At 64.7% G+C, this 461373-nt stretch carries 424 protein-coding genes, 6 tRNA genes and 2 pseudogenes (1 of these 432 only partly in view); 208 read left to right on the forward strand and 224 right to left on the reverse strand.

Annotation, left to right across the window (positions count from 1 at the left end; translation table 11 throughout):
* Positions 1–178, forward strand: partial view of a thioesterase domain-containing protein gene (locus tag NY08_RS17265; RefSeq protein WP_032396955.1) — the final stretch only. It extends 509 nt beyond the left edge of the window; only the last 178 of its 687 coding nucleotides appear in the window; its start codon lies beyond the left edge, outside the window; it ends in the stop codon at positions 176–178.
* Positions 179–187: 9 nt separating this feature from the next.
* On the opposite strand, the gene ggh is transcribed toward NY08_RS17265, so the two are convergent.
* On the reverse strand, positions 188–1525 hold the full coding sequence (ggh, locus tag NY08_RS17270; protein ID WP_032396956.1) for a glucosylglycerate hydrolase: 1338 nt from the start codon (positions 1523–1525) through the stop codon (positions 188–190).
* Between the two features lie 109 nt (positions 1526–1634).
* Between ggh and NY08_RS17275 the strand changes: the two genes are divergently transcribed.
* Together NY08_RS17275 and NY08_RS17280 are read left to right on the forward strand one after the other, a co-directional pair.
* Positions 1635–2150 carry a DinB family protein gene (locus NY08_RS17275; RefSeq protein ID WP_032396957.1) on the forward strand — a complete coding sequence of 172 codons (516 nt, stop codon included), beginning with the start codon at positions 1635–1637 and terminating at the stop codon, positions 2148–2150.
* A 13-nt stretch (positions 2151–2163) separates the two neighbouring features.
* Positions 2164–2835: an SDR family oxidoreductase gene (locus tag NY08_RS17280; RefSeq protein WP_045197727.1), complete on the forward strand. Its 672-nt coding sequence runs from the start codon at positions 2164–2166 to the stop codon at positions 2833–2835.
* 1142 nt (positions 2836–3977) lie between these two features.
* Here the strand turns inward: NY08_RS17280 and NY08_RS17285 are convergent.
* The 3 genes from NY08_RS17285 to NY08_RS25630 all read right to left on the reverse strand — a co-directional run bounded on the left by NY08_RS17285 (position 3978) and on the right by NY08_RS25630 (position 6551).
* Complete coding sequence (locus tag NY08_RS17285) at positions 3978–4352, reverse strand: hypothetical protein (protein ID WP_144407389.1); 375 nt, start codon at positions 4350–4352, stop codon at positions 3978–3980.
* A 791-nt stretch (positions 4353–5143) separates the two neighbouring features.
* Positions 5144–5989, reverse strand: a complete 846-nt coding sequence (locus tag NY08_RS17290; protein ID WP_045197732.1) for a serine/threonine protein kinase — start codon at positions 5987–5989, stop codon at positions 5144–5146.
* Positions 5990–6176: 187 nt separating this feature from the next.
* Positions 6177–6551 carry a helix-turn-helix transcriptional regulator gene (locus tag NY08_RS25630; RefSeq protein WP_082073856.1) on the reverse strand — a complete coding sequence of 125 codons (375 nt, stop codon included), beginning with the start codon at positions 6549–6551 and terminating at the stop codon, positions 6177–6179.
* Positions 6552–6835: 284 nt separating this feature from the next.
* Here NY08_RS25630 and NY08_RS17300 point away from each other — a divergent pair, with 284 nt between their 5' ends.
* The 4 genes from NY08_RS17300 (at position 6836) to NY08_RS17315 (ending at position 11987) form a co-directional block, all read left to right on the forward strand.
* Positions 6836–8023: a TetR family transcriptional regulator gene (locus tag NY08_RS17300; RefSeq protein WP_045197733.1), complete on the forward strand. Its 1188-nt coding sequence runs from the start codon at positions 6836–6838 to the stop codon at positions 8021–8023.
* A 46-nt stretch (positions 8024–8069) separates the two neighbouring features.
* The gene (locus NY08_RS17305; RefSeq protein ID WP_144407390.1) at positions 8070–9944 is read left to right on the forward strand and encodes an ATP-binding protein; all 1875 of its coding nucleotides are present in this window, start codon (positions 8070–8072) and stop codon (positions 9942–9944) included.
* 127 nt (positions 9945–10071) lie between these two features.
* Positions 10072–11496, forward strand: a complete 1425-nt coding sequence (locus tag NY08_RS17310; protein WP_045197736.1) for a phenylacetate--CoA ligase family protein — start codon at positions 10072–10074, stop codon at positions 11494–11496.
* Between the two features lie 65 nt (positions 11497–11561).
* Positions 11562–11987 (forward strand): pyridoxamine 5'-phosphate oxidase family protein, encoded by a 426-nt coding sequence (locus tag NY08_RS17315; protein WP_045200650.1) that lies wholly within the window; start codon positions 11562–11564, stop codon positions 11985–11987.
* 28 nt (positions 11988–12015) lie between these two features.
* Here the strand turns inward: NY08_RS17315 and NY08_RS17320 are convergent, their stop codons facing one another.
* Together NY08_RS17320 and leuS are read right to left on the reverse strand one after the other, a co-directional pair.
* Positions 12016–13254, reverse strand: coding sequence for a lipase family protein (locus NY08_RS17320; RefSeq protein ID WP_442970760.1), 1239 nt, complete (start codon positions 13252–13254; stop codon positions 12016–12018).
* Positions 13255–13376: 122 nt separating this feature from the next.
* A complete protein-coding gene (gene leuS / locus NY08_RS17325; RefSeq protein WP_045197740.1) occupies positions 13377–16199 on the reverse strand; it encodes a leucine--tRNA ligase in 2823 nt (940 codons plus the stop codon).
* Between the two features lie 68 nt (positions 16200–16267).
* Between leuS and NY08_RS17330 the strand changes: the two genes are divergently transcribed.
* From NY08_RS17330 to NY08_RS17345, 4 genes are read left to right on the forward strand one after another with little or no spacing between them, the layout of a single operon-like run.
* Positions 16268–16672, forward strand: a complete 405-nt coding sequence (locus tag NY08_RS17330) for an SdpI family protein (protein ID WP_032397343.1) — start codon at positions 16268–16270, stop codon at positions 16670–16672.
* 9 nt (positions 16673–16681) lie between these two features.
* On the forward strand, positions 16682–17662 hold the full coding sequence (locus tag NY08_RS17335) for a DUF1648 domain-containing protein (protein ID WP_045197742.1): 981 nt from the start codon (positions 16682–16684) through the stop codon (positions 17660–17662).
* A 9-nt stretch (positions 17663–17671) separates the two neighbouring features.
* The gene (locus NY08_RS17340) at positions 17672–18673 is read left to right on the forward strand and encodes a bile acid:sodium symporter family protein (RefSeq protein WP_045197744.1); all 1002 of its coding nucleotides are present in this window, start codon (positions 17672–17674) and stop codon (positions 18671–18673) included.
* A gap of 33 nt (positions 18674–18706) precedes the next feature.
* Positions 18707–20068, forward strand: a complete 1362-nt coding sequence (locus NY08_RS17345) for a glutamate decarboxylase (RefSeq protein ID WP_045197745.1) — start codon at positions 18707–18709, stop codon at positions 20066–20068.
* 64 nt (positions 20069–20132) lie between these two features.
* Here NY08_RS17345 and NY08_RS17350 read toward each other — a convergent pair whose 3' ends face one another.
* Together NY08_RS17350 and NY08_RS17355 are read right to left on the reverse strand one after the other, a co-directional pair.
* Positions 20133–20750 (reverse strand): YqgE/AlgH family protein, encoded by a 618-nt coding sequence (locus NY08_RS17350; protein ID WP_032396966.1) that lies wholly within the window; start codon positions 20748–20750, stop codon positions 20133–20135.
* A gap of 86 nt (positions 20751–20836) precedes the next feature.
* Positions 20837–21526 carry a TetR/AcrR family transcriptional regulator gene (locus NY08_RS17355; RefSeq protein ID WP_045197748.1) on the reverse strand — a complete coding sequence of 230 codons (690 nt, stop codon included), beginning with the start codon at positions 21524–21526 and terminating at the stop codon, positions 20837–20839.
* A gap of 117 nt (positions 21527–21643) precedes the next feature.
* Here NY08_RS17355 and NY08_RS17360 point away from each other — a divergent pair, with 117 nt between their 5' ends.
* Genes NY08_RS17360 through NY08_RS17370 form a run of 3 tightly spaced genes read left to right on the forward strand, consistent with a single transcriptional unit; the run spans position 21644 to position 25440 of the window.
* Positions 21644–22573, forward strand: coding sequence for an NAD-dependent epimerase/dehydratase family protein (locus tag NY08_RS17360; RefSeq protein WP_045197750.1), 930 nt, complete (start codon positions 21644–21646; stop codon positions 22571–22573).
* Positions 22574–22597: 24 nt separating this feature from the next.
* Positions 22598–23884 (forward strand): MFS transporter, encoded by a 1287-nt coding sequence (locus tag NY08_RS17365; protein WP_045197752.1) that lies wholly within the window; start codon positions 22598–22600, stop codon positions 23882–23884.
* Between the two features lie 59 nt (positions 23885–23943).
* The gene (locus NY08_RS17370) at positions 23944–25440 is read left to right on the forward strand and encodes a DUF4185 domain-containing protein (RefSeq protein WP_045197753.1); all 1497 of its coding nucleotides are present in this window, start codon (positions 23944–23946) and stop codon (positions 25438–25440) included.
* A 51-nt stretch (positions 25441–25491) separates the two neighbouring features.
* On the opposite strand, the gene NY08_RS17375 is transcribed toward NY08_RS17370, so the two are convergent.
* Positions 25492–26958, reverse strand: coding sequence for a CCA tRNA nucleotidyltransferase (locus NY08_RS17375; RefSeq protein WP_045197755.1), 1467 nt, complete (start codon positions 26956–26958; stop codon positions 25492–25494).
* A gap of 101 nt (positions 26959–27059) precedes the next feature.
* Here NY08_RS17375 and NY08_RS17380 point away from each other — a divergent pair, with 101 nt between their 5' ends.
* From NY08_RS17380 to NY08_RS17415, 8 genes are all read left to right on the forward strand, one after another.
* Positions 27060–27620 carry an NUDIX hydrolase gene (locus tag NY08_RS17380; protein ID WP_045200652.1) on the forward strand — a complete coding sequence of 187 codons (561 nt, stop codon included), beginning with the start codon at positions 27060–27062 and terminating at the stop codon, positions 27618–27620.
* 2 nt (positions 27621–27622) lie between these two features.
* Positions 27623–30028, forward strand: coding sequence for a hypothetical protein (locus tag NY08_RS17385; RefSeq protein WP_045200654.1), 2406 nt, complete (start codon positions 27623–27625; stop codon positions 30026–30028).
* Positions 30025–34200 carry a lipid II flippase MurJ gene (locus tag NY08_RS17390; RefSeq protein ID WP_082073858.1) on the forward strand — a complete coding sequence of 1392 codons (4176 nt, stop codon included), beginning with the start codon at positions 30025–30027 and terminating at the stop codon, positions 34198–34200. The genes NY08_RS17385 and NY08_RS17390 overlap by 4 nt, the downstream gene beginning before the upstream one ends.
* A 99-nt stretch (positions 34201–34299) precedes the next feature.
* Complete coding sequence (gene sigM, locus NY08_RS17395) at positions 34300–34881, forward strand: RNA polymerase sigma factor SigM (protein WP_032396975.1); 582 nt, start codon at positions 34300–34302, stop codon at positions 34879–34881.
* 59 nt (positions 34882–34940) lie between these two features.
* Positions 34941–35669 (forward strand): hypothetical protein, encoded by a 729-nt coding sequence (locus tag NY08_RS17400; protein WP_045197757.1) that lies wholly within the window; start codon positions 34941–34943, stop codon positions 35667–35669.
* Between the two features lie 126 nt (positions 35670–35795).
* Positions 35796–36785 carry a thioredoxin-disulfide reductase gene (gene trxB, locus NY08_RS17405; protein ID WP_045200658.1) on the forward strand — a complete coding sequence of 330 codons (990 nt, stop codon included), beginning with the start codon at positions 35796–35798 and terminating at the stop codon, positions 36783–36785.
* Positions 36786–36819: 34 nt separating this feature from the next.
* Positions 36820–37152: a thioredoxin gene (gene trxA, locus NY08_RS17410; RefSeq protein WP_008711582.1), complete on the forward strand. Its 333-nt coding sequence runs from the start codon at positions 36820–36822 to the stop codon at positions 37150–37152.
* 136 nt (positions 37153–37288) lie between these two features.
* On the forward strand, positions 37289–38482 hold the full coding sequence (locus tag NY08_RS17415; protein WP_045197759.1) for an N-acetylmuramoyl-L-alanine amidase: 1194 nt from the start codon (positions 37289–37291) through the stop codon (positions 38480–38482).
* Between the two features lie 34 nt (positions 38483–38516).
* Here the strand turns inward: NY08_RS17415 and NY08_RS17420 are convergent, their stop codons facing one another.
* From NY08_RS17420 to rpmH, 9 genes are all read right to left on the reverse strand, one after another.
* Positions 38517–39197: a hypothetical protein gene (locus NY08_RS17420; protein WP_032396978.1), complete on the reverse strand. Its 681-nt coding sequence runs from the start codon at positions 39195–39197 to the stop codon at positions 38517–38519.
* Positions 39198–39461: 264 nt separating this feature from the next.
* A complete protein-coding gene (locus NY08_RS17425; protein ID WP_045197761.1) occupies positions 39462–40538 on the reverse strand; it encodes a ParB/RepB/Spo0J family partition protein in 1077 nt (358 codons plus the stop codon).
* A gap of 4 nt (positions 40539–40542) precedes the next feature.
* Positions 40543–41553, reverse strand: coding sequence for a ParA family protein (locus NY08_RS17430; RefSeq protein WP_032396980.1), 1011 nt, complete (start codon positions 41551–41553; stop codon positions 40543–40545).
* An 81-nt stretch (positions 41554–41634) separates the two neighbouring features.
* A complete protein-coding gene (gene rsmG, locus NY08_RS17435; RefSeq protein ID WP_045197763.1) occupies positions 41635–42312 on the reverse strand; it encodes a 16S rRNA (guanine(527)-N(7))-methyltransferase RsmG in 678 nt (225 codons plus the stop codon).
* Positions 42313–44103: 1791 nt separating this feature from the next.
* Positions 44104–44772, reverse strand: a complete 669-nt coding sequence (locus NY08_RS17445; protein WP_045197767.1) for a Jag family protein — start codon at positions 44770–44772, stop codon at positions 44104–44106.
* A 25-nt stretch (positions 44773–44797) separates the two neighbouring features.
* A complete protein-coding gene (yidC, locus tag NY08_RS17450; protein ID WP_045197769.1) occupies positions 44798–45889 on the reverse strand; it encodes a membrane protein insertase YidC in 1092 nt (363 codons plus the stop codon).
* Positions 45890–45893: 4 nt separating this feature from the next.
* Positions 45894–46223 (reverse strand): membrane protein insertion efficiency factor YidD, encoded by a 330-nt coding sequence (yidD, locus tag NY08_RS17455; RefSeq protein ID WP_032396985.1) that lies wholly within the window; start codon positions 46221–46223, stop codon positions 45894–45896.
* Complete coding sequence (gene rnpA, locus NY08_RS17460) at positions 46220–46600, reverse strand: ribonuclease P protein component (protein WP_045197770.1); 381 nt, start codon at positions 46598–46600, stop codon at positions 46220–46222. Before rnpA ends, yidD begins: the two co-directional genes overlap by 4 nt.
* A gap of 30 nt (positions 46601–46630) precedes the next feature.
* Positions 46631–46774 (reverse strand): 50S ribosomal protein L34, encoded by a 144-nt coding sequence (rpmH, locus tag NY08_RS25635; RefSeq protein ID WP_026347786.1) that lies wholly within the window; start codon positions 46772–46774, stop codon positions 46631–46633.
* A 621-nt stretch (positions 46775–47395) separates the two neighbouring features.
* Between rpmH and dnaA the strand changes: the two genes are divergently transcribed.
* The 15 genes from dnaA to NY08_RS17535 all read left to right on the forward strand — a co-directional run bounded on the left by dnaA (position 47396) and on the right by NY08_RS17535 (position 66780).
* Complete coding sequence (dnaA, locus tag NY08_RS17465; RefSeq protein ID WP_032397345.1) at positions 47396–48928, forward strand: chromosomal replication initiator protein DnaA; 1533 nt, start codon at positions 47396–47398, stop codon at positions 48926–48928.
* Positions 48929–49511: 583 nt separating this feature from the next.
* The gene (dnaN, locus tag NY08_RS17470) at positions 49512–50696 is read left to right on the forward strand and encodes a DNA polymerase III subunit beta (RefSeq protein WP_032396987.1); all 1185 of its coding nucleotides are present in this window, start codon (positions 49512–49514) and stop codon (positions 50694–50696) included.
* A gap of 65 nt (positions 50697–50761) precedes the next feature.
* Positions 50762–51688 (forward strand): phosphogluconate dehydrogenase (NAD(+)-dependent, decarboxylating), encoded by a 927-nt coding sequence (gene gnd / locus NY08_RS17475; protein WP_032396988.1) that lies wholly within the window; start codon positions 50762–50764, stop codon positions 51686–51688.
* A complete protein-coding gene (gene recF / locus NY08_RS17480) occupies positions 51689–52939 on the forward strand; it encodes a DNA replication/repair protein RecF (RefSeq protein WP_045197772.1) in 1251 nt (416 codons plus the stop codon).
* Positions 52936–53499 (forward strand): DUF721 family protein, encoded by a 564-nt coding sequence (locus NY08_RS17485; protein WP_032396990.1) that lies wholly within the window; start codon positions 52936–52938, stop codon positions 53497–53499. Before recF ends, NY08_RS17485 begins: the two co-directional genes overlap by 4 nt.
* A 166-nt stretch (positions 53500–53665) precedes the next feature.
* Positions 53666–54583, forward strand: a complete 918-nt coding sequence (locus tag NY08_RS17490) for a metal-dependent hydrolase (protein WP_082073859.1) — start codon at positions 53666–53668, stop codon at positions 54581–54583.
* Positions 54584–54615: 32 nt separating this feature from the next.
* Positions 54616–55713: a PDR/VanB family oxidoreductase gene (locus tag NY08_RS17495; RefSeq protein WP_045200660.1), complete on the forward strand. Its 1098-nt coding sequence runs from the start codon at positions 54616–54618 to the stop codon at positions 55711–55713.
* Between the two features lie 257 nt (positions 55714–55970).
* Positions 55971–58013 (forward strand): DNA topoisomerase (ATP-hydrolyzing) subunit B, encoded by a 2043-nt coding sequence (gene gyrB / locus NY08_RS17500; protein ID WP_045197776.1) that lies wholly within the window; start codon positions 55971–55973, stop codon positions 58011–58013.
* Positions 58014–58081: 68 nt separating this feature from the next.
* Positions 58082–60625, forward strand: a complete 2544-nt coding sequence (gyrA, locus tag NY08_RS17505) for a DNA gyrase subunit A (RefSeq protein ID WP_032396992.1) — start codon at positions 58082–58084, stop codon at positions 60623–60625.
* Positions 60626–62020 carry a DUF3566 domain-containing protein gene (locus NY08_RS26610; protein WP_268748807.1) on the forward strand — a complete coding sequence of 465 codons (1395 nt, stop codon included), beginning with the start codon at positions 60626–60628 and terminating at the stop codon, positions 62018–62020.
* 109 nt (positions 62021–62129) lie between these two features.
* Positions 62130–62203, forward strand: a tRNA-Ile gene (locus NY08_RS17515).
* 190 nt (positions 62204–62393) lie between these two features.
* Positions 62394–62466, forward strand: a tRNA-Ala gene (locus tag NY08_RS17520).
* 408 nt (positions 62467–62874) lie between these two features.
* Positions 62875–63825, forward strand: a complete 951-nt coding sequence (locus NY08_RS17525) for an acyl-ACP desaturase (RefSeq protein WP_045197778.1) — start codon at positions 62875–62877, stop codon at positions 63823–63825.
* A gap of 205 nt (positions 63826–64030) precedes the next feature.
* Positions 64031–65029, forward strand: coding sequence for a GGDEF domain-containing protein (locus NY08_RS17530; protein ID WP_235386946.1), 999 nt, complete (start codon positions 64031–64033; stop codon positions 65027–65029).
* A 119-nt stretch (positions 65030–65148) separates the two neighbouring features.
* Complete coding sequence (locus tag NY08_RS17535) at positions 65149–66780, forward strand: alpha/beta hydrolase (RefSeq protein WP_052683859.1); 1632 nt, start codon at positions 65149–65151, stop codon at positions 66778–66780.
* Here NY08_RS17535 and NY08_RS17540 read toward each other — a convergent pair.
* Positions 66775–67155 (reverse strand): hypothetical protein, encoded by a 381-nt coding sequence (locus tag NY08_RS17540; RefSeq protein WP_045200665.1) that lies wholly within the window; start codon positions 67153–67155, stop codon positions 66775–66777. The genes NY08_RS17535 and NY08_RS17540 overlap by 6 nt on opposite strands.
* A 94-nt stretch (positions 67156–67249) precedes the next feature.
* Between NY08_RS17540 and NY08_RS17545 the strand changes: the two genes are divergently transcribed.
* Together NY08_RS17545 and NY08_RS17550 are read left to right on the forward strand one after the other, a co-directional pair.
* Positions 67250–67786, forward strand: a complete 537-nt coding sequence (locus NY08_RS17545; protein WP_094629007.1) for a peptidylprolyl isomerase — start codon at positions 67250–67252, stop codon at positions 67784–67786.
* Positions 67787–67810: 24 nt separating this feature from the next.
* The gene (locus NY08_RS17550) at positions 67811–68740 is read left to right on the forward strand and encodes a rhomboid family intramembrane serine protease (protein WP_045197780.1); all 930 of its coding nucleotides are present in this window, start codon (positions 67811–67813) and stop codon (positions 68738–68740) included.
* Positions 68741–68816: 76 nt separating this feature from the next.
* Here NY08_RS17550 and NY08_RS17555 read toward each other — a convergent pair whose 3' ends face one another.
* Positions 68817–69302 carry a PH domain-containing protein gene (locus NY08_RS17555; RefSeq protein ID WP_045197782.1) on the reverse strand — a complete coding sequence of 162 codons (486 nt, stop codon included), beginning with the start codon at positions 69300–69302 and terminating at the stop codon, positions 68817–68819.
* A 36-nt stretch (positions 69303–69338) separates the two neighbouring features.
* Positions 69339–69602 (reverse strand): cell division protein CrgA, encoded by a 264-nt coding sequence (gene crgA / locus NY08_RS17560; protein WP_032396997.1) that lies wholly within the window; start codon positions 69600–69602, stop codon positions 69339–69341.
* A gap of 203 nt (positions 69603–69805) precedes the next feature.
* Between crgA and NY08_RS17565 the strand changes: the two genes are divergently transcribed.
* Both NY08_RS17565 and NY08_RS17570 read left to right on the forward strand, forming a co-directional pair.
* Positions 69806–70552 (forward strand): DUF881 domain-containing protein, encoded by a 747-nt coding sequence (locus NY08_RS17565; RefSeq protein WP_045197784.1) that lies wholly within the window; start codon positions 69806–69808, stop codon positions 70550–70552.
* A gap of 13 nt (positions 70553–70565) precedes the next feature.
* Positions 70566–71207 carry an aminodeoxychorismate/anthranilate synthase component II gene (locus tag NY08_RS17570; RefSeq protein ID WP_045200668.1) on the forward strand — a complete coding sequence of 214 codons (642 nt, stop codon included), beginning with the start codon at positions 70566–70568 and terminating at the stop codon, positions 71205–71207.
* A 16-nt stretch (positions 71208–71223) separates the two neighbouring features.
* Here NY08_RS17570 and pknB read toward each other — a convergent pair whose 3' ends face one another.
* From pknB to NY08_RS17605, 7 genes are all read right to left on the reverse strand, one after another.
* The gene (gene pknB, locus NY08_RS17575) at positions 71224–73161 is read right to left on the reverse strand and encodes a Stk1 family PASTA domain-containing Ser/Thr kinase (RefSeq protein ID WP_032397000.1); all 1938 of its coding nucleotides are present in this window, start codon (positions 73159–73161) and stop codon (positions 71224–71226) included.
* Positions 73158–74525, reverse strand: a complete 1368-nt coding sequence (locus tag NY08_RS17580; RefSeq protein WP_032397001.1) for a serine/threonine-protein kinase — start codon at positions 74523–74525, stop codon at positions 73158–73160. The genes pknB and NY08_RS17580 overlap by 4 nt, the downstream gene beginning before the upstream one ends.
* Before the next feature lie 7 nt (positions 74526–74532).
* Positions 74533–76017, reverse strand: a complete 1485-nt coding sequence (locus NY08_RS17585) for a peptidoglycan D,D-transpeptidase FtsI family protein (RefSeq protein WP_032397002.1) — start codon at positions 76015–76017, stop codon at positions 74533–74535.
* Positions 76014–77471, reverse strand: a complete 1458-nt coding sequence (locus NY08_RS17590) for an FtsW/RodA/SpoVE family cell cycle protein (protein ID WP_032397003.1) — start codon at positions 77469–77471, stop codon at positions 76014–76016. Before NY08_RS17590 ends, NY08_RS17585 begins: the two co-directional genes overlap by 4 nt.
* Complete coding sequence (locus NY08_RS17595; protein WP_045197786.1) at positions 77468–78907, reverse strand: PP2C family protein-serine/threonine phosphatase; 1440 nt, start codon at positions 78905–78907, stop codon at positions 77468–77470. Before NY08_RS17595 ends, NY08_RS17590 begins: the two co-directional genes overlap by 4 nt.
* Positions 78904–79368: an FHA domain-containing protein FhaB/FipA gene (locus tag NY08_RS17600; protein WP_032397005.1), complete on the reverse strand. Its 465-nt coding sequence runs from the start codon at positions 79366–79368 to the stop codon at positions 78904–78906. Before NY08_RS17600 ends, NY08_RS17595 begins: the two co-directional genes overlap by 4 nt.
* A gap of 168 nt (positions 79369–79536) precedes the next feature.
* Positions 79537–80988 (reverse strand): DUF3662 and FHA domain-containing protein, encoded by a 1452-nt coding sequence (locus NY08_RS17605; protein WP_045197788.1) that lies wholly within the window; start codon positions 80986–80988, stop codon positions 79537–79539.
* A 207-nt stretch (positions 80989–81195) separates the two neighbouring features.
* Here NY08_RS17605 and NY08_RS17610 point away from each other — a divergent pair.
* From NY08_RS17610 to NY08_RS17625, 4 genes are all read left to right on the forward strand, one after another.
* Positions 81196–81281: transfer RNA gene (locus NY08_RS17610), tRNA-Leu, on the forward strand.
* Between the two features lie 429 nt (positions 81282–81710).
* Positions 81711–86300 (forward strand): glutamate synthase large subunit, encoded by a 4590-nt coding sequence (gene gltB / locus NY08_RS17615; RefSeq protein ID WP_032397007.1) that lies wholly within the window; start codon positions 81711–81713, stop codon positions 86298–86300.
* Positions 86293–87744 carry a glutamate synthase subunit beta gene (locus NY08_RS17620; protein WP_045197790.1) on the forward strand — a complete coding sequence of 484 codons (1452 nt, stop codon included), beginning with the start codon at positions 86293–86295 and terminating at the stop codon, positions 87742–87744. Before gltB ends, NY08_RS17620 begins: the two co-directional genes overlap by 8 nt.
* 200 nt (positions 87745–87944) lie before the next feature.
* Positions 87945–88850: a cutinase family protein gene (locus NY08_RS17625; RefSeq protein WP_045197793.1), complete on the forward strand. Its 906-nt coding sequence runs from the start codon at positions 87945–87947 to the stop codon at positions 88848–88850.
* Here NY08_RS17625 and NY08_RS17630 read toward each other — a convergent pair.
* A complete protein-coding gene (locus tag NY08_RS17630) occupies positions 88829–90355 on the reverse strand; it encodes an MFS transporter (protein ID WP_045197795.1) in 1527 nt (508 codons plus the stop codon). The genes NY08_RS17625 and NY08_RS17630 overlap by 22 nt on opposite strands.
* A gap of 99 nt (positions 90356–90454) precedes the next feature.
* Here NY08_RS17630 and NY08_RS17635 point away from each other — a divergent pair, with 99 nt between their 5' ends.
* The gene (locus NY08_RS17635) at positions 90455–90751 is read left to right on the forward strand and encodes a putative quinol monooxygenase (protein WP_045197796.1); all 297 of its coding nucleotides are present in this window, start codon (positions 90455–90457) and stop codon (positions 90749–90751) included.
* On the opposite strand, the gene NY08_RS17640 is transcribed toward NY08_RS17635, so the two are convergent.
* From NY08_RS17640 to NY08_RS17650, 3 genes are all read right to left on the reverse strand, one after another.
* A complete protein-coding gene (locus NY08_RS17640; RefSeq protein ID WP_045197798.1) occupies positions 90686–92191 on the reverse strand; it encodes a phage infection protein in 1506 nt (501 codons plus the stop codon). The genes NY08_RS17635 and NY08_RS17640 overlap by 66 nt on opposite strands.
* A 105-nt stretch (positions 92192–92296) precedes the next feature.
* Positions 92297–92893: a histidine phosphatase family protein gene (locus NY08_RS17645; RefSeq protein WP_045197800.1), complete on the reverse strand. Its 597-nt coding sequence runs from the start codon at positions 92891–92893 to the stop codon at positions 92297–92299.
* A 4-nt stretch (positions 92894–92897) separates the two neighbouring features.
* Positions 92898–93809: a LysR family transcriptional regulator gene (locus NY08_RS17650; RefSeq protein ID WP_235386947.1), complete on the reverse strand. Its 912-nt coding sequence runs from the start codon at positions 93807–93809 to the stop codon at positions 92898–92900.
* 82 nt (positions 93810–93891) lie between these two features.
* Between NY08_RS17650 and NY08_RS17655 the strand changes: the two genes are divergently transcribed.
* Entirely contained in the window at positions 93892–95118 is a 1227-nt protein-coding gene (locus NY08_RS17655) for an MFS transporter (protein WP_045197801.1), read from the forward strand.
* Here the strand turns inward: NY08_RS17655 and NY08_RS26130 are convergent.
* The 5 genes and pseudogenes from NY08_RS26130 to lysX all read right to left on the reverse strand — a co-directional run bounded on the left by NY08_RS26130 (position 95107) and on the right by lysX (position 101630).
* A complete protein-coding gene (locus NY08_RS26130; RefSeq protein ID WP_052683861.1) occupies positions 95107–95583 on the reverse strand; it encodes a DUF4190 domain-containing protein in 477 nt (158 codons plus the stop codon). The genes NY08_RS17655 and NY08_RS26130 overlap by 12 nt on opposite strands.
* Positions 95584–95634: 51 nt before the next feature.
* A complete protein-coding gene (locus NY08_RS17670; protein WP_045197803.1) occupies positions 95635–96036 on the reverse strand; it encodes a PPOX class F420-dependent oxidoreductase in 402 nt (133 codons plus the stop codon).
* Between the two features lie 172 nt (positions 96037–96208).
* Positions 96209–97213 carry a beta-ketoacyl-ACP synthase III gene (locus NY08_RS17675; RefSeq protein ID WP_032397016.1) on the reverse strand — a complete coding sequence of 335 codons (1005 nt, stop codon included), beginning with the start codon at positions 97211–97213 and terminating at the stop codon, positions 96209–96211.
* 100 nt (positions 97214–97313) lie between these two features.
* Positions 97314–98210 carry an alpha/beta fold hydrolase gene (locus tag NY08_RS17680; protein WP_200893129.1) on the reverse strand — a complete coding sequence of 299 codons (897 nt, stop codon included), beginning with the start codon at positions 98208–98210 and terminating at the stop codon, positions 97314–97316.
* 109 nt (positions 98211–98319) lie between these two features.
* Positions 98320–101630, reverse strand: a pseudogene (lysX, locus tag NY08_RS17685) (bifunctional lysylphosphatidylglycerol synthetase/lysine--tRNA ligase LysX).
* Positions 101631–101935: 305 nt separating this feature from the next.
* Here lysX and NY08_RS17690 point away from each other — a divergent pair.
* Entirely contained in the window at positions 101936–102925 is a 990-nt protein-coding gene (locus tag NY08_RS17690) for a hypothetical protein (protein WP_235386948.1), read from the forward strand.
* On the opposite strand, the gene NY08_RS17695 is transcribed toward NY08_RS17690, so the two are convergent.
* The 4 genes from NY08_RS17695 to NY08_RS17710 all read right to left on the reverse strand — a co-directional run bounded on the left by NY08_RS17695 (position 102901) and on the right by NY08_RS17710 (position 106588).
* The gene (locus NY08_RS17695; RefSeq protein WP_045197805.1) at positions 102901–103461 is read right to left on the reverse strand and encodes a GNAT family N-acetyltransferase; all 561 of its coding nucleotides are present in this window, start codon (positions 103459–103461) and stop codon (positions 102901–102903) included. The genes NY08_RS17690 and NY08_RS17695 overlap by 25 nt on opposite strands.
* A gap of 148 nt (positions 103462–103609) precedes the next feature.
* Positions 103610–104029: a TIGR03668 family PPOX class F420-dependent oxidoreductase gene (locus tag NY08_RS17700; protein ID WP_032397019.1), complete on the reverse strand. Its 420-nt coding sequence runs from the start codon at positions 104027–104029 to the stop codon at positions 103610–103612.
* A gap of 15 nt (positions 104030–104044) precedes the next feature.
* Positions 104045–105430, reverse strand: coding sequence for a putative bifunctional diguanylate cyclase/phosphodiesterase (locus tag NY08_RS17705; RefSeq protein ID WP_052683862.1), 1386 nt, complete (start codon positions 105428–105430; stop codon positions 104045–104047).
* Positions 105431–105523: 93 nt separating this feature from the next.
* Positions 105524–106588 (reverse strand): substrate-binding domain-containing protein, encoded by a 1065-nt coding sequence (locus tag NY08_RS17710; RefSeq protein WP_235386949.1) that lies wholly within the window; start codon positions 106586–106588, stop codon positions 105524–105526.
* Between the two features lie 47 nt (positions 106589–106635).
* On the opposite strand from NY08_RS17710, the gene NY08_RS17715 reads away from it, so the two are divergent.
* The 4 genes from NY08_RS17715 to NY08_RS17730 all read left to right on the forward strand — a co-directional run bounded on the left by NY08_RS17715 (position 106636) and on the right by NY08_RS17730 (position 110848).
* A complete protein-coding gene (locus NY08_RS17715; protein WP_045197807.1) occupies positions 106636–107835 on the forward strand; it encodes an MFS transporter in 1200 nt (399 codons plus the stop codon).
* Between the two features lie 177 nt (positions 107836–108012).
* The gene (locus tag NY08_RS17720) at positions 108013–109041 is read left to right on the forward strand and encodes an ABC transporter substrate-binding protein (protein WP_045197809.1); all 1029 of its coding nucleotides are present in this window, start codon (positions 108013–108015) and stop codon (positions 109039–109041) included.
* A complete protein-coding gene (locus NY08_RS17725; RefSeq protein WP_045197812.1) occupies positions 109038–110063 on the forward strand; it encodes a FecCD family ABC transporter permease in 1026 nt (341 codons plus the stop codon). The genes NY08_RS17720 and NY08_RS17725 overlap by 4 nt, the downstream gene beginning before the upstream one ends.
* A complete protein-coding gene (locus tag NY08_RS17730) occupies positions 110060–110848 on the forward strand; it encodes an ABC transporter ATP-binding protein (protein ID WP_045197814.1) in 789 nt (262 codons plus the stop codon). Before NY08_RS17725 ends, NY08_RS17730 begins: the two co-directional genes overlap by 4 nt.
* Positions 110849–110927: 79 nt before the next feature.
* On the opposite strand, the gene NY08_RS17735 is transcribed toward NY08_RS17730, so the two are convergent.
* Entirely contained in the window at positions 110928–111398 is a 471-nt protein-coding gene (locus NY08_RS17735; RefSeq protein WP_082074044.1) for a nuclear transport factor 2 family protein, read from the reverse strand.
* 60 nt (positions 111399–111458) lie between these two features.
* Between NY08_RS17735 and NY08_RS17740 the strand changes: the two genes are divergently transcribed.
* Positions 111459–111827: a glyoxalase gene (locus tag NY08_RS17740; protein WP_045197816.1), complete on the forward strand. Its 369-nt coding sequence runs from the start codon at positions 111459–111461 to the stop codon at positions 111825–111827.
* 1 nt (position 111828) lies between these two features.
* Here NY08_RS17740 and NY08_RS17745 read toward each other — a convergent pair whose 3' ends face one another.
* The 3 genes from NY08_RS17745 to NY08_RS17755 all read right to left on the reverse strand — a co-directional run bounded on the left by NY08_RS17745 (position 111829) and on the right by NY08_RS17755 (position 115275).
* A complete protein-coding gene (locus tag NY08_RS17745) occupies positions 111829–113145 on the reverse strand; it encodes a CitMHS family transporter (protein ID WP_045197818.1) in 1317 nt (438 codons plus the stop codon).
* Positions 113146–113148: 3 nt separating this feature from the next.
* Complete coding sequence (locus tag NY08_RS17750; RefSeq protein ID WP_230596961.1) at positions 113149–114210, reverse strand: isocitrate/isopropylmalate dehydrogenase family protein; 1062 nt, start codon at positions 114208–114210, stop codon at positions 113149–113151.
* A 162-nt stretch (positions 114211–114372) separates the two neighbouring features.
* Positions 114373–115275 carry a LysR family transcriptional regulator gene (locus tag NY08_RS17755; protein ID WP_045197822.1) on the reverse strand — a complete coding sequence of 301 codons (903 nt, stop codon included), beginning with the start codon at positions 115273–115275 and terminating at the stop codon, positions 114373–114375.
* Between the two features lie 28 nt (positions 115276–115303).
* On the opposite strand from NY08_RS17755, the gene NY08_RS17760 reads away from it, so the two are divergent.
* Both NY08_RS17760 and NY08_RS17765 read left to right on the forward strand, forming a co-directional pair.
* Positions 115304–115813 carry a tetratricopeptide repeat protein gene (locus NY08_RS17760; protein ID WP_045197824.1) on the forward strand — a complete coding sequence of 170 codons (510 nt, stop codon included), beginning with the start codon at positions 115304–115306 and terminating at the stop codon, positions 115811–115813.
* Positions 115810–116241: a PPOX class F420-dependent oxidoreductase gene (locus NY08_RS17765; RefSeq protein ID WP_045197826.1), complete on the forward strand. Its 432-nt coding sequence runs from the start codon at positions 115810–115812 to the stop codon at positions 116239–116241. The genes NY08_RS17760 and NY08_RS17765 overlap by 4 nt, the downstream gene beginning before the upstream one ends.
* An 82-nt stretch (positions 116242–116323) precedes the next feature.
* Here the strand turns inward: NY08_RS17765 and NY08_RS17770 are convergent, their stop codons facing one another.
* A complete protein-coding gene (locus NY08_RS17770; protein WP_045197828.1) occupies positions 116324–116779 on the reverse strand; it encodes a DUF3237 domain-containing protein in 456 nt (151 codons plus the stop codon).
* A gap of 1 nt (position 116780) precedes the next feature.
* Positions 116781–117308: a phenolic acid decarboxylase gene (locus tag NY08_RS17775; RefSeq protein WP_045197830.1), complete on the reverse strand. Its 528-nt coding sequence runs from the start codon at positions 117306–117308 to the stop codon at positions 116781–116783.
* A gap of 59 nt (positions 117309–117367) precedes the next feature.
* On the opposite strand from NY08_RS17775, the gene NY08_RS17780 reads away from it, so the two are divergent.
* Complete coding sequence (locus tag NY08_RS17780) at positions 117368–117811, forward strand: MarR family winged helix-turn-helix transcriptional regulator (RefSeq protein ID WP_045197832.1); 444 nt, start codon at positions 117368–117370, stop codon at positions 117809–117811.
* A gap of 102 nt (positions 117812–117913) precedes the next feature.
* Here NY08_RS17780 and NY08_RS17785 read toward each other — a convergent pair whose 3' ends face one another.
* The 3 genes from NY08_RS17785 to NY08_RS17795 form a co-directional block, all read right to left on the reverse strand.
* Positions 117914–118408 carry a hypothetical protein gene (locus NY08_RS17785; protein ID WP_045197834.1) on the reverse strand — a complete coding sequence of 165 codons (495 nt, stop codon included), beginning with the start codon at positions 118406–118408 and terminating at the stop codon, positions 117914–117916.
* 159 nt (positions 118409–118567) lie between these two features.
* The gene (locus NY08_RS17790; RefSeq protein WP_045197835.1) at positions 118568–119437 is read right to left on the reverse strand and encodes an AraC family transcriptional regulator; all 870 of its coding nucleotides are present in this window, start codon (positions 119435–119437) and stop codon (positions 118568–118570) included.
* An 88-nt stretch (positions 119438–119525) separates the two neighbouring features.
* Positions 119526–120386, reverse strand: a complete 861-nt coding sequence (locus NY08_RS17795) for a helix-turn-helix transcriptional regulator (RefSeq protein WP_045200683.1) — start codon at positions 120384–120386, stop codon at positions 119526–119528.
* A 127-nt stretch (positions 120387–120513) separates the two neighbouring features.
* Here NY08_RS17795 and NY08_RS17800 point away from each other — a divergent pair, with 127 nt between their 5' ends.
* A complete protein-coding gene (locus NY08_RS17800; RefSeq protein ID WP_045197837.1) occupies positions 120514–121587 on the forward strand; it encodes an aldo/keto reductase in 1074 nt (357 codons plus the stop codon).
* Positions 121588–121599: 12 nt separating this feature from the next.
* On the opposite strand, the gene NY08_RS17805 is transcribed toward NY08_RS17800, so the two are convergent.
* Together NY08_RS17805 and NY08_RS17810 are read right to left on the reverse strand one after the other, a co-directional pair.
* Complete coding sequence (locus NY08_RS17805; RefSeq protein ID WP_045197839.1) at positions 121600–122061, reverse strand: GNAT family N-acetyltransferase; 462 nt, start codon at positions 122059–122061, stop codon at positions 121600–121602.
* A complete protein-coding gene (locus NY08_RS17810) occupies positions 122058–122387 on the reverse strand; it encodes a cupin domain-containing protein (protein ID WP_200893228.1) in 330 nt (109 codons plus the stop codon). Before NY08_RS17810 ends, NY08_RS17805 begins: the two co-directional genes overlap by 4 nt.
* A 369-nt stretch (positions 122388–122756) precedes the next feature.
* Between NY08_RS17810 and NY08_RS17820 the strand changes: the two genes are divergently transcribed.
* A complete protein-coding gene (locus NY08_RS17820) occupies positions 122757–123482 on the forward strand; it encodes an HAD-IA family hydrolase (protein WP_045197843.1) in 726 nt (241 codons plus the stop codon).
* Between the two features lie 266 nt (positions 123483–123748).
* On the opposite strand, the gene NY08_RS17830 is transcribed toward NY08_RS17820, so the two are convergent.
* The gene (locus NY08_RS17830) at positions 123749–124204 is read right to left on the reverse strand and encodes a MarR family winged helix-turn-helix transcriptional regulator (protein ID WP_045197847.1); all 456 of its coding nucleotides are present in this window, start codon (positions 124202–124204) and stop codon (positions 123749–123751) included.
* A 54-nt stretch (positions 124205–124258) separates the two neighbouring features.
* Here NY08_RS17830 and NY08_RS17835 point away from each other — a divergent pair, with 54 nt between their 5' ends.
* Positions 124259–124912: a hypothetical protein gene (locus NY08_RS17835; protein WP_045197849.1), complete on the forward strand. Its 654-nt coding sequence runs from the start codon at positions 124259–124261 to the stop codon at positions 124910–124912.
* A gap of 6 nt (positions 124913–124918) precedes the next feature.
* Here the strand turns inward: NY08_RS17835 and NY08_RS17840 are convergent, their stop codons facing one another.
* From NY08_RS17840 to NY08_RS17850, 3 genes are all read right to left on the reverse strand, one after another.
* Positions 124919–125131 (reverse strand): hypothetical protein, encoded by a 213-nt coding sequence (locus NY08_RS17840; RefSeq protein WP_045197851.1) that lies wholly within the window; start codon positions 125129–125131, stop codon positions 124919–124921.
* A 16-nt stretch (positions 125132–125147) separates the two neighbouring features.
* Complete coding sequence (mraY, locus tag NY08_RS17845) at positions 125148–126218, reverse strand: phospho-N-acetylmuramoyl-pentapeptide-transferase (RefSeq protein WP_032397044.1); 1071 nt, start codon at positions 126216–126218, stop codon at positions 125148–125150.
* Positions 126219–126335: 117 nt separating this feature from the next.
* The gene (locus NY08_RS17850) at positions 126336–127160 is read right to left on the reverse strand and encodes a helix-turn-helix transcriptional regulator (RefSeq protein WP_235386950.1); all 825 of its coding nucleotides are present in this window, start codon (positions 127158–127160) and stop codon (positions 126336–126338) included.
* A 45-nt stretch (positions 127161–127205) separates the two neighbouring features.
* Here NY08_RS17850 and NY08_RS17855 point away from each other — a divergent pair, with 45 nt between their 5' ends.
* Entirely contained in the window at positions 127206–127583 is a 378-nt protein-coding gene (locus tag NY08_RS17855) for a VOC family protein (RefSeq protein WP_032397046.1), read from the forward strand.
* Positions 127564–127989: a VOC family protein gene (locus NY08_RS17860; RefSeq protein WP_045197855.1), complete on the forward strand. Its 426-nt coding sequence runs from the start codon at positions 127564–127566 to the stop codon at positions 127987–127989. The genes NY08_RS17855 and NY08_RS17860 overlap by 20 nt, the downstream gene beginning before the upstream one ends.
* A 4-nt stretch (positions 127990–127993) precedes the next feature.
* Here NY08_RS17860 and NY08_RS17865 read toward each other — a convergent pair whose 3' ends face one another.
* The 4 genes from NY08_RS17865 to NY08_RS17880 all read right to left on the reverse strand — a co-directional run bounded on the left by NY08_RS17865 (position 127994) and on the right by NY08_RS17880 (position 130001).
* Positions 127994–128386: a VOC family protein gene (locus tag NY08_RS17865; protein WP_045197856.1), complete on the reverse strand. Its 393-nt coding sequence runs from the start codon at positions 128384–128386 to the stop codon at positions 127994–127996.
* Positions 128383–128904 (reverse strand): mycothiol transferase, encoded by a 522-nt coding sequence (locus tag NY08_RS17870; protein WP_045197858.1) that lies wholly within the window; start codon positions 128902–128904, stop codon positions 128383–128385. Before NY08_RS17870 ends, NY08_RS17865 begins: the two co-directional genes overlap by 4 nt.
* A gap of 19 nt (positions 128905–128923) precedes the next feature.
* A complete protein-coding gene (locus NY08_RS17875; RefSeq protein ID WP_045197860.1) occupies positions 128924–129277 on the reverse strand; it encodes a PLD nuclease N-terminal domain-containing protein in 354 nt (117 codons plus the stop codon).
* A 106-nt stretch (positions 129278–129383) separates the two neighbouring features.
* Positions 129384–130001 (reverse strand): LysE/ArgO family amino acid transporter, encoded by a 618-nt coding sequence (locus NY08_RS17880; protein WP_045197862.1) that lies wholly within the window; start codon positions 129999–130001, stop codon positions 129384–129386.
* Between the two features lie 75 nt (positions 130002–130076).
* On the opposite strand from NY08_RS17880, the gene NY08_RS17885 reads away from it, so the two are divergent.
* Positions 130077–130931: a LysR family transcriptional regulator ArgP gene (locus NY08_RS17885; RefSeq protein WP_045197864.1), complete on the forward strand. Its 855-nt coding sequence runs from the start codon at positions 130077–130079 to the stop codon at positions 130929–130931.
* A 1-nt stretch (position 130932) separates the two neighbouring features.
* On the opposite strand, the gene NY08_RS17890 is transcribed toward NY08_RS17885, so the two are convergent.
* Complete coding sequence (locus NY08_RS17890; RefSeq protein ID WP_045197865.1) at positions 130933–131337, reverse strand: hypothetical protein; 405 nt, start codon at positions 131335–131337, stop codon at positions 130933–130935.
* A gap of 69 nt (positions 131338–131406) precedes the next feature.
* Complete coding sequence (gene lat, locus NY08_RS17895) at positions 131407–132735, reverse strand: L-lysine 6-transaminase (RefSeq protein ID WP_045197867.1); 1329 nt, start codon at positions 132733–132735, stop codon at positions 131407–131409.
* A 124-nt stretch (positions 132736–132859) separates the two neighbouring features.
* On the opposite strand from lat, the gene amaB reads away from it, so the two are divergent.
* Both amaB and NY08_RS17905 read left to right on the forward strand, forming a co-directional pair.
* On the forward strand, positions 132860–134395 hold the full coding sequence (gene amaB / locus NY08_RS17900; protein ID WP_045197869.1) for an L-piperidine-6-carboxylate dehydrogenase: 1536 nt from the start codon (positions 132860–132862) through the stop codon (positions 134393–134395).
* 16 nt (positions 134396–134411) lie between these two features.
* Positions 134412–135644 (forward strand): hypothetical protein, encoded by a 1233-nt coding sequence (locus NY08_RS17905; protein WP_144407392.1) that lies wholly within the window; start codon positions 134412–134414, stop codon positions 135642–135644.
* A 211-nt stretch (positions 135645–135855) separates the two neighbouring features.
* Here the strand turns inward: NY08_RS17905 and NY08_RS17910 are convergent, their stop codons facing one another.
* Complete coding sequence (locus NY08_RS17910; protein ID WP_045197873.1) at positions 135856–137550, reverse strand: cutinase family protein; 1695 nt, start codon at positions 137548–137550, stop codon at positions 135856–135858.
* A gap of 104 nt (positions 137551–137654) precedes the next feature.
* Between NY08_RS17910 and NY08_RS17915 the strand changes: the two genes are divergently transcribed.
* From NY08_RS17915 to NY08_RS17945, 7 genes are all read left to right on the forward strand, one after another.
* Positions 137655–137909 carry a hypothetical protein gene (locus NY08_RS17915; protein ID WP_144407393.1) on the forward strand — a complete coding sequence of 85 codons (255 nt, stop codon included), beginning with the start codon at positions 137655–137657 and terminating at the stop codon, positions 137907–137909.
* 85 nt (positions 137910–137994) lie between these two features.
* Complete coding sequence (locus NY08_RS17920; protein WP_235386954.1) at positions 137995–138882, forward strand: hypothetical protein; 888 nt, start codon at positions 137995–137997, stop codon at positions 138880–138882.
* Complete coding sequence (locus NY08_RS17925; protein ID WP_045197874.1) at positions 138879–141065, forward strand: heavy metal translocating P-type ATPase; 2187 nt, start codon at positions 138879–138881, stop codon at positions 141063–141065. Before NY08_RS17920 ends, NY08_RS17925 begins: the two co-directional genes overlap by 4 nt.
* A 43-nt stretch (positions 141066–141108) precedes the next feature.
* Positions 141109–141342, forward strand: coding sequence for an RNA-binding S4 domain-containing protein (locus NY08_RS17930; protein WP_032397061.1), 234 nt, complete (start codon positions 141109–141111; stop codon positions 141340–141342).
* Positions 141339–142076 carry a class I SAM-dependent methyltransferase gene (locus NY08_RS17935; RefSeq protein WP_032397062.1) on the forward strand — a complete coding sequence of 246 codons (738 nt, stop codon included), beginning with the start codon at positions 141339–141341 and terminating at the stop codon, positions 142074–142076. The genes NY08_RS17930 and NY08_RS17935 overlap by 4 nt, the downstream gene beginning before the upstream one ends.
* Entirely contained in the window at positions 142073–143590 is a 1518-nt protein-coding gene (locus NY08_RS17940) for an NAD(P)/FAD-dependent oxidoreductase (RefSeq protein WP_045197876.1), read from the forward strand. The genes NY08_RS17935 and NY08_RS17940 overlap by 4 nt, the downstream gene beginning before the upstream one ends.
* 8 nt (positions 143591–143598) lie before the next feature.
* Positions 143599–144054, forward strand: coding sequence for a GNAT family N-acetyltransferase (locus NY08_RS17945; protein WP_045200690.1), 456 nt, complete (start codon positions 143599–143601; stop codon positions 144052–144054).
* 276 nt (positions 144055–144330) lie between these two features.
* On the opposite strand, the gene NY08_RS17950 is transcribed toward NY08_RS17945, so the two are convergent.
* Positions 144331–144768, reverse strand: coding sequence for an Hsp20/alpha crystallin family protein (locus tag NY08_RS17950; protein WP_045200692.1), 438 nt, complete (start codon positions 144766–144768; stop codon positions 144331–144333).
* 229 nt (positions 144769–144997) lie between these two features.
* Here NY08_RS17950 and NY08_RS17955 point away from each other — a divergent pair, with 229 nt between their 5' ends.
* Together NY08_RS17955 and NY08_RS17960 are read left to right on the forward strand one after the other, a co-directional pair.
* Entirely contained in the window at positions 144998–145342 is a 345-nt protein-coding gene (locus NY08_RS17955) for an ArsR/SmtB family transcription factor (protein ID WP_045197878.1), read from the forward strand.
* Positions 145339–145806, forward strand: a complete 468-nt coding sequence (locus tag NY08_RS17960) for an SRPBCC family protein (protein WP_045197881.1) — start codon at positions 145339–145341, stop codon at positions 145804–145806. The genes NY08_RS17955 and NY08_RS17960 overlap by 4 nt, the downstream gene beginning before the upstream one ends.
* Before the next feature lies 1 nt (position 145807).
* Here the strand turns inward: NY08_RS17960 and NY08_RS17965 are convergent, their stop codons facing one another.
* The 3 genes from NY08_RS17965 to NY08_RS17975 form a co-directional block, all read right to left on the reverse strand.
* On the reverse strand, positions 145808–146827 hold the full coding sequence (locus NY08_RS17965; RefSeq protein ID WP_045200694.1) for a DUF5914 domain-containing protein: 1020 nt from the start codon (positions 146825–146827) through the stop codon (positions 145808–145810).
* 153 nt (positions 146828–146980) lie between these two features.
* Positions 146981–148126, reverse strand: a complete 1146-nt coding sequence (locus tag NY08_RS17970) for an NAD(P)/FAD-dependent oxidoreductase (RefSeq protein ID WP_045197883.1) — start codon at positions 148124–148126, stop codon at positions 146981–146983.
* Positions 148123–148458, reverse strand: coding sequence for a bifunctional 3-phenylpropionate/cinnamic acid dioxygenase ferredoxin subunit (locus NY08_RS17975; RefSeq protein ID WP_179273657.1), 336 nt, complete (start codon positions 148456–148458; stop codon positions 148123–148125). Before NY08_RS17975 ends, NY08_RS17970 begins: the two co-directional genes overlap by 4 nt.
* 177 nt (positions 148459–148635) lie before the next feature.
* Between NY08_RS17975 and NY08_RS17980 the strand changes: the two genes are divergently transcribed.
* Genes NY08_RS17980 through NY08_RS17990 form a run of 3 tightly spaced genes read left to right on the forward strand, consistent with a single transcriptional unit; the run spans position 148636 to position 153351 of the window.
* Complete coding sequence (locus NY08_RS17980) at positions 148636–151068, forward strand: GcvT family protein (protein ID WP_045197886.1); 2433 nt, start codon at positions 148636–148638, stop codon at positions 151066–151068.
* 1 nt (position 151069) lies between these two features.
* Positions 151070–152209, forward strand: a complete 1140-nt coding sequence (solA, locus tag NY08_RS17985) for an N-methyl-L-tryptophan oxidase (RefSeq protein ID WP_045197888.1) — start codon at positions 151070–151072, stop codon at positions 152207–152209.
* Positions 152206–153351 carry an aromatic ring-hydroxylating oxygenase subunit alpha gene (locus NY08_RS17990; protein WP_045200696.1) on the forward strand — a complete coding sequence of 382 codons (1146 nt, stop codon included), beginning with the start codon at positions 152206–152208 and terminating at the stop codon, positions 153349–153351. The genes solA and NY08_RS17990 overlap by 4 nt, the downstream gene beginning before the upstream one ends.
* Here NY08_RS17990 and NY08_RS17995 read toward each other — a convergent pair.
* From NY08_RS17995 to NY08_RS18005, 3 genes are read right to left on the reverse strand one after another with little or no spacing between them, the layout of a single operon-like run.
* Positions 153325–154086 carry an IclR family transcriptional regulator gene (locus NY08_RS17995; protein WP_045200699.1) on the reverse strand — a complete coding sequence of 254 codons (762 nt, stop codon included), beginning with the start codon at positions 154084–154086 and terminating at the stop codon, positions 153325–153327. The two genes, NY08_RS17990 and NY08_RS17995, sit on opposite strands and share 27 nt — an antisense overlap.
* Positions 154087–154104: 18 nt before the next feature.
* Positions 154105–154416 (reverse strand): AzlD domain-containing protein, encoded by a 312-nt coding sequence (locus tag NY08_RS18000; RefSeq protein ID WP_045197890.1) that lies wholly within the window; start codon positions 154414–154416, stop codon positions 154105–154107.
* Complete coding sequence (locus tag NY08_RS18005) at positions 154413–155111, reverse strand: AzlC family ABC transporter permease (RefSeq protein WP_045197892.1); 699 nt, start codon at positions 155109–155111, stop codon at positions 154413–154415. The genes NY08_RS18000 and NY08_RS18005 overlap by 4 nt, the downstream gene beginning before the upstream one ends.
* A 66-nt stretch (positions 155112–155177) precedes the next feature.
* Between NY08_RS18005 and NY08_RS18010 the strand changes: the two genes are divergently transcribed.
* The 3 genes from NY08_RS18010 (at position 155178) to NY08_RS18020 (ending at position 157500) form a co-directional block, all read left to right on the forward strand.
* The gene (locus tag NY08_RS18010) at positions 155178–155735 is read left to right on the forward strand and encodes a helix-turn-helix domain-containing protein (protein WP_032397072.1); all 558 of its coding nucleotides are present in this window, start codon (positions 155178–155180) and stop codon (positions 155733–155735) included.
* A gap of 166 nt (positions 155736–155901) precedes the next feature.
* Positions 155902–156729 (forward strand): SDR family oxidoreductase, encoded by an 828-nt coding sequence (locus NY08_RS18015; RefSeq protein ID WP_045197894.1) that lies wholly within the window; start codon positions 155902–155904, stop codon positions 156727–156729.
* Positions 156730–156984: 255 nt separating this feature from the next.
* Entirely contained in the window at positions 156985–157500 is a 516-nt protein-coding gene (locus NY08_RS18020) for a GNAT family N-acetyltransferase (RefSeq protein ID WP_045197895.1), read from the forward strand.
* Here the strand turns inward: NY08_RS18020 and NY08_RS18025 are convergent.
* Both NY08_RS18025 and NY08_RS25285 read right to left on the reverse strand, forming a co-directional pair.
* Positions 157497–157883 (reverse strand): hypothetical protein, encoded by a 387-nt coding sequence (locus tag NY08_RS18025; RefSeq protein ID WP_045197897.1) that lies wholly within the window; start codon positions 157881–157883, stop codon positions 157497–157499. The two genes, NY08_RS18020 and NY08_RS18025, sit on opposite strands and share 4 nt — an antisense overlap.
* 27 nt (positions 157884–157910) lie before the next feature.
* Positions 157911–158438: a DUF3558 family protein gene (locus NY08_RS25285; RefSeq protein ID WP_052683865.1), complete on the reverse strand. Its 528-nt coding sequence runs from the start codon at positions 158436–158438 to the stop codon at positions 157911–157913.
* Between the two features lie 281 nt (positions 158439–158719).
* Between NY08_RS25285 and NY08_RS18035 the strand changes: the two genes are divergently transcribed.
* The 4 genes from NY08_RS18035 to NY08_RS18050 all read left to right on the forward strand — a co-directional run bounded on the left by NY08_RS18035 (position 158720) and on the right by NY08_RS18050 (position 163731).
* Positions 158720–159472: an ABC transporter ATP-binding protein gene (locus NY08_RS18035; RefSeq protein ID WP_045197899.1), complete on the forward strand. Its 753-nt coding sequence runs from the start codon at positions 158720–158722 to the stop codon at positions 159470–159472.
* Positions 159472–161880 carry an ABC transporter permease gene (locus NY08_RS18040; protein WP_235387260.1) on the forward strand — a complete coding sequence of 803 codons (2409 nt, stop codon included), beginning with the start codon at positions 159472–159474 and terminating at the stop codon, positions 161878–161880. The genes NY08_RS18035 and NY08_RS18040 overlap by 1 nt, the downstream gene beginning before the upstream one ends.
* Positions 161881–161947: 67 nt before the next feature.
* A complete protein-coding gene (locus tag NY08_RS18045) occupies positions 161948–162211 on the forward strand; it encodes a metal-sensitive transcriptional regulator (protein ID WP_045197901.1) in 264 nt (87 codons plus the stop codon).
* 263 nt (positions 162212–162474) lie between these two features.
* A complete protein-coding gene (locus NY08_RS18050; protein ID WP_045197904.1) occupies positions 162475–163731 on the forward strand; it encodes a reverse transcriptase family protein in 1257 nt (418 codons plus the stop codon).
* An 81-nt stretch (positions 163732–163812) separates the two neighbouring features.
* On the opposite strand, the gene NY08_RS26310 is transcribed toward NY08_RS18050, so the two are convergent.
* Genes NY08_RS26310 through NY08_RS18070 form a run of 5 tightly spaced genes read right to left on the reverse strand, consistent with a single transcriptional unit; the run spans position 163813 to position 169123 of the window.
* Complete coding sequence (locus NY08_RS26310) at positions 163813–163995, reverse strand: hypothetical protein (protein WP_200893131.1); 183 nt, start codon at positions 163993–163995, stop codon at positions 163813–163815.
* On the reverse strand, positions 163962–165944 hold the full coding sequence (locus NY08_RS18055; RefSeq protein ID WP_200893132.1) for an alpha-galactosidase: 1983 nt from the start codon (positions 165942–165944) through the stop codon (positions 163962–163964). Before NY08_RS18055 ends, NY08_RS26310 begins: the two co-directional genes overlap by 34 nt.
* Positions 165941–166870, reverse strand: a complete 930-nt coding sequence (locus NY08_RS18060) for a carbohydrate ABC transporter permease (RefSeq protein WP_082073862.1) — start codon at positions 166868–166870, stop codon at positions 165941–165943. Before NY08_RS18060 ends, NY08_RS18055 begins: the two co-directional genes overlap by 4 nt.
* Positions 166870–167769, reverse strand: a complete 900-nt coding sequence (locus tag NY08_RS18065) for a carbohydrate ABC transporter permease (protein ID WP_045197906.1) — start codon at positions 167767–167769, stop codon at positions 166870–166872. Before NY08_RS18065 ends, NY08_RS18060 begins: the two co-directional genes overlap by 1 nt.
* A 58-nt stretch (positions 167770–167827) precedes the next feature.
* A complete protein-coding gene (locus tag NY08_RS18070; RefSeq protein WP_045197909.1) occupies positions 167828–169123 on the reverse strand; it encodes an ABC transporter substrate-binding protein in 1296 nt (431 codons plus the stop codon).
* A gap of 212 nt (positions 169124–169335) precedes the next feature.
* Here NY08_RS18070 and NY08_RS18075 point away from each other — a divergent pair, with 212 nt between their 5' ends.
* The 5 genes from NY08_RS18075 to NY08_RS18095 are packed head-to-tail and all read left to right on the forward strand — an operon-like array spanning position 169336 to position 175595.
* Entirely contained in the window at positions 169336–171369 is a 2034-nt protein-coding gene (locus NY08_RS18075) for a beta-galactosidase (protein WP_045197910.1), read from the forward strand.
* On the forward strand, positions 171369–172187 hold the full coding sequence (locus tag NY08_RS18080) for a DeoR/GlpR family DNA-binding transcription regulator (protein ID WP_032397085.1): 819 nt from the start codon (positions 171369–171371) through the stop codon (positions 172185–172187). Before NY08_RS18075 ends, NY08_RS18080 begins: the two co-directional genes overlap by 1 nt.
* Positions 172188–172203: 16 nt before the next feature.
* Positions 172204–173319: a galactose-1-phosphate uridylyltransferase gene (gene galT, locus NY08_RS18085; protein WP_045200705.1), complete on the forward strand. Its 1116-nt coding sequence runs from the start codon at positions 172204–172206 to the stop codon at positions 173317–173319.
* On the forward strand, positions 173316–174482 hold the full coding sequence (galK, locus tag NY08_RS18090; RefSeq protein ID WP_045197911.1) for a galactokinase: 1167 nt from the start codon (positions 173316–173318) through the stop codon (positions 174480–174482). Before galT ends, galK begins: the two co-directional genes overlap by 4 nt.
* A gap of 21 nt (positions 174483–174503) precedes the next feature.
* A complete protein-coding gene (locus tag NY08_RS18095; protein ID WP_045197912.1) occupies positions 174504–175595 on the forward strand; it encodes an ABC transporter ATP-binding protein in 1092 nt (363 codons plus the stop codon).
* A gap of 7 nt (positions 175596–175602) precedes the next feature.
* Here the strand turns inward: NY08_RS18095 and NY08_RS18100 are convergent, their stop codons facing one another.
* On the reverse strand, positions 175603–176253 hold the full coding sequence (locus NY08_RS18100; RefSeq protein WP_045197913.1) for a cutinase family protein: 651 nt from the start codon (positions 176251–176253) through the stop codon (positions 175603–175605).
* Positions 176254–176452: 199 nt separating this feature from the next.
* Here NY08_RS18100 and NY08_RS18105 point away from each other — a divergent pair, with 199 nt between their 5' ends.
* From NY08_RS18105 to NY08_RS18115, 3 genes are all read left to right on the forward strand, one after another.
* On the forward strand, positions 176453–177466 hold the full coding sequence (locus NY08_RS18105) for a hypothetical protein (protein WP_045197914.1): 1014 nt from the start codon (positions 176453–176455) through the stop codon (positions 177464–177466).
* Positions 177467–177672: 206 nt separating this feature from the next.
* Entirely contained in the window at positions 177673–178164 is a 492-nt protein-coding gene (locus NY08_RS18110; protein WP_158462590.1) for a GNAT family N-acetyltransferase, read from the forward strand.
* Positions 178165–178184: 20 nt separating this feature from the next.
* Positions 178185–179015, forward strand: a complete 831-nt coding sequence (locus tag NY08_RS18115; RefSeq protein ID WP_045197916.1) for a MerR family transcriptional regulator — start codon at positions 178185–178187, stop codon at positions 179013–179015.
* Here NY08_RS18115 and NY08_RS18120 read toward each other — a convergent pair.
* Positions 179003–179185 carry a hypothetical protein gene (locus NY08_RS18120; protein WP_032397091.1) on the reverse strand — a complete coding sequence of 61 codons (183 nt, stop codon included), beginning with the start codon at positions 179183–179185 and terminating at the stop codon, positions 179003–179005. The genes NY08_RS18115 and NY08_RS18120 overlap by 13 nt on opposite strands.
* Before the next feature lie 39 nt (positions 179186–179224).
* Complete coding sequence (locus NY08_RS18125; RefSeq protein WP_045197917.1) at positions 179225–179857, reverse strand: DedA family protein; 633 nt, start codon at positions 179855–179857, stop codon at positions 179225–179227.
* Between the two features lie 135 nt (positions 179858–179992).
* Here NY08_RS18125 and NY08_RS18130 point away from each other — a divergent pair, with 135 nt between their 5' ends.
* Genes NY08_RS18130 through NY08_RS18140 form a run of 3 tightly spaced genes read left to right on the forward strand, consistent with a single transcriptional unit; the run spans position 179993 to position 182684 of the window.
* Positions 179993–181267, forward strand: coding sequence for a sensor histidine kinase (locus tag NY08_RS18130; protein WP_082073864.1), 1275 nt, complete (start codon positions 179993–179995; stop codon positions 181265–181267).
* Positions 181258–181914: a response regulator transcription factor gene (locus tag NY08_RS18135; protein ID WP_032397093.1), complete on the forward strand. Its 657-nt coding sequence runs from the start codon at positions 181258–181260 to the stop codon at positions 181912–181914. The genes NY08_RS18130 and NY08_RS18135 overlap by 10 nt, the downstream gene beginning before the upstream one ends.
* Entirely contained in the window at positions 181911–182684 is a 774-nt protein-coding gene (locus NY08_RS18140; protein ID WP_045197918.1) for a DUF4097 family beta strand repeat-containing protein, read from the forward strand. The genes NY08_RS18135 and NY08_RS18140 overlap by 4 nt, the downstream gene beginning before the upstream one ends.
* A 20-nt stretch (positions 182685–182704) precedes the next feature.
* On the opposite strand, the gene NY08_RS18145 is transcribed toward NY08_RS18140, so the two are convergent.
* Both NY08_RS18145 and NY08_RS26740 read right to left on the reverse strand, forming a co-directional pair.
* Complete coding sequence (locus NY08_RS18145; protein ID WP_045197919.1) at positions 182705–183925, reverse strand: FAD-binding domain-containing protein; 1221 nt, start codon at positions 183923–183925, stop codon at positions 182705–182707.
* Between the two features lie 44 nt (positions 183926–183969).
* Entirely contained in the window at positions 183970–184329 is a 360-nt protein-coding gene (locus tag NY08_RS26740) for an FmdB family zinc ribbon protein (protein WP_442970761.1), read from the reverse strand.
* Positions 184330–184397: 68 nt separating this feature from the next.
* On the opposite strand from NY08_RS26740, the gene fmdA reads away from it, so the two are divergent.
* The 3 genes from fmdA (at position 184398) to NY08_RS18165 (ending at position 188337) form a co-directional block, all read left to right on the forward strand.
* Positions 184398–185654 (forward strand): formamidase, encoded by a 1257-nt coding sequence (gene fmdA / locus NY08_RS18150; protein ID WP_032397096.1) that lies wholly within the window; start codon positions 184398–184400, stop codon positions 185652–185654.
* Positions 185655–185978: 324 nt separating this feature from the next.
* The gene (locus NY08_RS25290) at positions 185979–187820 is read left to right on the forward strand and encodes an HNH endonuclease signature motif containing protein (protein ID WP_052683866.1); all 1842 of its coding nucleotides are present in this window, start codon (positions 185979–185981) and stop codon (positions 187818–187820) included.
* Between the two features lie 160 nt (positions 187821–187980).
* Entirely contained in the window at positions 187981–188337 is a 357-nt protein-coding gene (locus tag NY08_RS18165; RefSeq protein WP_045197920.1) for a hypothetical protein, read from the forward strand.
* 4 nt (positions 188338–188341) lie between these two features.
* Here NY08_RS18165 and NY08_RS18170 read toward each other — a convergent pair whose 3' ends face one another.
* The 3 genes from NY08_RS18170 to NY08_RS18180 all read right to left on the reverse strand — a co-directional run bounded on the left by NY08_RS18170 (position 188342) and on the right by NY08_RS18180 (position 189895).
* Entirely contained in the window at positions 188342–188539 is a 198-nt protein-coding gene (locus NY08_RS18170) for a PLD nuclease N-terminal domain-containing protein (protein WP_045197921.1), read from the reverse strand.
* A 175-nt stretch (positions 188540–188714) separates the two neighbouring features.
* Positions 188715–189554: an SDR family NAD(P)-dependent oxidoreductase gene (locus NY08_RS18175; protein ID WP_045197922.1), complete on the reverse strand. Its 840-nt coding sequence runs from the start codon at positions 189552–189554 to the stop codon at positions 188715–188717.
* Entirely contained in the window at positions 189551–189895 is a 345-nt protein-coding gene (locus NY08_RS18180) for a hypothetical protein (protein ID WP_045197923.1), read from the reverse strand. The genes NY08_RS18175 and NY08_RS18180 overlap by 4 nt, the downstream gene beginning before the upstream one ends.
* Before the next feature lie 163 nt (positions 189896–190058).
* On the opposite strand from NY08_RS18180, the gene NY08_RS18185 reads away from it, so the two are divergent.
* On the forward strand, positions 190059–190883 hold the full coding sequence (locus NY08_RS18185) for a MerR family transcriptional regulator (RefSeq protein WP_045197924.1): 825 nt from the start codon (positions 190059–190061) through the stop codon (positions 190881–190883).
* Between the two features lie 48 nt (positions 190884–190931).
* Here the strand turns inward: NY08_RS18185 and NY08_RS18190 are convergent, their stop codons facing one another.
* Both NY08_RS18190 and NY08_RS18195 read right to left on the reverse strand, forming a co-directional pair.
* The gene (locus NY08_RS18190) at positions 190932–191384 is read right to left on the reverse strand and encodes a GNAT family N-acetyltransferase (RefSeq protein ID WP_158462592.1); all 453 of its coding nucleotides are present in this window, start codon (positions 191382–191384) and stop codon (positions 190932–190934) included.
* Entirely contained in the window at positions 191371–192345 is a 975-nt protein-coding gene (locus tag NY08_RS18195; RefSeq protein WP_045197927.1) for an aldo/keto reductase, read from the reverse strand. Before NY08_RS18195 ends, NY08_RS18190 begins: the two co-directional genes overlap by 14 nt.
* A gap of 64 nt (positions 192346–192409) precedes the next feature.
* Here NY08_RS18195 and NY08_RS18200 point away from each other — a divergent pair, with 64 nt between their 5' ends.
* Positions 192410–193321: an aminotransferase class IV gene (locus NY08_RS18200; protein WP_032397101.1), complete on the forward strand. Its 912-nt coding sequence runs from the start codon at positions 192410–192412 to the stop codon at positions 193319–193321.
* Between the two features lie 3 nt (positions 193322–193324).
* Here NY08_RS18200 and NY08_RS18205 read toward each other — a convergent pair whose 3' ends face one another.
* From NY08_RS18205 to NY08_RS18215, 3 genes are all read right to left on the reverse strand, one after another.
* A complete protein-coding gene (locus tag NY08_RS18205; RefSeq protein ID WP_045197929.1) occupies positions 193325–194473 on the reverse strand; it encodes a serine hydrolase domain-containing protein in 1149 nt (382 codons plus the stop codon).
* A 64-nt stretch (positions 194474–194537) separates the two neighbouring features.
* Positions 194538–194906 (reverse strand): glyoxalase superfamily protein, encoded by a 369-nt coding sequence (locus NY08_RS18210; RefSeq protein ID WP_045197931.1) that lies wholly within the window; start codon positions 194904–194906, stop codon positions 194538–194540.
* A gap of 45 nt (positions 194907–194951) precedes the next feature.
* Entirely contained in the window at positions 194952–195512 is a 561-nt protein-coding gene (locus tag NY08_RS18215; RefSeq protein ID WP_032397375.1) for a TetR/AcrR family transcriptional regulator, read from the reverse strand.
* Between the two features lie 103 nt (positions 195513–195615).
* On the opposite strand from NY08_RS18215, the gene NY08_RS18220 reads away from it, so the two are divergent.
* A complete protein-coding gene (locus NY08_RS18220; protein WP_045200715.1) occupies positions 195616–196455 on the forward strand; it encodes an alpha/beta fold hydrolase in 840 nt (279 codons plus the stop codon).
* A 50-nt stretch (positions 196456–196505) separates the two neighbouring features.
* Here the strand turns inward: NY08_RS18220 and rraA are convergent, their stop codons facing one another.
* Positions 196506–196985, reverse strand: a complete 480-nt coding sequence (rraA, locus tag NY08_RS18225; protein ID WP_032397105.1) for a ribonuclease E activity regulator RraA — start codon at positions 196983–196985, stop codon at positions 196506–196508.
* Positions 196986–197009: 24 nt separating this feature from the next.
* Entirely contained in the window at positions 197010–197393 is a 384-nt protein-coding gene (locus NY08_RS18230; protein ID WP_032397106.1) for a DUF5313 family protein, read from the reverse strand.
* A 112-nt stretch (positions 197394–197505) separates the two neighbouring features.
* Here NY08_RS18230 and NY08_RS18235 point away from each other — a divergent pair, with 112 nt between their 5' ends.
* Both NY08_RS18235 and NY08_RS18240 read left to right on the forward strand, forming a co-directional pair.
* A complete protein-coding gene (locus NY08_RS18235; protein ID WP_235386956.1) occupies positions 197506–198546 on the forward strand; it encodes an amidohydrolase family protein in 1041 nt (346 codons plus the stop codon).
* A 23-nt stretch (positions 198547–198569) separates the two neighbouring features.
* Positions 198570–198863 carry a WhiB family transcriptional regulator gene (locus NY08_RS18240; protein WP_032397107.1) on the forward strand — a complete coding sequence of 98 codons (294 nt, stop codon included), beginning with the start codon at positions 198570–198572 and terminating at the stop codon, positions 198861–198863.
* On the opposite strand, the gene NY08_RS18245 is transcribed toward NY08_RS18240, so the two are convergent.
* Together NY08_RS18245 and NY08_RS18250 are read right to left on the reverse strand one after the other, a co-directional pair.
* Positions 198832–199626: a MerR family transcriptional regulator gene (locus NY08_RS18245; RefSeq protein ID WP_235386958.1), complete on the reverse strand. Its 795-nt coding sequence runs from the start codon at positions 199624–199626 to the stop codon at positions 198832–198834. The genes NY08_RS18240 and NY08_RS18245 overlap by 32 nt on opposite strands.
* A 66-nt stretch (positions 199627–199692) precedes the next feature.
* Complete coding sequence (locus tag NY08_RS18250) at positions 199693–200898, reverse strand: lipase family protein (RefSeq protein WP_045197934.1); 1206 nt, start codon at positions 200896–200898, stop codon at positions 199693–199695.
* Between the two features lie 154 nt (positions 200899–201052).
* Between NY08_RS18250 and NY08_RS18255 the strand changes: the two genes are divergently transcribed.
* Entirely contained in the window at positions 201053–202606 is a 1554-nt protein-coding gene (locus tag NY08_RS18255) for a succinic semialdehyde dehydrogenase (protein WP_032397109.1), read from the forward strand.
* A gap of 36 nt (positions 202607–202642) precedes the next feature.
* Here NY08_RS18255 and NY08_RS18260 read toward each other — a convergent pair whose 3' ends face one another.
* From NY08_RS18260 to NY08_RS18270, 3 genes are all read right to left on the reverse strand, one after another.
* Entirely contained in the window at positions 202643–204037 is a 1395-nt protein-coding gene (locus NY08_RS18260; protein ID WP_045197936.1) for an outer membrane protein assembly factor BamB family protein, read from the reverse strand.
* 121 nt (positions 204038–204158) lie between these two features.
* Entirely contained in the window at positions 204159–206162 is a 2004-nt protein-coding gene (locus tag NY08_RS18265; RefSeq protein WP_045197938.1) for an MDR family MFS transporter, read from the reverse strand.
* A 3-nt stretch (positions 206163–206165) separates the two neighbouring features.
* Positions 206166–206651 carry a MarR family winged helix-turn-helix transcriptional regulator gene (locus tag NY08_RS18270; RefSeq protein ID WP_032397378.1) on the reverse strand — a complete coding sequence of 162 codons (486 nt, stop codon included), beginning with the start codon at positions 206649–206651 and terminating at the stop codon, positions 206166–206168.
* A 214-nt stretch (positions 206652–206865) separates the two neighbouring features.
* Between NY08_RS18270 and NY08_RS18275 the strand changes: the two genes are divergently transcribed.
* Positions 206866–207216 carry a VOC family protein gene (locus tag NY08_RS18275; RefSeq protein WP_045197940.1) on the forward strand — a complete coding sequence of 117 codons (351 nt, stop codon included), beginning with the start codon at positions 206866–206868 and terminating at the stop codon, positions 207214–207216.
* A gap of 2 nt (positions 207217–207218) precedes the next feature.
* On the opposite strand, the gene NY08_RS18280 is transcribed toward NY08_RS18275, so the two are convergent.
* The 9 genes from NY08_RS18280 to NY08_RS18320 all read right to left on the reverse strand — a co-directional run bounded on the left by NY08_RS18280 (position 207219) and on the right by NY08_RS18320 (position 214806).
* The gene (locus NY08_RS18280) at positions 207219–208322 is read right to left on the reverse strand and encodes a TDT family transporter (RefSeq protein WP_045197942.1); all 1104 of its coding nucleotides are present in this window, start codon (positions 208320–208322) and stop codon (positions 207219–207221) included.
* Between the two features lie 68 nt (positions 208323–208390).
* Positions 208391–209299, reverse strand: a complete 909-nt coding sequence (locus NY08_RS18285) for a LysR family transcriptional regulator (RefSeq protein WP_045197943.1) — start codon at positions 209297–209299, stop codon at positions 208391–208393.
* 24 nt (positions 209300–209323) lie between these two features.
* Positions 209324–210193 (reverse strand): GIY-YIG nuclease family protein, encoded by an 870-nt coding sequence (locus tag NY08_RS18290; RefSeq protein ID WP_144407394.1) that lies wholly within the window; start codon positions 210191–210193, stop codon positions 209324–209326.
* Positions 210177–211361: a DNA cytosine methyltransferase gene (locus NY08_RS18295; RefSeq protein WP_235386959.1), complete on the reverse strand. Its 1185-nt coding sequence runs from the start codon at positions 211359–211361 to the stop codon at positions 210177–210179. The genes NY08_RS18290 and NY08_RS18295 overlap by 17 nt, the downstream gene beginning before the upstream one ends.
* A gap of 48 nt (positions 211362–211409) precedes the next feature.
* Entirely contained in the window at positions 211410–212354 is a 945-nt protein-coding gene (locus NY08_RS18300) for a copper resistance D family protein (protein WP_235386960.1), read from the reverse strand.
* Positions 212355–212370: 16 nt separating this feature from the next.
* On the reverse strand, positions 212371–212916 hold the full coding sequence (gene mprA, locus NY08_RS18305; RefSeq protein ID WP_045197945.1) for an MprA protease, GlyGly-CTERM protein-sorting domain-containing form: 546 nt from the start codon (positions 212914–212916) through the stop codon (positions 212371–212373).
* Positions 212913–213572 (reverse strand): YcnI family copper-binding membrane protein, encoded by a 660-nt coding sequence (locus NY08_RS18310; RefSeq protein WP_045200727.1) that lies wholly within the window; start codon positions 213570–213572, stop codon positions 212913–212915. The genes mprA and NY08_RS18310 overlap by 4 nt, the downstream gene beginning before the upstream one ends.
* Positions 213573–213618: 46 nt before the next feature.
* The gene (locus NY08_RS18315) at positions 213619–214140 is read right to left on the reverse strand and encodes a hypothetical protein (RefSeq protein ID WP_045197947.1); all 522 of its coding nucleotides are present in this window, start codon (positions 214138–214140) and stop codon (positions 213619–213621) included.
* A gap of 15 nt (positions 214141–214155) precedes the next feature.
* Positions 214156–214806 (reverse strand): DUF6474 family protein, encoded by a 651-nt coding sequence (locus NY08_RS18320; protein ID WP_045200729.1) that lies wholly within the window; start codon positions 214804–214806, stop codon positions 214156–214158.
* Positions 214807–214968: 162 nt separating this feature from the next.
* Here NY08_RS18320 and NY08_RS18325 point away from each other — a divergent pair, with 162 nt between their 5' ends.
* Positions 214969–216537, forward strand: a complete 1569-nt coding sequence (locus NY08_RS18325; protein ID WP_045200731.1) for a TM0106 family RecB-like putative nuclease — start codon at positions 214969–214971, stop codon at positions 216535–216537.
* A gap of 40 nt (positions 216538–216577) precedes the next feature.
* On the opposite strand, the gene NY08_RS18330 is transcribed toward NY08_RS18325, so the two are convergent.
* From NY08_RS18330 to NY08_RS18370, 9 genes are all read right to left on the reverse strand, one after another.
* On the reverse strand, positions 216578–217345 hold the full coding sequence (locus tag NY08_RS18330; protein ID WP_032397116.1) for an SDR family NAD(P)-dependent oxidoreductase: 768 nt from the start codon (positions 217343–217345) through the stop codon (positions 216578–216580).
* A gap of 116 nt (positions 217346–217461) precedes the next feature.
* Positions 217462–218301: a carbohydrate ABC transporter permease gene (locus NY08_RS18335; RefSeq protein ID WP_032397117.1), complete on the reverse strand. Its 840-nt coding sequence runs from the start codon at positions 218299–218301 to the stop codon at positions 217462–217464.
* Complete coding sequence (locus NY08_RS18340; protein ID WP_082073868.1) at positions 218298–219239, reverse strand: carbohydrate ABC transporter permease; 942 nt, start codon at positions 219237–219239, stop codon at positions 218298–218300. Before NY08_RS18340 ends, NY08_RS18335 begins: the two co-directional genes overlap by 4 nt.
* On the reverse strand, positions 219236–220531 hold the full coding sequence (locus NY08_RS18345) for an ABC transporter substrate-binding protein (RefSeq protein ID WP_045197949.1): 1296 nt from the start codon (positions 220529–220531) through the stop codon (positions 219236–219238). Before NY08_RS18345 ends, NY08_RS18340 begins: the two co-directional genes overlap by 4 nt.
* Before the next feature lie 88 nt (positions 220532–220619).
* Positions 220620–221636 carry a hypothetical protein gene (locus tag NY08_RS18350; protein WP_045197951.1) on the reverse strand — a complete coding sequence of 339 codons (1017 nt, stop codon included), beginning with the start codon at positions 221634–221636 and terminating at the stop codon, positions 220620–220622.
* Positions 221633–222817, reverse strand: coding sequence for an ATP-binding protein (locus NY08_RS18355; protein WP_045197952.1), 1185 nt, complete (start codon positions 222815–222817; stop codon positions 221633–221635). Before NY08_RS18355 ends, NY08_RS18350 begins: the two co-directional genes overlap by 4 nt.
* Positions 222818–222850: 33 nt before the next feature.
* Positions 222851–223555 carry a TMEM165/GDT1 family protein gene (locus tag NY08_RS18360; RefSeq protein ID WP_032397121.1) on the reverse strand — a complete coding sequence of 235 codons (705 nt, stop codon included), beginning with the start codon at positions 223553–223555 and terminating at the stop codon, positions 222851–222853.
* A gap of 207 nt (positions 223556–223762) precedes the next feature.
* Entirely contained in the window at positions 223763–224290 is a 528-nt protein-coding gene (locus NY08_RS18365) for a hypothetical protein (protein WP_032397122.1), read from the reverse strand.
* Positions 224291–224573: 283 nt separating this feature from the next.
* Entirely contained in the window at positions 224574–225197 is a 624-nt protein-coding gene (locus NY08_RS18370) for a superoxide dismutase (protein ID WP_045197953.1), read from the reverse strand.
* Positions 225198–225457: 260 nt separating this feature from the next.
* Here NY08_RS18370 and NY08_RS18375 point away from each other — a divergent pair, with 260 nt between their 5' ends.
* A complete protein-coding gene (locus NY08_RS18375; protein WP_052683868.1) occupies positions 225458–226597 on the forward strand; it encodes an acyltransferase family protein in 1140 nt (379 codons plus the stop codon).
* 93 nt (positions 226598–226690) lie between these two features.
* On the opposite strand, the gene NY08_RS18380 is transcribed toward NY08_RS18375, so the two are convergent.
* On the reverse strand, positions 226691–227626 hold the full coding sequence (locus tag NY08_RS18380) for an LLM class F420-dependent oxidoreductase (protein WP_032396472.1): 936 nt from the start codon (positions 227624–227626) through the stop codon (positions 226691–226693).
* Positions 227627–227903: 277 nt separating this feature from the next.
* Between NY08_RS18380 and NY08_RS18385 the strand changes: the two genes are divergently transcribed.
* The 4 genes from NY08_RS18385 to NY08_RS18400 are packed head-to-tail and all read left to right on the forward strand — an operon-like array spanning position 227904 to position 231002.
* Positions 227904–228251: a rhodanese-like domain-containing protein gene (locus NY08_RS18385; RefSeq protein WP_032396471.1), complete on the forward strand. Its 348-nt coding sequence runs from the start codon at positions 227904–227906 to the stop codon at positions 228249–228251.
* Positions 228252–229310: a DUF4328 domain-containing protein gene (locus tag NY08_RS18390; RefSeq protein WP_082073869.1), complete on the forward strand. Its 1059-nt coding sequence runs from the start codon at positions 228252–228254 to the stop codon at positions 229308–229310. It abuts the gene before it with no gap.
* Positions 229307–230080 carry a glycerophosphodiester phosphodiesterase gene (locus tag NY08_RS18395; protein ID WP_032396470.1) on the forward strand — a complete coding sequence of 258 codons (774 nt, stop codon included), beginning with the start codon at positions 229307–229309 and terminating at the stop codon, positions 230078–230080. Before NY08_RS18390 ends, NY08_RS18395 begins: the two co-directional genes overlap by 4 nt.
* Positions 230081–230090: 10 nt before the next feature.
* Positions 230091–231002 (forward strand): DUF5926 family protein, encoded by a 912-nt coding sequence (locus NY08_RS18400; RefSeq protein WP_045197954.1) that lies wholly within the window; start codon positions 230091–230093, stop codon positions 231000–231002.
* 130 nt (positions 231003–231132) lie between these two features.
* On the opposite strand, the gene NY08_RS18405 is transcribed toward NY08_RS18400, so the two are convergent.
* The 5 genes from NY08_RS18405 to NY08_RS18425 all read right to left on the reverse strand — a co-directional run bounded on the left by NY08_RS18405 (position 231133) and on the right by NY08_RS18425 (position 235704).
* Complete coding sequence (locus NY08_RS18405) at positions 231133–231687, reverse strand: ferritin (RefSeq protein WP_032396487.1); 555 nt, start codon at positions 231685–231687, stop codon at positions 231133–231135.
* Between the two features lie 111 nt (positions 231688–231798).
* Positions 231799–232356, reverse strand: coding sequence for a ferritin (locus tag NY08_RS18410; protein ID WP_032396468.1), 558 nt, complete (start codon positions 232354–232356; stop codon positions 231799–231801).
* Positions 232357–232423: 67 nt separating this feature from the next.
* Entirely contained in the window at positions 232424–233734 is a 1311-nt protein-coding gene (locus NY08_RS18415) for an LCP family glycopolymer transferase (RefSeq protein WP_442970847.1), read from the reverse strand.
* Positions 233735–234092: 358 nt separating this feature from the next.
* A complete protein-coding gene (locus tag NY08_RS18420) occupies positions 234093–234902 on the reverse strand; it encodes a CPBP family intramembrane glutamic endopeptidase (RefSeq protein ID WP_045197955.1) in 810 nt (269 codons plus the stop codon).
* Positions 234903–234936: 34 nt separating this feature from the next.
* On the reverse strand, positions 234937–235704 hold the full coding sequence (locus NY08_RS18425) for a DUF2470 domain-containing protein (protein ID WP_032396466.1): 768 nt from the start codon (positions 235702–235704) through the stop codon (positions 234937–234939).
* A 199-nt stretch (positions 235705–235903) separates the two neighbouring features.
* Here NY08_RS18425 and NY08_RS18430 point away from each other — a divergent pair, with 199 nt between their 5' ends.
* From NY08_RS18430 to NY08_RS18440, 3 genes are read left to right on the forward strand one after another with little or no spacing between them, the layout of a single operon-like run.
* Positions 235904–236626: a hypothetical protein gene (locus NY08_RS18430; protein ID WP_045197957.1), complete on the forward strand. Its 723-nt coding sequence runs from the start codon at positions 235904–235906 to the stop codon at positions 236624–236626.
* A 9-nt stretch (positions 236627–236635) separates the two neighbouring features.
* A complete protein-coding gene (gene pheA, locus NY08_RS18435; protein ID WP_045197959.1) occupies positions 236636–237568 on the forward strand; it encodes a prephenate dehydratase in 933 nt (310 codons plus the stop codon).
* On the forward strand, positions 237565–238230 hold the full coding sequence (locus NY08_RS18440) for a histidine phosphatase family protein (RefSeq protein WP_045197960.1): 666 nt from the start codon (positions 237565–237567) through the stop codon (positions 238228–238230). The genes pheA and NY08_RS18440 overlap by 4 nt, the downstream gene beginning before the upstream one ends.
* Here NY08_RS18440 and NY08_RS18445 read toward each other — a convergent pair.
* From NY08_RS18445 to NY08_RS18460, 4 genes are all read right to left on the reverse strand, one after another.
* Complete coding sequence (locus NY08_RS18445) at positions 238223–239050, reverse strand: ESX secretion-associated protein EspG (RefSeq protein ID WP_045197962.1); 828 nt, start codon at positions 239048–239050, stop codon at positions 238223–238225. The genes NY08_RS18440 and NY08_RS18445 overlap by 8 nt on opposite strands.
* Positions 239047–240216 carry a PPE domain-containing protein gene (locus NY08_RS18450; RefSeq protein WP_052683870.1) on the reverse strand — a complete coding sequence of 390 codons (1170 nt, stop codon included), beginning with the start codon at positions 240214–240216 and terminating at the stop codon, positions 239047–239049. Before NY08_RS18450 ends, NY08_RS18445 begins: the two co-directional genes overlap by 4 nt.
* Positions 240217–240269: 53 nt before the next feature.
* Positions 240270–240581 (reverse strand): PE family protein, encoded by a 312-nt coding sequence (locus NY08_RS18455; protein ID WP_032381057.1) that lies wholly within the window; start codon positions 240579–240581, stop codon positions 240270–240272.
* An 88-nt stretch (positions 240582–240669) separates the two neighbouring features.
* Positions 240670–241236 (reverse strand): histidine phosphatase family protein, encoded by a 567-nt coding sequence (locus tag NY08_RS18460; RefSeq protein ID WP_144407395.1) that lies wholly within the window; start codon positions 241234–241236, stop codon positions 240670–240672.
* A 312-nt stretch (positions 241237–241548) separates the two neighbouring features.
* On the opposite strand from NY08_RS18460, the gene NY08_RS18465 reads away from it, so the two are divergent.
* Positions 241549–241743, forward strand: coding sequence for a CbtB domain-containing protein (locus tag NY08_RS18465; protein ID WP_032396459.1), 195 nt, complete (start codon positions 241549–241551; stop codon positions 241741–241743).
* On the forward strand, positions 241734–242525 hold the full coding sequence (locus tag NY08_RS18470) for a CbtA family protein (protein WP_045197964.1): 792 nt from the start codon (positions 241734–241736) through the stop codon (positions 242523–242525). Before NY08_RS18465 ends, NY08_RS18470 begins: the two co-directional genes overlap by 10 nt.
* Before the next feature lie 205 nt (positions 242526–242730).
* Here the strand turns inward: NY08_RS18470 and NY08_RS18475 are convergent, their stop codons facing one another.
* Both NY08_RS18475 and NY08_RS18480 read right to left on the reverse strand, forming a co-directional pair.
* On the reverse strand, positions 242731–243063 hold the full coding sequence (locus NY08_RS18475; protein WP_082073870.1) for a metallopeptidase family protein: 333 nt from the start codon (positions 243061–243063) through the stop codon (positions 242731–242733).
* 13 nt (positions 243064–243076) lie between these two features.
* Complete coding sequence (locus NY08_RS18480) at positions 243077–244162, reverse strand: septum formation family protein (protein WP_045197966.1); 1086 nt, start codon at positions 244160–244162, stop codon at positions 243077–243079.
* Between the two features lie 34 nt (positions 244163–244196).
* Here NY08_RS18480 and NY08_RS18485 point away from each other — a divergent pair, with 34 nt between their 5' ends.
* Both NY08_RS18485 and serS read left to right on the forward strand, forming a co-directional pair.
* Complete coding sequence (locus NY08_RS18485) at positions 244197–244589, forward strand: ankyrin repeat domain-containing protein (RefSeq protein ID WP_032396456.1); 393 nt, start codon at positions 244197–244199, stop codon at positions 244587–244589.
* Between the two features lie 11 nt (positions 244590–244600).
* Entirely contained in the window at positions 244601–245854 is a 1254-nt protein-coding gene (serS, locus tag NY08_RS18490; protein ID WP_045197968.1) for a serine--tRNA ligase, read from the forward strand.
* 78 nt (positions 245855–245932) lie between these two features.
* Here serS and NY08_RS18495 read toward each other — a convergent pair whose 3' ends face one another.
* Positions 245933–246802: a hypothetical protein gene (locus NY08_RS18495; protein WP_045197970.1), complete on the reverse strand. Its 870-nt coding sequence runs from the start codon at positions 246800–246802 to the stop codon at positions 245933–245935.
* 86 nt (positions 246803–246888) lie between these two features.
* Here NY08_RS18495 and NY08_RS18500 point away from each other — a divergent pair, with 86 nt between their 5' ends.
* On the forward strand, positions 246889–247629 hold the full coding sequence (locus tag NY08_RS18500; RefSeq protein WP_032396453.1) for a lysophospholipid acyltransferase family protein: 741 nt from the start codon (positions 246889–246891) through the stop codon (positions 247627–247629).
* Positions 247630–247638: 9 nt separating this feature from the next.
* Positions 247639–248124, forward strand: coding sequence for a GNAT family N-acetyltransferase (locus NY08_RS18505; RefSeq protein WP_045197972.1), 486 nt, complete (start codon positions 247639–247641; stop codon positions 248122–248124).
* On the opposite strand, the gene NY08_RS18510 is transcribed toward NY08_RS18505, so the two are convergent.
* Both NY08_RS18510 and NY08_RS18515 read right to left on the reverse strand, forming a co-directional pair.
* Positions 248125–249576, reverse strand: coding sequence for a sensor histidine kinase (locus NY08_RS18510; protein WP_045197974.1), 1452 nt, complete (start codon positions 249574–249576; stop codon positions 248125–248127).
* On the reverse strand, positions 249573–250256 hold the full coding sequence (locus NY08_RS18515) for a response regulator transcription factor (RefSeq protein ID WP_235386961.1): 684 nt from the start codon (positions 250254–250256) through the stop codon (positions 249573–249575). The genes NY08_RS18510 and NY08_RS18515 overlap by 4 nt, the downstream gene beginning before the upstream one ends.
* A gap of 128 nt (positions 250257–250384) precedes the next feature.
* Between NY08_RS18515 and NY08_RS25915 the strand changes: the two genes are divergently transcribed.
* Complete coding sequence (locus NY08_RS25915; protein WP_144407396.1) at positions 250385–251104, forward strand: hypothetical protein; 720 nt, start codon at positions 250385–250387, stop codon at positions 251102–251104.
* Between the two features lie 75 nt (positions 251105–251179).
* On the opposite strand, the gene NY08_RS18525 is transcribed toward NY08_RS25915, so the two are convergent.
* The 6 genes from NY08_RS18525 to NY08_RS18550 all read right to left on the reverse strand — a co-directional run bounded on the left by NY08_RS18525 (position 251180) and on the right by NY08_RS18550 (position 257340).
* The gene (locus NY08_RS18525) at positions 251180–252601 is read right to left on the reverse strand and encodes an HNH endonuclease signature motif containing protein (protein WP_045197977.1); all 1422 of its coding nucleotides are present in this window, start codon (positions 252599–252601) and stop codon (positions 251180–251182) included.
* A 369-nt stretch (positions 252602–252970) separates the two neighbouring features.
* The gene (locus NY08_RS18530) at positions 252971–253546 is read right to left on the reverse strand and encodes a DinB family protein (protein ID WP_045200746.1); all 576 of its coding nucleotides are present in this window, start codon (positions 253544–253546) and stop codon (positions 252971–252973) included.
* A gap of 23 nt (positions 253547–253569) precedes the next feature.
* Positions 253570–254313 (reverse strand): CPBP family intramembrane glutamic endopeptidase, encoded by a 744-nt coding sequence (locus NY08_RS18535; RefSeq protein ID WP_045197979.1) that lies wholly within the window; start codon positions 254311–254313, stop codon positions 253570–253572.
* 19 nt (positions 254314–254332) lie between these two features.
* A complete protein-coding gene (locus NY08_RS18540) occupies positions 254333–255604 on the reverse strand; it encodes a YhgE/Pip domain-containing protein (protein ID WP_045197981.1) in 1272 nt (423 codons plus the stop codon).
* A gap of 134 nt (positions 255605–255738) precedes the next feature.
* On the reverse strand, positions 255739–256251 hold the full coding sequence (gene msrA, locus NY08_RS18545; protein ID WP_032396445.1) for a peptide-methionine (S)-S-oxide reductase MsrA: 513 nt from the start codon (positions 256249–256251) through the stop codon (positions 255739–255741).
* Between the two features lie 57 nt (positions 256252–256308).
* A complete protein-coding gene (locus tag NY08_RS18550; protein ID WP_045197983.1) occupies positions 256309–257340 on the reverse strand; it encodes an NADP-dependent oxidoreductase in 1032 nt (343 codons plus the stop codon).
* 60 nt (positions 257341–257400) lie between these two features.
* Here NY08_RS18550 and NY08_RS18555 point away from each other — a divergent pair, with 60 nt between their 5' ends.
* Positions 257401–258237, forward strand: a complete 837-nt coding sequence (locus NY08_RS18555; protein ID WP_045197985.1) for a Cof-type HAD-IIB family hydrolase — start codon at positions 257401–257403, stop codon at positions 258235–258237.
* A gap of 88 nt (positions 258238–258325) precedes the next feature.
* Here NY08_RS18555 and NY08_RS18560 read toward each other — a convergent pair whose 3' ends face one another.
* The gene (locus tag NY08_RS18560; RefSeq protein WP_045197986.1) at positions 258326–260497 is read right to left on the reverse strand and encodes an N-acetylmuramoyl-L-alanine amidase; all 2172 of its coding nucleotides are present in this window, start codon (positions 260495–260497) and stop codon (positions 258326–258328) included.
* A 182-nt stretch (positions 260498–260679) separates the two neighbouring features.
* Between NY08_RS18560 and cobM the strand changes: the two are divergent.
* From cobM to NY08_RS18640, 16 genes and pseudogenes are all read left to right on the forward strand, one after another.
* Positions 260680–261422: pseudogene (gene cobM / locus NY08_RS18565) on the forward strand (precorrin-4 C(11)-methyltransferase).
* On the forward strand, positions 261416–262168 hold the full coding sequence (cobF, locus tag NY08_RS18570) for a precorrin-6A synthase (deacetylating) (RefSeq protein ID WP_200893230.1): 753 nt from the start codon (positions 261416–261418) through the stop codon (positions 262166–262168). Before cobM ends, cobF begins: the two are co-directional and overlap by 7 nt.
* 67 nt (positions 262169–262235) lie before the next feature.
* A complete protein-coding gene (glf, locus tag NY08_RS18575) occupies positions 262236–263465 on the forward strand; it encodes a UDP-galactopyranose mutase (RefSeq protein WP_200893133.1) in 1230 nt (409 codons plus the stop codon).
* The gene (locus NY08_RS18580; RefSeq protein ID WP_032396439.1) at positions 263462–265369 is read left to right on the forward strand and encodes a glycosyltransferase; all 1908 of its coding nucleotides are present in this window, start codon (positions 263462–263464) and stop codon (positions 265367–265369) included. The genes glf and NY08_RS18580 overlap by 4 nt, the downstream gene beginning before the upstream one ends.
* A complete protein-coding gene (locus tag NY08_RS18585) occupies positions 265347–265883 on the forward strand; it encodes a phosphatase PAP2 family protein (RefSeq protein WP_045197990.1) in 537 nt (178 codons plus the stop codon). Before NY08_RS18580 ends, NY08_RS18585 begins: the two co-directional genes overlap by 23 nt.
* Positions 265880–266785 (forward strand): decaprenyl-phosphate phosphoribosyltransferase, encoded by a 906-nt coding sequence (locus tag NY08_RS18590; protein WP_045197991.1) that lies wholly within the window; start codon positions 265880–265882, stop codon positions 266783–266785. The genes NY08_RS18585 and NY08_RS18590 overlap by 4 nt, the downstream gene beginning before the upstream one ends.
* A complete protein-coding gene (gene zomB / locus NY08_RS18595) occupies positions 266763–268628 on the forward strand; it encodes a flagellar motor control protein ZomB (RefSeq protein WP_045197993.1) in 1866 nt (621 codons plus the stop codon). Before NY08_RS18590 ends, zomB begins: the two co-directional genes overlap by 23 nt.
* 218 nt (positions 268629–268846) lie before the next feature.
* Complete coding sequence (locus NY08_RS18600) at positions 268847–269857, forward strand: alpha/beta hydrolase (RefSeq protein ID WP_176459410.1); 1011 nt, start codon at positions 268847–268849, stop codon at positions 269855–269857.
* Positions 269858–270186: 329 nt separating this feature from the next.
* Complete coding sequence (locus NY08_RS18605; protein WP_045197995.1) at positions 270187–271200, forward strand: alpha/beta hydrolase; 1014 nt, start codon at positions 270187–270189, stop codon at positions 271198–271200.
* A 221-nt stretch (positions 271201–271421) separates the two neighbouring features.
* Positions 271422–273323 carry an alpha/beta hydrolase-fold protein gene (locus NY08_RS18610; protein WP_082073872.1) on the forward strand — a complete coding sequence of 634 codons (1902 nt, stop codon included), beginning with the start codon at positions 271422–271424 and terminating at the stop codon, positions 273321–273323.
* A gap of 87 nt (positions 273324–273410) precedes the next feature.
* Positions 273411–273956 carry a DUF732 domain-containing protein gene (locus NY08_RS18615; RefSeq protein ID WP_032396436.1) on the forward strand — a complete coding sequence of 182 codons (546 nt, stop codon included), beginning with the start codon at positions 273411–273413 and terminating at the stop codon, positions 273954–273956.
* A 12-nt stretch (positions 273957–273968) separates the two neighbouring features.
* On the forward strand, positions 273969–274922 hold the full coding sequence (locus NY08_RS18620) for a cutinase family protein (protein ID WP_045197997.1): 954 nt from the start codon (positions 273969–273971) through the stop codon (positions 274920–274922).
* Positions 274923–275128: 206 nt separating this feature from the next.
* Complete coding sequence (locus NY08_RS18625; RefSeq protein ID WP_032396434.1) at positions 275129–276127, forward strand: LLM class F420-dependent oxidoreductase; 999 nt, start codon at positions 275129–275131, stop codon at positions 276125–276127.
* Positions 276128–276307: 180 nt separating this feature from the next.
* Complete coding sequence (fadD32, locus tag NY08_RS18630; protein WP_045197998.1) at positions 276308–278206, forward strand: long-chain-fatty-acid--AMP ligase FadD32; 1899 nt, start codon at positions 276308–276310, stop codon at positions 278204–278206.
* Positions 278207–278249: 43 nt separating this feature from the next.
* A complete protein-coding gene (gene pks13 / locus NY08_RS18635) occupies positions 278250–283340 on the forward strand; it encodes a polyketide synthase Pks13 (protein ID WP_045198000.1) in 5091 nt (1696 codons plus the stop codon).
* 3 nt (positions 283341–283343) lie between these two features.
* Positions 283344–284888: an acyl-CoA carboxylase subunit beta gene (locus NY08_RS18640; protein ID WP_032396431.1), complete on the forward strand. Its 1545-nt coding sequence runs from the start codon at positions 283344–283346 to the stop codon at positions 284886–284888.
* Positions 284889–285048: 160 nt separating this feature from the next.
* Here NY08_RS18640 and NY08_RS18645 read toward each other — a convergent pair whose 3' ends face one another.
* The 7 genes from NY08_RS18645 to NY08_RS18675 all read right to left on the reverse strand — a co-directional run bounded on the left by NY08_RS18645 (position 285049) and on the right by NY08_RS18675 (position 298870).
* Positions 285049–286011, reverse strand: coding sequence for a hypothetical protein (locus NY08_RS18645; protein ID WP_045198002.1), 963 nt, complete (start codon positions 286009–286011; stop codon positions 285049–285051).
* Between the two features lie 347 nt (positions 286012–286358).
* On the reverse strand, positions 286359–289676 hold the full coding sequence (locus NY08_RS18650) for an arabinosyltransferase domain-containing protein (protein WP_045198003.1): 3318 nt from the start codon (positions 289674–289676) through the stop codon (positions 286359–286361).
* A gap of 75 nt (positions 289677–289751) precedes the next feature.
* Positions 289752–292955 carry an arabinosyltransferase domain-containing protein gene (locus NY08_RS18655; protein WP_045198005.1) on the reverse strand — a complete coding sequence of 1068 codons (3204 nt, stop codon included), beginning with the start codon at positions 292953–292955 and terminating at the stop codon, positions 289752–289754.
* Entirely contained in the window at positions 292933–294702 is a 1770-nt protein-coding gene (locus tag NY08_RS18660; protein WP_045198007.1) for a glycosyl transferase, read from the reverse strand. Before NY08_RS18660 ends, NY08_RS18655 begins: the two co-directional genes overlap by 23 nt.
* 60 nt (positions 294703–294762) lie before the next feature.
* Positions 294763–296652 (reverse strand): galactan 5-O-arabinofuranosyltransferase, encoded by a 1890-nt coding sequence (locus NY08_RS18665; protein WP_045198010.1) that lies wholly within the window; start codon positions 296650–296652, stop codon positions 294763–294765.
* 5 nt (positions 296653–296657) lie between these two features.
* Positions 296658–297422: a decaprenylphospho-beta-D-erythro-pentofuranosid-2-ulose 2-reductase gene (locus NY08_RS18670; protein WP_037187221.1), complete on the reverse strand. Its 765-nt coding sequence runs from the start codon at positions 297420–297422 to the stop codon at positions 296658–296660.
* Positions 297419–298870 (reverse strand): FAD-binding oxidoreductase, encoded by a 1452-nt coding sequence (locus NY08_RS18675; RefSeq protein ID WP_045198014.1) that lies wholly within the window; start codon positions 298868–298870, stop codon positions 297419–297421. Before NY08_RS18675 ends, NY08_RS18670 begins: the two co-directional genes overlap by 4 nt.
* A gap of 47 nt (positions 298871–298917) precedes the next feature.
* Here NY08_RS18675 and NY08_RS18680 point away from each other — a divergent pair, with 47 nt between their 5' ends.
* Positions 298918–299436 (forward strand): GtrA family protein, encoded by a 519-nt coding sequence (locus NY08_RS18680; protein ID WP_082074050.1) that lies wholly within the window; start codon positions 298918–298920, stop codon positions 299434–299436.
* A gap of 222 nt (positions 299437–299658) precedes the next feature.
* Here the strand turns inward: NY08_RS18680 and NY08_RS18685 are convergent, their stop codons facing one another.
* The gene (locus tag NY08_RS18685) at positions 299659–300243 is read right to left on the reverse strand and encodes a dTDP-4-dehydrorhamnose 3,5-epimerase family protein (RefSeq protein ID WP_045198017.1); all 585 of its coding nucleotides are present in this window, start codon (positions 300241–300243) and stop codon (positions 299659–299661) included.
* Positions 300240–301115 carry a glucose-1-phosphate thymidylyltransferase RfbA gene (gene rfbA / locus NY08_RS18690; protein ID WP_045198019.1) on the reverse strand — a complete coding sequence of 292 codons (876 nt, stop codon included), beginning with the start codon at positions 301113–301115 and terminating at the stop codon, positions 300240–300242. Before rfbA ends, NY08_RS18685 begins: the two co-directional genes overlap by 4 nt.
* Positions 301116–301265: 150 nt before the next feature.
* Between rfbA and NY08_RS18695 the strand changes: the two genes are divergently transcribed.
* On the forward strand, positions 301266–301784 hold the full coding sequence (locus tag NY08_RS18695) for a maleylpyruvate isomerase family mycothiol-dependent enzyme (RefSeq protein ID WP_052683872.1): 519 nt from the start codon (positions 301266–301268) through the stop codon (positions 301782–301784).
* 255 nt (positions 301785–302039) lie between these two features.
* Positions 302040–303044, forward strand: a complete 1005-nt coding sequence (gene rfbB / locus NY08_RS18700; RefSeq protein ID WP_037188736.1) for a dTDP-glucose 4,6-dehydratase — start codon at positions 302040–302042, stop codon at positions 303042–303044.
* A gap of 8 nt (positions 303045–303052) precedes the next feature.
* Here the strand turns inward: rfbB and NY08_RS18705 are convergent, their stop codons facing one another.
* Genes NY08_RS18705 through NY08_RS18725 form a run of 5 tightly spaced genes read right to left on the reverse strand, consistent with a single transcriptional unit; the run spans position 303053 to position 308607 of the window.
* Positions 303053–303889 (reverse strand): glycosyltransferase family 2 protein, encoded by an 837-nt coding sequence (locus tag NY08_RS18705; RefSeq protein WP_045198021.1) that lies wholly within the window; start codon positions 303887–303889, stop codon positions 303053–303055.
* Positions 303886–304353, reverse strand: coding sequence for a GtrA family protein (locus NY08_RS18710; RefSeq protein WP_032395526.1), 468 nt, complete (start codon positions 304351–304353; stop codon positions 303886–303888). Before NY08_RS18710 ends, NY08_RS18705 begins: the two co-directional genes overlap by 4 nt.
* Positions 304350–305291 (reverse strand): NAD-dependent epimerase/dehydratase family protein, encoded by a 942-nt coding sequence (locus NY08_RS18715; protein ID WP_045198024.1) that lies wholly within the window; start codon positions 305289–305291, stop codon positions 304350–304352. The genes NY08_RS18710 and NY08_RS18715 overlap by 4 nt, the downstream gene beginning before the upstream one ends.
* On the reverse strand, positions 305288–306340 hold the full coding sequence (locus NY08_RS18720; protein WP_176459412.1) for a glycosyltransferase: 1053 nt from the start codon (positions 306338–306340) through the stop codon (positions 305288–305290). The genes NY08_RS18715 and NY08_RS18720 overlap by 4 nt, the downstream gene beginning before the upstream one ends.
* A gap of 14 nt (positions 306341–306354) precedes the next feature.
* Positions 306355–308607 (reverse strand): hypothetical protein, encoded by a 2253-nt coding sequence (locus NY08_RS18725; RefSeq protein WP_144407397.1) that lies wholly within the window; start codon positions 308605–308607, stop codon positions 306355–306357.
* A gap of 149 nt (positions 308608–308756) precedes the next feature.
* Between NY08_RS18725 and NY08_RS18730 the strand changes: the two genes are divergently transcribed.
* The 4 genes from NY08_RS18730 (at position 308757) to NY08_RS18745 (ending at position 313995) form a co-directional block, all read left to right on the forward strand.
* Positions 308757–310559, forward strand: coding sequence for an N-acyl-D-amino-acid deacylase family protein (locus NY08_RS18730; protein ID WP_045198026.1), 1803 nt, complete (start codon positions 308757–308759; stop codon positions 310557–310559).
* Positions 310556–311161 carry a TetR/AcrR family transcriptional regulator gene (locus tag NY08_RS18735; protein WP_045198028.1) on the forward strand — a complete coding sequence of 202 codons (606 nt, stop codon included), beginning with the start codon at positions 310556–310558 and terminating at the stop codon, positions 311159–311161. Before NY08_RS18730 ends, NY08_RS18735 begins: the two co-directional genes overlap by 4 nt.
* Positions 311158–311991 carry an alpha/beta fold hydrolase gene (locus NY08_RS18740; RefSeq protein ID WP_045198030.1) on the forward strand — a complete coding sequence of 278 codons (834 nt, stop codon included), beginning with the start codon at positions 311158–311160 and terminating at the stop codon, positions 311989–311991. Before NY08_RS18735 ends, NY08_RS18740 begins: the two co-directional genes overlap by 4 nt.
* A 111-nt stretch (positions 311992–312102) precedes the next feature.
* On the forward strand, positions 312103–313995 hold the full coding sequence (locus NY08_RS18745; protein ID WP_045198032.1) for a glycosyltransferase: 1893 nt from the start codon (positions 312103–312105) through the stop codon (positions 313993–313995).
* On the opposite strand, the gene NY08_RS18750 is transcribed toward NY08_RS18745, so the two are convergent.
* From NY08_RS18750 to NY08_RS18770, 5 genes are read right to left on the reverse strand one after another with little or no spacing between them, the layout of a single operon-like run.
* Positions 313996–314859 carry a TylF/MycF/NovP-related O-methyltransferase gene (locus tag NY08_RS18750; protein WP_032395520.1) on the reverse strand — a complete coding sequence of 288 codons (864 nt, stop codon included), beginning with the start codon at positions 314857–314859 and terminating at the stop codon, positions 313996–313998.
* 52 nt (positions 314860–314911) lie between these two features.
* A complete protein-coding gene (gene glfT1 / locus NY08_RS18755; RefSeq protein WP_045198035.1) occupies positions 314912–315814 on the reverse strand; it encodes a galactofuranosyltransferase GlfT1 in 903 nt (300 codons plus the stop codon).
* Positions 315807–316646 carry a galactan export ABC transporter ATP-binding subunit Wzt/RfbE gene (gene wzt, locus NY08_RS18760; RefSeq protein ID WP_045198036.1) on the reverse strand — a complete coding sequence of 280 codons (840 nt, stop codon included), beginning with the start codon at positions 316644–316646 and terminating at the stop codon, positions 315807–315809. The genes glfT1 and wzt overlap by 8 nt, the downstream gene beginning before the upstream one ends.
* Positions 316647–316657: 11 nt before the next feature.
* Positions 316658–317539, reverse strand: a complete 882-nt coding sequence (gene wzm / locus NY08_RS18765; RefSeq protein WP_032395645.1) for a galactan export ABC transporter permease subunit Wzm/RfbD — start codon at positions 317537–317539, stop codon at positions 316658–316660.
* 36 nt (positions 317540–317575) lie between these two features.
* Positions 317576–318160: a bacterial proteasome activator family protein gene (locus tag NY08_RS18770; protein ID WP_045198038.1), complete on the reverse strand. Its 585-nt coding sequence runs from the start codon at positions 318158–318160 to the stop codon at positions 317576–317578.
* A gap of 176 nt (positions 318161–318336) precedes the next feature.
* On the opposite strand from NY08_RS18770, the gene NY08_RS18775 reads away from it, so the two are divergent.
* Positions 318337–319542, forward strand: a complete 1206-nt coding sequence (locus NY08_RS18775; RefSeq protein WP_032395644.1) for a cysteine desulfurase-like protein — start codon at positions 318337–318339, stop codon at positions 319540–319542.
* Between the two features lie 75 nt (positions 319543–319617).
* Here the strand turns inward: NY08_RS18775 and NY08_RS18780 are convergent, their stop codons facing one another.
* Both NY08_RS18780 and mgrA read right to left on the reverse strand, forming a co-directional pair.
* Positions 319618–320607 carry an NAD(P)H-quinone oxidoreductase gene (locus NY08_RS18780; RefSeq protein WP_045198041.1) on the reverse strand — a complete coding sequence of 330 codons (990 nt, stop codon included), beginning with the start codon at positions 320605–320607 and terminating at the stop codon, positions 319618–319620.
* A 113-nt stretch (positions 320608–320720) separates the two neighbouring features.
* Complete coding sequence (gene mgrA, locus NY08_RS18785) at positions 320721–321755, reverse strand: L-glyceraldehyde 3-phosphate reductase (RefSeq protein ID WP_045198043.1); 1035 nt, start codon at positions 321753–321755, stop codon at positions 320721–320723.
* A 77-nt stretch (positions 321756–321832) separates the two neighbouring features.
* Between mgrA and NY08_RS18790 the strand changes: the two genes are divergently transcribed.
* The 3 genes from NY08_RS18790 to NY08_RS18800 all read left to right on the forward strand — a co-directional run bounded on the left by NY08_RS18790 (position 321833) and on the right by NY08_RS18800 (position 323429).
* Complete coding sequence (locus tag NY08_RS18790) at positions 321833–322345, forward strand: MarR family winged helix-turn-helix transcriptional regulator (protein ID WP_045198045.1); 513 nt, start codon at positions 321833–321835, stop codon at positions 322343–322345.
* A gap of 59 nt (positions 322346–322404) precedes the next feature.
* Positions 322405–322494, forward strand: a tRNA-Ser gene (locus NY08_RS18795).
* 122 nt (positions 322495–322616) lie between these two features.
* Complete coding sequence (locus NY08_RS18800) at positions 322617–323429, forward strand: formate/nitrite transporter family protein (protein ID WP_045198046.1); 813 nt, start codon at positions 322617–322619, stop codon at positions 323427–323429.
* An 8-nt stretch (positions 323430–323437) separates the two neighbouring features.
* Here NY08_RS18800 and NY08_RS18805 read toward each other — a convergent pair whose 3' ends face one another.
* Together NY08_RS18805 and NY08_RS18810 are read right to left on the reverse strand one after the other, a co-directional pair.
* Complete coding sequence (locus tag NY08_RS18805) at positions 323438–324361, reverse strand: pseudouridine synthase (protein ID WP_200893134.1); 924 nt, start codon at positions 324359–324361, stop codon at positions 323438–323440.
* Positions 324362–324439: 78 nt separating this feature from the next.
* Entirely contained in the window at positions 324440–324790 is a 351-nt protein-coding gene (locus tag NY08_RS18810; RefSeq protein WP_045198049.1) for an excalibur calcium-binding domain-containing protein, read from the reverse strand.
* A 142-nt stretch (positions 324791–324932) separates the two neighbouring features.
* Between NY08_RS18810 and NY08_RS18815 the strand changes: the two genes are divergently transcribed.
* Both NY08_RS18815 and NY08_RS18820 read left to right on the forward strand, forming a co-directional pair.
* Entirely contained in the window at positions 324933–325136 is a 204-nt protein-coding gene (locus NY08_RS18815; protein WP_032395510.1) for a DUF3072 domain-containing protein, read from the forward strand.
* A gap of 291 nt (positions 325137–325427) precedes the next feature.
* Positions 325428–326474: an alpha/beta hydrolase gene (locus NY08_RS18820; RefSeq protein WP_032395639.1), complete on the forward strand. Its 1047-nt coding sequence runs from the start codon at positions 325428–325430 to the stop codon at positions 326472–326474.
* Here the strand turns inward: NY08_RS18820 and hisC are convergent.
* On the reverse strand, positions 326463–327515 hold the full coding sequence (gene hisC / locus NY08_RS18825; protein ID WP_045200757.1) for a histidinol-phosphate transaminase: 1053 nt from the start codon (positions 327513–327515) through the stop codon (positions 326463–326465). The two genes, NY08_RS18820 and hisC, sit on opposite strands and share 12 nt — an antisense overlap.
* Positions 327516–327608: 93 nt before the next feature.
* Here hisC and NY08_RS18830 point away from each other — a divergent pair, with 93 nt between their 5' ends.
* From NY08_RS18830 to NY08_RS18855, 4 genes are all read left to right on the forward strand, one after another.
* Positions 327609–328373 (forward strand): dienelactone hydrolase family protein, encoded by a 765-nt coding sequence (locus NY08_RS18830; RefSeq protein ID WP_045198051.1) that lies wholly within the window; start codon positions 327609–327611, stop codon positions 328371–328373.
* A gap of 123 nt (positions 328374–328496) precedes the next feature.
* Positions 328497–328586, forward strand: a tRNA-Ser gene (locus NY08_RS18835).
* Between the two features lie 50 nt (positions 328587–328636).
* Positions 328637–328709: transfer RNA gene (locus tag NY08_RS18840), tRNA-Arg, on the forward strand.
* A 649-nt stretch (positions 328710–329358) separates the two neighbouring features.
* Positions 329359–330840, forward strand: coding sequence for a hypothetical protein (locus tag NY08_RS18855; RefSeq protein ID WP_144407398.1), 1482 nt, complete (start codon positions 329359–329361; stop codon positions 330838–330840).
* Between the two features lie 635 nt (positions 330841–331475).
* Here the strand turns inward: NY08_RS18855 and NY08_RS26475 are convergent.
* The 7 genes from NY08_RS26475 to NY08_RS18885 form a co-directional block, all read right to left on the reverse strand.
* Positions 331476–331613: a hypothetical protein gene (locus tag NY08_RS26475; protein WP_235386963.1), complete on the reverse strand. Its 138-nt coding sequence runs from the start codon at positions 331611–331613 to the stop codon at positions 331476–331478.
* A complete protein-coding gene (locus tag NY08_RS26480; RefSeq protein ID WP_235386964.1) occupies positions 331610–331756 on the reverse strand; it encodes a hypothetical protein in 147 nt (48 codons plus the stop codon). Before NY08_RS26480 ends, NY08_RS26475 begins: the two co-directional genes overlap by 4 nt.
* Before the next feature lie 343 nt (positions 331757–332099).
* Positions 332100–332375, reverse strand: coding sequence for a nuclear transport factor 2 family protein (locus tag NY08_RS26485; protein WP_235386966.1), 276 nt, complete (start codon positions 332373–332375; stop codon positions 332100–332102).
* The gene (locus NY08_RS18870) at positions 332375–333157 is read right to left on the reverse strand and encodes an SDR family NAD(P)-dependent oxidoreductase (RefSeq protein WP_045198058.1); all 783 of its coding nucleotides are present in this window, start codon (positions 333155–333157) and stop codon (positions 332375–332377) included. The genes NY08_RS26485 and NY08_RS18870 overlap by 1 nt, the downstream gene beginning before the upstream one ends.
* 12 nt (positions 333158–333169) lie before the next feature.
* Positions 333170–334501 (reverse strand): MFS transporter, encoded by a 1332-nt coding sequence (locus tag NY08_RS18875; protein ID WP_045198060.1) that lies wholly within the window; start codon positions 334499–334501, stop codon positions 333170–333172.
* A gap of 23 nt (positions 334502–334524) precedes the next feature.
* A complete protein-coding gene (locus tag NY08_RS18880; RefSeq protein ID WP_045198062.1) occupies positions 334525–335964 on the reverse strand; it encodes an FAD-dependent oxidoreductase in 1440 nt (479 codons plus the stop codon).
* Positions 335957–336781: an SDR family NAD(P)-dependent oxidoreductase gene (locus NY08_RS18885; RefSeq protein WP_045200759.1), complete on the reverse strand. Its 825-nt coding sequence runs from the start codon at positions 336779–336781 to the stop codon at positions 335957–335959. The genes NY08_RS18880 and NY08_RS18885 overlap by 8 nt, the downstream gene beginning before the upstream one ends.
* 175 nt (positions 336782–336956) lie before the next feature.
* Between NY08_RS18885 and NY08_RS18890 the strand changes: the two genes are divergently transcribed.
* Complete coding sequence (locus NY08_RS18890; RefSeq protein WP_176459432.1) at positions 336957–337619, forward strand: IclR family transcriptional regulator; 663 nt, start codon at positions 336957–336959, stop codon at positions 337617–337619.
* A 19-nt stretch (positions 337620–337638) separates the two neighbouring features.
* Here NY08_RS18890 and NY08_RS18895 read toward each other — a convergent pair whose 3' ends face one another.
* Positions 337639–338058, reverse strand: coding sequence for a nuclear transport factor 2 family protein (locus NY08_RS18895; RefSeq protein ID WP_045198064.1), 420 nt, complete (start codon positions 338056–338058; stop codon positions 337639–337641).
* Positions 338059–338205: 147 nt separating this feature from the next.
* On the opposite strand from NY08_RS18895, the gene NY08_RS18900 reads away from it, so the two are divergent.
* Entirely contained in the window at positions 338206–339003 is a 798-nt protein-coding gene (locus NY08_RS18900; RefSeq protein WP_045198066.1) for an endonuclease/exonuclease/phosphatase family protein, read from the forward strand.
* On the opposite strand, the gene NY08_RS18905 is transcribed toward NY08_RS18900, so the two are convergent.
* Positions 338973–339965 (reverse strand): LysR family transcriptional regulator, encoded by a 993-nt coding sequence (locus NY08_RS18905; protein WP_045200762.1) that lies wholly within the window; start codon positions 339963–339965, stop codon positions 338973–338975. The genes NY08_RS18900 and NY08_RS18905 overlap by 31 nt on opposite strands.
* 138 nt (positions 339966–340103) lie before the next feature.
* On the opposite strand from NY08_RS18905, the gene NY08_RS18910 reads away from it, so the two are divergent.
* Positions 340104–341504, forward strand: coding sequence for an SLC13 family permease (locus NY08_RS18910; protein ID WP_045198068.1), 1401 nt, complete (start codon positions 340104–340106; stop codon positions 341502–341504).
* A gap of 114 nt (positions 341505–341618) precedes the next feature.
* Positions 341619–342749 (forward strand): PrpF domain-containing protein, encoded by a 1131-nt coding sequence (locus NY08_RS18915; protein ID WP_032395633.1) that lies wholly within the window; start codon positions 341619–341621, stop codon positions 342747–342749.
* Between the two features lie 19 nt (positions 342750–342768).
* Here NY08_RS18915 and NY08_RS18920 read toward each other — a convergent pair whose 3' ends face one another.
* Positions 342769–343665: a LysR family transcriptional regulator gene (locus NY08_RS18920; RefSeq protein ID WP_032395496.1), complete on the reverse strand. Its 897-nt coding sequence runs from the start codon at positions 343663–343665 to the stop codon at positions 342769–342771.
* A gap of 182 nt (positions 343666–343847) precedes the next feature.
* On the opposite strand from NY08_RS18920, the gene NY08_RS18925 reads away from it, so the two are divergent.
* From NY08_RS18925 to NY08_RS18940, 4 genes are read left to right on the forward strand one after another with little or no spacing between them, the layout of a single operon-like run.
* Positions 343848–344978, forward strand: a complete 1131-nt coding sequence (locus NY08_RS18925; RefSeq protein WP_045198071.1) for a PrpF domain-containing protein — start codon at positions 343848–343850, stop codon at positions 344976–344978.
* Between the two features lie 45 nt (positions 344979–345023).
* On the forward strand, positions 345024–346139 hold the full coding sequence (locus NY08_RS18930) for an ABC transporter ATP-binding protein (protein WP_045198072.1): 1116 nt from the start codon (positions 345024–345026) through the stop codon (positions 346137–346139).
* The gene (locus NY08_RS18935; RefSeq protein ID WP_082073875.1) at positions 346136–347896 is read left to right on the forward strand and encodes an ABC transporter permease; all 1761 of its coding nucleotides are present in this window, start codon (positions 346136–346138) and stop codon (positions 347894–347896) included. The genes NY08_RS18930 and NY08_RS18935 overlap by 4 nt, the downstream gene beginning before the upstream one ends.
* Positions 347896–349002, forward strand: a complete 1107-nt coding sequence (locus NY08_RS18940) for an ABC transporter substrate-binding protein (protein WP_045198074.1) — start codon at positions 347896–347898, stop codon at positions 349000–349002. Before NY08_RS18935 ends, NY08_RS18940 begins: the two co-directional genes overlap by 1 nt.
* 53 nt (positions 349003–349055) lie before the next feature.
* On the opposite strand, the gene NY08_RS18945 is transcribed toward NY08_RS18940, so the two are convergent.
* The gene (locus NY08_RS18945) at positions 349056–349661 is read right to left on the reverse strand and encodes a TetR/AcrR family transcriptional regulator (protein WP_032395631.1); all 606 of its coding nucleotides are present in this window, start codon (positions 349659–349661) and stop codon (positions 349056–349058) included.
* A gap of 153 nt (positions 349662–349814) precedes the next feature.
* On the opposite strand from NY08_RS18945, the gene NY08_RS18950 reads away from it, so the two are divergent.
* Complete coding sequence (locus NY08_RS18950; RefSeq protein ID WP_235386968.1) at positions 349815–351257, forward strand: acetyl-CoA acetyltransferase; 1443 nt, start codon at positions 349815–349817, stop codon at positions 351255–351257.
* The gene (locus NY08_RS18955) at positions 351241–352050 is read left to right on the forward strand and encodes an enoyl-CoA hydratase/isomerase family protein (RefSeq protein ID WP_235386970.1); all 810 of its coding nucleotides are present in this window, start codon (positions 351241–351243) and stop codon (positions 352048–352050) included. The genes NY08_RS18950 and NY08_RS18955 overlap by 17 nt, the downstream gene beginning before the upstream one ends.
* Positions 352051–352081: 31 nt before the next feature.
* On the opposite strand, the gene NY08_RS18960 is transcribed toward NY08_RS18955, so the two are convergent.
* Positions 352082–352975 carry a serine hydrolase gene (locus NY08_RS18960; protein ID WP_045198079.1) on the reverse strand — a complete coding sequence of 298 codons (894 nt, stop codon included), beginning with the start codon at positions 352973–352975 and terminating at the stop codon, positions 352082–352084.
* Positions 352972–353826, reverse strand: a complete 855-nt coding sequence (locus tag NY08_RS18965; protein ID WP_045198080.1) for a LysR family transcriptional regulator — start codon at positions 353824–353826, stop codon at positions 352972–352974. The genes NY08_RS18960 and NY08_RS18965 overlap by 4 nt, the downstream gene beginning before the upstream one ends.
* 103 nt (positions 353827–353929) lie before the next feature.
* On the opposite strand from NY08_RS18965, the gene bla reads away from it, so the two are divergent.
* Positions 353930–354859 (forward strand): class A beta-lactamase, encoded by a 930-nt coding sequence (gene bla / locus NY08_RS18970; protein WP_045198082.1) that lies wholly within the window; start codon positions 353930–353932, stop codon positions 354857–354859.
* A 1-nt stretch (position 354860) separates the two neighbouring features.
* On the opposite strand, the gene NY08_RS18975 is transcribed toward bla, so the two are convergent.
* The 6 genes from NY08_RS18975 to NY08_RS19000 form a co-directional block, all read right to left on the reverse strand.
* The gene (locus tag NY08_RS18975; protein WP_045198085.1) at positions 354861–355313 is read right to left on the reverse strand and encodes a MarR family winged helix-turn-helix transcriptional regulator; all 453 of its coding nucleotides are present in this window, start codon (positions 355311–355313) and stop codon (positions 354861–354863) included.
* A 79-nt stretch (positions 355314–355392) separates the two neighbouring features.
* Positions 355393–356205 (reverse strand): HpcH/HpaI aldolase/citrate lyase family protein, encoded by an 813-nt coding sequence (locus NY08_RS18980; protein WP_045198087.1) that lies wholly within the window; start codon positions 356203–356205, stop codon positions 355393–355395.
* Positions 356202–356687 (reverse strand): MaoC family dehydratase, encoded by a 486-nt coding sequence (locus NY08_RS18985; protein ID WP_369597439.1) that lies wholly within the window; start codon positions 356685–356687, stop codon positions 356202–356204. The genes NY08_RS18980 and NY08_RS18985 overlap by 4 nt, the downstream gene beginning before the upstream one ends.
* On the reverse strand, positions 356684–357850 hold the full coding sequence (locus tag NY08_RS18990; protein WP_032395486.1) for an acyl-CoA dehydrogenase family protein: 1167 nt from the start codon (positions 357848–357850) through the stop codon (positions 356684–356686). The genes NY08_RS18985 and NY08_RS18990 overlap by 4 nt, the downstream gene beginning before the upstream one ends.
* Entirely contained in the window at positions 357847–359841 is a 1995-nt protein-coding gene (locus tag NY08_RS18995; protein ID WP_045200767.1) for an acetyl/propionyl/methylcrotonyl-CoA carboxylase subunit alpha, read from the reverse strand. The genes NY08_RS18990 and NY08_RS18995 overlap by 4 nt, the downstream gene beginning before the upstream one ends.
* 5 nt (positions 359842–359846) lie before the next feature.
* Complete coding sequence (locus NY08_RS19000) at positions 359847–361424, reverse strand: carboxyl transferase domain-containing protein (RefSeq protein ID WP_045198089.1); 1578 nt, start codon at positions 361422–361424, stop codon at positions 359847–359849.
* A gap of 114 nt (positions 361425–361538) precedes the next feature.
* Between NY08_RS19000 and NY08_RS19005 the strand changes: the two genes are divergently transcribed.
* The gene (locus NY08_RS19005) at positions 361539–362141 is read left to right on the forward strand and encodes an SACE_7040 family transcriptional regulator (protein WP_045198091.1); all 603 of its coding nucleotides are present in this window, start codon (positions 361539–361541) and stop codon (positions 362139–362141) included.
* 80 nt (positions 362142–362221) lie between these two features.
* Here the strand turns inward: NY08_RS19005 and NY08_RS19010 are convergent, their stop codons facing one another.
* Positions 362222–363274 carry a DUF3068 domain-containing protein gene (locus NY08_RS19010; protein WP_158462594.1) on the reverse strand — a complete coding sequence of 351 codons (1053 nt, stop codon included), beginning with the start codon at positions 363272–363274 and terminating at the stop codon, positions 362222–362224.
* Positions 363275–363460: 186 nt separating this feature from the next.
* On the opposite strand from NY08_RS19010, the gene NY08_RS19015 reads away from it, so the two are divergent.
* The 3 genes from NY08_RS19015 to NY08_RS19025 are packed head-to-tail and all read left to right on the forward strand — an operon-like array spanning position 363461 to position 367128.
* Positions 363461–364822 (forward strand): MFS transporter, encoded by a 1362-nt coding sequence (locus NY08_RS19015; RefSeq protein WP_045198092.1) that lies wholly within the window; start codon positions 363461–363463, stop codon positions 364820–364822.
* A 27-nt stretch (positions 364823–364849) separates the two neighbouring features.
* A complete protein-coding gene (locus NY08_RS19020) occupies positions 364850–365974 on the forward strand; it encodes a HoxN/HupN/NixA family nickel/cobalt transporter (protein WP_082073880.1) in 1125 nt (374 codons plus the stop codon).
* Between the two features lie 53 nt (positions 365975–366027).
* On the forward strand, positions 366028–367128 hold the full coding sequence (locus NY08_RS19025) for an alpha/beta hydrolase family protein (RefSeq protein WP_144407478.1): 1101 nt from the start codon (positions 366028–366030) through the stop codon (positions 367126–367128).
* On the opposite strand, the gene NY08_RS19030 is transcribed toward NY08_RS19025, so the two are convergent.
* Genes NY08_RS19030 through NY08_RS19045 form a run of 4 tightly spaced genes read right to left on the reverse strand, consistent with a single transcriptional unit; the run spans position 367125 to position 371600 of the window.
* Positions 367125–367940 carry an SDR family oxidoreductase gene (locus tag NY08_RS19030; protein WP_045198095.1) on the reverse strand — a complete coding sequence of 272 codons (816 nt, stop codon included), beginning with the start codon at positions 367938–367940 and terminating at the stop codon, positions 367125–367127. The genes NY08_RS19025 and NY08_RS19030 overlap by 4 nt on opposite strands.
* On the reverse strand, positions 367937–369538 hold the full coding sequence (gene mhpA, locus NY08_RS19035) for a bifunctional 3-(3-hydroxy-phenyl)propionate/3-hydroxycinnamic acid hydroxylase MhpA (protein ID WP_082073881.1): 1602 nt from the start codon (positions 369536–369538) through the stop codon (positions 367937–367939). Before mhpA ends, NY08_RS19030 begins: the two co-directional genes overlap by 4 nt.
* Positions 369535–370470, reverse strand: coding sequence for a fumarylacetoacetate hydrolase family protein (locus tag NY08_RS19040; protein WP_045198097.1), 936 nt, complete (start codon positions 370468–370470; stop codon positions 369535–369537). The genes mhpA and NY08_RS19040 overlap by 4 nt, the downstream gene beginning before the upstream one ends.
* Positions 370467–371600 carry a VOC family protein gene (locus tag NY08_RS19045; RefSeq protein ID WP_032395479.1) on the reverse strand — a complete coding sequence of 378 codons (1134 nt, stop codon included), beginning with the start codon at positions 371598–371600 and terminating at the stop codon, positions 370467–370469. The genes NY08_RS19040 and NY08_RS19045 overlap by 4 nt, the downstream gene beginning before the upstream one ends.
* Before the next feature lie 124 nt (positions 371601–371724).
* Between NY08_RS19045 and NY08_RS19050 the strand changes: the two genes are divergently transcribed.
* Positions 371725–372378 carry a TetR/AcrR family transcriptional regulator gene (locus tag NY08_RS19050; protein ID WP_032395478.1) on the forward strand — a complete coding sequence of 218 codons (654 nt, stop codon included), beginning with the start codon at positions 371725–371727 and terminating at the stop codon, positions 372376–372378.
* Between the two features lie 19 nt (positions 372379–372397).
* On the opposite strand, the gene NY08_RS19055 is transcribed toward NY08_RS19050, so the two are convergent.
* Genes NY08_RS19055 through NY08_RS19070 form a run of 4 tightly spaced genes read right to left on the reverse strand, consistent with a single transcriptional unit; the run spans position 372398 to position 376801 of the window.
* Positions 372398–373231: an SDR family NAD(P)-dependent oxidoreductase gene (locus tag NY08_RS19055; protein WP_045198099.1), complete on the reverse strand. Its 834-nt coding sequence runs from the start codon at positions 373229–373231 to the stop codon at positions 372398–372400.
* Complete coding sequence (locus NY08_RS19060; RefSeq protein WP_045198101.1) at positions 373228–374763, reverse strand: flavin-containing monooxygenase; 1536 nt, start codon at positions 374761–374763, stop codon at positions 373228–373230. Before NY08_RS19060 ends, NY08_RS19055 begins: the two co-directional genes overlap by 4 nt.
* Before the next feature lie 17 nt (positions 374764–374780).
* On the reverse strand, positions 374781–375869 hold the full coding sequence (locus NY08_RS19065) for a PDR/VanB family oxidoreductase (protein WP_052683875.1): 1089 nt from the start codon (positions 375867–375869) through the stop codon (positions 374781–374783).
* A gap of 17 nt (positions 375870–375886) precedes the next feature.
* On the reverse strand, positions 375887–376801 hold the full coding sequence (locus tag NY08_RS19070) for a metal-dependent hydrolase (protein WP_032395475.1): 915 nt from the start codon (positions 376799–376801) through the stop codon (positions 375887–375889).
* A 113-nt stretch (positions 376802–376914) separates the two neighbouring features.
* Here NY08_RS19070 and NY08_RS19075 point away from each other — a divergent pair, with 113 nt between their 5' ends.
* A complete protein-coding gene (locus tag NY08_RS19075) occupies positions 376915–377487 on the forward strand; it encodes a TetR/AcrR family transcriptional regulator (RefSeq protein ID WP_045198105.1) in 573 nt (190 codons plus the stop codon).
* Between the two features lie 12 nt (positions 377488–377499).
* On the opposite strand, the gene NY08_RS19080 is transcribed toward NY08_RS19075, so the two are convergent.
* Positions 377500–378111 carry a TetR/AcrR family transcriptional regulator gene (locus NY08_RS19080; RefSeq protein WP_045198107.1) on the reverse strand — a complete coding sequence of 204 codons (612 nt, stop codon included), beginning with the start codon at positions 378109–378111 and terminating at the stop codon, positions 377500–377502.
* A gap of 138 nt (positions 378112–378249) precedes the next feature.
* Between NY08_RS19080 and NY08_RS19085 the strand changes: the two genes are divergently transcribed.
* From NY08_RS19085 to NY08_RS19100, 4 genes are read left to right on the forward strand one after another with little or no spacing between them, the layout of a single operon-like run.
* Positions 378250–379677, forward strand: coding sequence for a flavin monoamine oxidase family protein (locus tag NY08_RS19085; RefSeq protein ID WP_144407399.1), 1428 nt, complete (start codon positions 378250–378252; stop codon positions 379675–379677).
* Positions 379659–380138: an SRPBCC family protein gene (locus NY08_RS19090; protein WP_032395463.1), complete on the forward strand. Its 480-nt coding sequence runs from the start codon at positions 379659–379661 to the stop codon at positions 380136–380138. Before NY08_RS19085 ends, NY08_RS19090 begins: the two co-directional genes overlap by 19 nt.
* A complete protein-coding gene (locus tag NY08_RS19095) occupies positions 380135–381070 on the forward strand; it encodes a carbohydrate kinase family protein (protein WP_045198109.1) in 936 nt (311 codons plus the stop codon). The genes NY08_RS19090 and NY08_RS19095 overlap by 4 nt, the downstream gene beginning before the upstream one ends.
* Complete coding sequence (locus NY08_RS19100) at positions 381070–381732, forward strand: class II aldolase/adducin family protein (RefSeq protein WP_045198111.1); 663 nt, start codon at positions 381070–381072, stop codon at positions 381730–381732. Before NY08_RS19095 ends, NY08_RS19100 begins: the two co-directional genes overlap by 1 nt.
* Positions 381733–381736: 4 nt before the next feature.
* Here NY08_RS19100 and NY08_RS19105 read toward each other — a convergent pair whose 3' ends face one another.
* The 7 genes from NY08_RS19105 to NY08_RS19135 all read right to left on the reverse strand — a co-directional run bounded on the left by NY08_RS19105 (position 381737) and on the right by NY08_RS19135 (position 391080).
* Positions 381737–383227: an aldehyde dehydrogenase family protein gene (locus NY08_RS19105; RefSeq protein WP_045198113.1), complete on the reverse strand. Its 1491-nt coding sequence runs from the start codon at positions 383225–383227 to the stop codon at positions 381737–381739.
* Positions 383224–384771 carry an acyl-CoA synthetase gene (locus tag NY08_RS19110; protein WP_045198115.1) on the reverse strand — a complete coding sequence of 516 codons (1548 nt, stop codon included), beginning with the start codon at positions 384769–384771 and terminating at the stop codon, positions 383224–383226. Before NY08_RS19110 ends, NY08_RS19105 begins: the two co-directional genes overlap by 4 nt.
* 132 nt (positions 384772–384903) lie before the next feature.
* Positions 384904–385533 (reverse strand): TetR/AcrR family transcriptional regulator, encoded by a 630-nt coding sequence (locus tag NY08_RS19115; RefSeq protein WP_327205171.1) that lies wholly within the window; start codon positions 385531–385533, stop codon positions 384904–384906.
* Between the two features lie 28 nt (positions 385534–385561).
* On the reverse strand, positions 385562–387736 hold the full coding sequence (locus tag NY08_RS19120; protein WP_045200778.1) for a 3-hydroxyacyl-CoA dehydrogenase NAD-binding domain-containing protein: 2175 nt from the start codon (positions 387734–387736) through the stop codon (positions 385562–385564).
* Between the two features lie 35 nt (positions 387737–387771).
* Complete coding sequence (locus NY08_RS19125; protein WP_045198119.1) at positions 387772–388980, reverse strand: acetyl-CoA C-acetyltransferase; 1209 nt, start codon at positions 388978–388980, stop codon at positions 387772–387774.
* Positions 388981–389015: 35 nt separating this feature from the next.
* Positions 389016–390209 carry an acyl-CoA dehydrogenase family protein gene (locus NY08_RS19130; RefSeq protein WP_045198121.1) on the reverse strand — a complete coding sequence of 398 codons (1194 nt, stop codon included), beginning with the start codon at positions 390207–390209 and terminating at the stop codon, positions 389016–389018.
* A gap of 172 nt (positions 390210–390381) precedes the next feature.
* Entirely contained in the window at positions 390382–391080 is a 699-nt protein-coding gene (locus tag NY08_RS19135; RefSeq protein WP_045198123.1) for a FadR/GntR family transcriptional regulator, read from the reverse strand.
* Positions 391081–391274: 194 nt separating this feature from the next.
* Here NY08_RS19135 and NY08_RS19140 point away from each other — a divergent pair, with 194 nt between their 5' ends.
* From NY08_RS19140 to NY08_RS19170, 7 genes are all read left to right on the forward strand, one after another.
* Complete coding sequence (locus NY08_RS19140) at positions 391275–392645, forward strand: SLC13 family permease (RefSeq protein WP_045198125.1); 1371 nt, start codon at positions 391275–391277, stop codon at positions 392643–392645.
* A gap of 212 nt (positions 392646–392857) precedes the next feature.
* Positions 392858–394057 (forward strand): CaiB/BaiF CoA transferase family protein, encoded by a 1200-nt coding sequence (locus NY08_RS19145; RefSeq protein WP_045198127.1) that lies wholly within the window; start codon positions 392858–392860, stop codon positions 394055–394057.
* Entirely contained in the window at positions 394054–395556 is a 1503-nt protein-coding gene (locus tag NY08_RS19150; protein WP_045198129.1) for a carboxyl transferase domain-containing protein, read from the forward strand. Before NY08_RS19145 ends, NY08_RS19150 begins: the two co-directional genes overlap by 4 nt.
* A gap of 93 nt (positions 395557–395649) precedes the next feature.
* Positions 395650–396402: an IclR family transcriptional regulator gene (locus NY08_RS19155; RefSeq protein WP_045200779.1), complete on the forward strand. Its 753-nt coding sequence runs from the start codon at positions 395650–395652 to the stop codon at positions 396400–396402.
* A 66-nt stretch (positions 396403–396468) separates the two neighbouring features.
* On the forward strand, positions 396469–397644 hold the full coding sequence (locus tag NY08_RS19160; RefSeq protein WP_045198131.1) for a 4-hydroxybenzoate 3-monooxygenase: 1176 nt from the start codon (positions 396469–396471) through the stop codon (positions 397642–397644).
* 139 nt (positions 397645–397783) lie between these two features.
* The gene (locus NY08_RS19165; RefSeq protein WP_045198132.1) at positions 397784–398986 is read left to right on the forward strand and encodes an MFS transporter; all 1203 of its coding nucleotides are present in this window, start codon (positions 397784–397786) and stop codon (positions 398984–398986) included.
* A gap of 42 nt (positions 398987–399028) precedes the next feature.
* Positions 399029–400510 carry an amidase gene (locus tag NY08_RS19170; RefSeq protein WP_045200781.1) on the forward strand — a complete coding sequence of 494 codons (1482 nt, stop codon included), beginning with the start codon at positions 399029–399031 and terminating at the stop codon, positions 400508–400510.
* On the opposite strand, the gene NY08_RS19175 is transcribed toward NY08_RS19170, so the two are convergent.
* Entirely contained in the window at positions 400507–401559 is a 1053-nt protein-coding gene (locus NY08_RS19175; protein ID WP_158462596.1) for an NAD(P)H-binding protein, read from the reverse strand. The two genes, NY08_RS19170 and NY08_RS19175, sit on opposite strands and share 4 nt — an antisense overlap.
* 86 nt (positions 401560–401645) lie before the next feature.
* Here NY08_RS19175 and NY08_RS19180 point away from each other — a divergent pair, with 86 nt between their 5' ends.
* Both NY08_RS19180 and NY08_RS19185 read left to right on the forward strand, forming a co-directional pair.
* On the forward strand, positions 401646–402446 hold the full coding sequence (locus NY08_RS19180) for an alpha/beta fold hydrolase (RefSeq protein WP_094684805.1): 801 nt from the start codon (positions 401646–401648) through the stop codon (positions 402444–402446).
* Complete coding sequence (locus NY08_RS19185) at positions 402443–403591, forward strand: PP2C family protein-serine/threonine phosphatase (RefSeq protein ID WP_094631960.1); 1149 nt, start codon at positions 402443–402445, stop codon at positions 403589–403591. The genes NY08_RS19180 and NY08_RS19185 overlap by 4 nt, the downstream gene beginning before the upstream one ends.
* On the opposite strand, the gene NY08_RS19190 is transcribed toward NY08_RS19185, so the two are convergent.
* From NY08_RS19190 to NY08_RS19210, 5 genes are all read right to left on the reverse strand, one after another.
* A complete protein-coding gene (locus tag NY08_RS19190) occupies positions 403568–403927 on the reverse strand; it encodes an STAS domain-containing protein (protein WP_045198136.1) in 360 nt (119 codons plus the stop codon). The genes NY08_RS19185 and NY08_RS19190 overlap by 24 nt on opposite strands.
* A 67-nt stretch (positions 403928–403994) precedes the next feature.
* Positions 403995–405326 carry an MCE family protein gene (locus NY08_RS19195; protein WP_045198138.1) on the reverse strand — a complete coding sequence of 444 codons (1332 nt, stop codon included), beginning with the start codon at positions 405324–405326 and terminating at the stop codon, positions 403995–403997.
* A gap of 130 nt (positions 405327–405456) precedes the next feature.
* A complete protein-coding gene (locus tag NY08_RS19200; RefSeq protein ID WP_045198140.1) occupies positions 405457–405912 on the reverse strand; it encodes a hypothetical protein in 456 nt (151 codons plus the stop codon).
* Between the two features lie 61 nt (positions 405913–405973).
* Positions 405974–407239 carry a DUF6745 domain-containing protein gene (locus NY08_RS19205; protein ID WP_045198142.1) on the reverse strand — a complete coding sequence of 422 codons (1266 nt, stop codon included), beginning with the start codon at positions 407237–407239 and terminating at the stop codon, positions 405974–405976.
* 128 nt (positions 407240–407367) lie between these two features.
* Positions 407368–408351, reverse strand: a complete 984-nt coding sequence (locus NY08_RS19210; protein ID WP_094638029.1) for a sugar-binding transcriptional regulator — start codon at positions 408349–408351, stop codon at positions 407368–407370.
* Positions 408352–408473: 122 nt separating this feature from the next.
* Here NY08_RS19210 and NY08_RS19215 point away from each other — a divergent pair, with 122 nt between their 5' ends.
* From NY08_RS19215 to NY08_RS19225, 3 genes are read left to right on the forward strand one after another with little or no spacing between them, the layout of a single operon-like run.
* Positions 408474–409328, forward strand: coding sequence for an MIP/aquaporin family protein (locus NY08_RS19215; RefSeq protein WP_045198144.1), 855 nt, complete (start codon positions 408474–408476; stop codon positions 409326–409328).
* The gene (gene glpK, locus NY08_RS19220; RefSeq protein WP_045198146.1) at positions 409325–410842 is read left to right on the forward strand and encodes a glycerol kinase GlpK; all 1518 of its coding nucleotides are present in this window, start codon (positions 409325–409327) and stop codon (positions 410840–410842) included. The genes NY08_RS19215 and glpK overlap by 4 nt, the downstream gene beginning before the upstream one ends.
* Entirely contained in the window at positions 410839–412545 is a 1707-nt protein-coding gene (locus NY08_RS19225; RefSeq protein ID WP_032395443.1) for a glycerol-3-phosphate dehydrogenase/oxidase, read from the forward strand. Before glpK ends, NY08_RS19225 begins: the two co-directional genes overlap by 4 nt.
* Positions 412546–412550: 5 nt before the next feature.
* Here NY08_RS19225 and NY08_RS19230 read toward each other — a convergent pair whose 3' ends face one another.
* Entirely contained in the window at positions 412551–413111 is a 561-nt protein-coding gene (locus NY08_RS19230) for a TetR/AcrR family transcriptional regulator (RefSeq protein WP_045198148.1), read from the reverse strand.
* Positions 413112–413233: 122 nt separating this feature from the next.
* On the opposite strand from NY08_RS19230, the gene NY08_RS19235 reads away from it, so the two are divergent.
* A complete protein-coding gene (locus tag NY08_RS19235) occupies positions 413234–414667 on the forward strand; it encodes an FAD-dependent oxidoreductase (protein ID WP_045198151.1) in 1434 nt (477 codons plus the stop codon).
* On the opposite strand, the gene glgX is transcribed toward NY08_RS19235, so the two are convergent.
* Positions 414648–416690 (reverse strand): glycogen debranching protein GlgX, encoded by a 2043-nt coding sequence (glgX, locus tag NY08_RS19240; RefSeq protein ID WP_045198153.1) that lies wholly within the window; start codon positions 416688–416690, stop codon positions 414648–414650. The genes NY08_RS19235 and glgX overlap by 20 nt on opposite strands.
* 122 nt (positions 416691–416812) lie before the next feature.
* On the opposite strand from glgX, the gene NY08_RS25920 reads away from it, so the two are divergent.
* Complete coding sequence (locus NY08_RS25920; RefSeq protein WP_045198155.1) at positions 416813–419194, forward strand: response regulator; 2382 nt, start codon at positions 416813–416815, stop codon at positions 419192–419194.
* Here NY08_RS25920 and NY08_RS19250 read toward each other — a convergent pair.
* Positions 419188–419574 carry a DUF5313 family protein gene (locus NY08_RS19250; protein WP_032395438.1) on the reverse strand — a complete coding sequence of 129 codons (387 nt, stop codon included), beginning with the start codon at positions 419572–419574 and terminating at the stop codon, positions 419188–419190. The genes NY08_RS25920 and NY08_RS19250 overlap by 7 nt on opposite strands.
* Positions 419571–420023: a MarR family winged helix-turn-helix transcriptional regulator gene (locus NY08_RS19255; protein WP_045198157.1), complete on the reverse strand. Its 453-nt coding sequence runs from the start codon at positions 420021–420023 to the stop codon at positions 419571–419573. The genes NY08_RS19250 and NY08_RS19255 overlap by 4 nt, the downstream gene beginning before the upstream one ends.
* Positions 420024–420284: 261 nt before the next feature.
* On the opposite strand from NY08_RS19255, the gene NY08_RS19260 reads away from it, so the two are divergent.
* Complete coding sequence (locus tag NY08_RS19260; protein WP_045200787.1) at positions 420285–421262, forward strand: alpha/beta hydrolase; 978 nt, start codon at positions 420285–420287, stop codon at positions 421260–421262.
* Between the two features lie 6 nt (positions 421263–421268).
* Here the strand turns inward: NY08_RS19260 and NY08_RS26745 are convergent, their stop codons facing one another.
* Positions 421269–421382, reverse strand: coding sequence for a helix-turn-helix domain-containing protein (locus tag NY08_RS26745; RefSeq protein WP_082073883.1), 114 nt, complete (start codon positions 421380–421382; stop codon positions 421269–421271).
* Between the two features lie 356 nt (positions 421383–421738).
* Between NY08_RS26745 and styD the strand changes: the two genes are divergently transcribed.
* The 7 genes from styD to NY08_RS19295 all read left to right on the forward strand — a co-directional run bounded on the left by styD (position 421739) and on the right by NY08_RS19295 (position 431343).
* Positions 421739–423223, forward strand: a complete 1485-nt coding sequence (styD, locus tag NY08_RS19265) for a phenylacetaldehyde dehydrogenase StyD (protein WP_045198159.1) — start codon at positions 421739–421741, stop codon at positions 423221–423223.
* A gap of 254 nt (positions 423224–423477) precedes the next feature.
* Complete coding sequence (locus tag NY08_RS19270; RefSeq protein WP_082074054.1) at positions 423478–424047, forward strand: TetR/AcrR family transcriptional regulator; 570 nt, start codon at positions 423478–423480, stop codon at positions 424045–424047.
* Positions 424048–424136: 89 nt separating this feature from the next.
* Complete coding sequence (locus tag NY08_RS19275; RefSeq protein WP_045198163.1) at positions 424137–426083, forward strand: primary-amine oxidase; 1947 nt, start codon at positions 424137–424139, stop codon at positions 426081–426083.
* The gene (locus tag NY08_RS19280; protein ID WP_045198165.1) at positions 426076–427491 is read left to right on the forward strand and encodes an APC family permease; all 1416 of its coding nucleotides are present in this window, start codon (positions 426076–426078) and stop codon (positions 427489–427491) included. Before NY08_RS19275 ends, NY08_RS19280 begins: the two co-directional genes overlap by 8 nt.
* 11 nt (positions 427492–427502) lie before the next feature.
* The gene (locus tag NY08_RS19285) at positions 427503–427988 is read left to right on the forward strand and encodes a hypothetical protein (RefSeq protein ID WP_045198167.1); all 486 of its coding nucleotides are present in this window, start codon (positions 427503–427505) and stop codon (positions 427986–427988) included.
* A 22-nt stretch (positions 427989–428010) separates the two neighbouring features.
* Entirely contained in the window at positions 428011–429720 is a 1710-nt protein-coding gene (locus NY08_RS19290) for an amidohydrolase (protein ID WP_045198169.1), read from the forward strand.
* 102 nt (positions 429721–429822) lie between these two features.
* The gene (locus NY08_RS19295) at positions 429823–431343 is read left to right on the forward strand and encodes a GMC family oxidoreductase (protein ID WP_045198171.1); all 1521 of its coding nucleotides are present in this window, start codon (positions 429823–429825) and stop codon (positions 431341–431343) included.
* 40 nt (positions 431344–431383) lie between these two features.
* Here NY08_RS19295 and NY08_RS19300 read toward each other — a convergent pair whose 3' ends face one another.
* The 11 genes from NY08_RS19300 to NY08_RS19350 form a co-directional block, all read right to left on the reverse strand.
* Entirely contained in the window at positions 431384–432289 is a 906-nt protein-coding gene (locus tag NY08_RS19300; RefSeq protein ID WP_045198173.1) for a helix-turn-helix domain-containing protein, read from the reverse strand.
* A gap of 1 nt (position 432290) precedes the next feature.
* Positions 432291–433598 carry a phenylacetate--CoA ligase PaaK gene (gene paaK, locus NY08_RS19305; RefSeq protein ID WP_045198175.1) on the reverse strand — a complete coding sequence of 436 codons (1308 nt, stop codon included), beginning with the start codon at positions 433596–433598 and terminating at the stop codon, positions 432291–432293.
* 18 nt (positions 433599–433616) lie between these two features.
* Positions 433617–434711: a 1,2-phenylacetyl-CoA epoxidase subunit PaaE gene (gene paaE, locus NY08_RS19310; RefSeq protein ID WP_045198176.1), complete on the reverse strand. Its 1095-nt coding sequence runs from the start codon at positions 434709–434711 to the stop codon at positions 433617–433619.
* Positions 434711–435172 carry a 1,2-phenylacetyl-CoA epoxidase subunit PaaD gene (gene paaD / locus NY08_RS19315; RefSeq protein ID WP_045200789.1) on the reverse strand — a complete coding sequence of 154 codons (462 nt, stop codon included), beginning with the start codon at positions 435170–435172 and terminating at the stop codon, positions 434711–434713. The genes paaE and paaD overlap by 1 nt, the downstream gene beginning before the upstream one ends.
* Positions 435173–435213: 41 nt before the next feature.
* Complete coding sequence (gene paaC, locus NY08_RS19320) at positions 435214–436131, reverse strand: 1,2-phenylacetyl-CoA epoxidase subunit PaaC (RefSeq protein ID WP_032395425.1); 918 nt, start codon at positions 436129–436131, stop codon at positions 435214–435216.
* 28 nt (positions 436132–436159) lie between these two features.
* Positions 436160–436522: a 1,2-phenylacetyl-CoA epoxidase subunit PaaB gene (paaB, locus tag NY08_RS19325; protein WP_045198178.1), complete on the reverse strand. Its 363-nt coding sequence runs from the start codon at positions 436520–436522 to the stop codon at positions 436160–436162.
* Positions 436519–437463 (reverse strand): 1,2-phenylacetyl-CoA epoxidase subunit PaaA, encoded by a 945-nt coding sequence (paaA, locus tag NY08_RS19330; RefSeq protein ID WP_032395424.1) that lies wholly within the window; start codon positions 437461–437463, stop codon positions 436519–436521. The genes paaB and paaA overlap by 4 nt, the downstream gene beginning before the upstream one ends.
* Before the next feature lie 129 nt (positions 437464–437592).
* A complete protein-coding gene (locus NY08_RS19335; protein ID WP_045198180.1) occupies positions 437593–438363 on the reverse strand; it encodes an enoyl-CoA hydratase/isomerase family protein in 771 nt (256 codons plus the stop codon).
* Positions 438360–439211 carry a 3-hydroxyacyl-CoA dehydrogenase family protein gene (locus NY08_RS19340; protein ID WP_045198182.1) on the reverse strand — a complete coding sequence of 284 codons (852 nt, stop codon included), beginning with the start codon at positions 439209–439211 and terminating at the stop codon, positions 438360–438362. The genes NY08_RS19335 and NY08_RS19340 overlap by 4 nt, the downstream gene beginning before the upstream one ends.
* Positions 439208–439930 (reverse strand): enoyl-CoA hydratase/isomerase family protein, encoded by a 723-nt coding sequence (locus NY08_RS19345; protein WP_045198184.1) that lies wholly within the window; start codon positions 439928–439930, stop codon positions 439208–439210. The genes NY08_RS19340 and NY08_RS19345 overlap by 4 nt, the downstream gene beginning before the upstream one ends.
* Positions 439927–441126, reverse strand: coding sequence for a thiolase family protein (locus NY08_RS19350; RefSeq protein ID WP_045198186.1), 1200 nt, complete (start codon positions 441124–441126; stop codon positions 439927–439929). Before NY08_RS19350 ends, NY08_RS19345 begins: the two co-directional genes overlap by 4 nt.
* A 110-nt stretch (positions 441127–441236) precedes the next feature.
* Between NY08_RS19350 and NY08_RS19355 the strand changes: the two genes are divergently transcribed.
* The 5 genes from NY08_RS19355 (at position 441237) to NY08_RS19375 (ending at position 445801) form a co-directional block, all read left to right on the forward strand.
* Positions 441237–441848: a TetR/AcrR family transcriptional regulator gene (locus NY08_RS19355; RefSeq protein WP_032395612.1), complete on the forward strand. Its 612-nt coding sequence runs from the start codon at positions 441237–441239 to the stop codon at positions 441846–441848.
* A 76-nt stretch (positions 441849–441924) separates the two neighbouring features.
* The gene (gene paaZ, locus NY08_RS19360) at positions 441925–443952 is read left to right on the forward strand and encodes a phenylacetic acid degradation bifunctional protein PaaZ (protein ID WP_045198188.1); all 2028 of its coding nucleotides are present in this window, start codon (positions 441925–441927) and stop codon (positions 443950–443952) included.
* A complete protein-coding gene (locus NY08_RS19365; protein WP_032395418.1) occupies positions 443949–444266 on the forward strand; it encodes an EthD family reductase in 318 nt (105 codons plus the stop codon). Before paaZ ends, NY08_RS19365 begins: the two co-directional genes overlap by 4 nt.
* 23 nt (positions 444267–444289) lie before the next feature.
* Complete coding sequence (gene paaI / locus NY08_RS19370; RefSeq protein WP_082074055.1) at positions 444290–444658, forward strand: hydroxyphenylacetyl-CoA thioesterase PaaI; 369 nt, start codon at positions 444290–444292, stop codon at positions 444656–444658.
* A gap of 30 nt (positions 444659–444688) precedes the next feature.
* Entirely contained in the window at positions 444689–445801 is a 1113-nt protein-coding gene (locus NY08_RS19375; protein ID WP_045198190.1) for a helix-turn-helix domain-containing protein, read from the forward strand.
* Here the strand turns inward: NY08_RS19375 and NY08_RS19380 are convergent.
* Positions 445785–447194: an FAD-binding oxidoreductase gene (locus NY08_RS19380; protein ID WP_045198193.1), complete on the reverse strand. Its 1410-nt coding sequence runs from the start codon at positions 447192–447194 to the stop codon at positions 445785–445787. The two genes, NY08_RS19375 and NY08_RS19380, sit on opposite strands and share 17 nt — an antisense overlap.
* A gap of 299 nt (positions 447195–447493) precedes the next feature.
* Between NY08_RS19380 and NY08_RS19385 the strand changes: the two genes are divergently transcribed.
* The 4 genes from NY08_RS19385 (at position 447494) to istB (ending at position 455836) form a co-directional block, all read left to right on the forward strand.
* Complete coding sequence (locus NY08_RS19385) at positions 447494–448795, forward strand: MFS transporter (protein WP_045200791.1); 1302 nt, start codon at positions 447494–447496, stop codon at positions 448793–448795.
* Between the two features lie 512 nt (positions 448796–449307).
* Positions 449308–453006: a KAP family P-loop NTPase fold protein gene (locus NY08_RS19390; RefSeq protein WP_082073884.1), complete on the forward strand. Its 3699-nt coding sequence runs from the start codon at positions 449308–449310 to the stop codon at positions 453004–453006.
* A 590-nt stretch (positions 453007–453596) separates the two neighbouring features.
* Complete coding sequence (locus tag NY08_RS19395) at positions 453597–454988, forward strand: Mu transposase domain-containing protein (RefSeq protein WP_045194499.1); 1392 nt, start codon at positions 453597–453599, stop codon at positions 454986–454988.
* Positions 454985–455836, forward strand: a complete 852-nt coding sequence (gene istB, locus NY08_RS19400; protein WP_045194497.1) for an IS21-like element helper ATPase IstB — start codon at positions 454985–454987, stop codon at positions 455834–455836. Before NY08_RS19395 ends, istB begins: the two co-directional genes overlap by 4 nt.
* A gap of 302 nt (positions 455837–456138) precedes the next feature.
* Here the strand turns inward: istB and NY08_RS19405 are convergent, their stop codons facing one another.
* From NY08_RS19405 to NY08_RS19415, 3 genes are all read right to left on the reverse strand, one after another.
* Positions 456139–456432 (reverse strand): winged helix-turn-helix transcriptional regulator, encoded by a 294-nt coding sequence (locus NY08_RS19405; RefSeq protein ID WP_045198197.1) that lies wholly within the window; start codon positions 456430–456432, stop codon positions 456139–456141.
* Positions 456429–456833: a VOC family protein gene (locus NY08_RS19410; RefSeq protein ID WP_045198199.1), complete on the reverse strand. Its 405-nt coding sequence runs from the start codon at positions 456831–456833 to the stop codon at positions 456429–456431. The genes NY08_RS19405 and NY08_RS19410 overlap by 4 nt, the downstream gene beginning before the upstream one ends.
* A gap of 181 nt (positions 456834–457014) precedes the next feature.
* Positions 457015–457497, reverse strand: a complete 483-nt coding sequence (locus NY08_RS19415; RefSeq protein WP_045200793.1) for a hypothetical protein — start codon at positions 457495–457497, stop codon at positions 457015–457017.
* A 259-nt stretch (positions 457498–457756) separates the two neighbouring features.
* Between NY08_RS19415 and NY08_RS19420 the strand changes: the two genes are divergently transcribed.
* Together NY08_RS19420 and NY08_RS19425 are read left to right on the forward strand one after the other, a co-directional pair.
* Positions 457757–459010 carry an EAL domain-containing protein gene (locus tag NY08_RS19420; protein ID WP_045200795.1) on the forward strand — a complete coding sequence of 418 codons (1254 nt, stop codon included), beginning with the start codon at positions 457757–457759 and terminating at the stop codon, positions 459008–459010.
* Between the two features lie 531 nt (positions 459011–459541).
* Positions 459542–460180: a hypothetical protein gene (locus NY08_RS19425; protein WP_235386971.1), complete on the forward strand. Its 639-nt coding sequence runs from the start codon at positions 459542–459544 to the stop codon at positions 460178–460180.
* A gap of 12 nt (positions 460181–460192) precedes the next feature.
* On the opposite strand, the gene NY08_RS19430 is transcribed toward NY08_RS19425, so the two are convergent.
* Positions 460193–461362, reverse strand: a complete 1170-nt coding sequence (locus NY08_RS19430; protein WP_032395396.1) for a GGDEF domain-containing protein — start codon at positions 461360–461362, stop codon at positions 460193–460195.
* Positions 461363–461373: the final 11 nt, after the last annotated feature.

Raw genomic sequence — 461373 nt, forward strand, 5'->3', positions numbered from 1 at the left:
CGTCCAGCGCCACCTGCCCGGCATCTACTTCGGCAACGTCCTGGCCGTCTCGTCCCTCGGTACCGACTCCGGTTCCGCGTGGCACCCCTTCGTCTGCGGCACCGTCGCCAAGTACCTCGTGCCCGACGCCACCTCGTTCGACGTCGTCGGCCCTCTCGTCGACAGCTACCTCGGCTGATCCTTCTCGCTACCCCAGCCAGTCCAGCACGGCCGCGGCCGTCCAGGATTGCTGCATGCTGCCGAGCGGCTTTCCGGTGAACGGCTCGTAGTACTCGGCGAAGCTGCCGTCGCTGGCCTGACGCAAGCCTTCGTCGCGCAACGACAGTGACCGCTCCGACCACCCACGACGCGCGAACGCCCACGAGAACAGCCACGTCATCACCGGCCACACCGGCCCGCGCCAGTACTCACGGGCACGGAAATCCTTCGACACCGGGGACGTGGACGGCGGAACGGCATAGCGCAGATCCGGGTGCCCGCAGAACCGCGTGCCCTCGAAGATGCGGATCAAGTTTCGTTCCTGTTCGCGGGGCAGTCCGCCGCACAGCAACGGGGCGAACATCGCGATCGTCTCGGTACCGATCCACTGGCCCGTCCGCAGATCGAAGTCACGGGCCCCACCGGAGCGCGCATCCGTCGTCGCGATGACTCCCTTGCGGAACTTCTCCGCCCACGACCGCAACTCCCGAACATCGGAGTGGGGACGTGAATGGTCCTCGCCGATGGTCGCGAGCACATCGCATGCCACCGCGAAGATGGCGCTGACGAACACGTCCTCGACGGCGAAGCTCATCTTCGTCTTCAATGCATCGTCGTCGTACCCGACCTGCTTCATCTCCTCCACCAGCCAGATGTAGCGGTCGTACTCGAGATTGCTCGGCCGCTGGGAGGCGTCGGAGATCACCGCCTTGTCCTCTCGGAAGTACGGATCCATCTCTCCGGGAACCACATTCGCATAGGCCGAATCCCAGCGGGGCGAATTGTCCATCCCCGACTCCCAGCCGTGGAAGACCGCGATCCGTCCGTTGTCGTCGACATCGCGGGCCTGAGCGAGCCAGCGATGCCACCGCACCAGATCACCCCAGCGGCGGTCGAGGAATTCCTCGGCGACGGCACGCGTCGTACGTCCGTGGCGCTTGGAATGATCGAGGATGCGCTGCACCGCGATCGCGTGCACCGGCGGTTGGGTGATCCCCGAGGTCTGCGGGCTCATCGGTGCGTGCGACGCGAGCGTGCCGGTCGCCCACCGCGCAGGACCGGGGAAGTAGCCGTCGACACCGTTGGCGAAGACGATGTGCGGGATCATCCCGTTCTTCCACTGCGCGGAGAGCAAGGTGTCCATCTCCACCACGGCCCGCTCCACGCTCAGCGGAGCCAGCCCGACCGAGACGAACGCCGCATCCCAGCTCCACATGTGCGGATACAGTCGCGGGGCCGCGCTGGTCATGGTGCCCAGGTCGTTGCCCCTGAGCAGATATGCCGCGCGCGCCGCCAACTGCGTGGAAGTGAAACCTCGATCGCCCATGCAGACAGTTTGCGTCCGCGCGCGTGATTCCGCTCGTTTGAAATCGAGGACCGAACATGTCCTCGATTGTTTCTAGTGTGGGATTCACCAGCCCATCCAGGAGGAAACGATGACCACCGAGAACACCGACATCACCAGAATGCTCGACGAACAGCGCGCGAACTTTCTCATCACCGTGCGCGGCATCAGCGACGAGCAGGCGCGTACCCGCACGACCGCCAGCGAACTCACCCTCGGCGGACTGCTGCATCACGTGATCAGCAACGAACGGCACTGGATGAAGGTGATCGCCGAGCTCGACGACACGGCCGAGTTCGACATGGAGTCCGCCGGCGGCGAATACGTCATGGCGGACGACGAGACTGTCGCAGGGCTCATCACCGAGTGGGAAGAGGTGGCGCGCTCCACCACCGATGCCTTGGCGACGTTGGATCTGAATCTGTCCGTCCCGGTCCCGACGGCACCCTGGGCACCCGAACGCATCTGGCAGAGCGCACGATTCACGGTGCTGCACATCCTGCGCGAAATCTCGCAGCATGCAGGGCACGCGGACATCATTCGCGAGGAACTCGACGGAGCGAACACCACCCGGACCTGGGCATCCGAGGCGGGGATGAGCTTCTAGATAGTCTGGCTTCATGACTCGTACTGCGCTGGTGACCGGGGCAAGCCGTGGCCTCGGGGCCCATATCGCCCGATTGCTCGCCCCGGATCACCACGTCCTGCTCGGCGGACGATCGGCCGAGTCTCTCGAGGCCGTCTCGTCGGAACTGCCGGGAGCCACCCCGTGGCCGGTGGAACTGACCGATCCCGACGCGGTGGCCGCAGCCGCGTCGGGCATCGATTCTCTCGACGTGTTGGTGCACAACGCCGGAGTCGCAGCGCTGGGCACCGTCGAGGAGTCGACGGCGGAGGACTGGCGGCGACAGTACGAGGTGAACGTCATCGCCGTCGTCGAGCTGACTCGGCTGCTCCTACCCGCGCTGCGGAAGGCCAACGGCCATGTGGTGCTGATCAATTCGGGTGCCGGCATTCGCGCGAACCCGGGTTGGGGCGGCTACGCGGCGAGCAAGTTCGCCTTGCGCGCATTCGGTGATGCACTGCGACAGGAGGAGCCGACGCTTCGAGTGACCTCGGTTCATCCCGGACGGATCGACACCGAGATTCAGCGCGAGATCGTCGCACACGAGGGTGGGGAGTACGACGGCTCGAAGTTCCTGCAGCCCAGCACCGTTGCCCTCGCGGTGCGAAACGCCATCGATACCCCCGCCGATGCTCACCCCACGGAACTGGTGCTGCGCACCAGGTGAGCGGAACTTCGTAGTAGGGGTCGAGTTTCCACTCACAACACAGGGTTTGGCGTTGATCTGTTAGTCCGTTGGTGGGATGAACTTGTACGGGCGTCGCGTACGTAAATTGCATTTTCCGTATCGGCTGACGCAGAACACCCCATCAGCACAGTTTTGTCTGCAGGCGTGTCGGCGACCTGCGCTACGCTGCTGCTACCAGGCCGAACGACTGCAGTGAGCACTGCTGTGGGCATTCCTGACGAACGTCAGGCCGGTGACAGTCGACCCGGAGATCCCGCCAGCCGTGGCGAAGCGGATCGCTAGCGCCGTGCAGTCCTCCCGCTCCGAAGGAAGCCGCAAGACCTATGCGGCCACGCGCGGCGTGTTGGCAGATGCGAAGTTGGCCCCAGGTACCGTGCCAAGGGGCCAGAACTATTAGGGTCGCGTGATGGAGGTCTTCCGTGGTTCATGCCCTTGAAATAGCTACCTCCACCCCTCGTATGGGGCGCAGGTTCGAGCCGGTACAAGAACGAGAGTTGCATCAAGACGCACTGACGGCGGTTCGTGGGCTGCCAGGTGCCACCCGCGGTCTCGTAGTTGTTCCGGAGTTTGCAGGTCCGCTCGGCATCCCCGACTTCACGGCGTTTGTAGGTGACGTCGATCGCCTCAGGCGGCGTCAAGCCCTTGATGTTCCCCCAGTGGTCAATGAACTCGACACGGGGATTGTCTCCGCCGCCTACGTCAGACGCGCAGCCGGAATGCAAGCTATCGCACATGCATTGGGCTGGCCCGTTGAGACCGTCGCACGGCGCACGAGAGGTTTGGTCAAGAACGGCGCTCTCATTGAGGTCGCAACGGGGCAATATGTGCGACCCGAGCAAGTCGAGCCAGGCGGGCGACTCTACGCGGTTGAGGCCAAGGTCGACGATTGGCGGTCTGGGCTCCGTCAGGTCCGGACTTATCGGGTATGGGCGGATAGCTACGTCCTTGTGATGGGACAGCTGAGTACGCGGATCGAAGCCGCACTGTCGGCCGAAGTGAGGAAGGACCACGGTGGTCTCATGGTCTCCGGACGATGGGTTGTTCGTCCACGTTTGGGACATGCGCAACCACGGCGCAGAGTCCAAGCTTGGGAATTGTTTGCGGCCGCTACGCGCTCAGGACTAAACGACCCAGCCCTCACTCTGCGCGTACATGCGTAGACCCCGCTGATACGCCGAGATCCATTCGCCCGATCTGTCGCGGATCCCGGTAGCGGCCCGAACGGCTGCCCAATGCGTCGAGGCGATCGAATACATCGCATCGAGTTCCTCGTACCGCTCGCGATAAGAGCGGCTGGCCGGTCCCTGAACGAGTTTCACAGCGGTGTCCAATTGTAGAACGTGATGCAGAAACGAGGCTTTGGGTCCGGGGACGGCAGGCGCGCCACCGAGTCGACCGGCCAACGCCGCGTCCTGCCGCGAGAGTAGAGCACCGTCGGCCTTTTCGAGAGTTCCGAGCAAACCAAGAAAAGTGGGGCGCTCGTACCAACTCGCCATGCCCCCACTCGGGGGTCTAGCACCGTAGTCGGTGTACGACATTACTCGTTGACGCTTGTCCCAGCCGGTGCCAACGGTAGAAGCGCCAGCCGCAACAGCCGGCAATGCCGCAAAATCTCCATGAGAGATATGAACGGGTGCATATTCACTCAGCGCGCGGACCGTTCGACAGATCCCGAATACCTCGTCGGCTATCAGCTTCGGTGGTAGGTCATTTCCCGGCTGAACAAACGAGAGAAACCACCCAGACGGTGCCAACGCTGCCAGGGCTCCGATATGGGCATCAAGGTCTCTTCCGTCGCGCCAGAACGTTCCCACGCCAGCGACAGTCAGACGAGCTGATGGCTGTAATTCGAGTGAAACTCGCGCCGTTTCAAGGGCCAGAGTGCTTATGTTGTTCAATCCAGAGGGCAGTAAGGGAGCGGGGGCCAAGAAGGGAGCGCCGAGTGCTGCTTGGCAGTCGAAAACTCGGCGGGCGTGCTCACGCCGGTATGGGGCTTGAGTCAAATCACCGACCGGTCCACCCCACAAGTTGTAATCGGTGTAGTAGCGGAAATCGCCGACGCCCGGCATCTGCAATGCATGTGTTGTTGCGTCGAAAAAGTAGGAGACGCCCGCGTCATCGAATTCGCCGATACGATGTGCCACGCCCGGCTTGTTTCCCGAACCGCCTCGATGCGCGAAGGGTGTTGCCCAGGGGTTTACGACGGTGCCAGAGGCAGTGCCCGCACTATGCGCTTCGGCTATCCAAGCGGTCTGAAATGGGCGGGGGCTGTCCTCGATATACGTAGTCATGGCAGCGCGTTCAGAGCATCACGAAGTGCGGCGGCGTTTCGGTATCGGCGGGCCGGCTGCGGGTGAAGGGCACGCTGAACAATCTCAAGCTGTGCCGCGCTTAGCTCCGGTCGATACTCTTGAATCGACTTCATCGTGCCGGTTTGCAATCGAGAGAAATATTCGTAGTCATCGCCCGTCCAAGGGTATGGTGAGTCGCCGGCCAAGGCCGTGTACATAAGAATACCGACCTGGAAGACATCGGACATCTGAGTTGGCCCGCCGCTGTAACTGTTGAGATGTTCGGGTGTGAGGAAACCACGCGTTCCAGGCTGGCCGGCAACTGTAAGGCCGGACCGTAGGGTGTGCCTTGCAAAACCGAAGTCAAGCACCTTGTACGCGCCGTTGCTCAGCCGACGTACGTTGTTTGCGCTCAAGTCGCGATGTATAACCGACTTTTCATGACCGGCGGCCAAGCCGTTAGCAACTTGCGTCCCCATAGATTTTACGTCGTCCCAGCTCCACTGCGTGCCGGAGAATAGAGCGCCGAGATCGTGTCCATCCAAATACTCTTCAACCCACGCCGCAGCGTGAACCGGGGATCCAAGTTCGACCAGGTTCGACACAACTTTAACCACGTTGGGGTTATCGATGTTGGCCAAGAGTTCGACTTCGCGTTCTGCGCGCTTCAGCGTTTCGTCCGTTGTGAACTTCAATGCCACTACTTTTAGCACGAAAGTCTGTCCGCTCTTAGCAACTAACCGTACGGCCTTTTGCCCCCCGATTGCGCCGATCGGTCCTCTGTCTACGAGACCTAAAGCAGCGACAGCTTCCTCTACGATTTTGTCATCGGCGACAGTCATCGCACCAACCTAATCGCGAAGCTACTGGAAACGGCCATCCAGCACATGCGTGTCTGTGGATCAAGAAACACAAGCGGTTCGGATTCATCGTCAGATCTCTTGGCGGTGCGGAAACTGCAGTAAGCGCATCGTCTGCCTCTGAACTGGCCTCGAAGTTGCGTGCAACCACCCTGCTGAACTTCGTCGCTTAGAGATCGTCGAGCTTCACGATGCCGTCTTGCAGAGCCCGGGCGACGAGTGCCGCCTTCGTCGGCGCAGCTCTTCCCACGCGGGAGTATTTGTCTCGAATTCGTGTCAGGTGGGTGTTGACGGTTCCCAGCGCGATGTGGAGGCGAGCTCCGACTTCGACTTTGGAGTCGCAGTTCAACCACACCTTCAGGACTGCGACCTCACGCTCGGTCAGTCCGGCTGAAGCGTATGTCTGCGCTGGTCGTGGGCTCTGAACCTGCGCCGTCGCATGAGTGGAGCGGGCGACGGGCGGCCTCGGACCGAGGGGGTTGCGTACTGTCCTGGGCACCGCGACGCGCGTCTGGGCTTTGGGTCGATGATCGATCAATACCATCTGATCCTCCTCGAGATACCGGCCTTGGGGCCGATGTGTATCGGATCACGGCGCTTGAACCCCTTGCAACACAAACTATTTCGAGACCAATGTCTATTAAGTTGCCCGGTCTACACCTATATATAGTTCGCACTACACCATGCGAGCTCGATTGCTGAATTGCTATAGTTCGTGATCCATTCAGGTACTGTGCAGTCCAGTGAAGGCGGTTGACGTTGAACCCTAGGCCTGTCCCGCGCGAACAATTTCTGTCTGCCGGATACCGACTCCTCAACGAAGCGGACATGACCGACCTAGCCCGGTCGCTATCCATCTCAGCGGTCGTCGACGGTGCCGGGCTGTCGCATCAAACGTTCCACAACACCTACCCCGGCAACTCCCGTGGCGGAGGTACGGGCGGCAAGGAAGCGTTCGTGGCAGATCTGCTCGACAACCTCACTGTGAACTACAGCGGAACTGCAGCCACCGACCCGCCGGCCGGGCTGCTCGATGCGGCCGCCCCCATGTCCGCCCTGTTCGACGACCTGACTTCCGGCCTGATGCGTCGACGCTTGATCGCGACCTTGCTCGCTGCCGACCACGACGGGGCCCGTAAAGCCGTCACCCCCGAATTCGAGCGATTGGATGCCGACCTGCGGACCAAAGTGGGCCAGGCAATCCAGGCTCAGGGCGGCTCCGTCCGCCAACCGATGTCGCTGACCTCCCTCTCTATTGTTTTGGGAGCTCTGCTGGACGGACTCGCATTACGAGAGATGCTGAGTCCGGGTTCCTTCTCCGGAGACGACATCGCCGCAACGACGACGTCGATACTGCGATGGGCGATCGATCCACTGCATTCCGATCGACAAGTACCCGACCCAGAACCGGCATATCCTTCCGTTGACTCCGACGCTCTACGGCCGGATCTCGAGGCCGAAGTGATCGACGCAACGGAAGCTCTGTTCGTCGACAACGGATATTTCCGCGTCACGCTCGCTGATATCGCGGCAGCCGCACGCCTCCGACTCGACGACCTCCGACGGCTTTTCCCGAGCAAAGTCGACATCATCGTCGCCGCGCTGAAACCCAAATTCGATCGCGTCCTGCGATTGCGTCGAGCCGACGAACGCCTCGGCATCGAACCCGCTATTGCTTTGCGCCGCACGATGATCGAGCTAGGTGAATTTGTGATCGACAACCGAGCCATGAGCTCCGGGATGCTGCTTGCCTTGAGCTTCGAGCAGTTCCAGCAGCCCAACACGGTCACCACAGTCTTGGAAAACCTCTACCTTCCATCTGCTGTCGTGCCGATCCTCGAACGGGGACGCGAAGCGGGCGTGTTCAGCGACGAAGCACCGACCATCGACGCAGCAATCATGTTGACCAACAACGTCTTGTTTCGTTGTCTGACGCGGCCGACCGAGACGGCGATCGAGGTTGTCGACGGCGTTCTCCGACTCCTCATGCCCGGCATCGCATCAAGGACTCCCTAGGGGTGCCGCACCACCGCGTCCATGCCTGCGGCGTGGCGAGGTGAGTGTGACCGAAAAGGGTCTCATGCAATGGGATCGATTGGCACGGCTGTCGGAGCACCTGCTCGACGACATCGAGGTCGGATCCGGAGACGACGGCACTTGGTATGTGAGTCGCGATATCGAGGCAGCGCTGCTACGACGCACGGTCCAGGGATCCGAGCCACAGATTGTCGTCGGTGAAGCCGGGCACGGAAAATCGACACTGCTGTGGTCGCTCCACCGAGCACTACAGGAGCAGGGGTTTGATCCGCTGCTGGTCTCTGCCACCTGGTTACATCCTGGAGACGACGGCATTCGGACAACCTCGACCGCCGAGATCATCTCGGCCATCACCGGTCGACCGGGCGCGATACTGCTGCTCGACACCGCGGACCTCATGCTGCACAACCGCTCTGCTCGCCACGACATCCTCGACCTGGTCACAGTGGTCGCCCGGATGGCAGTCCCCGTCGTTCTGACGACCAGGCCGCTCGAAGGTCAAATCCTTCCCGCGAACCTGGGACACAGGATCACACTGGGGCCGTTTTCCTCGAACTCCGAACTTCCGACGGCAATCGAAGCATTGACCGTCGAATTCATTGCCGACGACTCGGTAAAGCCTTCGAATCCGGTGTCGGCTATCCAGACCGCCCTGGCTCGCGGTGCTCTCGTCGACGACGTATGTACCAGCCCCTTACTGCTCAGACTGCTGTTCTCGTTGTCGGCACCACACTTCCCTCAGCTGGAACTCGACGTCACCGGCCTCTACAACCTGTTCTGGTCACGCCGCATCGTCAGCGATCACCGCTCCGGACCGGAGCTACCGGCTGACGACTCTGATGACCTCTCCGCCAGTGCCGGGTTTCTGGCGATCGCCATGCTCGCCTTGGGCACACCCGAACCACCCGTCGACGTCGTTGTTCGTCGCGCGGCGCAGGTCGCCGCATCGGTTGACCATGCGTACGACGACGTGGTCCTGCGCAGACATGTACGGGCACTGACCCGGCGCGGCGTACTGGTCACAACCGACAACCGTGCCCGATTTCTCCATCAGACGTTCTTCGAGTTCGCCGCCGCCAAGGGGCTCGCCAACAGGGGGGCCGAAGGCGAACTACCGAGATTGATCGCTCGGGTTGCACAGACGCCCGACGATCTCTTCGTCGGTGCCGTGGTCGAACAAACCTTGATCATCCTGGGATCAGATCTGCTGGCCAGACCAGCAGTGCGCGCGAGCTGCCAGACCCTCATCCGCACCGGGCTTCCGTATCCCATCTCGATTGCCATGACCGTGTGGGCGCATCACCCGGCACTACTCGAGCTCACCCCTGACATGTTCTCTGCGGTCGCCGATGACCAGCTGCGCCGATACCTGACGACGCTGCCCTTGTTGGACTCACGTCAATTTGCCGAGCGTGCAAGAGATTTCGGCAACCGTCTCGACATCATTCCCAGGGGAACAGGAACGGGAACATTTCACGAAATTCTGTCGCCTCACGACGGCTCGATCCATCCGCCCGATTCGCGGGTGCCCGACGAACTCACCGCGTACCAAGAGCGCCTCGTTCGCGCTCTGCAACGCCTGGAGGCACGGCGGGGCGACCTGGAACGCGCCACGGATGAGGCCTACCGTTCGATTCGACGCGCCGCCGGCAGCAAAGACGACGATCAGCTCGGCCGCACCTTGTTCAGCATTTCCCGATCTGCGTTCTATCGACTGAAAGCCGGTTCCAGTTGGAGCGCACCTGGAAGAAAGCTCTGCGCCGACATTGATGCTCACGGAGACACCATCGGCGAGCGCTTCGACCTCACGCGGTTGCACGACTCCTATGCGGCCGCGGCTCAGGAGGCGGACGATGCCCGCCATTCCAGGGATTGGCACGGCGGATCCGCACGTCAATGATGTTCGTCGCCAGTTCCGAGTTTCGCGAGAAGTCGAACAAGCACGCCGCGCGATCGGATCACACAGTCCCCCATGTGATTCCCGTTCACCGCCCGGCCGGCGGTGGACATGATCGGAAGGTCACGCCTTGAACTCAGCAGATCTGCACGAGCCCGCACATGCCGCGCTCCGACTTGCCCAATCCATCGCTCTCTCGGTACCTGCGTATCGACGTCTGCTCCACGAGAACGGGATCGAGGTCGACTCGATCGCAACGATGACCGACCTGACGCAGCTTCCGACCACATCGAAGGACAACTACCGCCGACCGAACACCCTCGTCGATCTGCAATCCGGGCAGCCCGAAGACGTCGAAACCATCGCCAGTAGTGCCGGCTCGTCCGGAGCACCTACCTTCTGGTCGCGCGGGCAGCGGAGTACCGACCACGGTGCGGCGATGTTCGGGCACGTACTGCGGGAATGCGCCGACACCGAGCACAGAGCGACCCTGGCACTCGTGACGTTTCCACTCGGACCGTACATCGGGGGTGCATTCATGTACGCAATGCTGCTCGAGCTCCGCAAACGTGGCCATCGACTGTCGATAGCGACTCCGGGCATGGACCCTGACGTCATCGCGAACGTGGTGTCCGAGGCCGCAGCCGGGTACCAACAGGTAGTGATCTTCGCGTACCCGCCGATCGCGCGGGATCTCCTCGACACCCACGGCGACCTGCTTCGTCGACACGACGTCGTGATAATCGTCGGCGGCGAACCCGTCAGTGAAGCGTGGCGCTCCCTCGTCCACGACATGCTGGGCGACAAAGACGGAGACCGTGTACGAGTGGTGTACGGGGCAACCGACGTCGGATTCGTCGGATACGAAACGGCCGCCACGATCGCCATACGGTCGGCGGCATCTGAGGATTCGGCCTTGAATCGCGCGATATTCGGCACCGAGTACGCCGAAGGAGATGTCGTGCAGCAACCCGCCTTCGTGCAGTACCAGCCCGAATTCACCTACATCGAAGTCGACTCCGAGGGCTACCTGCTCTTCACCGTCGGCGGCGTACTACCGCTCGTGCGCTACCGGGTGAACGACAGGGGTGAAACCCTCGTCGGCAGCGCCGTCCGCGAGCGACTGGCCGACGCCGGCCATCCCGCTCTGGCGGAAGGTATCGATCCGAATGCCCACTACCTCTTGGTATTCGGACGTACGGACGTCGCCGCGATCTACAGTGCCGTCAACATCTACCCCGACTACTTCCGGCCTGCCGTCGAACACATCTCTCTGGCGACGCGGTTGACCGGGCGTTTCATCGCACGCTGCGAGACCGACAGCGAACAGCGTCAGACACTGACCCTCGATGTCGAGCTTCGCCCCCAACAGCAGCCCGACCCGGAGACCGCGGAACAGGTTCAACAGCTCTCCATCGCCAGTCTTCGGCAATTGAGCGCCGAGTATCGCATCGTTCACGATCAGAAAGGCCGAGAGGCAGAACCCGTCGTTCACCTGAGGCCGTTCCGATCGGACGGTTTCGTCACAGGCGGAAAGCAGAAGTCCGTCGAGTAAGCACTGTTGGCCCGAGGGTGCGTCCAGGTCTGGAACTCGGTCTGCGAAAGTCCTACGGTTGTGTCATGGCACTGTCGAAGGCAGAACGCGAAGAATTTCTGGCCGAGTCTCACGTCGCCGCGCTGTCCGTCTCCGCGGGCCCGGATCGCGGTCCGTTGACCGTCCCCATCTGGTACGACTACACACCTGGTGGCCAGGCCTGGGTTCTCACCGGCAAGACGTCCAGGAAAGCCGAATCGATCAGGGCTGCACAGCGTTTCACGCTCATGATCGAGCAGACGAATCCGACCATCAAATACGTGTCCGTCGAGGGACCGGTTGCGCGGGAAGAGCCGAGTACGCCGGAGCTACTACGCGCCATGGCTGCGCGCTACCTACCGCCGGAGAAGGTCGACGGCTATCTCGAAATGGCCGACAGCGAGCACGAAGAGAACGTGGTGTTCTACCTGCAGCCGGAGCATTGGCTGTCGGCCGATCTGGGCGCGATCTGAGGTAGCGCGCCGGTAGCGCCTTCCCGATTCAGGTGGTCGGTGTCAGGGCGTTGCCGGGCGGGACGGTCGCACAGTTGCTGTGCGTCGGCCCACCGGCGAACCGCTCGGTCAGGAACTGCAGGCTCTGCGCCTCGAACACCGGGAACGCATCGCTGTGCGTCAGGCCGTCGTACTGTGCGTACTGCACATCGACGCCCCGCCCGCAGTATGCGTACGCCAGCCCCTGCACGTCGCCGGTGATCATGATCGTGTCGCCGATCGGATCGGCGTGCCCGACAGCGAGGAACATCGGCGTTCGCGGAGTGCCCTGACTGCCCATGATGTTGTCGTCGATCGCCGCGACGACCTCGGGTACGTCCAGCAGTGAGGTGTACGGGGCCTTGACCATCGACGCGTCGGTGAGCGTCGGATAGTCGTCGGCGAACTGCGCGATGCACTCCTGATCGACCTGATCGATGACCTCGAGGCCGTAGTCGGAGATGAAACTGTTCAGGTCGAGGCCGTATGCACGTTCGTAGGCGACGACCAGTGCCGGGATGACACCCGCCCACTGCTTGTTTCCGCTGACGTACGGCAGGTTGTGAGCCAGGTCGACCGGCAGCCCGCCGGCCGCCGCACCGACGAGGTTCAGCTCGGGGGCGTACTCGGGAGCTATTTCGGCACCCCACTGCGTCGGCACTGATCCACCGGAGTACCCGACCATTCCGACGGGCGTGCTCGACGGAAGCCCCAGGAAGGACTGGGCCGCACGAACGCCGTCCAGCGCTGCGTAGCCCGACTGCCGCCCGATCGTCCACTCGAGCTCCTCACCCTCGTAATCCGGTACGACGACGGTGTAGCCGGCTGCGAGGTAGCCGGCAATGACCGCCTGTTCCGCGCCGGCAATGGGACTCGTCGACCCGCCGCTGAGCGTGTACGAGGGATTGCACTGAGAGCCGAGCGCGTCGTAGGCCATGTGGTACGAGACGATCCGCGTCGGCCCGGGAACCAAGGGCCGCAGCACAGTTGCGACCGTGACGACGCCGTCACCCTGCTGGTCGGTGGTTCGGTACAGAACCTGGCTACCCGTGATAGGCGTCGGCTGGCTGGGGGTACGGAACGTCATGGGCCTGGACCGAAGCACCGTTCCCGGGGAAACGTCCAGGCCGCCGTCCCACTCGTAGAACGGATCGTCGGCGGGAATCGGTGACCCCGGCCCCGGATCTGCTTGTGCCACAGGGACACTGACGAATGACGCGGAACCGAGGAGTAGAACGACCGATTCCATCAGCCTGATTGCAAAGCTTCTACCAGCCAGTGACATGGAACAATTAAACCCCCGCGAACTCGGAGTCATGGACGGAAATCGCCAGATTTTCGTCCATAACTTCGAGTTCGGCGGAGGCTGGGTTACTTCAAGACGATGTTCACCATTCGACCCGGGATCACGATGACCTTGGTCGGGGCCTTGCCGTCGAGCAGGGCCACGATTTTCTCGTCGGCCAGCGCAGTCTTCTCGACGTCGTCCTTCGTCGCATCGGCGGGGACGGTGATGCGGCTGCGGACCTTGCCGTTGACCTGGATGGGGTAGTCGACGGTGTCGGCGACGAGCCACTTCTTCTCCACGCGCGGGAAAGGCCCGTGCGCCAAAGACTTCTCGTGACCGAGCTTGCTCCACAGTTCCTCGGACAGGTGCGGAGCCAACGGAGCGAGCATCAGGATCAGCGGCTCCACCACCCCACGCGGGGCACCGTCGGGGTACGCCTTGGTGATGTGGTTGGTCAGCTCGATCAGCTTGGCGCCGGCCGTATTGTCGCGCAGCGCAGCGTAATCCGCGTGCACACCGTCGATAACGCGGTTGAGTACCCGCAACGTGTCCTCGGTCGGCTTGGCGTCGGTGACGCGGACCTCGCCGGTCACCTCGTCGAGCACCAGTCGCCACACCCGCTGCAGGAAGCGCTGCGCGCCGACGACATCCTTGGTCGCCCACGGCCGCGAGGTGTCCAGCGGTCCCATCGACATCTCGTAGAAGCGCAGGGTGTCGGCACCGTACTCGGCGAAGATCTCGTCGGGGGAGACCGAGTTCTTCAGCGACTTACCCATCTTTCCGTACTCACGGTTGACGGGCTGGTCCTGGTGGAAGTAGCCACCGTCGCGCTCGATCACCTCGGCCGCGGGCACGTAGACGCCGCGAGCGTCGGTGAAAGCGTAGGCCTGGATGTAGCCCTGGTTGTAGAGGCGACGGTACGGCTCGCTCGAGCTGACGTGGCCCAGATCGAACAACACCTTGTGCCAGAAGCGCGAGTACAGCAGGTGCAGCACCGCATGCTCGACGCCACCGACGTAGAGATCGACTCCGCCGGGATCGTGGGGTCCGTGGATCTCCGGACGCGGTCCGACCCAGTACTTCTCGTTCTCCGGGTCGGCGAAGGCTTCGGAGTTGGTGGGGTCGATGTAGCGCAGCTGGTACCAGGAGCTGCCGGCCCACTGCGGCATCACGTTGGTGTCGCGGGTGTAGGTCTGCAGCCCGTCGCCCAGATCCAGTTCGACGTTGACCCACTCGGAGGCCTTGGCCAGCGGCGGAGACGGCTCGGAGCCCGCGTCGTCGGGATCGAACGAGACGGGTGCGTAGTTCTCGACCTCCGGAAGTTCCACCGGCAGAGCAGAATCCGGCAGCCCGTGCGGGTTGCCCTCGGCGTCCCAGACGATCGGGAAGGGCTCGCCCCAGTAACGCTGACGAGCGAACAACCAGTCGCGCAGCTTGTACTGAATGGTGCCGCGGCCGGTGCCGTCGGCTTCCAGTCGCGTTATGACGGCGGCCTTGGCCTCGTCCACCGGCAGGCCGTCGAGGAAGTCGGAGTTCACCAGCTCACCGTCGCCGACGTATGCGGCCTCGGTGACGTCTCCGCCCGAGATGACCTCGCGCACAGGCAGATCGAACGCGGTGGCGAACTCCCAGTCGCGTGCGTCGTGTCCGGGGACGGCCATGATCGCGCCGGTGCCGTAGCCGGTCAGCACGTAGTCGGCGATGAACACCGGCACCTGCTCACCGTTGACCGGGTTCTTCACGTAGGCACCGATGAAGACGCCGGTCTTCTCCTTGTTCTCCTGCCGCTCCAGATCGGACTTGGCCGCGATCGAACCGCGATATGCGGCAACGGCTTCCGCGGGGGTTGCGGCTCCGCCGGTCCACTTGTCGGAGACGTCCGACGGCCACTCGGGAGCAACCAACTCGTCGACCAGTTCGTGCTCGGGGGCGAGCACCACGTAAGTGGCACCGAACAGCGTGTCCGGTCGAGTGGTGAACACCTCGATGTTCGAGAAGGAGACCTGCGCACCGCGGGAGCGCCCGATCCAGTTGCGCTGCATGGTCTTGACCTTCTCGGGCCAATCCAGGTACTCGAGATCGTCGACCAAGCGGTCCGAGTACGCGGTGATCCGCATCATCCACTGCCGCAGGTTCTTTCGGAAGACCGGGAAGTTTCCACGATCGCTGCGTCCGTCGGCGGTGACCTCCTCGTTGGCGAGCACCGTACCCAGACCGGGGCACCAGTTGACCATCGAGTTGGACTCGTACACCAGACGGAAGCCGTCGATCACCTCGCGGCGTTCACCGACGGTCAGCGACTCCCAGGAGCGGCCGTCGTCGAGGGTCCGCTCGCCCGAGGCGAAGGCCGCCTCCAGCTCGGAGATCGGACGCGCCTTGTTCTGATCGACGTCGAACCAGGCATTGAAGATCTGCAGGAAGATCCACTGCGTCCAGTGGTAGAAGTCGACGTCCGTCGTCGCCAGGGACCGTCGGCGATCGTGCCCGAGACCCAGCCGACGCAGTTGGCGTCGCATGTTGGTGATGTTGTCCTCGGTGGTGCTGCGCGGGTGCGTGCCCGTCTGCACGGCGTACTGCTCGGCCGGCAGACCGAATGCGTCGTAACCCAGCGCGTGCAGCACGTTGCGGCCCTGCATGCGGTGATAGCGCGCGAAGACGTCGGTGGCGATGTAGCCGAGGGGGTGACCGACATGCAGCCCACTGCCCGAGGGGTACGGGAACATGTCCTGGACGAACAGCTTGTCCTTCGGGACGTCTCCGGCGAGGCTTCCGACCGGATTGGGCGCGTCGAAAGTGCCCTGCGTCTCCCACAGGTCCTGCCACTGCTCCTCGATGTGCCCGGCGAGTTCGGCCGTGTAGCGGTACTCGGGGGCGGACTCGGTGGGTGCTTCAACGGAATCGGTCACACCTACCAGCCTAAAGTGTGACGCGGCCCGCCTGGTACCAGGACCTCGCTGCGCCGTATCCTGGCCAGGTGGTCATCGTCTCGGTTGTGTTGTTCGTGCTCGCCCTCGTCGTCGGCGCTGTCGCTGTCGCGTCACTGCTGGGCCGGCTGCCACGCAACCGTTTCGCGGGTGTCCGCACCGCCGAGGCCATGCGTGACGACGAGACGTTCACCCTCGCCAACCGTGTCGCCGGCCCCACCACCGCCGCATCGGCCCTGGTACTGGCCATCGGTGCCGTGGCCGCTCTCGCACTGAGCGGTATCGCCGCTGTCGTCGGCGTCGTCGTTGCCCTCGTGGCCGCGTTGTTCATCGCCGCAGCCGGCGGGACCATCGGGGCCCGCGCAGCAGCGGCCGTTCCGCCACCCGCCGAGGCGGACGGATGCGGAAGCTCGTGCATCTCGTGCAGCCTCAAGGACGCCTGCCAGCCGAGCTAAGCCGAGCAGATGAAATCGAGGGCTGCCCGCACGTTCGATCCCGCCGGGGTCGTTTTCGGTGTCCTCGGACCTCTGGTCGTCGCTGCTCTCGGTCTCGTCCTCGCGTACCTGTGGCAGGACCGTCTGCCGGAGCAGGTCGCCACGCACTTCAGCGGCACCGAACCCGACGACTTCGCCGACCCGCTCTCCAACGCCTGGACCCTCGCCATCGTGATCGTGCTGGTGGGCGGCGGGTGCAGTGCCGTCGCATCATTGGCTCGGGTGCTGCTGATCATGCGTCGCACGATGCTGATCATCGGGCTGACCGTCGTCGGGACCATCGGTGTTCTGCAGATCGCGACCCTCGTCCGTGAACTCGACATGGCCACCGCGCAGAGCGTCACCATCCCCGGTTGGGCCATGGCGGTGGGAACCGTCGCCGGCTTCGCGGCCGGACTGTTCGGCGCATCGCGACTGCGCGACCACCGCGAGCGCGTTCTCGCCACCTCGCCGCCGCACTCCGATCTGCCGCGGTGCAATCCCAAATTGCCCCTGGTCGTCCATGTCGGTGCCAGTCGAATCGCCGGCGCGACCGTCGCGGCGGTATCTCTGGCAGGCGCTGCTCTGACGTGCTACCTGTCCAGCTCGCTGTGGCCGATCTTCCTGTTCGCACCGCTGACGATTCTGATCCTGTCCCTGCTGCGCTTCACCGTGCACGTCGACAGCGACGGCCTGTACGTATCGAGTCTGGGAATGGCCGCGTTCGACTACGACATCGACGAGATCACCGGCTCGTCCGTTCGAACGGTGGACCCGTCGAAGGAGTTCGGTGGTTGGGGTCTACGGGCCAAGGGACGCGGCAACTACGCCGTCGCCACCGAAGCCGGGCCCGCGGCCTTCGTCACGTTCGCGAACGGGGACCGGCTCACCATCGGGTCGGCCGACGCGGCGATCATCGCGGGAACCCTCAACACCCTCACCGATCGGACCCGCAGCACCACGATGGATTAAGTTAGCCGAGTGAAGTTGTTGCGGGATACCGTGCTGGATCCCTTCCTGCTGGGCATCTTCGCGGTCGCCGCGCTGGCAAGCCTCTTCCCTGCCACCGGCACGGCGGAGGACGTCCTCGGCTGGATCACGCGCATCGCCATCGCACTGCTGTTCCTCATCTACGGAGCGCGGCTCTCGCCGCGCGACGCCTGGGACGGTGTCAAACACTGGCGGCTGCACTCGGTGATCCTGGCGTGCACGTACCTGCTGTTCCCCGCGCTCGGGCTTGCGCTGCGGATTCTCGTTCCCGGCGTGATCAGTGACGACCTCTACACCGGAATTCTGTTTCTGTGCCTGGTCCCCTCGACCGTCCAGTCCTCGATCGCCTTCACCTCCATCGCCCGCGGCAACGTCGCCGGAGCTGTCGTGAGTGCATCGTTCTCCAACATCATCGGCGTGTTCGTCACCCCACTGCTGGTGATCGCCGTGATGACCACCACGGGTTCGGTGACCATCGACCCCGGCTCGGTACTCGATATCGCTCTTCAACTGCTGCTTCCGTTCGCCGTCGGTCAGCTGATCCGGCCCTGGGTGACCGGATGGCTCACCCGACACAGCGCGCCGACGAAACTCGTCGACCGCGGTTCGATCCTGCTGGTGGTCCTCGCGGCCTTCAGCGAATCGATGAACCAGAACGTGTGGTCGTCGGTAGCGGTGTGGCGCATCGGCGTCGTCGTCGCCGTGTGCGCCGCGTTGCTCGCCCTGGTGCTCACGATCACCTGGTACGGAGGCAAGTTGTTGGGCTTCACGTTCGAGGATCGATTGGTGCTGCTGTTCTGCGGATCCAAGAAGAGTCTGGCCAGCGGTCTACCGATGGCGGCGGTGCTGTTCGTCGGCCAACCCGTCGGACTGATCGTGCTGCCGCTGTTGATCTTCCACCAGATTCAGCTGATGGTGTGCACCGTGATCGCGCAGCATTTCGCGCGACGGCCGGAATCGGAACTGGGCCCCGTGGCCCGCGTCGCGGACTAGATTGAAAACCAGTCGAGAACTCGGGAGAAGACGATGACCAGGAAACTGCACACCGACGGCGTCGTCTCTGCCGCCTACACCGGCCGCCTCGCCACCAATCCCGTACCCGCACTGCGACTTCCCGAGGACCAACTCGACCCGGAAGCCGCATACCGCTACATCCACGACGAACTGATGCTCGACGGCAGCTCGCGCCTGAATCTGGCGACGTTCGTCACCACGTGGATGGATCCGCAGGCCGAGAAGCTCATGGCGGAGACGTTCGACAAGAACATGATCGACAAGGACGAATACCCGTCCACCGCGGCCATCGAGGAGCGCTGCGTCAACATCGTCGCCGATCTGTTCCACGCGCCCGGACTCGACCGAAAGGACCCGTCGTCGGCCACCGGCGTGTCGACCATCGGGTCGAGTGAGGCCGTCATGCTGGCCGGGTTGGCACTCAAGTGGCGCTGGCGAGCCAAGGGCACCGGAACGGCCGCGCCGAATCTGGTGTTGGGCAGCAACGTTCAGGTGGTGTGGGAGAAGTTCTGCCGCTACTTCGACGTCGAGCCCAAGTACCTGCCCGTCGAACGTGGACGCTACGTCATCACCCCCGAGCAGGTTCGGGATGCAGTGGACGAGAACACCATCGGCGTCGTCGCGATTCTCGGTACCACGTTCACCGGCGAACTCGAACCGGTGCAGGAGATCTGCGCGGAACTGGACAGGATCGCGTCGAGCGGTGGCCCGGACGTCCCGGTCCATGTCGATGCGGCCAGCGGCGGCTTCGTCGTTCCGTTTCTCGACCCGGATCTCGAATGGGACTTCCGGTTGCCGCGGGTCAAGTCGATCAATGCCAGCGGCCACAAGTACGGATTGACCTATCCGGGAATCGGATTCGCAGTCTGGCGCACCAAGGAAGATCTCCCCGAGGACCTCGTGTTCCGGGTCAACTATCTCGGCGGAGACATGCCCACCTTCACCCTGAATTTCTCCAGGCCGGGTAATCAGGTGATCGGGCAGTACTACAACTTCCTGCGACTCGGCAGATCCGGATACACCGACATCATGAAAGCACTGCGCGACACAGCCGTTCGTGTGAGCAGGCATCTCGACGAACATCCCGACGTCGAGGTCGTCACCGACGGATCCGCGATCCCGGTGCTGTCGTTCATGCTGAAGGATCACTGCGACTTCACGGTCTTCGACGTCTCCCACGAACTGCGCGCCCGTGGATGGCAGGTGCCGGCATACACGATGCCCGACGACGCCACCGACGTCGCAGTTCTCAGAGTCGTTGTCCGAGAGGGTTTCAGCGCGGATCTGGGCAGAATGCTGTGCAGCGCCATCGACGAAGTGATCGACGGACTGAAATCAGGCGGGCACTCGAACGCGAGGGCCTTCTCCCACTGAGTGCCTGCGGCAGTGGTGCGGTTGAGTGCCCTGGGTGGCACCTGACCGCACCACTGCGTAGCACTCAGTTCCGGTCGACGTCGATCGGATGGGATGCCAGCAGCGCCAACGGCATCGGCTGCCGACGCAACACATGGGCCCACAGGTCGATGCGTGGTGGACCGATCACATCGGATGGCAAGGCAGACAACACCATCCAGTCTTCCCGGTCCAGTTCACCTTCGAGCTGGCCGAACGTCCACCCCGAGTACCCGGCGAAGATGCGGACACCTTCGACCAGTGGGGCGATATCGGCAGGATCGGAATCGAGATCGACCATCACCACTCGGCCGTCGACGCGTCGTAGACCGGCAACGCCGTCGAGCGACACGCCGGTCCGCAGCGTCGCCAGGCACAGCGCCGAATCGCGCTTGACCGGGCCACCGACGTACAGCGCCTGCGGCTTGGCGGCCAGCTCGGACCAGTTGGGCAGCACGTTCTGCACCGCGGTATCGCTGGGACGGTTGATCACGACACCGAGGCTGCCCGCATCATTGTGTTCGATGATGTAGATGACGGTGCGCCGAAACGTGGGCTCCACCAGTTCGATGGACGACACCAACAGGCTGCCTGGGCGGACATCGCGCAAGGCCGATGTCGTCTGGTCCTCGGGTTCCTCCGCATGCGATGCCACGCTAGCCATTGTGGCACCGCGCACCCGCCGATGTGGCGCAAGCACCGCGGCCAGTTTCCATGGGTCGTTCCGCGGGCTCCACTCCCGCCTCGGCCCTACCGGAGCCCGGCGATCTCGGTGAGAAGTCCCAACTGATACTCGAACAAGTCGTCCCTGTTGGCGAAGGTCGTGGCACCGTACTGATCGAACACGTCGAAGCTGATGGCCCCGAACAGCGACGCCCACACCATGACTCCCAGTGCGATCAGCCCGTCGGGCAGATCCGTCTCCATCTGCGCACGGATGTCCTCGAAGCTTCCGTGCAGTGACGCCAGCTCCGGCGGATCGGCCTCGACGTCCGGTCGACGTGTCTGCCACGCCGAGTGGAGGACGGCCACCAACGTGGTGATCACGCGCGTGCCCGGCCCGGTGGTCTGCTCCGCGGGCGCGTGATAGCCGGGCACCGGGCTGCCGAACAGCAACGCGTAACGCGCCGGCTCCCGCAGTCCCCACTGTCGAACCGTCCGGCCGAGCGCGAGGAACTTCTCCCTGGGACTGTCCACCGCGTCCACCGCCGCGTCGACAGCGTCCCCGAGCTCGGTGTATCCGTCGACGACGAGCAGGGTCAGCAGCTCGTCGCGGCTGGCGACGTACCGGTAGACGGCGGAGGACACGACGCCGAGGTCCCGGGCGACTGCCCGCAGCGACAGGGCCGCGGCACCGTCGGCGGCCAGGTGCTCGCGTCCGATCCGCGTGATGTCGGCCAAGGTCTGCGCACGGGCTCGGGTGCGGGGGGTGCTCGCCATGGCTCTCACAGTAACTGCCGCTCTTTTTGGAGAGCACTGCTCTTGCTTTATTGCCGCCACGGGTGCACACTCGACACATCAGAGAGCACCGCTCTCGTTTACCGAATTGGAGCAGTCATGACCGAACTACACGTCGTCACCGGAGCCGGGCCCGTCGGCTGGACCGTCGCCGAACAACCTGCGGCACAGGGCCACTCGGTGCGCGTCCTCACCCGGTCGGGTAGCGGACCGGATCATCCGATGATCGAACGCCGCGCCGTCGACATCGAATCCGACGATCTTCGACCCCATCTGAGCGGTGCCACCGCGATCTATCACTGCACCCACGTCGCCTACGAGGACAAGGTGTGGCGGGACAAGCTCGAAGCGATGGAAAAGCGGGTGCTCGACGCGGCCGCGGGCACCGTCGTCGCGTTCCCCGAGAGTCTCTACGCCTACGGCCGGGTCGACGGACCGATCCGCGAGGACTCGCCCCGAGACGCGACGTTCCGGAAACTGGGAGTACGTACCGAGCTCCTCGCTGCGCGTGATGCGCACGCGACCCCCACCGTCAGCGTCGCCGCCTCGGATTTCTACGGGCCACGCGTGCTGGCCTCCCACATGGGGGAGCGGGTGATTGCGCCGATCCTGGCCGGCAAGCCGGTCCGCGTCGTCGCCTCCGCCGATCTACCCCACTCGTTCACCTACGTCCCGGATCTGGCAGCCGCGATGATCACCGCCGCCGCGTCGCCGTCGCTGTGGAACACCGTCCTGCATGCCCCGACAGCTCCCGCGGTATCGCAGCGATCCATGATCGAGATGTTCTCCGCTGCAGCTGGACTCACCGCACCGAAGGTCGGCGTCATTCCGGCCTGGGTGATGCGCGCACTGAGGCTGGTGCCGGGCCCGATGAAGGAACTCGGCGACACGCTGTATCAGTTCCGCTACCCCTATGTCCTCGACTCGAGCCGCAGCGAGAGCATCCTGGGGCAGCAGCCCACCTCACTCGTCGACGGTACGGCCGCCACGATGGCGTGGTGGGCCTCGACTCCCGCTGTCTCCGTATGACGCGCGGGGGCTAGAGTCCCGTCGGTGAGCGACGCGTCCTTCCGTACCCGACTGCGCCGGTCCCCGGGAGTCGGCAAGCTGACCACAGTTCGGTTCGCTGGTCAGTTCGGCGACGGGTTGTTCCAGGCCGCGCTCAGCGGTGCCATTCTGTTCAACCCGGAGCGTGCGACGAACCCGGCCGAGATCGCGGCCGGATTCGCGGTGTTGCTCGTCCCGTATTCAGTGGTCGGACCGTTCGCCGGGGCATTGCTCGACCGCTGGGATCGCCGCTCGGTCCTGCTGTGGGCCAACTTGATTCGCATCGTTCTGATCATGGCCACGGCAGGACTGCTGTGCAGTGGGGTCGATTCCACACCACTGCTTCTGCTGGCGTTGGCCACCGTGGGGCTCAGCCGGTTCGTGCTCGCCGGAGCGTCGGCGTCGCTTCCTCACGTGGTTCGGCAGTCGTGGCTGGTGCCGATGAACTCGGTCCTTGCAACCGTCGGCTCCGGTTTCGCCGCCGCGGGTGCCGGCCTGGCTGTCGCGGTGATCGGCATCGTCGGTGCCGGCGATGTCGGCTCGGGGATCGCCGTGGGTCTGGCGGCCACCGGCTCGGTCGCAGGCGCTCTCGCGGCGGCACGGTTTCGGCCCCGATCACTGGGACCGGGAACCCCGAGCCGAACCGACGGTACTGTGAAAGACGTTGCGACAGGATTGAAATCGGGCGCACAGGCCGTCTGGCGCTCGGCCGGCGTCACGACCGCGATGATCGGCATCGGTGCACACCGCATCGTGTTCGGCATCAACACCCTGATCATGGTGTTGATTCTTCGCGAGACGACAGCGAGCAGCTTGCCCGGCGGACTCGCCGGCTTCGGCATAGCGGTGGGTGCCACCGCCACCGGCATGTTCCTCGCTGCCGTCATAACCCCCTTCGTCGTTCCCCGGTTGGGTCGCACCCGCACGATTGCCTCCGCTCTCGTGCTCGCCATCGCGGCGCAGCTCGGAGCCGTCTCCGCCCTGACGCAGACCAGCTTGCTGATCGGAGCCTTCCTCCTGGGCATCGCCGGGCAGACCGTCAAGCTCAGCGGGGACGCCGCCATGCAGATCGAGATCGACGACGCCCACCGCGGACGCGTCTTCGCGTTGCAGGACACCGTGTTCAACGTGGCATTCGTCTCTGCCCTCGCCGCTGCGGCCTTCGCCGTCGGCCCCGACACGACCGATCTGAGCCAGGACCCCAGCGCACACACGCTGGTGTTCGTCGGGGCGGGAATCTATACCCTCGGCCTGGCCGCAGCGGTGATCGACACCAGGCGCGCACGCCTCTGACGTGGTGTATCTTCTCGTACCGGACCGATGAGTATCGTCGGAGATCACGGGGGCAACACATGCAGGGCCGTACGACACCGCTCGGCTGCATACTGGCAGTTGCTGCAGGTACGGCCGTCCTTGCTGCGCCCCCGGCGTTCGCAGCCCCGCCGCCGCCGGTGAACTCTTGTGGGGAAACCGGTTTCGACCCCAGGGACTATCCGCCCGAACCTGTCGGACCCGGCAATCCACCGCAGTTGCCGCCGTTGCCGGACCGCGTGGTGGTCCCCGTGCCGTACCCGTCGATCGAACTCGTGCCGGTGCCCGACCCGGCACCGAACAACACCCGCGTACAGGCCGATGTGCTGACCGACCCGTGTGCGGACCCGTGCCCCGATCTCACCGACGACACCGATTCACCGGCATCGGGCTCCGCAGACCATCTGCCGTTCCCCCGCATCGAGATCGACCCGCAACCCGAAACCATTCCCATCCCGATCCCCGGCCCCGGCGGTACCCCGGGAACCCCGCCGCCCGCTCCCGCCGTCACCCCAGCAGAGCCCGGACCCACGACGATGCCACCCGCGGCACCTGCCGTCGGACACGTCGAGGTCGTCTCGCAGGTGACCGGACCGGGATCGGAGAACCGCACCGACAAGCGCTGGCAGGTCGACGGCACCGACCTCGGCATCATGTGGGAGAGCAAGCCCGGCGAGATCGCAGTGGCATTCGGCGATTCGTTCGGCAAAGGGTGGGAATTCGGCGTCGTCGGCGGCGACGACTGGCGATCCAACGCACTGGGACACAGCACCGACACCGGCCTGTCCGACGGCATGACCCTGGACTCGATGGTGCAGGACTCGCGTTGCCACGCAGCCGAACTGCTGCCCTCGCGCAAGATCGAGAACTGGGAGACCACGGTCATCCCCACCTCTGGGTTCGCGATCGACGATCGGCAGTACATGTCCTACATGTCCATTCGGCGCTGGAGCACGATCCCCGGCATGTGGTGGACCAACTACGGCGGTATCGCCTACTCGGACGACAACGGTTCCACCTGGGTCAAGGACGAGCATGCCAAGTGGGACAACGTCTTCGGCTTCTCGAAGTTCCAGGTGTCGACGATGGTCCCGGCGGGGGAGTACGTGTACATGTTCGGCACCGTCAACGGTCGCGTCGGACAGGTGGGGCTCGCGCGAGTCCCGAAGGCGGACGTGCTGAACAAGACGGCCTACCAGTACTGGGTGAACGGCACCTGGGCTCCCGTCGGCTCGAACGAGGCCACCCCCATCGCCGACGGTATGGCCGGGGAACTGTCGGTCCATCACGACGAGGCCCGGGACCTCTGGCGGATGACGTATCTCGATCCACTGCGCGGCGATATCGTTCTGCGCGAGGCGAATTCGCCGCAGGGACAGTGGACCGCGCCGGCGACCCTGATCGACACCGCCGAGTACCCGAAGACCTATGGCGGCTTCGTTCACCCGTGGTCGACGGCGGACGAGCTGTACTTCACCGTCTCGGAGTGGGACAGCTACAACGTCTATCTGGTCAAAGCCGAGCTGCGCTCGTCGTGAGCGGAAATTCGTAGTGGGCTACGAACTTTCGCGCACGTGCGCGGGACGCGCCTAGTGGGTGGGCCACCACTCGAGCAACGCGGCCTCGGCCTCCTCGCGAGAGAGCGGTCCCCGATCCAGGCGCAGTTCTTTCAGGTACTTCCAGGCCTTGCCCACATCGGGTCCGGCCGGGATGTTCAGCAACTCCATGATCGCGTTGCCGTCGAGGTCGGGCCGCACCCGAGCCAGGTCCTCCTGTTCGGCGATACGGGCGATGCGTTCTTCCAGGTCGTCGTAGGTGGCCTGGAGCGCCGCAGCTCGTCGCTTGTTTCTCGTCGTCGAATCCGCGCGAACCAGCTTGTGCAGCTTGGGAAGTAGCTCGCCGGCATCGGTGGCGTAGCGGCGGACGGCAGAGTCGGTCCACTGACCCTTGCCGTAGCCATGGAACCGCAGATGCAGGAACACCAGATGCGAGACGTCCTCGATCATCTTCTTCGAATACTTCAAGGCGCGCATACGCTTTCGCACCAGCTTGGCACCCACTACTTCGTGGTGATGGAAGCTGACTCCGCCGCCCGGCTCGTTGCGTTTGGTGTCGGGCTTGCCGATGTCGTGCAGCAGTGCAGCCCAACGCAATACGAGATCGGGATCGCCGTCCTCCAGGTCGATCGCCTGCTTCAGCACGGTCAACGAGTGCGAGTACACGTCCTTGTGCTGGTGGTGCTCGTCGATCTCGAGCTTCATGTTGGGCACCTCGGGAAGGATGCGCTGCGCCAGACCCGTCTCGCACATCACGTCGATGCCGTCGATCGGGTGCGCACCGAGGATCAGCTTGTCCAGCTCCACCTGGATTCGCTCGGCGGTGATGCGATCGATCTGATCCGCCATGTCCTCGATGGCTCGGTGCACCCGAGGCATCAGCGAGAAGCCCAGCTGGGAGACGAACCGCGCAGCCCGCAGCATCCGCAACGGATCGTCGCCGAACGAGACCTCCGGTGCCGACGGGGTATCGAGTACGCCCTCGAGCAGCGCATCCATCCCGCCGAGCGGATCGACGAATTCCTGGGCGCCGTCGGCTCCGAGACGCACAGCCATGGCGTTGACCGTGAAATCGCGGCGCACGAGATCCTCTTCGAGGCTGTTGCCGTACTGCACCTCGGGATTACGGGAGACCTGATCGTAAGAGTCGGTGCGATAGGTGGTGATCTCGATCGTCTGGCCGTCCTTGGCCGCACTGATCGTCCCGAACGCGATGCCGGTGTCCCACTGATGGTCCGCCCAGCCCGACAGCAACGCCTGAACGTTCTCGGGCCTGGCGTCGGTGGTGAAATCCAGATCGGTTCCGAGTCGTCCGAGAACTGCGTCGCGCACCGTGCCGCCCACGAGGTACAGCTCGTGCCCGGCTGCGGCGAACAAGGTACCCAGCGGAGTCAACACCGGAGCGAGTTCGCGCAGCGTCACAGCAGCTCCCGCCAGCAACCTCTCCCGGCGGGCATCGGTGTGCTCGGCGGAAACGGAGGACAGGGACTGATCGGCCACGGTGGAAGAGCCTACTTGCGCCGAGACCAACGATTGTCCCGGCCTTCACCGCGCGGTGCGGCACGGTAGAAGAGTGCGCACAGGCAACTAGTATGGATTGGGTGTCTGCTGCCGAACGTGCGAACAGGAGCCGCCGCAACCCGCGGCGGCGTCAGGCACGCGCCGACACCGAAGCACCCAAGCTGAGGACCGTCCGCGAAACCTCGGCAGGAGGCCTGGTGGTCGACGGCCTCGACGGGCCGCCCGCCAAACGCTGCGCCGCCCTGATCGGCCGCACCGACCGTCGCGGACGCCTCCTCTGGTCCCTGCCCAAAGGACACATCGAGCAGGGCGAAACGGCCGAACAGACCGCCATGCGCGAGGTCGCCGAGGAAACCGGCATCCGCGGTACCGTCCTGGCCTCGCTGGGCAGCATCGACTACTGGTTCGTCACCGAGGGCCGACGCGTCCACAAGACCGTCCACCACTACCTGCTCCGATTCCTGGGCGGCGAACTCTCGGACGAGGACCTCGAAGTGACCGAGGTCGCGTGGGTTCCGCTGACCGAACTACCGTCCAGGCTCGCCTACGCCGACGAACGCAAACTCGCCGCCATCGCCACCCGCCTGATCGACGACATGAGCAGCGGCAACTCGGGCGCATCCATCCCCGGCGGGAAGTGATCGTGCGGGCCCGGAAGGTCGCTGCCGCCGCATTGACCACGTTCGTTCTCGCGGTGGCACCGACGGTCGGCACCGCGGCACTGATCCCGGCACAACTTCCCGACGCCGGAGCCCAACCCGACTCCTCCGTCGGCGATACGAGCGGTACCACCAGCGCCGTTCCGGACACCCCGATGACGCAGGACGGCAACCCCTTCCTGACGCTGAGTATCGAGACAGTCGCCCCCTCCACCGTCACCACCAGCAGCGATCCGTTCGTTACGGTGCGCGCCACCGTGAAGAACACCGGGGACCGCCGCGTCGACGACGTCAGTGTTCGGATGCAGGCCGCGGATGCCGTCGACACCACGGCCGGACTGCGGACCTCGCTGACCCTCGACCAGGACCGCTTCGAGCGTGTCGGCGATTTCGTCACCGTGGCCGAGTCGCTGGAGAAGGACGAGAGCCGCCAGTTCGACATGTCGATGCAGCTGCGCAGCACCACCGAACCCTCCTTGGGAATCGAGGCCCCTGGCGTCTATCCGCTTCTGCTCAACGTCAACGGCACTCCCGAATACGGCGGAACCGCACGACTCGACGACGCCCGCTTTCTGCTCCCGGTCGTCGGACTGCCCCGCAACCCCGGTGAGATGGACCCCACCGCTCCCGACGCGATGCCGCTGCCTCCCAACACCCGCAACCCCGTCGCCATGACGGTTCTGTGGCCGCTGGCCGACATTCCACGACTCGCCGCCGGAATACCCGGTTCGGTCGACGAGCGCGTTCGGCTGATCGACGACGAACTCGCCGGCGAGCTGGCCACCGGCGGCCGACTCGACACCCTCCTCAAGGCCGTCGAGTTCGCGACACAACCCGGCCTCGATCCCGACGGCCGCCTGGCGTCGAGCCTGTGTATCGGCCTCGACCCCGACCTGCTCGTTACCGTCTCGAACATGACCCGCGGCTACCTCGTCGTCGACAACCCGGCCGATCCTGCCGGCACGACCCGCGAGGGCACCGGAAGCGCAGCCGCAGCTCAGTGGCTGTCCCGACTGGAAACGATCGCATCGAGCACCTGCGTGACGGCAATGCCGTTCGCCCAGACCGATCTGGGGGCCGTGGCCGACATCGGTGATCCCACACTGCTCAGCAGTGCCGTCAGCGCCCCGGCAGACATCGTCGACGGCATCCTCGGCATCACCTCGACACGCGGCTTCACCTGGAGCACCACCGGTGGGGTGGACGCGAACACCGCCGACGCCCTGCGAGCGGCAGGCACCGGCACCGTCCTGGTCGCCGACAACAGCATCAGCCCGCCGACCTCGGCCCCGACCTCCCTGCTGGCGACGACCGACAGTGCATCGACCGGAACCGAGCAGACCCAACCGCTGGCCGCCACCCACTACGACGCCGCCACCGCAGCGGCATTGGCCGGCGTCGGAGCCACGCCGTCCACGCCTGCCCTCACTCCCTCCGACCAACGCTTCGACCTCGCCACGGACTCGCGCACCGCACGCCTGCAGGACGCGCTCGGAGCCGTCAACTTCCACGCCCTCGTCGGTGCCGATCGGCCCGGACGCACCGTCACCGTCGCGCCCCCGCAGTACTGGACCGCGGGCGGAGACGAACCGTCGGCGATTCTGTCGACGGTGTCCTCGCTGCTGCGGTCCGGACTGGCGACGCCGCGGCCTCTGGCCGAGTTGCTCACCGAGCCCACGACCGGAACTCCGGTGACCGGCATCGACGCGGCCACCGAACTCGATACCGGCACCATCGACCTGGTGCGATCGCAGAGCGCCCGAGTCGACACCCTGATGCAATCGCTCGTCGAGGATCCGCAGTCGGCGCTGACTCCACGCCTGTACACCGCTCCGCTGCGCGAGGACATGCTCCGCGCGCTGTCGACGGCAGGTCGCGCGAGCGCCGCCAGCGAACGAACCGGCACCATGGCACGCGACCGACTCGCGGCAATCCGCATCGGACTGGACACCATCTACGGATCGGTGACCGTGCTGGCCCCCGGCGGCGTCTACACCCTCGCCTCGGAACAGAGCCCGCTGCTGCTCGTCGCCCGCAACGACCTCCCCGTCCCGGTCAACGTGCTGCTCCAGGTCGACGCACCACCGGAGATGACGATCAGTGACGTCGGCGTCACCCAACTTCCGGCCCGGGGATCACGGACCATCACCGTCCCGGCCGAGGTCGACGACACGCGCAACCTGTCCGTCGACTTCTCCGTCACCACGCTCGACGGCTCCCGGCTCGGCGAAGTGTCCACGGTGTCCGTGCGATCGAACGCATACGGCCAGGCACTGGCGATAATTACCGCCTGCGCCGGAGCTCTCCTACTGTTACTTGCAGGTCGACGCCTCTGGCATCGATTCAGAGGTCAACCAGACCCGGCCGACGAAGGGTACGAGAGACCATGACTGGCAACGTCCCGTACGACGGCGACCTGCCGCGGTCACGCCTGCCCGCGTCGCAGGTGTTCCGACGAACGACGCCACCGCGGTCCGCGCCCTGGGAGCGGCAGGCGCGGCCGGAGCTGCGCTCGTACCCGGCACCGCCGCCGCTCGACGGGCAGCCCGCCGCCGACGACACCGTCACCCAACTCATCCCGCGCTTCCGCGAGGAGGATTACCCGCAGGCACCCTCCGGAACGGTCCCGCCGACAGAGCTTCCGCCGAAGGGGTCCGACTCGGCGCCGCAACCCGAGCCGAAACCGCAGAAGTCACTGCTGGCTGCGTCGGGTTCGATCGCGGTGGCGACCCTGGTCAGCCGAATCACCGGATTCGCCAAGCAGGTCGCCATGACGGCCACCCTCGGGGCAGGGCTGGCCAGTGCGTTCACCGTCTCGACGATCCTGCCGAACATGATCTCCGAACTGGTCCTCGGTGCGGTGCTCGGAGCGATCGTCGTTCCGGTGTTGGTCCGGGCCGAGCAGGAGGACGCCGACGGCGGGCGAGCATTCGTTCGACGGCTGTTCACCATCGCGGTGGCGCTGCTCGGAACCGTGGCGCTGGCCGCAACGATCGCGGCCCCGCTGCTGGCGCGGCTGATGCTCGACGGCGATCCGAAGGTCAACGAGGACCTGACCATCGCGTTCACCTACCTGGTGTTGCCCGCGCTGATGTTCTACGGATTGTCCGGCCTGCTCACGGCGGTGCTCAACACCCGGCAGAACTTCAAGCCCGGGGCCTGGGCACCGGTGTACAACAACCTGATCGTGCTCGGCGTCTTCGCGCTGTACTTCTTCATGCCGGGCGAGATCAGCGTGAACCCGGTCGAGATGGGCAACCCCAAACTCCTCGTTCTCGGCCTCGGAGTCACTGCCGGTGTCATCACCCAGGTCGTCGCGCTGATCCCGGCTCTGCGCCGTGAACGCATCGACCTGCGCCCGCTCTGGGGATTCGACGAGCGCCTGAAGAAGTTCGGCGCGATGGCCGCCGCGATCGTGCTCTACGTCGTCATCAGCCAGATCGGGCTGATCGTGGCCACCAGGATCGCGTCGGGCACCGACGACGCGAGCAACGTGATCTACTCGCAGGCCTGGATCGTCCTGCAGCTGCCTTACGGCATCCTCGGCGTGACGGTTCTGACGGCCATCATGCCCAGACTCAGCCGCAACGCCGCCAACGGTGACACCCCGTCCGTCGTCGACGACCTCTCGGTCGCCACCCGCCTGACGATGGTCGCGCTGGTGCCGATCGTGGTGTTCCTGACCTTCGCGGGACCGTGGGTGGGCGAGGCGCTGTACGGCTTCGGCCGGTTCGCCGATGTCGCACCCCGACTCGGCGAGGCCGTGAGCTGGTCGGCGTTCTCCCTCATCCCGTACGCCCTCGTCCTGATCCATCTCCGCGTGTTCTACGCCCGCGAGAAGGCCTGGACGCCGACGTGGATCATCCTCGGCATCACCGCCGTCAAGATCGGACTGTCTCTGCTCGCCCCGATCGTCGCGTCCGACCCGGATCAGGTGGTGCTGCTCCTCGGCGCAGCGACCGGCCTCGGGTATACGGTCGGCGCGATCATCGGCGGATACCTGCTACACAAGAGCCTGGGCCGCCTGCGGATGGCCAACGTCGGCAAGACGGTCTGGCTGGTCCTCATCGCCTCACTGGCCGGCGGTGCGGCCATGCTCGCGATCGACCGGATCCTGGGTCTCGACGCCATGACGAACGGCTGGATCGGCAACTTCGTCCGCGTCGCGATCGACGCCGTCATCATGCTCGGCATCACCTTCTCGATACTCTGGTTCGGCAAGATTCCCGAAGTCCTGGCAGTCACCGTGGCCCTGAGCCGCGTCGTTCGGAAATTCCGCGGCACAACTGCTCGGACGGACACCGATCCGGCCGCCGCAGAAACCGGCGTGATTCCGGTTATTCGAACCGAGCCCACATGGGACACTGCGCGGGATCGGCTCCCGTACCCTGGTCATCGGCACCCGGGGGCAGAAGCCAACGCAGGTCGACCTTTTGCAGGACAACACGGGGCATATTCGCCTGAAGGAGTGACAGTGACCGACGACGAAGTTGCTGGGGGGCCGGCACAATCTCCAGCAAGCGAAGCCGACCGAACGAGCGGCGGCGGCGTCGAGGTCGACACCCAGGACCGCACCGAACCCGTGAAGGCCGACGCTGCCTCGCCATCGAAGAGTGCGAAGCCCGCCGAGACACCGAAGCCGGCCGAGACACCGGCCGAGCCGAAGGCTGCACCCGAAGCGAAGAAGTCGGCCGCAGCTCCCGAGCCGGACGCCGAGAAGGCAGCCGACAAGCCTGCCCCGAAGCCGGCCGACAAGACGGTCTCCATCTCCAAGGCCGCTCTCGCGGCGCGTCCGACCGACAAGACCGTCTCCATCTCGAAGGCCGATCTCCCGGTCGAAGCCGACAGCGACAAGAAGGCCACACAGGAGTCGAAGCCTGCGGCCGACGCTGAGTCCACAGCGGATGCGGATTCCGAGAAGACCGAAGCGGCACCGGCCACACCCGACGCCTCCGACTCGGACAGCACCGACGAGGGTGCCACTGCAGCAGCCCCGGCGAGCGCTCCCGAGCGCACGCTCCGCGGCCCGACGCTCATTCCCGGTGCCTCCGTTGCCGGTGGCCGCTACCGACTGCTGGCACCTCACGGCGGAGCACGTGGACTCAAGTTCTGGCAGGCACACGACGTCAAGCTCGATCGCGAGGTCGCTTTGACGTTCGTCGACGCCGATCAGCAATCGACCGCCTCGACCGACGACCGCACGCAGGGACCGCAGGCGATTCTCTCGCGCACGCTGCGTCTGGGTCGGATCAATTCGCCCGGCCTCGCCCGCGTGCTCGACGTGGTACGTGGCAGCTCCGGCGGCATCGTCGTCGCGGAGTGGACTCCCGGCCGCTCACTGCGTGAGATGGCCGACACCGTGCCCTCACCGACCGGCGCTGCGCGTGCGATCAAGGTCCTCGCCGCAGCGGCCGAGGCAGCGCACCGCAGCGGAGGTGCCCTGTCGATCGACCACCCCGATCGGGTGCGTATCAGCTCGAGCGGCAACGCCGTCCTCGCATTCCCCGCGACACTGGCCGACGCCGACCCGAGTTCGGACGTCCGCGGACTCGGCGCGATGCTCTACGCCCTGATCACCGCCAAGTGGCCGCTGTCCGACACCACCGGCGATGCCGTCGTGTCCGGTGATGCAGCTCCGGCACGCAGCGTCGGTGGCATGCGTCCGGCCGACCGTGACGACAAGGGTGCCCCGCTCGAGCCGAGGCAGGTTCGTCCGGACGTTCCGTTCGAGATCTCCGCCGTCGCCGTGCGGGCATTGGAACAGAACAGCGGCATCAGGACCGCTGCCACCGTGCAGCACGTTCTCGATCAAGCAGCAGTGGTCAACGACAAGACGGATCTGATGCCGGCGCTGCGACTGGGCCAACGAGCGCCAGGTGCCAGTGGGCACTCGCTCGCCGATCCCGAGGAGATCGCTGCCGAGAAGGCCAAGTCGATGCGCACCAACATCGCCATCGCGGTGCTCGGTGCCCTGACGGTGGTGGTTCTCGCATTCGCCGGCTTCTGGCTGTTCACCTCGATTGCCGGCAACGACACCGACACTCCGCTCGACACCCAGGACTTCGGTCTCACCACTCCTGCCACGGCGCCACCGGCGGGCGATGCGACCGCTGCGCCGCCGGCCGAGACCGGTGGACCCGTGGCGATGGAGGACGTCAGCGTGTTCTCACCTCAGGGTTCCGCCGACAACCCCAGCACCGCGTCCAACGCGATCGACAACGACCCCAGCACAGCGTGGACGACCGACTCGTACTTCCAGCAGTTCCCGGCCCTCAAGAACGGCGTCGGGCTGCTCGTGTCCATTCCGTCCTCGACGCTGCAGAACGCATGGATCGAGTCGACATCTCCCGGAACTGTCGTCGAGATCCGGTCGGCCCCGAACGGCTCGCCCAGTCTCAGCGACACCACGCTCCTCGGTGAAGCCACACTGCAGAACGGCCGCACCGACATCGCCCTGAGCGACGCGGAGCCGACCGCGAACGTGCTCGTCTGGATCACCCGACTCGGCGAGCAGGGCGGCCGCATCGCCACCTCGATCTCCGGGATCGGTTTCGACTCCTAAATCGGGCTTTCGGTAGCCGATACCGACTTGTTTCGTACTTCGCGGTCTCGATGGCTTAGGCTCCCCCCAATGCGTTAACACGGGGGGAGCCGTTTTCGTATGACCGAACGTTTCGATTCGGCGCCAGGGGAGCGCACGGATGCGGAGCTTCTTGCTGCCCATGCGGCCGGGGAGCCGAATGCCTTCGCCACGCTGATCTACCGACATCACGAACATCTGTGGCTGACGGCTCGACGCACCAGCTACACGCCCGAGGACGCCTCCGATGCTCTGCAGGAGGCACTGCTCTCCGCTCACCGCACGGCCGGGTCGTTTCGCGCCGACGCCGCGGTGCGAAGTTGGTTACACAAGATCGTCGTCAATGCCTGCCTGGACCGCATCCGAAGAAACAAGGCTCGGCCGTCGGTTCCGTTGAGCGAGAACGAAAGTCACGAGCCCGTTTCGCCCAGGGACCGGATCTCCGAGACGGAGACGAGCATTCTCGTTCGACAGGCTCTGATGACGTTGCCACCCGACCAACGCGCAGCCGTCGTCATCGTGGACATGGAGGGCTATTCGGTGGCCGACGCTGCCGTGTTGCTCGGTGTTCCCACCGGTACCGTCAAGAGTCGATGCGCCCGCGGCCGCCTCAAACTCTCGACACAGCTCGCGTATCTGAAAGATGCAGGGAACCGAATCTGACCCTCTCGCGTCTATACCGTGTGAGAGGGAAAGCAGATTCGGCGGAGGGAGGCAGGAACGTGTCGTCGAGCACCGACGCTCCACAAGCCCCGTTCTCGCCGGAACTACTCGCCGATCTGCATGCGGATGCACTTCCCGAGGACGTCAGCAGACGACTGTGGCCACTGGTTCGTCTCGACGAGGATTCGATGCGGATCCTCGCCGGTCTCGACGCCGTCTCGGCTCGACTCCACGAGATGGGTGAGGACCCCACCGGAACGTTGTCGATTCCGCCCGAGGTCGCCCGGCAGATCGACCGCACTATCCAGACGGTCGAGCGATCGGCATCCGCGCCGGAGGTCATCGTTCCGCTCCGTCCCCGAAGACGACGTGTCGTCCTCGGAACTGCCGCTGCCGCAGCACTTCTGGTGGCCGGGTCGGTTGCCGTCGTGGCACTGCTGTACACCCCGAAGGAACCCGAATCGATCGCCGCCGACCCGTCGCAGGCTCCGGATTCGTCTCTGGTGCTCGATTCCGCCGACCTCGATTCCGGTTTCGCCTTCAGCATCATCGGCAAGCGCGATCCCGGAGCACTCGCCGATCCGGCCGATCTCGCTGCCTGCCTTCGGTCCAACGATGTGGATCCGGCCACCACCGTTCTCGGCTCCAGTCGAGTGCGCGTCGACGGCCGAGACGGAACCCTGCTCGTCCTCGCCGGAGCACAGCCCTCACAGTTCATCGCCCTCGCGGTGGGCAACGACTGCGGCACCGCCAACCCCGACGTGCTCACGCGTCGCGATATCGGCTGACGGATCTCTCACCGGGGAACAACTGCCTCTAGGGTGGTGTTGACCAGATGTACGTCGACAGTGGTGTGCGCTGAGCACTCGCTTGTCGACGACACGTACACGCCGCACAAGATCGGAAGGTCTGCATTGAGTACCCCCAAGGTTCACGATCTCATCATCGTCGGCTCGGGACCGGCCGGTTACACCGCCGGCGTCTACGCCGCACGCGCGGAACTGGAACCGATCCTGTTCGAGGGAACGCAGTTCGGTGGTGCGCTGATGACCACGACCGAGGTCGAGAATTTCCCCGGGTTCCGCGAGGGCATCATGGGCCCCGATCTGATGGAACAGATGCGCGAGCAAGCTCAGCGATTCGGTGCCGACATCCGAACCGAGGATGTCGAGGAGCTCGACCTGACCGGCCCGATCAAGACCGTCTCTGCCGGCGGCGAGACCTACCGGGCTCGCGCGATCATCCTCGCGATGGGCGCAGCAGCTCGCTACCTGTCCATCCCGGGTGAGGAGAAGCTGCTCGGACGCGGTGTCAGCGCCTGCGCCACCTGTGACGGCTTCTTCTTCCGCGATCAGGACATCGCCGTCATCGGTGGTGGCGACTCGGCCATGGAGGAAGCGACCTTCCTCACCCGCTTCGCACGCAGTGTCACCATCGTGCACCGCCGCAGCGAGTTCCGGGCGTCGCGCATCATGCTCGAGCGCGCCAAGAACAACGACAAGATCCGCTTCCTGACCGACACCAAGGTGCTCGAGGTCCTCGGCGACACGAGCGTGACCGGACTGTCGCTCGAACACGCCGACACCGGCGAGAAGACCACCCTGGACGTGACCGGAATGTTCGTGGCGATCGGTCACGACCCCCGCAACGAACTGGTCAAGGGCCAGGTCGAGCTCGACGACGCCGGCTACGTCAAGGTCGCGTCGCCCACTTCGGCCACGTCCATCGAAGGCGTGTTCGCTGCCGGAGACCTCGTCGATCACGTGTACCAGCAGGCCATCACCGCTGCGGGTACGGGCTGCACCGCGTCGATCGACGCCGAGCGTTGGTTGGCCGAGCAGGGCGATATCACCACCAACACACTCGAACACGCCGACCAACCGGTCGACGCCGTCAACGCCTGACAGGCACCGAGCTTCCAATATCGAGGAGATAGATATGTCCGACGACAAGAGCACCGTCACCATCACCGACGCATCGTTCGTCGACGATGTTCTGACCAGTGAGAAGCCCGTCCTGGTCGATTTCTGGGCCACCTGGTGCGGCCCGTGCAAGATGGTCGCCCCGGTTCTCGAGGAGATCGCGGCCGAGCACAAGGACAAGCTCACCATCGCCAAGCTCGACATCGACGCCAACCCGCAGGCCGCCCGCGACTTCAAGGTCATGTCGATTCCGACGCTGATCCTCTTCCAGGGCGGCAAGCCGGTCAAGCAAATTGTCGGCGCAAAGGGCAAGGCCGCGCTGCTCAAGGACCTCGAAGGCGTTATCTGACTCACCCGCACACCGTGTGGATTGCAGCGGAAGCCAGTCTTTCTGCGACAATCATCTGATGTGCCGATGCTTCGGCATCGGCACATCGGCCGCGAGGTGCGAGTGCCGTCGGAACGATCGAGAGGCTTTGTCGAGGATGCAGGAACTCAGTCACGGCGATTCCGGACCCGCCGTCGCCGAGGTCCGCGGCACCCTGTCGGCACTCGGCTTTCTCCACGAAGCAGTCGTTCCCCCAGGTCCGATGGCCGACGGCCACTGGACCGCTCCCGGATCCGTGTTCGACGGTGCCCTCGGAGGTGCCGTGCGCGCCTTCCAACAACACCGCGGCCTGCTGGTCGACGGCGTGGTGGGCCCGGCCACGTATCGCGCGTTGAAAGAGGCGTCGTATCGCCTCGGCGCTCGAACCCTCATCTATCAGCTGTCCGCTCCGCTGTACGGCGACGACGTCGCCTCGTTGCAAACGAGACTTCAGGATCTCGGCTTCTACAGCGAACGCGTCGACGGCTTCTTCGGTCCGCGCACACACGAGGGTCTGTCCTCGTTCCAGCGCGAGATCGGGCTTTCCCCCGACGGCATCTGTGGGCCTGCGACTCTGCGCTCTCTGGACCTTCTCGGAACTCGTGTCACCGGTGGATCCCCTCACGCCATGAGCGAGGAAGAACTCGTTCGTAAGTCCGGCCCGCAGTTGACCGGCAAGCGCATCGTCATCGACCCCGATCTCGGCGGAGCAGACACCGGACACATCGTCGACGGAGCGTTTGGCCGAGTCTCCGAATCGGAGATTCTGTGGGATCTGGCCAGTCGGCTCGAGGGCCGCATGGCCGCGACCGGCATGGAGACGTTCCTCTCCCGTGCGCGCGGAACCAATCCTTCGGTTGCCGACCGCGCCGAGACCGCAAATGCCTGGGGTGCCGATCTGATGATCTCGTTGCGCTGCGCATCGAGCACCAGCCCCATGGCCAACGGTGTCGCAAGCTTCCACTTCGGTAACTCGCACGGATCCACCTCGATGATCGGCCAGGTACTGACCAGCTACGTGCAGCGTGAAATCGTCGCTCGCACACCGCTTCTGGACTGCCGTAGCCACGGCCGCACGTGGGATCTGTTGCGTCTGACCAACATGCCGACCATCCAGATCGACCTCGGCTACCTCACCAACGAATCCGATGTCGACGTGCTCAGCGACCCGAAGTTTCGCGACATCATCGCCGAAGCAATTCTGATCGCCGTCAAACGTCTGTATCTACTCGGGCAGGACGATCAGCCGACCGGAACGTTCACCTTCGCGGAGTTGCTCGCCGAAGAACTCGCAGCCTCCGATCGCCCCTGACCGACCGCACACGAACGTGTCGATCGGTGAGTACTCAGCGCGCTCCGACGGTCGACTTCTGCTCGATGTCGACGACGGAGATACTCGCCGCGATCAGTAGCTGCTCGAGTGCGGATTCGACGTCCTGCTTCCATCCGTGATCACGATCGAGCTCGAGCCGTAGTCTCGGGAATCTGTGGTGGGGAGCGATGACCTCGAACCCGACCTTCTCGAGGAAATCCGCTTCGATCATGCACGTCGATGCCGAACACGTCAGTTGTGCGGTGGCGTTGGGAACCACCGGCGCAGCATCGTCGGCGTTGCGTCGAATGCCGAACGCTTCCAGAGCGCGAACGCCACGATTGACCAGATCACCCACGACCGCCTGGATCAGGGTCGCCGAATGCAGATCCGCATCGTCGGGCGAATCGATGCGGAGTTGCGTCAGTAGGACCGCATCGTGGCTGACGGGCGAAGTCGGGAACGTCGCCGCGCGTGGAACTGCTCGGGGTGGGCAGTAGAGCGCGCAGCCGATCGTCCTGCCATCGATGGACAGCAACTGCCCACACGATCCCCACTCGAGCATGATGGTCGACAGCCATACTTCGTTCTCGAATTCGAGATCGACCGACGAACTCTCCGACGCGGGATCGAGTACCCAGAAGCTGCACCGCCGCGAATGCGTCGGCAAGTGCTCGAACGAACCGAGCGTCACTCCGGTCACCATCGCCGACACCGCTTACCTCAGCCTTCGTGCACTCGTTCAACGCGAGAATTCTCCGTCGGAGTCGATCCGCTCCTCGACAAGGATGTCACATGGGTTGTTCCGCAGGCGTCACCCCCGCCATTCCATCGTCGAACCCGTCGAGCGGAGCGAATCATTCAAATGCGTTGTATGACAATATCTTTCGACCCTTTTGCGAACATTCGTGACCGCCTCCGACCGAGCTACGTCACAGTGACGTTTCGACCGCGTATGACTGGTCCTGAAAATTCGCCACTACTTTTTCTTCTGTGCTTCCATCATCTCGACGATCCTCTGAAGGTCATCGACCGAGCCGAATTCGACCACGATCTTGCCTTTCCGCTTGCCGAGGCTGACCGTCACTCGCGTATCGAACGAATCCGAGAGGCGATCGGCGACGTCCTGGAGGCCCGGCATCTGAATCGGCTTGCGACGGGGTGCCGGATCCGGGCTCTTTCCGTCCTCCCGATTGGCGAGGGTGACGGCCTCTTCGGTCGCGCGAACGGAGAGACCTTCGGCGACGATTCGCGCCGCCAGCGACTCCTGCGCATCCGACCCAGCGTCGAGCGACAGCAAGGCGCGGGCGTGTCCGGCCGACAGAACTCCGGCCGCCACTCGTCGCTGCACGGGAATCGGCAGCTTCAACAGACGAATCATGTTGGTGACGACCGGCCGTGATCGACCGATTTTCGCAGCCAGTTCCTCGTGCGTGACGTCGAATTCCTCGAGCAACTGTTGGTACGCGGCCGCTTCTTCGAGCGGATTGAGCTGTACCCGGTGGATGTTCTCGAGCAATGCATCCCGCAACATCGCATCGTCGGCGGTCTCCCGAACGATCGCGGGGATCGACTCGAGGCCGGCTTCCTGGCTTGCACGCCACCGACGCTCGCCCATGACGAGCTGATATTTTGCGTCACCGGCACCAGCGGAACCCGATACGAGGCGGACCACGATGGGCTGCATGAGTCCGAATTCACGGATCGAGTGAACCAGTTCGGCCAACGATTCGTCGTCGAAGACGTGCCTCGGTTGCTTCGGGTTGGCTTCGATTCGGTCCGGTGCGATCTCGCGATAGACGGCACCGACGGGGGAGAGGTCGTCTCCGCTCAGCACCGGCGGTGTCGGAGTGGGCGCCGTGGCTGTCTCGGTGAGATCGTCGGCGGGTGCGGTTCGCTTCGGCTTGGTGGACGTATCGGGACGGTCCTTGGCGTTGCGATCCGCGCCGATGATCACGTCTGCCGCGGCGTTACCGAGGCGTGGTCCGGCGTCAGGTCCGGTGGGGATCAGTGAGGCCAGGCCGCGACCCAGACCACCCTTGCGTGTCGAACTCATCTGGTTACTTCTTTCGTGCTTCGTCGATGCCGGCCGATCGGGCAGCGAGCTCTCGTCCGGCGTCCAGGTAGCTCATCGCACCTCGCGAACCGGGGTCGTAATCCAACACCGTCATGCCGTACCCGGGAGCCTCGGATACCTTCACGCTGCGGGGGATGACGGCGCGCAAGACGGCGTCCCCGAAATGCTTGCGTACTTCTTCTGCTACCTGGTCCGCCAACTTGGTGCGGCCGTCGTACATCGTCAGGATGACGGTCGAGACGTGCAGTTCGGGATTCAGATGAGACTGCACCAGCTCGATGTTGCGGAGGAGCTGACCCACGCCTTCGAGCGCGTAGTACTCGCACTGGATGGGAATCAGTACCTCGGTCGCGGCCACGAGCGCGTTGACAGTCAGCAGACCGAGCGACGGCGGGCAGTCGATCAGGATGAAGTCCGCGTCGATGCCGGCGAGCTCCTCCACGGACAGCGCCGTCTTGAGGCGCCCTTCGCGAGCGACCATCGACACCAACTCGATCTCGGCTCCGGCGAGGTCGATGGTTGCCGGGATGCAGAACAACCGGTCGCTGTGCGGACTCTTCTGCACGGCGTCCTTGGCGCTCACCTCACCGATGAGGACCTCGTAGCTCGACGGCACACCCGAGTGGTGCTCGACGCCCAACGCGGTGCTGGCGTTGCCCTGAGGGTCCAGATCGACCACGAGAACCGTCAGGCCTTGGAGCGCGAGCGCGGCAGCCAGGTTCACGGCGGTCGTCGTCTTCCCGACGCCACCCTTCTGGTTGGCAATGGTCAGCATGCGTCGCTTCGCCGGCTTCGGCAGCGACACCGATCCGGGATGCAGAACCTGGCTGGCTCGATGTGCCGCGGCACCGATGGGGGTGTCGTTCGGTGAGATCGCGTTGGTGTACTCGAACCCTGAGCCGGCCGTCACCCCCGACTTGTTTTCCGAGTTGCTCGAGGCGTTCTTCTTGGGCGCTGTTTCACGTGAAACAGCGGGATCGGACCCACCCGACATATGTGCTCCTTAGTGCGGAACTGACTGTGTTCAATACGATCGATCGGGTCGAGCGCGCGGCGTGTGAGCCCGCAATCGACTTCAGTGACGACTCAGTCTCCGCGGCTCACGCACCGCTCTGACGACAATGGTGGGAGTGGGCAACAGCCCGACTCCGCACTCCACTACCTCCAGCTTGCCAGCACCCATCCGAGCGAGGGAAACCCGGTCACGTTCGATCTCTTCAGCGGCGCTCGAACCCTTCAGAGCCAGCATTCGACCGTGCTCGTGAACGAGCGGCAGCGACCACTTTGCAAGCTTTTCCAAAGGTGCCACCGCCCTCGACGTCACCACGTCGGCGCCACCGGCTTCCTTCTTGACGCCGGGCTGCTCCGCGCGGCCGCGCACGACCAAGATGTTCAGATCGTGTTCCTCGATGAACTCGGCGAGATACACGGTCCGCCGGAGGAGGGGCTCGACGAGTGTCACGCGCAGATCGGGTCGCGCGATCGCCAGCGGGATCCCGGGCAAGCCCGCGCCGCTGCCGATGTCCACGACGGTCTCGCCTTCATCGATGAGCTCACCGATCGCCGCACAGTTGAGGATGTGTCGCTCCCAGAGCCGTGGAACTTCACGCGGTCCGATGAGTCCTCGTTCGACGCCTGCCGTTGCCAACGAGTCGTGATACCTCCGTGCCAACTCGAGCCGGTCACCGAAGATCTGCTCTGCCACGGCCATCACTTGGTTGCTGTCCGAGCCTTCTTGTTCCACGTGAAACATCTTCCCGTGCCCGAGCGCGGAACGCCAAACGACATCGCTGTAACTCGGCGGATTGCGACTTTCGCACCGGAATTGGCGACAGTACGGGCGCCGTGCGGGCTCCTTTCGGACCGAGTCGTAGCAAATCACGATTGGCGAGCTAGCCAGTTTTCGGTCAGGTCCGTCCGAGCAAACCGATCCGCCCGTGCGCTCGAATCAACGATCTCCAGCCCAGCCCGAATCGGAATCGCGCTGATCGATCCAAACCCGACGGACTCGGTCCTGTCGACGACTCGGCGTCTACCGGCCCCACATCATGTTTCACGTGAAACTTCTCCTCCCACGGTCAGCAGTCATTCGCCTACCGCGCACCGACTCGATAGGTCACGCGTTCGTCGACCGCAGGACAAATCGATAGGAGAAGAACAGACGTAATCGATCGGTTCGTCCGCACCTGGCAGCAGCCTCCGGAGTTCAACGGAGTGGGCGCGGTGCGATCCACACCAACGCCGCCGTACCGATGCCGCGCGACGGGTCCATCCCGTCGGCGAACGATCACAGTCGGTGGCGCTACGCCTTGACGACACGGATCCTCGAGAACGATGTTTCACGTGAAACCGAACCACCGTTGCTCAGCCCCGCGTCAAGCGTCATCGCAGAACGACCGCGGGTAACCGACGCACACCGCAGAGAATTCTCGGCTGCAATGGCGTTCCGGAGATCCTCGATCTTGACATCGGGCACGGACGGGGGAGAGTCCACAGTTTCGATCTCGATCGCATCGCGATCGACTCGAGCACCCAGCCGCTGCACCCGAACTCCAGACGCACCCACGCTTCATGTGGATCAGCCAGATGGGTCGGCAGTCGTACACAGTCGATCGCTGGACGGGCGCTCCCGTGCAACTGTCCCGAGCACATCGTCGGCCCTCGCTCACGTCCCCGAATCGAGCCCGCGGAGATTTCGACGGGCACCCTCTCGAAGATCGACAACGCCGCGAGCGTCGCCTCATCGTCGGCTTAGCGGTACGGGCACTTCGTATCGCGCTGGAGTTCCCGCCGCGGCTACAGCAATCGAACGATTCTCTCGACCTCCACAACGATCGATGCGCGACTGTCCAAGAGTCGCCTCGTCGTCGGAAGGATCGTCCATGAGCACGGGCCCGCTGTTGTCTATCTCCGAATCCCGGCAACGCCGATCTTTGCCGACATCGAATCCGACAGCGACGGCCGGATGTCCTGTCCCACGTATTTGCCCTCGGCCGGATCGTCGGCACACACCCTGCGCGATCGATGCCCGTTGCTATTTCTACGGTGTGTGTCTCGAACGCAGTTTCACTGCTGCGCCGACCTCGATCCGGACACCCAACTGGCATCGCACTGTTTCACGTGAAACCGCCCCGGCTCCGGACCGTCTCGAACGGCAGTCGAAATGTCTCAACCTCATCAGAGAACGAACGTCATGACGGCCCAGTGTGCGCAGTGCGTAGAACCAGCGTCCGCGAGAACAGCACTGCGACGGACGCAACATGCTTGGACGATGACGACATCGATGTCGCACGTTTCACGTGAAACAATTCCGCAGAATGTGCGCTCGATACCGACGCGTCCCACCGCCATAGTTGCCGTCACAGTGACGAAAGCGCACTGGATGCCTGGATCTGGTAATTCGGCGAGGAAATCGATCGAACCGGCAACATAGTCGTCTGCTCGGCGCACAAATTACATCGATGATATTCGCCAGGATGTGCGGCTCCATCCGGATACGACGATGGCCCCCACCGAAGTGGGGGCCATCGACTGGGAGGCTCAGTTACGCCTTGACGACGACTACTCGTCGGGCCGGCTCGACGCCGGTGCTTTCGCTCGCGACGCCGTCGATCTTCGCGACCGCGTCGTGCACGATCTTTCGCTCGAACGGAGTCATCGGGGTCAGCTCTTCGCGTTCACCGGATTCGAGAACGCGACGGGCTGCTTCGGCACCGAGGTTGCCGAGTTCTGTACGCCGGTTGGCGCGCCAGCCGGCGACGTCGAGCATCAGCTTGCTGCGCTCACCCGTCGACTGCTGAACGGCGAGACGAGTCAGCTCCTGCAGTGCATCGAGAACTTCGCCCTTGCGACCGACGAGCTTGGCGAGATCGTCGCCGCCGTCGATGCTGACGATCGCGCGATCACCCTCCACGTCGAGATCGATGTCGCCGTCGAAGTCCAGGACGTCCAGAAGTTGCTCGAGGTAGTCGCCGGCAATCTCGCCTTCCTCGACCAGATAATCCTCGTCGTCCTCGTCCTCGTCATCCTCGTCGGTCTTGTCCTCGACCACTCCCGAGTCATCGGATTCCTCGACCACAGGAGCCTGATCTGCCTCCACGTCGGCTGCACCCACCTGATCGGCCTCGACCACCACGTCACTCGCTCCATCCCCGGATACCGCGCCGGTTGTCCGTACTTCGTCGTTCTGTGCTTCTTCTACGTCCGCTGCCATGTTCGTCCTTCTCTCGACGTGTCGGTCAGCGCCGCTTGCGCTTGGTCGACTTGTTCCGGTTCGCCTGCGGTCTCGGTTTCGCCGGCGTTGCGGCACCGGTCGTCGAACCGGAACTGCCATCGGCGGTCTCCGCCACGGACGAATCGCTCGTCGGCGTCATCTTCGAGAGCTTGGGACGAGCACCTGGCTTCGGCTTGGTGGTCGATACCGGCTTCACACCGGGCTTGGGCGCGTTCTCGGAACGCTTCTCCACTGCGGCAGCGACCTTCGCGGCTTCTTCCTTGTCGATCTTTCCGAACACCAGGTGCTGCTGCGCGTAGGTCCAGGTGTTGTTGCTGACCCAGTACAGCAGGATCGCGACGGGCAGCAGGGCACCGAACACGAGAACACCGAGCGGGAAGACGTACAGCGCGAGCTTGTTCATGATCGCGGACTGCGGGTTCGCCGCGGCCGCCGCGCTCTGACGCGCGACCGATGCGCGCGAGTTCAGGTGCGTCATGATGGCCGCGATGATCATCAGCGGGATGGAGACTGCTGCGATGACCCAGGTGGACGGAATGGTCGCATCCGGTCCTACGGCGAATGCATTGAGCTGGTCCTGCGGCATCGTGATCCACGCCGAGATCGGTGCACCGAACAGGCGGGCGTCCAGGAAGGACTGCACGTCCGCCACGTTGAACGCGTAGTTCGACAGCTCGCGGTTCTCCTCGGGAGTCAACCCGAGCTGACCGAAACCGGTACCGGTGCGGTTGAACGAGCGCAGTACGTGGAACAGGCCGATGAACACAGGCGCCTGCGCCAGCACCGGCAAGCAGCCCATCAGCGGATTGAAGCCGTGCTCCTTCTGGAGCTTCTGCATCTCGACGGCCATCTTCTGCTTGTCTTTGCCGTACTTCTTCTGCAGCGCTTTGATCTGCGGCTGTAGCTCCTGCATCTGCCGCGTGGTGCGAACCTGCTTGACGAAGGGCTTGTACAGAATCAGGCGGAGGGTGAAGACCAGGAAGACGACGGACAGTGCCCAGGCGAACCCATTGCTGGGATCCTGGAACACAAAGCCGAACACCTTGTGCCACACCCAGAGAATCCAGGCAACCGGGTAGTAAATGAAGTCGAGCACGGCTCTATGTACTCCTCTGTTCTTCCACTCGCACGAGATCGTGGTGTTCTTCGGTTTCGGTAGGTTCGGTGACGATCGCGCGCCACCTACCGGGTTCGGGTACCGGGTCCCACCCTCCAGAGTGCCAGGGAGCACATTTGAGGAGGCGGACGACTGCCAGCAACGAGCCCTTCGTCATTCCGTGCACCTGGAGTGCCTCGATGGCGTACTCGCTGCAGGTGGGGGAGAAGCGACAGGTGGGAGGTCTCATCGGGGACACGTATGTCCGGTACAACCCGATGACGTAGACGAGTGTTCGAGCAGGAATGGAACGAAGGTTGCCCATGAATGTCATGACGGCGGACCCTTCGGAGCTTCGAGAAGACCGAGCTTCTTCAATCCTGAACGCAGTTGAATCGATAGATCTGCCGAGGACGCGCGCGCGGCTCCGGGCAGTGCACGGACCACCACGTCGGTGGTCTCGGGGAGCTCACCGATGACGTCGGTACAGATATGCCGAAGCCGGCGCGCAACTCGATGACGAGTTACGGCCGGCCCGACTGCCTTGCTGACGATCAATCCGAATCGTGGCCCGCGAACGGTCGATGCGATGTCCTGTTCGTCACGCACCACGGCGTGAACCACAAGATCCGATCTACCCATTCGGCGTCCTCGACGCACCGCTACGGAGAAATCACGTGCTCGGTGTAGTCGATTCGGCTCAGGAAGCATCCCGAGCTCCAAGCTTCGGACGAACAGATATCAGGCTGTGAGTTCTTTACGGCCCTTGCCGCGACGTGCGGAAACGATTGCACGACCCGCACGGGTACGCATACGAAGACGGAAGCCATGAACGCGCGCGCGGCGGCGATTGTTCGGCTGGAACGTCCGCTTGCCCTTGGCCACGGTCAACACTCCTCGAGATTCGACGACGCCGATCTGTCGGCGCCTGCTGTAAAGGTTCTCAGCGAGTTCGGATGAAGTCGCTAGCCTCCCGAGCGAGAAATCCGAGTGAAGACAGACTGTGAGCAGCCAGCAAGCATCGGCCACCTCGCTATTGGGTGACTGTTCGAGAGTACTGATCGAGTCACTGCCGGTCAAACTCGCTCTCGAGTGCACCGTGCCGTCGTTCATGCACAGGCAGTGCCGGTCCGGGGCCACCGATGGTGGGACGGTGCTCGACATCGCCGCCGAACGAGCAGGCACTGCGACACAATTCGTCCGATCGCACGACAGACAGTCGGCATCGATGCAGGTCAGACTGGCGCAAACGCCATACCACGAACCGAAACGCGTTCTGGGGTCACATCGGTGTCGTTTATCCACACCTGTGGATAATTGTGTGGAAACACAGTTCAGGTGGCATATTCGTACCTTGCGGGGTCCACCCACGGACCCTGGTCTCGGCCGCAGCGACGCACGAACGACGACGCTATCCGACGCTGTTGCTGCGCGGGTACGAAACGACGCACGAACTCACGCGTCGAACACCGCCCGAGACCAATGCTCGACGACGGAGGGCCCAACGTGAACGACGATCCGGATGCGCTCGCGCGCATCTGGCCCGAGGTGGTCGCGGAGCTCACATCCGACCGACACAGTGGGTCGCCGCTGACCAAAGGCCAGAAGGCCTGGCTCGCGCTGGTCAAACCGCTGACCTTGACGCAGGGGTTCGCACTGCTCGCAGTTCCGTCGACCTTCGCGCAGGAAGCGATCGAGCGAGATCTTCGCGAACCCATCCTCGGCGCCCTCGGGCGTCACCTGGGACAGGGTGTCGAGGGACTCGGTGTGCGTATCTCGGCTCCCGAGGACGAGAAGATCGAGGCCGAGCGATCCACGTACCCCGATGCAGTCAGTTCTCCTACCTACCGGCGCCGCATCCTGACCAGCAGAGACGACGAGCCGTCGGACTCCGAAACAGCCGACTACGAAGAGGTCGACGACGAACGCGAGGCCTTGGCCAGCGTCCAGAACTCCTGGCCGACGTATTTCACCAAGCCTCCCGACTCGACGCCACCGTCCTCGGGCGCCAACAGCCTAAACTCGAAGTACACCTTCGACACGTTCGTCATCGGTGCCTCCAATCGCTTCGCACACGCAGCCGCGGTGGCCATTGCCGAGGCACCTGCTCGCGCCTACAACCCGCTGTTCGTCTGGGGGGCGTCGGGTCTGGGCAAGACGCATCTGCTGCACGCGGCCGGCCACTACGCGCAGCGGTTGTTCCCGGGCATGCGCGTCAAGTACGTCTCGACCGAGGAATTCACCAACGACTTCATCAACAGTCTTCGTGACGACCGGAAGGTGGCGTTCAAGCGCCGCTACCGGGAGACCGACGTGCTGCTCGTCGACGACATCCAGTTCATCGAAGGCAAGGAAGGCATCCAGGAGGAGTTCTTCCACACCTTCAACACCTTGCACAACGCGAACAAACAAATCGTCGTCTCGTCCGACCGGCCACCGAAGCAACTGGCCACGCTCGAGGAGCGACTTCGTACCCGCTTCGAGTGGGGCCTGATCACCGATGTGCAGCCACCCGAGCTCGAGACGCGAATCGCAATTCTGAGCAAGAAGGCTCGGATGGATCGGCTCGATGTGCCGCACGACGTGCTCGAGCTCATCGCCAGCCGGATCGAACGCAACATTCGTGAGCTCGAAGGTGCCCTCATTCGAGTGACGGCCTTCGCATCGCTGAACGGACAGGCACTCGACCTCACCCTGGCCGAGGTGGTCCTGCGCGATCTCATCCCCGATTCGTCGAGTCTGGAGATCAACGCGGCCACGATCATGGCAGTGACCGCGGAGTACTTCAACACGTCCATCGAGGACCTGTGCGGTCCGGGTAAGGCCCGAGCACTGGCCATGGCCAGGCAGATCGCGATGTATCTCTGCCGTGAGCTCACCGATCTGTCGCTGCCCAAGATCGGCCAGACGTTCGGTCGCGACCACACGACGGTGATGTACGCGGACAAGAAGATCCGCAAGGAGATGACCGAGCGTCGCAAGGTCTACGACCAGGTCCAGGAGCTGACGGCGCGGATCAAGCAGCGCTCGAAGAGATAGACGACCCGGCACGGACCGACTCGTCGGACGGCACCGAATCCCATCGCGGGTTCGGTGCCGTTGTGCTTTTCTCGTCGTTCGGCGGACCGATTCTCGACGCGGATTCGGTGATTTTTCGAGGCGTCGACCATTGATTCACACCTGTGGATAACCATGTGGACAACATCGAAGTTTTGGGGATGGAGTGTGGGCGCCTGTGCACCGATGTGATTCGTCCACAGGCAGCGGTTCGTCAACCACGAATTGGTCCCGAGTTCATCCCCACGACACCACGCTCGGCCACCAGCGGATCGAGTGGTCCGTGCACAGATTCCACAGGACCTATTAATACTTCTGTTTTCTCCTTGAAAGAACTTCTTTGAAAACAGGTGTTGGGGAACGATCCGTTCACAGGCCCCTCGGGGACACCTGAATCCCGAGTTCGGCGAGACCCTCGCGCTTCCGTCTTGGGTTCGGAGGGCATACGGTGTGCTTGCGCTGGATGTGCCACACTCGTCGTTGCATCGGTTCGAGCGGCAACCATCGTGGTTGCACCGCCGGATCGTGAAGACGAACGCCACCGAACGAGAGGAAATGCCGAGCGATGGAGCTTGGAAGTTTGAAGTTTCGCGTTGCTCGTGAAGATTTTTCCGATTCCGTCGCGTGGGTGGCTCGTAGCCTGCCGTCCCGGCCGCCCGTTCCCGTTCTCGGTGGAGTTCTTCTTGCCGCCGACGAGCAGGGTCTGACGGTCTCCGGATTCGATTACGAGGTCTCCGCTCAGGTCAAGGTCTCCGCCGAAGTTGCCACTGCAGGCCGAGTTCTGGTGTCGGGCAAGCTACTTGCCGATATCACCAAGTCGTTGCCGAACAAGCCGGTCGACGTCACCGTCGACGGAACCCGCGTTCTGGTCAACTGCGGCAGCGCCAAGTTCTCACTGCCCACGATGCCGGTGGAGGACTACCCGCAGCTCCCCGAGCTGCCCAACAACACCGGTTCGCTGGCCGGCGATGTCTTCTCCGAGGCAATTGCCCAGGTCGCCGTGGCGGCGGGCAAGGACGACACACTGCCGATGCTCACCGGTATCCGCGTCGAGATCGACGGCACCAACGTCGTTCTCGCGGCCACCGACCGTTTCCGGTTGGCCGTTCGAGAGGTGGAGTGGACTCCCGCCGGCGCCGATACCACCACCGCGGTGCTCATCCCGGCCAAGACCCTGTCCGAGTCGGCCAAAACCCTCGGCGGCAACTCCGGCTCACCCGTCGAACTGGCCCTCGGTTCCGGTTCGACCATCGGTAGTGACGGGCTGCTCGGCATCGTCAGCGATGGGCGCCGCACCACGACGCGTCTGCTCGACGCCGAATTCCCGAAGTTCCGTCAGTTGCTGCCGGCCGAACACACTGCGGTGGCGACCCTCGAGATCGCGTCGCTGATCGAAGCGATCAAGCGTGTGGCTCTCGTCGCCGAGCGTGGCGCGCAGGTTCGACTGGAGTTCAACGGCGAGGGTGTGTTGCTCTCCGCAGGTGGAGACGATGCAGGTCGCGCCGAGGAGGCTCTGCCTGCCGATTTCCAGGGCGAGGCTCTGACCATCGCGTTCAACCCCGGTTACCTCATCGACGGCCTGTCGTCGCTGCACAGCGAGAAGGTTACGTTCGGATTCACGACGCCGAGCCGACCCGCAGTGCTGCGGCCGACCTCGGACGAGGAACTGGTGCCCGATGACGCGGGCAAGTTCGCGGCGCCGCAGTCCGAGTACACGTACTTGCTGATGCCGGTCAGGCTGCCGGGCTGATCCGGTCTGGTTACTGTTGAACCCGCGCGAACTTTCGCACCTGACACAGACAAGGACGCCTCATCATGCAGCTGGGCTTGGTCGGTCTCGGAAAAATGGGCTTCAACATGCGCGAGAGACTGCGTGAGCACGGTCACGAGGTGGTCGGCTACGACCCCCGACCGGAGGTGACCGATACTCCGTCACTGGCCGGTCTGGCCCAGGCGCTGACGGCGCCTCGTGTGGTGTGGGTGATGGTTCCGTCGGGCAAGATCACCCGCGACACCATCACCGGTCTGGCCGATGTGCTCGAGCCGGGCGATCTGGTGATCGACGGCGGAAATTCTCGATTCACCGACGACAAGCCCAACGCAGAGCTGTTGGACGCCAAGGGAATCGGCTACATCGACGCCGGAGTATCCGGTGGCGTCTGGGGCCTGAAGAACGGCTACGGCCTGATGGTCGGCGGTCAGGACGAGCACGTCGCTCGGGCGATGCCGATCTTCGACGCCTTGCGTCCCGAAGGCGAGCGTGCGGACGGTTTCGTGCACGCCGGTCCGGTCGGTGCAGGCCACTACTCGAAGATGGTGCACAACGGCATCGAGTACGGGTTGATGCAGGCGTACGCCGAGGGTTACGAGATCCTCGAGGCCGAAGAACTCGTGCAAGATGTCCAGGGCGTACTGCGAGCCTGGAGCAAGGGAACGGTCGTGCGATCGTGGCTGCTCGACCTGTTGGTCGAAGCGCTGGGCCAGGATCCGGAATTCAGTGCGATCTCCGGCTACACCGAGGATTCCGGTGAGGGCCGTTGGACCGTCGAGGAGGCCATTCGTCACGCGGTCCCCGCACCGGTCATCTCCGCGGCCCTGTTCGCGAGATTTGCGTCGCGGCAAGAGGATTCACCGGCAATGAAGGCTGTTTCCGCACTGCGCAACCAGTTCGGCGGGCACGCGGTGAAGAAGGCCGATGCCGACGAGACCCTGCGCGCCCCGGCGCCGAAGAACACCGAGTAAGTGTTCGTTCGGTCTCTGCAGCTGCACGATTTTCGATCCTGGGACGATCTCACCGTCGACCTCGGACCGGGCTCGACCGTGTTCGTAGGGCCCAACGGACACGGCAAGACCAATCTGCTCGAGTCGCTCAACTATCTGTCGACGTTGTCCTCGCATCGTGTGTCGTCGGACGCTCCCATGATTCGAGCCGGTGCTGCCAAGGCCTTCGTGGGCAGCGCCGTGGTCAATCACGGTCGCGAATTGATCATCGATGTCGAGCTCCTCGAAGGCAGAGCCAACAAGGCTCGGATGAACAGGTCTCCGCTGCGGCGCCCCCGTGAGATTCTGGGGGTGTTGCAGAGTGTGCTGTTCGCTCCCGAGGATCTTTCGCTCGTGCGCGGCGATCCCGGCGAGCGACGCCGCTATCTCGACGAGCTACTGACCACTCGGATTCCTCGAATGGCCACCGTCCGTGCCGATTACGACAAGGTGCTGCGGCAACGATCGGCTCTGCTCAAGACGGCGAGTGGATCGCTGCGTCGCGGATCGTCCTCGGGCGACGGCGCGAGTGCGCTCGCCACCCTGGACGTCTGGGATGGTCATCTGGCAGCGCACGGAGCTCGATTGCTCGCTGCCAGAATAGCTTTGGTTCACGAGCTGATGCCGTTCGTGCAACAGGCCTACAGTTCGATCGCACCCGAGTCGCGGTTGGCTGCCGTCGCCTATCGCTGCAGTCTGGCCGAGGCGCTCCCACCGGAGTTCTCCGATGCCGACCGTGCACCAGAGCCCGACGACACAGAAGTTCTCGAAGCTGCCTTCCTCCACCAACTTTCGGTGATGAGACAGCGTGAAATCGAACGCGGGGTCTGCCTGGTCGGACCGCACCGCGACGACCTGGAACTGATGCTCGGTGACCAACCGACGAAAGGCTTTGCCAGCCATGGTGAATCGTGGTCGTACGCGTTGTCTCTGCGGCTCGGCTCCTTTGCCTTGTTGCGGGAGGACGGTACCGACCCGGTACTGATGCTCGACGACGTCTTCGCCGAACTCGACCGCAAACGGCGTGCCGCGCTGGCGACGGTGGCGGCCGGTGCCGAGCAGGTGCTCATCACGGCCGCGGTACCCGAGGACGTACCACCCGAGCTGGACGCTCGTCGCTACGGAGTGGAAGCGAAGCAGAGCGCGGATTCCGGTGCAGCAGGACGTATCTCGCGTATCTCGGACTTGTCGGACGATCTCGACATCGCACGTTCGGAAGGTGAGGATCGATGACCGACGACGACGCGACTCCCACGGACAACGGTGACGTACCGGAACTGAAAGGCGTGGATCTGGCGCGTCGAGCACTCGAGGACGCCCGGGCCGCAGCCAAGGCCAGCGGCAAATCGGTGGGACAGGGACGGTCGTCACCGACGGGCGGAGTCAGAGCACTGCGGGGGCGTCGTCGCCGGGGCTGGTCGGGAGCCGGGCCGGACGACCGTGATCCCCAGGCGTTCGGGGCGCTGGCGAACTCGATCGCGTCCAAGCGCGGATGGTCGGCGAAGGTGTCGGAGGGCGCGGTGCTCGGCCGGTGGCCGAGCGTGGTCGGCGAGGACATCTCGGCTCATGCGGACCCCACCGGTCTCAAGGACGGAGTGTTGAGTATTTCCGCCGAGTCCACGGCGTGGGCGACCCAGTTGAGGCTGATGCAGTCGCAGATTCTGGCCAAGATCGCTGCCGCTGTCGGTCACGGCGTGGTGACCTCGCTACGCATCACCGGTCCGACGACCCAGAGTTGGAGAAAAGGCGAACGGCACGTCCGGGGACGAGGGCCGCGCGACACGTACGGATAGTGAGAGGTCCCAACCTTCACTTTCGAAACCTCCTGGTCCAGGTGATTCTCAACAGATGTTGGGGCCAGTGTTGCTGTGACATGGTCGATGTGCGTAGCGTGATTCGGGACACGCAACGGTCGGGGGACCGATTTACTGTTCTGTGCGCATCGGACGAGGAGAAGTTGTGTCTGCACCAACGAAGAAGACATCGACAGCAGCCGTCGATGTGGACGGAACCCCCGAAGATCGCGTCATCCTGCACGCGCGGAACGTGGAGTTCGATTGGAACTCCCTGCCGCTGCACTACATGGACGGCAACCCACTCGCGACGCACCTGATCAACGTGATGCACCTGCTCCTGCCCGAGGGTGAGGAGTGGTTCGTGCGCACGTTCAAGGAGGCGCTGCCACTTATCCACGACGATCAGCTGCGCGACGACGTGATCGGATTCATCGGTCAGGAAGCGATGCACGCGCAGGCGCACACCGATGTGCACGATCAGCTTCGGGCCCACGGCATCGACGTCGATCCGTACGTCGATCAGATGAAGTTCCTGTTCGGCCGTGCTCTCGGAAACCGGTCCGGTCACGGCCAGAACAGCCTGGTCGAACGTCTCGCCCTGATCGCCGCCGCCGAGCACTTGACCGCTTTTCTCGGCGATTGGGTTCTCAATGCCACGGCGTTGGACGAGGCGGACATCGATCCGATCATGCTTGACCTGCTGCGGTGGCACGGAGCCGAAGAGGTCGAGCATCGATCGGTGGCCTACGAGGTGATGCGATACTTCGACGTCCGCCCGGCCCGTCGGATCCGAACCTACGTCGTCATCGCGCCCACGCTCGTGTGGTTCTGGACCCGCGGTGTTCGCTTTCTCATGAGCCAGGATCCGACGCTGGCGCACCTTCCCGCCAAGCAGCGCACACCGTCGTTCCGAGAGTTTCGCCGAGTGGCCGCTGCGGGTCTGTTCCCGACCCCAATGTCGATGGTGAAAGCGTCGCTGCGCTACTTCAAGCGCACGTACCACCCTTCGCAGGAAGGGTCGACGGTGCAGGCAGTGCAGTATCTGGCCACCTCACCGGCAGCTCGGTCCGCCGATCGATGACCAAACGCACGTTGCGGAGCAAGCTCGGCGCAATGGCACAGAAGGTGGACTCGTTCCGACTGGGACGCACGATTCCGAAGAATCTGTACGGCCGCGACGAGCCCGATCAGACCGTGTCACTGGTGACCGACGCGCTCGACAAATGGTTCGCGCTGCTCGACGGTGACGACTACGACGCGTCGTTCGCGGCACCGCTCGTCGTCCGGACCCGCGTACTGACCTTGGTCTCACGCGAAGTGCTCTGCGTGGACGAGCACGTGGTCCGACTGACGTTCGCCGCGGCCGACGGAGCGGTGTTGCCTGCGTGGGCACCGGGAATGCATCTGGACTTCTATCTCCCGTCCGGCCGCCGTCGGCAGTACTCGTTGTGTGGCGATCCGGATGCCGACTCGTACTCCATCGCGGTGCGCCTGGTGCCCGACGGCGGCGGCGGGTCGCGCGAGATGCACGGTCTCCCGGTCGGCACCGAAGTCTCGATTCGGGGGCCGCGCAACGGTTTTCCGTTCGTAAAGTCCGAGCATGCACTGTTCGTGGCCGGAGGAATCGGTATCACTGCCATCATCTCGATGGTCCGTCGCGCTCGCCGGACGGGAATGGACTGGCACCTGGTCTACTGTGGCCGTTCGCGTGAATCGATGCCGTTCCTCGACGAGATCGCCGGTTGGGAGGCCGAGCGTGTCACGGTGCGGACCGATGATGTGGACGGCATGCCGTCGAGCATGGATCTGCTCGGTGCCGCGGCACCGGGTGGTTCGGTCTACGTGTGCGGGCCGCCGCCGATGATCGACCTGGTTCGGGCTTCGTTCGACTCCTTGCCCGCAACGCATCTGCACTTCGAGCGGTTCTCGCCGCCACCGGTGAAGAACGGTGCCGAATTCGAGGTCCAACTCGTCGACTCCGGTGACATCGTCACGGTCGGCCCGGAAGAGACTGCGCTGCATGCCATTCGGCGGCTGCGCCCGGATGTGGCGTACTCCTGTCAGCAGGGTTTCTGCGGGACGTGTCGCGTTCGAGTACTGAGCGGAACACCGCAGCATCGGGAGAATCGACTCACGGCCGAGGAGCAGCAGCGTGAGATGTTGATCTGCGTGTCGCGTTCCGAGGGCGAACGGATCGTGCTCGATCTGTAGCCGAATCGCCGGTTTTACCCTTCATCTTTGCCGTCCGGTATCGAAAAAATGCGTCTGTGAAGCAATCAGGGGCCTTTTAGGGGTGTCATCGTGCCCATGCTGTCGCAGGCAACCAGTACTATGGACCGGTACGACATCAAGCCCGGAAAAAACGCATGGACTCGGGCGCGGCCGGAACCGACTGCGCCCATCCCTGCGGTAGCACCCTGCGGGGTGTGAGCGGGGTAGTGGACGCGTAGAAGGAGAACCAGCTAACCGTGGCTGCCCAGAAGTCAGGTATCAACGACAACAGCAAGGATTACGGCGCTTCGTCCATCACGGTCCTCGAGGGCCTGGAAGCGGTTCGTAAGAGGCCCGGTATGTACATCGGCTCCACCGGTGAACGAGGCCTGCATCACCTGATCTGGGAGGTCGTCGACAACTCCGTCGACGAGGCCATGGCCGGCTATGCGTCCACCGTCGACGTCACCATCCACGAGGACGGCAGCGTCGAGGTCAAGGACGACGGTCGAGGAATTCCCGTCGCCATGCACGCCTCCGGTGTTCCCACCGTCGAGGTCGTCATGACACAGCTGCACGCAGGCGGCAAGTTCGACTCCGACTCCTATGCCGTCTCCGGTGGACTGCACGGCGTCGGCATCTCGGTGGTGAACGCACTCTCCACCAAGGTGGAACTTCAGATCGCGCGCGACGGTCATCGCTACAAGCAGACCTACGACTACGCCAAGCCCAGCCCGCTCGAGACCGTCGGCGATACCGACGAGACCGGGACCACCGTACGATTCTGGGCCGACGGCAAGATCTTCGAGACTCTCGACTACAGCTTCGAGACCGTGCACCGTCGCCTGCAGGAGATGGCGTTCCTGAACAAGGGACTGACCATCAACTTCACCGACGAGCGGGTGGCAGCCACCGACGCCACCGAGGAAGAACTCGGTGAGACGGCCGAGGCACCCAAGACCGCCGAGGAAGAACAGGCCGACGCGGCCGTCGCCAAGCCGGCCAAGGTGCGCAAGCGGACCTATCACTACCCGGACGGCCTGGTCGACTTCGTCAAGCACATCAACAGGACCAAGACCGCGATCCACAATTCGGTCGTCGGCTTCACCGGTAAGGGTGAGGGCCACGAGGTCGAGATCGCCATGCAGTGGAACGCCGGTTACTCCGAGTCGGTACACACCTTCGCCAACACCATCAACACGCACGAGGGCGGCACCCACGAAGAGGGCTTCCGAACCGCGCTCACCTCGACGGTGAACAAGTACGCACTCGAGAAGAAGCTCGTCAAGGAGAAGGACGTCAAGCTCACCGGCGACGACATCCGTGAGGGTCTGGCCGCAGTCATCTCGGTACGGGTCGGCGAGCCGCAGTTCGAGGGACAGACCAAGACCAAGCTCGGCAACACCGAGATCAGGTCGTTCGTGCAGAAGGCATGCAACGAGCACCTGGCGCACTGGTTCGAATCGAACCCCGCCGACGCCAAGACCATCATCAACAAGGCGGTCTCCTCCGCGCAGGCCCGGATGGCCGCACGCAAGGCGCGAGAATTGGTGCGCCGCAAGAGCGCAACCGATATCGGAGGCCTGCCGGGCAAGCTCGCCGACTGCCGCTCGAACGATCCGAGCAAGTCCGAGATCTACATCGTGGAGGGCGACTCCGCCGGCGGCTCGGCCAAATCGGGACGCGATTCGATGTTCCAGGCGATCCTGCCGCTGCGCGGAAAGATCATCAACGTCGAGAAGGCTCGCATCGACCGCGTCCTCAAGAACAACGAGGTCCAGTCGATCATCACCGCCTTCGGCACCGGCATCCACGACGAGTTCGACATCACCAAGCTTCGCTATCACAAGATCGTGCTGATGGCCGACGCCGACGTCGACGGCCAGCACATCTCGACCCTGCTGATGACGCTGCTGTTCCGCTTCATGCGACCGTTGATCGAGCACGGCCACGTCTACCTGGCCATGCCGCCGCTGTACAAGTTGAAGTGGAGCCGGGGTGAACCCGACTTCGCCTACTCCGACCGCGAGCGCGACGGTCTGCTCGAGGCCGGTATCGCGAACAAGCGCAAGATCAACGTCGAGGACGGCGTCCAGCGCTACAAGGGCCTCGGCGAGATGAACGCCAAGGAACTGTGGGAGACCACCATGGATCCGTCGGTGCGCGTCCTGCGTCTGGTGACACTGGACGACGCGGCGGCAGCCGACGAGCTGTTCAGCGTGCTGATGGGCGAGGACGTGTCCGCGCGTCGTAGCTTCATCGCCCGCAACGCGAAAGATGTTCGCTTTCTTGACGTTTAGTCACTTCCCTTCACGCACCGATGAGTTCTCTCGGTGCGTGACGGTGACCGTTTCTCGAGGAGATTTGCATGTCTGACATCACCGAACCGCCGGTAGGACCCCCGCCGGGTTCGACCACCAACGCCGAGGGCGGCGACCGGATCGATCCGGTCGACATCCAGCAGGAAATGCAGCGCAGCTACATCGATTACGCGATGAGCGTCATCGTCGGGCGCGCACTGCCCGAGGTGCGTGACGGACTCAAGCCCGTGCACCGCCGCGTGCTGTACGCGATGTACGACTCCGGCTTCCGGCCCGACCGCAGCTACGTCAAATCCGCACGCCCCGTTGCCGAGACGATGGGTAACTACCACCCCCACGGCGACACCTCGATCTACGACGCACTGGTGCGTCTGGCCCAGCCGTGGTCGATGCGGTACCCGCTGGTCGACGGCCAGGGCAACTTCGGATCCCGCGGCAACGACGGTGCCGCTGCCATGCGTTACACCGAGGCCCGGCTGACTCCGCTCGCGATGGAGATGTTGCGCGACATCGACGAGGAAACCGTCGACTTCATCCCCAACTACGACGGCAAAACCCAAGAGCCGACGGTCCTTCCGTCCCGCGTGCCGAACCTGTTGATGAACGGCTCCAACGGCATCGCCGTCGGTATGGCCACCAACATTCCGCCGCACAACCTGCGTGAACTGGGCGACGCGGTGTTCTGGGCCCTCGACAACTTCGAGGCCGACGAAGAAGCGACGCTCGCGGCCTGCATGGAACGCGTCAAGGGCCCCGACTTCCCGACCCACGGCCTCATCGTCGGTGGCCAGGGCATCCAGGATGCGTACTCCACCGGCCGCGGCTCGATCCGCATGCGCGGCGTCGTCGAGATCGAAGAAGATTCCAACGGTCGCACCACGATCGTCATCACCGAGCTGCCCTACCAGGTCAACCCGGACAACCTGATCACCTCGATCGCCGAGCAGGTCCGAGACGGCAAGCTCTCGGGCATCTCCAAGATCGACGACGAGTCCTCCGACCGTGTCGGCATGCGCATCGTCGTCACGATCAAGCGCGACGCCGTCGCGAAGGTCGTGCTCAACAATCTCTACAAGCACTCGCAGCTGCAGACGAGCTTCGGCGCGAACATGCTCTCGATCGTCGACGGCGTTCCGCGGACGCTGCGCCTGGATCAGATGATCCGCTTCTACGTCACTCACCAACTCGACGTGATCGTCCGACGTACGCGGTATCGCCTGCGCAAGGCCGAAGAGCGCGCCCACATTCTGCGCGGCCTGGTCAAGGCTCTGGATGCGCTCGACGAGGTCATCGCGCTGATCCGGGCATCTCCAACGGTCGACGACGCGCGGCAGGGCCTGATCTCGCTGCTCGACATCGACGACATTCAGGCCCAGGCCATCCTCGACATGCAGCTGCGGCGCCTCGCAGCCCTCGAGCGTCAGAAGATCATCGACGAGCTGGCCGAACTCGAACGCACCATTGCCGACCTGCAGGACATTCTGGCCAAGCCGGAGCGGCAGCGACAGATCGTGCGCGACGAGCTCGCCGAGATCGTCGAGAAGTTCGGCGACGACCGTCGCACGCGCATCATCGCCGCCGACGGGGACGTCAACGACGAGGATCTGATCGCCCGGGAGAACGTGGTCGTGACGATCACCGAGACCGGTTACGCCAAGCGCACCAAGACCGACCTCTACCGCTCGCAGAAGCGCGGCGGCAAGGGCGTGATGGGAGCGGGGCTCAAGCAGGACGACATCGTCAGCAAGTTCTTCGTCTGCTCGACGCACGACTGGATCCTGTTCTTCACCACCAAGGGGCGCGTCTACCGGGCCAAGGCCTACGAACTGCCCGAGGCCAACCGGACCGCCCGCGGTCAGCACGTCGCGAACCTGCTGGCCTTCCAGCCGGACGAACGCATCGCCCAGGTCATCCAGATCAAGACCTACGAGGATGCGCCGTATCTGGTGCTCGCCACCAAGGGCGGTCTGGTCAAGAAGTCACGACTGACCGATTTCGACTCCAACCGCAGCGGCGGCATCGTGGCCGTCAACCTGCGCGGCGAGGACGAGTTGGTCGGGGCCGTTCTCGCGTCCTCGGACGACGATCTGCTGCTGGTCTCGGCGCAGGGACAGTCCATCCGGTTCTCTGCCACCGACGAGGTGTTGCGCCCGATGGGCCGCGCCACCTCGGGCGTGCAGGGCATGCGCTTCAACGGCGAGGACGCGTTGCTCTCGCTCAACGTCGTCAGCGAGAACAAGTTCCTGCTGGTCGCGACCTCGGGTGGATACTCCAAGCGGACCGCGATGGAGGACTACCCCCAGCAGGGCCGCGGCGGAAAGGGAGTGCTGACAATCCAGTACGACCCGAAGCGTGGCACGCTGGTGGGAGCTCTCATCGTCGACGACGAGGACGAGCTGTACGCCATCACGTCCAGTGGTGGCGTGATCCGGACCGCTGCCAAGCAGGTTCGGAAGGCCGGCCGACAGACCAAGGGCGTGCGGTTGATGAATCTCGGTGAAGGCGACACACTGCTCGCGATCGCGCGCAACGCCGACGAGATCGAACCGGATTCTCTGGGCACCGAAGACGATGCAGCGAAGGAGTCGTAAGTGAGCACTCCCAACCGGCCTGGTAGCAGGCCCGGCCCCAGCGGTGGACCGGACAGCCGGGATGCCGCGCGGGCCGAGCAGCCCGCGCGTCCCGCGCCGCCCGAGGGAGCTCGCCCGGGCAACCGCCCGCAGCCGGCCACTCGTCCCGCGCCCGCCGCAGGCCGTGGTCCGGTCCCGCAGGGGGGTGCACGCCCACCGATGCGACCCGCACCGGGTGCTCCGAACGGTCCGGCACGTCCGGCTCAGGGACCCCCGCCGCAGCGGCCGCCTGCACCTCAGGGACCGCCGCCTCAGGCTCCTTCGGGGGCCACCGAGCAGAGTGCGCCTCGGCAGGGACAGGCTCCTGCCGGTCCGGCGCAGGCCCAGCCGCCCCAGGCTCCCGGCCGTCCGCCCGGACCCGGTCAGCAACCGGCCGGTCGACCCAACGGTGGTCCGCCGCAGAACGGCCAGCCGCCACAGCGGCAGGCACCGGGCGGTCGACCTCCACGACAGCAGGCTCCACAGCGATCGGCACCCGGCGAGACCGTGCGCACTCCGGAGGTCTCCGCCGAGTCGACGGCCACCGGCGAGGCGTCACGCGCGCCGGAAGCCGCTCGGGGTCAGGACCAGGCCGGTCCGGCAGCGACTCAGGCGATGCCGGCCCAGCAGAACGACGGTCCGCAAGGTGGCTCGGGAACCCCGCCCTGGCAGCGCGGTCAGCGTCCCGCATCGCAGGGAACCGACGATCGGCAGCAGCCGCAGAATCAGCCGCAGACCAACCTCTCCGGACGCGGTGCGGCACTGCCTCCGACCGGTGAGTTCGATCGATCGGCTCGCACGTCTGCCGAGCCGATCCAGCGCGAATCGACCGAGGACAAGACCGAACGGCGAGAAGCCGCCAGGTCGAAGGCCGCGGTCATCGACGGACCGACACGGCACATCGAACGCAAGGATCTGGCGAAGGACATGCCGGATCTGTCTGCGGTGCGGCACCCGGAGCCGTCCCTGTCCGAGCGTGCGGCACCTGCATCGATCACGGCCGTGCCCAGTGCCGACGGTGATCCCCTGCGGGCGACCATCCAGATCCGCAAGATCGATCCGTGGTCGACGCTCAAGATCGCCCTCGTGATCGCAGTGTCGCTGTTCTTCGTGTGGATGGTGTCGGTCGGCCTGCTGTACGCAGTGCTGGACGGCATGGGCGTCTGGGAACGGCTCAACAGTGCGTTCACCGAGATCGTCAACGAATCCGGCGACGGCGGACTCGTCAGCGCCGGGCAGGTATTCGGCTACGCGGCGGTGATCGGTGTGATCAATGTCGTACTCTTCACCGCTCTGACGACCATCGGCGCCTTCATCTACAACCTGTCGTCGGACCTGGTCGGTGGCGTCGAAGTGACGTTGGCAGACCGCGACTGACCTGCATCATCGACAGCCGTATCGGGCCGTTTTGGAAGACAGCGGCCCGATACGGTAATCTCATCCCTCGGTTCGAGGAGAGGTTTTCTTCGGTCCGAAGTAGTGATGAGGGCCTATAGCTCAGGCGGTTAGAGCGCTTCCCTGATAAGGAAGAGGTCGGAGGTTCAAGTCCTCCTAGGCCCACACCGAACGAACGAAAAGAGGCAGGACGTGAAAATCCTTCTTCTGGTCGCATCGGCGGTGATCGCAGTGCTGACACTATCGAAGGTGCGCTCGCAGCGCAGCGCAGACGGCGTCTGGCACAGCATCCCCACCGCGTGACAATCGCTCGGAGTGGACGTGTAAGGTTCGTCTACGATCACCGGCAACACCCGGGGCCTTAGCTCAGTTGGTAGAGCGCTGCCTTTGCAAGGCAGATGTCAGGAGTTCGAATCTCCTAGGCTCCACAAGAAATAGGACGTCCACTTCGGTGGGCGTCCTTTTTCGTTTCTCCACCGGCCCCACGTCCACTCGATGTGACATCGACCCCCCAAAAGTCCACTGAATGTGACATTGAGTGCCCTCGAGTGCCGAGAGGTTCGAAGCGGATTCGGCGGCCCGGTTGTGATCGGACCCAAGGCGGTCTGTGCTTCGGCGCCCACATGTCCAGACAGTCGCCGGTTCTGTGTCGTATCCGTATTTCGATCCTTAGCGTGGTCGCTGTGCAAAGCACGTCGGTTCTCGGATCGATGTGGATGGTCGCGACGGCGCACCGCAGGGGGGTGTGCCGTCGTCCGATCTCGGTGGACGCTGTTCGCCACTGTCTCGAATCGGTTGGCGGTTCGGGCATCTCGAATCTCTAAGGAGTCCCGCAGATGACGCGTGTTCTCGATCATGAAGAGCTGTTGACGGAACTCGACGGCACTCTGGAAGCCAATTTGAATCGCCATCTGTCGATGGCGAAAGAATGGCATCCGCATGATTACGTTCCGTGGGATCTGGGTCGGAACTTCGCGGCGATGGGTGGGCAGGACTGGTCTCTGGAGCAGTCGTCGTTGTCGGAACTGGCTCGCACGGCGATGATCACCAATTTGCTCACCGAGGACAATCTGCCGTCGTATCACCGGGGGTTGGCAGACAACTTCTCGTTGGACGGTGCCTGGGGGACGTGGGTGGGGCGTTGGACTGCGGAAGAGAATCGCCACGGCATCGTCATGCGCGACTATCTGGTCGTGACCCGAGCGGTCGACCCGGTGGAGCTGGAGCGGGCTCGAATGCATCACATGACGGTGGGCGTCGATGCGCCGATGGATGGCGCGAATTTTCTCCATTCGGTGGCGTACGTGACGTTTCAGGAGTTGGCGACGCGGGTGTCGCATCGCAACACGGGTCTGGCGTGCGGAGATCCGGTGGCGGATCGAATGTTGGCTCGTGTTGCCGCGGACGAGAACCTGCACATGATCTTCTATCGGAACCTCGGTGAGGCGTCGCTGGATCTGGTGCCCGATCAGATGGTCCGCGCCATCACCGATGTCGCGACCGACTTCCAGATGCCCGGTCTGAACATGCCCAATTTCCGCAAGAATGCGATGACCTTGGCCAAGCACGGGATCTACGATCTGCGGCAGCATCTGGACGAGGTGTTGATGCCTGTCTTGCGCAAGTGGAAGATCTTCGAGCGCAACGATTTCACGGGTGAGGGCGAGCGGGATCGTGACCGGCTGGCAGCCTTCGTCGAAGACCTGGCAGTCAAGGCGACCAAGTTCGAGGAGTCTCGCGATCGTCTGCTTGCCAGGGAGGCGGCACGCGCCGAGAAGGCGTCCTGACCTGCTACGTCTTCGCCGGCCAGAGTCGTGATCACGTCTCGGAGGTGTTAGAGTCCGGGCATCGTTGGGTCATGTGAGGCGATGGCCGTAGTGCGTGGGGAGGGCCGATGGTGCCTGGGGGGTATCGGGTGAGTGGTGGTGTTCCTTTCGGTGAATGCTGCCTCCAGTCGGCCGAATCATGGTCTTGCACGGTTGGAATCGACTGGTGAGCAGGCTCAGGTTCGACGAGTCCGGACGCATGCTCGCCGTGTTCGCGGCGGTCACCACGGTTCTGTACGCCGCCAGCGCGATAGCGTCGTGGTCGAATCTGACCGGTGCGCAGCAGGTTCTGGCCGCTTTGGCTCTGATACTGGGTCCGACGGCGATCGTGGTGCTGGCAAGGGCGGGTGTGCCGAGCCCCAAGCAGGCGGTGGGATTGGCGACCGCATTGTCGGTGATGGCACTCGCCTGCGCGTTGGGGAGCAGCGACACCATGCCGGCGTTCTTGATCTGCGTCCAGGCGGCCATGTTCCTCGGCATGCACATCGGTGCGTTCTGGTCCGAACGCAGTGCAGGCATTTGGGTTGCAGTGCTTGCTGTTTCGGCGGTCATCGGAGCGGCGATCGCGCCGTACGGAACGCCGTTCATCAGTTACATCCTCGTGGCGCTCGGCATCGTCGGTGCCACGGAGGTGTTCGGTGTCTTCGCGCGCCGAATGCGCTATTCCGCGACGCACGACGCTCTGACCGGCCTGCTCAACAGATTCGGGTTCGAGTCCAAGATCGAGAAGATGTTGCCGGCATGTGCCGCTCGCGGATTGTCGGTCAGCCTCGCCGTGCTCGACCTGGACAATTTCAAGGAGATCAACGACGAGTACGGCCACATTGCCGGTGACGTCCTGCTCGCCCGGGTCTCGAAGGCATGGAAGGGGCAGTTGACCCGACGCGACGTTCTCGGTCGGCTCGGCGGAGACGAGTTCGTGCTGTTCATGCCGGGGGTTCTCGAAACGGAGGCCTGGCAGATCATCGAGCGACTGCGCCGCGCTCATCGTGCGGAATGGAGCGTCGGATTGGCCTGCATGCCCGCGGGTCGCCGCTGGGGTGAGATCTATCGGGCAGCCGACGCCGATCTGTACCGAGCGAAGCGAAGCCGTCCGCCGAGGACGAGTCGGCCGTCCGATCCCGACGCCGGGTACAGCGGACCGATTCGCAGGATCGCGCAGTAGCACTCCGTCGATGCAGCGTTGATCCCCAGATTTCATCCACAAGCTGGGGATAGATTTTCCCGCGCGGTGCACTTCTCGCGTTGACTCGTCGACAACGACGATGCTGCGGGGGATACGCGATGGTCACTCTCGACGAGTTCAGAACATGGGACAGCCGAGTGCTGGAAGCCGCGTCCGAAGCCCTGATGTGGCGGTGGCGTGAAGTGACTGCCGTGCACGATTCGGTAGCGGACGCGGCCATGGGCACAGGCTGGGACGGTCCTGCGGCCGAGGCGGCGCGTGAGGCGATGAGCCGCATCCGATCCGATCTGGCAGACATCGCAGCCGAGTTGCTTCGGATCGCGACCTGTACCGCGGATGCCTCGATCGACATGCAGAGTCTGGTCGCTGCCCTCCGCTCGGTGGAGCAGAGAGCGGCGGACGAGCGATTCGCGGTCGAATCCGATGGCTCGGTGTCCGACGCTGCAGCGTCGTATTCGGTTGCGCTCGTGGATCTGTGGTCGACGATGCGAGAGCGGCGGCGGTGCCGTGACGAGCTCGCCGAGCGAATCGCGCAGCTGATTCGTACGGCCACGGACTTCGACGACTTCCTTGCCCGACGCCTCGCCGGGGACACGTCCGCAGCCTCCGTCGCGGCGGCAGTTGCGGCTTCGGTGCCGCGCGACGGGTCACCGGCGGCCAATGCTGCCTTCTGGAGCGCGCTCTCGCCTGCGGCACGAACCAGGTTGCTCGTCGAACAGCCCGCGCTGATCGGCAATCTCGACGGCCTGCCTGGACGGGTACGGGACAGCGCCAACCGCCGAGTGTTGGCCGCCGAGCGTATCCGCCTCCGCGCCGTCCAGGCCGAACTGCAGAAAGAGTTGGACGACAACGTGTTCGGCGGGATCTTCAGTGACGCCGATGCCGGACTCGAGCAGACTCGCACACGGCTGGCATCACTCGATGCGATCGACGCGACGCTGGCGCAAGGAGCTCGACAGCTCCTTGTCCTCGACAATTCCTCGTACGAGGAGACGATGGCGGCCGTGGCGGTCGGCGATGTCGATACCGCAACCCATGTCGCCGTCTTCGTGCCCGGTCTCGGCTCGACGGTGCACGGTCATCTTCTCCGCTACGACGGCGACATGGAGAACCTCGAAAGCACTGTGCAGCAACTTGTTTCGCAAGACGGACCGCAATCTGCGGCTGCCGTGACCTGGCTGGACTACCAAGCCCCTCAGGTGGGGTGGAGCTTGCTCGATCCGGATCGGACCGTGGTCTCGGGTGCGGCTGCGCAGGCGGGAGCCGATCGACTGGTTCCGTTTCTGAACGGCCTCGACGCCGCGCGTGCGGGCGATCCGCATCTGTCGGTGTTGGCCCACTCCTACGGATCCCTCACGGCAGCATCTGCGCTCCGAGGTGACACGGGAGTCGACGAGTTCGTGGCTCTCGGGTCACCGGGGCTCGGCACACACAGCGTCGCGGACCTTCAGCTTCCCGTCGGACACACCTTCGTAGCGGAGGCCCAGGGCGATATCGTCGCCGATCTCGCCGCGTTCGGCCGCGATCCGGGCGCACTCGACGGAGTCACACTGCTGTCCACCGAGCCGTCCGACGGGGCCGGCGGCTCGATCGGTCACAGCGACTATCTCACCGAGGGGACCACCAGCGGACACAACACGGCACTGGTCGTCGCCGACCGCGGCGCTGAGGCCGTGATCAGAACGAGGCCGGGTCTGCTCGACCTGCTGCAGAAAGCTCTGTACCTATGACGGCGTGTCGTCGTAGTCGGCCAGACTCGGCGGAACGTCGGCAGGCGGGGGAACCTCGTTGCGACGGCGACCGAGGAAGAACACGACACCTCCGACGACGGCAGCAGCGGCACCGAACACCAGGATTCGGCGGGTCCGACGTGATCCGGCGTCGACCGTGACCAGCGCTGGGGTGCGATTCGCTTCGGCAATACGCTCCGCGGTCACCGCTCGCCGCTGCGCAGCCTGCTTGCGTGCCAGCCCGTAACCCCGTCTGGCCAACAGCAGGCCCACTCCGGCCGGACCCTTGCTTGCGGCAGATGCGGCTCCGAGCAGCGCGGACGCTGCGGTACCGGTGGTCGACCGACCCCGGTCGGGCTTCGTTGTGCTCGTCATACCCTCACTGTTCCACAACACGCCCCCGCTGAACCCTCCCGATACACCCGACTCGATGCCCGTTGTGAACTGCCCGATCACCCGAGATGGCACGATGGAGGGCGTGACTTCACCAAACAAGACCCAAACGGCCACGCTGCACACCAACCGCGGCGATATCGTCATCGAACTGTTCGGCAATCACGCCCCCAAGACCGTCGCGAACTTCGTCGGTCTCGCGGACGGATCCAAGGAGTACACGACGCAGAACGCATCGGGTGCCAAGACCGGACCGTTCTACGACGGCGCGGTCTTCCACCGCGTCATCGACGGCTTCATGATCCAGGGCGGCGACCCGACCGGCACCGGTGCAGGCGGACCGGGCTACAAGTTCGAGGACGAGTTCCACCCGGAGCTCTCCTTCGATCGCCCGTACCTGCTGGCCATGGCGAACGCCGGCCCCGGCACCAACGGCTCGCAGTTCTTCATCACCACCGGCAAGACCCCGCACCTCAACCGCAAGCACTCCATCTTCGGTGAGGTCACCGACGAGGCGTCGAAGAAGGTCGTCGACGCGATCTCGAGCACGCCGGTCGGCCGCGGAGATCGCCCGGTGGACGAGGTCGTCATCAACAACGTCACCATCTCTTGATCTGACCGAAGGACTCTCGACAAGATGACGAACCCCGGCTGGGGTGGCGCCTACGGCGACCAGCCCAACCCACCCCAGTCGGTGTGCGTCCGACATCCCGATCGCCCCACCGGCTTGGCCTGTTCGCGCTGCGGCCGGCCGGCATGTCCGCAGTGTCTGCAGGCCGCCGCCGTCGGACAGCACTGCGTCGATTGCGTGCGCGAGGGCAACAAGAACATCCGCACTGCGCAGACCGTCGCCGGTGCACCCATGGCACGATCGGCCAAAACCCCACTGACGTACGCCCTCATCGCCGTCAACGTGATCGTCTACGGCATCACCGTGGCACAGTCCGGCGATCCGATGAACAACACCTCCGGATCCGCGCTTGCGCGCAGCTGGGCTCTCAACAGCCTGCTCGTCTCCGACGGCGATGTGTTCCGGTTGATCGGCAGCGGCTTCGTCCACTACGGGCCGATCCACCTGCTCGTGAATATGTTCGCGCTGTACATCATCGGTCGCGACGTCGAACTCGTGCTCGGCCGAACCCGCTACCTGGTCGTCTACTTCCTCTCGCTCCTCGGCGGAAGCGCGTCGGTGATGCTGCTGGAGAATCCACTGGCGCTCACCGTCGGCGCGTCCGGTGCCGTCTTCGGCCTCCTCGGCGCGCAGGCCGTCATCCTGCTGCGGCTCAAGCGAAGCCCGGCACCCATCCTCATCGTCATCGCAGTGAACATCTTCATCAGCATCTCGATCCCCAGCATCTCGCTGTGGGGACACATGGGCGGACTCGTCGCCGGAGCCGCCGCAACCGCCGGTCTGGTGTTCCTCTCCCGACGAACCCCGGACACGGGTCGACAACGAACCATGGCCGGCGTGTCCATGGCCTGGCTCTCGGTCATCGCGGTCGCTCTGGTGTCACTGGGCATCATCGCCATCCGTGTACTCGACCTGCGCGCCCATATGGGCCTCTAGCCAGTCCACTCGATGTGACATCGACCCCCCAAAAGGCCACTGAATGTCACATCGAGTGACCCTGGGGGCCGGGCGGTCAGGAGTTGCGGGGCACCAGACCGTGTATTTCGAGTGCGTCGTACACATCTCGGGGGTCGGTTCCGAGGTCCCATCTGCCGAAGATGATGAGTCGGTCGTCGTCTTCGCCGGGTGGGCGGACGTCGAGTTCGAGCATCGGGACGCGTCGGCCCAGTCGTGGGTATTTCACGATTTTGATGCGGACGATGTCATTGCGAGTGTACGTGTGTCTGCCGCCGAGGCGTTTCATCACCAGCGATCCGTCGTGGGTGATGGCCAGTCGGGGGCGTTGTGCGGCGGCGAGTGCGGCGATGATCCACATTCCGACGGCGGCGAGGCCGACGAGGAATGTTCCGGCTGCGTCGGTGGATGAGAGTGCAGCTCCGATTCCGAGCGCGATTCCGCCCACGACCAGGGCTGCGACGGCGACGAGGGGCGTCGCCCACTGCTGTTCGTACACACCCTGTGGATCGTTCGTAGAGTTATCCACAGGGTTTATCCACATTGGGGATGAATGACATCGATGTAACTCGGTCGGCTCTCAGCGCCACCGCATGGTCATCACGAGTCCGACGACCATGAACCCGAAGCCGATCAGGAAGTTGTAGGCGCCGAGGTTCCCGATGAAGGCGATGTCCTCGGAAGCCAGGTAGTAGACGATGAGCCACAGCAGCCCGACCAGCATGAATCCCAGCATCAGCACCACGTACCAGACCGGTGACGGCCCGGCGTTGACCTTGACCGGCGTACGGTTCGCCGGGTTGATCGTGTAGTCGTTCTTCTTCCGTACCTTCGACTTCGGCATTGCTTCCTCTTCGTGTTCGTGACGGCCGGTGGCACTGCGGCCGTACCTGTGGACAACTTACGGTCGGAACCTGTGGATCGGCGGGTGCCGCGCATCCCCAGGCTATTGTCACCTCGAGGACCGTGACGGTCACCGAACCGGTTGCTGTACACGCTAACGCAGGTGAGCCCAGCACCGACCCACCGGACAAATTGCGAGCACCCGTGAGACGACGATCGACTGCCCCCGCCGACACGCGCTGGTGGGTGCTCGCCGTTGTGGTGTGCGCTGTCGTGGGTCTGCTGCTCGGCACCACCAGGCATGTCTCGGACGGCTCCGAGCTGCGCGGCGGCGACACCACTCGGCTCGCGGATCTGGTCGATGCGGCCCGACTCAGCAGTGACGATGCCCAGCGGAGCCGGGACGCGCTCGAGCAGCAGGTCGAGTCCATCCAGCAACGCACTGCGACGGGGGACACCGAGGTTGCCGATGCGTTGGTGCGTATCGATTCCCTGGCCGACGCGGCGGGACGCAAGCCCGCGTCCGGTGGGGGTGTGACCGTCACGATGGCCGACGCTCCCCGTGGACCGGACGGCTCGTATGCGTCCGACGCGTCCGTCGACGATCTGGTGGTTCATCAGGTCGATGTCCAGAGCGTGCTCAACGCGTTGTGGGCCGGCGGCGCGTCGGCGATCGCGATGCAGGATCAACGCCTGGTGGCCTCGTCGGCTCCGCGGTGCATCGGAAACACCCTTCTGCTCGGCGGGCGGACGTACAGTCCGCCGTACGTGATGACGGCGATCGGGGATTCGGATCGGTTGCGCGCGGCCTTGAAGAACGAGCCGGGTGTGCGGTTGTACGAGCAGTACGCGCTTCGATACGGCCTCCGTTACGACGTCGCAGCGTCCGAGAACCTCTCGGTGCCCGCGTACTCCGAATCGGTGCGCATGCGGTATGCACAGCCTCGCTGAGTACGCTGTCCACATGCGTATTCTCGTCGTCGACAACTACGACAGCTTCGTCTTCAACCTCGTCCAGTACCTGGGCCAGTTGAATGCCGATGTCGAGGTCTGGCGCAACGACGACGAGCGCCTCACCGACCGTGACGCCGTTGCTGGCCGGTTCGACGGCATTCTGCTCAGCCCGGGGCCGGGCACGCCGCAGCGCGCGGGTGCCACGATGGATCTCGTCTCGGCCAGCGCTCGCGCGAAGACGCCCCTGCTCGGGGTCTGTCTGGGCCATCAGGCGATCGGTGCAGCCTTCGGTGCGACGGTGGAGAAGGCTCCGGAACTGCTGCACGGTAAGACCAGCCTGGTGCACCATTCGGGCGTCGGAGTTCTCGAGGGGATGAACGAGCCGTTCACGGCCACTCGCTACCACTCGCTGACCGTCCGGGAGGACACGATCCCGGACGAACTCGAGATCATCGGGCGCACCGAATCCGGTCTGGTGATGGCCATGAGGCACACCGAACTACCGATTCACGGCGTCCAGTTCCATCCGGAGTCCATCCTCACCGAGGGCGGCCACCGCATGCTGGCGAATTGGCTGACCGTCTGCGGGATGCCCACCGACCAGGGTCTGGTTTCCAAGCTCGAGGCCCAGGTCGCCGAGGCGTTCGCCTGAGCCGGCCTCGACGCGGCTAGTTGCCGCTGGGGATTCCCAGCGCCCCGATGCTCACGGTGATGGTGTCGGTCTTGCTGATCTCCGAGCCTGCCGGCTGCGTCTGGTTGACGATTCGCCCGACCATCAGTGGGTCGAGTGTCGACTGCCTCGACGTCGACAGGTTCGACGCAGTTCCGGTCCACCCCGCCGATTCCAGTGCTGTCAGGGCCTGAGCCTCGGTGAGGCCGGACAGGTCCGGCATCGGGATCTTGTCTCCGTTGGAGACCCGCAACGTCACGACGGTGTTCTCGGCGACGTTGGCACCACCGGTCGGGTCCGTCGAGACGACCTGTCCCACCGGCTGACTCGAGTCGATGTTCTGTATCTGGACACGGAGCCCGGCACCCTCGACGTTCGGCTGCGCGACGTCGACGAGCTGGCCGACGACGTTGGGCATCCGGACCTGCGCAGGCCCCGAACCGAGCGTGATGCGAACCTGCGAGTCGGCGTTCATGCTCACGCCCGAGGACGGGTTCTGCTCGATGACCTTGTCGAGGTTCTCCGGCGTCGACGGCGCACGGGCGACGGTGGGATCGAGTTCGAGGCCCACCTCGTTCAAGGCGTCTGCCGCCTCCTGTTGCGTTCGTCCGGTCAGCCGCGGCACCTGCACCTGCTGCGGGCCCGAGGAGACATCGAGCTGAATGTCTCCCGGTGATTCGGTCTGTGACCCTGCGGCCGGGTTGGTGCCTATCGCCGAACCCTCGGGGACCGACGCATCCGGCCTCTCCTGCACGGTGACGCGTAGTCCGACGTTCTCGAGTTCCCGCTGGGCCTCGTCGGCGACGAGTCCGGCGACGGACGGCACGGTGACGGACGTGGGCTCCGCTCCGGGACCGAGGGACCACAGGAATGCTCCGACGATCGCGACGACGATGATCGACGCCGCGGAAACGAGGGCGATCTTGAGTCCGCGACGGCTCCTGGGTTCGTCCTCGCGTTCGGCGTGCCTCGACGCACGGGGTGCGGCGGCTGCGGCCGGTTTGTCCGCGCCGGAGAAGTCTGCCTGCCGGGAGTCGACCGATCCGAGGATCGTGGTGCGGTCCTCGTCGTTCATGACCATCGGGGCGCTCGGGCGTTGACCTCCGAGGACACGGACCAGGTCGGTACGCATCTCGGCGGCGCTCTGGTAGCGGTTGGCGGGGTTCTTGGCCATCGCCTTGAGGATGATCGAGTCGAGTTCGCGCGGCACGGTGTCGTTGACCAACGACGGCAGCTGAGGATCCTCGCGCACGTGCTGGTAGGCGACGGCGACCGGTGAATCACCCTTGAACGGCGGTTCGCCGGTGAGGATCTCGAACAGCACACATCCGAGCGAGTAGACGTCCGATCGAGCGTCGACCTGTTCGCCGCGGGCCTGCTCGGGTGAGAGATATTGAGCGGTCCCGATGACGGCGGCGGTCTGGGTCATCGGAGACGACGAATCGGCGATGGCACGCGCGATGCCGAAATCCATCACCTTCACGGCGCCCGCGTTGTTGATCATGATGTTCGCGGGTTTGACGTCGCGGTGCACGATTCCGTTGCGGTGGCTGAAATCGAGTGCAGCACAGACGTCGGCGATGACCTCCATGGCCCGACGCGGCGCCATGGGTCCCTCGGCGCGCACGATGTCGCGCAGGGTGTCGCCGTCGACGTACTCCATGACGATGAACGGGAGCGGTCCGGCCTCGGTCTCGGCCTCGCCGGTGTCGTACACGGCGACGATGGCGGGGTGGTTCAGGGCGGCCGCGTTCTGGGCTTCGCGTCGGAAGCGCAGGTAGAACGTGGGGTCGCGAGCGAGATCGGCGCGCAGGACCTTGATGGCGACGTCGCGATCCAGCCGAGTGTCACGTGCCAGATGAACCTCGGACATGCCGCCGAAACCGAGTATCTCGCCCAGCTCGTAGCGAGAGGACAGCGTACGGGGAGTCGTCATTGTTGTCCTCGAGGATCTTGCTGGAATGGAATCTCGATCAGCGGCCGTCTCGTCGTCGTCTGCGTCGGCTCGGCCGTGGTCGTGGTGGTTTCCTCGGTGGTCGTCGGCGCCTCGGTTGTGGTCGTCGTCGTGGTCGTCGTGGTTTCTTCGGTGGTGGTTTCTTCCGTGGTCGTCGTGGGTTCGGTGGTTGTGGTCGTGGTGGTGGTCGGCTGCGTGGTCGTGGTGGTCGGCGGCACGAACGGAGTCGGCGTGTCGTCCCTGCCCCCGGTCAACAGCACGTAACCGCCGATGAGGATGGCCAGCAGCAGCAGTCCGGCGCCGCCCCAGGCCAGGGCCTTCTGCGCCGACGACATTCCGGTGGACTCGGGGACTGCGGCGGCTGCCGTTCCGGTGACCGGTCCGCGGTACTCGCGCTGCGATGTCGGCATCATCTGGGTGCTCGACGGCGGTGCCGCAGGGCTGGGTACGACGCCCGGCATCATGACCCGGCCGGTGCCCGTACCGCGGGAGTTTCCGGGTGCGGGCGGGCGACGGCCTGCACGGACCGCGGCGACGGCGTCGGCGAACTCGCCACCGTTGGCGTAGCGCGCGGCGGGGTCCTTGACCATCGTGATCTCGATGAGTTCGCGTACGGCAGGCGGCAGGTCGAGCGGCATGGGTGCCGGCGTTTCGCGGACGTGCTTCATGGCCACGGTCAGGGCACCGTCGCCCACGAACGGCCGCGTGCCCGCGAGTACTTCGTATCCGACGACTCCGAGCGAGTAGACGTCGGAAGCCGAGGTGGCCTCTTCGCCGAGTGCCTGTTCGGGGGCGATGTACTGCGCTGTGCCCATGACCATTCCGGTCTTGGTGACCGGCGACGCGTCGACCGCTTTCGCGATGCCGAAGTCGGTGATCTTGACCTGCCCGGTGGGGGTGATCAGGATGTTGCCCGGCTTGACGTCGCGGTGGACGACGCCTGCGGTGTGCGCGATCTGCAGGGAGCGGCCGGTCTGTTCGAGCATGTCGAGGGCATGGCCGAGCGGCAACCGGGACATCCGGCCCAACACCGCGTTCAGCGGCTCACCGTTGACCAGTTCCATCACCAGGTAGGCCAGTGATTCGCCCGCGCCGTCGCGGGTCTCGCCGTAGTCGTAGACCCCGGCGATTCCGGGGTAGTTCAGCTGTGCGGTGGTGCGCGCCTCGAACCTGAAGCGCTGCAGGAATTCCGGGTCCTCGGAGAACTCCGCCTTGAGTACCTTGACCGCCACGCGGCGATCCAGGCGATTGTCCATCGCCTCCCACACCTGACCCATACCGCCGGTGGCGATCAGGCGCAGCAGTCGGTAGCGCTGGGCGATGACAGCCCCGTTGCTCAATGGCACCGTACGTTCACCTCCCCTGCAATGCGGCTGCGATGACGGCTCGCCCGATGGGGGCGGCCACGGATCCACCGGTTGCGGCGAGAGCTCGGTCGCCGCCGTCCTCGACGATGACGGCGATGGCGACCTTGGGGTCGTCGGCAGGTGCGAATCCGATGTACCACGCGTGCGGTGGGGTGTTGCGCGGGTCGGAACCATGTTCTGCGGTACCGGTTTTCGACGCGATCTGGACGCCGGGGATCTTGCCCTCGCCGCTGGTGTTGTTCTCGGAGCCGATCATCAGATCGGTCAGCGTCGCCGCGGTCGCCGAGCTGATCGCCTCGCCCATGGCCTTGGGCTGGTAGCTCGACAGGTCCGACAGGTCGGGAGATTGCAGCTGCTGCACCAGGTTCGGGGCCATCCGCACGCCGCCGTTGGCGACGGTGGCGGCGATGACGGCGTCCTGCAGCGGGGTCAGCGCCACATCGCGCTGGCCGATGCTGGATTGGCCGAGCGCGGCGTCGTCGTCGATGGGCCCGATGGTGCTGTCGGCGACGGTGAGCGGAATGGTCGAGTCCTCACCGATGCCGAATGCCGCGGAGGTCTCACGCATCCTGTCGACCCCGGTGTCGATGCCGAGCTCGACGAAGGCGGTGTTGCACGAGCGTGCGAACGCTTCGCGCAGGGTTGCCGTCTGGCCACCGCCGCACGTCGACCCGTTGTAGTTCTCCAGTGTCGTCGAGGTCCCCGGCAACGTGATGTTCGACGCGGCCGTGAGTTGATCGTCCGGTGTCGCGCCCGCTTCGAGTGCGGCTGCGGTGGTGATCACCTTGAACGTCGATCCGGGTGGGTAGGTCTGCGAGATCGCCCGGTTGACCATCGGCTTCTCGGGATCGTTGCTCAGGTTCTCCCACGCTTCGGTGGTGGTGCTGCCGTCGTGGCTGGCCAACAGGTTCGGGTCGTAGCTGGGGGTGCTGGCCATGGCCAGGATGTTGCCGGTGGCGGGGTCGAGGGCCACTACCGAACCGGTGTATCCCTTGGCGGTCAGCTGGTCGTACGCGACCTGCTGAACGACGGGGTCGATGGTGGTGACGACGTTGCCGCCGCGGGGATCTCGGCCCGAGATGAGGTCGAACAGGCGTCCGCCGAAGAGCCGGTCGTCGGATCCGTTGAGGACGGGATCCTCGGCGCGTTCGAGGCCACTGCTCGAGTACAGCATCGAGTAGTAGCCGGTGATCGGCGCGTTGGCCTGCGGGCTGGCGGGGGAGATCGAATTCTGCGGGTAGGTGCGCAGGTACTTGTAGCGGTCGTCGGTCGGGACCGAGGACGCGAGTACCTGGCCGCCTGCCGAGATCTGACCGCGCTGGCGCGAGTACTCGTCGAGCAGTACTCGCGAATTCCTGGGGTCGGTGCGCAGATCGTCGGCCTTGATGACCTGGAGGTAGGTGGCGTTGGCGAGCAACGCAACGACCATGACCATCACGGCGATGGAGACGCGGCGCAGGGGAGTGTTCATGCGCGCTTCACCATCTCGGTGGGTGCCTCCGCGATGGGCGCTGCGGGAGCGGGCTTCTTCTTGGGCGTTGCCGGCTCACGGGCTGCGTCGGAGATCTTGATCAGCAGCGCGAGGAGCAGGTAGTTGGCGAGAAGCGACGATCCTCCGTAGGACAGATACGGCGTGGTGAGGCCGGTCAATGGGATGAGTTTGGTGACGCCGCCGACGACGACGAACAGCTGGATGGCAATGGTGAACGACAGACCTGCGGCCAGCAGTTTGCCGAAGCTGTCGCGGACGGCCAGCGCGGTACGCAAGCCGCGAATGATGAACAGCAAGTACAGGATCAGGACCGCGGTCAGGCCGATGAGGCCGAGTTCCTCTCCGACCGTCGCGATGATGAAGTCGGTCTTGGCGAACGGAACCTGGGACGGGCGACCGCTGCCGAGCCCGGTGCCGGCCAACCCGCCCGTGGCGAAGCTGAACATGGACTGGACGATCTGGTAGCCGGTGTCGTTGTAGTCGTCGAACGGGTGCAGCCAGGTGTCGGTGCGGATCTTGACGTGGCCGAACACCTGATACGCGAACAGGAATCCGACGAGCAACAGCCCGAATCCGATGATCAACCAGCCGACGCGTTCGGTGGCGATGTAGATCATCACCAGGACGGTTCCGAAGATCAGCAGCGACGTACCGAGATCCTTCTCGAACACGAGTACACCGACCGAGACGATCCAGACGACCAGGATCGGCCCCAGATCGCGTGCCCGTGGGAAGTCCATTCCGAGGAAGTGCTTGCCGGCGACGGTGAACAGTTCGCGCTTGGCCACCAGCAGTGAAGCGAAGAAGATGAGCAGCAGGATCTTCGCGAACTCACCGGGCTGAATACTGAAGCCGGGCAGTCGGATCCAGATCTTTGATCCGTTGACCTCGGAGAATGCCGACGGCAGCATGGCCGGGATGGCCAGGAGCACCAGTCCGGCGAGTCCGACGGTGTAGCCGTAGCGAGCCAGGGTGCGGTAATCGCGTAGCAGCACCAGCAGAGCGACGAACCCGGCGATGGCCAGCGTCGTCCACAGCACCTGCTGGTTGGCATCGGGCGACGGAATGGGGTTGCCGAGATACTGGGCCTGCTGCTCGTCGGCCAGATCGAGGCGATGAATGAGCACCAGACCGAGTCCGTTGAGCAACGCCACGATCGGCAACAGCAACGGATCCGCGTAGGGAGCGAAACGGCGTACCGCCAGGTGCGCCACCGTCATCAGCGCGAGATACGCCACCGCGTACTTCGCCAGATCCCAGGTGATGGTCTGTTCCTGACTGGCTTCGACCAGAACCAAGGAGATCGTGGTGATCAGAACGGCAGCGCCGAGCAACAGCAGTTCGATCCCGCGTCGGTTGGATTGAACCGGCGCTGGGGCGAACCCTTCGGGCGGACTCGGAAAGGATCCTCCCGCGGACGGATTGGAACTCATCGAGTACCGGTCCTGCAGTTCTGGCCGGGAATTTGCGGAACCGTCGGTGTCGGCACGGCTGTGGTGGTCGGTGCTGCCTCAGGAGTGGGTTCGACCGTGGGCGGCAGCGGGGCGGCGGGCGGCGGGATGATCGCCGTCGGAGTCGGTTCGACGGTCGTGGTCACGACCGGCTCGGTCTCGCAGACCTGAAGCAGGTCCCCGGAAGCCAACCGCTCGACCTGTCCGCGCGCATCGTCGAGAGATCCCGACGGCAACCCGGCCGTGACCTGCTCACGTGCAGCAGGCAGAAGATCGTCGATCTCGAACGGAACACAGTCCGCCGGGGCGGCATCCGGCGCGGTCAACGTGACGGCTCCGTCGTCGTCGAGGCAGCCGATCAGTTCGACGCTCTGCAGCGAGTACCCCAGCACCGAGCCGGGCAGCCCGCGCAGCACGGTCACCTTGCTGTTGTCGGCACCGACGTAGTAATTGCCCTTGATGATCGAATTGGCCACCACCGCACCGATTCCGGCGAGAACGACCAGGGTCAGGGCAATGAGTGTCCAGCGCAGCTTGTGCGATTTCTTCTCCGGTGCGACAACCGGAGCGGTGACGCGCTTGGGCGTCGTACGGGGGGGACGCATCGCTGCGGCGCGCCCTGCTGCGGTGTTGGGCGGAGGGGCGTCCTCCTCGTCTTCGGTGCTGGCGGCACCGCCGAGAATGGGGTGGCTCTGTCCGTAGTCGAGGTCGATCACATCGGCGACGACGACCGTCACGTTGTCCGGCCCGCCACTGCGAAGCGCGAGTTCGATCAGTCGGTCGGCGCAGGGTCCCGTCTCGCCCTCGTTCAGCGTGTTCTCGATGGTTTCGTCGCTCACGACGTCCGAGAGGCCGTCGGAGCACAGCAGATATCGATCGCCTGCGCGCACTTCTCGAACGGTGAGCGTCGGCTCGATCTCGTTGCCGGTGAGGGCACGCATGATCAAGGAGCGTTGCGGATGTGTGTGCGCCTGCTCGGCGGTGATGCGGCCTTCGTCGACGAGAGACTGAACGAAGGTGTCGTCTCGGGTGATCTGGGTGAGCGAGCCGTCGCGCAGCATGTACGCGCGCGAATCGCCGATGTGTACCAGTCCGATTCGCTTGCCCGCGAACAGGATTGCGGTCAGTGTGGTCCCCATGCCGTCGAGCTCGGGTTCGTCCTCGACCTGGTCTGCGATGGACGCGTTGCCCTCGCGGGTGGCTGCCTCGAGCTTGCCCAGCAGATCCTCGCCGGGCTCGTCGTCGTCGAGATGAGCCAATGCGGCGATCATCAACTGCGAGGCCACTTCACCGGCGGCGTGACCGCCCATGCCGTCGGCCAGCGCCAGTAGGCGAGCCCCGGCGTACACGGAGTCCTCGTTGTTGGATCGAACCAGACCGCGATCGCTGCGGGCGGCATAGCGAAGGACGAGGGTCACGGGCGCAACTCGATCACGGTCTTGCCGACGCGGACAGGGGTTCCCAGGGGGACGCGAACGGCGGTGGTCACCTTCGCGCGGTCGAGGTAGGTGCCGTTGGTCGAGCCGAGGTCTTCGACGTACCAATCTCCGCCGCGGGGCGAGATGCGCGCATGCCGCGTCGACGAGTAGTCGTCTGTCAGAACGAGAGTGGAGTCGTCCGCTCGCCCGATGAGGACGGGCTGCGTGCCGAGCGATATGCGCGTTCCGGCGAGACCGCCCTGGGTCACCACGAGGTACTTGGCCACCTTCTGCTTGTTGAACGACGGGAGAACTTTCGAGCCGCCGGAGTAGCGAGGAGGCACTCGCATGCCTGCGGCCGCATAGATGTCACTGCGCAAGGTGCGAAGGACGGCCCAGACGAAGAACCACAGCAAGAGCAGGAAGCCCGCCCTTGTCAGTTGCAGAATCAATCCCTGCACGACGATTCACCTCCTCCTTCGCAATCGACCCGTGTTCCGCACACGCGCAAAGTCGCGGCGCGGCAGACATGGTTGCCTCGCAGCATCATAGGGTGAAGCAGCTCGTGTCGACGACATACGGGTGGACGAGAGTGCGAGTCGAACCCCCACCCGAGCCCACGTCGATCGTCAGACGATCCGAACCAGAATTTCGGAGTGACCGGCCCGAATGACGTCGCCATCGGCCAACTGCCAGTCCTGCACCGGAGCGCCGTTGACGGTGGTGCCGTTGGTGGAACCGAGGTCGGAGAGCATGGCCACGCGGCCGTCCCACCGGATCTCGATGTGTCGACGCGAGACACCGGTGTCGGGGAGCCGGAACTGTGCATCCTGGCCACGGCCGATGATGTTCTGACCGTCACGGAGCTGGAAGTAGCGGCCGCTGCCGTCCTCGAGTTGCAGCGTGGCGGCGAGCGCCTGGCTCCGCCCTGCGTACGAGGCGGGCTGGTCGTAGCCGTAACCGTCCCCGCGGTCGCCCGCACCCTGCGGGTACCCACGGCCGTAGGCGGCCGGTGCAGGCGGGTAGTCGTAGCCGGGCTGCTGGTAGCCGGGCTGTTGATATCCGGCGGCCTGAGGCTCGGCATACCGGCCGGCCGGGTCGTTGTACGCCTGCTCCTGGTAGGGGGCCTCGGAGTACGCGGCACCCTGCTCGGCGGCGTTGTAGTCGTAGCCCTGGCCGTTGTAGCCCTGTGCGTTGTAGGCCTGCGCGTCGTATGCCTGGCCGTCGTACCCTTGCGCGTCGTAACCCTGGGCACCGTAACCCTGATCCTGGCCGCCGGGCGCGCCGTAGGCGTTGGGGTCGTAGCCCTGTTCCTGGCCGGCCGCGCTGTAGGCCTGACCCTGCTCGGGGTACGACTGCTCGTCGTAGCCACCGTTGTACGGCTGCTGGTCGTAGCGCGGATCGTGATCGGCAGGCGCGTAGGCCTGGGCGTCGTACCCGTTCTGCTCACGTGCGGGGTAGCGCGGATCCTGGCCACCGGCGTAACCGTTGCGCGTGCGCGGATCGGGACGATGGCCGTCCGCGGGATCGCGCTGCGGGTCGTAGCCTGGGTTCTGCGTCATGTGGCCGGCTCCTGGTATCGACATCGGTGGGGCAGACGGTCGCTGCGTAGCTGAAGGGACGGGACTGGGTGCCGGCGGAGCCGATACGTTCTTCGGGGCCGAGGCACCCTGCTGCGCATTGCGGCCAGCAGTCGCCGATCGTCCCACATCGGGATCGACCGAGCCACTGGCACGGAACTGTCCGGTGTGCAGGGTGGGCGAGGGCTCGAATCGAACCACCACGTCGCCGTAGGTCTGCCAGCCTTGATCGCGGATGTAATCGTCGAGGTGACGTGAGAACGCCTTGACCGTGAGTTCTCGGTCGCCGGCGAGCTCGGCGTGGTCCGAGCTGTTGATGGTGATGACGTAGCTGTTGGGTGCCAGCAGATGCCCGCCGTCCAGGGGCCGAACCAGATCCGACGCTTCCTGCTGGAGCGCTGCCTCCACCTCCGCCGGTACGACGCCTCCGCCGAACACGCGGGCGAAGACGTCGCCGACAGCGCCTTGGAGCTTGCGTTCGAAACGTTGAACGATGCCCATCGTGACCCCTCCTCTCACTGTGTTCTTCCACCGTGTGGTGCCTGCTGGTGTGCAGGACGCGACGGCCGCGTGTCATCACGAAGTCGCGCTGCAAGCATGATATACGGTGCCACCGACGGGGACTGCTCGCCGCGGTCGGCTCCCGGCTGCTCGACGCGGCGATTTTCGAGCGCGGCATGGTGCGTGTTAGTGTTCTCGCCGTTACCCGGGCGGGTGGCGGAATGGCAGACGCGCTGGCTTCAGGTGCCAGTGTCCTTCGGGACGTGGGGGTTCAAGTCCCCCTCCGCCCACCACACTGGCCGCAGCTGATTCGATCGCTGCGGCCAGTAGTTTCTTCCGGGTCGGTTTCCTCGCGGCCCGTTCCTCGAATCGTCCTACAGGCGTGTGATTCTCGGGCGATGTCGGCCGGGTGGTCCAGTACCCGGTCTCGATGGCGTCTCGTATACGAGAATTCGCAGGTGAAAGCCCATAATAGGCTTACCTTATTTGCGGGGGCACCCAGGTGCTGACTTATCGTTCGTAGTTGGATCGGCCTCACCACGGCCGGATCCGTCGAGACCCTCACTTTTCTACCATGAGCTCACCCGCTCGTGCAGGGGAAAGCGTCGACGATCGACAGGTGCTGCTTCAACGGCGAGGACGCACCGCAGGCCGTTCGTGCAGCCGGTTACACCACACCGTCGCCGACGAGTATCAAGGCTGGACTTATCCGAAGGCTAGGTATGAAGCACACTCCGGGCCCGCAAGGCCTCTACGATCCCGTCAACGAACACGACTCCTGTGGTGTCGCGTTCGTGGTGGACATGCACGGTCGACGCAGTCGCGACATCGTCGAGAAGGCGATCACCGCACTGGTCAACCTCGAGCACCGCGGTGCTGCCGGCTCCGAACCGAACACCGGTGACGGTGCGGGCATTCTGATCCAGGTTCCGGACGCGTTCTTCCGCGCCGTCGTAGATTTCGAGCTCCCCGCTGCCGGCGCGTACGCGACCGGTGTCGCGTTCCTTCCCCAGGGCCGCAGCGATGCCGCGCGTGCCTGCGAGGGTGTCGAGCGCATCGTCGAGAGCGAAGGCCTGTCGGTTCTGGGTTGGCGTGAGGTCCCCACCGACGACTCCTCCCTCGGAGCTCTGGCGCGCGATGCGATGCCGACCTTCCGTCAGCTGTTCCTCGCGGCTCCCGACGCGTCGGTCACCGACCTCGACCTCGAGCGGCGCGCATTCGTCATCCGTAAGCGCGTCGAGCACGAGCTGGGCGAAGAGGGCGCGGGCAAGGACGGCCCCGGCCGCGAAACCGTGTACTTCCCGTCGCTGTCCTCGCAGACGTTCGTCTACAAGGGCATGCTGACGACGCCTCAGCTCAAGGGCTTCTACTTGGACCTGCAGGACGAGCGTGTGGAAAGCGCACTGGGACTTGTGCATTCGCGCTTCTCCACCAACACGTTCCCGTCGTGGCCGCTGGCACATCCGTTCCGCCGCGTCGCCCACAACGGCGAGATCAACACCGCCACCGGCAACGAGAACTGGATGCGCGCCCGCGAGGCACTCATCACCTCCGACGTGTTCGGTGGCTCCGAGGCTCTCGAGAAGATCTTCCCCGTGGTCACCCACGGAGCAAGTGACACAGCACGTTTCGACGAGGTGCTCGAGCTGTTGCACCTCGGCGGCCGCAGCCTGCCCCACGCCGTGCTGATGATGATTCCCGAGGCCTGGGAGCGGCACGAGTCCATGGACCCCGCACGTCGGGCGTTCTACAAGTACCACTCCTCGTTGATGGAGCCCTGGGACGGACCGGCCTCGGTGTGCTTCACCGACGGCACCGTCATCGGCGCGGTTCTCGACCGCAACGGCCTGCGCCCGAGCCGGCTGTGGGTCACCGACGACGGTCTGGTCGTCATGGCCTCCGAGGTCGGCGTGCTCGACATCGATCCGTCGAAGGTCGTCCGCAAGGTTCGCCTGCAGCCGGGCCGCATGTTCCTGGTGGACACCGCGCAGGGCCGCATCGTCTCCGACGACGAGATCAAGGACGAGCTCGCCGCCGAGCATCCGTACCAGCAGTGGCTCGACGAGGGCCTGACCTCGATCGACGACCTGCCCGAGCGTCCGCACGTGCACATGCCGCACGACCGCGTGCTCATCCGTCAGCAGATCTTCGGGTACACCACCGAGGAATTGAACGTGCTGGTCTCGCCGATGGCGAAGTCCGGTGCCGAGGCCATCGGTTCCATGGGTACCGATACCCCGATCGCCGTGCTGTCGGCTCGTCCGCGGATGCTGTTCGACTACTTCTCGCAGCTGTTCGCGCAGGTCACCAACCCGCCACTCGACGCCATCCGCGAGGAGATCGTCACCAGCCTCGGCGGCACCATCGGACCCGAGGGCGATCTGCTCAACCCGGGTGCCGACGGCTGCAAGCAGATCGTGCTTCCGCAGCCCATCCTGCACAACGACGACCTCGCCAAGCTCGTCCACATCAACGACGAGGGCACGCAGGAAGAGCTGCGCTCGGTGGTCGTGCGCGGTCTCTACCCGGTGTCCGAGGGTGGTGAGGGCCTCCGAAAGTCGTTGGAGGCCATCCGCGCTCAGGTGTCCGCTGCCATCTCGGGCGGCGCGCGGATCATCGTGCTCTCGGACCGTGAGTCCAGCGAGAAGCTCGCTCCGATTCCGTCGCTGCTGCTCACCTCGGCAGTGCACCATCACCTCGTCCGCGAGAAGACCCGAACCAAGGTCGGTCTGATCATCGAGGCCGGTGACGCCCGCGAGGTGCACCACATGGCTCTGCTCATCGGATTCGGTGCGGCAGCGGTCAACCCGTACATGGCGTTCGAGTCGATCGAGGACATGATCGAGCGCGGTGCCCTCACCGACATCGAGTTCGACAAGGCCGTCGCCAACTACATCAAAGCCGCGGGCAAGGGCGTACTCAAGGTGATGTCCAAGATGGGCATCTCCACTCTCGCGTCGTACACCGGAGCCCAGCTGTTCCAGGTCATCGGCCTCTCGCAGGAACTGGTCGACGAGTACTTCACCGGCCTCAACAGCCACCTCGGCGGTATCGATCTCGATCAGGTCGCCGACGACGTCGCAGCGCGGCACGCGGTGGCGTACCTGGACAACCGTCAGGAGCGTGCGCACCGCGAGCTCGAAACCGGCGGTGAGTACCAGTGGCGTCGCGAAGGGGAGTACCACCTCTTCAACCCGGACACGGTGTTCAAGCTGCAGCATTCCACTCGCACCGGTCAGTACGACATCTTCAAGGAATACACGAAGATGGTCGACGACCAGTCCGAGCGCCTCGCGTCGCTGCGCGGTCTGTTCCGCTTCAAGACCGAAGAGCGACAGGCTATTTCGATCGACGAGGTCGAGCCGGCCAGCGAGATCGTCAAGCGTTTCTCCACGGGCGCGATGAGCTACGGCTCCATCTCGGCCGAGGCGCACGAGACCCTTGCCATCGCGATGAACCGTCTCGGCGGACGCTCGAACTCCGGTGAGGGCGGCGAGGACGTCTCGCGGTTCGAGCCGGACGAGAACGGTGACTGGCGACGCAGTGCCATCAAGCAGGTCGCGTCGGGACGTTTCGGCGTCACCTCGCACTACCTGACCAACTGCACCGACATCCAGATCAAGATGGCGCAGGGAGCCAAGCCCGGTGAGGGCGGCCAGCTTCCGGCGCACAAGGTGTACCCGTGGGTCGCCGAGGTTCGGCATTCGACGCCCGGCGTCGGCCTGATCTCGCCGCCGCCGCACCACGACATCTACTCCATCGAGGATCTCGCGCAGCTGATCCACGACCTCAAGAACGCCAACCCGCAGGCCCGCATTCACGTGAAGCTGGTTTCCGAGGTCGGCGTCGGAACGGTCGCCGCCGGTGTGTCCAAGGCGCACGCCGACGTGGTGCTCATCTCGGGCCACGACGGCGGCACCGGCGCGACGCCGCTGACGTCGGTCAAGCACGCGGGTGGACCGTGGGAGCTCGGGTTGGCCGAAACGCAGCAGACGTTGCTGCTCAACGGACTTCGCGATCGGATCGTCGTGCAGGTGGACGGTCAGCTCAAGACCGGCCGCGACGTCATGGTGGCCGCTCTGCTCGGCGGCGAGGAGTTCGGTTTCGCCACCGCTCCGCTCGTCGTCTCGGGCTGCATCATGATGCGCGTGTGCCACCTCGACACCTGCCCCGTCGGTGTTGCAACTCAGAATCCGTTGCTGCGCAAGCGGTTCGCAGGCAAGCCGGAGTTCGTCGAGAACTTCTTCATGTTCATCGCCGAAGAGGTTCGCGAGCTCATGGCCGAGCTCGGGTTCCGCACGCTCGACGAGGCCGTCGGTCAGGTGGGTCTGCTGGACACCACCGCGGCCAAGGAGCATTGGAAGGCGTCGAAGCTGGATCTGGCACCGATTCTCGAAGAGGTCGAGTCGGCGTTCATGAACCAGAACCTGTACAACACCGGCGTCCAGGATCACGGTCTCGACAAGGCTCTCGATCAGCAGCTCATCTCGGCCAGCCGCAATGCGTTGGACAGGGGTGAGAAGGTCGCGTTCGAGTCCAAGATCACCAACGTCAACCGCACCGTCGGCACGATGCTGGGGCACGAGGTCACCAAGGCCTACGGCGGCGTCGGCCTGCCGGACGACACCATCGAGATCACCTTCACCGGCTCGGCCGGCAACAGTTTCGGTGCGTTCGTGCCCTCCGGTATGACGCTCCGACTCAACGGCGATGCCAACGACTTCGTCGGCAAGGGACTCTCCGGTGGACATCTGGTGTTGCGCCCGTCGCTGAATGCTCCGAAGGGATTCGTCGCCGAGGACAACATCATCGGCGGCAACGTGTTCCTGTTCGGTGCCACCAGCGGTGAGGCTCTCATCCGCGGCGTCGTCGGCGAGCGTTTCGCCGTTCGTAACTCCGGTGCCGTTGCCGTCGTCGAAGGCGTCGGAGATCACGGCTGCGAGTACATGACCGGCGGCAAGGTCGTCATCCTCGGCTCGACGGGCCGCAACTTCGGTGCCGGTATGTCCGGCGGAGTCGCGTTCGTGTTCGATCCGAACAAGACGTTCGAGGCCAACCTCAACACCGAGCTGGTCGACATCGAAGAGCTCGAAGGTGACGAGTTCACCTGGCTGAAGGACATCGTCACCCGCCATCAGGAGCAGACCGGCTCCGAGGTGGCCGAGCGGATCCTCGCGGATTGGTCACAGCAGGTGAACCATTTCGTGAAGGTCATGCCTCGCGACTACAAGAAGGTACTGCTGGCCATTTCCGAAGCCGAGAAGAACGGCGCGGACGTGGACGAAGCGATCATGGAGGCAGCTCGTGGGTGACCCACAGGGATTTCTGAAGAACACGGTCCGCGAAGTGCCGAAGCGGCGCCCCGTCGACCTGCGCCTGATGGACTGGAAAGAGGTCTACGAGGACTTCTCGAAGGACACCTTGCGCACGCAGGCCAGTCGATGCATGGACTGCGGTATTCCGTTCTGCCACAACGGCTGCCCGCTGGGTAACCTGATTCCCGAGTGGAACGACCTGGTGTTCAAGGACCGCTGGCGCGACAGCATCGATCGACTGCACGCCACCAACAACTTCCCGGAATTCACCGGTCGGTTGTGCCCCGCCCCGTGCGAGGCGGCGTGTGTCCTGGGCATCAATCAGGATCCGGTCACCATCAAGCAGGTCGAGGTCGAGATCATCGACAAGGCCTTCGAAGAGGGATGGGTCACGCCGGTCTACCCGACGCATCTGACCGGCAAGACCGTCGCCGTCGTCGGCTCCGGACCCGCGGGACTCGCTGCAGCGCAGCAGCTCACCCGCGCCGGGCACACCGTCACGGTGTTCGAGCGGGCAGATCGCATCGGCGGATTGCTGCGATACGGCATCCCCGAGTTCAAGATGGAGAAGCGCCACATCGACCGTCGCCTGGCGCAGATGGAGGCCGAGGGCACCGTCTTCCGCACCGGTGTCGATGTGGGCGTCGACATCTCGGCCGACGAACTGCGCGAGCAGTTCGATGCCGTGGTCCTCTCAGGCGGCGCCACCGCATGGCGCGACCTGCCCATCGAGGGCCGCGAGCTCGACGGCATCTACCAGGCCATGGAGTTCCTGCCGCACGCCAACCGCGTCCAGCAGGGCGACTTCGCCGCGCCGCCGGTGAGCGCCGAGGGCAAAAAGGTCGTCATCATCGGCGGCGGCGACACCGGGGCCGACTGCCTCGGTACCTCGCACCGTCAGGGCGCAGAAAGCGTCCACCAGTTCGAGATCATGGCCCGCCCGCCCGAGGAGCGTGCGACGTCCACCCCGTGGCCGACGTACCCACTGATGTACCGGGTGGCCTCGGCCCACGAAGAGGGTGGCGAACGCGTCTTCTCCGTCAACACCGAGCGTTTCGTCGGCGAAGACGGCAAGGTCACCGCACTCGAAGCCTGCGAGGTCGAGTTCAAGGCGGGCAAGTTCGAGAAGGTCGAGGGCAGTGAATTCACCCTCGAAGCCGATCTGGTTCTGCTCGCCATGGGATTCGTCGGACCGGAGAAGGGCGGCCTGCTGACCGACCTGGGTGTCGACTTCAACCAGCGCGGCAACGTCGAGCGCACCAACGAGTGGGTCACCAACGTCCCCGGCGTGTTCGTCGCCGGCGACATGGGCCGCGGCCAGTCGCTCATCGTGTGGGCCATCGCCGAGGGCCGGTCCTGCGCGGCCGCCGTCGACACCTTCCTGCAGGGAGCAACGGCGCTACCGGCGCCGATCGTGCCCACTCAGGCACCGCAGCGGTAAGTCGCGTTTCTCCGCCGAGCTCGAAGTTGTGGACGGATCGAGGTCCGATTCCGTCCACAACTTCGAGTTCGTCTGCTTTCCGCTGCCATTCGACACACGGTTACGTTCGTTAACCATGTAGGCATCTGATGGTCACAGGCCGCTGTCATTGTGGTGATCGAACAACGAAGCGCGTTCGACCACCAGTGAGGCCCCCTCCCATGAGTGTCAAGAAGATCTGCGCCGGTATCGGCGTCGCTGCAGCTGTTGCATCCGGAATCGTCGTCGGAACGGCTTCGCCCGCCGCCGCGGACCCGGCCGATTGCCCGGCGATGTACGTCGTGGCCATTCCGGGCACCTGGGAGACCAGCTCGGGTGCGGCCCCCAAGCCGGGCATGCTGACCGACGTCACCGATCGTCTCGGTGGCGACATCCGCACCGACTACGTCTCGTATCCCGCGACCGCGTTCCCCTGGGAGGGCGAGGTGTACGGGCAATCACGCGCCGAAGCCGTCGCCAACGCGGGCGGGATGCTGAAGGCCATGGCCGATCGTTGTGGCGCAACGAAACTGGGCATCATCGGGTACAGCCAGGGTGCCGACGCGGCGGGCGATCTCGCCGCGGCCATCGGCACCGGAGTGGGCGTGGTGCCCGCGGACAAGGTGGTCGCCGTGGGGCTGATCTCCGACCCGAAGCGCTCCGACACCGACGCTCTCGTGGGGCCCGCCGTGGTCGGAACCGGGGTCGGTGGACCCCGCGTCGGTGGATTCGGCTACGTCAGCCCCGTGGTGCGGACGTTCTGTGCCGTCGGCGACCTGTACTGCTCGACGCCCAAGGACGATTACGTCGCGCGGCTGGCCGGCTTCTTGGCCGTCTCGTCGAACCCCGCGCCGAACGTCGCCGATCAGTACTCGCAGGAAGCGCAGTCCCTGATCGCGGACCTCGCCGCGGCCGGTGGTCTGCCGGTGTTGCAGGGCCAGCTCACCGATCAAGCGAACGCTCAGCGTCAGCGTGAGATCGAGGCGTTCTACCGTTCGGGTATCCACCAGGAGTACCAGAGCTACGACGTCGGGGGCGGCCAGTCCGCGACTCGGTGGTTGGCGCGCTACCTCGCCGACGCGGTCTGACGGCGTAGCAGCACGAAAACCGCCACAGCGCTGACGGCCATCAGACCGGCGCTCCAGCCGGCCGCGAGGTTGAAGCCGTCGACGAACGACGAGTTCGCGACGGTGGTCAGTTGCGAGGCGAACGGCTCGGGCAGGTAGTCCGCGACGGCGACGGCACCGCCTATGGTTTCTCGTGCGGGGTCCGCTATCTCGGCAGGGGTGCCCGCCGGGATGGCGTCGTCCATGCGGTGCCGGTAGACGGTGCTGCCGATCGTGCCGAGGATCGCGATACCCACGGCGCCGCCCAGTTCGGCTCCGGTTTCCGACAGTGCCGATGCGGCACCGGCCTTTTCGGGTGCCGCGGCGGTCAGGACGATGTCGGAGTTGAGCGTCGACGCCGCGCCGATGCCGAACGTCAGCAGAGCCATTCCGGTCAGGAGTAACGGTAGGCCCGAGTTGCTGGTGACGAAGACCATTGCCACACAACCGAATCCGATGAAAGCCAGGCCGCAGGCGATGATGGTGCCCGTATGGATGACCTTACTCATCGTCGGTGCCAACACAGCTCCGGTCGCTGCAGCCGCGGCGGGAATCAACAACCACAATCCGGCCTCGAGCGGCCCGAGTCCGACTACCAGCTGGAGATACTGCGCGGCGAACAGGCTGAAGCCGGTCATCGCGAAGATCACCAGGAACTGCACGACGACGGCTGCACTGAAGGCACGTTCGGCGAACAGCGTGACGTCGATCAAAGGGTGTGCTGCCTTCCGTTGCCGGATGACGAACACTGCACCGAGCGTCAGCCCGACGAGGGCGGTGACGATCATTGCCGCGTCGATCCCCTCCTGTGCACCGTGTTTGATGGCGAACACGATCGAGAGCATCGAGGAGATAGCGAGAATCACGCTGATGGGATCGAACTTCCCGGGGTCGGAGTCCTTGAACTCGGGGACCAGAAACGGGGCGGCGACGAAAAGTACCACCATGATCGGAATGTTGATCAGGAACACCGAGCCCCACCAGAAGTGTTCGAGCAGAACACCGCCGATGACAGGGCCCACTGCTGCTCCACCGGCGAAGCCGGCAGTCCACAGGCCGATGGCTTCCTTTCGCTGAGTGGGGTCGTGAAACATGTTGCGGATCAACGACAATGTGCTCGGCGCAATGGTGGCTCCGCCGATTCCCAGCAGAGCGCGCGCCGCGAGCAGCATCTCGGGAGAGGTGGACAACGTCGCGGCCAGAGACGCCACTCCGAACACGACGGCACCGATCATGAGCAGGGTGCGCCTGCCGATGCGATCGCCCAGCGAGCCCATGGTGATCAGTAGGCCGGCAAGCAGAAATCCGTAGATGTCGAGAATCCACAACGACTGATTGCTGGTGGGTTCGAGATCGGCCGTCATGAACGGCAGGGCCAGGTACAACACCGACATGTCCATCGACACGACGAGAATCGGCACCACCAGCACTGCGAGGCCGAGCCACTCCTTACCGGTGGCGCGCTGGTCGGTTGCCGTCTGGCTCACTGTGGTTTCCCTTCCCGAATGGACACCTCAGCTTAGGGGGATCGGGAGTACGTTCGGTGAAGAAACATGTCTCTCGCCGAACGAAGGAAAAATCACCTCATGACCAACGATCTGAAGGTAGTCGCGACGATCATCGCCAAGCCGGATGCCATCGACGCCGTGCGCGACGGCCTCTCCGCTCTGGTTGCCGAATCGCGGAAGGAAGACGGCAACCTCTCGTACGAGCTGTTCGAGTCCGCGATCGAGCCGGGAACCTTCATCACCGTCGAGGTGTGGAAGTCGCAGGAGGACCTCGACGGCCACATGCAGACTCCGCACCTGCAGCAGGCGCTAAGCGAGTTCGGGGCCCACCTCGCGGCTGCGCCCGCCATTCATCCCCTCCGGCCGGTCGGCTGACTCACCCCGCACGCTTGCGTAGACGAGTGTCGACACGATGAGCAGGGCCATCGTGGCACCGATCGCGAGCCAGCCGGTCCCGCTCATCTCGCCCGACGCGATGACGCGGGCTCCGGCGGCGGTGTAGCTCATGGGCATGAAGGCGGCGAGATCGCCCCAGATCGGTGCCGTCGATGCGTATGCGAAGCCACAGACGACGACCTGCACCGCGAGCGCGGCGACGTTGACGATCTGGCCGATCACGGCACCGAGCACCCGTTGGATCGCTCCCGCTGCGGCGAGGTAGGCCGCAGCCGAGACGATCAGGAACGCACCCGCTCCCAGGACCGGCCCGAGGGCGGCGTCGGTGGCGAAAGCGAACGCAACGGCGGCGCTGATGCCCACTGCGGCGACCGCTGCGGCCACGGCGAGCCAGCGAGGCTTGCTGTCCCTGCCCAGAACCCGCACGAGACTGACGCACCCGAGAGCACCGAGCGCGACCAGGGCAGCGATCAGATACGGGGTGGCACCGGTTCCGGTGCTCGACGACGTGACCGCGATGTTCTGGTCCGACGCTGCGTCGTCGGTAGCGGCAGCGGTTCCCTGCGGAAGTGCCGCCGAGGCGTCGCGCACATTGGTGGCGATGCCGTTGACGATTCCCTCGACCGGTTCGACCGACGTCACGAGCTGATCGGTGCCGGCCTTGAGCTGCTGGCCGCCGTCGTCGAGTTGGCCCAGTCCGTCGCGCAACTGCACGGTCGCGTCGCCGAGTTGGGCGGTGGCTCCGAGGAACTGACTGTTGGGGTCGTTGAGTTCGGAGGACAGCTGCTGAGCACCGCTCTTGAGGGTCTGCAGCTGGGCGAGGGTGTCGGGTCCGAAAGCCTGCGTGTTCAGAGTGTCGATGACCCCGCGGATCTCACCGGAGATGGCGTCCGATCCCGGGTGCGGGAATCGATCGACCTGGTCAGCGGTGGCGGCGAGTTTGGCGGTGAAATCGGCCTGCAGAGCGCCGAATCCGGCGAGCTGGTCGACGACCTGGTCGACGCCGCCGCTGATCTGGGACGCGCCGTCTCCGAGCTGACCGATGCCGTCGCGGTACTGCCCGAATCCATCGGCGAGCTGAATGGTTCCGTCGTGTGCCTGGGTGATGCCGTCGGCGAGCTGCCCGACGCCGTCGTTGAGCTGCGTTCCGCCGTCGGTCAGCTGGCCGATACCGCTGGAGAGGAACGTGATGGGCAGCGATGCGCTGTTGAGGCTGCTCCTGGCTGCGGCCAGGGGATCGGCCGTCTGCTGGTCCGCTGCCGGTGCCTGCTCGGTGTCGGCGACGACGGTGGTGGTTGCCGCGGACTCGCCACCGAGGTCGTAGCCGGTGCCCAGTGCAAATGCACCTACCGCTACCAGAGGAAACGCCAGCGCAGTGAGAGCAACGGCAGGACGTCGGAAGATACGCAATTCACCCATGATGAGTTCGAGGCTAACCGCACGGTGCAGCGTCGCCGACCAGTCGACGACCGCCGACGCCCTATTTTGTGCCCTCGACCTGGGAGTTTAAGAGGTCTCTGTGGATTACCGATTGCGGGGCAACAGGTCCCACACGTGCTCGGTTTCGTTCACCGAGGAGACCGACCTCGCGCCGCTGCGCGAGAACAGCACCCGCGTCACCGAGCAGTAGTCGATCGGGAAGCCGAGCACCTTCGGGGTCTGCAGAATGTCCTGCAGCAGGATGTTGATCACGCCGCCGTGAGCGAACAGCGCCACGGTGTCGGTGTGTGCGCTCGCCGAGACGACATCGGCGACACCATCCAGGACTCGCCGGCGAAACGCCTGCTCGTCGACCTGCTCCGGGAGATGCCCTGCCTTGATGCGATCGAATGCCTCCCGGAATTCGGTCTTGGCCGACTCGATCGGGACGTAGCCGCCGAAGTCGCGATCGTATTCGGTCAGGCGATCGTCGGGCTCGACGGTCAGACCGAGCCGATCGGCCAGAGGCTGCGCGGTCTGGACGGCGCGTAGCTGCGAGCTCGAGACGACTCGCGAGATCGGGAACCGGGCGACGGCACCCGGCACTCGCTGGGACTGTTCGACGCCGAGTTCGGCCAGAGCGGGATCGGCCGAGGTCTCCGACCGTTGCGGGAGGGCATGCCGCACCAGAACCAATTGCATCGACTCACCTAATCACGAGTGTTCTGCCGCTGCGCAGCACCATCGATCGAAATGCCGCCACCTGACGCGGCGAATCGGCCCGCGGATCCCACACCATGCCGATTCGCCTGCGCGCGGCCGGTTGGGTGAGTCCGATGTCCACGGTTCCGCCCTCACCGCCGTGCGCGCGTATTCGCGGCAGAATGGCGATACCGAGACCGGCCCCGACGAGTCCGCGCACCGTGTGGGTGTCCTGACCCTCGAAGGCGATACGCGGGCTGAAGCCGGCGTCCGCCCACAACTCGTCGCAGATCGAGCGCATCCCGAAGCCGTGGCCCATCGCGATGTAGTTCTCGTCGGCCGTGTCGGCCAGATCGACCGACCTGCGCGTGGCCAGCCGATGATCGGCCGGAACCACCAGCATCAGTCGCTCGTCGTAGAGCTGGAACGAATTGTGCTCGGTGTGTTCGGCGCTGAGAGAGACGAACGCCAGGTCGGAGACCCCGTCGGCGAGACGGTCGAGGCAGCGTGCCCGGGCACCCTGATCCAGATCGAACGTGACGGCCGGGTGGTCGACGCGGAACTGACGGATCAGTGCGGGTACGACGTCCTCGCCCAGGGTGTTCTGAAACGCCACCGCGATACGGCCGCGGGCTCTGGCGTCGTGCTCGGTCATCGCGTCGATGCCGGCGTCGATGTCGCTCAACGCCCGCTGGAGATAAGGAATGAGCACTCGGCCGGTGCTGGTGAGCACGATCCCGCGGCCGCGTCGTTCCACGATGTCGACGCCCAGAATTGCCGAGGCGCGGGCGACCTGCCGACTGACGGTGGGCTGTGGGACGCCCAGGACGTGCGCGGCGTCGGTGATGTGTTCGGTGTCGGCCACTGCGACGAGAGTCGGTAGCAGCGGCAGGAGTTCGATCGTTTCACGACGCATTGCCGAATCATATCGTCGGTGTATCGGTTTGCCCGGTCTCATGCATTGGACGAATATCGTGAGCGCTTCTAACGTGATCTGCATGACCACGACGCAGCCCGAGGTGCTCGAATGGGAGGGACACCCCAGGGGATCGCGCGAATACCGCAGGCTCGTGCTGGCACTGCTGTTCGCCGGAGTCGCAACGTTCGCTCAGCTCTATTCGGTGCAGGGCATCCTGCCCCTCATCGCCGCCAATCTCGACATCACGCCGTCGCAGTCCTCGCTCGCGGTCGGGCTCGCGACGGTCGGCGTTGCGGTGTCCGTCATTCCGTGGTCGGTGGCGGCCGACCGCATCGGTCGTGTTCGGGCCATGACGGCGTCGATCCTCACCGCCACGACGCTGGGTCTGCTGGTTCCGCTCGCGCCGTCGCTCGAAGTACTGCTGGTGATTCGATTCTTCGAGGGTGCAGCACTGGGCGGTCTTCCGGCCATCGCCATCGCGTACCTCAGCGAAGAGATCCATCACAAGCACACAGCCCTGGCTGCGGCGACCTACGTGTCCGGTACGACGCTCGGCGGACTGCTCGGCCGCATCGTCGCGGGACCCGTTGCGGAGTACACCAACTGGCGGATCGGCACGTTGACCGTGTCGATGATCGCTGCGTTGGCCGCCGGACTGTTCGTCTGGCTTGCACCGAAGCCGCGAACGACGCTCGTGCACAGCGAAATTCGTGACCTACCCGGACGGCTGTGGGTGAACCTGCGCGAGCCGGGGATGGCGGCACTCTACGGCCAGGGGTTTCTGCTGATGGGCGGCTTCGTCGCGATCTACAACTACCTCGGATTTCGTTTGGAGGCCGTGCCTTTCGGGCTCCCGCAGTCTCTGATCAGCCTGATCTTCGTGGCGTACCTCAGCGGTACCGTGTCCTCACGGGTAGCGGGCAATCTCGCGACGAAGCACGGCAGATCGGTGGTGCTCGCCGGATCCACCGCCACGATGGTCGCCGGAGTTGCCCTGACGATGGCGTCGAATCTCGCCGTCATTCTGACCGGCTTGGTGATCCTGACCATGGGATTCTTTGCCGCCCACGCCATCGCGTCGGGATGGACCGGACAACGAGCCGTCCACGGCCGAGCCCAGGCGACATCGCTGTACAACCTCTTCTACTACGGCGGATCCTCCGTCGTCGGCTGGATCGGCGGCGTCGTCTTCCAATCCCAGGGATGGAACGCGTTGGCGCTGTTCGTCATTGCGTTGGCAGTGATCGCAGGCGTGTGGGCCGCGTGCATGAACGGCCGATTGGCGAAGCCGGTATCAGTAGGTTGACGTGTTTGCGGCAGCGAGGGCAAAAATGACGATCGCACCCACGATGACGACGAAGAGCGCGATCGAGACGTAACCCACGATCAGGCCCGCCGTCGCAAAACCCGATCCGCCTTCGCTGGTGCGCTTGATCTGACCGCGCGCAATGTGGCCACACACCACCGCGCACACCGACGCAATCAACGGAATGAACGTCAGACCGAGAATCGCCAACACGAGTGACACGATCGCCAAGGTGTTGGTGGACGCCGGAGCCTGATACCCGCCGGCATACGGCGCATTCCCGTACTGCGAATACTGTTGCTGCGGGTTCGGGTACTGGGGGCTCTGTTGCGGGGGGTTCGGGTACTGGGGGTTCGGGTTCTGGGGGTTCGGGTTCTGATAGGGCGGGTACTGCTGCCTCCCGTACGGCTGATCCTTGTTCGCTGCGTCGAACGGATCGTTGCTCTCACCCTGCGGATCGCCCATGGCGGGAGTGTGGCACCTGGAGACAGCAGTCGCAACCGCTCTCCCTCTGCGCTACGTACCGAGCTTGCCCCACCCCACATAGGCGTCGACAGTGACGTATCCGGTCACGCGCGGCTGATCCCGAACCGGATACGGATCGCCGGTGTAATGCGTCGAAATGCGATCGATATCGACCAGATCGGGATCGTCACGCAACTCGATCGAACCGTGCACCGTCACATGTGTGTACCAACTGGCCTCGTCCAACACCGAAATCGAGACCTTCGGATTCGCCTTGATGTGCTCGAGACGCTTCCGCGACGCATCGAAATTGAGCACCACCTTCCCGTCCTCCCACAGATACCACGTGGGTGCGGTGATCGGCGTTCCATCTGCACGAACCACCGCCATGACCGCGGGATTGGCCTTCTTCAGCAATTCGACAGCGGCATCGGGCAACGGAGGCTTGGGCATACGACAACAGTACGACTCGACCCCCGCCTTGGGTCCCGAATCGCCCCACAGCGTCCCCGGAGTCCACTCGATGTGCCATTGACTGCCGAAAAGGCCACTCAATGTCACATCGAGTGCACTGGGGTGAAAGGTGTGCACTCGGGAATCGAGTGCATCCGATGTGGATCGGCGACTACAGGTTGGGGAGTTTGACTACCTGTCCGGCGTAGGAGAGTCCGGCACCGAAGGCGAGCAGCAGTGCTGTGTCTCCTGCCTTTGCTTTGCCGGTGCGCAGTAGTTCTTCCATGGCCAGGGGGATCGAGGCTGCCGAGGTGTTGCCGGTTTCGGCGATGTCATTGGCGACGGGTGTGTCCTCGTTCAGATTCAGGCTCTTGGCGAGGAGTTCGGTGATGCGGCTGTTGGCCTGGTGGGGGATGAAGGCGTGCAGTTCGTCGGTTTTGATACCGGCGACGTCGAGGACGCGCTGCGCGGCTTTGCCCATTTCGAATGCGGCCCAGCGGAAGACGGAGATGCCGTTCATCCGGATCCAGGGGCGCTCGAGGCCTTCTTCGGTGATGTAGTCGTACCAGTCGGTGGTCTGGACGATGGCGTCGGATTGCGAGCCGTCGGAGCCCCAGACGGCGGGTCCGATCTCGGTTTCGTCGCTCTGGCCGACGACCACGGCACCGGCGCCGTCGGCGAAGATGAAGCGGGTGGTGCGGTCGTAGGGGTCGGTGGTCACGCTGAGCTGCTCTGCACCGATGACGAGGACGTACTTGGACGTTCCGGCCTTGACCAGGTCCGATGCGACTGCGAGGGAGTAGCAGAAGCCCGCGCAGCCGGCGCAGATGTCGAATGCGGCCGGCCCCTTGGTGCCGAGTCCGTGCGCTACTTTTGCAGCTGCTTGGGGTGTGAGTTCGAGATGCGTCGAGGTGGCGACGATGACGGTGTCGACTTGGTCGGCGGTGATTCCGCTGGCTTCGAGGGCCTTACGACCTGCCGCGATGGACATCTCGACGACGTTTTCCTTGGGATCGGCGAAGCGCCGGTTCTTGATTCCGGACCGCGTCTGGATCCACTCGTCGCTCGAGTCGATGAATTCACAGATCTCGTCGTTGGTCACGACTCTCTCGGGGCGGTGAACGCCGAGTCCGAGTAGTTTCGACTGTCGTCCCTGCGTCGTGCTGATCGCACCCATCTTCAATTTCCTCTCGTGCTACCGCGCCATCGCCGAGCTTCGGCTCGGGTCTTGGGCTACGGGCTCGGTGACACACGTTACGTGCGTCGCCTCGAGGAGTTCACACCAGTTCGGTGATGAGGGCTGCGACCTCGGCGGGCTTGTCGATCATGGCGTGGTGGTGGGCGGGCATGACGACAGTGAAGTCGGCCCGCAGATACGCGGCCAGCTTGCGTTGAGTCTTGATCCATCGCTTGCCCCACGGGGAGGGTCGTCCGGTGTGGGCTGCGGCGACGATGACCGGAACGACGAGGGGCGAACGCTTCCGCATTCTGTTCAGTTCGGCGGCGAGATCCGGGTAGACGACATCCTCCACCAGGGCGGCGGCGAGGTAGGTGGGTCGTCGATAGATGTCGTCGACCCAGTCGAACGTCTCCTGCGGCGTGCCGTCGGGCGGTGTCGCCTGATTGAGGACGCGTCGCACACGCGGTCCGACCAACTTCTGCAGGCCGGTCTTGCTGAGCGCGGTGGCGATGACGTGGGCAGCCTCGACGCGCACGAGGGTCGGGACGAAGCGTGGGGGGTCGGATTCGGCGCTGGAATCGAGCAACAGAATCCCGCGGGTGCGCGACGGGTACAGCCGGGCCACAGCTTCTGCGTAGAAGCCGGCTATCGAATGACCTACCACGACGGCCGGGTCGGTGACTCCGAGTGCGTCGAGGACACCGATGATTCGGTCTGCCTCCCCGCGGACGGTGGGTGTGGCACCGGCGGGCAAGGGGTCGCTGAGTCCGAAGCCGGGCCGGTCGAGCACGACCACGTGATGGTGGGCGCTCAGGATGTCGACGGTGTCGTTCCAGTCGAACCAATTACTGCCGAGGCCTCCGCACAGGACGACCGTGGGGCCGGTTCCGCGTACGAACAGATGCAGACGTTGCCCGTCCACCTCGACGTACTGACCGGGAGGATGTTTCACGGGAAACAACGCACTGCGTTCGGCTCGATCCCCGCTGTCCATGTTTGGCACTCCACGATGCTCTACCGACCTGTCGACTGTTTCACGCTCCAGTTTCCATCATTTTCCCCGTTTTGCACACTCGTGCGCGCGGATCGGTCACCAGGGAAGGTCATTGACGCGGCTTGGCCAGGGGGAACGCGAGCGTTTCCCGAATGCTGCCACCGGTGATGAGCATGACGACCCGGTCGACTCCCATGCCGAGACCGCCGGTCGGCGGCATCCCGTGCTCGAGCGCTTGCAGGAAATCCTCATCCAGGCTCATCGCTTCCTCGTCACCGCCGGCCGCCAACAGCGACTGTTCGGTGAGGCGCTGCCGCTGATCGACAGGGTCGGTCAGCTCGCTGTACGCGGTACCCAGCTCCACACCCCACGCGACGAGATCCCACTTCTCGGCGACGCCCGGAATGCTCCGATGCGGCCTCGTCAACGGCGACATCGACGTCGGGAAGTCCTTGTAGAAAGTGGGGAACTCGGTGTAGTCCTCGACGAGATGCTCGTACATTCCCTGCGCGACGGCCCCAGCATCCCAGGTCTTCTCGTACGGAATGTCGTTCTCGTCGCACAGGCGTTGTAGCTCCTCCAGAGGAGTCGCCGGTTCGACGGGCACTCCCAACTTCTCGGCGACGGCACCGTGCAACGTCTTGACCGGCCATTCGCCGGAGATGTCGATCTCGATCATTTCCCCGTTCGGACCGTCCGGGCGCAGGATGATCTCGCGTCCATGCGCGGCGACGGCCGCTCGCTGAATCAGCTCGCGGCACAACACCATTGCGCGTTCGTAGTCGCTGTGGGCCTCGTAGGCCTCGAGGATCGTGAACTCGGGGTTGTGCTTGAAGTCCGCGCCTTCGTTGCGGAACACGCGGCCGATCTCGAACACCTTCTCCATGCCGCCGACACACAGGCGCTTCAGATAGAGCTCCGGTGCGATCCGCAGGTAGAGGTCGAGATTGTAGGCATTGATGTGGGTGACGAACGGTGCTGCGTTGGCACCGCCGTGAACCTGCTGCAGAATCGGTGTCTCGACCTCCATGTATCCGCGCTCGCCGAGCGAATCACGAAGTGACTTCACGACATTGGATCGGGCGATCATCAGTGCACGAGCATCGCGATTGATCGCCAGATCGACGTAGCGTTGCCGCACCCGAGCTTCCGGGTCGGTGAGTCCGCGATACTTGTCCGGCAGTGGATGCAGGCACTTGGCGTTCATTCGCCAGTCCGTCGCGAGGAGCGACAGCTCCCCACGCTTGCTGCGGCCGATCGCGCCACTGACCTCGATGAGATCGCCGAGATCGAAATCGGCGTCGAAGTTCTCGATCGAATCCCCGACGCGATCGCGGTCGAAGAGAACCTGGATATCGGCCGACCAGTCACGCACCACAGCGAATACGACACCGCCGTAGTCGCGAATCCGCAGGATGCGTCCGGCAATTCGTACCGTTGTGCCCTGCGGCGAGGCCACCGCCGCCTCGACCGTATGTGTCGGGGGATAGGCGACGGGATAGCCCTCGGTGCCCTCGCGTTCGAGACGATCGAGTTTCGACATGCGTACGCGCACCTGGTCGGGACGCTTACGGCCCGGTGTCGGCTCGTCCGGGACGCTGTCGGGGCCGCTGCCGTCGGGATGAATGTCGTCGGCGTCGGCCAGAGCCGCGGGTACCGCAACGTGAGAACCGGTGTGCTTCGAGGCGCGTCGGAAGGTCGGCAGGGTCAAGAAGCCCTCGGCGATGGCCGACGCCACGCCGACCTTGGGCAACACCCGATTGTCGGCGAAGCAGAGGTAGCGCGGCTCCCATTCCGGAAGGTACTTCACGTTCGAGCGATACAGGGCCTCGAGCTGCCACCACCGAGAGAAGAACACCAGCACGCTGCGCCAGATTCGCAACACCGGCCCGGCACCGATCCGGCTGCCCTCCTCGAACGCCGCGCGGAACACCGCGAAGTTCAGCGAGATCTTGCCGACCCCGAAATGATCGGCGCTGGTAGCGAGTTCGGTCACCATCAGTTCGATCACCCCGTTGGGCGACGCCGGATCACGACGCATCAGATCCAAGGACACACCGGTGCGACCCCACGGCACCAGCGAGAGAACGCCGATCACCTTCTCGCCCTGAACTGCTTGCACCAGAAGACAATCACCGTCGAGCGGATCACCCAGTCGACCCAACGCCATCGAGAAACCACGCTCGGTTTCGGTATCGCGCCACGCATCCGCGCAGGCAATGATCTCCGACATCTCCTCCGACGAAATGTCACGATGACGACGCACGGTGACCACGACACCCGCTTTACGAGCCCGGTTGACCGCCTGACGCACGGGGCGCATCTCGCGTCCATTGAGGTTGAAATCCTTGGTTTTCAGGATTGCTTCGTCGCCGAGTTCGAGGACACTCAGTCCAGCCCGCTTGTACGCGGTCGCGCCGATCTCGCTGGCGCCCATGACAGCTGGGGTCCAGCCGTATTTCTCGGCCAGGTCCAACCATTCCGAGATCGCATGCGGCCACGCCTCGGGATTTCCGATCGGATCACCACTGGCCAGACACACGCCGACCTCGACTCGATACGTCACCGCCGCCTTACCGCTGGTGGCGAAGATGACGCCCTTGTCGCGCCGAGTGGCGAAGTAGCCGAGGGAATCGTCGGCACCCCATTTGTCGAGCAGGCCACGCAGCGCGGACTCGTCGCGACCGGTGAGCGCGTTGCTCGACCGCTGCGACCGAAACAACGTGACGACAGCCCCCAACAACGCCAGCGCTCCGAACAGCCCGAGGGCCGTGTTCACGATGCCGTTCGGCCTGCCGTCGAACTGCTCGTTGTCCACCGTCGCCAACGCCGTCACGCGATTGAACGCCCACAGGAACGTCTGACTCTCCGGCAACGACCCGGGGAACAGCGCAACCAGCGCCCACCCGATCACCGTCCCGACGGCCGCGCCGAGCACGAGCACCCGAGTGCCTTCCACACCGCACCACGACGCACCCGCGTGTAGAACTCCTTGCGCGCGGCGATCAACACCCCCGTCACCACAACATGGACAGCCAGCGCAATCCACGAATTGACGCTCTTGTCCGTGATCCCCTCGACCACATTGGTGATCGCCAACAACACCAGATAGATCGTCAGCAACCACCACGCAATGCGCTTACGACTCGCCAACGCCGCCGCCAACAAACCGACCACCAGCGCCCACGACAAACTCGTATCGGGAGCATCGAAGTAATAGCTGTCGACGTACTCACGCGGAACGTGAATCAGGAAACGAAGAGTCGGCGACAGACTCCACAGAAACAACAACACCGCGAACACACCGAGCACCAGCCCCGCAATATGCGGAACCTCACTCAAACGACCGCGCTCGGGTGGCACGAACGACCGCGGAACCATGGACCCGGACCGCTCCGAGGAAACTGCTGTCGCCGTCATATCTCACTCCCGAAGTCAGAATGCACTTGCACGTAGACGGTATCCCCGCGAAGGCGAGTCAGGTGCCCATTGCCCGCACCCCCGCCCACTCAATGTGACGTTCAGTGGCCTTTTCGACAGTCGATGTCACATCGAGTGGACATCGGGTCGGGTGCGGGCGGCGGATCTTCAGGTGCGTTGGATCTCGATACGACGTCGCCTCGGCGCGCGTGGGTGAAAGTTCGTCCACAGGGCGTGGGTTATCCACAGGGCAGTTCGTTTCCCGTCGTCGCGGCGGATTCGGGGTGCGCGGACTGTGCATCATCATGGCCATGAAGCGGGGTGGAGCACGAGTCGATGCGAAGGTGATCGCGGCTGCGTCGGATCGCGGCTTCATGAGGACAGCGCACTTACTCGAGCTCGGGGTGGCGTCGAAGACCATCGTTCGACGCACCCAGCCGGACGGCAGCTGGTCACGGGCGTTACCTGGGTTGGTGTTCTTGAAGAATCGTTCGCTGACGCCGATTGAACGCGCCACCGCGGTGGCGATCTACTGCGGCAAGGATGCTCTCATCAGCGGCCGGGCAGGGCTGGCGTTGCATGGATTGGGCACGTCGGGTTCGTTGGAGGAGACGTTCGCACTGATTCCCGAGCCGCAACATCGCAAGTCCGTGGGCTTCGCTGTCGTGGAGCGGACGTGGCGAATGCCGACGGCGGAAATCAAGTCGGGACTTCGCGTCGCCCCGATCGTTCGGTGTCTGTGCGATGCAGTTCGACGGATGAAGAATGCCGAGCAGTGCATGGCGTTGATTGCCGGTGTCGTGCAGGGAGGTGCGGCCACCGTGGACGCGATCACGAAGGAACTGAACGCCGGTAGTACGCGGGGAACTGCGATGCCACGTCGAGTTCTGAGGGAACTGGCTGCAGGTGCGCACTCGGTGGCGGAGGCTCAGGCCCAGAAGCTGTACGCGCGCAGCGGACTTCCGACGATGCAGCACAACGTGGCTGTCCATGACGAGCAGGGCAGGTTCCTGCTGATAGCCGACAACTGGCTCGACGACGTCGCGTTGGATTGGGAGATCGATTCGCTCGAATACCATCTCTCACCCGCGGCGCACAGGGCGACGGTGGCGCGTCGGGAACGAGCGCAGAATGCCGGCCTCATCGTGGTGACACATCTGCCGAGCGATATTCGGGAGGACCCGGAACGCGTTCTGTCCGACCTTCGTGCGCGTTACAAGCAGGCCAAGGAGCGACCGCGACCGAATGTCACGGTCCGACCGCGAGCGGATCAGGCTCGTAGTCGCTCGGGTTGATACACCCACACCATGTGCTTGCCGGTCTCGGACGCAGCTGCGATCGGTCGATGCTCGATCCTGTCCAGCACGAATCCAAGCCTCTTGGGTACGGCCTGGCTCCGGAGATTCGCTGCATCACAATGAATTTCGACTCGATTGATTCCGTCCAGCCTCACGGCCTCCCGTATGAGGGCACCGACCGCCTCGCTTATCACCCCACGTCCCTCGGCCCCGGCGTCGAGCCAGAAACCCAATTCGATACCGTGCGGGCCGATCCGGCGATGCATCCCGATCTTGCCCAGAAACGCACCGCCGTCGCGCTCGAAAATTCCGTAATCGAACATCTCCCCGGCATTCCACTGCTCGACGGCCTCCGCAATGCGAGCCGATTGCACCGAAGGCTGGGCCGCTTCTTCGGTCGCCCACCCCATCCACGGCGCAAGGCGTGCGAGATTGCGACCGATCACGTCGGCAACGGCAACGGCATCGCCGGCCGACTCGCGACGAATGAGAAGTCGGTCGGTGACAATCCGATCGGGAGGTACATCGAACATGGCCAGCAGTGTGTCAACAGTGCACCCGATCTGCCAACGAATTTCGTTGCACTGTCACCCGCTCGCAGTCCACTCGATGTGCCATCGACGGGCGAAAAGGCCACCGAAGGTCACATTGAGTGGACAAGGGGCAGCGGCAAGGGCGGGGTCAGGAAGCCGACCAGGATCTCCAGGACAGTTTGTCGATGATGATGACCGGACCTTCGGGTCTGTTGTTTTTGTATTGACTGTATTTCGCGACCAGGGCGTCGGTGGCCGATGTGCCTTCGGCGCTGGAGGTTTCGACGATGTGGGCGGATCCGTCCGCGCGGATCCACCAGAGTTGGGACCAATCGTCGGTGTAGTGGTCGACGATGAGGCTGACGGCGGGGTCGGCGCGGATGTTGTCGAGTCGCTGGAGTTTCTGCGTTGTCTTGGGTTTCCAGTCGATGGCGGTGAAGATTCGGTCGCCGGTGGGGGCGACGGCGAAGACGATCGGGACCAGGTGTGGTGTGCCGTCGGGGTTGATGGTGGAGAGTTGGGCTCGGGGTGCGTCGGTGAAGCGTTGGACTTCGTTGTCGATCTTCACGTTCGGTTCCTCGGGTTATGCGGATTCGCTGTGGGTGCTGTGTCGGGTGATGAATTGTTCGAGTGCCGCAACGGACATGGGGCGTCCGAGTAGGTGTCCTTGGCCGAAGGTTACGCCCATGTCGGTGCAGATCTGGAGTTGTTCCGGTGTCTCGATTCCCTCGATGACGGTGTCTTTGCCGAGAGTGGTGGTGACGTCGACGAGGGCTGTGCAGAGCGTGGTCATGGCGCGGCGTCGGTGCAGGTTGTCGCTGTCGAGGTGTTGGGTGAGGGATTTGTCGATCTTGAGGGTGTCGACGGGGAGGGTGGCGAGTCGTTCGAGGGAGGAGAAGCCGGAGCCGAAGTCGTCGATGGCGATGAGGACGCCGTGGCGTTGGACGTCGCGGAGTTGGTAGTGGACTGCGTCGAGGTCGTGGAGTGTCTGTGATTCGGAGAGTTCGAGGGCGAGTCGTCCGGGTTCGATGCCGTAGGTGTCGACGGTGTCGATGACGTCGGTCGCGAGGGTTCCGGTGGCGAAGTGGGCTGGGCTGATGTTGACGCCCACTTGGAGGTGGATGTTGCGGGTCTGCCAGTCCGCGATCGTGTGCGCGACCTCGGCGAGAATCCACATGCTCAGCGGGACGATGAGGTCGGCGTCCTCGGCGAGGGGGATGAAGGTGTCGGGCATCAGCAGGCCGAGTTCGGGGTGGTTCCATCGGATGAGTGCTTCGGCCCCGACGACCGTTCCCGTCGCGAGTTCCACGATGGGTTGGTAGACCATCGTCAGTTCGCGCTCGACCATGGCGGTGCCGCGTAGTCGTTCGATGAGTTCGAGTCGGGTGCGGTTGGTGTGGTGGAGCTCGTCGGTGAAGACGTGGTGTTCGTTGCGTCCGACGGCTTTGGCGGCGTGCATGGCTGCGGTGGCGTTGTGGACCAGTTGGGTGGCGCTGATGTCGGCGGTGGTACTCGAGGCGACTCCGACGCTGGCGGTGAGGGTGAGTTGGCGGCCGGAGAGCTCGAAGGCGGGCTCGAAGATACTCGCGAATCCGGCAGCCAGGGCGCGCGCGGCTATGGAGTGGCAGCCCCGTGCGATGACGACGAATTCGTCGCCGGTGAGTCGGCCGATGGTGTCGCCGGGGCGGGTGGAGGCGAGCAGTCGCTCGGCGACCATGCACAGCAGGCTGTCGCCCTGGGCGGGGCCGAGGGCGTCGTTGAACTCTCGGAATCCGTCGATGTCGACCAGCAGGACGCTGAACTGACGATCCGGGGTGCGTCGGTCGAGCTCGTCGGTGATGAGGGCAAGGATCTCGACGCGGTTCGGAAGACCGGTCAGCGCGTCGCGTTGGGCAGCTGTTCCGCCTACGGCAGCGGCTGAGGTGACCGCGGCGACATGACGGGGCGGCGCGTCGTGCTCTCGGCTCACTGTTCCCCCTCATGGCCGGACAGCCATGGATGATACTAGCCGAAGAGTCTGCTTGAACGCTATAAACAGGGAGCATCCCCTTTTTTAGGACTATTAGATCACGGTGTCCTTGGTTTGTGGGTCGTTTGCGCGTCCTGTCGATGCTCGTTCTTCGACGCTCCAGATCGCTTCGTCCACGCTGTCGCTGAGTCCGAGCACCCACCGAGCCGCCGACCGGCCCTGATCGAACAGCGACTGCGCAACGGTGGTCAATCCGGCCTCGGCCGCGGCAGGGGAGTCGTCCCACCCGGTCACGGCCAGTCGCCCCGGAACGTCGATTCCGGCCGTGGCCGCAGCATCGAGCACCCCGAGGGCAAGTTCGTCGCTCATCACGAGCAATGTGTCGATAGCGTTGTCCTGCAACAACACCTGCGCTGCTCGGTCCCCTTCGGGGCGGGCGTTGTTGGTGGTGAACAGTGTCGGTACCGTCGACCATTCGATCCCCGATTGCAGGCATGCGTCTCGGTAACCCTCGAGTCGAGCTCGGGTCACCGGCATCGAGATGTCCGACGCGTCCGCGCCACGCACGATCGTCGATTCGCGTCGGGTATCGGGCCTGAGAGCGACGATGGCAGGTCGAGATCGGCTGTGCAATGCGGCGGTGGCCACTGCGTCGGCTGCCGCCCTGTCGTCGATGGCGATCGAGTTCAGGCCGGGGTGGTCGGGCCCACCCTGGATGCACGTGGGGCGGCCGGTCTCGACGAGCACGTCGAGCAAGGGGTCGTCGATCTCCGTGGTCCACACCACGTACCCGTCGACCTGTGCGTCTCGGATGCGAGCGTTGTCGGTCTCGCGGTGCAGGTTCGGCAGCATCACCAGCGCGGTGTCGGCGTCGAGACACGCTTCGGCGATGCCGGACACAAACCGTCGAGCCTGGGGATCCTCGAAGGCGTAGGTGAGCTTCTCGCCGAGGACGACGCCGATGCTGTCGTGCCTGCCGCTGCGCAACGACCGCGCGGTGCGGTTGGGACCGGCGTATCCGAGGGCAGCAGCTGCCTCGTGCACACGATCGCGGGTGGCCGCGGAAACTCGGCTCGGTCGGTTGTAGGTGTACGAGACGCTCATGGTGGAAACGCCTGCGGACGCTGCGACGTCGGCCATGGTCACCCGAGTGTTCACCCGCCCACTGTAGCGCGCGGCACCGATGATGTGTAACGATACACAGCATGTCGTCGCCGCTACCGAAGCTGCTGGTGCTCGCCGCAGCCGCATTCATCTACGTCACGGCGGAAACGCTGCCCGTGGGGTTGCTCCCCGAGATATCCGGGGACCTCGGCGTCGGCGAATCCGCCGTGGGTCTCCTACTGACCTTCTACGCGTACGGCGTCGCCGTGATGACGATGCCGTTGATCCGGTTCGTGCGGCAGTGGCCCCGACGACGCGTCGTGGTCATCACCGTTGCCGCACTGGCACTCTCGCAACTCCTGTCGGCGATATCGGTCGGATATCCGATGTTGGTGATCTCTCGAATGCTCTGCGCGGCAACGCACGGAGTCTTCTGGGCTGTCGTCGCTCCGGTCGCGGCATCGCTGGCTCTACCCGGTAAGCAGGGCAAGGCCATCGCGACGGTGTATGCCGGTACCTCGTTGGCGTTGGTTGCCGGCAACCCGCTCACTGCCGCACTGGGCCAGTGGCTCGGATGGCGCACCGCAGCAACGATTCTCGGCATCGTCGCCGCAGCCATCGCGGTGGCGCTGTACTTCGTCCTCCCGGCACTACCGGTCACCCGAGCGGTCTCGGAAACGAAGAAGACACCGCGGGTGCTCGACGGCTCCCTGGCCGTTCTGTGCGCAGTGACGTTCCTGGCCGTCCTCGGTCATTTCGCCGCGTACACCTACTTCTCGGTGATCGTCGATCGTGCCATCGGATCGGCGGGAACCACCCTGACCTTGATGCTGATGCTGTACGGACTGTTCGGGGTGGTCGGCATCTGGGTGATCGGGAGAACCTACGACCGGTGGCCCCGGCACTCGACCATCGCGGCCCTCGGTGCGGTCGCAGCGGCAGTGGCAATTCTCTGGTGCACTCTGAGCGGGGCTCCGGGCAGCTGGGCCGTGTTCGCCGTCGGTGCCATCGCGTTGTGGGGGCTGGCCTTCACCACCCTTCCGGTGTGTATTCAATCGGCCGTGGTCAGAGCCGCCCCGGCCGATGCGGACAAGGCGTCGGCGATCTACGTCGTTTCCTTCCAGTTGGCGATCGCGACGGGCGCACTGCTGGGCGGTGTGGTGATCGACCTGAGCGGCATCGGGGCCGTCACCGCTGCTGCAACAGCCCTGGTCGCCGCAGCGCTGGCCGTGGTCGTGTTGGCGCGCAGAACCTTTCCGAGTCGCTACGCACAGGAGCCGGTGACAGCAACGGCACGCTGACCGTTGAGGTACCCCGCACGATAGGGTCAGCACGCGACGAACGAGGGAATCCGGTGCAATTCCGGAGCTGGCGCGCAACGGTGACGAGTGAGAGCTCGAAGTCCGAATGCTCGGACGTCGCGATCCACCTCCAACCGCGGCTCCGCGACACGAGCCCTCAGCAGGAAGCTCTTCACGATGCGCACCACCCTCGCCGTACTAGGCGCTGTCTCGTTCCTCGTTCTCGCCGGCTGTTCGTCCACGGCGACGACCGACGCGGCCACCCAGACCACAGGAAACTATCCGCTGACCATCGACAATTGCGGTCGCGACGTCGTCGTCGACGCCCCGCCGCAACGTGCGGTCTCGTTGAATCAGGGTTCGACGGAAATCCTTCTCTCGCTCGGCCTCGCCGACCGTATGGTCGGCACCGCTACCTGGACCGACCCCGTCCGTGCGAACCTCGAGTCGGAGAACGCGAAGGTGCCCAGGTTGGCGGACAACAAACCTTCCCTCGAGGTGGTGTTGGACGCCGAGCCCGACTTCGTCACCGCGTCGTTCGGCGGCACCCTCGGACCGGGAGGCGTCGCTGACAGAGACCAGTTCGAGCAGCTCGGTGTGCCGAGCTATCTCTCTCCCACCGACTGCAACGGCAAGACCGACGACAGCGTCAACTCCGACGGCGCGCGTACCTCGCCACTCGAGATCGAGACCGTCTACCAGGAGATTCGCGACCTCGCGGCCATCTTCGACGTGCGTGAACGCGGTGAACGCTTCATCGCCGAGCTGCAGGATCGCTTCGCGAAGGCATCGGGAGCCGTCGACGCCTCCGGTGTGACGCTGGCGTACTGGTTCGCCGACACCGACACCCCCTACATGGCCGGATGCTGTGGATCGTCGGGCATCATCACCGAATCTGTCGGTGCCGAGAACATCTACGCCGACACCACCGACGAATGGCCACAGGTCAATTGGGAGAGTGTTCTCGATCGTGATCCCACCGCGCTCGTGCTCGCGGACCTGAGCCGACGGAGCATCGCCGGTGATGCTCTCGACAGCAAGATCGCCTTCCTGGAATCGAATCCCGTCACGAGTCGGCTCACCGCCGTCGAGAGCAAGCGGTACATCGTCGTCAACGGTGCCGACCTCAACCCGTCGATCCGTACGATCGACGGGGTCGAAAAAGTTGCTGCTGCTCTGCAGAACTGGGGATCGACCACCCCATGAGCCGGACCGATCGCGGGTTGCTGATCCCGCTTCTGCTCGGTGGCTTCGTGGTGTTGGTGCTTTCGATCGGCGTGGCCGTGACCATCGGTCCGGCCAGCGTGTCGGTATCCGATGTGTATCGAGTGATACTGGGGCACATCGGGATCGGTACGGCCGAAGTGAGCCGCATCGAGGACGGCATCGTCTGGCAGTTGCGATTGCCCCGAACGCTGCTCGCCGCCGTCTGCGGTGCAGGCCTCGCGCTGTGCGGAGCCATCATGCAATCGCTGCTGCGCAATCCCCTCGCCGACCCGTTCGTACTGGGTATCTCGTCGGGCGCATCCACCGGTGCCGTCGTCGTCGCGGTGCTCGGCGTCGGTGGCGGTGCACTGTCGCTGTCCACCGGAGCCTTCGCCGGAGCGCTGCTGTCGTTCGTGCTGGTCATGCTGCTCGCCGCAGGTGCGGGCGGCGGCAACGACCGCGTCGTGCTCGCGGGAGTGGCAGGTACACAACTGTTCTCGGCTCTGACGTCGTTCATCGTCATATCTTCGGCCGACGCCGAGCAAACCCGAGGAGTCTTGTTCTGGCTGCTCGGTTCCTTGAGCGGCGCCGACTGGACGGACGTGGCACTGTGCGGCACTGTGGCACTGCTGGGCATGGCGGTGTGCCTGTTCAACACCTCGGCCCTCGATGCTTTCACTTTCGGGCACGACGCGGCCGCATCCCTCGGCGTTCCGGTGAAGTACGTGCGAATCCTGTTGCTGGTCATCACCGCATTGATCACGGCCGCCCTCGTCAGCGCCGCCGGTGCCATCGGATTCGTAGGGCTGGTGCTACCGCACGCTGCTCGTTTCCTCGTGGGGTCGCGCCATCGAAGACTGCTCCCCACGACGGTGGTGATGGGGGCAATATTCATGGTCTGGGTCGACACCATCGCTCGAACGGTGTTCGCACCACAGGAAATTCCGGTCGGAGTGGTCACGGCCCTCACCGGCGTTCCGGCCTTCGCCTTGATTCTCTTTCGGCTCAGGAGATCTCGATGACACTGCACGCCAGAGACATTCGATGGACCCGGAGTGGACATCCGATCCTCGACGGCATCAGCTTCGCGCCCGAACCGGGAGAGACCATCGGCCTGATCGGCCCCAACGGCTCGGGCAAATCCTCCCTGTTGCGCATTCTTGCCGGCATCGTCGCCCCCGACAGCGGCGACGTGCTGCTCGACGGAGACAACCTGCGAACACTGCGCCGACGTCGCGTCGCCAGACGGGTGGCCATGGTCGACCAACACTCCGACACCGACGTCGACATCAGCGTCCGCGACGTCGTCCGCCTCGGCCGCATCCCACATCACGGCATCCTCGGCGGCGACGCATCCGACGACGACGCCGCCATCGCACGAGCACTCACCGACACCGCCATGGCATCGAAAGCCACCCGACGGTGGCACACCCTCTCCGGCGGCGAACGCCAACGAGTCCAGATCGCCCGAGCCCTCGCCCAGCAACCCACCGAACTACTGCTCGACGAGCCGACCAATCACCTCGACATCCAACATCAACTCGACATCCTCACCCTCGTCGCAGGCCTACCCCTGAGCAGCTACATCGCCCTGCACGACCTCAACCTCGCCGCCATGTTCTGCGACCGAATCATCGTCCTCGATCACGGCACCATCGTGGCATCGGGAACCCCGAACGAAGTGATCACCGAACACCTCGTGCGCACGGTATACAACGTGAACGCCAGCGTCACGAATGCCGACAACTACCCCCAGGTGACCTATCGCCGCCCCACCCCTTCCGACCCTGGAGTCCACTCGATGTGACATTGACTGCCGAAAAGGCCACTGGATGTCACATTGAGTACCGGCGGATGGCACACAGTGTGACGCCGGGCCGGGGGATCTAGAGTTGCCGCAGTTTCTTCTCGAATGCGTCGATGCGTGTGGTGTCCTCGAAGAAGTCTTCTTGCGAGATGATTTTCCCCCAGCTCGTGCGGACCAGGAGCACGGTGCGGTTGTTGTAGATCTGGGTGCCGTCGGCTGCGTGGGCTCGGTCGTCGAACCGCACGAGCAGGGTCATTCGCCAGGGTGCGCCGCCACTGTAGATTTCGCTGATCTGTCCTTGTATCCCGGCTGCGACGAAGTCCTGGAAGAATCTTTCGATGGCTGCGCGGCCGCGATGGGTGCCCGACCAGCGGCTGTCTCCGTCGGCGAACTTGAGCACTGCGTCTCGGTGGAACGACGCGAGCAGGGGACGGTAGTCGCCGTTGTTCAGCGCTTCGATGTCTCGCTGCAGCTTGAGTGTCAGCGCTCGCATCAGCAGAAGCTTGAATGCGAAGGCCGTCGAGATGCCGGCCAGAAATCTCAGTTGCATGCCCATACGTTTGCCTACCGTTCATCGACGTGTCAATCGAGTCGGCGGTACGTTCTGTCGATGATTCATCATGTGCAGGTCGCGTGTCCGGCGGGCGGCGAGGATCTCGAGCGAGCGTTCTTCTCAGGAGCCTTGGGCTGGGAGGAGGTCCCGAAGCCGCCGTTGTTGGCCGTTCGCGGGGGCTGTTGGTTCCGGGTGCCGGGTGTGGGTGGTCCCGACGGTGAGTTGCATGTCGGCGTCGACGACGACTTTCGTCCGGCAGTGAAGGCGCACCCGGCTTTCGTTGCCGACGTCGATGCAACCGCTGCGGCGTTGACGTCTGCCGGCTACCCGGTGAATTGGGCCGACCCCGAGGAGATCGCGGGTCGACGACGGTTCCATACCGGCGACGGAGTGGGCAATCGAATCGAATTCGTGGCAGCACAATAGGTCACAGACCCACCGAGATGGCTCCGGTGACAATCGCGAACACGATGTACATCAGCGACGCGGCCAACACCCACAGGAATGCGAAGCGTTGGAAGTCGCCCAGTGACGCGCGGACCAGGCCGAGAAGAACCCACAACGGTGCCGACGCCGGTCCGATCGAGTGAGCCATCTGGCCGATCACGGCGGCACGCGCCATCTCTTCGGGTGGGATGGAGTACTGCGCAGCCGATTCCGCGAGTACCGGCACTATCCCGAAGAAGTAGGCGTCGTTGGCCATGAAGAAGCTCAGCGGTATGCCGATCAGCGCGGCTGCGGCGGGAATCATGCCCTCGGCACCGTCCGGAATCAGCGATATCAGCGCGTCGGCCATGGCGGTTGTCATACCGGTTTCGGTGAGGATGCCGGTGAACACGCCGGCACCGAGGACCAATATGACGACGGGGACGGCGTTGGCAGCGTGCGATCGGATCACCTCGCCCTGATCGGAGGGCTTGGGGTGGTTGACGACGAGCACGATGATGAATCCCAGCATGAACAGCACCAATAGGTCCGCGACTCCCAGCACCAGCAGCACCAGCAAGGTGACCGTCAGTGCTGCGTTCACCCACGTTCGCCAGGTTGCCTTCGTCAGAAGTGTTCCCTCCGAGCCCTCTTCGTGCCCGCCAGCAGACACGTGCGCGGTGACTTCGGCGATGCGCTCAGGGGAGATCTTCTTACGTGCGCTGCGCCCCAACAGGTACGCGAGGCCGACGATCGCCGCGGACATCAGCAGCATCGCCGGCAGCATGTGTACGAAGTACTCGGTGGCATCGATCTGCAGCACGCTGATCGCTCGGGTCGCGGCTCCGCCCCACGGCGTAGTACCGGATATGGTCCCGAGAGCCATGGTCGCGATCGTGGCGATCACCAGGGGGTTGATTCCGAGCTTGCGATAGATGGGGAGAAACGCGGAGCAGATGATCATGTATGACGTGGTGCCGTCGCCGTCGAGTGCGACCAGGAGTGCGAGAACCGCTGTGCCGACGCAGATCTTGACGGGGTCTCCACCGGACAGTCGGATGATGCCGCGCGAAATGGGTTCGAACAGTTTGGCGTCCATCATGATCCCGAAGTACAGCACCGCGAAGAGCAGCAAAATTGCTGTGGGAGCAACGGTTTCGATGCCTTTCGCGACCATGTCCGGTAGCGCTGCACCCTGTCCACTGATCAACAGAACAACGATGGGGATGGTGACGACGGCAACCAGTGCCGTCGCCCACTTCTTGATCACCACCAGCATGAAGGATGCGAGTGAGACGAATCCGAGCACTGCCAACATGATTCAGCGCTCCGATTCGAGGTGCTCGATTACTGCGAGCGTGAAGCGCTCGGTGGTTGCGGTTCCGTGGAGGTCCGCCGTGCGGGTCTCGGGCATACCCACGGCCGTGTCGATGGCTCGATGAATCGATCTGCCCGCTGCAGTCAGTCTTTCGTCGCCGCGCTGCTGTCCGATCCAGTCCAGGAGCATTGCGGCAGAACCGATCAACGACGCGGGATTGGCGATTCCTTGCCCTGCTATGTCGGGTGCCGATCCATGTTGTGCTTGCGCGACGGCGTGCTTGTCACCGACATTCAGTGACGCCGCCAATCCCAAGCTGCCGGAGAGCTCGGTGGCCTCGTCCGAGAGGATGTCCCCGAACATGTTGGTGGTTGCGATCACGTCGAAGGACTCCGGTCGACGTATCAGCAGCGCGGCGACAGCGTCGACCAATAGCTCCTCGTAGGAGACGTCGGGAAAGTCCTGCCGGACGGCTCTGGCCGCCTCGAGGAACAGCCCGTCGCTCAGCCTGAGGACGTTGGCCTTGTGCACCACGGTGACTTTCGATCTACGCGTCCGTGCCAGCTCGAACGCTCGGCGCACGATGCGTTCGGAACCGTGACGAGTCACCTTTCGAATGGCCAGTGCGAGGTCCTCTGTGGGCATGAACTCGCCACCACCGGCGAACATCGTCCGATCGGCATAGAAGCCTTCGGTGTTCTCTCTGGCAATCACGAGGTCGAAGTTCTTGCCGAGAGGATTCGGGAGAGCCGGGACAGTCCTGGCGGGCCGAATGTTGGCGTACAGGTCCAACTTTCGCCGCAGTATTCCCGACGGGTTGACGCCGCCTTCGGAGGTCGGTGGGTAGTCCAGGTGCGACACCGGGCCCAGAACGACGCCGTCTGCTGCACGCGAGAGATCGACGATGGCGTCGGGCATGGTTGTCCGTGAGGCGGCGAGCGCATCGAAACCGATGGTTCCATCGGTGAACCTAGCGGTGATTCCGTTGTGCGCGAGCGCACTTTCGACCACCGAGGCAGTCGCCGCGCTGATCTCGGGACCGATGCCGTCGCCGGCGAGAACCACCAGTTCGACTGTGTTGTCTGGGGCTGGCGCTGGGTGTCCGGTAGTCACGATGTCTCCAGGTGTTCACGTCCGCACTGTTGCGGACTAGGTCACCGATGTGACCTGGGGCATACCTTGCCGCCTACGCAGCGTGAAGACCAGAGATCGTTTCTTACATCTGACTCAAGCAGAATTCATAGCTTCGAAGAGCGTGACGAGCACCGATCTCATGGCATTCGATGCAGGGGACGGCGCCCGCTGCTCGAGGCGGCACAGCAGGATTCGCCGCCTCGAGAGTTCGTCCAAGGCAATCGACTCGACGCCCTCGCGAAGGTAGCGAGTAGTCATCGCGGGTGCCACGGTGAGTCCCAGCCCGGCAGCAACCATCGCCTGAGATTCCATGTAGTCGTTGGACTCGATCAGGATCTGAGGCTCGAAACCGGCTTTGAGACAGGCTGTTCGGAACATCGTGGTGATGGAGTGCTGCGACGCGCGAACGATCCACTGTTCGCCTTCGAGCGATTGGAGTGGAACGGGGCCTCTCCGAGACCAACCCGCGGGAACGAGAAGGACTGTGGCGTCCTCGGCGATGACTTCGGTCTCGACGTCGTCGACCACCATCGGCAATTCCGGGTAGTCCCATGCCAAGGACAGATCTACTTCTCGGCCCAGCAGCATCGCGTGCAGGTCGCGCAGCCGCGACGACCGTATGCCCAAATCGATCCCTGGATGCGCAGAGCGAAATGCGCTCATGACGTCCGGCAGAAGAGATGCAGCGAAGGAAGGGAAGACGCCCAGGGTGACGTGGCCGCTGCGGGCATCGAGCAGATCGTCGAGGTCGGCGCGCAGGGCAGACAGTTGCGTGTCGATCGCCGCCGCTCTCCCCGCAACGAGCCGACCGGCCTCGGTGAGGCGCACTCCGTGTGCGTGTCGCTCGAGGACCGGGGTTCCGACGACGGCCTCGAGTCTCTTGACCTGCTGGGACACAGCTGAGGGGGTGAACATGAGCCGTTCGGCAGCGGCCGTCATCGACCCGCTGCGGTCGATTTCCACCAGCAACTTGAGCAGGGACAGTTCCACATCCATCTGTCGAGACTAAGCGGTGTCTGCGACGATGGAGCGCGTGACGACAGGGGGAGGCAATGTGGACCCGCTAGTGGCGTTCTGGCGTGAAGCGGATGACACCGACCCCGTCCGTATGCGTGTCGAGATGGCGGACTTGCTCTCGGCCGCATCCTATTCGGATGCTCGTACTCTGTTCGAGCGTGCATCGCTGGAAGACTTCTTGGGCGACGGTGCGGCCGCAGTCCCGTTGTATGAAGCCTCCCTGTCGGCTGGTCTCGAGGGCGACCGGGAAAATCAGGCCCGGATCCAATTGGCGAGTTCGTTGCGCAATGTCGGGCGACCGCACGATGCATTGCACGTGCTCCGAGAGTTCGAGTTCGCGAACGAATACATCTCCGCACGTGACGCATTCGTGGCGCTGACCCTGTGGGATATCGGGGATGTAGCGCAGGCGCTTCGGAGTGCGCTTCGGGCAGCGAACCCGGCAATGGGGAAATATCGTCGAGCAATCGGGGCCTACGCGGCCGAGTTGTCCACACGACCTGAGGGGAATCCATGACCGACAGCGCATTCGATCCACACGACCTTCTCGAACAGAGCCGAATCGGAGTGTTGGCGACCATCAAGGCCAGCGGACTTCCGCAGCTCTCGCCGGTGACGCCGTTCTACGATCGCGCTGCCGAGACCATCCGAATCTCGGTGACCGATGGACGAGCGAAAACGGCCAACTTGCGTCGAGATCCACGCGCCGCACTCGAAGTGACCAGTCCCGACGGTAGGGCATGGGCGACGGCGGAAGGAACCGTCACCCTCACCGGCCCGGGTACGTCACCGAACAGCCCCGAAGTCGATGCCCTGGTGGACTACTTCCGCGCCGCGGCCGGTGAGCACCCCGATTGGAACGAATACCGAGCAGTCATGGTCGCTGACCGACGAGTTCTTGTGACTATCTCCGTGACCCACGTCTACGGCCAATCGATGGCCTGACACCCCTCCCCGTCCACTCAACGTGACATTGACTGCCCGAAAGGCCACCGAACGTCACATTGACTGCGCGGAAAAACGTCGGTCAGGTGATCTGATAGATGTCCAGTTCGATCGAGTTCGGCAGTCGTTTGCCGGATCCGAGAAACAGTCGTTCGTTCATCCATGCGAGGCGGCTTGCGGCTGAGGACAGGCGCGGTTGGCTTCGGAAGTAGACGCGATCGGCGGGCACATCTTCGCCGCGGACAAGTGCGTCGATGTCCTCTTCGGCACCACTTCGTATGCCCATGTTGTGTACGGCGACTCGTTCGCCCGCATCGGTCTCGAGGGCGTATCGGGCGTCCAGTTCTGTGAGTGTGGGGGTGCGGAGAATCTGGTGATCCGCTCCGCCGGGCAGGACTCGGCCGCGCAGTAGGGGGCCCTCGACGGTCCCGCCGAGGATCGGCACGATCCGGCGGTGACCATCGACCACCTCGCCCAAGTCGATCGGTTTGCCCACGGTTACCGACAGATGTGCGACGAAGATCAGCTCGGGGCCCACGTCAGTTCGTTCGGTCGGCGAATCCGTCGGGCAGATCGCTGGGCGCGACCGACACGATCGTCTCGTCGTCGATGCCGACGTGCTCGAACAAAGTGATTCGGGCGAATTCGGGGACCACGTAAATGGGGTAGGTCGGTCCGGCATCACGATAGGCGCGCATCTCGTCGAGATGATCATTCTGGTACAGAACAGTTTTCGTACCGTCCAGCTCGATCCACTGAGGGAAGAAGATCGTGCCGTGCAGACGCCGCTTGCCGGGAATGACGTTGACGACGACGGATGTTCCGGTGGGCTCGTTCCATGAGATCTTGTAGACGCCCTCATCGAGTTGGACCAGATCGACTTCCTGGTCCTTGACCCATCGACCACCGACCATGCCGGTGTGGATGCGGTAGTCGATCGTCGTAGCGTTCTTGACGTACATCTCGTACTGCCAGTTGTTCGCGTACGTGTAGATGAAGCGGTGCCCGACGATGCCGCTGAGGTCCTGATTCGGGACCGGATTCTGAACCGAGGTCTCTGTATCCATAAGAATATTTTGTCACAAAACTATGTTTGCGGCAAAACTACATGTGCGATCATCGAACGATGCACTCCTCCGCGATCGAACTCGGGCGACAACTGGGGCCGCTGCGACGCTCGCTGCTCCGCGCGACCCGCGAGGCCGCGGATTTGCCTGACCTCCCCGACTCGCACGTCGAGGTGATGAGGGCGCTGGTCGACAAGCCGTCGATGAGCCCCGGCGTCCTCGCGGCACATCTGAACCTCGCTCGCTCCACCGTGAGCAACCTGATCAAGGCAATGGTCGACGCGGGTCTCGTCGAACGATCGATCTCGTCGAACGACCTCCGGGGAGCGACCCTGACGGCGTCGACCAAGGCCCTCCGCCTCCTCGCCGAATACGACACAGTCAGCTCGCAGGTCCTTTCCGACGCACTCGACGAACTGACCGTGGACAGCCGTCGAGCACTCTCTGCGGCAATCCCTGCTCTGGCCGACATCACGGAAATCCTGTCTCGTCGATCGTCCTGAGCGTTTCGCCCAGTCGACCGCAGTCCACTCGATGTGACATTGACTGCCGAAAAGTCCACTGAATGTCACATCGAGTGTCTACCGGGTACGCCGACGGTGGAGTCAGGCAACAGTGTTCATGTCGCGAACCAATCGAGGAGTGCGCAGCTGACGAACAGTCGACAGCCAATGGCGTACGGGATAGGAAAGCCGGACGACGAAGTAGTTGACGAACTCGATGACTCCGAAGAGCCATACCGCGACGACGGCGAGAGCCGCACCGATCCCGGCGGGAAGCCATACGATGATGCCCACCAACCCGGCAGCGAGCAACGCGACGTCGACGATTCGACACACCCGGTAGGTCCCGCGTAGGAAGACGGGCATCGGGTGGTTTTCGACCCAGGAACGCGCCAGCAGCCAGTAGACCCCCGCTTGTACGAGCACGACGAGCAACGGAACAAGGGCGGACCACAACGCGAGACGGTCTTGTCGGTCGTCGAGCCGCGGTATCGCCATGGTGAGGGCAAGCGTCAGGAAGACTACGGCTGCGACCAGCTCGCCGATCCCCAGCGACAGATATCGCCGACGCAACCCCTCGCGTCGGCCGGCCAACATGTCGTCAGACTACCGAGCACGGCGGCCGAGACCGATCGGCCGTGCGCTGGGCTCCCTCCAGCAGTCCACTCGATGTGACATTGACCCCCGAAAAGGCCACTGAACGTCACATTGAGTGGTCAACGGGGGCAGCGCCGGGAGGGGAGGAGATGAGGACGGCTATGGATTTCGTTGGATGGGGAGCCATAGTTCTCCCGCTCCCGAGGACCAGTCGGGGGAGGCTTCGGTGACGGTCAGGATTTCCGGTCCCGGGATTGTTTCGTAGGGGTTGGAGGGGAACCATTCGCTGAAGGCGTCGGCCCAGAGTTGTTGGAGTGCGGGGGCGAGTGCGGTGTTGCTGCTCGTCTCGAATACCGCCCAGGTCGATGCGGGCACGGCGAGGGTGTCCCAGTCGGTTGTTCCGGCCGACGTGCTTGCAACTGCGAAGTAGTAGTCGAAGAGACTGCCGTCCTCGCGTTCGGGTTCGAAGCCGTCGCTGACGAAGAGAATGTCGGGGAGCTCGGGCAGGTCGGCAAGTTCGCGCAGTTCGTCGCCGGTTCCGGGGGCCAGGTTTCGGTGGAATTCGGTCATGGCGGTGTTCTCGCCGTGAAATCGGAGTGGGATTCGGGTGGTTTTGCCGACGATGTGGAATGCGGGCAGGTCGGTGATGCGGTATCGCATGGTGCTTCGTCCTTCGATGGTCAGGTGAAATGTCACTGCTTGTCTGGAACGAAGGATGGCTCCGGGGCGGCGTGCTCGAGATGGTGTGATGCCGTGTAGGTCTCGGAAGGCGCGGGTGAACGCGTCCGCGGTGTATCCGTATTTGGTCGCGACGTCGAGCACACCCTGTCCGTCGAGAATGTCGGCTGCTGCCAGCGTCATTCGGCGTTGTCGGATGTAGTGCGACAGTGGTAGTCCCGCCAGCGCCGAGAACACGCGTCGAAAGTGATACTCCGATGTGCGGGTGATCCGAGCGAGTTCGGTCGGATCGATCTCGCGGTCGAGGTTCTTCTCGATGTAGTCGAGTGCTGCGTTCCATCGTTCGAGCATGTGCCGGTGACCTTCCTTCGTTCTGCCCGAAACGATAGGAGCACTGGACCGATGGAGTCTCGACTTTCCGTGCCGCGAAAGGTCGGATTCAGATCGTGCGCAGGTGCCGCTGCTTTCGATGAGAGCGTAACCGGCCGAGTTCGTCCAGCGCAGAACGAGATTGCGCATCGACAGGCCGGTAGACGATCAAACGTAGATCAGGGTCGCCGAGTGGAGTGAGGACATCGAACGTCACGGTCACCGGTCCGACGAGCGGATGTCGCATCGGTTTGTCACCGCGGCTGCGCACCGACACTTCACGGGACTGCCAGTAGCGGGCGAATTCTGCGCTGCCTCGTTCGAGTTCGTCGATCGAGGCGGCGAGCTCCTGGTCGTGAGAGTGGTTCACCCATGCGGCACGCAGGTCTGCCACCGCGCCTCGGACGACGTCGTCGCGTGCCTCGTAGAATCCGTCGAATCGGCTGTCCAGGAAACACATTCGTAGAACATTGCGCTCCGACACCGGGCGTTCGTCGATGTCGAGGAGGAGTGCGGCCATGGTGTCGTTCGCGGCGAGGATGTCGAGTCGGTGGTTGAGTACCATCGCCGGTAGCGGACCGATGTCGTCGATCAACGCTCGGATGCCGTCGGGCACCTGCTGGACGGCGGGTCGGTCGGGTGCGCGATGGCCGGCGAGCGTGAACAGGTAGCCCGTCTGATCAGCAGACAACTTCAGCGCATTCGACAGTGACTTCACCACTTGGGCGGACGGCCTGACATCACGTGCCTGTTCGAGACGAACGAGGTAATCCACGCTCACACCGGCCAACGCAGCGACCTCCTCACGCCGCAGACCGGGCGTTCGTGATGCCCCTATCCGAGGTGGTAGACCGACGTCCGACGGGATCAGCGCCTCGCGCCTGGCGCGCAGAAATGCCGCCAGTTCGTCTCGACCCAGGTGCCCGCTCACCCGATCCACGGTAGGGCACTCGGGCGCGATCGGCCTGGTATCGCTCTTCCCAGGATGATCTGGTCCTTTCCGTTCCCCCTCGGTGCCAGGACGGTGAGTGGGACCGGACACGAAGGAGACATGACCGATGACACGTTTGGACGACTACCGACTGCTGGGCCGCTCCGGTCTGCGAGTTTCACCTCTGTCGCTGGGAACCATGACATTCGGCGATGCGTGGGGTTGGGGTGCGGAGGAGGAAGACTCGAGGAAAATCTTCGACGCCTACCTCGACGCCGGCGGAAACATGGTCGACACCGCCAACATCTACACCGACGGACAGTCGGAGCGGTACCTGGGTACATTTCTCCGGGGCCGCCGCGATTCGGTCGTCGTCGCGACGAAATACGCGGCTACGCGTGATCCGTCGGATCCGAACGCAGGTGGGGGCGGTAGAAAGAGTCTCCGCGCGTCCGTCGAAGCAAGCCTGAGGAATCTCGGTACCGACTACATCGACCTGCTGTATGTGCACGCGTGGGACCGTATGACGCCGAGTGACGAGATCATCGCTTCGCTCGGTGAGCTGGTCCGTTCGGGAAAGGTTCTGTACATAGGAATTTCGGACACACCGGCATGGGAAGTCGCGCGAATGCAGACCACCGCGGAATTGCGCGGGTGGCCGCCGTTCGCGGCACTTCAGGTGGAGTACAGCTTGATCGAGAGAACAACCGAGCGGGAATTGTTGCCGATGGCAGCGAGTTTGGGCCTCGGTGTGATTCCTTGGGCTCCCCTCGGCGGTGGCGTGTTGACGGGCAAATACTCTGCCGCAGACCTTGCGACGGCGGGCTCGGACAGCCCAGTGGGAACCCGTCGCGATCACGCCAAGGCGAACGGAACGCTGACCACGCGGGGGCTCGCAGTCGCGGACGCCGTCGTCGGTGTCGCACGCGAACTCGGGGCGTCCGCGGCTCAGGTGGCGCTGGCATGGACGCTCAGGCATCCGTCGGTCGTCAGCTCGCTGATCGGCGCGCGTACTCCGGAACAGTTGCAGGAGAACATCTCTGCGCTCGATGTCACCCTCGACGACTCCCACCTCGATGCACTGCACGCAGCCAGCGTTATCGACCTGGGGTTTCCGCACGAATTCCTGATGCGACCGATGGTGCGCGGCGTCACCACCGGCCGCACCTCGGTTCGGCCCCGTCCCATCAGGACCTGGTGAACCGGGGAATCCTTACGTCGGAGGACGTCGAAAGATCATGGGATCACCGTCGTCGACGAGTGTGAACCCGGCACGCTCGAGCACCCGACGTGAGGCACTGTTGGCCGGATACACCTGCGCCGCCATCGGGAGACCATCCGTGTGATCCCGCGCGAGGTCGATCAGTTCGCCGGCGTAGCCACGACCCCATTGGGTCGGATGCACCCAGTACCCGACTTCGATGTGATCCGATCGTCGAGTCAGGCTGAGCAAGCCGACGGGGTGTCGATCCTCGGCGGTGCCGATGAACCATCTCGGCACGTCCGGCGTTCGGGTGTCCTCGGCGTTCAGGGAACGTGAGAAACGACCATCGAAATAGTCTCTACTCCAGGGTTTTCCATCACCGACCCATCGGACGACCTCCGGGTCCGACGCCATCGAGAAGAGAAAATCGGTGTCGGACGGGACAGCAGCGCGCAGCTTCAGTCGAGTCACAACTCGTGGACCTGCGAAGTCATCTCTCCGCCAACATCCCCGGTGTTGACGGTGCCCGCCCTCTCGAACAGCAACGCCGACACCTCCTCGACGGCCTTGGGACAGTGCTCGACGCCTGCCGGGACGACGAAGATATCACCAGGTCCGAGAACGACGTCCCGGTCGCGCAGCTGGATGATCAGTTCCCCGCGGTGGACGAAGAACATCTCGTCTGTGTCCGGGTGTGTGTGCCAGACGAATTCGCCGAGCAGCTTGACGACCTTCACGTCGTAGTCGTTGACGCTGACGAGTCGGTGAGGCTGCCAGGGCTTGTCGATCTTGTTCAGTGCGTCGTCGACATTGCGCTTGTTGCTGTCGGCACTGTCGCGGTCGATGCTCACAGGGCTGCCCTTCGTCGTCGATCGAGTCGGCTCGATGAAATTCTACCTGCGTCGTGACCCGGCGACGGTCCGCACGGATCGCTGCGAACGAGCTCACCCCGCCCGACACTTTCCCGGACGGGACCACGGTGAACAACCCGATACACCTGCTGCGCAACACGTTTGATCTCGAATCGGTCGACATCCGGTCCGGCGGTCGCAGCGACGGTCGGACGCTCGAGAACAGACGAAGAGCAGTAGGCTGCTGGTGACGTGAACACGGTACCGGCACGAACAGTCGGCCGTCATCGAATTGTCGCAAGGAGGACCGGCCGCATGAATCTCGCCGACTACGACGTCCTGAGCTTCGATTGCTACGGAACGCTGATCGATTGGGAAGCGGGCATCCTCGAGGTGCTCAGACCATGGGCGCAGCAGGCCGGTTCTCCGCTGTCCGACGACGAGCTTCTCGAGATGCACGGCGTCAACGAATCTCAGGCGCAGCGGGATTCACCCTCTGCGCTGTACCCGCGGATACTCGCCGATGCTTTCGCGCAGACCGGGCGCGCATTGGGAATACCTGTATCGGCCGAGTGGGCGGACAAGCTCGGGGCCTCCGTTTCGGATTGGCCGGCATTCGAGGACTCCGGCACCGCCTTGGCGTCTCTCGGTGAGAGCTACAAGCTCGTCATACTGTCCAATGTGCACCGCGACGGTTTCGCAGGTAGCAACCGCCGGCTCGGCGTGCAGTTCGATGCCATCGTGACCGCGGAGGACGTCAAGGCCTACAAACCGGCCGACAACCACTTCGACGCGCTCGATGGAGTCCTCGAGATGCTGGGTGTTCCACGATCACGGCTACTCCATGTTGCACAGAGCCTGTTCCACGATCACGTACCGGCGAAACGGCACGGCATCGCCTCGGTGTGGATCGATCGGCGACACGATCGCCTCGGATGGGGAGCAACACCGGAGCCGTCCGAGCAATACAGCGTCGACATGAAATTCCCGAGCATGGCCGCATTCGCAGCAGCGGCCCGCGAAGCCCGCTCGGATGCGTAAGGTCTCCGCACTGATTGGATTCTCACTCGGGCTCATCGCGTCGATCGGTATCGTCCTGTGGACGGGCGCACCGCGTCGAGTGAATTACACGTTCGTCGCAGGCCATTCGCAGTACTCGGAGTTCCTGGGTATGCCTGGGCCGCTGGGCGCACTCGTAGTCGGTTTGCCTGTTCTGGGAGCAGTCGTCGGCTTAGTTGTAGGCGTGCTGATGTCGAGGGCGCGAGGGTAACCCGATCCCGCGCGAGGTGGCCCGCACCGCCTGATCGTCACCAATGCCAGGCGTTGCCTCCGACGTTCTCGATCGTTCGTTGCAGGACCTCGATGGTGGTCACGAAGTCTGCCTCACTGATGCCCCTCATGCGCTCCTCCTGCAGCATGTTCTGGAGATCGGCTGCGCGCCGGAACACGTCGCGACCATCCGGGGTGAACGTCAGACGTGAATTCGATTCCACGATCCAACCTTTGGACTCCGCGGAGTCGATGGCCTCGACGATGACCTCCGGGGTGTCGTTGTGACCGATCTTCTCGATCGTCTCGGCGCGCTCGGCTCCTGCGGGATGCAGCGAGATCTGATGTAGCAGCCACCATTCGGGTTGTGTGACGCCTATTTCGTGGAGCGCGCCGCGGGTCCGCGCCCGAATGGCTTCACCCGCTCGTGCGGTCCAGAACCCGATGGGCTGACGCTCTGGCGGCTGCATCGGTCTGCTGGTTGTCGTTGTCATGAGGCTGACCCTAAAACCTGAACCGAACTTCAGGTCAAGGGTAGAGTCCCGCCCGTGGACAGCCCATCAGGGAAGAAGCTGGTTGCAATGCTCGCGGCAGTCGGGGCCTCGACGGGCGCAGCCGCAGCGGTGGTCTGGCATGTCGCCGTTGTCGATCCGCAGGACCTGGGAGTGACCTACGCCCGTCCTAGTTGGTTCCCAGTGTTGCTCTATCTCGTCGGTGCCGGGCTGGGGATCGGTTTGATCGCAGCGTCGTTTCTCGTCGATTCGGGCGTACGTCTCGTCCAGGATCGGCAGCGCAGTCGCATCCACCTGTTCGCGCTGCTGATCGTCATCGGCGCGGGTCTGGGAGCCGGCAGCGCCCTCGCCTGGACGCACTGGCCGCCGCAGCCGACCGAAGTCGTTGTCACGCCGCCGCTGTCGTGGCCTCGATACTTCGAGAGCCACGGCAGCACCACTGGGCTGCACCAGTCGCTCTACGGCGTCGCCATCGGAGAAATCTCCGTCGAGCCCGACGTCGATACGACGTCCGCGACGATCCATCTCGAAAATGAAGCGACTCCATCGACCTTCACCCCCACCATCGGCGATCCGTGGTTGGTGTTTCCGATCGGTGGAGTAGCGATTGCAGCGTTGGCCGCATTGTCGTTGTCGCTGCGGGACTTCCGCCTGACCGTTTTGTCGCGCTCGGATCAGGACGCTGTGTGACGAGCCTTATTCGTCGGTGCGCAGTTGGTCGACCAGTGCGAACAGTCGGCCCAGGTAGTCGCTGTGGAAGATCTCCGTCGCGCGGATTTTGGCGTCTCCGTCGAGACCGAATTGAAGATTGACGAGTTCGACCCCGATGGCGACGCGTCGAGCATCGAGTTGTTCGAGTTCGGCGGCGAGAGCGTCGACCTTGGCAACCGGAGACAGTTCGTCAGTCATCCCAGAATCGTAGAGGTCAGCCGACGGCGGCGAGGAACTCGCTGTAGAACAACCCGAGCCCCAGTGCCGACGCGATGGCAGCGAACAGCCACAGTCGGATGATGACCGTCGTTTCCGCCCAGCCGGCCAGCTCGAAATGGTGGTGGATGGGTGCCATGCGGAACGGTCGCTTTCCGGTGCTCTTGAACGACGCGACCTGGATGACGACGGAGGCGCTCTCGGCGACGAACAGGGCTCCGAAGACGAGGGCGATCAGTTCGGTCTTGCTCACGATCGACAGGCCTGCGAGCAGTCCGCCGAGGGCGAGTGAGCCGGTGTCGCCCATGAAGATCTTCGCCGGAGCTGCGTTCCACCAGAGGAATCCGATGCAGGCACCCGCGGCAGCCGCGCAGACGACGGCGAGGTCGAGTGGATCGCGCACCTGGTAGCACCCGGCCACGGAGTTGGTGGCGCAGGATTGCCGGTACTGCCAGAACGTCATCACCGTGTACGCGCCGAGGACGAGTGTCATCGATCCTGCGGCCAAGCCGTCGAGACCGTCGGTGAGGTTGACCGCATTGGACCAGGCGACGACCAGGAAGACACAGAACAGCACGAAGACGATCGGGGCCATGGTGAAGAACGTGGACTGGCGTACCAACGACAGTTCGACATTGCCCGGAGTCAGTCCGTTCCCATTGCGGAACTGCAGCGCCAGCACGGCGAAGATCACCGCTGCACTGATCTGCCCGACGTACTTGCCGGTCGCCTTGAGTCCGAGGCTTCGCTTCATTCGAAGCTTGATGTAGTCGTCGAGGAATCCGACGACTCCGAGTGCCGTCGCAAGAGCGAGTATCAACAGCGCCGAAGCCGACGGTCCGTCGCCGCCCATCGTCACCAGGTGGGAGCCGAGGTAACCGGCCCACAGGCCGACGATGATCGCGACGCCGCCCATCGTCGGCGTTCCTCGCTTGGCGTGGTGACTTGCCGGACCCTCGACACGGATCTCCTGGCCGAATCCCTGCCGGGTGAACAGCGCGATGAGAAATGGAGTCAACAGAATCGAGACCGCCAACGCGATTCCACCGGCGATGAGAATGTTGATCATGCGTTGAAGCCCACTCTTCCTCTGTGCTGCTGTTCCTCACCGAGATGCTCGTCGAGCACCGCGGGATACTGTGCCAAACGAATCCGCAAAAGTCGCATTGCGTGACGAAGGCGTTACTCAGGGTTGGTAGGCGCTCGGCGGCATTCCGACCAGTTCGGTGAACTCCCGAGTGAAGTGAGCCTGGTCGAACCAGCCGTATCGGGCGGCCAGGTCTGCCAGCGGACCCGAGTAGCCGTTGTCGAGTTCACTGACAGCGTCGTGAATCCGATACCGCCCGAGCACCCACTTGGGCGTCGCGCCGACGTAGCGCTCGAACAGCCGTTGCAATCGACGAGTGCCGATTGCGCACCGCTGTTCCACCTGTGCGACGCGAACCAGCGTCCGGTCGCGCAGCATCGTCGTGATGATGTCCAGGACGGTCCGGTACTCCGGTTCCACGTCACGGGCATAGGGCGCGAGAACCGAGTCGACGACGGTTCGGCAGTGGTCGGCATTGAGATGTCCTCCCAGCTCGGCCAGTGCAGCAACGGTCTCGGCTCGGAACGGGGTCGGCGGCGCGACCGAGACGTCGCGCAGATTTCGGGCCACGGTTCCGGTGAAACTCGCGTAGCCGCCGGGACGGAACTTGACCCCGAACACCCAACCGGATTCGGCGAGCACGACGTCGAAGCGACGGGTGAGCACGCCCGTCACGACCACCGGTTCGACGACGCCTTCCCGGGTCCAGCCGTGCTCGACGCTCAACGTGCAGGCCGGGTGTGGGAGCGTCGAGCTGCGATACGAGATGTCCGACGGCAGATCCCATCGCAGCTGCCAGTAGTTCTCGACCCACGGTTCCAACGCCGTTGCACACGGCAGCCGTGTCAGATCGACATACCGAGCCAGCTGATCCGGCCGCAGGACGCCGGACTGGGTGGCTGTCGCGTTTTTCCTATCCGGCACGCGCGTCAGTGTAGGAGCCTGGTCCGACACGAAAAGGAGAACACCATGACCGAGACACCCGTTGCCACGCTGAAGATGGTCACCCTGGACTGTGCAGACCCTACGGCCAGCGCGGAATTCTGGTCGTCGTTGCTGGGCTGGAGCGTTGTGCACGCGGAGCAGGACTACGCGATGCTGCAGGGTCCGAGCAGTGCGCTCGGATTCGGTCGCGTCGACGATTACCAACCGCCGTCGTGGCCCAACGCCAACGGCAGCAAGCAGTTTCACTTCGATCTGGCGGTCGAGGACCTCGATGTCGCGGCGTCGGCTGCGGTGGAGCTGGGTGCGACGCTGCCCGAGGACCAGCCGGGCGATACCTGGCGGGTGCTGCTGGATCCGGCCGGGCATCCGTTCTGTCTGACGAATGCCGCGAACTGGGGCTGACACGGCTAGCCTTGTCGTCGTGAAACCACGTCTGGCAGGAATCGAGATCGTCGTCGCCGATATGGCCGCAGCTCTGGCGTTCTATCGCGTTCTGGGACTGGACATTCCGGCCGACGCCGATGCCGAGCAGCACGTAGAGGTCGACCTCGGCGGCGTCAGGTTGCTGTTCGACCTGCCGTCGACCATCGAGTCGTTCGATCCGACGTGGACGCCGCCCAGCGGGGGCCACCGCGTCGCGCTCGCGTTCGATTGCGGTTCCGCCGCCGGAGTGGACGCGGCGTGGGCAGCGGTGACCGAGGCGGGGTACACCGGACACCTGCAGCCGTGGGATGCGTTCTGGGGGCAGCGTTATGCCGTCGTACACGATCCCGACGGCACCACCGTCGATCTGTACGCGAACCTCTGAGGCGTCAGCTCGACGGAGCGATGATCTGAATCAGGTTGCCGCAGGTGTCGTCGAACACCGCAGTGATCACCGGGCCCATCTCGGTGGGCTGCTGAGTGAACCGAACGCCCAGGCCGATGAGCCGATCGTATTCTGCTGCAACACTGTCCACCGCGAACTGTGTGAACGGGATGCCGTCCGCGAACAGTGCATCCTTGAACGGTGCGGTTGCGGGATGACCGCTGGGCTCGAGCAGCAACTCGGTGCCTTCAGGATCCTGCGGCGAGACGACCGTGAGCCAACGATCGGGGCCACCCATGGCTACGTCGTGCTTGACGACGAAGCCCAGTACCTCAGTGTAGAACGTCAGCGCTTTGCTCTGATCGTCGACGAAGACGCTGGTGATGTCGATTCTCATGCCGGTCCCTCACCTCTCGGCCCGCCGGCCAGTTCGACTGCGACGTCGAGGTGGCCGAGGTGACGGGCGTATTCCTGGAGTACATGGAAGCAGATCCAGATCAGAGTCGGCCGCTCATCGGTGAATCTTCCACCGAGAGTTGCCAATTCGTCCATCCGGTGTGAGCTCAGCACCTCATCGGTGAGCCGAGCACCGTCCTCGAGTCTGCGCAGCAGGGTCTCGGCGTCCACATCGTCCGGCACATGCCAGGAGCCGTCCTTCGAGTCACCCCACGGCGCGTCGACTGCCCTTCCGAGAAATCCCCAGACGAACCAGCGCTGCTCCATGTGCACCAGATGGGTCAGCATCTGCACAGGGGTCCACTCGGACGGGACGGTTGTGCTGGTCAGGGCATCGCTGCTCAGTGCAGTGATGCGCCGAACCAACTCGCCGCGATAGAAGCGCAGGTAATCGCGGAACAGGTCGGCGGGATTGGACAGAGCGGAGTTCGGTTCGGGAAACGTCGTCAGCTTGGCCATGGCTTCTCTAGTGGTCGGCTCATTCGCTTTTGCGCTGTTCGCGGGCGATGCGACGCTGCTCCTCGGCGCGGGCGCGGCAGCGGCGTAGGAACTCCTCGTCGCTTTCCTGCGTCTGGGCGACGGCTCGTCCGGGTCTTGCGTCGTACTCGGGATAGGCCGACGCGGTACGAGGTGCACCGCTGCCACCCCAGATGCCGCCGTTCTCGGGCCGGCCGACGATGAGCCACGCAATGGACCCGGCGAGCGGCAGAACGATGACGAGCAGCAGCCAGACGATCTTCGGGAGGTGCCGGATTCTCGAATCGTCGGCGGTGATGACGTCGATCAAACAGAAGATCGACAGCAGCATGATCAGCAGGCCGAGGTACGGCACGGAAAATCCTCCAGTCTTTTCGAGACCGTGCGGTCGGTCTTTCGCGACTATCAGATCACTCGTTGTACCACCGATCAAGTGCTGCGAACGTCTCGAATGTCGTGGTTCAGCCGAAAACCAGCAGAGCAGCCAGGGTGAGCATCATCGCTCCGATGCCGAGGTCGAGTACCCGCCACGCCGCGGGCTTGGCGAACAGCGGACTGAGCACCCGTGATCCGTAGCCCAAGGCGGTGAACCACAGGACGCTGCCCAGCATCGCGCCGACGGCGAACCACCACCGCAAGTCCCCCGGCTGTCGGTTGCCGATCGAGCCGAGAAACACCACGGTGTCGAGGTAGACGTGAGGATTGAGCCAGGTCAGGGCCAGGCAGGTGGCAAGGGCGGCGATCAGCGAACCCGTTCCCTCCACCTGGGAGGTCATGGCAGCAGGCGTTCGGGCGCGGTTCAACGCCATCAGACCGTAGACGAGGAGAAACAGAGCACCCAGGACGGTCACGATCCGCAGAGCCACGGGAAATCGATCCACGAGGACGCCGATTCCAGCCACCCCGGCCAGGATGAGGACCGCATCGGACAGTGCGCACACCGCGACCACCGGTAATACGTGGGCTCGCTGCAGCCCCTTGCGCAGCACGAAGGCGTTCTGCGCTCCGATGGCGACGATGAGGGAAAGTCCGACGCCCAGTCCGGTGAGGGTCGATTGCGCGGCCGCAAGGGAGGTCATGACGGCAACGTTAGGAGCGAGCCGTCATTAGGTCCAGCGAATGTATTTCAGGAACAATTAGCGTAGCTTCATCTAATGGAGATCGAGCAGCTCAGAGCCCTGAGGGCCGTGGTCGACAGCGGAACGTTCGAAGCCGCGGCCCGCGCGCTGTACGTGACGCCCTCGGCGGTCAGTCAGCGCATCAAGTCACTGGAGCAATCACTCGGCCGGACTCTGGTCCAGCGGAGCAAGCCGGTGGTCGCAACTCAGTCGGGCGTCGCAGTGCTGCGTCTGGCGCGCCAGATCGACACTCTCACCGAGCAGACTCGTGCCGAACTGAGTGACGACGGCGTCGCCGCGCCGATTTCGCTCGCCGTCAATGCGGATTCGATGGCGACCTGGGTGTTGCCCGCGCTCTCTTCACTGGCGCGCAACACCACCTTCGATCTGCATCGACAGGATCAGGACCGGACGGCGCAGTTGCTGCACGACGGGATCGTCTCTGCCGCAATAACGTCCGTTGCCGATCCGGTTCGTGGCTGCACCGTCCGACGCCTCGGTGCGATGCGCTACCGGCCGTCGGCCACACCCGAGTTCATCGAACGGTGGTTCACCGCAGGAGTGACGGCAGAGGCCTTGCGCTCCGCGCCTGTGGTGGTGTTCGATGCCGACGACCGGTTGCAGGACAACTACTTACAGCGATTCGATGTCGAACCGCATGAGCCGCCGAGACATCTGGTGCCTGCGTCCTCGGATTACGCACGGGCCGTCGACCTCGGCTTCGGCTGGGGCATGATTCCCGATCTTCAGGCCCGCGAGACGCTGATGTGCTTCGACGACAACGGAATCGACGACGTGACGCTGTATTGGCAGCAGTGGTCGTTGTCGTCTGCCGCACTCCAACGGGCAGCCGATGCCGTGGCAGAGGGCGCAGAGCGAATGTTGTTGTGATTCAGGCCGGACTGTCGTTCGGCACGATCTCGGGCAGACCGTCGCCGACCGGATCGAGAATCGCCGCCGAGCGGGCACCCCACCGCTCGTGCGCGGATTGCCGCGACATGCCGACGGCCGTCCCGATCGTCGCCCACGTTGCACCCTGAACCCGGAGCACCACCACGGTTTCGATGCCGTCCAGGCCTGCCGCCAGTTGCACGCGCAGGCTGAGTAGATGCCACGCGAGACTCCGACGTGCAGGCAGATCGGAAGATTGATCGGCCTCCCATTCCGGGGTGCCCGGCAGCGGACCGGTGCCGATGATCTCGTCTGCGATACGGCCCGCTTCGGTGGCTGCCGCTGTTACGACCGCCCGCGTTGCAGCGGTGATATCAGCCTCGGCTGCGAGGGTGATGGGATCCATGACCGACCTCCTGTGTCAGGAAAATCCTGACAGCAGGCCGCCGATGTTGTCAAGAGTTACCTGACAATGTCAGAGCATTCTCAGCACCCGGTCGATGGAGTCGACGGCCTGGGTCAGCTCGGTTTCGGTGATCGTCAGTGCAGGGCGGAATCGCACTGCCGACTCGCCGCAGCCGAGCGCCAGTACATGTTGCTCGGTGCGCAACAGCTCGATCACTCGGTCACGGGTGGAGGCGTCGGGCAGGGAGAAGGCGCACATCAGCCCGCGTCCACGGACCTCGGATACAACCGTGTGTCGAGTTGCCAACTCCTGCAACATGTTCAACAGCACTGCTCCGAGCTCACCGGCGCGGTCGATGAGCTTCTCGGATTCGACCACTTCCAGAATCCGACGCGACCGCACCATGTCGGTGAGGTTGCCACCCCACGTCGAGTTGATGCGGGAGCTGACAGCGAAGACGTTGTCGTCGATGTCGTCGACGCGACCGCCGGCCATGACGCCGCAGACCTGAACCTTCTTGCCGAAGGCGACGACATCGGGGACGACGCCCAGCTGCTGGAATGCCCATGCGGTGCCGGTCATTCCAGCACCGGTCTGCACCTCGTCCATCACGAACAGCGCGTCGAACTCGTGGCACAGCTCGCGCAGCTTCTGCAGGAAGCGCGGCCGGAAGTGATGGTCTCCACCCTCGCCCTGGATGGGTTCGATGATGGCGCAGGCGATGTCGTGCGGATTGGCCTCGAACGCCATGCGGGCTGCCGCCAGCGATGCGTCCTCGAGTTCGTCCATGTTCGCGTCGGATCTGATGGAGGGTGACGGGATGCGCGGCCAGTCGAATTTCGGGAAGCGGGCGACCTTGTTCGGGTCGGTGTTGGTCAGCGACATCGTGTAGCCCGAGCGTCCGTGGAATGCGTGCTCGAAGTGCATCACCTGCGAGCCCAACGAGGGATCGATGCCGTTGCGCTCGTTCCACCGTGACTTCCAGTCGAAGGCGACCTTCAACGCGTTCTCCACCGCCAGTGCGCCGCCCTCGACGAAGAACAGGTGCGGTAGGCGAGCGTCACCGAGAACCCGCGCGAACGTGTCGACGAATCGGGCCATGGGCACGGTGTAGATGTCGGAGTTGCTGGGCTTGTTCATCGCCGCCTGCATGAGATCGGCCCGAAACTCCGGGTCGTCGATCAGGGCGGGATGGTTCATGCCCAGCGCATTGGACGCAAAGAAGGTGAACAGGTCCAGATAGCGGGTGCCGTCTCTGGCGTCGACCAGGGTGCACCCGGTCGAAGCATCGAGGTCCAGTACCAACTCGAAACCGTCGGCCAACAGGTGTTCGCCGATCACGTCGCGGACGTTGGAGGCATCGATGGTCACTCCGGTGCGCTGTAATACTTGCGTCATGGAGACGAAGATACGCGTTAAAATTCCGTAAGCAAGTCCATATGACAGGAAATTATACTGTTGTGACCGTCGTCGGTAGGCTGATCTCCGACGGTTCGGTTCTCTTCACGGAAGGTGTACGCGCATGTCTGCATCCATCACCCACGACGAGTTGAGTGTGCGCACTCGCGCCATCCTCGACCGGCTGGGTGCCACGATCGCGCTCGACGCCCCCGCGGGACCCGACGCGATCATCGCGCGATCGCCGATCACCGGTGGGAACCTGGCGTCGCTGGCGTCGGCCTCGGCTGCCGACGTCGAGGCCGTCGTCGCCGACGCGCGCACCGCGTTCGTGTCGTGGTCGCAGGTGCCCGCTCCGGTACGTGGTCAGGTGATTCGGGAACTCGGCGAACTGCTGCGCGTACACAAAGAGGATCTGGGCGCGCTGGTGTCCATCGAGGCCGGAAAGATCGTCTCCGAGGGCCTCGGTGAGGTGCAGGAGATGATCGACATCTGCGACTTCGCCGTCGGACTCTCGCGTCAGCTGTACGGCAACACGATCGCCACCGAACGGCCCGGGCATCGGATGATGGAGCAATGGCATCCGCTCGGTGTCGTCGGTGTCATCACCGCCTTCAATTTCCCTGTCGCCGTGTGGAGTTGGAATACCGCTCTTGCGCTGGTCGCAGGAGACACCGTCATCTGGAAGCCGTCGGAGAAGACTCCGCTGACCGCCGTCGGAGTGCAGGCGCTGTTCGAGCGTGCCGCCGCTGCCGCGGGAGTGGACCCCAAGATCGCGCAACTGGTGATCGGTGATCGCGCGTCCGGTGAAGCGCTGGTGGACGATTCGCGAGTTGCGTTGGTATCGGCCACCGGCTCGACGAGAATGGGCCGTGCCGTCGCACCTCGGGTCTCCGAGCGATTCGGCCGGGTGTTGCTCGAACTCGGTGGAAACAATGCCGCGATCGTCACGCCGTCGGCCGATCTCGATCTGACGACGCGTGGACTGGTGTTCTCGGCCGCCGGGACGGCCGGTCAGCGCTGCACCTCGCTGCGACGCGTCATCGTGCATTCCTCGGTCGCGGAGGAACTGGTCGCAAAGCTGGTCGCGGCCTACGAGACGCTCTCCATCGGATCTCCCTTGGCCACAGACACTCTGGTGGGCCCGCTCATCGACGCCGGTGCGTTTGCGGGGTACCAGAAGGCGCTCGAAGCCGCGGTATCCGACGGCGGAACAGTGGTGGTCGGCGGGGAGCGGGTGAACGTGGTCGACGAGTATTCGTTCTACGTTCAGCCCGCGATCGTGACGATGCCCGCGCAGACCGACATCGTCAAGCACGAGACGTTTGCCCCCATCATGTACGTGCTGACGTACGACACCCTCGACGAGGCCATCGCACTGCACAACGATGTGCCGCAGGGTCTTTCGTCATCGATCTTCACGACCGACCTGCGTGAAGCCGAGCGCTTCCTGTCCGCTGCCGGCTCCGACTGCGGCATCGCCAACGTCAACATCGGACCGTCCGGCGCCGAGATCGGCGGGGCATTCGGCGGAGAGAAGGAAACCGGCGGCGGACGTGAATCCGGTTCGGACGCATGGAAGGCATACATGCGGCGAGCTACGAACACGGTCAACTACTCCAACGAACTGCCCCTGGCGCAGGGAGTGAAATTCGGCTGACGGCATGATCGACAGTATGAAAGTACTGTCGATGATCCTGGCCGGTCTTTCCGTCGGTTATTCGATCAGTGTGATGGCTCTCCAAGATCCGCTGCTGAGCAGGGGATTCGGTTTCGAGGCCACGACTGTCGTGGATGGTGTTCTGGTACTCGCGGTCACCGCCGCCCTCAGCGCAGTGGCATCGGGGCGCTGGGGCGACCGTGCCGCCGTGTGGATTGCGGTGGCCGCGCTGCTGGGGATCGTCTTCGATTCTCTCGGCATGACTCCGGGATTGCTCGGTGATTGGGTAGCGGCGCTCGGTGGGGGTGCCTTGCTCGGTGCCGCGGCAACCCTGGCAGGAACCCATCGACGCGCGCAGGTTGCCCTCGCGGTAGGACTACTCGTCGCAGCGCGGGTGGGAGCGGAATTGGTCACGCTCCTGGCGAGCTCGTCCGGCCCGCGGTTTGCCTGGGAGGTCGCCGGCCCCGAGGATGCGGTGGTGCCCCAGACGGCAGCCATCGCGGTTGCCTTGGCTGTTCTCGCCGCGCTATTTCTCGTTGCTGGATATCGAACCGCGTCGGTTGCAACGTCGCAGGTGAGCACTCGAATACTCACGGTCGGAATTGCACTGCCATTGGTTGCCGGCGGATTCGGTTGGTGGGCCGGCGAATACCGCGACAGCACCCTCGTGTGGTTTCTTGCGCTCGCCGGGCTGACCATTGCGGCGCTCGTCGCTGCCTGGTTCCTACCGAAGCGCGCCGGCTCCCTGATCCTCGTGTTGTTCGCCTCGTGGGCGGCCGGAGTCTCGTCATTCGACTTCGCCGACCGGTCCTACACCTCGGTCGGCCTGGCGGTGTTGCTGTTCGTCGCAGGCGGGCTGATCGCCTACCGCTTCCCACAGATCTACCTCGGGCTGCTCGCACTGTTGGTGATCGCGGCCGTGAATCTCGCTCAGACCTTGGGCGTCGTTCTCCCCGTGTCGATTCAACAATGGGCAGTGCCCTTCGTTGCGGCCTACCTGCTGGTGTCGGCATTACCGACGGAACCGACCTCGTTGGCGATCGGCGTGACCGTTCCATTCACGATGGTATTGACGGTCACGATCTACGGGGGTAGTTACGGCCCGCTGGATTCGGCAGACGACTTCGAGTTCTTCGGTTCGTCGCAGCCGTCCGCAACCGCACTGTCGGTCGGCGGCCTGGTAGTTCTCCTGGTGTGCGCGGTTGGAGTGTGGCTTCTGCGGCGCAGATCGCCAACGGGCCCTGTGTAGGAGCCGATACACACGTCTGCTTCTCTGATCGACCTCGACTTCGGGACGACAGCACTGGTGGTAGTTCTCTGCGTCGCACTTCCCTGATCTGATCCGTTGGTAGACAGGTGCGGCTGGTCACTGAATTCTGCCGTCACACTCGATACGACAACACACGAGCCCGCCCACCCGATGACTGCGGTGGACGGGCTCGTGAGCGTTCTGCACTGGACTACGGCGCAGGTACAACCTCGGTGGTCGTGGGAATCACGGACTCGGCAGCCGTCTCGGTTGCGGTGACGCAGACCGGCGGTGCTCCCTCGACGGGGGTTTCACCCTCGACGGGGATCGTGCACTCGGGGGTCGTCGCGACGACGGCGGGTGCCGGTGTCTCGGCGGTGGTGACGGGTGCAGGCACAACCGGAACGGTGGTGGTCACAACGGGCGTCGGGGTTGCCGGGGTTGCCGGGGTGGTCGTGGTGGCCTTCGGAGTCGTGGTTGCCGACGTGGTCACAGGTGCCACGATCGTCTCGACCGCTGCACGTCCGGCCTTCTCCTGCACCTCTTTGGTCTTCACCGGCTCGCCCCGGTTGGCCTGCTCGGCCAGCTGGGTCAGCCAGGCCGCTGCGTACTGCACCGAGGTCAGTGGCTTGCCGTTGGCGGCGTCGGCGTCGCGCCAGTAGTCGAAGTGGTGTCCCGATCCGGGTGCCAGGGTGAGGCCGTACGGGTCGTTCATCACGACGGGGATGGTGTTCTGGTTCGAGGAGATGAATCCGGTGATCTCCTTGAAGATCTTCTGCGGCAGGTACACCATGTCGACCATCTGACCGGTCTCGATGGGCTCCTGCTCGCCGTCGACCTTGGCCGAGACCGGAGTGGTCACTGCGCCGGGCTTGTAGCCGGGCTCGGACACCTTGATCAGCACGTCGAGGAACGTCTCGTCGCTTTGCATCCAATTGGGCTGAGAAGCAATGTCGTTGAAGGCATTGACGGCGATGCGTCCCAGTGCGAGCGCCAGATCGGCACCGGTGGCGGGGTTGAGGTTCTCGTTCTGCAGCGCGTCGGCGTTGACCTGGCGACCGACGTTGGCGGCGAGGTGAATCAGTGACGTGTTGGCGGGCAGTGCGCAGGTGAGGTCGCCGTCGGAGCAGAAGGACGCCACTCGGCCGTCGAGCGCTCCGAATCCACCGGACGTACCGGGTAGTGCTCCTTGACCGGGAATTGCGTTGTTGCCGTTCTGGTACCGGGTGTCGAAGCCGTCCGGATTGCTGAACGGGTTCTCGGCGCCGGGGAACGGTCCTTCCCCGGCGACGCGGCCGGCGTCGGCGAAGATGACGACACCGACGACCTGGTTGGGGTCGACGATTCCGTAGGTGCCGTCGGCGGACGCAACCTGGTTACCGACCTCCATCGCGGTGCGGCGGGCAACGTCTGCGCCCTCGCTGTAGCCGACGATGGCGAAGCGGGTCTTGGGGCAGGACGCCGAGATCGTCCTCATGATGGTCTGCGAGTTGGTGACGCCGGTCTGTACGGCGTTCTCGTAGCTCGCCAGGTCTGCCGGGTATTCGACGTACACCGCGGCGTAGGAGTCCGGAACCACGTTGCCGTTGTTGGGCGCACGGACGGCCTGGTCGATCCAGTCGCTGGAGTAGTCGCCGGACATCGCTGCGGGGAGCCGCTCGCCCTCGGGGGTGGTGAGCCACTTGACGCCCTCGCGCGGGGTGTCGCCGCGGCCGCCGATAGCGATGCTCACCATGTCGTAGCAGGTTGCGGTCGAGACCAGTTCGATCGATGCCTCGGTGCTCGTGGACGGAGTCGACCACGGTGCGGCAACGACTACTCCGGCACCGAGGGCTCCGATCGCAAACGCGCTCAGCGCGACGCGCGCACGCTTCGACTTGCCAACATTCATGTCTTCGATCCCCATCATGTCCGCCCGAACCGATCCCCACTGCAGTTGCCAATGGGTTACCCGGGGTTTCGTCGGTCGGGTCGTTCGCGTTACAAACCGCATCATTTACCGTCGTACGCATGGCTTTTCACCGACGAATGACATCGACGGAATTCGACCTGACCGATGGGTCGACCTGCGTCGTGCGCGAGGCGGTGGCGTCGGACCCCCAATCGATCGTGGCTCTGCTCGTCGCCGACCCGCTGGGTCTCACGCGGGAACGCGCCGATGACATGGATCGGTATCGCACCGCCTTCGACGACATCTCATCGGACCCGCGAAACCTGCAGGTCGTGGCGGTGCACGGTGACGAGGTGGTGGGAGCGCTGCAGTAGACCGTCATTCCCGGGCTCGCCCACGTCGGATACAAGATGGCACTCGAACTACCGAATAGATACCCTGGGGGGGTAGGGTAGTGCCGTGAACACAGAACGGCAGGAGCTCGACGCACCCACCAAGCTCGTCGGATTTTTCGTCGGGATGGCGTTCCTGTTCCTGGCGGCGCTGTTCGTCGGGGACAAGATCGGACCCGACGCCCAGGCGACCGCAGCCGCGTCGCACACCGGCCACGACGCGCACGACGAGACGGCTGCCCCGGCCGCAGTGCCAGCCGGGCTCCAGGCCACCCAGGACGGCTACACACTCTCGCTCGAACGATCGGTCGTCGAATCGGGACCGGACGTACCGGTCGCCTTCACGATCAGCGGACCGGGCGGGGCGGCGCTGACCGACTACGACGTCATGCACACCGAGGAACTGCACCTCATCGTCGTTCGGCGCGATCTGACCGACTTCCAGCACGTCCATCCGACGCGCGACGCGTCGGGAACATGGTCGACGACTCTCGATCTCACCCGATCCGGGCCATACCGCCTGTTCGCCGACTTCACCCCGGCCGGCGGGGAGAACATCACCCTCGGGGCAGAGTTGACCGTTCCCGGCGACTATCGGCCGGAGCCCCTGAGTACACCGAATGTGACATCGAGGGTCGACGGTTACGAGGTGACGCTCACCGGATCGGTCACCGCGGGCTCGAACTCCGTCGTGTCCTTGTCGATCGCGCAGAACGGCCGCGAGGTCACCGATCTCGAGCCGTATCTCGGTGCGTACGGACACCTGGTGGCCCTCCGCGCCGACGACCTCGCCTATCTACACGTTCACCCCGAGGACGGGCCGCCGGGACCGACGGTCGACTTCACCGTCGACGCGCCGACCGCGGGAACATATGCGCTCTTCCTGGACTTTCAGCACGGGGGCGTCGTGCACACAGCCGAATTCACCATCGAAGCACGGGAGGGGCAGGCATGAGCCAGGAAACCGAACTGATCCTCGGCGGCATGACCTGTGCGTCGTGCGCCAACCGCATCGAACGCAAGCTCAACAAGCTCGACGGGGTATCGGCGACGGTCAACTACGCCACCGAGAAGGCGCGCGTCACCAGTGACGGTGTGGCCACCGAGGACCTGATCGCGGCAGTCGAAGCTGCCGGCTACACCGCCTCTCTGCCTGCGGCCGAACCGGCCGACGAGCCTCCCGCCGACCCGCTGAAGCAGCGATTGATCGTCTCGGCGGTGCTCAGCGTGCCGGTGATCGCGATGGCGATGATTCCGGCGTTGCAGTTCACCAACTGGCAGTGGCTGTCGTTGACTCTCGCCGCGCCGGTGGTCGTATGGGGCGCGCTGCCGTTCCACCGCGCCGCATGGACCAATCTGCGGCACGGCACCTCGACCATGGACACCCTCGTCAGCATGGGCACCCTCGCGGCGTTGGGGTGGTCGCTCTATGCACTGTTCTTCGGCACCGCAGGCACCCCGGGTATGACGCATCCGTTCGAGTTCACGATCGCGCGTACGGACGGGGCAAGCAACATCTACCTCGAGGCCGCAGCGGGCGTGACCACCTTCATCCTGGCCGGACGATGGTTCGAGAGCCGATCCAAGCGCCAGGCCGGCGCGGCGCTGCGCGCTCTGATGGACCTCGGTGCCAAGACGGTGGCGGTGCTGAAAGACGATACGGAACAACAGATTCCGATCGAGCAGTTGGCCGTCGGCGATCTGTTCGTCGTTCGTCCGGGCGAGAAGGTCGCCACCGACGGCACCGTCGAGGGCGGCTCCTCGGCCGTCGACCGATCTATGCTGACGGGCGAATCCGTGCCCGAGGAAGTCGGCGTCGGCGACGCAGTGGTCGGCGCGACGCTCAACGTCGGTGGCCGAATCATAGTGCGAGCCAAGCGAATCGGATCCGACACTCAGCTCGCACAGATGGCGAAGGCCGTCGAGGATGCGCAGACCGGCAAGGCGCAGGCGCAGCGATTGGCCGATCGCATCTCCGGGATATTCGTGCCGATCGTCATCGCGATCTCGGTCGCGACCCTCGGATTCTGGCTCGGTGCAGGCAGTTCCGCAGCGGGCGCGTTCACTGCTGCAGTCGCGGTGCTCATCATCGCGTGCCCGTGCGCGCTCGGCCTGGCCACACCGGCTGCGCTGATGGTCGGCACCGGCCGGGCCGCTCAACTCGGGATCCTGATCAAGGGCCCGGAAATCCTCGAATCCACGCGCCGCATCGATACCGTCGTACTCGACAAGACCGGGACCGTCACCACCGGTGAGATGACGCTGCAGTCGGTGCACGTGGCCGACGGTGAGGACGAGACCGAGGTCCGTGCCGTGGCGGCAGCGTTGGAATCGGGTTCGGAACACCCCATCGCCCGCGCCATCGCGGGTTCGACCCAGTCCATGGCCGTCGAAGAATTCACCAGCCTCGACGGCCTCGGGGTGCAGGGCGTCGTGGACGGTCGCGCCGCGGTCCTCGGGCGTCGCTCGTTGTTGGCCGACTGGTCGATGCCTCTACCCACCGAACTCGCAGATGCATTCGAGGCCGCCGAACGGCAGGGACGCACCGCCGTCGCTCTCGGCTGGGACGGCAGGGCCCGCGGAGTGCTGGTGGTCGCCGACTCGGTCAAGCCGACTTCGAAGCAGGCCGTCGCGGAACTGCGGGCACTCGGCCTGACCCCGGTCATGCTGACCGGCGACAACGAGGCCACCGCTCGCACGATCGCCGCCGAGGTGGGAATCGACGAGGTCATCGCCGGTGTCCTGCCGACGGGCAAGGTCGATGCCGTTCGGGAACTGCAGGCGTCGGGCAAGGTGGTGGCGATGGTCGGCGACGGCATCAACGACGCGGCCGCCCTCGCCACGGCGGACCTGGGGCTTGCGATGGGTACGGGCACCGATGTGGCGATCGAGGCCAGCGATCTGACGTTGGTGCGCGGTGATCTACGGGCCGTGGGCGATGCCATCCGGCTCTCCCGGCGCACCTTGAGCACGATCAAGGGCAACCTGTTCTGGGCCTTCGCCTACAACGTCGCCGCTGTGCCGTTGGCCGCTGCGGGCCTGCTCAACCCGATGCTCGCCGGTGCCGCGATGGCGCTGTCGTCGGTGTTCGTGGTGAGCAACAGCCTGCGGTTGCGCCGGTTCCGTTCGTCGATGTGACCGGTTGGTAGCAGCGAACGGCTTGCTAGTACAGGATGGAGACATGTCCGACGCACACGATGTCCCCATCCGCGACGAATCGATCAGACTGGGTCAATTCCTCAAGCTCGCCAACCTCATCGAATCCGGTGCCGAGGCGAAGGGCGTGATCGCCGACGGTCTGGTCAGTGTCAACGGGGATGTGGATGTGCGGCGCGGACGGCAGTTGCAGCACGGTGATGTCGTATCGGTCCAGGGTGGGCCCTCGGCCCGCGTCAGCAAGGAAGAGGCACTGTGAAGGTCGGTAAGGGCGGACTGCCGCGCAACGAAGTTCCCGGGGCATTCGATGTCGGTGCCAAGGCGTACGACCGGCTCGTCGGAGCGAACCCCGGTTACCACGAACACCTGCTCAAGTCGGCCAAGCGGCTGCGGATCCCGAACCTGGGTGCAGGCCTGCGTCTGCTCGACATCGGTTGTGGCACCGGCGCATCCACTGCAGCGCTGCTCGAAGCCGCGCCGCATGCCGAGATCGTCGCCGCCGACGCGTCGGCCGAGATGCTCGAGGTCGCGCGGAGCAAGGACTGGCCGTCGAACGTGACGTTCGTGCACTCACGCGTCGAGGATCTGGCGATCAACGGGGTGGACGGTCCGTTCGACGCGATACTCGCCGCGTACCTCATCAGGAACGTCGACGATCCCGACACGGAGCTGAAATCGCTTCTGTCCCTGCTGCGTCCGGGCTCGACCATCGCATTCCACGAGTACTCGGTGCACGACTCGCTGCGGGCCAGGATCTCCTGGAACGTGGTGAGCTGGGGCATCATCATTCCTCTCGGCTGGCTGGCGACGCGCGACGCCACCCTGTACCGGCACCTGTGGCGCAGCGTCGTGACCTTCGACGGTGCCTCGGCCTTCATGCGGCGGATGCAGCGAGCCGGCTACACCGGGGTGGCCAGAGAGACCATGACCGGTTGGCAGAACGGTGTGGTGCACACGTTCCTCGGCTCTCGTCCCGCGGAGGAAGAGCGTTGACCGATTCCAAGAGAGTCACTCATGCTGCGGTGCAAGGGTATTCCGACGCCGCACAGCTGGCGGACGTCCCGCAGGTGGTGGTGGTCGGCGGTGGCATCGCGGGTCTGAGCGCTGCGACCGCACTGGCCGAGCGCGGCGTGAAAGTGCACGTGGTCGAACGCGAGAGCTACCTCGGCGGCCGCGTCGGCGGATGGGACACGACGCTCGAGGACGGCTCACCCGCCACCATGAGCCGCGGCTTCCATGCGTTCTTTCGGCAGTACTACAACCTGCGAAACCTGCTCCGCCGCACCGACCCCGACTTGGCTCGACTGCGTCCGGTGGACGACTACCCACTGATCGACGGTGACGGCCGGATCGACGGATTCAAGGGCTTGCCCGAAACGCCGCCACTCAACGCCTTCGCGTTCGTCAAACGTAGTCCGACGTTCCGGTGGAAGGACCTCACCGACCTCAACGGTATTGCGGCACTGCCGTTGATGACGGTCAGCGTGCCCAAGACCTTCGACGAGCTGGACACCACTCCCGCCGCAGAGTTCCTGCGCAACATCAACTTCCCCGAGGCCGCTCGGCACCTGGCGTTCGGAGTGTTCTCCCGCAGCTTCTTCGCCGACCCCGAGAAGATGTCTGCCGCCGAGCTCGCCATGATGTTCCACATCTACTTCCTCGGTTCCTCCGAGGGCCTGATCTTCGACGTCCCCCGTGACCCGTACCCGCAGGCTCTGTGGAACCCGTTGGGGGAGTACCTCACCGGACTCGGAGTCGACATCAGAACCTCAACTCCGTGCGGCGAGATCAGCCGCGGTGGGTTGCGAAAGTTTCGCGTCGACGCAGGCGGCATCATCGACGCCGACGCGGTGGTACTGGCGACCGACATCGCCGGATTGCAGCGAGTGCTCGAGCAGTCACCCGAGCTGGGGACGCCCGATTGGCGCAAACAGGTTGCTGCGCTGCAGAACACACCGCCGTTCCTGGTACACCGCGTGTGGTTGAGCAAGGCCGTCAACGCCGATCGCCCCGCCTTCATCGGCACCGGTGGCATGCCCCCGATCGACAACATCAGCGTGCTCGAGCGGTTCGAGGACGAGGCCGCGCAATGGGCTGCCCGCACCGGCGGCTCCGTCGTCGAACTGCACGCCTACGCCGCCGAGGAATCCGAGGAGGTCACGCGTCAGCAGTTGATGGATCGGATGCACGAGATCTATCCGGAAACCGCCGATGCAGAGGTGATCGCAGAACGATCCGAGTGGCGTGACGATTGCCCCATGTTCGGCCTCGGCGCGTTCGCCGAGCGCCCCACCGTCCGCACCCCCGAACCCGCACTGGTACTTGCCGGCGACGGAATCCGTATAGATCTGCCGGTGGCGCTGATGGAACGTGCGGCCACCACCGGGCTGCAGGCCGCGAACACACTGTTGGCGAGCTGGGGCGTCGCCGGTCACGACATCGAAACAGTGCCGACGAGTGGACGATTCAAGATGTTCGACGCCATCGAGCGGCTCATGAACAGGTGAGTTCCGGCATGCGGATCGAGGTCGACGATCTGTCGCGTCCGCAAGTGCAGGCGCTGCTCACCGAGCATCTCGAGGACATGAACGCCACCTCGCCTGCCGAGAGTGTGCATGCCCTGGATCTGTCGGGTCTGCGTGCGTCCGACGTCTGCGTGTGGACGGCTTGGGATGCCGACACACTGTGCGGTATCGCAGCGCTGAAGGAGCTCACCCCGGATCATGGCGAGCTGAAGTCGATGCGGACCACGGGGGCGGCGAGGGGGCAGGGTGTCGCCTCGCGCCTGCTCGTGCATGTTCTCGACGATGCGCGTCGACGTGGGTACCGGCGGGTGAGCCTGGAAACGGGAACCCAAGACTACTTCGCTGCGGCACGCAGGCTGTATGTGCGCCACGGATTCGTCGAGTGCCCACCGTTCGCGGACTACGTGCTCGATCCATCGAGCACGTTCTTCTCGTTGTCTCTGTAGAGGTCCCGATGACGGAGGGCCGGCACCGAGTATTCGGTACCGGCCCTTCTCGTCACGCTGCTTGCTGTGTGTGCGGGTAGAGATCGTCGTCGAGAGGCTCGGCTCTACACTGATCGAGCACATCCGCCGTCGAGCATTCCCTGATGCTCGTCTCGACACCCACCACCGTGCGCCACCACTGCTCACGGTCGGCCGATTCCGTCCACACCACCGCCTCGGATGGCATAGTGCATCACCCCAATGGTTTTCGTGATCTGTTCGGCTGTCCGTTTCGGGTCAGGTCGATTCGTGTTCGATGGACTTCTGCTCGGTGTGTGCGATGTCGATCTTGCGTGGTTTCGCGCGTTCGGCGAGGGGAATGGTGATGGACAGAACGCCGTTGTCGTACGCCGCGGAGATGCGCTCGGTATCGACGCCGTCACCCAGCGAGACCTGGCGGCGGAACGTGCCGGCGAATCGCTCCGAGGTAATCCACTGCACCCCAGTGTTTTCCGGAGCGGATCGATGAGCGGTGAGCGTCAACGTACCGCGGTCGACGTCGACATCGATTGATCCGGGGTCGATGCCGGGTAGATCGGCACTGAGCACGTAGTGGTCGTCGACTTTGTAGAGGTCCATCGGCATGAATCGCGGGGCGCGGTCCGAACCGGAAGAGGCACCCAGCATGGCCGAGGTGAGGGAATCGACATCACGGAACGGATCGAAACGAAGCACAGCAACCACCTCCTGTACCCAGATGCGCTCACCCCTGTGGTGAGTCGCTCCTCAACTGTGCAGATCAGAAATTAGCACTCTGACCCTTCGAGTGCCAAGGGGTTTTCTGGAGGTTCTCAGAAATTTTTCAGATCCAATAGTGCTGTGCCGCAGCATGGGTCGTGATCAGAGAAGTCGGTTTCGATACTTAGCTCTTGCGCTAAGTATGACTTTGGAGATAGTGTGCCTTATGGCTCAGTATTCGACCGTTCTCGACGACGTTTTTCAAGCACTGGCCGACCCGACCCGGCGGGCAGTGCTCAGTCGGTTGGGATCGGGACCGGCCACGGTGGGTGAACTCGCAGAACCGTTCGACATGACTCTGCCGTCGTTCATGAAACACATTCATCTGCTCGAGCGCAGTGGCTGGATTCGCACGCGCAAGGTGGGCCGTGTTCGTGCATGCACGATCGAGCGAGCCAACCTGGACGTGGCCGATCACTGGCTACGCGAGCAACGAGCCGTCTGGGAATCCCGCACCGATCGCCTCGAACAGTTCGTCACCGACACCGCGAAAGAAAGTGAAGCGCAATGACATCGATCGATCCTTCCCTCGACCTGACCATTTCCCGCGTGATCAAGGCTCCACGCGCAGCAGTGTGGAGTGCGTGGATCGACCCGTCGAAATTCGAGAAGTGGTGGATCCCTGCGCCTGCTCTGTGCCGGGTGGACGGCTGGGACCCGCGACCGGGTGGGGCCTTCCGGACCCTCATCAGCGAATCCGGTGGCGACTTCGCTCCGCACATCGACGGCTGCTTCCTCGCCGTCGACGACGGTGAGCGCATCGTGTTCACCAACTCCCTCGTCGAAGGGTGGCGGCCGGCACCGCAGCTGTTCATGACCGCGGTGATCACCCTGTCCGACCACCCCGACGGAACCGAGTACAACGCCCACGTGATGCACCGCAACGAAGAAGACCGAAAGATGCACGAGGAGTACGGCTTCCACGACGGCTGGGGTACCGTCATCGCGCAACTCGCCCAGTTCGTCGAAGGCTAGATCAAGCCCGGCCCTGCGAACGCAGCTCGTAGCGTCGCTCGGCGTAGTCGAGATCGTCCTTCCACAACCGTGCAGCGGTGAAGTTCATCGCCGGTCGCAGGAGACCGGACGCCTTGCGCGCCATCTGGAATCCCGGTCGATCCGAACTTGCGATCGTGGCTTCGATGACGGCCGTACGCGGTGTGCCGTCGGGTGCGGGGGCCAACGGCGTCGCATGGGTTTCGACGACGCTGCCCGCTCCCTCACCGTCGAGGATGCGCATCACGATGGTGCGGGGACCGGGGCAGACGAACTCGGCCCGCACCGGCACACCGACGCCACGACTGACGCGGAAGGTCACATCGACGAGAAAGCGATCGTCCTCCTCGGGCACATCGATCTCGGTGGGCGCGCTGACCACCTTCAGCCGTGCGAACGAGTACGGGTGGAACCACGCACCGTGCCAGGGGTCGAGTCGATTGGCGATGATGTCGTCGGGCTCGCACTTGCCGACGAGAGTGACCACACCGGCGATGGCAGTCGAAGCAGGCGGGCGGATCGGAACCACGGGGACGGGCGTCGGCTCCTCACCACCGAGCTCGTCGAGCCGAACCCACACCAGAACCCCGTCGTCGAACGCGGGCACCGGACGCCAACCGGGCTTGCCCTTAGGTCCGAGCGCAAGACCGTGCCAGCGGCAGACCAATGTGTCGCATTCGATCTTCGCGGTATCCAACGCAGCGCCCAGATGCGGGCACGCACCCGGCCCGATGTGCACCTTGCCCGCTGAGTCCCGCCAGGCCACCAATTCGGTGGTGCCGACATACCTGCCGAACGGCTTGTCGGCCTTGACGTCACGACTGGCAGCGAACACGAACCAATTGCCCGAGGTCCGCGTCTTCGCACGCTTCAAAGCAGACTCGATGACCTGCGGATTCGCACCCTTCCAAGTGGGCTCCTGCTTGGCCCACGACTCCGACGGCAGCGGCTGCAGCGGCATCGTCTTCGGCCACCGTCGTCGTACTGCATCCAGCGCGGTCATTGCTGCTCCCAAAGTCGACAATCGATTCCCGTGTTCGATCACCATTGTTCCCGTTGGTGGGTACTCAATGTGACATTCGGTGGCCTTTTCGGGGGTCAATGTCACATCGAGTGGACCTGGGGAGCGCCGTCTGCGGAGGGAAACAGGGAACGGTCAGGTCATCAGGGTCGAGGTATCGACCACCTGACGGCGCCATTTGCCGAAGGATCGCGGCGAGGACACCGCGAGAACGGCGACCGGGCGGTCGTTGTGTCGGTAGAGAGCGACGAAGGGCCCGGTGGTGGGGTCGCCCTCGACGATGTCGGCGATGCAGTCGGGTCCGTGATGTCCGGCGAACTGGATTCGCGCGGCGTATTGGTCGGACCACACGTACGGGAGTCCGGTGAACCCTCTGGACCCACCGGTCAGCAGTGCCTCGACGGCGACGGCCGGGCGGGTTGCGGCGGAGGTCCAGTGTTCGTCGCGGCGAATCATCCCGGAGGCATCGCGCACCGCAGCGCAGTCCCCGACGGCGACGACGGCTGGGTTGGAGGTGATGCCGCGGTGATCGGTCACCACTCCGCCGTGGATGTCCAGGCCGGATCCGTCGAGCCAGCCGACGTTCGGCGTCGAACCGACGCCGAGGACGACCACGTCGGACTCGATCATCGAACCGTCCGCCAATTCCACCGCACGTACCCGGCCCGCCTGGACGACGAATCCGGCTACCGATACTCCGGTCAGCAGTGCCGCACCGGCGTTGCGGTGCCACCCGGCGATGAGTGAGCCCAGCTCACTGCCGAACACGCGAGCGAGCGGAGTCACCGAGGCTTCTACGACGGTCACCGAAGCGCCCATTCCCACTGCAGTGGAGGCGACTTCGCTGCCGATGAACCCGGCTCCGACCACCGTGACCCGAACTCCCGACGACAGCGAAGACCGCAGCGCACGCGCATCGTCCAGGCTGCGCAGCACGTGAATTCCGTCGATCCCGACTGTGCCGGGGAGCCGACACGCCGCAGCTCCGGTTGCGATCACCACCGCGTCGGCACCGATATCGCCGGATGCGGTCGAGACCGTGGTCCCCGACAGGCCGGTGGCCGCACAACCGAGACGCCACTCGACGTCCAGACCGTCGATGTCGAGTGGCAGTGCGGATTCGTCACCGAGAAGGAAACTCTTGGACAGTGGCGGTCGGTCGTACGGCAGATGCACTTCGTCGCCGATCATCGTGATGCGGCCGTCGAAACCTTGATCGCGCAGTGCGCGGGCTGCGGCCACCCCGGCGAGCGAGGCTCCGACCACGGTCACCGACTTCACGGAGTGACCGCGATGCGGATGACTCCGTCCTCGACGTGTACGGCGTGCGTACGTACGGGGATCTTCGCGGGAGCACCCAGTGCCGCTCCGGTGCGTAGGTCGAAACATGCTGTGTGGAGCGGGCATTCGACGGCGCAGTCCTCGACCCACCCTTCGGACAATGAGGCGTCCTGGTGGGTGCAGGTGTCGTCGATGGCGAAGAACTCACCTTCGACGTTGAAGATCGCGATCGGTGGTGCTCCGGCCGGGGTGATGCGCAGGGCCTCGCCGTCGGGGAGATCCTCGGCGCGACCGACGTCGAGCAGGACGCGGGTGGAGAACGTTGCGGTCATGGTCGGGCCTCCGGGGACCTGAGGGTGTGCAGTGCTCGTGTTGTACCCAGCGTGGGATCACCCCGTTGCGGCGATGGAACGCTCGAGTTTCGATCGTGTGAATCTGTTGCGCTATACGAAGTGCAGTTCGTATTGTGCAACTAAATCAACTCGACGTACACCCCCTAGGAGCGTGTCATGTCCTCGAGCATCCCGAGGGTTGTGATCGTCGGTGCCGGAATCGTCGGCTGCAGCCTCGCCGACGAACTCACCGCGCGCGGCTGGACGGACGTGACCGTCCTGGACAAGGGCCCGCTACCGCTCACCGGAGGTTCCACCTCGCATGCGCCGGGCCTGGTGTTCGCCACCAATTCGTCCCGATCGATGTCGCGCTTCGCGGCCTACACGGCCGCCAAGTTCAAGAGCCTCGATTGCTTCCTCGACGTCGGTGGCCTCGAGGTGGCGACGACGCCCGAGCGCGTCGACGAACTGCATCGACGCCACGGTTTCGCCACCTCCTGGGGACTGACCTCGGAGGTGGTGGACGCCGAACGCTGTCTCGAGCTGTACCCCCTGCTCGATCGCGGCCGCATACTCGCCGGCCTGCACACCCCCGACGACGGGCTGGCCAAGGCCGTCAAGGCCAGCGCGACGCAGGCCAAGCAGGCCACCGCCCGCGGTGCGCGCTTCATCGGCGGCATGGACGTCACGTCGATCGACCGGAGCAACGGTCGAGTCACGGCCGTGCGGGCGGGCGAGCACACCTTCGAGGCCGATATCGTCGTCTGCTGCGCCGGATTCTGGGGGCCGGAGCTGGGCGAGCTTCTCGGTATGACGGTGCCGCTGCAGCCCCTGGCGCATCAGTACGCGCACACGACCGAGTTGGACCTGCCGTCGCGTCGAGCTCGTACCGAAGCGGTTCTGCCCATCCTCCGTCATCAGGACGAGCGGCTCTACTACCGCGAACACGGCGATCACCTGGGAATCGGCTCGTACCACCACCGTCCCATGCCCGTCGATTCCCGCGAACTCGGTTCCAGTGAGAACGTGACCGCGCAGAACATGCCGTCGTCGATGCCGTTCACCGAAGCCGATTTCGCCGACGCCTGGCAGCGCAGCACCGAGCTCCTTCCCACGCTCGAACACGCGAAAATACAACACGCGTTCAACGGCATCTTCTCCTTCACACCCGACGGCGCACCGATCGTCGGAGAATCACGAGAAGTGCAGGGGCTCTGGGTCTCCGAGGCGATCTGGGTGACGCATTCTGCCGGCGTCGCGAAATCGCTCGCCGAGCAGATGATCACCGGGCACAGCGAGATCGACATGCACGAGTGCGACCTCTACCGATTCGAGAAGACCGACCTGGTGCCGTCGAACGTGGCGCGCACCAGTGCGCAGAACTTCGTCGAGGTGTACGACATCATCCATCCACTGCAGCCCAAGGTGGAACCGCGACCGCTCCGCGTCAGCCCGTTCTACGGTCGTCAGCAGGAGCTCGGCGCGATGTTCCTCGACGGTGCCGGCTGGGAGCGACCGCACTGGTACGAGTCGAACAGCGTTCTGCTCGAACAACTTCCGGAACAGTGGCAGGCACCGAAGCGAGAGCCGTGGTCGGCGAAGTTCTGGTCACCGATCAGCGCCGTCGAGGCCTGGCGCACCCGCGAGGCGGTGGCGATGTACGACATGACGCCGCTGCGACGCCTGGAGGTCGGAGGACCCGGTGCGCTCGCGCTGCTGCAGAAGCTGACGACCAACCAGCTCGACAAGAAGGTCGGCAGCGTCACCTACGCACTGATGCTCGACGCGACCGGTGGTGTTCGCAGCGATGTGACCGTCGCCCGAGTTGCCGAGGATCGGTTCCAAGTGGGAGTGAACGGTCCGCTCGACGAGGACTGGATGCTGCGTCATGCCGGCAGTGATGTGTACGTTCGCGACATCACCGGTGCCACCGCCTGTATCGGTCTGTGGGGACCGTTGGCGCGGGAGGTACTGGCTCCGCTCACCTCGGCAGACATTTCGCATACCGGTCTGAAGTACTTCAACGGCAGGACCATTCACGTCGGCGGGGTCGACGTCCTGGCGCTGCGACTGTCGTACGTGGGCGAGCTCGGCTGGGAGCTGTACACCGATGCCGATACCGCATTGCGCCTGTGGGACACCCTGTGGGACGCCGGACAGGAGCACGGTGTGGTCGCAGCGGGGCGCAGTGCGTTCAACAGTCTCCGACTGGAGAAGGGCTACCGGTCGTGGGGCACCGACATGACGACCGAACACGATCCGTATCAGGCGGGGCTCGGGTTTGCGGTACGAAAGGCCAAGGGCGACTTCATCGGAGCCTCGGCGCTGCAGGAAGAACGCGGCGGACCGGTGTTGACCTGCCTGACGTTGGACGACCCGTCGCACGTGGTGATGGGCAAGGAACCGGTCTTGATCGACGGCACCGTGGCTGGCTACGTCACCAGTGCCGCCTACGGCTACACGATCGGCAAGACTGTGGCCTACGCCTGGCTACCGGCAGGGCTGCAACCCGGCGAACACGTTGCAGTGCAGTACTTCCGAGACCTACTACCCGCGACGGTCATGGCCGAACCGCTGGTGGATCCCGACATGAACAAGATCAGGTGTTGATATGACGTATGACGTGATCGTCCTCGGGATCGGCGGCATGGGTAGCGCCGCCGCCTGTCACCTCGCCCGACGCGGGCAGCGGGTGCTGGGTATCGACCAATTCGGACCGGCGCATGCGCTGGGATCGAGTCACGGCGGCTCCCGCATCTACCGGCAGTCGTACTTCGAGGATCCGGCCTACGTGCCGTTGCTCCTGCGCGCGTACGAACTGTGGCACGACCTCGCCGCGGACAGTGGGCGCGATGTGTTCACCGAAACCGGTGGCCTCTATGTGGGAAGGCCCGACGGGCTCACGTTCGGCGGAAGCCTGCGGGCGTCGGAGAAGTGGGGTCTGAAGCACGACGTACTCGACCCTGCCGAGGCGCAGCGACGCTTCCCGACGGTCCGACTCAGGTCCGACGAGTTCGCCCTGTTCGAGGAGAAGGCGGGCATCGCGCGACCGGAGACGACGGTGGCCGCACATCTCGATCTCGCCGAGGCTGCCGGTGCCGAACTGCGCTACGACGAGAAGGTGCTCGGTTGGGAATCCACCGACTCCTCGGTGACCGTGACCACGGTGGCCGGAACGTACACCGCTGGAGCACTGGTCATTTCACCGGGAGCGTGGGCACCGCAGCTGTTGGCCGAGATCGGCGTACCGCTGGTGGTCGAACGGCAGGTGATGCACTGGGTCACCCCGGAATCGGGCGAAGCGGCCTTCGACAGCTCGCACCACCCCGTCTACATCTGCGGGGACGGGCCGGATCAGATCTACGGCTTTCCGGCCATCGACGGGGACGGCGGCGGTGTGAAGATCTCGTTCTTCCGCGCCGGGACACCGTGTGATCCCGACACCATCGACCGCACAGTGCATCCCGAAGAGATCGCTCGACTGCAGGAGCGCATCGTCACCACGTTCCCGGCGCTGTCGGGACCACACCTGGATGCGAAGACCTGCATGTACACCACGACGCCGGACGAGCATTTCGTACTGGCGAAGCATCCGGACCACGCCAATGTCACTGTGGCGTGCGGGTTCTCGGGCCACGGGTTCAAGTTCGTTCCCGTCATCGGAGAAGTTCTGGCCGACCTCGCGATCGACGGGGCCACGTCACACCCGATTGCGCTGTTCGACCCGGCGAGATGCGCGGTGTCGGCATGACCATGGTCGATCCCGAACTGCAGCCCACTCTGCTCCCGACGTTGGGCGGCGAAACGTACGTCGATCCAGCATATTTCGTTCGCGAGCAGGAGCAGATCTTCGAGCAGATGTGGTTTTGCGCCGTCAGATCGGACGACATCGCAGAGCCCGGAAAATTCCGCACGGTTCAGGTCGGTCGAGAGTCGATCCTGGTCAGCCGCAATCGGAAGGGCGGCGTGACCGCGTTCTTCAACATCTGCCGACATCGCGGCGCGACTCTGTGCACCGAGGCGTCGGGCACGGTGCGGCGAAACTTTCAATGTCCCTATCACGCATGGACGTACGATCTCGACGGCAAGCTGATCGCAGCTCCGAACCTGATCGATATGCCGATGATCGATCGGGTGGAGTACGGGCTCCGGAAGGTGCATGTCCGGGAATGGCTCGGATACGTCTGGGTGTGCGTTGCCGAGGAGGCCCCGTCGTTCGAGGACACGGTGCAGGGCGACGTTCGCGAACGACTCGGAGGTGTGGGTGCCATCGATTCGTACGACGTGGAATCACTCGCCCTCGGGCGCCGGATCGTCTACGACGTCAAGGCCAACTGGAAGCTCATCGTCGAGAACTTCATGGAGTGCTACCACTGCGCCACGATTCATCCCGAGCTCACCGAGGTGCTACCCGAGTTCGCCGACGGCATGGCAGCACAGACGTACGTGGGGCACGGTGCAGAGTTCGGCAGTGACATAGCCGGCTTCACCGTCGACGGCTCCCACGGATTCGACGCCCTCGACGGGGTAGGGGAGGATCGGGATCGACGGTACTACGCCATCACGATCAGGCCGACGGTGTTCGTCAACCTGGTTCCCGACCACGTCATCATCCATCGCATGTTCCCGATGTCCGTCGATCGAACGGTCGTCGAATGCGATTGGCTTTATGCCCCTGCAGTCGTGGCAGATCCGCACAGCGCGGCGACGATGGACAAGAGTGTGGAGCTGTTCCATCGCGTCAACGAGCAGGACTTCGAGGCGTGCGAGCGGTGCCAGCCGGCGATGTCGTCACGGATGTATCGCGACGGCGGCGTGCTGGTGCCGGCGGAGCATCACATCAGGGCGTTTCACGACTGGGTCGGATCACGCTTGGCCGGACCAACCCAATAGCGTCGAGACGCGCTGTGCAGCAGCGAGAACGGACACCCCTGCCGCGGTGAGGCGGTCCTCGTCAAGTCGGTAGGCGGGGCCCGAGACGGTGATCGCACCCACCGCGGAGCCGTCGTAGCTGAGGATGGTGGCCGCTGTCGCGTTCAGTCCGATCTCCAACTCCTCGCGCGCGTAGGCGATTCCGGTGGACCGGACCGTCTCGATCTCGTCGAGCAGATCGGTCTTGGTGGTGATGGTGTTGGCGGTGAACAGTTCGAGATGACCGTCGACTCCGGCTTTCAGAAGCGAGTCGTCGTACGCCATCAGTGCTTTCCCGCTGGACGTCGCATGCAGAGCAGATCTCTCACCGAGCCAGTTGTGACTGATGATCGACGAACCGCCGCGGACCTGATCGATATTGACGGTGACGTTGCCGTCCGGCACAGCGATGTTGACGGTCTCGCCGATGGTGTCGGCGAGTTCCTGCAGGATCGGTCGGGCGATGCGGGTGATGTCGAGTTGCGCGGATACCGACGTGGCGAGGCGGATCAAACCGATGCCGAGGCGATACTTGCCGCGCTCGCCTGGTTGTTCGACGAGTCGGCGAAACTCCAGTGCGCTGAGCAGGCGAAACGCCGTGGACTTGTGCACTTCGAGGTGCGCCGCAACGTCCTGCACGCCGGATTCACCGTGGTCGGCAAGGTATTCGAGCACCTCGATCGCGCGATCGACGGACTGAACAGGGGACTCGGACACCAACCCAGTGTTGCAGACTCAGGCGACGCCGACCCATCGAAGCCCCGCAGTGGTGGCGGCTGCGGCGAGAACGATGACCACGAACGGCGCTCGTCGCCAGGCGAGTACGGCAGCGACAGCTACTCCTGCGGGTAACGCGAATCCGGCGAAGTCCTTGCCTACGAGGAGCGTCGAGGTGGCGACCAGTGCCACGAAGATGACGGCGACTGCGGTGGTCATCACCTTGTCCATGCGAGGGGAGATGGTGACTCGGGTTCGGAGTGCCGGGCCGGCGATGCGGAGGGCGTAGGTGCCGATGATCAACGCGAGCAGGGGAATCGTGAGGTTCATGCGGATTCCTTCTGTGCGGCAGGGGTATTGGAGAGCATTGCCGGTACGACGGCGATCAGTGCCAGGAGAACGGGTAGTCCGCTGGGCAGGAACATCGACGCGACGAGCGCAATGCACGCTCCGGCGAGGGCTGCGTTGCGGGTTGCCCGGTCTCGGAGCGCAGGCATGATCAGTCCCAGCAGAATCGCAGGGAATGCGGCATCGAGACCGAGTGCGGCGGTATCGCTGATCGCTCCACCGCCAAGGGTGCCGATCGCCACGCCGATGTTCCAGGTGACGAACAGTCCGATCCCGCACACCCAGAACGCTGTTCGACGGCTGCCCTCGTCGTGTTCGGCCACGCTGAAGGCCACTGCCTCGTCGGTGATGAGGTGAGTGCCGAGTAGCCGCTTCAGTGGTGCGACGTTCCGAAACACCTCGCCGATGGAGAAGCCGAGCGGAACCAGTCGGATGTTGGCGAGCAACGCGCTGGCCACAGCGGCAACGGGATTTCCCCCGGCCGCCAGAATTCCGACGAAGATGAACTGGGACGAGCCTGCGAAGACCACCAGTGACATCACGACCGGAAGCCACAGTGGCAGGCCCGCGGCTACGGAGATGGCACCGAACGATGCCCCGACCAAGGCGTCGGCCAAGCAGACCAACGCAATGTCGCGGATGTTGACCCCCTGCAGGGTTCGCCATGTCGAACGCATGGTCGTTATAGTGGACCCTGTTAGTCTGTTCGTCAAATCAAACGGACGTACCGATGGAGTGAACGAATGGCGGATACCGGTCCACCGATTGCGGCCATCGCTGCCGCTCTCCAGCAGGAGCGACGACGCGTCGGCCTGTCTCTCGCAGAAGTCGCCCGCCGTGCCGGCATCGCCAAATCGACCTTGTCGCAACTGGAATCGGGTACCGGAAATCCGAGCCTGGAGACTCTGTGGGCGCTCAGCGTGACGCTGGACGTGCCGTTCTCCAGGCTGGTCGAGCCCGCGAAGCAGTCGGTCCGCCTGATCCGTGCGGGGGAGGGGCCGAGATTCGCGTCGGACAGGGCGGACTACACGGCCACCCTGCTGGCGTCGTCTCCGCCGAACGCCCGCCGAGACATCTACTTGATCAGCGCGGACGTCGGCGAACCTCGGCGTTCGGATCCGCATTCGCCGGGTGTCGTCGAGCACGTGGTGCTCAGCGCGGGACGAGCCATGGTCGGGCCGCTCGGCGAGGCCGTCGAGCTGGCTCCGGGCGATTACGTGGCCTACCCCGGCGATGTGCCGCACATCTTCGAAGCGTTGGAGCCGAACACCATGGCAGTGATGATCACCGAACACAGCTGACGGGTGGGGAATAGTCGGCGGGGGTGTCTCGTTGGAACCCCTGACGGCGTCCGCTTGGCAAGCCCCGGGCCTCACCCCATTTGTCGCTTCGAGCGACCACTCGCCGAGAGGCGTTTGCAGCGGGCGTCGTCCCTACTTCTGTCCGTGTAGCGAAGGGACGAGATTCATGGCAGCGAAGACATGGTTCATCACCGGCACCTCCAAGGGCTTCGGTCGTGAGTGGACGATCGCCGCGCTCGAGCGCGGAGACCGAGTGGCGGCAACCGCCCGCAACACCGACACGCTGAAGGACCTGGTGGAGCAGTACGGCGACGCCATCCTGCCGATCGAACTGGACGTGAACGATCGCGCGGCCGACTTCGCGGCTGTGCAGCAGGCCTACGACAAGTTCGGTTCGCTCGACATCGTGGTCAACAACGCCGGCTACGGCCAGTTCGGCATGATCGAGGAACTCTCCGAGGAAGATGCCCGCGCGCAGATCGAGACCAACGTCTTCGGTGCGCTGTGGGTGACGCAGGCGGCCCTGCCGTTCATGCGTGAGCAGGGGAGTGGCCACATCCTGCAGGTGTCGTCCATCGGCGGAATCTCCGCCTTCCCGAATGTCGGTGCGTACCACGCCTCCAAGTGGGCCCTCGAAGGATTCAGTCAGGCATTGGCGCAGGAGGTCGAGGACTTCGGCATCCACGTGACATTGATCGAGCCGGGTGGTTTCTCCACCGACTGGTCCGGCCCGTCTGCCAAGAAGTCCACCGACATCTCCGCGTACGACCCGATTCGGGAGAAGGCTGCGAAGCTGCGCAGTGCCCGGCAGGCAACTCCCGGTGATCCGAGTGCAACACGGTCGGCACTGCTCAAGGTCGTCGACGCCGAAAAGCCGCCGCTGCGAGTATTTTTTGGCGACGCACCACTGCAGATCGCGACGAAAGACTACGAGTCGAGGCTCGCGAGCTGGCGCGAATGGCAGCCCGTGGCCGTGGAGGCGCACGGAGGCTGATTCTTCCCAGGGACCAGCAGAAGTCGACTCGAGCTGCAGCGACTTCGGCTTCGGACCGTGGCAGGTTGGCGTCGACGCCTCTTCGAGGTAGGGGTTGCGAAGCACGACCGTCTTGCGGGTAGCTGCCTGCAAACGCATCGCCTGCCAGAAGTGCTTGCGCGCGGATTCACGCCCCTCGTGGGGATTCACACCGCCTGTAGCGGGCGTGAATGACGATGAAGGGCGTGGATTGGGTAGTGGACTTATCGTGGCGTGATGAAAATCCGATTCGACGCGGGTTCGTATACGGTCCGCGAGGTCGAGGGCGGGGATGGTCCTGAGGACTTCCTGGCGGTGTTCAACAGCAATCCCGAGTTCCTCGACGCGAGTACGTTGCACACCGGTGTCACCGCATTCACCACGGAGGATGTCGAGAAGTTCCTGTGGCACAACACGGTTATGGAGAACTCCCACTGCCTGGTGATTCGTGTAGCAGAACGAATCGTGGGAGTGGTGACGTTGCTTGTTCCGCATCCCCGCGAAGGCCAACCGTGGGTGGGGAGTCTGATCGTCGACGCGGACGAGGGCCACGATCGTGTGGCGAATCCGGTGCTGGCGGAGCTCGAGCGCAGGCTTGCGGCGCAGGGGTGGACCCATGTGTTCGTGGGTCCGATGGTCAGCATGGTCGAGAGCATCGGATGGTGGCGTTCACTCGGCTATCTGCCGGTCGAGCGGCGACTGGACAACGACAAACGCGAAGTCGAGGTCCACCGAACAGTGTTGCGCTGCTAGCTTCCCGGAGCGAGTGCGGTGATGTTCGCAGACGTCTGGGTGTCGGCAGCCTCGGTCTCGTGGAAGTAGCGCCGAAAGAGCATCCGCATTGATTCGATGACCTCGATGTGCTGCTGAAGAATGGCATCGAGAGACCGATCGGTGCCGGTGGCAAGGCGAAGGAACCTGGCTTGCAGATCCTGAGCAGACTTCAAGTCGCCCCAGGACTTCGTCTCGTTCAGGACGGATGCTTTGCGCCTCATGTCGTTGAGATGCGCGAGGTAGGCGACGCAGGCTGTATCGCATTTTGCCGCGACGTCAGGCGGAATGGTTACCGTGCCGGCGTCAGCCTGGGCGTTGAGTTCTTGCCAGTGCGCGATGAGGTTTGGCTGGGAATCGGTCACGGTTTCGACGTCTCTCGATCGTGGGAACTAAATGGGAAGTTCGGAGTCGAGGTCGGCTACCACTCTGTTGAGTTCCGTGCACGGGTCGTACGGCGGGGTCCGGACCTGTCCATCGGTGAGCAGCGTCGCCCGTATCAATTGGGGGCCTGCGGTGAAGGCGACGCCGCAATTGAGTGATGCGTCGGATGCGAGCTGCTGGTACTGGGTGGCATCGCGAGTGCCTACCCGAACGGGTTTCAGGCGGTTGAAGGTACTTGGATCGTTGATGAAGTCCAAGGTCTCGAGCCCGACAATCAAAGAGAGATAATACTTGTTGTTCGGCGGGCGATCCTCCCAGCCACAGATCTTGAATCCATTCTGATCGCGGCCGAACACCCCCGACTCCTTGGTGGCGACGTTCAATCCCGCTTGCTCGATGGCTTCGTCGGGGATGGTGCAGGGATCCCACGGCGTAGCTGGTGCCGCGGCGGTGGTGGTCTGGACCCCGGGTGACGCCTGCCCTGTAGTGGCACCTGAGCACCCAGTGAGCAGCACAAGCGTCAATGCTGCCGGCATCCATCGACGTGCTCCACGCATTGCCTCACCTGTTCTCGCGAAAGTCCCATCTCCTTGGACGCAGGCCAGCTGTCATCGGTTCCCGGGACGGTCGAGCTGGGATTCACGCCCTTCGTGGGGATCCACGCACCGCCGACAGGGCATCCTTGACAATCCCGGGCGTGGATCGCAGTGCCGCCATCGTAGGTACCTCGCCCGTCGCAGACGGTAGGGCTGACCCCCGAATATTGTGTAGTGCGTGCGTCACTGTGTGGTGTCGACGCAAAAGGTTCGATAACTGCATGATTCGAAACAGTGCAGTTGCGGTTCGACTCGACGGGGTACGGAAGGTGCACGGCGAGGGGCAGCGTGCGGTGACAGCTCTCGACGGGGTGTCGATGGACTTCGGGCGGGGCAGTTTCACGGCGATCATGGGCCCGTCGGGCTCGGGTAAGTCGACTTTGCTGCACTGCGCCGCAGGTCTCGAACGCCCGACCGGTGGCACCGTCACTATTGCGGGCTCCGACATCGCTCGATTGGACGAGACGGCACGCACCGAATTGCGCCGCCGTCACGTGGGTTTCGTCTTTCAAGCGTTCAATCTGGTGGGTTCGTTGACTGCCGCGCAGAATGTCGAGCTACCTGCGCGGTTCGCCGGGCGTCGGGTACCGGCGCGCGAGATCGCAGCAGCGCTGGCAGCGGTGGGGCTCGCGGATCGCGCGTCGCATCGTCCCGCGGAACTATCGGGCGGTCAGCAGCAACGTGTCGCCTTGGCGCGCGCGCTCATCACTCGGCCGGACGTTCTGTTCGCGGACGAGCCGACCGGTGCACTGGACTCTCGTGCGTCCAAAGATGTTCTGTCCCTGTTGCGTACGCTCGTCGACGATCATGAGCAGACCACGTTGATGGTCACGCACGATCCACTCGCGGCCTCCTACGCCGACGCAGCGATCTTTCTCGAAGACGGCCGAATCGTCGACTCGCTGGAGATCGAACGCGGACGGCCGGACAACTCCGCCCTGATCGCGGCACGGATGGCTGGACTGGAATCGTGATGCTCGCAGCGGCGAACCTCCGCACGCAGTGGAGAAGCTTCCTGGCTGCGTTGCTGGCCACGACCTTCGGAGTCGCGGTGATCAGTGCGACGCTCATCTTCTACGACTCCTCCCGGCCGGTGGTGCAGCCGCGGCTCGAGGGTGCCGCGGTACTCGTTCTGCCCACGCAGGCCGACAACGAATTCGGCAACACGGCGGACTTCGTCCCGTGGAGCGCGAACCGAGCCCGGCAGATTGCTGCCGATCTCAGCGCAGTGCCCGGAGCGGACGCCGTTGTCGTCGACAGGTCTTTCTATGCCCAGCCGTTCATCGACGGCGCGCCGGTCGAGGACGAGGCAGCACAGGACGCCGGGCACGGATGGTCGAGTGCGCAGTTGACGCCCTATCGGTTGATATCAGGTGCAGCACCGGCACGATCCGATGATGTCGTTGTCCCGACTTCCCTCGGCCTCACGGCCGGCGACTCGGTCTCGATCAACCTCGCAGCGGGAGCAACGAGTTTCACGGTGTCGGGAACACTGGACGGCCCGGGAATCTACTTCACGGACGGTGTTGCGGCCCAGCTCGATCCAGGTGTTCGAGCGATCGGCATCGTAGCGTCCCCCGATGCAGGCATCGACGAACTCGCGAGGGCGGCCGCAGAACGACTCGGTGATCGAGGTCGGGTTGCCACCGGTGCCGATCGAGCCGCGTTGGAGCCCGAATTCGTCTCACACAGGCGGAATCTGGGCAACCAGCTCATCATCGCGATGTCCACGATCGGCCTGTTCACGACGATGTTCGTCGTCGGATCGACCTTCGCGCTCACCACGGCCGAACGCCGACGGGAGATCGGCCTGCTTCGGATCGTCGGTGCTGCAACGGGGCAAGTTCGGCGCATGGTGCTCGGTGAGGCCGCCGCAATCGGTCTCATCGGTGGTCTGGTCGGTGCTGCCATCGGCACAGTGGCAGCTCCCGCTCAGCGGATGCTGCTGTTGAACCTCGACGTCCAACCACCGGACTTCCGTCTCCAGATCTCGGCGTGGCCCCTGCTGGTGGCCGTGGGAGTCGGAGTCTGCGTGGCGGTGATCGGTGCGTGGGCGGCCGCTGGATCGGCGACCCGAGTCGCTCCGATGGAGGCACTGCTCGAGGCCGCTGTGGAACGACGTCCGATGACGCCACTGCGCTGGATCGCTGCACTCGTCGCGCTCACCGGCGGTCTGGGTGCGACGGCTCTGACAGCCACCGCGGCAACGGACAGCAGAGTCAACGTTGCCGTCGGTGCAGCCATGCTGCTGATCCTCGCTGCGGCGTTGTTCGCACCGGTGGTGATCGGACCGATCGCCGATACTGTCATTCGGCCGCTTGCGCGTCGATCTTCTTCGGCGGCAACGATGCTCGTCAGGGCAGCATTGAACACGGGGACTCGGCGTGCGGCCGCTACGGCCGCGCCCGTCATCGCTGCCGTCGGCTTCGCGGTGTTGCTGAGCGGAATTGTGCAGACCATGGCCGCCGCGTACCCGGCCGAGCAGGCCGAGCAATTGCATGGCCTTGCGCTCGTGACACCCGATGGAACCGCGGGTCTGAGTGATCAGGTGGTCGCCGAAACAGGTGCCGGACCCATAGGAACTCGCGCTGGACTACCTACCCGTGTGTTCGTTCCTGGAGCGCAGGGCGGCATCACCGTCGTCGACGCCGTGGGCAGCCTCGACGAGCGGTACGCCGCCCCGGGTACGGCAGTACTGGACGAGTCGACCGCGAGCCTGCTCGCTGTGCAGGGCGGTGAGACGATGTCGGTGACATTCGCAGACGGGCGATCCGAGAGCGTGGTGGTGTCGCAGGTGCTCCCGCTCGACCCCGCTCGTGGACAGTTCGTGCTGCCCCGAGACCTGGTACGCGAGCATGATCCGTCGGCCTTGACCGACGCCGTGTTCGTCCCGGCCGACAGCGCACCGACACACCTGACCGCAGGTGCCAGGGTCGAGGACGCCTACAGTTTCGCGTTGGACGACTACATGGTCGACGCACGCCTCACCAATTGGCTTGCAGCCGTGCTCATCACGATGGCCGTCGGTTACAGCGGGCTTGCGGTGGTCAACAGCATGGCGATGTCGGCGCATCGACGCAGGCCCGACACCGTTGTGTTGAAGCTGTCCGGTGGCACCGACCGACAGTTGATGTCGACGGCCGTCGGCGAGACTGCTGCGGTTGTTCTGATCGGCGCTGCGCTCGGTCTGATCGTCACCCTACCTCCACTGTTGGCCATGGCCGCCGGCCTGTCACAGGTGACGGAAACCGAGGTGGGCCTGCACATCGAGTGGTCGACAGTGCTCGGGGTGGTTGGGGGATGCCTGGTTCTCGCCACGGCGGCCACCGCTGTGGTGACTCGACGCGGACTTCGAGCGCGGACCGGAGTCTCGGGCGGCTGAGTTTGCCCACGACCGCCATTACCCCTGGGGGTGAACTCGAGGTTCATCGAACGAAGGACTGAACGACATGACCGGTGACACCGAAAGCATCGCGTTGGTATTGAACCGTCTGCGGCGTGCGCAGGGTCAGCTTGCAGGAGTGATTGCCATGATCGAGAGCGGTCGCGACTGCAAGGACGTCGTCACCCAACTGGCCGCGGTATCGAAGGCGCTCGACCGCGCAGGCTTCAAGATCGTCGCCACCGGACTTCGTGAGTGCATCACGGGAGCGGGCACAGGCGAGAAGATGAGCGAGGCGGAACTCGAGAAGCTGTTTCTGGCCCTCGCCTGAGAGTCTCTCGCCCTGCCCCCTGACAGACCGGCATCTGTTTGGCATGGTGGAGGGATGCAGCGGCGCGTGGGCGAGAGTTGGTCCGCGGGACCGGTCTCAGGGGTAACCCCTGGGTACATCACGAGAATCGAGCACTGCGTCCGAAGCTGGTCTGCACGCTCCGCGTGCTTGGCAGCTCCGAGGACGAAAGATTTCGGTCGCCCCGCGCCGTTGCATGTCACGGCGTTGAATTCCACGGCACTGCATCCGATCGACGACCGCCTGTGACCGAACGCGAATTGACCCCACAGGCGGCCGCGACGCTGGCGCGCCTGGCTGCGGACGCCGAGTGGACGCGATCAGGACTCGCGGAGGCGTTCGAGCCACTCGTCCCGGCCAAAGCGACGTGGTTGGCGGATCGGGTCATCAATCTGTATCCGAGTCCGCCGTTCGACGAGGCATCGATCTTCGTTCTGCTGCGCGACCTTCCGTTCATACCGGAGCCGTCGGTGTCGTCACAGAGACCGACGCGCAACAGTGACAAGCCCTGGCGATTCGAGGTACCGCGGTACGAGACCACCGGTCAGCTCGCGCGGTCGCTGGACCTGACGATCTCCGAAATCGAATGGTTCGCCGATCTGCAGGGGAGGCTTCGCACTGCGCCGTTCCCGTTGCAGCACTATCGATCTGCACGGCTCGACAAGCGTCAGGGCATCCGACTGCTCGAGGTGCCGAAGCCACGTCTACGGGAAATTCAACGAAAAATATTGCGGCGCATACTAGATCGGATCCCGTCTCATCCGGCGGCCCACGGCTTCGCGAAGGCGCGCAGTCCGCGTACATTCGCGATGCCGCATTCCGAACGCGACGTGGTGATCTCGGTGGATCTCCGACGCTTCTTCCCGTCCATCGGATTCGATCGAGTGGTCGCGATCTTCGAGGCCGTGGGCTATCCGCGGACAGTTGCGAAGACTCTTGCAGCCCTCTGCACGACGGTCACCCCGGCATCCGAATTGACCGGAATGGATCGTCCTACTGCTGCCAGGCTTCGTGCCACACACCTGCCGCAGGGAGCGCCTACGTCGCCTGCGTTGGCGAATCTGGCTGCGCGACAACTCGATATCCGTGCCACCGGGCTTGCCCGGTCCGGCGGTGCCCGCTACAGCCGATATGCCGACGATCTGGCGTTCTCCGGTGGGCCAGACCTCGACGTCGACAGACTGCTGTGGTTGATTACTCAGATCGCTCACGACGAAGGATTCACGATTCATCCGGACAAGACCAGGGTCAGGCGCGCTCATCAGCGACAGCAGCTCACCGGGCTCGTTGTCAACTCGTGGCCGGCGGTGCCCCGAGAGGAGTACGACACTCTCCGGGCACTGCTGCACAACTGCATCGCCAGCGGCCCAGCCGAGCAGAATCGGCATCACCACAACGACTTTCGGGCGCATGTCTACGGGCGAATCGCCCGAATCGGCGAGACGAACGAGACGCGTCGAGCAAAGCTGCTGAGCATGGCGTCCCGGGTGAATTGGGACTGAAGCGGCGAATCGGCTCCTCGGATTCGGATTCCATCCTCTGATCGCAGTCGGAAATCCAGAACTGAGGAGCCGATTCACAGTTCAGATGGCTTGCACCCTGAGCAACACCCCCGTCTGCGGGAACAGCACCGGTAGTGCCACACCTGCCCGAGCCAACATCGACCCCGACAGCTCGACCACTCCGCCGTCGGCGATCCACGGTGGTAGCTCGATCCCGTTGCCGGAATCACTCAGTGCATGAACGAATTCGACGCGATACCGCACGGCCGGATCGAGGCCGGGAAGCCGAACACGATCGGTGCGGTCCTCGGGGAGGTGTCCATTCGCACCACTGCGTACGCGGCCTCCGAGCAGTCCGCAGCCACGACGCCGTGCACCCAGACACTCGGGTCGGGATGGTCGGCGCGTACCACGTTGCCGGTGTGAAGCAGTCCGCGCAATTCCTTGTACAGCGCAGTCCACGACCGCAGGTATTCGTGATCTTCCGCCGCCAGCTCGGTGACGTCCATCTCCAGTCCGGCGTGACCGAACAATGACGTCAAGCAACGGAACTGAAGAGTCGACCACCGACCGGACGTGTGCGCGATCTGCGGACCGACATGCGAGCCGATCAGCTCCGGAGGCAGCAACTGCGTCGTCCACCGCTGCAACCTTTGACGTTCGAGTGGATCGTTGGTGTCCGACGCCCATACGCGGTCGGTGTGTTCGAGGACCTCGAGGTCGATGCGGGCACCGCCGGATGCACAGGACTCGAATTCGACGTGGGGATGGCGCGAACGCAACGCGTCCAACAGCCGATAGAACGCCGAGGTCTGGGCATGCACCGCAGCGCGTCCGTCGGAATCGACCGCCAGCATCAGGTCCCGGTTGTGGTCCCACTTCACGTAGTCGGGCCGCTCGTTCGTCAGCACGGTATCGATGGCAGTGAGGAGATACTCGAACACCTCCGGGCGGGTCAGATCGAGCACGTGCTGGTGACGCCATTCGAGGGGTAGTCGCCCGGGTGCCGCGAGCAGCCAATCCGGATGCGCCCGAGCGATGTCGGAATCCAGGTTGACCATCTCGGGCTCGAACCACAGTCCTGGACTCATACCGAGTTCACGAACGTGATCGAACAGCGGTGCCAGTCCGTCGGGCCAGACGCCCTCGTCCACCTGCCAGTCGCCGAGGCCGGCTCGGTCGTCGCGGCGGTGTCGGAACCATCCGTCGTCGAGCACGAATCGTTCGACGCCTACGTGCGCGGCGACGTCGGCGATCCCGCGGAGTCGGGTGAGATCGTGATCGAAGTAGACCCCTTCCCACACGTTCAGCACCACCGGTCGCGGCGAGGTGGGATGTGCGGGTCGGGATCGCATCCATCGGTGCAGCGACTGCGCCGAACCATCCAGCCCTGCATCGGAATACACGAAGTGCACCCACGGTGTCGTGTAGGTGTCGCCGTCCTGCAGTACCACCTCGCCGGGGGCGAGCAGCTCACCGCCGCCCAGCACCCCCGAGGCCTGACCGGCCCGCTCGGGAAGCCGCTCGGCCAGATGCAGGTGATCGCCGCTCCAGGCGACATGTGCACCCCATACCTCGCCAGTGCGAAAGCCGAAGCCTTCACTACCGGCGGTGAGAACCAGGGTGGCGTCGTGCCCGGTTCTACCGCGTCGTGAGGCGCGCACGGTAGAGCCGTGATCGAACCGTCGCCGCTGGGGGGTTCGTTCGCGGCAGTGCCGTCCGGTCAGATCGAGTAGTTCGGTTGCAGTGTCCGGCAACGGCATCAGTGTCACGACACCGTCGACGGTCAAGGGTCCACCGGAGACGTTGCAAACACTCTGCTGCACTCGCAGTGAGCCACCGACCTCCATCGACAACTCGATCGACCACGCGATTCCCAACTCGGAGTCGGACGCCTCCACCACACAACGGAAGTCGTCTGCGCGAACAGCGACGTCGCCCCACCGTGGGTACTGCACCGACCCATTGCGGTGCAATGCCAGAGCTGGTGTGCCCTGCCAGGCGTCGTCGCTGCCGGGTGCGAGGGTGAGCCACCGGGGCACATCCACGCTCGAATGCGGGACAGCGGGGATCGCGGCCCTGCGCAGCTCGGTCAGGTCGTTCTCGGACAGCTCGCCCAGATCGGTACCCCAATGCAGCACGGCCGGAACGGCGGTGGACGACGGGCCGAGGATCACCATGACGCCGTCACGGCGAAGGACGGAAAAACTCACTTGTTGGCACCCATCGTCAGACCGGACACGAAATGACGTTGCAGCGCAACGAATACGAGCACTGTCGGTAGAGCCACCAGCACCGAGCCTGCGGCGAGCAGATTGGTGTCGGTGAAGAAGCTACCCTGCAGATTCTGCAGCGCCGTCGTCACCGGGAGCTTGTCGCCACTGACCATCAGGGCCAGAGCCCAGAAGAAGTCGTTGTAGATCCACGTCACCATCAGTGTCGCGAGTGCAGCCAGCGCGGGACGGCACAGCGGCATGACCACCTGCCAGTACTGGCGGAACAGGCTCGCTCCGTCGACGGTGGCGGCCTCGAGCAGCTCGTGCGGAACTGTTTTCATGTAATTGCTCAGCACGAACACGCAGAATCCGGTCTGGAACGCGACGTGCACGATGATTAGACCCCAGTAGCTGTCGTACAGCGAACCGGAGGAACTCATCCAGTACGGAACGGGAATTGCGTTGTACAGACGGAAGAGTGGCGTGAGCAGTGTCTGCTGGGGCAGCAGGTTGCCTGCGATGAACACCGCGAGCATGAAGATGTTGAACTTCCAGCTGAAGCGGGCCAGAATGAACGCCGCCATCGAGCCGAAGAACAGGATGAGCAGTACCGACGGCACGGTGATGATCAGCGAGTTGAAGAAGTAGTGCGGGATTCCGCCGATCTGCCACGAGTCGATGTAGTTGCTGAACGTATAACCGCCGACGGACAGGTATCCGTTGAGCAACACGTAGTCGTAGTCGCGGAACGAGTTGTACACCGCCCACACGAGCGGGAACATCCAGACGAGCGCCATGACCGTCAGCAGCACGTAGATGGCGATCTGGGCGGTGCCGGCGCGCCGACGGTTGGCCACGGCGGCGCGGTTGCGGGTCAACGGATCGCGCTCGGGCGGTGCTGTGCGGGTGAGTGAAGTGGTCATCAGTCTTTGCTCCGAAGAACGATGGCGAGGTACAGGGCGATGAAGACGAGAGAGATGAGAAGCATGACGGTCGCCAGGGCCGAGCCGAAGCCGATGCGGCCTGCTTCACCGACGACGTTGGCGGTGACCAACGCCGATATCAGTTCCAAACCGTTTCTGCCCCTGTTGATCACCCAGACCAGGTCGAAGGCGCGCAGTGCCTCGATGACGGTGATGACGACGATGAGCAGATTGGTGTTCTTCATCAGCGGGAAGATGACGCTGAAGAACGTGCGAATCGGCCCGGCACCGTCCATCACCGCGGCTTCGCGGACGGATGGATCGATGGCCTTGAGGCCGGCCAAGTACAAGAGCATGATGTAGCCGGTGTGACGCCACCCGGCAGCGACCATCACGGCCCAGATGTTGATGTCCGGGTCGCCGAGCCAGTCGACGTCGGTGCCCAGCAGGCTGTTGAGAACGCCGCCCTCGGTGGAGTAGATGAGCTGCCAGATGAAGCCGATGAGGGCCATCGACAGCACCACGGGAATGTAGAAGATGCTCTGGTAGAGCCGAGATCCTTTGAGGTTCTTGTCCAGAAGGATCGCCAGCAGGATGCCGATGACGGTGGGGACGAGGAACAGGAACACCAGCCAGAGCACGTTGTTGTGCAGGGCCTGTTGGAACGGTGGGTAGGCCTCGACGGCATCGACGTAGTTCCGAGTGCCGATCCATTCGATGCTCGATGTGCCGCCGATGCCGTCCCAGCGGGCGAAGGACAGGATCACCGTGAAGATCGTCGGAATCCAGACGAGACCGATGACGATCAGCGCGGGGACTCCGAGCATGAGCGCGATGGTCCACTTCTCGCGAACACTGCGCCGAATCTTCGGCGACTTGACCCGTTCGGGTGCAGTCATGGCATTACCTGATCTCGATGTCGAGTGGATGATGGGGTCCGAATCGCACTGCGCACGATCATGTTCCGAACACCGCCGACTTCTGGCGTTCGATACTGCGTACCAGGCCGTCGACATCGTTGGGGTTGCCGATGAACTGTTGTAGGGCCGGGATCATGACGATCGAGGCGAAATCGGGTCGGGTATCGCGGTCGAAGAACTGGGTGATCTCCTCGGCGTTCTGCACCAGATCGGCCGATTTGCGGACCAGTGCAGGGAAACTCGACAGGTCGGCATCTCGGTGAGCAGGTATCGCCTGCGGATCCTGCTTCGCGTATGCGACGGCAGGGTCGGGGCCGGTCATGTAGGTGAGGAAGTCCTCGGCCCCCGGACGATTGCGCGGATCGGTGCGCATCATGAACCCGTCCATCGGTGCCTCGACCGTGGATGTTCCGACGGCTGAATCGAGTTCGGGGAAGGTGAAGAAGTCCAGATCGTCGCGTTCGGCACCGGCGGGGAAGCTCTGGGCCACGAACATGCCGGCAACGAGCGAGCCGACGCTCTTGTTCAGCAGTGCCATCTGCGCATCGGCGATCTTGCGGCCCAGCGGCTGCGGCTGGTGGAAGGGCAGCAGTTCACGCCAGGTGTCGAACACGGAACGCACGCGATTGTCGGTCCAGCTCACGTCTCCGGCGAGCAGGGTTCGGTGGAACTCGACGCCGTTGAGCCGCAGATTCAGATAGTCGAACGTTCCGAACGGTGGCCACCCGTCGCGGGCCCCGAAGCCGATCGGGGTGAGGCCGTCGGCCTGCATCTGCTTGCTCAGCGCTACCCACTGGTCGTAGGTCGCCGGGGGCTCGTACCCGCGCTCGGCCCACAGGCTCGGCCGGTAGAACACCGCCCACGGGTAGTAGAAGAACGGGATCAGGTACTGCTTGCCGTCCATGCCGGTCGAGTTCTCGCGGAAGCTGTCGTTGAAGCCACCGCCGTGGTTCGCCCAGATCGGCGACAGGTCCTCCACCAACCCCTTCTCGGCGAAGTACTTCACCCGATAGCCGCCCATCCAGGTGACGACGTCGTCGGGCGTGCCCTGGAGGTAGTTGTTGACGTTCTCCTGGAACGACGTCGAGTCGACGGTGTTGACGGCGAGCTGCCGCCCGGTCTGCTGTCGATACATCGCGACGAAGTCCTCGACACCCAGCTTGGAGTTGGGGTCGGACAATCGTGACCCGAGCGTGGTGACGTTCGGGTCGACGCTGTTCGAGCACGACGACAGCGCGCCACCGGCGGTGATCGCACCCGCGGCGACGAGCGCTGACCGCAGGAAATCGCGTCGTGACGGCTGCCACGTGCGCGGCCACTCGTGTGGGTTCATGGAAGTCCTTTGACGAAAAGTATCGATAACGATCAGAAGTGAACATCTTCGCGGTAGGTTCCGCGTCGTTTCTCTGACCATTCGGGGTGATGCAGGTTACAGAAACACGACGCGAGGGCGTCTGTCAAGCTCTTCGAGGGCCGCTCACCTGCATCAGTAAGAAAATGTTCATTCATGTTGACATCTGAGAACTGCTCGTTCATATTGTGAGCATGGACACAGCGCGACGCAGCACCTGGCCGACCCAGGGAATCTCTTTCGGCGGCGACTACAACCCCGAGCAGTGGCCCGAGGACGTCTGGCGACGCGACGTCGAGCTGATGCACGAGGCCGGCGTCGACTTCGTGACCGTCGGTGTCTTCTCCTGGGCGCGCCTGCAGCCGACCGCGTCGACGTGGGACTTCGAGTGGCTCGACCGAGTCATGGATCTGATGCACGAGGGCGACATCCGCGTCGACCTCGCAACGGCGACGGCCTCGCCCCCGCCGTGGTTGGCCACCGCCTACCCGCAGATGCGCCCGGTAGACGAGCGCGGCTACCGCTACGCCATCGGAAGCCGTCAGACGTGGAGCCCCAGTTCTGCTGTGTACCGCGAACATTCGCTCGTGCTGGTCGAGAAGATGGCGCATCGCTACGGTGAGCACCCGGCACTGGCGATGTGGCACGTCTCCAACGAACTCGGCTGCCACAACGCACTGTGCTACTCCGACGACAGTGCGCATGCGTTCCGAGAATGGCTCAGCGCCAGGTACATCGACCTCGAGACCCTCAACACCGCCTGGGGAACCGACTTCTGGAGCCAGCGCTACAGCGACTGGGACGAGATCGTTCCCCCGTCGGTGAGCACGACGTTCGGCAACCCGACGCACCAGCTCGACTGGCGCCGCTTCTGCTCCGACGCTCTCCTCGAGCAGTACCGCGCCGAGAAGGCCGTGCTGAACCGCATCACCCCGAACGTCCCGGTCACCACGAACTTCATGGTCGGCATGGGCCAGGGCCCCGCGCTCGCAGGCAACATGGACTACGCGTCCTGGGCCCCCGAGCAGGACATCGTCTCGACCGACCACTACCTCGTCGGCCCCGAGACCGGTGACGGGGCAGCGCATCACAAGCTGTCGTTCTCGGCCGACCTCACCCGGGGCGTCGCCGGCCGTCGACCCTGGTTGTTGATGGAGCATTCCACCAGCGCGGTCAACTGGCAGCACATCAACCGGGCCAAGGTGCCCGGTGAGATGATGCGAAACTCCCTGGCGCACATGGCCCGAGGCGCAGACGGCATCGCGTACTTCCAGTTCCGTGCCTCCAAGGCCGGGGCCGAGAAATTCCATTCCGCACTGGTGCCGCATGCCGGTGAGGACTCCGCGCGGTGGCGTGAGGTCGTCGAGCTCGGCGCTGCGCTGCGTCGTATGGCCCCGGTGGCAGGAAGCACCGTCGATGCCCGGGTCGCCGTGCTCTTCGACTGGACATCGCAGTGGGCATGCGAGCAGGAGGGCCATCCGTCGATGGCGATGCAGCCCATGGAGATTGCCCGACGGGCACATCGCGGCTTCACCTCCGCAGGCGTGACCTGCGACGTCGTTCCGTCGTCCACGGATCTCGGCGGCTACGACATCGTCGTCGTGCCGGCTCTGTATCTGTGCAGCGACGAGACCGCGGCGCGGATTGCCGACGCGGCCGATGCGGGCGCGCAGGTACTGGTCACCGCATTCTCGGGAATCGCCGACGAGGACGACCACGTGCGACTCGGCGGCTACCCGGGCGCATTCCGAGAGCTGCTCGGCGTCCGAGTCGAGGAGTTCTTCCCGCTCGCCGACGGCGAGACGCTGAATCTCGACGACGAGACCGTCGGTGAGATCTGGAGCGAATACCTCACCACGACCGAGGACGTCGATGTGCTGGCGCGCCATACCCGGGGGCATCTGCGCGGCGTTCCCGCGCTGACCAAACGTACCGTCGCCACCGGTGCCGCCTGGTACGCCGCCACCGTGCCCGACGCGGCAGGTTGGGCCACGCTCGCCGACAAGCTCTGCGCCGCAGCCGGAATCGACACCCGACGCGATCTCGGATCGGATGTGGAGATCGTCCGACGGTCGGCAGGGGAGCAGTCCTGGCTCTTCGTGCTCAACCACGGAACCGACAAGGTCAGCGTGCCCGCCTCGGGTACCGATCTGGTCGGCGGCGCACAGATCGACGGCGAACTCATCCTGGCCGCAGGCGGCAGTGCCGTGATCGCCGAGAACCGCTGATGCTCGCCCACCAGCGTCAGCAGAAGATCCTGGACCAGGTGACGGCGGAGGGTGCGGTCAAGGTCGCGGATCTCGGTGCTGCACTGTCGGTGTCGGACATGACCATTCGGCGCGACGTCAACGAGCTCGTCGCCCGCGGTCTGGTCGAGCGGGTGCACGGCGGCGTGACGTTGCCGCGATCGGCGAGCGTCTTCGAGCCGGGGTTCTCGGCCAAGTCCGAACTCGATCGCGATGCCAAGGCGGCCATCGCCCGTGCCGCTGCACGATTCGTGCGGCCCGGGACCTCCATCGGCATCTCCGGTGGCACCACGACGCACGCACTCGCGCAGGAACTGCTCGACGTTCCGGACATCACCGTCGTCACCAACTCCCTGCCCGTCGCCGATGTCTTTCACACCGGTGGCCGGTCGGATCAGACGGTGTTGCTCACCGGCGGACAGCGCACGCCGTCCTACGCGCTCGTCGGACCGCTCACGGTCAGTGCCCTGCAGAGTATTCACCTGGACATGCTGTTTCTCGGAACACACGGAGTGGACATCGAATCCGGGCTCACCTGCCCCAATCTCATGGAAGCACAGACCAACCAGGCGCTGGTCGCGTCGTCTCGTCGCGTCATCGTGCTTGCCGACCACACCAAGTGGGGTGTCCGCGCACTGGCCAACACCATCCCGCTCTCGCGCGTGGACGTGTTCGTCACCGATGCCGGACTCGATCCCGGCGTTCACGAGGCGTTGTCCGAGACGGTCGACGACGTGGTGATCGCCGGAGAGCACACCCCCGACACGAACGAGGAACGAGCACTCGATGACCGCGCATGACGCCCCGACGCACTCGATGCGCAAGACGTCGACCACTCTGGCCGACGGCCGTGAGCTGATCTACTACGACGACACCGAGCCCTACCTCTCCGGTGGAGCCACCCGCGATCTGGTCGATACCCGAGCCCTCTCACCGTCGATGTCCCAGTCGCAGATGCGGTTCGACGTCCTCACCGGGGAATGGATCGTCATAGCGGCGCAGCGAATGGACCGCACGTTCCTGCCGCCGGCCGACGCGTCGCCGTTGGCGCCGAGCCGACCGGACCGTCCGGCCACGGAAATTCCGGCGGCCGACTACGACGTGGTGGTGTTCGAGAACCGCTTCCCGTCCCTGTCCGAAACGGCAGCGCAGCAATCACTTCCGAGCGAGGTGGACGGCGAACCGCTGTGGCCGATGGCCCCCGGCACCGGGCGGTGCGAGGTGATCTGCTTCGCGAGTGACCCCGATACATCCTTCGTCGCGCTGGAGCTCTCTCGAGTCCGCACCATCATCGACGTCTGGGCCGATCGCACCACCGCATTGTCCGCAATCCCCGGTGTCCAGCAGGTGTTCTGCTTCGAGAACCGGGGTAAGGAGATCGGCGTCACCCTGACCCACCCGCACGGTCAGATCTACGCGTACCCGTACCTGCCGCCGCGCACCGATGCGCTGATTCGTCAGTCTCGCAAGCACTTCGAGAGAACGGGCCGGGTTCTGCTGGCCGATGTGCTGGCCGCCGAGCTGCGTTCGGGGCGACGCATCGTCGTCGATGCCGAGCATTGGGTTGCGTACGTGCCTGCAGCATCGCGGTGGCCGGTCGAGGTACATCTCGCTCCGCGTCGCGACGTTGCAGATCTCGCCGAGTTGAGCGGTGCCGAGCGGGACGAGCTGGCCGTGGTCTATCGGGATCTGTTGCGTGGAGTCGACGCGTTCTTCGAGGGCGTCGACGAGGTGCCGTACATCGCGGCGTGGCACCAGGCCCCTGTCGGAGCCGATCGCGAACTGGGACGCCTGCATCTGCAACTGTTCTCGATGATGCGCTCACCCGGTCGGATGAAGTTCCTCGCCGGATCGGAATCTGCGATGGGAGCCTGGATCAACGACACCACTCCCGAGCGGATCGCAGACCGGATGCGCGAGGTGCTCGCGTGAACTGGCTCGACGTGATTGCCGACGAGGATCTCGCCGACGGTGCCGCCGCGCTGTTCCGCAGTGCACTGGGCGGTGAACCCGACGGCGTCTGGATCGCTCCGGGTCGCGTCAACCTCATCGGTGAACACATCGATTACGCGGGGGGACTGGTGTTGCCCTTCGCGCTGCCGTATGCCACCGCGGTTGCCGTGCGTCGCCGCGAGGACACGACCGTGCGGGCCGTGTCGACGCACACCGAGCAGTCGTGGACCGGAGAGCTGGACGAGATCGGTCCGGGCACCCCGTCGGGTTGGGCGGCTTATGTGGCGGGAGTGTCCTGGGCACTCGGTGAGCATGGAGTCGGCGGAGTCGACGTGGCCGTGCATTCCTCGGTGCCGGTGGGTTCGGGGCTGTCGAGCTCGGCGGCGCTGGAATGCTCGTTCGCCCTCGCGCTCGACGATCTGTTCGATCTTCGGCTCGACCGAAAGGTGCTGATCGACGCCAGTATTCGCGCCGAGAACGAGATCGCCGGCGCGTCGACGGGCGGCATGGATCAGAACATCGCGATGTCGGCCGAGGTGGGACACGCGCTGCTGCTCGACTGCCTGGACGGTTCGACGCGTCAGATTCCCCTCGATCTGGCCACGTCGGGAACGCGCTTGCTGGTGATCGACACCAACGCCCCGCACCGTCTGGTCGACGGTCAGTACGGAGCCCGGCGCGCCGCCCTGGATACGGCGTACGCCGAGTTGGGGGTGACGACGTTACGAGGTCTCGATCTCGAGCGGGCGGTGTCGGGACTCGGCGACGAGACGTTGATCGCCCGAGTCAGCCACGTCATCAGTGAAATCGGGCGCGTGGAGCAGGCTGCCGAACTCCTCGACCGCGGTGCCGCAGGTGCCGAGCTCGGTGAGTTGATGACGGCGTCGCACAGGTCGTTGCGTGACGACTACGAGGTCAGTTCTCCCGAACTCGACAGCGCAGTCGACGCGGCCCTGCGGGCAGGCGCGTACGGCGCTCGGATGACGGGCGGCGGATTCGGCGGCTCGGCCATTGCGCTGGTGCCCTCGGAACTCGTCGAGACCGTGGCGAACGAGATCGCCTCCAGTGCAACACGATCCGGACTGCCGGAACCCACCTTTCTCACTGCCGAGCCCGCCGGCTCCGCACATCGATTTCTCTAACCCATACAAAGGAGCACTCCCATGGCACAGGTCACGTACGAAGGAGCCACCAAGCTCTACCCGGGATCGGACGTCGCGGCAGTCGAATCGCTGGACCTCGCCATCGAGGACGGCGAATTCCTGGTGCTCGTCGGGCCTTCCGGTTGCGGTAAGTCCACTTCGCTGCGGATGCTCGCCGGTCTGGAGGACGTCGACTACGGTGCCATCAAGATCGGAGACCGGGATGTCACGTCACTCGCGCCCAAGGAGCGCGACATCGCGATGGTGTTCCAGAATTACGCGCTGTACCCGCACATGACCGTCGCCAAGAACATGGGTTTCGCGCTGCAGATCGCCGGAATGGACAAGTCCGAGGTGGGCCGACGCGTCGAGGAGGCTGCGAAGATCCTCGATCTCACCGACTATCTGGGCCGTAAACCCAAGGCGCTCTCCGGTGGTCAGCGGCAGCGAGTCGCAATGGGCCGCGCGATCGTGCGCAACCCGCAGGTGTTCCTCATGGACGAGCCGCTGTCCAACCTCGACGCCAAACTCCGCGTGCAGACCCGTACTCAGATCTCGCTGCTGCAGCGCAGGCTCGGCACCACCACCGTGTACGTCACCCACGATCAGGTCGAAGCCATGACCATGGGTGATCGCGTCGCCATCATGAAAGCGGGTGTGCTGCAACAGTGCGCCAGCCCCAAGGAGCTCTACGAGCGCCCGGTCAACGCATTCGTCGCAGGATTCATCGGATCGCCCGCGATGAATCTGTTCGAGGTGGACGTCGTCGCCGGTGCCGCGAAGCTCGGCTCGCTGTCGGTGCCCATCGAGCGCACGATCTCCGATCGAATCGACGGCAGCCGCGTCACGATGGGCGTCCGACCGGAAGCGTGGACGCTTTCCGACTCCGGTACGGACATCGTCGTCGACGTCGTCGAGGAACTCGGCGCGGACGCCTACATCTACGGCCGTACCGTCGAGGACGCGTCGAACCTCGGTACCGTCGGGGCGCAGATCATCGCGCGAATCCCCGACATCGCCACCCCGTCGCAGGGCGATGTCCTCCGCATCGCCCCTCGCGCCGAGGCGGCCCACTACTTCTCGACCACGACGGGATTGAACCTGCGCCGCTGAGATCGGGTCAGCTACGAACTCGAGCCGCTGCGAATTGGGCACCGGCGGTGGTGGATCCGTCGATTGCGTACCGAAGGTGCGCGAGAACATCGAAGCCGCCGATCTGGCACACCGGGTCGCCGACCGTGCAGAAACTCTGCGTGCGCGGGCCGTACGTGGCGCTGGCGGTCTCGATCTTGCTGCCGCGGAGCCCGAGCGGGTTACCGAACACCACCACCGCGTCGATGCGGTCGGCGATCTCCGCCGGGATGACGGCTCCGGTGTTGCTGCTGCTGGTCCGCAGACCCACAGCGTTGGTCACCACGGTGGCCCCTTGTGAGTATCCCCCGATCACGAACGTCGTCGACGGGCACGACGCTGCGACGGACGTGAGGTGTTCGACGAGGTCCCGTGATCCCGGTCCGGCGCTGGCCTGTGTGACGTCGGCCGCGTAGTTCACCGCGTACGTACTGATCGAGCGGTCCGACAACTCCGACTTCAGCCGATCGACGAACGGCCCGCCGGTGATACCGAGGCCGGGGAACTCCGCGGTTCCGCGGGCGAAGGCCACGTCGACATCCGAGCACGGGGCAGCGTTCGCCACACCGGTGGGTTGGGTCACAAAGAATGTGGAAACGGCAAGTGCTGCAACCGAATACAATGCCAGACGCTTGTTCATGAAGTTTCTCCTCGGTCGGTGAGTGCGCAGGTCGAACCATAGCCGTGTCGTACCGCCGGGTTGGAAGTTTCCGGCGAAGTCTCAGCTACCGCTGTGGTCTCTCCAACTCTCGCTTCTCAACGCCTGTTGCGCTACTGTCCTCGGCGGGGTGAGTCCGATCTGCACCGATTGCGGGTCCATATGTTCCGGGGGATACGAAGTGTCGAACAAGTGGTTGCGCGGCGTCGTGCTGTCTGCAGTGGCGGTCGCGTTGTGTCCGATCGCCACGGCCTCGGCGGATCCTGCGCCGAGCCCGGCACCAGCGACCATCATGGGGTCCATCGACGACGGGCCGGGTAGCTTCAGCGTCTTCCGTACCGTCGACAGTGGTCAGCGCCCCACCGCCGAGGACAACGCTGCGTGCAACGACCACTTCGGCTCCCCGCGCTCGCTGACCGTGGTCGAACGACTCGACGCGAGGATGTACACCTTCACCAACGACCCGTCGACGGGCTTTCTGCAGAACCCGACGGCTCAGAACGTCGGACCGATCTACGTGTGCGACGGGCCCCTGCTCGACGGCCAGGCCTTCCTGGACCAGTGGGGTGTTCTGACGGCTCCCGGCCTGGGCACGCTGTCGATGGACGGCCCCTGCGGGCTCGAGTTCCTGATCGGCTCGCCCGGACGCGCGGCCGTCGATTGTGTTCTGCAAGTGAACCCCAACGAGTCCGGGGTGGTCGACGGCGTCGCGACCAGCAACTCGATCGCCAATCCGCTTCGCCTGCCGGACGGGCGCACCGGCTCGCTGTGGACCCTCTACACACTCGGTGACGGCACTGCCCCCGTGCCGGAACCCGTTGCAGGAACCCCGCAACCGACCGGGTCGGTGAAGTACAGCGTCGGACGCGAGGTGAACTCGGTCTCGAACGGAAGCACTCCCGCATGCCCAGGTGGCGTGCGCACCACCGAGATCCACGCCGTCTCCGTGGACGCTGCCACCGGCGCGGCATCGACCGAGCCGTCCGCGGACGTGGCCGCCACCGCATCGACCTGCTATCAGAACCCGTCGACTCCGGATTTCGGCGCATCGCTGAGATCACCAGCTACGGCGTCACGCCTGCGCTCACGGCCACGTCCACCGGGCAGTGCCGTCGTATGGATCTGCCGATCGAGCCGGGCACCGTACAGCAGTCCTGTGGCTTCACCCTGCCGCCGCAGCCTGCTCTCGGCCTGACCGGTGGCCAGGTGACGCTCAACGGTCTGGTTCCGACGAACGATGCTGCAGGCTCGGCCAATTCGGCGATCTGGACCACCTCCTTCCTCGGTTCCATCAGCCCACGATGAGCGGCCGCCGGATCGGCGGTGGTAGTTCTGTCGCTGGTGGCAACGACGCCACCACCGACCATGCGTCGGGTCTGACGCCGGTGTTACCGTCTGCCAGTGGACCTCGTCGTTCCCTCCGGTGAACTCGCTGCTGCGTGGAGGGATTCGCACGCCGAATGGGGGCCGGGGTTCCACGAGGACGGTTTCGGGCTGACGGTCGACGATGATGTCGAAACCGCACAGGGCTTGTCGGATTGGGTCGAGCGGCTTCGAGACGATACGGACTGCACGTACCGTTGGATCGTGGCGGGCGAACGAGTCCTGGGCGGCATCGCACTCAGACACGACAGCAACGAACTCGCCGACCGACTCGGGCACATCGGCTACGGGGTTCGCCCGTCCGAACGAGGTCGGGGAGTTGCATCGTGGGCGGTACGCGAGGTGCTGACGCTCGCGGCGGGCATGGGCATGACCCGGGTAACGGCAGTCTGCGAGGTGAGCAACGCGGCCTCGATAGCGACTCTGAAAGGTGCCGGAGGCGAGCAAGTCGACTGCATCGGGTCGGTGGTTCGCTTCCGGCTTCCTGCGCTTGACCCTCACACTGTGTGAGACGAGAACCTCGGAGGGTCATGTTCAGCATTGGAGAGTTCGCATCGATCGGCCGGGTGTCGGTTCGTATGCTTCGGCATTACGACGAGATCGGGTTGTTGACGCCGGCGCGGGTTGATCCGTTCACGGGCTATCGCTCGTACGACGGTTCGCAGTTCGAGGTTCTGGGACGCATTCTGATGTTCAAGGACCTCGGGTTCAGGCTCGACGAGGTGACAGAGATCGTGCACGGCCAGGTCGATGACGATCGGTTACGCGAGATGCTCACCGCCAAGCGCGATGATGTCGCTCGTCGGCTCGATCTCGACGCCGCTCGCCTGCGTCGCATCGAAGCGCGACTTTCCCACACCGAAGGGATTTCGATGATCACCGTGGATACCAAGTCGTTGCCGGCCACCCGTATTGCCGTTCTCACCGAGACTGCCGCTGGCTTCGGCCCCCAGAACATCGGACCGATCATCAGTCCGATGTACGCCCGGCTCGCCCGGACACTCGCCGGGCACGGCGTGACGTTCGGGCCGTCGTCGATCGCCATGTACGAGGCCGTCGACGACGGAGACGGCAGCGGCGTCACCGTGCATGCCGCATTCGAGGTGGGACCCCAGGTCGTGGGCGGTGAGGGCTACGAGGTGCGCGAGCTACCGCCCGTCGAGCTCGCGGTGACCACCGTCCACCACGGTTCGATGGCCACGATCGGCGAAACCTGGGAGCAGTTCATCGCGTGGATCGAGGCGAACGGCTACGAACTCTCCGGCATCTGCCGCGAGTTCTACCTGGTGTCCGAGCCGCAGCCGCAGGAGAATTGGGTGACCGAACTGCAGCAGCCGGTGGTTCGACGTCAGGACGCCTGAGCGAACTCCACGAGGGCGGTGCACTGGCAACCGCCGGTGACTTCCTCGCATTCGAGCACCAGGAAGTGACGAACATACTCGAGATCCACGCAGTCCGGCTCCGTGCACTCCGCACCGCCGACCGCGTGGATCACGAGTGTGCCGTTGCAGGTATCGAAGCGTGCGGACATGCGAATCCCTTTCTGTCGTATCTCTCTACCTCCTTGATATCACCGGGCTCCGACAAGTTCGGGAGAAGACGAGCGTGTTCGACGCCTGAGCTGGGTAGCAGCCATGATGGTCAGAGCCGGAATCCAGGCGTATCCGAGCGCGGTCCTGATGACCGTCCGGTCACCCAGCCACGCTCCGACCGACACCAGTACACCCGCCCACACGACTGCGGCCAGCAGGCTGAGCGCCGTGTACTCGCGGTGCCGCAGTGAGGACGTCGCGACCAGCCGGGGCGTGATGGTGCGGATACCCCCGATGAGGTGTCCGACGATGGCGACAGCGCGCGGCCTCGATCTCGCCTGTGTGGTCAGCCCGAGCACGACCCTCATCACCGCGGCAGGCAGCGCCGACTCCGCTGGTCCGAGACCCAACACGGTGCCGGTGCGGCGACTGTGCCAGAACGCCCACTGCGCACCCATGCTCGACGCCACCGCCGCGGTGACGACGGCAGGCAGCCACGGCACCACACCGATCGACGTCAGCACCCCGAGCGTGATCGGCACGCTGTTTCCCGGTGTGAAAAGACCGAGCAACGACGCAGACTCGAATGCCAGCAGTACGAAGACGACGGCAAAGACGACCCACACGGGCACGGACGACAACCGGTCCACATCGAGGATGTTCAGGTTCATACCTGTCGAATCTCGTCGTCCGGACCGCGGAAAACACCACGATCGACCCACGGACCGACGGTAGGGCCAGCCCTACCTCGGGCCGTGGGTTCACAGTGCCGACAAGCCGACGACACCCGACTTAGGCTGATCCGCATGAACGAGGCACTACCGATTCCCCTGAATCCGCTCAGGGCATGGATCTCGCCGAACTGGTGGCTGGCGGTGGCGTCGCTGCTGGCATCGACGGTCGCCGGGCTCGGCGGCTGGATGATCCTGGGACTGCTGGTACTGGCGGTGTGCGCATTGCCGTTTGCGCTCAGTGGTGTGCTCGTCTTCGCGCTGATTATAGTGGCGCTCCGGTGGATGGACCGTGCAGCGCGTGCCGGAATCGGTTTCACCGGTGGAATTTCCATCGAGGGCCCAGAACCGACCGTGTACCCGACCAATTGGCGCAAGTTCGTCTGGTGCCTCCGCGATATCGGGTTGTGGAAATCGTTGTGCTACTGGCTTGTTCGGGTTCCGGTCTCGGCCGTTCTGCTGTTCTTGCTGCCGGCGCTGTTCGTGGTCCTGCCTGTTCTGGCGGCGGCACCGGTCGCCTGGATCGTGACGAACCCGGTCGGCAATCAGCTCGAAATCGGAGATCGGGTGGGCTATCCGTTCGTCGCGCTGGTCGGCTTCGCCTCGCTAGTGACCTTCGTCGCGGGAGTTCCACTGCTGCTCACAGCTCTGGCGCGGCTCGACTGGTGGAGTGCCGCAGCCCTTCTCGGCCGATCCGAATCCAGTAGGAGGGTCGACGAATTGACGGTGAGTCGTGCTCGCGTCGTCGACGCTGCCGATGCCGAACGCCGCCGCATCGAACGCGATCTGCACGACGGGGCCCAGCAGCGTTTGGTATCGGTGGCAATGTCACTGGGGCAGGCGAAGTCGCGCGCCTCGGCGACGGACGATGCGGTACTGAAAGGCCTGCTCGACGATGCCCACCGGGAGGCCAAGAACGCGATCGGCGAGATCCGTACCCTCACGCGCGGTCTGCATCCGCCGATTCTGACCGACCGCGGTCTCGACGCCGCTCTGTCGTCCGTCGCGGCGTTGTGTGCGGTACCGGTCACTGTTCGTATCGACCCCGCCCTCTCCGGTGATCGACGCCCGGACGCGACGGTCGAGTCGACGGTCTACTTCGTCGTCTCCGAGGCCCTGACCAACGTGAGCAAGCACGCGAAGGCCGCCCACGTCCGAGTCGATGTCTCGAAAGTCGAGTCCGCCGTACGAGTGACGGTGGTCGACGACGGTTGTGGGGGAGCGCATCCGGCACCGGGGGGCGGTCTGGCCGGGCTCGAGGACAGGCTCAGCGGAATCGACGGAACCATGTCCATCACGTCGCCGTCCGGCGGCCCGACGCGGCTCGAGGTGAGCATCCCGTGCGAGTGATCATCGCCGACGATTCGGTTCTGTTGCGAGAGGGTGTGGCTCGCCTGCTGATCGATACCGGAGCAGACGTGATCGGGAAGGTGTCCGATGCGTCGGAACTGCTCGCGGCCATGTCCGCTGCCGATCCGCTTCCCGACGTGTGCGTGATCGACGTACGCATGCCGCCGACCTTCCTGGACGAAGGTCTGCGCGCAGCGCTGGTCATTCGCCAACGGTGGCCCGCTGTAGGAGTTCTCGTGCTCTCTCAGTACGTGGAGGAACGGTACGCAGCCGAACTCATCCGGCAGAGCACGGACGGCGTCGGATACCTGTTGAAAGACCGGGTGGCCGACGTGGACGAGTTCGCCGATGCGGTGCGGACCGTTGCGACCGGTGGAACCGTCATCGATCCCGAGGTGGTGCAGCAGATTCTGGCGCGAGCCCCACGCTCGGATCCGCTCGATTCGCTGACTCCGCGGGAGCGGGACGTGTTGACCGCCATGGCCGAAGGCAAGTCGAACGCCGGAATCGCCGCTGCATTGGTGGTCGGTCAAGCTGCCGTGGAGAAGCACATCGGAAACATATTCGCGAAGCTCGGTCTACTCGGAGACAGTGCCGATCACCGCCGCGTCATGGCCGTCCTACGATATCTGGGAGCGATTCAGTGAAGAAGTCATTGTGGCGCAACGTCGTTGCGGTGTCGGTCGCCATAGCTGTCGTGGGCGTGGCGGGTGCGGCGACGACGGCCACGATTGCCTACGGATTCACCATGCCCGAGATGCAGTCGTTCGACTACGCCACCGACGCAGCGATCACCGGAAAGAATCTCTGGCTCACGACCGGTTTCGCCCACGTGTCGGTGTCAATGAGTCCCGACTCGGAGGTGCACGTGCGGGCCGACGGTTCCTATCGAGGCGACACTCCGACCGTCGACATCAGTGACGACGGGTCGAACATCGCTGTGGAATGCTCCTACCGTAAGCGCAGCAGTTGCGACATAGGTCTCGAACTACGGATACCGTCGGGCCTGACACTCGATATCGATGGCACCACAGCCGATGTCGAGCTCGTCGACGTCGACGCGCAGACATCGGTGTCCACCTCGGCGGGTTCGGTGATCTCTCGAGGATCTGCCGGAACCCTGAACATAACAACACGATTCGGTGACGTGGACATCACCGATGCGGCCGTGTCGGCACTGGAGGTGGACACGACGTTCGGTCGGGTCGCCGTTGATTCCAGGCTGCCGCCGGATTCGTTACGTGTGCAGAACATACAGGGCGACAGCATGATCGAACTCCCGCCGGCCGAGTTGTACGACGTCGAGGCGACGTCGGAGAAGGGAGATGTCGAGATCGACGTCGTCGACGATCCGAGTTCTCCGAGGTCGGTATCGGTCAGCAGTGAAGAAGGCCGGATTTCGGTGCTGCGGAGATAGCTCCGGTCGAGGACCGCCGTTCAATGACTGCGTCGCCACGCGCTGAACGACCGTACCGAGGATGTGGTCGGTCGGAACAGCCACGGCCACGGATGCAACTCGACCGGGGCTATGGCGTCGGCGATGCGGGAGAAGCCGGGAACGGGGGCCCAGGTGGTAGCCAAGGAGCGTCCGGAGAGCTCGTCGGACACTTTGCCGCGACGTACCTCCAACGGGCGGGTCGACGCGATCTCGCCGAGCGTCTCGGCGAGAAAGACCAGCCTCTTGCCGGAGAGCCTGAGTTTCCGCAGGAGTGGCTCGTCGAAGACGAACACCGCGGGTCGATCGGTGTCGGCGGCCAGTGCCGGGTCTGCGGTGCCGAGTGACTCTGCCGTTATCCACACCTGTTCTGCGCCAGTGCCTTCCGCATGGGCGGGGCCGGCGGGAATCGGGGCCTTGTTCAGATCGGGACCGTCGACCGCCGGGCCGAGCTCGTCGTCGGGCCAATTCTCTATGGGGCACGCATCTTTCAATGCGCAGTTGCGGCACAGGGATGGTGCTCGCTTGTTCACCTGCCACCGGCTGAAGCCGTAGACCTTGCCGCTTCCGGTACCGACGGTCCACTGCCAGCCGAGGCGGTTGGCTGCGCGGGAGCCGTCGAGTAGATGGGCGAACATCTCGTCTTCGCCGTCGCGCCACGTCGCCCCGGCACGGACTGCCCACTGGGAGGCGAGCCACATGCGGGTTTGGTTGACCAGCCAGCCGTCCTGGTGCAATTCACCCACCACCGAGGACATGCAGTTCATCTCTTCGGGCCACGGCTGCGCGGTCCAGCCCTGGGGTCGCGGCTGCTCACGGCGTAGCGAACGACCGAGATCGGATCCGGTGCGCGCGTAGAGATGACGCGCGTATTCCTGCCACATCAGTTCGTCGCGATAGCGGGAACGGTCGCGTGGGGGAGCGTCGGCGACCGCGTCCCATACCTCCCGCAGCGTCAGCAGCCCGTGTCGGATGTACGGCGACATGCGGCTTGCGCCTCGGCGATTCACCGGTAGAACGGTGCTGCGATCGCGCGCATATCCGGTGATGTCGAGTCCGGCCAGCGCGGTATCGGCAGCGGACTGCCCGCCGCGAATGCCGCCGGCCGTGATGGCATCCGGACCCTCGCGAGTCAGATCCCCCAGATGCTCGCCGACCCAGCCGACGACGTCCTCGGTGGTGGAGCCGTCGGCAATCGACGGGGGAGCTGGAATCGTGGGCATGGCGTCGGACTTCCCTGTCGTAGCGAAAGGGAAACGCGGAGTCGTCAGGGGCGCGGCAGGCGGCGATGCAGTGGATTGGACGTGGTCCTTGTTGCGGATCGGGCTGCTGCCGGTAGAGACGAGACCACGGCAGGTGTGTCCGCAGTGGCGCGCGAGGCGTCGTGTGCCTTCATCGCAGCGCTGTTCCCACGTCCGAGAGCAGGCGAGGAGATCTGTCGTGGGGCCGCGTCGCCGCACTCCGGGCACGTCACCTCGGACGGCGCGTCCGCCATGGAGAATCTCTGCTCGACGGGGGCGCATCGTCGCGCGCAGCGGAAGCTGTAGGTGGGCACGCATTCGAGAGTAGCGCGATGTGGCGCATCAGCAACGTTCCGGCACAACGTCATACAAGGTTTACATGCCATATCCGACCGGATGGACCGCGACGGTGCAATGATCGAGGCAGGAGAATCCGCGCAACCGGAGGTGCCTCGTGCCCGAACTGCTGTTTCCGCTCGACTCGACGAAGAGTTTCACCGAGCAGGAGGTCGTCGGCCACAACCGATGGCATCCCGATATCCCGGCGGCGGTCACAGTCAAACCCGGTACGTCCTTTCGGGCCCACTGTCGCGAATGGTTCGACGGGGCCATCCACAACGACGATTCCGCCGAGGACATCCTGAATGCGCCGCTCAACAACGTGCACACATTGTCAGGGCCCTTCCACATCGAGGGTGCCGAGCCCGGTGACCTGCTGATCGTCGACATCCTGGACGTGGGTCCGATACCGCAGGAGGATTCGGGTCCGCTGGCCGGCCAGGGTTGGGGCTACACGGGGATCTTCGCCAAGCAGAACGGAGGCGGATTTCTCACCGATCGATTCCCCGATGCGTACAAGGCGATCTGGGACTTTTCCGGTCAGACCACCACATCTCGCCACGTGCCGCACGTGAAGTACACCGGCATCACCCATCCCGGGCTGATGGGGACCGCGCCGTCGGCTGCCCTGCTAGCGAAGTGGAACGCCCGTGAAGGTGCGTTGATCGCGACAGATCCCAATCGGGTTCCGCCACTGGCCCTTGCACCCGAGCTCGACGGTGCAATCCTCGGTTCCTTGAGCGGCGACGAATTCACCCGTGTCGCCGGTGAAGCCGCACGTACAGCGCCGCCCCGGGAGAACGGTGGAAATCAGGACATCAAGAACCTCACCAAAGGAACCCGCGTCTTCTATCCGGTGTTCGTGCCGGGCGCGAAGTTGTCCTTCGGTGATCTGCACTTCTCGCAGGGTGACGGGGAGATCACGTTCTGCGGTGCCATCGAGATGGGTGGCTTCATGGACCTGCACGTCGACCTGATCAAGGGCGGTATGGAAACCTACGGGGTGAGCGAGAACGCTATCTTCATGCCCGGAAACACCGCGCCGCAGTACTCGGAATGGATTGCCTTCTCGGGTATTTCGGTGACCGTGGACGGCGAGCAGAAATATCTGGACTCCGACCTGTCCTACCAGAACGCATGTATGCACGCGATCGACTACCTCACCAAGTTCGGCTACAGCCCCGAGCAGGCGTACCTGCTACTGGGATCGGCTCCGATCGAAGGACGCCTGTCCGGGGTGGTGGACATTCCGAACTCCTGTGCCACCGTGTACATCCCCACGGCGATCTTCGATTTCCCGATAGCGCCCTCTGCAAGCGGACCGTTCCAAATCGACCCGGGAATGGGTGCTCCGAGGGCGCAATTCTCCTGAGGCGCATGGGCGAATGCCGCAACTGTGGATGCTCGAGGACATGGAACCCTGGCCTGACGAACCAGCCGTAGGTGCGGTGTTCTCACCCACGACGTACTGGGCTTCACCAGAGCAGATGGAACTTCCCCCGCAGGTGTGCGCCGAGGTGCCGGCTCGGGTCGAGGCCGTACATATCGATGGCAGAACGGAGAGGATCGCTCACCTCGGTGACGGCTTCACCGCCATGATGGGTGACGAAGACCCGATAGGTGACCGATCTGCGGTACGGCCATACGGAGAACGTCTGTTCGAAAGTGTGTCGGTGGGTCGCGATAGATTCTGTGCATGCTTTCGGGGGACGGCGGATCAGGGGTGGACGGCATCGAGACGGTGCCGCCCGCCCCCGAGGTGTCCGATCCCGACTTGTCTGTGTTGGTCGACCGAGTCGAGTCCGCGATCGCGGAATTAGCGGAACAGTCGTCGGTAGCGTGGTCGAACGCGGACCGGCGCGCGGTGATCCAACGGATGGAAACGGCGACGAGATCCCTGTCGGCGTATTCGTACACCTGGCTCAACGAGCTGATCTCTCAGCACGGCCTCGATGTGTATCCGGGATCGGTGCCGTCGTCGGTGGCGTCGATGCTGCGGATCACCCCGCGAGCAGCCGGTGCTCGGGTGCGTCTGGCGGCGGAGTTGGGTGATCGCACCGCCTTGTCGGGGGAAGTCCTGCCGCCGTTGCTGCCGCACACTGCTGCTGCGTTGCGGGCGGGGTTGCTCGATGCCAAGCATGTGCAGATGATCCGCGAGTTCTTCCGCCATCTGCCCCGGGATGTCGATCCGCAGACGCGCGAGCTCGCCGACGAGCAACTGGCGGGCTACGCCTCGACCAGGCGACCCGACGATTTCGCACCGTTGGTGGCGCACCTGGATTCGATCCTCAATCCCGACGGCGACCACGACGAGGACGAGGACGGGAAGCCACCGAGACCACCGAAACGCAGGGATGCGTTCTTCTACCTCGGTGAGCAGGGTGCCGACGGAATGTCCGAAGGAAAATTCTGCGTCGACCCCGAGCTACGGGCCTACCTCGAAGCCTTGTTCTCCAAAGCCTCGAAACCGGGAGTGAACAACCCCGCAGACCCGACGTCCGTCGTCCATGAAGAGACCGACGAGACCGACAGCACTTCCGGCGGCAAGGACAGCACGACCCCTGGTGCCGAGAGTGACGGTGCGCGTCCCGATCCTGCAGCCACCGAACCGGATTCGCCTCCATCGGGTGGTGTCCGCGATACCGACACCCCACCGCACCCACAGCCGGACGATGGTCCGACGAGCGATGCGGGACTGTGGGGCGACGGTCCATGCGACGGTGACGGCCGGTGCGGCGACGGCATCGACTGCGGTTGCGGCACAGGGCACGACGACACAGTCGAACGCGACGACACAGCCGATGCCGATACAGACGCCGACGGCGACGAAGTGCTGGGTAAGGCTGCAGCACGCGACGCTGCCGCCGCGCGGGATATCCGCACCCAACGCGAACGCCAACACGACGCCCTCAAACTCGCGCTCCGGCAGACCCTCGCCTCCGGCACCCTCGGCATCCACCGTGGCCTTCCCGTCACCGCCATCGTCACCATGACTCTGAAAGACCTCGAAGCCGGCTGCGGCTACGCCATGACCGCCACCGGATCACGGGTGTCGATCCGCGATGCGATCCGCATGGCCTCGCACGCCCACCACTACCTGACGATCTTCGACGACCACGGCCGAGCCCTCTACCTCGGCCGCTCCAAACGCATCGCCTCCGCCGACCAACGCATCGTGCTCATCGCCCGCGACCGCGGCTGCAGCTTCCCCTCCTGCACCCGCCCGGCGACCTGGTGCCAAGCCCACCACGTCACCGACTGGAACACCGGCGGCTACACCGACATCGACTCCCTCACCTTCGGCTGCGACATGCACCACGCACTCGTCGGCACCGGCCCCGGCAAGTGGGCCACCACGAAAACTGGAGCAGGACAACGGTACCCGGGCCGCACACTGTGGCACCCACCCGCCGGAATGGACCCCAAACGTCGAGGCCTGATCAACCACGCCCACCACCCAGAAGAAGTCCTCTACCCACCCGACGACCACCACAACCACAACGACACCGGCGACGAAGAACCACGACAACCCGCCTGACGGTCCGAACCAGTCTCGGGGCACAGCCCTCCCTGGAGCCAGCGCAACGCGCGGCCATGTCGAGCGTGCGCGTACGTCCGGACGGGCGGCGTGCTGTAAGCCGAGAGATCGACCCAGCTCCAGGCAGGAATCGTCGAAAGCAGTTGCGTACGGTGGGTTCATGATGGTTCTCGCGAGCAGGACGGCAGTACTGTCGCCGCCGGTCCGCTTCGTGTGGAAGGCGCTCATGCGCCCAGATGTGCATCCGAAGAACCAGGGGTTCGCCTGGCCGGTGATGTTCGAGGGTGCCGCTCTGCCTCGAATCGTCGAGAGCAGCGAGTTCGACCGCGTTGTGTGGAGTTCGCCGTGGCCGAGCCTCCCCGGCGTCCTCGTTCAGTTCGACCTGACTCCAGAAACCCGGTTGCGCTGGACGTTGTTGGCCCACCCGCCCGTGCCCGATCCGCAGACCGTGGAGTGGCTATGCGACCAGGTGAGTCATCTGGTGAACATCGACCTGCGCAACGCGACTGGATATTGAACTGTCATCTGTTGCCGCCGCTCGGTCCGTAGGGATAGCGCTTGCCGACTACGAACCACAGGATCGGCCCGATGATCGGCAGGACCACCACTACGAATGCCCACGCCAGCTTCGGCCGATAGCCCATGGTGCGGTCGCGGGCGATCGACAGTAACGCCATCAAGGACAGCAGGACTGTGACGGCACCACCAGCAGAAGCCATACCCGAGACGGTAGCTCAGCCACCACTCGGAACAGTCTCGATCCGTCTCATCGCGAAGGTGAGCTACGCCGGGTGGCTCCGGTCGACGCCCACCCTCGAATCCGTCGCCATCCGAGCAACATTCAGGCCCGGATGCGCCGGATGCGCGGTGTCGTACTTTGCTTCGGCGGTCCCGCTATGCGGGGAAATCCGCACTACGCGAGAGTGTCTCGTTCGATCGTATGTCGCTCAGGTTCTGTTCCAACGCGTCGATGACGGCGTCGTACCCGCTGTTGCCCAGGATCAGTCGGCGTGGTGGCGGGTCCTGGGTCATCGCTGCGATCACCGCATGGGCACCGCGATGCGGATCTCCCGGTTGCACCCCGTTCATGTCGACGAAGGCGGCCCGCACCTGTTGCACCATGTCGTGGTAGTCCGGAATCGCCTCCGCGACCGGCTCTTCGGCGAATCCGGCGTACGCGTTCGTGCGGAACGCCCCTGGTTCGACCGCCAACACGGAGATGCCGTGCTCGGCGACCTCCTGGCGCAGCGCATCGGTGACGGCCTCGATCGCGTATTTCGTGGCGCTGTAGTAGCCGAATCCGACTGCCGCCACGAGTCCGGCCACCGAGGACACGTTGACGATCCACCCGCTTCCGCGGGCGCGCATACCTGGTAGCACTGCGCGGGTCACGGACAGTACGGCGAAGAAATTCAGCTCGAACATCGCCCGTATCGAGGTCTCGCTCATTCCCTCGATCGATCCGTACCAGCCGCGGCCGGCGTTGTTGACCAGCACGTCGATACCGCCGAAGTGCTCTTCGGCTGTTCGTACTGCTCGTGCAACCTGTTCCGCGTCGGTGACATCCATGGGCACGACGAGAACGCGGTTACCGTACTGCTCGGCCCACGACGTCAGTTCCGCCGGACGTCGGGCGGTGAGTACCACGCGGTCTCCCGCCTCCAGCGCCACCTCGGCGTAGGCCATGCCGAAGCCGCCCGGTGTGCCACCGGTGATGAACCATCGCTTGCTCATGGCTCGATCACCAAGCGGTCGATCAGCGCGCCGTCCAGCGTGAAGCGGTAGTGCAGGTCGACGACTCCGCCGGGGAAGTTGCCTTCCAGGTGCTGCACGACGTCGACTGTCGAGCCGGTCGTGGTCGCCCCGGTGAACTCTGTTGTGTAGGTGTATTCGCTCTCGCTGACCGAGGCGGTCAGCCATGCCTCGATCTCGTCAAGGCCGGAGTGGTCGTGGCCCTCATCGGTCACCACGGCGTCCGCGGTGAACACGGTGAGCGCTCGCACGCCCTGTCGGGCGTCGAGTGCGGTCATGAACGTCTTCACGTTGTCCGGGAGTCCATCCCATTCTGTTGTCATGACCCCACGGTGATGCTTCCCCCAAGGGGAATGTCAACACTGGGTCTGCACCGGTATCCGTAACCGACACTCGGTCCCGGCTTCCTGTTGACCTTGCCCTAGGGGGAAACTTCACGATGGGCCCAACCGACAACGCGAACGGTGCTACGGACAGGAGGACGCCATGGGCGCACAGGTCTCGATCGGCGACTTCGCAGTGATGACCAGCCTCAGCAGAAAAGCGCTACGCCACTACCACGAGATCGGGATCCTCGAACCGACTCTCGTCGACGCACACACCGGTTACCGCTTCTACGACACCAGCCAGGTCGATCACGCACACATCATTCGCCGATTCCGATCGCTCGGCATGTCCATCCCGGACATCAAGGCGCTGCTGAGTGCAGACGACGCCGCGGCCCGCACCGAGATCCTCACCAGTCATCTCGAACGGATGGAGATGCAGCTACAGCACACTCGCGATACCGTCGGCGCGCTGCGCGAACTACTCTCGCCCGTGCACGCACCCGCCGAGATCGAACTGCGCCTCGAGCCGGCCCTCGCCGTGTGGTCCATCGGCACCACCATCGAGGTCGCCGAGATCGACAGCTGGTTCGCGGTGACGGTCGGGAAACTGCGAGATGCAGTCGCGGCGACAGGCGACGACTCCGAGGTCGTGCCGGGCGGCCTGTACGACCGGGCACTCTTCCTCGAATCCCGGGGCGAAGCAACGCTGTTCGTCGCAGCTCCAGGATCGGCGGACCCTCCGGACGGTATCCGGGCCCAGGTCCTACCCGAGGCCCAGTTCGCGGTCCTCACACACTCCGGCGGTCACGAGGGCATCGACCGCAGCTACGCGGCCCTGGGGACGTACGTGAACGAACGACTGGTGAGCGGCCGAGGACCGATCCGCGAACACTACATCGGCGCAACGCCCTCGGAGCCGTATGCGTTCACCACAACCGAAATCTGCTGGCCCATCTTCGGTACCGCTCCAACATCGGAATGATCCTCGCCGAGTCGGGTGGGGACAGGCCCTGGACCGAAAGCCGTTGACTCAGCGGACGAGTTCGTAGCGGGCGAGCCACAGCCCGGGCAGTACCTGAGTGTCCTCGGTGTGCACGAAGCCGAAGGCCTCGTACAACGTGCGTGCCGGTGGATTGTCTCGCCCGGTGGCCACACGCACGCGTTGTGCGACAATCGATTCCAGCATTGTACCGACCAATGCTCTACCGATGCCTCGCCGATGGGCGTGTGGAGCAACGACCAGGCGGTCGATTTCAGCCTCGGACCACGCTGCAGCCCCGAGGATTTCGTGCTGGTCCTGCGCGACGAGCCAGTGGACCTGCGCAGCGCACAGATCGTGCACCGACTCGTGCAGCAGCGGGATTCGCTTGTCGCCGATCAGTCGCGCTTCGACTGCATACGAACTCTTCTGCACCGCGAGAATCTGTTCGGCGAGCCCCCGATCGGCGGCAGGGTCGACGCGGACGATCTCAATAGCGACCACCGGCGGGTGCAGGCAGAGCGTCCAGTACCGCAAGGTGATCCGGGCTCAAGGTGAGCGAGGCTGCACCCGCGTTCTCGTCCAGACGTGAGGTGCGTCGAGTACCGGGAATCGGCACCACGTGCTCGCCCTGCGCAAGAACCCAGGCCAAGGCCACCTGTGCAGGCGTCGCGCCGAGGTCGTCGGCGACACCCGCGATGGCGTCGACGATCACGAGGTTCGCATCGAGGTTGTCCTGGCTGAAGCGTGGCAATCGCGATCGGAAATCGTCTGCGGCAGGGGTGGTTCCGCGGAAGTTGCCGGTGAGGAATCCGCGGCCCAACGGTGAGAACGGGACGAACGCCGCACCGTTGTCCTGCGTCCACTTCAGCGACGTGGCAAGGTGATCGCGTGTCCACAGCGACAACTCCGACTGCACCGCCGAAATCGGATGTACCTGCTGGGCCCGATCCAGCTGCTCGACGCTGAATTCCGAGACCCCCAGTGCACGCACCTTTCCTGCCTGCACGGCCTCGGCCATCGCGCCGATGCTGTCCTCCACGTTCACTTCTGGGTCCGGACGGTGGAGGTAGTACAGATCGATATGGTCGACGCCCAAGCGGCGCAGCGAATCGTCGATGGCCTGCCGAAGGTGATCGGGCTTGCCGTTGGGGCCCGAAATGACGGGTTCGCCGGCGTCGCCGACGTGGGAGACGAGACCGCCCTTGGTCGCGAGGATCACCTCGTCGCGTCGGTTACCGATGGCTTGTCCGACGACTTCCTCGTTGGTGAACGGCCCGTACACATCGGCCGTGTCGATGAAGTTCACACCCAGATCGAGGGAATGACCGATCACTCGATCGGGGCTCTGCGTCTGATCGTCGGCCTTGTATGCCCAGGTCATCCCCATGCATCCGAGGCCTATGGCACCGACTTCGGGGCCGTCGTTCCACAGGGTTCGGGTCGGTACGGTGCGTGCGCTCATGCACTCGACGATAGAGAAGAAAAACCGTTGTCGCCCGCATTCGATGGGCGGCTAGCATCGCCACATGGCTCTTCCACACTCGAAGGTGTATTTCGGCGACCGTCTGGTCGACGCGCAGGACGCGACGCTCGGAGTCGCCACTTCGGCCGTTCTGTACGGGCTCAGTGTCTACACCGTCTTCCCGGTGCAGGTGGACGGTGATCGGCGTACCGCGTTTCGGTTGCTCGACCATTACCAGCGGCTGGTCGAGTCCTGCAAGATCATCGGCATCGACACCTTCGCGTCGCAGTGGACCTTCGAGAGGTTCGTCCAGGCGACGCGCGACGTGGTCGCCGCCAACGCTCCGACGACCGAGGTCTACGTTCGGGCCACCGTCCACGTGGACGAGTCGATCCCGGGAACTCGGGTCCGTGGCCTGCACACCACCGTGTCCATCTTCCTGTACGACGCCACCCCCATCGTTCCGCAGAATGGAATGCGTCTGAAAACGAGTGTGTGGCGACGCATCCCGGACAACGCCATTCCCTCGCGCGCCAAGGTGAACGGAGCCTACGTCAATTCTGTTCTGGCCAAACAGGATGCGATCGACAGTGGCTTCGACGACTGCATCTTCCTCGACATCAACGGTCACGTCTGCGAGCTCAGTGCCGCGAACATCTTCCTCGTCCGTAATGGAACGCTCATCACCCCTGACGTCACCAGTGACATCCTCGACGGCATCAACCGTCGGACGCTCCTGACGCTGGCGCGTGAAGAGGGGCTGACGGTTCAGGAGCGCACCGTCGATCTCACCGAGCTGTACATCGCCGACGAGGTCTTCGTCTGCGGCACCTCGGCGGGAGTTGCCCCGGTGTACGAAATCGACGGTCGCGCAATAGGAACGAAGGAGTCGGGCCCGGTGACGCTTACCCTGCGAAAGCGTCACCAGGCCGCGCTCACCAGCGACGAAGTGCACGGCTGGGTGAGTGTGCTGTGAGTGCTACGCCGGACAGGTGGAGGTGAGTCCGGCGATCAATGCTTCGGAGGCAGGCTGTTCGAGTGGATCGGCGGCCGGGTTGGGACCGGCCGTGGTCCAGGCCATCGATACCTGACGCTGACCGTCCGGGCTCGAGAACGCGTAGGTGCGGTAGCCGAAGCCGTTGCCGCGGTTGCCGAACACCAGCTCACCCGAACCCGGGTTGCACGTGTCTCCGCCCAGCAGCAGACCGAGTCCGTACGTCGACGGCGTCACGACCTGCATCTCGTCGATAAGGTTCTGCGGGATCAGTGTGCCGTCGAAGAGTGCTCTGAAGAAGGTGTTCATGTCGCCGACGGTCGAGACCACGGCGGCACCGGATGACCAGATGCCGGCGTCGTAATCGGTGACGTCGGTGTAGGTTCCGTTCTCGAGGACATAGCCGTGCAACGCGTTCTCGTCCAGAGCGGAATCGGTGGGGTACGTCGTGTCGGCCATCTCCAGCGGATCGAAGATCCTGTCCTGCAACGCTTGTCCGATGGACTTGCCGTCCAGTTCGGCGACGATCCGTCCGAGAAGAACATAGTTGGTGTTCGCGTAGCTGAACTCCTGGCCTGGCTCGCTCGTCCAGGGCATGGCCAGAGCCTGCGCGATCAACTCGTCGTCGGCGACGGCGTCGTTCGCACGGGCGGCAATCTGCTCCGCAGAGTCGAATCCGGTGAAGTAGTCCGGAACCCCACTGGTGTGATCGAGCAGTTGGCGGACGGTCACCGGCTTGGGTAGCACCCCGGGAAGCAACTCGTCCACCTGCTGATCGAGCTCGAGTTTCCCCTCGTCGACCAGTTGCAGCACGACGGCCGCGACCATCGCCTTGGTGACGCTGGCGATCCGGACCGGGTCGTCGGCCGACGCCGCCTCGGTGCCGTCGCGCTCGACGAGCCCTGCGGCTCCCGACCACGAACTCTCGCCGTCGCGTACCTGCGCGACCGCGGCGACGGAACCGGCGTCGACCAGTGCGTCCAATGCTGCCTGAACGTCGTCGGTCTCGATGGTTCCGCTCGACGCTGCGGTGGTGCTCGGCTCGACGGCCGACGGCTGATCGGTCGACGAGCACCCGGTGACCAGCAGGGACGTCGACACTGTGAGGGCGGCGAGGATTCGTAGCTTGCTCATGTCGTCGACGCTAACGACGCCCCGCAGATGATTTCAGTGTCAAATGTCAGTGATTTTCGATGAGTCAGCGACTCACCTGGCAGAAGTTGAGATGGTTCGAGAAGGGGTCTATGACTGTCATGGTCGGCCCGCCCGGCGCGTCGTGATCGATTCCCGGTCGGCTGCGTGGGTTGTTCTTCTGGAGCAGTTCGGCATTGAAGGACGCGACATCGGTGATCGGTATCCAGACGGAGGATCCCGGAGTGCCGTCGCCGTAGTGCTGGGACAGATCCAGGGTGCAGTCCCCGCGCGAAAGACGAATGTACAGCGGCAGATCCGGCTCGAATCGATGTTCCCATTCGACCGAAAAGCCCAGATAGTCCAGATAGAACGCACGCGCTTCGACGTCGTCGAAGATGCGCAGAATCGGAACAGCGGGGCCGAATGCCGTCATGGCATCGAGTGTGGCACGTTCGGCGCCGCCTGCACCAGGGCTGCGCTACTGCTTACCCGAATCCAGCAGCACCTCGGCCGCAGCCTTTGCTGCAGTGGCAGATTCGGTGAGTTCGGTGATGGCTGCGGTGGTTTGCGCACCTTCGGCGAGCAACGCGATCTGCAGTCCCACCGACGGAGCGCATCCGGCTTCGACGGCCAATCGAGTGACGTAGTCGATGAAGTTCTTCTTGTGCTGCTGTGCCGCGTCGGCGACCTCGGGCATGGTTGTACCCAGTTCACCGAACGAGTTGATGAAGGCGCACCCGCGGAAGTCGTCCTCCCGGAACCAGTGGTCCAGAAAGTCGAAGATCGACAGCAGTTTCCGACGAGGTGACTCGTAGGCCGCGGCCTCGGCGTTGATGCCGTCGTTCCACTGCCGAGTACGACCACGAAGAACCTCGGCGACGATGGCGGTTTTCGAGGGAAAGAGCGTGTACAGGCGCTTGAGGGAGATACCGGCCTTGGCGCGCAACTCGTCCATCCCCACCGCCTGGATACCGCGCGCATAGAACAGTGCGTCCGCGGCGTTCACCACCTGTGCGCGTCCGATTTCCGTACTGGTCATCGCATACCCCTTGCCGAGAGAACCAACGTTCTCTAATGTAGTCCACATGCGCAGAGAGCGACCGTTCTCCCGCTCGATGATCAAGACACAGGAAGGCAGGATCATGGCGTACATCAACGTCGGAACCGAGAACTCCACCCCCGTCGAGGTCTACTACGAGGATCACGGCTCCGGTCAGCCGGTCGTCCTCATCCACGGCTACCCACTCGACGGCAACTCCTGGGAACGTCAGTCACGGGCGCTGCTCGACGCCGGCTACCGCGTCATCACCTACGACCGCCGCGGCTTCGGCCAATCCAGCAAGCCGACCGTCGGATACGACTACGACACCTTCGCCTCGGACCTGGACAAGGTTCTGACCGAACTGGATCTGCGCGACGTCATCCTGGTCGGATTCTCCATGGGCACAGGCGAACTCGCTCGGTACGCGGCGAAGTACGGCACGGAGCGCGTCGCGAAGTTCGCATTTCTCGCCTCACTCGAGCCGTTCCTGCTGCAGACCGACGACAACCCAACCGGAGTTCCGCAGTCGGTGTTCGACGGCATCGACAGTGCTGCGCGGGAGGATCGCTTCGCCTGGTTCGACAATTTCTACAAGGATTTCTACAACCTCGACGAGAACCTCGGGAGCCGTATCAGCGAGGCGACGGTACGTGCGAGCTGGAACACCGCGACCAACAGCGCGCCCGTGGCCGCCTACGCCGTCGTGCCCACGTGGCTCGAGGACTTCCGCGGCGATGTGGAGAAGGTACGCGAATCGGGCAAGCCCACGCTGATTCTGCACGGCACGGCCGACAACATCCTGCCGATCGATTCCACCGGCCGTCAGTTCCACAAGGTGTTCCCGGAGGCCACGTACGTCGAGGTCGACGGCGCACCGCACGGACTGCTGTGGACGCACTTCCAGGAAGTGAACGACGCGCTGCTCGCGTTCGTGAAGTAGAGGCAAACGCAGAAAGGGACGGCGAAATCGCCGTCCCTTTCTGTGTCGGACTAGACCGCGACGACGCCGTCGTGGTCGCTGTAGACGATCTCGCCCGGGGTGAAGGTGACGCCGCCGAAGCTGACCGGCACGTTCTTCTCACCCGAGCCGGTCTGTGTGCTCTTACGCGGATTCGTGCCCAGTGCCTTGACGCCGATGTCGAGCGTGCGCAGGATCGCCGAGTCTCGCACCGCGCCGTTGACGATGACTCCGGCCCAACCGTTGGTGACGCCCCGGCCCGCGATGATGTCGCCGACGAGTGCGGTGTGCACGCTGGCGTCGCCGTCGACCACCAGAACGCCACCGTTACCGGGCTCGCTCAGAGTCTGCTTCACCAGCAGGTTGTCCTGGAAGCAGCGGATGGTGGTGATGGGGCCCGCGAATTCGGTGTGCTTGCCGTACTGGATGAACTGGGTGTCGCAGCTGCGGATGTCGGGACCGATCTCATCGGCCAGATCAGCTGTTGCCTTGAATTCCACAGGTGAAGTCATGCGGCACAGACTATCGCCCATACATCAACCGCGGCCGTGACGGCGTTCGTAGTCGTTTCGAGTGCGGTCGGCGCGGCTCTGCGCCTTCGCGTTGATCAACTGCGGATCGAGGCCGTGGATCAACAAGCGATGCCGCCGGTAGACGTTCATCAATGCGATCGCGAAGTAGACGAGCGGAATGAACAGCAAGGCCATCATCGCCAGCGACATCCACAGCGGTCCCGGGATCAACAAGAACAACAACAGCAGCGGGATGACGGGCACCGTGAACCGCGCGATGTAGCGGACCTGCGCTCCGTTGCCCACCAAGTCCTTGCGTACCCACTCCTGCATGGACTCGGGCAGCGTGCGACCGAACGAGTACCCCAGAAATTGCAGCGGGCTCGGCTTCGTACGTTCGGTGGTCATCGCGCAATGCTAGTCCGATCTTCGTTGGTACATCTCACCGTTGACTGCGGATTATCTCATATGTGACGATAACGTCAGTTGAGTCGGTGGCATCGAAACGAGGACCTCCACTGTGATCGATCGCAGAACGCTGCTGGGCACTCTCAGTGCCGCGACGATCTCCGGGGTTGCCCTCTCGACCTTGACCTCCGCCATGGCATCGGCGTCCCCCGGCCTGACGTCGGCCGGGCTCGTCGACGTCCACTCGCACATGGTTCCCGACTTCTATCTCCGCGAAGCTCTCGCGTTGGGCATCGTCCTTCCCGACGGCATGCCGAAGTGGCCGTCCTGGTCGGTCGATGAGCACCTGCAGATGATGGACGGCTGCGGCATCGACAGCGCGATCCTGTCCGTCTCCTCACCCGGTGTGCACTTCGGTGACGACGGAAAAGCGGCCGAACTGGCTCGACGGGTCAACGATTTCGGAGCCGGGGTGGTCGCGAATCGGCCCCGACTCGGGTTCTTCGCGTCCTTGCCACTGCCGAACGTCGTCGATTCGACGGTCGAGGCCATCCGTGCGCTGGACCAGCTGGGGGCCGACGGAGTGACGGTGATGTCGAACGCCGGCGGAATGTATTTGGGCAACGCCGCTTTGACGCCACTGCTGGTGGCGCTCGATGCGCGATCGGCGGTCGTGTTCGTACATCCGACGTCACCGCCGAATTCGGGGGCAGTATCGCTCGGGCGTCCGGCACCGATGATCGAATTCCTCTTCGACACAGCACGAACCGTCGTCGACCTGATTCTGCTGGGCGTGGTCGATCGATTCCCGAACATTCGCTGGGTGTTCACTCACGGCGGCGGAGTTCTACCACTGCTGGCGGACCGAGTCGATTTCTTCCGAACCCAGGCGGGTCTGGGGACCCCGACCACGCCGGATGTGCTGCAGCGCTTGTGGTTCGACCTCGCCGGAACTCCTGTACCGAGACAGCTGCCCGCCTTGCTGTCCACCGTCGGCCCCGATCGTCTGGTCTACGGCAGCGACTACTGCTTCACGCCGATCGCCGCGGTACAGGACCAACTGCAATCACTCGACTCCGGTGCCGCGAACGGCGGCCTGGACAACTGGCGAGGGACCACATCCGGCAACGCTCGCCGACTGCTCGATCGCTGATCCGAAAGAGGTGGACACTGCCGATGAAAGCGCAAGCACTGCAACCGATCGCCGAGCACTGGGACTGGCAGATCGATGCCGCCTGCCGCTCGATGCCGGTCTCGATGTTCTACCCGCCGTTGGGATTGCGAGGATACTCGCTGAAAAGCCTCGAGCGACAGGCGAAGCTCGTGTGCGAACGATGCCCCGTGATCGCACGCTGCCTGCAACACGCACTCGACTCCGACGAAAAGCACGGAGTCTGGGGAGGATCGACCGCACACGAGCGTTCTGCGATGGTCCGCGTCACCCCTGACGAGCGGCGTTCGCGACAATGACATCACGAAGGTACTGCGCCAAGCCGTCGGCGATGTCGTTGTAGTGCTTGGCGAATCGCTCGTCCGCGATGTACATCTCCGCCAGGTTCACCTGCATCTCGTAGCCGCAGTCGTAGTACCGCTCGATCGATGCTCGGTGACGCTCGGCCAGTTCCCCGGCCTCGGTGGACTCCGGCGACACACCTCGCTGCATCGCGGCAGCGAGATCCGCTTCCAGTAGGTCCGTCTCCTCTTTGACGGCCTTCCAATCGTCCTTGGTGAACGACGCCGTCCGCTGCTGCGACTGCTTCCACTCGTCGGTCTCGCCCCAGCGTTGCTCGGCTTCCTCGGCGTACTCCTCGCCGGGCCAGTTGTCGCCGAAGATCTCTCGCTGCTCCTCGGGAGTCAGTTGCATACCCATCTTTTTCGCCTCCATCATCTTGTCCACGGCCGCAGCCATTGCGTGCAAGTGATCGATCCGCTCGTTCAGTAGGTCGCGCTGTCGGCGTAGATGCGCCATGGCATCGACCGTAGGGTCGTCGAGCAACGCCGCGATGGCGTCGAGCGGGAACCCGAGTTCGCGGTAGGTCAGAACCTGGTGCAGCCGTTCGACATCGGCGGACGAGTATGTCCGATAGCCCTTCGGCGTTCTGCCCGACGGCACCACCAACGCGATCTCGTCGTAATGATGCAGCGTTCGGACGCTGACGCCCACCAACTTCGAGACTGCCCCGACCTGCAAGCCGGCCGAACCGTTCGCGGAAGAATCACTCACGAAAGACACTGTGCCGCCTCCCGTGACGTGAGGGTCAAGCTACGAGCCTCGCGGGTCGTTCCGCAGGCTCCACTTCTATCGGATGACGCGCTCGCACCCGGAGGTCGATTCTCCGGCGAGCCGCTGCCCGAGCCAGTCGTACGCTCCGGGACGGCCGTTGGTCTGCGCCAGAGAATGATCCCCTGGAATCTCTTCGAGCCGGACCGACGCCCCGGCTGCGCACCACTGGTCCTGCACCGCCTCGGCACCCTCCTTGGGAATGAGGAAGTCCTGCAGTCCCTGGTAGATGTAAATCGGCGCGTCGGGCTTGCGCTGGCCCATGCGGTTCTCCTCGACGATCGCCTTGGTGATCGGATGCTCGAACACGTCGGGGACGTTGGAGAGGTTTCGCTGGTCCAGCAGCAGCAGTCCCGTGTAGGACAACACATCCACGCATTGATCCTTCTGCGCCAGAGCCAGTCGCTTGCCGTTGTCGTTGGCGAGCTGCCGCATCTCCGGGTACTCGCGGGACAGGCCGATCGTCGCCGCAGTGAACAGACCCGATCCGATCTGGCCGTTCAGTGACGTCTGCAGAATCTTGTAGTCGGTCGGCGGGCCACCGAACGCGACGCCGGCAATGTTCAACTCCGGCGCGTATTCCGGAGCCAACTGCGCGGCCCAACCCGAGGCGATGGCACCGCCGGAGTAGCCGGTGATGCCGATCGGAGCGTCCGCAGCGACCCCCGCGCTCTGCGATGCGCGCAAGCCGTCGAGCACGGTGTGCCCTGAAACGAGACCGGCCGAATAGGCCTGTCGAGGACCCTGATAGTCGGTGACGACCACCGTGTAGCCGCGACCGAGCAGAATCCGAACCTGATCGATCTCCTTGTTGTTGCCCCGCGGCAGTGTGTACGACGGCGCGCACTGATTACCGAGCGAGTCCGTGGCCTCGTTGTATGCGACGACGGGACGATCTCCGGCTCCTGACCACGGCGCGGTGGGCGTCAGGACCGTCGTCGCCGCCGCGATGGGGCGGTTCTTGGAGTCGGTCGAACGGAAGAGCAACTGAACGGACGACGCCTCGGGCGTCACCGCGACGTCTCGACGGTTCAGCACCGTGCCCGGCTGCAGGTTCTCGTACCCGGCCGGGGGATCGAACCACGCATCACCCAGGGGGGTGGGCAGGTACGCAGCGGGGTCCGAAGGGGGAGCGACGAAGTCCTGAACAGGATCGGCTTGAGCCGGGCCTGCCAACGACAGCATCAATGCTGCGGCTCCGGCCAGAACGAGTGCCTTGCGCATGTGATTCCCACCCTGTAGCTCCGTACGCCCCGACGTCCGGTAGACCAGTGACCATCGTGCCATACGGTGGCGCAATTTCGGGTCTGTGAACTGAGCCAGCAAGCAGGTAGGTTGTCTGTTACTCCGAACACTACTCACCAGTAGGGACCCGTCCATGCCAGCACCGTCAGCTGCGACCTTCACCCGGCTCGCCGATCTCATCGCCATCCCCGACGCCGAATCGCGGCCGACGAAGACCATCACCGAGGTGTTCACCGGCAAGGAGCTGGCGACCATCCCGGTCGGTACCGCCGCCGATGCGACCGCCGCGATCGCGCGCGTCCGCGCAGCTCAGGCTGCCTGGGTCAAGCGGCCCGTGTCCGAGCGCGCCGAAATCTTCCACCGCTACCGCGACCTGGTGCTCGCCCACCGCGACGAGCTGATGGACATGGCGCAGGCCGAGACCGGCAAGTCCCGCGCCGCCGCTCTCGAAGAGGTTCTCGACATCTCGATGACCGCGCGGCACTACGCGCGCACCGCCGCGAAGCTGCTGGCTCCGAAGAAGGTCACCGGCATGCTGCCCGTGCTGACCAAGACCCGGGTCCGCTACCAGCCGAAGGGCGTCGTCGGAATCATCGCCCCGTGGAACTACCCGATGACCCTCGCAGTGTCCGACGCCATCCCGGCACTGCTGGCAGGCAACGGCGTCGTGCTCAAGCCCGACAGCCAGACGCCGTACTGCGCGCTCGCCTGCGTCGAACTGCTCTACAAGGCCGGTCTGCCCCGTGACCTGTTCGCCGTCGTTCCCGGCCCGGGTTCGGTGGTGGGAACCGCCATCGTCGAGAACACCGAGTACGTCATGTTCACCGGCTCCACCGCTACCGGCCAGCTCCTGGCCGAGCAGGCCGGGCGTCGACTCATCGGATTCTCCGCCGAGCTCGGCGGCAAGAACGCGATGATCGTGGCCAAGGGTGCCAACCTGCGGGAAGTATCCGACGCGGCCGTGCGGGCCTGCTTCTCCAACTCCGGCCAGCTCTGCATCTCCATCGAACGTATCTACGTCGAGAAGTCGATCGCCGCGGAGTTCACCGAGAAGTTCGGTCAGCGGGTCCGCAACATGAGCCTCGGAGCCGACTACGAATTCGGCATCGAGATGGGCAGCCTCATCTCCGAGGATCAGATCAAGACCGTCTCGGCCCACGTCGACGACGCCAAGGTCAAGGGCGCGACCGTCGTCGCCGGAGGCAATGCGCGCCCCGACATCGGCCCGCTGTTCTACGAGCCGACGCTGTTGACGAACGTCACCGAGGACATGGAATGCGCGGCAACCGAGACCTTCGGGCCGCTGGTGTCGATCTATCCCGTCGCCGACGTCGACGAGGCCATCGAGAAGGCCAACGACACCGAGTACGGACTCAACGCCAGCGTGTGGGCCAAGACCAAGGCCCAGGGCGAAGCCATTGCGGCACGGCTGCATTCGGGCACCGTGAACGTCGACGAGGGCTACGCACCGACGTGGGGCACCACCGGTGCTCCGATGGGCGGCATGGGCGTATCCGGTGTCGGACGCAGGCACGGTACCGAGGGCCTGCTCAAGTACACCGAGTCGCAGACCATCGCGACGACGCGTCTGCTCAATCTCGGTGGACCGCGCGGACTTCCGCCGAAGCTGTGGGCGAAGATCATGCCGCCCTTCGTCAAGGCGCTCAAGTACATCCCGGGTCGGTAGAACCGGGCCCGGCGACGTCGGGCGACGAGGGACGGTCTAGGTCGTACGCAGGACCGAGATGCTCAGGGCCCTGGTGAAGATCGAGTCGGTGCCGACTCGATCGAACATCGGCCACGACTGCCGATCGATTCCCTCGTCGTCGAATGTCGCCACGGGGATGTCCCACACTGTGGATCCGGTTCCGACGTCGATCCCGCGCAGCACTTCCGGTCCGAACAGAGTGGCGACGTCACCGTCGAGCGCACCGACCTCCGCGAAACCTCCTGATTCGCGACTCCACAGCGTGTTCCCGGTGTCGAGGTCGATTGCGGATTCGGTGGCTGTGTCGTCGTTGCGCAGCAGCGCCACCGAACCCGTGACGGCGTATGCCAGTCCGTTGGTGGACAGGAACGCAGCGGCGGGTCCGGTGATCTCCGGCGCAACAGCCCAGACCAGATTCTCGTCGGTCCACACGGGATCCGGATTCGGCGGCCGATAGCCGCCCGTCCCGAGCAGCAACGGGCTCTGCTCGGCGGGTGCGTCGAACGTCGGCCGCTGCAGGGTCACGGAATCCGTTGCAGCGAGCACGGATCCGTCGGCGTCGACGATCTCCGAACCTGTGACCACGGTGGGATCCGAGCAGTCCGTCCGCACCACCCGCACGTTGCCGTCGCTCGACGCGGTGCCCGAGCGAGCGCAGTTCGGAGCTGTTCTGGACCACCGGTTCTCCCCGGTGGCGAGGTCGAAGGCGAACACTCCTCGGCCGTCGTCGAACAGCCCGATTCCGTTCTCGGTGTGCAGCGTCGAGGCGAACTGTGTGTTGGGTGAGGACGTGGAATCGAACTGCACCGACCAGTCCGCGTCCACGTCGTCCGCGCTGCCGCGAGACACCGTCGGCCGGACGCCCTCGCGGACCGCCCGAGAGGTGTACACGTGGCCGTCCGCGGTGGTCAGACCGGTGATCGGAAACGCTGCGTCCCGAGTACTCGATTCCCCGGATTCAGCGTCGACGGTGAGGATTTCGGATGTCGTGCCTGCGGAGCCGCGGTAGCAGACGACCTGCCCGTCGACCAACTCCTCACCGCAGCCGACGACGTTCTCCGCGGGGGTACGCCACCGCACCGCACCGTCGGCGATGTGCAATCCCACCAGGGTGGCGTCGACGAACTCTCTGCCGTCGAGGCGGCCGACGAGCGTGACGACCGTCGAGCCGTCGGAGATGGAACCGGACTCCGTCGAATCGGTGTCGCTGCCCTGGACGGGATCACGAAACTGACCGCCCTCGACACCCACATCCGAGGGAGTGAGAGTCCAGCCCAGAGTCGGAGCAGGTCCTGTTGCACCGTCGATGGGAGTGCCGGCCGTCGACGCCCGTTCCTCGGTTCCGCACGACGCGCAGGCAAGCGCTGCTACCAGGACCGCGGCGGCGGAGACCTGGAGCCGACGTGTCATGAAAGATCCTCCCGCCTGTGCAGAACCGAAAGATGGTGGACGGTTCGGTCTTGGAGCATAGAGAACGAAAAATCCCCGCACTCCCGGTGGGGGTGCGGGGAACTTTCGTCGACGCGCGAGCCTAGTTGACGCTGTGTCCGTTCAGTCCGGCGTGTGCGTAGTGATTGCGACTGTCGGGAATGTGGTTGTCTCCCAACACCCGAGCAATCTGCTGCTCACTGAGTCCGAGGCGACGAAGCCGCTCGCAGACCGCATCGAAATCGAGCATTCTCGCGTCGAGTTCCTGCTGTAGTGCAATCACTTCGGCGCGAATGGTCTCGGCCTCGTCCAGTGCCGCCAGCGTGTCCTTCGGCTCGGGTAGCAGCAGGGCGAGCAGCCGGTCACGTGCGTCGGTGCTCAGCCCCTCGAAGGGGCGCTGCCCCGGCTGCGCCTCGTGACGACCCTCGGCGCGGCCGGCCTCGAAGCGACGGTCGGTCTCGTACTCGGCGGAGACGTAATCCTGCGTGGCACCGAAGGAGGGAATCTCGGCGAGCTGGTCCTGCGGCTCATCCTTGGGTCCCTGGGCAGGGGCCGACGCGATGTCGATCGTCTGGCGCAGTGGGCGATTCGGAATGAAGACGACCGCGATCAGCGTGACGATCGCGACGAACCCGGCGATCATGAAGATGCGACCGGTCGCATCACCGTACGCGGTGCGGATGACTTCGAGGACCGGAGCAGGCAGTGAGGTGAGATCGAGCGATCCACCGCCGCCCGACGAGCTGTCGACGCCGAGCTGGGCCAGGCCGGCTGCGGACTTGTCGGCCACTCGGGTCGCCAGCAGGGAACCGAGAACCGAGACGCCGATCGCGCCGCCGAAGGTGCGGAAGAACGCAACCGTCGACGATGCCGCACCGACGTTCTGCACACTGACCGTGTTCTGCACTGCGAGAACGAGATTCTGCATCAGCATGCCGGTACCGAGGCCGACGATCGTGATGAAGATGCCGACCGTGACCAGGCTGGTGGCGTGATCGATGGTGCCCAGGAGCAGGAATCCGATCACCAGCAGGATGGATCCGGTGACGATGAACGGCTTCCACTTTCCGAACTTGGTGATGAGCTGACCCGAACCGACGGAGGCCACGAGCATGCCGAACACCAGTGGGATGGAGAGCAATCCGGCTTCGGTCGGGGTGTAGCCGCGAGCGGTCTGGAAGTACTGGCCGAGGAAGGTGGTGGCGCCGAAGAGGCCGACACCGACGGCGATGGAGGCGATGATGGCCAGGCCGGTCGTGCGCTCGGTGACGATCTTGAGCGGGATGATCGGCGACTTGTGCCGAGCCTCGACGACGACCGTCAGGATCAGCAGCAGAACTCCGCCGCCCACCAAGTAGGCAGTCTCACGGGAGATCCAGGCGTAGTAGTCCGCCTTGCCTGCGAACGAGACCCAGACGAGGAGAACGGAAACGCCCGCGGTGAGCAGGAGTGCGCCGAGCCAGTCGATGGAGACGTTGTCCTTGCGGACGGTCTTGATGTGCAGGGTCTTCTGCAGCAGTCCGAGGGCGATCACAGCAAGCGGCACGCAGACGAAGAAGCACCAACGCCAGCCGAGGGGGCTGTCGACGATGACGCCGCCCAGGATCGGGCCACCGGACATCGACACGGCCATGACCGCTCCGGTGTAGCCGGAGTAGCGGCCGCGATCACGCGGCGAGACGATGGTGCCGATGATGGCGATGACGAGTGCCGTCAGACCACCCATGCCGATGCCCTGGACGACGCGGGCAGCCAGCAGTACCGGCACGTTGTGTGCGAAGCCGGCGATGAGCGAGCCCGCGACGAAGATGACGATCGCGCTCTGGACCAGCACCTTCTTGTTGAACAGATCGGCGAGCTTGCCCCAGATGGGAGTGGAGGCGGCGTTGGCCAGCAGGGCTGTGGTGATGACCCAGGCGTACGCGGTCTGCGAACCCTTCAGATCACCGATGATGGTGGGCAGCGCCGTCGAGACGATCGTGGTGCTCAGCAGCGCGGTGAACAGCGCGGCCAGCAGGCCGGTGAGTGCCTCGAGGATCTGGCGGTGCGACATCGCGTCGGGATCGACGACTGCCTGATTGGGCGGAGTTTCCGCAGATGTAGTCATGTTCTATCTCGCAATCGATTCAATGCGGACCACGTCCTGGTGCTGGGCGTGGGCGTCTTCGTTGAAGGTGTCGTTCAGTTTGCGGATCGAGTCGAGTGCATCGAGTGCCTCGGACTCGCTCCAGCCGCTCAGCATCTCTGCCAGGCGACGTGCGCGTCTGTCCCAAATTTGTTTCAGTCGAACCTGGCCGACGTCCGACACACAGACCCGGGACGCCCTTCGGTCGTCCGGATCGGGATGCCGATCGATGTAGCCGAGGTCGACGAGGTCCGCGATCTGCCGGCTGAGGGCGGACTGGCTGACGCAGAGCCTGCTGGCCAGGTCGGTCTGTCTGCATTCGCCCTCGGTCGCCAGGATGGCCAACACTCCGGTCAGGGCCTGCGGCAGGGGTGAATCCTCGACTCCGGTGGTCACGGCCCGCTTCAGCGTGCGCCCGAAGAGGAAGACCTCTTCGACCAGCGACTCCGCTGTAGTGGATCGAACTGCCATGAGTGCTCCAACGATGAGTTCCATTTACTTGCTGTCTGCAACCATATATATACATACATGCGCTAAGCAAACATTATTCCTGTCTGGTGGGTCACAGGGTTGGAGCCGGATCGCGGATCGGCTCCTCGGATCTGGATTTGTGCCTCCGATCGCAGTCGGAAATCCGAAACTGGGGAGTCGATCCGCGGTCGGGGGTGGGCGATACAGTCCGGGCATGGACGTTGTGCGCGCGATGCCATTGCTCACGGTCACCGATCTCGATGCGGCGCTGGACTGGTACGTCCAGGTCACCCGTATGGAGGTGGTGATGAATCACGGTTGGATCGCCACGCTCGCGCCGTCGGGTGACAGTGCGGCGCAGCTGAGCCTGATCACCATCGATCCCACCGGGCCGGTCAACCCGTCGGCGTCGATCGAAGTGGACGACGTGGACGCGGCGTACCGGGCAGCGATGGACGCCGAACTCGAGATCGTCTACGAGATCACCAACGAGGAGTGGGGCGTACGTCGATTCTTCCTTCGCGACCCCGACGGCAACGTGGTGAACGTGCTCTCGCACATGTGAGATCAGGCGGGGGACAACAAGTCTCCGCGCCGGATACCGCGAAGAGTGCGGGTGGCCACGGTGAACCAGGCGGCGAGCAGCAAGAGGTACAGGGCAACGGCCAGAGCCTGCATCGCACCGAAGTTCAACGCATGTCCCAGGGCGCTCGCCCCGGTGACGCAGGTGCCGACGGGGAAGGTGAACGACCACCACGTCAGCGAGAACCCCAGGTTCCTGCGCGCCGCGTGCACGGTGAGCGCTGTCGCGAGCGCGAACATCAGCACACCGAAGCCGCCCATGATCAGCCCGTAGCCGATGCCGAAGACGTGGAGTCCGACGGCGATCGAGGATTGTGCGCCGGTGAACACCGTCGATGCGTCGGTGCCGAGCAGGTTCGCTGCGGTGATCGACTGGCCGATGAGTCCCAGCGTGATCCACACGGTCGGAGCCGCGTCGACGGGCGGGAGACCGCCGTGCAGCAGACGCCCGTAGATCAGAGTCAGCGTGATCATCCCAACGATCAGCGACAGCCCGAACATCGCGTAGCAGGCGCACAGCAACGCCAGCCGCCATTGGCCCTCGGGTAGGTGCGGAAGCAGCAACGCCCCGGTCGACGCCGACACCATCGGCGGCACCACCGGCATCAGCCATGCGGGTAGGGCTGTGACCTGCTCTCGGTGAACGGAGGTGATCATGCGGAAGGGAACCACGACGCTGGTGAGCAGACCGGTGATCGTCCCGGCGATCCACAGGCCGGCGAACAGCGCGGTCGCCGCGGTGGATCCGAGCAGGTCCACTCCGAGGAGGCCTGCTCCCGCGCCGACGGTGAGCAGTGCCATCGGCGGAGCGCCGTAGAACTGCACCATCACCGGGTGCCGGGCATAGGTGACAGCTCGGTCGCGGTGCCCGATCCAGTGCATCGCGAAGGCCGCACCGATCACGATGAGCGCCGTAGCTGCGCAGACCCAGACAGAGACCGCGAACACGTGCAGAGCCGCGAACTGCACCGGCAACGTGGCGGCCGCGGTGGCCACGATGCCGGTCCCCATCACCGCGGCGAACCAGTTGGGGGTGATGTGCTCGAAGGGTTGGCGGCGCACCACGCGGGTAGGAGCTGTCATGGTCATGTCTTCAGCCTGCGGGGTGCCGTGCCGGCTCGGTAGGCACCGGTTCAACACTCAGTCATAACCCAGGGCTATGGCTGCGTCTTCGCAGCCACGGTGAGCAACTCGGCGGCGGGTCCACTCGGCGCGCGGCCGGACGGCCAGATCGCCCGCAGTTCACGATGCAGTGTCAGTCCTGGAATCGGTACGCGGACCAGGGTCCCGGCAGCCAACTCGGGAGCGACGGCCAGTGAGCTCAGCACGGCTCCGCCGATTCCTGCCCCGACCGCGGACTTGATCGCCGTCGTCGAGGAGACCTCGAGGAGCGGCGAGGCCGGTTGCCCGAGACCCGCTGCCGCCAAGGCGCTTTCGTAGGCCGAGCGCGTCCCCGACCCGGCCTCCCGCGTCACCAGTGCAGTGCCGACGATCTCGGTGGCCGACGGCGCAGTGGCGGCCCACGAGTGGTCCGGTGCCACCACCAGCACCAGTTCGTCGGTGGCAACGGTACGGTGATCCAGAGCTGCAGGGACACTGGGGCTTTCGATGAAACCGAGGTCGGCGGTTCCCGCGAGCACCTTCTCGGCGACCACCGTCGAGTTACCCGAACTCAGCGTCGGAACGATGTGCGGGACAAGCGTGTGCAGCGTGACCAGCCAGCGCGGCAGAAGATACTCTGCGACAGTCTGACTCGCGGCAATCTGCACATGGCCGATGCGTTCGGCGTGCAACGTGGCGATGGCCGTCGCCAAGTCCTCGGCGGACCGAACGACCGGCGCAGCCCAACTGGCGACGAGCTCACCGAGTTCGGTCAGTACCGTTCCGCGCGCGCCCCGTGTCAGCAATGGCGCGCCGACGCGGCGTTCGAGGGCACGGATGCGCGCACTGGCCGCCGGCTGCGACATGCCGTGGGCTCTGCCCGCTCGCCCGATGCTGCCGAGCTCGGCCACCGACAGCAGCAGATCGATGCTGGTGAGATCGGCAACGTGAGGGGGAAGTGGCACGAGGCGAGCCTACGGCGGGGCGAGTCAGTACTCGCTGAACAGGTCCAACTCGCCGTCGGGCTCGGTGATGTCCGCGGACTCGATCGCATCTTCCGTGTCTTCGAGATCGTCAGGCTCACTGCGCTCGTGCAGCACCGATCCCACCAGGGCGGTGACGTCGATGGCTGCGGGGTCGGGGATGGGGTGTCCCTCGACGAAGGCGAGTCGCTCGGCCGACAGGTAGGCCAGGCGCACGGCCTGGACCACGAGTACGCGTCGTAGACCCTCGGAGACCTCGCCGCGTTCGCGGGTGACCGCAGCCAATCGCGAAATCGTCTCGGCACGACGGGCGATGCGGATGTCGGGGTGCCCGCGCTCGCGGCGGGTCTGCTCCGAGATCAACGATCGACGCAGCGACGCCGGGAGTGCGATGGGCTCCGAGACCGGTGGGATCTTCTCGTTCAGGATCGCCTTGTGCCGCGACTTGTCGATGGCCTCGAGGTACGCCGTGTACTCGTGAGCGTTCAGATCACGCGCGGCTGCGCGGAATCGTTCTGCACCGTCGGACTTCTTGAGATCCTCGTACTGCCACAGCGGCCAGATCTCGATTTCCGCGACCTCGAAGACGTCGAGCACCCGCATCGCGACGGCGTCGGTGCGCTGGTTGGTCAGGTGACGCTGCACCCGAACGCTGAGCTTTTCCTTGGTCTGCCCCACGTAGATCGGCTCGCCGTCGTAATCGTAGAACGCATACACGCCCCACTTGGCCGCCGACCACACCCGGCCCTGATCGTCCTTCTCGCTCAGCACTTCTCGCAGGGCCGCGCGAAAGGACTGCACATCGTCCGCGGGAAGAGTGCTCTTGCGCGGCGCGACGGCAGACGACCGCAGCGAGGACTTACCGTGACTGGACATGCGCCGCAGCTGTATTCGATGCATGCATCGTCCCGTTGACCAGTGGCATCAGGTAGTGCTCGGCGAGCCACGTGACCACGGGAACGCACACCGCATCACCGAAACCGAAGAGCGCCTGGTTGTTTCGCAGACCGTCGAGCGTGTACTCGCCGGCACCCATCAGGCGAGCGTATTCGAGCGGCGTCATCCAACGCACCTGCAACCGGCCGTTGCCCATCTTCACCACCGCCTGCTTCGACGAACCGCCGCGGGCGGTACGAAGGCAGCCGGAGATGTCGTCGGGCCGAGCCTCCCAGACCGCGACGCCGTTGCGGGTGCGACGGTAGGCGGTGCGGTAGCTGACCTTGCGGGACTTCTTCAGAATCTCTATGCGCTGCAACTGGATCGGCGACAACGACTGCACGAACGCCGCGGTACGGGCTGTGTCCCACCACCGCTCGTCTCGGTAGTCCATGCGCTCGACCACATCGCCGAGGCCACTGGTCAACGGAATCGGCGGACTCGGCAACGGAGCGCGGTGCGTCAGCAACGTCGAATCGCCGTACACCGCCTGCAACCAATCCGGCCGCAGCTCGCTGTTGGGATCGCGGGCATCCTCGGGGGGATTCTGCGCGCCGATCAGGAACAGGCGTGGACGCGACTGCGGAACGAAGCGTCGAGCATCGATGGTGAGGACATCGACCGAGTAGCCGAGCTCGTTGAGTTCTCGCACTGCTGCGGCCAGATCGTCGCCGCCGTGACTGGTGGCCAGCCCGACGACGTTCTCGAGCGCCACCACCTTCGGCCGAGCGGCACCGAGCTCGCTCAACACCCGCGTGAAATGCCGGAACGTCGAGGAGTTCTTGCCCGCCAGACCGGCGCGGCCCCCGGCCAACGACAGGTCGGTGCACGGAAACGACGCCCACGCCAGCGACAAACCGTCGGGCAGGTCTTCTCCCCGGGTGTGGGCAACATCGCCGAGTTGAAAATGGCCTGCATCGTCACCGAAGTGCTGGCGATACATGTGGTGCTTGTCGCGCTCGATGTCGTTGGCCCACGAGACCTCGAAACCGGCCTGCTCCAAGCCCATTCGCACCAAGCCGATACCGGCGAAGAACTCCGCGACAGTGTGGATGCGGCCGAGCGCAGGTGCCGAGGATCCACCCGGCACCACAGTCAACTTCGGCATGCACTCAGGCTAGTACAGAGCACCGACACGGTTGTGCCTACCGCCGGCTCACGCGGTGGTCGCCAGCGCCGCCGCCAAGCCGAACGCCACCGCCAGCAGGCTCACATGCGCGGCCGCTCGCCCCACCGAGTGCTCCACCGTGGATCGGTGTGCGGCGACGGTCGGCAACCACGTCCCACGGATCCGGTGAGCCAACGCGACCAGGATCACCGTGGCGAGAACCTTCGCGAGAACGATTCGGCCGTAACCGGTCTCGACCACGGCACCGAGGCTGTCGAGCTTCAGAACCGCATCCAGCACCCCGGTGGTGGCCACCCCGACGACGCACCAGAACGCGACCCGCGAATAGACCGGCAACAGAGTCGCCCACGCCGATTTGCTCCGTAGACTCAGCGCCATCGCACCTAGTACACCGAGCCACACCGACGCGCACAGCACATGCACGGCAACGGCGAAGGAGCCGAACGCGAACTGCGACATGTGACCGGTGATCGGCCGCGCCACCAGGGCGAGTGACGCCAGCACGATCACCGGAGTCGGAGACCAGCTCGCCCCCGACCGATACCCGGCCACCCCGACGGCGCACAGAGCGAGCGCCAGGATCACCGTCGCCGAACCCAGACGCCCCACCGAGATCGAGGTGGCGAACGTGGTGAAAGCGCTCGGCGACAACGTCAGTGGCGTACGCCCGGCCGAATCGGCTGCCGCAGCGGCCAGCAGAACGAACTCGGCCACCGCCCACAGCCCCGACAGATAGCCGATCGCGCGCCACATCACCAGCGGGTCGAGGGCGGGGCGTCGGGACTCGGAACTGGCGTCCAGGACAGCGAGAACTCCGAACCCCAACACCACCGAGCCCGACGCCACCGCGATCACCCGTAGCCACGACGACCCACCGGGAAAGGTGGGGTACGCCAGCGCGAATGCTGCCGCGACCCCCAGCAACGCCGCAGCTGCGGCGGCGAGCACCAACCGAACGCTTCTCTCGCCCACCGCAGCCACGTTGGTACTACTTCTGGGTCTTCGGCTTGCGCAGGGCGAACCCCAACGCGCCCGCGAAGGCCAGAACCGCGACCACGATCAACACGATGTGTCCGTAGCCGCCGAGGAATCCGCCATCCGACTCCTCCGAGGTGCCCGACGCGTCGGCCGGTGCCCCGGGAGTGCCGGAACCTTCCTGAGTGAGCGTGAACGTCGCAGTGCCGCTCACGGGATGACCGTCGGCGGAGGTGATGCGGTACGCGAGGGTGTACTCGCCGATCGGTCCCAGTTCACCGACGTCGACGACGACGCTCTGGCCCTCGATGCGTGCGTCGCCCTTCGACCAGATGTTGCCGTCGGGCCCGACGACGTTGAGCGTGGCGAACTGCGACTGCGGCACCTCGTTGAACGACACCGACGCCGTCGCCGGAGACGAGTCGAGGGAGGAGCCGTCGGCCGGGCTGTACCCGGTGACCTGCGAATGCGCCGACGCGATCGGTGCGGCGATCAACAGCACCAGCAGTGCTGCGGCCGAGACGAGCAGTGCCTTCGTGGAAACTACGAGCGATCTCACGAGCGCCGCGCCCTGATCGTCGCGCCGATGCCCAGACCTGCGCCGACGGCTCCCAGTACGAGTCCGACGCCGGCGAGCCAGCGCGCGGTGTTGTCCTCCGACGTCGTCGACGCCTCCGCTGTTGCGGTGGTCTCGGTGTGGGTGCTGCCGTGCGCATCACCGCCGGCCGCGGCCAGAGTCAGAGTGGGAGCGGGCAGTTCGGGCTCGCTACCGTCCTCGGTCATCGGCTCGTCCCAGTTCACGACCTCACCGTCGGTGTAGGTCTGGGTGGCCGGGAACGAGACGGTCTCCTGCTCGGGCAGCGGTCCCGCGGAGAGCAGGAACTGCTGGAACTGGCCCGGGCCGACCTCGAAACCGGGGTTCGCCGTCCACGTCACCGACACCGCCAGATCGGCCGAGTCCTTCTCGACGGTGGACGTCCAGCCCGGGATGGGCTGCGTACGAGCAGAATTCAAGCCAGGCAGGGTCACCTTGACCGAACTGGTCGAGGCAGTATCGGACTCGGTGGGAACGCGGAACGTCAGCACCGAGTAGCCGCCCTGCGCGGCGTCGGGTGCCGAGACGACGACGTGTGCGGACGCTGCGCCTGCGCCGATCAGCACCGCGCCGACGGTGGCTCCTGAGACGAACAGGGCACGGGAAAGAGAGCTCTTCATGGATTGGGTCATTTCTGTGCAGAGATGTGCGGGAAAGGGATGTCGGTCAGTAGATCGACACCGGGGGCCCGCGACGAGAGATGACCCAGTCGAGCGCAGTGCCGTCCACCGACCGAACCGCAACGGACATGCAGACGCGACCGACGGCGGAACGGTCGGGCAGGGGAGTGAGGAGGGCGAGAACCGCTCGGACGATGGAGGTGATCGGGCCGTAGAGGCGCTCGGCTGCGGCGATCGTGAATCCGGCGACGACCGAGGCGACCGCGTGGAAGGCGATCATGGCTGTGCTGGGAAGCAGGGAGTGTGCGTGCATCTGAGCTGCGCTGCCGAGGCTCAGCGCGATGTGGGCGACGAGTTGGCCGGTCAGCAGAGCCGGGAGCAGCAGAACGGTCGAACGCCTGGGCAGGGCTGTCATGGCACCGATACCGATGCCGACGACGATCAGTAGGGCCAGTGCGGAACCGTCGGGCCAGTCGCCGCCGGCCATGCCGTGTGCGGCCACCGCGAGCGCCGCGGTGACGATACCGACAGCTCCGCCGCGAAGCGGGGCGGCTGAGCTGTCGGTCATCGGTTCGTTCAGGGGTCAGCGCACGCCGAGACGGGCGAGCAGATCGGCCTCGATGCCGTCGAGCTCTGCGGAGATAGCGGCGTGTGCGGTCTTGCGGCGAGCGGGCGGCATCTGCTCGGATGCGCGGACAGCGGTGGTCAGATCGTCGAGACGCTCGCTGATCGCGGCACCGAAGCTCTTGGTCTCGGGATCGGAGTGGCGCGCACCGATGGTGTTGAGCGACTTCTCGGCACCGGCGATGCGGGCGCTGAGCTTGCCGCCGTGGCCGGTGTACTCGCTGAGCTGATCGGGTGCGACACCGAGCTGCTGCGCCTTGCGGCTGTCGAGCTGCGCACGCACGACGGTCGCACCGCGGTAGAGGATGGGGGCCAACACCGGAATCAGCAGCCGGGCAATACCGAGATACTTGCGGATCTGAGCCACGCTCAGTGTTCCCTGCATCGCAGCTTTCTGCTGAGCCTTGAGGGCAGAGACCTGCGCCTTCTCGACGTTTTTCTGCGACTTGGCCTCCACCGCGCTGAGCTTGCGCTGTGCCTTGGCGATCGCCTTCAACTGCTTGCGCTCGTTCTTCGCGCCCAGTTTCGCTTCGAGTGTTGCCTTGTGCTTGAGAGCTTTGGCCTCTGCCTTGCGAGTGGCACGACCCTTACGCTTGCGGAACAAACCCATCGACAAGGCTCCTGACATGTGCTGCTGGGCGGGAAAAGTGCGTTCCACACACCTTATCGGGCGGTGGTGTTCGCAGGCTGACGGGCGGTGATCTGCACCGGCTGTCGGAGGGCTGACCTAATGTCTTGAAGTGTGAACGGTCGACGAGCTCCTGCACCCGTGCTGCTCGATGCCGGATCGTTGACGCGGTGCAGGCACCGGCTCTATCTCGACACCGCGTACGGATCGTTGCTACGCGGTGAACCCGAGAACCCAGGGGTGCGGCAGCGTCGAGAAGCAGCTCAGGCCCACCGGGAGAACATCCGCGCGCAGCTGGCCGTGGACGATCCGATGCTGTGGACCGAGATCGACGAGCCCACCGCCCGAGACGCTGCCGACGCCACCGTCGCCGCCTGTCGGGACGGAGTGGAACGCATCTGGAACGCGGTACTGCCCCTCGAACGCGACACCGGTCGACGCGGGCGCAGCGAACTGCTCGTCCGCGACGCGTCCGGCGGCTACATCCCGGTGATCGTGGTCAACCACAAGGTCACCGACCCCGGCCGCGGCGCGCGCACCACCCCGCTCGATCGATGGTCTCCGGCGATCGACGAGACCCGCAAGGTGCGCAGCCAACTCCGCGACCAGCTCCGGCTCGCTCACCTGTATCGGATGCTGGCGCACGAGGGCCTGGCCACGGCCACGCCTCTCGGCGGCGCGGTGGGCTACAAGGGCGAATGCATGCTGGTGCACGATCTCACCTCGGTCCTCGACGAATACGACACCCGCTTCGCAGACCGGCTCTCGGTTGCACAGGGCACCGCGTTCACCGTTCCCTCCCAGGTCAGTGAGTGCCGATCCTGTTCGTGGTGGTTCGACTGCAAGCCGCAACTCGAGGCCGTTCGTGACGTTTCGCTGGTGGCCTCCGGTTCCCGCGCCGATGTGCTGCGCAGCGCGGGCGTGCGCACCATCGACGAGTTGGCGCAGTGGACCGGCCCGGCACCGGAGGAGTGGCCTTTCGGAAACTTCGACGACGCCGTGTCCGCGGCACTGGCCTGGCGAGCCGACGTGCCGTTGCTGCGGCGCTCGGAGACCGTGACGGTGCACCGCGCCGACGTCGAGGTGGACGTGGACATGGAGAGCTATCAGGAACACGGCGCGTACCTGTGGGGCACGCTGCTCACCGAAGCGGGTGGCCCGCCGCCGACCTATCGCGGCTTCGTCACCTGGGATCCGCTGCCGACCGCGGACGAGGGCCGCTCGTTCGCGGTGTTCTGGAACTGGTTGATGGACACCAGGGCCGATGCGGCCGCGCGCGGCAAAACCTTTGCTGCGTACTGCTATTCACGGCAGGCGGAGGACAAGTGGTTGCTCGATTCGGCCCGCCGCTTCGCCGACGTTCCCGGGGTGCCCACCGAGGCGCAGATCCGCGAGTTCATCGACAGTGAGCAGTGGGTCGACATCTACCAGGCCGTGAGCGATCAGTTCATCTGCCCGAACGGCAAGGGACTGAAGAAGATTGCGCCGGTCGCAGGATTCGCGTGGCGTGACGACGAGGCCGGCGGCGAGGCGTCGATGGGCTGGTATCGGGAAGCCGTCGGATACGACGACGAGCCCGACCACACGCAGCGCGAGCGACTGCTCGTCTACAACGAGGACGACGTTCTGGCCACGAAAGTGTTGCGCGAGTGGATGTCCGACCGTGCGGAGAAGGAGATCCCGACGGTGGCGGACCTGCGCGCTCGCGCGTGACCCCGCGTCGATCGGCGGGGCCACGCGGAGTGGTCAGTGGTTAACGCGGAGCCATACGGATCGCACCGTCCATGCGGATGGTCTCACCGTTGAGGTAGTCGTGCTCGGCGATCATCTGGACCAGCTGCGCGTACTCGGTGGGCTGAGCCAGGCGCGACGGGAACGGTACCGACGCCTCGAGGCCCTGACGGTATTCCTCGGTGACGCCTGCCAGCATCGGGGTGTCGACGATGCCGGGGGCGATGGTGTTGACGCGGATGCCGACCTGCGCGAGGTCGCGGGCAGCGGTGATGGTCATCGCGTGCACGCCGCCTTTGGAGGCGGTGTAGGCGATCTGGCCGATCTGGCCCTCGAAGGCGGCGACCGATGCGGTGTTGATGACGACGCCGCGCTGGCCCGCATCGTCGACGGTCGACTGCGACTGCATCCGGTTCGCGGCCAGCCGCATCACGTTGAACGTGCCGAGCAGGTTGATGGTGATGACCGTGCGGAACAGCTCGAGATCGTGCGGTCCCTTCTTGGACAGGATGCGGCCCGCCCAGCCAACGCCTGCGCAGTTGACGACGATGCGCAGCGGCACACCGGATGCGACGATCGTGTCCAGGGCGGCCTCGACCTCGGCCTCGCTGGTGACGTCGGCGGGCAGCAGAGTCACCCCGGCCGGGACGCTGTCTCCGGCGCGCTCGATGGACTGCGGCAGATCGAGCCCGAACACGGTGACGCCTGCGGCGGCCAGACGAGCGGCCGTTGCGGCACCGAGGCCCGACGCTCCACCGGTGACAAGTGCTGCTGTTCCTGAAATCTCCACGTCGTACGATCCCCTTCGCTCACGGTGGCGGGCCGCGGCACAGGCAGCGACCTCGTAGTCGCTTGCACCATAACCGGCGGGACACCTCACCCGCCTTCAGGCACCCTGGATGGGACCTACTTGATCCCGCTGCGCGCGAATCCGGCGATGAAGTACTTCTGGAAGAACAGGAAGAGCAGTGCCATCGGCACGACGTTGATCAGCGCGAACGCCATCGTGGCACCGTAGTCGCTGTTCGCCTGGCCCTGCAGGTACAGCAGACCGATGGGCAAGGTGAACAACTCGTTCTCCCGCAGCGCGATGAGTGGCCACGCGAAATCGTTCCACGATTGCAGCAGGCTCATGAAGGTGAGGACAGCGATCAGCGGTCCCGACAGGGGCAGCACGACGCGCCGGAAGATCTGCCAATGCCCGGCACCGTCGAGACGCGCCGCCTCGAGCAGCTCGCGCGGAATGCCGAGCATGAACTGGCGTGCGAGGAACAGCCCGAACGCCGACGCCGAACTCGGCAGGATCACCGCCCAGTACGTGCCGTACAGGCCGAGACCGACGACGATGCGGAACAGTGCCACCATGATCACCTGCACGGGCAGCACCAACGTGGCCAGCGCGATGAAGAACAATGGCGTCGAGAACCGAAACCTCAAGTGCGCAAACGCATATCCCGCGAGCAGGCTCGTGACCACGGTGATGATCGTGACCACGACGGCGATGGCGATCGAGTTGCCGAGCCACGTCGCGACCGGGAACGAGTCGAACACGCGAGTGACGTTCTCCCACGTCACCTGGCGCGGCCACAGGCGCAGTTCGCCGCCGCCCAGCAACTCACCGCGAGTCGAGAACGCCACGGCGAGCATCCAATACAGCGGAGCGACGGTGATCAGGCCGATGACGGCGATGACCACCGTGCGCAGTACCAGTGCCCGGCGAGCGGACGCGTTCCTCGGCCCACTCATTCGACCAGATCCTTCGTTCGGCTCGCGCGCCACTGTGCGGCGGCGAAGACGAGGGCGAACAGGAACAGCACCATGCCGATCGACGCGGCGTAACCCTGATCGCGGGTGACGAACCCCGTCTCGTAGGCGTAGGTGACCAACACCGATGTCGCCCCGCCCGGTCCGCCGCCGGTGAGAACGAAGACCAGATCGAACACCTGGAACGAGTAGATGACGTTGAGCACCAGCAGAAAGAACGACGTCGGACCGAGCAGCGGCACCGTCACGTTCCGGAAGCGTTGGAACGCGTTGGCACCGTCCAACCGGGCCGCCTCGTACAGATCGGGACCGAGACCTTGCAGGCCGGCCAGGTAGATCAGCATGTTCAGCCCGGTGCGCCACCACACGGTGGCGATGACGATCGATGCGAACGCCGGCCCTGGAGACGATTGCCAGTCGATGGCGGGCAGACCGAGGAACCCGATCAGATTGTTGAGCACACCGGAGTTCTGGTCGAACACCAGAATGCCGATCAGGCCGGTCGCCACTCCGGAGACGGCCATCGGCAGGATCACCAGCGAGCGCCACAGCGGCCGGGCGGGCAGCGCGGAACTGAGCAGTACGGCCGCGATCAGACCGAACAGCATCGACAGCGGAGTCACCAACGCGGTGAACAGCAGAGTATTGATCAGTGCCCGCCAGAACAGCGGATCCTCCACCAGGCGTGTGTAATTCGCTGCGCCGACGAACTCGCCTGCACCGAATCCGTCCGTCTGCTGCAGGCTGACGACGAACGCGGCGACGAGGGGAACGAGCACGAACACCGCCAACAGTGCGTAGCTGGGGGCGAGAAACCCGGCGGCTGCGAACGCCTCCTTCCTGGCCCCGGTGCGCTTGGTCTGGGCTTCGGGCCCTGGCCCGGTTTTCTGCCCGGCACCGGTGATCGGTTCGGCCGTCATGCGCCGGTGACCTCGGCTATTCCGCTCTGCAACGCGGAGACGGTGGCAGCGGCATCCTGCGAACCCGCGAAGGCGAGATCGAGCTGCTCCTTCAGAACCGGGATGATCGCCGACATCGACGGGGATGCCACCTGAGCTGCATCCTGCGGCTGCACGGTGGTCGCCTGTGCCGCGAAGATCGGAGCCAGCTCCGACCGGACGTCGAACTCGAGGTCGGAGTTGAGCAGGTCGTTGCGCGTCGGCAGCAGTGAGGCGGCCCGGCAGAAGTTCCGCATCTGCTCCTGCTGGGTGACGAACTCCAGGAACGACGCCGCCAGCTCCGGCTGAGAGGTCTGCGACGTCGCCACGAGTGCATTGCCGCCGAAGTCGCCGCCGCCCCGGCGATCTCGCGGCGCATAGGTGGCCGTCCAATCGAAACTGGCCGTGGCATCGGCGTCGGGCAATTGGAACGCACCCGACCAGACCATGGCCACCGACTGCGAGAACCAGGCCTCGCTGGCGTAACTCGACGATGCGATGGTGTTGTTGGCCGGCACGTAGCCCTTGGAGAAGAAGGACGACGAGAATTCGACGGCCCGTCGAGCCTCGTCGGAGTCGATCAGTGGCGTCTTCTGGTCCTCGGCCAGGAAGGATCCGCCGGCCTGGAACAGCAGGCTGAGCCAGCGGGTGACACCGTTGCCCTGCCAGTTGTAGGCCCATGGGTACTGGTCCGCCGGCAGCGAGGAACGCAGTCGGTCACCGATCGACGCCAACTCGTCCCACGTCCAGGCGTCGTCCAGAGTGGTCGGAACCGAGTCGATACCGGCCTGCGACAACAGGTTTCGGTTCACCAGAATTGCCGAGGTATCGGTGTGGTGCGGCAGGCCGTAGGGAATTCCGCCGTTCTGCACCGCAGCCCACGCCGTCGGCGTGAACTGATCACGTGTGTCCGACGCCAACAGCGGCGACAGATCCAGCAGTTGGCCGCGGCCTGCATACGCGCCGAACGTGTAGTACGGCACGCGGAAGATGTCGGGCGGATTGCCCGCCTGGAGCTGGGCGTCGATGTTGGTGAACATCTGCTCGTACGGCACCGCGTTGAGGGTGATCGTCGACCCGGGATTGGCCGCCTCGAACGCGCTGATCGAGGCCCGGAAGCCGGCCAACTCGGCGTCGGTTCCCCACGTGGTGAACGTCAGCGTGCCCTCGGCCTGTTGCGACGGGCTGGACTTGACGAAACCGCACCCCGCCAGCAGCAACGGCACTGCGGCGGCACCGGATCCGATCAGGAAGGATCGACGATCGAGAGGCATTGCTGGGCTCCGTTCATCGGCTGCCGGTGCGGCAGACCAACTGGTCCGCCGCAGGGTAACCACGACGGTCTGCGCCCAAACCCGGCCGTCAGCTTCGGTTGCGCCCGGTGTGGTCGTACTCGACTCGGTGTGCACCGTCGCCCAGGTCGTCGAGCAGAATCGTCGCCGCCACGGGGCGGCCAGGAGGTAGGAGCCGGACCGTCACCGCGCCTGCTTCGGCGGCATCGAGTGCGCTCGACGCGGCGGCCACGATGCGTTCTCGGGCGTCGTCGTCGAGAGCGTTCGGAGATCGGTCGTCGAGCAGCATCACCTCCACCCCGCGGGCCCGCGCAGACCTGGCCGCGCGAGCGAGGTCGGGCCGAACCAGACCGCGGGCGCGCAGGGTGTCGCGAAGTTCGGCTTCGAGCAGCCGACACGCGAGGATCTCCTCGTCGGTGGGATCGGGACCGTCGGCGATGCGCTGCAGCAGCGGACGGGCCAACGCGTCGAGACTGGCCAGCCGAGCGTCGCGTTCCTCGAGAACTGCCGCCGCGGCAGCCTGGGACGCGATGCGCACCGTCGACTGCCTGCGCAGCTCGAAAATTGCCGCGGCCAGCGGACGGATGGTGAACGCGAAGAACGTCGACATCAACAGCGGCGCGATGTTGATGGCGCTGAACGAGAGTCCGTACAGAAATCCCTGACCCGTCACGACCGCCCAACCGATGGCCACGGACATGGTCAGTGTCAACCCGACCCACGCGGCCAGCGTCCGACCGCGCACGCACATGAAGGTGTAGATCACCAGTGGCATGCCCAGCGGCCACGTCTGCAGGCTCCCGTTCAGCGGTACCGGCACCACTGTGAAGACCAGGGCGGCTGCCACCGGGCCCGATAGGGTCATCAGTACGGTCGACCGCAGGCTCGGCGGGTCACCCGGCGCGCGGAGCAACAGGATGACCGCGGCCGAGAGCGCCAGCACCGCGGCGTATTCGGGCCACACCGCGGACACCCCGGTCAGGGTCGTCGATGCACACACCAGGCACGCGAGGATGAAGAATCCGGCAACCGCATATGCAGCTGCCGACTTCATCGACAGCAGATCGCGAACGTCCTCGCCGTTCATCGCTTCCAGCCCAATCGCACGATGGTGCCTGCGGCGGAGGACACGATGTCGGCAGATCCGCCGTCGAGCTGACGCATCCGGCCCTCGATGCTGACGGCGACGCCGAGTCGGTGGGGCGGCACCGAGCGTCGATCGAAGCCGATGCCGTCGTCCATCACGGTGATCTCCACCGTCGACGGAGCCAGCCGGGCTGTGACCGACCGTTTCGATGCCTGTGCGTGAATCAGACTGTTGCGCAACGCTTCGGCCAGTGCGGCAGCGATGGCTCGTACTGTCTCGGCCGGGTACTGCTCCGTCCGCTCCAACAAGTCGTCTTTCACGGTGAATTCGATCGACTCGTCGACCGTCGTTGCGGCAGAACGGAGCTGAGCCAAAACCTCGTCGGCCGAGAACGTTTCGAGGACGGTGCCTGTGGTCAGGTCATCCAGATGCATCAGAGCCGAGCGGGCCTGACGCGCCAGGCTTGGCGTGCGGCCGTGGCGAGTCACGGCGAGCAGTGAGGACATGACCTCGTCGTGGATCAGCGCGTCCAACCGTTCGCGCTCGACCTCGCGCGCGGTGGCCGCAGCCGCCCGGGCTGCGTCGTCGTGTGTCGTCGAGATCGTCGCGTCGAGAATGCGTCCGGTACGTACCGCGGCCAGTGTTGCGGCGACGAACACCGTGCAGAACATCATTGCGAAGCAGATCTCCGCGACGATGTTGCTGCGGGGGAACGGTTCTCGCACAGCTTGATTGGAGAGCTGTACGAGAACGACGCTGACGGTCATGTGAACGAACGCCGGGACGGGGTGCCACACCGTCGCAGCAGCAAGTGCCGCCACGCCGGGAAATGCCGCGAGAAACGTTCCCCCCTGATCGAACGTCACGCCGTCCCAGGCAGTCCACCACAGCGCGGCCATGACCGGGAACGCCAGCGCGGCGATGGATCCGGCCGTACGAATCACTCCGATGCTGGGGTGAAATGTGGAGGCCGCGAAGGCGAAACCGGTGCCGAACACGACGGCCACTGTCGTCGGAGTCCACCACCCGGGAACGACGTTTCCGGTGCGTGCGATATCGGGAATCAACAGCAGCAGGTACGCCCCGTAACCGACACCGACGAATCGGCCGGTGATTCGGATCAGCCGATCGGTCGAGTGGTGCGCCGCATCGGTCGTGCTCACCTGCTGGTCGTCGTCCATGCACCCCTCCCGGGAGAGGAGTGTAAACCAAGGTCAGGCGCGTTCGATGGTGGTCTGCTTCTCCGATTCGCGTGCGGCCCGGGTGCGGGAGCGTCGAACGAACACGGCGACGACGACGGCGGACATCACGACAACCGCTGCGGCAGCGATGTACGGGGCTGCGGTGCCCGGCATCAGGCCCTCGAAGAACAGGACGGCACCGAAGACGAAGAACAGGATGGCCGCGCCGTACTGAATGATGCGTTCCGGCAAGTGCTTTCCGAGCACTGCGCCGACCACGATGGCGAGTGCATCTGCCGCGACCATGCCGACCGTCGAGCCGATCCAGACGCCGACCCAGTCGTTGTCGGCGGCGAGAGTGACGGTGGCCAGCATCGTCTTGTCGCCCAGCTCGGCGAGGAAGAACGCCGAGGCGATCGCGAGGAACGCGGATTTGGTGACCCGGGAGGCTTTCGCGCCCTCGTCGTCGGACAGGGAATCGCCGCGCAGCGTCCAGAGTCCGAAGATGACGAACGCGACGCCGCCGACGATGGAGATCAGCTCGGTGGGAATCGACACCCCGAGGAAGTGGCCGACCGCGACCGAGACCAGGTGCACGACGGTGGTGGCGACGGTGATGCCGCCGATGACGACGTACCACTTGTAGCGCAGGGCGAATGTCATGGCCATGAGCTGGGATTTGTCACCCAGCTCGGCGACGAAAATGACAGCGAAACTCAACAGTAATGCGGACAGCACAGAAGACTCCTCGGTCGTCGAACGGACCGAAGGTCTCGCCCACCGGAAGAACCGGTTCAGGTGCCGGGTCGCAGTTTTACGACCAGTATGTCGACACGTTGATTGGGGGCTACTCCCCTTCGCTGTAGACGACTTTAAGTGCCGTTTCGCGAATTGTCCAATGCGCCAATAAGTTTGGGCACCCGAAAAATCGTGTGCGGGGAGCGGTCAGGACGCGAGGAGCATTGCCAAAACTGCGGTGTCGGGATCGCTGATCGGATCGAGGCCGACCCGGCTGACCATCGAGGTCACGGTGCCGTCGGATTCGGCCTCCACCCAGGCCGCCCGGTGATCGAGGCCGAGATGCGGAAGACCGGGGAGCAGAACGCAGCCGGACGCCGCGCCCGCACACTCCGGGAGTGTCGGTGTCGTCTCCGACGGTGGATGCAGCATCAGCAATGCGGCGGGTTGCTGCGCGGCGAACCGTCCGGGAGCCAACGCGAAATCTCCGATCACCGGACCCTCGGCGACGACCAAGCCGACCGTCCCCGGCGCGGGGTCGTCGGGCAATTCCTCCCGCACCCCGAACACCGTCGACGTCGCCAACAGGCCCGGCATCGAGGCCACCCGCACGGCGAGGGCCAGAAATTGTGCCCATTCCTTGGTGGTGTCCGGCCAGCGGCCGGAGATCACGAATCCGCGCAGCAGACCGGCGGCGTGAAAAGGCGAGACACCGATGAGATCTCGATCGTCCATTGCGCATTCCTCCCAGACAGGTACAGGGCTCGAAGCCGGGTACACGACGTTGGGTAGGAAGAGAATGACGTGAAAACGGCTGGCACACAAGATGGGGAGAGTGCCAGCCGAAACGTAGCCGCCCCCGGCGCTGCCGGGCATTCGCGACGCTCGACCACGGTATCGCCTCGATTCGGGCGACCCTTGCGGCAGCGAAGGCATGACTCGTTCGACGAGACAGGGCCACCGCAATGGATGCGGTGGCCCTGTCTCGCAGTTGTTCGACTGTCGGCGATCTCCTCGGTTACGGGAAGATCAGACCCGGGGTCTTCGACGTCGCGGCCTCGAAACGAGCCTGGACGTCGGCCCAGTTGACGACGTTCCAGAACGCCTTCACGTAATCGGCCTTGACGTTCTTGTACTGCAGGTAGAAGGCGTGCTCCCACATGTCGACCTGGAGCAGCGGGATGATGCCGAGCGGCACGTTGGCCTGCTGATCGTAGAGCTGGAAGGTGAGCAGCTTCTTGCCGAGCGAGTCGTAGCCCAGAACTGCCCAGCCGGAGCCCTGCAGGCCGTTGGCGGCAGCGGTGAACTGTGCGCGGAACTTGTCGAACGAACCGAACTGGTCGTCGATCGCGGCAGCGAGCTCACCCTCGGGCTTGTCGCCACCGTTGGGCGAGAGGTTCTTCCACCAGATGGAGTGGTTGACGTGGCCACCGAGGTGGAACGCGAGGTTCTTCTCCAGCAGGAAAATGGCTGCATGATCGTCGTTGTCACGCGCTGCGGCGAGCTTTTCGACCGCGGTGTTGGCGCCTGCGACATAGGTGGCGTGGTGCTTGGAATGGTGAAGCTCGTTGATCTCGCCCGAGATGTGCGGCTCGAGGGCGGAGTAATCGAAATCAAGGTCGGGCAAGGTGTACTCGGACACGTGGTTCCCTTCTCTAACGACGCCGTACCCATCATGTGATGCGGGCACGTTCGTCCTACTGCGGATCATTCGTAGGGTTCAACCCAATCTCATTCCTACCCCCAGTGCAACAGTTGTAACCGAGATGCTTTTCTCGGAATAATTTCGCGTGAACGAGACAGTCGAATTGTTCGGCTGTGAATCCGCTCCGAATATCACGAAACAGTTGCGCATCGGCTGCGGATTGGTCCAATACATGAACGGAACCTAAACTCCAGGGTGTGGATGGGGACCGACCGAGCCGGAACACGGTCGACGAGTCCGTCGCCGCACAGCCGGTGATCGCGCCCCGAGTGCAGATGGACGGTGCCGACCTCCTTCGCGTCATCGCCGTCCTCGCGGTGCTCTACTCGCACATCTCGTTCTATCTGCTCGACGACGTCGGCGGCGGCTGGTGGATGATCGACGTCGTCGACACCGTCCTGATCCAGGACGCCGGCCTCAACATGCACCTGTCGTTCGTCGGCGTCAGCATCTTCATGCTGCTCACCGGCCTGCTGATCACCCGATCCGCCATGCGGCAATCGCGTCGGGACTTCATGGTCGCGCGTCTCGCCCGCCTCGTCCCGGCCCTCTGGTTCGCCATCGCGATGGCCGTCATCCTCGTCAAGCTCGGACTCAACGGAATGTTCAGCGGCCAACCCGGCATCACCAACGGGGAGGCATTTCTCAGCTTCTTCCTCGGTGGTTTCTTCCTTCGACCCGAGGTCGCCGTCCTCGGTGTCACCTGGACCCTCGTCGTGCAGATCGTGTTCTACCTCTACTGCATCTCCATGCGCGGAACGCTGCGCACCAGGCCCATCGTGGTGCCACTGGTCGGCGCAGCATTGTGCGCGCTGGTGATCGTCTACAACCTCTACCTCCCGCAGCCCTACACGATCCCGTTCCTGACCAAGGTCGCGGGCGTACTCCCGACCCTGTTCCTCGGCCAGATCATCTACCTCGGATGGGCACGACTGATCACCTGGCGATGGGTCGTCCTCGGCGTCGTCGCCCAGATCGAAGTGATCCGACTGGCCATCGAAGTCCACACCTTCTGGATGGGCGGCACCCACCTCTGGACCCTGCTGGTCGTCACCGGCACCGTCCTCGTCCTCGCCCGATACGACGGACCCATCACCCGCTGGCCCGTCGTCAAGTGGATCGGCACCCGCAGCTACGCGATCTACCTGATCCACACCCTCGTGCTCTACCGCATCTACGCAACCGTCGAACCGCACCTGGGCGCCACCGCCGCCGTCCTGGCATTCCTGGCCGGCACCGCCGCACTCGCCGAAATCATCTACCGCTGGATCGAATTGCCCGCCGCACGACACATCAGCGCGCACTACTCACGCCTACGCACCCGATCCGCCGCCTGACCGAGCCCCCCGGGTACTCAATGTGACATTCAGTGGACTTTTGGGCAGTCGATGTCACGTTGAGTGGACTCGGGCGGGTCGGTTTCTGGTCGATCAGAGCTGCGGTAGAACCTCGGATGCGACGAGTTCGAGGTGATCGAGATCGGTGAGGTCCATGGTCTGCAGGTACACGCGGGTCGCGCCGATGGCTCCGAAGCTGCCGATCTTGTCGACGAGTTCGGCTGGGCTTCCTGCGGCACCGTTCTCGCGTAGTTCGGACACCTCGCGGCCGATGGCGGCGGCGCGACGTGCGATTTCTTCTTCGGTGCGGCCGCAGCAGAGGACGAGGGCGTTGGAGTAGACGAGGGAGTCGGGGTCGCGGTCGGCGGCTGTGCAGGCTGCGCGGACGCGACCGAACTGGGTCTCGGTGTCGGCCAGCGAGGCGAAGGGGATGTTGAACTCGTCGGCGTATTTCGCGGCGAGTGCCGGGGTGCGCTTCTTGCCTCCGCCGCCGATGACGATGGGCGGGTGCGGTGTCTGCACCGGCTTGGGCAGCGCGGGGGAATCGGTGACGGGATAGTGCGTGCCGGCGTGCGAAAAGGTCTCGCCGACGGGTGTGTTCCAGAGTCCGGTGACGACGGCAAGTTGCTCTTCGAGTCGGTCGAAGCGTTCGCCGAGCGGCGGGAACGGAATGCCGTAGGCCTTGTGTTCGTCCTCGAACCAGCCCGCACCGAGCCCGAGGTCGACGCGACCACCGCTCATCGCGTCGACCTGGGCGACGCTGATGGCCAGCGGCCCCGGGTAGCGGAAGGTCGCGGAGGTGACGAGGGTGCCGAGCCGAATCGTCGAGGTCTCGCGGGCGAGCCCGGCCAGGGTGATCCAGGCATCGGTGGGGCCGGGGCCGCCGTCGCCGCTCATCGCGAGGTAGTGGTCGGACCGGAAGAATGCGCCGTAGCCGAACTCCTCGGCAGCTTTCGCGACGCGGAGCAGTTCGTCGTACGTGGCGCCTTGTTGCGGTTCGGTGAAGACGCGCAGCTCTGTGGAAGTCATGTTCGCCAGCCTAAACAGCGGATTATCGGAAGCGCAGACGACGGCTGTGTCAAATCACCATCGATCCACAGGCGGAGTTGGTATTCGGTACACCGCGAGACCGACTCGGAGCTTTGACCTGTGGATAGAAACCGGCACAGGCCCCGATTCTGTGGATCGATCTGTGGATACTGTGGATAACTCATGTGACTCGAGTGACGCAGGTCATAGCGAGACGGCGCTTCGGTCGAAAGGACACGGGTGGCAAGCCCGCGCGGACGCGTGACAAGATCGAGGTGTGTCGCATCCCGAGCAGTCTCCCGCCGTCACCGTCGATCGTCTTCCGGTGCCGTTCCCGACGGCGGCCATCCTGCTCGACGTGCGCGAGGACGACGAGTGGCAAGCCGGACACGCACCCGACGCCGTTCACATCCCGATGGGCGACATCCCATCGCGCGCCGGTGAGATCGACAACCAGTCCGAGGTGTACGTCGTCTGCAAAGCCGGTGGTCGCTCGGCGCGCGTCGTCGAATACCTCAACCGCGTGGGATACGACGCGATCAACGTCGACGGTGGGATGCTCGCCTGGCAGGCCGCTGGTCGACCGATCCAGCGCGACGACGACCACGAAGCGAGAATCATCTAGATGTCGGCACCGCAGGGACGCGCTCAGGCGTTCCAGGTCTGTGCCCGCTGCAGCACTCGTTGGGCTGTCGGCGCACGGCCGGGTACGTGGTGCCCCCGCTGCCACGGAGTACTGCTCTCGCCGGTGTCCACCAGGGCGCCCGCGCACGGTGCCCGAAACTTCCGATGGGTAGCCCGACCGGCGATCTCGTCGAGTAGAGCCGAGCGCCGCAGCCGATCCGTATCGCCGACCCCGACGCCGCACTACACCTCGACACCCACCTGGGGCTTGCGCGACGTACCCCGCGACCCCGAGGCCGATCGCAGCATCGGTCGCGTCGAGCGATACGCAGCCAACGCTCAGAACCTGGTCCTCGTCACCGCGATGTTGCTGGCGCTCGCCGCGTTCGCCGAAGTGTTCAGGTACGGGATCCTGCTGCACAACCGAGTGCGACTGATTTCGCCGATCACCCTGGCCGTGTCCGACGCCTTGGTGTACTTCGCTCAGGTCGGTGCACTCCTCATCGGTCTGGCGGCGCTGATCACCTCGTCCTGCTGGCTGATCGACCGGCGCAGACGTACCTTCGCTGCCGCCGGCTCCACCGATCCGCGCTCGGTGCGCACGATGTTGCTGATGTCGATGCTGCCGTTCGTCCGCATCGTGATGCCAGGGGTCTACCTCACCGAGGTGGTCCGCCTCAGAGGCGGTGCCGATGCCGACGTGCACCGCGAACTGACACTGGTTCGCATCTGGTGGGCGCTCTGGGCAGCGAGCAATGCGCTGGTGATCGTCCAACTGTTGTGGAACCTGCAGGATTCCCTTCAGGCCCGCGCCGACGGAGTTCTGTTGTCGGCGTTCGTGGCACTGGTGGCCGCGGTCTCGGCCGTATCGACCCTGGCCGTGATGCGCCGACTGGAAGGCCGCACGCTGCGCGGCTCCGCCGTGTCACGACCGACCCGCTGGGTGATCGCCACCGGCACCGAGCAGAAGCCGAAGCAGCCCGAACAGCAGCAGCCCGAACAGAAGCAGCCCGAAGACAAGGAACCCGAGTACGAATCCGAGGCGGTGACGGCGTCGTGAGTCCCGATCGTCGTGGGCCACTGGTCGTCGCGCATCGAGGTGCGTCCGCGGCCAAGAAGGAACACACTCTCGCCGCATACGACCTCGCGCTGCGCGAGGGGGCGGACGGCGTCGAATGCGACGTGCGGCTCACCAAGGACGGGCACATCGTGTGCGTGCACGATCGCCGGGTCGATCGAACCTCGAACGGCACCGGCATCGTCAGCGAGATGGATTTCGCCGAACTCGCCCGACTCAACTACGGCGACGCCGACGAACCCGCCGAACTTCTGACCTTGCACGACCTCATCTCGCTCGTCCTGGACTGGACCAGCAAGCCGGTCAAACTCTTCATCGAAACCAAGCACCCCGTGCGGTACGGCTCGCTGATCGAGAGCAAGGTTCTCGCCGAGCTGCACACGTTCGGGATCGGGGCACCCGCGTCGGCCGATCACTCGCGCGCGGTCATCATGTCGTTCGCGCCATCGGCCGTCTGGCGCGTACGGCGGTCGGCTCCGATGCTTCCGACGGTGCTCCTCGGCGACAGCTCGCACTACCTCGGTGGGGGAGCGGCGACGACCGTCGGGGCCACCGCAGTCGGTCCGTCGATAGGTGCACTACGTGAGCACCCGGCCATCATCGACCGCGCAGCAGCGTCCGGCCGGGCCAGTTACGTGTGGACCGTCGACGAGAAAGAGGACGTGGAGCTGTGCCGCGAGCTCGGTGTCGGCTGGATTGCCACCAACCATCCCGGTCGAACGCGAGCCTGGCTCGAATCGAAGAACGTGTAGGTTTTCGGGCGTGGGTAAGAGCAAAAGAAACAGTGGACCGAAGCAGGACAGCAACCGCGCAGCGAAGCTCGCGCAGCGGGAAGCGGAACGGGCGAGCATCGAATCGGCGTCGACGCGCCCGTTCGAAGGCCTCGCTGCCGAATGCGACCTCGTAGCGCTGCGTGAGTTCGTCCCGTCGGCGACGGCAACCGCGCCGATCACCGTGGACGGTCGCACCATCACGCTGGCAACGGTACTACCCGGAGCCGTCGCGGCACTGGTGCGCGAAGACGGGGGCACCGTCGAGGGATTCGTCGGCCTACAGGTGCAGACGCAGTCGAAAGACGTTGCAGCAGATATCAGTAGCGCATTGGGCTGGGTGTCCACCGCGTCCGCGGGCGAGTCGCTCGAAGCCGCGAAGATCACCGACGCCACCCCCGCATTGACCGAGGTGCTCGACGCGTCCGCGCTGCTCGAGATCACCGTCCATCAGGACTTCAACTGGTGGATCCCCGAAAGTGCCACTCCCGCAGCCGATGTGGCTGCCACCGTGGAGCGCGCGAACCAGGCGATCATGCCCTCGGCGCGGATCGAAGCCGACGGCGTCGTCGCGGCGTGGTGGGTGGATGCCGGCGACAAGGCGCACATCCGGTGGGTTCGTCCGGAGAGTGAGGACGACGTGATGCTCGCTCTCGCGCGGCTGCACGCTGCGGGTGATCTCAACCTGGGTGAGGGCTCGCGCTACGCCGGTTCGTTCCGCACACATGGACTGCTGGTGCCGGTGTTCGACCTCGACCCCGAGATGCACCCCACCGAATGGGCAGCGCCCACAAAGGAATTCGGCGAGAAGCTGGCCGAGGCTCTCGCTGTCGACGCTCCGCTCACGGCAGCGCAGCTGCGCTCACGTGACGGCTTGCGCGGTCGTCAGGTCACGTTGCGCTGACGGCTCCCGGCCGGATGTACGGCCGAGAAGAATTGCTCGAGAAAGGACATCGGGTGGCCGCCCGAACAAGAATCCTTGTTCGGGCGGCCACCCGTATGAGCGCGCTACTTGCCCAGACGTGCGGCGGGATCTACAGCGATCCGCCGGCGACGGTGGGTGCGCCCGAGTCGGCCGTCACGCTGGTGTTCATCTCACGGGCGACGAACTGCTCGAGATCGAACAGGTTGTGGCCCGCGCGATCGGCGATGTTGAGCAGCGTCTTCATGCTGGCAACTTCCTCGACCTGCTCCTTGAGGAACCACTGCATGAACTGCTCGCCGAGGTAGTCGCCCTCTTCGCGTGCGGTGCTCGCCAGAGCGATGATCTGCTCGGTGACGGTCTCCTCCTGCGCAAGCGCCAGGGCGATGGCCTCACGGGGATCGGTGAAGACGGACTTCGACGCGTCGACGCCGGTCAGCTCGACCGTGATGTCGCGATCGAGGAAGTACTGCACGATCATCATCGCGTGGTTGCGCTCTTCGACCGACTGCGCGTAGAAGTGCTTGGCCAGCTGCGGCAGATCGACATTCGCGAAGTACACAGCGGTGGCGATGTACTGCTGCGAGGCGTTGAACTCGTTGCGAATCTGGTCGCGGAGAAGTGCATGGAACTTGGTGTGACTGGTTTCTTTGATGTCTACGCTCATGACGAGGACAATATGCCTGGTCAGAGGCGTTGTCATCCAAGTCGAACCTTATTGAGGCGAACGTAGCCTAATACAGTGAATCCTAAATGTCCGCTCTGAGCAGGGCGCAAACTACGCTCTTCCGGCTTCTTTCGGGGCATTGGTGGCGCGGATCACCGTCGAGCCGATCTCGCGTGCGACGTACTGCTCGATGTCGAACAGGTTGGTTCCGGCCCGGCGAACGATGTTGAGCAGACTCTGCATCGCCGCCACCTCCTCGACCTGCTCGGTGAGGAACCAGTGGATGAACTGCTCGCCGATGTAGTCGCCTTCGGCCCGGGCAGCGCGCGCGAGCGCGGTGATCTGCTCGGTCACCGTCGACTCCTGAGTCAGTGCCAGTTCCACCGGTTCGACGACCGACCGGAATGCCGTCACCACGTCGTCGATGCCCGACGCGTCGACCTCGAGCCGATTGTCGATGAGGAAACGGATCATCATCATCGCGTGCCGACGCTCCTCGGCGGATTGAGCGTAGAAACGCGTGGCCAGCTGCGGTAGATCGTTGCGATCGAACCACACCGCAATGGCGACGTACTGCTGCGAAGCGGTGAACTCGTGCCGGACCTGGGCGCGCAGAAGGTCGTGGAACGACGTACCGGGGGCGGCGGGCTGGGCAGACGGCGATGTCATGGTCCTCAACCTACAACCCAGGGTCGTTCCGCAGGCTCCGCTTCCGCCCACCGCTCACGCCTGCCGATCAGGGGCCGCCGGTCAGCAGTTCCGGCGGGATCTCGCGATCCTGTGCGATGGCGTCGAAGAATGCCGGAGCGCGAGTGTCGTCCCACAGCAGAACGTTTCCGACGTCGGAGTCCTGGAATCCGCCGACCGGCACCGTCGTGGTCATCGGGCCGCTGCGCATCGCCCAGGCCAGCGCGGCGAGGTTCCAGATGTGACCTCCCTCGTCGACGCTCAACGACGATACGGTGTCGGACACCAGCGGCCACAACCGCAGTGGGTTGAGGAAAGTCGAAGCGCTCGTTGCCTTTTCCAGAAGGGCCGACATGAACGCGCGTTGATTGTTCATGCGGTCGATGTCGGCCAGTGCCGTCGCGCGGGATCGCACGAATCCGAGCGCCTCGGCTCCGGTGAGATCCTGACAACCGGCGGCAATGTTGATGCCCGCCAACGGATCGTCGATTGCATTCTGCACGCACACGTTCACTCCACCGACCGCGTCGACGATCCCGGCGAAGCCACCGAATCCGATCTCGGCGTAATGATCGATGTGCACACCGGTTGCACCCTCGACCGTCTGTACCAGCAGTGGCGGCCCACCGAATGCGAAGGCCGCGTTGAGCTTGTCCTGGCCGTTGCCCGGAATCGACACGTACGAATCGCGCGGCAGGCTGACCATCGTCGGCGCGCCGCTGCCCTCGGGGATGTGAATCAGAATGATCGTGTCGGTGCGGCTCGGGCCCACCTCGCCGCCGGTCGCGAGCGCGGCTTCCTGCTCCGGCGTCAGGCCGGCCCGCGAATCCGACCCGACGAGAAGCCAGTTGGTGCCGGGGGTGTCGCCGATGCGCCCGGGATACGAGGTGAGGGCGTCAACGCGCGTCAACGAGCTGTCGACGTAGTAGACGACACCTCCGATACCCAGCACGAGAACCAGCAACACGATCAGGAAGCGTCGTCCCCAGCGTCGGCGCCTGCGCGGCTTCGCCGCTTTCGGTGGCCGAGAATCACGTTGCGGCCGAACAGGTTCGGGGCGACGTAGCGCCCGCTGCGCAGGCGGTTGCCTGCGCTCCTCGGTGAACGGCTCCGGCTGCTGACGCGGCGCGTATCCGGTGCGACCCGGTGGATCTTCCTGCGAACGTGAGTACTGACGCGTCGAATTAGCCGCATCCGCTCGAGCCGGATTCGACTGTGCTGGATACGACTGTGCTGGATACGACTGTGCCGAACGAGGTTCGGGTGCCTGCGACCAGGCCTGCTGAGGGCTGTCGCGTGGAACCGGTGTCGGCCGAGGTGGCCCGTCCGGCCCGGGAATGGGGCGGCCGTCGCGTCGGATGAACTCGGTACCCTCCGGCGGCGGCTGGCCCGGTCGATACCCACGTGGGGGCGGCTGTCGGCCGGGCGGCGGGCGGTTGGGCCGTGGCTGGGGCGGCTGTTGCCCGGGTGGCTGCTGACGGGGTCGCGGTGGACCCGGAGGCTGCTGCGGGGGTGGACCTTGCCGGGGCGCGGGATCGGTACGACCGTGCCGGCCGGGCGTGGATCTGTCCGCCGGCGGCGTTCGGTTCGGTGGCGGCGTTCGACCGGGAGGCGGCGTGCGCCGGTCCGGCGCGCCGTGCCGTCCGTAGCGATCGTCGTCGTTCACGGATCGACTGTAACCGTCGTCGCGGAAACAGCGGTCTTACTCGACGTCCGATTCACGGGAGCCACGACAGATGTTCGCGTAGGAGGGCGTAGCCGACGAAGGCGACGATGTCGATCAGAGCGTGCGCGATCAGCAGGGGCCACAGTCTGCCGGTGCGCTGCCAGTAGCGGCCGAACACCAGGCCCATGAGGAAGTTCCCGACACCACCGCCCACACCTTGATAGAAGTGATAGCTGCCGCGCAGCAGCGACGAGCACAGCAGGGACGCGTTCTCGCTCAGACCGAGTCTGCGCAGGCGAGAGATCAGGTACGCCACGACGATGATCTCCTCGGCACCGGAGTTGGCCAGCGCGTACAGAATCAGTGCGGGCACGCGCCACCAGTGGTCGTCGAGGGCGCTGGGAACGACGTTCAGGTTGAACCCGAGGGCGTTGCCCACCAGATACAGCGCCAGCCCGGGCAGCCCGATCAGTGCGGCCAGTCCGACGCCGTGACCGAGGTCGATCTTCAGCCGCGGACGGGCCAGCCCGATCGCTCGTGGTGCGAGATCGGCTCGCCACAGCAAGTACAACCCCAGGGCACCCCAGGCGCACAGACGCAGGATGCTCAGCAGCTGGAACAGCAGATCGATCAGGCTGAAACTCGACCGCGAGGAGTTCAGCGCCACGGTCTGATCGGACAGGGCAGCGGTCTGCAGCGCGTCCTCGACGAGCGAGAGGATGCTGCTCATACCGCTCAGGCCGAACGTCACCAGCAGGACGATCGCGACCTCGACCTTGATGGTGGTGCGTTCGCGGGCATCGGGCGGCGGAGCCGTGCTCGCGGGCGGCGGCGGCGTCAACCAGCTCTTGAAGTCGATCACCGCACGAGTCTGCCCTGTTTCGTGCAGTGAGGTGTCAGCCGCGGGCGCGCAGTCCGTTCAGGAACGGGCAACCGGCGAGAACGCGCAGCGCTCGACTGAGGGAGAGGACGTCCTGGACGGGCTCGGTGAATCCCAGCCGGACGTCGTTGTCGCCGCATTCGCCCTCGATCCGCAGTCGAATGCCGTAGCGATCGATGCCCAGCGGCCGGATTCGACCCTGCCGCAGCGACGGCGGGAGGCGTCGGGCCAATTGGGCCAGCAGGTCCGGGTGGTCGGCGTCGAGGTGCTCGAGCCAGCTGGTCTCCATCTCCCAGAAGGGATCGGGTTCGGCGGCCAGCAGTGTGTCGACGTCGACCGGCTCCGCTCCGGTGCTGTCGGCGACCACGGCGGAGGTGACGATCAGACGCATCAGCGAGGTGGTGTGGCCGACGTCGAGCAGGGCCGGATGCGGATGCTCGGCGGCCACCGCTCCGGCCATGGGTCGCATCAGCGATTCCGGAACCGGACGTAGATCGCCCCGAAGCCACACCAACGACCGCACCGGCTCACGCAGGGCGAGCGGCGCGTGATCGGTCAGTTCGAGGACGGCGGGCGTTCCGGCACGGGAGGACTGCCCGGTGACCGCACTGTCGAGGGAGTCGGTGGGGACGGCGAGGATCATCTCCCCGTTGGGACGAAGGTGGTGCAGGGTCGTGATCACCGGGCCGCTGCCGTCGATGGCCAGGGCTGCGCCCTCGGCGCGCATGCAGGCACTGCGCACGCGTTCGGCGGTGGTCGGTCCGGTGGTGGTTGCGCCGAGCATGGGCTCCTCCGATGCGATCGGTCAGGCGAGTAGGTGAGGCAAACCTAAGTTAGCGCGGTGTGGCGAGGATCGCAAGACCCAGGCCACGTGAGTGGAGCCTGCGGAACGACCCAGGCCCCGGGAGTGGAGCTTGCGGAACGACCCAGGCCACGGGAGTGGAGCCTGCGGAACGAACCAGAGCCGGGACTACCGTTGAGGCGTGCCGATTCCGCTGACCCTCGGTGTGCCACACCGACCCGACCCGAACGCGCTCGTCCACGGACTGCTGCAGCCGATCTGTGCCGACGCCCACTCGCTCGCCGCTGCCCCGCGTGGATCCGAGTACGGCCCGCCCGTCGTGCGGGCTTCGACCCTGCTCGAACTGTCCGAATCGGACGACCTCGGGCGCATCGCGGTGCACCTCGACATCGACCCCGACGAGCTCCGGGCCGGTAGGACCGGCGGCTACGAGGCCGTACGGTTCCACGTCGACGCCCCGGTCGAGCACCTCGCCGATGCGCTCGCGCTTCGGTTGCCCTCGCCGTTGGTCGTCTTCCCGATGTTCGACGCGATCGACGTGGCCGAGACCGCGGAGGCCGTCGTCCTCGCCCACCGGACTCCGGGGATCGACGTCGGCGACACCCCACGGCGCATCGCCGACGTCCTGGCGGTGGTCTCGCACGCCGATGTGGGCCTCGTCGCCCGCGCCGAGTCCGGCGACGATGTGCTCGCGATCCTTGCTGCGACGGTGGCGTCGCTGCGCGGGGACGACATCGCCTCGGCCCTCGCCGCTCCGAACGTCGCCGGACTGCGGGCTCTCATCCCCGAGGCGGCCGAGGCGGTGCGCGAGGTGCTGCTCGGAATCGAGATCGCCGACGCTGCTGCCGCCCGCGCCCGGCTCGTCGACGTCGGTTTGATCGCTTCACGGACGTCGGCAACGTAACCTCGAGGCGTGCCTCGCATCGCTTACTTCGGCCCATCGGGAACGTTCACGGAGATGGCGCTTGCTCAGTTCGAGAGGCTCGGAACGTTCGGCGCAGTCGGTCTGGACGGGGCGGTCGAGCGGATATCGGCGTCGAACCCGCCGTCAGCGCTCGAGGCCGTGCGATCGGGTGCGGCCGACGCGGCCGTGGTCCCCATCGAAAGCTCCATCGAGGGAGCGGTTCCACCGACGCTCGACGCGTTGTCGGAGGGCCGCCGGTTGCAGATCGTCGCCGAGACCGAGATCGAGGTGGCCTTCACCATTCTCGGCGGTCCCGGTGTCACTCTCGATTCGGCCCGCACGGTCAGCGCCTACCCGATCGCACTCAATCAGGTGCGCCAGTGGCTGCAGGCTGCCATGCCCGACGCGGTGGTGCAGTCCGCGTCGTCCAATGCCGGTGCAGCGGAAGACGTTGCGGCCGGAATGGTCGATGCCGCGGTGTCGACGCGGCTCGCCGGTGAGCGTCTGAAGTTGCCGCAGTTGGCCGACGGGATCATCGACGTGGAGGGCGCAAGGACTCGCTTCGTGCTGGTGACCGCGCCGCAATCGGTGCCTGCGCGCACCGGTGCCGACCGCACCTCGGTGGTGCTCGAGCCGCCGAACGATCCGGGCACACTGCCGGCAGCGTTGGCCGAGTTCGGAATTCGCAACATCGACCTCACGTTCATCGAATCACGGCCCACGCGTTCACGATTCGGAACGTACAGGTTCTTCGTCGACTGCGCGGGTCACATCGACGACCCGCTCGTCGCGGAGATGCTGGCCGCATTTCACCGCAAGATGCCCCTGCGGTTTCTCGGATCCTGGCCCACCACAACGGGAACGGGCGGATCGGTACCGCCGCCGATCGACGAACATGTGCAGTGGGTAGCAGACGTTCGTGCCGGACGCGGTGATCTGTGATGGGCAAACTGATTCTGGTCCGGCACGGTCAGACGACGGCCAACGTCGCGAAGGTACTGGACACCTCACCGCCGGGAGCCGAACTCACCGAGCTGGGGCACCAGCAGGCCGAGGCCTACGCGCAGACCTGGATCGGACGCCCACCCGCGGTGCTGGTGTCCTCGGTTGCGTTGCGCGCCAAGCAGACTGCCGGCTACATCGAGCGAGCTACCGGGGTTCCCCTGCTGGTGACCGAGGGAATCCAGGAGACCTTCGCGGGAGATCTGGAGGACCGCGACGACCCGGATGCGCACCGGGAGTTCACCGAGATCTTCAGTCGCTGGCACGCCGGAGATCTGGCGGTGACCGTGCCCGGAGGCGACAGCGGACATTCTGTTCTGGAGCGCTATGTCCCGGTGCTCGACGGCCTCCGCGCGCAGTACCTGGGTGACGACACCGCAGGCGACGTCGTCGTCGTCAGCCACGGTGCCGCAATCCGATTGGTCGCGGCGGTGCTGGCCGGCGTCGAGGGCACGTTCGCGGCCGACAACCATCTCGACAACACTCACACCGTCGAGCTGCTCCCGCTGCCGGACGGCGGATGGTCCTGCGTCCGGTGGGGCACGTTCCTGCCACCGTTCGAGGGCAAGGGCAGCGACAAGGCCGACAACCCGATCAGCTAGCAAGAAGGCCCTGTGCCGATGCGATCAGCTCGGCCAGCGCAGCGGTCACTCTGCGATCCGTTGCGCCGGTCAGTGAACTCCACGACGTGCCGTCGGCGGCGAGGGCGGAGGTGGCGAGGATGCGTCCGGGTCGGGTGTCGAACAGGGCGACCGGTCTGCCGGCCACATGGCGGGTGCCGTTGCTGCGGGCCACGGCCGTGATCTCGGTTCTGCCTGCGCAGGTGGCCATCGCCGACGCCAGAGCCGCGGCGCGGTCGGGCGCTATCCCGATTCCGCGTAGCCGAGACGCGGTTGCTCCGACGTCGGCCGGTGCCGCATCGAGTGCTTCGGCCAGCAGATCGGTTGGCGCGTTGATGCTGCCCGGGTCGAACGACGCAGCCGAGCCGATCGACGACGCGAGGTCTCGGGCCGGATCACCGTCGACGGCGCGGATGGTGACCACGTCGTCTCGCCGCACCGCCGACACCGTCATCCGACCGTCGGATGCAACGCAGATCCGAGTGGCCGGAACGGGCTCGGCACTCTCGACGTCGAACACACGGACCGAGACGTACCAGCGAGGTTGTTCGAGAACTCGCATCCACTGCCGAAGATCCTCGTGGACGCGGCCGCCGGCCGACAGTCCGGCCGAGTCGAGGGAGCGGCGGCCACGTTCCAATGCGGAATCCCGCGCAGCTGCGTCGTCGAAACGCGGGAACACGTTCAGGACGACGGGTAGCTCGGCGATCGACAGTTCGTCGACCAAGAAATCCATCTCGTCCGCACCGAGTGAGGCGATCGGCAATGTGTGGCCCACCGGCACGGTTCCCAAGTCGATCAACGGCCGTTCCCGTTGATGTCCGGCACGGTCGGATCCGCGCCGATGACGGACGGCGCGACGGTGCGGCCGTCCGCGAAGTGCTCGAACTGCTTGAGGTAGTCCGGGGTCTGGTGTTCGTCGTCCTCGGCCTGCCCGCGCGTGCCGGATGCCGGGGCGCCGGCCGCGCCCGTTCCGCGCTGGGCGAGACTGCCATCGGTCGAGGTGGGTGCGCCGAACGCCGTCTGACCGCTCTGAACAGCGCCGGCCGGCATCGAGCCACCACCTCCTGGCCCCAACGTCGAACCAGGAAGTCCGCCGCCACCGCCGAGCCCACCTGCTCCACCTGCGCCGGCGCCGTACGACACCGGACGCGTGGACGCCGGACCGACGGCTGGAGATGCCGAAACGCCGGGCGCGAATCCACCGCCGGCCCCGATGCCACCGGACAGTGCACTCGACCCGATGTTGGACGCGGCGGTGGCCACGGTCGAGACGCCGGTACTCGCGATGGAGGTGGCAGCACTACCGATCTGACCTGCCGCCGCGGCAACACCGGGATTCTGGGTTGCGGCCATCAGGCCAGCGATCGCGGCCTGAACCGGCGATGTCATCAGCGCGCCGTCGGCGAATCTGCCGAGGCCGGTGCCGGAATCGGAGACGATGGCCGGCGGCCGGTCGAACGTGGTCTGGACGATGCGGTGCGAGGAGACCAGCTCGAAGCCCTCCATCACCATCGCGGCGCGGATGTCGAGCAGTCGATCGGCCACCTCGGCCGCCTCGTAGCTGCCGTTCATCACGCCACCCGTCGAGGCGGCGGTGACCTTGGCGGCCTGCACGGCTCCGATTTCGACGAGCGAGGGCATGGTCGCCAACGCGACACCGTACGAGGTGCCTGCCGCCGGGGCCTCGACAGAGAGCGCCGCGGCCTTGACTGCCGTGGCGGCGGTCCAGGTCGCGAAGCGGCCGAGCGCAGCCTGAGCGAGCAGTGCCGACTCGCCTTCCCAGCCTGCGGTCAAAGCCGCGGTGACGGCGGCGATACTCGCCGATGCCTCGGTGAACGCCGCAGCGACCGAACCCCACGCACCGCCGGCGACATGCAACGGCACCGGTCCAGGACCGAGCAATCTCGTCGAGTTTCCCGTCGCCGTGCGTGGCAGCCACACCACACCTGTCACTCCGAGCGTCATCTGATGGCCCCCATGATGTTCGAGCGTTGTCTGCTGCGGTCGAGTTCGGTGCGTCAGATGCCGGGTAGGCCGGGCAGGCCCCCGGCGGTGTCGTCGTCGGTGGCCACGTAGTCCGCGGCCTGTTTACGCAATTCCTCGGCTGCCCGGTGCAACTCCGAAATACCCTGTGCTGCAGCGGGTCCGAAGGTATCGGCCGCAGTGCCGAAGAATCGTTCGGTCAGCAATGACACCTCGTCAGTGCCCGGTGGTAGCGGCCGCACGGGGATTGCCGTCGCAGTGACAGCTGCCTGCAAGCGAGCGGCGACGGCATCGAGTTCGGAGGCGGCGAGCTGCAGTGCCACCGGATCCACCTTGATGACGGTCATGAGCCACGCTCCTTGATCGAAGAACTTTGCGCTGTCGGTAGGTAGGACGCCGCCGTGTTCGGTTCGGTTCCCTCGACGCGAGAAAAATTCAGACGAACTTCCGGGCCACCGAGCCCACAGTCCATGCGCCGCCTCGACGGCTGGCCGCCGTGCGCGTGAGCGGGGAGACGTCGATGCGCCAGAACGAGGACACCGGGGCCGCCAACACCAGCACCACCACGGCTCGAACGACGGCAGGAGAGGTCACCGCCAGCGTGCGGCCAGGCGTCGATCCGACAGCACTCAGCCACGTCTCGACGCGAGAGAACAGCGCGACGACGGACTCGCCACCCGGCGGAACGAACGCCGGATCGCCCAACCAGGCCATCGCGTCGGCGTCGGGCAGATCGGTCATCTCGAGACCGGCCCACCGGCCGTAATCTATGTCGGCCAACGCGGGTTCGACCGAGATGTCCGAGCCGAAGATGCGCGCCGTGGAGACCGAGCGGGTTTCCGGGCCGGACAGGACGCGGTCGGCTCGGGGAATGTCGGTCACTGCGGCAAGGTCCCGCAGACCTGCGTCGTCGAGTGGTTCGTCGCCGGGAAACCGGCCGGTGCGCATCGCGTCGGTTCTGGCGTGGCTCACCAGGATCAGTCGGGTCACGGGCGCAGTCACTGGGTCATTGTGGCGCAGGCACCGTGTGGTTGTGGCGCAGGCACCGTGTGGTTGTGGCGCAGGCACCGTGCCATTGGGGCATCGAGCTGCGGTGGATCGGGACAGCGATTGACACAGCATCGCGTTCGGTGCCACAGTTCGCAGGTTAGACGCGATGTACGCAGGTAATCCGGTGAAAATCCGGAGCGGTTGCGCCACTGTGATCGACGTCGGGCATATGTCCGAATTCGAGAGTCAGAAAACTCGTTCATCGCATGGCCGTCCCCGTTTTCGAGCGGGGACTACGGGACGCATATCCCAGAAGGACACACCATGGCAATCATTCACGCACCCAGTAATACGACGGAGTCGGCTGCCCTTGCCGTCATCGTCGCCGCAACGATTCTGCTCGCTTTCGTCGTGCTCTACCTCGTCGGTTTCGATCAGGGCGCGATCTCCCGCAGTGGCATGTACATGCACGAACTGATGCACGACGGCCGCCACCTGCTGGGCCTGCCATGCCACTGACCGACACACACGGCCCGACGCTGCAGGGCACCTTCGTCCAACTCCTGGTGCGAGGTCTGCTCGCCGGACTCCTCGCAGGCCTGCTCGCCGGAGCCGTCGCCTACGTCGTCGGTGAACCGCACATCGACTCGGCCATCGCCATCGAAGAAGCAGCCGGTGACGACCATCACACCGACAGCGCCCCTGCCGCACATTCGCACGGGGACCAGGACCCGCTCGTCAGTCGCGACGGACAACGCGTCGGACTGTTCCTCGCCACCGGACTCGCAGGCCTTGCCCTGGGCGCGATCTTCGCCTCGGCACTGCACTACGGGCGACGCTTCAGCTCCCTGCCGGGATCGGTACTGGCCCTCGTCGGGGCCGGTGCCGGATGGGTGGCCATCGAAGCGGTGCCGTTCTTCAAGTACCCGGCCAACCCGCCCGCGGTCGGCGATCCGGAGACCATCACCCAGCGCACCTGGCTGTGGCTGGCGACCGTGATTCTCGGTGTGCTGGCCGTCGCGATCGGGATCTACATCGCCAAGGTGGTCGCATCGCAGCATTCGGTGGCGATACGCGTCGGCGCGCCGCTGCTCGCGTTCCTGGTCATCGTCGGCATCGGGTACGCACTGTTGCCCGGTGTGAACGAGGTCGGCTCGGACTTCCCCGCCACCCTGCTCTGGGAATTCCGACTGTCGTCCCTGGCCACCCAGGCGACCCTGTGGCTGACTCTGGGACTGGCATTCGCGTTCCTCACCGACCGCGCAGTACGCCCGATCCGCCGCGAGGCCGTCGCGGCGTAGCCCGGTTCTGCGTCTATGGACCATTGCACCGTTCAGACGTGTGCAAAGTGCCATTGACGCAGTGTGGCCGGCAAGGTCGGCCGGGGTGAATGGACCATTGCACCGCTCAGACGTGTGCAATGGTCCATTCACGCGTCCGGGGGTGAGCGGTGCGAGGGTGAACCGGTCGAGGGTGAGCGATCCGGGTGAGGGGGAGTGAGTGAGCTCAGCCGAATCCGAGTTGATGCAGTCGCTCGTCGTCGATGCCGAAGTGATGTCCGATTTCGTGGGCGACGGTGATCGCAATTTCTCGTCGGGCCTCGTTTTCGTCGTCGACCATCTCGAGGATCGGTTTGCGGTAGATGGTGATGACGTCCGGTAGGTGGCCGCTGTACTCGTAGCGTTCGGTCAGTGCGATGCCCTCGTACAGTCCGAGGATGTCCTCGGTGGGGTGTTCCTCCTCGACGAGAACCACCACGTTGTTCATGAAGTCGGTGAGTTCGCGCGGCAGGGTGTCGAGTGCGTCGGACACGGCTTCCTCGAAGTCGACGCGCGTCATGTGGGTGGGAATGTCACCCTCCGGTGGTGATCGGGGCGGCACCGGGCAGTGGTGTCGGCAATGCGCGGCCGTCGGGAGCGGAGGGCGGCGGGACGGGAGCTGCACCGTTGATGAGGATGTCGCCCTTGGCGGTACCGACGATGGTCGCGAAGCCGCCGGAATCGAGTTCCTTGCCCACCGAGCACGTCACCTGCCTGCTACCGGCGAGCCAACTTGCGACGTCGATGGTGTCCCAGAACAGGGTGAGCGTCTTGTCTCGCAGTGCGGTGTCCGAGCCGAGGTAGCCATTGACGGCGTCGGTGCACGTGGCTTCCAGGTATGCGTCCTGGTCGGCCTCGGACGGGTGTCCGCCGGGGAACTGCTGCGTCAGGTTGATCACCGACGCCACCTCGTACGCGTGCGGTGCCGAGCAGTCCACCGGATCGGCAGGCACGTTCTGGTTGATGCCGACGCAGGTGCCGGTCGGCCAGACCTTCGACTGGTCCTGGTCGAGAATCGAGCCGGTCATCTCCATCAGCGCACCGGTGTTCGACGGCATCTGCACTCCGCAGCGCAATGTCCGCTCACCCTTGGCCCACCCGGCCTGGCTGGGGAACATCAGCCCGACGCCGAAGCGTCCGTTGGGATCGAACTTGGCTCCGACGTAGTCGTCGACGGCGGCCTCGCAGTGTTCGTCGCGCAGTTCGCTGAACCGGATGGAACCGGGATACGGCGACCCCGGACCGAACTCGACGCCGGGGTAGACGCTCATGTCGATGTCGCGAGCCACCTCGAAGCGATGGGGATCGGCGCAGGGAACTTCGGCGAGATCCTGTCGGTCCGTCTCCGGATCGTCGGTGGGCGTCCACTGCAAGCATGCGCCCGGATCGGCGGCACCGAAGGACGACGCCGAAACGGGGCCATCGGTCGCAGGCCCACCGGCCGTCGCATGGGTGGTGATCTTCTCGGGCGTCGAGAACCCGTCGGAGAGAAAAACCGTCGCGCCCGCGGCCAGCACCGCACCGACCGCAACCATGGCCAGCCCGCGTCGAGCTGTGGTTGCAGACAGTGTTCGCCGAGACTTCTCGCTCGGCGGAGAGTCTGTTTCGTATCCGGACATCACCCTCCATCATGCCCGAGTATGTTCGGTCCTCATGAGCGACCCAACAGGTGACGACGACCTCAGCGAGCTCGCCGGCCGACTGTTCACGATGGCCCGCACCGGTGACGCGGCCGCTCTGGCGAGTTACGTCGACGCAGGCGTTCCGGTGAATCTGCACAACGAATCAGGTGACACGCTGGTCATGCTCGCCGCGTACCACGGACACACCGATGCGGTGCGTGCGCTGGTCGAGCGCGGTGCCGATGTGAACAAGCCCAACGACAAAGGGCAGACCCCACTCGCGGGCGCGGTCTTCAAAGGTGAGGACGACGTGGTGCGCGTGCTCGTCGACGGCGGAGCCGATCCACACGGCGGTCACCCGTCGGCAATCGATGCCGCCACGATGTTCGGACGCGAGGACTACCTGGGGTTGCTCGGCAAGTAAGGTTCGTTCTCGTGATCGACCTGAAATTCCTCCGCGAGAATCCCGATGCAGTGCGCGCCTCGCAGCGCACCCGAGGCGAGGACCCCGCTCTCGTCGACGCACTTCTCGATGCCGACGCCTCCCGCCGCGCTGCGGTGCTGGCGGGCGATCAGCTGCGCGCCGAGCAGAAAGCGTTGGGAAAGCAGGTAGGCAAGGCCTCCGCCGAGGACCGTCCCGCGCTGCTCGCCGGAGCGTCGGAGCTCGCTGCCAGAGTGAAGGCGGCCCAGGTCGCCGAAACCGAGGCCGACGCAGCCCTCGACACGGCCCATCGCGCGATCTCGAACATCGTCCAGGACGGCACGCCCGCAGGCGGCGAGGACGACTTCGTGCTGCTCGAGACCGTCGGGCAGATCCCGGAGTTCGATTTCGAGCCCAAGGATCACCTCGACCTCGGCGAGTCACTGAACCTCATCGACATGGAACGTGGAGCCAAGGTCTCCGGCTCGCGCTTCTATTTCATGACCGGCTACGGCGCGCTGCTGCAGCAGGGATTGCTGCAGCTCGCCGCGCAGAAAGCCGTCAAGAACGGGTTCACCATGATGATCCCGCCGGTGCTGGTGCGGCCGGAGATCATGTCGGGAACCGGATTCCTCGGCGCACACGCAGACGAGATCTACCGCCTCGAAGCCGACGACCTCTACCTCGTCGGCACCTCCGAAGTAGCCCTCGCGGGCTACCACTCGGGTGAAATCATCGACCTCGCCGACGGCCCGAAGCGGTACGCCGGATGGTCGTCGTGCTTCCGCCGCGAAGCGGGCAGCTACGGCAAGGACACCCGCGGCATCATCCGAGTGCACCAGTTCGACAAGATCGAGATGTTCTCCTACATCAAGCCCGAGGACGCAGCCGCCGAACACCAGAAGTTGCTGGAATACGAGAAGGAAATGCTCGCCGCCGTCGAGGTGCCCTACCGCGTCATCGACACCGCAGGCGGAGACCTCGGCTCTTCGGCAGCTCGTAAGTTCGACTGCGAGGCCTGGATTCCCACCCAGCAGGCCTACCGCGAACTGACCTCGACCTCGAACTGCACGACGTTCCAGGCCCGACGCCTCGGCGTGCGCTACCGCGACGAGAACGGCAAGCCCCAGACCGCGGCGACGCTCAACGGCACCCTCGCCACCACCCGCTGGATCGTCGCGATCCTCGAAAACCACCAGCAGGCCGACGGCACCGTCCGCGTCCCCGAGGCCCTGGTGCCCTTCGTCGGAACGGATGTTCTGCGCTAGTCGGGTCGTTCCGCAGGCTCCACTCCTGCGCTAGTTGGGTCGTTCCGCAGGCTCCACTCCTGCGCTAGTCCGGTCGGCTCAGGCGATATCGCCGATGCAGTAGCCCTCGCCGCCGATGGCCAGTACGAACGTGCGGTTCTGGTACACCCCGGATGCGTCGATGATGTCTGCGTTGACCTGGGTGTAGATGCCGTTCTGCCCGGTGACGAACACGCTGTCGGGGTCGAACGAGGTGATGCCGGGCAGGATGTCGGGATTGTCCACCAGTGGCGGGGCAGTGGGAACGCCGGTCCCGAGCGCATCCCAGGTCCGACGGCCGTCGCACACGATCGGGTACGTCTCTTCCACATCGCCGAGGTTGACCGGAGTCCCGGCGAGACGTCCCAGGTAGCGATCGACGGTGTAGACCGCGTCTGCCGCGTCGAACACGGGGGCGGTGCCGGTGGGGTAGACGGTGGGGCACGCGTAGCCGGACGCGATCTCACTGCGCTTCACGCTGACCGTTGCGGTGGGCCCGGTCCAGGTGACCGCGTACTGGCCGTCGACGCCGGGGGCGGCAACGGCAGCGAGGATCGCTGCGGTGTCGACGTACATCGTCGGAATGTCGGTGGGCGGAACCGTCCAGCACCGCACCGTGACGACGCCGATTCCGCCGCCGGTGAGGTCGCCCACGAACGGACGCAGCGCCATCGCGGCAGCGGGGTTTCCGGGAACCTCGCCGACGGGTGGGCCTGGCGGGATCGGTGGGGGCGTCGCGGTGGTCGCGGAGGCTGTGGTCGGAGTTGTCGTCGACGCCGCTGTCTCGGTGGTGGTGCTCGAGGCTCCGGACTGTTCGGACGGCAGTCCGACTGCGGAATCACAGGCTCCCACCAGCGCGAGCGTTGCGATCAGCGGCAGCGCGGTCCGGACGACCCTGGTCCGCCGTGGTGGTGCCGCACTGTTCTTCACGTCGTTTCTCCCCCGTTGCTTTCGACCGGACCTGTCATCTCCCGGACCTTTTCTCCGACATCGTCCACCGACTACGCTAACGGACTGTGGAACCCGTCTATCGATCAGTCATCGGCATCGCTCGTGCAGTGTTCGCGTTCGAGGGCCTGAAATTCGACGTCGAGGGCGAGGAACACATCCCTGCCACCGGCGGAGCCGTCATCGCCGTCAACCACACCGGATACATGGACTTCACCTACGCCGGGCTACCGCCACGACGGGTGAAGCGCTACATCCGATTCATGGCGAAGAAGGAAGTCTTCGACAACAAGATCTCCGGCCCGATCATGCGTGCACTGCGGCACATCCCCGTCGATCGAGGGGCCGGTGCGGAGTCGTACAAGTCGGCGGTCCAGAGCCTGCGCAACGGTGAACTCGTGGGCGTGTACCCGGAGGCAACCATCAGCCGCAGCTTCGAGATCAAGGAATTCAAGTCCGGCGCAGCGCGCATGGCCATCGAGGCAGGCGTGCCGATCATCCCGACGGTCATCTGGGGCGCGCAGCGCGTGTGGACCAAGGGATACCCGAAACGGTTGGGCCGCACCAACACTCCCATCTCGATCGCCGTCGGTGAACCGCTGCCGCCGGTCGGTCCGCCGAACGAACTGACCGAGAAGCTGCGCACGGTGATGCAGAAGATGCTGCTCGAACTTCAGGAGAACTATCACCACGAGCCAGGGGCCTACTGGGTGCCTGCGCGATTGGGCGGCAGCGCACCGACCCTCGAAGAGGCAGACAAGCTCGATGCCCAGGACCTCGCCGCGCGTGCGGCCAAGCGGGCCGAATAGAGCCACGCGATGAACCTCCGTGGTGAACAGGTCGTGTTGCGGCCCGTCACCACCGAGGATGTGCCGGAGCTACGCCGAATACTGCACACCCCCGAGGTGTACGCGCGATGGGGCGACGAGGACGCCGACGAGAACTGGCCGTTCGACAACCCCGACGAGAAGCGTCTGGTCGTCGAATTGGATTGCGCACCAGTGGGATTGATCCAGTACGGCGAAGAGACCGATCCGATGTACCGGCACGCGTCGATCGATATCTTCCTCGACCCGGCAGTGCACGGCCGCGGCGTCGGAAAGGATGCCGTGGGCACGCTGGTGCGGTACCTGACCGCCGAACTGGGGCATCATCGTGTGGTGATCGACCCCGCTGCCGACAACGCGGCAGCGATAGCCTGTTACAGCGCAGTCGGATTCGAGCCGGTCGGGATCATGCGTCGATACGAGAAGGGCCCGAGCGGCTGGCACGACAGCCTGTTGATGGACTTGATCGTCGAGTAGCTATCGGTGGTTCGCCGGAGTGGAGCCCGCGGAACGACCCGTGGGGCCAGGAAGTGTCAGTCGGAACCGCGCGCCGGTAGGCCCTGCGGCACAGACGAGTTCGCCGCCATGAGCGCGCGCCAGTGTGCGCGCTATGGACAACCCGAGCCCGACGCCGCCGGAAGAACGGTCACGCGCAGCATTCAGCCGCACGAGCCGTTCGAAGATCCGCTCACGATCGGCTTCGGCGACACCGGGACCGTCGTCGTCGACGGTGACGAACGCCTGTGAATCGGTTCCTGTCGTCACTCGGACGCTACCGTCCGGCGGCGTGAAGCGAGCGGCGTTGTCGAGTACGTTCGACAGAACTTGCTCGATGCGGCCGACGTCCACCCTGACCGGCACCGGTTGCGAGGCGTCGACCTCGAACCGGACCTGCGGGGACAGCAGTGCAGCACGCTCGACGGTGCGTCGGACCACGTCGGCGAGATCCGCGTCGGACAACTCCAGCTCCGAAGTGTTCTCTGCACGAACGGAATCGAGCATGTCGCCCACCAGGCGCGAGGCCCTGGCGGACTCGCCGACCAGCAACTCGCTCCACCTGCCGACCCGATCGGGGCGGTGCTCCGCGTCGCGCTGCAACGACTGGGCCAGCGCCGAGATCCCGGCCACGGGTGTGCGCAATTCGTGTGCCGCGTCGGCCAGGAATCGGCGCATGTCCTCCTCTGCCCGACGCGCCGACTGGGCTGCCGCAGCTTCCTTGCGCTCGGCATCCTCGAGGGCGTCGAGCATCTCGTCGACGGCCGATGCGGTGCGGCCCAGGTCGGTCTTCGGCTTGGACGGCAGTAGCCGTCGCCCTCTGTCGCCGTTGGTGATTCGGCGTGCGACCGACGTCATCGAGTCCAGGGGGGACAAGGCGCGCCTGACCGCGTAGATCAATGCGGCGGCGGCCAGTAGCAGAGTGACTGCACCGGCACCCACCATGAGAATGCGCAATTGTCGGCGCACATCTGCGATCGCGGTGGTGTCGCCGAGCAGTGACAGCGTCGATCCATCGGGCAGGGGCTCGGTGATTTCCAACGAATCCGACGGCGGGGCAGGAGGATCGGGTGGACCGGGAGGGCTGGGAGCCTTCGACTGGCCGGCGGGCGGAGCCGGGGTCGCGGGCCTGATATCCGGGCCGGGCGGTCCGCTGCCGGGTACGCCGTATACCGTGCCGTCCGCGGCGGTGACGCGAACCCGGATGGCGTCGCCCTGCAACGCCTGCACCAGATCGCCGGGCCCGACGCCGCTGTCCACCAGCTCGACCGCACGGGATGCCCTGTCGGTCAACCGAGCCTCCAGATCACGCCGAAGCTGTTGACCGAGAACGACATCGACCGACGAACCGACGATCACCAGCAATATTGCGAACAGCACGACGACGGTGGCGACCACGCGGGTACGCAACGAGGGCGTGGGTGTGCGGTTCACTGCGGGGCCCGCAGAGCGTAACCGAGGCCGCGGACAGTGTGGATCAACCGTGGCCCATGGGCTTCCATCTTGCGACGCAACGCACTGATGTGCACCTCCACCAGGTTGCCGTCGTACGCGCCGTAGCCCCAGACCGATTCGAGGATGGACGTTTTGGAGACCGTGCGTCCGCGCTGCGCGACCAAAAACGTCGCCAACCGGAGCTCGGTGGCCGTCAGGTCGAGGACGTGACCGGCGCGCGTGACGACCCCCGCGGATTCGTCCACCAACAGATCGCCCACTTGGATTGCGTCCGAGGATCTGCCGCGTCTACGCAGCACCGATCTCGCTCGCGCGACCACCTCGTCGAGCTGAAACGGCTTGACCACGTAGTCGTCTGCGCCGTCGCTCAATCCGCGCAGGCGGTCCTCCAACTGATCCTTCGCGGTGACCATGATGATTCCTGCATCGCTGCTCTGGCGGACGACGTCGATCAACGCGAACCCGTCCCGCGCACCGGGCAGCATGACGTCGAGAATCACGACATCCGGGCGAAAGCCTGCCATCGTGGTGTCGAAGTCGTCACCGTCGGGCAAGGACGCAGCGGTGAATCCCGCGTCCTCGAACGCGGCCACCAGCGCCTCTCGGATGGGTAGCGAGTCCTCCACCACCATCACCCGGGGAGCGGAACTGTATGTCATGCCTCGATTGTCACCCACCAGCTGAAGTGATCCTGAAGATGCGGCCGGCTTCAGGGTGACTTCAGCTAGCGGCGGCAGGGTCGATGACAGACCGAAACGAACGACAAAGACTCGAACAAGGAGTGAACGTGAACGATCAGACTCAACCGATCCCCGCCGCATCGAACCCGGAGCCAGTCCCCGGGAACGCGGTTCGAGAGACCCAACCGAAGCGGTGGAAGGGACGGGTTCCGATGGTGGCGACGGCCGCAGCGGGACTCGCAGTAGGAGCGCTGGTGGCGTCGGCAGTCTTCGCTGCCACCGGTCCGGACGTCTCACCCGGAGTCTCCTCGGTGGCGTCGTCGTCGACCCTCGGACAGCGGACCGACGGCGGTGGCGGGTCGGATGTACCTGCGGTGCCGGCAACCCCGGACTCCGGTGACGGATCGACGGTGCCCGCCGCTCCTACACCGCCAGGATCTGCGGACGGCGCAACTCCTCCGGCACCGGCGGACGGGGCCACTCCGCCTGCACCGCCCGCCGGGGGTCCGGGCAAGGGTGCACCGGGTGGACCAGCTGAAGGTGGCCCGGGTGAGGGTGGCCCGGGCAAGGGTGGACCGGCTCCTCTGTGCGCCCCGGCTGACGATGCGACGCCGCCTGCTCCGGCTGACGGTGCGACGCCGCCTGCCCCGGCTGACGGTGCGACGCCGCCTGCCCCGGCTGACGGTGCGACGCCGCCTGCTCCGGCCGACGGTGCGACGCCTCCTGCTCCGCCCACTCCGGGTGCTGAGGGCGACGGCATGACACCGCCTGCTCCGGCCGATGGCGCGACTCCGCCCGCACCGCCGGCAGCTCCCTCGGGTTCCTGAATCAATCTCTTCCAGCCCCGCACCGTGTTCTCGGTGCGGGGCTGGGGTCGTCTGTGGGCTTGTGTGGTGCGCGGGTCAGGCGATGTGGGGGCCTGCTCGGGCGTGGGATGGTCGGGGTTGTCGGTACGGGTCGACGGTTGCCGGTGGGATGAACCAGGGGTGGTTGTCGGTGCCGATGAAGACTTCCCAGTCGGAGTGGTGGAGGAGTCGGTGGTGGAATCCGCACAGTAGGACGAGGTTGTTCATGTCTGTGGGTCCGCCGTCGCCCCAGTGCCGGATGTGGTGTCCTTCGGTCCAGGCGGCGGGTTTTCCGCAGCCGGGGAAAGCGCAACCGTGATCGCGGGCGATGAGGGCTTTGCGTTGTTTGGCGGTGACGGTGCGTGCGGTGCGGGCGAGGTTGATCGGGGAGCCGTTCTCGTCCATGACGATCGCAGTGAGGACGCAATCGCAGGCGAGTTGGAGGGAGGTGTTGCGGGAGAGTGGTCCCATCCAGGGGAGCCACCCGACGGTGGTGCCGTCGCCGAACAGGTCCCTGTATGTGCCGCGATCCGTTGCACGGCGGTCACTGCCACTGCCACTGCCGTTGTCCGGCTCGGTTGGTGCGTCGTCGATGATGGGGCTACCGGTGTTGATGTCGACCGGATCGCCTGCTTCTGTGTCGGATTCGGCTGCAGCGCGCGTGGTTTCGTCGTCGGCGATGTCGTCTGGGTCGGCATTGTCGCGGAGGTCGGTGAGATCGCGCAGGGTGATGTGCAGGTTCAGGTGCGGGCGTTCACCGCCTTCGATGGGTCGATCACTCGAGGCAAGGTACTGGTCGAGGATGTGTCCGAAGGCGTCGGCTCTGCGCCGGGCTGGGCTGCGATCGTCTCCGGTTTTGGGTGTCTCGGCGCCGTCGGCGGCGGGTCGTGGTTCGGTCAACGGTGAGAGTGCGGTGAGCAGCTTCTCGCCGGTGATCGCATCGAAGTCTCCTCTGAGTACCAGCCGCCCGTTCAAGGTCTTGGAGGCGAAGAATTCGTTGCGGTCGGTGTCGTCGGCGGGTGGTGTCTTTCCGCCGTAGGTGTCGTGGAGTTTGGTGATCGCTTCCCGGATGCGGCCTGTGCGTGCTTCGGGTCCGGTGGCAGCGGTGATCATCGCTTTCCGGGCTATGTCCTGGCCTGCTGGGGGGAGGTTCTTGGGTGGGGTTTCGGCGAAGGTAAGGATCAAGGCGGCGTGGTCGACGGTGATGCTGCCGGTGTTCACGGCGTCGGCGATGTCGGGGAAGTTCTTCAGTCCGCGGGCGAGGGCGACGATCTTGGTGGCCTTGGACGGTGAGAGCAGGGTGGTGGATGTCAGCCAGCCGGCGGGGCCGGGGAAACCGAGCTTCTCCCGGCTCACGCGGGTGTCGATCTCGGCGACGAGGGCGATGCGGCGGGCCTCCAACAACTGAATCTGGTGGGAGACCGCGGCGGCGTCGGCGAGGAGTTCACTCTCGCTCAGTTGCCAGATCGCTGCGGTCATGGGAGCAAGTGTATCGAACGCGCGTTCGACTGGCAACCATAGTGCAACCGAAAACTATTGTCCTGCTTAACTATTCGCTATCCAGAACCTGTCGGTGGGGTGTGGTATCGGACCGCCACGCCGTCGTACGCGTGCGATCTGCCGCCCTTGCGGCTTACCCGTACGCCCTCGGGCAGTCGATCACCGACGCCTGAGGCGTCGAACGGTCCGCACCAGATGTAGAACTCTGCCGCATCACGCACTACCCATCTATAGACGGGGAACCGTCGGCAGAAGATGTCCGCGTCGATTCCTCTGTACGACTGGAATCCGCGGGTGCGTATCTCGAACGAACTGGTACTTCAGTCCGTCATATCTTCGGATGAACTATCAATCAGCTTCTCTGGCAACACGTTCCAGTTCATCTCGGTAGGCGGCCCACCATGCTGCGTCGCCGTCGGTCATGTTTTCGTTCCCCAGTCGCAACCCGACGGAATCGTCGATGAGCTCGCGCACGATGTCTGCATGCCCGGCATGTCGATTCGTTTCGATGCACACATGCACCAGAACACGGTGCAACGTGACTTCCTGCTTCTCGGCGGGCCAGTGCAGTACGCGTCCGACGGTGTCGAGGTCGTTCGATTCGATGGTCTTGTCGGCGTGAAGCCAGGCCTCGCGATACAGGTCGACGATGAACTCGGAGGGTTCATCGGCGGCGGCCCACATATCGGAGTTCGCTTGCGCGACAGCTGATTTCTCCAGTTCGGTGAATCGGGCCGGGAATTCGCGGCCGAAGGTGAGGCCGAAATAGCCGTACTCGACGATCGCCAGGTGCTTGATCAAGCCCAGGAGATTCGTCCCAGTCGGCGTCATCGGCCGTCGTTTCTGGTACTCGGTGAGACCGTCGAGCTTCCACAGCATGTTCTCGCGGGCGATCCGCAGGTACTGGTGCAGCTCGTCTTTCATGCTGGTCGGCTCGCCCACGCTCGTCAGCTCACCGACGCGTGCCAGACCAGAGCGGCAGCCAGCGCGCCGAGTCCGTTCAACGACCAGTGCAGGGCGATAGGGGCGATCAAACTTCCGCTACGGCTGCGCAGCCACGTGAACACCACACCCGCCGCCGCAGTGGCCACCACGGCCAGCGCTATACCGACTATCTGCCCGAACAGCCCGCCGCCGAGAAACCCGCTCAGCCCCACGTTGCCCGCCGTCAGCCCGAGCGACGACGCGATGTGCCACAGACCGAACAGTAGAGATCCTGCAGCGAACACGCCGCGAGCTCCGTAGATGCGTCCCAACGTGCCGTGCAGAACCCCGCGGAATGCGAGTTCCTCCGGGATGACGGTCTGCAGCGGAATGACGATCATCGACGCGACGATGGCGGCGGATACGGTTGCGTATCGGTCGGCCATGAAGAACGGCCGAGTCAGCGGCAGCAACGCACCGATCGCGACGACGGTGAGGACGATCCCGACGGCTCCGAGTGCGTACAAAGATCCGGTCTTCCACTGCTTGGGAGACAGTCCCAGTTCGGCCCACCCCAGACCGCGACGGTTCGCCAGGACGACCAGCAGGACAGCGGCGATCGGAACCGTCGCGATACTGGCCCACACCGTGGTGAAGTGCGCGATGAGGTTGGTGCCCACGAGTACGAGGACGACGATGGCGACGTCGAGGTAAGCGTGGAAGGCGCGTCGTGGCGCCACGCTCCCGGCCGTGTTCACAGCAAGCATTGGAGCGAGTGTACTGGCGTCAGCTGAGAGCGCCCGGTGAATCGAGGCTTCGGTCGAGGCCTTTGCGGTCGTAGATGCGGGTGAACACCACGCCGAACACGAGCCCGATGAGCAGTCCGAGCGACGTCATCCCCACCGAGTGCAGCAGGCCTGCGTCGAGTGAGGCGTTGAAGTACAGGATCGAGCGGGTGCCGAGGAAGATCTGATGCATCGGCTCGAACTGCGCGAGCCAGGTGAAGAGCCGCGGGCTGGCTTCGAGGGGAATGGTGCCACCCGAGGAGGGCAACGCCAGGATGATGAACACGATCAGATTGATCAGCAGTCCTGCCGTGCCGAACGCGGACATCACCGCCAATGCCGTGATGCCGACCGCGGTGATCGCGAACGCGCCGTACATCCACAGGGTCCAGGCGTGGGTGATCGGCATACCGAGCAGATGACTGATCAGCAGATACAGGGCAGACACCAGCATGGCCAGTACGACCATGACGAGCCACTTCACGAGCAGCGTCCGGAAGCGGTTGATCAGGGTCGGTCCGCGATGGATGTACTTGGGACCGATCTCTGTGGGCGTGAATCCGAGTAGGCCGTCGACGAGTGCGCTGACGATGGTCGCACCGGTGAAGCCCGCCAGGACGAGCAAGAGCGCGTAGTAGAAGGCGGACAGGCCACCGCCGGTGCCGTCGGGCAGAGGATCGTATTGCGCAACGATCACATCGATCGGCTGCGCGAGGGTGAGAGCACTTGCACCGGCGAGCTGAGTCTCGCCGAGCTGTTGGCGTACCTGTTCGGTGATCTGCTGTCCCACAGTTTCATTGACCGACTCGAACGCCGGTGTTGCGACACCGGTCACGAGTGACATTCCGAAACTGCCCGCACGTGGGTTGGTGTAGACCGTGATGATCGGCTTCTCGACGTCCCCGGGAATCACGCTCGCCTGAGCGAGGATTCCCATTCGCTTGGTGAAATCGCTGGGAATGACGATGGAACCGTAGGCCTCGGCCGTCGACAGCAGCGATTGTGCCTGCGCCGGTCCGACTTCCCTGAAATCGACCTTCTCCGGATCGACGTTCTGCAGCAGACCCTCGACGATGTCGTTGCCTATGTTGCGTTGCTCGCCCGCGAGGGTGTCGCCCTCGTCCTGGTTGACGATCGCGATGGGTAGGTCGTGCAGATTGCCCCTGGGGTCGAGCACGCCGCCTAGATACAGCGCGGCGAGAAACGACATCAGGGTCGAGACCACCAGGATGGGCGCGAGCCAGAAACGCGGCGAACGAAGGACGTCGGCCATCGACCGAGGGGTTCTGTCGGAGGTCACCGCATCAGTGTCGCAAGTTCGGCTCCCGTGTGCGCGGTAGTTCGACTCTTGCTACGAGACCGGGATGGAGCCTGCGGAACGACCGCAGGCCCCCAGCCGCTGGACCGTCAGGCGTCGGCCCGACGCGGCAACTTCCACTCCGGGCGGACCCAGTGGCAGGTGTAACCCTCGGGGTACTTCTGCAGGTAGTCCTGGTGCTCGGGCTCGGCTTCCCAGAAATCTCCGGCCGCGGTCACCTCGGTGACGACCTTGCCCGGCCACAGTCCCGACGCGTCGACGTCGGCAATGGTGTCCTCAGCGACGCGCTTCTGCTCGTCGGTGAGGTAGAAGATGGCCGAGCGGTAGCTGGCACCGATGTCGTTGCCCTGACGGTTCTTGGTGGTGGGGTCGTGGATCTGGAAGAAGAACTCGAGCAGATCGCGGTACGTCGTCTGGGTGGGGTCGTAGACGACCTCCAGTCCCTCGGCGTGGTTGCCGTGATTGCGGTAGGTCGCGTTGGGGACCTCGCCGCCGGTGTAGCCGACGCGGGTGGAGATCACGCCCGGGAGCTTGCGGACGAGCTCTTCGGCTCCCCAGAAGCATCCTCCGGCGAGAATGGCGGTTTCGGTGGCTGCAGACATCGTTGCTCTCCTAGCTCTTTATCGATCGATACGTGGGGTTCAACGAACGAGGCGTCCTCATAATTCCGAATCGTGGGTGCGTTCTCCGACCTCGAGGACCAGTTTGCCGGTGTTGGCTCCGTCGAACAGCAGGTTCAGTGTCGATCCGAAGGCGGGGACGCCGCCGATCTCGATCTGCTCCCGCGCCGTCATCTTGCCGCTGGTGAGCAGTTCGGACAGTGCGTCGATGCCCTCCTGGTAGCGATCGAGGTAGTCGAAGATGATGAAGCCCGTCATCGACGCCCGATTGATCAACAGGGACAGGTAGTGCGCCGGGCCGGTTTGCGGATCGGTGGCGTTGTAGCCGGAGATGGCTCCGCACAACACCACTCGCGCTCCCTTGCGCAGCCGTGAGAGGGCCGCGTCGAGGATCTCACCGCCGACGTTGTCGAAATACACGTCGATGCCCTCGGGTGCAGCCGCCTTCAGGCCCTTGTACACCGACTCGTTCTTGTAGTCGATCGCTGCGTCGAAACCCAGTTCCTCGGTGAGCCACGCGCACTTCTCGGGACCACCCGCAATGCCGATCACAGTGGCTCCCTTGGCTTTTGCGATCTGGCCCGCGATGCTGCCCACGGCGCCCGCGGCTCCGGAGATCACCACGGTGTCGCCCTCGGTGAGCTTGCCGACGTCCATCAGGCCGAAGTACGCCGTCAGTCCCGGGAAGCCGAGCGCTCCGAGCCACGTGGGTGCCGGTGCGATGGATTCGTCGACCTTCTGCACCCCCGTGCCGTCCGACAGTGCGTGCTCGGTGACGCCGAACGAGCCCGAAACGATCTCTCCGACAGCATAATCGGGGTGGTGGGATTCCAGCACCCGTCCCACGGCGTGCGCCCGCATCACCTCGCCGATCCCGACGGGCGGTACGTACGAGCGCGCATCGTTGAGCCAGCCCCGCATCGCCGGGTCGAGAGAGACGTAGTCGACGGTGACGACGAACTCGCCGTCGCCCGGCGTGGGAATCGGTTCCTCGGTGAGGTTCCACGTCGACTCGTCGGGACGTCCCACCGGGCGCTGAGCCAATCGGATCTGACGGTTCACAGATGTCATCTACCGTTCCTTCCACGTCGAAGACAGGTCACCTCGACACTAGGGCAGAATGACGTCACGATGACCAACGCGCCGAACACCACCCGCCTCGCCCCCCGTCTCGTCGCCAGCGACGTCGACGGCACTCTGCTCGACCAGCACGAGCGTGTCACCGAACGCACCAGGCGTGCCGTGTCGGCCGTCGTCGCCGACGGCGTGCCGTTCGTGCTGTCCACCGGCCGCCCGCCGCGGTGGATCCACCCCGTCGTCGATCAGTTGGGATACGCGCCGATGTCGGTGTGCGCCAACGGAGCGGTCATCTACGACGCCGCCAACGATCGCGTGCTCAGCGCCGAGACGCTCTCGGTGCAGACACTGCAGTGGTTGGCCGACGTCGCCTATCGCGCACTGCCGGGCTGCGGGCTGGCCGCGGAGCGGGTGGGCCGGACGGCACACGACTCGGCCACCCCGCAGTTCGTCAGCTCCCCGGGCTACGAGCACGCCTGGCTGAACCCGGACAACGTCGAGATGACCGAGGACGATGTGGTCGACGTTCCGGCCGTCAAGCTGCTGATTCGTCTTTCCGGCTCCACCAGCGGACACATGGCAGACATCCTGTCCCCGCTGATCTCCGGTCGCGCCGACCTGACGTTCTCCACCGACAACGGACTGATCGAGCTCTCGGCACCGGGAATCACCAAGGCGTCGGGTCTGGCCAAGGTCGCCGAGACCCTGTCGGTGGACGTGAAGGACATCGTGGCCTTCGGCGACATGCCCAACGACGTCCCGATGTTGACGATGGTGGGACTGGGTGTCGCGATGGGTAACGCGCATCCGGCTGCCGTCGCGGCGGCGAACGAGGTGACCGTCACCAACGCAGAAGACGGAGTGGCGCACGTCCTCGAACGCTGGTGGTGACGCGTCGCCACGCTGGGCACGAAGGTGTAGTACCGGAACGCGAAATGGCCGAGTCACCACGGTGACTCGGCCATTTCCCTGGTGAATCTCAGCCTGCGGGTGCGGGCTCCGGTGCGGGAGCGGGCACAGGGGCCGGTTCCACCGGTGCTGCAACGGGGTTCTGCATCTCCGCGTTGTAGGTGTCGTTGTACGTCTTGATCACCGTGGTCACGATTCCGGTGAGCTCGTTGAAGATCAGCGAGCCGTTCTCGAAGTCGGTCCGGAGGCCCTCCGGCACCCGGAACTCGTCGGTGAGCGGCAGACCGAGCACGCCGTCGACGCCACCCTGCTGCACGTACTGCTGGAAGATCTTGCCGATGACGGCCACGGCCTGGCCTGCCATGTTGGTGATGATCTCACCGTTGGCGAACTGCGCCTTCTCGCGGCCACCGCTGACCTGCACCAGACCGCTCACCGGTACGCCCAGCGCACCGGTTTCGCCGCCCGAGGACAACCACTTCTGAGCGACGGGACTGGTCGACGCCAGACGCTGCAACTCGGCGACCAGGGCCGGGATGTTCTCGCCCAGAGTGGAACTGACGTCGGTGCCCGGACGGGACGGTGCCGCGTCGGTCACTGCGGTATCGGGAGCTGTGTCGGTCACGTCGGGCGAGACCGGAGTGGCATCTCCGCCGCCGCCGAGGTTCGCCGCAGCGATGTCGCGGATCTCTCCGAGCCGCGCGTATCCGGCGTCACCCGGGCATTCGGTGTTGCCGACGTCGCGGTGGCCGAAGATCACCGGCAGGTCGATGCTCTTGCCCTTGCCGACGAACGTGAAATTCGTTCCCTCCGAGGTCATCGTGGTGGTGCCCTTGGGGTCGAGACCGGCCTTGCCCAGTCGCCATCCGAGGAACTTGCCGACCGAATCGATGGTCTCCTGCGAGGGATCCTCGTTGGAGTAGTCGCCCATCATGGCCACACCGACGGTGTTCTCGTTGAACCCGCCCGCGTGGGCACCCTGAACCGGCTTGTCCAGACCGCCCGCGCGGCCCTCGAAGATCTGACCGTACTTGTCGACGATGGCGTTGTACCCGATGTCGCACCAGCCGAGCGTCTGCGCGTGGTACGCGTAGATGGCTCGGACGATTTCGGCCGATTCGGACTTGGAGTAGTCGTTGCTGCCTGCGGTGTGGTGCACGGTGGCACCACCGATGAAGTCGTCGATCGTCGGTGTGGCGCAACGGATCGACTCGTCGGCACCCCACTGAGCGCGGGTGATCACGTTCGGGCCTGCGTCACCGGCGACGGGAGTGGCGAGGTCGCTCAGTGCCGAGTCGGCGGGCGACGTGCCGGGGGTGATGAGTACCGCGCTGATGTCGTTCACGGCCGCGGCCAGCTGTTCGGCCGAGCTGTCGGACTCGGGTGCCGGGGCCGCGGGATCGGCCGGAGCCGGATCCTGTTGGCGCAGTGGCTTGCTCGATGACGCCGGGGTGTAGCCCAAGGGCTGTTCCGCGGCAGCGGGAACCTCGGCCGGAGCGCCGGGAGCAGGCAGTTCGACGACCGGAACCTCGGGAACCGGTGCAGTTGCGAAGCTTTCGGGAGCTGCACTGCTCGTCATCGGCGTCAGCAACACCTGCACGGCCTTGGTCAGTCCGACGAAGATCGGTTCGGTGCCCTGCTTTTCCGCAGCGGGAACGGCGTCGCTCGCAGTGGTATCGACCGGCGCGGTTTGCAGCCACGGGCCCCAGGAGCCGTCCTCCAGTTGCCGGCGGATCTGAGCGGAAGCACCGTCGAGCTGCTCGGAGGTCAGGGCCACCATGCTGAACGGGGTGTCCTGCGTGATCTCCTTGACGGCGGCACCGAGCGGCGGACCGGTCGGATCGGCAGCTTCGGGGTTCACCGGTGCAGAGGCGTCCACCCGAGGAATCGGGGCCTGGGCGGTCGCGTTGCCCGGGGCAGGGGTGGTGAGACCCGGGATGTCGGGAATCTCGATCGGCGGGATCACGATGGAATCCGGCAGCGGCAGGTACTTCAGATCGGAGAGCCGCAGATCGGGCAACGGCAATCCGGTGAGCTCCTGCAGCGGAATCACGATGTCCGGTGCAGCGCTCAGCGCGGTCTCGACGATCTTGGTCGGCACAGTGACGGGGGTTGTCTCGTTGGCCGGTCGAACTCCGGTTGTCGTGCTGTCGGTGAGGCCTGCGACCGCGAAGGGGGTCGCGACGGCCAGTAGTGCGACAGCACCGAGAACGATCGACGGCTTCGTTCGACGGTTCGGCAAGGCGGTACTCCCTGGTTGTTGGTAGGTACGCGTCGTAGGATCTCCGATTGCTGAACAACATGAATCACATCAGCAACATGAGTCCCATCAGACACAAGGCTAAACCTTAGCTTGACAGTTAGCCATCCCCGGGAAGTTCCGGTGGCGCGGCGCGTCGGGCGCGTCACCTACGCTTTCGAGCTGTGACTGTGCACTTCATCGGAGCCGGACCGGGCGCTGCCGACCTGCTCACGCTGCGGGCCGTCGAGTTCCTGCGATCGAGCCCGGTCTGCGTCTACGCCGGTACCTACATCGACGACGCGATCCTCGACCACTGCTCGGCAGGCACCCGCCTGGTCGACACCGCGAAGCTCGATCTCGACGCCATCACCGGTGAGCTGGTCGCCGCCCACGAACGCGGCGAGGACGTCGCCCGCCTGTGCTCGGGGATCCGTCCCTCTATTCCGCCCTGGCCGAACAGTCCGCTCGACTCGACGCGGCAGGCGTGCCCTGGGACGTCACCCCTGGCGTTCCGGCCTACGCGGCCGCAGCCGCCGCACTGGGCGTCGAGCTGACGGTTCCCGAAGTGACGCAGTCGGTGGTGCTCACTCGTGCGCAGGCCCGCTCGACGGCGATGCCCGATACCGAGGCGCTGAAGAACTTCGCCGCCACCCGCGCGACCCTGGCGCTGCACCTCGCGATCACCCGCACGCGCATCCTGACCGAGGAACTGACGGAGTTCTACGGTCCGGAGTGCCCGGCCACCGTCGTCTTCCATGCCAGCAAGCCGGACGAGCTGATTCTGCGGGGCACTCTGGCCGATATCGCCGACCAGGTCGAGGCCGCCGACCTGCGGCAGGCGGCGGTGATTCTGGTGGGGCCTGCCCTGGCTCGACGCGTCGTCACCGAATCTCACCTGTACGACGCGTGCCGGGACCGATCGTGAGGATTCACCTGATCGGCATCGGTGGCGGCCACCCCGATCAGATCACCGTCCAGGCGATCCAGAAGCTGCGGGCGGTGGATGTGTTCATCGTGGCCGACAAGGGCGCATCGGTCGGCGATCTCGGGGCGGCCAGGCAGGAAATACTGGAGCGTCACCATGGCGGCAGCTACCGGGTGATCGAGGTACCCGACCCGCCGCGGGACCGATCACCCCGGCAATACGAGACCGCGGTCCTCGATTGGCACGACGCCCGCGCCCGCGCCTACGCCGATGTGCTCGACGGCCTCGACCGAGGCACCGTCGTGGGGTTTCTCGTCTGGGGCGACCCCGCGCTCTACGACAGCACCATCCGCGTCGTCGAGCGGCTGGCCGCGTTGCGCGGCGACATCGAGTTCGATGTCACACCCGGTGTCTCCAGCGTGTCGATGCTGGCGGCGAGTCATCGCCTCGTTCTCAACCGCATCGGCGGACCGATCGTCATCACCACCGGCAGAAACTTGGCGGGCGACGTCGCCGCCGGCCTCGACAACCTCGTGGTCATGCTCGACGGCAACCTGGCCTGCAGCGCGCTGACCGGCGCAGGATGGGACATCCACTGGGGTGCCAATCTGGGAACGGTGGACGAGACGCTGGTGGCAGGTCCGCTCGACGACGTGCTCGATGAGATCCGCAGCGCCCGCGAGCAGGTCAAGTCCCAGCACGGCTGGGTCATGGACACCTACCTGCTCCGACGTTCCGTTCGATGACACCGGGCCCGCCGATGGGCACCTGGCGGGGCAGAGCGGTCACGATCGTCGGATACCCTGGTTGCCCGTGACTGCTGTAAGCCCCGAGACCACCTCTTCCGACGCCTCCGTGACCGGCCGATACGACCTCATCGTCGTCGGATCCGGGTTCTTCGGACTGACCGTCGCGGAGCGGGCGGCATCCCAGTTGGGTAAGCGTGTCCTCGTGCTGGATCGGCGACACCACCTGGGCGGCAACGCGTACTCCGAGGCCGAGCCCGAGACGGGTATCGAGATTCACAAGTACGGTGCCCATCTGTTCCACACCTCGAACAAGCGGGTCTGGGAGTACGTCAACAAGTTCACCGACTTCACCGGCTACCAGCACCGTGTCTTCGCTCTGCACAAGGGCCAGTCGTATCAGTTCCCGATGGGCCTCGGCCTGATCTCGCAGTTCTTCGGCAAGTACTTCTCGCCCGCCGAGGCGCGCGCCCTCATCGAAGAGCAGTCCAGCGAGTTCGACTCCAAGGACGCGCAGAACTTCGAGGAGAAAGCGATCTCGCTGATCGGTCGCCCGCTCTACGAGGCATTCATCAAGGACTACACCGCCAAGCAGTGGCAGACCGATCCGAAGAACCTGCCCGCGGGCAACATCACTCGATTGCCGGTGCGGTACACGTTCGACAATCGCTACTTCAACGACACCTACGAGGGCCTGCCGGTCGACGGCTACACCGCGTGGCTCGAGAAGATGGCCGCCGACGAGAAGATCGAGGTCCGGTTGAACACGGACTGGTTCGACGTCAAAGCCGAGCTGGTGGCCGAGAGCCCCGACGCTCCCATCGTCTACACCGGCCCACTGGACCGCTACTTCGACTACGCCGAGGGCGAACTCGGCTGGCGCACAATCGATTTCGAGACCGAAGTACTCCCGACGGGTGACTTCCAGGGCACCCCGGTGATGAACTACAACGACGGCGACGTGCCGTTCATTCGGATCCACGAGTTCCGGCACTTCCACCCCGAGCGCCAGTATCCGACCGACAAGACGGTCATCATGCGTGAGTTCTCCCGCTTCGCCAAGAGCGGCGACGAGCCGTACTACCCGATCAACACCCCCGACGACCGGCAGAAGCTCGAGGCCTACCGCGACCGCGCCAAGGCCGAAGCAGCGTCCAACAAAGTACTGTTCGGTGGACGCCTCGGCACGTACCAGTACCTGGACATGCACATGGCCATCGCGAGCGCACTGAACATGTACGAGAACACCCTGGTTCCGTACTTCGAGATCGGTGCTCCTCTGGCAGGCGACAAGTGACCGCCAAGCACCTGCTCGAGGACGGCATCACCGACGCCGCGCCGGTTCTGGGTAAGTCGCTGTTGCAGCGCGTACTGCTGCCGCGTTCCGGTGAACCGCTCGACGTGCGCACGCTGTACCTCGAAGAAGCGCTCACCAATGCCAAACGAGCACACTCGCTCTCGCGAACCTCGGTCACCATCGGTTCCGAGTCCGAGGTGTCGTTCTGCACCTACTTCAACGCATTCCCGGCGAGCTACTGGCGGCGCTACAGCGTCCTGAAGTCCGTGGTGCTCCGCGTCGAGGTCTCCGGCCACTGCCGAATAGACGTCTACCGGTCCAAGGCCGACGCGTCGCGCATCCACGTCGAGGGCCGCGAGGCGGTCGACGGCGATGCGGCGCAGGAATTTCTGATCGATCTCGGTCCGTTCGAGGACGGCGGTTGGATCTGGTTCGACATCACCTCCGACTCCGAGGTGGTGCTCGAGAGTGCGGGTTGGTACGCCCCGATCGAGGCTCCGGGGGAAGCGACCGTCGCGGTCGGCATCCCCACCTTCAATCGCCCGACCGACGCCGTCAAAGCCCTTGTCGCCCTTGGGTCGGACCCCCTGGTGCTGGACGTGATCCAGGCCGTGATCATGCCCGATCAGGGCACCCGCAAGGCGAAGGACGAGCCCGGATTCGACGAGGCCGCCGCGGCCCTGGGCGGCAGGCTCGCCATCCACGATCAGGCCAACCTCGGCGGGTCCGGCGGATACAGCCGCATCATGTACGAGGCGCTGAACAACACTGCCTGCCAACACATCCTGTTCATGGACGACGACATCGAGATCGAGCCCGACTCGATTCTGCGGGCGCTGGCCATGTCTCGGTTCGCCAAGGTCCCCACACTCGTCGGCGGCCAGATGCTCAACCTGCAGGCGCGCAGTCATCTGCACGTCATGGGCGAAGTGATCGATCGCAGCAACTTCATGTGGACCGGCGCACAGAACGTGGAGTACGACCACGACTTCTCCGAGGATCCACTGCGTACCAGCAAACTGCTGCACCGCCGCATCGACGTCGACTACAACGGCTGGTGGATGTGCATGATTCCGCGGGTCGTCGCTGAGGAACTCGGGCAACCGCTGCCGCTGTTCATCAAGTGGGACGACGCCGAATACGGCTTGCGCGCACGCGAAGCCGGCTATCCGACGGTGACGCTGCCGGGCGCGGCCATCTGGCACATGGCGTGGAGCGACAAGGACGACGCCATCGACTGGCAGGCGTACTTCCATCTGCGCAACCGCCTGGTGGTCGCATCGCTGCACATGCCGGGCGACGGCAAGGGGCTGGTGCTCGACACGATCAAGGCCACGGTCAAGCATCTGCTGTGCCTCGAGTACTCGACCGTCGCGATCCAGAACCTCGCGATCCGCGACTTCCTCGCCGGCCCCGAGCACATCCTCGAGATCCTGCCCACCGCGCTGCCGACCGTGCACGCACTGCGCAAGGAGTTCCCCGACGCGGTCGTCGTCGGCAGCTCCACCGAACTGCCGCTCGCGTCCGGTGAGGAGGTGGGAGCCGTCGGGCTGCCGACCAACCCACTGGCCAAGATCGGCCGCTTGGCAAAAGGGCTGCTGCACAACGCAAAGCCTGCGCACACCCAGCATCACGACCGCCCGCAGCTCAACGTCCCGACTCTCGACGCGCGCTGGTTCCTGCTGTCCCAGGTCGACGGTGTCACCGTCACCACCGCCGACGGCCGGGGCGTCGTGTACCGCAAGCGGGATCGTCAGCAGGCTGCGGCGCTGCTCAAGGAAGCCCTGACGCTGCGCAAGCAGTTGGCAGCCGAATTCCCCGCCCTCAAGGCCCGGTACCGCGATGCCGTGCCGCACCTGACCAGTAAGGAAACGTGGGAACGTGTCTTTCGTTACCAGGCGTAAGGGACAGACCGAGGCTCCGACGGAAGTCAGGATCCTCGAGAAGGTGCAGAGCACCGTCGGCAGTGCCCCCGGTGCGATCACCGTCGCCCGCGGCATGTCGCACTTCGGCGAACACGCACTCGGCTGGGTCGCGATCGCCGGTATCGGAGCTGCACTGGACCGGCCGCGTCGGCGTCAGTGGGCCTCGGTGGCCGTCGGGGCAGTGGGTTCCCACGCCGCGTCGATCGTCATCAAACGCATCGTGCGCCGGCCACGTCCTCACGACCCGGCCGTCCGCATCAACGTCTCGACCCCCAGCAAGCTGAGCTTTCCGTCCTCGCATGCGACATCGACCACAGCCGCCGCGGTTCTCCTCGGCCGGGTGACCGGGCTACCGTTACCGGCGGTCCTCGTCCCACCCATGCTGCTCTCGCGCTTGGTGCTCGGAGTCCATTACCCCACCGACGTGCTGGCAGGATCGGCACTCGGCGCGTTGACGGCTGTGGCCGTCGTGAAGTTCGAAGGAGACAAATGAGCGAGGATGCCGCACCCGTAGGCGCACCGCCGAAGAACCTGGCGGACGGCATCGTCAAGGCGCTTCGTCCGCGTCAGTGGGTCAAGAACGTACTGGTGCTGGCCGCACCGCTGGCGGCGGGCTCGGTCACCGACCCCGACGTTCTGCTGTCCGTCGCGCTCGCGTTCGTCGTGTTCTGCTTCGCCGCGTCCGGGGTCTACCTGGTCAACGACGCCATGGACGTCGAAGCCGACCGCGCCCACCCCACCAAGCGATTCCGACCGATCGCCGCGGGCGTACTGCCGGTCAACATCGCCTACGCGATGGCCGTTGTCTCGCTCGGTCTCGCCATCGGCCTCTCGTTCATCGCGAACTGGAAACTGGCGCTGGTCATCGGCGTCTACATCGCGATTCAGCTCGCGTACTGCTTCGGTCTCAAGCACCAGGCCGTGCTCGACATCTGCATCGTCTCCTCGGGCTTCCTGCTCCGTGCGATCGCCGGTGGCGTCGCCGCCTCGATCCCGCTGTCGCAGTGGTTCCTGCTGATCATGGCGTTCGGCTCGCTGTTCATGGCGGCAGGCAAGCGCTACGCGGAGCTGCAGTTGGCCGAACGCACCGGAGCGAAGATCCGCAAATCGCTCGAGAACTACACCACCACGTACCTGCGATTCGTCTGGACACTGTCCGCGACCGCCGTCGTCATCTGTTACGGCCTGTGGGCGTTCCAGGAAGACGCGGGCACGGGTGCCAACTGGTTCGCCATCTCGATGATTCCGTTTACTATCGCAATCCTGCGATACGCAGTGGATGTCGATGGCGGCGAGGCAGGCGAACCCGAAGAGATCGCGTTGGGAGACAGGGTTCTGCAGCTACTCGCCATAGCGTGGATCGGAGTGGTTGGTGTCGCTGTCTACCTCGCCTGACCAGCGAGACGCGCGAGAAGAGAACTCCGCTCGGGCATCGATCACCAGGCCCGTCTTCTGGATCGGGACCGTGGTCACCGGGGCGTTGTTCCTCTGGGGTGCGTGGGAGCGCCGCTGGATCGCCGACGACGGCCTGATCGTTCTGCGTACCGTCCGCAACCTGCTGGCAGGCAACGGACCGGTGTTCAACGCGGGCGAGCGCGTGGAAACCAACACCAGCACCATCTGGACCTACCTCGTGTACGCGGGCAGTTGGCTCAGCGAGGGTCGACTCGAGTACGTCGTCCTGACGATCGCACTGATCCTGTCCACGGCGGCCGTCGTTCTGGCGATGATGGGCACGTTCGCGTTGCGTGGTCGCACCGCGTCGCAGACTCTGTTCCTGCCTGCCGGAGTCCTGGTCTACATCGCGGTTCCGCCCGCCCGCGACTTCGCGACGTCCGGCCTCGAGACCTGCCTGGTCATCTTCTGGTTGGCGATGCTGTGGCTGCTGATGGTCCGGTGGGGTCAACGACGGTCGGGTGGCGTCGAGCTGCTGCTACTGGCCTTCTTCGCCGGGCTCGGCCCGCTGGTGCGTCCGGAACTGTCCATCGTGGCGGTGCTGGCGTTGGCGATGATCTTCCTGGCTCCGCAGAGTTGGTTGTCCAGGCTGCGAGTGTTCGCTTTCGCCGGTGCGGTGCCGGTGCTCTATCAGATCTGGCGCATGGGCTACTACGGCCTGCCGTACCCCAACACCGCGGTGTCGAAGGATGCAGGCGGAGCCAAGTGGTCGCAGGGGTTCGAGTACCTGTCCAACCTCGTCGGCCCGTATCTGCTGTGGCTGCCACTGATACTGCTCGTCGTCGGTGCCGTGCTGTCGGCCTCGCCAGTGCGGTTGTCCCTGCCCCGTACCGTCGGCGGCTGGCTCGCCGCGCTGCGGACGCCGACCGCCGTGGTCGTCTTCGTGTTGATCAGTGGCCTTCTGTTGGCTTTGTATTCGATTCGCGTCGGCGGCGATTTCATGCACGGTCGGACATTGTTGCCGGCATTGTTCACGCTTTTGTTGCCGATTTCCGTGCTGCCGGTCGCTCTCCCGAAACGCTGGGCTGCAGACCGCGCCACAGCGGTTTTCGTCGCCGATCTGTTCGTCTGGGCCGGCATCGTGATCTGGGCCGTCGTGGCGGCCAACACGACTGGAATGCCGCAGGGCTCGATCGTCGGCCGCAGTGGCATCGTCGACGAGCGGGCGTTCTACTCGCTCAACACCGGGCACGCTCATCCGATTCTGGCCTCGGACTACCTCGACTACCCGCGGATGCGAGGAATGGTCGAGGCGATCGAGGACACTCCCGACGGCGGATTGCTGTTGCCCTCGGCCCAGTTCACGTACTGGGATGTCGTTCCACCGCCGCTGCCGATCCCCGAGGGTGGATTCGGTCACACCGTCTTCTTCCTCAACCTCGGAATGACCAGCATGAACGTCGGCCTCGACGTGCGGGTCATCGACCAGATGGGGCTGGCATACCCGTTGGCGTCGCACACCGAGCGGCTCGAGAACGGCCGGATCGGGCACGACAAGAATCTGTATCCGGACTGGGTGGTGGCCGATCTCGGACTCGTCGCCGTCCATCCGTACCTGCCCTGGTACATGGACGAGGACTGGGTCACCGAGGCTCAGGTGGCGTTGACCTGCCCCGACACCCAGGAGCTGCTCACCTCGTATCGGGCCCCGCTGACGAAGGATCTGTTCGTTCGCAATTTCAAGCGTTCGCTCTTCTATGCCGGATATCGCTTCGATCGGGTGCCGAAATACGAAATACAACGATGTGATCTTCCGGCCCCGATATTGAAGGCGGACAATTAGGTGTCCGAACACGAAAAGGTCACCGGGTTGCGCCGAAATGGTCTCGACGCCAAGATGAGCTATCTCGATCCTGTAACGGTGGCCGCCCTCGGTGCGATAAGCGCTGAGGATGTGTGTGCGACCGACCCGAGGGTCGGACGGCAGACATGGTGAACTTGCGAGATCAAGCGTTGATTGCGTAACCGATGTGACGATGAAGCAGCTGAGAGGTCGAGTGCATGCTGGGTAGAAGGAAGAGCCGGTCCGAGGACAAGCGGGGTGGCTCCTGGGGCCGCCGTGCCGCCACGTCCATGCTGATGGCGGTGGTCCTCCCACTGGGATTGGCTGTAGCCGGCGGTGGCGCAACTGCCAACGCAGCCTTCGACGGCAATGCCATCGACGTCTGGACGGACTCGAGCATGGGTCCGATCAAGAGCCGCGTCTGGCGCGCCGCGGACGGCAACACCAATCGCGTCGTCTACCTCCTCGACGGTCTGCGGGCCACCAACGACATCTCCGGTTGGGAGCACGAGACCGACGCCGGTGCCGTGTTGGCCTCCTGGAACATCAACGTCGTCGAGCCGGTGGGTGGACAGTCGAGCTTCTACTCCGACTGGTACGCACCGTCGAACTTCAACGGCCAGCAGACCACGTACAAGTGGGAGACCTTCCTGACGCAGAACCTGCGTGAGAACCTGCGCGCGAACTGGGGCTTCAACCCCAACCGCAACGGCGTCATCGGTATCTCGATGGGTGGCTCGGCTGCTCTGACTCTCGCGGCCTACCACCCGGACCAGTTCAGCTACGCGGGCTCGCTGTCCGGCTACCTGAACATCTCCGCTCCCGGCATGCGCGAAGCAATGCGTCTGGCGTTGCTCGACTCCGGTCGCTACAACATCGACGCGATGTGGGGACCGCCGTGGGATCCGGCGTGGCTGCGCAACGACCCGTTCGTCTTCGCCCCTCGTCTGCGCGACAACGGAACCCGCGTGTGGGTGTTCGCAGGTAGCGGCCTGCCCGGCGGACTCGATCGCCCTCGGAGCTTCATCGACTACTACAACACCGCCAACGGCATGGGCCTCGAGGCCATCGCACTGGCGAACAGTCGAGCGTTCCAGATCCGGATGGCCAGCATCGGTGCCAACAACGTCACCTACGCGTTCCCGGCCGTCGGTACCCACCAGTGGGGTTACTGGGGCGAGCAGATCCGCATCATGGCACCGGACCTGAGCGCCAACATCGGTAACTGACCGGCTCACGGATCATTTCGGTCGTTTCGCCCGCTTCTCGGCCCTTCGTGAAACTTCACGACTTTTCAGGGCTGTTCAGCGGGGACCGAGCAGGATAGTCTCCTGTTTCGGGGAAACGTCGAGGTGAAACTGGGACGCTGATCACAGTTTTGCCTTGGAACCGCTCGATGGAATAACCTCCATCGAGCGGTTCGCCTGTTTCACAGCAGAACCTCAGATTTTTCAGGACCACGTCGTCCTTCGGCCCGGAGGGGCCACCAGGAAAGCCCTGTTCGATTGCCGGGGGCCGCACGTCGCGGAGACCGCGTAGATGAGAGAGAGCACGATTCATGCGATTTGCCGGCCTCAGCAGAACACCGAAGGCGTCTTCACGCTGGCGTCAGCGCCTGCTCGGCGTCGGTGCTGCAGCGCTCGTCCTTCCCCTCGCAGCCGGTGTCGTCGGTGGAGCAGTCGCTGTCGCAGCACCCGCTCCCGTCGCGCATCAGACCCCTGCCGGTGGCCGTGAAGACCTGATCGTCCCGTCCGAGATGGGCCCCATCAAGGTTCAGGTCCAGTGGGCGGCCCGTGGCGGCAACGCCGCTCTCTACCTGCTCGACGGGCTGCGTGCCCGCGACGACCGCAACGCCTGGACGTTCGAGACCAACGCGCAGGATCAGTTCGCCAACGACGACGTGACCCTGGTCATGCCCGTCGGTGGTCAGTCGAGCTTCTACAGCGACTGGTACACCTCGTCGAACTTCAACGGCCAGGAAGTCACCTACAAGTGGGAGACGTTCCTGACCCAGGAGCTGCCCGCGTTCCTCGAGAACTACGGTGTCTCGCGCAGCAACAACGGTGTGCTCGGACTGTCGATGGGTGGTTCGGCAGCACTGACGCTCGCCGCGTACCACCGCGATCAGTTCAAGTTCGCCGGTTCGCTCTCGGGCTACCTCAACATCTCCGCGCCCGGCATGCGCGAGGCCATCCGCGTCGCCATGCTGGACGCCGGTCGCTTCAACGTCGACTCCATGTGGGGACCGCCCTGGAACCCGGCGTGGCTGCGCAACGACCCGTTCGTCTTCGCGCCGCGACTCGAGGGCCTGTCCCTCTACATCTCGGCAGCCAGCGGGCTTCCCGGCGAGTTCGATCGCCCGGCCGCGCCGATCGACTTCTACAACACCGCCAACGGAATGGCCCTCGAGGCACTCTCGCTCGCCAACACCCGTGCATTCCAGATCCGCATGAACACTCTCGGCATCCCGGCCACGTACAGCTTCCCGGCCAACGGCATTCACGCATGGCCGTACTGGGGAGCCGAGCTGTGGAAGGCTCGCGGCCAGATCCTGGACGCGCTCAACGCCTGACACCGATCGAGTAGTCGTTCTTCGAGAAATGCCGCCCCGCGTCTGTGCGCCGGGCGGCATTTTTCGGTCCCGGCCACGGTCGCCATGCCGACTCAGTTCACAATTGCACCACCAGTCACAGCGCGTCTGCTGCTCGTCGGCATCGGGCACGTGTAGAAAGACATACGAAGCATGTCTCGATAGGAGACCTTCGAAAGTCACGTCGAAAGAGAGTCACCATCATGCGCACTGAGCTTGTTCGGTTCGGTCGGACTACATCGGCCGGTACACGGGCTCGGCGAGCGGCAGCAGCACTGACCGTCGCTTCCGCGCTGATGATCCCCTTCGCGACGACGACCGTTGCCTCCGCTGCCCCCATCGCGCGGACGGCCCCTGTCGCGCTGGCCGGCCCCGCCTACACGCAGACGTCCGGTGCCACCGTCACGTCGGTGGACTGGCTCTCCGATCGTCGCGTCGCGCTGTGGATCCAGTCGCCCTCGATGGGAACGCCCATCCAGGTTCAGCTGTTGCTCGCGCGTGACTGGAACATCAACCCGCAGGCCACGTTCCCGCAGGTGTACATGCTCGACGGTCTGCGCGCGACCGACCAGGAGAACGGTTGGACGGCCGAGACCGACGCCGAGTCGTACTTCGCCGACAAGAACGTCAACGTGGTCCTCCCCATCGGCGGCCAGTCCAGCTTCTACTCCGACTGGCTCGATCAGGACAACGGCAAGAACTACCAGTGGGAGACGTTCCTGACCCAGGAGCTCCCACCCATTCTCGAGCGGGACTGGCGCAGCACCGACACCCGTGGAGTCGTCGGATTGTCCATGGGCGGTACGTCCGCGATGTTCCTCGCCGCGCGCAACCCCGGCTTCTTCAAGTTCGCGGGTTCGCTCTCGGGCATCCTGACCACCACCTCGCTCGGCATGCCGCAGGCAATCCAGTACGCGATGACCGACGCGGGCGGCTACAGCTCGAGCGCCATGTGGGGCTCGCCGTCCAACTCCCTGTGGGCGCAGCACGATCCGTACCTGCTGGCCGACAAGTTGAAGGGCGTCAGCCTCTACATCTCCAGCGGCAACGGCTCGACCGGACCGTACGACCAGCCGTCGGGCATTCCGGGCGTGAGCACCAACTACGCCGGCATGGGGCTCGAGATCCTCTCGCGCCTGACCTCGCAGTCCTTCGCCACCAAGCTCAACCAGCTCGGCATCCCCGCTCAGGTCAACTACCGGCCGTCGGGCACGCACTCGTGGCCGTACTGGCAATTCGAGCTGCATCAGCTCTGGCCGCAGCTCGCCACCGCACTCGGAGTCGAGGTCGACAAGCCCGCGTGCAGCGTCGCCGGCATGATCGGCAACGCGAGCGGTGCCAATTCGTGGCTCGGACCGTGCTTGACTGCCGAGTACAACGTGGCCGGAGGTCGCGCGCAGGACTTCACCTTCGGCCGGGTCTTCTTCACCCCCGATACCGGTGCGCAGGTCGTCGCCGGAGCCATCGGTGGCATCTACCAGGGCAACAGGGGCCCCGAGGGTGCACTCGGATTCCCGACGACCGGCGAGATCGGAACTCCGGACGGTCGCGGACGATTCAACGCCTTCCAGAACGGAATGGTCTACTTCACGCCGCAGACCGGCGCACACGTGGTCAAGGGTGCTGTGCTCGACGAGTGGGCTGCCCAGGGTTACGAGGGCGGGCCGCTGGGCTACCCGGTGCTCGACGAGGTTCAGACGCCGACCAAGCCCGGATCGGTACAGGGTTTCGAGATCGGTGCCATCTACACCTCGCCCGATGCCGGTGTGCACTCGGTGCAGGGCATGATTCTGGGCAAGTACGGTGAATTGGGTTGGGAGGGTGGAGCTCTCGGGTTCCCCAAGTCCAACGAGCTCGGCCCGATCAGGGACGGCGGACGCTTCAACCAGTTCGAGACGGGCAACATCTACTGGAGCCCGCTGAGCGGAGCCTGGTCCACCCCGTACGGTCCGATCTTCGATGCATGGGGATCGGTCGGCTACGAGGGCGGCCGGTTGGGCTACCCCACCAGCGATCAGTTCGACATCGACGGTGGCGGCAAGCAGCAGAACTTCCAGTTCGGCATCATCACCGTCAAGGACGGCGTTGCCACGATCGCGCCGTAGTTGCTTGCGAAACGACATCAGCTCAGAGTCTTCTCAGAGCGTGGCGGTACTCTCGCCTGCGACCCGACGACCGAAGGATTTCGATCGATGACGCGTAATTCCCTCACCAGGACTCTGTCGCTCGGTGTGTTCGCCCTTGCGGCGAGTTCGATGCTGGTGGCCTGCGGGAGTGACGACTCGACGGCTACCGGAGCGCCGACGACCACCACCTCGGCTGCCGAGACGACGACCGAGGCCGAGTCGACGACGTCGGCCGCAGAGACCACCACTGCTGCGCCGACCACGAGTCCGGGTGAGGCGGCCACCGCGCCGCCCGAGCAGCCGCAGCCCGTCCCGGACGATTTCCCCGGGCCGACGGAAAGCCAGATCGACGACCGCGGCGCGAGCTTCCTGGAGGAGCTGAAGAAGCAGGGGATCACCCCGGCGGGCAACGGCGACATCGCGGTGTCGACGGCCAATTACATCTGTGCCGCGCAGGCGCAGGGCGTCACGGCGGAGGAGATCTCGACCTTCGTCACCGCGAACGTCGGCGTCGAGGCAAGCGCCTCCGGAACGCAGATGAGCGAGACGCAGGCTCAGCAGGCAGCCCAGACCTACATCGCCGCCGCGCAGGCGACGTACTGCAGGCCGTAGAGATCAACGGTGATGGCCAAGCGTAAGCGCAGAATCCTTCCGGTGATCGCCGTTGCGGCGATCATCGGTCTGATCATCGTCGCCCTGTGGTACCTGCTGGCCGGACGGCTGCCGAAGGAACCGGGCATCCCGGTGCCACCGGGACCGGAGGAGCCGACGTCGCAGCCGGCCGACTGCCCCGACGTCCAGGTCATCGCCATCCCCGGAACCTGGGAATCGTCGGCCACCGACGATCCGTACAACCCGACGGCCAATCCGGCGTCGTTGATGCTCAACGTCACTCGCCCGTTGCAGGAGCAGTTCCCCGGTTCGCGAGCCGACGTCTACACTGTGCCGTACGTGGCTCAGTTCTCCAATCCCATCGCGCTGCCGCCGGACGGTCAGCAGTCGTACAACAACAGTCGTACCGAGGGCAAAGCCGTCGCCGTGCAGAAGATGACCGATGTCAGTGCACGTTGCCCGTTGACCAACTTCGTCCTCACCGGCTTCTCGCAGGGCGCGGTCATCTCCGGCGACATCGCGGCCGACATCGGAGCGGGCAACGGTCCCATCTCCGCCGATCGTGTTCTGGGCGTCACCCTCATCGCCGACGGTCGACGCGACGGCGTCTCCGGGACCGATGTTCCGGCTCCGCTCGACGGCGTCGGTGCCGAGGTCGCTCTCGGCGGACTCGACCTGCCCGGCATCACGATGACGGGGCGTCGAGAAGGGGGCTTCGGTGCCCTCGACGACCGGACCAACCAGATCTGTGCACCAGGAGATTTGATCTGCTCTTCGCCGTCGGATGGATTGTCGCTCCGCAACATTCCGCAGAGCATCCAGATTCTGATCGGGGCTGCAGGCAACCCGGTTCATGCGTCGTACAACAGTTTCGTCGTCGACGGATCCGGTACGACGGCCACTCAGTGGACCGCTGGGTGGGCCGCCGGACTGATCGAGAATGCCCCGACGCCCGCGCATTCGTGAGTGTCGGCGCTTTATAACGGAAACGTCACAACGCGACGTGCAGTGGTCTGGTGCCGCGCACAAACCTTGGCCGCGAAGCCCCCAGCCGGTGTGATCGACTCGGGTCAGCGGCTAGAGTGGCGCCTTGGACCTGCGCAGATCGGCCTCGGCCGGGCTGCTCTCGCCACCAGAAACAAGACCGCTGCACACTCCGAGGAGAGCAATAGATGAGTTCCGCCGAGGCCGCGACCGCAGGGCCGCGCAAATTCCGATTCGCTGCAGGCGGAGAGGGAAACGCCGAGGAGGGCGGGGCTCGGAAGTTCATCAAGCTGGCGCAACAGGCCGAGGAACTGGGTTACGACAGCTTCATGATTCCCGACCACCTGGGCAACCAGGTCGGTCCGATCGCAGCACTCGGCGCGCTCGCCGTGGCCACCGACAAGATTCGGCTCGGCACTGCTGTGTTGGCGAACGGCTTCCGGCATCCCGCGGTGCTGGCCAAGGATGCGGCCACCATCGATGTGCTCTCGGGTGGGCGGCTCGAGCTCGGTCTGGGTGCGGGTTGGATGCGTGAGGAATACGACAAGGCGGGGATCACGTACGACCGCCCTGGCGTGCGAATCGAGAAGCTGGAGGAGACCCTCGAAATTCTCGACGTCCTGTTGCGCGGTCAGGAATGCAACTTCGAGGGCAAGCACTACACGATCGCAGGACTCAAGGGCAGTCCTCGGCCCCGCCAGGGACCGCGTCCTCCCATTTGTATCGGCGGTGGCGGTCCGAGGATGCTCGCCCTGGCGGCCAAGCACGCCGACATCATCTCCGTGGTGCCGAGCACCTCGAAGGAGGGCAAGCTGTTGCTCTCGGGCATGACCATCGAGAAGACCCTCGAGCGTGTCGAGCTCATTCGTGCAGCAGCAGGCGATCGGTTCGACGACATCGAACTGAACTGGGCCATCACCACGATCGTCGTCACCGACGACCGTGAGCAGATGGCCGAGATGGCGCTGGCGGCACTCGACAACGGCTACCCGCCGAACGTGGACGTCGATGTCAAGCTCACCGTCGAGGACATCCTGTCGTCTCCGTACCTCGCATTCGGGACATACGAGGAAATTGCCGATCAGATCCGTAACGTTCGCGCGCGGACGACGATGTCCTATGTCGGGGTTTTCCCTACTCAAATGGAAGCATTCGCGCCGGTTGTCGACTTGCTGAAAGGCGAGTGACGTAGGCGCGTGTCGGTACCATGTAGCTGGCCTTCAAACCAGGTGCCAAACCGACACCATAAGAGCTACTAGTCAGTAACATAAACCGCTGTTCGGTGTCCGCATGCACGTAGCCGGTCGTGCGGGCCCAGGTCACGCAGGCTGTGTGGCAGCGGATTCGTGTCGGAGGAGATTGAAGTAATGAGCCACACGTTCGACGATTTCATCGATGAGAACGGCCATATCACCATCGGCGAGGGGCAGACGCTCGTCCGCCACGTCGAGGTGAACGTGAAGGAGAATTCCGACACGCTCGCGTACCGGTTCGTCGATTACTCCCGGGAACGTGACGGCGAAGCTCACGAGCTGACCTGGGCCGAGTTCGGTACTCGCCTCAAAGCTGTCGCTGCTCGCCTGCAGCAGGTCACCCAGCCCGGTGATCGAGTGGCCATCCTGGCACCGCAGGGCCTCGAGTACGTCATCGCCTTCTTCGGAGCGATCTACGCGGGCACCATCGCGGTACCGCTGTTCGATCCCGACGAGCCAGGCCACACCGATCGCCTGCATGCCGTCCTCGGTGACTGCAAGCCGAGCGCCATCCTCACCGCGAGCAACTCGGCAGCAGGCGTACGCGCCTTCTTCCGCGCGCTCCCCGCCGCGGAGCGTCCCCGGATCATCGCCGTCGACGCGGTCCCGGACAGCGTCGGCGAGACGTGGGTCGAGCCGACGGCCGGGCTCGACGACATCGCTTACCTGCAGTACACGTCCGGTTCGACGCGGACCCCGGCCGGCGTCGAGATCACGCACCGCGCGGTCGGCGTCAACGCGCTGCAGATGGTCGACAGCATGGAGATCAACCACGACTCCCGCGGCGTCACCTGGCTGCCGATGTTCCACGACATGGGTCTGCTCACCGTCATTCTCCCGGCGCTCGGCGGCAAGTACATCACCATCATGAGCCCGCGTGCGTTCGTGCAGCGGCCCTGGCGCTGGATCAAGGAACTCGCCGCGGTGTCCGACGGCGCGGGTACCTTCGCAGCAGCGCCGAACTTCGCGTTCGAGCACGCCGCCCAGCGTGGTCTGCCGAAGAACGGCGAGAGCCTCGACCTGTCCAATGTCATCGGTCTGATCAACGGCAGCGAGCCCGTCACCACGTCGTCGATGAAGAAGTTCAACGAGGCGTTCGGTCCCTACGGTCTGCCGAAGTCCGCGATCAAGCCGTCGTACGGCATGGCGGAGGCGACCCTGTTCGTCTCGACCAGCAAGCACGCCGACGAGGCCAAGGTTGTCTACGTGGACCGCGTCGAGCTCAATGCGGGCAACTTCGTCGTCGTCGCCCCCGACGCCCCCGGTGCCATCCCGCAGGTGTCCACCGGAACCGTCGCTCGCAGCCAGTGGGCCGCCATCGTCGATTCCGAGACCGGCACCGAGGTTGCCGACGAGCACGTCGGCGAGATCTGGTTGCACGGCGAGAACATCGGCAAGGGCTACTGGGGCCGCGAAACCGAGACCTCCGAGACCTTCCACAACAAGCTCGTCCACCGCAACCCCGAAGGCTCGCACGCAGACGGCGCTCCCGAGGGTGGCAACTGGATGCGTACCGGCGACTTCGGCGTCTACCACGACGGCGAGCTCTACATCACCGGCCGCGTCAAGGACCTCGTCATCGTCGACGGCCGCAATCACTACCCGCAGGACCTCGAGTTCTCGGCCCAGGAAGCCAGCAAGGCATTGCGTCCCGGCTTCGTCGCAGCCTTCGCCGTCCCGCTCAACCAGCTCCCGGACATCGTCTTCGAGTTCAGTGGCGCAGCCCTGACCAAGGACCCCGACGACAGCTCCGAGCAGCTCGTCATCGTCGCCGAGCGCGCACCCGGCTCCGGCAAGGCAGATCCGGCTCCGATCGCCGACGAGGTGCGTGCCGCGGTCTCCGCACGGCACGGCGTCACCGTTCGCGACGTCCTCCTCGTCCCGGCCGGTTCCATCCCGCGCACCTCGAGCGGCAAGATCGCTCGACGCGCATGCAAGGCCGCGTACATCGAGGGCACGCTGCGTGGCGGATACCAGCAGACGGCCTTCCCGGACGCAGAACTGCCCGACTGACGGACGCACCCTCCGTTTTTCCTCCGACACGACTTGGTGAGTAATGGCTGAACTAGAGACAGACAAAATCGAGCGCGTGGACGGCGGAGACCTCACGGTTGCGCAGCTGCGGGACTGGCTGCGCAACTGGGTTGCAGACGCGACCGGGCAACCGGCGTCGGCCATCTCCGACGACCGCCCGATGGAGGAATTCGGTCTGTCCTCTCGCGATGCCGTCGCATTGAGCGGCGAGATCGAGGAGCTGGTGGGAGTCACGCTGACCGCCACCGTCGTCTACCAGCACCCCACCATCGCCTCGCTGGCCAAGATCATCATCGAGGGCGAGCCGGACGAGCCTGTCGGCACCGTCGACGACGCGTTCTACACCAGCGGCGGGAACTCCGGCGACGCGCACGACGTCGCGATCGTCGGCCTGTCGTCCCGTTTCCCTGGCACCGGACAGACTCCGGAGGAGATGTGGTCGCTGCTGATCGAGGGCCGCGACGGCATCACCGATCTGCCCGACGGCCGCTGGCAGGAATTCACGTCCGATCCGGTCATCGCCGCCGCGGTGGCCGCAACGGTGACCAAGGGTGGTTACCTCGACGACGTCAAGACCTTCGATGCCGAATTCTTCGCGATGTCGCCCAACGAGGTCGTCAACGTCGACCCGCAGCAGCGGCTCGCACTCGAGCTGACCTGGGAAGCGTTGGAGCACGCGCACATTCCGGCCAGCTCGATCAAGGGCCGCCAGGTCGGCGTCTTCATCGGCAGCTCCTCCAACGACTACCAGCTCATCGCCGTCAGCGACCCGGCCGTGCACCCGTATGCCCTCACCGGTACGTCCACCGCCATCGTCGCCAACCGAGTGTCCTACTTCTACGACTTCCGCGGGCCGTCGATCGCCGTCGACACCGCGTGCTCGTCTTCGCTGGTCGCCGTGCACCAGGCGGTGCGCAGTTTGCGTACCGGCGAATCCGATCTTGCGGTTGCCGGTGGCGTCAACATGCTTCTCGCGCCGCCCATCACCGTCGGCTTCGGCCAGACGGGTGTGCTCGCGCCCGACGGCCGAATCAAGGCCTTCTCCTCCGACGCGAACGGCATGATCCGCTCCGAAGGCGGCGGACTCGTCGTGCTCAAGCGACTCGAGGACGCCGAACGCGACGGAGACGACATCCTCGCCGTCATCGCCGGATCCGCGATCAACCAGGACGGCCGCTCCAACGGTCTGCTTGCGCCGAACCCGGACGCACAGGCCGATGCGCTGCGGTTCGCATACCGCGACGCCGGCATCAACCCGTCGGGCGTCGACTACATCGAAGCGCACGGCACCGGAACCATTCTGGGCGACCCGATCGAGGCGGACGCTCTCGGTCGGGTGGTCGGTCGCGGCCGTGACGCAGACAAGCCGGCCCTGCTCGGATCGGCCAAGACCAACTTCGGACACCTCGAATCTGCCGCAGGCGCAGCAGGTTTGATCAAGGTCGTCCTCGCGATGCAGGAGAACAAGCTCCCTGCGTCGCTGAACTACGCGGGCCCCAACCCGTACATCGACTTCGACAAGGCACACCTGAAGGTTATTCCGGAGGCCACCGACTGGCCGCGGTACACCGGCAAGGCCGTCGCGGGTGTGTCCGGTTTCGGCTTCGGTGGCACCAACGCACACGTCGTCGTGCGCGAGTACGTCCCGGGTGAGACCGACGGCGCATTCGACCCCGCGGCCGTGGACCCGGAAGCCGTTCTCGTCGAAGGCCTCACCGACGTCTCCGGTGCCGAGCTGCCGATCGTCGCCGACCCCGAGCCTGAACCTGCCGTCTCGGAGGTCGAGACAACCGATCCGGTAGCCGAGGCCGAGACGATTCTGTCCGATGCTGAAACTGGTTCGGAGACAGTCATTCTCGCGGTGTCCGCGGCCCTTCCGTCGCGCCGTAAGCGAGCCGCCGGAGAGTTGGCCGACTGGCTCGAAACAGAAGAGGGCAGCACGACGCCTCTCGTCGACGTCGGCCGCACGTTGGCCCGCCGCAACCACGGGCGTTCGCGCGCAGTGGTTCTGGCATCCACCACCGCCGAGGCCATCGCAGGATTGCGCGCCATCGCCGCAGGAAAGCCCGGACCCGGAGTGTTCTCCGCAGACTCACCGGCCTCCAACGGCGCAGTGTGGGTGTTCTCCGGCTTCGGCTCACAGCACCGCAAGATGGCATCGCGCCTCTACCGCACCAACGCCGTGTTCGCCGCCGAGGTCGACAAGGTGGACGAACTGCTGGTCGACGAGGCCGGCTACTCCATCCGCGAGATCATCCTCGACGACTCGCAGACCTACGAGTTCGAGAACTCCCAGGTGGGCATCTTCGTCATCCAGATCGCCTTGGCCGCAACGCTTCGCGCGCACGGTGCCGAGCCGTCGGCCGTCATCGGACACTCGATGGGTGAGGTGGCGGCTGCATACGTCGCCGGCGGCCTGAACCTCGAAGACGCAGTGCGCATCATCTACGCCCGGTCGCGACTGCTGGCCGAGGGCCAGGACGGACTCGGAGCCGCATCGCAGGGCGCAATGGCTCTTGTCGAGTACACCCCGGACGAGGTCAAGACCCTCACCGATCAGTTCCCCAACGTCGAGCCCTGCGTCTACGCAGCACCGACCCACACCACCGTCGGCGGACCGCGCGCCGAGGTAGAGGCTCTCGTCGAGATGGCCGAGGCCGCAGGCAAGATGGCCCGACTCCTCGACGTCAAGGGTGCCGGACACACCGCAGCCGTCGACGTGCTGCTCGGTGAGCTGGCCGCCGAACTCGCCGGAATCGAACCCGGCAAGCTCACGGCCGGGGTCTACTCGTCGGTCGATCGCGAGGCCCACTATCGCGTCGGGCATGCGCCGATCCACGGCGTCGAGTACTGGACCAAGGGAATGCGTCATCCGGTCTGGTTCACTCAGGCCGTCAATGTCGCGGTAGGAGACGGGCATACGACGTTCGTCGAGCTCGCTCCCAATCCCGTCGCATTGATGTCGGTTGCCGCCACGGCATGGGCTGCAGGCGTCGCCGATTCGACTCTGATTCCGACGCTCAAGCGCAAGGAGGACGAGTCCGAGACCTTCCTCGCCGCTCTGGCGCAGCTGTACGTTCACGGTCATGCACTGGAACTGGCAACGCTGTTCGAGTCCGGCCCGTACGCGGACATCCCGCGAACTGCCTACCTGCGCAAGGAGTTCTGGCTGAACTCGCAGGTCAGCTCCAGCGGTAACGCGCGAGTTCCCGGTGCCCGCGTCGCACTGCCGGACGGCCGCCACGTCTGGGAGGTCCAGGCCTCCGCCGTCGCCGATTTCGATGCACTGGTCACTGCTGCCGCGTCGCAGGTGTTCTCCGATGTGGCACTGGGCGTTTCGGTCTCCCACGCCGGCGTGCCGAAGGCGGGTACGGTCGTCACCACGTTGACCTCGCACCTCGGTGGCGCGTCGGTACAGGTGCACGCACACGAGGGCTCGGCGTTCACCCTGCTGCACGAGGCCGTCGTCACCTCGGGTGACGTGCGACCGGAACCCGTTGTCGCTGTGGAAGAGCGCTCCTCGTCTCCCATGGAGGAGCTGCCGGAGGTCGTCGAGACGTTCGGTGATCGCTGGGATCCGAACGGCAACCAGAAGCTCGAGGACCGACTGGCCGTCATCGTCGCGGAGTCCATGGGCTACGCGCCCGAGGATCTGCCGCCCGAGGTTCCGCTGATCGAACTGGGTCTGGATTCACTCAGCGCCGTGCGCATCAAGAACCGCGTCGAGTACGAATTCGATATCCCCACAGTGCAATTGCAGGCCGTGCGCGACGCCAACCTGCGTGAGGTGGAGAAGTACCTGCGCTACGCGATCGAGAACCGCGACGAGGTGCAGGCACTGGCAGACAAGCAGGCGGCGGAGAAGGCGGCCGAACAGGCTGCTGCGTCGCCTGCCGCCGTCGAGCCTGCCCCCGCTGCCGAGGCCGCTGCTCCCGTTGCCGAGGGCACGACTCCCGTCGAGAAGGCTGCCCCGGCAGTTGCTGCCGCGGCGCAGACCGATCTCGGCGGCAAGGAAGCATTCGCCGAGGCCGCCGGATCCGACGTGCCTCCGCGCGACAATGCCGAGCGGATGACGTTCGCGACATGGGCTGTGGTGACGAAGGAATCGGCCAAGGGAATTTTCAACACCCTGCCGATCCTCGACGACGAGACGGCGGAGAAGCTGGCCGCTCGTCTGACCGAGCGGGCCGGCGGCGAGATCACCTTCGACGACGTCCTGGACTCCGAGACCATCGAACAGCTCGCAGACAAGGTTCGTCCGCACCTCGAGGACGGTGAGATCGACGGCGTCGTACGCAATCTGCGTGCCCGGCCCGAAGGCTCCACCGCCACACCGGTGTTCGCGTTCCACTCGGCCGGTAGCTCCACCGTCGCCTACGAGCCGCTGCTGCGGAAGCTGCCTGCCGGCACGCCGATGTACGGCCTCGAGCGCGTCGAAGGCCCCATCGCCGTGCGAGCTGCGGAGTACGTGCCGCTGATCAGGGCGATCCAGCCCGAAGGACCGTACGTGTTCGTCGGCTGGTCGCTCGGCGGCATCCTCGCCTACGAGGTCGCGCGTCAGATGGAGGAAGAGGGCATCGAGGTCGCCTACGTGGGGCTGCTCGACACCGTCATGCCCGGCACGCAGATCCCGGACACCAAGGACGAGGTGCGCAAGCGCTGGGAACGCTACGCGGCGTTCGCGAAGAAGACGTACAACGTCGACTACCCGATTCCCTACGACAAGCTGGTCGACTCCGACGACGAGGGACAGATCCGCATCATCACCGATCTGGTCAAGCTCAGCGGTGCCAAGATCCCCGGCGGCATCATCGAGCATCAGCGCACGTCGTGGCTCGACAATCGGGCCATCCAGACGGCCGAGCTCAAGAAGTACGGCGGGCACGTGACGCTGTACATGGCCGACAAGTACCACGACGACGCGATCGCCCTCGAGCCCGCGTACGCCACCCGCGAAGAGCACGGTGGCTGGGGACCGGTGGTCGAGGACCTGGAGATCGTCTACGTCGGAGGCGATCACCTCGCGGTCGTCGACGAGCCGTACATTGGAAAAATTGCGGCCCATTTGTCGAAGACGCTCGAGAACATCGAGTCTGCAAGAACCGGAGCGTAGATCTTGAGTGGCACCACTGCTGAGAAGCTGGCCGAACTACGGACGAAGCTCGAACAGGCCGAGGAACCGGCCGGCGACATCGGCGTAGCCAAGCGTGCGAAGAAGGGCATTCCCAGTGCCCGCGATCGCGTCAAGTCGTTGCTCGATCCCGGTAGCTTCGTCGAGATCGGCGCACTGGTGAAGGCCCCGAACGACCCGGCCGCTCTCTACAGCGACGGCGTCGTGACCGGCCACGGAACCGTCGACGGTCGTCCGATCGCCGTGTTCTCGCACGATCAGACGGTGTTCGGCGGAACCGTCGGCGAGATGTTCGGCCGCAAGGTCGCCGGAATCATGGACTTCGCCATCAAGATGGGTTGCCCGGTCGTCGGCATCAACGACTCAGGTGGAGCTCGTGTGCAGGACGCGGTCACGTCCCTGGCCTGGTACGCCGAGCTGGGTCGACGCCACGAGGCGCTGTCCGGTCTGTGCCCGCAGATCTCCCTGATCCTCGGCAAGTGTGCCGGTGGTGCCGTGTACGCGCCCATCAACACCGACATCGTGGTCGCCACCGAAGAGGCGTACATGTTCGTCACCGGTCCGGACGTCATCAAGTCCGTCACCGGTGAGGACGTCAGCCTCGACGAGCTGGGCGGTGCCCGCGTCCAGGCTGTCAACGGCAACGTGCACCACGTCGCTGCCGACGAGAAGGCCGCTTTCGAGTGGATCCGGAACTACCTGAGCTACATGCCGTCGAGCTGCCAGGAGGAGTCGCCGGTGATCAACCCGGGGCTCGAGCCGGAGATCACCGAATCCGATCGCAAGCTCGACTCGTTCATGCCCGACGCCGACAACGCCGGTTACGACATGCACGACATCATCCTGCGCATATTCGACGACGGTGAATTCCACGAACTGTCGGGCCAGACGGCACCGAACGTCATCACCGGCTTCGCCCGCGTCGACGGTCGGCCGGTGGGCATCGTCGCCAATCAGCCGATGCACCTGTCCGGGGCGCTCGACGCCAAGGCAGCGGACAAATGCGCCCGCTTCATCCGCCTCAGCGATGCCTACAACATTCCGATCATCTTCCTCGTCGACACACCCGGCTTCCTGCCCGGCGTCGACCAGGAGACTCTCGGCGTCATCCATCGCGGCGGTCGTTTCATCTTCTCCTTCGTCGAGGCGACGGTGCCGAAACTGACCGTGGTGATCCGCAAGTCGTACGGCGGTGGATACGCGGTGATGGGCTCGAAGCAGCTCGGATCCGACATCAACCTCGCCTGGCCGACTGCCCGCATCGCCGTCATGGGTGCCGAAGGTGCCATCAACATCATGAGTCGCAAGCAACTCGCCGAGGCCGGAGAGAACGCACCGGCCCTACGCAAGCAGCTCATCAACTTCTACAACGAACACGTGGCAACGCCCTGGATCGCCGCCGAACGTGGCTACATCGACGCGGTCATCGAGCCCTCGCAAACCCGCCTCGAAATTCGTAAGGCCCTGCACATCCTGAAAGACAAGGAAGTGCACAAGAGTCCACGCAAGCACTCGTTGCTCCCGATCTAGCGAACCGAATTGGGGCGATCCTCGTTTGTCGGGGTCGCTCCGCTCCCGTTCGCGTCAATGGACCACTGCACCGGTCAGACGTGTGCAATGGTCCATTCACGCACCAGCCGCGGCTGTGTCAATGGACCACTGCATTGCTCAGACGTGTCCGATGGTCCATTCACCCGGCCGATTGGCGTGGAACCATCACGACATCCGGTCGAGGTCTGGCGAGAGCGTGTTGGTAATTCATCCGTAGGTCGTCGAGCACCTGTGTCGGTCGATCGCGGATGTCTTGTGGTGAATGGGATACGACGATCAGTCCGTGGGCCTGCATTCGGTTGCGTCGGGCTTGTGTCCGCTGGTAGTCGCCCGGTGACAGATGATGGGTCACGGAATCGATTTCACGTGCCAGTGCCACGGCGTCGATCCAGCCGTCGGTCTTGGCGATGAACTCTCCGCTTGGAGCGTAGATGTCGCAGTTGTGTGTCATCGGAGGCAGCCCGCTGCTTCGGTACAGGCGTTGGTCTTCGAGTTCTGCCACCGAGTGCGCGTTGTCCCGCAGTTCGAGAAGTACACGCCGGGTGAGTGCGCTGTAGCGGCGCGGACCTTCGGCCAATTCGGTGGCGATCTCGTCGATGGACACGCCGCCTCGTTGGAGTACCTCGGTCAGCAGGGCAACGCACCGTGTCTCGGATTTCGCGGCCCGCGTGGCGTCGACCAGTGAACGCACCAGAGGAGCAACGCGGATGCTGCCCTTGGTTATGGGCTTCGGAAGCCTCCACGTGCGCTCTGCTCGCACGAAAGACACCGATGCCCGACGCATCTGCGCGGGTAGCAGCAGATGAACCTCCCCGGCGGACCCGTTGGTCCCGTATCCGAACGAATCGAGTCCGACGCAGCCGGTGATCATGCTCATCGGTCCGCCGTACGCGAGCGCCGCGGCTGAGCGCTCGATCGTCGACGGATGACCGTTGCGCAGCAGTACGACGCCCGGTAGCAACCGCTGCCACGGACCGCCGGGCGCGCATCTGCTGTCGATCGCTGCATCACTCACGCCCGCCTCGCGAAGCTGCCGGCGCGTCACAACGCCGGCCGAGCTCAGGTCGAACAATGAATCTGCGTTCCACAATCGTCTCTTCATGCCTGAAGAGTGGAATTCGGATCCGACACGTTCGTCGCCTTCGGACCTGCCGCCAGGCGGTCTGTGGATCAACGACCACTCTGTGGATGGATTGGCCGTTACCACCCTCGAGGTGGACGACGCTGTCGGGCTCGGATGTTGAGGCCGGCCGATGGCGCTACCAACTCCGATGGCCGTCTGCCGGCGTGGCCCCTGCCCACGGAAGGTGAATGGACCATTGACGCGCTCAGACGTATGCAATGGTCCATTGACCCACGACGGGCCGAAACGTGAATGGACCCTTGCACGGTCGAGACGTGTGCAAGGGTCCATTGACGCGGAGCGGGGCGGAGCGGGGGCGGGCGGAGTCAGTCCTCGAATACTCGCAGTTGTCCGTCTTTGTAGAAGCCCGATCGGGTGACGTCTGCTGTTTCGAGTTCAGCGGGCACGGCGCTCGGGTAGTACTGCTCGTAGCGCTCCAACGAACCCCAGTCTCTGGCCCAGTCGTTTTCGAGGTAGGTGGGGACGGTGACGGGCTTGGCGAGTAGTTCGGACCAGCCCAGGGGGCCGCCGTTCTCGCCGGACTGCCAGGTGTCGGTGGAGCTGACGGCGAGTGGGCGGTCGGGGAGGATGCGATATCCGGGTACCTCGGCGACGCCGTACCGGTGGTCGAAGGGACGTTGGCACGGGAATTGGAGTCCGACGGCCCAGTCGAGCAGCACGGGTTGTTCGCTGCCGATGAGGGTGTTCAGATTTTCCATCACGGGCACTCGCGGCGGAGTGAACGCGAGCCACTGGTCGCCGGTGAGGTTGGGGTCGTTGGCGACGATGCGGACGGCGTCGGCGTCGGGTGCGATGTCCGCCAACGGGATTCGGAGGTTGCGCCACGAGGGTGCGGGTCCGATGTCGCGCGGCAGGTAGGTGCCCTGGGCCTGGACGCTACCGTCGGGCTGGCGCTTGCCGTATTCGAGCAGTAGCGACTGTCCGTAGGTGAGGGCCCCGGTGTCGTCGTAGGACCAGATGCGTCCGGCTGCCGAGAAGACGACCAGGGGTGCGTCGTCGCTGCGGGCGGGTAGTTGGTACCAGCTCGAGGTGGCCGACGCGGGCTCCTGGATGCCTTCTTGGTAGGAGCCGAGGACGGGCGTGGTGGCCGGGTCGAGTCCGAAGGGCAGGGCGGCGGAGGAGCCGTTGACGCCCACTTCGCCGGTGCCTCCTGCGGTACCCGAACTCTGGCCTTCCTCGAAGGCGGGTCCGACGGCCCGTTGGTCGGTATTGCCTTGTCCTGGTTTGACTTCCACGGCGTCCGCGCTGAGGTCGCTGGGGACGCCGTTGGCGGTGAAGTTGCGCAGTGTGCTGCTCGATCCGCCGAGGGGTCCTGCGACGGGGTCGAAGTCCTCGGGTAGCGGGCTCAGCACGCCTGCGTTGGGGTTCGATTCGACGAGGACGTCGTTGGCGAGTCCGCACGAATTGCCCAGTACCGATTGCACATTCGAGCGTGCCAGCGAGTAGGCGGGGTACTGCGAGACGGCTCCCTTGACGAGCGAGAGTATCTCGAAGAGCACCATGATTCCGGCGATGACGGTCAGCGGTGCGGCAGCGAACTTGCGGATGCGTTTGCCGCGCGCGGATGTCGGTTTCGGTTGTGGGGGAGCGTATCCCTCGCGTAGGTACTGGAATGCGGCGACGGCGAGGACGAGTCCGAAGAGGATGAGGAACAGGGTGCCGGATTCGTTGCCGCCGAGCGAGACCGTCTTGTCGAACCACGGAACGCCGTAGCTCGAGACGTACCAGTAGCCGTTGATGCCCGAGAACGACAGTGCGAGAACGAACATCAGTCCGGCGGTGAACAGCGATCGGTTCCGCCGCGAGCGCAGGGCGCTGGCCGAGACGGCGACGGCCGTCAGCGCGGCCAGGCCACCGGCGATTCCGGCGTAGGAACCGAAGTGGTGAGTCCACTTGGTGGGGTTGAACATCATGAAGAAGATGGTGCCGAGCACGACGCCGAGCAGGCGCCAGGCCGGACCGTTCGCGATGCCGGGGATGCGTCGGCGACGCAGCAGCACGAACAGTGTCGTGAACAGGCACAGGATCATCGTCAGGAACGCGAAGCGGCGTGCGACCGAGCCGTCGACGGTCTGTACGAAGAGGTAGTAGTAGCGCAGGAAGTCCTGATACCACGCCTCGTTGGGGCCGATGATGGTGCGGACTCGGGTCGACTCGATGACCGTGGCGTACGTCTGGTCGGCGAAGACGACGACGAGGACCAGTACGCCTGCTGCGGCCAGTGGTGCCAGCATCGCGAGGGTGCCCACCTGGCGGTGGCGTCGAACGACGATGCGCGCGATGGGCCGGGCTCCGGCGAGAAGCGCTGCCACACACATCAATCCGGTCGGCGCGGCGGCGAGGGTGAAGGCTCCGATGAGACATGCTGCGGCTGCGGGGAGCAATCGGCCGGTGGCGATGGATCGTTCCACCGAGCACCAGGTCAGCAGTGCTCCGAGGGCGACGATCGGTTCGGGGCGCAGACCGTTGTTGTACGGCAGCCAGAACGCGAGGAACACCAGTCCGCCGGTCCACAGGGCGACGTTGGACTTGCGGACGGCACGGCCGAGGCGCGGCACCACCTCGCGACTGATCACCATCCAGCACAGGACGCCTGCGATGAGGGCGGGCAGGCGCATCCACGGGCTGGCGGTCGAGATCTTGGCGAAGACGGCGAGGACGTCGTAGTACCAGCCGAACGGGGCCTCGGGGACGCCGAACCAGCGGAAGTAGTTGGCCATGTAGCCGGAGTGATCGGCGGCGCGGGCCATCGTGAGCAGGTAGCCGTCGTCGGAGGTGTTCGCGCCGACGAAGTGCCAACCGACCAGAGCGCCGAGCACGGTGACGTCGACGCCGGTGAACTTCCACCAGTGCGACGGGAAGAAGCGGCGGTGCGCGCGACCGTCGGTGCCGTCGAGTCGACCGAGCGCGCCGATCGCCAACAGGGTGCAGGCGATCGCGAGGATCATGATCAGGGACTTCAGGAGCGTCGGCGACGACGAGAACCGCGAGTCGACGTCGACGGTGACGGACATGTCGGCCGGGGCCGCACCGCTGAGATCGCTGAAGATGCCCACGACCTGGGGGCGTAGGTCGCCGTCGAGACGGCCTTGGATCGGTTGGCCGTCGTCGTCGGTCAGTCCGGTGAATGCCGCGGAGGTGTACTGGTCGTTCGAGGTGATCTCGATTGTCGCGCAGCGGGTGCTCTCGACGTCGGCGCGAGGTGCCGTCGCGACGACCACGTTGCGGTCGAGAACGTCGACGTTCGATTCGCCGACGCGAACGAACAGACTGTTCAGTGCCGCGCCTTCACCCTGTGGGGGTGCCGTTGCCAGCAGTAGCCCGCCCGACGCGGGGAGTGCTGCGACGGCAGAGCACGGGAGGGTCGCGGTGAGGCTCAGTGGTGCCTGGGACACCAGCGGGGCGTCCACGTCCTGCAGGAGCCCGTTCTGCGGCCACGCGATGGTGGCGGTGGTCTGAGTGACGGGTGCGAACGGAGTGATCAGCGCGAACAGCACACCGAGAACGCCGGCCACCATGGCGATCAGCCGGGGAACTCGTACCTGAGCACGAAGTTGGTCCGAGGCTCGCAGTGGAGCGGGAACGGGTGGACCAGCTGATGAATCTGTCACGACGTCGGGCACGAGAGTCGATGTTATGCGAGCGTGACGAAGAGGTCACACAGGCACCGTCCCCGGAATCGTTACAGAACCAGGGGATCAGTCGGTTTTCATCGGCCCGTCGCTGGCCAATCCGGACCGAGACTGCTGCTCGACGGCGATCTCGGCCGTCGCCGCGTCGGGATCGAGTGGCATGTATCTCTCGATCGAGCCCCAATCTCGGGAGTAGTCGTCGGCGAGGTACGACGGCAGTGTCTGCGCTCCGAGGAGCAGTTCGGTCCAGCCGAGCGGGCCGCCGCCGATCGAGTCCTGCCAGGCGTTGGTGGATTCGGCACCGGTGCGGTCGGGCAGGATGCGGTACTTCGGTACCTCGGCGACGCCGTCGCGATGATCGAACGGACGCTGGCACGGAAACGCGAGTCCGACGGCCCAGTCCAGCAACACCGGATCGGTCGATCCGACCAGGGAGTTCAGCGTCTGGGTCTTCGGGACACGCGGCGGGGTGACGGCGAGCCATTGATCGCCGGCCAGGTCGTTGTCCTCGGCGACGATGCGCACGACGTCCGCGTCGGCGGGCAGGTCGTTCATCGGGACCCGCAAGTTGCGCCACGACGGCGACGGACCGATATCGAGCGGGGTGACGCGGCCCAATGCCTGAACGTCGCCGCCGTCGCGGCGTCCGTATTCCAGCTCGACGCGTTGGCCCGGGGTGACGACGCCGTCCTTGTCGACCGATCGGATGCGGCCTGCGGCGGCGATGGCAATGAGGTCGCCGTCTCCAGGAAGCTCGTACCAGCCCGAGGTCAGGGACGCGGGCTCGGTGGCTCCGAAGCTGCCCAGCACCGGAGTGGTTGCAGGACTCAAGCCGAACGGCAGAGCGACTGTGCTGCCGTTGATTCCGACGTTCTCGTTGGTTCCGCCGGAGGTGCCGGCGGAGTTCGACGAGGTGGCCGCGGCGCTTTGTTCGGAGTCCTCGGGGCGGATGGAGTTGGCGCTGCCCTGCGCGGTGTCCTCGGAGTCTGCGGTCAGGTCCTGGGCGACGCCGTCGGGGGTGAAGCCGGTACTGCCGCCGGCACCCAGTGCGTCGGCTGCGGGATCGAGCGGTTGCAGGACCGAGCCGTTGACGTCGGTCTCCACCTGCACATCGCCGGCTAGTCCGCACGAGTTTCCGGCGAGGGCGGAGAAGTTCGATCGGGCAATGGAGTACGCCGGGTACTGCGCCACAGCGCCTTTGACGAACGAGAGCACCTCGAAGGCAACGACCCCGCCGGCGACGATGGTCAGCGCGGACGGCGCGAAGCGTCGACGCGTGCTGGGTTCCTTTCGGCGATAGGGCAATCGGACGTGCTGGTAGGCCGCGTAGAGCAGCGTCAGAACCGTCAGGCCGAGCAGGATCGTCGAAAAGCCCTTTCCGGCAATGGACGGCGGCTTGTCGAACCACGGAATGCCGTAGCTCGAGACGTACCACCATCCGTTGGAGCTGGTGAACGCCACCGCCGTCAGGAACAGTACGGCGGCGGTGAACAGTGTTCTGTTGCGCGGGGATCGGACGGTTGCCGCGGTGACGGCCACGGCAGCCAGCGCGGCCAACGATGCGGCGAGACCGGCGTACACACCGAAGTGGTGGGTCCACTTGGTGGGCGTGAACATCATCAGAGCCAGTGCGCCCAGGATGATTCCGAGGATCCGACGCGACGGCCCGGTGGCCGTGCCGGGGATGCGTCCGTTCTTGCGGAGCATCACCGCGATGCACACGACGATGCAGAGCAGCATCGCGAACATGCCGAATCGTCGGGCGAGCGAGCCGTCGGGCGAGATGGTCATCAATGCGTCCCAGCGGACGCGTTCTTCGAACCACGGCACGTTCGGTCCGATGGCCGAGCGCACCCGGGTCGCTTCGAGGACGGTGCTCAGAGTCTGGTCGGCGAAGATCGCGATCAGCACCGCCAGTCCCGACGCGACCAGCGGCGCAAGGACGGCGAGCAGTCCCACCTGGCGAGCTCGGTTGACCACGATCATCACCAGCGGGCGCAGTCCGGCGAGCAGGGCGGCGACGGCGATCAACCCGGTGGGACCGGCGGCGAGGGAGAACGCGGCGATCAGGGTGCCGATGGCGGCGGGCAGCAGTCGTCCGGTGGCGATGGCGCGTTCGATCGAGCACCACGTGAGCAGGGCACCGAGGGCGATGATCGGTTCTGGGCGCAGTCCGTTGTCGTAGGGCAGCCAGAAGGCGAGGAACACGAATCCGGCGGTCCACAGCGCGACCCGGTTGGTGAGCACCGCGCGGCCGAGGCGGGGGATGACCTCGCGGCTGATCACCAGCCAGCACAGCAGGGCCGCGATGGTGGCGGGCAGGCGCATCCAGATACTGGCGGTGCTGACCTTGGCGAGGGCGGCGAGCATGTCGTAGTACGGCATGCCGAACGGTGCTTCGGGGACGCCGAACCAGCGGAAGTAGTTGGCCATGTAGCCGGCGTTCTCGGAGACGCGGGCCATGTTGAGCAGGTAGCCGTCGTCGGAGGTGTTTGCGCCGATGAAGTGCCACAGCACCAGCACGCCCACCACGACGGCGTCGACGCCGGTGATCGACTTCCAGCGTGAGGGGAGGAATCGGCGGTGGCGTCGACCGTCCATGCTGTCGAGGCGATGCAGCGCGAACAGGGATGCGATCACAGCGAGTGCGCCGACGATCATGGCCAGCAACTTGAACGCGGTGGGACTCGAGGAGTAGCGCGAGTCGATGTCCGCGCGCACGGTCAGGCCGTCGACCGGGGCGGTGAGGTCGGTGTAGATGCCGACGACCTGCGGCCGGATGTCTCCGTCCACCGTGATCGCCTCGCCGTCGAGGTCGACGACGGTGTTGGTGGCGTTGGACGACACGGTCAGGGCGCAATTGCCGCTCAGCTCGGAAACGGGAGTCGCGGCAAGAACCCGATCGCGCAGCAGAACCTGCAGTCGGCCGTCGTCGACCCGCACGATCAGTGCCTTCTGCTCGGTCTTCGCAGCGGCGATCGGAGCAGTGGAGACCAGGGTGCCGCCGTCGGTGAGAGCACTGGCAGCGCTGCACGGAACGGTTGCTTCGAGGTCGACGGGCGAGTAGCTCACCAGCGGGGCATTGACGCTGCCGAACGAACTCTGCGGCCACGACAGCGTCGCGACGTCCTGCTGAACCGGCAGCAAGGGAGTCGCGATGGCCAGAACCGCACCGATGATGCCGGTGACGATCGCTACCAGCCGGGCGGTTTTCGGGTTCGGAGCGGTCTCGGGCACGCCGACGATGCTATGGGACGAGCGTCCGCACATCCCACACCCATACGCCACCGGTGTATCGAGGCTGGACACCGAGGAGGTCGGTCACGGTGGTGCGTAGGGCGATGGTGTTCTTGCTCGGCGGCAGGACGACGACGTCGGCCTCCCAGAACGCCATGTCCTGCGCTGCCTGACTTCGCTGATCGTCGGTGATCTCGGGAACGGTGCCCGAGTCGTAGACCGAGCCGAGCAGCAGTGCGGTGGGCCGGTCGACGGCTCCGTACTTGGCGACCTTGTCTTCTTGGTCGCTCGGTCCGACGAAGTATCCGGCGGCCAGCTTGAAGCCCATGTCGGCGTCCATCTGCCAGCGCAGCGGGCGCGCGTCCTCGGGCCGTGGGAGGGGAACGGTGACGACGGAACCGTCGTCGACGTAGTTCTCCCACTCACCGTCGGCGAAGAATTCCGGGGTCGGGGACTTGTCGACGGTGACCAGCGGCGTCGGGATCAGGGGCACGAGCGCGAGGGCGAGTCCGGCGATCCAGAACGCAGGCAGCGGACGCAGTCCGTTGCGGAACGTCCGATCGGTGGCCAGGACGAGCAGCAGGGCCAGGGCAGGTACTGCGCCCAACGCGAAGCGGGTTTCGAGCACGGATTCGACGAGGGGGTAGTCGGCGAGCTTCGTCCACGGCAGCGTGATGCCGGTGTCGTTCTTGCCGATCACCAGCGTCGCGCCGAGCGAGAGCACGCCCATGACGATCGCGGTCGCGGCGGCGGCACGGGCCGATGCGACGCGCCACATCCACACCGCGGCAACCAGGCACAGGACCAGCAGCGGCCAACCGAAGTACGCGTTCTCCTCGGTGGCGTTGATGCGGACGTTCTGACCCGGCGTCGCCTCGCCGCCGAGGGATTGCGTCGGGAACTGGAACAGCGCTTTGGCGTCGTTTCCCATCGGCCCGTGTTCGAGGAACGAGTACGACTGCGGGCCGAAGAACTGCCACCACAGCGGAAACGCCGCGAGAGTCAACGCGATGCCGGCCGATACGGCGAGTCGGGGCACGGCATTGCGGACGGCGGGCCACAGCGATCGCGGCCGTGACACGTAGTAGACGACGGCGAAGATGGCGAACGACATCGCGAAGATCAGCAGCGGTTCTTCGCCGAGCAGGACCTGCAGCGCGACGATCAGGCCGAGGCCGACGGTGTTCTTGGTGGTACCGCCGCCGCGAGCGATGCGGGTGACCAGCATGGCGATGACCGGAAGCAGGAACAGCACCACGAAGTTGGGGTGCCCGTTGGCGTGCGAGATCGCGCCTGGGGCGAAGCCGCACAGCGCACCGCCCATGGCCGCGGCACCCTTGGATGAGTTGAGCTGGCGGGAGAACAGCCAGAACCACGCGAACGACGTTCCTGCCAGTCCGACGGTGAGAGCAATTGCCCAGGTCACCGTGGGTCCGAAGAGCAACGTGATCGGGGCCAGCGGGATGGAGATGCCGAACATCGCCGTGTTCGCCATCAGATTCACCCCGAGCGGGTAATTCTGCAGGTCACTCGCAAACGGGTTGCTCAGCGAAGCAACCGAATGCGCGGCGACGGAGAAGAACCACTCCCACATGGTCTGGTCCTGGCCGCTGTTGTAGAGGTAGCCGCCACCCAGATTGCGCCACTGACCCTGCAGGACGTACACGGCAGCGACCAGAAATGCGACCGCTGCAACGACGTCACCACGTCCGACGCCGGAGTGTCGAGCCGGGGCCGTTGTCGGCTGCCGCTCGAGAACTCTCTGGTCGTGGGTGGTCATCGCGTCGAGGTTACAGAAACATCACGATGGGCGAAAACTCGAACGACCTGGGTCACATGATCATGCAGTGCGCACCACCAGCGCGAAGGGGCCGATGTCGGTCACGGTGAAGCGTGGATCCTCGAACAGCGCCTCAGGGAAGGTGACGGTGTAGCGGCGCACGTTCGGATCGTTGGGGTAGACGTCCTCGGCCAGGCGCAGGGTGTAGCCGTCGGCACTGCGCCGGAACAGGAATGCGTCCGGTGCCCGCCACGGGCTGCTCTCCAGCGCGTCGATCAACTGATCGGGTGTCTCGAGTTCGGTCCATTGCTCGATGGCGTCGGCTCGCTGATCGAACTGCGCCAGCGGGTTGGCGTAGTGAGAGGTCAGTCCTTGGAAGCCGAAGTACGGGTAGTAGCTGAGGAACGAGGTGTCCGCGGTCAGTACGACGGTTTCGTCGCGCGGACGCTGGGTCTGCTCGGTCAAGGCTTCGTCGACCTCGCGGTAGTACGAGACCGCGCTCGGTGGGCGCATGTCGGCGCGGTTGCCGTCACCGTCGGTGTCGGAGTAGGCGACGGTGATCTCGGTCTGCAGTACCTGGGGGATGTTCTGCGCGTAGGTCATGGCACCGATGGCCGCTACGACGACGGCCGCGATGCGGAACTTGGGTGGCTCGTTGATGGCTTGGTAGATCGCGTGGCTGCCTTCGAGGAAGCCGAAAACGCCTGCGCTGCCGAGCAATGCGATCAGGACTGCTTCGAGGCGGAACGAGAGCAGGGTGGTGCCCGCAGCAGTGGCGGCCATGGACAGCAGAGTCCACAGGTAGATCGATACGACGCCGACGCCGAGTGCCTGTGCCCGGCGTGAGGACGAGAAACGCACCGCGACCCACACCGTGCCGATGAGGCACAGTCCGCCCATCAGGGAGAACTCGAACATCGGGAAGGGAAGTGTCGCACCGGCTTCGGGCAGGTAGTGCAACGCCGTGCCCGACGTGGACGGCGCACCGCGCAGGAATTCGATCAGGTAGGGCAGCCACACGGTCGCGGCGATGAGGCCCGAGATCGCTGCGATCGCGGCGACCTTGATCGCGATGGGAACCAGGACGTTCCAGGACTTCCGCTCGCGATATGCGAGGACCGCGGCGAACAGTGCCATGAGTACGACGGTGAACGCCGCCAAACCGAGGTACAGCGTGTAGAACGTCGCGGCCAGACCGAGGAAGAGTCCGGTGCCGACCACCGCGCCCCACCCACCCGATGCGCTTCGGTGCAGCGCTCCCCACGCGAGAACCAGTGCCGGAGCGAAGAGCATCACGATCACGGCGCTGTATGCCTCGGGGGAGGCGTGGGCGACGACGAGTGCGGTGGTGACGGCGCTGACGGCGACAGCCCAGTCGGCTCGGATGAGCGCCTTCCACAGCACGAACGACACGACGGCGGTGACGGCCAGCAGCCCGATTGCGTAGGGCTTGAACACTTCCCAGCCGTCCATGCCCAGGATGTTGCCGACGCGTCCGCCGAGCCAGAACCAGCCGGCGGGGTAGAACGGCGGGATGTCGGCGTACGTCATGTCCCGCAACGACGCCGAATCCGTCAGCCGAGTCAGGTATTCGGTGCGAAACTCCTGGTCGACGGAGATGCCGAACAGGTAGAGCTTGGTTGCAGCCAGCGGCATCCCGAGGGTGACGGTGACGAAACCGCTCAGCCCGACCCATGCGGCGAGTCGAGCGATCCACGGCCACTTGTGAATTCGGTACAGGTAGATCGACGCGGCGAACAGTGCTGCGGCAACCACCTGCCCGAGCGTCGTGATCGCGCGGGTGACGTTGGACGAGTTGAACGCCGGCCACTGAACCAGTGAGAAGGCGTACAACCCGACCGTCGCCACCACGACTGCGAAAAGCGCACCGAGAGCGATCTCCCCGACGGCAGAAGCGGTTCTGCGAGCCGGTGCAACCCCGATTGTCATCGAGATCAGATGGGCAGCTTGCGGAAGATCGGCCGCGGCACGTGCCGCAGCACCATCATCACCAGACGCCACGGCGCGGGAGTCCAGATGAGGGGAGTGCCCTTGCGTGACGCGTTCACCGCGAGCTTGGCGATGACCTCCTTGTCGACGGTCATCGGGGCTTCCTTGACGTGCGCGCTGAACTTGGTGCGCACCATGCCCGGACGAACGACGGTGACCCGAGGTCCGAACTCGCGCAACGCTTCTCCGAGTCCGAGGTAGAAGCCGTCGAGTCCGGCCTTGGTGGAGCCGTAGACGAAGTTGGAGCGTCGTACCCGCTCGCCCGCCACCGAGGACATGACGATGATGCGGCCGTAGGCCTGCGCCTTCATCTTCTCGCCCAGCAGCACGCCGACCGACACCGAAGCGGTGTAGTTGATGTTCGCGGCGAGGACGGCCTTGCGCTGGTCCTGCCAGAGCTGCTCGGCATCGAAGTCGACGGCGAAGGCGACGATGGCGACATCGACGTCACCCTTGGCCCAGGCGGCGTCGATGACCTTCGGGTGCGATGCGGTGTCGAGTGCGTCGAAGTCGATGACGTCGACGGACTTCGCGCCCTTGGCGTTCAGCTGTGCGACGGCGCTCTCACGCAGTGGATCGTTCGGCAGCGCGGCGAGGATGACACGTGCCGGCGACTTCGACAGGTACTCCTCGGTGATCGCGAGACCGATCTCGCTGGTGCCACCCAGAACGAGAATCGTCTGGGGGTTACCTACGGCGTCTATCGTCACAGCAGTTCCAGCCTTCTAGCCATATCGGAGGCGAAAACGCCTGTGGGGTCAACGGATCGACGGACCTTGATCCATTCGTCGATCCGCGGGTACATCGAATGGAACGTCTCGGCGTCGGTGCGCGAATCTTTCGCGGTGTACAGACGGCCACCGAATTCGAGCACGCGCTTGTCGAGTTCGCGGACGAACTCGTTCAAGCCCGGCTTGATCGGGAAGTCGACGCAGATGTTCCAACCCGGAATCGGAAAGCTCAGTGGCGCTTTGTTTCCGGGCCCGAACAGCTTGAACACGTTGAGGAACGAGTAGTGCCCGGACTTCTGGATATGGACGATGATCTTCTTGAACTCGTCGACGGCCTCCGGCGGCACCACGAACTGGTACTGGAGGAATCCCTTGGAGCCGTAGGCGCGGTTCCACTCACTGAACATGTCGAGTGGGTGGTAGAACGCCGTAAGGTTCTGCACCTTGTTGCGGTAGTTGCCCGACTTTCGGTACCAGACCTCGCCGACGGCCGAGAAGGTGTACTTGTTCGCGAGTCCGTTCGGGAAAATGTCGGGGAACTTCACCAAGGGCTTCGCGTTGAAGAGCAGCGGATCCTTCTGCAGCTTCTCCGGCAACTGGTCCAGGCGCGCCAACGATCCACGAGACACAGCCGCGCGACCGAGCTTGGGTGGCGGAGCAACCGCGTCGAACCATGCGCTGGAGTAGTCGTAGTTGTTCTCGCTGCCGTCGCTGTGCAGTGCGATGGTCTCGTCGAGGGTGCTGGTGACGTCGCCGTCGGCGATGAAGTACGCCGTTTCCGTGGGCGTCATCTCGATGGTCGCGCGCAGGATGATGCCGGTCAGTCCGTTGCCGCCGACCGTCGCCCAGAACAGTTTGGCGTTCTTGCCCGACGGCGTCAGGTGCCGGATCTGACCGTCCGCCGTGAGCAGTTCCATCGAGCGGACGTGGTTGCCGAAGCTACCCGCGCTGTGATGGTTCTTACCGTGGATGTCCGTTCCGATCGCACCTCCGATGGTGACCTGTCGCGTACCCGGCAGCACCGGTACCCACAGACCGAACGGCAGCGCAGCACGCATCAGCTGATCGAGGTTGACGCCACCGTCGACGTCGACGATGCGCGTGGACGCGTCGATGCTGTGAATGCCGTTCAGCGCATTCATGTCGATGACGAGGCCGCCGGAGTTCTGCGCGTTGTCACCGTAGGAGCGGCCGAGGCCGCGGGCGATGACACCGCGTCGGAGGTAGGCCGGCTTGGAGTCGTTCTGCTCGGCGACCTGCTTGACCGCGTTCGCGATGAGCTCGGGGTCGGAGGTCGAGAGCACCTCTCCAGTGGAGGGCGCAGTGCGGCCCCAACCGGTGAGTGTGCGGGTCTGCGTGGGTAGCGGCGCAGTGTTCCCGGCCTGTGGTTCCAGGGGGAAGAGTGCGTCGTCGGCTGTCGTGGACATCGCTCAAGAGGGTACCCGCACCGCAGCAGCGGCTAGTGTCAGTCCTCGTGTCCACCCCCGACCGCTCCGCAGAAGAAGGCTCGACGGGCGACGACTGGTCGCCCGAGGACGAAGAGTTGCAGCATCACGTCCCGCTACCCGTCGAGCTGCCGTTGACCGAGAACATCGCCGACGCGGCCCTCGACCTCAAGACGCAGGTGCTGCGGTTCCTGGCGACGGGTGTGCTGTCGGCAATCGTCGACCAGGGCGTCAACCTGCTCCTGCATTTCGTGTTCGGCGTCGGTGTGACGCTGGCCAAGGCCATCGGCTTCGTACTCGGAACGACGACGGCCTACCTGATCAATCGCCGCTGGACGTTCAACGCGGCCCCGTCGCGGGCTCGGTTCTTCGCCGTCGTCGCGCTGTACGGAGTCACCTTCGCCGTCCAAGTGGGCATCTACACCTGGCTCTACCAGGCCCTTCCCGACGGCTTCTGGTACGCCAACGTGGCCTTCGTCATCGCGCAGGGCACGGCGACGGTCATCAACTTCCTCGTTCAGCGATTCGTGATCTTCAAAATTCGCTGAGCCTCCGGATTCGCGCCCGGGGGTCCGCAAGCGCGGGTTCGGCCCATGGGTTCGCAAACGCGCGCGCACTTGCCAAACGCGGGTTCGCCCCCGTGAGGTTCGCAAACGCGCGCGCACTTGCTGAACGCGCGCATTCTCGTCAACTGTCACGGGCGATTCCCCGCGCGTCTGACGAACGCGCGCGCGTTTGCCCGATCTGGCGTCGCCGCCTCGCCCCGCCGCTCACGAGAAGTTCGGCAGGGCTCCGCGTTCGAGGGCTTCGGCGAGGGTGGGGGCGGCTGTGTCCTTGTCTGAGAGTTCGTAGGTCAGAGGCGATCCGTCGCGTGCGGTGGTGGGCCAGTCGATGCCGAGGGCGGGGTCGAGTGGGTTGATGTCGCGGTCCAGGGCCGGGGTGTATTCCAACGAGCACAGGTACATGACGGTCGAGTTGTCCTCGAGCGAGAGGATGGCGTGGCCGAGTCCTTCGGACAGGAACACCGCTTTGCGGTCGATGTCGTCGATCAGCACGCTGTCCCACTGCCCGAACGTCGGGGATCCGACGCGCAGGTCGACGATGACGTCGAGGAATGCTCCGCGGGCGCAGGTGACGTATTTCGCTTGTCCGGGTGGGTTGGTGGTGAAGTGGATCCCACGCAGGACGCCGGCTGCGGAGACCGAGCAGTTCGCCTGCAGCAGCTCCAACGACCGCCCGGTGGTCTCGGCGAAGAGGCCGGCTTTGAACCATTCGAAGAACACACCGCGATCGTCGCCGAACTGGCGTGGGGTGTACTCGTAGGCACCGGCGATGCTCAACTCGCGAAAGCTCATGCTCGGTGTCCTCGGTCGATCAGGTCCAGCAGGTAGCGGCCGTACCCGGATTTGACGAGTGTCTCCGCGCGGGCGCGCAGTTCGTCGTCGGTGATGAATCCGCGTCGCCACGCCACCTCTTCGGGGGATCCGATCTTCAGGCCCTGGCGTTGTTCGATGGTGCGCACGTAGTTCGAGGCGTCGAGCAGCGAGTCGAAGGTGCCGGTGTCGAGCCAGGCGGTACCGCGGGGGAGGACTTCGACCTGGAGGCGGCCTGCCTCGAGGTAGTGGCGGTTGACGTCGGTGATCTCGTATTCCCCACGCGCGGACGGTTGCAGGTCGCGGGCGATGGCGATGACGTCGTTGTCGTAGAAGTACAGCCCCGGGACGGCGTAGTTGGATTTCGGGGCGGCGGGTTTTTCTTCGAGGGAGATGGCTTTGCGGTTCGCATCGAATTCGATGACGCCGTAGGCGGTGGGGTCGGAGACCTCGTAGGCGAAGACGGCTCCGCCGTCGATGGTGTCGAAGCGGGACAGTTGGGTGCCCAGGCCGGGGCCGTAGAAGATGTTGTCGCCCAACACCAATGCCGCGGAATCGGTGCCGATGTGGTCGGCACCCAACACGAACGCCTGGGCGAGGCCGTTGGGCTCGTGTTGGACCTTGTAGGTCAAGTCGATGCCGAATTGGGAGCCGTCACCGAGCAGACGCGTGAACTGGTCGGCGTCCTGGGGTGTGGTGATGACGAGGATCTCGCGGATCCCGGCCAGGATCAGAGTCGAGAGCGGGTAATAGATCATCGGTTTGTCGTAGACCGGGACCAGCTGCTTGCTGACGCCCATCGTGATCGGATGAAGACGCGAGCCCGTGCCGCCCGCCAGAATGATTCCCCGCATGACGGCGAAGTCTTCCAGACCCTCCGATCACCCGCTCGCTTGTGCCGCTCCGTTTCCGCGCGCGATGTGGAATCCGCCTCTAAACTTCGTCCTGCCCCGCAGCTGTGGGGAACGGGACCGACTGACCACCGAGAACCGAGGACGAGCCACGTGACGACGACGAACCAGATCGCCACCGGTATCGATCAGGTCACCGCTCTGCTCTCCACAGTGACCGAAGCCGAACGCGCATCGGCGACGCCCTGCACCGAGTGGACCGTCGCCGACCTGACCGATCACCTGGTGAACACCGCTGCCAACCTGGTGACCATGGCTCGGGGTGGAGAGATCGACTGGTCGGCGACGCCCGAGTCGTCCTCGGATCCGATTCCGCTGTGGACCGAGCGGACTCGCGAACTGCTGGCCGAGATCGACGCAGGTTCGCCGCTGCCGCTCGGCATGGTTGCCGCGGAACTCTCGGTGCACGCGTGGGATCTCGCGACCGCACTCGGTCGTGGAACCGATGATCTCGACCAGACCGTGCCCGAGGAGGGGATGGTGTTCATGTCGGCGAACATGACCGACGAACGGCGCGGTGGTGCCTTCGATCCAGAGCAACCGGCACCCGACGACGCGAACGCGTACGAGCGTTTGGCGGCTTTCGCCGGCCGCACTGTCCGAGGCTCCTGACAGTTCCGACGGCCGATCACTCCCACGGGATTCGGTAGGGCCGACACGGCACTCCCTCGTACGGTTCGGGCACTTCCGTTGCCGGCTGCGGGATTGCCCACATGAGGCCGAACAACAGCGCTATCGATGCCGCGAGACGAACAGGAATCTTCCCCAGACCCATCCGATCACTACTCCCCCGAAGTCGAGCAGAAGCTAGCACGCGTGGCAGACAAGATCGGCCCGCACGAGCATCCACCGGTAAAGTGCCTGTTCATGAGAATTCTCGTCACGGGTGGGGCCGGGTTCATCGGCGCGAACTTCGTACATCAGACCCTCGCGCAGCGTCCCGACTCCCAGGTCACCGTGCTCGACAAGCTCACCTACGCCGGTAACAAGGCTTCCCTCGATCCGGTGGCCGATCGAATCGAGTTCGTGCACGGCGACATCGCCGACGCCGATCTCGTCGACCGCCTCGTGCGCGAGACGGACTTGGTCGTGCACTTCGCCGCCGAATCCCACAACGACAACTCGTTGACCGATCCGTGGCCGTTCGTGCACACCAACGTCATCGGTACCACCACCTTGCTCAATGCGGTCCGCGAACACGACGTCCGCTACCACCACATCTCCACCGACGAGGTCTACGGCGACCTCGAACTCGACGACCCGGCGCGGTTCACCGAGTCCACTCCGTACAACCCGTCGAGCCCGTACTCGTCCACCAAGGCGTCGAGTGATCTGCTGGTGCGCGCCTGGACCCGGTCGTTCGGGGTCCGCTCCACCATCTCCAACTGCTCCAACAACTACGGCCCTTACCAGCACGTGGAGAAGTTCATTCCGCGTCAGATCACCAACATTCTCAGCGGCTCCCGGCCCAAGCTCTACGGGGCAGGGCAGAACGTGCGTGACTGGATCCACGTCGACGATCACAACAGCGCCGTCTGGGCCATCATCGACGGCGGCCGCATCGGCGAGACCTACCTCATCGGGGCCGACGGCGAAGCGAACAACCGCACCGTCCTCGAAGCGATTCTCGAAGAGACCGGCAACGCACCCGACGCCTTCGACTTCGTCACCGACCGCCCCGGCCACGACCTGCGTTACGCCATCGACTCGACCAAGCTCCGCACCGAATTGGGTTGGACGCCAACATATGTCGACTTCCGTGCCGGCCTGAAGGCGACCGTCGACTGGTACCGCGAGAACGAGCAGTGGTGGCGACCGCAGAAGGACGCCACCGAGGCCGTCTACGCGGCGAAGGAGTCGGTCCTGCCCTGAAGCAGGGCCTAGCTGCTGCGCGACATCCGGTGGCGCAGCAGCAGGTACACCGCGCGACGCATGAACGACGTCATCAGTGCCTTGGCGTTTCCGATGCGAACGTCGGTGTCGGACAACAGGCTCGGGTCGCTGGCCTGTAGTGAGCGGTGGAAGTCGGCGGCCTGACGTGCCTGCTGCGTCGCAAGCTCCACACTCCACTGCCCCGAGTTGATGCGGAACGATGCCAGTGGTCGGGGAATTGCCACGATGTCGCCGCGGAGCGCGACAGCGATGAACGTGGCCTGATCGATCAGGTAGGGATGACTGTTGTCCCACAGCCCGATTTCGCGGAGCTCCGCGAGCTTCATCATGACGCCGCCGGGTTCGCCGAAGATGTTGGCACCGGCTCGGACTGCGGTTCGCGCGGCAACTCGACCCGAGACCGTTCCGTGCAGGCCGCCGAGCCCGCGGGCGGCGATGACCGTCTTGCCGTAGGCGTCGATCAACGTCCGCTGAGAGGCGACCAGAACGGCGGTCGGGTTGTCGTCGAATGCCTGGACCTGTGTCGCCAACGCGGTGGGCGCGATGGTGTCGTCGCCGCAGACGAGTTTGATCAATTCGCCGGTGGCCTCTTCGGTGACCCGATTCCAGTTGGCCTGCGCGCCGCCACCGGCCGGGGTCGTCAGCACACGAATGCGCGGGTCGTCGAATTTCTGCGCGACGGCGAGGGTGCCATCGGTCGACGAATGATCGGCGATGACCAGCTCGAAGTCCGTGAAGGTCTGGGCGAGAATCGAATCGATGGTCTCGGCCAGGTACTCGGCGTTGTTGTACGCCGGGACGACGACGGATACACGGGGTGTCATGGTGTGGGGGCCTGGCTCTTTCTGCGGAACGAGAAGTCGCGGTAGCCGAAGAAGCTGACGACTGCCATCACTGCTGTGACGACCAATTGTGAAGGGATGGGCGGGAAGTGGAAGACGGATACGGCGATCGTCATCAGGGAGATGTTGGCGACGAAGGCGCCGAAGTTCACGACGAAGAAGCGCAGCAGATCGCGTAGGAAGTGCCCACGCACGCGGAACACCAGGTATCGGTACATCGCGAACGCGCACAGCACGTTGCAGAGGTAGCCGAGCACGATCGCGGCGTGATATCCGTATCGCTCACCGATCAGCAACTGCCACAAGATGAACCACGCGGTACCCAGTGCAGTGTTGACGCCTCCGACGAGCAGGAACGCGATCTTCTGATTCTTGACGATGCGCATCAGCGGCCCCGGTGCGCCGTTCATCCCGGCCGGGGGAGCGGGGGTCTGTGGTTCGGTCATCGACCGACCCCCAATGCCTCACGGGTCGCGAACAGTGTGGAGGCGATTCCTGCGGGCAACGTGCGGTGCGTTCGCCGATCGATCTGCGGCCAGACCGTCGAGCGCAGTCGCAGATCGCGACCTTGGAACACCGCGAGCGGCGACGCCGCCAGCACCACGTTCGGTCGACGGCGGAACACCGTCCGGCAGGCTCCGAGGATCGAGCCGATGGTGACGGCCTCACCGGAGGCGAAGATCTTGATCGTCGGCGAGTGTCGTTGCGTGGCAGACATACCGAGGGTGTCGGCGACCATCTCTGCCGCGTCGGACACGTAGAGGTAGTCACGCAACGTGTCCATCGGTACGTAGATGGAGACGGGTGAGGCCATGAGGTAGCCCCGGCACAGGTGTGAGATCAGACCCTGCGGTTTCGCGAGGTTCTGGCCGGGCCCGTAGAGGTTCGCGAACCGACCGATGGCCACGTTGATCGCGGTGCGTTCCCCGAACTCGGTTGCGATGGCCTCGGACTGTAGTTTCGCGAAGCCGTAGTCGCCCAACGGAACCGGCCGTGTTCCTTCGTGATGCGGGGCTCCGGTTGCACCGGCGTAGACGCCTCCGGCGGACGAAGCGAGGAATACGGTTCCGGTGCCCGCGCGGTCGCCGGCGGCACTTTCGATGCGCGCCAGCACGGCTCGGATCAGGCCGTTCTCTTCGGCGAATTGCGCTGCGCTGGTTCCGTTCACACCCGCACCGGCGGCCCAGATCACGTTCCACGTACCGTCGGAGAAGGAGTCGAAGAACTCCGAACAGCGCTGCAGCAGAGCTTGTTCGGCAGATTCCCTGTCCGACCACGGGATGGTGCTGGTGTGCACTCGGTGCCCGCGACGACCGGCCTCGCGGGTCACCGCAGCGCCCAGGAGTCCGCCGCTGCCGACGATCCACGTGTGCGTTGCGGTCACGCCGACGGTGTGTTGTCGGTCGACTGTGGAGTTTCGACTGATCCTGCAGGCGCGGTGCGTCCGAGTGGGCCGTTTCCCGGATCGGTGACGATCAGGTACGGCGGCTTGCCCATGGCCGTCTTGACGTTGACGCCCACGTACTCGGCCACCACGCCGAGGGAGAACAGAGTCGCCCCGAAGCCGAACAGCAGAATCACCATCGTCGATGCCCAGCCTCGCACCTCGGCACCGGAGTCGAAGACGAAGTACGACACCAGTACGTAGGCCACCAGAATCAGGCCGAGTACCGCGAAGGCGATGCCGATGAAGCTGACCAGCCGCAGGCCCTTGGTGCCGCTCGAGAGCACCATCCGCCAGAAATGCGAGAGCAAGGTGCGCAGGCGGTAGCCCGATCGACGGTCCACCTCTTCGCGCAGCGCCACCGGGCTGGTCGTGACGTCGCCCGCGATCCACCCGAGTGCGATGTCCAGGTACGCCTCCGAACCGGCGTAGGCGGCGACGGAGCGGCCGACCTCACCCAGCACCAGGCGATAGCTCTGATAGTCCACGGTGTTGTCCCCGGCCAGGGCCTTGGCGATCAACCATTTCGCTCCGCGGGAGGCGGTGTTGCGCCACAGTCCGTGCGGTGCGACGTTGGTGGGCTTGGCGTAGACGACGGTGGACTGCCGGTCGAGGGCGGTGTCGAGCATGCCGCCGATGGCTGCCGGGTCGTGCTGCCCGTCCTCGTCCATCGTGACGATCCATTCGCCGCCGCTGGACGCCATGCCGGCGAGGGTGGCGGGGTGCTGACCGAAATTGCGACTCAGCCACACTCCACGAACGAACGGGTGCGCAGCGGTCAGCCGCCTGATCACCGCAGCGGAATCGTCGGGTCCGTGATCGAAGACGAGCAGAACTTCCTCGACGATCATCGGCCGCCCGACGGGGGTGTGAGTTACCTGCGTCAACGGAAGGATCTCGTCCATCAACGCACTGAGAGTCCGTTCACCCTGGTAGACCGGCACCACGATGGAAATGCGGTGCGGATCAGCAACAGAATCGTCGGACATCACGAGGGCCTACCCTATCCGTTCCCGCTGGCGCCATCGAACTCCGGCGCGGCAGGGCTTCTGCGTCGTCGCACATCGAGTACCACCAGACCGACCAGCAGCAGCACCCCGCCCGCCATCGCGGCGAGTCCGAGACGTTCGCCGGGCGGCCGGAAGGTGATGTGCAGATCTGCGTTCTCGGTACCGGGCGGCAGGTCGACGTAGAGGAAGATGTCGGCCAAGCCCTTGGTCTGCAGCTCTTCACCGTTCAGGGTCGCGGTGTAGCCGGGCCAGGCCAGACGGGAGAACACGACACTGCCGCCGTTCGGAGCGCTGACGTCGACGTGCTCGGAGTCGGCGTCGGACGATCGAGGTTCGGCCGTGGCGTTCACGGTCGCGACGACGCGTCCCGACGTGGCGGGAATCAGTCCGTCGACGCGTTCGAGGACGTAGATCTGGCGGGCGGACTCGGGCGTGGGAGCGGTCACCCACTCCCAGCCTGCGGGTGCGGGTCGTGCATTCGCGAGCGGATACTGGTTCTTCTGCAGCACGATTCGATCGAGTTGCATCAGATCGGCGTAGGTCTTGCCGGTGTACGGCTCGATCTCGAACACGCGCCGGAAGGCGTCCTCGCAGGTCGATCCCTCGTGCTCGAAGCACAGCAGGTTGGCGAAGTCGAGATATCCGACCGGGGTGTACGCGTTGACGTAGTCCAGGCCCATGATCTTGGCGGAGTTGCCGTACACCTGGGAGTGCCAGGGCAGCTTGGGGTCGTCGGGTCCTTCGGCCTCGGTCTCGGTGAGCGCACGGCTGCCGAGTTGCAGAGTCGCGCCCTGCCACTGCGGGAACTCGGCCTTGGCCTCGGATTGGGACGCGGGCAGCCACCACTTGTCGAAGGGCGGTTCGTAGGTGGCAACCTGGTACATCGCGACCGGCGCGATGGTCACCAGCAGCAGTGCCGCGGTCGCGCGCGTGGAGAACCGGTGGGCCAACAGCAGGGCGAGTGCTCCGACGAGCAGGATCACCAGCGCAGCGAGGACATGGCGGCCGAAGAACTCCGGGCCCGAAGAACCGGCCCGCAGCAGCAGCACCAGCGTCAACAGGCCGGCGGCGAGCAGCCGGGGCCGTAGCTTGTCGAGAGTGCCGTACCGGCTGATCAGGGTGACCACGAGAATCAGCGCGACGAGGGCGACGAACGGCAGGATGCGGGCGGGCCAGCGGATCGGTCCGATGTCGCTGGGGCCCGCGGTGAAGATCAGGGCGAACGCCAGCATGATCAGCGGGGCTGCCAGCTCGCGCAGAGCGGCGGGTACTCGACGCCATGCGATGAACGCCAGCGCGGGCACCACGAACCAGGCGATGTAGGTGACCGGCGATTCGGTGGTCTCGCCCGCCCAGGATTCGATGCTGGTCACAGCGGTCGGGATGCTCGCGGTCAGCGATTCCGACCACGGTGCCGTCAGGAAGTTGTCGTTGAACGTGCCTTCGTCGCCGCTACGCCAGGTGACCGCCGAGGTGAGCACGCCGGGCAGGAACGTGACGGCCCCGCAGGCCGCGGCGGCGATGCCTACGGCGCACACCTTCACTGCCGGACGCCACAGCCGCTGGAACAGGCGTTCGCCGATCGCGACGGATCCGATCATCACTCCGGCCATCACCGCGGCGTGGACGTATCCCACGCTGATGGCGAGGTAGAGGAAGACGAACGGCACGATGGGGCCGCTGCGGCCGCGGGCGTAGGACACCGAGCTCGCCCACGCGTTCATGATCCACGCGGTACCCATCAGTGCGGTCACCCACGAGGTGTTCTCGAAGAACAGCGTGAAGCCGACGAACGGTGCGCTCGCGCCCGCTACCGCGGCCCAGTTCGCCCGCGCTCCGTAGGCCAGAGCGACGCGAAAGACGCCCCAGGCCAACAGAATCGAGAAGCCGAGTTTGACGACCGTGGCCAGCAGCACCAAGTTGTCGATCGACGGCGAGATGTAGTTGATCGCCATCTGCACGGGATTCCACAGGCCGCCCTGGCCCTCGACCGGGTAGTTGCCTGCCATCCACTGATCGAGCACCAGCGAGGGGAAGTGCCCGTCGCGCATGATGCGTCCGAGCTGGAGCCAGTTGGGTACGGCACCCGATTCGGTGTCGTCGATGTAGAAGTAGCGGGGATCGACGCTGAGCACAAGGAGGTAGCCGAGAACGACGACTGCAGCGACCGCTGCTCCCCACGCGAGGCGCTCTCTCCTGCTGTCGGGCAGGGCGGCGCGCGCGATCTGGGTATCCGTGGGGGTCAAGGGTCAACTCCGTGAGTGCGGGCAAAGACACCCGACTGTAGCTCCCGAGGTGTCCGGGAACCGAAACGTCGACGCGTGTGACCCGCAGGTGTTGGCGGACAACCGACTATTGCGAGCGATCACTCTCTAAGTTAGATTGACGTGACACTATGACGGAGGTCACATTGAACTCGAACACTGCTTTCGACGTCGTCGTCACCGGCGGCACCGTCTACGACGGGTCCGGCGGTCCCGGAGTGCGAGCCGATGTGGGCATCGTCGACGGTGTCGTGCGGGCCGTGTCGGCCACGCCGCTCGAGGTGGGTCCGGCGACCGAGGTGGTCGACGCCACCGGCAAGTGGGTCACCCCGGGCTTCGTGGACGTGCACACCCACTACGACGCGGAGGTGCTCGTCGGCCCGGGTCTCGAAGAGTCCGTCCGACACGGGGTCACGACGGTTCTGCTGGGGAACTGTTCGTTGTCGACGCTCTATTCCACTCCGGTCGACATCGCGGATCTGTTCAGTCGGGTCGAGGCGCTGCCGCGAGATCATGTGCTCAAAGCCGTCGATACGCACAAGACGTGGACCAGCCCCGACGAGTACATCGCTGCGCTCGAACGACTGCCTCTCGGTCCCAATATCGCTGCTCTGGTAGGACATTCGGATCTGCGGGCGCACGTGATGGGCTTGGATCGCTCGACCGATCGCAGTCAGCGGCCCACCCGTGAGGAGTGGCGCGCCATGTCGGACGCGCTCGAGCAGGCACTCGATGCCGGACTGCTCGGGATGTCGACGATGACGAACCCGTGGGACAAGTTGGACGGCGATCGGTACCGGTCTCGGTCGTTGCCGTCCTCGTACGCGCGGTGGAGCGAGTTCCGTGCGCTGCACAAGATCCTGCGTCGACGCGGTCGGTTGTTGCAGAGCATTCCGAACCTGAACACCAAGTACGACATGCTGTTCTTCCTCGCCTCGGCCACCGGGATCGGCCGCACTCCGCTCAAGATCTCGCTGCTGGCGGCGGCCGATGCGAAGGCGTCGCCGTGGATTCATCGCGTCTTCGGCCCGCTCGCGCGCATGGTCAACGGACCGGGCAAGGGTCAGTTCCGCTGGCAGCATCTGCCCACCACGTTCGACGTGTACTCCGACGGCATCGACCTGGTGGTGTTCGAGGAGTTCGGATCGGGCCGAGCAGCTCTGCATCTACGAGAAGAGTTGGGACGCAACGAGTTGCTCTCGGACGAGGCGTACCGCCGCTGGTTCCGCGCCGACTTCGAGAAGAAGTTCAGCTCACGCGTCTGGCATCGAGACTTCGCCGACGCCGAGATCACCGAGTGTCCCGACGCGTCGGTCGTCGGCAAGAACGTCGCCGAGGTCGCGGCAGAGCGCGGTGTGCACGTAGTGGACGCGTTCCTCGATCTGGTGGTCGAACACGGACGAAAACTGCGCTGGCACACCACGGTGGCGAATCATCGCAAGCGTCAGATGGACAAGCTGATCAACCAGCCCGGGGTGACAGTGGGGTTCTCCGACGCAGGCGCTCATCTGCGCAACATGGCGTTCTACAACTTCGGTATCCGATTGCTGCACCGCGTGCACGATGCGCAGAGCGATCGCAGGCCGTTCATGACCGTGGAGAAGGCCGTGCACAAGCTCAGCGGCGAATTGGCCGACTTCTACGGTGTCGACGCCGGACACGTGCGGGTGGGTGATCGAGCCGACATCGTGGTGATCGATCCGAATGGGCTGGACGAGGGGGTCCTGGCCTATCGGGAGGAGACCATGCCGGAGTTCGGGGGCCTGAGCCGCATGGTCAACCGCAACGACCGCGCTGTCGCCGCCACTCTGGTCGCGGGCCGAGTGGTGTTCTCCGGCGGCACCTTCGCTCCGTGGTTCGGTGTGTCGGAGCGGGCCGGCAGTTTCCTGCGGGCGGGTATCCCGACGGCTCCCCGTCGCCGGGAGCGTGTGTGAGCCCGAGTCAACAGCAGCGCCGGACCGAGACGATCGGAAAGTTGCTCGACGCGACGATCGCGTCGTTGCGCGAGAAGGGCTATGCCGCAACCAGTGTCAGTGAGATCGTCGGCCGCGCCGGGGTGTCCTCCGGTGCCATGTTCCGGCATTTCGACACCAGGCTCGACCTGATCGTCGCTGCGGCCGACGAGGTTCGCAGACGCCAGTTCGTCGAGTTCCGTCATGGCCTGTCCGGTTTCGGTAGCGCGTCGATCGAACACTGCCTCGAACTGCTCAGGGCTGCGTGCCGAGCCCCGATCAACGGCGCCTGGTACGAGCTCCTGACCGCAGCCCGCACTGACGAAGAGCTGCGAGAGAGGCTGCAGCCCCTCACCGTTCGCTATCACGAACAGATCGCCGAACTCGCTCGCACACTACCGGTCGCAGGCGTGCTCGACCCACGGCATCTCGAGACGGTGATCTTCAGCGTGGTGCATCTGCTCGACGGCGAGGCGTTGGCCGCCGTAGTGCACCCGCAGCCCGAACAGGAGGCCATGCGGCTGAGGATGATTGCGCACCTGTTGCGCGGTGGCACTCTGCACGCCCTGAGCGACGCGGGATGACCCACTGGACGGTGCGCACGCCCGGCGCAGAACTTCCCGTCGTCGAGCACGGGAACCCGGAGGCGCGCTCGACGGTGCTGCTGGTGCACGGCTATCCCGACAACCGCCATGTGTTCGATCCGTTGATCGCCGAGCTCGGTGATCGGGTCCGGGTGATCGCCTACGACACGCGAGGCAGCGGAGCGTCCGCGCTCGAGCCCGCAGCGGACGTGTCCATCGAGCAACTGGCGCGCGACGCCTTCGCGGTGGTCGAGTCGATACCGGGGCTCACCGGGAAGGTCCACGTCTTCGCCCACGACTGGGGGTCGGTCCAGATGTGGGAGGCGATGGCTTCGCCTCGCGCATCCACCGCTTTCGCGTCGTACACGTCGGTATCGGGCCCGAGCCTGGATCACCTGCGGCAGGTGGCGCGGGCGCGGCTGGTGCGACACCGTCGCTGGCCGTCACTGGTCGAGCAGTTGGCGCGGTCCTGGTACGTCTTCGGGTTCCACGTGCCCGTGCTGGGCAGGCGGGTTCCGGGACTGTTGGCGCGCCTGAGCGCCGAGGGTGAGCCGACCCCGACGGCGGCCGACCAGCAGCGCGGCATCGCCCTGTACCGCGCCAACGTGCTCAGGCGTCTGCTCGGCGGACCCGTCCCGCGCTGCGCCGTCCCCACCACCGTGGTCGTCCCGACTCACGACCACATGCTCTCGTCCAATCTCACCGACGGTCTGGATCGATGGATCCCCGACCTGCGCGTCGACCAGGTCGATGCGGGCCACTGGTGGCCGTACACGCACCCGGTCGACGCCGCTCGCGTGCTGATGGCGAGGGTGCGGGAAGCGGAGTAGACGGCGAGCGTCGGACGGATCGGTCGGGGGCTGTGCAACCATGGTCAGTGGTCTTCTTCTCTCCACGGCCGCACAGAGCCACTACTCGAACTGGATGGGGTACTTCTCGGTATGGACGGCACTGCTCTCGATCGTCTCGGCTCCGCGTCGAATTCGTCGGCTGTTGCCGGCGGTGACGGCGAGCCCGAACTGACAGTCCAGAGACTGCTGTTCGACGGTCCGTCGCCCCTGGTCAGTGCCGATATGTACAGCTCGGTCGGCAAGGGCAACGCCGAGCGCACCCGTACGGGCGTTCGGATCGCCAAGCGCAGCGTGGTGCACACCAACAGCTACTTCGGACGGTTCCCGGCCAGCTACTGGCAGCGGTGGACCACCGTCACCGAGGTGGTGTTCCGAGCGAGCGTCGCCGGTGCCGGTCGGATCGATCTGGTGGCCACCGATTACAAGGGCCACGAGCGCACGATGGCCAGTACAACGGTCGATTCCGCGAACGCGTCGACTCAGGTGGCCGTCCCCGTCGCCACCACGCAGTTCCTCGACGGCGGTGCGCTGTACGTCCGCTTCACCACGACCTCGACCGAGTTGTCGGTGCAGGACGCGGAATGGACCGTCGCCGCGCCGGAGAAGCTGCGTCCCACCTCGGTGGTGATCTGCACGTTCAACCGCGCCGACGACTGCGCCAACACCGTCGCTGCGATGGCCGACGATCCCCTCGCCCTGCTCGGGGTCGACAACGTCTACGTCGTCGATCAGGGCACCGATCAGGTGCAGACGCGCGAGAAGTTCCAGCGCGTCGCGGCGGAGCTCGGCAGCAAGCTCGTCTACATCACTCAGCCCAACCTCGGCGGGGCAGGTGGATTCACCCGCGGGCTCTACGAGGTGCAGGGTAAGGGCGGCGACCCGGCCAATGTGATCTTCATGGACGACGACGTGCTGTGTGAGCCCGAGGCGATCGTGCGGATGAACTCGTTCGCCAACATGACCGTCGAGCCGGCGATCATCGGCGCCCAGATGCTGTACCTGCTGCATCCCGATCGCGTGCATGTCGGTGCCGAGGTGGCGAACCTGCAGAAGCTCGAAGCCGGAGTGCACGTCAAGAACGCGATCTCGGACAAGAGTGCGTTCAAGCGCAAGCGGCAGCAGGACGTCCGGGTCGACGCAGGCTACAACGGTTGGTGGTCGTGCCTCATCCCGTCCGAGATCGTCGGGCAGGTCGGCTACCCGCTGCCGCTGTTCTTCCAATGGGACGACATCGAGTACGGATACCGTTCGCGTGCAAACGGATTCGCCACCGTGACGCTCCCGGGCGCAGCGGTGTGGCACGCCGACTTCGCGTGGAAGGACTGGGACGAGTGGCACCGCTACTTCAACCTGCGCAACGGCATGATCACCGCCGCCCTGCACATCGAACTCGATGGTAAGGCGCTCGCCAAGCAGCTGTTCACCGATCTGCTGCGTTACCTGGTGTCGATGCAGTACGGCATGGCGTACACGCTGATCAAGGCCGTCGAGGACTTCCTGGCCGGTCCGGATTATCTGCTTGACGGCGGAATGGACGCTGCCGGTTCCATCCGGCGCGAGCGGGCTGCCTACGGAGAAACGAAGCGGCACAACGCCAACGACGTTCCGGGTGTGCGTCCGGCGGATATGTTCATCACTCCCGCCGGTCCGCATCCGAAGAAGAGCATGGAGTTCGCGGTCCTGGCCAAGCGCGTGCTCAATCAGTGGCGTGGCACCGTGAATCCGGGCCCGGTCGCCATCTCGGCCGACGATGCCCACTGGTGGCACGTGTCGCTGTTCTCCCACGCCATCGTCACCGATCGCTCGCAGGAAGGCGTCCGAGTTCGCAAGCGCAACAAGGCGCATGCGACCGAACTGCTCAAGCGCGGCGTCACCGCACTCAAGCGTCTGCGCACCGAGACGCCGACGGTCGCCGCGTCCTACCGCGCCGCCGTGCCGCAGCTCACCAGCCGAGAGAACTGGGCTCGCCTGTACGGGCAGTAGCTAGTTCGCGCGGACCTTCGGGGCCGTGCGAATACGGACGACGACCTGTTCGTTGTCGGCGGTGTAGCCCAGGTAGTCGAACTCGGTGCCGGTGCGTGCGACGAATTCCGTCCACGCCCGGTATTCGTGGTTGCGCCAGCCGGGGAAGTTGAAGTATTCGTCGAACACGATGACGGTGCCGACAGCCAGTCGATCGGCCACCAGATCCAGCACGGTGACCGTCGACGAGTACAGGTCCGCGTCGAGGTGCAGGAACGCCAACTTCTCGTGGTGACCCTTCAGAAAGCCCGGCAGCGAGTCCTCGAACAGGCCGGGGACGATCTGTGCGCCCGGCACTTCGGGGATGGTGTCCTGCTCGAACAGGCCCTTCGGAAAGCCCGTGCGCCACGTCTCGGGTAGGCCGGAGAAGACGTCGAATCCGGCGACGACGGTGATGTCCTTCCGCGAGCTCAATTCCTCGGCGATGATCTCGAGCGTCGTCCCGCTGGCGACGCCGAACTCGAGTGCCATGCCGCGAATGGAGACCTCGCCGAGGGCGAAGCGCAGCGTCGCGTGCGGCCGCAGGAACGTGGGGGCCTGCGGCATCATCTCTTCGGCGAATTCTGCGCTCTGGGCGGCGGCTTCGACGTCGGAGGCGTACGGGATGTCCCGACGCATCCGCATCTCGAGACCGCGGATGAACGCGTGCAGATCGTCGATCTCGCGTCGTTGGCGTTCGAGGACGTCGAGCAGTTTCGCCTGCTGATCGCTGGTCTGCTCGGCCAGCTGGGCGGTCTGCTGAGCCAGAACCTCGCCGATCGCTCGTTGAAGCTTCTCCCGTGCCGACGACTTGATGCGATCAGCGAGCTTCCGAGGTTCCGTCATGGGCACACGGTAGCGGTATCACGCGGGTGCGCGCACCCCATGGTGGACGGCTCTACGGTCGACGAAAGTGTTCCCGACGCCCCAGCCCGCGCAGCCGGAACCACTCGGCCAGACCCTTCGGGTTGCGGGTGGTGATCAGGAAGAACCAGGTGAAGCGAATCCACTCCTGCGGCAGCAGCTTTCGCATACCTGGCTGCGACATCAGGTAGCCGCGGTTGCGGTACGTGAAGTAGCGCTTGGTCGCGTCCTCCGGGTACTGCGTGTGCATCCGGCCGCCGAGGATCGGCTTGAACTCCTCGGCCCCGTTCGGGTGGACGTAGGCGGCGGTGAGGCAGGTCCCGAACTTCAGACCGGAGCGCTGCAACCGACGGTGCACCTCCACCTCGTCGCCGCGGACGAACAGACGCAGATCCGGCACGCCCACCGCATCGATCGTCGATGCCTTGAACAGAGCGCCGTTGAACAGCGACGCGATCCCTTCGAGGAGATCGTCGTCCGGGTTCGCCGGGTCGATCAATTCGGACCGCAGCCGACGCCATTCGACACCGCGTCGCAGCGGGAAAGCCAATCGGTCCGGATCGTCGATGTCGCAGACGACGGGGGAGACCTCGTCGAGTCCGTGTGTGATGGCGCAGTCGTAGAGAGTCTCGAGTACCTGCGGGCCCTCGGGGCGGCCGTCGTCGTCGGCGAGAAACACCCAATCGGCACCGAGGGAGAGCGCATACAGAATCCCGAGCGCGAACCCGCCTGCACCGCCGAGATTGTGCTGCGAGCCGAGATACGTCGTCGGCAGGTCGATCGACTCCACCAGTTCGCGTACAGCGGGCTCATCGGCATTGTCGACGACGACCAGATGGTCGAGCGGACGCGTCTGCGCGCCGATCACGTCCAGCGACAGCGCCAGCAACTCACGCCGCTTGTGCGTGACGATGACGCCGACGATCTTGTCAGCCACCGGCCGTATCCTCTGGTCGTTCCGCAGGCTTCACTCCTGCGTCCTCGCGCTCGATCTCTTTCAAGATCTGGGCGACGTGGTCTCCCGCGTCATCACCGTCGTACGCCCGCACCACGTCCTCGATCCCGCCCTGTTGGCGAATCTGGCCGTGATCGATCCACATCGCGGTGTCGCACAGCTGAGCCAGGAATTCGTTGGAGTGGCTGGCGAACACCAGGATTCCCGAGCGCTTCACCAACTCCTGCAGCCGATGACGCGCCTTCTTCATGAACTCGGCGTCGACGGCCCCGATGCCCTCGTCGAGCAGCAGGATCTCCGGGTCGATGCTGGTGACCACGCCCATCGCGACGCGCACGCGCATGCCCGTCGAATACGTGCGCAGCGGCATGTCGAGATAGTCACCGAGTTCGGTGAAGTCGGCGATCTCGTCCATCTTCGCGAGCATCTGCTTGCGGGTCTGACCCAGGAACAGGCCGCGGATGATGATGTTCTCGTAGCCGGAGATCTCCGGGTCCATACCGACGCCCAGATCGAACACCGGCGCGACGCGGCCGCGGATGGTGGCGCTGCCCCGCGTCGGCTCGTAGATGCCCGAGAGCAGACGCAGCAGCGTCGACTTGCCCGCACCGTTGTGACCGACCAGTCCGACGCGATCGCCGTCCTTCAGGTTCATCGTGATGTTCTTGAGTGCTTCCACGACGACGACGTCGGAGGAATTGCGGTCGATCGCGCCACCGGCCTTGCCGAGGAACGCCTTCTTGAGCGACCGCGTCTTGGCGTCGAAGATGGGGAAGTCGACGCACGCGTCATGGGTGCTGATGCTGATGGACAACTCGAATACCCCTAAACCCAGTAGGGCACGCGGGCCCGGTACTTCTTGAGTGCGACGATGGCCAGCGCCCATCCGACGACGGTGAAGCCGAGCACGATGTACCAGTGGTACGCCTGCTGATCCTCGCCGATCAGGGGGGCCCGGATGATGTCGAGGTAGTGGAAGAGCGGGTTGATCTCGACGAGCTTGGCGCGGTTCGCAGCCTCACCGCCCATCGACTCGAGTCCCGAGGTGGTCCAGACGATCGGTGTCATGAAGAACATCAGCGTGACGAAGCTGCCGAGGATCGGGGCGATGTCGCGGTAGCGGGTGGCGACGATGCCGAACAGGATCGACACCCATATCGCGTTCAGCAGAATCAGCACCAGCGCCGGGATCGCGAAGACCACGGTCCAGTGCAGCCCGCCCTCGGGCCAGAAGATCGCGATGATGATCACGTAGATCAGCATGTTGTGGCCGAGCAGCAGCAGCTGACGCCACACCAGGCGATAGACGTGCACACTCAGCGCGCTGGGCAGTTGTTTGATCAGACCCTCGTTGGCGACGAAGACGTCTCCGCCTTCGAGGATCGCGGCACTGATGAGGTTCCAGATGATCAGACCGACGGTGACGTGCGGCAGGAACGACCGCAGGTCGATGTCCAGGAGTACCGAATACAGCAGACCCATGGCGATCGCCTGCACACCGGTGGCGATGGTGATCCAGAACGGACCGATCACCGATCGGCGATACCGCTGCTTGATGTCCTGCCAGCCGAGATGCAGCCACAGCTCGCGCTGAGCGAAACCGGTTCTGAGGTCGCCGAACGCGCGCCGATAAGTCTGTGAGTCCGAAACCGGAGCAGGCATCTGTTCCCCTGCCTCGCTCTCGGGATCCTTCGCTGGTGCCGACACGACGGTCGACACTACCTCTTCACAGGTGTCGACTCTTTACAAGTACTGGCCGGTGCCACCACCACCGTGACCCGCGCCACCAGGAGCGCCCATCACGCCGGGAGGCAACGCGCCCTGCCGCATCTGCTCGAGTTGAGCTCGTGCGGCCATCTGCTGAGCGAACAGGGCCGTCTGGATGCCGTGGAACAGGCCTTCGAGCCAGCCGACGAGTTGGGCCTGCGCGATGCGCAGTTCCGCGTCGGTGGGGACAACGTCGTCGCCGAAGGGCAGTACCAGGCGCTCGAGCTCGTCGCGGAGCTCCGGTGCCAGGCCCTGTTCGAGTTCGTGGATGGAGGACTTGTGGATTTCCTTCAGCCGCGTCCGGCTCGCGTCGTCGAGCGGTGCGGCGCGCACTTCCTCGAGAAGCTGCTTGATCATCGTGCCGATACGCATCACCTTCGCCGGCTGCTCCACCATCTCCGACAGGCCGGATCCATCGTCCGATCCATCGTTCGTGGAGGAGCCGGCGGCGCGGGCCGCAGCGGCCGTCGCTTCCTCGCGGCTCAGGGCGAGCGGTTCTCCGTTGGGGCCGATCACAACAACGTGGTCGTCGGGCGCACTGTTCGGCTCGGATTGAGTCATATATCCATCTTTACGCCTCGCTCGCCGTTGCGCGATCGTCTGGGGCGATTATCCTGGTTCGGTCGTCGGGAACAAGTGGAGGCCGGGAGGATCGAGCGTGCGAGGTGGGCAACCGTTCCCTGGCGAAACAGGACGTGGAACACATGCTGCACCGGTCGGCGCTTAGAGTGTCCGGCATGGGTTACGACGTCGCGCGAGTGAGAGGGTCCATCCCCTCGCTCGGTGACGGGTGGATTCATCTCGACCCTCAGCTGGGCATGCTGATCCCGGACCGCGTGTCGACCGCCGTGTCCACCGCTTTCCGGCACAGTGCCTCCAACCATTCGGCCGGCAACACCGCGGCCAAGCGCAGCGCAGCTCTACTGGAATCCGCTCGCGTCGCCATCGCCGATCTCGTCGGTGCCTATCCGTCCGGTGTGGTCATCGGTCCCGACCGTGCGACGCTGCTGTCCTGGCTCGCGGATTCGATGAGCTCGCGGCTGGGGCTCGGAACCGGCTTGGTGCTCTCGCGACTGGACGAGGAAGCGAACGTCGCGCCGTGGCTGCGGGTCGCCAGCAGATCCGGCGCGCACGTGCGATGGGCCGAGGTCGAAATCGATACGTGCGAGTTGCCCACGTGGCAGTTCGATGACCTCATCACCTCGACCACTCGGCTCGTCGCGGTCACTGCGGCATCGCCGATCGTCGGCAGCGCACCCGATGTTCGGGTCGCAGCGGATCTGGTGCACGAGGTCGGTGGGCTGATCGTGGTCGACGCGGCCGGAGCGGCCCCCTACGCCCACGTCGACATCAAGGAACTCGGAGCCGACGTCGTCGCGATCGACACCGCCGCATGGGGCGGGCCGTCGGTCGGTGCGCTGATCTTCCGCGATCCGACGCTCCTGGAACAGTTGCCTTCGATGTCGCTGAACCCGTCGGCGAAGGGGCCTCAGCGGCTCGAGGTCAGCGCGCATCAGTACGCGTTGTTGGCGGGTGTGGTCTCGTCCATCGACTATCTGGCCAATCTCGACGACGCAGCGACTGGGACGCGTCGCGAGCGCCTCGAGCTGTCGATCGGATCCCTGCAGCATTACCACGACGGCCTGTTCGATTACCTGATGAAGGCGCTCGAATCCCTGGACCACGTCATGGTGCTCGGCAATGCGCCGACGCGTATTCCTACCCTGAGCTTCACCGTCGATGGTGTTCCCGCGGTGAAGGTGTCCGAGCAACTCGCGCAGGCCAGAATCGGCAGTGTCAGCGGAGTCCACGGTGGCAGTCGGTTGCTCGACGCACTGGGCGTCAACGACGAGGGTGGTGCCGTCACCATCGGTCTGGCTCCGTACACCACCCGCTACGAGATAGATCAGCTCCAGGCTGCACTGTCCGCTCTCGCGCTCTAGCGGGAGCGGCTCCGCCGCACGTGCATAGAAGTTCGTAGTGGGCTACGAACTTCTATGCACGACCTGGGGCGCACATCACTGCACGCGCAGGATAACCTTCCCGATGGTCTCGGCCTCGTCGAGCATTCGATGTCCTTGCGCTGCTTCGGTTATCGGGATCTCGGCGTGTACGACGGCGGTGACGCGGCCCTCGGAGATCATCGGCCACAGGTGCGCGGTCATGTCTGCGACGATGTTCGCTTTGCTCGACGGCCCGGTTTCGGGGCGGCCACGCAACCCGGCTGCGTGCACCGAGCCGCGCTTGGCGAGGAGTTTTCCGAAGTTCAGCTCGCCCTTCACGCCGCCTTGCATGCCGATGGTGACGACGGTGCCGTCCATGGCCAAGGCGTCGATGTTGCGGTCGAGGTACTTCGCTCCCATGTTGTCCAGGATCAGGTCGGCACCGTGATCCTGTGTCTGTGAACGTATCTCGGTCACGAAGTCCTGGTTCTTGTAGTCGATCAGGACGTCGGCTCCGAGGTCTGCACACATGTCCAGCTTGTACTTCGAGCCGGCGGTGACGGCGACGGTGACGCCCATCTGCTTGGCCAATTGGATTGCGTGCGTTCCGATTCCGCTACCACCACCGTGGACGAGCAGTACCTGGCCCGAGCGCATGTGTGCATCCATCACCAGGTTGGACCACACTGTGGATGCGACTTCGGGAAGTGCTGCTGCCACATGCAGATCGAGGCCCTGGGGGATGGGAAAGAGCTGGGTGGCGGGTACGGCGACCTGCTCGGCGTACCCACCGCCGGCCAACAGGGCGCACACCCTGTCGCCGACGTTCCAATCGCTGACGCCCTCGCCGAGCTCGGAGATGATGCCCGAGCATTCGAGTCCGAGAATGTCGCTGGCACCCGGGGGCGGCGGATAATTGCCTTGACGCTGCATGAGATCGGCACGGTTGACGGCGGTGGCCGAGACGTCGACGATCACCTGCCCGCGGCTCGGACGTGGGTCGGGAACCTCGGTCCATTCCATGACGTCGGGGTCGCCGAATTCTTTGAGTGTGATGGCACGCATGTCTCCATAGTGCGCCTCCGGCGGCAGGAGTGGAGCCTGCGGCACGACCAAGATGAGCAGTGGTGCGGTTAGGTGCCCCCGGGGGCACGCGCCCGCGCCACTGCCGCAGGCACCTACAGGTCCCAGAGATTGATTCCGAAGTCCTCGGCATGCGTGTCGATCTCGGCGAGTTCGGCATCGGTGAAGTCCAGGTTCTGCAGTGCCGCCACGTTGTTCTCGAGCTGTCCGACGCTCGATGCGCCGATCAGTACCGAGGTCACGCGCGGGTCGCGCAGGGCCCAGCTCAGGGCGAGTTGTGCGAGGGACTGGCCGCGAGTCGAGGCGATGTCGTTCAACGCCCGGAGGTGCCCGATGTGGTCGTCGGTGAGCCAGTCCGGATTCAGCGATTTGCCCTGCGCTGCTCTCGAATTGGACGGAACGCCGTCGAGGTACTTGTCGGTGAGCATGCCCTGGGCCAGAGGCGAGAAGGCGATGACGCCTGCGCCGACGGCATCGAGGGTGTCGAGCAGTTCGGGTTCGATCCACCGATTGACCATCGAATAGCTCGGCTGATGGATCAGCAGGGGAACGCCCGCGTCGGCGAGGAGGTCCGCCATTTTTTGCGTGCCCTCGGGCTTGTACGAGCTGATGCCCGCGTACAGCGCTTTGCCCTGCTGGACAGCGCTGATCAGTGCGCCTGCGGTCTCTTCGATCGGGGTGTCGTGGTCGGGCCGGTGGCTGTAGAAGATGTCGACGTGATCGAGTCGCATCCGCGTCAACGACTGCTCGAGCGAGGACAGCAGGTATTTGCGAGAGCCACCGAAGCCGTAGGGGCCGGGCCACATGTCCCAGCCGGCTTTGCTGGAAATGATCAGCTCGTCGCGATATCCGGCGAAGTCCTCGGAGAAGATGCGGCCGAAGTTCTTCTCCGCGCTGCCGTACGGCGGGCCGTAATTGTTGGCCAGATCGAAGTGCGTGATACCGAGATCGAATGCGCGACGCAGGATCGCGCGCTGGTTCATCAGCGGTACGTCGTCACCGAAGTTGTGCCACAGTCCGAGCGACACCGCCGGAAGTCGGGGGCCACGTGAGCCCACTCGGCGGAAGAGCATGGACTCGTAGCGGTCGGCGGCGGCAACGTACGGCGGGTCGATGTTGGGATCGGTCATACCTCGACCATAGGGCGCTGCACCGAACTGGGCCTCGAACCGCGTCAACCTACTCGCCGGTAGATTTCCTGCCTAAGATGACACGCGTGACGGCCGAATTAGCCATTGGTCCCGGGGGGGACCCGCAGTGGCTCGACACTGCGGAAATGAAAGCATGGCGCGCCTATATGGACGGCGGGCAACGATTGATGGGGGTATTGAACAAGGATCTGCAGGATCGCCACGACCTGTCGATGGCGGAATACCGAATCCTGGTGATGTTGTCGGAATCGATCGACGGCTCCATCAGAATGAGTGAGCTGGCCGATGGCGTCCTGTCCTCGAGAAGTCGCCTGACGCATCAGATCAGGCGAATGGAACTCCAGGACATGGTGACTCGCAGTACCTGCGTCAACGACGGCAGAGGCGTGCTCGCGGTGATCACCGAGGAAGGCCGTCGGCGATTGGCGGAGGCGGCACCGACCCACGTCCGCAGCGTCCGTCGGCACCTCATCGACATTCTCTCGCCCCACGAACTCGAGGTGCTCGGAGACATCTTCGAGAAGGTCGACGCCGCGATGGACGCGTCCGGTTCCACACCGCGACGATGAGCGGCGGACGACGAGGGGCGATTGGGCCTCGGCCCGCCGGGCCGTTTAAGATCGCACACGGAAGCGTGGCAGAGCGGCCCAATGCACTCGCCTTGAAAGCGAGAGACGTGTAAAAGCGTCCGGGGGTTCAAATCCCTCCGCTTCCGCCACATGTTCGTTTCGAAATCCGGTCCACCCGCATGGGTGGACCGGATTCGTTTGTCCCGGTCGAAGCTGAGCTCCGTCGCGACCTGCTTGGTATCGATCCCGGCTCAGTGGGTACTGCCTGTTGATGAGTGAACAAGCGCGGCGCAACGACGGCGACAACGAGGGGCCTCTGGAAGAGGAGCTCGAGGACAGTTTCGACGCTGTCGTCGAGGAAGGTGCAGAGCGCTTGCATCGCACCGTGCGTACGGTCCTGATCACAGGATTGTTCGGCGGGCTCGAAGTTTCCCTGGGTGTGATGGCGTATCTGGCTGTGCTGGACGAGACCGGCAGCCATCTGCTGGCAGGTCTGGCGTTCGGCATCGGCCTGGTGGCCATCTACCTGGCACACGGTGAGCTGTTCACCGAGGACTTCTTGATGCCGATCGCCGCGGTGGTGGCCCGCAACGGAACTCCGCTGCAGCTCGCGAGGCTGTGGATCGGCACGCTGCTGGCGAATCTGCTGGGTGGTTGGCTCGTGATGTGGTTGATAGCGCACGCATTTCCGCAGTGGCAGAAGGTGTTGTCCGAATCCGCGCAGCATTTCGTTCACGCACCGCTCGATCTTCGGTCGGTCTGTTTGGCGGTTCTCGGTGGCAGCACGATAACGCTGCTGACGCGCATGCAGCAGGGTACGACGTCGGATGTCGCGCGGATCATCGCCGCCATGGGGGCAGGCTTCCTGCTCGCCGGGTTGCAGATGTTCCATTCGATTCTCGATTCCCTGCTGATCTTCGGAGCCATCCACGCAGGCGCAGACGTGAGTTATCGAGAGTGGATCGACTGGTTCGGATACACGGTGCTGTTCAACATCATCGGTGGCGTCGTGTTGGTCACCGCGCTGCGCCTGGTGCGCACCAAGGAGCTTGTGAAAACAGAACGTCACCGCAATTCCGAGTAGTCGAGCGGTCACGCCCTGCCATCCGATATCCAACGCTGCAAGCCCAGTCCGGTCTCGAAGCGTCGGATTGCCTTCGAGATCGGGTCCGTGAATTCGATTGCACTGGCGAGCAATTGGAGTGGATCGGTGAAATCATCGACGGCCCGGTTGGTGGCAGTCGGGTAGAGGTCGTCGCCGAGGATCGGCACCCCGAGCGAATTCATGTGCAGTCGCAGTTGATGAGTGCGGCCGGTCAACGGTGTCAGTTGATAGCGACCGAGTCCGTCTCGATGCTCCAGTAGTTCGACGGTGGTGTGCGCGTTGGGTTCTCCGGCCACCTCGCGGGCGGTGAAGTCGCCCTTCTCGGTGACGATTCGGCTGCGAACGGCGGTCGGCAATACCAGCGACGGGTCGTAGCGCGCAATGGCCTCGTACTCCTTGTGGACCTTTCGATCCTGGAAGAGCGTTTGATATGCGCCGCGCAGGGTCGGATCGACGACGAACAGGACCAGGCCCGCGGTGACGCGATCGAGTCGGTGAGCGGGCACTAGTTGTGGCAGGTCGAGTTCGAGACGCAGTCGCACGAGCGCGGTCTGCAGAATGTGGCCGCCGCGGGGGATGGTCGGAAGAAAGTGTGGCTTGTCGATCACCAGCAGCGCGTCGTCGCGGTGCACGATCGAGATATCGAAGGGCACAACGGTTTCCGACGGCAGATCGCGGTGGAACCAGACCGCCTCACCTGGAACGTACGGTGCATCCGGTGCGATGGGGCCTGTCATGTCGACGATCTCGCCGGCGTCGAACATGGCGTCGATCCGGTGTGCAGGGATTCGTAACTCGGTCGCCGTCAGGAAGTCACGGACGGTGCGCCAGGTGCCGTCCTCGGGCATTCGGATGCGCGCGGGGTCCAGGCCGTGTCGCTTCGCCAGGGGAGGTTGCTGGCGTCGTCTCACCGAGTGAGCGTATCCGCCCGTCGAGATCGCACTTATGCAGGCATTTCGCGATGATCTGCCCGCATAAGTGCGAATTCGCTATTCGCAGCCGATGCCGTCGTCGTCGCGATCGAGATGAGGCCCGTAGCCGTACTCGTCCCGATAGACCGGAGCGGCACCGGCGTCGCGGGCCGCATCGCAGTTCTCGTACTGGAAGGCGCCGCCCTGTTGGGGTGCCGGGGCAGGAGCACCTTGAGGCTGTGGTGCAGGAGCGGGTGCCGCCAGCGGGGCCGGAGGCGGTGGAAGCACCGGGCAGAACTGAGCCGAACCGCTGTTACAGAGGAAATCGGTGATCGGATCGGCCGAGGCGACGGCCGGTGCGGACACCAGGACGGCTGCAGCGATAGCGCCGCTGATGCCGAGCTTGACCAGCAGATTCTTCGTCTTCATGAGGCTCCAATCGAGGGGGTGTGATCTGGAGCATCCTCGACCATTTATTGAACTGTCAATCAAGTCATTCGGGTGATCGACGTCGCGACCAGCAAAACCCGAGCGTGTTTGGAACCTGCCGATTCGGCGTATCTACGAACGTATGAGCGAAAACGAGCAGGTCAACCAGAACCCCGAGAAGGATCCCGACGATTGGGTCACCGGTGACGAGCCGATGACCGGCCCACAGAAGAGCTACCTGAGCACCCTTGCGCAGGAAGCCGGCGAAGAAGTTCCCGAGGGTCTCAACAAGGCGCAGGCTTCGGAGATGATCGACAAGTTGCAGGGCGAAACCGGCCGCGGCTGAATCGACCCCCAGAGGTCCACTCGATGTGACATCGACCCCCCGAAAGTCCACCGAATGTCACATCGAGTGCCCTCGTGGGAAGTGTGTCCACGAGGGCATCCGACCAGGTAGACCGTTCTGTCTCGAGTACATGTAACAAAGGATCACGCGGACTTTTGGACCTGCATGTGCGCGGCTATTGTGAGCGAACCCACAGCTTTAGCGTGCGCGCATATCGGTGGGTACGTTGAGTGACGGATGTTGTTCGTGTTGCGCCCCGTGAGGGTGCGCCGGGGGAGGATGGGCAATCTGATGCACCGCCGAGTGTTGGCAGTAGCGGGAACTGCTCTGGCAGTGTCGCTGCTGGGGTCGGGTCTCGCCGGGGCGCAGCCGCTCCCCGGTACCGGCAGTTCCGATGGCGGCGGTGTGGCTCCCGGAATCACAGCTCAGTCCCTGCCTCTGGCGTCGGCACGGATCGATCGTGTGGACATGTTGACCGACCGCCGCGCAGCGGTGTGGGTGGAGTCGCCTGCCATGGGCCGCGCCATCCAGGTTCAGGTTCTTCTTCCGGCCGCGCAAGCGGTGTCACGTCCGACGCTCTACATGCTCGACGGTGTGAGTGCCGGCAAAGAGTCCGATTACAAGGAAAGCACCTGGACGCAGAAGACCGACATCGTCGACTTCTTCGCGGACAAGCAGGTCAACGTCGTGCTCCCGGTCGGTGGATCGAGCAGCTACTACACCGACTGGAATGTTCCGGATCCGGTGCTCGGTGTGAACAAGTGGGAGACGTTCCTGACTTCGGAGCTGCCGCCGCTGATCGATGCGCGCTTCAACGGCAACGGCACCAACGCGATCTCGGGTGTCTCGATGGGTGCCCAGGCCGCGATGGACCTGATCACCCGTCACCCCAGCCTGTACACCGGCGTCGCCGGACTGAGCGGTTGCTACGACAATTCGCAGACCAACTTCAAGGATGCGGTGCGCGCCACCGTCGCCACCAACGGCGGCAATGCCACCAACATGTGGGGCGAGAACACCGATCCGCAGTGGGTCGAGCACGATCCGTCACGTAACGCCGAAGCACTCCGCGGCAAGGACGTCTATCTGTCCGTCGGCACCGGCCTGCCCGGTCCGTACGAGCTCGGCCCCGGTGGTAGCGGAGTCGAGGGTGCGCTGATGGGCGGACCACTCGAAGCCGCCGCGCTGTACTGCACGACCGTGTTCGATACTCGACTCCGGTCGCTGGACATCCCCGCGACGGTCGTCTATCGCCCCTACGGCATCCATCAGTGGCCGTACTGGCAGGACGACCTGCGCGAATCCTGGCCGACGCTCGAGCGCGCGCTAGGGCTGTAGAGCGAACTTCAGAAACGCGTCGTTCTCGTGCGGGTCGCCGATGGTGACCCGCACTCCGTCGTTTCCGTAGGCGCGCAGCAGTACGCCCTGTTCGGCTGCAGCAGCGGCGAATTCACCCGAGCGTTCGGCCAGCGGCAGCCAGACGAAATTGGACTGTGATGCGCCGACGTCGTAGCCGCCCGCAACCAGAGCATCGCGTACCCGGTCCCGTTCCACGATGAGGGCATCGGTCCGGGCCAGCAGCTCCGCCGACGCCTCCAACGACGCCACCGCCGCCTGCTGTGCCACGGTGCTGACGGCGAATGCGATCCGCACCTTCGACAACGCCGTGATCACCTCGGGATCGGCCACCGCGTAGCCCACCCGCAAGCCGGCAAGTCCGTAGGCCTTCGAGAACGTCCGCAGCACGATCACGTTGCGTCGTCCGCGTGCCAACTCCACTCCGTCGGTGTGATTGCCTGTGTCGGGTCGGGTGTACTCGAAGTAGGCCTCGTCGAGGACCACGAGAATGTCCGACGGCACCGCGTCGAGAAACGCGTCGAGCTTGTCGCGCTGGACGACGGTTCCGGTCGGGTTGTTCGGGTTGCAGACGAAGATCAGCCGGGTGCGGTCGGTGATGGCGGCGAGCATTGCGTCGAGATCGTGCACATGGTCGGCGGTCAACGGAACCAAGACGGGTGTCGCGCCTGCGACGCTGGTGACGATGGGGTACGCCTCGAACGAGCGCCAGGCGAACAGCACTTCGTCGCCGGGGCCGCAGGTGATCTGAACGACCTCCTGGCACAGCGAGACGGAACCACTTCCGACAGCGACGTTCTCCGTGGCAACGCCGAGTTTCTTCGCCAGTGACTCGACGAGGGCGGTCGCTCGATTGTCGGGGTAGCGGTTGACGCCGCCGACGGCCTCCGCGATCGCGTCGCGCACGCTCGGCAGCGGTCCCTGCGTCGTTTCGTTGCTCGCCAGTTTGATCGCACCTGGAAAGGTGCGGCCGGGAACGTAGGCGGGGATGGCGTCGAGGTCGGGGCGGATGCGCGCGGTCACGGCTGCCATTATGCGCCCAGGTTCGGGGTTGACTTCTGCGCGTCCGTGATATTGCTGTGCGCGGTGGGGCAGATCGTCCTATCTTCGGTAAGTATGTCGGGAATCTTCAGCGACGCCGCAGTCCTTCGTTCCGCCACCGCGCCGACCATCGGCGCGGACGACGAGGTGGATACGTCCGCGCACGAATCTCCCCCGCAGGAAAAAGTACCGCTGATCGCCGTCGAACCCGATGGACCACCTCGCGGCGGAATAGTCGTACTGCACGAGGCGCGTGAGGTGCCCGAGTCTCTGCTCGACCTCCTCCGTGCACTGGCGTTGGAAGGTTGGCTCGCCGTCGCGCCGAACCTGTTCCATCGAGGCCACGGCGACGAGAAGGAAGTTTTCGGAGACGACCTGTTCGCGGACTTCGACGCCACCTCCGACTGGCTCGTCCAGCGCGGTGTCTACCCCGATTGTGTCGGGGTGATCGGGTTCGACGACGCAGGTACGGCAGCGTTGATCGTGGCCACCAGTCGTCCGGTCGGGGCGGCGGTCAGTGTTGCGGCAGCCGGCATCGTCGAGCCGCTCAACTCCGACGCGGTCGCGTTGGTCGAGGCCGCACCCAAGCTGCAGGCCCCCTGGCTCGGTCTCTACGGCGAGGACGACCCCCACACCCCACCGGATCACATCGAAGCCCTTCGCGACGCCGCCACGCGTGCCTCAGTGGCCACGAACGTCGTCAGCTATTCGGGCTTGAAGCACCGAGCCGATCATCCCCGCGAACAACCCGGCAGTTCCGATCACAGTGACCCTGCAGCGGCCGCGCTCGTCGACGCGCAGACCCGAATCTTCGATTGGTTCGACAGCTTCATGCGCTGAAGAGCAACAAGCATCTTCTACGCGAACGCCGCGCGAACCGGAGGCGTCGACCAGCCGTTTTGCCTTCTGGCCTTTGCCGTGTGTAATCTCTTTCCTCGGCGGTCCGAGAGGGCCGGCAGCCTAGGAGGCGTGCCAGAGCGGCCGAATGGGAGTCACTGCTAATGACTTGTCCTTTCACCGGGACCGGAGGTTCAAATCCTCTCGCCTCCGCCACGAACGGTAGATTTTTGCCGTTCAGCTAGACCAGTTGGATAACTGAACATGCGCCCGTAGCTCAACGGATAGAGCACTTGACTACGGATCAAGAGGTTAGGGGTTCGAATCCCTTCGGGCGCACAATAAAACATCCCCCACCAGCAGAGATGCCGGTGGGGAATGTTCTCGTTGTTGGACGAACAGGCTCTATGACACGGAATCGACACGTACTGGATTGAGTAGCCAGGACCGCAGCACAACCGACTGACTCGGTACGCACAACCAAGGCGGCGAGGTTGGACTAATACGCAGTGAGGTTGCCGGAGAAAAATGATTCCCGAGGTGGCAGGCCTACATCGGCAGCAAGATTACGACCGGCATCGAACTGGAGACGACCAGCAGACCCGAATCACCTCAAGCCGAGATCGGTGCAATCCGGAAAGATGGCCGCGACACCCACATGCAGGTTCGTGTAGAGAGCTACCACCAATGCCCACCAAATCGCCGCGAGGGGAACAATAACGCGAAGACGAGGGCTTCAGTTCGGTCACACAGCACGAGCTCGATGAGGCCCTCAACTTTGGTACGGTTCAAATCGACACCCTCGTAGGCGTAGTGCCGGGCGCGGCAACACCCTGAAGTTCAAGTTTAGACTTGATACTGCCGGTGGTGATCTGCGCTTCTGACCAGGCGTTTCGTGTCCCTCACCGTGCGATATTTACTCAAATTTGCGAGTCGCAGGGCGGGATGTCACCTCCAGGTGCTTTGATAACCCCGTGAGGATAACCCCGTGAGCGACGACAACTTCGGTCCAGAGTTGATCTTCGCTATTGTCCGGCCCGTAGGCGTAGACCGCGACGGCGTCGTTGCTGCTTTCAAGAGGCAACTGGACAGTTTTGGGTACCAACTCGAACATATACGCCTGAGTGCTGCCATAGAGGACTGGCTTCCCGACACGGTAGATGTTCCAGTCAATACATATGACCGGATTAAGTTCTTGATTGAGCAAGGCGATAAAATATGTGAGTTGAATTCTTCCTCAGCTGCATTGGCTGCCACTGCCATTGCGTCGATTAAGCGATCAAGATCCAATGACGGAGTAGAACCGCCCAAGCGGCGTCAACGAGTCGCATATCTTATCGATTCTGTGAAACGCACCCAAGAAGCTGCTCTTCTCAAACGGGTCTACGGGGAAAGATATATCCAGGTTGCATTGATGTCGCATGAGTCCTTGCGTCGTGAATACCTGGTCGAAAAATTCCGAACTGAGAACTTCAGTGAAGGAATAGGCGTTCACGAGCAACATGCAATGGACTTGATTGGCATCGATCAAAAGGAGGGAACTCTATTTGGACAGAACGTGTCTAAGGTGTTCCCAAAGTCTGATCTGTTCGTTAATGCTGATGAGGATGTTGAAGATCAGCTGGAGCGCTTTCTCAATTTGATGTTCAACTCGCCGGACTACGTTCCGCCTTCGGTGGTCGAGTTCGGAATGAATATGGCATACATTGCTAGCACACGTTCTGCCGAGCTCGGGTTGAAAGTAGGTGCTGCAATATTAGACGCAAAAAATCATGTCCTTAGCCTCGGCTGTAATAGTCACCCGACAAAACCGGATGAAGCCCCTCAATTCGATCGGTCGAGAATTTCGATTAAAGAACTTGTGTTGGATACTCTGCGTCGTGCACGGTCTCTCCTCAAGGAAGAACATAGTGTGCGACTTGGCTCGGAACCCGAAGCCTTCGTTACTGAACTTCTTGGTGATGGCGGCTATTTAGAGGATGCGCAGTTGCAGGACCTAACTGAATTCCAGTTGCCTGTTCATGCCGAAATGGCGGCAATACTGGACGGTCTGCATAGGGGAGGTATAAGCGAGGGCGACACACTCTATGTGACTGCCTACCCGTGCCATAATTGTGCCAAGCATCTCATGGCTGCAAAGCTGAATGTGGTCTACTTGGAACCCTACCCCAAGAGCAAAGCTGAAAGTATGTATGGATCCGCGTTTACTGCGTTCCAAGGGATTGCACCAAAACGTTACGACACTTTGTTTCGTGTTGGAGGAGACCGGAAGGATAAGGATGGGGCGCGCCTTGCTTGGAGTTACAATGAACGTGCAAAAGCGCTACCTAAAGTTGGGCAATTCGACGAATATCAGGCTTCCGAGCATGAGCGGGAAATTGCGGCCTTGTCCGAGGAGTTGACTGGCATGGATGGCACTGACCTAGGAGAAGAACAAATCGAAGGAGAAGTTGATGTCCACCAACAATAGTAGTCGAGAACAATTTCGCCGGCAGGTAGTCGAGGCGAGACGTTCTTTCAGTGCCTACGAGCAGCCGAAGAAAGACTTTTTACGGCGCGAGGTTGTAACTAGACCTCAACGCAACGAATCTGCGAAAAAGCAGTAACTGCCCGCAGCCCGTCAACTCAGTCGACGCTCTGCTGCATACGACATCGGAGCGTCGACTGATTTAAACCTTTCGGAATCTTGACCTGCGATTATTGGAGGAGTCTCGACGAGTGCCGCATCGCTCCACCTGGTGTGGTCGCGTCGATCTGGTTGGGGATTATTACCATCCCCGCTGCTGTTTCGCCCGGCGTGGTGGTGGTGATTTAGGGGTCGGCATTCACGATGCGCCATTAGTTTTTTCTGCGTGATCGAGCATGGCCGATGCATGAGCAAACGGAATGGTTGGGTCAGTCGAGTTTCGCCAGCACCAGTGCGCTTGCTCCTGAGGTCATCGAGTGGCTGGCCGATTGGTGTTCGCTCCGACATTCTCGGTTCGCCGATCACGCCGACAGCATCCCGGAGTCTAAAGGCCGTCGAGAAACCACAGGTGTCCGAGCTTCGAGCCGTTGCTTGGATCGCGCGTAGCGCGGAAGATGCAGATGCTGATGGTCGTGATATCACATGGACGATGCCGCGAAGGTCAGAAACACGATGAACAATCCGACGCCACCGAGCGCCGCACCGATCACTGCGTCCCGACCGTTGGACGCGTCGCCCTCGACCGCGCGGCCGAGACCGATCCAGCCACTGATCACCGCGCGACGATTCCGGTCGGGATGGTCACGAAGTCTCCGACGAACGGCACGAATGCGCAGATGACCGCCACGATGCCCGCCACCAACGCCAGGCTTCCGGAACCGTCGCGAAACATCGACTGAGAAGGGGACTTACGTTTCACCGAGTCTCCAATCGAGTGAAGCGCGCACGTGCCAATCGAACCTGTCAGCGCAGCTAGACGATGACGCCGCCTCCATAGCAGATACCCAACGGATCTTGGCGTCGGCAACCTGTCACCTGCTGTTTCGGGCCTTACGTGCGAATACCGGGTCGGCTTGGGAACGGCGGGAGGTGACCCAAGACGGGTCGAGCACGTTTTCGACAGTGGTGCACAGGGACTCGTCGAACACGACTACTCGTTCGGCTATCCGCCACTCGTTGTGCCGTCTTTCGAAGCGGTCCACGTATCGGCATTTCACGGTTGTCAAGACGTGCGTCGACGATCCGATCTCGGGTTCTTGCCGCTAGTAGCACAGACAGTAGGACTCGACCTCGGCCACCTGTTCGGAAGGCTCCAGATCGATGATGACATTGGTTGTGAAGTGCATCGAGCTGTCGATGGTTCGATGACGAATCTCGATGTCCTCGATCAGACCCTCGATCGTGCCGACATAGCCCCCGTGGTGGTCGACGGCGTCAGGGAAATAGCACCTTCTCAGGCTCTCGAAGTCCTTGCGGTCCACAGACCGGGCGTATCGATACAGCACCTCGGTGATCGCCACTCGGTCTTCACTCGACATCAGCAACCGGCCTTCAACTCGTCGGTGATGCGGTGATAGATGCCGCCCGACGTCAGTCCACCGTCGATGACGATTTCGGTGCCGGTGATGTAGCGCGATGAATCCGACAGCAGGAACGCGACCGATTCTGCGATTTCTTCGGCGTCCGCGACGCGTCCTGCGGGTACCGATTGCAGACTGGTCTCCACGAAAGCCGATGAGCCGGAATGCAGTAGGGGAGTATCGACCAGACCGGGGTGGATCGAATTGACTCGGACCCCGTACTCGGCGAATTCGAGCGCGCCCACCTTGGACAGACCACGCACTCCCCATTTGCTGGCACCGTATCCTGCCGCGAAGTAGCCGAGCATCCCGGCGATGGAGGACACGTTGACGATCGAACCGCCGCCACCTTGTTTCAGAAGTGGTGCACAGGATTTCATTCCGTAGAACACCGAGCTCAGGTTGATGTTCATGACGCGGTGCCAGTCTTCGACGGTCGTGTCCTCGATACCCGCTCGGTGGCTGACCCCGGCGTTGTTCACCAGTCCGTCGAGGTGACCGTCCGTTGACTCGATTGCCTTCGCCAGCGCCGTCCACGATTGCGGTGCGGTGACATCGAGCTGGAGGAACTCTGCCCGGCCGCCCGCATCGAGGATGTCGGCCACGACGGCTTCACCTGCGGCCGTCGAGATGTCGGTGACCCAGACCTTCGCTCCCCGGCCTGCCAGCATCTCCGATTCGACTCGGCCCATGCCACTTCCTGCGCCGGTGACGACGATCGTCTTGTTCTCGAAGTTCATGTCAGGGGCCTCTCACTCTGTTTTCAGTTCGGTGCCCTTCGTCTCGGTCACGAAGAAGACCGTGGCGAAGGTGATGACGGCGCAGAAGACGAAGTAGCCGGCGGGTGCGAGCGGATTTCCGGTGAGTGAGATCAGGTACGTGGCGATGAAAGGTGCTGTGCCACCCAGCAACATGTTGGTGGTGTTGTTGCCCAGGGCCAGGCCCGTGTACCGCACCGAGGTCTTGAGCATTTCCACGTAGGTCACGTACGAGGCACCGTTGACGACGGACACCGCGATGAACAACACTGACTGTCCGACGACGGCCTGCCACAGCGTGCCGCCGGCCATCATCATGAACATCGGGACACCGAGAACGATGGCTGCGAAGCTGCCTGCGAACAGCACGGGCTTTCGGCCGTACCTGTCGGCCATGTAGCCCGAGATGGGGAGGGTGATCACTCCGAGAACCAAGGCAAGCGAGGTCGACAGGAACGCTGCCTGAGAGGTCTGGCCGCCCTCGGTCCTGAGGTACGTGGCCGCGTAGACCGATGCGATGTAATAACCACCGGTGATGAGCGCGCCGAGCAGGATGATCTTCACGACACTGCCGCCGGACGTGCTCAGTAGCTCCGAGAGGGGAAGCTTCTTCGTCTCGCCCTTGTTCTCGAGTTCCTTGAATTCAGGGGTGTCGTCCAGGCGGTTCCTGATCCAGATGCCGACACCGCCGATCACCAGGCTCAGCAGGAACGGGATCCGCCACGCCCAGGAGAGTATCTGTTCGTCGGTGAACACCGAGTTCAGTGCCAGTGCGCACAGGGAGGCGAGCAGCGATCCGATGTAGGTGCCGGTGTTGACCATCGACGTCTGGGTCGCGCGCCACCGCGTCGGCGCGGACTCGGATACGAACGCGTTGGCTCCTCCGAGTTCGCCACCTGCAGCGAAGCCCTGCAGGCATCTGCACAGGACGAGAACCGAGGTGGCCCACACTCCCAGAGTGACGTACGTCGGGAGCAATCCGATTCCGGCGGTGGCGATCACCATCAGCAGGATGGTCCAGGAGAGCGCGTTCTTGCGGCCGTACTTGTCGCCGATGTGTCCGAAGAAGATGCCGCCCGGAACTCGCAGGAAGAAGGCAACGGCGAACGCGGCGAACGTGCCGAGAAGCGCGGCCGTCGGATCGTCGGACACGAAGAACAGTGCGGCGATGGTGGTGGCCATGTAGCCGTAGATACCGAAGTCGTAGTACTCGACGACGGTTCCGACGACGGCGGCACGGATTACTGTCAGGGGGGATTGCTTCGGGTTCGTCCCGGGTGTGTGTGCGTCCGAGTCGGGCTGCACGGCAGGTTCGTTCGTAGTCATCGGTGTCCTCGAGGTCAGGGTGGTCAGGCCGTCAGTGGCTGTGCATCGACGGAGTGGAGGGCGGCGTTGCGACCGGCGATCCGGCCCATGGTGAGTGCATTGGCCACAGCGTTGCCGCCACCGACGTAGCGCTGCCCGAGAACTCCCGCTCCTGCCTCGCCTGCAGCGAACAGGCCGGGTACGGGGGTGCCTCGTGTCGTGAGCACGGCGGATTCGGAATCGATCTCCAAACCTGCATGTGTGCAGACCAATTCGGCGGGGAGGATTCGTGCGGCATAGAAGGGGGCGGTGTCGATGGGTTCGGGATTCGACGTACTGCCCTTGTTGGCGAGTGTTCGGTGGCGAAGGAAGTCGGGGTCCTCGCCGTGGGGCAGATGCGCGTTCCATCGCTCGACCGTGGAATCGAGGGCCGCGGCGGGCACCGCCATGAGTACGGCCAGCTCCGCGAGGGAGGATGCGCGAAGGGTCCGGCCGGCGTCTGCCTCGTCCTCGATGCGATCGGGTGCCCAATCGGCGTATCCCGCAGGCAGATTCTGTCGAGCGTTGTCGTCGAAGATCATCCAGGCGGAGCCACCCTGACCGTCGATGATTCCGGTCGAGACGGCGTACGAGGCGTCCTCGTCCATGAATCGACGCCCCGCAGCGTTGACGTGAATACGTGATTTCGGGGGGAACCCGGACTGCCAGTGGTGGTATCGCTGAAAGTAGACGGTGGGCAGCATGAGTCCCCACCCGTCGCCGGTTATGGACGCGTCCACCGACGGTGCGTAGCGCAGGTGGTCGCCGCGACTGCCCTCGGCAGCAACGACGAAGGCAGCGGAGCCGGCTCGGTTGGCTGCCGGAAAATGAAGATCGACCAGCTCGGGATCTCGGGCGAAACCACCGGAGGCCACGACGACTGCTGCAGAACGGAGTTCGACATCGTCGGCTACGACTCCCACGACCCGGTCGCCCTCGGTGAGGAGCGCTTGCACGCGAGTGTCGAGAACGACCTCGATTCCGAGCCTGCGGCGCGCTGCGTCCAGAACCTGGACGAGTCCGTATCCCTGGTCTTTCGGGACGTGACCCCTCCAGACGTCCTCGACGCCCGCCTGGCTCAGTCCCGGTTGATGCGCGTTACCGGAAATCTTTGCGGGAACGTTCAATCCGAGTCCGAGAAGCCACTCCAGTGTCGGTCCGGCCTGCTCGCAGAAGGTCCTGATCAGGCCGGGCTTGAGCATCCACTGGTTGAGATCCATGTAATGCTGGAAGTACTTCTCTGCGCTGTCGTCGATTCCGAGGGCGCGCTGAACGCTCGTCGCTGCGGCGGTGAACAATCCGGCCGACAGGGCTGTCGATCCACCCAGTTCTTTGCGCGCCTCGAAGAGAATCACGGACGCACCGTTCTCGGCCGCCGTCACCGCCGCCGCCAGCCCAGCTCCACCGCCACCGATGACGATGACGTCGTAGTCGGTGTCAGACATGACGCGACCCGCCGTCCACCGCGATACTGTGCCCGGTCACGTAGCGAGCACTGTCCGACAGCAAGAACAGAAGAGGCCCGAAGACTTCTTCCGGTGCTCCGAGTCTGTGCAGAGGAACCGAATCCAGAGCTTTGGCAAGCGCTTCGGAATCTTCCTGCACCCACCGCGTCATTTCGGTGTCGATGTAGCCGGGTGCAATGGAATTGACGCGAATACCGATATCTCCGAACTCGACGGCAAGGGATTCCGTCAGGTGGGCGACGGCTGCTTTGGACGTGCAGTAGGCACCGCGGCCCTTACGGACACGAAGTGCGGATACCGAGGACATGTTGACGATCGCGCCGCCTTCGCGCATGTGACGACCCGCTGCTTGCGAGCCGTACAGAACGCCTTCGACGTTCACGCCGAGCGTGGCACCCATCTGCTCGGGGGTGATGTCCGCGGCGTAGGCGAACGGGAAGATTCCCGCGTTGTTGATCCAGAAGTCGATCCGGCCGAATTCGGCCAGGGCTGTCCGGGCGAGAGCCTCGTGATCATCGGCGACGGTGACGTCGGCTCGAGCGCCGATGATCGTCCCGGGTCGTTCGACCAGTGAGTCGGTGCTCAGCTCCGTATTCAGTTGCTCGGCCGTCTCTTTCATCCGGGCGTCGTTGATGTCGGCACCGACGACGTGTACGCCGCGCGCCGCAAGTCCCTTGGCGAACACCGATCCCATGCCCTGGGCGGCCCCGGTGACGACGGCAACCTTGCCCGCCAGTTCGGGGTACACCGCAGTCATCGTGCGATCGACGACGCGTCCTGGATTGGGGTTATTCATGGCGCTCTCCTCGTGCAAAAGATCTCGGCCGGGTCCGTTTGCACCGACCTCGACTATGTGCGATAATCGCACGCAGTGTGCGATTCAGATCGAACTGTAGGTGGTCCACCTCACAGTCGTCAACAGGGGGCAGTGCATGACCGACGGAAAAACCACGGTGTCCATCGATTCGGGGATGTCCAAAACGCTGCATCACGGCCTTGTCGTGCTCGAGCTGTTGGCCGAGCATCCGAACGGCTTGTCGATCACAGAGATCGCCGACGGGATCGGTGTGCACCGCACCGTTGCACATCGGCTGGTTCGCACACTCGAGGCCCATCATCTGTGTCGGCGAGACGAGTTCAAGCGAATTGCCCTCGGTGCCGGGCTGGTGGCACTCGCCGAACCCGTCGAGCAGGATCTGCGAACCGTGGCACGCCCGGTACTCGAAGAACTGGCGGATCAACTGGGCGCGACCGTCCATCTCGTCGTTCGCGAGAATTCAACGGAAGTAAGGGCTTTGATGGTTGTCGAGCCACGAGGGGCGAAGGTCCACGTGGCATTTCGTGGAGGGCAGGTCGACCCGATCGACCGGGGGTCTGCAGGCCTGGCAATGCTCGCGTCCTTGCCCCCGGAAGATGGCGAACGTGCGGAAGTGGCGCGGGCGCGAAGCGTTGGATACGCGGTCACCCACGGCGAAGTGATTCCATCGGTAGGAGGAGTGTCCGCCGTCGTGCCGGGTCGCCGCGGAGACGCGATGGCGAGCTTGGGTGCGTCGGTGTTCGAGATCGGCGACGAAGAACAGCTCGGTGCGGCCGTCGTCGCTGCAGCGGCGCGGTTGGGGCGTTTGCTGCGCTAGTCAGCGACGACGGGTCGTGTCAGGCGTCGTCGCGGGTCACGGTCCTGTGCTGGATGCGCCACTGATCATCGACTCGCACAACACGATCCCGGACCGACGTGAATCTGACGAGGCGTGTTTCGCCGCCGCGTGGTGTCGTCATGATCTGGAGGTAACAGTCGACTGCGAGTTCATCGACGCTCACGAGATCGACCGCAATGTTCGTGATCACGTGCCTGCGCCGCTCGTTCGCGTCGGACGCGCTGTCGAAGAAGCGCTGCGCAAAGGCGATCAGCCGGTCCCTCCCCGTCTCGGGTTCGGGGTAACTCGGTGAATCGAAGACACCGTCCGCGGTGAAGGTCCCTGCCCACTCCGTCGCGCGTCCGGAATCGATTGCGTGGCTCTGCCTGCCGTACAGAAGCTGGACCTCGGCAATGGTTCCCGCATCTGGATCGGGCATCGGCGTCTCCTTCGGTGCGCTATTCGCACGGACAGTGCGTATTGCCGATGACGTTAGTCCGGTCCGTCCGGCAGTCGAGCCAGGGGTCCACTCGGCGCAGCCGAAAATGAAGCGCGCGAGTCACGCCACGTCTGACATCATCGGGCTGTGAAGATCATCTCGATCAATGCATGGGGCGGCGCCATGTACGACGAACTCGTGGGATGGCTGAAAGCCGTTGATGCCGAGATCATTTGCCTTCAGGAAGTCACTCGTACTCCGAATCGATCGGGCTGGGCAACGTTCGCAGACGGTGAGCGCACACTGCCGCAGCGGCTCAACCTGTTCGACGACGTGTCGGCCGCGCTCCCCGGGTACACGCCGTATTTCGTCGCCAACGACGCCGGACCTGTCACCGACGGTGAGGGCGTCGAATTGCGTCAGGACTTCGGGATCGCGACCTGGGTGCGTGACGACGTTCCCGTTGTAGGGCTCGACGCGCGGTTCGTCCATTCACGGTTCGTCGATCACGCGGTCTGGGATGTGGATGACCGTCCACGAGCTGCTCTGACGGTCACCGTTCGGGATCGCGTCGTAGGTAAGTCCGTATCCGTCATCCAATGTCACGGTCTGCGCGATCCAGCAGGTAAGGGCGACAGTCCCATTCGGCTGGAGCAGGCCAGGAAATTGGCGGGGATCGTCGAACGGATGCGCTCGACGAGCGAAGTCGTTGTGCTGTGCGGTGACCTGAACCTGCTGCCGACCAGCGAGACGTTCGCACTGCTGGCCGAACATGGGATGACCGACCTCGTGGGAGACGCCGACACTCGAACGTCCATCTACACCAAAGCAATTCGTAGTGCCAGCTACGTGTTGGTGTCGTCACCGACCGCCGTACGAAGCTTCGAGATCGTCACCGAGCCGGAAGTGTCCGATCACCGGGCTCTGGTGCTGGAACTTCTTTGATCCTTGTCTGCTGTGCCGGCAGCCTTTGGATCCGACCCGGCGGGCATGTACGTACTGCGTTCGGATGCGCCGCGTAAAGCGTTCGAGATCGCGTACATAGCCGGGGTGTACTGGCGTCGCGCGAGTGAGGCGATGTAGATGACCCGGGTCGGAACACGATCGGTGTCGAGGAAAGCGATGGTGGTGACGTCGGGTCGGTGGTGGACCACCGACAGTCGGGGGACCATAGCGATGCCGACGCCTGCGGCCACCATGGCCTCGATTTCCTGGTAGTCGTGGGCTTCGTACACGACGTCGGGCTCGAATCCTGCTACGCGGCAACTGCGATAGAGAACCTCCGCTGCCGGGTGGTCGTTGCTCCGAATGATCCACCGCGCGCCTCGGAGGTCGTGCAAGGACACATCCCGTCCCCGGCGATCGTCGTCTATCGGAAGCAGCAGCACGGTCTGGTCTTCCATCAGAGGCTCGAGTGACAGCGATCGTTCTGCCTCTTCCGTCCAGGCGTAGCTCCACAGCAGTGCCAGGTCGATCTCGCTCGAATGGAGCATGTCCAGCAATTGCGGTCGAACGGCCGACCGAACACGAACGTCCACCCCCGGCCATCGCGAGTGATAGTCCTTCAACGCGTCGGAGAGCAGCGACGCACTGACCGTGGGAAACGAGCCGAGCCGGACCGATCCACGTTCGAGGCCCCGGATGGCCTCCAGGTCGCCGCTCGCGGCACGCATCTCGCGGCGAAACAGGCGGGCCCGGCTGGTCAGGATCTCGCCGGCCTCGGTGAGCTGTACGCCGCGCGGCAGGCGAGTGAGGACCGGCTGTTTGATGCCGTGTTCGAGTTTGCTGATGCGTTGGGACGCTGCCGAGGGAGTCATGTTCGCTCGCTCGGCACCTGCGGTCAGGGAGCCGGCCTCGGCGATGTCGAGCAGAAGGAACAACGTCACGACGTCGAACGTGTGGTTCATGCGCACATCTTTCAGCTCAGCTAAACGACCGGGTAGCAAAACGATATTGTCCTAAAAGTGTCGCGTCAATAATGTGACAGGGACAACGTTCGAGTGCGGATGTAACCGAGCACTTACCCAGCCACCCGAAAGACGCCCATGACTTCCATCGAGATCCTCCCGCTCATCGCGTTGGTTGCGATGTTCGTGATCGCAACCTTTTTTCCGATCAATATCGGCATCCTCGGATTCATCGGTGCCTTCGTGGTCGGATACTTCGCGCTGGGATTCGACGACAAGGAAATCTTGAACGAGTTCCCCAGCTCGATCGTGTTGACCATCGTCGGCGTCACCTACTTCTTCGGTATGGCCAAACGCAACGGCACCATCGATCTGCTGGTGAACAGTTGCATCAGGGCGGTGCACGGTCGGGTGACGGTGGTGCCCTGGGTGTTCTTCTTCGTCGCCTCGGTCTTGACGGCGCTCGGCACATTCAGCCCCGCCGCGGTCGCATTGATCGTGCCCGCTGCCATGGCATTCGCAGCACGAACCGGCATGAGCCCGCTGGTCATGGGCATCATGGTGATCAACGGTGCCCACGCTGGCGCGTTCTCCCCTATCTCCGTTTCCGGCGTTCTGGTTCGTGACATCGTCGAGAACAACGGCCTCGCGCTCAACCCGTGGACGCTGTTCTTCGCCAGTTACGGCATCAACCTGCTGCTCTCGGTGCTGACGGTCGTCGGCTACGCGGCCCTGGCCCGGATGAAGGGCTTCGAGTACACCGCAACAGGATCCACCGATCCCGCACCCGGCAGCGGCCCGGTGGGCGGATCGCCGATCGAGACGTCGGTCCCCGCCGGCGGCAGCACCGGAAGCACCGGCGGTGGCAGCACGGCAGGCGGCAGCACTGCGGTGCTCACTCGCCCGACCACAACCACGCTGGTCGACGCGCCGGCCCCGGTCACGTTCGTGCAGAAGCTCACGCTGTTCCTCATCGGCGCACTTCTGGTGCTCGTTCTCGTGTTGCACCTGCCGATCAGCTTCATCGCCATCGGAGCCGGAGCAGTCCTGGCGTTCACGGATCTGAAGAAGCAGAACGAGGCCATCGCAGACATCAGTTGGTCGACGGTTCTGCTGGTCGCGGGCATGGTCACCTACATCTCGATCCTGCAGGAAGTCGGCACCATCGATCATCTCGCCGAAATGGCGATCACCATCGGCGCTCCGATCATCGTGGCCATCGTGCTCTGCTACGTCATCGGCATCACCTCGGCGTTCGCGTCCTCCACTGCGCTGCTGGCCGCCGTCATTCCGCTGGCCATGCCCTTGCTCGGAACCGGTGCACTGCCGGTCGTCGGTGTCGTCGCTGCTCTGGCCATCTCGGCCACCGTCGTCGACGTCTCGCCCTTCTCGACCAACGGTGCGCTCGTGCTGGCCAACGCGCAGAACATCGAACGCCCACGCTTCTATCGCCAGTTGCTGCTCAATGCCGGAGTCGTCGTGGCCATCGCGCCGGCTCTGTGCTGGCTGATCCTGGTTGTCGTCCCCGCCCTGTTCTGAACCGGTACCAGTGCGTTAAGCGTTGCTGCACGGCATGAACATATTTCGTAATTGTGCTTGATCATCCTCTGGCCCAGGGTGGAAGCATCGGATCCTGATCGGAAGGCACAGCAGATGTTCACTCTTCGTGGAACCTGGATGCGTGGGGGGACCAGCAAGTGCTGGTTGTTCAACGCGGTCGATATCGACCCGTACGTCGCCGAGGCCGGCGGGCTCGACAACATCCTCACTGCCGCGTTCGGTTCCGGCGATCCACGGCAACTCGACGGAGTGGGTGGGGGCAGTTCGACGACCTCCAAGGCCGCGATCGTTCGTCGCTCCAGCGCTCCGGGTATCGACGTCGACTACCTCTTCGCTCAGGTCGCCATCGAGAACCGCACGGTCGAGTGGGGCAGCAACTGCGGAAACTGTGCGACGGCGATCGGCCTGTACGCCGTGCAGACCGGTCTCGTCGCCGTCGACGATCGCGTCACCGTCGTGCGCATGCGCAACGAGAACACCGGTGCAATTCTCACCGCGGAGATCTCGACCCCGGGCGGACGCATTCCTGCCGAAGGCGGCGCCGCTGTCCCCGGAACCACGGCCCTCGGTGTGCCGGTGGGGCTCACCTTCACCGACCCTGCCCCTGACCGACCGACGATGCTTCCCACCGGCGCAGAGATCGATCGAGTTACGCTCGGCGACTGTGAGTTCCGAGGAACATTCGTTCGTGCCGGTGCACCCGCCGCGTTCTTCGATGCCGCCGATTTCGGGCTGGACGGTTCGGAAAGCAACGATGTCGTCGCCGCGCACGTCCCCACACTCATTGCGCTGCGTAGGCTGGCAGCGCTGAGAATGGGACTCAGCAAGCCCGAAGAGCCTGTCTCGCATGCCGTTCCGAAGGTCGGAATCATCGGACCTCCCGTGGACTACACCACGACCACCGGTGAGCGCGTCGCCGCTGCGGACTACGACATCTCGGTGCGCATGCTCTCCATGATGGCACCGCACCCGGCGATAGGACTGACGTCGGCGGTGGCTGTTGCAGCGGCCGCCACGGTCACGGGTGGTGTGGTCATTGCCAACGCCCGCATCGGCTGGCCCGGATCGCTCCGCATCGGCACAGCGGCAGGTGTGCTGGACGTCGACTACGTCACGGATCGGGACGGATTTCTGCTATCGGTCACTCTTCATCGAGCGGTGCGTCGTATCGCCACCGCCGATCTGTTCGTCGTGCCCATGCCCACTCTCGTCGGTGCGCACTAGGCCTGAGCGACATCGCTTCTCAGAATCGGGCGGCGACGTCCTCGAACATCTTCAGTAGCACGGTCGCACTCGGCGAGAGCTTCTGTTCCGCCAAGTGGGCCAGCAAGATTCGACGCGACGGTGCGCCCGTCAACGGGACCAATCGCACATCGTCTCGAATATTGGACAGCGCCATCCGGGGTGCGAACGAGACGCCGAGGTCCACCGCCACCATGGCCTGAGCCTCCTGATAGTCGTTCGCTGCGAACGACACCGACGGCGAGAACCCGGCAGCATGGCATGCCCGTTCGAGCGCTGCACCCACCGGATGAGTGTCCTCTCTGGTGATCCACTGCTCGTGTTCCAGCTCGTTCATGTGGATCGAACTACGCTCGGCAAGATGATGATTGACGGATACGACGAGCATGGGCGGGTCGATCATGAGTTGGTGCACCGTCAGGTCCGAGTCGGTGATTCTGGCCCACTCGTAGTCCCAGAGTAGGGACAGCTCCACCTCACGGGTGTCGAGCATCCCCCGGAGCCCGGCGAATCGCGAGCTGCGCACCGTCAGTGCCACCGCAGGATGACGAGATTTGAACAGCTTCACCACGGGCGGTAGCAGACTGGCCCCTGCGGTGGGGAAGGTTCCTATTCGCAGCGTCCCGGCGCGCAGGCCGGAGAGGTCTTCGAGTTCGTTTCGTGCAGCGAGCAATTGCGTCTCGATTCGTTCTGCATGACGCACCAGAACCTCACCCGCCTCGGTCAGTCGAACTCCCCTGGCGTGGCGCTCGAGCAGTGGTTGCCCGGCTTCGATCTCGAGCTTGCTCAGCTGCTGCGAGACCGCAGATGTGGTGAAGCTCAACCGAGTTGCGGCCGCCGTGATGGATCCGGTTCGCACGACCTCCACCAGAAGCAGCAGGCGTCGGGTGTCGAACATGATCGAACCACCTTTAAGTGAAAGTTAAGGGATCTCGACTTTTTCGTAATTGTACTCGACGGCTGTGTGATGCAGGCTATGAACAGCAACCACACGAGAGCTGCATCACATGAGCGCAAGGCTCCCTCGAATGTTCAACTCCAAGAACGTTTTCGAGAGTAACGATCGGAAGGTATCCGAGGATGTATTCACTGCGTGGCACGTGGATGAGGGGCGGGACCAGCAAATGCTGGCTCTTCAGCTCCGTCGACGTCGAGCCACTGATCGAACAAGCAGGATCTCTGGACGAGATTCTGGTCTCCGCCTTCGGATCCGGCGACCCCCGCCAGCTCGACGGCGTCGGCGGCGGCAGCTCGACCACTTCGAAGGCGGCCATCGTCAGCAGGTCCTCCGAGGACGGAATCGACGTGAACTACCTCTTCGCTCAGGTTGCCATCGGTGACCGAAAGGTGGAGTGGGGAAGCAACTGTGGCAACTGTGCCACCGCGATCGGCCTGTACGCACTGCAGCAAGGACTGGTGCCGATCGATCCGATCACCACCGTCGTACGGCTTCGTAACCGCAACACCGGTGCGGTACTGCTCACCGAGATCGATACCCCGGGCGGCGTGGTTCCGACCGAGGGGTCGGCCCAGGTTGCCGGAACATCGGCCCTCGGCGTTCCGGTCGGACTGACGTTCATCGACCTGGGTGCCGATCGCACTCGGCTGCTCCCCACCGGGGCGGTGGAGGACACCGTGGAGCTACATGGATCGGAGTACCGCGGCACCATGGTGGTCGCCGGCGCTCCCGCTGCGTTGTTCGATGCATCCGACCTGGGTATGACCGGAGCCGAGACCGCCGCCCAACTGACAGAACGTGTTCCGCTACTGGTCGAATTGCGCCGTAGTGCAGCACTGCTCATGGGGCTGTCGCGCCCGCAGGATCCGATCACGCACGCAGTGCCGAAGGTCGGCATCATCGCGCCTCCGGTGGATTACCACCTCGAGGACGGAACGCTCGTCTCGGCGGGCGAGTACGACGTGTGCGTGCGCATGCTCTCGATGATGGCACCGCACCCGTCCATCGGCCTGACGTCGGCGGTCGCGGTGGCCGCTGCCGCAACCGTACGCGGCGGTGTGGTGGATCGGGTCGTCCACGGTGCCACCACCTCGACGCTGCGACTGGGGACGCCGGCAGGTGTGTTGGCCGTCGATGTCGATATCGCTGCGGACGGCAACCTCACCAGCGTGACCCTGCACCGCGCTGCACGACGTATCGCGACAGCAGAACTGTTCGTTTCCGCTGCGGCAAGAGCACTTTCGATCGGATAGCTCGACCTGTGAACACGGCTTCGACGACTGAAGAAAAGGAAGATCATGAAGGTTAGCATCGAGAATCTGAGCCTCGCTTACTCGGGAAACACTGTTGTCCGCGACCTGGACCTGGAGATCGCCGACGGAGAATCCCTGGTGCTGCTGGGGCAGTCCGGCTGCGGTAAGACCAGCACGATGCGCTGTGTGGCAGGGCTCGAAACCCCAAGCGCCGGGCGCATCACGATCGGTGACCGCGTCGTCCACGACTCCGACAAGAACAAGACGATCCCGCCGCACAAACGCAACGTGGGCATGGTCTTTCAGTCCTACGCAGTGTGGCCGCACCGGACCGTGTTCGACAACGTGTCGTTCTCCTTGAAGATGCAGAAGGTCAACAAGACCGAGATGAACCAGCGCGTTCTCGAGGCCCTCGACCTCGTCGGGTTGGGTGAAATGGCCCACCGCGGCGCGAGCTTGCTCAGTGGTGGTCAGATGCAGCGGGTGGCGCTGGCTCGGTCCTTGGTGATGCGCCCCAGCGTGCTCCTGCTCGACGAGCCGCTGTCGAACCTCGATGCCCGACTGCGCGAACGACTTCGGATGGAATTGCGAGAGCTTCAGCTCCGACTCGGACTGACCACCGTCTACGTCACGCACGATCAGGTCGAGGCGTTCGCCCTTGCCGACCGAATCGCGTTGATGCAGAACGGCCGAATCGTGCAGATCGGTACCCCCGAGGACATCTACACCTCGCCGATGTCCGCCTCGGTGGCCGAGTTCCTCGGTGTCGGCAACATCTTCCGCGCCACGCCTGCCTCGGGCCCGCGCTCGACGATGGAGCTGACGGACTATGGACAGATTGCAGTGTCGGTCGGTGCAGCGTCGGCGGCCGACGGGCCCGTCGTGGTGTGCCTGCGGCCCGAGGATCTGTTGGTCACCCCGCTGGACGATGCCGAGCCCGAGGGCCAGTCCTGGATGGGCACAGTCGATGTCGCCAGCTACCAGGGTGCGTCCATTCGATACCGTGTCACACTGGACGACGGCCCCGAGATCGAAGCCGTCGCCACCGGACACGCCAGTCGAATCCTGGGAATGGGAGAACGCGCACGGGTCACAGCAGTAGCCGGCGGAGCTCAGGTTCTCGTCGACGATCGCGTCGCCTCCGAGGCGGTGCCGGTATGAGCGCCCCCACCGACAATCGGCCCGTCACCACGACGAAGCCGCCGGTCGACACCCCGACACCCCAACGCAGGCCGGGTCCGAAGAAGTGGATTCCGACGCTTCTGCAGTTGGCTCTGCTCACCGTGATCGTGCTGTTTCCGATGTTCTTCATCGTGATGGGCGCATTCACCGACAACGCCGAGCGCACATCGCTGTTCGACTTCGGTAACTTCACCCTCGACAACTTCGCACTGCTCGGATCCTCGACGGCACGCAGTGCCCTGTGGAATTCGGCACTGGTGGGTATCGGGTCATCCATCGTCGCGCTGGCGATCGGGTGTACGCTCGCCTTCCTCGCAGCACGGACCAACGTTCCGGGTCGAAAGATGATCTACGGCATCGGTATTGCGCCGTTGTTTCTCCCGGCGCTCGTCGGGGCACTTGCCTGGGCACTGCTGGCCGGCCCGGCTACCGGCTACATCAACCTGATTCTGACTGCCATCGGTCTGCCCGGCTTCATCGACATCTACAGCTTCGGCGGAATGATCTTCATCCTCGGCATCTACTACGCGCCGTATCCGTTCCTGATGGTCCACTCTGCGCTCTCGTTGATGAATCCGGACCTCGAGGACGCCGCCAGTCTGCACGGTGCGAAGTTGACGAAGATGCTGAGCAAGATCACGTTCCCGCTCGTCATGCCTGCCGTGATCGGCTCGGGAATCCTGGTTTTCGCGCTCACCGTGGAGAACTTCCCGGTGGCACAGGTGATCGGTGTGCCCGGCGGAGTCGACACCCTGCCGACCCTGATCTACCGATTGATGAATGCATCGCCCGCCCGCGGCAACGATGCCGCCGCTGTCGCCGTCGTACTGACCGTCCTGCTGGTTGCCGTCGTCGCCTTCCAGCAGCGCGCGATGAGCAGCAAGGAATACACCACCGTCAGCGGCAAAGGTGTTCGGGCACGGCAGGTTCCGCTGCGGGCTTGGCGTATTCCGGCGGCCGTGTTCGCGTGGGTGTACTTCACCCTCGCCGTTCTCCTGCCGCTCGTCGCCCTGGTGTTGGCGGCTCTGCAGACCAGCCCGTACGTCGCGAACATCGGTCAGCTCTTCGACTCCGGTGCCCTGTCGTTCTGGGGACTGGGAGAAACGTTGCGCAGCGCTGACTTCCACAGCGTGATGACCAACAGCGTCATCGTCGGTGTTGCGACCGCCGCTATCGGTACCGCGTTCTGCTTCGCCTTGGCGTACACGAGGTACCGTACGAACGCTCCGGGCCGAAAGCTGTTGGAGTACCTGGCGATGTTGCCGCTGGCTGTTCCTGCCATCGTGCTCGGCCTGGGTCTGCTGTGGACGTGGTTGGCGCTTCCGCTGCCGATCTACGGAACACTCGCGGTGCTGGTGATCGCCTTCGTCGCTGTCACCATTCCGCAGGGCTACCGCGGTGTCTCCGCGTCGATCATCCAGTTGGACAAGGACTTGGAAGACAGCGCTGTCATGTTGGGTGCACGGCGGCACCGGGCGATCTCCTTCGTCACCGCTCCGCTGCTCAAGGTCGGTCTGTCCTCGACCTTCCTGCTGCTGCTCATGCTGTCCATGCGTGAGCTCACCGCCGCGCTGTTCCTGTTCACCTCCGACACCCGGCTGCTGTCGATCGCGATCTTCGACGCCTACGACAATGGCTCGTTCCAGTCGGCTGCCGAGTTGAGCCTGCTGTACTGCGTCGTGATCGGTGTGCTCGCAGTCCTCTCGCGTCGCTTCGGATCCAAGGAAACTGTCTGATGAGAAAATTGGTCACAGCAATCGCGTTGGGTATCGCAGTGGCAACGGCCACGGCCTGCTCACCGCCACCCGAACGCCCCGCTCTGGCTCGAGCGGCGGAGGAGATCGTCACCGACAACGGCCTCGTGATCGACGGCGAACAGATCGCCGATCCGGATCTGTGGACGCGGGCCCAGGCCGAGGGTGGCATCACCCTGTACAGCGGCTACACCGCGGTCACCGAGGCCACGGTGCTGAAGAACTTCGAGAAGGACACCGGACTCGACGTCAAGCTCGTGCGCCTCACCCCGAACCGGCTCTACGAGCGCCTGGTGGCCGAGTACGGCGCCGGTCGCCTCGATGCGGACGTCGTCAGGATTTCCGACGCCGGCTTCGTCAGCGGACTCAGCGAGCGTGGTGTGTTCCAGCCGTACACACCGCCCACGGCCGGCGAGCTGCAGGACGACGTGGTGTTCGACGGTGGCAACTACTACCGCACCTTCGATCCGATCTACACGATGGGCTACAACAGTGCGCTCATCGAGGGCGACGACAGGCCGGCGTCCTGGGCAGATCTTCTCGACGACCGGTGGAAGGGCAATCTGGGTATCGCTCAGGCCGGAGCCGGCGGTAGTGCACTGGCGCTGACTCGGTTCCAGCGCGAGGTACTCGGCGACGACTACCTCCGCGAGTACTCATCGGAGGCAAGGGTGTTCGACTCCATCGGAGCTCAGCTCGATGCGCTCGCCCGCGGTGAGATCGAGGCAGGGACCGTCGTGGTGAGCAGCGTCAACATCGCCAACAACGAGAATGCGCCGGTCAACTTCGTGGTACCGGAGGAGGGACTGACCGCCTACGACTACTACACCGGTGTTGCATCCACAGCGAAAAACATTGCGGCCGCGCAGGTCTTCATGAATTGGAACCTCTCCAAGAGGGGACAGCAGGTCTTCAGTGATCTCGGTGAGTACTCGGTGCGCAACGATATCGACCCGCCGGTGATCCGCGGAATCGAACTGCCGAAGTTCACCGACCCCAAGGTGAACCGAATCACGCAGTCCGAGTCGATCGAGAACTCCGCTGACGACCAGGAGGCCTGGAACGCGATCTTCGGTTACAACGAGTAGTAGACCAGCTCATGTGCTGCCGCCGAGTCCATCGGACTCGGCGGCCGTACGTGTCATGTCGTGCCGATGCCATCCAGGACCGCGTCGACCAGGTTTTCGGCGTAGGCGCGGTCGGTCTCGGCTCTGTCGGCATCGGAGCGATGCGAGAAGATGACATGGCTGAATACCGCTCCGGTCACCAGTTCGAGGATTCGGGTGGTATCGGCGGACTCCGGTAGTTCACCTCGAGCCTGAGCTCGATGAACGATGAGGCGCGCTGCGACCAGTCGGCTCCGATTGAGAGTGTCGATCATGTGTCCGAGAAGGTCGGGGTGCACCCGCGCATCGAGGGCGACCCTCAGACTGACCAGACCAGCTGTCCCTCTGTAACCGTGCAGAAGCTGCACCGCCAGTTCGACGAGATCCGCCCGCAGCGTGCCGAGGTCGATCGGCGTCGCGAGTGGACTCCTGGCTTCCAGCGCATCGACGACCAAGGCCCCCTTGGATTCCCAGCGACGATAGAGCGCGGCTCTACCGACCGAAGCACGGCGGGCAACGGCGTCGAGTGTGAAACCGGACCAACCCTTTTCCCAGTACACCTCGAGCACTGCGTCGTAGACGCGGTCTTCCAGGTGCGGATCGCGAGGACGTCCTCGTCGGCTCTTGGCTTCGTCGGTCACCCCCGGATTGTCGCACCTGGTGGCATTGCGGACAATCTCTGTCTGTAATAGGTTTGCGTCCATGAGTTCTGTACGCCTGGAGGCGTCGACGGTGGATCCACGCGTATTCCGGTGATCGTGGCTGTCGGTGAAACAAGCGGCCGCGGCGAACCCGTGGGCGTCGAACCCATGGAACTGATCACGCTCGCTGCGACTGCGGCAGTCCAGGACTCGCCGACCTCGGAGCCGTGGATTCGCCGCGCGGACAGCATCGCGTTCTGCCATATCGCCAGCTGGGCCTACGCCAGTCCCGCCGCGGCGCTGGCACGTATCTTCGGTGCCACACCAGCAGACGTCTTCGACGCTCCGATCGGTGGACAATGGCCGGCCCGACTCCTCGATCGCGCGGCCGCACGCATCGCTTCCGGAGAGTCGGCGGTGGCGGTGATCGCAGGCGGTGAAGCCCAGGCCTCGATGAGCGCACTGGTCAAGGCCGGTCGAGACCCCGTCGAGGACGGCGGGTGGAGCACCGATCCGGGTGGTCCGCCCACCTTCGACCTCGATCAACTCGGCAGCGCTGCAATGCAAGAAGCCGGTCTGATCTCACCGGTCCGGATCTATCCGTTGTTCGAGAGCCGATTTCGCTTCGAGTCCGGCGTGGATCCGGTAACGCGGCAGGCCGAGTGCAGCGAGCTGTATGCGACATTCTCCGTTGTCTCCGAGAAGAATCCGTACTCGTGGAACGGAAGAGTGAGGACGGCTGCGGACGTCGGAGCGCCGTCGCCGAAGAACCGCATCGTGTGCGAGCCGTATCCGCTGTCGATGAACGCCATGCCGTTCGTCGACCAGGCTGCGTGCATCGTTGTGACGAGCTTGGCCGAAGCCCGCGAACGTGGCGTGCCCGAGAGCGACATCGTCTACGTCTGGGGCGGTGCCGGTGCCGAGGACACGGTCGACATTCTCGACCGCAGTAGTTTCGGGCGGTCCCCCGCGATGGAAGACGCGATGGACCGCGCGTTGCACGGCGCGGAGATCGGGGTCGAGCTACTGGACGTGTTGGACGTCTACAGCTGCTTCCCGATCGTGCCGACCCTCGCAACACGCCACCTCGGAACGCCGAAGTCGTTGATTCCCAGCGTGACCGGTGGGCACTCCTCTTTCGGCGGGCCGCTCAGCAGTCATTCGCTGCATTCGATCACCGCATCGGTTCGGGAGATTCGTGGTGGGAAGAGCCGTGCGCTGGTGCACGCGAACGGTGGGTATCTGACCTACCACCACTCCGTGCTGTTGGCCGGCGACCAACATCCGCTCGGCTACATCGGAAATCCCGAACCCGCAGTGCTGAATTCGGATCCGCCCCCTCGAGCACCTGTCGAGGACGGGGATCTCGTGGTGGAGACTGTCTCCGTCGAGCATTCACGGCAGCAGGAACCGAACCAGGCCTTCCTCGTCGGGAGGGACGAGCGCGGACGACGCGTTGCCGCACAGACGGCACCCGGAGACACGGCCAGTGCGCATGCGTTGTCCCTCTATCGAAGCGAACCTGCACGCGAAATCATCGGAGCAACAGTCAGTGTCGAGTCGAACGAGGGGAACATTCGTGTCCGAGGCCGATAGCATCGAACCTGTTGTACTGACGAGGCGTGAGGGTCATGTTCTCGTCGTCACGATCAACCGACCGAAAGCTGCCAACAGCATCGACGCACGCGTGCACACGCTGCTCGGGCAGGCCTGGGAGTCGGCCGAGGCCGACCGCGACGTCCGTGCCATCGTCTTGACCGGTGCGGGATCGGCGACCTTCTGCGGGGGTGCCGATCTGAAGGCCCTCGGCACCGGAGGCCCCGGCGCGGTGACCCCGCCCGAGACCGAGCATTGGGGGTTCGCCGGGATTGTCCAACACCCGATTTCGGTTCCGATCATCGCGGCCGTGAACGGGTCGGCGATGGGAGGTGGAACCGAGATCGCTCTGGTCTCGGATATGGTCGTCGCCTCGGACACGGCCGTATTCGGCCTACCCGAGATTCGCCGCGGACTCGTCGCCGGTGCGGGTGGTGCTTTTCGACTGATGTCTGCGGTACCGGAACACGTTGCGCTGGAGATGATATTGACGGGCCAGCCGATCTCCGCGCAGGAGGCTGCACGATGGGGGTTGGTCAACCGGGTTGCCGCGCCCGACGACGTTCTCGATACGGCACTCGGTCTCGCTCGCCTGTGCGCGGAGGGCGCGCCGCTCGCGGTGCGCGCATCCAAGCGGCTCGCACGACGTATCTCCGACGGCACCATCGCTCACGAGGAACAATCGTGGCAGCAGAACCGTCGGGAATTGGATCGACTCGCCACCACGAAGGACGTCATCGAAGGAATCACCGCATTCCTGCAGAAACGCGATCCGACCTGGACCGCGCAGTGACCGCTCGGACCCGCGAACCACTGGGGTCTACTCAGCGCGAAGCCTGACGTACTGCTGTCACTGCGATTCTGGCCGCATGGCCGATGGCCTGATCGACCAGCGGGAGGTTCAGGTCCATCCGCGCTGCCCTGGTGAACACCGACACCGCGACGGGCGTCTCGCCTGGAAACGACACCACGGCGACCTCGTTGCGAATGGGCCCGATGGTGCCGGTCTTGCCCGCGACCTGCACATCTGGGTACGGGATTCCGCTACGAATCCTGTGCGGCCATACCTGCTGAGACAGAACATCCTTCATGTACCGGCACTGCGCCGGCGATGCTGCGGTGCCCAGCCAGACCGAGCGCAGAATGGTGTTGCTGTCACGGGGTGTGGTGCAGGAGGTGTACGCCGGATCGAAGCCCGAGCTGTCGACCACTGTGTAATTGCTGGCCAGTAGACCTACCGCTTCGTCCGCGTTCAACCGGCCGGTATCACGGACGATCTGATCACCCAGTTGTTTCGTGCCACCCACGATGCGCGTGTGTTCGAGTCCGAGATCGTCGATCACTCGGGCAACTGCATCGAGCCCCACTGCGCCGAGAAGTGCGTCGGCAGCGGCGTTGTCGGAGACGGTGATCATCGAGCGTGCGATGTCACGCCAACTCATGGTCACCGGATCCGCGAAACTTGCGATACCCGTCGGCCCGGGACTGCACTGCGCCGGAACGAGTCGCACCGAATCGGTTGCAGTCAAGGATTCTTCGTCGAATGCGCGCGCCACGGCAACGAGCAGCACGATCTTCCACACCGACGCGGCGACGACGGGGTCGTCTCCCTCGTAGTCGACGACCGTGCCCGTGCCGTCGATCCGCTCGGCGCGCACCCAACCACGACAGCCTGCGTCGGCGAATACGGCGCGCAGCTGTTCGTCGGTCGTAGTCACTTGCCGGCCTGCAACAAGATTCGGTCGATGAGATTCACCAGAGACTCGGCCTCGTCGTTGCGGCGCACGATACGCACTCGCAGGGCAACGTCGTCGGAAGAGAGGTCGAGATGTTCGGTGCCAGGCAGTACCGGACTCGCGGCAGGTACGAGCCCGAAACATCGGCCTGACGCAACGCTGATCGTGACGGCGCGAAAGGTGTTCGCAACGAACACCTCTGGATCGAGAGCGCGGCGCCGAAATGCATCGAGCAACAGGTCGTGTGCTGGTGGATTCGCAGCCCTCGGTGTGGTGGCGAAGACGAGGTCGGACAACATGGTAAGTCGCGGCCGCGCCGCTCGGGCCGACCTGTGACCGACTGGAACGCTGACCCGCCGGGGTAGCGCAATCACTGGTCCGGCCACCAGCCGATCGAGTACCACCGGGTGATCGATCACGGCAACATCGAGTTCGTGTGATCTCACACGGTCCAGCAAGGACACTGCTCCGCCGGTCTCCACCCGCGCTTGGACTCCGACGGACGCGGCGATACGTGCGGCCAGTGCATCGTCCAGTTGGGGAATGAGGCCGATGCGGACCGTCTCGGACGCGGTGAGCGACTCTGCCGTGGTGGTCAATCGGCGTGCATCGTCGACGATCAAGCGAGCCCGTGGCAACAGTGCAGCCCCGTGTTCGGTGATGGCTGCACCGTCGGGTGTTCGCTCCACGAGTACGAGACCGAGCTGCTTCTCCAAGGTCTTGATCGCCCGAGACACGGGTGGCTGCGTCACCCCCAGAGTCGCCGCTGCGCGGCCGAAGTGGCGTTCCTCGGCGACGGCGACAAAATACTCGAGATGGCGAACAAGATCCATCGACCTATTGAAACACGTCCACCAGCCGCGATACCGAAGAGGAATGACGATGCCATGCCTCGGGACTTGGCCCGGAGGCAAGAGGGTGTGATCGCATGACCCCATGCGTACCTCGACATTTACCCGACTGATCACCGTGATTGCGGCGGCGACGCTGACCGCCGGCGTGGCCTGTTCCTCGACAGCCACCACCGAACCGCCGCGATCCGACACGGGCAGTGCCCAGTCCACGAGCGAACAGCCCAGTGCCGAGCAGGCGTATCTCGAGCTCGAGGCCAGGGATACCGCGCGGCTCGGCGTCAGTGTGCTCGATCTCGAGACCGGTTCCACGCAGAGTTACCGCGGGGGCGAACGTTTCGCGTTCTGCTCCACCTTCAAGGTGTATGCCGTCGGTGCCGTACTCGCCGCCGTCGATGCAGGCAGGTTGCAGCTCACCGATACCCGAACGATCACCGCCGAGGACAAGGTGCCCGAATCCGCGGTCGATTGGGACCCCGGCTCGGTCGTCACCATCGCAGACTTGGCAGTGGCCGCACTGACCAAGAGTGACAACACATCCGGCAATCTGCTGATTCGCGAGGCAGGCGGCACCGCGGCGCTCACCGACTTCGCACGATCGCTCGGCGACACCGAGTTTCGCCTCGACCGCATCGAGCCGGAATTGAACACGGCGATCCCGGGTGATCCACGGGACACCACAACACCCGACTCGCTGGCCGCCGGCTACCGAACCCTGCTCGACGGCGACGTTCTGGCCGCGGCCTCGCGCAAGCAGCTGCTCGAGTGGATGGGCGACACCGAGACGTCCGCCGCTCGGTTCCGGGCGGGCATTGCGCCACAATGGACTTCGGCCGACAAGACCGGCACCGGAAGCTACGGTGTATCCAACGATGCCGGACTGCTGCTCGGGCCGGACGGGCAGAGGATCCTGCTGGTCGTTCTCAGTGCGACCACGTCCGGGGTGGACGACTCGCCGGCCATGAATCCCTTGGTGGCCGACGCGACCAGAGCAGCCGTGCAACAGGTGGAGTGAATCAGCTTGCTGCGCGTCGAACGGCGTCGACCAACGGAACGAGATCCGGCTCGTCGGATGCGTCGTCGAGAGCCTCGCGCAACGCCGCGTCGTTGGTCGGCCGCGCGGCCTCGAGCAGGGCAAGCCCTTCTTCGCTGACGTCGGTGTAGATGCCGCGTCGATCGGTGGGGCACAGGTATCGCGTGAGCAGCCCTCGATCCTCGAGGCGAGTGACCAGGCGAGTCGTGGCGCTCTGGCTCAGTACGACGGCATCGGCCACCTGCTTCATCTGCAGGTGGCCGCCGACCCCGTCGTGCTGCCTGCCCAGGACGTCGAGCAGCCAGTACTCACGCGCGCTGAGATTGTGGTTGGTCTGTAGCGCACGCTCGATACGGCTCTCGATACGTCCGTGCAGGACGGAAAGCGCAAGCCAATTCTGCGCAAGGGCAGTCAGGGCGGGGTCGTGTGCGCTCATGTGTCGTGCCTCTCGGTACCTGTACTCGTGACCACCCACCATACCGCGCCGGCAATTAACGGCGCGTGCAAGTACTGGGCTAGGAGAGGGAACTGCGCGCGACGATGCGTCGAGCATGCGCCAGCACCGGGGCATCGACCATCCGGCCGCGGAAGGTGAAGACACCGCGATTGCGGGAGACGGCGTCGAGCACGGCGGTGGCCCAGTCGAGTTCCTCGGCAGTGGGTGCATAGGCCTCGCGAATGACCGGGATGTGGCTCGGATGAATGGCCACCTTGCCGTCGAAGCCGACGGCCACGGCGTCGTAGGCCTCCACGCGCACCCCGTCGAGGTCGGGGATGTCGAGGAACACCGAATCGAGCGCGAACACCCCGCGTGCCTTCGCGGCCAGTAGCGTCTGCGACCGAACATGCTGTGCGACATCGCGGTACGAGCCGTCGGCCTGCCTGCTCGAGTTACCGCCCATGGCGGCCACCAGATCCTCGGCACCCCACATGGCACCGATCGCATTGTCGGCAGCGAGGGCGTCGAACACCGTCATCGCACCGAGCGGGGACTCGATGAGCGCGACGATATTCAGCGGAGCCAGGGCCGCGATCTGTTCGGCCGATTCACATTTGGGGAGCATGACGGTCGTGTATCCGGTGCGCGTCAGCGCCTCGAGGTCCGCAGCCTGCTCGTCGGTGCCGTGTGCGTTGACTCGAACGATGGTGCGCGACGGGTCCAGTGGGGTAGTGGCCACGGACTCACGAGCACCCGCTTTGTCCGCTGCACCGACGGCATCCTCCAGATCGAGAATGACCACATCTGCTCGCGCTGCGGCCTTCTCGTAGCGCTCGGGACGGTCGGCCGGGCAGAACAGCCACGCCGGCCCCGGCGGAACCCAGCTCACGACGCGTCCTCCGGTGGTTGCATGCGGACGAGCGTCTTGCGCACCGCCACTGCGACGATGTCCCCGTGCTGATTACGGCCGGTGTGCGTGAACGTCACGATGCCCTCGCCGGGTCGGGACTTCGATTCGCGTTTGTCCGAGATCACGGTCTCGGCGTACAGGGTGTCGCCGTGGAACAGTGGCTTGGGAAACGACACCTCCGAGAAGCCGAGGTTCGCCACGATGGTGCCCTGGGTCAACTGCGTCACCGACAGTCCGACAAGGGTGGAGACGGTGAACATCGAATTCACCAGACGCTGGCCGAACGCTGTTGTCTCGCTGTAGGCGGCGTCGAGGTGCAGGGCCTGAGTGTTCATCGTCTGCGTGGTGAACAGGGTGTTGTCGGCCTCGGTGATGGTGCGTCCCGGCCGGTGCTCGTAGACGGTGCCGAGCTCCATCTCGTCGAACCACAGGCCGCGCTGGCGAATCCGCTTGTCGCTCACAGTCCCAGGCTCCGGGCGATCAGCATCAGCTGCACCTCGGTTGTACCCTCACCGATTTCGAGGATCTTGCTGTCGCGGTAGTGACGGGCGACGACGTATTCGTTCATGAAACCGTAGCCGCCGTGGATCTGCGTGGCGTCGCGCGCGTTGTCCATTGCCGCCTCGGAGGCGACGAGCTTGGCGATGGACGCCGCCTTCTTGAACGGCTTGCCCGCCAACATCAGTGCTGCCGCGTCGTAGTACGCGGTGCGCGCGGTGTGGGCGCGTGCCTCCATGCGCGCGATCTTGAACGAGATCGCCTGATTGCGCGCGATCGGAGCGCCGAACGCCTCACGTTCCTTGGCGTACTTCACACTCTCGTCGACGCAGCCCTGCGCGGCACCGACCGATACCGCGGCGATCGCGATCCGACCCTCGTCGAGGATGTGCAGGAAGTTCGCGTACCCGCGACCCTCCTGCCCGAGCAGGTTCTCCTGGGGTACGCGCACATCGGTGAAGCTGAGCGGATGCGTGTCGGAGGCGTTCCAGCCGACCTTGTTGTATGCCGCTTCGGCGACGAACCCGGGGGTGTTCGTGGGAACGAGGATCGACGAGATCTGCTTGCGTCCGGTCGCCTCGTCGACGCCGGTCACCGCGGTGACGGTGACGAGCTCGGTGATATCGGTGCCGGAGTTGGTGATGAATTGCTTGCTGCCGTTGATGATCCAGTCGCCGCCGTCACGCTTGGCGGTGGTCTTGGTGCCGCCCGCGTCGCTGCCGGCACCGGGCTCGGTCAGACCGAACGCGGCCAAGGCCTTGCCTGCGGTGAGCTTGGGCAGCCACTGCTCCTTCTGCGCGTCGTTGCCGAAGCGGTACACCGGCATGGCACCGAGCGAGACGCCGGCTTCGAGCGTCATCGCGACGCTCTGGTCGACCTTGCCGAGCTCCTCGAGGGCCAGGCACAGGGCGAAGTAGTCGCCGCCCATTCCGCCGTACTCCTCGGGAAACGGCAGACCGAACAGGCCCATCTCGGCCATCCCGGCGACGACCTCGTACGGGAACGAGTGCTCGGCATCGTGTTTCGCCGAGACCGGGGCCACGACCGTCCGGGTGAAGTCGGCGACGGACTTCACCAGTTGCTGGTACTCGTCGGGCAGATTCGCGGATGACAGGTGATCGGTCATGGCTGGTCCTCTTCGGTGGGTGTGGGAACGATTCGGGCGAGGATCTGATCGACGCGGACCTGATCGCCCACTGCAACAGTGAGTTCGACCGTGCCGTCGATCGGGGTGGTCAGAGTGTGTTCCATCTTCATCGCCTCGACGACGACGATGGCGGTGCCGGCGGTGACCGAACTGCCGGTGGTGGTTCCGATGGCGATGATCGAACCCGGCATCGGCGAGAGGATTTCGGCGTCACCGGAGTGCGCATCGTCCTCGCGGACGCTCGCCTCGGCAATCCGATCGATGCGCCAGGTGCCGCGAGAACTGGAAATCCAGGTGGCCGAGCCGTTTCGGGCGAAGGTCATCGACTCGCGTAGACCGTCGATCACGAGATTCACGGAGTCCTCGGTGGCCGTTGCCCGGAGGGTGCGCGGCAATCCGTCGTCGACGACGACCGTCGCCGCATCGAGGGTTCCGGTGATGGACACGTGCGCCGTCCGACCTCCGGACGCGACGCGACGGTGGAACGAAGCCTTCGCGCCGACTCGCCAACCCGATGGTGTTGCCCAGATGTCCTGTCCCGCAGCCTGCCACGCGTCGAGCCACTGCACGGCGGTGGCGGCGATCAGCGCCTCGTCGGTCGCCTCGGCCGCTGCGAAGTCCTCGACGCGACGGTCGAGCAGTCCGGTGTCGAGATTGCCGGCACGAACATCGTTGTCGGCGAGCAGGAACCGGGCGAACTCGATGTTGGTGACGACTCCGAGTACCGCGGTGTCGGCCAGTGCACGATCGAGGCTGCGCAGTGCGGTTGCTCGATCGGGTCCGTGAGCGATGACCTTCGAGAGCATGGGGTCGTAGTTGCTACCCACCTCGGTGCCGACGGCAAGACCGGAGTCGACTCGAATCCCCGGTGCCGATGGCTCGCGCAGTCCGACGACGGTGCCGCCGGTGGGGAGGAATCCGCGGCCGGGATCCTCGGCGTAGACGCGGGCCTCGATCGCATGTCCGGTGAGCGTGATGTCGTCCTGCGCGAGTGTCAGGTGCTCGCCCGACGCCACCCGGACCTGCCATTCGACCAGGTCGAGGCCGGTGACCATCTCGGTGACCGGGTGCTCGACCTGCAGGCGAGTGTTCATCTCCATGAAGAAGAACTCGTCGGGGCGGTCGGCCGAGACGATGAATTCGACTGTGCCTGCACCGGAGTAGTCGACACTGCGGGCGGTGTTGCAGGCCGCCTCACCGATGCGTGCACGGGCTGCTTCGTCGAGCAAGGGCGACGGTGCCTCCTCGATGACCTTCTGGTGTCTGCGCTGTAGGCTGCATTCGCGTTCACCGAGGTGGATGACGTTGCCGTGTTCGTCGGCGAGAATCTGCACCTCGATGTGCCGGGGCCGCAGCACGAATCGCTCGAGGAAGAGTGTGTCGTCGCCGAACGACGAGGCCGCTTCCCGGCGGGCGCTGGTCAACGCGGCGGGTAGGTCCTCGGCGCGCTCGACCAGACGCATACCCTTCCCGCCGCCTCCTGCGGAGGGTTTGACCAGCACCGGGAATCCGACGTCGGGAGCGCCGGCGACGAGTTCGTCGTCGGTGAGCCCGGGGCGGGAGATTCCCGGGACGACGGGGACCCCGAAGGCGCTGACGGCGGCCTTGGCGGCGATCTTGTCGCCCATCACTTCGATGGCTTTCGCCGGCGGCCCCAGAAAGGCGATTCCGGCTTCGACACAGGCGGATGCGAACTCGGAGTTCTCGGAGAGAAATCCGTATCCCGGATGAATACCCTGCGCTCCTGTGGCTTTCGCAGCCGCGATGACCTTGGCGATGTCGAGGTAGCTCTCGCGGGCGTTGGCGGGACCGAGGCGTACCGCGGTATCGGCCTCGTGGACGTGGCGGGCGTCGACGTCGGCGTCGCTGTAGACGGCAACGGTGCGAATCCCCATGCGGCGCAGCGTTCGCGCCACCCGCACGGCGATCTCGCCGCGATTGGCGATCAGAACGGTGTCTATCGTGGTCATGTCCGTCACATCCTGAAAACGCCGTAGGAGACCGGCTCGAGCGGTGCATTGGCGCACGCTGCGAGGGCCAGTCCGAGTACCTGCCTGGTATCGGCCGGGTCGATGATGCCGTCGTCCCACAGGCGGGCCGTCGAATAGTATGGGTTGCCCTGGCTTTCGTACTGCTCGCGTATCGGAGCCTTGAACGATTCCTGGTCCTCGTCGCTCCACGGTTTTCCCGCCGCGTCGAGTTGTTCGCTGCGCACCGTCGCGAGCACCGACGCCGCCTGCTCGCCGCCCATCACCGAGATTCGCGCGTTGGGCCACATGAACAGGAAGCGCGGTGAATACGCTCTGCCGCACATCGAGTAGTTACCTGCACCGTAGGAACCGCCGATGACGACGGTGATCTTGGGGACGCGGGCACACGCCACCGCGGTGACCATCTTCGCGCCGTGTTTGGCGATGCCGCCTGCCTCGTAGTCGCGGCCGACCATGAAGCCCGAGATGTTCTGCAGGAAGACGAGCGGGATACTGCGCTTGTCGCACAGTTCGATGAAATGCGCGCCCTTCATGGCAGATTCGGCGAACAGCACACCGTTGTTGGCGACGATGCCGACGGGATGACCGTGAAGGTGGGCGAACCCGGTGACGAGTGTCTTGCCGTATTCGGCCTTGAACTCGTCGAATTCGCCGCCGTCGACCACCCGGGTGATCACCTCACGCACGTCGTACGGCGTGCGAGGATCGGTGGGGACGACGTCGTAGAGCTCGGTCTGGTCGGCTATCGGGTCACGCGTCGTGACGATGTCCCACGGCCGGGGTGTGCGGGGCCCGAGCGTGGAGACGATGCGGCGGACCCGATGCAATGCGTCTCGGTCGTCCTCGGCGAGGTGGTCGGTGACGCCGGAAATCTTCGAATGCAGATCACCACCGCCGAGTTCTTCTGCCGTGACGACCTCGCCGGTCGCTGCCTTCACCAGTGGCGGTCCACCGAGGAAGATGGTGCCCTGGTTCTTGACGATGATGGCCTCGTCGCTCATCGCAGGCACGTAGGCGCCGCCTGCTGTACACGAGCCCATGACGGCGGCGATCTGCGCAATTCCTTTGGCGCTCATGGTCGCCTGGTTGAAGAAGATGCGGCCGAAGTGATCGCGATCGGGGAACACCTCGTCCTGGCGTGGCAGGAACGCGCCGCCCGAGTCGACGAGGTAGATGCACGGCAGGGTGTTCTGCAGGGCGATCTCTTGCGCGCGCAGGTGCTTCTTGACCGTCATGGGGTAGTAGGTGCCGCCCTTGACGGTGGCGTCGTTGGCGACGATCACGCATTCGCGACCGGAAACGCGTCCGATGCCGGCGATCACTCCTGCGCCGGGGCACTCGTCGTCGTAGAGACCGTTGGCAGCCAGTGGTGCGATCTCCAGGAACGGGCTGCCTGGATCGAGCAGCTCGTCGACGCGGTCGCGGGGGAGCAGTTTGCCGCGCGCGATGTGTCGTTCCCGAGATTTTTCGCTACCGCCGAGCGCCGCCGCGGCGAGCCGCTCGGCCAGCTCACTGGTGAGCAGCTCGTGATCTGCCCGGTTGGCAGCAATATCGATTGCCATGAGGTGCACGCCTTAGGGGTTGGACGCCGGTGCCACAGGAGTTCAGTTAATGGTTGATAACTGACATCATAGTAAACTACGATTAACCGAGAGTCCAGGGTCGAGGGGGAGTCAGTGCAGGAATTGGAGGCGAAGCCCACCACGGTGCGTGAGCAGCGCAAGGCCGAGCGTCGGCAGCAGTTGCTCGATGCCGCGGCGTCACTGTTCGCCGAACGCGGATTCACCTCGGTGCGCCTCGAGGATCTGGGCGCGGCAGTCGGTGTCAGCGGACCCGCCGTCTACCGTCACTTCCCGAACAAGGAGGCCGTGCTCGTCGAGCTGATGGTCGGGATCTCGGGGTATCTGCTCGACGGTGGCCGTGCGGTGGTCGATCGTGGTGGGGCTGCCGTGGACGCGTTGTCCGCGTTGGTCGAGTTCCACCTCGACTTCGCCTTCGACACACCGGCCTTCATCAGAATCCAGGATCGCGACCTGCAGAGTCTGCCCGAGGGCGCTCGACGCAAGGTACGCCGAATGCAGCGCGAGTACGTCGAACTGTGGGTCGAGGTCCTGTGCACCGTCGACCCGACGTCGAACGAAGCCGACGCGCGCACTGCGGCACACGGCGTGTTCGGTCTGATCAATTCGACGCCTTACAGCGCGGGACGCAGTCCGTCACGTACTGCCAGGCCCGTCTTGCGAGCAATGGCGCTGAGGGCGTTGGGGCTTGCTGCCTGACGCACCGACCTGAGTGTCCACAATGTGCCCACACGATCGCGATCCCGCTTTCGGATGCGAATTGTGGACGCCGAGCGCACCTACACCGACGCGCGCTCGGATTCGTCCGCCTGCTGTGGGGTTGGCTCGGGCGAACGCGCGCGACGGGATCCGATCACTCCGGCGGCGACGGCACCGACGAGACAGGCTCCACCGACCGCGTATCCCAGGAGTGGTCCGCGAGAAGTCAACCAGGCCAGGCTGTTCGCAGCGTCGCGTGCGGAGTTCACCTGCTCCAGGCGACCCGTCTCGTTCAGAGCGAGTGACGCCTTGAAGATGGTGACCTCGGGGACCTTCGGATCTCTTGCGAAGTACTGGTACGGGGTTTCTCTGCCCCACACCAGGCTTCCGCTTCTGGGTTCGACGTAGATGTCGCGAACGTTGGAATACCACCGCTTCATCGTGATCGGTTCGTCCCCGTCGCCCAGTCCCCACTTCGATGCCGGGAGGGTGACCGAGTTGATCGGTGACTGCGTCGTGGTCGACAGGTCGGCTTCGGTCACGATCGATCGGAAGTGATAGATCGCCAGACCTTCCATGGTGATCTCCTCGACGAAGTTCGCCTCGAAGCTCGTCCACGCCGTCGAGTCGTAGACCGTGTACGTGATCGGCTGGGTATCGAAGGGGAAGCGATGCTGTAATCCAGTGCGCGGCAGCGAAATAGCAGGTGAATCGACGGTGGTCTGCAATGATCCCGCCGGCTCGACGGGTAGGCCGGTGCGTCGGTCGCTGGTCACTCGATCCACCGAGGCGGTCAGCAGGCCTTCATCGCCGTCGCGGTCGGCGCGTCGCACCGTGGCTCCGACCTGGAAGGTGACGCGGTCTGCGTCGGAGGGATCCTCCACGGTGATGTACCGCTGGAGAACGAGGGGAACATCGGTTGCGATCGACAAGGGCCCCGGGCCGGCGATCGTCTTCGAGTCGAGGACCTCGCCGCCCGCTCCGTCTGCCGTGGTGGCCACTGTGGTGGCGGCGATGTCGAGGGGAGTGACCGCCAGACGGTCGTACACGAGGGTGGGCAGCAGAAGCGCAACGACGATCGCGAAGGATCCCAGACCTGCGAGCAGGCACATCGCGATTCTCACCCGTGACATGAACTTCGTCCCCACTGTTTTCGACTTCGGCCACCTCATCCTGCCGTGACGAAAGCGTCGAATGTCCGCTTCCGCGTTGTGACCTGTCAGCACGTTCGAGGGAAATGACAGAGACATCAACCGATGTTGAGATTGTGCCCGGCGGTGCACACTGGTTTCGAACGACGCTGAATCGAGGGACGACGCATGGCGACCGGTATCGATCCAGGCCCAGTGGTCGATCGCGGCAGCCGTTGGCGAACCATCGGGACACTGCGGTCCGGGCCCGGGTCTGCTCTTCTTCCCTTCGGCTGGGGACCGGCAATCGTGTTGGTCCTCGTGGCCTTCGTGGACCGGATCGAATTCAGCCTCGTTGCCGCCGTTCTCCCTCAGCTTCAAGCCGAATGGGGTTTCGGCGACGCGGTGGCGGGATCGCTGCCCAGTGCATCCGCGATCGCCGCGGGCGTTCTGGCGATACCGGCTGGGTACTTCGCCGATCGTCACGATCGCGGCAGGATCGTGACCTGGGTGGTCGTTCTGTGGTCTCTGGCGACGCTGGGTTCCGCGCTTGCGCCCACGTTCCTGATCTTCTACCTCGTGCGGGTCGGTCTCGCCGCCGCGGAGGCGGTGGACAACCCGGCGAGCGCGAGCCTGCTTGCCGACTTCTATCCGCCCGCAACACGATCCACCGCGTTCGGTTGGTGGCGAACCTCGGCGTATCTGGGCGGTGCGGGCATCGTTCTGGGTGGTGTGCTGGCGGACTGGCTGGGCTGGCGCGGGGCGTTCATGGTCATGACGATCCCGGGACTGCTTGTCGCAGTGCTCGTCTCACGTCTGAAGGAGCCGGAACGCGGATACGCCGACAGGTTGGCGGCCCGCGCGGACCCGAGCCTGGAGGCTCCCACGCCGTCCGGCCCGCTTGCCGCCCAGCTCCGCCGACTGCTGCCCATCCGAACGCTGTGGTTCACCGGTGCGGCTCTGACGGTCATGAGCCTGTCGATCGGTGGCCTGACCTTCTGGCTTCCGAGTCTGCTGCAACGCCGGTACGGCCTGTCCGAATCGGCCGCCGCGACGGCGGGCGGTGGAATGACGCTTGTGGGAATCGTTCTCGGCACGCTCGTCGCGGCGATGGCAACCCGAAGGGCCGTGATCGGGAACAGCCTCGCCCAGTGGCGAGTAGTGCTGGGTGGTGGCGGAATTCTCCTCGGCAGTGTGTTCATGTCGATTGCGCTCGGCATGAACGCCACGGTGGTGTTCGTCGTACTTCTCACCGTCTTCGCCTTCTTCTCGGCTTTTGCCCTCCCCACGCTCACCGCATGTGTCGCCGACGTGGTCCCGGCCCGGGATCGGGGTCTGGGATTCGGCATGCTTCAGATCGCCGCGACCGCGGGCGGTGCCGTCGGGCCGCTTCTGGTCGGCGTGGTGTCCGACGCGGCCGATTCACTCACCGTCGGCCTGGTACCGCTGCTATCGCTGTTGGCCGTCGGCGGGATCTTGGCCCTCCTTGCCTACTGGTCCGTCGAACCCGATGCGAGACGCGTCCTGGCCGCGGCCGCGCAGGAAGAGTAATTCGTTGTCGTCGGCCACAATGTCTCCATGACGATTGAGCTTTCGCGCGCCGAGGTCGGCCGACGGCAGAGTCGATTCACTCTCGACGAGATTCCCCGCCTGTTGGCGATGGCCGGCTTCGTAGCCGCTCTGCACGTGATCGGATGGGGGTTGTTCACGCACTACGACTCCATCCCGAGCATCCATGGACTGACCGGGGCCGACGGCACCCTCGTGTACGCCGGAGCAGGCGTGTTGGCGTACACACTCGGGCTCAGGCACGCCTTCGACGCCGATCACATCGCGGCCATCGACGACACCACCCGCTTTCTGCTGCAGAAGGGCAAGCGGCCGTTGGCCGTCGGGCTCTTCTTCTCACTCGGTCATTCGACGGTCGTGTTCGTCTTCGTCGCCGCTATCGCCTTCGTCGCGTCCCAGGCCACGGCGTTCCAGGACGCATTCGCCGGAGTCGGCGGCATCATCGGCACGCTCGTGTCCGGAACGTTCCTGTATCTCATCGCGGCGTTGAACATCGCCGTGCTCGCGGGAATCGTCGGAGTCTGGCGACGCGCGAAACGAGGTGAGTTCACCGAAGCCGGCCTCGACGAGTTGCTGGCCAAGCGTGGGCTGATGAATCGACTGTTCCGCGGCCGCTACGACAAGCTGATCAACCACTCGTGGCAGATGTACCCGCTGGGTCTGCTGTTCGGGCTGGGATTCGACACCGCCACTCAGGTCGGTCTGCTTGCGATCGCAGGCACGACGGCCATGGCAGGCGGACTTCCGCCGATGGCGATCATCGCGCTGCCGGTTCTGTTCGCCGCGGGCATGACCACGATGGACACCATCGACGGCATCTTCATGTCCAAGGCGTACGGCTGGGCGTTCGTGACGCCGGTGCGCAAGATCTACTACAACATGACGATGACGGGTCTGTCCGTCTTCGTGGCATTGGTGATCGGCACGGTGCAGCTGTTGTCGCTGCTCGCCGAGCAGTTCGAGCTGACCGGCGGCCTGTGGGACGCGTTGGCCGTCATCGATCTCAATCTGGCCGGCCAACTCGTCGTCGGCACGTTCTTCGTCGTATGGATCGGTGCGGTCGTGTATTACAAGGTGGCGCGCATCGACGAACGCGGTGGCTTCGCGCACTCGAACGGAATGGAGACCCAGTGACCTCTCGTCGTCGGATAGGTGCTCTCGCAGTTGCCGCGACTGTCGCGTCGAGCATGGTGACGGCGCTGCTGGCCGCACCTGCTTCCGCCGCACCGGCGATCACTCAGGAGATCGGCGACGTCGTCTCCACTCGTGATCTGCCGCAGGAACTGTGGGTTCCCGGCGCGGCCTCGGCCGAAGTGCTCACCTACGTCACCACCGACACGTTCGGCGAGAAAGCGCTGAGCACCGGCACCGTCTTCCTGCCGCCCGGCACGCCGCCCGCGGGTGGTTGGCCGGTAATCTCGTGGGCCCACGGCACATCCGGTCTCGGGGATTCGTGTGCGCCGTCGATGATCGGTCCGGCGTACGCCGAGCGCGATCTGCCGTACCTGGGAAACTGGCTCGCGCAGGGTTACGCCATCGTGGCCAGCGACTATGCCGGCCTCGGAACACCCGGCTTGCCGACGTATCTCGACGGTCGAACCACGGCACACAACGTCGTGGACATGGTCAAGGCGGGCCGCAACCACAGCGAGGCCCTGTCGCGATCCTGGGTGGCCGTCGGCCAATCGCAGGGCGGCGGAGCAGCGATCTACACCGCGCGGTACGCAACGGAATTCGGCGGCCCCGAGCTCGACTACCGAGGGGCGGTCGGCACCGGAACTCCCGCGTACATCGAGAAATTGGTCTCGATCGGTGGACCGGGTGTTCCGCCGGTGGAGCTGCCGTCGGGACTGACCGCCTACGTCGCGTACATCGGCGCATCACTGCGCTACGCGCATCCCGAGCTCGGACTGGACAACATCCTGACCCCGCTCGGAAAGAAGTACGCAGACCTGGCCGAGACGGAGTGCGTATCGGACTTCGAGGAACAACTCGACGGTGTGACGATCGGCGACTTCTTCACCGCGCCACTGACGAGCCTGCCCAATTTCACGGCCGTGCTCGACGATTACATGGCGATGCCCGAAACAGGATTCGACAAGCCCTTCTTCATGGGAAACGGTCTGCAGGACATCGACGTTCCGTTTCCGACCACCGCGGCCTACGTCGCGCGTCTGACCGCCAACGGTCAGCCGGTGACGTTCCGGGCCTACAACACCGACCACAGTGGAGCCCTCGTCCAGTCACAGGCCGACACGATCCCGTTCGTCGCAGGACTGCTTCGCTAGCCGACCGGGCGTTTGCCGGGCAATCCGTATGCGCGGGCCGTGAACTTCTCGAGCACGGTGCGTGGTAACAACCGCTTGGCGAGAAACACTGCGGGCGCATTGCTGCCGACGGCGTAGATAGGGAGGGTCTTCTTGTCCTCGACCGCTCTCAGCACGGTCTTCGCGACCGTCTCGGCCGTGATGCCCTGTGCCTCCTTGGCGTCGAGCTTCGCGATCACCGTGGTGAAATCGCGTAGGTAGGGCGAATGCGGTCCGCAGTACTTGGTGCGACGGGCGGACAGGCCGGTGGCGATCGAGCCGGGTTCGACTGTGGTGATGTCGATTCCGTACGGTTCGAGCTCGAACCGTGCCGCCGTGCTGAAGCCCTTGATCGCGGCCTTGGTTGCGGCGTACGAGGAACGGTAGGCCAGGGGGAAGCTCGCGAGCATCGAGCCGATGTTGACGATTCTGCCGCGGCCGCGCTCACGCATGGCCGGCAATACGGCCTGGGTCAACTCGATCGCGCCGAACACGTTGAGCTGAAACAGTCGAGTGATCGCCTCGATGGGGAGTTCTTCGAGTGGACCGCACTGGCTTTCGCCTGCGTTGTTGATCAGCACGTCGATCGGGGAGTCGCCGAGTTCGTCCACGAACGCACGGATCGATTGCGGATCCGTCAGGTCCAGATCGCGGTAGTCGACGCCCGGGATCGGGGCGGCCACCTTCGAGCTGTCACGGCTGGTGCCGATGACGTGATAGCCGCGGGCGATCAGAGTTTCGGCGACGGCCTCGCCGATTCCCGACGTCGCTCCGGTGACAAGTGCAGTGTTCATCTACGCCTCTTGGTTGCTGTGCGGGTAGGCCTCGGCTTCGTCGCAACGTGTGCCGGGCAGTTTTGCCGACGAAAAGCGGTGGTCGGTACCTTGGTGTGCAGGGAAGGTACCGAGGTGCCCGACGCCATGACGGTGCGGTCCGGTCGGACTATGGCGGCGACAGCAAGCCCGCTGCGCAGCCAGGCCCCGAGATCCGACGACGCCGCCACTTCGACGACGACGGCTCCGCGACGTTCGACCTCTCGACGGTGCCCGATGGACAAGGGTGTCGACGAGACGAACAGGAATTGGCCGGGCGCGAGGTCGTCCAGGCGCATTCCATTATCCAATGTGCTGTTGGGGCAGAGCTTTCCGGCCAGAGTGCGAACCGGCACGGGCGGACGCAACACGTACTGCGATCGGCCGAGTGACGGCGTGGTGCTGGCGGTGACCTTTGCGCCGATGAACGGCAGATACCCCAGAGCGGGTGCGATGTTCGTGCGCATGATGCCGGTGAGCCGGCTGCCGCCGGTCATGGCCCATCCGATCGCGACCGCCAACTCGATCATCTGCTTGGCGTGCGTCTTTCGTTCCGTCTCGTAGCTGTCGAGCGAGGTTTCCTTCAGATGCCCGTCGAGCACGCCGACGATCTTCCAGACCAGGTTGCGCGCATCTCGGAGCCCAGCGCCCATCCCCTGCCCGATGAAGGGCGGCGTCAGATGCGCGGAATCGCCCAGGAGGAAAACCCGGCGATCACGCCACCGGTCGGCCACCTGTGCCCGAAAGGTGTACTCGGCGCAGCGAATCAGCTCCATCTCGGGCTCGTCCACAGACTCCAGCCACGGCGCGATCAGTGGACCGATCGACGCCAGGTCGGTGAAGGCGTCCATGGTCTCGTCGTCGTGCAGACGGAATTCCCAGCGATAGCGGGTCGGGCCGATGCGCATGTAGGTCGCCGATCGCTCGGAATCGCACACCTGGTGCACGCCGTCCCACTGATCGAGGTCCGCATCGGTGGCGATGTCGACCACCAACCATCGCTGTGCGAAGCCGAGATCGTGCATCTTCGAACCGATGGAGGCTCGAACGATGCTGTTGGCCCCGTCGCAGCCGAGTACGTAGTCGGCGGTAACCCAGTGTGGGGTCCCGTCCACGGTCGAGTCGTACCGGACCCGCACCGAATTCTTCAGATTCTGGACGTCGGTGATCTCGCAATTGCCGCGCATCTCCACGCACTCGAATTGTGAGATGTGTTTGCGCATCAGCTGTTCGAGATCGGGCTGATCGAACATGTTGGCCTGCGGATACCCGTGCGGTCGATCGTCGGGATCCCGCTCGAACTCGGCAAGCGTGCGGATCTGTTTGTCGCACAATCGCAGTCCGCGACCGGGGCGCGAGATTCCCGCGAAGTCCTCGGCCAGGCCGATATCGCCGAGAATGCGGAACACCTCGTCGTCGAGATGGACCGCGCGAGGCTGTGGGTAGACGTCCTCCCACCTGTCCAACACGAGGCAGGGCACGCCGTACCGACCCAGCAGCAACGCAGCGGTCATGCCCGTCGGACCGGCGCCGACGATCACCACGGGAAAGTGGCGACCGTCGGACGTGTTTTCGGTCATCGGTAGGAGACCCGGGTGCGCTGGACTCCCAGATCGAGGGCTCCGTCGGGAGTGGAGCACGTCAGTTCGAGCACGTCACCGTCCTTCAGAAACGCCGGATTCTTGGCCTGCTTCTTGAAGAAGACCTTCCACTTGACCGACGGCGGAACCAGCGATCCGATCATTTCGATCGGCTTGGCGGGGGCCTTCAGTGCGGTGCCCCCCGGCGTACCGGTGAGTAGTAGATCGCCCGGATCGATCCGCTGAAACTTGCTCAGCGCCTTCAGTGATTCGACCGGACGGTAGATCATGTCGGCGACCGTACTGTCCTGTCGGACCGAGCCGTTGACGCGCAAGGTCAATGCGAGGTCTCCGAACCGGTCGAACTCGCCGGCCTCGAGCAGTACGAGGCGCGGCCCGACCGGCGTGAAGGTGGGGTACGACTTGCCCTCGTAGAACTGAGTTTTGGGCAACTGGACATCGCGCGCCGAGACGTCGTTGGTGATCACGAGCCCGGCCACGTACTCGGCCACGTTGGACGCGTCGATCTTGGTGCCGACGGTGAGGGTCTTGCCGAAGACCAAGCCGATCTCGATCTCGTAGTCCAGCAGCTTGACGTGCGCGGGCTTGATCACGTCGTCGGTGGGTCCACTGATCGAGCCCGAGGTCTTGCGGAAGAACGTCAGCGGCACCGTCTCGGGGTTCATTCCCGAGTCCTTCACATGCGAGACGAAGTTCGTCATGTTCGCCATGATTCGGCAGGGCGCGGTGACCGGCGAGATCGGCGACAACGTCTCCACGGCAACGACATCGGTGGAGTCGCGCGCCGACTCGATGGCCGCTCGATCGGCGAGTAGCTCGGCGGTGGTGGTGGCCGAGGTGTCGATTCGGGACGCGCCGGCCGGGGTCTCCACCCACCAGGCGTCGGCGGTGCGCAGTACAGCGATGCTCATGAGGAAGCCACTTTCATCAGGCCGCGAAGGCGTTCGGTGTCGAATTCGTTGTCGGTGCGTAGCGAGGAGATGATCGATTTGAGCTCGTGCAGAGACGCTTTGCTCGGCGCGATCCCGAGGAAGTCCTTGGACGCAGGCGGACCCCACTGAGCCAGGCCGGATGCGGTCATCGGTGCCCAGCCGGGCTCGAGGGAGCTGTCGAACATATCGCCGTCGCTGAAATGTTCCACCAGGAAACCGTCGGGATCCCGCCAGTAGTCGAAGATCTGGCTGCCCTGGATGTGCCTGCCGATACCCCACGAATGCCGGTACCCGCGCTGGGTCAGGTACTCCCCGCCCGCGGCGATGGCATCGAGATCCGACACCTGGTAGGCCGAGTGTACGTACCGGTTGGACGGACCGAGAGTCATTGCGAGAGTGTGATGATCGGCCGGAGTGTTGCCACGATCGCAGCGGATGAAGCTCATCACCGGACCTCGATCACGCTGGCCGTCGTAGTAGAGGAAGTCGCTGACGATCAGTCCGAGATGATGCAGGTACCAGTTCAGGTTCTCGAGGTAGCCGGTGCGCTGGAGCACCACGTGTCCCAGACGTTGGACTCGGGCGGGCTGACGCGGAGGCCGCTGCGTCGCGTTGAGTCGGTAGCGCGGGTCGCCGAAGTTGTAGGTGTGCGCTGGCTGGCCGGGCAGCTCGGGATGCTCGGTGTACCCGGACACCACCTGGACGGGTTGTCCACCCGGGTCGGTGAGATTCACGGCGACACCGCCGAGTGTGTCGGGTAGTCGTTGGACGCGCTGCCCGGTGGCCTCGGCCAGCCTCATCAGGTCGGCATCGTCTGCGGCGGCGAAGGCTGCGCCCACGAAGCGTGTTCGCTTGCCGCGACGGATGATCACGCACGGTGCGCCGACGTGCGTACCTCGCAGATGGATCTCCTCCGGAGTGCGAAGCGAGACGGTGAAACCGAAGGCCACGGCGAACGCCTCGGCCTTGGTCAGATCCGGCTTGCGAAACTCCAGCCACGCGATGTCCCGAACCTTGATGATGGGATCCTTCGCGCGACCGGGGTGCTCGCCGGTGAGCGCGCCTTGGTCCACGTGCATGTCCTTGTGGCCGTCGACGTCCTGTGCCATTGAGCCTCCCTCGTTGGTGACAATATCGTCACCTATGACAGTGCCGTCAGTCAATAGTATTGACAGAATCGTCAGCCATGAGGAAGAGTCAGGCCGTCGACCAGCGCAGACAGAAGTAGGGACCATGACCGAAACCCCGAATCGACTCGAGCGCCGCAAGGCCCGCACGCGTGGAGCGTTGATCGAAGCGGCGCAGGGCTTCATCGCCCGCGGCGAACTGAACGCGCCGATCGCAGAGATCACCCAGGCCGCCGACGTGGGTATGGGGTCGTTCTACAACCACTTCGTCAGTCGAGAGCAGCTGTTCCAGTCGGCGGTCGACGGTGCCCTGGAGTTGCTGGGCGGCTACCTCGATTCGCTGACCGACGTCGACGCCGACCCCGCCGAGGCGTTCACTCGATCGTTTCGAATCTCCGGCCGACTCTTTCGCCTGCAACCAGAACTCAGCCGCGTGCTCATCCACTCCGGTCCCGAGTTGATCACCTCGCAGCACGGTCTCGGTCCACGTGCGGCGAGGGACATCGTCGCCGGAGTCGATGCGGGGTACTTCCGGGTCGAGGACATACAGCTGTCCTTGGCTCTGGTGGCAGGCGCATTGCTCGGTCTGGGCCAGCTACTGCTCGAGCAACCTGATCGTGACGACAACGAGGCCGTGGATCGAATGGCGTACAGCGTGCTGCTCGCGCTGGGAATGTCCGACGCCGATGCGCGTGACCTGTGCGCCCGGCCGCTCCCGCCGATGAGTGACGTTCCCAGCGTGGACGGTGAGAGCGCATAGCCCACGCGGCTACGGAACGTCACCGTGCGTGTGTCTCCTCCAGATCCCGGATGATCTGCGCAACCCGACGGTCCCGGACGAGCCTGCGTTCCAGAATCGGGTTGAGCATTCCCCGGAACCAGAAGTACGGAGTCCACACGGCAGGGGCGATCAATCGTGCCCGACGGGTCCGGACCGCGTGTACGAGCAACTCGGCGGCTCGCTGAGACGGCAGGCGTCGGCTCAGCGGCCACGGAAGAAATCCTCCGATTCGCCGACCGATCGGATCGTCGTCGAGGGTGTGCCGTGCCAGATCGGTGTCCACCACTCCGAAGTACGCGAGACCGGCCGATGCGCCGACGGCAGCAAGTTCGATGCGCAGAGCGCGGCCCAGCTGTTCCACGGCCGCCTTGCTCACCATGTACGCGGACCCACCCATCCCGGGAGTGAATGCAGCGCAGGACGATACGAGCAGTATGTGTCCGCCGCTCGCGACGATCTCGTCGGCGGCGGCCCGCACGATGTTGAGGACGCCGCCGAAGTTCACCGCCATCACAGAGTCGAAGACGGCGCGGTCGATCGACCTGATGGTGGCCGGCGGCGGGGTGATCCCGGCATTGGCGATCACGATGTCGAGGCGGCCGAACCTGTCGATCGTTGCCGCGACGCAGTCCGCCATCGCTGCCGGATCGGTGACGTCACCGACGAGCAGAAGTGTCCTTTCCGTACCGGTCGGATCCGCGGGAAAATCTCGATCCACCACCGCGACAGACGCTCCCGCCGCGCGCAATCTCTCGACCGTCGCGGCTCCGATTCCACGGGCTCCGCCGGTGACCAGTGCCACCTTTCCCGCGAGTTCGATGGTGCCGCTCATGCGAGCTCCTTGCTGGTCGCGAGCATCGGATCTACCTCGGAAAGCGCGCTGCGGCAGTGATAATGACGCAGTTCGATGGTGGACATACGCCGGGTGAAGTTGCGTACCGAACCGGGCCAGTACGTCACGTTGCGTCCGGACGGGCTCAGGTAGTAGCTGCTGCATCCTCCCGAGTTCCACACCGATCCCGCGAGTCGCTCGTCGGTGTGATCCGCGAATTCGATCTGTGCCCGCATGCTGACCTCGAGGGCCGCCAGTGCGTTGTCGTCCATCGCGCGCAGTGCCGCAAGGATGTAGTTCACCTGAGCCTCGATGGTGACCACCTGGGAGGTGTACACCACCGAGTTGGGGCCGAGCAGCATGAAGAAATTCGGGAAGCCGTGCACCGTGGTGCCCCGGTACGACGACATTTCCCCGTCGGGCCAGTGGTCCGCCAACGACTTTCCGTCACGACCGACGATCCGCCGGAAGCCGGTGTGGCCGGACACGGTGAATCCCGTCCCGAGGACGATGGCATCGACCTGGTGCACGGTCCCGTCGGTGGTGACGATGCCCTCGGGCACGATCCGCGCGATGCTCGTGGTTTCGACGGTGACGTTCTCTCGGCACAGGGCGGGGTAGAACTTGTTCGAGAACGTCGTTCGCTTGCAACCGAATTCGTAACCAGGTGTGAGCTTCTCGCGAAGTACAGGGTCCTTCACCTGACGACGGAGATGTGCGCGCCCCAATGCCGTGAGCGGTGCGAGCAACGATCGATGGCCGATGAGTCCGGGAACCAACGCTTCCTGGAACAGATCGAACGTGCGGCGCATCGCTCGCTGGGCCCGGGGGAACTTCCTGAGCAGGGACCTGCCGGATTCGGAGATCGGCCGGTCGGGATGCGGAAGGATCCACGTCGGTGTCCGCTGGAACAGTGTCAGGTGCGCGGCCTCGGGGGCCAGACGCGGAACGAACTGCACCGCGGATGCTCCGGTGCCGATGACGGCGAGGCGTCGGCCCTGGGCGGAGTGCTGATGGTCCCACTTCGCCGAGTGGAACACGGTGCCCGAGAACGATTCCAGTCCTTCGATGTCGGGAGTTGCCGGTTCACTGAACGGGCCGAGTGCTCCGATGAGGATGCGCGCAGACCATGTTCCCTCGCTCGTCCGCACCACCCACTGGGCCTGTTCGTCGTTCCACGTCGCGTCCAGTACCTCGTGCCTGAAACGGATGCGATCGCGGATACCGAAACGATCGGTGCAATCGTTGAGATACGCCTCGATCTCGGGCTGAAGCGGGTAGAGCCGCGTCCAGTCGGGGTTGGGTGCGAACGAGAACGAATACAGCGCCGACGGAATATCGCACTGCGCACCGGGATAGGTGTTCACGTGCCACGTTCCACCGACCGCCGTATCGCGCTCGAAGATCAGAAAGTCGCTGCGGCCTTCCTGCTCGAGCCTGATCGCGGCCCCGAGGCCACCGAAGCCCGCGCCGATGATCGCGACGTCGGTGTGCGGTACGGGCGTGGCCCTGTCGAATGGTGTTGCAGGCATGAGGGTATGGGCTCCTTCTACAGATCGAGGACGAGAGCTTCGCCGTCGACGGCAGCGCGCGAGACACACAGGGTGAGTGAGTTCTCGCGTTCGGACGGGCTCAGGACGCGATCTCGGTGCTCGACGCGTCCGGCGACGAGACCGACGACGCACGCTCCGCAGAAGCCTTGCCGACACGAGAACGGCTGATCCGGCCTGGACCGGCGGAGTGCGTCGAGAGCGGTCTCCTGCGCACCGACCTCGATGGTGTCTCCCGAGCGATCGAGCTTCAGCACGAACGGCATGCCGTCGACCACCGCTGCAGGCGCGAACAACTCGGTGTGGAATTCACGAACGGCCGTACTGGCGAGGGACTCGTCGCGGAGTCTGCCCGACAGCGCCGCGGGCCCGCAGACGTACATCGCGGAGTTGCCCATCCCGAGATCGACGATGTCCTCCGGAACCGGAAATCCGTCGACATCATCGGTTTTGACGATCACATGCCCGCGCGAGGTCAGTGCCAACTGCTGCAGCAGGGCAACGAACGGCAGACTCGCCCGAGAGCGACCGTGGTAGTACAGCGTCCACCGCGCCCCGTCCCGGACGGCGCGTTCGATCATCGCCCGGATGGGGGTGATGCCGATTCCGGCGGCCACGAAGAGGTAATGCTCGGCCTCCGCCATCGGAAAGGCATTGCGGGGACCTCGAACTCGCAGGACAGCGCCGCGGGAGAGCGCGTGGATCTCGGTGGACGCTCTACCGCCGGGGATCTTGCGGACGCTGATGCGGTAGTGATCACCTGACCCGGGTCGACCGGCGAGTGAGTACTGCCGCACCGAACCGGACGGAGTGGTGACGTCGATGTGCGCTCCGGGTTGCCATGTCGGTAGTGGTGCACCGTCCCTGCGCGAGAGCAGCAGCGAGCGAACGTCCTCGGCCTCGTCGATCGTATCGTCGACGACGGTCTCGAATTCGTATCCGACGCTTCGTCGGGGCCGCGCCGGAGACAGGGCCGTCACGATCGGCGAATCGGTGACGAGCCTGGCGTAGAAACGGGACGCGGCACCGATGGCGCGAAGTCCCCGTCCCGGTGCCGTCACGGTGATCTCGCCGAGATGGCTGTGCACCGGAGGCACTGTGGTCGTCACTGCTGGGCCGCCAGCGCCGCGGGGGAAACTGCCAGGTACTGCACGGCCTTGTCGATGTCGCCCATCTTCGAGGGGTGGAAGCCGGGACGGATGTACAGGGCGAGCTGCACGAACAAGAACGACAGGCCCGGTATCAGGTGCTTGCGTGAGGCTCGTGCGAACGCGATCGGCCACGGGGCGCGCAGCCGCCGCGTACCGGTTCGTGGCGTGGCGACCGAATTCCGGTACAGGTACGCGGCGGTACTGAACCACAACACGGCCAACCCAGCGCTGGCGATCACCGCGGTTCGTGCGCGGCGGAATGCGCCACCGTCGACGTACTGGAACGCATCGAATGCGACATTGCGGTGTTCGAGTTCTTCCGCTCCGTGCCAACGCAGCAGATCCAGCATCGTCGGGTCGACGCCGATGCGGTCGAATTCGGCATTGTCGAGCAGCCACTCGCCTACTACTGCGGTGAAATGCTCTGCTGCTGCATAGATTCCGAGGCGCTCGTTCAGCCATGCTTTGCCTGCGCGGCCGGTGAGGCCGTGATCGCCGAACACCACACCCACGGCGAAGCGGATGCGCTGCAGAATCGGTTCGATGTCCACTCCGTGCGCGACGAGGTAGGTGCGGAAGCTTTCGTGGGAGGACGCGTGTGTGGCTTCCTGGCCGACGAATCCCACGACTTCCTCGTGCAGTCTGCGGTCGTCGATGTACGGCAGCGCGCGGGCGAACACGTCCGCCATCGCTCGTTCTCCCTCGGGCAGAACCAGGTGCATGACGTTCCAGAAGTGGGTGGCGTACCACTCGTGGGGGATGTACTGGAGTGGAACTCCGGACCAGTCGAATGTCACCGCGCGCGCCACTATCGCGTAGGACTCGTCCGTGTACTGCTCGTCCGAGTCGCCCGCCTTGTTCCGAGACATTCGAAACTCCGTTTCTTCGAGATCGTGCCGCTGCTGTGAGCGATGCTACATAGCAACATATTATGTTGCAATGTTGCACAGAATGGACGGTGGACGGCCGATAGGATCGAGCGATGCATCCAGATGGGGACGACGGGCCGATTCTCGATGCCGCCTTGGAACTGTTCGGTGAGGTCGGAATTCCTCGAACCACCATCGGCGACGTCGCGAAGCGCGCCAAGATCAATCGCGTGACCGTCTATCGCCGTATCGGATCGAAGGACGAACTCGTTCGGGCCGTCATGGCGCGGGAGTCGTCGCGGCTGTTCGCGGCGGTGGCAGCTGCGGCTGCCGAACAGAGGTCACGTGCGGATCGGGCGGCACACGGATTCGCCACGACCATCGACTCGGTGCGAACGAACCCTGTGCTCTTGAAGATGTTCGACTCCGAGAGCTCGTTGGTGCTCGAGCAATTGACCACCAACGCATCGGCACTGCTCGTGACCGCGATCAACGCTGCCACACACATCACCAGGGGTGAACTGGAATCGGACACCTTCGCCGTGCCGGACGCACCGGAAATTGTTGTGCGCGTGGTCCATTCGATCCTACTGACACCCTCGGCCGCCGCCCCGCTCGATACCTACGACGAGCTGCTCGCGTTCGCGCACCGCAGCATCGTGCCGCTTCTCGTAGGTGTCGACTAGCGGTATCCGGGCTCAACCTCGCGGCGCGTACGAGTCGAGCACGCGCAACAGGGCATCCTTCAGTTCGGCCCGATTGCCACCCGGTGTCGGCCTTGCGATCTCGTGCAGGGTGTAGCCGTCGATCAGGGCCAGGAAATGTCGAGCCGCTAGGTGTGGTTCGGTGATCCCGAATGCCCCCAACGCCGCTTCGGCCGCCTCCTCGATCATCCGCATGATTCGGTGCACCGAATCCGCCAGCTCGGGCCGTCTGCGCACGGCGAGGTACGCCTCGAACTGGACGAGGGAGTCGTCGTCCTCGGGGGAGGACAGCAGCGAGACGAGGTCCATGATCGCGTCGGCCAGATCGTCGCGAGTGAGCCCGCCTGCGTTCGCGACGTCCAGTAGAGCCGTGACCTTCGCCGTCACGTTCTCGGCGATACGAGTGATTGCGGCATCGATGAGTTCGCCGACCGAGCCGAAGAAATAGCTGGTGGTCGACGGCGGGAAGCCGGCGGTTTCGGCCACGGACCGAAACGAGACGCGTTCGAGTCCGCGTGTTCCGATCACGCCGATGGCCGCGTCGACCAGCGCGTCGCGGCGCTCTTGGCCGCGCGCGTATCGAGTCTTCCGGCGCTCTTCGGTCATGGCTGCAACGTTAGTCGGAGTGCTGTCTTCCACCTCCATCGCTGTGCTCTCCAGCAGGCGCTTTTCGTCAATCCTGGCCGGATGGCCAATATTGGGTTACTGTCGCCGCTACATCGAACAGCCCGGAAAGGAGCACCCATGACCGAGATGTCGCAGGCCCCGCACGTGGACGTAGTGGTCGTCGGCGCAGGACTCGCGGGTCTGACCGCCGCCAGGGAACTGACGGCCGCAGGATTGACCGTGCAGGTCCTCGAGGCCAGGAACCGGGTGGGTGGGCGCACGGTCAACCACGCACTCGGTGAGAACTCGGTCGTCGAGACCGGCGGGCAGTTCGTGGGTCCGACGCAGGACCATATCCTCCGCCTGGCCGCATCGGTGGGCGTCGGGACGTTCCCCGCGTACGACACCGGATCGAGCATGTACGTCAAGAACGGAAGCGCTCGACGCTTCGACGGCGGGGTGCCGCCGGATCTGGCGGCACTACCCGATGTCGGTGTGCTCGTGGCGCGAATCGATCGGGCTGCCAAGCAGATTCCCGTCGACCGACCGTGGTCGGCACCCCGAGCACGCGAGTGGGACACCCAGACTCTCGCCACCTGGGCCCGGAGGCACTCGGCCACCGCCGGTGGGGTGGAACTGCTCGACATCCTGCTCGGTTCGGTGTTCGGTGGCACGTCCGCCGACGCATCGGCGCTCTTCGGCCTGGCGTACGTAGCCGGGGCGGGAAACGAGTACACCCCCGGCACCGTCGATCGGTTGATGAGTGTCGCCGGTGGAGCACAACAGTGGAGATTCCTCGGTGGCTCACAGGCGATCTGCATCGAAATTGCGAAGCAGCTCGGTGACGCCGTCCGGCTCGACACCCCGGTTCGACGTGTGGATCAGTATCCGGATCGCGTGGTGGTGTGCAGCGACACCGAATCATGGATCGCTCGATCGGCGGTCGTCGCGATTCCGCCCGTTCTGGCCACCCGAATCGATTGGAGCCCTGCGCTTCCCGCACCCCAGGAGGCGTTGTTCCAGCGAATGAACTTCGGCGGCCTGGCCAAGTGCGAGGCCGTGTACCCCGAACCGTTCTGGCGCGCGAGCGGGCTCTCCGGCCAGGCGCTCTTTCGCGACAGCGACGTACCGGTGTCCTCGATGTTCGACAACTCACCACCCGACGGAAGCCAAGGAGTGCTGATGGGATTCGTCGGCACCTGGGGTGCACGCCACCGCGGCGGCCGGAACTGGTCGGACGGTACCGACGCCGAACGACGCGGCGAGGTGCTGCGCGCCTTCGCTTCCGCCGTCGGGCCGCGCGCGCTCGAACCGACGGAATGGATCGAGCTCGATTGGACTCGCGAGCACTGGACCCGCGGCGGGCCCACCGCCGTTCTTGCCCCCGGAGTGCTGACCGAACTCGGCCGGTGGCGAGACACTGCGTTCGGCCGAGTGCAGTGGGCAGGAGCCGAACACTCCGACTACTGGAACGGGTACATGGACGGGGCTGTGCGATCGGGTGAAAACGCGGCAGCAGCAATACTTTCGACCGAAGGAGAACTCTCGTGGAACAACGCTTCGTAGTCTCGGCCCATCGCACCCTCTCGGTGAGCCCCGAGGAAGTGTGGGCATTGACCGCCGACACCGGTCGGTACGCAGAGTGGGTCACCGACGTCCGGTCGGTCATCGCTCATCATGGCACCGCACGCACAGGTGGTGTGTACACGGAGGAGGTGGCGACGCTCGGCCGCTTCACCACTCACGCCACATGGACCGTCCGGGAGCTGGAACCGAACCGACTGCGAATCGATTCGGGTCAGGGTTTCGCGCCACTCGTCAACGTGGCGAACGTTTTTCGCTTCGCGCCGCTCGCCGGCGGTACCTCCACCGCGATGACCTTCGAATTCTGGTTCGATGTTGCACCGAGCTGGATGGGGCGTGTGGTGCGGCCCATCGCGACCGCCGGGATGTCCGCACGATTCGACGTCTCGATGTGCAACCTCGAGGCGCTGATCCTCTCCGAGCGAACTGCGACGATCCGATGAGAGCACCGGCGGAGGTCCTCACCCTGGGGGTGCACATACTCGACACTCTGGTGCGGCCGGTGTCCGAGATTCCCGACGGTCAGGCGGCGGTCCTGGCGGAGCAGATCGCGATGTCGGCCGCGGGTACGGCCGCGGGAACGGCACTGGTGCTGTCCCGACTGGGTGCCGCGGTACACACCGCGGGAGTGGTCGGTGGTGATTCGGCAGGCACGTTCCTACTGCAGCTCCTCATCGACGACGGAGTGGACGTCTCCCTCGTTCACCGCATGGACGGGGTCCAGACCTCGGCATCGGTACTGCCGATCAGGCCGGACGGATCCCGGCCGGCTCTGCACGTGATCGGAGCCAACGGCTATCTGGCTCAGCATGTTCCGTGGAACATGTTTCACAACGTCGACTTCCTGCATCTCGGGGGGCCCGAGTTCTACGGACCGGACACCGCGTGCGACATCGCACGCCGCGCCCACGAGGACGGTGTCGTCGTCACCGTGGACAGCCTGGCCCCGTCCGTTCCGGAAGGGCTCGGTGCGTTCGCGGCCGCGCTGCCCCATGTGGACTACCTGTTGCCCAACGACGAGCAGGTCCTCGGCTGGACCGGCTGCGCCACTGTCGAGGACGGGTGTCGTCGACTGCTCGAGCTCGGAGCGTCCTGCGTGGTGGCCACCGCGGGCGCGTCGCCCACTCTCGTCGTCACGACCGACAGTGTCGTCGAGGTCCCCGCGTTCTCCGTGGACGTGGTGGACACCAGCGGATGCGGAGATGCGTTCTCGGCCGGGTTCGTTCGCGGCCTGTCCCTGAGCATGAACGTCGTCGAGGCAGCCGAACTCGGCAATGCGACCGCGGCTCAGGTTGCGCAGGGACTCGGTACCGATTTCGGCACCTACGACCTCGAGTACGTTCGGACGTTCGCACGCACCTGCCGGACCGTCTGATGTCGGTCGACGTGGAGGAGCTACGGCAGTCCGTCGCCGAGACCGCCCGGCAACTGGGCCGCAAGGGCCTGGTTCTCGGCACCGCAGGCAACGTCAGCGCACGCGCGGGTGATGTGGTGGCGGTGACGGCGACCGGGCTGGTGTTGGCGGACGCGACGATCGAGGACGTCACACTCGTCGGTACGGACGGAATCGTCCGCGCAGGACCAGGTGAACCGACCTCGGAACTGGGTCTGCACCTCGGCATCTACGCGTCGTCCGAGGTTCGTGCCGTCGTGCATGCGCATTCCTCGGCGGCCGTTGCACTGTCGCTCGTCGCGGACGAACTGCCGCCCGTTCACTACGCGCAGCTGTCCCTCGGCGGCAGGGTTCCGGTGGTGCCGTTCGCGCCGTTCGGTACGGCCGAGCTCGCCGACCTGGTGGTGACCGCGATGCGCTCGAGGTCGGCGGTGATCATGGCCCATCACGGATCGGTGGCCACCGGTCACGATCTCGCGGCCGCACTGTCGAACATCGAACTGCTCGAATGGCTGTGCGGGGTGTATCTGTCCGCCGGCGCAGTGGCGACGCCACGCGCCATGACCGACGCGCAGTTGGCGGCGACCCTCGACGAGGTGGTGCGACGGTCGTACGGCACCACCGCGCGGCGCGCAGAGGACTGACCGATCACCGACGGTGACGGAGCCCGAGCAGGCGGTCGATCAGCGGCATGACCCAGCGCTTGCGGTGGAGCGTCACCAGCTCGAATCCGGGGATGTCGAACAGCTTCGTGACGCGGCTGTGAGTGCGGCAGAACTCGGCGAACCCCTCGTCGCCGTGTACCCGCCCGAAGCCGCTGGCACCGACGCCGCCCATCGGAACAGATCCCATTCCGGCGAACGCGATCACCGAATTGACGGTGACCTGACCGCACACCAGCTGCGCCGCAATCTCTTTGCCCTGCCTGCGGGAGAACACCGAAGCGCCGAGAGCGTACCGATGATCGTTGCTCAGCTCGATCGCCTCGTCGATGCTGTCGACCTCACGGATGGTGACCGTGGGGCCGAAGGTCTCCTCGCGAACGGCCGAGCAGCTTTCGGGGGTGTCCACCAACACGGTGGGCCCGACGAATCGCTCGCCGATCGAGGACAGTCCGCCGATCAGTGCTCGACCACCCGCCGCCTCGGCGTCGGCGAGATGGCGTCGAACGATGTCGATCTGGCCGGGCATCGTCATCGGCCCGTAGGTGGCCGACGCATCACCACCGGGCCGGATGGAGCGCGCATGCTGCACGAGAGCGCCGGTGAATTGTGCTGCGACACTCCGCTCCACGTACACCCGCTCGACTCCGACGCACGTCTGCCCGCTGTTGCCGAATGCTCCCCAGGCCACCGCCTCGGCTGCTGCCGCGATGTCCGCGTCCGCAGCGATGATCACCGGATCCTTGCCGCCGCATTCCACGACCACCGGTGTCAACGTCTCGGCGCACGTGGCCATGATCTTCGAGCCGGTTCTCGTCGAGCCCGTGAACGCCATCTTGTCCACACCCGATCGGCACAGCGCGGCACCGGTCTCGCCGTATCCGGTCACCAGCGACAGAATGCCCAGTGGCAGAGACGGATTGGCTTCGTGGAAGGCGCGGACGTATCGGGCCGCAACCGCGGGGGTGTATTCGCTCGGCTTGAAGACCACGCAATTACCTGCTGCCAGCGCCGAACCGATCGCACTGTTGGGTGCATACAGGGGGTAGTTCCACGGACCGATGACGCCCACGACACCGAGTGCCACCGTCTCCACGTGAGCGGAGTAGTTCGCGAGCAGCAACCCGGGGCCGACTCGGCGCGACCGCATGAGCTTCGGTGCCTGCTTCTCCGCCCACGCGATGTGCTCGAGGGTCAGTACGATCTCGAGCAGTGCATCGTCGGCGGGTTTGCCGTTCTCGCGGTGAATGAGATCGACGAATTCGGTTCGATGACTCCAGATTTCGTGTCGCCATGCCCGCAGGTGTCGGGCGCGAGACCGTGGCGGCAGCGAGGCCCATGTGCGCTGTGTCTTTCGCGCGAGTCCGACCGTCCGCGCGACGGACTCCGTCCCATCGACGGGGAAGGAGGCGACCGGACCGTCGTCGATGGGGGAGAAGGAATCGAACGTGGTTCGCGCCTGGACCTGGCTGGTCACAGGGACGCTCCGAGCGCGTCCTTCGCCACGTGGGCGTCCCGCAGTTCGCGCTTGAGGATCTTTCCCGCGCCGCTCATGGGCAGCGCGGTGACGAACTCGATGGTGCGCGGGGTCTTGTATCCGGCAACGTAGCTGCGGGTGTGATCGCGAAGTTCTTCGACCGTCGGCGAGGTGCCATCGGCCAACACGACACAGGCGTGGACGCGCTCGCCCCATTCGCCGTCGGGCACACCGATCACGGCGCAGGCCAGGACGGCGGGATGGCGGCTCAGTGCGCTCTCGACCTCTGCGCTGTAGACGTTCTCGCCGCCGGTGATGATCATGTCCTTGAGTCGATCGACGACGAACAGGAATCCGTCGGCGTCGAGGTAGCCCACATCGCCGGTGTGCATCCAACCGTCGCGAACGGCCGCGGCGGTCTCGTCCGGCTTGTTCCAGTAGCCCAGCATCACGTGTCCACCGCGAACACAGATCTCGCCGACGGATCCGGTGGCCAACTGCTCGTCGTCGGGGCCGAGAATCCGGATCTCCGAGTGCGGGGCCGCGCGACCGGCCGAGCCGATGCGTTCTCCCACATGGTGTTCCGGCCAGAGCAGCGATGCGACCGGTGCGAGCTCGGTCATGCCGTAGGCCTGAGTGAGACGGGCCTGCGGGAGGCGTGCCAGGGTGCGCTCGAGGACGCCTGCGGAGATCGAGGATCCTCCGTACAGCACACGACTGAGCGAGGAGGTGTCGAACTCGCTCAATGCGGGGTGGTCGACCAGAAGCTGAATCATCGTCGGTACCAACAACACATCGGTGATCGAATGCTCGGCGATCGCGCCGAGGACGGCGGTCGGCTCGAAGAATGGAACCATGACGTGGGTACCGCCGAGCATGACCTGCCCCACCCACGCGGCCAGATCGGCGAGGTGGAACATCGGAGCGGCATGGAGCAGGATCGATGCGTCGTCGAGCAGCTGTCCGGTCGCCACCGTTCCCAGGCCGGAGGTGACGAGGTTCGCGTGCGAGAGCATGACGCCCTTGGGGAAGCCGGTGGTGCCGCCGGTGTAGAAGAGTCCTGCGAGTGCGTCGCCGCTACGGCGGGCGTCGGGGACGGGATCGTGGGACGAGACCAGGTCCTCGTACGAGACCATGCCCTCGGGGGTGGTGCCGTCTCCGCAGTAGACGATGGTCTGCAGGCCGGCACATGCCGGGCGCAGTGCCGGGACCATCGCACCGAAGGTGTCGTCGACCAGCAGGACCTTGGTGTCGGAGTCGTTGAGTGCGTACGCGACCTCCACGGGCGACCATCGGATGTTCACGGGGTTGAGCACGGCGTCGGCCCACGGCACCGCGAGCAGGTACTCCGAGTAGCGGTCGCTGTTGAACGCCAGCATCGCAACTCGATCGCCGGACTCGACGCCGATGGAGTGCAGGCCTGCCGCCAGTCGTGCCACTCTGTCGATCTGTTCGGCGAAGGTGCGAACGCGATCGCCGAACACCGTCGCTGCGCGGTTCGGAGTCGTTGCGGCGGAGCGATGCAGGCCTTGGGTGAGATACATGTCGAGTCCCTTGTGCGAGAGGGGGCGAGGGCGCCCCGGTGAATACCGTCACAGTTCCACCTTGTTGGCACTGTGTCAATAGTGGAGGTGTAGGGCGACCCGGCTGGCGATTCCGCGAAAACGGTTGTCTTGCTAACGTTCCCGAGCGTCGTCGAAGGAACGTGCGGTTGCGAGAACGGTGACGAGCACATCCGTCAGCAGAGTCTCGACCTGCTCGGGCGTCAGTGTGCCGCGCACCAACCACTCGCGGCCCGCTGCCTTGACCATGCCGCCGAACGCGCGCACCGCAGACGTCGCGATGCGACGGTCACCGCCTCTGCCCTCGAATGCCGTTGCGTCGAGCACGCGTTCGGCAGCCAGATCGTCGGCCTCGTCGAGAATCTGCGCCACCTGTTCGTCCACACCCGACCCGCTCGCCATCGACACCCACGCCGTGCCGTGTGTCTCGATCACCCCCACCAGCCAGTGCACACTGCCACGGGCCCGCTCCTCGAGTGAGCCCGTGGGCAGATGTACGTCTTCGATCGGCGGCACGGTGACCAGGAAGCGAACGCTCTCGAGGTACAGATCGCGTTTGCTGCCGATGTAGTGGTGAATGAGCCCGCGGGCGACGCCGGCCGAGGCGGCGACGTCCGACATCGACACCTCGGCGTACGGCTTGTCGCCGAACAACCGAACGGCGCTGGCCAGGATCTGTGTCCGACGCTCGTCCGGTTCGAGTCGATTCCACTTGGGTGTACTTGCAGCCGGCATGGTTCTCATGATCGCACCGAGCCGACTCCGTGAGGCGTCAGAGGTACCGCTCGGTGCGCGAGCGCAGTGACCTCGGTACGACGAACCGATCGCCGTACCGTGCCCGCAGCTCGTCGGCTCGATGTACGAACCCCTGCAGCCCGCCGTCGAACTGATCGACGAACTGCAGCACCCCGCCGGTCCAGGCGGGATAGCCGATGCCGAGGATGGAGCCGATGTTCGCATCGGCGACCGTGCGTAGGACTCCCTCGTCCAGGCATGCGACCGAGTCCAGGGACTGTGCGATCAACATGCGATCCATCATGTCCTCGAACGGAATTCCGTGATCGGGGCGGTGGTAGTGCTCCACCAGGCCCGGCCACAGCCCCGCCTTGGTGCCGTCCTCGGCGTACTCGTAGAAGCCGCGACCGCCCTTGCGGCCGGGCCGATCGAACTCGTCGACCAGTCGATCGACCAGAGCATACGAATTCGACACGATCCACGGTCGACCCTCGGCGCGGGCGGCCTGCGCCATGCCCTCGCGGATGTGCCTGGACAGGGTCAACGAGATCTCGTCCATGAGAGCCAACGCACCGGACGGGTAGCCCGCCTGGAGAGCGGCCTGCTCGACGGTGGCGGGGTGCACGCCCTCCGCGACCAGCGAGATCGCCTCGTCCATGAACCGGCCGATGACGCGAGTGGTGAAGAAGCCGTGACTGTCTCCGACGACGATCGGCGTCTTGCCGATCAGACGGACGAAGTCGAATGCGCGGGCCAGAGTGGAATCACTGGTGTGTTCTCCCACAACGATTTCCACCAACGGCATCTTGTCCACCGGAGAAAAGAAGTGCGTGCCGACGAAGTCCGAGGTGCGCGAGACTCCCGTCGACAGCTCGGTGATGGGCAGGGTCGAGGTGTTCGAGCACAGCAGTGCGTCGGCGGTCAGATACTTCTCGACGGCCTCGAAAGCGCCCTGCTTGACGGCGGAATCCTCGAACACGGCCTCGACGACCAGATCGCACCCCTCGGCATCGGCCGCGTCGGAACTGGGTGTGATCAGAGCGAGCACCGCATCGGCGTCGGCCTGGGTCGTGCGCCCCTTCGCGACGGCCTTGCCGAGAATCGAACGCGCGTAATCCTTTCCACGCTCGGCGGATTCGATCGAGACATCACGCAGTACGACGGGAACCTCGGCCGACGCGACGACGTAGGCGATGGCGGCACCCATCATCCCTGCTCCGATCACCAGCACCTTCTCGGGTACCCGGTGCGGTTCGCCGCTCGGACGAGAGCCGCCCTTGTTGATGGATCCGAGATCGAAGAACATCGATTGGATCAGATTGCCCGAGACCGGACCGCAGGCGAGTGCCGTGCAGTGTCGGGTTTCCACGATCGACGCCGACTCGAAGTCGAGCACCGACCCTTCCACCGCGGCAGCAACCACCGCGATGGGAGCGGGCATGGGTGCACCCTTGACCTGCTTGCGTACGGTGGCCGCGAAGGCAGGCAGCTGCGCAGCCAACGCGGGTGAGGCCGCGGTGCCGCCGGGAATCTCGAACCCCTTCCTGTCCCAGGGCTGTACTGCAACGGGATTGGCGACGATCCAGGCACGTGCGTTCGCCATCATCTCCTCGTGGGTGTCGACGACCTCGTCGATCAGTCCGATCTCGAGTGCCTTGGCCGGCCGGTAGCGCTGCCCCTGGCCCACGACCTGGGTCAATGCGCCGACGATTCCGAACATCCGCACCGTTCGGGTGACTCCGCCCGTGCCAGGGAGCAGACCGAGGGTTACCTCGGGAAGGCCGAAGCGAGAGTTGCTTCTGTTCACTGCAATTCGGTGATGGCAGGCCAGCGCGATCTCGAAGCCGCCACCGAGCGCGGTGCCGCCGAGTGCAGCGACGACGGGCTTGTCCAGCTTCTCGAGCCGACGGAACTTGTCCTTGGTGAAGTCGAGGGCATCGGCGATGCGTGCATGGTCTGCGGGGCCCGCGTCGCGCAACAACTCGAGGTCACCACCGGAGAAAAACGAATCCTTTCCCGAGGTGACGATGACGCCGTCGAATGCGTCTCGATTGGCCTCGAGCCAGTCGACGGTCCGACCGAGCGATTCACCGAACGCGGTGTTCATGGTGTTGGTCGACTGCGTCGGGTCGTCGATCGTCACCACGAGTACGCGGTCGGTCCCTATCTCGCCGGTGATCGTCGACGTCGTCAGTGCAGCAGAGGTATTCATCGTGTCCTCGGGTCGTTGTTCGAGCGCGGGGGTGGTCACAGGCGCTCGATGATGGTGGCGACGCCCATTCCGGCACCGATGCAGAGCGTGATCAGCGCATAGCGCTCGCCCCGGCGCTCGAGCTCGTCGAGAGCCATTCCGGTGAGCATCGCTCCCGTTGCGCCCAGTGGGTGGCCCATCGCGATCGCGCCGCCGTTGACGTTGATGCGCTCGTGGTCGATGTCCAGCTTCTTCGCGTAGTTGAGCACCACCGAAGCGAATGCCTCGTTGACCTCGAACACCGCGATGTCGTCGAGACCCAGTCCCGCCGCGGCCAACACCTTGTGGGTGGCCGGAACCGGGCCGGTGAGCATCAGCGTCGGGTCCGATCCGGCGACGACCCCGGCCACGACGCGTCCGCGTGGGGTCAATCCGCCTGCGCGACCGGCCTCTTCGGAGCCGATGAGAACCATCGCGGTGCCGTCGACGATGCCGGAGGAGTTACCGGCGTGGTGTACGTGATCGATGCGCTCGACCTCGGTGTACTTCTGCATCGCGACGGCGTCGAACCCGGCGAGCGAACCCATCTGTGCGAACGATGGTGTCAGGGCGGCGAGGTCGGCAGTGGTGGTCTCGGGTCGCATGATCTCGTCGTGATCGAGCATCAGCCGGCCGTTGGCGTCGAAGACGGGGATGACCGACTTCTCGAAGTGGCCCATCGACCAGGCATGCGCCGCTCGTTGCTGGCTACGTACCGCGTAGGCGTCGACCTCGTCCCGATCGAACCCCTCGATCGTCGCGATGAGATCTGCGCTGACTCCCTGTGGGACGAAGTAGCTGCCGTAGTTGGTCAGCGGGTCGCACGGCCACGCGCCGCCGTCCGCCCCGAGCGGCACACGAGACATCGATTCGACGCCACCGGCGACGATGAGCCGATCCCATCCGGACCGAACACGTTGCGCCGCAGTGTTGACGGCCTCGAGCCCCGATCCGCAGAAGCGGTTGAGCTGAACGCCGGCCACGCTGTCCGGTAGGCCGGCCGCCATCGCGACGGTTCGGGCGATGTCGCAGCCTTGATCGCCGACCGGGGTGACGACACCGAGCACGATGTCGTCGATCAGGGCCGGATCGAGCTGGGAGTGTCGAGAGAGCAACGTGGACAACGTGTTCGCGGCGAGGTCGACCGGCTTGACGGTGTGCAGTGAGCCGGAGCTCTTGCCGCGGCCACGTGGGCTGCGCACTGCGTCGTAGAGGAATGCCTCCATGGGGTGCCTTTCTGGGGCAACAAGATTGCCGAGTTCTACAGGGAACGGGAAATGAGCTCTTTCATGACTTCGTTGGCACCGGCGTAGATGCGGGCGATGCGTCCGTCGACGAACATGCGGGCGATGGGGTATTCCTCCATGTAGCCGTACCCACCGAAGAGCTGCAGGCACCGGTCGACCACCTCGAACTGTCGGTCGGTGGTCCAGTATTTGACCATTGCGGCCGTGGTGACGTCGAGTGTGCCCGAAATATGCTGTGCCATGGCGTCGTCGACGAAGGTGCGCACGACGCGGCCGATGGTGGCGCATTCGGCGAGCTCGAACTTGGTGTTCTGCAGATCGAACAGTGTCTTGCCGAACGCGCTGCGCGACTTGGTGTACTCGACGGTCTGCGCGACGGCGGCGTCGATCATCGCAGCGGCGGCGATGCCGCAGATCAGGCGTTCCTGGGGGAGCTGCTGCATCAGCTGCGCAAAACCGCGACCCTCATGACTTTCCTGGTCGTTCCTGCCGGCTCCACTCCCGCCCCTGAGCAGATTCGAGGCGGGAACGCGAAGACCGTCGAAGGTGAGTTCGGCTGTGTCCTGGCCCTTCTGGCCGATCTTGTGCAGCACGCGTCCGCGGTGAAAACCTTCGGTGTCATCGGAGACCTCGGCGACGAGCAAGGACAGTCCCCGGGCTCCCGCGGAGGGATCGGTCTTGGCGGCGATGATGAGCAGATCGCAGTGAGCTCCGTTGGAGATGAACGTCTTTCCGCCGGTCACCACGTAGTCGTCGCCGTCACGCACGGCGCGGGTTGTGATGCCTTGCAGGTCCGATCCGGTGCCCGGTTCGGTCATGGCGATGGCTCCGATCCATTCGCCCGAGCACAGTTTCGGCAGCCACCGCTGCTTCTTCTCCTCGGACGCGTAGGCCAGGATGTAGTGCGGAACGATGCCGCTGTGCACGCCGAGCTGCATGGCCGAGTCGCCGGCGCGGACCTGTTCTTCGAATAGCACTGCCTCGTGTCGGAAGTCGCCGCCGCCTCCGCCGTATTGCTCGGGTACCGACATGCCGAGCAGCCCGAGGCTGCCTGCGGTGCGGTAGACCTCGCGGCTGGGGCGTCCGGCCGCCGCGAATTCCTCCCGGTGCGGTGCGACCTCTTTCTCGAAGAATCCTCGGGCGAGCTGGCGCACGTCGCCGAGCTCGGTGGCGAGGTCGTCGGTGGAGCGGTCTGCGAGTGCAGTCATGGGGGGTCCTTGGCTCGAAGCGCGACTGTGGTTTATTGGCGCTGTGCCAATAATGATGGCGCGACGATGTCGTGGATGTCAACCATGGGTGCTGCCCGAGCTGCCGAACTCGAAGTCATGGACGGATTCGGGTCAGAATTCATCCATAACTTCGAGCTCGGCGGGGAGTTCTCTAGCCGTCGACCGAGCGCAATAGCGCCACATCCGAGACGAGTCGGATGTGGTCGGCCATTGCCCGGCCCGCCTCGGCCGGATCCTGATTGCGGACGGCCTCGGCGATGCGTCGATGATGCTCGAGCGAGGCCTGGGGACGGTCGGACTGCGACAGCGACTCGATGCGGGTCTCGCGAATCAGTTCGGCGATCTCACCCATCAGGCGGGCGAGCAGCGGTGAGTGAGCGGCCTCGGTGATGGCGTGATGGAAGAGCTCGTCGCCGGAGTCTCCGCGATCGCCGTCGGTGATCTCGGTGGCCATCACGGACACCGCGTGGTCGATGGCTGCCATCTCGTCGTCGCTGCGCCGCGTTGCGGCCAGTTCGGCGAGCTTGACCTCGAGTGCCTCTCGGGCCTCGATCACTTCGGGTAGACGGTCGGCGTGTTCGCGCAGGGCGCGAATTGCCATGTCGCCCACGGGCCGTCGGACGAGTACCGCCCCATCGCCGTGGCGCACGGCAAGGATGCCCTGCACTTCGAGGGCGACGAGGGCCTGGCTCAGCGATGCACGGCTGACTCCAAGATGTCCGGCCAGTTCACGCTCGGGCGGAAGTCGATCGCCAGGGTTCATGTCGCGATCGGCGATGTGCTTGCACAGCTGTTCGACGATGACCTCGTACAGCCGTGGTCGGGTCACGGGGCGAATTTGCTCAGCCACTGTGTCACTCGCTCTCTGCTCCTCTGGAACTCCACCTTAACTGTCCGGTAACCGGTGACTCAGGTCATGGCATGTATTGACAAGTGATCCAGTTCACTGGTTGAGTCCTTAATGACTCAGTGGCCAGTCCAATTAGCCACTGAAGATCTCGGGCGACCGCTCGAGTGACACCAGAGACGGACCGGAGACCTTCGATGTCGACCGAGTTGATACCCATCCTTGCGCTCGTCGTCATGTTCCTCGCCGCAACCGTGTTCCCCGTGAACATGGGTGCGTTGGGGTTCGTGGCGGCGTTCTTCGTCGGAACACTTGCCGTGGGCATGGGTGCCGACGACATCATTGCCGGCTTCCCGAGCAGTCTCTTCCTGACGCTCGTCGGCATCACCTACCTGTTCGCCATCGCGCAGAACAACGGCACTGTCGACCTGCTGGTCCGCGGAGCCGTTCGACTCGTCGGTGGCAGGGTGGCGCTCATCCCCTGGGTGATGTTCGGCATCACCGGCGTCCTGACCTCCATCGGGGCGCTCGGGCCTGCCGCTGTGGCCATCGTGGCCCCCATCGCGCTCGGCTTTGCCGCGCGCTACAAGATCAACGCCCTGCTCATGGGCATGATGGTCATCCACGGCGCGCAGGCAGGCGGATTCTCGCCCATCAGCATCTACGGCGTCACGGTCAACAACATCGCCGCCAACGCGGGTCTCGTCAACAGTCCGCTCACACTCTTCCTCGGCAGCCTGTTCTTCAACGCCGCGATCGGTGCGCTGCTGTTCATGTTCCTCGGTGGGCGCTCCCTCATCGGACGCAGCGTGCACGACGAGGACGGCAGTCGTCCCGACGGCGACACCGGCGGAGTCGGCGGTTCGGGTTCGCGAACGGTCATGCGCGGCTTCGGCTCCTCGACGCCTCGGCCGTCCGGTCAGACCGTCACGGTCGAGAATGCACCGCCCCTGGCCACCGCGGTCAAGGCCATCTCGTTCGATCAAATTCTCACGCTCGTCGGCCTGGCCTCGCTGGCGCTGTTCGCACTCGTGCTCGATCTCGACGTCGGCTTCATCGCGATGACGGTGGCCGTGGTTCTCGCTCTCGCATCGCCGAAGGCGCAGAAGGGTGCGATCAACCAGATCAGTTGGTCGACGGTTCTGCTCATCGGCGGCGTGCTCACGTTCGTCGGGGTCCTGCAGGAAGCCGGAACGGTCGAGTACGTCGGCGATTCGGTCGCGAGCATCGGTATCCCGCTCCTGGTGGCGCTGCTGCTCTGCTACATCGGTGCCATCGTCTCGGCCTTCGCGTCGTCCACCGCGATCCTCGGCGTCACCATCCCGCTGGCCGTTCCGTTCCTGCTCGCGGGTGAAGTAGGCGCTATCGGAGTCATCGTGGCACTGTCCATCGCCTCGACCATCGTCGACGTCAGCCCGTTCTCCACCAACGGAGCCCTGGTGCTCGCCAACGCCCAGGACATCGACCGAGATGTGTTCTACAAGCAGATCCTCAAGTACAGCGCTCTGGTTGTGGTCATCGGTCCACTGGTCGCCTGGGGATTGCTGGTAGTACCCGGCTGGATGTAGCTCGACAGTAGCTCGGATGCGGTTCTCGATGATGGCGGCACGTGTGTTCGACGTGCCGCCATCACGCGTCTGAGCTGGGCAAAGGCCCGCACATCGGTACTTGACTTCTCTGAGGTTCGCTGGTCCAATGGAATTGGCTAGGCCACTAGCCCAGTCATCCAATCGGACTTCGGGTCCGGCTCTCACCTCGCTTCGACGTAAGGATCAATTCGATGCCCCTCAACACGACAGGCAGAACCGGACCGCTCGAAGGCACCGTGGTGGTCGATCTGACCCGTGCCCTGGCCGGCCCGCACGCGGCCATGATGCTCGGCGACCTCGGCGCAGACATCATCAAGGTCGAGACCCCCAAGGGCGGCGACGACACCCGAGTCTGGGGTCCCCCCTTCGTCACTCCGCGCGACGCCGAACGTGAGTCGACCTACTTCCTCTCGGCCAACCGCAACAAGCGATCCATCGCACTCGATCTCAAGACCGACGACGGCCGAGAAGCGTTGGAGCACATGATCGAACGAGCCGACGTGCTGCTCGAGAACTTTCGCACCGGAGTGCTCGACCGCCTCGGCTTCTCGCCCGAACGCATCGCCGAGATCAACCCGCGCACGGTCGTGCTGTCGATCAGCGGATTCGGTCACGACGGCCCCGAGGGTGGCCGCTCCGGCTACGACCAGATCGCCCAGGGTGAGGCCGGGCTGATGTCGTTCACCGGCTCCGGTCCCGAGGACGTCCAACGCGTCGGCGTTCCCATCGCCGACCTGCTGGCCGGAATGTACGGGGCCTTCGGCGTTCTCGCCGCACTGCGTGAACGCGACCGCACCGGACGCGGCAAGGTCGTCCGTACCTCCTTGCTCGCCAGCGTCGTCGGAGTACACGCCTTCCAGGGCACCAAGTGGACCGTTGCCGGCGAGATCGGCACGGCGCAGGGCAACCATCACCCATCGATCTGCCCGTACGGATTGTTTCCGACCTCGGATGGCGCAGTGCAGATCTCCGTGGGCAGCGAGGGCCTGTGGCATCGGTTCTGCGAGGGCTTCGGTATCGACCCCGATCTCGAAGGCATGGCCACCAACCCACAACGCGTCGACAGTCGCGACGACGTCATCGAACTCGTCTCCAAGATCTTCCGCACCTACGACACCGAATCGCTGCTGGCCCTTCTCGACGAGATCGGAGTTCCCGCAGGCAAAGTGCGCAACGTGCAAGAGGTGTACGAGTGGGAGCAGACCAAATCTCAAGGCCTGCTGGTCGACGTCGAGCACGCGACGTTGGGCACGGTCACTCTTCCGGGGCCGCCGCTGCGCTTCTTCGAATCCGACGGCACCGAGGTCACCGAAACCAATCATCTGGCTCCGCCGGTACTCGGTGCCGACGACGAGCTCGTCCGCGACTGGCTGAAAGAAGCGATCCGATGACCAGAATGACCGCCCTCGAACTGCTCGATCTGGTGATCGATCCCGGCAGCTTCGACTCCTGGGACACCCCGACCGCGGACTACGTCATCGACGACGAGTACGCGGGCGAACTCGCGGCGGCCCGTGAGAAGACCGGTCTCGACGAATCCGTCCTCACCGGGTCCGCGACGATTCGGGGCCGCAAGGTCGCAATCCTGCTCGGCGAGTTCGCATTTCTGGCCGGCTCGATCGGGGTTGCGGCGGGTGAACGGCTCGTCACTGCCGTGCACCGGTCGACGGACGAGCGGCTGCCGCTGCTCGCGTTGCCGACCTCCGGCGGAACCCGCATGCAGGAGGGCACCGTCGCGTTCCTGCAGATGGTCAAGATCACCGCCGCGATCACTGCGCACAAGGCGGCGAACCTGCCGTACATCGTCTACCTGCGGCACCCCACCACCGGTGGAGTTTTTGCGTCCTGGGGATCGCTCGGACACGTCACCGTCGCCGAGCCCGGTGCCCTCGTCGGCTTCCTCGGGCCTCGCGTCTACGAGGCCCTCTACGACGCGAAATTCCCCACGGGCGTGCAGACGTCGGAGAACCTCCAGGCCCACGGGCTCATCGACGCCATCCGCCCGCCCGAGCAGCTCGGCGAAATCGTCGATCGGGCGCTGCGCATCATGACCGACATCCCGTCGTGCCGGCCCCGCACCGTCGAGGCGCTCGAATGGACGATCGAGGACGTGCCCGCGTGGACGTCGATCCTGGCCTCCCGTAGGAACGATCGTCCCGGCGTGCGCGAGTTGCTGTTCAGTACGGCGGCAGATGTGCTGCCGCTGAACGGAACCGGGCAGGGAGAGTCGGATCCGGGTCTGATTCTGGCTCTCGTTCGGTTCGGCGACATGCCGTGTGTACTGCTCGGGCAGGATCGACGTGGGCAGACGACCAAGACCCCGCTCGGTCCCGCAGCGCTTCGCGAGGCTCGACGCGGTATGCGTCTGGCACAGGATCTGAAGCTTCCGCTCGTCACCGTCATCGACACCGCGGGCGCGGCGCTGTCGAAGGAGGCGGAGGAAGGCGGTCTCGCGGGAGAGATCGCTCGGTGCATCGCGGACATGGTCGACCTCGAAACACCGACGCTGTCGTTGCTGTTGGGGCAGGGGACGGGCGGTGGCGCTCTGGCACTGGTGCCCGCTGATCGCGTTCTTGCTGCTCAACACGCGTGGCTCTCGCCGCTGCCGCCCGAGGGTGCGTCGGCCATCGTGCATCGGGACACTGCTCATGCGGCCGAGATGGCCACCAAGCAGGGAGTACGGTCGCTCGATCTCTTCCGAGCCGGTGTCGTCGACATCATCATTCCCGAGCTGCCCGACGCGGCGGACGAATCGCAGCAGTTCTGCGACCGGGTGGGTGCGGTGCTGCACCGGGAGCTCGCCGACCTGATCGCCCAGGATCCGTCGATGCGGATGATCGCCCGCGAAAAGCGCTTCAACAGAATCGGCTTCGCGGCTGCCGCGGTCTGATGGCCGCCGAACTCGAAGTTGTGGATGACTTTCGGCTGAAATTCGTCCATAACTTCGAGCTCGGCGATGACCGGGGAGGCTATCGTCGTGCAGGTGGCGGGCAATGCGCGGGATCCGGGGGTCTCGGTGGCGTCTCGACTGTTGGCGTTGCTCGGCGTGTTCGACGAGCAGAAGCCTGCGTTGACATTGACCGAATTGGCAGACGGCGCAGGTCTTCCCATCGCCACGGCTCACCGCTTGGTGCACGAGCTTCTCGACTGGGGAGCACTCGTTCGCGGCGACGACGGCAAGTTCGTGGTCGGACGTCGGCTGTGGAAGCTGGGTATGTTGGCCCCGGATCAGTCCGACCTGCGCGAGATCGCGTCGCCGTTCCTGCACGATCTCTACGGAGCCACGCTCGCCACGGTGCATCTGGCCATTCGTGACGGCGACGAGGTGCTCTACCTCGACAGGTTGGCCGGACACGCGTCGGTGCCCGCGATCAGCCGGGTCGGAGCCCGTCTGCCGTTGTACGCGACCGGAGTCGGAAAGGTGTTGCTGGCCTACGCTCCGCGCGAGGTGCACGACCGAGTGCTCGGGAGCTTGGCCCGCATCACCCCGTACACGGTGACTCACCCGGGAAAGTTGGACAGCGAACTACGCCGAGTGCATCGCGAGGGGTATGCGCAGACGGTCGAGGAGATGACACTGGGAGCGTGTTCGGTGGCCGTACCCGTCCGCGGCGAGAGCGAGACGGTGGTGGCCGCACTGGGAATCGTGGTTCCGAGCATCGGTCGAGATCGCGCCAGACTGGTTGCAGCTCTGCAGGTTGCGGCCCGAGGGATCGAGCGAACTCTACGGGGGTGAACGCGGGCTTTCACTGAGTGGAAACTGCCTCTTGTCCGGAGGTCGCATGCGCGGTGTACTCGATGCATGCGTACACAGGTCGCCATCATCGGTGCAGGGCCCGCGGGTCTGCTGCTGTCCCACCTGCTCGGGGAGCAGGGAATCGACTCCGTTCTGATCGAGTCGCGCACGCAGCAGTACGTGCTCTCGCGAATCCGGGCAGGCATCCTCGAACATTCGACGGTTCGGTTGCTCGACGACCACGGCTTGGGCGAGCGGTTGCATCGCGAAGGCCACGAGCACCGCGGAATCTATCTGCAGTGGCCGGAAGAGCGACACCACATCGACTTTCGCGATCTGGTGGACCGAAGCGTGTGGGTGTACGGGCAGACCGAGGTGACGAAGGATCTCGTTGCGGCGCGCGAGAAAGCCGGTCAGCAGATCTATTACGGCGTCTCCGACACCGCGTTGCACGACGTGGAGTCCGACGCCCCGTACGTCACGTTCACCGACGCGTCGGGAACATCGATGCGGATCGACGCCGACGTCATCGCCGGATGCGACGGTTCCTTCGGTCCGAGCCGCGCGGCGATGCCGGATTCGGTGCGTAACACCTGGGAGCGAACGTACCCCTACTCCTGGCTCGGGGTGCTCGCCGACGTGGCACCGTCGACGGACGAGCTGATCTACGCCTGGCATCAGGATGGATTCGCGATGCACTCGATGCGATCGTCGACGGTCAGCCGGCTGTACCTGCAGGTTCCGAACGGCACCGACATCGCCACCTGGTCCGACGAGCGGATCTGGGATGCGTTGGCACGCAGGCTCGGTCATGGTCAGGACGGCTGGGAGCTGACACCGGGACCGATCACCGAGAAGAGCGTGCTGCCGATGCGCAGCTACGTGCAGACGCCGATGCGACACGGCAGACTCTTTCTGGCCGGCGACGCCGCCCACATCGTGCCGCCGACCGGAGCGAAGGGCCTCAACCTCGCGGTCGCCGACGTGGCCCTGTTGGCCCCGGCGCTGACATCGTTGCTGGGCAAGAACGACTCCCGTGCCGCCGATGCCTACAGTGACGACGCACTCCGACGCGTCTGGCGCTGCACGCACTTCTCGTGGTGGATGACGACGATGCTGCACACCGGCGACGATCCGTTCGACGCGCAGTTGCAGCTCTCCCAGTTGCGTTGGGTGGCCTCCAGCGAGGCAGGAGCAACGGGACTGGCGGAGAATTATGCGGGACTGCCGATCGGATTCTGAGCGGGTGGACTGTCGAACTCGAAGTTATAGACAGAATTCGGCAGGAATCCATCCATAACTTCGAGTTCGGCGGCGATCGCTGCGGCCGGCCCTCGTTCGTTACTCTTGCGGAACAGCGAGAGAAACAGGGTAATTCACAGTGTCTGATATCGACGCGACCTCGGCGCGCACGACCACCGCGGTACGGGCCACCTACATCGCGTTCATCGGAGCCGGCTTCGCCTTCGCCAGTTGGGCATCGCGTATTCCGCAGGTGAGGGACCGGCTCGAGCTCACGTCGTCCCAACTCGGCATCGTGCTGCTGGCCCTCGCCGTCGGGTCGTTGCTCGCCCTGCCGCTGTCCGGCATCATCATCAACCGCTTCGGGTCTCGGCTCACGGTGACGGTGATGTCTGTCGTCCTCGCGGCCGGTCTGACCATCATCTCCACCGGCTATCTCGTCGGTGTGGTGCCGTTGCTTCTCGGGCTGTTCGTGCTCGGATTCGCCAACGGCGCCTGGGATGTTGCCATGAACGTCCATGGCGCAGTGGCCGAACGACGGCTCGGGCGATCGATCATGCCGCGCTTTCACGCGGGTTTCAGCGCGGGCACCGTGGTGGGAGCCCTGATCGGAACACTGATGGTGGTGCTGAACGTCTCGGTGACGGTGCATCTGCTGGCGGTCGCAGCCGCGATCGTCGGAGCCATCCCGTGGGGAGTCCGTAACTTTCTGAACGAGTCCGACGCCGAACCCGAACAGCCCGCCCCCGACACCTCGCGGCCACATGCCCTCGCTCGGTGGAAGGAGCCGCGCACCCTGTTGATCGGTGTCGTGGCCTTGTCGTTCGCGTTTGCCGAGGGCAGCGGAAACGATTGGCTCAACATCGCATTGATCGACGGATACGATGCATCGGCCGTCGCAGGGACCCTGGCGTTCACCACGTTCCTGGTCGCCATGACCGCGGTGCGGTGGTTCGGCAACGGTCTGCTGGATCGGTACGGTCGCGTCGTCGTACTGCGAGGTCTCGCGGGCGTCTCGGTGGTCGGCGTGCTGTTGTTCGTGCTCAGTCCGATTGTGCCGCTTGCGTTTCTGGGCGCGTTTCTGTGGGGATCGGGCGTCTCCCTCGGCTTCCCGGTTGCCATGAGTGCGGCGGCCGACGAGCCGGCAGCTGCCGCCGCTCGCGTCAGTGTGGTCGCCTCCATCGGATACTTCGCCTTTCTCGGCGGTCCGCCCCTCATCGGCTTCCTCGGCGGGCACGGTGACGTACTTCGAGCGTTGCTCGTGGTCGCTGCGCTCCTGGCGTGTTCGTTGATCGTGATGGGGGCATTGCGGCCCCTCGCTGGGTCGAACTCGCGGCATTGATTCCGCTCCGAGGCCGACATGGCCTCGGATACTGTGGCCGGTATGCGCATCGACGAGTATCGCCAGTACGACGGCCTCGGTCTGGCCGGTCTCGTGGCCGCAGGAGATGTGACACCGCGCGAACTGCTCGATTGCGCACTGGCGCAGGTCGAATCGATCGATCCGCGGATCAATTCCGTGATTCGGGTGATGCGGGAGCAAGCCGACGACCAGCTGACGCGACCGTTGCAGGGCCCCTTCGCCGGCGTGCCGTTCCTGATCAAGGATCTCTCGCAGGACTACGCGGGCCTGCCCACATCGAGTGGATCGCGTGCGTTGAAGAACCTGCCGATGCCCGAGCATTCCACGGTGGTGCAGCGCTGGCTCGATGCCGGCCTGGTGATCTTCGGTAAGACCAACACTCCGGAATTCGGGGCGAAGGGAATCACCGAACCGGCGGTGCACGGCGCGACTCGAAATCCATGGGATCGCAGCAGAACTCCCGGTGGATCGTCGGGTGGATCGGCCGCTGCGGTGGCGTCCGGCATCGTCCCGGTGGCGGGAGCCAACGACGGCGGCGGTTCCATCCGGATTCCGGCGTCGTGCTGCGGTCTGGTCGGACTCAAGCCGGGACGCGGACTGGTGCCGTCGGGCCCCACGTTCGGCGAACCCATGCACGGGGCAGCAGTGCAGGGCGTCGTGTCGCGGTCGGTGCGCGATACCGCCGCGATGCTCGACGTGCTGGCGGGCGGTGAGGCGACGTCCGGCTATCTGCCCGCGCGTCCGGACGAAACGTTCCTGTCCCGAGTGGACAAGGACCCCAAGCCTTTACGCATCGGAATGTACGCTGTGACATCGGTCAATCCGTCGCCCCACCCGCATGCCGTCGCCGCGATGGAGTCGGCTGCGAAGGCACTCACCGATCTCGGCCACACCGTCGAACTTCTCGACGCGCCACCGTACGACGACGCGAATCTCAACCGCGAATTCCTGCTGGCCTGGTTCACCTACCTGGCGTGGGAGATGGACGAGGTGAAACGCAGAACCGGTTGCGGCGACGACAGATTCGAGCGTGACACCCGCATCATGGCGCTGGGCAGATCCGCCAGTGGTGTCGACTACCTCGAAGCAGTGGAAGGTCGCCATGTGCACGTGCGTGCGCTGGCCACCTTCTTCGAGACCTACGACCTGTTGCTCACGCCCACTCTCGCGGAGCTCCCCCCGAAGATCGGTGCCTTCGATCTGGCGAAGCCGTTGGAGCTGGCATCGGAGTTGTTGCTGCGCAGCCGAACTGCAGGAATCCTGCGCTACACCGGCATCGTGGATCAGATGATCGACGACAACATCTCGTGGATTCCCTACACGCAGCTGGGAAACGTCACCGGGCGTCCGGCGCTGTCGGTTCCCGTGCACTGGACCCCCGAGGGTCTTCCGATGGGCGCGCACTTCACCGCACCCCTCGGCGGCGAGGCATTGCTCGTCCAACTGGCCGGTCAGTTGGAGCGAGCCGTGCCGTGGGCCCACCGCTACGCCGATATCGGTTAGCGGGTCACTCCGAGCAGAGCCTTTCCGACGATGCCCGACGGCCGTTGCCGCACATGGCCGTCGACGATATCGACGACTCCGCCTGCCCACTCGGGATCGGTGTCGGCGGCAGCCTGGGGATCGGCGTGGGCATCGGTGCCCTCCTCGGCGGTGACGGTGATCGAACGCTCGAGGGCCTCTCGGACGCTCATCAGCGACGTATCGGGCTCGGCGAACACCTCTGTTGCTGCGTTCCCGCGGCGCACCACCATGTCGTGGGTGAGGCTGTCGACCAACGAGATCACCGTGCCGGCAGGCATGGCGGTGATCTTGGCGACGGCGCGCCCCACCAGACCGGTCGGCAACAGCGGTACCGGAATCTGTATGCGACGCAGACCGGCGACGCTGCCGTATGCCTGCAGTAGTTCGGGGTAGCTCATCGTCTCGGTTCCGCCGATGTCGAACGTTCCCGGGCGTGCGGTGTCGCCGAGAGCGCGGGCGATGATGGCGACCACGTCGACGACGGCGATGGGCTGGACCTGCCTGCGCATCCACGTCGGGATGGGCGTGAGCGGCAGCCGCTCGGTCATCCGTCGCACCAACTCGAACGACGTCGATCCGGAACCGAGAATGATCGCCGCCCGCAGCGCGGTGGCGTCGACGGAACTGTCGAGGAACGTCTCCTCTACCTGCAGGCGAGAGCGCAGGTGATCCGAGAGCGGCGTGCCGTCGTCGGGAATGAGTCCGGAGAGGTAGACGATCCGGCGCACACCGTTGCGTTCGGCCGCGGCGGCCACGGCCTGCGCGGCATGCCGATCCTTTTCGACGAAGTCGCCCTCGTCCATCGAATGCACGAGGTACACGACCGCGTCGACATTCTCGGTCGCGGTGTCGAAGGTCTCGTGCTCGTCGAGGTCGAAGTGCACGGCGGTGACGTGAGCGCCCCAGGCGAAGCGCGATTTCTTGCTCGGATCGCGCATTGCGGCGTGCACGTCGTGACCCTGTTCGAGGAGGACCGGGATCAGCCGAGACCCGATGTATCCGGTTGCGCCGGTGACCAGCACTCGCATGACTTTCTCGTTTCTGTAGACAAGGGCCATACCCCGTCGGAGCAGTCTCACTCCCCGGTGTCGGAAGCAGATGGCAGACTGTGCGGGTGAGTGCGCGTATCAGGAACAACGTCAGGGTCGTGGGGGCTGTCGACGGGCCCGTGGTGATGCTGGCTCACGGTTTCGGTTGCGACCAGACGCTGTGGCGTTCGGTGACCGATATCCTGGCTCCGAATTTCTCGGTCGTGCTCTTCGATCACGTCGGGTCGGGAGCCTCGGACCCCGCGGCGTGGGATGCCGACAAGTACGCGCCGCTGGAGGCCTACGTCCGCGACATCGTCGACATCGCCGAGGAACTCGATCTGCACGATGTGACGTTCGTGGGGCATTCGGTGGCGTCGATGATGGGTGTTCTCGCGGTCCAGGCGGCTCCCGAGCGATTCTCCAAACTCTTTCTCCTGACGCCGTCCCCCCGATACATCGACGACGGTGACTACCGGGGTGGCTTCAGCCGCGAGGACATCGACGAGCTGCTCGAGTCGTTGGACAGCAACTATCTCGGGTGGTCCGCGTCGATGGCACCGATCGTGGTGAACGCACCGGATCGGCCGGATCTCGAGAACATGTGGACCGCGAGCTTCTGCCGAACCGATCCCGAGTGCGCACGGGTGTTCGCCCGTACCACCTTCCTGTCCGACAATCGCGCCGATCTGGCCGGGGTCGCCCTGCCCACGATGATCGTCGACTGTGCTCGGGATTCGCTGGCACCGCCTCAGGTCGGCAGATACGTCCACGAACACATCGCAGGCAGCACCCTGCAGACCCTCGACGCGAGCGGGCACTGCCCGCACGTCACCCAGCCCGAACAGACCGCCGAGGCGATTGCGACCTTCGTGAGATCGTCGTGATCCACGAACTCGACATCGAGGACCTGTACGAGAACGCGCCGTGCGGCTACCTCTCGGTGCTGCCGGACATGCGGATCGTGAGACTGAACTCGACGCTGGCGAACTGGCTGGGATTCGAGGTCGACGCCTTGATCGGTACCGACTTCACCCAACTCCTCACCGCTGGTGGCCGGATTCACTACGAGACCCATTTCGGTCCGATTCTGCGGATGTACGGCCAGCTCGACGGCATCGCGATCGATTTCGTGACGTCCGATCGGCGACGGCTGCCCGTGTTCATGACCGCGAACGTCAAGACGGACGAGACGGGTGCGCCGGTACTGATTCGCATCACCGCGCTCGACGCCAGGGACCGTCGCACCTACGAACGCGAGTTGCTCGAGTCCCGAACTCGAGCGGAGCTGCTGGCGAAGACCCTGCAGCGGTCGTTGCTGCCGCCTGCCCTGCTGCCGCCGTCGGGAATGACCGCTGCCGCGCACTATCACGCGGCATCGAGCGACGAGGTGGGCGGCGATTTCTACGATCTGTTCCCGCTGTCGGACGACCGGTGGGGATTCTTCCTCGGCGACGTGTGCGGCAAGGGTGCGTCGGCCGCAGCCGTGACGTCGTTGACGCGGTACACCCTGCGCGCGGCCGCGGTGTACGACCACGATCCGGTCGCTGTTCTGCACAACCTGGACTCGGTTCTGCGGCAGGAGTTCCGCGAGAACGATGCGCAGTTCTGCACCGCGGTGTTCGGAGTGCTCAGTCGCTCGGACGGAGGATTCGAGGTGTCGATGGCCAGCGGCGGTCACCCACCTCCGCTGGTGATGCGGGCCGACGGCAGCGCGCACTACGTACACATGACGGGTGGGCAACTCGTCGGAATTCTGCGTGCCGCCCGCTTCGTGCCTGCCACCGTGACGTTGAGCGCAGGCGACACCCTGATGCTCTACACCGACGGCTTGACCGAGGCCCGGGTGGGCACGGGTCGATACGACGACGAGGGCGCGCTGCTCGAGTTCGCGACAGCCCACGCCCCGGCGACGGCAGCGATCATCGTCGAGGATCTGCGAGTCCTACTGAACAGCTTCGGCGACGGATTGGCCGACGATGCAGCAGTGATGGCGCTGGGGGTGTCGTCAGTCGAGAGCGGCGAGGGCTGACGCCAGATCTGCGTGCAGCGCGAATTCCTGATCGAGACCCATCAGTTTGATCGGGCGGCTGGTGGTCGGCCCATCGGCGACGACCGAGAAGGCGACGCTGTCCCCGTGGTTCTTCTGCGTCGATGCCAGCACCGTCATGGCAGCCGAGGCCAAGAACGAGACCTTGCTCAGATCGATGATCAACGCGGCAGGCGTGGTGGAAATCTGGGCGTCGATCGCGCTCGACAATGCGGGGGCCGTGGTGACGTCGAGTTCACCGGCGACAGCGATGACGGCCGCGCGGCCGTCGTTGCTGGACTGGATGGAGAATCCGGCGGTGTTCGTATCGGCTGACATCTGCACTCCTGAATCGTTACCCGCCGCGCTCGTCGACGGGGCATGCGGACCATTCAATCAGTTGGTCCTACTCGAACGTGACCTGCGTTCCTCTGAGCGCGGGAGCGCCGACCGTCGTGGTCCAGGACGGCACCGCGGCGGGGTCGATTCCGGTGGCCCCGCCGTAGACGACGGCCAGGGTCTGCTGCTCGGTGACCGAATTCGCATACGAGGCGGGCACAGGGGAGAGCTGCGGTGCAGGCAGCGTCGGAATGTCCTGGTCACCGGGGTTTCGAGTCGGCACCTGGTACGAGCCGTCGTTCGCGGAGCCGCCCGGATACTGCGGAAAGTACTCGCCGGTCGAACGCTCGATGGGAGTAGGGCAGGTCGGGCCGCGGTTCTGCTCGAACAATCTCGGCTCGTCCTGGTTCGGTAGGTACCGACCCTTCGGGTTGACGAACGGCATCGAGACGTTGATGCCGGGGTACTCGTCGCCGACGCCGGTGACGATCCGTCCACGCCTGGCCCCCTCGGCGAACTGGGCGACGGTGCAACCGAGCGCGGGTGAGAATTCGGCGAGGACTTCGAGGGCCTCTCGTGAGTTCGCGGCCAATCCGATGACGTTCGCGGAGTTGGCGTCGAGGAAATCGGCAGTGGTGGACGAGGCCGAGGTCACCGAGGCGTACAGCGATTCGAGGGCCGGGCGCTTCTCGACGACGGTATTGCCGGTGGTCCGTAGGTTGTCCAGTGCGTTGATGAGCTCGGGAGCGGCATCGGCGTAGGTCTGCGAGAAATCGGCGAGCCCGCGCAGGTCTTCCTGGATTGCGGGCAACTCCGTGTTGAGGCCGGCAAAAATGTTCTCGAGTCTGTCGATCGTGAGACCGAGCTGCTCACCACGCCCGCTCAGTCCCTGAGCCAACGCACCGAGGGTGTTCGACAGGTCCTCCGGCGGAACCGCCTGGAGCAGCGGCAACAGGCCGTCGAGTACCTGCCCGACCTCGATGGCGTTACCGCTGCGATCCTGCTTCAGCACGGTGCCCTCGGTGATCGCGGACGCCGGCTTGCCCTCGGGCAGGACCAGTGCGACGTACCGCTCCCCGAACAACGTCTTCGGCAGCAGTCGCGCAGTGGCGTTCGACGGAATCATCTCGGCCATGTCCGGCTCGATGGCCAACTCCGAGGTGACGACGCCATCGGCCGTCGTCGCCGAGCGGACTTCGCCGACGATCATGCCGCGAACCTTCACATCCGCATTGCGGGGAAGCGCGTTGCCGACGCTGTCGGTCTCGAGCGACACCGTCACCACGTCCTCGAACGTCTTGTTGTACGAGGTGACGCTCCACCCGACGAACATGACGATGAGCAGGACAAGGGCGATTCCGAGGAGTCGGTTCTGGACCGGCGAGGGGGAGCCGGTCATGCGACCGTGGAGACGACAACAGCAGCCATGTCGCGAACCTTAGTGGTACACAACGTCACACTTACTACCGAAGATCGGTTTGTGAGATGGACCTAGCACTCCGGCAGAAATGTGATGGGCACCACTATTCTCAGTCGGCAACCAAGTGGGTCGAATGGAACCAGCCGCCCTGTCCGCGTTCTCGCTGCCGGCCGATGACGTATGTCCCCGGCGCGATTCCGGTGGCTCCGTGTTCGGGATGAATGAGGTATGCCGTCTGCGAGTTGGTCAGGATGCCCAGGGCCAGACCTCGGACGTCGTGCACGGGAGTGGCCCACGAGCAGACGCCACCGTCGGCCACCAGGCTGTGGGGGTTACCGCCTGCGGCGCTGCGCAGTAGTTCGATTCCCGTCAGCGGCACCTTCTCGCGTCGCGTCTGGCCGGTGGGGACGACTATGCCGTCGAGCAGTACGTACGGAACGACGATCAGATCGCCTTGAGCTTGCAGGCCGTCGATGACGGGCACGGAGATCTCCTTGTCGAGATAGTCGAATACGTCGAGGCCGGTGAGGTCGGTCAGTGCGGACAGTGTGATGTTCGAGTTCATGTGAGTCACCTTGGGTGTTGTCGGGGTGTGTGTAGTCGGGGTGTGGTGGCGTGGTGAGGTGTCAGGTTCTGCGGAGTAACCGGCCGTAGTCTGCTCCGGCCAGGCCGTAGGTCCAGCCCGCGGCGTCGACCGCGGACGAGAACGCGCCGGGGACCCGGAGTCCGTAGCGTCGGCGCTCGCCGTCCCGTTCGCGAGAGCCGTTGACGGCGAGAAGGATTCGACCCTCGCTGCCCCAGCCCGCCGGGGTGGCGAACAGTTGCAGGGTGCAACCGGGATTGCCCGGATCGGCGTCGGTGTCGACCAGTCGCAAACCGGCTCGGTCGAGATAGTTGTCCCAACCGATTCGTTCGATGGCGCTCCGTCGGATCTCGACGTTGCGTTCGACGGTGATGCGCTCGACCGTCGGATCGTGGATCACCCACTTGGGAACCACGGTCCCGTTCAGGACATGGACGCCGCTGCCGTCACCGAACTCGACTGCTGGAGAAGACGAATTGTGCAGGCGCACTTCACCGTGCACCGGATCGGGAACCGGCTCGGTGTGCACTGCGGTGGGGCGTTCGGACATCACTGCGACGTCGTCGAACGCCCACCACCATCCCGTCGATTCGACGAGGGCCGATTGAATGTCGAGAAGCTCGTTGTCCTCGCGCTCGAACGCGGCGAGGTGAAAGGTGCGATAGATGTCGTAGTAGGCGACGCGATGCGCTTCCTGCTGGCCGTACCAGGTGATACTGCCGAACGAGTGCGGAGCGAGGCTTCGCGTCGCAGAAGCGACACCGTCGAATAGGCTGGTGCGCAACGAATCCCACACTGTCCGGCGAATGATGGGATCGGGACTGATGCCGGCTCGGGCCGCGTCCTCCGGTGAACGTGTTGCAACGGTCATCCGCGCTTCTCGATCGCTCGGCATGTTCGGATTCTGGTGGAAGTACCGCCGCGGCCATTCGATTCTTCGCTTGTCGATTCGCTCGTCCATTCGTCGACGGGAATTCGACAGCAACGATGCGATGCGTGCAGGTGCTTTCTCGGCTTTTGCTGCGGTCGTGGGGATTTCGTTCACCAGTTGCTCTGCCGTGACGAAGGACGCGGCGGCAGCGGGGGACGGTACCCACACGAACTCGGGCGCGTCGAAACCGGCTCTTCGATACAACTGTGCCACGGCTGATTCCGCCGTGGTTCTATCGGAGGGGCCGGCCTTCAGGCCGTAGCGGAGCCATCGATCGCGCTGCGCGCAGACCGCACCAATGCTCTCGGCGTAGTCATCGGGATTGTCACTGAATGTGCCGCGACGGGGAAATGTCGACGGCATCGGCACGGCGCTCACGTGAGGGAGGCGGTGTCCGCCTTTCCGGTTGTCATGAAGAAAAGAGTGACACGAGAATCGGGTGAGCGCAAGAGGGCACCCATGTGCACGAAACTTCGACCCCTGCTACGAAGTTCCGCTCACATGGGTCAGCCGCGTGAGCGAAGGATCAACTGGGCCGCGCTGATGTCGTCGATGACGAGGTCGGTGATCAATCCGCCGCGCAGCGCTGCGGTGAGGGCATCGAGTTTGGACGCTCCGGCGACGATGCAGACTCGGCGCGGAACCACCTTGAGCCGATCCAGGCTCGGTCCACTCGATCTGTCGTTCAACGCAATTCGGTCGTGACTGCCATCGGAGCGCAGGAACACGGTGGCGATGTCGCCCACGACACCGTCGCGTTGGAGCTCGGCTCGATCCTCGCGCTCGAGGTAGCCGGAGCTGTAGACGTGACTCGGAACGGCACCGCTCATGACGCCGATGCTGAACACGGCGAGGTTCATCCGATCCTGTAGTTCGAGTACTCGCTTGATGCTGCGTTCGCGCCACAGGTGTCGGCGGGTTTCGGGGTAGTCGAAGAAGGCGGGCACCGGAAATCCCTGCGCGACAGCACCGTAGGCGTCGGCAAAGGTTCGGACGATGTCGGTGGCGTAGGAGACTCCGGTGGTTCGGGTGTTCGCTGCACCGTTGAGCTGCACGACGGTGGAGTTGTGGGTTCGTTTGGGTGCGAGCTTGCGGCTGACGGCGCTGACGGTGGTTCCCCATGCGACGCCCATCACCATGTCGGATTCGAAGAACGATGTCAGCAATCGGCCTGCGAAAGTGGCGACGCGATCGAGGCGCTGCAATTCGTCGACGGTTTCCGATACGGGGACGACATGTGCACGAATGTCGTACAGATCGGCGAATGCACGCTCGATTCGCGGTGCCTGACCGAGCGGGGTGGAGATCTTGATTTCCACCAGTCCCGATGCCCGCGCGAACGTGATGAGTCGTGAGACCGTCGAGCGAGATACGCCCAGCTCACGGCCGATCGCCGCCATCGTCATGTCCTGGAAGTAGTACAGGCGCGCTGCCTGGGTGGCATGGCCGGTCCGTAGGTCCGATTCGGGCACGCTGAGTGGGTCGGTCACCGGCACCAGTATACGACCGATTTGCACATATGTGCATCAGCTGTGCAACGCAGTGCAGGCCGTCTACCGTGGCAAACAGCACGCAATGTGGCGTGCATCACCAACTTTGCGGAGGCTACACAATGGCTCGTAAGGAACCGGAATGGGGACTGCCGGCGCACATGGCTGCCGAGTTCGCCGGAACCATGATTCTCATTCTGGTCGGCGTCGGCGTCGTCGCGCAGGTGGTCTCGGGCGGTGAATCGGGAAGTCTCGGAGACCACGACTCGATCGCCTGGGCATGGGGCCTGGGGGTGATGTTCGGCATCTACGTCGCCGGTCGAATCACCGGCGCGCACCTCAACCCCGCGGTCACGATCACGTTCGCACTCTTCCGCGGATTCAGCTGGAAGATGGTTGCGCCCTACATCCTCGCGCAGACCGCAGGTGCCTTCGTGGCCGCGCTGCTGGTGCGCTGGAACTACAACGACATGATCAATGCAGTCGACCCCGGGCACACCACCGCCACCCAGACGATCTTCTCGACGCTTCCCGGCAACGGAACGTTGCCTGTCAGCGTCTCCTCTGCACTGATCGATCAGATCATCGGCACCGCGATCCTGCTGTTCCTCATTGTGGCAGTGACCGATTCGCTCGGCACCGCGCCGATGGCCAACATGGCTCCGCTGATCGTCGGCCTCATCGTGGTCGCCATCGGCTTCGCCTGGGCCACCAACGCCGGATACGCGATCAATCCGGCCCGAGATTTCGGACCTCGCCTGGCGTCGTACATCACCGGATACGGTGGAGCCTGGCGAGATCAATACGGCGGCCTGTACTTCTGGGTCCCGATCGTCGGACCTCTCGTAGGCGGACCGATAGGAGTGTTGTTGTACGACCTGCTCATCGGTAGGAACCTGCGCAAAGACGAAGGTTCGACGCCCGAGCCGCCATCACGACTCCCAGCAGACACCCAGACCACAGGAGAGAAGCCATGACCGAGTTCGCAGGAAAGTACGTCGCCGCGATCGATCAGGGAACCACGTCCTCACGCTGCATGATCTTCGATCACGCCGGTACCGTCGTCGCGGTCGATCAGAAGGAACACAAGCAGATCTTCCCGCAGGCCGGCTGGGTCGAGCACGACGCGTCGGAGATCTGGGACAACGTGCGCGCCGTCGCGGCCGGTGCCATGGCCGCTGCCGATCTGACGCGCGAGGACATCGCCGCAGTCGGCATCACCAACCAGCGTGAGACGGCGCTGGTGTGGGAGCGCGCGACGGGCAAGCCGATCTACAACGCCATCGTCTGGCAGGACACCCGAACCGATCGGATCGCCACCGCACTGGGTGGGGGCGACGCCAACAAGTACACCGCGAAGACCGGGCTGCCCCTGGCGACCTACTTCTCCGGACCCAAGGTCAAGTGGATCCTCGACAACGTCGACGGAGCACGCGCCAAAGCCGAAGCGGGAGAACTGTGTTTCGGCAACATGGACACGTGGGTGCTGTGGAACATGACCGGCGGAACGGACGGTGGGCTGCACTACACCGATCCGACCAACGCCTCGCGTACCCTGCTCATGGATCTCGACACGTTGCAGTGGGACGAGCAGATCTGTGCGGACATGGACATCCCGATGTCGATGTTGCCCGAGATTCGCTCGAGCTCCGAGGTGTACGGCACCGGCCGTGAGCGCGGTCCGTTCCGCGGGGTACCGATTTCCGGCATCCTGGGCGACCAGCAGGCAGCCACCTTCGGGCAGGCCTGCCTGTCTCCCGGCGAGGCCAAGAACACCTACGGCACAGGCAATTTCGTGCTCCTCAACACCGGCACCGAAAAGGTCATGAGCAAGAACGGCCTGCTGACCACGGTCTGCTACAAGATCGGCGACCAGCCGACGGTGTACGCGCTCGAGGGTTCCATCGCCGTGACGGGTTCGCTGGTGCAGTGGCTGCGCGACAACCTGGGCATGATCTCCTCGGCCGCCGACATCGAGACGGACGCACGGTCGGTGGACGACAACGGCGGTGCCTACTTCGTCCCCGCGTTCTCCGGTCTCTTCGCCCCACACTGGCGGTCGGATGCGCGCGGTGCCATCGTGGGACTGACGCGATTCGTCAACAAGGGACACCTGGCCCGCGCCGTCCTCGAGGCCACCGCGTATCAGACGCGTGAGGTGATCGAGGCCATGAACGCAGACTCCGGCGTCGATCTGGAGGTACTCAAGGTCGACGGCGGCATGGTGGTCAACGAGCTGCTGATGCAGTTCCAGTCCGACATCCTGAACGTCGACGTGGTTCGGCCTGTCGTGGCCGAAACCACCGCTCTCGGAGCGGCATACGCGGCCGGCCTCGCCGTCGGGTACTGGGAGAGCGAGGACGACATCCGTCAGAACTGGGCCGAGGACAAGACATGGACGCCGTCCATGGACGAGAACCAGCGGGCGAAGCTCTACGCCGGCTGGAAGAAGGCAGTAACACGTACTCTCGATTGGGTTGATGAAGAATGAGTTCCACCACAACGGCTTTGAGCCCGCAGTCGCGCGCCGACGCGCTGGCGAGGATGGAAGCCGAAGAGCTCGACATCCTGGTGATCGGCGGCGGCGTCGTCGGCGCGGGCACCGCACTCGACGCCGTCACACGCGGCCTGAAGGTCGGTCTGCTCGAAGCGCGTGACTACGCGGCCGGCACGTCCAGCCGCTCGAGCAAGCTCTTCCACGGCGGTCTGCGCTACCTCGAGCAGTTCAACTTCGCGTTGGTGTTCGAGGCGCTCAAGGAGCGTTCGCTGGTACTGAACAAGCTCTGCCCGCATCTCGCTCGTCCGGTGCCGTTCATCTATCCGCTGGAGAAGGTGATCGACCGCCCGTACGTCGGGCTCGGCATCGGCGTGTACGACGTCATGGGTGCCGGACGCGGCGTGCCGAGCCATCACAAGCACCTCGGCAAGAAGAAGACACTCGAGTCCTTCCCGTCCGGCAAGCGCTCGGCGATCCGCGGTGCGGTGAAGTTCTACGAGGGTCAGGTCGACGATGCTCGGCACACGATGATGCTCGCCCGTACGGCGGCCGCCTACGGTGCGTTGTGCGCCAACAGCACTCGCGTCACGGGCTTCCTGCGGGAGGACGACAAGGTCGTCGGCGTCGTGGCGAGCGACCTCGAAACGGGCCGCTCCTTCGAGGTACGGGCCAAGCAGGTCATCAATGCTGCCGGTGTCTGGACCGACGAGGTGCAGCAGATGGTCGGTGGACGTGGACAATTCCAGGTTCGCGCGTCCAAGGGTGTGCACCTGGTGGTGCCGCGCAATCGCATCAACAGTGCCACCGGCATCATCACGCGAACCGAGAAGAGTCTGCTGTTCGTCATCCCGTGGGGAAGTCATTGGATCATCGGTACGACCGATACCGACTGGAAGCTCGATCTGGCTCACCCGGCCGCGAGCCAGAGCGACATCGACTACATCCTGGGCCACGTGAACAAGCTGCTCGCCGATCCGTTGGACCGCACCGACGTCGTCGGTGTGTACGCGGGACTGCGACCGTTGCTGTTCGGTGAATCCGATTCCACCAGCACACTCTCGCGTGAGCACGCGGTGTCCAGTCCGGTGCGCGGATTGACGGTGATCGCGGGTGGCAAGTACACCACCTATCGTGTGATGGCCAAGGACGCAGTCGATTCCGCAGTGCACGGGCTCGAGCGGACGGTACCGAAGTGCGTCACCGAGGACATTCCGCTCGTCGGTGCCGATGGCTACCTCGGGGCGTTCAACTCCCGCGCCCTGACGGCCGAGCGCACCGGTATGCGTGTCTCACGCGTCGAGCATCTTCTGGGTCGGTACGGCACTCTGATGGGTGAGTTGTTGGACTTGATCGACGGCAACCCCGAGCTCGGCGAGCCTCTCGAGAGTGCGCCGGAGTACCTGAAGGCCGAGGCCGTGTATGCCGCGAGTCACGAAGGCGCGCGGCACCTCGAAGATATTCTGACGCGTCGTACCCGCATCTCCATCGAGGTTCCCGATCGTGGTGAAGCGGCGGCCGACGAGGTGGCCCGGTTGGTGGCACCCATCCTGGGATGGGACGACCAGCACGTTGCCGAAGAGATCGAGCACTATCGGCTTCGAGTTCTGGCAGAACGGGATTCGCAGCAACAGCCCGATGACGACACTGCTGATGCAGCCCGCCTCGGGGCACCGGACGTGCGTGCCGGGGTGAGCTGACCTACTCAGTCGAGTGGTTCGGTGAGGTAGCGCCGCAGCGTCGGTCCTACCCACCGAACCAACTGCTCGTGGGTCATCTCGGCCAATGGAGGTACCGCGAGGATGTAGCGTGCGAACACCAGACCGAGTACCTGGGTTCCCACCAGGGCAGCCCGCTCCGCATACCGATCCGGCGAGACTGCGGCCAGCGCCGGCGCGACCTGGGTGGCGAACACCTGCTGCATGGTCGTTGCCGCCGCGGCATTGGTGGCCGCAGCGCGCATCAGGGCGAGGAACGTTCCGTCTTCCTCCCAGACCTGGAAGAACCTGGGCATCAACACTTCTGCAATGCGCTCCGGTGGGACGTGGGTCAGATCCGGAATGTCGAGTTCGAACGTGGCGGCCTCGGCGAACAACGCTTCCTTGGTTCGGAAATACCTGACGACCATCGCCGCGTCGACGCCCGCGGTGGCGGCGACGGATCGCATGGTGGTGCGGTCGTAGCCGTCGGCCCCGAATTGGGCGCGGGCTGCGTCGAGAATGCGAGCCCGGGTGGCGGTCGCGGATCGAGGCTGTCGTTCGGTCATCTCCGTAGCCTAAGTCAACGACCGTTGACCACGGTGCTCGGCGGGTCTATCGTCGGAAGTCAACAGTCGTTGACCAAGAATTCGCTGAACCAGGAATTCGCTGACCACAGTGGGAGTGCGTCATGAACCATTCGGACGTGATCGTCGTCGGTGCAGGTCCGGCGGGCTGCATGCTGGCGGGGGAACTCGCGCGTGCCGGCCGCTCGGTGACGGTGCTCGAGAAACACGATGCACCATCACCGCTGTCGCGAGCTTTCGGAGTACATGCCCGCACGCTGGAGATTCTCGACAGTCGTGGTCTGGCCGAGGACCTGCTCTCCACCGGAGCGCACACGCCGGGACTGAAACTGTGGAACGGACTGTCCCTCGACCTCGGCGCACTACCGTCGCAGTTTCCGTATCTGCTGGTCACGCCACAGACCAACGTGGACTCTCGACTCGAGGAGTACGCGCGGGCATCCGGTGCGCGGATTCTGCGCGGGGTCGAGGTCACCGGTCTCGACCAGAATGCCGACGGAGTAGTGGTGCGCGGGACGGTGGCCGACGGCAGCGCGCAGGAGTGGACGGCGTCGTATGCGGCCGGAACCGACGGAGTGCACAGTATCGTCCGCACGTCGATCGGACTCGACTTGCCCGGCAGGGAATTGCTGCGGTCGATCATGCTCGCGGATGTCCGGTTGGTCGATCCGCCCAACGGTCTGATCAACATCGGCGCCGGCAAGGACTGCTTTGCGTTCGTCGCGCCGTTCGGCGACGGGTGGTTTCGAGTGATCGCCTGCGACCGTACCGACACCGCAGATGTAGCTGCGTCCGTCGACGAGACGCGGCTTCGTGACGTGGTGCGCCGCGCACTCGGAACCGACTACGGCTGGACCGACGTGCGATGGAGTTCGCGCTTCTCCTGCGACGAGAGGCAAGTCCGGCGCTACCGAGTGGGCCGGGTATTCCTGGCCGGCGATGCGGCGCACGTACATTCGCCTGCCGGGGGACAGGGCATGAACACCGGAATCCAGGACGCGATGAACCTCGGCTGGAAGCTGGCAGCCGTCCTCGGCGGTGCCGACGAGAGGATCCTCGACACCTATCACGACGAGCGCCATCCAGTGGGAAAGCTGGTGTTGCGCAGTAGCGGCGCGACGATTCGCATGTTGTTGCTGCGCTCGGTGGTAGCGCGGACGTTGCGCAACATCGTCTCCGCACGGGTGCTTCGCAGACGACGTGCGGTCGGCAGGATAGCCGGGATGTTCTCCGGTATTTCGATCTCGTACCCTCGCCGACGTGGAGAGCACCCGCTGGTCGGCCGGCGCGCCGTGCAGATACCCCTCACCGACGGCACCGTCACCACGGCACTGCGCGACTCCGCATTTCTGATGATCGGCGAGAACGATTGCGGCCGAACGGACATCCCCCGCCGCGCCGACCGCGGTCCGGCCGTCCTCGTCCGGCCCGATGGATACATCGCATGGGCCGGACGATCGGACTCGAATCGATGGAAGGCTGTTCGAGACCGGTGGACAGCAGAGTGTTCCGCCTCGATCAGCCCTGCAGCAACGTGAACGAATGCTCGCGGATCAGGATGGACGGGCCACCGGCCTCGTACGCCTGATCGGGGTCGCTCGAGGTCGACTGAGTCCACGTGCCCTTCGGCAGAGTGAATTCCACGGCTCCGGGTGAGGCGTTGACCATCCACGCGAACGAGGCATCACTTTCACCGGCGCGCATGAGGACCAGAATGCTGTGGGCGTTGCCGTCGGACCAATCCTCGTCGGACAGCTTCTCGCCGTCGGCGCGATAGAAGTCGACGGTGTCCGGGCCGGCTCCCTCCTCGTCGGAATCGCTGTCGTGCCGGAACCAGGTGGGGCGCAGTGCCGGGTGCTCGGTGCGAAGCGCGATGAGGTGCGTGGTGAAGTCGATGAGGTCCTGATCGGCTGTGCTCCAGTCGAACCAGGAGACCTCGTTGTCCTGGCAGTAGGCATTGTTGTTGCCGTTCTGCGTCCGGCCGAGCTCGTCGCCGCCGAGGATCATCGGCACACCGGCCGAGAGCAGCAGCGTCGCAAGGTGATTGCGTTGCTGGCGAGCTCGCAATGCGTTGACACCCTCGTCGTCGGTCGGGCCCTCGGCACCGCAACCCCACGAGCGGTTGTCGGATTCGCCGTCCTGGCTGTCCTCGCCGTTCTCCTCGTTGTGTTTGTCGTCGTAGGAGTTCAGGTCGGCCAACGTGAAGCCGTCGTGTGCGGTGATGAAGTTGACGCTCGCCAACGTGGGACGACGGGTGCTCTCGTAGACGTCCGGGCTGCCGGTGACACGTTGCGCCAGTGCAGGCAGCGCGCCGCTCTCGCCGCGCCAGAAATCGCGAACGTCGTCGCGGAACTTGCCGTTCCACTCCGACCAACGCGCCGGGAAGCCGCCCACCTGGTAGCCCTGGGTGTCCCACGGTTCGGCGATGAGCTTGACCGGCGCGAGCGTCGGATCCTGATGCACGAGGCTGAGGAACGCACTGTGCACGTCGAGGTCCGAGTCCTGACGAGTCAGGGTGCTGGCCAGGTCGAAGCGGAAGCCGTCGACGTGCATCTCGGTCACCCAGTAGCGCAGTGAGTCGAGGATGAGTGCCAGGGCGGCGGGGTGACCGACGTTGAGGCTGTTGCCGGTACCGGTGGTGTCGTAGTACGCGCTCCGGTCGTCGTCGACGAGTCGGTAGTGCGAGCCGTTGTCGATTCCCTTGAGCGAGAGGGTCGGTCCGAGATGGTTGCCCTCGGCGGTGTGGTTGTAGACGACGTCGAGAATGACCTCGATGCCGTTGTCGTGCATGGCTTTGACCAAGGCCTTGAACTCGTCCACCTGGCCGCCGGTGTCGCCGGTGCTGCTGTACTCGTTGTGCGGGGCGAAGAAGCCGATGGAGTTGTAGCCCCAGTAATTGCGACGGCCCTCCTCCAGCAGATGCGAATCCTGAACGAACTGGTGGATCGGCAGCAGTTCCACTGCCGTGACGCCGATTCGCTTCAGATGTGCGATGGCTGCGGGGTGTGCCAGTCCGGCGTAGGTGCCGCGAAGATCCTCGGGCACATCGGGATTGGTGGCGGTGAATCCCTTGACGTGCACCTCGTAGACGACCGTCTTGTCCAACGGTGTGCGCGGTGACTCGTCTCCCGACCAATCGAAGCTCGATTGAACAGCAACGGAATACGGCATGTACGGTGCCGAATCCTCGTCGTTGCGGGTCTCTGGTTCCTCGTGCAGATGCGAGAAGACCGACTCGTTCCAGTCGACCTGACCGGTGATGGCGGTGGCGTACGGGTCGAGGAGCAACTTCGCCGAGTTGTGCCGCAGCCCCGACGCGGGGTCCCACGGACCGTCGACGCGCAGACCGTACCGCGCTCCCGGGGTGACGTCGGGAATCAGATCGTGAAAGACGTGACCGGTGCGCTGCGTCAAAAGCGTTGTACTGCGCTCTGTTCCGTCGTCGTTCAATACGACCACAGAGACCGAGTCCGCTGTTTCGGAGTAGACGGCAAGGTTGGCACCGTCGTTCGACAGACGTGAGACGCCCAAGGGGTACGGGAGACTGAATGAGGAGGGCATGGTCGCGGCAGTACCCCCGTAAGGCTCGAGCGAAACGCCTGCATACCGAGCGTTCGGCTACTATCGACGGCGAGATTGCGGCCGCCGAGCACCAGCGGGCGCAAGTTACGAAGGACGATGCGATGAATTGCCCACGACCCGATGCCGGTTCGGCCCGCCTGGACGAGCTGTTTCCGGGTGACAACGCGACCGACGCCAGGTTTCGGGAACTGGACTGGGCGGCGACCGAGTTGGGGCCGGTGGACCAGTGGCCGCAAGAGTTGATCACCGCGATTCGCACCGTCATGCCGTCGACGATTCCGATGCTGATCTGGTGGGGTCCTCACCTGGTGCAGATCTTCAACCACACGTACACCGACTTCCTCGGGGACAAGTTCCCCGCGGCCGCAGCGCAGCCGGCCAAGGTCTGTTGGGCGGAGATCTGGGACGAGATCGGAGAGTTGGCCCGACAGGTCGTCGACGGCGGCACGGCAGTGCACGGTGCTCGCCAACGGTTCATGATGAACCGGTACGGATTCCTCGAAGAGACGTACTTCACTTTCTCCTACAGCCCGATCCACGGTCCCGGGCGCGCGGTCCTCGGCGTGTTCGTCGCCACGTCGGAGGTCACCCAGCAGGTGCTCGGTGACCGTCGTATGCAGGCGTTGCTGAGCCTGGGGACGCTGACCGGCATCGACACCGACGGTGCCGAGGACATCTGCCGGGCGGCCGTGGGTGCGCTCGCGGCCGAAGCATCGGAGTTTCCGCTCGTCTCCGGTTACCTACGCGAAGGCATGAATGCGGACGGCCGCGTCGAGTGTGTCGTGACCGGCGGCGACGTCGGCTACGAGCGCTCGACGTGGGAGTGCGCCGATCTCGCCCAGGTCGCCGACGGCGCAGTGGCCGTGGCGACGGTCCGCGTGGACGGCAACGTTCCTCGGGCCGTCGTCGTGCCGTTGACGATGGCAGGCCGTGTGCAGCCGGTCGGTGCGCTGCTGATCGGGGTGAGCAGCCACCGAGTGATCGACGAGGCCTTCACCTCGTTCTGTGGCGTCGTGGCCGAACGCGTATCGACTGCGCTGACCGCCTCCCAGGCCTTCGAGATGGAGCGGCAACGCGTCGTGGCGCTGGCCGAGGCCGATGCGGCGAAGACGCGGCTGCTCGAAACCGTTGGGCACGAATTCCGAACACCGCTGACCCTTCTCGCCGGTCCGCTGGACTCGGTACGCGAGAGTGCTTCCTCGCAGTTGAGCGAACCCGATCGGCACTCCCTCGACGTGGTCCACCGCGCATCGGTACGACTGCGCCGACTCGTCGACGATCTGATGGATGTCGTCAGCGCCGACGCGGGCCGACTCGAGGCCCGTCTCGAACCCACCGATCTCACGGCGGTGACGCGTGACTGCGCAACGCTGTTCGCGACGGTGGCGTCGGACCGCGGTCTCGACCTGGAAGTCGATACGTCCGAGGACGTCGTCGTGCTCAGCGACGGCGAGATGTGGTCGAAGATCGTGTTCAACCTCGTCGCGAACGCCATCAAGTACACCCCCACAGGCCGGGTGTCGGTGCGTCTGAGGGCCGAGACCGACACCGTTCGGCTCGTGATCGCCGATACCGGGCTGGGAATCCCCGAAGACGATCTGTCGCGCATCTTCGATCGATTCCACCGGGTCGAGCACGCGGGAGCGCGCAGTATCGAAGGGTTCGGCATCGGGCTCGCGCTGGTATCGGACCTGCTCACAGCCCTGAACGGGCATGTGGATGTCGACAGCGAGGTGGGCATCGGGAGCACGTTCACCGTGGTCGTGCCCCGGGTGCCGGTCGAGGCCGCGGTGCCCGTCGACCGTCCGGCAACACCGACCGATTCGGTGTCGGCGATCTTCGTGGCCCACGAATCGACGCAGGCGACGCCCGATCGAGCGGACATTCTGCTCGTCGAGGACAACGTCGACATGCGCAACTACCTGCTGAGGCTGCTGACCGAGGAAGGGTGGTCGGTCGCCACCGCAGGCGACATCGAGACCGCACTCGATCTGGCACGGTCGACGCCGCCGGGCATCGTGCTCACCGACGTCATGCTCCCCGGGCGCAGCGGACTGGACCTGGTCGACGAGATCCGCCGCGACACCGGTCTGCAGCGTGTGCCCGTGATACTGCTGACCGCGCGAGCGGGAACGGACTTCGTGCTCGACGGCCTGGGCCGCGGGGCCGACGACTACATCGTCAAACCGTTCCACGATCGAGAACTCGTGGCCCGTGTGCGGGTACACCACGAACTCTCCCGTATGCGCGAACAGATCCTCGCCGAAAGTGACAACCAGGCCTCGACGCTGCGCACTGCCCTCGACACCCGCGGAACGATCGGCCGGGCAGTGGGAATTCTGATGTCGGTCTACCGCATCGACGAAGATGCCGCGTTCACCCAGCTGACCGAACTGTCGCAGAACTCCAACCGAAAGACCCGCGACCTGGCAACCATGATCGTCGACGACTTCACCGCCGGGCTCGACCGAGAGCGTCAGTGATTGCGGCGGTAATTCTCGCGTTCCCGTTCCATTTCGGCCGTCTTCTTCTCGCTCTTCAGATCGGCCGGGAGCCCGTGGATTTCCAGGCGTCGGGCACGGTTCTGGTCCATGTACGCCGCCGTGTAGAACAGCGCGAGCAGCAGGCTGAGCAACACCATCGAGGCGCGTAGCCAGATCGCTCCTGGGAACAGGACGAAAAATCCGATGAAGATCGGCAGGAACGGAATCATCGAGCGCAGGATGTGACGCGGCGTCGCTCCCGGACCGACGAGGTCGCGTCGGACCCAGCCCTGGAATTCGTCGGGGAGTTTGCGGCCTAGGACGGCGTAGCCCAGCCATTGGCCGAGGGGCGGACGGGTGCGGGTCGGGCGAGCGTTCACGACAGTGCTCCTGCTGCGATGGCCGCGTCGTTGACGCGGGTGAGGACGCGTCGCAGTTCGTCGAGCTCAGCGAGCGACGCGCCGAGCTTCGCCACGACGGCGGGTGGAATTTTCTCGGCCTTCTTGCGGAGTGCGGCCCCGGCCGGGGTGAGCGCGACGAGCAGAACGCGCTCGTCCTCGACGCTTCGATTGCGGGTGAGCAACCCCATCGACTCCAGACGCTTGAGAAGCGGCGACAGGGTGGGGGAGTCGAGCTGCAGTGCCGATCCGATGGCTTTGACCGACATCGGCGACTCGCCCCACAGCGCCAGCATCACCAGATACTGCGGATGCGTCAGTCCCATCGGCTCGAGCAGGGGCCGATACACCGACAGCACGGCACGGTTGGCGACGGCGAGTGCAAAGCAGACCTGTCGATCGAGTGCGAGTGGATCTTCGGCGGTGGCCACGGTCCCAGGCTATCAAAATTGAGTAGTGCACTAACCATTAGTGGGCGATTCGATATCGACAGTCGATACTCGATGCCTGAAAGATGTTGCAAAGCAGGGCGAATGCTCGCGCGGAGAGGGGTTGTCAGAGTCCCGGTCGGTCCGAATCGGGCGGATCGACGTTCGGCATTCCATCCGGTCGGTTGCTGTGCAATGCTCCATGCAATTCGCCATTTGGTTGTGACAAATCCCGCCCTGCTGACACCTCCCGAGAGGATCGCCATGCGTCGTCGACGCATCTTCACCACGTTCGTCGTCGCCGCAGCACTGTCGGTGTCCTCGGTAGGCGTCGCGACGGCCGATCCCGTCGGGCCGGTCGCGCGGATCGTCGACACGTCCATCGCGTCGCAGACCCTGCGCACGCTGAGCGTGGAATCGCCAGCGATGGGGGCCGTCGTCGAGGTGCAGGTGCTCACCCCAGCAGCACGGTCCGGCTCGCGGCCGACGCTGTACATGCTCAGTGGCATCGGAGAAGAGGACCCCCACGACAGCATGTGGCTCCGCAAGGGCGGCGCGGCCGAATTCTTCGCCGACAAGAACGTCAACGTCGTCCTACCGCTGGCAGGCCCCGGCAGCTTCTACACCGACTGGCAACGGGACGATCCGAAACTCGGCCGATACCAATGGGAGACGTTCCTGACCGAGGAACTCCCCCCGTTGATCGACGCAGCCGTGGACGGCAACGGACGCAACGCGATCGCAGGGCTGTCCATGGGTGCGCAGTCCGCCATGATGCTGGCCGCACGTCACCCCGACCTCTACTCCGGGGTGGCGTCGTACAGTGGTTGTTTCGCCTCCTCGGAGCCCATGGGGCAGGCGAGTATCCGCGCGATCGTCGGAGCATTCGGCGGAAACGCCGACAACATGTGGGGTGGCCCGCTCGATCCCGCGTGGGCGCAACATGATTCGGTGGTCAACGCCGAAAGTCTGCGCGGCACCGACGTGTACGTGTCGGTGGGAACGGGAGCGCCGGGACCGCACGAAAGCTTCGACAGCGCAGCGGCACTGGATGTGGTGGTGGTCGGCGGCCTCATCGAAGTGGGCGCGAACTACTGCACCCATCGACTGGCGGACCGACTCGGCCAGCTGAACATCCCGGCGACATTCGACTTCACCGAGACCGGAACCCACTCGTGGCCCTACTGGGTGGAGCAGCTGCCCAAGAGTTGGCCGACACTGGCCGGGTCGCTCGGGATCTGAGCCGACTCAGCTTCGGTTGGTGTCGCGAAAGTCCTTGGGGGTGCGGCCGAAGCGCGCACGACACGCGCGGCTGAAATGCGCGGGGTCGGTGAATCCCCACGATGCCGCCAACGCGCCGATGGTGGTGCGGGCATTCTGCGATGATCCACTGGGCGATACCGAGGCTTGCCCTGTATCGCTCGCTCAGGCCCATCAAGACCATGATGTGGTTGTCCTTGGCGGCCGTGCAAGTCGAGCTGCTCGCGGAGTTCCGTACTCGAGCGAGTTGTCGAAGTAGCGGTCGGACATCGAAAGATGGCGGTAACCGGGACTTCGTGTGTGGACACACGATCGTCACGCGTGGAGCTCGATGGGCGGTGCGCATCTGCCGCACAATGTGTGCGTGATCACACAAGACCTTCTCGTAGGCGCGGGCGCAATCTGGAGCAGACACGCCACAGGTGCCGCGATCGGCACCCGAGAAGGAGCCAGCAAACATGACTGCAGTACAGGAATCGGCCGCACCGTCGTTGCCGACCGGAACCGCCACCGAGCTCTACATCGCCGGGCAGTGGCACGGCGCATCCGACGGAGGCACCTTCACCGACATCAACCCCACGACGGAACAGCCCCTGGCCGAGGTTGCTGCGGCTACCGCGTCGGACGTCGATGCCGCGGTGCGCGCGGCCCGGGCCCAGCTCGGTGGTGAGTGGGGCGCGACTCCTGGAGCAATCCGCGGGAAGCTGCTCAACCGGATTGCCGATCTCATCGAGCGCGACGGCGACCTGCTCGCTCGACTCGAGGCCCTCGACGTCGGCAAGCCGGTGGGTCAACCGGCGATGCTCGACATTCCCAATGCAGCAGCCACTTTCCGGCACTTCGCCGGCTGGGCAGACAAGATCACCGGCAGCTCCATTCCCACTGCGGGGTACTTCGGGCAGCCGACGCACTCGTACACCGTTCGCGAGCCCGTCGGCGTCATCGGCATGATCGTTCCCTGGAACACCCCGTTGATGATCGCCGGGTGGAAGCTCGCACCTGCCCTGGCGGCGGGGAACACCGTGGTGATCAAGCCGCCGGAGGACGCCCCGCTGTCGATCCTGCATCTGGCCCGTCTGATCGACGAGGCGGGCGTACCTGCGGGAGTTGTCAATGTCCTTCCGGGACTGGGAGAAGTGACCGGCGACGCGCTGGTCGGTCACCCGGACGTCGACAAGATCAGCTTCACCGGAAGTCCTCGAGTCGGCAAGCTCATCGCAAAGAAGGCTGCCGACACGTTCAAGCGGACCACCCTCGAACTCGGCGGCAAGTCGCCGCAGATCATCCTCGAGGACGCGGACCTCGAGGCAGCGATCAACGGAACCGCGATGGGCCTGTTCTTCAACCAGGGCCAGGTGTGTGCGGCCGGCACCCGAGTGTTGGTGCATCGCTCGCTGTACTCACAGGTGGTCGACGGTCTGGCCGCTGCGGCGTCGGCTCAGGTGGTGGGCGATCCCTTCGATCCGTCGACGACCATGGGCGCACTCGTCAACGCCACGCAGCGCGACAGCGTGCTGGGGTACATCCAGGCCGGACGCGACGGCGGTGCCCGAGTGGCGGCCGGAGGTGGCCGCCCAGACGGGGCCGGGTATTTCGTCGAGCCGACCATCTTCGCCGACGCCGACAACGGCATGAAGATCGCCCAGGAGGAGATCTTCGGGCCCGTCGGTACGGTGATTCCGTTCGATACCGCGGACGAAGCGATCCGCATCGCCAACGACACCGTGTACGGACTGGCCGCCTCGATCTGGACCCGCGACGTGTCGAGGGCGCACACCCTGGCCGCGAAGGTCCGCTCCGGCGCGGTCTGGGTGAACGGTTGGGCAGCAATCGATCCCGCACTCCCGTGGGGCGGCATGAAATCCAGTGGCACGGGCCGTGAGCTCGGGTGGGCGGGCATCGAGGCCAATACCGAGGAGAAGGTCGTGACAATCGTTCTGTAGAGCCCCCGCAGGTGAGCGGGAGTGGAGCCTGCGGAACGACCCATGTGAGCGGAACTTCGTAGCAGGGGTCGAAGTTCCGCTCACCTGGGGTAACGCGGTGTTTACCGAAGGAAACTCGATTCGTAACGAGTAGGCCTCAAGCTTTGATTCAACGGACGTAGAACAACGTGCGAACGGATCGGAAGGCGATGATGACGATGCCCGAACCCTAGGTCCGAGCAGGGAGCCGCTACCGTAGGGCTGTGCCCAAGCTCGTGGATCACGACGAACGCCGCCGCGCGATCACCGCGGCAACGTGGCGTCTGATCGCTGCCAAGGGGATCGATGCCGCGAACATGCGGGACATCGCGACCGAGGCGGGATACACGAACGGCGCGCTGAGCCACTACTTCGCGGGTAAGGACGAGATTCTCCGAACCGCGTTCGAGCACGTCTTCGAGGCTACGAACCGACGGATCGACGAAGCTCTGGGCGACGCAACGGGATTCGATGCCCTCCGCATCTTCTGTCGAGAAGTGATGCCGACGACCGACGAGACTCTGCTCGAGGCGAGAATTGCAGTCTCGCTGTGGCAGCGCGCGATGTACGACGAGCACATGGACGACACGAACCGTCGATCCCTGGTGTCGTGGCGGGCGCGGATGGCGGAGTTTCTCGAGCAGGCTCGCGCAGAAGGCGACGCCGGCGACTTCGATGTCGATCTCGCCGTCGAAATGTTGCTCAACATGATGATGGGTATGCAGATTCTCGGCGTGCTCACCCCCGACGACACCACTGCCGACCGGCAGTTCGAGATGCTCGACCGGTTCATAGCTCAGCTGTAGCCACCCGTGCGGGCAGGCGAATCCTGCAATGCCGCATGCCTTCGTTATTCAACGTACGTAGAACCAACACCAGACCGCGAGGACCACCCATGCCAACCCTCACGCCCCACGCAATCGACCACGCTCTGTCGTTGCCCACCGAAGACGAGATCGCAGAGGTTCGAGACATCGTCGACACCGCCGGATTCGTCACGGCCGCAACGCGATTCGTCTACGTCGGACTGGACGAACCGGACAAGGCCGAGTTGTACGTCTCCGAACCGACCACCCGGCGGACCTTCCGGGTGCTGTTGCACGATATTTCGACGCCCGATGCCGTCGACCTTCTGGTCTCCCTGGACGAGCGACAGGTGATCGGCTCCACCGGCCTCGACGCCATCCGTGACGGCCAGATGCCGGTTCTCGACGAGGAATTCGAGCTCGTCGAGAATGTGCTCTCCACCGACCCGGACTGGCTCGCCGCACTGGCCGCGCGCGGACTCGACGTAGCCGACGTTCGAGTGGCACCCCTGTCGGCAGGCGTGTTCGACTACCCGGGCGAGCATGGCCGACGCATACTGCGTGGCTTGGCTTTTCGGCAGGACCACCCCGCCGATCACGCGTGGGCCCATCCCATAGACGGGCTGGTCGCGTTCGTGGACGTGATGAATCGGACGGTGGACAAGGTTGTCGACCTGGGTGTGGTTCCCATCCCGGAAGAGTCGGGAAACTTCGACGATCCGGCCGTCACCGGTCCGCTGCGCACCACACAGAAGCCGATCGAGATCACCCAACCCGAGGGTCCGAGCTTCACGGTTCGAGGCAATCGCGTCGACTGGGAGAAGTGGTCGTTCCGCGTCGGGTTCGACGTTCGCGAAGGTTTGGTATTGCACCAGATCGGCTTCGAGGACGGGGGTACCGTGCGGCCGATCGTCCACCGCGCATCGATCGCCGAAATGGTTGTGCCCTATGGCGATCCATCGCCGGTGCGGTCGTGGCAGAACTACTTCGACACCGGTGAGTACCTGGTCGGTCGGTACGCGAATTCACTCGAACTCGGCTGCGACTGCGTCGGGGACATCACGTATTTCGACGCTGTGATCGCGGACGAATTCGGCAATCCGAAGACGCTGACCAATGCCGTGTGCATGCACGAGGAGGACTTCGGGGTGCTGTGGAAGCACACCGATCTGTGGTCGGGCTCGCAGGAGACCCGCCGCCAGCGCCGACTCGTGATCTCCTTCTTCACCACCATCGGCAACTACGACTACGGCTTCTTCTGGTACCTGTACCTCGACGGCACCATCGAATTCGAGGTCAAGGCAACCGGAATCGTCTTCACCTCCGGGCATCCCGGTGGTGACTACCCCTACGCGACAGAGATCGCCCCGGGACTCGGAGCGCCGTGTCACCAGCACCTGTTCAGCGCCCGACTCGACATGATGGTCGACGGCATCGGCAACTCCGTCGAGGAGATCGAGACCCGCCGAGTACCGATGGGCCCGGACAACCTGCACGGCAACGCCTTTGCCCTGCAACACACACCGCTCGCCACCGAATCCGAGGCCCAACGCGTCGCCGACGGCAGGGTCGGCCGCGTCTGGCACGTCACCAATCCCACCTCCTCGAGCCGGCTCGGAAAGCCCGTCGGATACACATTGCATCCCGAGGGGCAGCCGCTGCTGTTGGCCAACGACAACTCGTCGATCGCGCGACGCGCCACGTTCGCCACCAAGCATCTCTGGGTGACGCAGTTCGACCGAAGCGAACGTTATGCCGCAGGTGATTTCGTCAATCAGCACCACGGGGGAGCGGGCCTGCCGGCCTTCGTCGCCTCGAACCGTAGCCTCGTCGACGAGGACATCGTGCTGTGGCACACCTTCGGGCTGACCCACTTCCCGAGGCCCGAGGATTGGCCGATCATGCCGGTGGACTACACCGGCTTCAAACTGAAGCCTGCGGGATTCTTCGACCGCAACCCCACCCTCGACGTGCCCCGCTCGAGTTCTTCGCACTGCGCCGCATCGAGCTGCGAGGGCGGCGAGCAGAATGTCTGATACACAGTCGAGTTCGGCAGGCGTACTGCGCGGTTCCATCGGCGTCGTCGGGATCGTGTTCCTGGTCATCGCCGCTGCGGCGCCGCTGACCGCCATTGGTGGAGCCTTACCGGTCATGATCGCGACCGGCAACGGAGCGGGCGCTCCACTCGCCTACATAGTCGCGGCGATCGTCCTGCTGATCTTTAGCGTCGGATACGCGGCCATGAGCCGACACATGGTGGACACGGGCGCGTTCTACGCGTACGTGGAGGAGGGGCTCGGGAGAACTATGGGCCTCGGCGCCGCGGGTCTGGCGCTGCTGACGTACACGGCTGTTCAGGCGGGGATCTATGGCCTCGCTGCATCGACCGTCGACAGCCTGGTGGTGAAGTACGGGGGTCCCGACCTGCCGTGGTGGGTCTGGGCGCTCGGCCTCCTCGCGATCGTCGCGACGCTCGGGTACCGCAGCATCGATCTCGGTGCCAAGGTCCTCGGGGTACTGCTGGTGCTCGAGATCGGCATCATCGTGATGCTGTCGGTCGCGGTGTTCGCCAAGGGTGGTGCCGCCGGCATCGACGTCGAATCCTTCACTCCCTCGGCCTTCTTCAGTGGATCCCCGGGAATCGCCCTGATGTTCGCCATTGCGTCGTTCATCGGCTTCGAGGCCACCGCGATCTACGGCGAGGAAGCCCGCAACCCCACCCGGACGGTTCCGATCGCGACCTACGCCGCGGTCGTCACCATCGGTCTGGTGTATGCGGTCTCGAGTTGGGCGGTGGTGCTCGCCTTCGGAAGTTCGTCCGTCGGGCAGGCCGCAACCGACGACACGGCAGGGCTGACCTTCGCCGCTGCCGCCCAGTACCTGGGCCCGATGGCGGCGGACATCATGGAAATCATGCTGGTCACCAGTCTCTTCGCTGCCCTGCTTGCGTTCCACAACGCGATCGGACGGTACGTGTTCGCGCTGGCCCGCAAGGGTGTCGCCCCGTCGATGTTGGCGCGCACCCACTCTCTGCACGGCTCCCCGCACCTGGGATCACTGTTCCAGACCGTCTCGGCGGCAGTGGTTCTCGTGGTCTTCGCGGCAGCAGGCGCCGACCCGGTGCTGGAACTGTTCACGTGGATGTCCGGACTTGCCACCGTGAGCATCCTGGTTCTGATGATCCTCACTGGAGGCGCGATCATCGCGTTCTTCCGTCGATCGACCGTCGATACGCGTACCTGGCACACCGTTGTCGCCCCGGCGCTCGGAACCGTGGGGTTGGTGGGGATTCTCGGTCTGGTGCTGGACAATTTCACACTGCTCATCGGCGGTTCAGGGGTGCTCGCCGCGCTGCTGTTGGTCGTCGTGGCGGTGTTCTTCGCGGCGGGAACGGTCACGGCGCGGATGACTCGGCGGCGCACTCCCGAATCCACGGCGGTCTGAGAACCGTGCTCATGACAGGGGCGATGATTCTCGGAGCGATCGGTGCGGTGCTGCCGGTCGTCGGACATCGAAGCCGTGCCGGACGGATTCGTGTCGCACACCTGTGCATGGGCGTCGTGATGCTGGTGATGGCGATGTTCGGCATGGACGCCGCCATCGCGATTCCGGCGGGCCTCGCGCTCGTCGTCGCGGCTCTGTATGTGACCGGCAGTATTTCACCGACGTCGCCGTCCGGTCCGTGCGTCGTGGACCTGACCTGCATGGCGGTCCTACTGCTGCTGATGCCCTCGCTCCATACCCATTCGGCAACCGATTCAGGCTCCACCGCGCCGATGCACCGGCACGGAGCCGGTCTCGATCCGAGAATCGCAGTTCTGGTTCTGCTGGTTGCATGGATCGCTCTGACAATCACCATGTTTCACCGGAGACGCTCGGAACGACCGGTGGCGGCCGGCTCCCTTCTCATGATCTTCGGAATGGCACCCGTAGCTTTCTGATTCCACTATCCAGGAGACAACAATGACTACAGCAGACATCGTCTATCGCAACGGCGCAGTGTTCGTCGTGGACTCGGAGTTCACGATCGCGAGTGCGCTCGCTATCGCCGACGGCGTGATCCTGGCCACCGGTACCGACGAGGACATGGACAAGTTCGTCGGGCCGCGCACCGTGACAATCGATCTCGCAGGTAAGACAGTTCTGCCGGGCATCAACGATTCGCACCTGCATGCGGTGGCCTTCGGATTGGACACACCGCCGCTGTCGCTGGACCTGAGCTTTCCGACCGTCCGATCCATCGCCGACGTGGTCGACGCGGTGGCCGGTTCGGTGGCGAAGGCGGAGCCCGGTGAGTGGATCGTCGGAACAGGTTGGGACGAGGGATATCTGGACGAGTGCGTGTCCGATCCGGCGGTTCGACCGACTCGATTCGATCTGGATGCCGTTTCGCCCGACAATCCGGTGTTCCTGCAGGACTTCTCCCGCCATGTCTCGTGGGTGAACTCTGCCGCGCTGGAGCGGGCCGGCGTCGACGAGAAGACGGTGGTGCCGGACGGTGGAGTGATGCCGACGGAGCCGTCCGGCCGCCTGATCGGCATCCTGCAGGAGGGCGCCCAGAGTCTCGTCCAGTCTGCTCTGCCGAAGCTCACACGCGAAAGGCGAACGGAAGCAGTGCGGTCCGCGATCTCCATCCTGCAGCGAGAAGGAATCACCAGTTTCACCGACCCGGCACTCGGGCCGGGCGGCGAAGATCTGGCCGGCGGTGCGATGGGTGAGGAGGGCCTGTCCATCTACGCCGATCTCGCCGCGTCGGGGGAGCTCGGGATTCGAGTCTCGGCCCTGATGCTTCCCACCGGAATGAGCGGAACAGCCGCGGAATTCGACCGCAACCTCAGCGCGATGGAGCCGCCGTCGACCGTGGATCCGCGCATGTTCAGGATCCTCGGCGTGAAGGTATTCGCCGACGGTATTCCGCCCAGCAAGACGGCATGGATGCACCAGGAGTACGTCGGCGGCGGCTGCGGGTCACTGTGCGTGGGCGGTGACACCGACGAGCGTCGGGTACACGAGGTGACCGAGATGATTCGGGTCGGACACGAAGCGGGGCATCAGATCGGCGTGCACGTCACCGGTGATCGAGCCATCGATACGGTTGCCGACGCGTTGATCGCGGCACAGACGTCCCATCCGCGTGACGATGCGCGGCACTACCTCATTCACGGAGACTTCATCAGTGCGCAGACACTCGCGCTCCTGGCCGAGCACAATATCGGCGTCAACATGAACCCCACGATCAAGTGGACGATCGCCGATCTCGAAGAGGGTGTCGTCGGCGTCGAGAGAGCGGCGTACGAGTGGCCGTACCGAAGTGCCGTCGAGTCGGGAGTGGCATTGATGAGCTCGTCCGATGCGCCGGTCACCACACCCGACTGGAGGCAAGGCATCTCGACGATGATGCTGCGGGAGAGCCGGGCGTCGGGCAGAGTCAGCGGGCCGGAGCAGACCATCGGTTTGGCCGACGCGATACGTACGTACACGATCAATGCAGCGTGGCAGGACTTCGCCGAGTATTGGAAGGGCTCGCTCGAGCCGGGAAAGGTGGCCGACCTGTGCATTCTCGACGGTGACCTCGCTGCGATGGATCCGCACGACATTCCGTCGGTCGCCGTTGTCTCGACCGTGGTCGGGGGTGTGGAGGTCTACCGCGCCTCCGCGTGGGTTCGCCATTGAACGAGGGCGCGTCTGACCCAGAATGTGTGCGCTCAGTGACATGTTTCCGTCTCGACGATCGGCGACTGTTGTGTCGACGGTCACATCAGAAAGAGGGAGCGCATGTCGACGGATTACATCGTAGTGGGAGCAGGATCAGCAGGAAGCGTCATCGCCAGGAGGCTGCTCGATGCAGGACACACCGTGCACGTGATCGAGGCCGGACCTGTGGATACCGATCCGGCGATCCACTCACCGCAGGGCTGGCCCACGCTGTTGGGCGGCTCGCAGGACTGGGGACTGTTCACCACCCCGCAGAAGCACGCCAACGATCGCCGGATCTTCTGGCCGCGCGGACGCGTACTCGGCGGCAGCTCGTCCCTCAACGGAATGATCTACGTACGAGGACATTCCAGCGACTACGACGGGTGGGCGTCCGCAACCGGCGATGCCGGGTGGGCCTGGGAGAACGTGCTGCCGCTGTTCAAGCGTTCGGAGTCACACGAACTCGGGGCCAACGAGTTCCACGGCGGCGACGGGCCACTGCCGGTGTCCATCATGGGTACCCCGCATCCGCTTGCTGCGGCCTTCGTCGATGCGGCAGTCGAACACGGGCACAAGCTGATCGACGATTTCAACGCCGACGAGATGGTGGGTGCCGGCTACAACCACACCACTACTCGCGACGGCGAACGGATGAGTGCGTGGAAGAGCTTCGTAGGCCCGGTGATCGGGCATCCTGACCTGACTGTCACCACCGGGGCACTCGTTCACCGGGTGGTTCTCGAGAACGGCCGTGCGGTGGGAATCGAGTACAGCCGCGGGGGTTCCGAGGTGGAGCGATTGTTCGCGGATCACGAGGTGATCCTCTGCGGTGGAGCTCTCGGATCACCGAAGACGTTGCTGCTCAGTGGAATCGGACCGGCCTCGCACTTGGCCGAACTCGGGATCGACACGGTCGTGGACCTGCCGGGTGTTGGCGAGAATCTGCACGACCACCTGCTGCTGAGCAACATCTACGAGTCCCTCGCGCCGCTCGCAGCCGGTACGAACAATCTGCTCGAGGCGCAGCTCTACGCCCGCAGCAATGGATGGGCCGGCGCTGCACCGGATCTGCAGCCCCTGTTCATGCACATTCCGTACCCGGCAGACGGCTACCCGGTGCCCGAGAACGGTTACACCATCGCACCCGGCATCGTCGCTCCCCGCTCGCGCGGGACGTTGCGGTTGGCGTCATCGGACCCGAGCGAACTGCCGCTGGCGGATCCGAACATTCTGGCCGATCCGTACGACCTCGAAGCGATGGTCGACGCGGTGGAGATCTGCCGTGAGATCGGTGCATCCGACGCGTTCGCGCCGTGGCGGAAGGCCGAGGTGGTTCCGGGGCCGAGTGCGCGCACACGCGACGACCTGCGGGCCTATGTTCGACAGACCGCCGGCACGTACCACCATCAGGTCGGCACCTGCAAGATGGGTGCGGACTCGGATCCCAATGCTGTTGTCGGAGCGAATCTTCGAGTGCGCGGCGTCGAAGGGCTGCGGGTCGCGGACGCGTCGATGATGCCCACCGTGCCGTCGGGCAACACCAACGCGCCGTCCATCATGGTCGGTGAGCGGGCCTCAGATCTGATTCTGGGGAGCTAGACCCTACGGGCGGGGCCTGCGGAGGATGCGCCGGCCCCGCTCACCCGGCGCGATACTCCCGCGGTGACATCCCGTACGTCTCCTTGAACAGTTTCGAGAAGTTCGAGGAATCGATCAAACCGTGACGCGCACAGATGGTTCCGATGCTATCCGCGGCGAATCGAGGGTCGCGGAGATCGCGATGGCAGCGATCGAGCCGCCTGGATCTGATCCACCCAGCCACCGTGCGACCGTCGGACTCGAAGAGTTTCTGTAGGTAGCGCGTCGAAATATGCAGGCGCGCAGCGAGAGAGGCCGTGGACAGCGAGGGATCGGACAGGTGCGATTCGACGAGGCCCTTGGCCTCGATCAGCAGTGTCGAACCCGGAGCCTCGTGGGGTGCTGCGTCGTCGAGAGCGGCACCGAGAAGATCGAGTACCGCGTGCTCGAGCATCGGCGTGGTGGGCAGAGTGCCGTCGAGGGCGTTGCGGCGCAGGGTATGCAGAAAAGGCGACACCAACGCGCCAACGCCGCGGGCACCCTCGATGCACCGCGCCGCCACAGTGGTCAGTTCCCGAGAGTCGATACGCAGTTCTCGACGCGGGAACATCACGACGAACATCTCGAAATTGCCGGCGAAATGCAGCTCGTACGGGGCGCTGGTGTCGTACACCGCGAAGTCACCCGGGGTCAGCACGGCCTCGCGCTCGTTCTGAACGATCGTGCCGCGCCCCGTCAGCTGCAGACCGACCTTGATCAAGCCCGGATCGGCCCGCCGGATAGTCGCGCGGGTCCGCCGGACGTCGACCTCGCGGCCGGTCACCTCGCTCAGTTGCAAGGCCCCCAGCGTCGACGACACCAGTGTGCCCTCGAACGACGACGGCCCGGTGGACACAGCGTCCAGCGGCACGAATGCCGTCGAGACGTTCTCGCGCCATTGCTCGAAACTCTGTGCCACCGGGCTCATGTCATACGGCTGGACGGTTGTCGATCAGACGGCGAGCCTTGCCGATCGAACGCTCGAGGGCAGCCGGTGCGACGACATCGACTCCAACACTGACTCCGATGCGATCCTTGACCAGCTTCTTCAACGTCGCCGCTGCCACCGAATGCGCGTCGAGCGGGGCGTCGGGACGGGCTTCGACCAGTACCGTCATCGAGTCCATGCGGCCTGCGCGCTCGAGCACACACTGGAACTGCGGTGCCAGGGCGGGAACCGTCAGAATCAGCTCCTCGATCTGTGTCGGGAACAGGTTGACTCCACGCAGGATGATCATGTCGTCGGTACGGCCGGTGACCTTCTGCATCCGACGCATCGTGCGAGCCGTTCCGGGCAGCAGACGGGTCAGATCCCGAGTCCGGTAACGGATGATCGGCATCGCTTCCTTGGACAGCGAAGTGAACACCAGTTCACCCTCCTCACCGTCGGGCAGGACTTCGCCGGTCACCGGGTCGATGACCTCCGGGTAGAAATGATCCTCCCAGATGTGGAGTCCGTCCTTGGTTTCGACGCATTCCATCGCGACGCCCGGGCCCATGACCTCGGACAGGCCGTAGATGTCGACGGCGTCCATGTCGAGGGTCTTCTCGATCTCCTTGCGCATCTCCTCGGTCCACGGCTCCGCGCCGAAGACACCGGTCCGCAGGGACGTCTTCGCTGGATCGATGCCCTTCTTGACCATCGCGTCCACGATGGTGAGCATGTAGGACGGCGTGACCATGATGGCGTCGGGCTCGAAGTCCTCGATGAGCTGAATCTGACGATCGGTCATACCACCCGACATCGGGATGACGGTGCAGCCCAATCGTTCTGCGCCGTAGTGCGCGCCGAGACCGCCGGTGAAGAGTCCGTATCCGTAGGCGACGTGCACCTTGTCGGACGGCTTCACCCCGCCGGCGCGAAGGCTACGAGCGATGAGGTCCGCCCAATTGCTGATGTCGTTCGCGGTGTAGCCGACGACGGTCGGTCGGCCGGTGGTGCCCGAGGACGCGTGGATGCGCGAGACCTGGTTCTGCGGGACGGCGAACATGCCGAAGGGGTAGTTCTCGCGTAGATCCTTTTTGGCGGTGAAGGGGAACTTCGCGAGATCCGACAGGTCCTTCAGATCGGTCGGGTGCACCCCCGCGTCGTCGAAGGCCTTCTTGTAATGCGGAACGTTGTCGTAGGCGTGCTGCAGTGACCACTGCAGGCGCTCCAACTGCAGGGTGGAGATCCGATCGCGAGACGCGAATTCGATGTCGGGGGTGTCTGTGGGGGCGGACAGCACACTGGTCATGATTGCTCTCTCGTGGTCTCAGGCGTCGAAGTCGACGGTGACGGTGTCGCTGAGTGGGTAGGTCTGGCAGGTGAGCACGAAGCCGGCAGCGACCTCGTTGTCTTCGAGGGCGTAGTTGCGACGCATGTCCACGTCACCGCTGGTGACCTTTGCGCGGCAGGTGCCGCACACGCCGCCCTTGCAGGCGAAGGGAAGGTCGGAGCGCAGCTGCTCACCGGAATCGAGGATCGACTCGTCCTGGGGGAGAGTGCCCGTCACGGAGCGGCCGTCGAGGGTGATCGTGACCTCGCTGCTCGGTCCGGTCACGCCGGGTTCGCGATGCTTCTCCTGGGGTGGCGGGACATCGTCGACGTAGAAGAGTTCGGCGTGGATGCTGGTCTTCGCCACACCGAGGTCTCCGAGAACCTGTTGGGCATCGGTGACCATCCCGAACGGGCCACACAACCAGAAATGATCGATATCCGGTGTGGCGACGACCGTGTCGAGTATCTCGCGCAGTCGCTGCGCGTCGAGTCTTCCGCTGAACAGTTCGACCTCGCGAGGCTCCCTGGACAGCACGTGAATGACGTCGAACCGGCTGCCGTACTGGTCCTTCAGGTCCGCGATCTCCTCGGCGAACATCACCGTTCGGGTCCGCCGATTACCGTACAGCAGAACCACTTCGGCGTCGGGGTTCGCCAACACCGAAGCGGCGATCGACAGCATCGGGGTGATGCCCGAGCCGGCCGCGATGAGAACGTGCCTGCCACCTGCAGCGGGGTCTGCGTGGAAATTGCCGGTGGGTCCTTGGACGTCGATACGGTCGCCCGCTTTGACCTCGTGGACGAGCCACGACGAGAACAGACCGTCGGTGACCTCGCGAACGCCGACGCGTGGTCGCGTACCGGCGGCAGCGCAGATGGAATACGAACGACGATGTTCGACGCCGTCGACCGTACGACTGAGCATCAGCGATTGACCGGGGCGAAAGTCGAACTCCTCGCGCAGGTCCTCGGGGACGTCGAAGGTGACGGCCACGGCGTCGTCGCACAGTGACTCGACGTCGGCGACGGTCAACGTGTGAAAGGGCTTGTTCCGCAGATTCTTCTGTACGGGTGCAGCGGTGACGGTCATCAGATTTCCTTCACGTGGTCGAAGGGCTCCAGGCAGTCGTCGCACCGGTACTGGGCTTTGCAGAGGGTGGCACCGAACTCGGATGTGAGCCGGGTGTTCGCGGAACCGCACTGAGGGCAGTTGATTCGGCGTGGCTTCACGGTGAGCGTCAACGGGACCGGTCCGGTCGTTCGGGCCGGAGCCGGGCCGGGCACGGAGTAGCCGGATTCGCGGAGCTTGCGCAGCCCTTCCTCGGAGATCCAGTCGGTGCTCCACGCGGGGCTGAGACTGGTGACGATCTCGACGTCGGAGTAGCCGTGATCGTGCAGTTTGTGCGCGATGTCGTCGCGCATCGTCGCCATCGCCGGGCATCCCGAGTACGTCGGGGTGATGGTGACGAGCACGCTTCCGTTCTCGCGTACCTCGACGTCACGCAGGACTCCGAGGTCGTCGAGGGTGAGCAGCGGCATCTCGGGATCCATGACGGTGGCTGCGATCTCACGCGCTGCTCGTTCGAGAGTGGTCACCAGACTCCCTCCGGATGCGCTCTCGCCACGACCTGCATCTCGGCGACGAGGGGGCCGAAGGCCTCGGTGTGGATTCCGCGCCTACCGCCGCGGCCGCCGATGGTGCCGACCGACTTGCCCTCGGGGGCCTCGAGTTCGGCTGCGTGCAGTACCTGCGCGAGAACGGAATCGAATTCTTCGCCGACAGTGCGAGGGTCGACGCCGACCCCGACCTTCGCCAGAGCGATCTCCTCGTCGGTCGGGACGAACAGTTCGGAGACGTAGGGCCAGATACGGGTGACTGCCTCGCGGACGCGTCGCTTCGATTCGTCGGTTCCGCACCCCAGGGTGACGACCCAGCGCGCTGCGTAATCACGATGGTAGGTCAGCTCTTTGACTCCCTTGTTCGCGACAGCGGCGAGCACGGGGTCGCGGGAGTCGGTCAGCCGTGCGAACACCGCGAGCCGCCACGTCGAGAAGACCAGCAGGCGAACCTGCGACTTGGCGAAGTCCCCGTTGTCGAGTTCGGTGAGCCGCACGTTCCGGAAATCGGCTTCGTCCCGGAAGAACGAGAGTGCATCCTCGGCCGGTGCGGGGGAGGTGTCCGAAATGAACGGCACGACCGTGGGATCGGCCTTGGCTGCGCGGGCCAGTAGCAGCCTGGCCTGGCCGAGGAGGTCGAGTCCGACGTTGGCCAGAGCGACTTCTTCTTCGAGTTCGGGCGCGCGGGTGCTCCACTGAGCGAGACGCTGTGAGCTGATCAGCGCGTCGTCGCCGAGCATGAGGCAGTACGCGGCAAGAGCTTTCGGGTCGACGTCGTCCGGGATGGTGGTGTCGACCCCGGCAAGTGGGTCGTCGAAACTTGTTCCGAAGGCCCACTGCCCGTGCGAATTCTCGTCGACGAGGCCCTCGTAGGCGTTGTCGTGATCGGTCATGAGTGCTTGTCCTCTTGCAGAGTGGGTCTCACATGTGGGGAACGTTGTCGGGGATCTCGTAGAACGTGGGGTGGCGGTACACCTTGTCGCCACTCGGCGCGAAGAACGGATCCTTCTCCGACGGCGACGACGCAACGATCGAGTTGGACGGGACCACCCAGATGCTGACGCCTTCGTTGCGACGGGTGTAGACGTCGCGCGCGTGTCGCAGGGCCATGTGGTCGTCGGCGGCGTGGAGCGATCCGACGTGCACGTGGTTCAGGCCGCGCTTGCCGCGTAGGAACACCTCGTACAGCGGCCAATCGGCTTTTACTGCTTCCCTTTTCGGTTCGACCGGCACAGTGTCGGTGGGTACTGCGCCGTGTCCGCCCTCTGCGGTGAATTCCGTCATGATGCGTTCCTTGCTGCGAATGCGGTTGCGGCCTCGCGAACCCAGGCGCCGTCCTCGTGCGCTGCGCGGCGGTTCGCGATGCGCTCGACGTTGGAGGCGCCGTTGCCCTTGATCACCTGCATGAACTCGGACCAGTCGGGCTCGCCGAAATCGTGCGACTTGCGTTCTTCGTTCCACTTCAGGTCCGGGTCGGGGAACGTGACTCCGAGGGCCTTCGCCTGCGGGATCGACATGTCGACGAAGCGTTGGCGCAGTTCGTCGTTGGTGTGACGCTTGATGCCCCACTTCATGGACTGCTCGGTGTTGGGGGACTCGTCGTCCGGCGGGCCGAACATCATCAGTGCCGGCCACCACCAGCGGTTCACCGATTCCTGAACCATGGCGCGCTGTTCGTCGGTTCCGCGCATCATCGTCGCGAGCAGTTCGTAACCCTGTCGCTGGTGGAAGGACTCTTCCTTGCAGACGCGGATCATCGCGCGCGCATACGGCCCGAAACTGCTGCGGCACAAGGGAACCTGGTTGCAGATCGCTGCACCGTCGACGAGCCAGCCGATGGTGCCCACGTCGGCGTACGTCAGGGTGGGGTAATTGAAGATCGAGGAGTACTTCTGCTTGCCCTCGATGAGCTTGACCGTCAGGTCGGCGCGGTCCGCTCCGAGCGTCTCCGCCGCGGAGTAGAGGTAGAGGCCGTGACCGGCTTCGTCCTGCACCTTGGCCATCAGGATCGCCTTGCGGCGCAGTGAGGGTGCGCGGGTGAGCCAGTTTCCCTCCGGCTGCATTCCGATGATCTCGGAGTGCGCATGCTGAGCGATCTGGCGAATGAGCGACTTGCGATAGCCGTCGGGCATCCAGTCACGTGGCTCGACGCGCTGTTCGCGGGCGACGGTGTCGTCGAATTCATCCTGCAGCGTCTCGGTCGACAAGGTGTTTGACGTGGTCATAAGTCCTACTTTCATTACCGAATGATCGGTTGGTAACCAGTATGCATCGGAGTGACCCCCGGCACAAGTGCGGTGAGAGCGGCTACGCCGCACGTGCACGGAAATTCGTAGCAGGGGTCGAACTTCCGCTCACATGCCGACGAAGGAGGCTCTCGTCTTGTTCAGGAACGCGTCCACGGCGGCCTTGTGGTCGGCGGTCTGGCCCAGGGCGGTCTGTGCCTGCGCCTCGCGGTCCAGGGCGTCGGACAGTCCGGAGCGCGCGATCAGCGACTTGACCTGCTTGTAGGCCTGGGTCGGTCCGGCTGCGAGGGACGCGGCCAGCGTGCGCGCTGTCTCGAGAACGTCGGCGTCGTCGACGACGCGATGTATCAGGCCCCAGTCGAGGGCCTGCGCGGCGGTGACCCTGTCGCCGAGCAGCATCAGACCCGCGGCCCGGCTCGATCCGAGTGCCTCGACCAGAGTGAAACTCAATCCCGAGTCACTGGCCAAGCCGATGCCGGTGAACGCCGTCGCGAACGTCGACTTGGTGCCCGCGACCCGAATATCTCCTGCGAGCGCGATTCCGAGACCGGCGCCGACGCAGGCACCGGGGATCGCCACGACGATCGGCACGTCGAGCGCAGCGAGCCCTCGGATGACCGGGTTGTAGTGCTCGCCGACGGTATCCATCGCCGTGGCCGGGTCTGCTTCGAGTGCGGTGACATGCTCACCCAGATCCTGACCGACGCAGAAGTTCTTGCCCTCGGCGGTGATGAGTACTGCGCGCACCTCGGGTGCGGCAGCGTTCTGGACGGCCTCCGCCAGCGCGACTTTTGTCGTCACGTCGAGGGCGTTGTGTGCCTCGGAGCGAGCGAGGGTGATGGTCGCCAGGCCGTCGGTGATGTCGAACCGTACCGTCATGCGTTCGTCCAATCGTGAAAGCCGCGACCGGACTTGCGTCCGATGTCGCCGCGAGCAACCATGTCTCGCAACAACTGCGGGGGTGTGAACCTGTCGCCGAGTGTCGACGCCAGGTGTTCTGCGATCGCGAGCCGAACGTCCAACCCGACGAGGTCGGTCGACCGCAGCGGACCCATCGGGTGCTTGTAACCGAGTTCCATGGCGCGGTCGATGGATTCGGCGTCGGCGACGCCCTCCTCCAGCATCCGAATGGCTTCGAGCCCCAGGCAAACCCCGAGCCGTGACGTCGCGAATCCGGGGGAGTCGTTGACGAGCACCTCGGTTTTGCCCAGCAGCGACACCCACTGCCGTACTCGCTCCACCACGTCCGGGGATGTGGCCGGCGCGCGCACGATCTCGACGAGAGTCGACGCCGGGACCGGGTTGAAGAAGTGCATCCCGACGAAGCGGCTCGGATCACTGAGTGCCGCACCGAGTTCGGCGATGGAGATCGAGCTCGTGTTCGACGCGATGACGGTCTGGGGCCCGGCGATCTTGTCGACGAGGGCGAGCACCTCGATCTTGAGCGACGGGATCTCGGGCACCGCTTCGACAATCAGGTCGAGCTCGGCAGGCAGGTCGGACGGCCCCGCGACCGTGGAGACCCGGGCGAGAATGGCCGACGGGTCCTCGCTGAGCTTGCCGCGCTCGTGCGCCCGAGCCAAGCCCGTCTCGACTCGACCGAGAGCGGCCTGCTGATCGGCGGCTTCGGCGATGACGACGGTGGATCCGAGCGCCGCGAAGACCTGCGCGATCCCTGCACCCATCCGTCCTCCGCCGACGACAGCCACTTTCACGGGAGCGGTCATTTTTTCTTCTCCAGAAATGCCGTCATCCGGCGTTGTTTGTCTTCGGTCTCGAACAGCACGGCCTGCGCGATGTCGTCGGCCCACGGGTGCGAACCGGGTGCATCGAGGATCTTTTTGGTCAGCGTCAGCGCCAGGGGTGCTTGCTTGGCGATGCGATCGGCCAGGGCATGGGCGGCAGCCAACGGCTCGTCGACGACGTCCAGCACCAGGCCGGAGCGGAGTGCCACCTCGGCGTCGAGCGTTCGGCCACCGAGGAGAACCTGCTTCGCGACGGATACACCCACCAACGTCGGCAAGCGGTAGCTGGCCCCGGCGGCAGCCATGATGCCCAGCCCCGGTTCGGGATTGCCGAACACGGCCGTCGGCGACGCGATACGGATGTCGCAGGCGTACGACAGTTCGGCCCCACCGCCGAGGGCGTAACCCCGCACCGCGGCGATCGTCGGCAGGGGCAATGCGGCAAAGCGGTCGAACAGGTTTCGGTTGATGCCGCGCAATGCGTCGTCGCGGGTACGGGCGCGCAGCTGATTGATGTCGGCACCCCCGGCGAAGTGCTCGCCCGCGCCGGTCAGGATCACGATCTTCGGATCCTGCTCCACGAGCCCGCACACCTCGTGCAACTCACCGATCATCTCGGCATCGATCGCATTGCGCTGCTTCACACGGGCCAACGTCACGATGACGCGGTCGGTCCGCTCCTCGACGACGAGTGTGTTCACGGTGCCTCGATCAACATCGACACGCCTTGCCCGACGCCGACGCAGAGCGTCGCGAGTCCGCGGGACGCCTTCTCGCGTTCCATCCGGCCCAACAGCGTCAACAGGATTCGCGCGCCGGACGAGCCGAGAGGATGGCCGAGAGCGATGGCCCCGCCGTCGGCATTGACGATGTCCTCGTTCAGCTTCAACTGCCGGATGACGCCGAGCGACTGGGCTGCGAAGGCCTCGTTGAGTTCGACGGCACCGAGGTCGTCGGCCGACCACCCGGCGCGAGCGAGCGCCTTCTGTGTCGACGGCACCGGCCCGAGCCCCATGATGTGCGGTGCGATACCGGCGCTGGCGCTGGTGACGATGCGGCCACGAACCTCGAGGCCGTACTTCTTCACGGCTTCCTCCGACGCCACCACCAGCGCCGACGCACCGTCGGTGAACGGCGACGAAGTGCCCGCAGTGACGATGCCGTCCTTGCGGAAGACGGTCTTCAGCGTGCCGAGTTTCTCCAATGTGGTTCCGCGCCGCGGTGTCTCGTCCTGGGTGACGTCTCCGTTCTTGGTCGAGACGGGCACGATCTCGTCGGCGAAGCGTCCGGCATCCTGAGCAGCGATGGCACGCTGCTGGCTGCGGAAGGCGAAGGCGTCGGACTCGGCGCGGGTGATGCCCTCGCTGAGCGCGACCTCCTCGGCCGTCTCGCCCATCGACAGGGTGATCTTGGGGTCGGTCCCCGCGTCGTGCGCAGCGAAGGTCGGATTGGTGAATCGCCAGCCGAGGGCGGTGTCGAAGATGTCTCCGGGCTTGGCCCACGCCGTCCCCGGCTTCGCCATGACCCAGGGCGCGCGGGTCATGGACTCGACGCCACCGGCGACGACGATGTCGGCCTCACCGCTGCGGATGGTGCTCGCGGCGTTGGCCACTGCCGTCAGTCCGCTCGCGCACAGTCGGTTGACGGTGTAGCCCGGCACTGTGTGGGGGAGTCCTGCGAGCAGAACTGCCATTCTCGCCACGTCACGATTGTCCTCGCCCGCCTGGTTCGCGGCACCGAGAATCACCTCGTCGATTCGATCGACGGGCACGCCGGCTCGGCGGACGGCCTCGGCGACCACGATCCCCGCCAGGTCGTCGGGACGCACGGTCGACAGTGCGCCGCCGTAGCGTCCGTGCGGCGTGCGCGCACCGGCCACGAGAAATACTTCGCCCACTGGGAACTCCTTCGTACGGTTGCGTCATTAATAACCGAACATTCGGTCGTTTGGCAAGGGCTGCTGCCCATGGTGCTGTGGAATCGGCCTTCGGCTGAGAAGATGTGGACATGACAACCGCACGCGCGCCGCGCAAGACCGGCATGCCGGGCCGGCCCGGATACGATCTGGATTCACTGCTGGCCGTGGCGGTCAAGGTCTTCAACGACCGTGGGTACGACGGCACCAGCATGGAGGTTCTGGCGAAGCGGCTCGGTATCACCAAGTCCTCGATCTACCACCATGTATCCGGCAAGTCGGAGCTTCTCGAACTCGCCCTGTCGCGGGCTCTCAATGCACTGTTCGCGGTGACGACCGAGGATCGGGCCACGACCGGGCGGTACATCGACCGGCTCGAATACCTGGTGCGTCGCAGCGTGGACATCCTGTGTGCAGAGCTGCCCTACGTCACGCTGCTTCTGCGCGTCCGCGGCAACACCGATGTCGAGCGTCGGGCGCTCGCCCGTCGCCGCGAGTTCGATTCGTTCGTCACCGGACTCGTGGTCGCCGCCGCCGAAGAGGGCGACCTGCGTCCAGGGGTGGATCCGGCTCTGGCGTCCAAGCTCGTGTTCGGCACGGTCAACTCGCTCATCGAGTGGTATCGCCCGCGCACCGGCGGATCCGTCGAAGAACTGGCCGACGCCGTGGTCGCGCTGACCTTCGACGGACTGCGCCGCACGTAGCAACGCAAGTCTTGACTTCTCGGCGTTCGGCGGCGATGGTAATTACCGACCGAACGTACGGTGAGATGGAGGCGTTGTGAGCAGACTTCTGGAAAGCTATGCCCAGGGCACGTGGTATTCCGCGACCGACGAGGGAACGCCGCTGCTGAGCGCAGTCGACGGCAGTGAGATCGCCCGGGTGTCATCCAGCGGTCTCGACGTCGCGGGCATGGTCGATTACGCCCGCACCGTCGGAGGGTCCGCGCTCGCAGCCCTGACGTTCCACGAACGCGCGGCGCTGCTCAAGCAACTGGGCCTGACGTTGCTGGCCGGGAAAGAGGAGTTCTACCAACTCTCCCGGCACACCGGAGCCACCACTCGCGATTCCGGCGTCGACATCGACGGCGGATTCGGAACCGTGCTGAGCTATGCGAGCAAGGCTCGACGCGAACTCCCCAACGAGACGGTCTACCTCGACGGCGCCATCGAGCAGCTCGGCAAGAAGGGCACCTTCCTCGGTCAGCACATCTACACCTCGCGGCGCGGTGTCGCCGTGCAGATCAACGCCTTCAACTTCCCCGTCTGGGGCTTCCTCGAAAAGCTGGCACCCGCGTTCATCGCGGGCGTGCCGTCGATCGTCAAGCCCGCCAGCCAAACTGCATACCTCACCGAGCTGGTGTTCCGGCGGATCATCGAGTCGGGGCTGCTACCCGAGGGCTCGGTACAGCTGCTGTGTGGCAGCGCCCGCGGCGTGCTCGACCATCTCGGTGGTCAGGACTCGGTGGCGTTCACCGGATCGGCCGACACCGCAGCGACCCTGCGCTCACACCCCAACGTCGTCGGTGAGGGACTGCACTTCACGGCCGAGGCGGACTCGCTGAACGCATCCATCCTGGGTTCGGATGTGACACAGAGTGATCCGGAGTTCGACCTGTTCGTCAAAGGTGTCTTCACCGAGATGACGGCCAAGGCCGGCCAGAAGTGCACTGCCATCCGCCGCGTGTTGGTGCCGCAGGACTCGGTCGAGCCCGTCATCGAGGCGCTGAAGGCCAAGCTCGACACGGTGGTCGTCGGTGACCCGCAGGACGATGGCGTCACCATGGGAGCGTTGGCCAGCATCGACCAGCGCGACGAGGTCCTCAAATCCATTCGTGGACTGACCAAGTCCGCCACTGTGGTGTTCGGCGACCCGGAGACGGTGGATCAGCGAGCGGGTGCGTTCATGGCACCGGTGTTGCTGAAGGTCGGTGACAAAGCCGCCACCGAACCGCACGAGATCGAGGCCTTCGGTCCTGTCTCGACCGTCATCGGATACGACAGCACTGCAGACGTGCTCGATCTGGTGGCCCGCGGAAAGGGTTCTCTGGTTGCATCTCTGGTGACCAAGGACGCTGCGATCGCCCGCGAGGTCGTGCTGGGCAGTGCGCCGTACCACGGCCGCATCCTGGTCCTGAACTCCGAGGACGCCAAGGAATCCACAGGCCACGGCTCGCCACTACCGGTACTGGTGCACGGCGGTCCGGGCCGAGCGGGCGGCGGTGAAGAACTCGGTGGTATCCGCGGCGTGCTGCACCACATGCAGCGCACCGCAATTCAGGGAACCCCTGACGTGCTGACGGCGGTCGGCAACAAGTGGGTCACCGGCGCGCAGCAGACCACCGGCGACGTTCATCCGTTCCGTAAGAACCTGGGCGAGCTGACACTGGGCGACACGATCATCGGTGGCCCACGACAGGTCACCCGCGCCGACATCGACCACTTTGCCGAGTTCACCGGCGACACCTTCTACGCACACACCGATCCCGAAGCAGCAGCGGCCAACCCGTTGTTCGGCGGAATCGTCGCGCACGGCTACCTGGTGGTCTCGCTGGCAGCCGGTCTGTTCGTCGACCCGGCACCGGGCCCCGTCCTGGCGAACTTCGGCGTCGACAACCTGCGCTTCCTGACGCCCGTCAAGGCCGAGGATTCATTGACGGTGACACTGACCGCCAAATTGATCACTCCGCGTCAGAGTGCCGATTACGGTGAGGTGCGTTGGGACGCAGTGGTCGTCAACCAGGACGGTGACCCGGTCGCCACGTACGATGTTCTCACTCTCGTCGCGAAGCCCGAGGCCGCATCATGAGCATGCGAGTCGCGGTCTGTTACGGAATGCCCGAGGATACTGACGCATTCGATCGTCACTACTCCGAGGTGCACGTGCCCCTCGCTCGCGCCGTCCCCGGTCTGATCGACTTCACCTGGGGCACGCTCGACTCACTCGACGATTCACCGCCGCCGTACTACGCGATCGCCAGCCTGTACTTCGCGGACGAGGCATCGCTGAAGACCGGCTTGGCCTCGCCAGAGATGAAGGCGGCAGGCAAGGATCTGCGCAACTTCGCGACCGGTGGCGTCACGATGTTCACCCAGAACGAGCGATCGGTGTTGCAGCCGTGACGGATTCGAAGATCGCTCGAGAGATGTTCGAGGTCGATGCAGCATCGCGCAAGCTCGGAATCGAGCTGATCGAGCTGTCACCCGGGCATGCCAGGATGTCGATGGTCGTCACCGAGGACATGGTCAACGGATACGCCATCACCCACGGCGGCTACGTGTTCCTGTTGGCGGACACCACGTTCGCGATGGCCTGCAACTCCCACGAGGACTCGGCCGTCGCAGCCCGCTGCGACATTCGTTACCTGCGTCCGACGAAGACCGGCGACGTCCTGGTCGCGGACGCCGTCGAGCGTGCGAGGTTCGGCCGCAACGGGCTGTACGACGTGTCGGTGTCGTGTCGAGGTGAGCTGGTCGCAGAGTTCCGAGGCGACAGTCGCACGATAGCGCGGTAACGATCGAACCCGTGGAAGTACTGTGAGTCGGTGACCACTGCGGACCTCTCGGCGCTGGCAGACGCAACCGCCGCAGCTGTGGGCGGTGCCGTGTCGGTGATGGACCCGCAGGGCTACGTGGTTGCGTACTCGTCGGTTCCAGGGCAGCCGATCGACGACGTACGGCGCGACGGCATCCTGGGCAAGCAGGTCCCGGCCCGATACATGGTGCATCACATCGATCCGGATTTCCGGCGTAGTTCGACGGTCCATGTGGTCGACGTGGCCGGAGCGCTACCGCGTCTGGCAGTTGCGGTCTCGGCGGACGGGGAGTACCTCGGCTCCATCTGGTGCATCGTGTCCACACCTCCCTCCGGTCCACCCGATCGAGGTGTGGTGACCGCATTGACGCGCGCTGCGGCTGCCGCGGCACCGCTGCTCCTCGCTCGGCTCCGTCCGACCGGACCCGGTAACCCCAGGGCCCGTGCGTTGTTGACCGATCCCGCCGTCGTCACCTCGCCGGGTAGCCCATTCGCGGTTGTGGCGGCGACGGTCGACTCGGCGCAACCCGAGGCCCTGCTCGTGCAGCTCGGGGGTCTGTTGGAGCTCACATTCGGCGGAGATGCGGATTCCGGTTTCATCGTCGACGATCACGTCGTGTTCTTCGTCGTGGCGAGGGACGACGACCGCGGTGTCGCCGAGGAGGCCGAGGAGGTCCGACGGCGGGCGGAGGTGGCATTCGGTGTACCGGTGACCTTCGCGATCGGTGGGCCGCATGCCCGGCCCGCGGTGGCGCGTGCCCACGCGCACTGGACGCTGGGAGCGATCGAGACAGGTTCATACACAACGACATTCGCGCAGAGTCGGGTGCCGGTCACCCTGAAGAGGGCGTCCGATGCGCTCTCGGACGTGCCGCTGGCGATTCCGGCCGTAGAACGAATGCTCACCTACGACGCTGCCGAAGGGACCGACTACGGCGCGACGGTGCTGGCGCTACTCGCGCACGAATCCAACGTCGCCGCAGCGTCGGCATCGCTGTATCTGCACGCCAATACCTTTCGCTATCGGCTGCGGCGGACGAGGGAACTCTTCGATCTCGATCTCGATGACCCCGATACTCGATTGCTCGTGTGGATGTCGCTGCGGCTCAGGGCCGGACGCTGAGCACCTTGCCTGGGTTGAGCAGATAATGCGGGTCCAGTAGTTCCTTGATGCCCCGCTGCAGTTCGGCTGCGACCGGGTCGAGTTCGGTTTCGAGGAGGTCCCGTTTGAGCAGCCCGACTCCGTGCTCGCCGGTGATGGTTCCGCCGAGTGAGAGAGCGAAGGCCGCGATCTCGTCGAACGCTCGGTGAGCCTTGGCCAACGATGCCGGATCGCTGGGGTCGACGATGACCGTCGGATGAATGTTTCCGTCACCGGCGTGGCCGACGACTCCGATGACGATGCCCAGCCGGTCCGCCACCCGACCCACCTCGTCGATCATCGTCGCAAGTTGTGAAATGGGTACGGACACATCGTCGACCAACTGTGAACCCAGGCGCTCCAGCGCGGGATAAGCCAGGCGACGGGCCTGGACGAGTTGTTCCGACTCGACCTCGTCCTCGGCGACTGCCACGTCGGTGGCGCCGGATTCGGTGCACAGCGCGGCGATCGCCTCGAGTTGCTGCACTGCACCGTCGCCGATGTCGGACTGCGCGATCAGCACTGCCGCCGCGTCGGTTCCGAAGTCCATCCGCGCGTAGGTGTCGATCGTGGTAATGGTGGTGCGGTCCAACAGCTCGAACAGGCTCGGGGTAATACCTGCCGCACGGATCTGTGTGACGGCTTCGCCCGCGGCAACGGTCGACGGGAAAGTCGCGGCCATGGTCAGCGGAGTAGCGCTGGGGAAGTCGAGGCCGACGGTGACCTCGGTGATTATGCCGAGGGTTCCTTCCGATCCGACGAACAGGTCCGCGAGGGAGAGGCCCGCAACACCTTTGACGGTGCGGCGACCGACGAACGTCGCTCGGCCGTCGGCAAGCACCACGCGCAATCCCCGCACGAACCGAGCTGTCACGCCGTACTTCACGCAGCACAAGCCGCCCGCATTGGTGGCAACGTTGCCCCCGATCGTCGACGCCTCCCAACTGGACGGGTCGGGCAGGTACGTCAAACCCTGTTCACGGGCAGCGTCTTTCAATTCCTTGTTCGTCACGCCGGGTTGCACGACGGCAACGCGGTCGACGACGTCCAGCTCGATGATCTCGTTCATGCGGCGAGTGTTGAGTGCGATGGCTCCATGGCTGGAGTTCGCAGCGCCCGCCAGGCCCGTCAGTGCACCCTGAGGTACCACTGGAATGCGATGTGTCGATGCAATTCTCATGATCGCCTGGACGTCGGACTCGGTGGTCGGCAGTACCGCGACGAGCGGAAGTGCGGATTCACAGAGGGCTGCCGCGTCGCGTCGATAGCTTTCGAGGATGTCCGGATCGGTCACCACCGCGTCGGAGCCGAGGGCCTGCGTGAGTTCGTCGAGGATCGGCAAGTCGAGCACGAGCCTCGACGAGGGTGCAGTCATGAGTCCGAGTATGACCCTCCGTCACTGGCGGCGTCTGCGTCGTTTCGGACCAACATCAGCGCGTTGATCGGTGGATTTCGACGAATGTGCAGGCACCCACGCTCGGCATCGTCTGTGCCACCTTGACAAACCATCGTGTCGGCGGTCACAGTGATTACCGACCGAATGGACGGTGAGTTATATCCGGTTTTCGGTCGCCGAGATTGTTCGTGTTCGATCCCTTTCACCCTGCCTCACGACACTCCGAATCGCCGCTTCAGTATCCGAGCGCCGGAGCCCGAACGAAACGAGACAAGTCGATGTCAACACAGGTCGAGACGCCCATCGGGGTGTCGCGCGAGCACCGCCGCGCCGCGATGGCCAGCATGGTCGGAACCACGGTCGAGTGGTACGACTTCTTCATCTACGCGCAGGCGGCGTCGCTGATCTTCGCCCAACTGTTCTTCGCGCCCATGGGCTCGTCCGGACAGCTCGTCGCCTACGTCACCATCGGCATCAGCTTCGTCTTCCGGCCTCTCGGGGCCATCGTTGCGGGGTACTTCGGTGACAAGATCGGTCGCAAGAAGGTCCTCATCGCGACCCTCACCCTGATGGGCGCGGCCACCGTCGGAATGGGACTGCTGCCGACCTACGCGACCATCGGCATCTGGGCCCCGATCATCCTGATCGTGCTGCGCATCCTGCAGGGATTCTCCACCGGCGGCGAGTGGGGCGGCGCGGCGCTGATGGCCGTCGAACATGCCCCGAAGGGCAAGCGCGGAATCTACGGTGCCGCAACCCAGATGGGCGTTCCGCTCGGCATGCTCATCGCGGTAGGAACGTTGGCACTGTGCACCGGTCTGCTCAGTGAAGAGCAGTTCGAGGCCTGGGGCTGGCGCATCCCGTTCCTCATCAGCTTCGTGCTGATTCTCGTGGGCTTCTACATTCGACGCCGCGTCGAGGAGACTCCGGTGTTCAAGGAGCTCGCAGAACGCAAGGAGCGCAACCACACTCCCGTTCGCGCACTGTGGCGCACCAACAAGAAGCAGGTCATGCTCGCTGCGCTGTCGTTCATCGGCACCAACGGAAACGGCTACATCATCGTCGGCGGTTTCATCGTCGCGTACTCGACGCGCGAACACGGACTCGCTCGCGTGGATGTGTTGGTGGCCAGCTTGTTCGCGGCCATCGTCTGGGGTGTATTCACTCTGCTCGGCGCACATCTGTCCGATCGCTACGCCCGGACCACCATCATGAACCTCGGCAACGCGGCAATGGTGTTGTGCGCCATTCCGTTCTTCCTTCTCGTCGATACCGGTGAGTTGCACTGGATCTACGTGGCCCTCGGGCTGTTCGCCGTCGGACTCGGGCTGTCGTACGGACCGCAGCCGGCTCTGTACGCCGAGATGTTCCCTGCTGCTGTGCGTTTCAGTGGAGCATCCATCGGCTACGCGATCGGCACGGTGCTCGGTGGAGCCTTCGTTCCGACAATCTCCGAGGCACTGTTCAAGGGAACCGGCACCTCGATGTCGATCTCGATCTACCTGATGATCCTGGCGGCGATCTCCTTCGTGGCAACGTCGCGAATCAAGAACCGTCGAGACGAGGATCTGAACGTCTGAGTTAACGACGACGACAGCCGCGAGGCCGTGATGGTCTCGGGGTTTTGTCGTTTGTTTCGCGGGGTGACTCTGGGCGGTCACCGATGTGAACCAAGTCTTCTGTGTACTGCCCGGCTGCGTCTTTACAGACCACACGGAGCCGATTTCGAGACCAGTGAGAGGGTTCTCTACCGCGCCGAGATGGGCTGGTGCGAGGGACCGTCGGACGGTGAGGTCAATGGCCTGTCCTCGGAGTGGGGCACCGGTGACAGGAAGGTTAGGGGTTCGGTTCGGCATTTGGATCATGACCGAACGCATTCTCCGGTATACCGTCGACGGTATACGTCTGCCACATACTCGACGACCTTTCAGGCCAAGGCAGGCGTCAGAAGAGAGCTGGACTGAGGCCAGAGGGCGCATGTGGTCCTGGGGCGATTGCCGTGGCCGTCCTTGAGAAATGCACAGGATCCGTATAGTGCAACTGATCTGCATCATCACTCAATCTGTAAAGACCACTGACGGAGCACACCCCAATGTCATCAGGAACGTCCGGGCACACCGGAGCGCCGAGACTGCTTCCAGATGATTTGTTGGACGACCGCGAACTTGCCGCCGCGAAGGACGACCGCCTCGCGCACGAGGGCATCGTTGACCAACTCGCGGCCCTAGCTACGACAGTAACGATGCCTTCCAATATCGCCCTGTATGGACCGTGGGGTGCTGGCAAGAGCGGAATTGCGAACCTGCTTAAGAACAAGATCGATGGGCGCAGCGGTGTTCGATGCGTACGGTTTGACGCGTTCAAATACGCGGACGTGCCACTACGTCGCAATTTCATCAGCGCTGTCGCGAGCGAACTCGGCTGCACGCAGTCCAAGTACCATGAGGATCTCTACAGTGGCAGGACCAAGACTGAGATCAAAGTCCCTCCAGCCACTATTTTCAAGCTGCTGGGTTATTTCGGGCTGCTGCTTTTCGGCCTTACGGTGATACTCGCAGTCGTGGTGGCGGCCGTTGCATTCGGTCAGAGCCGCATCGGTGCAAATGGTGACTTTGGGGTCGAGTTCAAATCGTTGTCCAAGCAGGTCGTGTTGGCCGGTCTTCTCCCGGCCACTCTGCTCGCTGCGCTGATCACGTTGGCGAGCAAGACCTTCGGTGTCGACCACAGCCTGGCGAAGCCAGATAGTGACGAGCAGTTCGAGAAGATTTTCAGAGACTTGGTCGCAGCCGCTGGAGCCAGGCGCCTTGTCGTGTTTGTGGACGAGCTCGATCGGTGTTCGGCCAGCGAGGTGGTGACCACACTGGACACCATCCGGACATTCCTGGGCATCGACCGGTGTGTCTTCATCGTGGCTGCTGACCAGAACGTGCTGGAGGGAGCGCTCACCCGAGCCGCAAAGCAGGACACCCCGGCCGACGACACCAACCCGTACTACAGCACCGGCAGCGCGTACCTGGACAAAGTCTTTCAATACCAACTGAGTCTCCCGCCGCTGCTGCCCCAGAGCGTAAGCAAGTACGCAGCCACGCTCGTGGAAAACCGCAGAGGCTTATGGTCCGAGGTCAACCGCGAGTACGTTCTCTCGGTCCTAATACCCACCCACGTAACCAGCCCCCGACGCGTCAAGCACCTACTCAATACGTTTGCGCTGACATACCGCCTTGCCCAGGAACGTCACGACGCAGATCTCCTGGCCGAGGACCCTCGCACGAACGCAGCCGCTGTCGCGCGGCTCGTCTGCCTCCGGGTGGAGTTCCCGCTCTTCGCACGGCACCTTGAAGTCGATGCAAGCCTTCCCACACTCGTGCTTGAACTGGTGCGAGACGAGGACGCACAACTGCCCGCCGGAACCTCCGACCGCGCGACCGACATCGCCAAGTCGTACGCACTTAGAAGTGCCGCCCCGAGCACCGTTCTCGTCGAGGACGAACCAGGCGTTGATGACGACGCAGCCGATGACCGCGCGACTCAGATCGGCGAGGCACACAACAAACAGCTGCTCAACTATTTGAGCCGGACCCGCCAGGTACGGGGCCCGTCCAGAGACATGGTCTACATGCAAAGCACGGGAACAGTATTCGGGCTGGACGGTGCGCTTGCGCTCGCGGTCGAGCGCGCCGCGGAAGATGTGGACGTCGACACACTGCAACAACACCTCGATGGGCTCGACGAAGCGGCGCGGGAAGGGGTCCTGCAGGTCCTGACTAACCAAATACGGACAGGTGCCGGACTCACCGGACCGAACGCCGCACGGTCTTTCCTGTTGCTCACCGAAGCCAACCCAGACCTTCCCATAGTCAGCGTGGCCGACACCGTCGCCGAAGCAATCTGCGTTCTGGAGGACGACACAACTGACTTCCTTGACGGAGAGACAGCCGCCAGTGCCTGGGTACTTACCAAGGTCGGCTCCGAGGCGAGCGCACCCGCACTGCGCCGCCGAGTCATCGCAGCGATCACGCACCCCGGCTTTACAACACCGGACTTCTTCTTCCAGGACACGGCTCTTGCACTTGACGCCGCCCCGGCGGCCGTCGCCGACTTTCTGTCCTCCCGCATTGTGTCGGAGTCCGGCCCTACAACGATCGCTCGCGTCTTCGAACTATCCGATGACGACCTCTTGAAGGTCATCACTGCAATGCACAATCGAATTTGCACACTTGTACGCGAAACTGAGCAAACCCATGCCGAATGGGTTGCAGAGCAAGAGGCGACCCCTACAGCCCCAGCGACCACGACGGTAACCGAGGAGCCCGAGCCTGAACCTTTCACCCCCAAGGCCGTGCTTAATGCGCTCGCCGACTGTGCCGGCAAGCGGGAAACGCCGCTCCAGCATGCGGTCCTGCGCCTCCTTCTGGACATCGACAACAGAGACGCTCGCGATGCCGCGGTCCGGCTGCTCGGCAAGACCGAACCCATCAGCGAACTCAAACTTGTAACCAGCATCCTCGAAGCTATCCCTAAACGGGCAGTCAGCGGCTGGACCAACTGGCTGACCGGCATTGTCCCTTCGGCAATAGTCGCCGCTCATGCCGAGCCAATGAAGAAGCTTGTGGTGGAGGCATGGGAAAATGAGAGCGACCTGAATGTCATCCGTTCCGCCCTCGACGCGCTCACGCCGCTTATTGCCAACTTGCCAGACGGCAGCACCCCAAGCCTGAATTCAGACGTGCTCGAATTTGTCGAATACCACGTCACCACCACCCAAGAAGCCAGTGAACGTCGAGACATCCTTGAGCTTGCTCGACTCTTTGCCTCGGCACGCGTCCTCGACTACGACAAGATCCTGTCCGCTGTCGCACACTCCCTGCAAGACACCCTCGCGGAGACGCTCGCACCGGTCGACACCGACGACCCTTTGTACCGGTATCTGGTTGAAAACGGCACAGAAGCAGTACGCGTGTCCGCCGACGAACTGGTGGACCACGAGGTTCGAGCGTTGCTCGAAGAAGCGACGACTAGCCCGTGGCTCGACGACCTCGGACACGTCGTCATGCCTCTCGAACTTGCCAGGGCTGCAGGCCCAACCCACGTCGACCCCACCGATTTGCCGCCAGTCCATGTCATGGCGGACATCAGCCGCCAGTACGAACAGCTCGCTGTTCACGCCGCCGCGCTTTGGTTCGAATTAACCCATCCGGGTCCCGAGGACTTTGCAGCCGTCTACGATCCCCTGCAACGAGCCAACGCCCACGGACCAGAACTCACAAACGCCGCCGGCAAGGTGCAACAAGGTTGGACAGCGGAGCAGCACCGCGCACTACTCGACAGGTACCTCGCCGAAGCTGACACCGAAGTCCCAAATGACCTGGTGCTGAAGACGCTCGGTCTCGCTAACGTGGATGATACCCAGATCGCCGAACTGCTCATTAGTCGCTTCTCAGCCGCAACGAACAACGTCCAACGGCAGGCCGTAATTGCCTTGTGGGGAAAAGCGAACATCAAGGGTGATGTGGTGCGCCGTCGACTTGTCGAGTCGATCGTCTACGGACTGCTCGACCTGAAAATCAGCAGCGGGAACGGAGGGGCGGCCGAACTCGCTCTGAACGCCCTCAGCAGTGTCGGCAAACCCCTCCCGCCGCGAATCAAAGGGGCACTGGGTGAGCGCGTCAGAAAGGCCGTGACGGGCACGAAGAGTCTGGAAGACAAGGCTCTAGTCGTGTTGCCCGCCCTTGGCTACAAAACCACGACAAAATTTTTCGGCAGTATCAAGCGCGTTCGTTACGACAGTTGACGAGGGATTGCCGTCTGAGAATTTGTGGGAAAACGGGGGGAGTAGCCAATCTCGTTTGAAACCGGCACTTTACGTGTCGACTCACTGTGATGCCCCGACAGTCGGAGGACGGTCGGTGATGGAAGTGGCTGGCTGCTGTAACACCGAAGCAGTGGGTAGTCTGATCGCAGGTTATGTAGCAAGCAGACGGGGCTGGTTGCAGAAGGCAATCCCAGAACCGTTGTTATACAGGGCTTTGCGGCAATCTCTTCAATCATCCTTCGACTGAGGTGGCATCAATCTACTTTGGTTGTGATCCTGATCAATAAAGTTGTTCTGAATCTTATGCTCCGCACCTCCGATGGCCTTCGGATTCGGGGCCGGTGTCGGCTTTCAGGCAAAACCCCGTTCCCCGACTCTTACGGGTGACGGAGTGTCGGACTGAGCGAAGGTCGACCCTTACTTGTGTGCCAGTGACGGCGCTCATCGAAATTCCCCACTAGCGCTCATCGAAATTCCCCACCCGTGTGGCACCGCCAACGAGGGCGGGTCTCCAACGAAGCTGATGGTCTCTGACCACGCACCAGCTATCCGAAGGAGACCCGCTCCTCATGCTTACACAGGAGGAAGATGTGGAAATCAACGCCTTGCACAAACGAGGCTGGAAGATCGCGGACATCGCGCGTCACACCGGCCGCGACCGCAAGACCATCAGGTCGTACCTGAACGGCACCACCACTCCCGGGGTGCGTAAACGCAGCGCACCGGACCCATTCGAGGTGTTCCTCGCCTACGTCACTGCACGTCTGATCGACGACCCACACCTGTGGGTCCGCACGCTCTGCGACGAACTCGAGGACCTCGGCTATCTGATGTCGTATCAAACGCTGCACCGCAAGATCCGCGAACTCAAACTCCGGCCGATCTGCCAAGCGTGCCTGACGGCCACCGAAAGACCCAACGCGGTCATCGAACACCCGCCAGGGGAAGAGACACAATGGGATTGGGTCGATCTACCCAACCCACCCGCCTCGTGGGGCTGGGGATCGATGGCCCACCTGTTCGTCGGAACTCTGGCGTGTTCGGGCAAATGGCGCGGCGTCCTCGCACCGAACATGACCCAACCACATGTCGTCGACGGACTCGACCGGATCTGCCGAGGCCTCGGCGGGATCAGCCGAGTCTGGCGGTTCGACCGAATGGCCACAGTCTGCCACCCCGAGTCCGGCCGGGTCACCGCCAGCTTCACCGGCGTCGCGAAACATTACGGTGTCTCCGTTGCGATCTGCCCACCGAGGCGCGGCAACCGCAAAGGTGCAGTGGAGAAGTCCAATCACACTGCAGCGCAGCGGTGGTGGCGAAATCTCTCCGACGATCTGAGCGTCGAGCAAGCCCAAGCGAGCCTCGATCGGTTCTGCAGTCTGCGCGGCGATACTCGCTTGCGGCCGACGAAGGACGGCAAAACTTCGGTAGCGACGATCGCCACCGCCGAAGGACTGCATCCGATGCCGCCGTCCGCGTATCCCGCGATCCTGTCCACTCATCGAGTCGTATCCCGGCAGGCGTTGGTGTCCTACCGCGGCAACCGCTACTCAGTGCCGCCCGAGCTCGCGTCCGCGCAGGTCACCGTCACCCACGTTCTCGGGACCGACGTCATCGACATCGTCACCACCTCGGGTATCGCCATCGCCCGGCACCGGCTGGCGGCCGATGGGACCGGGGCGATGGTCCGCGATCACGGCCACATCTACGCCCTCGAGCAAGCAGCGATGGCCGGCGCGAACACCGGACGTCCGCACCGCCGCAAGGAACGTATTCCGCCCGGACCGGACGCACTCGCCGCTGCAGAGAAGCTCCGAACAACAACCAGTGCAACATATCCCGACGCAGCGGACAGATCGGAAAACGACAGTCACGCAACCGAATCCGATACCGCAGGAGCGATTATCTACGACCTGTCGATCTATGAACGCGCCGCACACGGAAGGAACACCCTGTCATGACCGACCAGAAAGCTGCCACGAACGCCGACCGGTTACCGGCCCCGAACACCGCCGCTGCAGCCAGCCTTTACCAACGCCTGCGGGGGCATCTCGCTGTCCTGAAACTTCACGACGCCGCCGAAGCGCTGCCGTCGGTCCTCGATCAAGCAGCCGCCGAAGAACTGTCGATGACCGCGGCGTTGGACCGGTTGCTCTCGATCGAGGTCGAGGCCACCGAAGCCCGCCGACTGAACGGCAGACTCCGATTCGCGTGCCTGCCGACACCGGCATCGCTCGAGGACTTCGACTACGACGCAGCCGCTGGTGTCGACAGGAAGTTGATCGAGGAGTTGGCGACCTGCCGATACTTGGAGACAGCGACGAATGTGCTGCTCATCGGCCCGCCCGGGGTCGGCAAAACGCATCTGTCGGTCGGGCTGGCGCGTGCCGCAGCTCATGCCGGCTATCGAACGTATTTCACCACCGCAGCTGATCTCGCTGCCCGCTGTCATCGAGCCGCTCTCGAAGGAAGGTGGGCTACGACGATGCGGTTCTACGCTGGACCGACACTTCTCGTCGTTGATGAACTCGGCTACCTACCGTTGCCCGGCGAGGCAGCGTCGGCGTTGTTTCAGGTTGTCTCGCAACGGTATATGAAGACGTCGATCGTGATGACCACCAACCGTGGCGTGGGATCGTGGGGTGAAGTGCTCGGTGACAACACCGTCGCAGCAGCCATGCTCGACCGGCTTCTGCATCGATCCGTCGTGCTCAACCTCGACGGTGATTCCTACCGTCTCCGAGACCACAACGCCAGATCGGAGAAGCTCCGCAAAGCCACCACAGGAACCCGCCAACCACTACAGTGAAGTTCGCTCACGAGTGGGGAATTTCGGTGAGCGCGGTTGGGGAATTTCGCTGAGCCTCGTCACCAGAGCAACGAACTTGTTTCACGGTGTGGCTCACGCCAGCGGCCGGTCTTCTCGTAGTCCCTGTTGGCTGGCTCTTCTCGGACCTAGGCCGTCAGCGACACAAACGGGAGGTGGCCAGCCTAGTTATCTACGTTATGCCTGTCGCAGTGGTCGGCGTGTACCCGTTCGAGGATCCAAGAACGTACAGATAGAGATCACTCGGTAACGGGACCCGTGCGTTGTTCGCGTTCTCGGGGAGCTCAACTATCCTGTGGTGCAGCCTCTTTGACCCATTGCTCAAGTGCGACAATTGCGTCACGCAGGGCGAGACCTCTTTCGGTCAGCGCGTACGCCCGAGTGTTGTGCCGGAGGGGGAGACGAGTCAACACGCCTGCCGCTTCGAGTTCGCGTAGCCGGGTCGCGAGCATGTTCGTCGGAACGCCCAGTTCGCGCTGCAGATCTCCGTAGCGTTGCGGCCCATCGAGTAGCCGTTCCACGATGAGCAGCGCCCAACGAGCGCCGACTACGTCGAGGGCGTAGGCCAGGTCACTCATTCGGCCGAATCGGTATCCGGCTTCATCCAGAACGGCGAGTAGTGGTAGCCGTCCGGGTCGTCGAACTGGCGTTGGTACATGAAGGCGTAGTCATCGGTGTCTCCGATTCGTCCACCGGCAGCGCCGGCGCGCTCGGTCAACTCGTCGACTGCCTCTCGGCTACCGAGGTCGAACGAGACCGTGACCTTCGACGGGGTGTCGGGTCCGCCGATCAGCTCCTCGGTGCCGCCCACGCTCGCGTACATCTCGCGACTGCCGAGCATGACGTACTGCCCCGGTGTGATGGCGAAGCACGACACGTTGTGATCGGACATCTCGGTGTTCAGGGTCCAACCGAGCGCAGTGTAGAAGGCGGTCGCGCGTTCCACGCTCTCGACGGGGCAGGTGATGAACAGGCTCATGTCCCCGATGCTTGCAAAATGCAAGTGCGGCGTCAAGGCCCTAACACCCAGTTTTCGGCTGTGCGCGTGGAACGGCCTAGCCGAGAGCGCCATCGTTTTGCCGTTGGAGCGCTGTGGCTGCACGCTCGACCCGAACTGTGAACGGGCCGCTCGAATACTCGACACGTATGGAGTGTGCGTTTCAATCGGCTCGCTCGACGCCACTGCGTGTGAGGACCAGTCCGGTCCCCACGACGCCGATGATGGTGATCGCCAGCGCAATCGATGACCAGCCCTCGCTGTGCCAGTACACATCTTCGAGCGTGATGAGCAATGCTGCTTCGTCGACGATCAGCGCCAGGGCCACCCCGAGTACCGCTCCCATCCACGACCGTGTCCGTGGCGAACGGTCCACGAGACCGAAGACGGCGACGGCTGCCAGCAACAGAATCCCCCACAGGTAGTGGTGCAGGTGCACTCCGCCGGCGCTGATGTCGCCGACATCGCTGGTGTCGATATGTATAAGCCAGGTGACGAGCCGGGCACCGCCGAAGGTGACGGTGAATGCCAACCACGCCAGCACGATTCCGCGGCGCGCCGGGTCGATCTGTCTCCAGCGGTAGGGAAATCCGAAGCGGGCGTGCTGGGTTGTCTCGGAGTCGTCGTCAACAGGTTCGTTCGGCATCACGGTCATTGTTCCGCATCGGCGCTACCGGTCCGGTACGCGCGTTCGTGCGTCTACAGACGGTCCGCACTCGGAGTTCCACAGCGACCGGTTGCGCCGGAGGCGACCGCTCGAAGACGTGTCGTGGCAGCGCGATCGCCTCGCGCGGTATCGTCGGTTCGGTGTCGAGTCGCCGGCACTCGTATCGACCTATCCGTCTGACTTCGGATCGGTTTTGACGAAGGCCAAGGCGACCTCGCGTGGCCGGGGAGGATTTTGCATGGCAGCACATCGCGACACCGAGACCGCGCATTCACCGTCCACCTCGTTCTCGGAATCGATAGGACTGGTCGTCACCATGCAGTTCGCACCCATCCGACGACTCGACGACAACGCCCTTGCCGGAGCCGAACTCCAACTACGAGGCCCTGCCGGTTCTGCACTGGACTCCGCTGACGCGCTGCGCCGCGCCGCACACCTGATGCAACAGCGACCCCAATTCGATCTGCACAAGACCACACTTGCGAACACCGCACCTGCACGTACCCTCGCCGAACACCTGCCCCTGATCCTCACCGTCGATGCGCAATCACGCCGCGCCCTCGACGACAGCGACCGCGAACGCACATCTACGGTGCTCGAACGCGTCGTCGTCACCGTCGACGCCTCAGCCGTCCTCGCCGACCCCCACCAGGCCATGGCCGTAATAGCATCCGCGCGGACCGGCGGAAAGCTGATCGCACTCGACGGCGTCGGAGACCACCCCCACGCGACGACCCTTCTGCCGTTGATCGAGCCCGACATCGTCATCACCGCAGCGGACCTGCTCACCGAAACCGGACACGACGTCGGAACCACCACCCATGCCCTCGCCGCCTACGCCGAGCGCTCCCACGCGGTGATCGTCGCCGAAGGCGTTGACACCGAAGCCACCCGCCTGGCCGCGATCACCATCGGAGCCACGTACGGAACGGGGCAGCTGTTCCCGGCAGTCGACGACCCCGCCGAGCTCCTCGACGAGCCGGTTGTTCCTATGCCCGCCGACCCGGTCTGGACCACACCGACCACCGACTCGAGCACCCCCTACGCCATTGCCTCGGCACACGCCACCGCCCGGCGCGGAACGAAAAAGCTGTTGATTCAGATGAGCAAATCCCTCGAAGCGCACGCCGCAGCGTCCGGATCATCGATGATCGCACTCGGCACTTTTCAACGCGCACAACACTTCACACCCACCACCTCCGCTCGATGGCATCATCTCGCAGAAACCATCGGTTTCGCCGGGGTCTACGGCGTGGGCCTACCCGCCCTCGTCGACGGCAACGTTCGACATGCCCCACTCGACCCCGGCGACCCACTCGTCCAGGAATGGACCGTCATCACCCTCGGTCCACACCACGCGGCACTTCTGTCCGCACGTGACCGCCACGACAACGGCCCTGACCTCGACCGCACTTTCGACTTCGTGCAGACCTTCGACCGCGTCACCGTCACCCAAGCCGCCCGAGCGATTCTGCGGCGCTACCCGCACTGAACGACACGCATTCGCCGGCACGCGGGGCCCCATGCACGCCCGCCGGACAGCATCCTCGGTTCCAGCGAACAATGCGCACCTATGCAGATTTCAGGAACGCAGCTGCGGAGAGCACACCGCTGATCACCGCGGACATCATGACCTGGATATGTGACTATCCACAGTGACCGCAGACTTTCTGTCGGATTCGCCCAGTGATATGTCACAGAGTGACGACAAATAACAGGTCTGCAGTACGTTTTAGGCTATTTCGCTGGTCCGTAGGGTTGTTTTCTGGACACAATAGGTTTGACGATTGTTCAGGAATCAACCATGCCCTCGATTTCGCCCCAGAAGGGCGTCGAGGGATCAGCCAGGAGTGCGCCCATGACTACCCCTCTCCTCCCCGACGTGCCCTCGGCACGCACCATCGAATACGTAGACCGTCCCCGCTCGGTTTGCAGTGTGCCGACAGACAGGACGAGCCTCGTCCGGGGGCGAGGGCTGGACTCCGTTCACCGGTCGACGCCTTGCGCGGACGGAGCCCTGACATTGACAGCCGCGACGCCGTCGGGCTCCCCGGAACTGTGGTCCCGCTACGTCGAAGGAGCGTGGGAGTCGTATTCACGCCACGGTGTCACCGCGGCTCTCGACCTGGAAGAAGTGGCTTCCGGCGCAACGACAGCACTGTTCTACGTGGTGTGCGATGAGGCAGGAGAGATGCTCGGCGGCGTTCGAGCCCAGGGGCCGTACGCGATGGTAGAGCAATCCCATGTCCTCACCGAGTGGAAGGACTCGCCCGGACTGGCACCGGTTACCGACCTGCTTCGGTCTCGACTTCCCCACGGAATCGTGGAAATGAAAAGCGCGTGGGTCGATGCGGGGGCCGCAGGGCGGACGGTGTCGAATGTCCTGGCTCGAACAGCGTTGCCGACGCTCGAATTGACCGGCAGCCGGTACCTGTTCGCCAGCGCGGCCGATCACGTCCTGCGATTGTGGGAGAGTTCCGGTGGGCGGATCGACCACGGCATCCCCGCTGCCGCGTATCCGAGCGAGCAGTACCGGACCGTCATGATGTGGTGGGACCGAACTACTCTCGCACAGGCCGCGCAGCCCGAGGTGTGGCGCTCGATGGTCGACGAGGTCCGCGCACTGTGTGGGGACGATCGGCACGTCCTGTTCGTGGCATAGCGGCTCGCTACATCACTGGCGTCGACCATTTTCGTGTTGCCGACCCTGTACGGTGCCCTGCCAGCTGATCGTCAAGGTCCCCGCGTGGCAGGCGCGGTCTCGGCCGTCGGTCTTGGCTCGGTAGAGCGCGGCATCAGCGGCGCGGACGACTGCATCGAGTACTTGATCGAGACCGCCCGATTCGGTCGAAGCGAAGCTCGTCGCGGGTGACGCACCGTCATCGGACGCGGCCGGTCGCACGTCTACAGTCACCGTTCCGATACTCACGGTCACCGTGCAGTCGGACCGGACTCGGTCGAGTATCCGCCGCGTGAGCTCGTGATCCTCTCGGTGTGTGGCGAGGATCAGGAACTCTTCGCCGCCGGTCCGGGCGACCACCGCATCCGATGCGCCGACCACCGCGTGCACCGCATTCGCCAGGGTGGCGGCAACCGCGGCGAGCGTTCGGTCGCCGGCTGTGTGACCGGCCGTGTCGTTGACGGCCTTGAAGTAGTCGACGTCGACTACGAGCGCAGACAACGGTTTCCCTCGCTCGCAGGCCTCGTGCACCAGGATCCCGGCGTTCGACAGCAGTCCGCGTCGATTGACCAGACCGGTCAGCGGATCCGTGTCGGCCAGTTGTTGCAGTTTCCGGTTGACCACCGACAGTGTTCGGCGCAGGCCACCGATGAGCGCGACCGGCACCAGCACCGTGGTCACGGCGGCACCGATTGCGACCGCAGTCACTGCCCACCCGGAAGACCCCACACTGATCACCGACAGTGCCGTGGCCATCACCACCGAGACCGCGGACAGGCCGGCAGTCACACGTGGTGGTGAGCTCGATGCGGCGATGGCCGGAACGATGGCCAACATCGAGGTGACCGCACGCGTTCCTGCCGGATCCGCGATCAGGTAGGCACTGATCGCGACTCCGGTCATACCCCCGAAACCCAGGACCGCGAATTGGCGTTCGCTCAACCGCCCCACCTTGGCGGCGAAAAGCACGGTGACTGCGGTGAACGTCAGCACGGCGATGAGAACCGGAAGTGCGTTCGGCCGTAGGAATGTCGGTGACAGCAGCGCAATGGCCAACAGTGGCACCGCACCGGTGGCGCTCGCGATGACTGCGGCCGTGCGGGTGTCGAGCCGTGATCGCCAGAAGTTCGTGCGCCGACGAGGCGACTGGTCGATCACGTTCATCGGATGATTCC

The sequence above is a fragment of the Rhodococcus sp. B7740 genome (assembly GCF_000954115.1).
GTDB lineage: Bacteria > Actinomycetota > Actinomycetes > Mycobacteriales > Mycobacteriaceae > Rhodococcoides.

Bases quoted from the DNA above. Each gene is read 5' to 3' on its own strand.
- NY08_RS19130 (WP_045198121.1), bottom strand. From the start codon at position 390,209: ATGACTGCACTCGCAGACCGCTCCACCGACGACCTCGCCACCGAGCTC.
- NY08_RS17965 (WP_045200694.1), bottom strand. From the start codon at position 146,827: ATGACCGCGCTGGATGCAGTACGACGACGGTGGCCGAAGACGATGCCG.
- istB (WP_045194497.1), top strand. From the start codon at position 454,985: ATGACCGACCAGAAAGCTGCCACGAACGCCGACCGGTTACCGGCCCCG.
- NY08_RS19010 (WP_158462594.1), bottom strand. From the start codon at position 363,274: ATGTCACGGGTGAGAATCGCGATGTGCCTGCTCGCAGGTCTGGGATCC.
- lat (WP_045197867.1), bottom strand. From the start codon at position 132,735: ATGACGCAAGTATTACAGCGCACCGGAGTGACCATCGATGCCTCCAAC.
- NY08_RS18410 (WP_032396468.1), bottom strand. From the start codon at position 232,356: ATGACATCGCCGTCTGCCCAGCCCGCCGCCCCCGGTACGTCGTTCCAC.
- NY08_RS19170 (WP_045200781.1), top strand. From the start codon at position 399,029: ATGCGCATCGACGAGTATCGCCAGTACGACGGCCTCGGTCTGGCCGGT.
- NY08_RS19190 (WP_045198136.1), bottom strand. From the start codon at position 403,927: ATGTCAGCCGATACGAACACCGCCGGATTCTCCATCCAGTCCAGCAAC.
- NY08_RS18350 (WP_045197951.1), bottom strand. From the start codon at position 221,636: ATGAACGGCGAGGACGTTCGCGATCTGCTGTCGATGAAGTCGGCAGCT.
- glpK (WP_045198146.1), top strand. From the start codon at position 409,325: ATGACCGAGTTCGCAGGAAAGTACGTCGCCGCGATCGATCAGGGAACC.
- NY08_RS17315 (WP_045200650.1), top strand. From the start codon at position 11,562: ATGGCACTGTCGAAGGCAGAACGCGAAGAATTTCTGGCCGAGTCTCAC.
- NY08_RS17320 (WP_442970760.1), bottom strand. From the start codon at position 13,254: ATGGAATCGGTCGTTCTACTCCTCGGTTCCGCGTCATTCGTCAGTGTC.
- trxA (WP_008711582.1), top strand. From the start codon at position 36,820: ATGTCCGACGACAAGAGCACCGTCACCATCACCGACGCATCGTTCGTC.
- NY08_RS19160 (WP_045198131.1), top strand. From the start codon at position 396,469: ATGCGTACACAGGTCGCCATCATCGGTGCAGGGCCCGCGGGTCTGCTG.
- NY08_RS18015 (WP_045197894.1), top strand. From the start codon at position 155,902: ATGGCAGCGAAGACATGGTTCATCACCGGCACCTCCAAGGGCTTCGGT.
- msrA (WP_032396445.1), bottom strand. From the start codon at position 256,251: ATGTCTGCAGCCACCGAAACCGCCATTCTCGCCGGAGGATGCTTCTGG.
- NY08_RS26485 (WP_235386966.1), bottom strand. From the start codon at position 332,375: ATGTCGAGTGAAGACCGAGTGGCGATCACCGAGGTGCTGTATCGATAC.
- paaA (WP_032395424.1), bottom strand. From the start codon at position 437,463: ATGACCACGTCAAACACCTTGTCGACCGAGACGCTGCAGGATGAATTC.
- NY08_RS18655 (WP_045198005.1), bottom strand. From the start codon at position 292,955: ATGTGCGGACGCTCGTCCCATAGCATCGTCGGCGTGCCCGAGACCGCT.
- sigM (WP_032396975.1), top strand. From the start codon at position 34,300: ATGACCGAACGTTTCGATTCGGCGCCAGGGGAGCGCACGGATGCGGAG.
- NY08_RS18675 (WP_045198014.1), bottom strand. From the start codon at position 298,870: ATGTCCACGACAGCCGACGACGCACTCTTCCCCCTGGAACCACAGGCC.
- NY08_RS18275 (WP_045197940.1), top strand. From the start codon at position 206,866: ATGGACGTTGTGCGCGCGATGCCATTGCTCACGGTCACCGATCTCGAT.
- NY08_RS18250 (WP_045197934.1), bottom strand. From the start codon at position 200,898: ATGCGCAAGGCACTCGTTCTGGCCGGAGCCGCAGCATTGATGCTGTCG.
- paaD (WP_045200789.1), bottom strand. From the start codon at position 435,172: ATGGATCCCGAGATGCCGCTGCTCACCCTCGACGACCTCGGAGTCCTG.
- NY08_RS17695 (WP_045197805.1), bottom strand. From the start codon at position 103,461: ATGTTCGATGTACCTCCCGATCGGATTGTCACCGACCGACTTCTCATT.
- NY08_RS17425 (WP_045197761.1), bottom strand. From the start codon at position 40,538: ATGAGTTCGACACGCAAGGGTGGTCTGGGTCGCGGCCTGGCCTCACTG.
- NY08_RS18925 (WP_045198071.1), top strand. From the start codon at position 343,848: ATGTATTCACTGCGTGGCACGTGGATGAGGGGCGGGACCAGCAAATGC.
- NY08_RS19285 (WP_045198167.1), top strand. From the start codon at position 427,503: ATGACAGGGGCGATGATTCTCGGAGCGATCGGTGCGGTGCTGCCGGTC.
- NY08_RS19080 (WP_045198107.1), bottom strand. From the start codon at position 378,111: ATGACCGAAGAGCGCCGGAAGACTCGATACGCGCGCGGCCAAGAGCGC.
- NY08_RS18200 (WP_032397101.1), top strand. From the start codon at position 192,410: ATGGCTCTTCCACACTCGAAGGTGTATTTCGGCGACCGTCTGGTCGAC.
- NY08_RS17280 (WP_045197727.1), top strand. From the start codon at position 2,164: ATGACTCGTACTGCGCTGGTGACCGGGGCAAGCCGTGGCCTCGGGGCC.
- NY08_RS18365 (WP_032397122.1), bottom strand. From the start codon at position 224,290: ATGGACGATCGAGATCTCATCGGTGTCTCGCCTTTTCACGCCGCCGGT.
- NY08_RS19340 (WP_045198182.1), bottom strand. From the start codon at position 439,211: ATGACCGCTCCCGTGAAAGTGGCTGTCGTCGGCGGAGGACGGATGGGT.
- NY08_RS17655 (WP_045197801.1), top strand. From the start codon at position 93,892: ATGACCACGACGCAGCCCGAGGTGCTCGAATGGGAGGGACACCCCAGG.
- mgrA (WP_045198043.1), bottom strand. From the start codon at position 321,755: ATGACCGATCCCAACATCGACCCGCCGTACGTTGCCGCCGCCGACCGC.
- NY08_RS17670 (WP_045197803.1), bottom strand. From the start codon at position 96,036: ATGCCCAAGCCTCCGTTGCCCGATGCCGCTGTCGAATTGCTGAAGAAG.
- pks13 (WP_045198000.1), top strand. From the start codon at position 278,250: ATGGCTGAACTAGAGACAGACAAAATCGAGCGCGTGGACGGCGGAGAC.
- NY08_RS18045 (WP_045197901.1), top strand. From the start codon at position 161,948: ATGACCGGTGACACCGAAAGCATCGCGTTGGTATTGAACCGTCTGCGG.
- NY08_RS18070 (WP_045197909.1), bottom strand. From the start codon at position 169,123: ATGAACCCACACGAGTGGCCGCGCACGTGGCAGCCGTCACGACGCGAT.
- NY08_RS17550 (WP_045197780.1), top strand. From the start codon at position 67,811: ATGACGAACCCCGGCTGGGGTGGCGCCTACGGCGACCAGCCCAACCCA.
- NY08_RS17760 (WP_045197824.1), top strand. From the start codon at position 115,304: ATGGAGCGCGTGACGACAGGGGGAGGCAATGTGGACCCGCTAGTGGCG.
- NY08_RS19100 (WP_045198111.1), top strand. From the start codon at position 381,070: ATGTCGGTCGACGTGGAGGAGCTACGGCAGTCCGTCGCCGAGACCGCC.
- NY08_RS17360 (WP_045197750.1), top strand. From the start codon at position 21,644: ATGACCGAACTACACGTCGTCACCGGAGCCGGGCCCGTCGGCTGGACC.
- NY08_RS17585 (WP_032397002.1), bottom strand. From the start codon at position 76,017: ATGAACACTCCCCTGCGCCGCGTCTCCATCGCCGTGATGGTCATGGTC.
- NY08_RS18205 (WP_045197929.1), bottom strand. From the start codon at position 194,473: ATGAGCAAGCTACGAATCCTCGCCGCCCTCACAGTGTCGACGTCCCTG.
- NY08_RS25290 (WP_052683866.1), top strand. From the start codon at position 185,979: ATGCTTTCGGGGGACGGCGGATCAGGGGTGGACGGCATCGAGACGGTG.
- NY08_RS18550 (WP_045197983.1), bottom strand. From the start codon at position 257,340: ATGACATCTGTGAACCGTCAGATCCGATTGGCTCAGCGCCCGGTGGGA.
- NY08_RS18095 (WP_045197912.1), top strand. From the start codon at position 174,504: ATGGCACAGGTCACGTACGAAGGAGCCACCAAGCTCTACCCGGGATCG.
- NY08_RS17640 (WP_045197798.1), bottom strand. From the start codon at position 92,191: ATGGGTGAATTGCGTATCTTCCGACGTCCTGCCGTTGCTCTCACTGCG.
- rsmG (WP_045197763.1), bottom strand. From the start codon at position 42,312: ATGTTTCACGTGGAACAAGAAGGCTCGGACAGCAACCAAGTGATGGCC.
- NY08_RS17870 (WP_045197858.1), bottom strand. From the start codon at position 128,904: ATGGCCAAGCTGACGACGTTTCCCGAACCGAACTCCGCTCTGTCCAAT.
- NY08_RS17445 (WP_045197767.1), bottom strand. From the start codon at position 44,772: ATGGCAGCGGACGTAGAAGAAGCACAGAACGACGAAGTACGGACAACC.
- gyrA (WP_032396992.1), top strand. From the start codon at position 58,082: ATGTCTGACATCACCGAACCGCCGGTAGGACCCCCGCCGGGTTCGACC.
- NY08_RS18890 (WP_176459432.1), top strand. From the start codon at position 336,957: ATGTCCAAAACGCTGCATCACGGCCTTGTCGTGCTCGAGCTGTTGGCC.
- NY08_RS17740 (WP_045197816.1), top strand. From the start codon at position 111,459: ATGATTCATCATGTGCAGGTCGCGTGTCCGGCGGGCGGCGAGGATCTC.
- NY08_RS18405 (WP_032396487.1), bottom strand. From the start codon at position 231,687: ATGAGCGTAGACATCAAAGAAACCAGTCACACCAAGTTCCATGCACTT.
- NY08_RS18665 (WP_045198010.1), bottom strand. From the start codon at position 296,652: ATGACAATCGGGGTTGCACCGGCTCGCAGAACCGCTTCTGCCGTCGGG.
- NY08_RS18290 (WP_144407394.1), bottom strand. From the start codon at position 210,193: ATGTCCAGTCACGGTAAGTCCTCGCTGCGGTCGTCTGCCGTCGCGCCG.
- NY08_RS18780 (WP_045198041.1), bottom strand. From the start codon at position 320,607: ATGCGTGCCATCACACTCAAAGAATTCGGCGACCCCGACGTCATGGAA.
- amaB (WP_045197869.1), top strand. From the start codon at position 132,860: ATGTCTGCATCCATCACCCACGACGAGTTGAGTGTGCGCACTCGCGCC.
- NY08_RS18745 (WP_045198032.1), top strand. From the start codon at position 312,103: ATGGACGGCACTGCTCTCGATCGTCTCGGCTCCGCGTCGAATTCGTCG.
- NY08_RS18915 (WP_032395633.1), top strand. From the start codon at position 341,619: ATGTTCACTCTTCGTGGAACCTGGATGCGTGGGGGGACCAGCAAGTGC.
- NY08_RS18075 (WP_045197910.1), top strand. From the start codon at position 169,336: ATGGACACAGCGCGACGCAGCACCTGGCCGACCCAGGGAATCTCTTTC.
- glgX (WP_045198153.1), bottom strand. From the start codon at position 416,690: ATGCCCTCCTCATTCAGTCTCCCGTACCCCTTGGGCGTCTCACGTCTG.
- NY08_RS17555 (WP_045197782.1), bottom strand. From the start codon at position 69,302: ATGTGGATAAACCCTGTGGATAACTCTACGAACGATCCACAGGGTGTG.
- NY08_RS19410 (WP_045198199.1), bottom strand. From the start codon at position 456,833: ATGAGCCTGTTCATCACCTGCCCCGTCGAGAGCGTGGAACGCGCGACC.
- NY08_RS17860 (WP_045197855.1), top strand. From the start codon at position 127,564: ATGCCGCGAACTGGGGCTGACACGGCTAGCCTTGTCGTCGTGAAACCA.
- NY08_RS17675 (WP_032397016.1), bottom strand. From the start codon at position 97,213: ATGGGTGCGATCAGCACGACGCAGGGACGACAGTCGAAACTACTCGGA.
- NY08_RS19140 (WP_045198125.1), top strand. From the start codon at position 391,275: ATGTCGACCGAGTTGATACCCATCCTTGCGCTCGTCGTCATGTTCCTC.
- NY08_RS19380 (WP_045198193.1), bottom strand. From the start codon at position 447,194: ATGACTGCACCCTCGTCGAGGCTCGTGCTCGACTTGCCGATCCTCGAC.
- NY08_RS18540 (WP_045197981.1), bottom strand. From the start codon at position 255,604: ATGGCCGACGTCCTTCGTTCGCCGCGTTTCTGGCTCGCGCCCATCCTG.
- NY08_RS19150 (WP_045198129.1), top strand. From the start codon at position 394,054: ATGACCAGAATGACCGCCCTCGAACTGCTCGATCTGGTGATCGATCCC.
- NY08_RS26130 (WP_052683861.1), bottom strand. From the start codon at position 95,583: ATGGGCGATCCGCAGGGTGAGAGCAACGATCCGTTCGACGCAGCGAAC.
- NY08_RS18335 (WP_032397117.1), bottom strand. From the start codon at position 218,301: ATGAGTGGGCCGAGGAACGCGTCCGCTCGCCGGGCACTGGTACTGCGC.
- NY08_RS18005 (WP_045197892.1), bottom strand. From the start codon at position 155,111: ATGCGTTCGACATGGCGAACCCTGCAGGGGGTCAACATCCGCGACATT.
- NY08_RS17415 (WP_045197759.1), top strand. From the start codon at position 37,289: ATGCAGGAACTCAGTCACGGCGATTCCGGACCCGCCGTCGCCGAGGTC.
- NY08_RS19300 (WP_045198173.1), bottom strand. From the start codon at position 432,289: ATGAGCCCGGTGGCACAGAGTTTCGAGCAATGGCGCGAGAACGTCTCG.
- NY08_RS17370 (WP_045197753.1), top strand. From the start codon at position 23,944: ATGCAGGGCCGTACGACACCGCTCGGCTGCATACTGGCAGTTGCTGCA.
- gltB (WP_032397007.1), top strand. From the start codon at position 81,711: ATGAAGCACACTCCGGGCCCGCAAGGCCTCTACGATCCCGTCAACGAA.
- NY08_RS18080 (WP_032397085.1), top strand. From the start codon at position 171,369: ATGCTCGCCCACCAGCGTCAGCAGAAGATCCTGGACCAGGTGACGGCG.
- galT (WP_045200705.1), top strand. From the start codon at position 172,204: ATGCGCAAGACGTCGACCACTCTGGCCGACGGCCGTGAGCTGATCTAC.
- NY08_RS17960 (WP_045197881.1), top strand. From the start codon at position 145,339: ATGACATCGATCGATCCTTCCCTCGACCTGACCATTTCCCGCGTGATC.
- pknB (WP_032397000.1), bottom strand. From the start codon at position 73,161: ATGACGACTCCCCGTACGCTGTCCTCTCGCTACGAGCTGGGCGAGATA.
- NY08_RS18240 (WP_032397107.1), top strand. From the start codon at position 198,570: ATGAAAGCGCAAGCACTGCAACCGATCGCCGAGCACTGGGACTGGCAG.
- NY08_RS18705 (WP_045198021.1), bottom strand. From the start codon at position 303,889: ATGACACCCCGTGTATCCGTCGTCGTCCCGGCGTACAACAACGCCGAG.
- paaE (WP_045198176.1), bottom strand. From the start codon at position 434,711: ATGACCGTCACCGCTGCACCCGTACAGAAGAATCTGCGGAACAAGCCC.
- paaC (WP_032395425.1), bottom strand. From the start codon at position 436,131: ATGACCGATCACGACAACGCCTACGAGGGCCTCGTCGACGAGAATTCG.
- NY08_RS17905 (WP_144407392.1), top strand. From the start codon at position 134,412: ATGAAAGTACTGTCGATGATCCTGGCCGGTCTTTCCGTCGGTTATTCG.
- rfbA (WP_045198019.1), bottom strand. From the start codon at position 301,115: ATGCGGGGAATCATTCTGGCGGGCGGCACGGGCTCGCGTCTTCATCCG.
- NY08_RS18185 (WP_045197924.1), top strand. From the start codon at position 190,059: ATGGGCGCACAGGTCTCGATCGGCGACTTCGCAGTGATGACCAGCCTC.
- NY08_RS17690 (WP_235386948.1), top strand. From the start codon at position 101,936: ATGGCCATGAAGCGGGGTGGAGCACGAGTCGATGCGAAGGTGATCGCG.
- NY08_RS18995 (WP_045200767.1), bottom strand. From the start codon at position 359,841: ATGACCACGATAGACACCGTTCTGATCGCCAATCGCGGCGAGATCGCC.
- NY08_RS18485 (WP_032396456.1), top strand. From the start codon at position 244,197: ATGAGCGACCCAACAGGTGACGACGACCTCAGCGAGCTCGCCGGCCGA.
- NY08_RS19060 (WP_045198101.1), bottom strand. From the start codon at position 374,763: ATGCCTGCAACACCATTCGACAGGGCCACGCCCGTACCGCACACCGAC.
- NY08_RS18450 (WP_052683870.1), bottom strand. From the start codon at position 240,216: ATGACGCTCGGAGTGACAGGTGTGGTGTGGCTGCCACGCACGGCGACG.
- NY08_RS19295 (WP_045198171.1), top strand. From the start codon at position 429,823: ATGTCGACGGATTACATCGTAGTGGGAGCAGGATCAGCAGGAAGCGTC.
- NY08_RS19200 (WP_045198140.1), bottom strand. From the start codon at position 405,912: ATGAACTCGAACATCACACTGTCCGCACTGACCGACCTCACCGGCCTC.
- NY08_RS17955 (WP_045197878.1), top strand. From the start codon at position 144,998: ATGGCTCAGTATTCGACCGTTCTCGACGACGTTTTTCAAGCACTGGCC.
- paaB (WP_045198178.1), bottom strand. From the start codon at position 436,522: ATGACGGAATTCACCGCAGAGGGCGGACACGGCGCAGTACCCACCGAC.
- solA (WP_045197888.1), top strand. From the start codon at position 151,070: ATGACGTATGACGTGATCGTCCTCGGGATCGGCGGCATGGGTAGCGCC.
- NY08_RS18965 (WP_045198080.1), bottom strand. From the start codon at position 353,826: ATGGATCTTGTTCGCCATCTCGAGTATTTTGTCGCCGTCGCCGAGGAA.
- NY08_RS18115 (WP_045197916.1), top strand. From the start codon at position 178,185: ATGTTCAGCATTGGAGAGTTCGCATCGATCGGCCGGGTGTCGGTTCGT.
- NY08_RS18165 (WP_045197920.1), top strand. From the start codon at position 187,981: ATGATGGTTCTCGCGAGCAGGACGGCAGTACTGTCGCCGCCGGTCCGC.
- NY08_RS17830 (WP_045197847.1), bottom strand. From the start codon at position 124,204: ATGACAACGACAACCAGCAGACCGATGCAGCCGCCAGAGCGTCAGCCC.
- NY08_RS18720 (WP_176459412.1), bottom strand. From the start codon at position 306,340: ATGTCCGACGATTCTGTTGCTGATCCGCACCGCATTTCCATCGTGGTG.
- NY08_RS17390 (WP_082073858.1), top strand. From the start codon at position 30,025: ATGACTGGCAACGTCCCGTACGACGGCGACCTGCCGCGGTCACGCCTG.
- NY08_RS18605 (WP_045197995.1), top strand. From the start codon at position 270,187: ATGCGATTTGCCGGCCTCAGCAGAACACCGAAGGCGTCTTCACGCTGG.
- NY08_RS19020 (WP_082073880.1), top strand. From the start codon at position 364,850: ATGACGATTGAGCTTTCGCGCGCCGAGGTCGGCCGACGGCAGAGTCGA.
- NY08_RS19415 (WP_045200793.1), bottom strand. From the start codon at position 457,497: ATGCCGAACGAACCTGTTGACGACGACTCCGAGACAACCCAGCACGCC.
- rfbB (WP_037188736.1), top strand. From the start codon at position 302,040: ATGAGAATTCTCGTCACGGGTGGGGCCGGGTTCATCGGCGCGAACTTC.
- NY08_RS18020 (WP_045197895.1), top strand. From the start codon at position 156,985: ATGAAAATCCGATTCGACGCGGGTTCGTATACGGTCCGCGAGGTCGAG.
- NY08_RS17980 (WP_045197886.1), top strand. From the start codon at position 148,636: ATGTCCTCGAGCATCCCGAGGGTTGTGATCGTCGGTGCCGGAATCGTC.
- NY08_RS19280 (WP_045198165.1), top strand. From the start codon at position 426,076: ATGTCTGATACACAGTCGAGTTCGGCAGGCGTACTGCGCGGTTCCATC.
- NY08_RS18270 (WP_032397378.1), bottom strand. From the start codon at position 206,651: ATGGCAGTTCGATCCACTACAGCGGAGTCGCTGGTCGAAGAGGTCTTC.
- NY08_RS17945 (WP_045200690.1), top strand. From the start codon at position 143,599: ATGCGGATCGAGGTCGACGATCTGTCGCGTCCGCAAGTGCAGGCGCTG.
- NY08_RS19070 (WP_032395475.1), bottom strand. From the start codon at position 376,801: ATGTCTCGGAACAAGGCGGGCGACTCGGACGAGCAGTACACGGACGAG.
- NY08_RS17570 (WP_045200668.1), top strand. From the start codon at position 70,566: ATGCGTATTCTCGTCGTCGACAACTACGACAGCTTCGTCTTCAACCTC.
- NY08_RS17485 (WP_032396990.1), top strand. From the start codon at position 52,936: ATGACCGACGACGACGCGACTCCCACGGACAACGGTGACGTACCGGAA.
- NY08_RS18815 (WP_032395510.1), top strand. From the start codon at position 324,933: ATGAGCGAAAACGAGCAGGTCAACCAGAACCCCGAGAAGGATCCCGAC.
- NY08_RS18710 (WP_032395526.1), bottom strand. From the start codon at position 304,353: ATGACCGAACCACAGACCCCCGCTCCCCCGGCCGGGATGAACGGCGCA.
- NY08_RS18910 (WP_045198068.1), top strand. From the start codon at position 340,104: ATGACTTCCATCGAGATCCTCCCGCTCATCGCGTTGGTTGCGATGTTC.
- NY08_RS17975 (WP_179273657.1), bottom strand. From the start codon at position 148,458: ATGACCGCAACGTTCTCCACCCGCGTCCTGCTCGACGTCGGTCGCGCC.
- NY08_RS19365 (WP_032395418.1), top strand. From the start codon at position 443,949: ATGAGCATGCGAGTCGCGGTCTGTTACGGAATGCCCGAGGATACTGAC.
- NY08_RS18120 (WP_032397091.1), bottom strand. From the start codon at position 179,185: ATGTCCGCACGCTTCGATACCTGCAACGGCACACTCGTGATCCACGCG.
- NY08_RS17840 (WP_045197851.1), bottom strand. From the start codon at position 125,131: ATGACTGACGAACTGTCTCCGGTTGCCAAGGTCGACGCTCTCGCCGCC.
- NY08_RS18600 (WP_176459410.1), top strand. From the start codon at position 268,847: ATGCTGGGTAGAAGGAAGAGCCGGTCCGAGGACAAGCGGGGTGGCTCC.
- NY08_RS17720 (WP_045197809.1), top strand. From the start codon at position 108,013: ATGCGCACCACCCTCGCCGTACTAGGCGCTGTCTCGTTCCTCGTTCTC.
- NY08_RS18590 (WP_045197991.1), top strand. From the start codon at position 265,880: ATGAGCGAGGATGCCGCACCCGTAGGCGCACCGCCGAAGAACCTGGCG.
- NY08_RS19145 (WP_045198127.1), top strand. From the start codon at position 392,858: ATGCCCCTCAACACGACAGGCAGAACCGGACCGCTCGAAGGCACCGTG.
- NY08_RS18750 (WP_032395520.1), bottom strand. From the start codon at position 314,859: ATGACGGAACCTCGGAAGCTCGCTGATCGCATCAAGTCGTCGGCACGG.
- bla (WP_045198082.1), top strand. From the start codon at position 353,930: ATGCGTACCTCGACATTTACCCGACTGATCACCGTGATTGCGGCGGCG.
- NY08_RS18065 (WP_045197906.1), bottom strand. From the start codon at position 167,769: ATGACTGCACCCGAACGGGTCAAGTCGCCGAAGATTCGGCGCAGTGTT.
- NY08_RS19235 (WP_045198151.1), top strand. From the start codon at position 413,234: ATGAACCATTCGGACGTGATCGTCGTCGGTGCAGGTCCGGCGGGCTGC.
- NY08_RS18035 (WP_045197899.1), top strand. From the start codon at position 158,720: ATGATTCGAAACAGTGCAGTTGCGGTTCGACTCGACGGGGTACGGAAG.
- NY08_RS18830 (WP_045198051.1), top strand. From the start codon at position 327,609: ATGTCGGGAATCTTCAGCGACGCCGCAGTCCTTCGTTCCGCCACCGCG.
- NY08_RS17745 (WP_045197818.1), bottom strand. From the start codon at position 113,145: ATGTTGGCAGTGCTCGGATTCGTCTCACTCGCATCCTTCATGCTGGTG.
- NY08_RS19040 (WP_045198097.1), bottom strand. From the start codon at position 370,470: ATGAGCATCGCTGTACTGCGCACCGCCGACGCCTGGTGGGTGGAGACC.
- NY08_RS19390 (WP_082073884.1), top strand. From the start codon at position 449,308: ATGTCATCAGGAACGTCCGGGCACACCGGAGCGCCGAGACTGCTTCCA.
- NY08_RS18060 (WP_082073862.1), bottom strand. From the start codon at position 166,870: ATGACCACTTCACTCACCCGCACAGCACCGCCCGAGCGCGATCCGTTG.
- crgA (WP_032396997.1), bottom strand. From the start codon at position 69,602: ATGCCGAAGTCGAAGGTACGGAAGAAGAACGACTACACGATCAACCCG.
- NY08_RS18100 (WP_045197913.1), bottom strand. From the start codon at position 176,253: ATGAACAAGCGTCTGGCATTGTATTCGGTTGCAGCACTTGCCGTTTCC.
- NY08_RS19045 (WP_032395479.1), bottom strand. From the start codon at position 371,600: ATGGCACAGGACGTCGACGGCCACAAGGACATGCACGTGGACCAAGGC.
- NY08_RS19355 (WP_032395612.1), top strand. From the start codon at position 441,237: ATGACAACCGCACGCGCGCCGCGCAAGACCGGCATGCCGGGCCGGCCC.
- NY08_RS18390 (WP_082073869.1), top strand. From the start codon at position 228,252: ATGTCGGCACCGCAGGGACGCGCTCAGGCGTTCCAGGTCTGTGCCCGC.
- NY08_RS17930 (WP_032397061.1), top strand. From the start codon at position 141,109: ATGTCCGACGCACACGATGTCCCCATCCGCGACGAATCGATCAGACTG.
- NY08_RS18195 (WP_045197927.1), bottom strand. From the start codon at position 192,345: ATGAGCGCACGCACCGTACCGACCCGAACCCTGTGGAACGACGGCCCC.
- NY08_RS18010 (WP_032397072.1), top strand. From the start codon at position 155,178: ATGGCGGATACCGGTCCACCGATTGCGGCCATCGCTGCCGCTCTCCAG.
- NY08_RS19095 (WP_045198109.1), top strand. From the start codon at position 380,135: ATGAGAGCACCGGCGGAGGTCCTCACCCTGGGGGTGCACATACTCGAC.
- NY08_RS18525 (WP_045197977.1), bottom strand. From the start codon at position 252,601: ATGACCGCAGCGATCTGGCAACTGAGCGAGAGTGAACTCCTCGCCGAC.
- NY08_RS18930 (WP_045198072.1), top strand. From the start codon at position 345,024: ATGAAGGTTAGCATCGAGAATCTGAGCCTCGCTTACTCGGGAAACACT.
- NY08_RS18870 (WP_045198058.1), bottom strand. From the start codon at position 333,157: ATGAACTTCGAGAACAAGACGATCGTCGTCACCGGCGCAGGAAGTGGC.
- NY08_RS17635 (WP_045197796.1), top strand. From the start codon at position 90,455: ATGACCAACGATCTGAAGGTAGTCGCGACGATCATCGCCAAGCCGGAT.
- NY08_RS17735 (WP_082074044.1), bottom strand. From the start codon at position 111,398: ATGCAACTGAGATTTCTGGCCGGCATCTCGACGGCCTTCGCATTCAAG.
- NY08_RS17335 (WP_045197742.1), top strand. From the start codon at position 16,682: ATGAAATCGAGGGCTGCCCGCACGTTCGATCCCGCCGGGGTCGTTTTC.
- NY08_RS17605 (WP_045197788.1), bottom strand. From the start codon at position 80,988: ATGGGCATCGTTCAACGTTTCGAACGCAAGCTCCAAGGCGCTGTCGGC.
- NY08_RS18455 (WP_032381057.1), bottom strand. From the start codon at position 240,581: ATGACCGTCATCAAGGTGGATCCGGTGGCACTGCAGCTCGCCGCCTCC.
- NY08_RS17355 (WP_045197748.1), bottom strand. From the start codon at position 21,526: ATGGCGAGCACCCCCCGCACCCGAGCCCGTGCGCAGACCTTGGCCGAC.
- NY08_RS18895 (WP_045198064.1), bottom strand. From the start codon at position 338,058: ATGCCCGATCCAGATGCGGGAACCATTGCCGAGGTCCAGCTTCTGTAC.
- NY08_RS17525 (WP_045197778.1), top strand. From the start codon at position 62,875: ATGACGCGTGTTCTCGATCATGAAGAGCTGTTGACGGAACTCGACGGC.
- NY08_RS18740 (WP_045198030.1), top strand. From the start codon at position 311,158: ATGACCCACTGGACGGTGCGCACGCCCGGCGCAGAACTTCCCGTCGTC.
- NY08_RS19385 (WP_045200791.1), top strand. From the start codon at position 447,494: ATGTCAACACAGGTCGAGACGCCCATCGGGGTGTCGCGCGAGCACCGC.
- NY08_RS18880 (WP_045198062.1), bottom strand. From the start codon at position 335,964: ATGTCTGACACCGACTACGACGTCATCGTCATCGGTGGCGGTGGAGCT.
- NY08_RS18170 (WP_045197921.1), bottom strand. From the start codon at position 188,539: ATGGCTTCTGCTGGTGGTGCCGTCACAGTCCTGCTGTCCTTGATGGCG.
- NY08_RS18800 (WP_045198046.1), top strand. From the start codon at position 322,617: ATGAGTGAACAAGCGCGGCGCAACGACGGCGACAACGAGGGGCCTCTG.
- NY08_RS17625 (WP_045197793.1), top strand. From the start codon at position 87,945: ATGAGTGTCAAGAAGATCTGCGCCGGTATCGGCGTCGCTGCAGCTGTT.
- NY08_RS18885 (WP_045200759.1), bottom strand. From the start codon at position 336,781: ATGAATAACCCCAATCCAGGACGCGTCGTCGATCGCACGATGACTGCG.
- styD (WP_045198159.1), top strand. From the start codon at position 421,739: ATGACTGCAGTACAGGAATCGGCCGCACCGTCGTTGCCGACCGGAACC.
- NY08_RS18515 (WP_235386961.1), bottom strand. From the start codon at position 250,256: ATGACATACAGTTCCGCTCCCCGGGTGATGGTGGTGGAGGACTCGCTA.
- NY08_RS18175 (WP_045197922.1), bottom strand. From the start codon at position 189,554: ATGAGCAAGCGATGGTTCATCACCGGTGGCACACCGGGCGGCTTCGGC.
- paaI (WP_082074055.1), top strand. From the start codon at position 444,290: ATGTTCGAGGTCGATGCAGCATCGCGCAAGCTCGGAATCGAGCTGATC.
- NY08_RS17535 (WP_052683859.1), top strand. From the start codon at position 65,149: ATGGTCACTCTCGACGAGTTCAGAACATGGGACAGCCGAGTGCTGGAA.
- NY08_RS18620 (WP_045197997.1), top strand. From the start codon at position 273,969: ATGGCCAAGCGTAAGCGCAGAATCCTTCCGGTGATCGCCGTTGCGGCG.
- NY08_RS18790 (WP_045198045.1), top strand. From the start codon at position 321,833: ATGACACGCGTGACGGCCGAATTAGCCATTGGTCCCGGGGGGGACCCG.
- NY08_RS19395 (WP_045194499.1), top strand. From the start codon at position 453,597: ATGCTTACACAGGAGGAAGATGTGGAAATCAACGCCTTGCACAAACGA.
- NY08_RS18265 (WP_045197938.1), bottom strand. From the start codon at position 206,162: ATGACTACATCTGCGGAAACTCCGCCCAATCAGGCAGTCGTCGATCCC.
- NY08_RS19430 (WP_032395396.1), bottom strand. From the start codon at position 461,362: ATGAACGTGATCGACCAGTCGCCTCGTCGGCGCACGAACTTCTGGCGA.
- NY08_RS18615 (WP_032396436.1), top strand. From the start codon at position 273,411: ATGACGCGTAATTCCCTCACCAGGACTCTGTCGCTCGGTGTGTTCGCC.
- NY08_RS17890 (WP_045197865.1), bottom strand. From the start codon at position 131,337: ATGGATCCCATCACCCTCGCAGCCGAGGCTGATATCACCGCTGCAACG.
- NY08_RS18660 (WP_045198007.1), bottom strand. From the start codon at position 294,702: ATGACCACCCACGACCAGAGAGTTCTCGAGCGGCAGCCGACAACGGCC.
- NY08_RS18535 (WP_045197979.1), bottom strand. From the start codon at position 254,313: ATGCTTGCTGTGAACACGGCCGGGAGCGTGGCGCCACGACGCGCCTTC.
- NY08_RS17290 (WP_045197732.1), bottom strand. From the start codon at position 5,989: ATGACTGTCGCCGATGACAAAATCGTAGAGGAAGCTGTCGCTGCTTTA.
- NY08_RS18145 (WP_045197919.1), bottom strand. From the start codon at position 183,925: ATGCCCACGATTCCAGCTCCCCCGTCGATTGCCGACGGCTCCACCACC.
- NY08_RS18125 (WP_045197917.1), bottom strand. From the start codon at position 179,857: ATGAACCTGAACATCCTCGATGTGGACCGGTTGTCGTCCGTGCCCGTG.
- NY08_RS18230 (WP_032397106.1), bottom strand. From the start codon at position 197,393: ATGACCACCGAACGTACGAAGCCGAGCCCGCTGCAATTTCTGGGGTAC.
- mraY (WP_032397044.1), bottom strand. From the start codon at position 126,218: ATGATCAACATTCTCATCGCCGGTGGAATCGCGTTGGCGGTCTCGATT.
- NY08_RS19110 (WP_045198115.1), bottom strand. From the start codon at position 384,771: ATGTATCTCACCCAAGGCCTGCATCGCTCCGCCGCAACGACTCCGAAC.
- NY08_RS19000 (WP_045198089.1), bottom strand. From the start codon at position 361,424: ATGGCAATCGATATTGCTGCCAACCGGGCAGATCACGAGCTGCTCACC.
- NY08_RS17800 (WP_045197837.1), top strand. From the start codon at position 120,514: ATGACACGTTTGGACGACTACCGACTGCTGGGCCGCTCCGGTCTGCGA.
- paaK (WP_045198175.1), bottom strand. From the start codon at position 433,598: ATGACCAGTGTGCTGTCCGCCCCCACAGACACCCCCGACATCGAATTC.
- NY08_RS17300 (WP_045197733.1), top strand. From the start codon at position 6,836: ATGACCGACCTAGCCCGGTCGCTATCCATCTCAGCGGTCGTCGACGGT.
- NY08_RS18260 (WP_045197936.1), bottom strand. From the start codon at position 204,037: ATGACACGTCGGCTCCAGGTCTCCGCCGCCGCGGTCCTGGTAGCAGCG.
- NY08_RS17925 (WP_045197874.1), top strand. From the start codon at position 138,879: ATGAGCCAGGAAACCGAACTGATCCTCGGCGGCATGACCTGTGCGTCG.
- NY08_RS18210 (WP_045197931.1), bottom strand. From the start codon at position 194,906: ATGACGGCATTCGGCCCCGCTGTTCCGATTCTGCGCATCTTCGACGAC.
- NY08_RS18990 (WP_032395486.1), bottom strand. From the start codon at position 357,850: ATGACCGATCACCTGTCATCCGCGAATCTGCCCGACGAGTACCAGCAA.
- NY08_RS17785 (WP_045197834.1), bottom strand. From the start codon at position 118,408: ATGTTGGCCGGCCGACGCGAGGGGTTGCGTCGGCGATATCTGTCGCTG.
- NY08_RS18280 (WP_045197942.1), bottom strand. From the start codon at position 208,322: ATGACCATGACAGCTCCTACCCGCGTGGTGCGCCGCCAACCCTTCGAG.
- NY08_RS17915 (WP_144407393.1), top strand. From the start codon at position 137,655: ATGGCTTTTCACCGACGAATGACATCGACGGAATTCGACCTGACCGAT.
- NY08_RS17540 (WP_045200665.1), bottom strand. From the start codon at position 67,155: ATGACGAGCACAACGAAGCCCGACCGGGGTCGGTCGACCACCGGTACC.
- NY08_RS18480 (WP_045197966.1), bottom strand. From the start codon at position 244,162: ATGTCCGGATACGAAACAGACTCTCCGCCGAGCGAGAAGTCTCGGCGA.
- NY08_RS18935 (WP_082073875.1), top strand. From the start codon at position 346,136: ATGAGCGCCCCCACCGACAATCGGCCCGTCACCACGACGAAGCCGCCG.
- NY08_RS25630 (WP_082073856.1), bottom strand. From the start codon at position 6,551: ATGGTATTGATCGATCATCGACCCAAAGCCCAGACGCGCGTCGCGGTG.
- ggh (WP_032396956.1), bottom strand. From the start codon at position 1,525: ATGGGCGATCGAGGTTTCACTTCCACGCAGTTGGCGGCGCGCGCGGCA.
- NY08_RS25920 (WP_045198155.1), top strand. From the start codon at position 416,813: ATGAATTGCCCACGACCCGATGCCGGTTCGGCCCGCCTGGACGAGCTG.
- NY08_RS18555 (WP_045197985.1), top strand. From the start codon at position 257,401: ATGACCAACGCGCCGAACACCACCCGCCTCGCCCCCCGTCTCGTCGCC.
- NY08_RS18040 (WP_235387260.1), top strand. From the start codon at position 159,472: ATGCTCGCAGCGGCGAACCTCCGCACGCAGTGGAGAAGCTTCCTGGCT.
- NY08_RS18345 (WP_045197949.1), bottom strand. From the start codon at position 220,531: ATGCCTCTCGATCGTCGATCCTTCCTGATCGGATCCGGTGCCGCCGCA.
- NY08_RS18625 (WP_032396434.1), top strand. From the start codon at position 275,129: ATGAGTTCCGCCGAGGCCGCGACCGCAGGGCCGCGCAAATTCCGATTC.
- NY08_RS18465 (WP_032396459.1), top strand. From the start codon at position 241,549: ATGGCAATCATTCACGCACCCAGTAATACGACGGAGTCGGCTGCCCTT.
- NY08_RS18295 (WP_235386959.1), bottom strand. From the start codon at position 211,361: ATGCCGAAGTTGACTGTGGTGCCGGGTGGATCCTCGGCACCTGCGCTC.
- NY08_RS17910 (WP_045197873.1), bottom strand. From the start codon at position 137,550: ATGGGGATCGAAGACATGAATGTTGGCAAGTCGAAGCGTGCGCGCGTC.
- NY08_RS18475 (WP_082073870.1), bottom strand. From the start codon at position 243,063: ATGACGCGCGTCGACTTCGAGGAAGCCGTGTCCGACGCACTCGACACC.
- NY08_RS19225 (WP_032395443.1), top strand. From the start codon at position 410,839: ATGAGTTCCACCACAACGGCTTTGAGCCCGCAGTCGCGCGCCGACGCG.
- NY08_RS19405 (WP_045198197.1), bottom strand. From the start codon at position 456,432: ATGAGTGACCTGGCCTACGCCCTCGACGTAGTCGGCGCTCGTTGGGCG.
- NY08_RS19260 (WP_045200787.1), top strand. From the start codon at position 420,285: ATGCGTCGTCGACGCATCTTCACCACGTTCGTCGTCGCCGCAGCACTG.
- NY08_RS18775 (WP_032395644.1), top strand. From the start codon at position 318,337: ATGGGTTACGACGTCGCGCGAGTGAGAGGGTCCATCCCCTCGCTCGGT.
- NY08_RS17590 (WP_032397003.1), bottom strand. From the start codon at position 77,471: ATGAGTTCCAATCCGTCCGCGGGAGGATCCTTTCCGAGTCCGCCCGAA.
- NY08_RS17730 (WP_045197814.1), top strand. From the start codon at position 110,060: ATGACACTGCACGCCAGAGACATTCGATGGACCCGGAGTGGACATCCG.
- NY08_RS18310 (WP_045200727.1), bottom strand. From the start codon at position 213,572: ATGAAGAGCTCTCTTTCCCGTGCCCTGTTCGTCTCAGGAGCCACCGTC.
- NY08_RS17650 (WP_235386947.1), bottom strand. From the start codon at position 93,809: ATGCGTCGTGAAACGATCGAACTCCTGCCGCTGCTACCGACTCTCGTC.
- NY08_RS19025 (WP_144407478.1), top strand. From the start codon at position 366,028: ATGGTGACGGCGCTGCTGGCCGCACCTGCTTCCGCCGCACCGGCGATC.
- NY08_RS18770 (WP_045198038.1), bottom strand. From the start codon at position 318,160: ATGACTCAATCCGAGCCGAACAGTGCGCCCGACGACCACGTTGTTGTG.
- gnd (WP_032396988.1), top strand. From the start codon at position 50,762: ATGCAGCTGGGCTTGGTCGGTCTCGGAAAAATGGGCTTCAACATGCGC.
- mhpA (WP_082073881.1), bottom strand. From the start codon at position 369,538: ATGACCGAAAACACGTCCGACGGTCGCCACTTTCCCGTGGTGATCGTC.
- dnaN (WP_032396987.1), top strand. From the start codon at position 49,512: ATGGAGCTTGGAAGTTTGAAGTTTCGCGTTGCTCGTGAAGATTTTTCC.
- NY08_RS19290 (WP_045198169.1), top strand. From the start codon at position 428,011: ATGACTACAGCAGACATCGTCTATCGCAACGGCGCAGTGTTCGTCGTG.
- NY08_RS17645 (WP_045197800.1), bottom strand. From the start codon at position 92,893: ATGCAATTGGTTCTGGTGCGGCATGCCCTCCCGCAACGGTCGGAGACC.
- NY08_RS19175 (WP_158462596.1), bottom strand. From the start codon at position 401,559: ATGCGAGTGCTGGTCACCGGCGCAACCGGATACATCGGGTCTCGGCTG.
- NY08_RS18470 (WP_045197964.1), top strand. From the start codon at position 241,734: ATGCCACTGACCGACACACACGGCCCGACGCTGCAGGGCACCTTCGTC.
- NY08_RS18975 (WP_045198085.1), bottom strand. From the start codon at position 355,313: ATGAGCGCACACGACCCCGCCCTGACTGCCCTTGCGCAGAATTGGCTT.
- rraA (WP_032397105.1), bottom strand. From the start codon at position 196,985: ATGACTTCACCTGTGGAATTCAAGGCAACAGCTGATCTGGCCGATGAG.
- NY08_RS17725 (WP_045197812.1), top strand. From the start codon at position 109,038: ATGAGCCGGACCGATCGCGGGTTGCTGATCCCGCTTCTGCTCGGTGGC.
- NY08_RS17820 (WP_045197843.1), top strand. From the start codon at position 122,757: ATGAATCTCGCCGACTACGACGTCCTGAGCTTCGATTGCTACGGAACG.
- NY08_RS17765 (WP_045197826.1), top strand. From the start codon at position 115,810: ATGACCGACAGCGCATTCGATCCACACGACCTTCTCGAACAGAGCCGA.
- NY08_RS18180 (WP_045197923.1), bottom strand. From the start codon at position 189,895: ATGACAACAGAATGGGATGGACTCCCGGACAACGTGAAGACGTTCATG.
- NY08_RS25285 (WP_052683865.1), bottom strand. From the start codon at position 158,438: ATGCCGGCAGCATTGACGCTTGTGCTGCTCACTGGGTGCTCAGGTGCC.
- NY08_RS18000 (WP_045197890.1), bottom strand. From the start codon at position 154,416: ATGAACCTCACGATTCCCCTGCTCGCGTTGATCATCGGCACCTACGCC.
- NY08_RS18255 (WP_032397109.1), top strand. From the start codon at position 201,053: ATGCCAGCACCGTCAGCTGCGACCTTCACCCGGCTCGCCGATCTCATC.
- yidD (WP_032396985.1), bottom strand. From the start codon at position 46,223: ATGACATTCATGGGCAACCTTCGTTCCATTCCTGCTCGAACACTCGTC.
- NY08_RS17350 (WP_032396966.1), bottom strand. From the start codon at position 20,750: ATGGCTAGCGTGGCATCGCATGCGGAGGAACCCGAGGACCAGACGACA.
- rnpA (WP_045197770.1), bottom strand. From the start codon at position 46,600: ATGCTTCCTGAGCCGAATCGACTACACCGAGCACGTGATTTCTCCGTA.
- NY08_RS17780 (WP_045197832.1), top strand. From the start codon at position 117,368: ATGCACTCCTCCGCGATCGAACTCGGGCGACAACTGGGGCCGCTGCGA.
- NY08_RS18905 (WP_045200762.1), bottom strand. From the start codon at position 339,965: ATGAACCACACGTTCGACGTCGTGACGTTGTTCCTTCTGCTCGACATC.
- NY08_RS18130 (WP_082073864.1), top strand. From the start codon at position 179,993: ATGAACGAGGCACTACCGATTCCCCTGAATCCGCTCAGGGCATGGATC.
- NY08_RS18645 (WP_045198002.1), bottom strand. From the start codon at position 286,011: ATGAAGAGACGATTGTGGAACGCAGATTCATTGTTCGACCTGAGCTCG.
- NY08_RS17885 (WP_045197864.1), top strand. From the start codon at position 130,077: ATGGAGATCGAGCAGCTCAGAGCCCTGAGGGCCGTGGTCGACAGCGGA.
- NY08_RS19075 (WP_045198105.1), top strand. From the start codon at position 376,915: ATGCATCCAGATGGGGACGACGGGCCGATTCTCGATGCCGCCTTGGAA.
- NY08_RS17430 (WP_032396980.1), bottom strand. From the start codon at position 41,553: ATGTCGGGTGGGTCCGATCCCGCTGTTTCACGTGAAACAGCGCCCAAG.
- NY08_RS18810 (WP_045198049.1), bottom strand. From the start codon at position 324,790: ATGAAGACGAAGAATCTGCTGGTCAAGCTCGGCATCAGCGGCGCTATC.
- NY08_RS19125 (WP_045198119.1), bottom strand. From the start codon at position 388,980: ATGGAGGCATTCCTCTACGACGCAGTGCGCAGCCCACGTGGCCGCGGC.
- NY08_RS19055 (WP_045198099.1), bottom strand. From the start codon at position 373,231: ATGAGCGGCACCATCGAACTCGCGGGAAAGGTGGCACTGGTCACCGGC.
- NY08_RS18380 (WP_032396472.1), bottom strand. From the start codon at position 227,626: ATGACTTCCACAGAGCTGCGCGTCTTCACCGAACCGCAACAAGGCGCC.
- NY08_RS17865 (WP_045197856.1), bottom strand. From the start codon at position 128,386: ATGAGAATCGACATCACCAGCGTCTTCGTCGACGATCAGAGCAAAGCG.
- fadD32 (WP_045197998.1), top strand. From the start codon at position 276,308: ATGAGCCACACGTTCGACGATTTCATCGATGAGAACGGCCATATCACC.
- NY08_RS17495 (WP_045200660.1), top strand. From the start codon at position 54,616: ATGGCACAGAAGGTGGACTCGTTCCGACTGGGACGCACGATTCCGAAG.
- NY08_RS18425 (WP_032396466.1), bottom strand. From the start codon at position 235,704: ATGCTCGGCGCAACCACCACCGGACCGACCACCGCCGAACGCGTGCGC.
- NY08_RS18610 (WP_082073872.1), top strand. From the start codon at position 271,422: ATGCGCACTGAGCTTGTTCGGTTCGGTCGGACTACATCGGCCGGTACA.
- NY08_RS17775 (WP_045197830.1), bottom strand. From the start codon at position 117,308: ATGGATACAGAGACCTCGGTTCAGAATCCGGTCCCGAATCAGGACCTC.
- NY08_RS19120 (WP_045200778.1), bottom strand. From the start codon at position 387,736: ATGAATACCTCTGCTGCACTGACGACGTCGACGATCACCGGCGAGATA.
- NY08_RS17715 (WP_045197807.1), top strand. From the start codon at position 106,636: ATGTCGTCGCCGCTACCGAAGCTGCTGGTGCTCGCCGCAGCCGCATTC.
- NY08_RS18530 (WP_045200746.1), bottom strand. From the start codon at position 253,546: ATGAAAGACGAGCTGCACCAGTACCTGCGGATCGCCCGCGAGAACATG.
- NY08_RS17345 (WP_045197745.1), top strand. From the start codon at position 18,707: ATGACCAGGAAACTGCACACCGACGGCGTCGTCTCTGCCGCCTACACC.
- NY08_RS18685 (WP_045198017.1), bottom strand. From the start codon at position 300,243: ATGAGCTTTCGCGAGTTGAGCATCGCCGGTGCCTACGAGTACACCCCA.
- NY08_RS18920 (WP_032395496.1), bottom strand. From the start codon at position 343,665: ATGTTCGACACCCGACGCCTGCTGCTTCTGGTGGAGGTCGTGCGAACC.
- NY08_RS18940 (WP_045198074.1), top strand. From the start codon at position 347,896: ATGAGAAAATTGGTCACAGCAATCGCGTTGGGTATCGCAGTGGCAACG.
- NY08_RS17790 (WP_045197835.1), bottom strand. From the start codon at position 119,437: ATGCTCGAACGATGGAACGCAGCACTCGACTACATCGAGAAGAACCTC.
- NY08_RS18355 (WP_045197952.1), bottom strand. From the start codon at position 222,817: ATGGACGACGACCAGCAGGTGAGCACGACCGATGCGGCGCACCACTCG.
- NY08_RS19050 (WP_032395478.1), top strand. From the start codon at position 371,725: ATGACCGAAACCCCGAATCGACTCGAGCGCCGCAAGGCCCGCACGCGT.
- NY08_RS18730 (WP_045198026.1), top strand. From the start codon at position 308,757: ATGACGGAGGTCACATTGAACTCGAACACTGCTTTCGACGTCGTCGTC.
- NY08_RS17855 (WP_032397046.1), top strand. From the start codon at position 127,206: ATGACCGAGACACCCGTTGCCACGCTGAAGATGGTCACCCTGGACTGT.
- NY08_RS17755 (WP_045197822.1), bottom strand. From the start codon at position 115,275: ATGGATGTGGAACTGTCCCTGCTCAAGTTGCTGGTGGAAATCGACCGC.
- NY08_RS19195 (WP_045198138.1), bottom strand. From the start codon at position 405,326: ATGACCGGCTCCCCCTCGCCGGTCCAGAACCGACTCCTCGGAATCGCC.
- NY08_RS18315 (WP_045197947.1), bottom strand. From the start codon at position 214,140: ATGACCGACAGCTCAGCCGCCCCGCTTCGCGGCGGAGCTGTCGGTATC.
- NY08_RS19015 (WP_045198092.1), top strand. From the start codon at position 363,461: ATGGCGACCGGTATCGATCCAGGCCCAGTGGTCGATCGCGGCAGCCGT.
- NY08_RS19115 (WP_327205171.1), bottom strand. From the start codon at position 385,533: ATGAGAACCATGCCGGCTGCAAGTACACCCAAGTGGAATCGACTCGAA.
- NY08_RS19230 (WP_045198148.1), bottom strand. From the start codon at position 413,111: ATGACCGAACGACAGCCTCGATCCGCGACCGCCACCCGGGCTCGCATT.
- NY08_RS17990 (WP_045200696.1), top strand. From the start codon at position 152,206: ATGACCATGGTCGATCCCGAACTGCAGCCCACTCTGCTCCCGACGTTG.
- NY08_RS18215 (WP_032397375.1), bottom strand. From the start codon at position 195,512: ATGACCAGTACGGAAATCGGACGCGCACAGGTGGTGAACGCCGCGGAC.
- NY08_RS17545 (WP_094629007.1), top strand. From the start codon at position 67,250: ATGGAGGGCGTGACTTCACCAAACAAGACCCAAACGGCCACGCTGCAC.
- NY08_RS18340 (WP_082073868.1), bottom strand. From the start codon at position 219,239: ATGACGGCCGAACCGATCACCGGTGCCGGGCAGAAAACCGGGCCAGGG.
- NY08_RS17285 (WP_144407389.1), bottom strand. From the start codon at position 4,352: ATGGCGAGTTGGTACGAGCGCCCCACTTTTCTTGGTTTGCTCGGAACT.
- NY08_RS19275 (WP_045198163.1), top strand. From the start codon at position 424,137: ATGCCAACCCTCACGCCCCACGCAATCGACCACGCTCTGTCGTTGCCC.
- NY08_RS17880 (WP_045197862.1), bottom strand. From the start codon at position 130,001: ATGACCTCCCTTGCGGCCGCGCAATCGACCCTCACCGGACTGGGCGTC.
- NY08_RS19030 (WP_045198095.1), bottom strand. From the start codon at position 367,940: ATGAACACTGCACTTGTCACCGGAGCGACGTCGGGAATCGGCGAGGCC.
- NY08_RS19215 (WP_045198144.1), top strand. From the start codon at position 408,474: ATGGCTCGTAAGGAACCGGAATGGGGACTGCCGGCGCACATGGCTGCC.
- NY08_RS17275 (WP_032396957.1), top strand. From the start codon at position 1,635: ATGACCACCGAGAACACCGACATCACCAGAATGCTCGACGAACAGCGC.
- NY08_RS18820 (WP_032395639.1), top strand. From the start codon at position 325,428: ATGCACCGCCGAGTGTTGGCAGTAGCGGGAACTGCTCTGGCAGTGTCG.
- NY08_RS19420 (WP_045200795.1), top strand. From the start codon at position 457,757: ATGGCAGCACATCGCGACACCGAGACCGCGCATTCACCGTCCACCTCG.
- NY08_RS19335 (WP_045198180.1), bottom strand. From the start codon at position 438,363: ATGACGGTACGGTTCGACATCACCGACGGCCTGGCGACCATCACCCTC.
- NY08_RS19085 (WP_144407399.1), top strand. From the start codon at position 378,250: ATGACCGAGATGTCGCAGGCCCCGCACGTGGACGTAGTGGTCGTCGGC.
- NY08_RS26740 (WP_442970761.1), bottom strand. From the start codon at position 184,329: ATGGCATGTAAACCTTGTATGACGTTGTGCCGGAACGTTGCTGATGCG.
- NY08_RS18875 (WP_045198060.1), bottom strand. From the start codon at position 334,501: ATGACTACGAACGAACCTGCCGTGCAGCCCGACTCGGACGCACACACA.
- NY08_RS18220 (WP_045200715.1), top strand. From the start codon at position 195,616: ATGGCGTACATCAACGTCGGAACCGAGAACTCCACCCCCGTCGAGGTC.
- NY08_RS17680 (WP_200893129.1), bottom strand. From the start codon at position 98,210: ATGGACAGCGGGGATCGAGCCGAACGCAGTGCGTTGTTTCCCGTGAAA.
- NY08_RS18505 (WP_045197972.1), top strand. From the start codon at position 247,639: ATGAACCTCCGTGGTGAACAGGTCGTGTTGCGGCCCGTCACCACCGAG.
- NY08_RS18320 (WP_045200729.1), bottom strand. From the start codon at position 214,806: ATGGGTTTGTTCCGCAAGCGTAAGGGTCGTGCCACTCGCAAGGCAGAG.